Source organism: Desulfobacula phenolica (assembly GCF_900105645.1).
GTDB classification, from domain to species: domain Bacteria; phylum Desulfobacterota; class Desulfobacteria; order Desulfobacterales; family Desulfobacteraceae; genus Desulfobacula; species Desulfobacula toluolica.
Map to the genome: position 1 here is coordinate 1 of NZ_FNLL01000003.1, position 461373 is coordinate 461373.

388 protein-coding genes, 8 tRNA genes, 1 other RNA gene and 5 pseudogenes (1 of these 402 only partly in view) are annotated in these 461373 nt (G+C 39.9%); 253 read left to right on the top strand and 149 right to left on the bottom strand.

Features of this window, described 5'->3' with window-relative positions; all coding sequences use genetic code 11:
• Positions 1–582: 582 nt before the first annotated feature.
• From BLT94_RS05025 to BLT94_RS05105, 18 genes are all read right to left on the bottom strand, one after another.
• Positions 583–1821, bottom strand: a complete 1239-nt coding sequence (locus BLT94_RS05025; protein ID WP_092231150.1) for an IS91 family transposase — start codon at positions 1819–1821, stop codon at positions 583–585.
• A 349-nt stretch (positions 1822–2170) separates the two neighbouring features.
• Complete coding sequence (locus BLT94_RS05030) at positions 2171–4864, bottom strand: ATP-dependent DNA helicase (protein WP_092231153.1); 2694 nt, start codon at positions 4862–4864, stop codon at positions 2171–2173.
• Positions 4865–4982: 118 nt separating this feature from the next.
• Positions 4983–6116: a TIR domain-containing protein gene (locus BLT94_RS05035; RefSeq protein ID WP_092231156.1), complete on the bottom strand. Its 1134-nt coding sequence runs from the start codon at positions 6114–6116 to the stop codon at positions 4983–4985.
• Between the two features lie 85 nt (positions 6117–6201).
• Complete coding sequence (locus tag BLT94_RS05040; protein WP_092231159.1) at positions 6202–8058, bottom strand: zinc-ribbon domain-containing protein; 1857 nt, start codon at positions 8056–8058, stop codon at positions 6202–6204.
• A gap of 139 nt (positions 8059–8197) precedes the next feature.
• Positions 8198–8458, bottom strand: a complete 261-nt coding sequence (locus tag BLT94_RS05045) for a M14 family metallopeptidase (RefSeq protein WP_092231162.1) — start codon at positions 8456–8458, stop codon at positions 8198–8200.
• A gap of 25 nt (positions 8459–8483) precedes the next feature.
• Positions 8484–8612 (bottom strand): hypothetical protein, encoded by a 129-nt coding sequence (locus tag BLT94_RS22500; protein WP_281243347.1) that lies wholly within the window; start codon positions 8610–8612, stop codon positions 8484–8486.
• 69 nt (positions 8613–8681) lie between these two features.
• Positions 8682–9374 (bottom strand): hypothetical protein, encoded by a 693-nt coding sequence (locus BLT94_RS05050; protein ID WP_092231165.1) that lies wholly within the window; start codon positions 9372–9374, stop codon positions 8682–8684.
• Positions 9374–12388: an N-6 DNA methylase gene (locus BLT94_RS05055; RefSeq protein WP_092231168.1), complete on the bottom strand. Its 3015-nt coding sequence runs from the start codon at positions 12386–12388 to the stop codon at positions 9374–9376. The genes BLT94_RS05050 and BLT94_RS05055 overlap by 1 nt, the downstream gene beginning before the upstream one ends.
• Positions 12385–13020, bottom strand: coding sequence for a transcriptional repressor LexA (gene lexA / locus BLT94_RS05060; protein WP_139168984.1), 636 nt, complete (start codon positions 13018–13020; stop codon positions 12385–12387). Before lexA ends, BLT94_RS05055 begins: the two co-directional genes overlap by 4 nt.
• Before the next feature lie 411 nt (positions 13021–13431).
• The gene (locus BLT94_RS05065; protein ID WP_092231173.1) at positions 13432–14571 is read right to left on the bottom strand and encodes a glycerate kinase; all 1140 of its coding nucleotides are present in this window, start codon (positions 14569–14571) and stop codon (positions 13432–13434) included.
• Entirely contained in the window at positions 14571–15098 is a 528-nt protein-coding gene (locus BLT94_RS05070) for an NUDIX domain-containing protein (RefSeq protein ID WP_092231176.1), read from the bottom strand. Before BLT94_RS05070 ends, BLT94_RS05065 begins: the two co-directional genes overlap by 1 nt.
• Positions 15099–15155: 57 nt before the next feature.
• Positions 15156–16109 carry a toll/interleukin-1 receptor domain-containing protein gene (locus BLT94_RS05075; protein ID WP_092231179.1) on the bottom strand — a complete coding sequence of 318 codons (954 nt, stop codon included), beginning with the start codon at positions 16107–16109 and terminating at the stop codon, positions 15156–15158.
• A 219-nt stretch (positions 16110–16328) separates the two neighbouring features.
• The gene (phnE, locus tag BLT94_RS05080) at positions 16329–17177 is read right to left on the bottom strand and encodes a phosphonate ABC transporter, permease protein PhnE (RefSeq protein WP_092231181.1); all 849 of its coding nucleotides are present in this window, start codon (positions 17175–17177) and stop codon (positions 16329–16331) included.
• Between the two features lie 30 nt (positions 17178–17207).
• Entirely contained in the window at positions 17208–18026 is an 819-nt protein-coding gene (phnE, locus tag BLT94_RS05085) for a phosphonate ABC transporter, permease protein PhnE (RefSeq protein ID WP_092231182.1), read from the bottom strand.
• A gap of 26 nt (positions 18027–18052) precedes the next feature.
• Positions 18053–18796: a phosphonate ABC transporter ATP-binding protein gene (phnC, locus tag BLT94_RS05090; protein WP_092231185.1), complete on the bottom strand. Its 744-nt coding sequence runs from the start codon at positions 18794–18796 to the stop codon at positions 18053–18055.
• Between the two features lie 84 nt (positions 18797–18880).
• Positions 18881–19789, bottom strand: a complete 909-nt coding sequence (locus tag BLT94_RS05095) for a phosphate/phosphite/phosphonate ABC transporter substrate-binding protein (RefSeq protein WP_092231188.1) — start codon at positions 19787–19789, stop codon at positions 18881–18883.
• A gap of 45 nt (positions 19790–19834) precedes the next feature.
• The gene (locus BLT94_RS05100) at positions 19835–21466 is read right to left on the bottom strand and encodes a CBASS cGAMP-activated phospholipase (protein WP_092231191.1); all 1632 of its coding nucleotides are present in this window, start codon (positions 21464–21466) and stop codon (positions 19835–19837) included.
• Between the two features lie 237 nt (positions 21467–21703).
• The gene (locus tag BLT94_RS05105; RefSeq protein ID WP_092231193.1) at positions 21704–22186 is read right to left on the bottom strand and encodes a TIR domain-containing protein; all 483 of its coding nucleotides are present in this window, start codon (positions 22184–22186) and stop codon (positions 21704–21706) included.
• Between the two features lie 465 nt (positions 22187–22651).
• Between BLT94_RS05105 and BLT94_RS05110 the strand changes: the two genes are divergently transcribed.
• The gene (locus BLT94_RS05110; RefSeq protein ID WP_245742964.1) at positions 22652–23803 is read left to right on the top strand and encodes an integron integrase; all 1152 of its coding nucleotides are present in this window, start codon (positions 22652–22654) and stop codon (positions 23801–23803) included.
• 199 nt (positions 23804–24002) lie between these two features.
• Here BLT94_RS05110 and BLT94_RS05115 read toward each other — a convergent pair whose 3' ends face one another.
• From BLT94_RS05115 to BLT94_RS05140, 5 genes are all read right to left on the bottom strand, one after another.
• The gene (locus BLT94_RS05115) at positions 24003–25598 is read right to left on the bottom strand and encodes an ABC transporter ATP-binding protein (RefSeq protein WP_092231199.1); all 1596 of its coding nucleotides are present in this window, start codon (positions 25596–25598) and stop codon (positions 24003–24005) included.
• Between the two features lie 3 nt (positions 25599–25601).
• Positions 25602–26672, bottom strand: a complete 1071-nt coding sequence (locus tag BLT94_RS05120) for an ABC transporter permease (RefSeq protein WP_245742966.1) — start codon at positions 26670–26672, stop codon at positions 25602–25604.
• Positions 26656–27741 carry a microcin C ABC transporter permease YejB gene (locus BLT94_RS05125; RefSeq protein ID WP_092231202.1) on the bottom strand — a complete coding sequence of 362 codons (1086 nt, stop codon included), beginning with the start codon at positions 27739–27741 and terminating at the stop codon, positions 26656–26658. The genes BLT94_RS05120 and BLT94_RS05125 overlap by 17 nt, the downstream gene beginning before the upstream one ends.
• 130 nt (positions 27742–27871) lie before the next feature.
• Positions 27872–29692 (bottom strand): extracellular solute-binding protein, encoded by a 1821-nt coding sequence (locus BLT94_RS05130; RefSeq protein ID WP_092231205.1) that lies wholly within the window; start codon positions 29690–29692, stop codon positions 27872–27874.
• Positions 29693–30239: 547 nt separating this feature from the next.
• On the bottom strand, positions 30240–31286 hold the full coding sequence (locus tag BLT94_RS05140) for a DMT family transporter (RefSeq protein WP_092231211.1): 1047 nt from the start codon (positions 31284–31286) through the stop codon (positions 30240–30242).
• 391 nt (positions 31287–31677) lie between these two features.
• On the opposite strand from BLT94_RS05140, the gene BLT94_RS05145 reads away from it, so the two are divergent.
• The 10 genes from BLT94_RS05145 to BLT94_RS05190 all read left to right on the top strand — a co-directional run bounded on the left by BLT94_RS05145 (position 31678) and on the right by BLT94_RS05190 (position 45191).
• Positions 31678–32550 (top strand): methylenetetrahydrofolate reductase, encoded by an 873-nt coding sequence (locus BLT94_RS05145; protein WP_092231214.1) that lies wholly within the window; start codon positions 31678–31680, stop codon positions 32548–32550.
• A 77-nt stretch (positions 32551–32627) separates the two neighbouring features.
• The gene (locus BLT94_RS05150; protein ID WP_245742968.1) at positions 32628–35666 is read left to right on the top strand and encodes an FAD-dependent oxidoreductase; all 3039 of its coding nucleotides are present in this window, start codon (positions 32628–32630) and stop codon (positions 35664–35666) included.
• Positions 35666–36109, top strand: coding sequence for a hydrogenase iron-sulfur subunit (locus tag BLT94_RS05155; RefSeq protein WP_014958037.1), 444 nt, complete (start codon positions 35666–35668; stop codon positions 36107–36109). Before BLT94_RS05150 ends, BLT94_RS05155 begins: the two co-directional genes overlap by 1 nt.
• A gap of 25 nt (positions 36110–36134) precedes the next feature.
• Positions 36135–36803, top strand: a complete 669-nt coding sequence (locus tag BLT94_RS05160; RefSeq protein WP_014958036.1) for a methylenetetrahydrofolate reductase C-terminal domain-containing protein — start codon at positions 36135–36137, stop codon at positions 36801–36803.
• Positions 36800–37723, top strand: a complete 924-nt coding sequence (locus BLT94_RS05165) for a methylenetetrahydrofolate reductase (protein WP_092231220.1) — start codon at positions 36800–36802, stop codon at positions 37721–37723. Before BLT94_RS05160 ends, BLT94_RS05165 begins: the two co-directional genes overlap by 4 nt.
• 40 nt (positions 37724–37763) lie before the next feature.
• Positions 37764–38153: a response regulator gene (locus BLT94_RS05170; RefSeq protein ID WP_014958034.1), complete on the top strand. Its 390-nt coding sequence runs from the start codon at positions 37764–37766 to the stop codon at positions 38151–38153.
• 201 nt (positions 38154–38354) lie between these two features.
• Positions 38355–39317 carry a hypothetical protein gene (locus tag BLT94_RS05175; protein ID WP_092231223.1) on the top strand — a complete coding sequence of 321 codons (963 nt, stop codon included), beginning with the start codon at positions 38355–38357 and terminating at the stop codon, positions 39315–39317.
• A gap of 94 nt (positions 39318–39411) precedes the next feature.
• Complete coding sequence (locus tag BLT94_RS05180) at positions 39412–40938, top strand: PAS domain-containing sensor histidine kinase (RefSeq protein ID WP_014958032.1); 1527 nt, start codon at positions 39412–39414, stop codon at positions 40936–40938.
• Positions 40939–40977: 39 nt separating this feature from the next.
• Positions 40978–42480, top strand: a complete 1503-nt coding sequence (locus tag BLT94_RS05185; protein WP_014958031.1) for an ATP-binding response regulator — start codon at positions 40978–40980, stop codon at positions 42478–42480.
• A 152-nt stretch (positions 42481–42632) separates the two neighbouring features.
• Positions 42633–45191 carry an amino acid permease gene (locus BLT94_RS05190; RefSeq protein WP_092231226.1) on the top strand — a complete coding sequence of 853 codons (2559 nt, stop codon included), beginning with the start codon at positions 42633–42635 and terminating at the stop codon, positions 45189–45191.
• Positions 45192–45238: 47 nt separating this feature from the next.
• Here BLT94_RS05190 and BLT94_RS05195 read toward each other — a convergent pair whose 3' ends face one another.
• The gene (locus BLT94_RS05195; protein ID WP_014958029.1) at positions 45239–46609 is read right to left on the bottom strand and encodes an ATP-binding protein; all 1371 of its coding nucleotides are present in this window, start codon (positions 46607–46609) and stop codon (positions 45239–45241) included.
• A gap of 334 nt (positions 46610–46943) precedes the next feature.
• On the bottom strand, positions 46944–47516 hold the full coding sequence (locus BLT94_RS05200) for a hypothetical protein (protein WP_092231229.1): 573 nt from the start codon (positions 47514–47516) through the stop codon (positions 46944–46946).
• A gap of 335 nt (positions 47517–47851) precedes the next feature.
• Here BLT94_RS05200 and BLT94_RS05205 point away from each other — a divergent pair, with 335 nt between their 5' ends.
• Complete coding sequence (locus tag BLT94_RS05205; RefSeq protein ID WP_092231232.1) at positions 47852–49525, top strand: Na/Pi cotransporter family protein; 1674 nt, start codon at positions 47852–47854, stop codon at positions 49523–49525.
• A 140-nt stretch (positions 49526–49665) separates the two neighbouring features.
• On the opposite strand, the pseudogene BLT94_RS05210 reads toward BLT94_RS05205, so the two are convergent.
• The 3 genes and pseudogenes from BLT94_RS05210 to BLT94_RS05215 all read right to left on the bottom strand — a co-directional run bounded on the left by BLT94_RS05210 (position 49666) and on the right by BLT94_RS05215 (position 51308).
• Positions 49666–50681: pseudogene (locus tag BLT94_RS05210) on the bottom strand (anion permease).
• Positions 50674–50823 (bottom strand): hypothetical protein, encoded by a 150-nt coding sequence (locus tag BLT94_RS21935; RefSeq protein ID WP_175530277.1) that lies wholly within the window; start codon positions 50821–50823, stop codon positions 50674–50676. The pseudogene BLT94_RS05210 and the gene BLT94_RS21935 overlap by 8 nt, the downstream one beginning before the upstream one ends.
• Complete coding sequence (locus BLT94_RS05215) at positions 50814–51308, bottom strand: MBL fold metallo-hydrolase (RefSeq protein ID WP_245742974.1); 495 nt, start codon at positions 51306–51308, stop codon at positions 50814–50816. Before BLT94_RS05215 ends, BLT94_RS21935 begins: the two co-directional genes overlap by 10 nt.
• A gap of 185 nt (positions 51309–51493) precedes the next feature.
• On the opposite strand from BLT94_RS05215, the gene BLT94_RS22505 reads away from it, so the two are divergent.
• The 12 genes from BLT94_RS22505 to BLT94_RS05260 all read left to right on the top strand — a co-directional run bounded on the left by BLT94_RS22505 (position 51494) and on the right by BLT94_RS05260 (position 65289).
• Positions 51494–51622 carry a hypothetical protein gene (locus BLT94_RS22505; RefSeq protein WP_281243348.1) on the top strand — a complete coding sequence of 43 codons (129 nt, stop codon included), beginning with the start codon at positions 51494–51496 and terminating at the stop codon, positions 51620–51622.
• A 145-nt stretch (positions 51623–51767) separates the two neighbouring features.
• Positions 51768–52280 carry an ATP-dependent zinc protease family protein gene (locus BLT94_RS05220; RefSeq protein WP_175530278.1) on the top strand — a complete coding sequence of 171 codons (513 nt, stop codon included), beginning with the start codon at positions 51768–51770 and terminating at the stop codon, positions 52278–52280.
• Positions 52281–52378: 98 nt separating this feature from the next.
• Positions 52379–53854 carry an inactive transglutaminase family protein gene (locus BLT94_RS05225; RefSeq protein ID WP_158406119.1) on the top strand — a complete coding sequence of 492 codons (1476 nt, stop codon included), beginning with the start codon at positions 52379–52381 and terminating at the stop codon, positions 53852–53854.
• Complete coding sequence (locus BLT94_RS05230) at positions 53854–54795, top strand: alpha-L-glutamate ligase-like protein (protein ID WP_014958016.1); 942 nt, start codon at positions 53854–53856, stop codon at positions 54793–54795. Before BLT94_RS05225 ends, BLT94_RS05230 begins: the two co-directional genes overlap by 1 nt.
• Before the next feature lie 138 nt (positions 54796–54933).
• The gene (locus BLT94_RS22280; RefSeq protein WP_245742975.1) at positions 54934–57438 is read left to right on the top strand and encodes a mechanosensitive ion channel domain-containing protein; all 2505 of its coding nucleotides are present in this window, start codon (positions 54934–54936) and stop codon (positions 57436–57438) included.
• Between the two features lie 110 nt (positions 57439–57548).
• Positions 57549–60863, top strand: a complete 3315-nt coding sequence (locus tag BLT94_RS05240; RefSeq protein WP_139168986.1) for a translocation/assembly module TamB domain-containing protein — start codon at positions 57549–57551, stop codon at positions 60861–60863.
• A gap of 43 nt (positions 60864–60906) precedes the next feature.
• Positions 60907–63468, top strand: a complete 2562-nt coding sequence (gene bamA / locus BLT94_RS05245) for an outer membrane protein assembly factor BamA (protein WP_175530279.1) — start codon at positions 60907–60909, stop codon at positions 63466–63468.
• A 26-nt stretch (positions 63469–63494) separates the two neighbouring features.
• Positions 63495–63734: an NrtR DNA-binding winged helix domain-containing protein gene (locus BLT94_RS05250; protein WP_281243357.1), complete on the top strand. Its 240-nt coding sequence runs from the start codon at positions 63495–63497 to the stop codon at positions 63732–63734.
• A 12-nt stretch (positions 63735–63746) separates the two neighbouring features.
• Positions 63747–64145 carry a hypothetical protein gene (locus BLT94_RS22160; protein WP_217641235.1) on the top strand — a complete coding sequence of 133 codons (399 nt, stop codon included), beginning with the start codon at positions 63747–63749 and terminating at the stop codon, positions 64143–64145.
• Positions 64039–64344 (top strand): SPFH domain-containing protein, encoded by a 306-nt coding sequence (locus tag BLT94_RS22165; RefSeq protein WP_217641229.1) that lies wholly within the window; start codon positions 64039–64041, stop codon positions 64342–64344. Before BLT94_RS22160 ends, BLT94_RS22165 begins: the two co-directional genes overlap by 107 nt.
• 130 nt (positions 64345–64474) lie before the next feature.
• Positions 64475–64615 (top strand): hypothetical protein, encoded by a 141-nt coding sequence (locus BLT94_RS22170; RefSeq protein WP_217641230.1) that lies wholly within the window; start codon positions 64475–64477, stop codon positions 64613–64615.
• Positions 64616–64725: 110 nt separating this feature from the next.
• Positions 64726–65289, top strand: coding sequence for a diacylglycerol kinase catalytic domain-containing protein (locus BLT94_RS05260; protein ID WP_175530280.1), 564 nt, complete (start codon positions 64726–64728; stop codon positions 65287–65289).
• A 308-nt stretch (positions 65290–65597) separates the two neighbouring features.
• Here BLT94_RS05260 and BLT94_RS05265 read toward each other — a convergent pair whose 3' ends face one another.
• Entirely contained in the window at positions 65598–65936 is a 339-nt protein-coding gene (locus tag BLT94_RS05265; RefSeq protein WP_092231242.1) for a type II toxin-antitoxin system PemK/MazF family toxin, read from the bottom strand.
• Complete coding sequence (locus BLT94_RS05270) at positions 65936–66193, bottom strand: AbrB/MazE/SpoVT family DNA-binding domain-containing protein (RefSeq protein ID WP_092231245.1); 258 nt, start codon at positions 66191–66193, stop codon at positions 65936–65938. The genes BLT94_RS05265 and BLT94_RS05270 overlap by 1 nt, the downstream gene beginning before the upstream one ends.
• Positions 66194–66483: 290 nt before the next feature.
• On the opposite strand from BLT94_RS05270, the gene BLT94_RS05280 reads away from it, so the two are divergent.
• The 4 genes from BLT94_RS05280 to BLT94_RS05295 all read left to right on the top strand — a co-directional run bounded on the left by BLT94_RS05280 (position 66484) and on the right by BLT94_RS05295 (position 75245).
• Positions 66484–67074, top strand: a complete 591-nt coding sequence (locus BLT94_RS05280) for a YkgJ family cysteine cluster protein (RefSeq protein WP_092231251.1) — start codon at positions 66484–66486, stop codon at positions 67072–67074.
• A 90-nt stretch (positions 67075–67164) separates the two neighbouring features.
• Positions 67165–72006, top strand: a complete 4842-nt coding sequence (locus tag BLT94_RS05285; protein WP_092231254.1) for an alpha-2-macroglobulin family protein — start codon at positions 67165–67167, stop codon at positions 72004–72006.
• 52 nt (positions 72007–72058) lie between these two features.
• Complete coding sequence (gene pbpC / locus BLT94_RS05290; protein WP_092231257.1) at positions 72059–74389, top strand: penicillin-binding protein 1C; 2331 nt, start codon at positions 72059–72061, stop codon at positions 74387–74389.
• A gap of 106 nt (positions 74390–74495) precedes the next feature.
• The gene (locus tag BLT94_RS05295) at positions 74496–75245 is read left to right on the top strand and encodes a flagellin (RefSeq protein ID WP_092231260.1); all 750 of its coding nucleotides are present in this window, start codon (positions 74496–74498) and stop codon (positions 75243–75245) included.
• A 95-nt stretch (positions 75246–75340) separates the two neighbouring features.
• Here BLT94_RS05295 and BLT94_RS05300 read toward each other — a convergent pair whose 3' ends face one another.
• The 3 genes from BLT94_RS05300 to BLT94_RS05310 form a co-directional block, all read right to left on the bottom strand.
• Positions 75341–77074: an NAD-dependent malic enzyme gene (locus tag BLT94_RS05300; protein ID WP_092231263.1), complete on the bottom strand. Its 1734-nt coding sequence runs from the start codon at positions 77072–77074 to the stop codon at positions 75341–75343.
• Between the two features lie 225 nt (positions 77075–77299).
• Positions 77300–79951: an aconitate hydratase AcnA gene (gene acnA, locus BLT94_RS05305; RefSeq protein WP_092231266.1), complete on the bottom strand. Its 2652-nt coding sequence runs from the start codon at positions 79949–79951 to the stop codon at positions 77300–77302.
• A 230-nt stretch (positions 79952–80181) separates the two neighbouring features.
• The gene (locus tag BLT94_RS05310) at positions 80182–80874 is read right to left on the bottom strand and encodes a TIGR04211 family SH3 domain-containing protein (RefSeq protein ID WP_175530281.1); all 693 of its coding nucleotides are present in this window, start codon (positions 80872–80874) and stop codon (positions 80182–80184) included.
• A 145-nt stretch (positions 80875–81019) separates the two neighbouring features.
• Here BLT94_RS05310 and BLT94_RS05315 point away from each other — a divergent pair, with 145 nt between their 5' ends.
• Genes BLT94_RS05315 through nagZ form a run of 3 tightly spaced genes read left to right on the top strand, consistent with a single transcriptional unit; the run spans position 81020 to position 83901 of the window.
• Positions 81020–82462 carry a DNA integrity scanning protein DisA nucleotide-binding domain protein gene (locus BLT94_RS05315; RefSeq protein ID WP_092231273.1) on the top strand — a complete coding sequence of 481 codons (1443 nt, stop codon included), beginning with the start codon at positions 81020–81022 and terminating at the stop codon, positions 82460–82462.
• Positions 82459–82896 (top strand): hypothetical protein, encoded by a 438-nt coding sequence (locus BLT94_RS05320; RefSeq protein WP_092231274.1) that lies wholly within the window; start codon positions 82459–82461, stop codon positions 82894–82896. The genes BLT94_RS05315 and BLT94_RS05320 overlap by 4 nt, the downstream gene beginning before the upstream one ends.
• A 30-nt stretch (positions 82897–82926) precedes the next feature.
• Positions 82927–83901 carry a beta-N-acetylhexosaminidase gene (gene nagZ, locus BLT94_RS05325; RefSeq protein ID WP_092231277.1) on the top strand — a complete coding sequence of 325 codons (975 nt, stop codon included), beginning with the start codon at positions 82927–82929 and terminating at the stop codon, positions 83899–83901.
• Positions 83902–83909: 8 nt separating this feature from the next.
• On the opposite strand, the gene tsaD is transcribed toward nagZ, so the two are convergent.
• Both tsaD and purM read right to left on the bottom strand, forming a co-directional pair.
• A complete protein-coding gene (gene tsaD / locus BLT94_RS05330; RefSeq protein WP_092231280.1) occupies positions 83910–84911 on the bottom strand; it encodes a tRNA (adenosine(37)-N6)-threonylcarbamoyltransferase complex transferase subunit TsaD in 1002 nt (333 codons plus the stop codon).
• 15 nt (positions 84912–84926) lie between these two features.
• Positions 84927–85970, bottom strand: a complete 1044-nt coding sequence (purM, locus tag BLT94_RS05335; RefSeq protein WP_092231283.1) for a phosphoribosylformylglycinamidine cyclo-ligase — start codon at positions 85968–85970, stop codon at positions 84927–84929.
• 158 nt (positions 85971–86128) lie between these two features.
• Between purM and BLT94_RS05340 the strand changes: the two genes are divergently transcribed.
• From BLT94_RS05340 to BLT94_RS05355, 4 genes are all read left to right on the top strand, one after another.
• Complete coding sequence (locus BLT94_RS05340) at positions 86129–87442, top strand: homoserine dehydrogenase (protein WP_092231286.1); 1314 nt, start codon at positions 86129–86131, stop codon at positions 87440–87442.
• Positions 87443–87450: 8 nt separating this feature from the next.
• Positions 87451–88056, top strand: a complete 606-nt coding sequence (gene thrH / locus BLT94_RS05345) for a bifunctional phosphoserine phosphatase/homoserine phosphotransferase ThrH (protein ID WP_092231290.1) — start codon at positions 87451–87453, stop codon at positions 88054–88056.
• Positions 88057–88066: 10 nt separating this feature from the next.
• Positions 88067–89029 (top strand): D-glycero-beta-D-manno-heptose-7-phosphate kinase, encoded by a 963-nt coding sequence (rfaE1, locus tag BLT94_RS05350; RefSeq protein ID WP_092232110.1) that lies wholly within the window; start codon positions 88067–88069, stop codon positions 89027–89029.
• Between the two features lie 72 nt (positions 89030–89101).
• A tRNA-Met gene (locus tag BLT94_RS05355) sits at positions 89102–89178 on the top strand.
• A gap of 48 nt (positions 89179–89226) precedes the next feature.
• Here BLT94_RS05355 and BLT94_RS05360 read toward each other — a convergent pair.
• The 3 genes from BLT94_RS05360 to BLT94_RS05370 form a co-directional block, all read right to left on the bottom strand.
• On the bottom strand, positions 89227–89940 hold the full coding sequence (locus BLT94_RS05360) for a sulfite exporter TauE/SafE family protein (RefSeq protein ID WP_014957966.1): 714 nt from the start codon (positions 89938–89940) through the stop codon (positions 89227–89229).
• A 264-nt stretch (positions 89941–90204) separates the two neighbouring features.
• On the bottom strand, positions 90205–90696 hold the full coding sequence (locus tag BLT94_RS05365) for a hypothetical protein (protein WP_139168990.1): 492 nt from the start codon (positions 90694–90696) through the stop codon (positions 90205–90207).
• Between the two features lie 53 nt (positions 90697–90749).
• Positions 90750–93173, bottom strand: a complete 2424-nt coding sequence (locus BLT94_RS05370) for a DNA translocase FtsK (protein WP_014957965.1) — start codon at positions 93171–93173, stop codon at positions 90750–90752.
• A 284-nt stretch (positions 93174–93457) separates the two neighbouring features.
• On the opposite strand from BLT94_RS05370, the gene BLT94_RS05375 reads away from it, so the two are divergent.
• Genes BLT94_RS05375 through BLT94_RS05385 form a run of 3 tightly spaced genes read left to right on the top strand, consistent with a single transcriptional unit; the run spans position 93458 to position 95814 of the window.
• A complete protein-coding gene (locus BLT94_RS05375; protein ID WP_014957964.1) occupies positions 93458–93673 on the top strand; it encodes a SlyX family protein in 216 nt (71 codons plus the stop codon).
• Positions 93674–93711: 38 nt separating this feature from the next.
• On the top strand, positions 93712–94458 hold the full coding sequence (locus BLT94_RS05380) for a Mut7-C RNAse domain-containing protein (protein WP_014957963.1): 747 nt from the start codon (positions 93712–93714) through the stop codon (positions 94456–94458).
• Between the two features lie 57 nt (positions 94459–94515).
• A complete protein-coding gene (locus tag BLT94_RS05385) occupies positions 94516–95814 on the top strand; it encodes a CBS domain-containing protein (protein WP_092231293.1) in 1299 nt (432 codons plus the stop codon).
• 53 nt (positions 95815–95867) lie between these two features.
• Here the strand turns inward: BLT94_RS05385 and BLT94_RS05390 are convergent, their stop codons facing one another.
• From BLT94_RS05390 to BLT94_RS05435, 10 genes and pseudogenes are all read right to left on the bottom strand, one after another.
• On the bottom strand, positions 95868–97517 hold the full coding sequence (locus BLT94_RS05390; protein ID WP_092231296.1) for a fatty acid CoA ligase family protein: 1650 nt from the start codon (positions 97515–97517) through the stop codon (positions 95868–95870).
• The gene (locus BLT94_RS05395) at positions 97514–98176 is read right to left on the bottom strand and encodes a hypothetical protein (protein WP_092231299.1); all 663 of its coding nucleotides are present in this window, start codon (positions 98174–98176) and stop codon (positions 97514–97516) included. The genes BLT94_RS05390 and BLT94_RS05395 overlap by 4 nt, the downstream gene beginning before the upstream one ends.
• A gap of 63 nt (positions 98177–98239) precedes the next feature.
• Complete coding sequence (locus BLT94_RS05400) at positions 98240–99154, bottom strand: alpha/beta fold hydrolase (RefSeq protein ID WP_092231302.1); 915 nt, start codon at positions 99152–99154, stop codon at positions 98240–98242.
• The gene (locus BLT94_RS05405) at positions 99148–100200 is read right to left on the bottom strand and encodes a 3-oxoacyl-ACP synthase III (RefSeq protein ID WP_092231305.1); all 1053 of its coding nucleotides are present in this window, start codon (positions 100198–100200) and stop codon (positions 99148–99150) included. Before BLT94_RS05405 ends, BLT94_RS05400 begins: the two co-directional genes overlap by 7 nt.
• 214 nt (positions 100201–100414) lie before the next feature.
• Positions 100415–101695, bottom strand: a complete 1281-nt coding sequence (locus BLT94_RS05410; protein ID WP_092231308.1) for a 4Fe-4S dicluster domain-containing protein — start codon at positions 101693–101695, stop codon at positions 100415–100417.
• Between the two features lie 43 nt (positions 101696–101738).
• Positions 101739–106175: a beta-ketoacyl synthase N-terminal-like domain-containing protein gene (locus BLT94_RS05415; protein ID WP_092231311.1), complete on the bottom strand. Its 4437-nt coding sequence runs from the start codon at positions 106173–106175 to the stop codon at positions 101739–101741.
• A 292-nt stretch (positions 106176–106467) separates the two neighbouring features.
• Positions 106468–107835, bottom strand: a pseudogene (locus BLT94_RS05420) (methyl-accepting chemotaxis protein); the annotation flags it as partial.
• 395 nt (positions 107836–108230) lie between these two features.
• Positions 108231–108887 (bottom strand): rhomboid family intramembrane serine protease, encoded by a 657-nt coding sequence (locus BLT94_RS05425; RefSeq protein ID WP_245742976.1) that lies wholly within the window; start codon positions 108885–108887, stop codon positions 108231–108233.
• Between the two features lie 58 nt (positions 108888–108945).
• Complete coding sequence (locus tag BLT94_RS05430; RefSeq protein ID WP_092231313.1) at positions 108946–110826, bottom strand: methyl-accepting chemotaxis protein; 1881 nt, start codon at positions 110824–110826, stop codon at positions 108946–108948.
• 87 nt (positions 110827–110913) lie between these two features.
• Positions 110914–111456: a hypothetical protein gene (locus tag BLT94_RS05435; protein ID WP_092231315.1), complete on the bottom strand. Its 543-nt coding sequence runs from the start codon at positions 111454–111456 to the stop codon at positions 110914–110916.
• 103 nt (positions 111457–111559) lie between these two features.
• Here BLT94_RS05435 and BLT94_RS05440 point away from each other — a divergent pair, with 103 nt between their 5' ends.
• From BLT94_RS05440 to glgP (BLT94_RS05520), 15 genes and pseudogenes are all read left to right on the top strand, one after another.
• Entirely contained in the window at positions 111560–111790 is a 231-nt protein-coding gene (locus BLT94_RS05440) for a MoaD/ThiS family protein (RefSeq protein WP_014957951.1), read from the top strand.
• Between the two features lie 3 nt (positions 111791–111793).
• The gene (locus tag BLT94_RS05445; RefSeq protein WP_092231318.1) at positions 111794–112516 is read left to right on the top strand and encodes a HesA/MoeB/ThiF family protein; all 723 of its coding nucleotides are present in this window, start codon (positions 111794–111796) and stop codon (positions 112514–112516) included.
• A gap of 214 nt (positions 112517–112730) precedes the next feature.
• Positions 112731–113063 (top strand): histidine triad nucleotide-binding protein, encoded by a 333-nt coding sequence (locus BLT94_RS05450; protein ID WP_014957949.1) that lies wholly within the window; start codon positions 112731–112733, stop codon positions 113061–113063.
• Positions 113064–113065: 2 nt separating this feature from the next.
• Positions 113066–117406, top strand: a complete 4341-nt coding sequence (locus BLT94_RS05455) for an amylo-alpha-1,6-glucosidase (RefSeq protein WP_092232118.1) — start codon at positions 113066–113068, stop codon at positions 117404–117406.
• A 28-nt stretch (positions 117407–117434) separates the two neighbouring features.
• On the top strand, positions 117435–119996 hold the full coding sequence (glgP, locus tag BLT94_RS05460; RefSeq protein WP_092231321.1) for an alpha-glucan family phosphorylase: 2562 nt from the start codon (positions 117435–117437) through the stop codon (positions 119994–119996).
• Between the two features lie 84 nt (positions 119997–120080).
• Positions 120081–121580, top strand: coding sequence for a glycogen synthase (locus tag BLT94_RS05465; RefSeq protein ID WP_041279500.1), 1500 nt, complete (start codon positions 120081–120083; stop codon positions 121578–121580).
• Positions 121546–123588 (top strand): alpha amylase C-terminal domain-containing protein, encoded by a 2043-nt coding sequence (locus BLT94_RS05470; RefSeq protein WP_092231324.1) that lies wholly within the window; start codon positions 121546–121548, stop codon positions 123586–123588. Before BLT94_RS05465 ends, BLT94_RS05470 begins: the two co-directional genes overlap by 35 nt.
• A gap of 142 nt (positions 123589–123730) precedes the next feature.
• Positions 123731–124783: a class I fructose-bisphosphate aldolase gene (locus BLT94_RS05475; RefSeq protein WP_092231327.1), complete on the top strand. Its 1053-nt coding sequence runs from the start codon at positions 123731–123733 to the stop codon at positions 124781–124783.
• 1187 nt (positions 124784–125970) lie between these two features.
• On the top strand, positions 125971–127386 hold the full coding sequence (locus BLT94_RS05490; protein WP_092231333.1) for a dihydrolipoyl dehydrogenase: 1416 nt from the start codon (positions 125971–125973) through the stop codon (positions 127384–127386).
• 86 nt (positions 127387–127472) lie between these two features.
• Positions 127473–128117 carry a hypothetical protein gene (locus tag BLT94_RS05495; protein ID WP_092231336.1) on the top strand — a complete coding sequence of 215 codons (645 nt, stop codon included), beginning with the start codon at positions 127473–127475 and terminating at the stop codon, positions 128115–128117.
• Positions 128118–128168: 51 nt separating this feature from the next.
• Positions 128169–129269 (top strand): sulfurtransferase, encoded by a 1101-nt coding sequence (locus BLT94_RS05500; RefSeq protein ID WP_092231339.1) that lies wholly within the window; start codon positions 128169–128171, stop codon positions 129267–129269.
• A gap of 4 nt (positions 129270–129273) precedes the next feature.
• Positions 129274–129816 (top strand): YeeE/YedE thiosulfate transporter family protein, encoded by a 543-nt coding sequence (locus BLT94_RS05505; RefSeq protein WP_092231342.1) that lies wholly within the window; start codon positions 129274–129276, stop codon positions 129814–129816.
• The gene (locus BLT94_RS05510) at positions 129813–130415 is read left to right on the top strand and encodes a YeeE/YedE thiosulfate transporter family protein (RefSeq protein ID WP_092231345.1); all 603 of its coding nucleotides are present in this window, start codon (positions 129813–129815) and stop codon (positions 130413–130415) included. Before BLT94_RS05505 ends, BLT94_RS05510 begins: the two co-directional genes overlap by 4 nt.
• A gap of 107 nt (positions 130416–130522) precedes the next feature.
• Positions 130523–130893, top strand: a pseudogene (gene tnpA, locus BLT94_RS05515) (IS200/IS605 family transposase).
• Between the two features lie 265 nt (positions 130894–131158).
• Positions 131159–133297 (top strand): alpha-glucan family phosphorylase, encoded by a 2139-nt coding sequence (glgP, locus tag BLT94_RS05520; RefSeq protein WP_092231348.1) that lies wholly within the window; start codon positions 131159–131161, stop codon positions 133295–133297.
• 17 nt (positions 133298–133314) lie between these two features.
• On the opposite strand, the gene corA is transcribed toward glgP (BLT94_RS05520), so the two are convergent.
• The gene (gene corA, locus BLT94_RS05525; RefSeq protein ID WP_092231350.1) at positions 133315–134379 is read right to left on the bottom strand and encodes a magnesium/cobalt transporter CorA; all 1065 of its coding nucleotides are present in this window, start codon (positions 134377–134379) and stop codon (positions 133315–133317) included.
• A 423-nt stretch (positions 134380–134802) separates the two neighbouring features.
• Between corA and BLT94_RS05530 the strand changes: the two genes are divergently transcribed.
• The 4 genes from BLT94_RS05530 to BLT94_RS05545 all read left to right on the top strand — a co-directional run bounded on the left by BLT94_RS05530 (position 134803) and on the right by BLT94_RS05545 (position 140078).
• Positions 134803–135849 carry a lipid A deacylase LpxR family protein gene (locus BLT94_RS05530; RefSeq protein ID WP_245742977.1) on the top strand — a complete coding sequence of 349 codons (1047 nt, stop codon included), beginning with the start codon at positions 134803–134805 and terminating at the stop codon, positions 135847–135849.
• Positions 135850–136204: 355 nt separating this feature from the next.
• Positions 136205–138073, top strand: a complete 1869-nt coding sequence (gene aroF / locus BLT94_RS05535; RefSeq protein WP_092231355.1) for a 3-deoxy-7-phosphoheptulonate synthase — start codon at positions 136205–136207, stop codon at positions 138071–138073.
• Positions 138074–138393: 320 nt separating this feature from the next.
• Positions 138394–139095 carry a hypothetical protein gene (locus BLT94_RS05540; RefSeq protein ID WP_092231358.1) on the top strand — a complete coding sequence of 234 codons (702 nt, stop codon included), beginning with the start codon at positions 138394–138396 and terminating at the stop codon, positions 139093–139095.
• 2 nt (positions 139096–139097) lie between these two features.
• Positions 139098–140078: an alpha/beta hydrolase gene (locus BLT94_RS05545; protein WP_092231361.1), complete on the top strand. Its 981-nt coding sequence runs from the start codon at positions 139098–139100 to the stop codon at positions 140076–140078.
• Here BLT94_RS05545 and BLT94_RS05550 read toward each other — a convergent pair.
• From BLT94_RS05550 to BLT94_RS05565, 4 genes are all read right to left on the bottom strand, one after another.
• Entirely contained in the window at positions 140069–141328 is a 1260-nt protein-coding gene (locus BLT94_RS05550; RefSeq protein ID WP_014957935.1) for a C45 family autoproteolytic acyltransferase/hydolase, read from the bottom strand. The genes BLT94_RS05545 and BLT94_RS05550 overlap by 10 nt on opposite strands.
• A gap of 327 nt (positions 141329–141655) precedes the next feature.
• The gene (locus BLT94_RS05555; protein ID WP_014957934.1) at positions 141656–142660 is read right to left on the bottom strand and encodes a biotin synthase BioB; all 1005 of its coding nucleotides are present in this window, start codon (positions 142658–142660) and stop codon (positions 141656–141658) included.
• Between the two features lie 287 nt (positions 142661–142947).
• Positions 142948–144582: a choice-of-anchor I domain-containing protein gene (locus BLT94_RS05560; protein ID WP_092231364.1), complete on the bottom strand. Its 1635-nt coding sequence runs from the start codon at positions 144580–144582 to the stop codon at positions 142948–142950.
• 148 nt (positions 144583–144730) lie between these two features.
• Positions 144731–145429: a YccT family protein gene (locus tag BLT94_RS05565; protein ID WP_175530282.1), complete on the bottom strand. Its 699-nt coding sequence runs from the start codon at positions 145427–145429 to the stop codon at positions 144731–144733.
• 482 nt (positions 145430–145911) lie between these two features.
• Between BLT94_RS05565 and BLT94_RS05570 the strand changes: the two genes are divergently transcribed.
• Positions 145912–146877, top strand: a complete 966-nt coding sequence (locus BLT94_RS05570) for a porin (RefSeq protein ID WP_175530283.1) — start codon at positions 145912–145914, stop codon at positions 146875–146877.
• A 260-nt stretch (positions 146878–147137) separates the two neighbouring features.
• Here BLT94_RS05570 and BLT94_RS05575 read toward each other — a convergent pair whose 3' ends face one another.
• The 4 genes from BLT94_RS05575 to BLT94_RS05590 form a co-directional block, all read right to left on the bottom strand.
• Complete coding sequence (locus tag BLT94_RS05575) at positions 147138–149651, bottom strand: efflux RND transporter permease subunit (RefSeq protein ID WP_092231372.1); 2514 nt, start codon at positions 149649–149651, stop codon at positions 147138–147140.
• 35 nt (positions 149652–149686) lie between these two features.
• Complete coding sequence (locus BLT94_RS05580) at positions 149687–150265, bottom strand: Tgt2/MlaC family protein (RefSeq protein ID WP_014957932.1); 579 nt, start codon at positions 150263–150265, stop codon at positions 149687–149689.
• Positions 150266–150402: 137 nt separating this feature from the next.
• Entirely contained in the window at positions 150403–152085 is a 1683-nt protein-coding gene (gene ettA, locus BLT94_RS05585) for an energy-dependent translational throttle protein EttA (protein ID WP_092231374.1), read from the bottom strand.
• A gap of 49 nt (positions 152086–152134) precedes the next feature.
• Positions 152135–154258: a DEAD/DEAH box helicase gene (locus tag BLT94_RS05590; RefSeq protein ID WP_092231377.1), complete on the bottom strand. Its 2124-nt coding sequence runs from the start codon at positions 154256–154258 to the stop codon at positions 152135–152137.
• A gap of 242 nt (positions 154259–154500) precedes the next feature.
• On the opposite strand from BLT94_RS05590, the gene BLT94_RS05595 reads away from it, so the two are divergent.
• The 13 genes from BLT94_RS05595 (at position 154501) to BLT94_RS05655 (ending at position 164533) form a co-directional block, all read left to right on the top strand.
• On the top strand, positions 154501–155100 hold the full coding sequence (locus BLT94_RS05595; protein ID WP_175530284.1) for a uracil-DNA glycosylase: 600 nt from the start codon (positions 154501–154503) through the stop codon (positions 155098–155100).
• Positions 155090–156034 (top strand): tyrosine recombinase XerC, encoded by a 945-nt coding sequence (locus BLT94_RS05600; protein ID WP_092231382.1) that lies wholly within the window; start codon positions 155090–155092, stop codon positions 156032–156034. The genes BLT94_RS05595 and BLT94_RS05600 overlap by 11 nt, the downstream gene beginning before the upstream one ends.
• Positions 156035–156080: 46 nt before the next feature.
• Entirely contained in the window at positions 156081–156620 is a 540-nt protein-coding gene (hslV, locus tag BLT94_RS05605; RefSeq protein WP_014957927.1) for an ATP-dependent protease subunit HslV, read from the top strand.
• 19 nt (positions 156621–156639) lie between these two features.
• A complete protein-coding gene (hslU, locus tag BLT94_RS05610; RefSeq protein WP_092231385.1) occupies positions 156640–158013 on the top strand; it encodes an ATP-dependent protease ATPase subunit HslU in 1374 nt (457 codons plus the stop codon).
• Positions 158010–158888 carry an acetylglutamate kinase gene (gene argB / locus BLT94_RS05615; RefSeq protein WP_014957925.1) on the top strand — a complete coding sequence of 293 codons (879 nt, stop codon included), beginning with the start codon at positions 158010–158012 and terminating at the stop codon, positions 158886–158888. The genes hslU and argB overlap by 4 nt, the downstream gene beginning before the upstream one ends.
• 161 nt (positions 158889–159049) lie before the next feature.
• Complete coding sequence (locus BLT94_RS05620) at positions 159050–160222, top strand: acetylornithine transaminase (protein ID WP_092231388.1); 1173 nt, start codon at positions 159050–159052, stop codon at positions 160220–160222.
• A gap of 18 nt (positions 160223–160240) precedes the next feature.
• Entirely contained in the window at positions 160241–161158 is a 918-nt protein-coding gene (gene argF / locus BLT94_RS05625) for an ornithine carbamoyltransferase (RefSeq protein ID WP_092231391.1), read from the top strand.
• A gap of 22 nt (positions 161159–161180) precedes the next feature.
• A complete protein-coding gene (gene argH, locus BLT94_RS05630) occupies positions 161181–162575 on the top strand; it encodes an argininosuccinate lyase (protein WP_092231394.1) in 1395 nt (464 codons plus the stop codon).
• Positions 162575–163006 carry a fibronectin type III domain-containing protein gene (locus BLT94_RS05635; protein ID WP_092231396.1) on the top strand — a complete coding sequence of 144 codons (432 nt, stop codon included), beginning with the start codon at positions 162575–162577 and terminating at the stop codon, positions 163004–163006. The genes argH and BLT94_RS05635 overlap by 1 nt, the downstream gene beginning before the upstream one ends.
• Positions 163003–163509 carry a 2-amino-4-hydroxy-6-hydroxymethyldihydropteridine diphosphokinase gene (gene folK, locus BLT94_RS05640; protein ID WP_014957920.1) on the top strand — a complete coding sequence of 169 codons (507 nt, stop codon included), beginning with the start codon at positions 163003–163005 and terminating at the stop codon, positions 163507–163509. The genes BLT94_RS05635 and folK overlap by 4 nt, the downstream gene beginning before the upstream one ends.
• A gap of 10 nt (positions 163510–163519) precedes the next feature.
• Complete coding sequence (fsa, locus tag BLT94_RS05645) at positions 163520–164164, top strand: fructose-6-phosphate aldolase (protein ID WP_014957919.1); 645 nt, start codon at positions 163520–163522, stop codon at positions 164162–164164.
• A 200-nt stretch (positions 164165–164364) separates the two neighbouring features.
• Positions 164365–164439, top strand: a tRNA-Gly gene (locus BLT94_RS05650).
• A 19-nt stretch (positions 164440–164458) separates the two neighbouring features.
• Positions 164459–164533: transfer RNA gene (locus tag BLT94_RS05655), tRNA-Cys, on the top strand.
• 206 nt (positions 164534–164739) lie between these two features.
• Here BLT94_RS05655 and BLT94_RS05660 read toward each other — a convergent pair.
• Entirely contained in the window at positions 164740–165537 is a 798-nt protein-coding gene (locus tag BLT94_RS05660) for a CheR family methyltransferase (RefSeq protein ID WP_092232121.1), read from the bottom strand.
• 472 nt (positions 165538–166009) lie between these two features.
• Between BLT94_RS05660 and BLT94_RS05670 the strand changes: the two genes are divergently transcribed.
• The 5 genes from BLT94_RS05670 to pilB all read left to right on the top strand — a co-directional run bounded on the left by BLT94_RS05670 (position 166010) and on the right by pilB (position 171702).
• Positions 166010–166795 (top strand): DNA-binding transcriptional response regulator, encoded by a 786-nt coding sequence (locus BLT94_RS05670; protein ID WP_092231402.1) that lies wholly within the window; start codon positions 166010–166012, stop codon positions 166793–166795.
• Positions 166796–166835: 40 nt separating this feature from the next.
• A complete protein-coding gene (locus tag BLT94_RS05675) occupies positions 166836–167228 on the top strand; it encodes a hypothetical protein (protein WP_092231405.1) in 393 nt (130 codons plus the stop codon).
• Between the two features lie 191 nt (positions 167229–167419).
• Positions 167420–169258, top strand: coding sequence for an ABC-F family ATP-binding cassette domain-containing protein (locus BLT94_RS05680; protein ID WP_092231408.1), 1839 nt, complete (start codon positions 167420–167422; stop codon positions 169256–169258).
• A gap of 6 nt (positions 169259–169264) precedes the next feature.
• Complete coding sequence (locus BLT94_RS05685) at positions 169265–169477, top strand: hypothetical protein (RefSeq protein WP_092231411.1); 213 nt, start codon at positions 169265–169267, stop codon at positions 169475–169477.
• 20 nt (positions 169478–169497) lie between these two features.
• Positions 169498–171702 carry a type IV-A pilus assembly ATPase PilB gene (gene pilB / locus BLT94_RS05690; RefSeq protein WP_092231413.1) on the top strand — a complete coding sequence of 735 codons (2205 nt, stop codon included), beginning with the start codon at positions 169498–169500 and terminating at the stop codon, positions 171700–171702.
• Positions 171703–171715: 13 nt separating this feature from the next.
• On the opposite strand, the gene BLT94_RS05695 is transcribed toward pilB, so the two are convergent.
• Genes BLT94_RS05695 through BLT94_RS05705 form a run of 3 tightly spaced genes read right to left on the bottom strand, consistent with a single transcriptional unit; the run spans position 171716 to position 173540 of the window.
• Complete coding sequence (locus BLT94_RS05695; RefSeq protein ID WP_092231416.1) at positions 171716–172246, bottom strand: epoxyqueuosine reductase QueH; 531 nt, start codon at positions 172244–172246, stop codon at positions 171716–171718.
• Positions 172243–172935: a YggS family pyridoxal phosphate-dependent enzyme gene (locus tag BLT94_RS05700; RefSeq protein WP_092231421.1), complete on the bottom strand. Its 693-nt coding sequence runs from the start codon at positions 172933–172935 to the stop codon at positions 172243–172245. Before BLT94_RS05700 ends, BLT94_RS05695 begins: the two co-directional genes overlap by 4 nt.
• Before the next feature lie 14 nt (positions 172936–172949).
• On the bottom strand, positions 172950–173540 hold the full coding sequence (locus tag BLT94_RS05705; protein WP_092231423.1) for a Maf family protein: 591 nt from the start codon (positions 173538–173540) through the stop codon (positions 172950–172952).
• Between the two features lie 94 nt (positions 173541–173634).
• Between BLT94_RS05705 and BLT94_RS05710 the strand changes: the two genes are divergently transcribed.
• The 4 genes from BLT94_RS05710 to BLT94_RS22510 all read left to right on the top strand — a co-directional run bounded on the left by BLT94_RS05710 (position 173635) and on the right by BLT94_RS22510 (position 175315).
• Positions 173635–173722 (top strand) — tRNA-Leu (locus BLT94_RS05710).
• A gap of 266 nt (positions 173723–173988) precedes the next feature.
• Positions 173989–174144: a hypothetical protein gene (locus BLT94_RS21940; protein WP_158406115.1), complete on the top strand. Its 156-nt coding sequence runs from the start codon at positions 173989–173991 to the stop codon at positions 174142–174144.
• A gap of 2 nt (positions 174145–174146) precedes the next feature.
• On the top strand, positions 174147–174476 hold the full coding sequence (locus BLT94_RS05715; protein ID WP_014957907.1) for a hypothetical protein: 330 nt from the start codon (positions 174147–174149) through the stop codon (positions 174474–174476).
• A 47-nt stretch (positions 174477–174523) separates the two neighbouring features.
• Positions 174524–175315, top strand: coding sequence for a nuclease-related domain-containing protein (locus tag BLT94_RS22510; RefSeq protein WP_092231426.1), 792 nt, complete (start codon positions 174524–174526; stop codon positions 175313–175315).
• Between the two features lie 491 nt (positions 175316–175806).
• Here BLT94_RS22510 and BLT94_RS22630 read toward each other — a convergent pair whose 3' ends face one another.
• On the bottom strand, positions 175807–175899 hold the full coding sequence (locus BLT94_RS22630; RefSeq protein ID WP_092231430.1) for a PEP-CTERM sorting domain-containing protein: 93 nt from the start codon (positions 175897–175899) through the stop codon (positions 175807–175809).
• A gap of 28 nt (positions 175900–175927) precedes the next feature.
• On the bottom strand, positions 175928–176473 hold the full coding sequence (locus BLT94_RS05730) for a hypothetical protein (RefSeq protein WP_092231433.1): 546 nt from the start codon (positions 176471–176473) through the stop codon (positions 175928–175930).
• A 753-nt stretch (positions 176474–177226) separates the two neighbouring features.
• On the opposite strand from BLT94_RS05730, the gene BLT94_RS05740 reads away from it, so the two are divergent.
• Complete coding sequence (locus tag BLT94_RS05740) at positions 177227–177838, top strand: tyrosine-type recombinase/integrase (RefSeq protein ID WP_092231439.1); 612 nt, start codon at positions 177227–177229, stop codon at positions 177836–177838.
• Between the two features lie 12 nt (positions 177839–177850).
• On the opposite strand, the pseudogene BLT94_RS22295 reads toward BLT94_RS05740, so the two are convergent.
• Positions 177851–177979, bottom strand: a pseudogene (locus BLT94_RS22295) (ArsR family transcriptional regulator); the annotation flags it as partial.
• A gap of 67 nt (positions 177980–178046) precedes the next feature.
• Positions 178047–178712: an MBL fold metallo-hydrolase gene (locus BLT94_RS05750; protein WP_092232124.1), complete on the bottom strand. Its 666-nt coding sequence runs from the start codon at positions 178710–178712 to the stop codon at positions 178047–178049.
• A 482-nt stretch (positions 178713–179194) separates the two neighbouring features.
• On the opposite strand from BLT94_RS05750, the gene BLT94_RS05755 reads away from it, so the two are divergent.
• The 3 genes from BLT94_RS05755 (at position 179195) to BLT94_RS05765 (ending at position 181691) form a co-directional block, all read left to right on the top strand.
• The gene (locus BLT94_RS05755; protein WP_092231441.1) at positions 179195–179836 is read left to right on the top strand and encodes a pentapeptide repeat-containing protein; all 642 of its coding nucleotides are present in this window, start codon (positions 179195–179197) and stop codon (positions 179834–179836) included.
• A 52-nt stretch (positions 179837–179888) separates the two neighbouring features.
• Positions 179889–180620, top strand: coding sequence for a hypothetical protein (locus BLT94_RS05760; RefSeq protein ID WP_092231444.1), 732 nt, complete (start codon positions 179889–179891; stop codon positions 180618–180620).
• Positions 180621–181064: 444 nt separating this feature from the next.
• Entirely contained in the window at positions 181065–181691 is a 627-nt protein-coding gene (locus BLT94_RS05765; RefSeq protein WP_092231446.1) for a hypothetical protein, read from the top strand.
• 19 nt (positions 181692–181710) lie between these two features.
• On the opposite strand, the gene BLT94_RS05770 is transcribed toward BLT94_RS05765, so the two are convergent.
• Positions 181711–181941, bottom strand: a complete 231-nt coding sequence (locus BLT94_RS05770) for a hypothetical protein (protein WP_092231448.1) — start codon at positions 181939–181941, stop codon at positions 181711–181713.
• A gap of 84 nt (positions 181942–182025) precedes the next feature.
• Between BLT94_RS05770 and BLT94_RS22635 the strand changes: the two genes are divergently transcribed.
• From BLT94_RS22635 to BLT94_RS05810, 8 genes are all read left to right on the top strand, one after another.
• Positions 182026–182229 (top strand): site-specific integrase, encoded by a 204-nt coding sequence (locus tag BLT94_RS22635; protein ID WP_407641554.1) that lies wholly within the window; start codon positions 182026–182028, stop codon positions 182227–182229.
• Complete coding sequence (locus BLT94_RS05780) at positions 182193–182438, top strand: site-specific integrase (protein WP_281243350.1); 246 nt, start codon at positions 182193–182195, stop codon at positions 182436–182438. Before BLT94_RS22635 ends, BLT94_RS05780 begins: the two co-directional genes overlap by 37 nt.
• 157 nt (positions 182439–182595) lie before the next feature.
• On the top strand, positions 182596–182898 hold the full coding sequence (locus tag BLT94_RS05785) for a nucleotidyltransferase family protein (protein WP_014957900.1): 303 nt from the start codon (positions 182596–182598) through the stop codon (positions 182896–182898).
• Complete coding sequence (locus tag BLT94_RS05790) at positions 182891–183247, top strand: HepT-like ribonuclease domain-containing protein (RefSeq protein ID WP_092231454.1); 357 nt, start codon at positions 182891–182893, stop codon at positions 183245–183247. The genes BLT94_RS05785 and BLT94_RS05790 overlap by 8 nt, the downstream gene beginning before the upstream one ends.
• 324 nt (positions 183248–183571) lie before the next feature.
• On the top strand, positions 183572–185494 hold the full coding sequence (locus BLT94_RS05795; RefSeq protein WP_092231457.1) for a GAF domain-containing sensor histidine kinase: 1923 nt from the start codon (positions 183572–183574) through the stop codon (positions 185492–185494).
• Between the two features lie 625 nt (positions 185495–186119).
• Positions 186120–187373, top strand: a complete 1254-nt coding sequence (murA, locus tag BLT94_RS05800; RefSeq protein ID WP_092231460.1) for a UDP-N-acetylglucosamine 1-carboxyvinyltransferase — start codon at positions 186120–186122, stop codon at positions 187371–187373.
• A gap of 92 nt (positions 187374–187465) precedes the next feature.
• Positions 187466–189898: a DNA internalization-related competence protein ComEC/Rec2 gene (locus BLT94_RS05805; protein ID WP_092231463.1), complete on the top strand. Its 2433-nt coding sequence runs from the start codon at positions 187466–187468 to the stop codon at positions 189896–189898.
• Positions 189899–189901: 3 nt separating this feature from the next.
• Positions 189902–190726 carry a hypothetical protein gene (locus tag BLT94_RS05810; protein ID WP_092231466.1) on the top strand — a complete coding sequence of 275 codons (825 nt, stop codon included), beginning with the start codon at positions 189902–189904 and terminating at the stop codon, positions 190724–190726.
• A 66-nt stretch (positions 190727–190792) separates the two neighbouring features.
• On the opposite strand, the gene BLT94_RS05815 is transcribed toward BLT94_RS05810, so the two are convergent.
• Positions 190793–195037, bottom strand: a complete 4245-nt coding sequence (locus tag BLT94_RS05815; protein ID WP_092231469.1) for an acyl-CoA dehydratase activase — start codon at positions 195035–195037, stop codon at positions 190793–190795.
• A gap of 434 nt (positions 195038–195471) precedes the next feature.
• On the opposite strand from BLT94_RS05815, the gene BLT94_RS05820 reads away from it, so the two are divergent.
• Complete coding sequence (locus BLT94_RS05820; protein WP_245742980.1) at positions 195472–196332, top strand: MlaA family lipoprotein; 861 nt, start codon at positions 195472–195474, stop codon at positions 196330–196332.
• Position 196333: 1 nt separating this feature from the next.
• Here BLT94_RS05820 and BLT94_RS05825 read toward each other — a convergent pair whose 3' ends face one another.
• The 8 genes from BLT94_RS05825 to BLT94_RS05860 all read right to left on the bottom strand — a co-directional run bounded on the left by BLT94_RS05825 (position 196334) and on the right by BLT94_RS05860 (position 204569).
• A complete protein-coding gene (locus tag BLT94_RS05825; RefSeq protein ID WP_092231472.1) occupies positions 196334–197146 on the bottom strand; it encodes a nitrilase-related carbon-nitrogen hydrolase in 813 nt (270 codons plus the stop codon).
• Entirely contained in the window at positions 197143–197598 is a 456-nt protein-coding gene (gene ahbA, locus BLT94_RS05830; RefSeq protein ID WP_092231475.1) for a siroheme decarboxylase subunit alpha, read from the bottom strand. Before ahbA ends, BLT94_RS05825 begins: the two co-directional genes overlap by 4 nt.
• 92 nt (positions 197599–197690) lie before the next feature.
• Positions 197691–198008: a TusE/DsrC/DsvC family sulfur relay protein gene (locus BLT94_RS05835; protein WP_014957890.1), complete on the bottom strand. Its 318-nt coding sequence runs from the start codon at positions 198006–198008 to the stop codon at positions 197691–197693.
• Between the two features lie 123 nt (positions 198009–198131).
• A complete protein-coding gene (locus BLT94_RS05840; RefSeq protein WP_092231478.1) occupies positions 198132–198977 on the bottom strand; it encodes an FAD/NAD(P)-binding protein in 846 nt (281 codons plus the stop codon).
• Between the two features lie 19 nt (positions 198978–198996).
• Positions 198997–200049 carry a 4Fe-4S dicluster domain-containing protein gene (locus tag BLT94_RS05845; protein ID WP_092231481.1) on the bottom strand — a complete coding sequence of 351 codons (1053 nt, stop codon included), beginning with the start codon at positions 200047–200049 and terminating at the stop codon, positions 198997–198999.
• A 16-nt stretch (positions 200050–200065) separates the two neighbouring features.
• The gene (locus BLT94_RS05850; RefSeq protein ID WP_092231485.1) at positions 200066–201025 is read right to left on the bottom strand and encodes a 4Fe-4S dicluster domain-containing protein; all 960 of its coding nucleotides are present in this window, start codon (positions 201023–201025) and stop codon (positions 200066–200068) included.
• A gap of 13 nt (positions 201026–201038) precedes the next feature.
• Positions 201039–201461: a hydrogenase iron-sulfur subunit gene (locus BLT94_RS05855; RefSeq protein WP_014957886.1), complete on the bottom strand. Its 423-nt coding sequence runs from the start codon at positions 201459–201461 to the stop codon at positions 201039–201041.
• Between the two features lie 15 nt (positions 201462–201476).
• Entirely contained in the window at positions 201477–204569 is a 3093-nt protein-coding gene (locus tag BLT94_RS05860) for a CoB--CoM heterodisulfide reductase iron-sulfur subunit A family protein (RefSeq protein ID WP_175530286.1), read from the bottom strand.
• Between the two features lie 156 nt (positions 204570–204725).
• Here BLT94_RS05860 and miaA point away from each other — a divergent pair, with 156 nt between their 5' ends.
• On the top strand, positions 204726–205637 hold the full coding sequence (gene miaA, locus BLT94_RS05870) for a tRNA (adenosine(37)-N6)-dimethylallyltransferase MiaA (protein WP_092231491.1): 912 nt from the start codon (positions 204726–204728) through the stop codon (positions 205635–205637).
• Between the two features lie 139 nt (positions 205638–205776).
• The gene (locus tag BLT94_RS05875; protein ID WP_092231494.1) at positions 205777–207438 is read left to right on the top strand and encodes a penicillin-binding protein activator; all 1662 of its coding nucleotides are present in this window, start codon (positions 205777–205779) and stop codon (positions 207436–207438) included.
• On the opposite strand, the gene BLT94_RS05880 is transcribed toward BLT94_RS05875, so the two are convergent.
• Positions 207428–208747: an ATP-dependent 6-phosphofructokinase gene (locus BLT94_RS05880; protein WP_092231497.1), complete on the bottom strand. Its 1320-nt coding sequence runs from the start codon at positions 208745–208747 to the stop codon at positions 207428–207430. The genes BLT94_RS05875 and BLT94_RS05880 overlap by 11 nt on opposite strands.
• Positions 208744–209727, bottom strand: coding sequence for a KpsF/GutQ family sugar-phosphate isomerase (locus BLT94_RS05885; RefSeq protein ID WP_092231500.1), 984 nt, complete (start codon positions 209725–209727; stop codon positions 208744–208746). Before BLT94_RS05885 ends, BLT94_RS05880 begins: the two co-directional genes overlap by 4 nt.
• Before the next feature lie 215 nt (positions 209728–209942).
• Here BLT94_RS05885 and BLT94_RS05890 point away from each other — a divergent pair, with 215 nt between their 5' ends.
• The 3 genes from BLT94_RS05890 (at position 209943) to BLT94_RS05905 (ending at position 213612) form a co-directional block, all read left to right on the top strand.
• Positions 209943–210215, top strand: coding sequence for a PxxKW family cysteine-rich protein (locus tag BLT94_RS05890; protein WP_014957880.1), 273 nt, complete (start codon positions 209943–209945; stop codon positions 210213–210215).
• Between the two features lie 272 nt (positions 210216–210487).
• Positions 210488–211822, top strand: coding sequence for an aminotransferase class I/II-fold pyridoxal phosphate-dependent enzyme (locus BLT94_RS05900; protein WP_092231506.1), 1335 nt, complete (start codon positions 210488–210490; stop codon positions 211820–211822).
• Between the two features lie 5 nt (positions 211823–211827).
• Positions 211828–213612 (top strand): chloride channel protein, encoded by a 1785-nt coding sequence (locus BLT94_RS05905; RefSeq protein ID WP_092231509.1) that lies wholly within the window; start codon positions 211828–211830, stop codon positions 213610–213612.
• On the opposite strand, the gene truA is transcribed toward BLT94_RS05905, so the two are convergent.
• Entirely contained in the window at positions 213603–214346 is a 744-nt protein-coding gene (gene truA / locus BLT94_RS05910; RefSeq protein ID WP_092231511.1) for a tRNA pseudouridine(38-40) synthase TruA, read from the bottom strand. The two genes, BLT94_RS05905 and truA, sit on opposite strands and share 10 nt — an antisense overlap.
• A 275-nt stretch (positions 214347–214621) precedes the next feature.
• Between truA and BLT94_RS05915 the strand changes: the two genes are divergently transcribed.
• The 3 genes from BLT94_RS05915 (at position 214622) to BLT94_RS05925 (ending at position 218514) form a co-directional block, all read left to right on the top strand.
• Entirely contained in the window at positions 214622–216397 is a 1776-nt protein-coding gene (locus BLT94_RS05915; RefSeq protein ID WP_092231514.1) for an ExeA family protein, read from the top strand.
• 1 nt (position 216398) lies between these two features.
• Positions 216399–217124: a general secretion pathway protein GspB gene (locus BLT94_RS05920; protein ID WP_092231517.1), complete on the top strand. Its 726-nt coding sequence runs from the start codon at positions 216399–216401 to the stop codon at positions 217122–217124.
• Positions 217125–217287: 163 nt separating this feature from the next.
• Positions 217288–218514: a DUF4388 domain-containing protein gene (locus tag BLT94_RS05925; RefSeq protein ID WP_092231520.1), complete on the top strand. Its 1227-nt coding sequence runs from the start codon at positions 217288–217290 to the stop codon at positions 218512–218514.
• Positions 218515–218541: 27 nt separating this feature from the next.
• Here the strand turns inward: BLT94_RS05925 and BLT94_RS05930 are convergent, their stop codons facing one another.
• The 6 genes from BLT94_RS05930 to BLT94_RS05955 all read right to left on the bottom strand — a co-directional run bounded on the left by BLT94_RS05930 (position 218542) and on the right by BLT94_RS05955 (position 222509).
• Positions 218542–218817, bottom strand: coding sequence for a hypothetical protein (locus BLT94_RS05930; RefSeq protein ID WP_092231523.1), 276 nt, complete (start codon positions 218815–218817; stop codon positions 218542–218544).
• 119 nt (positions 218818–218936) lie between these two features.
• Positions 218937–219278: a hypothetical protein gene (locus tag BLT94_RS05935; RefSeq protein ID WP_092231526.1), complete on the bottom strand. Its 342-nt coding sequence runs from the start codon at positions 219276–219278 to the stop codon at positions 218937–218939.
• A 5-nt stretch (positions 219279–219283) separates the two neighbouring features.
• Entirely contained in the window at positions 219284–219796 is a 513-nt protein-coding gene (locus BLT94_RS05940) for a hypothetical protein (RefSeq protein WP_092231528.1), read from the bottom strand.
• 17 nt (positions 219797–219813) lie between these two features.
• Positions 219814–221445 carry a hypothetical protein gene (locus BLT94_RS05945; RefSeq protein WP_092231531.1) on the bottom strand — a complete coding sequence of 544 codons (1632 nt, stop codon included), beginning with the start codon at positions 221443–221445 and terminating at the stop codon, positions 219814–219816.
• 10 nt (positions 221446–221455) lie between these two features.
• The gene (locus tag BLT94_RS05950; protein WP_092231534.1) at positions 221456–222061 is read right to left on the bottom strand and encodes a GTP-binding protein; all 606 of its coding nucleotides are present in this window, start codon (positions 222059–222061) and stop codon (positions 221456–221458) included.
• Positions 222062–222122: 61 nt separating this feature from the next.
• Positions 222123–222509 carry a roadblock/LC7 domain-containing protein gene (locus tag BLT94_RS05955; protein ID WP_092231537.1) on the bottom strand — a complete coding sequence of 129 codons (387 nt, stop codon included), beginning with the start codon at positions 222507–222509 and terminating at the stop codon, positions 222123–222125.
• A 260-nt stretch (positions 222510–222769) separates the two neighbouring features.
• Between BLT94_RS05955 and BLT94_RS05960 the strand changes: the two genes are divergently transcribed.
• The 23 genes from BLT94_RS05960 to BLT94_RS06065 all read left to right on the top strand — a co-directional run bounded on the left by BLT94_RS05960 (position 222770) and on the right by BLT94_RS06065 (position 244453).
• Positions 222770–224974 (top strand): ATP-binding protein, encoded by a 2205-nt coding sequence (locus tag BLT94_RS05960; protein WP_092231540.1) that lies wholly within the window; start codon positions 222770–222772, stop codon positions 224972–224974.
• Positions 224961–225617: a response regulator gene (locus BLT94_RS05965; protein WP_245742982.1), complete on the top strand. Its 657-nt coding sequence runs from the start codon at positions 224961–224963 to the stop codon at positions 225615–225617. The genes BLT94_RS05960 and BLT94_RS05965 overlap by 14 nt, the downstream gene beginning before the upstream one ends.
• Positions 225618–225718: 101 nt before the next feature.
• Positions 225719–225795, top strand: a tRNA-Pro gene (locus BLT94_RS05970).
• 279 nt (positions 225796–226074) lie between these two features.
• On the top strand, positions 226075–227586 hold the full coding sequence (locus BLT94_RS05975; RefSeq protein ID WP_092231546.1) for a sodium:proton antiporter: 1512 nt from the start codon (positions 226075–226077) through the stop codon (positions 227584–227586).
• 49 nt (positions 227587–227635) lie between these two features.
• Positions 227636–229717 (top strand): PAS domain-containing sensor histidine kinase, encoded by a 2082-nt coding sequence (locus tag BLT94_RS05980; protein WP_092231549.1) that lies wholly within the window; start codon positions 227636–227638, stop codon positions 229715–229717.
• Between the two features lie 11 nt (positions 229718–229728).
• Positions 229729–231264 carry an ATP-binding response regulator gene (locus BLT94_RS05985; protein ID WP_092231552.1) on the top strand — a complete coding sequence of 512 codons (1536 nt, stop codon included), beginning with the start codon at positions 229729–229731 and terminating at the stop codon, positions 231262–231264.
• A gap of 16 nt (positions 231265–231280) precedes the next feature.
• Positions 231281–231673, top strand: coding sequence for a response regulator (locus BLT94_RS05990; RefSeq protein ID WP_014957862.1), 393 nt, complete (start codon positions 231281–231283; stop codon positions 231671–231673).
• A 34-nt stretch (positions 231674–231707) separates the two neighbouring features.
• Positions 231708–232589 (top strand): universal stress protein, encoded by an 882-nt coding sequence (locus tag BLT94_RS05995; RefSeq protein WP_092231555.1) that lies wholly within the window; start codon positions 231708–231710, stop codon positions 232587–232589.
• A 162-nt stretch (positions 232590–232751) separates the two neighbouring features.
• Positions 232752–233222, top strand: coding sequence for a response regulator (locus BLT94_RS06000; protein ID WP_092231558.1), 471 nt, complete (start codon positions 232752–232754; stop codon positions 233220–233222).
• Positions 233223–233273: 51 nt separating this feature from the next.
• The gene (locus BLT94_RS06005; RefSeq protein ID WP_092231561.1) at positions 233274–233825 is read left to right on the top strand and encodes a Na+/H+ antiporter subunit E; all 552 of its coding nucleotides are present in this window, start codon (positions 233274–233276) and stop codon (positions 233823–233825) included.
• Positions 233822–234109, top strand: coding sequence for a monovalent cation/H+ antiporter complex subunit F (locus tag BLT94_RS06010; RefSeq protein WP_014957858.1), 288 nt, complete (start codon positions 233822–233824; stop codon positions 234107–234109). Before BLT94_RS06005 ends, BLT94_RS06010 begins: the two co-directional genes overlap by 4 nt.
• 64 nt (positions 234110–234173) lie before the next feature.
• The gene (gene mnhG / locus BLT94_RS06015; RefSeq protein WP_014957857.1) at positions 234174–234497 is read left to right on the top strand and encodes a monovalent cation/H(+) antiporter subunit G; all 324 of its coding nucleotides are present in this window, start codon (positions 234174–234176) and stop codon (positions 234495–234497) included.
• Positions 234498–234499: 2 nt separating this feature from the next.
• A complete protein-coding gene (locus BLT94_RS06020; RefSeq protein WP_014957856.1) occupies positions 234500–234745 on the top strand; it encodes a Na(+)/H(+) antiporter subunit B in 246 nt (81 codons plus the stop codon).
• Entirely contained in the window at positions 234742–235566 is an 825-nt protein-coding gene (locus BLT94_RS06025; protein WP_092231564.1) for a Na(+)/H(+) antiporter subunit B, read from the top strand. The genes BLT94_RS06020 and BLT94_RS06025 overlap by 4 nt, the downstream gene beginning before the upstream one ends.
• Positions 235567–235574: 8 nt before the next feature.
• Positions 235575–235970 carry a cation:proton antiporter subunit C gene (locus BLT94_RS06030; protein ID WP_092231567.1) on the top strand — a complete coding sequence of 132 codons (396 nt, stop codon included), beginning with the start codon at positions 235575–235577 and terminating at the stop codon, positions 235968–235970.
• A gap of 3 nt (positions 235971–235973) precedes the next feature.
• Entirely contained in the window at positions 235974–237458 is a 1485-nt protein-coding gene (locus BLT94_RS06035) for a complex I subunit 5 family protein (protein ID WP_092231570.1), read from the top strand.
• A gap of 38 nt (positions 237459–237496) precedes the next feature.
• A complete protein-coding gene (locus BLT94_RS06040; RefSeq protein WP_092231572.1) occupies positions 237497–238978 on the top strand; it encodes a monovalent cation/H+ antiporter subunit D family protein in 1482 nt (493 codons plus the stop codon).
• 8 nt (positions 238979–238986) lie between these two features.
• Positions 238987–239124 carry a hypothetical protein gene (locus BLT94_RS21945; RefSeq protein WP_158406112.1) on the top strand — a complete coding sequence of 46 codons (138 nt, stop codon included), beginning with the start codon at positions 238987–238989 and terminating at the stop codon, positions 239122–239124.
• Between the two features lie 19 nt (positions 239125–239143).
• Positions 239144–239416 (top strand): hypothetical protein, encoded by a 273-nt coding sequence (locus BLT94_RS06045; RefSeq protein WP_014957851.1) that lies wholly within the window; start codon positions 239144–239146, stop codon positions 239414–239416.
• Positions 239406–241196, top strand: a complete 1791-nt coding sequence (locus tag BLT94_RS06050; protein WP_092231574.1) for a Na(+)/H(+) antiporter subunit D — start codon at positions 239406–239408, stop codon at positions 241194–241196. Before BLT94_RS06045 ends, BLT94_RS06050 begins: the two co-directional genes overlap by 11 nt.
• Positions 241197–241236: 40 nt before the next feature.
• A complete protein-coding gene (locus BLT94_RS06055; RefSeq protein WP_092231576.1) occupies positions 241237–241722 on the top strand; it encodes a Crp/Fnr family transcriptional regulator in 486 nt (161 codons plus the stop codon).
• A gap of 34 nt (positions 241723–241756) precedes the next feature.
• Complete coding sequence (locus BLT94_RS06060) at positions 241757–242230, top strand: Crp/Fnr family transcriptional regulator (protein ID WP_092231578.1); 474 nt, start codon at positions 241757–241759, stop codon at positions 242228–242230.
• A gap of 153 nt (positions 242231–242383) precedes the next feature.
• A complete protein-coding gene (locus BLT94_RS06065; RefSeq protein WP_092231580.1) occupies positions 242384–244453 on the top strand; it encodes a PAS domain-containing hybrid sensor histidine kinase/response regulator in 2070 nt (689 codons plus the stop codon).
• Between the two features lie 13 nt (positions 244454–244466).
• Here BLT94_RS06065 and BLT94_RS06070 read toward each other — a convergent pair whose 3' ends face one another.
• The 5 genes from BLT94_RS06070 to trkA all read right to left on the bottom strand — a co-directional run bounded on the left by BLT94_RS06070 (position 244467) and on the right by trkA (position 251452).
• Complete coding sequence (locus BLT94_RS06070) at positions 244467–245273, bottom strand: response regulator transcription factor (protein WP_092232130.1); 807 nt, start codon at positions 245271–245273, stop codon at positions 244467–244469.
• Entirely contained in the window at positions 245270–247117 is a 1848-nt protein-coding gene (locus BLT94_RS06075; protein WP_092231582.1) for a sensor histidine kinase, read from the bottom strand. The genes BLT94_RS06070 and BLT94_RS06075 overlap by 4 nt, the downstream gene beginning before the upstream one ends.
• Before the next feature lie 18 nt (positions 247118–247135).
• Positions 247136–248491, bottom strand: a complete 1356-nt coding sequence (locus tag BLT94_RS06080) for a vWA domain-containing protein (RefSeq protein ID WP_092231584.1) — start codon at positions 248489–248491, stop codon at positions 247136–247138.
• Between the two features lie 145 nt (positions 248492–248636).
• On the bottom strand, positions 248637–250088 hold the full coding sequence (locus BLT94_RS06085) for a TrkH family potassium uptake protein (protein WP_092231586.1): 1452 nt from the start codon (positions 250086–250088) through the stop codon (positions 248637–248639).
• A complete protein-coding gene (gene trkA / locus BLT94_RS06090; protein WP_014957842.1) occupies positions 250088–251452 on the bottom strand; it encodes a Trk system potassium transporter TrkA in 1365 nt (454 codons plus the stop codon). Before trkA ends, BLT94_RS06085 begins: the two co-directional genes overlap by 1 nt.
• Positions 251453–251721: 269 nt before the next feature.
• On the opposite strand from trkA, the gene BLT94_RS06095 reads away from it, so the two are divergent.
• From BLT94_RS06095 to BLT94_RS22735, 5 genes and pseudogenes are all read left to right on the top strand, one after another.
• A complete protein-coding gene (locus tag BLT94_RS06095; protein WP_014957841.1) occupies positions 251722–252009 on the top strand; it encodes a hypothetical protein in 288 nt (95 codons plus the stop codon).
• A gap of 9 nt (positions 252010–252018) precedes the next feature.
• Complete coding sequence (gene gdhA, locus BLT94_RS06100) at positions 252019–253359, top strand: NADP-specific glutamate dehydrogenase (protein WP_092231588.1); 1341 nt, start codon at positions 252019–252021, stop codon at positions 253357–253359.
• Positions 253360–253556: 197 nt separating this feature from the next.
• Positions 253557–254744 (top strand): sensor histidine kinase, encoded by a 1188-nt coding sequence (locus BLT94_RS06105; RefSeq protein WP_092231590.1) that lies wholly within the window; start codon positions 253557–253559, stop codon positions 254742–254744.
• Positions 254744–255637, top strand: a pseudogene (locus tag BLT94_RS06110) (sigma-54-dependent transcriptional regulator); the annotation flags it as partial. The gene BLT94_RS06105 and the pseudogene BLT94_RS06110, both read left to right, overlap by 1 nt.
• A gap of 87 nt (positions 255638–255724) precedes the next feature.
• Positions 255725–256075, top strand: coding sequence for an AAA-type ATPase lid domain-containing protein (locus BLT94_RS22735; protein WP_456072997.1), 351 nt, complete (start codon positions 255725–255727; stop codon positions 256073–256075).
• Between the two features lie 163 nt (positions 256076–256238).
• On the opposite strand, the gene BLT94_RS06115 is transcribed toward BLT94_RS22735, so the two are convergent.
• Both BLT94_RS06115 and BLT94_RS06120 read right to left on the bottom strand, forming a co-directional pair.
• On the bottom strand, positions 256239–257558 hold the full coding sequence (locus BLT94_RS06115; RefSeq protein ID WP_092231594.1) for a DEAD/DEAH box helicase: 1320 nt from the start codon (positions 257556–257558) through the stop codon (positions 256239–256241).
• 323 nt (positions 257559–257881) lie between these two features.
• Positions 257882–258235, bottom strand: a complete 354-nt coding sequence (locus tag BLT94_RS06120) for a flagellar basal body rod C-terminal domain-containing protein (protein ID WP_092231596.1) — start codon at positions 258233–258235, stop codon at positions 257882–257884.
• Positions 258236–258487: 252 nt separating this feature from the next.
• Here BLT94_RS06120 and BLT94_RS06125 point away from each other — a divergent pair, with 252 nt between their 5' ends.
• Positions 258488–259027: an isochorismatase family protein gene (locus tag BLT94_RS06125; RefSeq protein WP_092231598.1), complete on the top strand. Its 540-nt coding sequence runs from the start codon at positions 258488–258490 to the stop codon at positions 259025–259027.
• Positions 259028–259123: 96 nt separating this feature from the next.
• On the opposite strand, the gene BLT94_RS06130 is transcribed toward BLT94_RS06125, so the two are convergent.
• Positions 259124–259864, bottom strand: coding sequence for a putative metalloprotease CJM1_0395 family protein (locus BLT94_RS06130; RefSeq protein ID WP_092231600.1), 741 nt, complete (start codon positions 259862–259864; stop codon positions 259124–259126).
• Between the two features lie 231 nt (positions 259865–260095).
• Here BLT94_RS06130 and hisB point away from each other — a divergent pair, with 231 nt between their 5' ends.
• From hisB to BLT94_RS06180, 10 genes are all read left to right on the top strand, one after another.
• Complete coding sequence (hisB, locus tag BLT94_RS06135; RefSeq protein ID WP_092231602.1) at positions 260096–260683, top strand: imidazoleglycerol-phosphate dehydratase HisB; 588 nt, start codon at positions 260096–260098, stop codon at positions 260681–260683.
• 166 nt (positions 260684–260849) lie between these two features.
• Positions 260850–262622 carry a DNA primase gene (gene dnaG / locus BLT94_RS06140; RefSeq protein WP_092231604.1) on the top strand — a complete coding sequence of 591 codons (1773 nt, stop codon included), beginning with the start codon at positions 260850–260852 and terminating at the stop codon, positions 262620–262622.
• A gap of 24 nt (positions 262623–262646) precedes the next feature.
• Positions 262647–264554 (top strand): RNA polymerase sigma factor RpoD, encoded by a 1908-nt coding sequence (gene rpoD / locus BLT94_RS06145; protein ID WP_092231606.1) that lies wholly within the window; start codon positions 262647–262649, stop codon positions 264552–264554.
• A gap of 54 nt (positions 264555–264608) precedes the next feature.
• Positions 264609–264685 (top strand) — tRNA-Ile (locus BLT94_RS06150).
• Positions 264686–264851: 166 nt separating this feature from the next.
• Positions 264852–265667, top strand: a complete 816-nt coding sequence (locus BLT94_RS06155; RefSeq protein WP_092231608.1) for a Nif3-like dinuclear metal center hexameric protein — start codon at positions 264852–264854, stop codon at positions 265665–265667.
• Between the two features lie 10 nt (positions 265668–265677).
• The gene (locus BLT94_RS06160; RefSeq protein ID WP_092231610.1) at positions 265678–266397 is read left to right on the top strand and encodes a zinc ribbon domain-containing protein; all 720 of its coding nucleotides are present in this window, start codon (positions 265678–265680) and stop codon (positions 266395–266397) included.
• Between the two features lie 23 nt (positions 266398–266420).
• Positions 266421–266797, top strand: an RNA gene (gene rnpB, locus BLT94_RS06165) — RNase P RNA component class A.
• A 30-nt stretch (positions 266798–266827) separates the two neighbouring features.
• Positions 266828–268138 carry an HPr family phosphocarrier protein gene (locus tag BLT94_RS06170; RefSeq protein ID WP_092231612.1) on the top strand — a complete coding sequence of 437 codons (1311 nt, stop codon included), beginning with the start codon at positions 266828–266830 and terminating at the stop codon, positions 268136–268138.
• A 1-nt stretch (position 268139) separates the two neighbouring features.
• Positions 268140–268850 carry a 2-C-methyl-D-erythritol 4-phosphate cytidylyltransferase gene (ispD, locus tag BLT94_RS06175; RefSeq protein ID WP_092231614.1) on the top strand — a complete coding sequence of 237 codons (711 nt, stop codon included), beginning with the start codon at positions 268140–268142 and terminating at the stop codon, positions 268848–268850.
• Between the two features lie 224 nt (positions 268851–269074).
• Complete coding sequence (locus BLT94_RS06180) at positions 269075–270013, top strand: ABC transporter substrate-binding protein (protein ID WP_092231616.1); 939 nt, start codon at positions 269075–269077, stop codon at positions 270011–270013.
• Between the two features lie 7 nt (positions 270014–270020).
• Here the strand turns inward: BLT94_RS06180 and BLT94_RS06185 are convergent, their stop codons facing one another.
• Complete coding sequence (locus tag BLT94_RS06185; RefSeq protein WP_092231618.1) at positions 270021–271358, bottom strand: hypothetical protein; 1338 nt, start codon at positions 271356–271358, stop codon at positions 270021–270023.
• A 465-nt stretch (positions 271359–271823) separates the two neighbouring features.
• Here BLT94_RS06185 and BLT94_RS06190 point away from each other — a divergent pair, with 465 nt between their 5' ends.
• From BLT94_RS06190 to BLT94_RS06245, 11 genes are all read left to right on the top strand, one after another.
• Positions 271824–273887 carry a serine protein kinase gene (locus BLT94_RS06190; protein ID WP_092231621.1) on the top strand — a complete coding sequence of 688 codons (2064 nt, stop codon included), beginning with the start codon at positions 271824–271826 and terminating at the stop codon, positions 273885–273887.
• Between the two features lie 22 nt (positions 273888–273909).
• Entirely contained in the window at positions 273910–275082 is a 1173-nt protein-coding gene (locus tag BLT94_RS06195; protein WP_092231624.1) for a DUF444 family protein, read from the top strand.
• 150 nt (positions 275083–275232) lie between these two features.
• Complete coding sequence (locus BLT94_RS06200) at positions 275233–276873, top strand: SpoVR family protein (RefSeq protein ID WP_092231626.1); 1641 nt, start codon at positions 275233–275235, stop codon at positions 276871–276873.
• Between the two features lie 6 nt (positions 276874–276879).
• Positions 276880–279189 (top strand): serine protein kinase PrkA, encoded by a 2310-nt coding sequence (locus BLT94_RS06205; protein ID WP_092231629.1) that lies wholly within the window; start codon positions 276880–276882, stop codon positions 279187–279189.
• 174 nt (positions 279190–279363) lie between these two features.
• Positions 279364–282849 carry a transcription-repair coupling factor gene (gene mfd, locus BLT94_RS06210; RefSeq protein ID WP_245742984.1) on the top strand — a complete coding sequence of 1162 codons (3486 nt, stop codon included), beginning with the start codon at positions 279364–279366 and terminating at the stop codon, positions 282847–282849.
• Positions 282850–283045: 196 nt separating this feature from the next.
• Complete coding sequence (locus BLT94_RS06215) at positions 283046–284278, top strand: class I SAM-dependent methyltransferase (protein ID WP_175530287.1); 1233 nt, start codon at positions 283046–283048, stop codon at positions 284276–284278.
• Entirely contained in the window at positions 284259–285896 is a 1638-nt protein-coding gene (locus tag BLT94_RS06220; protein ID WP_139168991.1) for an adenylate/guanylate cyclase domain-containing protein, read from the top strand. Before BLT94_RS06215 ends, BLT94_RS06220 begins: the two co-directional genes overlap by 20 nt.
• A gap of 105 nt (positions 285897–286001) precedes the next feature.
• A complete protein-coding gene (locus tag BLT94_RS06225; RefSeq protein WP_092231638.1) occupies positions 286002–286718 on the top strand; it encodes an EI24 domain-containing protein in 717 nt (238 codons plus the stop codon).
• Positions 286719–287390: 672 nt separating this feature from the next.
• Positions 287391–287600, top strand: a complete 210-nt coding sequence (locus tag BLT94_RS06235) for a hypothetical protein (RefSeq protein ID WP_041279481.1) — start codon at positions 287391–287393, stop codon at positions 287598–287600.
• A 243-nt stretch (positions 287601–287843) separates the two neighbouring features.
• On the top strand, positions 287844–288848 hold the full coding sequence (locus tag BLT94_RS06240; protein ID WP_092231643.1) for an NAD-dependent epimerase: 1005 nt from the start codon (positions 287844–287846) through the stop codon (positions 288846–288848).
• Positions 288849–288977: 129 nt separating this feature from the next.
• A complete protein-coding gene (locus tag BLT94_RS06245; RefSeq protein ID WP_092231646.1) occupies positions 288978–290267 on the top strand; it encodes a nucleotide sugar dehydrogenase in 1290 nt (429 codons plus the stop codon).
• A 108-nt stretch (positions 290268–290375) separates the two neighbouring features.
• Here the strand turns inward: BLT94_RS06245 and pepN are convergent, their stop codons facing one another.
• Positions 290376–292988 carry an aminopeptidase N gene (gene pepN, locus BLT94_RS06250; RefSeq protein ID WP_092232135.1) on the bottom strand — a complete coding sequence of 871 codons (2613 nt, stop codon included), beginning with the start codon at positions 292986–292988 and terminating at the stop codon, positions 290376–290378.
• A 368-nt stretch (positions 292989–293356) separates the two neighbouring features.
• On the opposite strand from pepN, the gene BLT94_RS06255 reads away from it, so the two are divergent.
• The 35 genes from BLT94_RS06255 (at position 293357) to BLT94_RS06430 (ending at position 333239) form a co-directional block, all read left to right on the top strand.
• Positions 293357–295009, top strand: coding sequence for a GumC family protein (locus tag BLT94_RS06255; RefSeq protein WP_092231650.1), 1653 nt, complete (start codon positions 293357–293359; stop codon positions 295007–295009).
• Between the two features lie 16 nt (positions 295010–295025).
• On the top strand, positions 295026–295889 hold the full coding sequence (locus BLT94_RS06260; protein WP_092231653.1) for a polysaccharide biosynthesis tyrosine autokinase: 864 nt from the start codon (positions 295026–295028) through the stop codon (positions 295887–295889).
• Between the two features lie 22 nt (positions 295890–295911).
• Positions 295912–297306, top strand: a complete 1395-nt coding sequence (locus tag BLT94_RS06265) for a TIGR03013 family XrtA/PEP-CTERM system glycosyltransferase (RefSeq protein ID WP_092231656.1) — start codon at positions 295912–295914, stop codon at positions 297304–297306.
• 59 nt (positions 297307–297365) lie between these two features.
• Positions 297366–297926, top strand: a complete 561-nt coding sequence (locus BLT94_RS06270; RefSeq protein ID WP_092231660.1) for a polysaccharide biosynthesis/export family protein — start codon at positions 297366–297368, stop codon at positions 297924–297926.
• Positions 297927–297958: 32 nt separating this feature from the next.
• Entirely contained in the window at positions 297959–299389 is a 1431-nt protein-coding gene (locus BLT94_RS06275; RefSeq protein WP_092231663.1) for an outer membrane beta-barrel protein, read from the top strand.
• Positions 299390–299573: 184 nt separating this feature from the next.
• Positions 299574–300209, top strand: coding sequence for an exosortase C-terminal domain/associated protein EpsI (locus tag BLT94_RS06280; RefSeq protein ID WP_092231666.1), 636 nt, complete (start codon positions 299574–299576; stop codon positions 300207–300209).
• A 32-nt stretch (positions 300210–300241) separates the two neighbouring features.
• A complete protein-coding gene (locus tag BLT94_RS06285) occupies positions 300242–301084 on the top strand; it encodes an exosortase/archaeosortase family protein (protein WP_092231669.1) in 843 nt (280 codons plus the stop codon).
• A 2-nt stretch (positions 301085–301086) separates the two neighbouring features.
• Positions 301087–301314, top strand: coding sequence for a UDP binding domain-containing protein (locus BLT94_RS06290; RefSeq protein WP_245742986.1), 228 nt, complete (start codon positions 301087–301089; stop codon positions 301312–301314).
• Positions 301274–302146, top strand: coding sequence for an XrtA system polysaccharide deacetylase (locus tag BLT94_RS06295; protein ID WP_092231674.1), 873 nt, complete (start codon positions 301274–301276; stop codon positions 302144–302146). The genes BLT94_RS06290 and BLT94_RS06295 overlap by 41 nt, the downstream gene beginning before the upstream one ends.
• Entirely contained in the window at positions 302143–303174 is a 1032-nt protein-coding gene (locus tag BLT94_RS06300) for a FemAB family XrtA/PEP-CTERM system-associated protein (protein ID WP_092231676.1), read from the top strand. Before BLT94_RS06295 ends, BLT94_RS06300 begins: the two co-directional genes overlap by 4 nt.
• On the top strand, positions 303171–304373 hold the full coding sequence (locus BLT94_RS06305) for a TIGR03087 family PEP-CTERM/XrtA system glycosyltransferase (RefSeq protein WP_092231679.1): 1203 nt from the start codon (positions 303171–303173) through the stop codon (positions 304371–304373). The genes BLT94_RS06300 and BLT94_RS06305 overlap by 4 nt, the downstream gene beginning before the upstream one ends.
• 590 nt (positions 304374–304963) lie before the next feature.
• Positions 304964–305938, top strand: a complete 975-nt coding sequence (locus BLT94_RS06315; RefSeq protein WP_217641231.1) for a Gfo/Idh/MocA family oxidoreductase — start codon at positions 304964–304966, stop codon at positions 305936–305938.
• Positions 305938–306603, top strand: a complete 666-nt coding sequence (locus tag BLT94_RS06320; protein WP_092231687.1) for an acyltransferase — start codon at positions 305938–305940, stop codon at positions 306601–306603. Before BLT94_RS06315 ends, BLT94_RS06320 begins: the two co-directional genes overlap by 1 nt.
• Positions 306604–306614: 11 nt before the next feature.
• Positions 306615–307793 carry a DegT/DnrJ/EryC1/StrS family aminotransferase gene (locus BLT94_RS06325; RefSeq protein WP_281243353.1) on the top strand — a complete coding sequence of 393 codons (1179 nt, stop codon included), beginning with the start codon at positions 306615–306617 and terminating at the stop codon, positions 307791–307793.
• Complete coding sequence (gene wecB / locus BLT94_RS06330) at positions 307790–309007, top strand: non-hydrolyzing UDP-N-acetylglucosamine 2-epimerase (protein WP_245742988.1); 1218 nt, start codon at positions 307790–307792, stop codon at positions 309005–309007. The genes BLT94_RS06325 and wecB overlap by 4 nt, the downstream gene beginning before the upstream one ends.
• A 29-nt stretch (positions 309008–309036) precedes the next feature.
• Positions 309037–310203, top strand: coding sequence for a glycosyltransferase family 4 protein (locus BLT94_RS06335; protein WP_092231691.1), 1167 nt, complete (start codon positions 309037–309039; stop codon positions 310201–310203).
• Positions 310204–310225: 22 nt separating this feature from the next.
• Positions 310226–310939, top strand: coding sequence for a class I SAM-dependent methyltransferase (locus tag BLT94_RS06340; RefSeq protein WP_092231694.1), 714 nt, complete (start codon positions 310226–310228; stop codon positions 310937–310939).
• A gap of 56 nt (positions 310940–310995) precedes the next feature.
• Positions 310996–312045: a hypothetical protein gene (locus BLT94_RS06345; protein ID WP_139168992.1), complete on the top strand. Its 1050-nt coding sequence runs from the start codon at positions 310996–310998 to the stop codon at positions 312043–312045.
• 79 nt (positions 312046–312124) lie between these two features.
• Complete coding sequence (locus BLT94_RS06350) at positions 312125–313426, top strand: MBOAT family O-acyltransferase (RefSeq protein ID WP_175530288.1); 1302 nt, start codon at positions 312125–312127, stop codon at positions 313424–313426.
• Between the two features lie 54 nt (positions 313427–313480).
• Entirely contained in the window at positions 313481–314761 is a 1281-nt protein-coding gene (locus BLT94_RS06355) for an O-antigen ligase family protein (RefSeq protein WP_092231702.1), read from the top strand.
• Between the two features lie 22 nt (positions 314762–314783).
• A complete protein-coding gene (locus BLT94_RS06360; protein ID WP_092231705.1) occupies positions 314784–316025 on the top strand; it encodes an aminotransferase class V-fold PLP-dependent enzyme in 1242 nt (413 codons plus the stop codon).
• A 16-nt stretch (positions 316026–316041) separates the two neighbouring features.
• Positions 316042–316353 (top strand): hypothetical protein, encoded by a 312-nt coding sequence (locus BLT94_RS06365; RefSeq protein WP_092231708.1) that lies wholly within the window; start codon positions 316042–316044, stop codon positions 316351–316353.
• 192 nt (positions 316354–316545) lie between these two features.
• The gene (locus BLT94_RS06370) at positions 316546–317994 is read left to right on the top strand and encodes a lipopolysaccharide biosynthesis protein (RefSeq protein ID WP_092231711.1); all 1449 of its coding nucleotides are present in this window, start codon (positions 316546–316548) and stop codon (positions 317992–317994) included.
• Between the two features lie 113 nt (positions 317995–318107).
• Positions 318108–319172 (top strand): glycosyltransferase family 4 protein, encoded by a 1065-nt coding sequence (locus BLT94_RS06375; RefSeq protein ID WP_175530290.1) that lies wholly within the window; start codon positions 318108–318110, stop codon positions 319170–319172.
• Between the two features lie 27 nt (positions 319173–319199).
• Positions 319200–320204, top strand: a complete 1005-nt coding sequence (locus tag BLT94_RS06380; protein WP_092231717.1) for a polysaccharide deacetylase family protein — start codon at positions 319200–319202, stop codon at positions 320202–320204.
• 98 nt (positions 320205–320302) lie between these two features.
• The gene (locus BLT94_RS06385) at positions 320303–321532 is read left to right on the top strand and encodes an ATP-grasp domain-containing protein (RefSeq protein ID WP_092231720.1); all 1230 of its coding nucleotides are present in this window, start codon (positions 320303–320305) and stop codon (positions 321530–321532) included.
• A 41-nt stretch (positions 321533–321573) separates the two neighbouring features.
• Positions 321574–322731 carry a glycosyltransferase gene (locus tag BLT94_RS06390; RefSeq protein ID WP_092231723.1) on the top strand — a complete coding sequence of 386 codons (1158 nt, stop codon included), beginning with the start codon at positions 321574–321576 and terminating at the stop codon, positions 322729–322731.
• A 73-nt stretch (positions 322732–322804) separates the two neighbouring features.
• Positions 322805–324694 carry an asparagine synthase (glutamine-hydrolyzing) gene (gene asnB / locus BLT94_RS06395; RefSeq protein ID WP_092231726.1) on the top strand — a complete coding sequence of 630 codons (1890 nt, stop codon included), beginning with the start codon at positions 322805–322807 and terminating at the stop codon, positions 324692–324694.
• A gap of 11 nt (positions 324695–324705) precedes the next feature.
• Positions 324706–326070, top strand: coding sequence for a phenylacetate--CoA ligase family protein (locus BLT94_RS06400; RefSeq protein ID WP_092231729.1), 1365 nt, complete (start codon positions 324706–324708; stop codon positions 326068–326070).
• A gap of 2 nt (positions 326071–326072) precedes the next feature.
• Entirely contained in the window at positions 326073–326963 is an 891-nt protein-coding gene (locus BLT94_RS06405; protein ID WP_092231733.1) for a tRNA threonylcarbamoyladenosine dehydratase, read from the top strand.
• Positions 326941–327348, top strand: coding sequence for a VanZ family protein (locus tag BLT94_RS06410; protein WP_092231735.1), 408 nt, complete (start codon positions 326941–326943; stop codon positions 327346–327348). The genes BLT94_RS06405 and BLT94_RS06410 overlap by 23 nt, the downstream gene beginning before the upstream one ends.
• Positions 327349–327378: 30 nt before the next feature.
• Complete coding sequence (locus BLT94_RS06415) at positions 327379–328182, top strand: MBL fold metallo-hydrolase (RefSeq protein ID WP_175530291.1); 804 nt, start codon at positions 327379–327381, stop codon at positions 328180–328182.
• A complete protein-coding gene (locus BLT94_RS06420) occupies positions 328179–330845 on the top strand; it encodes a hypothetical protein (protein WP_092231742.1) in 2667 nt (888 codons plus the stop codon). Before BLT94_RS06415 ends, BLT94_RS06420 begins: the two co-directional genes overlap by 4 nt.
• Complete coding sequence (locus BLT94_RS06425) at positions 330823–331932, top strand: hypothetical protein (RefSeq protein ID WP_092231745.1); 1110 nt, start codon at positions 330823–330825, stop codon at positions 331930–331932. The genes BLT94_RS06420 and BLT94_RS06425 overlap by 23 nt, the downstream gene beginning before the upstream one ends.
• A gap of 62 nt (positions 331933–331994) precedes the next feature.
• Positions 331995–333239: a TIGR03790 family protein gene (locus BLT94_RS06430; protein ID WP_092231748.1), complete on the top strand. Its 1245-nt coding sequence runs from the start codon at positions 331995–331997 to the stop codon at positions 333237–333239.
• A gap of 85 nt (positions 333240–333324) precedes the next feature.
• Here BLT94_RS06430 and BLT94_RS06435 read toward each other — a convergent pair whose 3' ends face one another.
• Positions 333325–334089: a PEP-CTERM/exosortase system-associated acyltransferase gene (locus BLT94_RS06435; RefSeq protein WP_092231751.1), complete on the bottom strand. Its 765-nt coding sequence runs from the start codon at positions 334087–334089 to the stop codon at positions 333325–333327.
• A 197-nt stretch (positions 334090–334286) separates the two neighbouring features.
• Here BLT94_RS06435 and BLT94_RS06440 point away from each other — a divergent pair, with 197 nt between their 5' ends.
• The 5 genes from BLT94_RS06440 to BLT94_RS06460 all read left to right on the top strand — a co-directional run bounded on the left by BLT94_RS06440 (position 334287) and on the right by BLT94_RS06460 (position 340547).
• Positions 334287–336326, top strand: a complete 2040-nt coding sequence (locus BLT94_RS06440; RefSeq protein ID WP_245742990.1) for a ThiF family adenylyltransferase — start codon at positions 334287–334289, stop codon at positions 336324–336326.
• The gene (locus tag BLT94_RS06445) at positions 336323–337042 is read left to right on the top strand and encodes an ABC transporter ATP-binding protein (protein WP_092231754.1); all 720 of its coding nucleotides are present in this window, start codon (positions 336323–336325) and stop codon (positions 337040–337042) included. Before BLT94_RS06440 ends, BLT94_RS06445 begins: the two co-directional genes overlap by 4 nt.
• Complete coding sequence (locus BLT94_RS06450; RefSeq protein WP_092231757.1) at positions 337020–338276, top strand: ABC transporter permease; 1257 nt, start codon at positions 337020–337022, stop codon at positions 338274–338276. Before BLT94_RS06445 ends, BLT94_RS06450 begins: the two co-directional genes overlap by 23 nt.
• Before the next feature lie 12 nt (positions 338277–338288).
• Complete coding sequence (locus BLT94_RS06455; protein WP_092231760.1) at positions 338289–339044, top strand: outer membrane lipoprotein-sorting protein; 756 nt, start codon at positions 338289–338291, stop codon at positions 339042–339044.
• Between the two features lie 126 nt (positions 339045–339170).
• A complete protein-coding gene (locus BLT94_RS06460; protein WP_175530292.1) occupies positions 339171–340547 on the top strand; it encodes a DUF1302 family protein in 1377 nt (458 codons plus the stop codon).
• A gap of 91 nt (positions 340548–340638) precedes the next feature.
• Here BLT94_RS06460 and BLT94_RS06465 read toward each other — a convergent pair whose 3' ends face one another.
• A complete protein-coding gene (locus tag BLT94_RS06465; protein WP_092231763.1) occupies positions 340639–341865 on the bottom strand; it encodes a glycosyltransferase in 1227 nt (408 codons plus the stop codon).
• Positions 341866–341900: 35 nt separating this feature from the next.
• Here BLT94_RS06465 and BLT94_RS22300 point away from each other — a divergent pair, with 35 nt between their 5' ends.
• A complete protein-coding gene (locus BLT94_RS22300) occupies positions 341901–342593 on the top strand; it encodes a DapH/DapD/GlmU-related protein (protein WP_092231766.1) in 693 nt (230 codons plus the stop codon).
• Between the two features lie 125 nt (positions 342594–342718).
• Here BLT94_RS22300 and BLT94_RS06475 read toward each other — a convergent pair whose 3' ends face one another.
• From BLT94_RS06475 to wtpA, 5 genes are all read right to left on the bottom strand, one after another.
• A complete protein-coding gene (locus BLT94_RS06475) occupies positions 342719–344275 on the bottom strand; it encodes a hypothetical protein (RefSeq protein WP_092231769.1) in 1557 nt (518 codons plus the stop codon).
• Between the two features lie 149 nt (positions 344276–344424).
• The gene (locus tag BLT94_RS06480; protein ID WP_092231772.1) at positions 344425–345378 is read right to left on the bottom strand and encodes a PEP-CTERM sorting domain-containing protein; all 954 of its coding nucleotides are present in this window, start codon (positions 345376–345378) and stop codon (positions 344425–344427) included.
• 496 nt (positions 345379–345874) lie between these two features.
• On the bottom strand, positions 345875–346915 hold the full coding sequence (locus BLT94_RS06485) for an ABC transporter ATP-binding protein (protein WP_092231775.1): 1041 nt from the start codon (positions 346913–346915) through the stop codon (positions 345875–345877).
• A gap of 37 nt (positions 346916–346952) precedes the next feature.
• Positions 346953–347735, bottom strand: coding sequence for an ABC transporter permease (locus tag BLT94_RS06490; protein ID WP_014957768.1), 783 nt, complete (start codon positions 347733–347735; stop codon positions 346953–346955).
• Positions 347736–347739: 4 nt separating this feature from the next.
• Entirely contained in the window at positions 347740–348729 is a 990-nt protein-coding gene (gene wtpA, locus BLT94_RS06495; RefSeq protein WP_245742992.1) for a tungstate ABC transporter substrate-binding protein WtpA, read from the bottom strand.
• A gap of 302 nt (positions 348730–349031) precedes the next feature.
• Between wtpA and BLT94_RS06500 the strand changes: the two genes are divergently transcribed.
• Positions 349032–349598 carry a type I restriction enzyme HsdR N-terminal domain-containing protein gene (locus BLT94_RS06500; RefSeq protein ID WP_092231777.1) on the top strand — a complete coding sequence of 189 codons (567 nt, stop codon included), beginning with the start codon at positions 349032–349034 and terminating at the stop codon, positions 349596–349598.
• Between the two features lie 40 nt (positions 349599–349638).
• Here BLT94_RS06500 and uvrA read toward each other — a convergent pair whose 3' ends face one another.
• Entirely contained in the window at positions 349639–352476 is a 2838-nt protein-coding gene (gene uvrA / locus BLT94_RS06505) for an excinuclease ABC subunit UvrA (protein ID WP_092231780.1), read from the bottom strand.
• A gap of 93 nt (positions 352477–352569) precedes the next feature.
• A complete protein-coding gene (pdxA, locus tag BLT94_RS06510; RefSeq protein WP_092231782.1) occupies positions 352570–353604 on the bottom strand; it encodes a 4-hydroxythreonine-4-phosphate dehydrogenase PdxA in 1035 nt (344 codons plus the stop codon).
• Between the two features lie 743 nt (positions 353605–354347).
• Between pdxA and dnaA the strand changes: the two genes are divergently transcribed.
• Both dnaA and BLT94_RS06520 read left to right on the top strand, forming a co-directional pair.
• Positions 354348–355739, top strand: a complete 1392-nt coding sequence (gene dnaA / locus BLT94_RS06515) for a chromosomal replication initiator protein DnaA (protein ID WP_092231784.1) — start codon at positions 354348–354350, stop codon at positions 355737–355739.
• Complete coding sequence (locus BLT94_RS06520) at positions 355740–357119, top strand: FAD-binding oxidoreductase (RefSeq protein WP_092231787.1); 1380 nt, start codon at positions 355740–355742, stop codon at positions 357117–357119.
• Between the two features lie 335 nt (positions 357120–357454).
• Here the strand turns inward: BLT94_RS06520 and hflX are convergent, their stop codons facing one another.
• The 7 genes from hflX to BLT94_RS06560 all read right to left on the bottom strand — a co-directional run bounded on the left by hflX (position 357455) and on the right by BLT94_RS06560 (position 363173).
• Positions 357455–359092: a GTPase HflX gene (gene hflX / locus BLT94_RS06530; protein WP_092231792.1), complete on the bottom strand. Its 1638-nt coding sequence runs from the start codon at positions 359090–359092 to the stop codon at positions 357455–357457.
• Complete coding sequence (gene dnaB / locus BLT94_RS06535; protein ID WP_014957759.1) at positions 359089–360468, bottom strand: replicative DNA helicase; 1380 nt, start codon at positions 360466–360468, stop codon at positions 359089–359091. Before dnaB ends, hflX begins: the two co-directional genes overlap by 4 nt.
• A gap of 73 nt (positions 360469–360541) precedes the next feature.
• Positions 360542–361000, bottom strand: coding sequence for a 50S ribosomal protein L9 (rplI, locus tag BLT94_RS06540; protein ID WP_092231794.1), 459 nt, complete (start codon positions 360998–361000; stop codon positions 360542–360544).
• Between the two features lie 65 nt (positions 361001–361065).
• On the bottom strand, positions 361066–362016 hold the full coding sequence (locus BLT94_RS06545; protein WP_092231797.1) for a DUF2232 domain-containing protein: 951 nt from the start codon (positions 362014–362016) through the stop codon (positions 361066–361068).
• A gap of 24 nt (positions 362017–362040) precedes the next feature.
• Positions 362041–362304: a 30S ribosomal protein S18 gene (rpsR, locus tag BLT94_RS06550; RefSeq protein WP_014957756.1), complete on the bottom strand. Its 264-nt coding sequence runs from the start codon at positions 362302–362304 to the stop codon at positions 362041–362043.
• Positions 362305–362340: 36 nt separating this feature from the next.
• Complete coding sequence (rpsF, locus tag BLT94_RS06555; protein ID WP_092231800.1) at positions 362341–362817, bottom strand: 30S ribosomal protein S6; 477 nt, start codon at positions 362815–362817, stop codon at positions 362341–362343.
• Positions 362818–362978: 161 nt separating this feature from the next.
• On the bottom strand, positions 362979–363173 hold the full coding sequence (locus tag BLT94_RS06560; RefSeq protein WP_092231803.1) for a hypothetical protein: 195 nt from the start codon (positions 363171–363173) through the stop codon (positions 362979–362981).
• Positions 363174–363625: 452 nt separating this feature from the next.
• Between BLT94_RS06560 and BLT94_RS06565 the strand changes: the two genes are divergently transcribed.
• Complete coding sequence (locus tag BLT94_RS06565) at positions 363626–365380, top strand: penicillin-binding protein activator (RefSeq protein ID WP_092231806.1); 1755 nt, start codon at positions 363626–363628, stop codon at positions 365378–365380.
• Between the two features lie 5 nt (positions 365381–365385).
• Here the strand turns inward: BLT94_RS06565 and BLT94_RS06570 are convergent, their stop codons facing one another.
• Positions 365386–366795: an ATP-binding protein gene (locus tag BLT94_RS06570; protein WP_014957751.1), complete on the bottom strand. Its 1410-nt coding sequence runs from the start codon at positions 366793–366795 to the stop codon at positions 365386–365388.
• Between the two features lie 52 nt (positions 366796–366847).
• On the bottom strand, positions 366848–367006 hold the full coding sequence (locus tag BLT94_RS06575; RefSeq protein WP_085929935.1) for a Flp family type IVb pilin: 159 nt from the start codon (positions 367004–367006) through the stop codon (positions 366848–366850).
• Between the two features lie 722 nt (positions 367007–367728).
• On the opposite strand from BLT94_RS06575, the gene BLT94_RS06580 reads away from it, so the two are divergent.
• The 16 genes from BLT94_RS06580 to lptE all read left to right on the top strand — a co-directional run bounded on the left by BLT94_RS06580 (position 367729) and on the right by lptE (position 383810).
• Positions 367729–367911 carry a Flp family type IVb pilin gene (locus tag BLT94_RS06580; RefSeq protein WP_092231810.1) on the top strand — a complete coding sequence of 61 codons (183 nt, stop codon included), beginning with the start codon at positions 367729–367731 and terminating at the stop codon, positions 367909–367911.
• Positions 367912–368053: 142 nt separating this feature from the next.
• On the top strand, positions 368054–368623 hold the full coding sequence (locus BLT94_RS06585) for an A24 family peptidase (RefSeq protein WP_175530293.1): 570 nt from the start codon (positions 368054–368056) through the stop codon (positions 368621–368623).
• Between the two features lie 16 nt (positions 368624–368639).
• Positions 368640–369530, top strand: a complete 891-nt coding sequence (cpaB, locus tag BLT94_RS06590; RefSeq protein ID WP_092231816.1) for a Flp pilus assembly protein CpaB — start codon at positions 368640–368642, stop codon at positions 369528–369530.
• A 32-nt stretch (positions 369531–369562) separates the two neighbouring features.
• The gene (locus BLT94_RS06595) at positions 369563–370942 is read left to right on the top strand and encodes a type II and III secretion system protein family protein (protein ID WP_092231818.1); all 1380 of its coding nucleotides are present in this window, start codon (positions 369563–369565) and stop codon (positions 370940–370942) included.
• Positions 370943–371061: 119 nt separating this feature from the next.
• On the top strand, positions 371062–371274 hold the full coding sequence (locus tag BLT94_RS06600; protein ID WP_139168993.1) for a hypothetical protein: 213 nt from the start codon (positions 371062–371064) through the stop codon (positions 371272–371274).
• Between the two features lie 31 nt (positions 371275–371305).
• Positions 371306–371710, top strand: a complete 405-nt coding sequence (locus tag BLT94_RS06605; RefSeq protein WP_092231824.1) for a TadE/TadG family type IV pilus assembly protein — start codon at positions 371306–371308, stop codon at positions 371708–371710.
• An 8-nt stretch (positions 371711–371718) separates the two neighbouring features.
• Positions 371719–372195, top strand: a complete 477-nt coding sequence (locus tag BLT94_RS06610) for a TadE/TadG family type IV pilus assembly protein (protein ID WP_092232153.1) — start codon at positions 371719–371721, stop codon at positions 372193–372195.
• 4 nt (positions 372196–372199) lie between these two features.
• A complete protein-coding gene (locus BLT94_RS21950; RefSeq protein ID WP_175530294.1) occupies positions 372200–373525 on the top strand; it encodes a pilus assembly protein TadG-related protein in 1326 nt (441 codons plus the stop codon).
• Positions 373526–373552: 27 nt separating this feature from the next.
• A complete protein-coding gene (locus BLT94_RS06620) occupies positions 373553–374692 on the top strand; it encodes an AAA family ATPase (protein WP_092231827.1) in 1140 nt (379 codons plus the stop codon).
• Positions 374693–374734: 42 nt separating this feature from the next.
• Positions 374735–376057 carry a CpaF family protein gene (locus BLT94_RS06625; RefSeq protein ID WP_092231830.1) on the top strand — a complete coding sequence of 441 codons (1323 nt, stop codon included), beginning with the start codon at positions 374735–374737 and terminating at the stop codon, positions 376055–376057.
• 17 nt (positions 376058–376074) lie between these two features.
• Positions 376075–377037 carry a type II secretion system F family protein gene (locus BLT94_RS06630; protein ID WP_092231833.1) on the top strand — a complete coding sequence of 321 codons (963 nt, stop codon included), beginning with the start codon at positions 376075–376077 and terminating at the stop codon, positions 377035–377037.
• Positions 377038–377066: 29 nt separating this feature from the next.
• Entirely contained in the window at positions 377067–378035 is a 969-nt protein-coding gene (locus tag BLT94_RS06635) for a type II secretion system F family protein (protein ID WP_217641232.1), read from the top strand.
• Between the two features lie 111 nt (positions 378036–378146).
• Positions 378147–379106, top strand: a complete 960-nt coding sequence (locus BLT94_RS06640; protein WP_092231836.1) for a tetratricopeptide repeat protein — start codon at positions 378147–378149, stop codon at positions 379104–379106.
• 46 nt (positions 379107–379152) lie between these two features.
• The gene (locus BLT94_RS06645) at positions 379153–380487 is read left to right on the top strand and encodes a LytR C-terminal domain-containing protein (protein ID WP_175530295.1); all 1335 of its coding nucleotides are present in this window, start codon (positions 379153–379155) and stop codon (positions 380485–380487) included.
• 208 nt (positions 380488–380695) lie between these two features.
• The gene (gene leuS, locus BLT94_RS06650) at positions 380696–383299 is read left to right on the top strand and encodes a leucine--tRNA ligase (RefSeq protein ID WP_092231842.1); all 2604 of its coding nucleotides are present in this window, start codon (positions 380696–380698) and stop codon (positions 383297–383299) included.
• A gap of 1 nt (position 383300) precedes the next feature.
• A complete protein-coding gene (lptE, locus tag BLT94_RS06655) occupies positions 383301–383810 on the top strand; it encodes an LPS assembly lipoprotein LptE (protein ID WP_092231844.1) in 510 nt (169 codons plus the stop codon).
• A 113-nt stretch (positions 383811–383923) separates the two neighbouring features.
• Here the strand turns inward: lptE and rpsT are convergent, their stop codons facing one another.
• The gene (rpsT, locus tag BLT94_RS06660) at positions 383924–384178 is read right to left on the bottom strand and encodes a 30S ribosomal protein S20 (RefSeq protein ID WP_014957735.1); all 255 of its coding nucleotides are present in this window, start codon (positions 384176–384178) and stop codon (positions 383924–383926) included.
• Between the two features lie 100 nt (positions 384179–384278).
• Here rpsT and murJ point away from each other — a divergent pair, with 100 nt between their 5' ends.
• From murJ to BLT94_RS06685, 5 genes are read left to right on the top strand one after another with little or no spacing between them, the layout of a single operon-like run.
• Positions 384279–385841 (top strand): murein biosynthesis integral membrane protein MurJ, encoded by a 1563-nt coding sequence (gene murJ, locus BLT94_RS06665; protein WP_139168994.1) that lies wholly within the window; start codon positions 384279–384281, stop codon positions 385839–385841.
• 6 nt (positions 385842–385847) lie between these two features.
• Positions 385848–386153: an FtsB family cell division protein gene (locus BLT94_RS06670; protein ID WP_092231850.1), complete on the top strand. Its 306-nt coding sequence runs from the start codon at positions 385848–385850 to the stop codon at positions 386151–386153.
• Positions 386150–386455 (top strand): hypothetical protein, encoded by a 306-nt coding sequence (locus tag BLT94_RS06675; RefSeq protein ID WP_139168995.1) that lies wholly within the window; start codon positions 386150–386152, stop codon positions 386453–386455. Before BLT94_RS06670 ends, BLT94_RS06675 begins: the two co-directional genes overlap by 4 nt.
• Positions 386452–386955 carry a rhodanese-like domain-containing protein gene (locus BLT94_RS06680; RefSeq protein ID WP_092231855.1) on the top strand — a complete coding sequence of 168 codons (504 nt, stop codon included), beginning with the start codon at positions 386452–386454 and terminating at the stop codon, positions 386953–386955. The genes BLT94_RS06675 and BLT94_RS06680 overlap by 4 nt, the downstream gene beginning before the upstream one ends.
• Complete coding sequence (locus tag BLT94_RS06685; protein ID WP_092231858.1) at positions 386945–387373, top strand: MauE/DoxX family redox-associated membrane protein; 429 nt, start codon at positions 386945–386947, stop codon at positions 387371–387373. Before BLT94_RS06680 ends, BLT94_RS06685 begins: the two co-directional genes overlap by 11 nt.
• Here the strand turns inward: BLT94_RS06685 and BLT94_RS06690 are convergent.
• On the bottom strand, positions 387360–388238 hold the full coding sequence (locus BLT94_RS06690) for a formylglycine-generating enzyme family protein (protein WP_092231861.1): 879 nt from the start codon (positions 388236–388238) through the stop codon (positions 387360–387362). The genes BLT94_RS06685 and BLT94_RS06690 overlap by 14 nt on opposite strands.
• 263 nt (positions 388239–388501) lie before the next feature.
• Between BLT94_RS06690 and BLT94_RS06695 the strand changes: the two genes are divergently transcribed.
• Both BLT94_RS06695 and BLT94_RS06700 read left to right on the top strand, forming a co-directional pair.
• On the top strand, positions 388502–389254 hold the full coding sequence (locus BLT94_RS06695) for a LysM peptidoglycan-binding domain-containing protein (RefSeq protein ID WP_092231864.1): 753 nt from the start codon (positions 388502–388504) through the stop codon (positions 389252–389254).
• Between the two features lie 174 nt (positions 389255–389428).
• Complete coding sequence (locus tag BLT94_RS06700) at positions 389429–389665, top strand: dodecin family protein (protein ID WP_092231867.1); 237 nt, start codon at positions 389429–389431, stop codon at positions 389663–389665.
• A gap of 78 nt (positions 389666–389743) precedes the next feature.
• Here BLT94_RS06700 and BLT94_RS06705 read toward each other — a convergent pair whose 3' ends face one another.
• The 5 genes from BLT94_RS06705 to trpE are packed head-to-tail and all read right to left on the bottom strand — an operon-like array spanning position 389744 to position 394345.
• A complete protein-coding gene (locus BLT94_RS06705; protein WP_092231870.1) occupies positions 389744–390451 on the bottom strand; it encodes a phosphoribosylanthranilate isomerase in 708 nt (235 codons plus the stop codon).
• Positions 390452–390458: 7 nt separating this feature from the next.
• Positions 390459–391256, bottom strand: a complete 798-nt coding sequence (trpC, locus tag BLT94_RS06710) for an indole-3-glycerol phosphate synthase TrpC (RefSeq protein WP_092231873.1) — start codon at positions 391254–391256, stop codon at positions 390459–390461.
• Between the two features lies 1 nt (position 391257).
• Entirely contained in the window at positions 391258–392277 is a 1020-nt protein-coding gene (gene trpD / locus BLT94_RS06715) for an anthranilate phosphoribosyltransferase (RefSeq protein ID WP_092231876.1), read from the bottom strand.
• 4 nt (positions 392278–392281) lie between these two features.
• Positions 392282–392854, bottom strand: a complete 573-nt coding sequence (locus BLT94_RS06720) for an anthranilate synthase component II (RefSeq protein WP_092231879.1) — start codon at positions 392852–392854, stop codon at positions 392282–392284.
• Positions 392855–394345, bottom strand: a complete 1491-nt coding sequence (gene trpE, locus BLT94_RS06725; protein WP_092231881.1) for an anthranilate synthase component I — start codon at positions 394343–394345, stop codon at positions 392855–392857.
• 543 nt (positions 394346–394888) lie between these two features.
• On the opposite strand from trpE, the gene BLT94_RS06730 reads away from it, so the two are divergent.
• Positions 394889–396400 (top strand): B12-binding domain-containing radical SAM protein, encoded by a 1512-nt coding sequence (locus tag BLT94_RS06730; protein ID WP_092231884.1) that lies wholly within the window; start codon positions 394889–394891, stop codon positions 396398–396400.
• 12 nt (positions 396401–396412) lie between these two features.
• Positions 396413–397675, top strand: coding sequence for a CinA family nicotinamide mononucleotide deamidase-related protein (locus tag BLT94_RS06735; RefSeq protein WP_092231887.1), 1263 nt, complete (start codon positions 396413–396415; stop codon positions 397673–397675).
• Here BLT94_RS06735 and BLT94_RS06740 read toward each other — a convergent pair.
• A complete protein-coding gene (locus BLT94_RS06740; RefSeq protein ID WP_092231890.1) occupies positions 397655–398395 on the bottom strand; it encodes an alpha/beta hydrolase in 741 nt (246 codons plus the stop codon). The two genes, BLT94_RS06735 and BLT94_RS06740, sit on opposite strands and share 21 nt — an antisense overlap.
• A 100-nt stretch (positions 398396–398495) precedes the next feature.
• Here BLT94_RS06740 and rlmD point away from each other — a divergent pair, with 100 nt between their 5' ends.
• Positions 398496–399884: a 23S rRNA (uracil(1939)-C(5))-methyltransferase RlmD gene (gene rlmD, locus BLT94_RS06745; protein WP_092231893.1), complete on the top strand. Its 1389-nt coding sequence runs from the start codon at positions 398496–398498 to the stop codon at positions 399882–399884.
• A 45-nt stretch (positions 399885–399929) separates the two neighbouring features.
• Here the strand turns inward: rlmD and BLT94_RS06750 are convergent, their stop codons facing one another.
• Complete coding sequence (locus BLT94_RS06750) at positions 399930–401837, bottom strand: GNAT family N-acetyltransferase (protein ID WP_092231896.1); 1908 nt, start codon at positions 401835–401837, stop codon at positions 399930–399932.
• Positions 401838–402120: 283 nt separating this feature from the next.
• Between BLT94_RS06750 and BLT94_RS06755 the strand changes: the two genes are divergently transcribed.
• Positions 402121–402750 carry a TetR/AcrR family transcriptional regulator gene (locus BLT94_RS06755; RefSeq protein ID WP_092231898.1) on the top strand — a complete coding sequence of 210 codons (630 nt, stop codon included), beginning with the start codon at positions 402121–402123 and terminating at the stop codon, positions 402748–402750.
• Between the two features lie 2 nt (positions 402751–402752).
• On the opposite strand, the gene BLT94_RS06760 is transcribed toward BLT94_RS06755, so the two are convergent.
• Both BLT94_RS06760 and BLT94_RS06765 read right to left on the bottom strand, forming a co-directional pair.
• On the bottom strand, positions 402753–403298 hold the full coding sequence (locus BLT94_RS06760) for a hypothetical protein (protein WP_139168996.1): 546 nt from the start codon (positions 403296–403298) through the stop codon (positions 402753–402755).
• A 168-nt stretch (positions 403299–403466) separates the two neighbouring features.
• Positions 403467–405749: a tetratricopeptide repeat protein gene (locus BLT94_RS06765; protein WP_092231903.1), complete on the bottom strand. Its 2283-nt coding sequence runs from the start codon at positions 405747–405749 to the stop codon at positions 403467–403469.
• A 519-nt stretch (positions 405750–406268) separates the two neighbouring features.
• On the opposite strand from BLT94_RS06765, the gene BLT94_RS06770 reads away from it, so the two are divergent.
• The 4 genes from BLT94_RS06770 (at position 406269) to BLT94_RS06785 (ending at position 410041) form a co-directional block, all read left to right on the top strand.
• Positions 406269–406460 carry a hypothetical protein gene (locus tag BLT94_RS06770; protein WP_014957713.1) on the top strand — a complete coding sequence of 64 codons (192 nt, stop codon included), beginning with the start codon at positions 406269–406271 and terminating at the stop codon, positions 406458–406460.
• A gap of 333 nt (positions 406461–406793) precedes the next feature.
• Positions 406794–407783 (top strand): hypothetical protein, encoded by a 990-nt coding sequence (locus BLT94_RS06775; RefSeq protein ID WP_245742996.1) that lies wholly within the window; start codon positions 406794–406796, stop codon positions 407781–407783.
• A gap of 10 nt (positions 407784–407793) precedes the next feature.
• Positions 407794–409458, top strand: coding sequence for an AAA family ATPase (locus BLT94_RS06780; RefSeq protein WP_092231907.1), 1665 nt, complete (start codon positions 407794–407796; stop codon positions 409456–409458).
• 193 nt (positions 409459–409651) lie between these two features.
• Positions 409652–410041 (top strand): hypothetical protein, encoded by a 390-nt coding sequence (locus BLT94_RS06785; protein WP_092231910.1) that lies wholly within the window; start codon positions 409652–409654, stop codon positions 410039–410041.
• Between the two features lie 330 nt (positions 410042–410371).
• Here BLT94_RS06785 and BLT94_RS06790 read toward each other — a convergent pair whose 3' ends face one another.
• The 4 genes from BLT94_RS06790 to BLT94_RS06805 all read right to left on the bottom strand — a co-directional run bounded on the left by BLT94_RS06790 (position 410372) and on the right by BLT94_RS06805 (position 414770).
• Positions 410372–411337, bottom strand: a complete 966-nt coding sequence (locus BLT94_RS06790; protein WP_092231913.1) for an ABC transporter ATP-binding protein — start codon at positions 411335–411337, stop codon at positions 410372–410374.
• 135 nt (positions 411338–411472) lie between these two features.
• A complete protein-coding gene (locus BLT94_RS06795) occupies positions 411473–411673 on the bottom strand; it encodes a cold-shock protein (protein ID WP_014957708.1) in 201 nt (66 codons plus the stop codon).
• A 187-nt stretch (positions 411674–411860) separates the two neighbouring features.
• Positions 411861–412841: an ABC transporter ATP-binding protein gene (locus BLT94_RS06800; protein ID WP_092232159.1), complete on the bottom strand. Its 981-nt coding sequence runs from the start codon at positions 412839–412841 to the stop codon at positions 411861–411863.
• A gap of 54 nt (positions 412842–412895) precedes the next feature.
• Entirely contained in the window at positions 412896–414770 is a 1875-nt protein-coding gene (locus BLT94_RS06805; protein WP_092231916.1) for an extracellular solute-binding protein, read from the bottom strand.
• Between the two features lie 260 nt (positions 414771–415030).
• Between BLT94_RS06805 and BLT94_RS06810 the strand changes: the two genes are divergently transcribed.
• From BLT94_RS06810 to ligA, 16 genes are all read left to right on the top strand, one after another.
• Entirely contained in the window at positions 415031–415816 is a 786-nt protein-coding gene (locus tag BLT94_RS06810; RefSeq protein ID WP_092231919.1) for a motility protein A, read from the top strand.
• Positions 415806–416540 carry an OmpA/MotB family protein gene (locus tag BLT94_RS06815; protein ID WP_092231922.1) on the top strand — a complete coding sequence of 245 codons (735 nt, stop codon included), beginning with the start codon at positions 415806–415808 and terminating at the stop codon, positions 416538–416540. Before BLT94_RS06810 ends, BLT94_RS06815 begins: the two co-directional genes overlap by 11 nt.
• Complete coding sequence (locus BLT94_RS06820; RefSeq protein ID WP_092231925.1) at positions 416509–416892, top strand: PilZ domain-containing protein; 384 nt, start codon at positions 416509–416511, stop codon at positions 416890–416892. The genes BLT94_RS06815 and BLT94_RS06820 overlap by 32 nt, the downstream gene beginning before the upstream one ends.
• Entirely contained in the window at positions 416876–418342 is a 1467-nt protein-coding gene (gene dinB, locus BLT94_RS06825) for a DNA polymerase IV (RefSeq protein ID WP_092231928.1), read from the top strand. The genes BLT94_RS06820 and dinB overlap by 17 nt, the downstream gene beginning before the upstream one ends.
• A 93-nt stretch (positions 418343–418435) precedes the next feature.
• Positions 418436–418726 (top strand): hypothetical protein, encoded by a 291-nt coding sequence (locus BLT94_RS06830; protein ID WP_092231930.1) that lies wholly within the window; start codon positions 418436–418438, stop codon positions 418724–418726.
• Between the two features lie 178 nt (positions 418727–418904).
• A complete protein-coding gene (locus BLT94_RS06835; RefSeq protein ID WP_092231933.1) occupies positions 418905–419333 on the top strand; it encodes an Hsp20/alpha crystallin family protein in 429 nt (142 codons plus the stop codon).
• 272 nt (positions 419334–419605) lie between these two features.
• A complete protein-coding gene (locus BLT94_RS06840; protein ID WP_092231936.1) occupies positions 419606–420349 on the top strand; it encodes a hypothetical protein in 744 nt (247 codons plus the stop codon).
• Positions 420330–421271, top strand: coding sequence for a SurA N-terminal domain-containing protein (locus BLT94_RS06845; protein ID WP_092231939.1), 942 nt, complete (start codon positions 420330–420332; stop codon positions 421269–421271). Before BLT94_RS06840 ends, BLT94_RS06845 begins: the two co-directional genes overlap by 20 nt.
• A 32-nt stretch (positions 421272–421303) precedes the next feature.
• The gene (gene mgtE, locus BLT94_RS06850) at positions 421304–422668 is read left to right on the top strand and encodes a magnesium transporter (protein WP_014957698.1); all 1365 of its coding nucleotides are present in this window, start codon (positions 421304–421306) and stop codon (positions 422666–422668) included.
• Positions 422669–422679: 11 nt separating this feature from the next.
• Entirely contained in the window at positions 422680–423465 is a 786-nt protein-coding gene (gene recO / locus BLT94_RS06855) for a DNA repair protein RecO (RefSeq protein WP_092231942.1), read from the top strand.
• Positions 423455–424501 carry a GHMP family kinase ATP-binding protein gene (locus tag BLT94_RS06860; protein ID WP_092231944.1) on the top strand — a complete coding sequence of 349 codons (1047 nt, stop codon included), beginning with the start codon at positions 423455–423457 and terminating at the stop codon, positions 424499–424501. The genes recO and BLT94_RS06860 overlap by 11 nt, the downstream gene beginning before the upstream one ends.
• 25 nt (positions 424502–424526) lie before the next feature.
• A complete protein-coding gene (glyQ, locus tag BLT94_RS06865) occupies positions 424527–425408 on the top strand; it encodes a glycine--tRNA ligase subunit alpha (protein ID WP_092231947.1) in 882 nt (293 codons plus the stop codon).
• 1 nt (position 425409) lies between these two features.
• Complete coding sequence (gene glyS / locus BLT94_RS06870; protein WP_092231950.1) at positions 425410–427485, top strand: glycine--tRNA ligase subunit beta; 2076 nt, start codon at positions 425410–425412, stop codon at positions 427483–427485.
• An 88-nt stretch (positions 427486–427573) separates the two neighbouring features.
• Positions 427574–427831: a hypothetical protein gene (locus BLT94_RS06875; RefSeq protein WP_014957693.1), complete on the top strand. Its 258-nt coding sequence runs from the start codon at positions 427574–427576 to the stop codon at positions 427829–427831.
• Positions 427800–428567 carry a nucleoside phosphorylase gene (locus BLT94_RS06880; protein ID WP_092231953.1) on the top strand — a complete coding sequence of 256 codons (768 nt, stop codon included), beginning with the start codon at positions 427800–427802 and terminating at the stop codon, positions 428565–428567. The genes BLT94_RS06875 and BLT94_RS06880 overlap by 32 nt, the downstream gene beginning before the upstream one ends.
• Positions 428560–430587, top strand: a complete 2028-nt coding sequence (ligA, locus tag BLT94_RS06885) for an NAD-dependent DNA ligase LigA (protein WP_092231956.1) — start codon at positions 428560–428562, stop codon at positions 430585–430587. The genes BLT94_RS06880 and ligA overlap by 8 nt, the downstream gene beginning before the upstream one ends.
• Here the strand turns inward: ligA and BLT94_RS06890 are convergent.
• Together BLT94_RS06890 and ftsY are read right to left on the bottom strand one after the other, a co-directional pair.
• Positions 430582–430998 carry a YybH family protein gene (locus BLT94_RS06890; RefSeq protein WP_175530296.1) on the bottom strand — a complete coding sequence of 139 codons (417 nt, stop codon included), beginning with the start codon at positions 430996–430998 and terminating at the stop codon, positions 430582–430584. The two genes, ligA and BLT94_RS06890, sit on opposite strands and share 6 nt — an antisense overlap.
• 292 nt (positions 430999–431290) lie before the next feature.
• A complete protein-coding gene (gene ftsY / locus BLT94_RS06895; protein ID WP_245743012.1) occupies positions 431291–432244 on the bottom strand; it encodes a signal recognition particle-docking protein FtsY in 954 nt (317 codons plus the stop codon).
• Between the two features lie 219 nt (positions 432245–432463).
• Here ftsY and BLT94_RS06900 point away from each other — a divergent pair, with 219 nt between their 5' ends.
• The 3 genes from BLT94_RS06900 to BLT94_RS06910 all read left to right on the top strand — a co-directional run bounded on the left by BLT94_RS06900 (position 432464) and on the right by BLT94_RS06910 (position 437139).
• Positions 432464–433441: a bile acid:sodium symporter gene (locus BLT94_RS06900; RefSeq protein WP_245743000.1), complete on the top strand. Its 978-nt coding sequence runs from the start codon at positions 432464–432466 to the stop codon at positions 433439–433441.
• A 173-nt stretch (positions 433442–433614) separates the two neighbouring features.
• On the top strand, positions 433615–435030 hold the full coding sequence (locus BLT94_RS06905) for a GGDEF domain-containing protein (RefSeq protein ID WP_092231965.1): 1416 nt from the start codon (positions 433615–433617) through the stop codon (positions 435028–435030).
• A 24-nt stretch (positions 435031–435054) separates the two neighbouring features.
• Positions 435055–437139, top strand: a complete 2085-nt coding sequence (locus tag BLT94_RS06910) for a 6-phosphofructokinase (RefSeq protein ID WP_092231968.1) — start codon at positions 435055–435057, stop codon at positions 437137–437139.
• Positions 437140–437295: 156 nt separating this feature from the next.
• On the opposite strand, the gene ahbD is transcribed toward BLT94_RS06910, so the two are convergent.
• The 18 genes from ahbD to kdsA form a co-directional block, all read right to left on the bottom strand.
• Positions 437296–438384, bottom strand: coding sequence for a heme b synthase (gene ahbD / locus BLT94_RS06915; protein ID WP_092231972.1), 1089 nt, complete (start codon positions 438382–438384; stop codon positions 437296–437298).
• Positions 438384–439358, bottom strand: a complete 975-nt coding sequence (hemB, locus tag BLT94_RS06920; RefSeq protein WP_014957684.1) for a porphobilinogen synthase — start codon at positions 439356–439358, stop codon at positions 438384–438386. Before hemB ends, ahbD begins: the two co-directional genes overlap by 1 nt.
• Entirely contained in the window at positions 439358–440548 is a 1191-nt protein-coding gene (gene ahbC, locus BLT94_RS06925) for a 12,18-didecarboxysiroheme deacetylase (RefSeq protein ID WP_014957683.1), read from the bottom strand. Before ahbC ends, hemB begins: the two co-directional genes overlap by 1 nt.
• Positions 440545–442290 carry an AAA family ATPase gene (locus BLT94_RS06930; protein ID WP_092231975.1) on the bottom strand — a complete coding sequence of 582 codons (1746 nt, stop codon included), beginning with the start codon at positions 442288–442290 and terminating at the stop codon, positions 440545–440547. Before BLT94_RS06930 ends, ahbC begins: the two co-directional genes overlap by 4 nt.
• Positions 442291–442605: 315 nt before the next feature.
• Positions 442606–442690 (bottom strand) — tRNA-Leu (locus BLT94_RS06940).
• An 18-nt stretch (positions 442691–442708) separates the two neighbouring features.
• Complete coding sequence (gene secG / locus BLT94_RS06945; protein WP_092231977.1) at positions 442709–442996, bottom strand: preprotein translocase subunit SecG; 288 nt, start codon at positions 442994–442996, stop codon at positions 442709–442711.
• A gap of 6 nt (positions 442997–443002) precedes the next feature.
• A complete protein-coding gene (tpiA, locus tag BLT94_RS06950; protein WP_092231980.1) occupies positions 443003–443761 on the bottom strand; it encodes a triose-phosphate isomerase in 759 nt (252 codons plus the stop codon).
• A gap of 21 nt (positions 443762–443782) precedes the next feature.
• Entirely contained in the window at positions 443783–444790 is a 1008-nt protein-coding gene (gene gap / locus BLT94_RS06955; RefSeq protein ID WP_092231983.1) for a type I glyceraldehyde-3-phosphate dehydrogenase, read from the bottom strand.
• Positions 444791–445019: 229 nt separating this feature from the next.
• Positions 445020–445433, bottom strand: coding sequence for a PTS sugar transporter subunit IIA (locus tag BLT94_RS06960; RefSeq protein WP_092231987.1), 414 nt, complete (start codon positions 445431–445433; stop codon positions 445020–445022).
• A complete protein-coding gene (gene rapZ, locus BLT94_RS06965; protein ID WP_092231990.1) occupies positions 445430–446308 on the bottom strand; it encodes an RNase adapter RapZ in 879 nt (292 codons plus the stop codon). The genes BLT94_RS06960 and rapZ overlap by 4 nt, the downstream gene beginning before the upstream one ends.
• 77 nt (positions 446309–446385) lie before the next feature.
• On the bottom strand, positions 446386–446844 hold the full coding sequence (locus BLT94_RS06970) for a PTS sugar transporter subunit IIA (protein WP_092231993.1): 459 nt from the start codon (positions 446842–446844) through the stop codon (positions 446386–446388).
• 8 nt (positions 446845–446852) lie between these two features.
• Positions 446853–447407 (bottom strand): ribosome hibernation-promoting factor, HPF/YfiA family, encoded by a 555-nt coding sequence (hpf, locus tag BLT94_RS06975; protein ID WP_092231996.1) that lies wholly within the window; start codon positions 447405–447407, stop codon positions 446853–446855.
• 12 nt (positions 447408–447419) lie between these two features.
• Positions 447420–448862 (bottom strand): RNA polymerase factor sigma-54, encoded by a 1443-nt coding sequence (gene rpoN, locus BLT94_RS06980; RefSeq protein ID WP_092231999.1) that lies wholly within the window; start codon positions 448860–448862, stop codon positions 447420–447422.
• A 2-nt stretch (positions 448863–448864) separates the two neighbouring features.
• Positions 448865–449587, bottom strand: a complete 723-nt coding sequence (gene lptB, locus BLT94_RS06985) for an LPS export ABC transporter ATP-binding protein (RefSeq protein ID WP_092232002.1) — start codon at positions 449585–449587, stop codon at positions 448865–448867.
• Positions 449587–450138, bottom strand: coding sequence for an LptA/OstA family protein (locus BLT94_RS06990; protein ID WP_245743003.1), 552 nt, complete (start codon positions 450136–450138; stop codon positions 449587–449589). Before BLT94_RS06990 ends, lptB begins: the two co-directional genes overlap by 1 nt.
• On the bottom strand, positions 450119–450694 hold the full coding sequence (gene lptC / locus BLT94_RS06995) for an LPS export ABC transporter periplasmic protein LptC (RefSeq protein ID WP_092232005.1): 576 nt from the start codon (positions 450692–450694) through the stop codon (positions 450119–450121). Before lptC ends, BLT94_RS06990 begins: the two co-directional genes overlap by 20 nt.
• Positions 450691–451206, bottom strand: coding sequence for a KdsC family phosphatase (locus BLT94_RS07000; RefSeq protein ID WP_092232008.1), 516 nt, complete (start codon positions 451204–451206; stop codon positions 450691–450693). The genes lptC and BLT94_RS07000 overlap by 4 nt, the downstream gene beginning before the upstream one ends.
• A gap of 5 nt (positions 451207–451211) precedes the next feature.
• Entirely contained in the window at positions 451212–452024 is an 813-nt protein-coding gene (gene kdsA / locus BLT94_RS07005; protein WP_092232011.1) for a 3-deoxy-8-phosphooctulonate synthase, read from the bottom strand.
• A gap of 156 nt (positions 452025–452180) precedes the next feature.
• Here kdsA and BLT94_RS07010 point away from each other — a divergent pair, with 156 nt between their 5' ends.
• From BLT94_RS07010 to BLT94_RS07035, 6 genes are all read left to right on the top strand, one after another.
• Positions 452181–453557 (top strand): M23 family metallopeptidase, encoded by a 1377-nt coding sequence (locus BLT94_RS07010; protein WP_092232014.1) that lies wholly within the window; start codon positions 452181–452183, stop codon positions 453555–453557.
• Positions 453558–453633: 76 nt separating this feature from the next.
• Positions 453634–454797 (top strand): homocysteine biosynthesis protein, encoded by a 1164-nt coding sequence (locus tag BLT94_RS07015; RefSeq protein ID WP_092232018.1) that lies wholly within the window; start codon positions 453634–453636, stop codon positions 454795–454797.
• Between the two features lie 23 nt (positions 454798–454820).
• Positions 454821–455444, top strand: a complete 624-nt coding sequence (gene lepB / locus BLT94_RS07020; RefSeq protein WP_092232021.1) for a signal peptidase I — start codon at positions 454821–454823, stop codon at positions 455442–455444.
• Positions 455445–455452: 8 nt separating this feature from the next.
• Positions 455453–456391, top strand: a complete 939-nt coding sequence (locus tag BLT94_RS07025; protein WP_092232024.1) for an aspartate carbamoyltransferase catalytic subunit — start codon at positions 455453–455455, stop codon at positions 456389–456391.
• A complete protein-coding gene (locus BLT94_RS07030; RefSeq protein WP_092232027.1) occupies positions 456375–457688 on the top strand; it encodes a dihydroorotase in 1314 nt (437 codons plus the stop codon). Before BLT94_RS07025 ends, BLT94_RS07030 begins: the two co-directional genes overlap by 17 nt.
• 18 nt (positions 457689–457706) lie before the next feature.
• Positions 457707–459101 carry a sigma-54-dependent transcriptional regulator gene (locus tag BLT94_RS07035; protein WP_092232030.1) on the top strand — a complete coding sequence of 465 codons (1395 nt, stop codon included), beginning with the start codon at positions 457707–457709 and terminating at the stop codon, positions 459099–459101.
• A gap of 270 nt (positions 459102–459371) precedes the next feature.
• Here BLT94_RS07035 and BLT94_RS07040 read toward each other — a convergent pair.
• A tRNA-Ala gene (locus BLT94_RS07040) sits at positions 459372–459447 on the bottom strand.
• A gap of 447 nt (positions 459448–459894) precedes the next feature.
• Here BLT94_RS07040 and BLT94_RS07045 point away from each other — a divergent pair.
• The gene (locus BLT94_RS07045; RefSeq protein ID WP_092232033.1) at positions 459895–461181 is read left to right on the top strand and encodes an MFS transporter; all 1287 of its coding nucleotides are present in this window, start codon (positions 459895–459897) and stop codon (positions 461179–461181) included.
• Positions 461182–461281: 100 nt separating this feature from the next.
• Here the strand turns inward: BLT94_RS07045 and BLT94_RS07050 are convergent, their stop codons facing one another.
• A protein-coding gene (locus BLT94_RS07050) for a tetratricopeptide repeat protein (RefSeq protein WP_092232036.1) crosses the window boundary here: on the bottom strand, positions 461282–461373 show its final stretch. It continues 1828 nt past the right edge of the window; the window shows 92 of its 1920 coding nt (coding positions 1829–1920); its start codon lies beyond the right edge, outside the window; it ends in the stop codon at positions 461282–461284.

Consider the following 461373-nt stretch of genomic DNA (forward strand, 5'->3'; position numbering starts at 1 on the left):
TGCCGCTGGTTGCCTGACCAGCATGATTAAGCCAATAGGAGGTGATATTTAATTCAATATCCACACATCACTGATCGCAAAACAAAACTGGTTCTCCCGGCAATGCATACCTGCGTGCAAAAAACAGCATTTTTTGCTTCAGACAGCCTTGAGAATCTGGCAAATAAATTTCAAAGATCGATTTTTCGAAAAAAGGACCGGTCCCGCCTAACATCCGTCTGATCAAACGCCTTACCCTAAAAAGCTATTTTCTATATATGGTGACCGGGCTTGTCCAACAAACGGTTCAGATTGTGGTTCGCTGCGCTCACACAATCTAACCTTATTCGTTACATTAACCGGGTTGCTGTCATCCCGTTATTGCCTTGGGTAAAAGTACAAATTTCCCTTGCCTTGTTTTTTAATTCCAAGCATAAATTTGGGGATGGTTCGTGAGAACTAATGATTGGGTATCCGTATTTGAATGTCATTTTGTACACCTTGGTCTGGAATTGTTTAAAAAACACGGCCTTTTTCATTAAATGATCGCATCAATCCCTGGCCTGATATTCTGTCTGTTATCATTAATCCAAGGAGTCCAGTTCATGATGAATTCATCGTCTCAAGTTCTTGTTCAAACACAGGGTCAGGTAATTCGTCCCGAACAATATTTCCATACCCATCGATGACAAGGATTGTTACCATGGTGCCATCCTGGCAAACAGGACATTCCATGCCTTCGGGATCTGCTTCATCCGTGACTCCAACAGGTTTCCTGTCGGATAGGGAATGGCGAATTAAATTTATGCTGGATCTTGCACGCCCGTTTGACAAGAACCCATAATAACGGATGCGGTGAAAATGTTTGGGCAATACATGATCCAGAAACCGTTTCATGAATTCCATAACCGGTAAGGTGGTTGTTTCCCAGCGAGAATCCTTCCGGGTGTTTTTAAACCAGAACTCCACGATGTCATTTTCCACGGAGATGATCCGGTTATTACTGATGGCAGCACGGTGTGTGTATCGACCGATATATTTGACGACCTCTTCGGGTCCGGCAAAGGGTGGTTTGGAAAAGACTACCCATTCTTTTGGAACTGCATGGAACAGCCATTGTTCAAAAGAAAAATAATCAGCAAGGGAACTGAAATCCCGAGGAAAATTCAACTTTCCATTTCGATGGGCTTTCTTTAGCTTTTCAAGGAACTTGGCCCGGAACACGGATGAAAGCGCCAGAACCGGAAATAGAAATTTGCTGTGATACTTCGGTGATATCCACTGCCCTGTCGTGTTGATTCCACCGGCAGTTACAATGAAATGCAGGTGGGGGTGCATCCAGAGTTTACCGCCCCAGGTATGAAGAATACCGTAAAATCCAATCTGTGCGCCCAGACGTTTTGGGTCGTGTCCAAAATCCAGAAGGGTCTGAGAGGCGCTTTCAAACAGCAGGTCATACATGACTCGGCGGTTATACATGCAAAGGGGATTAAATACATCCGGCAGGGTAAAGACACAATGGTGGTAGGATACCGGCAACAGTTCATCCAGTCTTGCTTTAACCCATCGGTGCCTCGCAATGTTATTGCATCCGGGGCAATGGCGATTCCTGCAGGAATTGTATCCTTTCATCATATGTCCGCAGGTATCGCAGATTTCCCAGTGGGTTCCGAACTCACCGCATCGGCAGTGTTCAATGTCATACATGACTTTGTGCTGCCGGGGATGTAACCGGTATTTCAATCTGAAGCGATCGCCATATTCTCTGAAGATGTCACCAATACCGGGACTGGATTCCAGTTTGTCAGGCAATAAACAATGACTGTTTTGAGTTCTTTTCATTTAATACTATTTGGTCCTGCCTCATAGTTTATGACTGCAATCGCGTAGGAGATAAGGGGGGAGCGCGATGCAAGAATTATGACAGGCGTGGCATTTGCGGCTTTTTGCAAATGACATGACTGGCGTAATTCTTGCATCGCTTTGCTCCCCCCGTTCTCCGGTATATCTTGCCAAACGCCATTGGAAGACTTCTTTTAGATCTTGGCATGGCCTTTAGAGCTGCTGTGTCTGCCGACTAGGCTTAATGTAACGACCTAAATCTGCGGCTCGTCCGCAGCATTTGATTTGTTTGAAAATTATTATAGCCTGAAAATCAGTTTTTGATTTCAGGAATACAAGATCCGCTTATTTATAAACTATACTTTGATTTCAATAGTGCGGCATCTTTACCATTAAATTTCTTTTCTAATCCTTTCAATATCTTATTCTCAGTTTCAGGGGTCCAATATATTCTTAATTTTTCTCTTGCCCGAGTAATCGCGGTATAGAAAATATTATGGGAAATCCTTTCCTCAACTTCATCTGTTATGACAACTTTAACTGAAATGTATTCTAAGCCTTGGGCCTTATGTATAGAAACAGCATATGCGACTTGGAAAGGAACAACCGCATCCGATGAAGTGTCATCTTCATCAGTACTTTTATACTTATTAACAAAGAAACGAATAACTGAATTACCGTTATCTGCATTCTCCAATAATTCAAAGTCGTATCCTATTGCATCGAATTCATTTATTACTTTATCAATTTCAATATCAAACTGAATTTTGTCTTTGAGTGGTTCGATTTTTGCAATTTTTCCCTTTAAATTATTGTAAATCAAAGGTGAAAATCTGTTAGTCTCATTGAAAATAATAGGATCATTGATTTTATATGTGTGAGTGCCCCATACAATAGAAATATTGCTATTGCTATTTTGTAAAAATCTATTGATGTTATTTATACCGTAAAGCCCATCGTAGTTTAGGCATAGAATTATTTCATCATTTTCTGTGTGTTCAAAAATTGATTCATCCAAAGTTATTGAGTAATGATTCCTTGTTATGTGTTCAAGGATATCATTATCCAAGTTTCTAACTTTATCCCACAAATTTAGTAGGTTGTCATTGTTGCTACGGTACGGTTTTGTTAATTCGAACACAGAAGAACTTGGGACGAAAGATTTCGCAAGATTAAACCAATTCCCAAAGAGTATTGACTCAATTTGAAACACATCTCCGACTAAAATTAGCAGTTCGAAAGATGCTTTGTTTAATATTTTATGCATATCGGAGTTGCTAACTGTACTGCACTCATCGATGAATAATATGTCGAAATCAGAATTATTGCGCCACAAAAATTTAGCAATGGTTTGGAATGTACAATTGGCTGTTTTAACTTTTCTTTTTAAGTTATCAACTGCCGGATTAGTATTTGCTAAATAGAGTTTGTTTTCATCAGAAAAAAAATTTGAGATATGGTTTATCATAGTTGATTTCCCAGTTCCAGCGGCTCCATATATCAATGCTACTTTAGAATTTTCAAATATTTTTTTCAATGCCTCTGCTTTTTCGTCGCAATCAATTGTGTAGGAAGAGGACTGCATCCATGAATTAACAGAATTTGTATAGTTCTTAATCCCGTTTAAGGATAGGGATTTTAATTCCTCAACGATATGATAAGTATCCTCTTCATACTCTTTTATAAAAATGTGTTTCTTGTATTTCTCAAGTCTGCGATTTTTATGTTTCCAATATAGAGAACTATTCCAAGTATCAATAAGATTATCAATGTTTTCAAATTTTGTTATCTCTTTTTTAGGCGTATATAATTGTCCTTTTTGTTCAGTATTATTCTTAATGAGCCTTGCAAATAGCTCATGCTCCCTACCAGATGAGTCTATACAGTTAAACAAATCAGATAATTTGGGGTTGTGATTTTTAAGTGACGAATTAAACGGCATATCATCGAATGGGATACAACCATATTGGAGGTTAAGTCCTGATAGCCTTTCACAAGGTTCGTTGTTATATTGTTTTTTAATTATTTTGTTGGCTAACCTAAAGAGCAGGTAGCTAACAATATTGCACCCTGATTTTTGACTCTTCGTGATGTTTCGGCACTTTCTTAAAATTGTGAAAAAATGAGAAACTTTTGCGGTTTTGGTGACTAAATTTTTTACTGAATTAAATTGACTATCATTAAAGTTAATTAGCTCAACTAAATTTACGCCAGTTACTGTCAAATATTTCATTAATTCATAATATTCTTTATTACCGCCAATGTTGGGGTGTTTGCCAAATATATCAGCAAAATTATTTAATTCGCATGGTCGAATCGATACTTCCCAACTATCAATTATTTGAATTGGCATATTTTTGTCTAAAACATGAATGCTATCGTTACTGATGGAAAGCTTGACAGCGTAATTATGAGAAATATCTAATTTTGTAAAAGCAATTATTCTATCAAACTTACTTGTATAATCATTGGCTCTTGTAAATGTCACTTCGTAGAAAATACTAAAGCCAACGAAAAATGGTTTTATCTTCTGAATATAATAGCGGTCATTGTAAGTACTTTTTGGCCTTATTGATTTTGGTTGATCTATTTTCTGAGCGATTTTTTCATAGTATTCTTTTAAGTTGGGATCGGTTTGAATTGGAAATGAATGAAGATTCCCAAGGACATCTAAGCCAAACATAGATTTTACACATATTTTTATTCTGATTAAATATTCATAGTACTTTAACATCAATCTTTCTGAGTTTTCTTCATCAAGCGTATAATGGGAGGCTGTTATTTGAATTAGTTTGTGAAACCGACTCAAGAACTTAAATTTTCCTTTTGATTTTACATAAGAATTCGCTTTTCTAATATTTTCATATGTAATACCAATACATTGCTTTTTGCTATAAATTTTTAATGATATATGCTCAATAAAATTTCTTAGCTGAGATAATATATTTTGCGATAATAAACCTCTTTCAGTAGCATCAAATCTGTCAATATTTTTACAAATTACTTTGTTGATGTTTAGAATATGAGATTCTATTTCGTTCATAATTCTATGGCTCCATCTGTTGGTGTTTAGGGCGACTACAAATATGCGTGTTTCTCTCGATCTGTTTTCAGGAAACAATTCCAGTAATATGTAAATATGATATTAACTCAGGGTCTATCTATTTTTGAAAACAATATTCTGTTTTTGAATCATCAGGTATTTTACATTGGCAAGCGTTTTTCCAGTGAGTGTTAAATAATTTCAAAAGATCTTTCCCGTAGTCAGACTTAGCACTTTCAACTTTAAATGGAGATTTAGTAAGTTTTGCCGGTCTACCATCTTCAGTTATATCTACTGGACAATACACTACTGCATCATCAATAACCATAACGCTCATGACTCTGTTTGATTGATACGCCTTGCATATGTTTTTCGTAACAATGCCATACTTGCCCAACACTTTATGGGCATTTCGAATACAGGAAGTTAATTGGTCTTTAAAATCATCATCTCTATGCGCATTTGTTAGTATATAATCAGGGGAGGAAGGGCATAGGAATAAAATTTTAAAGTCGAATCCCGAAGACAATCTGTGATCAAGCGTTTTGAAATAGTCTTCGTGCTCTTTGTCAAACAATTTTCTATTCTTCCTTCCTAAAATATACAGACGCTTTTGGGCGATTCTTGTTGCTATTTCGTAGAGAGCATGGCTTTCATAACCACTGTTAAAATAGGCATGGTTTCCTATTTTTGGATCTGGAATGCCGAATTTTGAAAAAGCATTAATTACATTGCTTACAGAGGTGCTAGTGGCTTCAATTTCAATACTTGATATTTTTTTTACATCTTTTTCTAAATCAGGCCAATATCTTTCGAAAGTATCTTTTAAAATTGCCTCTGAGATTTTTACATTTCCAATTTCATTATTCAGAGAACAGATCAATTTAAAAATGTCATCTTTTTCAAAAACAGCAGCTTGGAATTGACTCAATGGCCCTGATATGTCTCTTGGCGTCATGCCCATAACTAAAGGAATTACTTTCGAGCTGCCAATAGCCTTTGAAAGGGCACCTGCTTCAAAAATTAACCATGGAGCAGTAATATTTTCAGGCGTAATACACAGAATACCAATGTTAAACTCTGATAAAGTTTTGCCTATTTCAGAAGCCCAACGGCTACCTTTTTCAATACTTTGATGTGACATCCACGGAGAGGACAACTGTATTACTCTTGGTAACCAATTGTTGAGAGATAGTGCAATTTTTTTACTCCTCTCTCCTGACCAACTTAAAAATATATTTAAATTTGCCATAATTTCTCCTTGTGTGTTTTAAAAGTGAACGTTTCCAAATAATCAGCTTGCCGTGTTCATTTGGATTGTTGAAAATGAATTTATTTTACAGATCCGTTAACTGCTCATGAATTTCCGTTACAACCCCCTTCACATTCTCAGAAAGCTTTTCTAATCTATCTTCACTGAATTTGTGATAACCACCGCTTTTTTTCCGTCCATTTCGGTGGACAATATCATACCTGATTGAAACGGCTTTTTTTATTTCTACGATATTTTTAGGAAAATCGATACCTAAAACATCTTTATATAGAGGTTCGATCCTTTCCATATTGTGCCATAAAACTTCATTATACAAATATTCTGATACTCGTTTATTAATGTGTTTGGACCAATCAAGTATTATCGACAATTTATATTTTTTTTCATTGAATGCTGGATTCTTAGTGATAAATTTTTCAAAAAGTTCCAGATCATTCATAATTGCATTATGAAATGCATCTGATAGGAATGCCTCTAATAGTGTTATAATCGAAGCATAAAGCATACGGTAAAAAGGTTGCATCAATCTTGAATCACCTTTTATTTCAGAACTTAAAAGCTTTTTGACAGATCTCATATTACTTAAAAATATATGGTAACAATCAATATCATCATGACGTAAATCCATCAAACCTTCCGACAGACGTATCGAAGTCTTTTCTTTAAAACAATGGAAACACCCACTTTTTCCTGAGGTTCTATTTAAAACTACTGCTTCCCATTCATGATCAGGGTTAACTGAACATTTCCACCAAACTTTTTTTCCGCTTGCACGTGAGACTTGATCTGGTTTCAATGTTCCATTTTTTGTAGGGTGCCATTCTGCGGCGATCTCTGGATGAATTTTTTGCAAGTTATTTTTGACCTCTTTGCATAAAGGACATCTATAGACATTGCGTTGTGTCCTTGAAGTAATAGTTTGCTGCCATTCATGAGATTTATTTTTGGTACATTGCCACCATACTTTTTTGTGACTTGCATAGCTGACATCTTCAGGGCTCAAATTCTTATTTTTTTTCGGATGCCATTGTTCGGCAATTTCAGGATAATTAATTATTAAAGAGTTTTTCGTTGTTACGCGATTTTTTGAGCAAAAAGGACAACCTTGATTTCTAAGTGTTCTATTTCGAATTGACGTTTCCCACTCATGTGATTTATTGATAGGGCATATCCACCAAATTTTTACAGCTGAGTTTGCTTTGAAGTCAGATAGATTCAGGGGTTTATTTTTTTCTGGATGCCACTGCGGAATTAACTCTGGGGCGTATTCCTGTAACAAAGGATATTCTTTTTTCTTTTTTTCTTTATTACAATGTGGGCATCCATAGTTTGACCTGGCTCTGCTTTCAACTGAGACTTCCCACTCATGATCAGGATTTTTTTTACACTGCCACCATATGCTTCTTCGGTCACCAGTAAGGATATCCTCCGGTAGCAAATTTCCATTCTTCGTTGGGTGCCATTCCACCGCAATTTCAGGGTATTTTGCACCAAATGAAATTTTCTTTCGTTTGCAAATTTGACACAATCTACCTCTTGTAACCCTTTGGCTTACTATTTGCCTCCACTCGTGACCATATTTACACTTCCACCATATTTTCTTATTGGAGCCTGGGCGATATTTAAAAGGATCAAAATCTTTACTTTTTTCAGGATGAATTTCTGCTGCAATTTCAGGATATAATGCCCCAAACGACTCTTCAGGTAGGGTTTTTCTCCTTCCACAGTAGGGACACCCATAGCCTTTACGAACCCGATTAGTAATGGATTGTTGCCAAATATGTCGTTTATCTTTTAGACATTGCCACCATATCTTTTTACCAGAATTTTCGAAAAGAGTTGAAAAATCCAAATCCTCGTTTTTATCTGGATGTACTTCTTTATAAAGATCAGGTTGATTGTCTTTAAATAATTTTTTCATGCTTCCTTAACGCAAAAATAACCGGTCACACCCGGTTCATTTTTTTGTTGAATTCTTTTGGTTCATGGATGTTGTATTAAAACAATGTCGTGATCTGTCATTCTGAATTCCAAATGTCACAGTATCTGTTATAGCAGTGTCACAGCTTAATGTCATAATTTGTCATAGTTATAATAAAACCATCTGTGTTCGAACCTCCACGATTCCACAACTCATGAACATCAATTAAATCCAATTCAAAAAAAACGTCTTCACAAACCTGGTCTATATTGACATCTCTAAATAAACTTTCAGCTAATTCTACAATTTTCTTTTTCAAATTTTTATCTGTTTTTGTAATTTGCCTGAGAATTTCTAACGCTTCGTCAGGAGAAATTTTGTCAAAAATATCATTTTTCATAATTCTTCCCAGGTATTCCTTTGTGCTATTCTTTCTCGGCAACCCAATGTTCACGCAGATCTTTTTTTAAGACTTGCATTATTGGATCATTTTCTGACTCAGTCTTTCTCTTTTCTAATCTGAACTCTTCAAAAGAGATAATATTATCTGTCATATTTACATGCCCTTTTGTTTGGTTGAAAATTGTAATACAGAACTAAGAACGACAAGAACTGAAGAGCTATTAAATTTGAAGCCAAAGGTGATTCACCTTTATCCTACAAGCTCTCCCTCTGTTTTCGAGCCAATTAAATTTTCTGTCGTGAGTTGAGTCGTAAAGATCCAGCTCAACAATTTCAGAATGTTCAACTATGTTAAAATCCTTATTTTTAGGCCCATCAAGAACAGATGAGAGGTGATCTAACGAGTAGGGGGGTGTCACATATCCTATCATGAGTGCGTCCTGCATGGCCCATGCATAATCTCCGATAATAAATCGTGATAAACCTTTTTTGCAATAACAGGATAAAACAGTGTGCTTTTTATCAACTGGTTTACATTCAACGAAAAGGCCATCTTGATCGCTTAATATCGGCAGGTGGTCCCTTTTCAGGTCAAAAAAGATATCGGGCATTTTGTCGGGATGGTTTTTATCATAATTGGTTATTTTCTGATCCCGGGTCACCCTCCCAAACATGGCACTGTTAAATCCATCAATCTCACCATTTTTCCGTAGGCGGTTCTCAATAATTTCTACCAGCATCTGGGTAATCGTGTCTTCATCTGCAGTTGCCAGATCGAAATCAGAGGGAGGCATTTCTTTGAGCAGATACCACGCCTTTTCAATGACTTTGTAAAGAAGCAACAGTGTTCTCTGGGGGATTTTGGGATGCGGTAATGTAAACTCTATTCCACGTGTAAAGAAACCGACGGCCATTAGGCTCTCCCTATGGGGAATGTATCCAGATGGTGACGCTGGATCTCAAGGGCACATAATCGGGCACGACTCAATGTCCAATAGCGGTACTGGCTTATGATTCCTATAGTAAGGTAGCCATCTCCATGGACTATAACTCTGCTGCAACCGGTTTTGTTCGCTTCCTCTGAAATTTTATTAAGTAGACTTTCATGTATTTTTTTTACTGGATTAGTTAACATAGAAGATGAAGAAATAGCGAAAAAATGCCAAGAAGATATTATATCCTGATTTTTGAACTGAATTTCATTGATTGATATCTTTTCATTTGTAATAGAAAAGGATGGAGATAAAAATCTTTGAAGCTGACAATAAAAGGCATTACGCTCCTTGTCATTAGGGCGTGCATTTGCACGATCACGTGATTTCTTAAACGGTTGACCGACTTCAAGAGTGTCTTTTATAATTTGCTTATCATTTTTATCTAACCCATATAGAGCGAAGATAAAATCATTAACCGTCTCCCAGGGCTTATTTGAAGATGTTTCAAGTTCATATGATAGTTCCAAGATTTTATTCGTAGTGGATTTAGCCAGTCCTTTTATCTCTGGATAAGGAAAATTATCAATAGATTCTTTAAGAAAAGTTCTCCTCTCAGCAGCTACTCTGGAACTTGTGATCAGCACATAATACCTAAAAAGCTCAGAATGGGTTATGAGATGCAACACAGCTATTTCTAAATCCGATTGTCCGCTTCCGAATGCTGAAAAGCCGTAATAACTTTTACTAAATGCAACTGGTGTTTTTACAATCCATGATTTTGGAGTGAATAGTGATTTGCCTGCTGACTCGGGTATGATTAATACCGGCGGTGTATACAATTCCATTTTTCTTGGCATATGGGCCGTTGGGTTCGTAAATTTTTCAGCAAATGGTACATCAACAGAAAATGAATTGTCTTCAGGTCTGGAAAAAATAGGTAACCCTCGCATGAAAGATGCATCATATTGTTTCAGCTTCGGAGATAGATTGAATCCCAATCCAGTATATAAATCCTGACTTTCCCAGTAAGATTTAACAGTTGGCCAATCAAGACTGTTAATTTTTTCTATCAGTCCCTGATCAAGAATCGTTCCTATGGCAAGCGTTTTTAATAGTCTTGGGCTTTCAATTAATTTCGTGATGGATACCGGGTGGGCTGATTGATAATCAATTCGTAGCCTCCCTTTATCATTCAAATATCGTTCAAAATGAGGGGTGGCAAAATAAAAACTGTGATCTACTGATGGTATTTGGTTTCGAGCAAAAAGAAGTATGAAAGGTTGGTTCATACCAGGCCATACAGGGCTATCGGATAGATTTGAACCATTTAAAATGCCAGTTATTTCGATCCCTTTTAGTATCGCGTTAAACGCCTTTATTCCAGGTTTTGTCTGTTTGAGAAAAATTCTTCCTGGCAACGCCATTGCGATTATGCCACCTGGCTTTGCCCATTGAACGGATTTCCATAAAAATGGAAGATCAGGATTTTTATCTGGATTTTTATACGTTTTTGCTAAATCCTCAAACCCTCGGCTCGTTAATATTTGCCGGGTTAATATAGTGAATTCAGGGTTGTCTTTTTTTAGACGACTCCATGGGGGATTACCGATAATAATATCAAAAGAACCATCAAATTCATTTGGTATATCAGAACGTAAACTGCCTAATACAAAATCTTTTGTATCTCTTTCTTCTGGCCTCCGATGGTTATGCAGCACAATATCCTGAAGCGGTTTCGGGAACTTTAGACTCTTTGGAGGGCGGGGAGTGCCGTTTAACTCAATGGCCGTAATATAAAGAGATAACGCCGAAAGGCGCAGTGCAGACTCGCTGACATCAAAACCGCAAATCTGACGGTAAAGAATTGACTGAATTGTTTTTGTATTTGGTCTTTTGCCATCATGTTCCCATCTGGCAGCTACCAGCTTCCTAAACGATAGAACAAGAAAAATTCCTGCTCCGCAACTGGGGTCTAAAATTCGGGCGTCTTTTTTGTTTGAAAGCCCTTCAAATGCATCGTCAACAAGATATCGAGCTATGTTTTTCGGAGTGTAATACGCACTTGTCTGTTCCCTTTGTTGGGAATCCCATATCTTGCTGAAATTTTCATATACTTGACTGAGTACCCCAATAGGAATATGGGCAAAATCAAGATCACCCCAATCAATTATAGTTTGAAACGCACTGATTCCGGCATACTCCCAGCTTTTGAGAATGGCCTGCAAATGAAGAAATATCTTACCATTGGTTTGATGGTCAGCCTTTTCAAAAACAGAGATATAATCTTCAGAGAAGGGCAGCAAATCACCGTTAAAGGTTTGATCAAGCCATTGGCATGTGGCAACAGAATTTTTTACATTTTCAAAACAGCCTGCGTGAGAATCAGTGTCTGGGCATATAGAATCAAGCTCGTTCGGCAGGATTATTTTCCTGTCCCACAGAAAACGAAAAAACAAAGTCCGGCCAAGGAATGAAAGAACATCAAGTGGATTGATATTGTAATATTCTATCAGTTCTTTTGATGAATTGGTTATCAGATCAAGAATTGCTTTAAAAACGAAGTCCGGGGCTTCAGGTTGGCCCTCCAGAGTGAAAACACCATTTACAATGCTTTGAAAAAATAATGGTGCATTCGCAGAGTCCTTTTTGATAGAAATATTTTTTTTATCTATCAAGGCAGAACGATCTAAGTTGATGGGATAAACAACCAGTTCTCCTGGGTTAATGATTCCAAGAAAGGCCCTTTCTCCACGGTTTGCCAAAAGACATTGCAGATCTAACAACTTTTCATCATCTATATGATGCATCCTTTCCCCTGAAATAATATATAATAGGGGGCTGGATTGAAATTCTGCAACGGCATCAATCTTTGGATGTTTTTGTCCTGGTTGTTTGAGTAAATCAAGATAATCTATGTGTCTCGGGTCAGGGGAGCCTTCAAACAATACAACATCATGGCATCCAAATGCTTTGACGGTTTTTGTTATATTCATGAGAACCCCAGTTTGTTTTCTGTACGAATGATTCCTTTGTACAACCCAAGGATTCGGATTATATTATTTTTACTTTTAGGGAATTCAAGATTTTCAAATGCAGGATTTTCCGGCTTTAAAATAAGTCGATCAGAAGATAACAAAACTCGTTTAAGAGTGGCTTCATTCTCAATGAGAACTGCTGCAATTTCACCGTTATTGACACTGTCTTGCTTTTTTATAATTGCAATATCCCTACTTTTAATACCTGCGCCTGTCATACTATCACCGATTACCCTGAGGGCAAAAAGTTCACCTCCACCAAATAATACCGGATTGATGGGTAATTGATCGTCAAAATTCTGTTCTGCCCATAACGGAACACCTGCTGCAATATCCCCGAGCAATGGAATTGTATTATTTTTTTGCCTGTCGATCAGAGGGTTCACCAATTGTATCCCCCTTGCTCTTCCAAAATTTAATCGGATATAGCCTTTTTTTTCGATCAAAACAAGGTGATTGCGTACAGTGTTCTGGCTTTTATAACCAAAGTAAGTTTTTATTTCAGCCTGTGTTGGAGGGTAACCGTTCTCCTGGTGCCACTTGGAAATAAATTGATAGATGTTGAATTGTTTTTTCGTTAGATCTTTCATATCGGGCTTTTTAAGCACTATTATTATAAACACTGTTATTAAACACAGTATTTGATAGATAATCAAGCCTTTTCTTACTCAAACCGGATCACCATTTGCCCCAATCTCAACCTACCCAGTCGATGCTTAATCTATTGTAATGACAAACTCCATATTGGAGATTGGGTCGTTCCCTTCAATATGTTTCGAATTATATTGTAAAATCATCCTTTTTCTTCATTAACACCCCAAATAAGCGGTTTATCCGCCTTCATTTGGATTGTTGAGTAATTGTTTGTAGGTTTAGAAAATTTCTTATATTGGCCTTTACGCTCTTAAAAGCACGATATCGTTTTAAAATTTGGATATTTCTGATGATTCATGATATTTGATTCAATAGCTAAGAAAGGTCACTCATCCTCGGTGTGATACTTACAATTTTTCATCAATAAATAACTTCCCAACTCGTTCCGCTGTTAGTGAAACAAGCAGTGGTGCATTGTTTATAGCGTATTCTATCGACATCGATTTCTTGTATAAAGGAAATATGGCATTAAATATAGAAAGGTCATCAAGTTTAACTTTATTATCTACCTGCCCTACTATAGCTACAATAGGAATATTAGATCTTCTCGCAGCTTGAGCTATTCCATAGGGAGCCTTCCCACTCAATGTCTGTTCATCTATCTTACCTTCAGCTGTTATAATTAGTTTACATCCCGATAATAAATTTTCAAATCCAATATATCTCAGAATCAAATCAATACCTCGCTCAAGTTTCGCGTTTAAGAAGGCATAAAGTGCGGCACCCATACCTCCATTGGCACCCCCGTAAGGAATTGAAAAAACATTTTTTTGTAGGTCCCTATTAATAATATCCGCAAATTTAAATAAGTTGGAATCAAGAATTTTAATCATTGCACTATCTGCACCTTTTTGAGGCCCAAACACCAAGGCAGAGCCATATGGCCCAACCAAAACATTTTCTACATCACAAGCTACAATTATTTCTGTTTCTTTAATTCTTGGATCCATTCCCGTTATATCTAATCTGTCTAATTGTGATAATCCCACTCCACCATTACTAATATTCTGTCCGTGGCAATCAAGTAACTTTACCCCCAGTGCGTGCAGCATTCCCGACCCACCATCAACGGTTGCACTTCCTCCAAGGCCAATAATCAATTTACGACATCCTTGATTTAAAGCATGATGAATTAATTGTCCGGCACCATAAGAAGTTGTATTCATAGGATCTAGAAGATCTTTGGAAATAAGTCTGATCCCTGTTGCTGCGGCCATTTCTATTATCGCAGTATTCCCATCAGGTAGTATCCCATATTTGGCTATAATAGAACGCCCAAGAGGGTCTTTTACCGGAACATATAATATATCGCCGCCCAATACATTTATTAGAACATCAAGTGTAAGGTCTCCTCCATCCGCAATGGGTAGTTTTAATATTTCTATATCAGGAAGAACTTTTCTTAGCCCTATTTCAATTGCTTGGGCAACCGTGAAGGTATCTATACAATCACGAAATGAATTGGGCGCAATTATGATTTTAGACATTATAATTTTAATATATTTTTGGCCAGTATGATTCCAGTAATTGTCCTAGCTTCAGTAATTTCACCTTTCATAACTTTCTCAAAAGCTTCAGTTATTGGAAGTTTAACTGTTCTTATGTACTCCCTCTCATCACCTTCAAGTTTGCTATGCACCAATTCAGTAACTAAATAAAGAATTGTTTTTTGAGTAAGATAGCTTGGACTAATGTCCATGATGGTTAATTGCTTAAGCTTGCCTTTCAATCCAATTTCTTCCTGTAATTCTCTTAAAGCTGCTTCTTCATTAGTTTCACCAGCATCTACCATTCCTTTCGGGAGACATAACATTCGCTTGTTAACCGCACCAAAATATTCTTCCACCAAATATATATTATTTTTTTCATCAATAGGTATCATAGCGACACTATTTCCACCTTTATCTACAGCCTCCCATAAAACAATATTTCCAGGAGAAAGTTCGATTTTCAAACCTGTCACATTGAATCTTTTCCCGCGATATAACACTTTTGATTCTAATATTTTTTCCATTGTTACCTTCCTAAATAGCAATTTTTTGAATAATGACTTTTTCCAAAACAAATCATTTTAGTTTTCCAAAGGTTTTGCCTTTTTAATAATATTGCGAATGACCCCGGCATACAGCTTAAAAAGAGGGCTATCATGCCCCTTAATTAGTATCCTTGGCCGATTTTCCGAAGATATTTTATACAAATAATGGTCTACAGAGATGTATCCATGGTCATCTTCAAGATCTACCGCCATAGCACTGAACATCGGCTTAGTTTTTAATTCAAAACATTGAAAAATGTCTGGGTTATTGATTTCCCTATATAAAGAAATCGCTTTCTTCTTAGCTTTTTTAATATCTTTATATATCCTTTTACCACTTCTGTGTGTCTCTGCTAAGAGTTTAAGTCCTGCATCATTCTTAGCAGGGAAATACACTTTTACTTGAGCTTGACCATATCGTATAATATTTTCATAGTCACCAAACCAAGCTTTTAAGGTGTGACCAATAACAATAACTTTTTTGGAACTATCTGCTATTTCCTCTGTTGTGCCATATGCAATGATAGCATCTTCCTTATTTTTATAAAATCCTGCTAATCCTAATGAACAAAATGGATTGGATTTATTCAGAAGGAATCTTGCTACTTCCCATGCAGCCGACACCTTATCGCCATTTTCACCGAAATCTATGACTTGATGGTTATCATCGTTTAGAATTGAATGCTGTAGGCGGATTACTCCTTTAATCACAGGTATATTAAATCTGAGTGCAAGCCGTTCTTCTTCTAAAATACCTGCAGCTCCGTTTTGAGAAACTAAGCGGGAAATAAGAATAATTACAGCCTCTGACTTTTTTATGTTTTTTTCAATAGTCGTTGCCCATTGATCACCTGGATTTAAAAAATATTTATCAAGGAGAATCTCAATGTTTAGGCAATTTTTTAATAGATTTGCAACGTTCTGTGCTATAAATAGATCTTCTGAAGCATATGATATATAAAGTCTTCTAATGAATAATTTGTTACTCATGGCCCAAACTCCTTTAAAAATGTCTATATTTTGACATTACAAAAGTAACATCAACATTATGATAATAGCTGTCAAGCCGACATTAATGAGGAACAGAAACTTACTTTAGACACAGATTTCTTGGAATAAACAATAAAAATACACGCGACATTGTTATATAAACACGAGTTTTATGCCCAAGAGAACATTAATGTAACCAATTCCTAAGTTCCTTCACCCTCATAGTTGCCCCTTTATTCTATGTCTTACCCAGGCAGATACTATTTCTGAAATGAGAACAAGCATAATAATCGTTAGAAGAATTGCTGATACCTTGAAATATTCAAGTTCCTCAACGGTTTGCTTTAAATATAACCCCATTCCGCCAGCTCCAAAATATCCCAACACAGTGGCCGCTCGAAAGGCTGAATCCCATGAATAAATGGAAATACCAATCCAGGCCACTCGTACTTGCGGAAAAACAGCATAGATAAACACCTGTATTGAATTGCCTCCGGTTGCTCGAATTGCTTCCACTTGCCCCATATTGATCGACTCGATTTCATCAGAAAAAAGTTTTCCCACAAAGCCGATACTCCACATAGTTAGTGCCAAGACACCTGAAAACATACCATATCCTATCGTGATTACAAAAAACAAACCCCATATCATTTCATGAATGGATCGGCAGAACGTGATAATAAATTTTCCAGCAGGATAGGCAAAACGCTTATTAGGTGTAACATTAAATGAGGCACACCAGGAAATCGGAATTGAGCAAAGAATCCCGGAAAGCGCTCCTAAATAGGCCATCTGAATAGTCTCAAATACAGATTTTAGGTAGCGTTCGTTTAAAATATAATGAATATCTGGTGGATAAAATCGAGTTTTAATCATGTTTCCGATATTGCCGAACATTGAAGTACATCGGTTTAGCTTTACATCCATAAAAAATAAAGAATAACCGATAAAAACCAATAAAAACAAAAAGGTTCCAAATCGGACAAAAAACTGAATGTAGTATAAACGACTCAGTGTTAATGTTACATTGGTGCCATTTGGCAAATCATCATCTTTTATGGCATTCACAATTTATGACCTTATTTTAAAGAAAGGAAACTATAGAACAATCTTACGGGCGTAATAAGAAACGACTTCACCAAAAGTAATAAGTAGAAGTATCGTAATAATAACAGTTGTTGCTCCTTCATAGTTATACATCAATAATTGCCTCTGAAGGGTTAATCCTAATCCACCAGCACCGACAAGACCCATAATTGTGGCGCGCCGGATATTAATATCCCATTGGAAAATAGCATTTCCAATATAGACTGGGAGTATTTGTGGGATAATTCCATAGAAAATGATTTGAAAACTATTACCCCCAACAGCTTTAATTGCTTCTATCTGATCAGGATCAACATTTTCTATAGCTTCAGCGGTTAATTTTGAAATAAAGCCGGTGGAACGTATGGCGATTGCAAGGATTCCAGGTAAAGCACCTAACCCCACGGCAGATACAAATATAAGGCCCCAAACGATTTCATGTATAGATCTTGATATCGTCATTAGGGAGCGCCCAATTGGGTAAGTGATAAAAATATTGGGCGTAATGTTTTGGGCGGCAAACCAAGATACTGGAATCGCAAGGATAATTGCGAGTACCGTCCCTATACTGGCAATCATAAATGTTTCGATTATGGGTATAAAAAGATATTGAACCACCGAAGGATCTGGTGGGAAAAATTGACCAATAGCTTTGAATACTGAATTTATGGATCCGATTCTTTGCCAATCCGTATCATTAATAATTGTTACTTTCACACACCATAAAATGGATAATACAAAAAAAAAGTAACAACAATATTTTACAAAATTTGACTTTTCCCTTCTGAGAATTATTCGGTCGACCCGCTGTTGAAGAGGCTGCTTTTCCAATCCTTACCTGCTATTTGCTAAAAAGTTTATAAAGCATATATTTCATCGAGCATACCATTTTCAATAGAGTTGGTCTGGCTATCAAGCCTTTTATATCCGTCCTGTAGACCGATGACCTTATTTGAAAACTCAAGAGCAAGTATAACATCATGTATACTACACAAAACTGGTACCCCTTCCTCTTCTGACATTGTTTTGATTATGCCCATAACTTCGCGTGAAATTTTGGGGTCCAAGCTGGAAGTTGGTTCATCGACGAGGAGAAGTTTTGGGTCTTGCATCAGTGCCCGTGCAATTCCCACTCTTTGCCGCTGGCCGCCACTGAGGGCGGTAGGTCTTTTTTCAACAAAATTGCTTAGGCCTACTCGGTCCAAAATCTTCAAGGCCTTCTGAATGTCAGATTTGGGAAACATTTTAAATATACTTCTAATTGAACTTGTATACCCTAATCTTCCGGCAAGTACATTGTCAATTACACTCATTCTTTCTATTAAATTGAACTCTTGAAAAATCATCCCCATCCGACAACGGACATCTCGCATTCCGCGCTGGTGTAAATTTGTTATATTTATACCGTCAAATAGAATGTCTCCAGAGGTGGGTTCAAGCAGTCTATTAATACATCGCAGCAATGTGGATTTTCCAGCACCACTAGGACCAATGATAGCTAAAAAATCATTGGGTGCCAAATTGAATGAAATATTCTTTAAAATCTCAGGCCCAGTTTTATGATATCGAAATGATAGATTTTTGACTTCAAGCAAAATCATTTAATCCTTATATTTAGGTGCAAAGTCAATTGTAAATTGGAACAGCCATAAGCAGGGGGCTATACCGAATAGTGACTTTTAATTTTAAAGTTTATCCTTGGCCTTTTTAAGTTCCCTTATGATATTATAATCTTTACTTGTCATCCTTTTCATTTTTAAAGCTCTAACATTTTTTAAATAGTTCGCAGCAGCAGGTATGTTATGCAGATTTAAAAAAGACTCTTCAATTTTCTTTCTTAAATCAGGGCAAAGAGCCAACCGGTAACAAATGGGATCTCCAGGAATAAAGTCGGAAAACCACACGTAATTAAAATCTTCTTTTTTAACTTTCCCACGGTTTATTACTTCATCAAATCGATGCGTCGCTACAAATGCAACATCCACCTTTCCATCGTTTACTGCTATAGTTGACAAGTCATGTCCACCAGAATAAACAATTTTATTGAAATAGTCCTCAATAGGCACGCCAATCACTTTTGAAAAACTGATGCGGGGTACAAGGTTGCCCGATGTGCTTGCTGGATCGACTAATGCAGCAGTGCTTCCCTTAAGAGATTCTATCGTTGTGAATTTGGATCCTTTTTTACTTATAATTACGGCTTGGTATCCTGGACCTTCCTTAGTTATGTGTCCTTTTTTTTTTATATAGGTGGCAAAAACCTCTATATTTTGATCTTTTTCATTACCAAGAATATAGGAATAAGGCCCATGTACGGCTATATCCACAAATCCACTCATCATTGCCTCTATGACACTTGCTCTTGAAGTCGGCATAAAGAAATTGATCTTTTTTCCTGTAACTTCTTGAAGGTGTTTCAAAACTGGTTTATAGATGGCTAAGTCTTGCATTGTTTCCGTAGCGGGAACGATCGAAAAGGTTAGTTCGTCAGGCATTTCACAGTCTTCTGCAAAAATATATCCCTCAAAGAAGATCGTATAAAAAACGCTCATACAGATGGCTATAATTAATCGCTTTCCTATAAGTTTATACATAATACTACCTTGTTTTATAAAAATATTACGGGATTTATTTTGAGGTTATTTATCTTCTCGCCAATCGGGAACATATATGCCGTCTAAGAATCGTGACCGAACTGCTACAAAAGAATCCTTTCCGACATTAGCTCCTCTATAGGCCATATCTTCAATCGCTTCCTTATCATCAAGTTTAATCGCACTCGGCGTTTGTTGATTGACACGTAGATGACGAGCTGGCCCGAGGAAGCTTTCTGCCATAACGGATGCGGCGTGCTCCTGAGCAGCAAAGAAGATATCAGCATTGGTTGGCGCCCATCCTGCTTTACCTTTTCCGAGGGACTCTGTAAAATCGGTCTCACTACCCATCGTACCGACGCTCAATACGTCGATTCGATCCAATGGAATTTTCAAGTGTCGAACCGCCTCAGCTAATGCGGGAAGGATTGGATTGTTAGCCCAGATCCCACCGTCCAAAAATGTTTCTTTCGCAATAGGTGCTTCCCACACAGCTTCATCGAAAAAAGTGGGCGCTGCAGAGGACGCGAGCGCTGCATCAACCGCCGTAATATCTTGGAACGCTGTTCGATCCTGACAATGGGCTGTCACAATAGCTTCTGCTTCTCCATGAATGGCTCTTACAGTCGGAATAACAAGTCTGCAGCACGAATCATAGGAGAGTTTTCGATCACCAAAGACCTCTTGAAGCACCTTTCGAAGTGTTGTGGATTCGTGCTTGGATTTTAACCAATGTCGCAACTTCCTGTTTTTTGGAAAAATATTTGGTCCTTGATTTCGATAGAACTCCAGTATTTCGAGTGGTGTTAAACCAAGACCAAGACCAATTGCTAGGATTGCTCCTGTGGATGTCCCCGTAACGAGGTCAAAGTGCGCAACCAAACTATTGCCACCGCCACTCTTGATCATATCGTCCCACTTTGATAGTACTGCGGCTGTGAATGTACCACGCAAGCCCCCTCCATCGAGGGCTAAAATTCTGAAATTGCGTCCCATCGAAGTGTTTTGCCTTACGAGAGGTAAGAGCTTCAGTTGTGAAACAATCGTTTTTACGAGATTTTCGGGAGATATACTCTTCGCTATTTCACTATTTTGATTATCAGGAAGGCCATTTTTCAATCGAGATAACAATTCTGGGTATTCCTTAACGTAGCATTCAATCGCTCCCCCGAAACCTGCAATAACAAAACCTGGTTTTCCAAGGGACAACATTGCGTCAAGTTCGTTGGGAACGCCTGCTCGAGCTTTATTGGTATCCCACCATTTCCCGCCAATGCAGATGATTGCATCAGATCTTTCTGCCATCCATTCTCGCATTGGAATCAAACTCTCGTTTGGATTGCCTTCAATAGCAGGTACGATTTGGACAGCGGCGTATTGCCTTTGTATTTCGATTTCCTCCAGTTGTTTGCTGCTTTCAGCAAACTTCTGGGCGCGAACCAACGTGAGAGCATCCTTCTCTCCCCCCGCCCGAATAAAATTACTCGCTGAGTCCTCTAATGGTTTTATTAGTGTAGGGTGGCTTCCGTGAATTACCGTTCCGCCTTCACTAAATATCGTACTGGCAAGTGTTTGGACAAATGAACGAATGCCATCTGCCTGCTGAAGGGTTGATTTTTCTGGCACAGAGCCTGAAATCTGGACTCTCACTCCGCGTAAAGGTAAATGTGGTACCATAGAATTATCTTTTCACCTCTCAATAGAATTTGTAGTCAACTATATACTTTGGCCTATAGGGTACCTTAAGAGTACAGCGGTTAAATAGCTTAAATCGATATTAATGTTATGCAATATGTTTTGCACACTTAATCATTATTTGTTATTGGCTGATTTACATTCCTAAGAACGACTGAATGTGTTTGGATGGAAGCAAATTCTCCATTTATTTTAAGTTTTGATTCTTAATTTTCCATTTTATTTTCTTTGAGCTACCGCCGTATTTACCCATGTCTCCAAGTTGCCGGCAATATCGTTATAAGCGTCATAGGATAAAGGATCATAACAATTTACGACAGTTGATAACTTTTTCCCATCTTTAAAATTAAATGTGTCAAATGGATTTTGACCCTTTCGGCTTGTACCATTACGAGGGCATTTTAGGTTGTGAATAAAGATTCCCAAAATGGGTTTTCCATCCTTCCATGCTTTTTCGATTTCGTACCTTACCCAAGGCCGATTGGCTGTTTCCACACCTACTAATACGATTATACATTGTTTATACTTCATATTATCATCTATCCAACGCTTTATGGATGTATCTCCACCTCGCTTAACAGATTCCCAATCATTGGGTGATATTGGAGTGTTACCTTCAATTGCACCGATATTGCGAACTTGTTGAACACGCATTACATCATTATCAAAATGAAAGCTGAAAAATACAGGTTTTCTCGCCATGATGAAATCTCCTTAATTAAGGTCCTTTTTATATAAAGATGATAAATGGTAAAATACGGGTACGGCAAAATTCTTTGTTACTATTTTGTCGTCCTCTTCTTCTTTGTGAGGTTTACGGCTAAGATTGTATCATAAGGCCCCACCGTGCCGCTCTATAACAAGTAGTTGAGCGGTTGTCCGCATATCCATCATCCCCAAAAGATTTAATTGACAATTGTTGGATTCTATTTTATGGTTTCTAACCGCATATCATTCATCGCGGGGTGATATTAACATACGGATACCATGATGAAAAAAATATCTCAACAACTATTAAAGCAATTTGATGCACAATTAATAACCAATAGGATTCCATCTGAAAATCATAATTTCTTCAGAAAATGGTTGCGGTATTATATTGATTTTTGTAGCAAATATGACCATAGGCCAAAAAATACCGAAAGTTTAATCCATTTCATAAACAAATTGCGGGAAAAAAGACAATCCAAACAACAGCAAAAACAGGCCTACGACGCTATACTTATATTTTATAAAATGTTTGGTATCCATCCAAAATGGCATGAAAAACCATCTCCCAAAAACAGATTTGAAAAAGAAGATCTGAGTATTCGCGAACAGACTGTTTCATACAATAAGAATGAAGTGGTTTTTGATAATAATTGGAAATATGTTTATACCGGGTTGAGTGATGAAATCAAAGTGAGACATTATTCACCAAAAACTTTTAAAGCTTACAGCATTTGGGTTAGCAAGTTTCAAAATTTTGTTCAATCAAAATCGCTTGAAGAATTGTCAACAGACGATGTTAAAGCCTTTTTAACATTTTTGGCTGTCGAACAGCACATTTCTGCATCATCACAGAACCAGGCTTTTAATGCGCTTTTGTTTTTTTTCAGAAATATCCTTAAAAAAGAATTCGGGAGAATTGATGGCGTAGTCAGGGCCAAAAGAAAGCCATATATTCCTGTTGTTTTGTCCCGGCAGGAGATTGATTTTATCATAGGAAAACTCAGATACCCTTATGATCTTATTGTAAAACTGCTATACGGTTGCGGGCTAAGGTTGTCCGAATGTATGAACATAAGAATGAATAATTTTAATTTTGATACCGGTATTTTAACCATTCACGATGGGAAAGGGAAAAAAGATCGTACTCTGCCTTTACCGGAAACCATTTTGTCTGATCTGACATGTCAGGTTGATGTGGTAAAAAAACTGCATCGGCAGGACCTGAAAGAGGATTATTCCGGAGTATTTATGTTTGATGCCATAGAAAGAAAATATAAAAATGCCGGTAAGGAATTTAACTGGCAATGGTTTTTTCCGGCTAAAGAACTGACTTATGTACCGGAAACAAATGAATACCGGCGCTCACATCTGCATAATCGTCATGTCCAAAAGGCAATCAAATCGGCTGTGAATAGAGTGCAGCTTACCAAACGTGCAACTGCTCACACTTTTCGCCACAGTTTTGCAAGTCATCTGCTTCAGGCAAACTATGATATCCGGACCATCCAGGAACTTCTGGGACACAGCGATGTCCGGACAACAATGATCTATACCCATACCGTCAAATCAAGGACACTCAAGGAATCAAAAAGTCCGCTGGATCTTTAAATTGGGGATTTTGCATAGCTTCGCCCTGTCGATTACTATGACGGATCTTTGAAATGTCTGTAATCAGGCAATTTTTTATGCCGTTTGTTTGTATAAAAGGATGATGAAAAAAGCAATAGGTAAAAACCCCTAATTTTTTTAAAAAATGAGTAATATTAGCATAATATTTATTTCATACCGTAAAAATTAAATCAGTTTTTTAATGAAATGCCGTGGCAATCAGCAGTCTGGTGTACTCTTGTTCCGGATGAGAAAATATTTTTTTTGAACTGCCGGTTTCTACAATTTTGCCGTCTTTCATTACCACAATGTCATGGCACAGAGATTTGACAACCTTGAGGTCATGGCTGATGAAAACATAGGTCAGGTGAAACTCTTTTTGCAGTTGCTTGAGCAGTTTCAGCACCTGGAACTGGACGGAACGATCAAGGGAGGATGTGGGCTCATCCAGCACCATGAACTCGGGCTTCAGGATCAAGGCCCGTGCAATGGCGATTCTCTGGTGCTGGCCCCCGGAAAATTCATTGGGATACCGGTCCCGGCTTGCGGGATCAAGGCCTACCTTTTCCATGACCCGGATAATCTCGTTTTCTTCTTGTTTTCTGGTCATGCCAGGGCGATGGATCGAAAGGCCTTCCCCGATGATCCGGGCCACTGACATTCTCGGGTTAAGGCTGCCGAACGGGTCCTGGAAAATGATCTGCATTCTTTTTCTCAATTGTCTGATCTGGTTTTTACTCATATCATTGAGAGAGTTTTCCCCGAGCAGGATTTTTCCTTTGCAGGTATTGAGTTTTAAAAGGGCAAACCCTGTGGTGGATTTGCCGGACCCGCTCTCGCCTACAATGCCTAATGTGTGTCCTTTTTTAATGGTAAAGCAGATATCATCCACAGCCTTGACATGATCCACGGTTCTTCGAAGGATGCCTTTTTGAATGGGGAACCAGACCTTTAAGTGTTCCACTTCAACCAGGGTGGCATCGTCTTCGTCTGCCGGGTCAGGCCCGCCTGTCGGCTCTGAATTGATCAAATGCCGTGTGTAGGGGTGGGCAGGGCAGGTGAAGATCTTATCAGGATGATCGGTTTCCACAATTATGCCCTTCTTCATGACAGCCACCCGGTCGGCGATTTTTTTGACAATGGTCAGATCATGGGTGATAAAGAGTATGGCCATTCCCATTTCCTGTTGCAGATCCCTGATAAGGTCGAGGATCTGGGCCTGGATTGTTACATCCAGGGCTGTGGTGGGTTCGTCGGCGATAAGGATATCGGGTTCGTTGATCAAGGCCATGGCAATCATGACCCGCTGCCGTTCACCGCCGGACAGCTGGTGGGGAAATGATACAAGCTTGTTGGCGGGATTTTTCAGCCCCACTTTTTTCAGCCAGAAAAGGGCTCGTTCATTCGCTTTTTGGGCTGAGATAGCAGGCTGGTGAAGAAAAATGGATTCTTTGACCTGTTTTCCGATCCGGTGAAGGGGGTTAAGGGAGGTCATGGGCTGCTGGAAGATGACCCCGACCCTGTTGCCCCGGATGTGCCTGATCTCTTCATCGGGTATGGCAAGGCAATCTTGACCGTCAAGTTCAATAGTGCCGGTCGGGTATATGGCTGATTCCGGCAGCAGTCTTAAGATGGACATGGCTGTAACGGTCTTGCCGGACCCGCTTTCACCCACCAGGGCCAGGGTTTCCCCTTTTTTTAGCTCAAGGTCGGCATTTTCAACCACCCGGGTGATTCTGTCGCCCAGTTTAAAGGATATGCTCAGGTTTTTTATGGTCAGCAGGGATTTGTTCATATGCTAATACACCTTTCTTGGGTCAAAGGCATCCCTGACGCCTTCGCCGATAAAGACCAGCAGGCTGAACATGAGGGACAGTATAATAAAGGCGGACAACCCAAGCCAGGGTGCCTGCATATTGGCTTTTCCCTGGGCCAGCAGTTCTCCTAATGAAGGGGAACCCACGGGCAGGCCGAATCCCAGGAAATCCAGGGATGTCAGGGTGGTTATGGAACCGCCCAGGATAAAGGGCATAAAGGTGATGGAAGCCACCATGGCATTGGGAAGTACATGCCGGATAATGATTTTCATATCGCTTAAGCCAAGAGCTTTTGCCGCAGTCACATATTCGAAATTCCTTCCTCGTAAAAATTCCGCCCTCACCACCCCCACAAGAGACATCCACCCGAACATCAGGGTGATGCCCAACAGCCACCAGAAATTGGGCTGAACCACACTGGACAGGATGATGAGCAAAAACAGGGTGGGCAGGCTGGACCAGATTTCGATAAACCGCTGGCCTAAAATATCGATTCTTCCCCCGTAGTAACCCTGCACGGCACCTGCCATGATCCCGATCACGGATGAACAGATTGTCAGGGTAAGGCCGAACAATACGGAAATCCTGAACCCGTAAACCAGGCGGGCCACCACATCCCGTCCACGGTCATCCGTGCCCAGCCAGTTGGTCCGGGATGGCGGCGAAGGGGCTGGGCCGTCCAGGTTGTAGTTGATGGTGTTATAGGAAAACGGGATGACAGGGTTGATCATCCATCCTTTTTTATTGATCAGGTCTATGACAAAAGGGTCTTTATAGTCTGCCGGAGCTTCAAACTCCCCGCCGAACTCGGTTTCTGCATACTCTTTGACAAGGGGACAGTAAAGTCCGGAATCATAATAGATTAAAAGGGGTTTGTCATTGGCGATCAGTTCTGAAAAAAGCGTCACAACAAATAAAATAGAAAAAAGATATAAAGAGATGTATCCGCGTCGGTTGGCCCGGAACCGGTTCCATCTTTCCTGGTTGATTTTTGTCATCTTCATGTCTTGTTTGTCCGTATCATTTTTTTTATCCTCATCCTCTTTTCTCAAAATCAATTCTGGGGTCAACAATGGTATAGGTTATATCAGAGATAATGGACAATATCAGACCCATGAGCGTAAAAATGTACAGCGTGGAAAACATCAGTGGAAAATCTCTCTGGAGCGTTGCCTGGAAGCCTAAAAGGCCCATGCCGTCCAGAGAAAAGATCACCTCAATGAGCATGGAGCCGGTAAAAAAAAGGCCTATAAAGGCGGACGGAAAACTGGCGATCACCAGAATCATGGCATTTCTGAACACATGGCCGTATAAAATCCGGTTTTCTGTCAGTCCCTTGGCCCGTGCAGTTACCACATACTGCTTGCTTATTTCATCTAAAAAAGAGTTTTTGGTCAAAAAGGTGAGTGTGGCAAATCCTCCGATAACCAGGGCAAGGGTAGGAAGAGCCATGTGCCAGAAATAATCCAGGATTTTGCCCACCAGGGACAGCTGGTCAAAATTCACGGAAACCAGTCCCCGCAGCGGAAACCAGTTGAAATAGGTGCCGCCGGCAAACAGTATGATCAAAAGAATGGCAAATAAAAATACAGGGATGGCATTGCCTATGATGATCACCGTGCTGGTCCAGACATCAAAGCGCGAAGAGTGTCTTAAGGCTTTTTTAATTCCTAAGGGGATGCAGACCAGGTGGATAATGAGAGTACTCCAGAGCCCGAGAGACACGGACACGGGAATCCTTTCCACAATCAGCTCTACCACGGATCTGCCCCTGAAAAGGCTGTCACCGAAATCAAAGCAGATAAAATCCTTGAGCATTTTAAAGTACCGGACATGTATGGGCTTATCAAACCCGAACCTGCGTTCAATCTCGGCAATCACTTCCGGGTCCAGGCCCTGGGCTCCCCGGTAGGTGCTTTTTTCTTTCATGTTGGTTTGTGTAAGTTCGGTTTTGCTGCCCGTGACCTGTTCCATAACGCCGGAATCCATGCCCTGAAGCTTGGCAATCAATTGATCCACAGGGCCGCCTGGTGCCACCTGGATGATGAAAAAATTGATGGTAACAATGGCAATCAGAGTGGGAACGACCAACAGCAGTCTGCGAATAATGTATGAAATCATGATGGTTTATTACCGGGATAGTCTTTTGCCGGGTATCCTTCTTATATGAAAGTCTTCAAAAATTTAAACAGTGACTTTCAATCTTTGTTGCGGGCAAATCTGAGCGAAAGACCAGGTCTGCCCGTGGCAGTTATTGGGTGATGTTTCGGTTGGGCAGTGCCGCCTGCTTGGCCTTGTCAATCCACCAGGTGTCAATGAACCCGATGGCATATCTGGGCCGCACAGCCGGTCTTGAAAATTTATTCCAATAGGCCACCCGGAATTTGCTCAAATGCCATTCCGGGATGACAAAAAAATTATATTGCAGAACCCTGTCAAGTGCCCGGCCGTAATGGAGCAGGGCGGTTTTGTCGGTCTGGTTCTGGTCTATTTTTTCAGTGAGAAAATCAATGGCAGGATCTTGAACCCCTGCGGTATTGTATGTGGAATCAAAAAAGTTTGAATGCCAGACGATTTTCAAATTGGAAGATGGAAACGGGTTGGCCGCATACTGGCCTGTAATCATGTCAAAATCCCGTGCCCGCATCCGGTTGATAAACTGGGTGGTATCCACCCGCCGGATATTCAGGGTGATGCCCAGTTTTTTCAGGTTGTCCTGGAACGGTATGGCAATGCGTTCCATGGTGGGGCTGTAAAGCAGCAACTCGAACTCCATGAGTTGTCCGGTTTTTTGATGGGTCATTTTCCGGTTGGAGATTTGCCAGCCCGCTTTTTTCAGGATGCCAAGAGCCGTCCTCAACTGAGACCTGATATTGCCGCTGCCGTCGGTTACAGGCGGTTGATATTCACTGGTATAAACCCGTGGCGGAATTTTGTCTTTCACAGGTTCAAGGCAGGCAATCTCATCCTTGGACGGCAGTCCCTTTGCTTGATACTCGGTATTCTGGAAAAAGCTGCGGGTCCTGGTATACTGGTTGTAAAAAAGATGCTGGTTCATCCATTCAAAATCCATGGCATAGGTCAGTGCTTCTCGAACCCTCACATCTTTGAACACCTCTTTTTGGGTATTAAAGATCAGCGCCTGCATGGCCTGGGGAATATCATGGGCAATTTCTTCTTTTATGATGTGGTGCTGATCAAAATAATCCCCTTTATACATGGTGGCCCATTGCTTGGCCACATTTTCCATCCTGAAATCAAACTCTCCTGCTTTAAAGGCTTCCAGGGTGACAATTTCGTCCTTGTAATAGTCGTACCGGATCAAATCAAAATTATGTCGTCCCTTGTTGACCGGCAAATCCTTTGCCCAGTAGTCTTTTAACCGCTTGATCACCACATACTGCCCCATTTTATAGGCATCAATGGTAAACCCGGAACTGCCCAGTGGCACATCGGTGGTGGGAGCTGAAAAATCTCTTGTCTCCCAGTAATGTTTTGGCAGTATGGCAAGCCCTGCAAGAGAGTGCAGCAATTCCAGCCGGCTTTTTTTAAGGGTGAATTTTACCCTGTGTGTATCTAAGGCCTCAACATGGGAGACATTTTTATAATAGCTTTTAAACTGCGGCACTCCCTGGGTCATGAAAGTGTTAAAGGTAAACACTACATCTGCTGAGGTAATGGGTTTTTTATCCTGAAACCGGGCGTTTTTATTGATGGTAAAAATAATCCATGTATAGTCTTTTGAATATTCTATTTTTTCTGCAATCAAGGGGTAGAGTACATCAATTTCATCATCAGAAGGCGTCATCAGGGTGTCATACAGCTGTTCACTGCCTGCAGCGGCATCTCCCCTTTGAGCGTAACGGTTGAAACTGTCAAAGGTGCCTGTGGTGGAAAGGGTTACTGATCCGCCTTTGGGGGCATTGGGATTAACATAGTCAAAATGGGTAAATCCCTGACCATATTTTGGAGTGTCCCTTAAAGAAAAATCGGTTGAGATGATTGATGCCTCATCTGCCGGACATATCCCGGTCATCCACAGGATGATCAGCATAATGATTGTTTTTTTCACAAGTTACCCCTTTTTTTTTTATATGAAAGTCTTCAAAAATCCAAACAAAGACTTTCAATCTTTGTTGTGGGCAAACCAAGCTTAAAGACCAGGTCTGCCCGTTGCAGTTATCTTTAAAATACTGCCTGAAATACCGAGTGACTGTTTAAAAAAATGTATTTTAAACTGTTTTGAACTGTTGAACAAGAAAGAAGTCGTTTTAATTTTAAAGCAGACACAATCATTGACTTTTTCAAGTCTTTTCACTATATTATCTAAAGAGTGCCTGGCAAGAAAAGTTGTAAGTCCGGCTCTGTGTTTTGTGTTTGACAGCCGTAAGATTTGTTTTGTTTACCATTCTTTTGATTACCTTTTCTTAAATCCTGTTCCATATACCAAACTAATTTTTTTGCAGTACCTTTGTAAGTCCATATATTGAATGTTGCCATTCTCGTTGTGTTGGCAGGCACTCTGACAATATGGGATTGTGATTTCCATTCCTGATGCAACCTGGACCCGTTCAAGAAATGAGGCGCCTGGTTTCTGGGGCGGACATTGCTGATTTTACTTATGTTTTATCAGTATGACCGGATTTATGCCTGTGATGGATATCCGGCCAGTGAGGGTGTGAGTGTAAAACCGGTTCGTGGTAATGCCAGTGGAGGTGGGCAATTTTTTCTTTTTTGCTTGAATGAGTGTGGGTGTGATGGTCATCATCATGATGGTGCAAATGTTTGTGTTTCAAGGGGCCATGGACATGAATGTGGGTATGCTTGTCCAGGAAAAGTGTGAACAGGGAAATTATTAGAACCAGGGCTGCTGCCATCTGGACAGGTGCGATGCGTTCATGTAAAATCAGGGCAGACAATGCCACTCCGAAAAACGGTGCCGTTGCAAAAATCATCTGGCTTCGGGTCGCCCCCAGATTTTGTGCTGCCGTGATATAAAGGCTGATACTGAATCCATAGGCAAAAATCCCGACCATGAGGGCAAAGAGGATGGCCGGGATATTTTTTGAATAAGGCTCTGCTATAAAGGCAATGGCCAGGTTCAGGCTTCCTGCTGTTACCCCTTTCCAGAACGTGCTTTGGGAAGGGGTGATTGTATCTATCAATGCTGTTAGATGGTTGTCAAGAGCCCAGCAAATGCAGGCACCTGTAACTAAAAGCAGGGCCATAAAACCAATGGGGCCTTCGTGCCAGGACAATAAAACAGATGCAAGCAAGGTCCCGCCAACCCCTATCCACCCGAATCGTCCCAGGTGATCCCGGAACACCAGGTATCCCAGGACAGCCGTGGCAATCAGTTCCAGGTTCAGCCACATTGACACGGAAGCACCAGACCCTTTTTGAAGTCCCATCAACAGCAGCACAGGGCCTATAATCCCGCCAAACCCGATAGCACCTGCAAGCCTGCAGGTGTTTTTTTTATCAAGAGTTTTGATACTGACACGATTGCCTGCAAACACAGAAAAGGGCAAGACTCCTATGGCAGCGCCAACATACAAAAGACCCGCCAGTTGAAAAGGGGTGAGGGTGTCGAGCAATAGTTTGCCAATGGGTGTGGAGGAACCAAAAAGTATGGCTGAAACGACTGCGGCCAGGATAAAATGCATTAAAGAGAAACCTTTGTTGTTTGATTGAGTTTTAATGAATAACTTAAATAGTGTCGCAAATATAATAGTAGCGCAAATTTGTGTTAAAAGTAAACTTAAGAATTTATCAGTCCTGAAGGTCCATTTCCTTATATTAAAATAAAAAAAGTTTAGAATAATTTCAAAATATTGAGGATTTTCTAATAGTTTTTTTGAAAATGTTCTAAATATTTGTTCATTATAGCGAACTTCTTGGATTTAAAATTGTATTAGTCATTGTATTTAAAGATAAATTGTGTTCATTTTGAGCTTGGCATGGTTTCTGCTATTTAACAATTTTGTTTGTTTAAGTTATGTGAATTGTTGATGAGAGTTAAACCCAAAGCTTTTTGAAAATAAAAAGGATGAATAAATGACTCTTCAAAATAAACTTTCCCAAGGGGATTTTGTTGTACTTGCCGAAATAAATACCCCCAAAGGAGTTGATATATCAGATCTTGTAACCAATGTGAGACACCTTAAATCCAGAATAGATGCCGTGGTAATTCCAGGCATGGATAACGGCGTCATGCACATGAGCGCCCTTGCCGGCGGTGCGATTATCCGGCAGCAGGGGATGGAGCCCATGATTCACATCTATGGCAGGGATCGCAACAGGATGGCCCTTCAGGGAGATATGCTTGCAGCTCATATTCTTGGGGTAAACAACCTTCTGGTTGTGCAAGGTGAGGCAATAAGCCATGGTGATCATCAGAATGCCAAGCCGGTTGATGATCTTAATGAACTGGATTTGCTGATCATGCTCAATACTCTTCAAAGAGGAACGGACCTTGCCGGTTTTGAATTAAAAGGAAAACCTGAATTCTTCACAGGATGCCAGGTTCAACCCATCCGAAACGATGACCATCTTGAAATAGAATTTCAAAGTGCCGGGGAAAAGGTAGAGGCAGGGGCACAATATATAATGGTCCCCCCTGTTTTTGATATTGACGGCTATGTTCAAATTTTAAATAAATTCAAATCATTGAATGTACCGGTGATTGCCACGGTTTACATGTTGAAAAATGTTGGTATGGCCCGCTACATTTCAATTAATGATCCTGCTTCAAAATTGTCTGAGGCAACGATTACCCGGATACGCAAATCAAAGGATCGGGAAACAGAATGTATCAATATTGCAGGAGAAATGATCAAGGAACTTCAAAGCCAGGTTCAGGGGGTAAAGATTTCCGCCTCTGGCTGGGAAGACCGTTTGCCGGCAATACTGGACTGTGCAGGGCTTTAACATAAACTCATCCATCTTTAATTATCTGTGTGAACCCATTACAGATGATGGATACCATAAATAAAAACAGGTTACCCATGCAAAAGCTTAAAAATATTCAACATGATAAGAGTGTGCTTGTTATCGGTGGTGGTGTCGGAGGCATCCGTGCGGCATTGGATTTGGCTGAATCCCGCCGAAATGTCGTACTCATTGATAAATCATATTCCATTGGCGGGTTGATGACCCAGTTGGACCGAACGTTTCCAACCAATAATTGTGATTTATGTACGGTATCTCCCCATTTGTCCGAAAATACAAGACAGATCCATCTGGATTTACAACCAATGACCCGGCTTGAAGAGTTGACTGGTGAGGCTGGTGATTTTAAGGCCAAGCTTGTTACCGAGCCAAGATATATTGATATGGATAAATGTACGGCATGCGGAGAGTGCCACAAACATTATCCCGATGCGGTTCGATTTACCCCCGGACTTGATCCGCGTGCGCCTACCTGCATGCGATATCCTCAGGCAACCCCTTATGCTTTTTCCATTGATATGGAAAAAATAACAGATGTGGCGGCTTTGCAGAAGGTGTGCAAGGCAGATGCCATTCTTCCGGATGATACCCAAAAGACAACTACCATTGACGCGGCATCGGTCGTGTTAAGCGTCGGGGCTGAATTGTTTGATCCTTCTGTGCTGGATAATTTCGGCGGGGGCCGGTTTGATAATGTTGTAACCGGTCTGGAGTATGAACGGATCATGTCGGCTTCCGGGCCTTTTCAGGGCGATCTTGTAAGGGTTTCAGATAAAAAAAGGCCTAAAAAAGTGGCATGGATACAATGTGTCGGATCAAGAGGAATTAATAAGGCTGATGTGCCTTATTGTTCCGGGGTTTGCTGCATGTATGCCTTAAAAGAAGCCATTGTAACAAAAGAAAGATTTGCCGAAAGTATTGAAACTACCATTTTCTATATGGATATGCGGACCTATGGCAAAGATTATGAACTTTATTTTAACCGGGCCAAAAATGATTATGGCATCCGGATGATCCGCTGCCGGCCTCATTCCATTTATGAAGACAGCGAAACTCAAGATCTTTCCATCACCTATACCCTGGAAGAAGAAGCTCGCCGCATAACAGAAGATTTTGACATGGTTGTGCTTTCAACCGGGTTCAGGGTCTGTGAAACAAACATTGATCTTGCATCCCGCCTGGGGATTGACTTAAACGTCCATAATTTTGCAAAGACAAATAATTTTAACCCGGTTATGACATCAAGACCAGGTGTATATGTTTGCGGTGTGGCCGAGAGTCCCAAAGATATTCCCGAAACAATAGTTCAGGCAAGTGCTGCTGCAAGCATGGCGTCATCCGACCTGCCTGCTGTCATGGATCTGCCTGAAACTGATATTGATTTTATGCCGGAAAGAGATGTTTCAGAAGAGGAACCCAAAATAGGGGTTTTTGTGTGTGACTGCGGACTGGAAATAGGTGGCGTGGTGGATGTTGACAAAATGGTTCAATTTGCCGGAACCCTTCCCAATGTGGCAGTTTCACAGGCCGTAGGGTATGGGTGCAGCAAAGAGTCCATGGCCCTGATTGAAGAATCAATTAAAAACAATAATTTAAACCGGGTGGTGATCGGGGGTTGTTCTCCCAGGACTCATGAAACCAAGTTTCAGGATCTGATGCGCCGTGCGGGATTAAACAAATATCTGGTGGAAATCGTCAATTTAAGAGATCAGAACACCTGGACCCATATGGGACAGCCGGAGCAGGCTCTGGACAAGGCGTTCAAGCTGCTGCAGATCGGTGTCAGCGGTGTTTGCAAAAGCAGGCCTTTGATGGATCAGACCTTGCCCATGAATCAGAATGCATTGGTTGTGGGTGGTGGTGTTACCGGAATGACGGCAGCACTTCAACTGGCAGGTCAGGGCATTAGGGTCTATCTTCTGGAACGCAACCCTAATCTGGGAGGCGTGGCAAAATCCATCAGACGGACAATCGAAGGGGACGAAGTAGCTCCGTTTATTGATCAATTGATAAAAGATGTGTCAGCCAATAAAAATATCCAGGTTATGACACGGACCATTGTCGTAGATCATTCAGGTGTGCCGGGGCGGTTTACAACCGGTATCCAGACTGGTGCAAGAATGAACTATATGCAGCTCAATCACGGGGTGACCATTTTTGCCACGGGTGCCCTGCCAAACAGGCCGGATGAGTATGGCCTTGGAACCCATGACAATATTGCCACTCAGCTTGAACTGGATGCCTTGATTGAAGATGATCCTGAAAGAATTAAAGCCATGAACCAGGTGGTGATGATTCAATGTGTTGGATCAAGAGAACCCGGCAACCCCAATTGTTCAAGAGTTTGCTGCCAGACTGCCATTAAAAATGCTTTGCGAATTAAAGCCATTAATCCTTACGCGGAAATTTATGTTTTATACAGAGATATTCGTACCTATGGTTTTCAGGAAGATTATTACAGGCAAGCCAGAAATCTGGATATAAAATTTATCCGGTTCTCTTTAGATAATAAACCGGAAGTGTTGTTGGAAAACGATCAGGTGTCCGTTCTTGTGGATGATACGATCCTTGGCAGAAAGATTCAAATTGATGCGGATTATCTTGCCCTTAGCACCGGGATGATTGCCGATGATGAAACCACGGAAGATCTGGGTATGATGTTCCATCTGTCAAGAACAGAAGACAACTATTTTCTTGAGGATCATGTGAAGCTTCGTCCGGTTGATATGTCTGTGAGGGGAAATTTTATAGCCGGAACAACTCACTCTCCAAAAACAATCAGGGAGAGTATTACCCAGGCTTATGCCGCAGCAGGACGGGCACAAACCCTGCTGGCTAAAAAAGAAATTAATCTGGGGGCGGCAATAGCCAAAGTAGACGGAGCCAAATGTGCTGCCTGTCTGGTTTGTGTTCGTGCCTGTCCGTTCGGTATTCCGTTTATCAACGAGGACGGTTATTCGCAGATTGATCCGGCCAAATGCCAGGGATGTGGAATTTGCGCTGCAGACTGCCCGGCAAAGGCCATTCAGTTGCTTGCTTATGAAGACGATCAGATTTTGGCCAAATTAGACGGTTTGTTTGGGGAGGTGAACTAATGGAAAACTTTGAACCGGAAATTGTCGCATTTTGTTGTCATTATTGCGCCTATACTGCTGCTGATATGGCAGGCAGCAAAAGGATATCCTATCCGCCAAACGTAAAAATCATCCGTGTGCCATGCACGGGAAAAGTGGATGCCATCCATATCATGAAAGCCCTTGAAAAAGGAGCGGACGGTGTTTATGTTGCCGGATGCCTTGAAGGGGACTGCCATTTTAAAAATGGAAATACCCGTGCAGGATACAGGGTCGCACATGTACAAAAAATCCTGGAAGAACTTGGCTGGGAAAAAGAACGGGTGGAAATGATCAGGATGTCGGCTGGAATGGGTGAACTTTTTGCCCGTACCGCCAGCGAATTTACTGAAAAAATAAAACAACTGGGACCCAGTCCCGTTAAATATATCAACACAGATAACCATCAGAAGGCAGCTATTTGATGATTAAATCTTCGGAGATAAGAATATGATAACAGCAGAGCAAAAACCATTAAAAGAAATTATAGAATATATTTCACCCTATGACCGGATTCTTCTGGTTGGTTGTAATGAATGTGTGACTGTCTGTGCAGCCGGTGGAAGAAAAGAAGTCGGTCTTTTAGCATCAGCCCTTCACCTGAATTGTTTAAAACAGGGCAAGACGATTGATATCAAGGAAATAACACTGGAAAGACAATGTGATCCTGAATATGTGGAAGAACTTGTATCTGAAATTGACAGAGCCGATGCTGTTTTGTCCATGGCCTGCGGGTGTGGCGTGCAGACCATTGCCGAACGGTATAAGGATAAACCCGTGTTTCCTGCGGTAAATACAAAATTTATGGGCGCATCCGAATCCCAGGGAATCTGGGCGGAAAGATGCCAGGGATGCGGTGATTGTCTGCTGGGCATCACAGGTGGCATCTGTCCTGTTTCAAGATGTTCCAAACATCTGCTCAACGGTCCATGCGGCGGAACCTCCAACAGCATGTGTGAAATTTCTCCCGATGTTGACTGTGCCTGGTGTTTGATCTGGGAAAGATTAAAGGCACTTGGAATGGAAAAACGGTATGAAGAAATTATGGAAGCTAAAGATTGGAGACCTGCAGGCGGCGGCGGACCCAGAAAAATAATCAGAGAGGATTTGTCATTATGAAGACTGAAAGCAAACTGGAAAAAGTATTGGCATCTGGAAACCTTGCAGTGACATCTGAGGTCGGTCCTCCCAGGGGCGCAATTCCTGAAATAGTAAGAGAAAAGGCAAATCTTATAAAAGATCATGTTGATGCCGTCAATGTAACAGACAACCAGACCGCCATGGTGCGAATGTCCAGTTGGGCGGCAGGCGTTATTATCAAGCAGATGGGACTGGACCCCATTTTGCAGATGGTCACAAGAGATAGAAATCGTCTGGCCATGCAAAGCGATATTATAGGGGCTTATTCTCTTGGAATTAACACCATGATGTGCCTGTCCGGCGATCATGCGAAATTCGGTGATCATCCCATGGCAAATGGCGTATTTGATCTGGATTCGGTTCAATTGGTTCAAACGGTTAAAAAAATGAGGGATGAAGGCAAATTCCAGGGTGGAGCAGATATTAAAACTCCTCCGAAAATGTTTATTGGAGCTGCTGCCAATCCATTTGCCGATCCCTTTGAACTCAGGGTTATGAGGCTGGCCAAAAAAGTAAGGGCAGGTGCTGATTTTATCCAGACCCAGTGTATTTTTAATCTGGATAAGTTTGAAAAATATATGGAAATGATGTGTGACAGGGGACTGGATGAACAGGTGCATCTTTTGGCCGGGATCACACCCATGAAATCAGCCGGTATGGCCAAATATATGAAAAACAAAGTGCCGGGCATGGATGTGCCTGATGAGGTTATCAAGCGAATGGAAGGTGTCTCCAAGGAAGAGCAGCCCGAAGAAGGCATAAGAATAGCCGTAGAATCCATTCAAAGATTAAAAGAAGTCAAAGGCGTACACGGATTTCATATTATGGCTATTGAATGGGAAGAAAAGGTTCCCCAAATTGTAGAAAAAGCAGGATTATTCCCTCGACCTGTGCTATAGGAATATAAAATCCTTATGACAACAAAAAGGAGCAATAACAATGAGTGAAAAACAATTTGTTTTAGTCGTAGACGATGATCCCGATTTGGTGGAAGCGGTTTCTATGAAATTAGAAGCTCTGGAATACAGAGTGGCCAAGGCTTATGACGGTGAAGAAGCTATGGAAAAAATAAATGAAGAGAAACCTGATCTTGTCATCCTTGATGTAATGATGCCCAGAAAGAACGGATGGGAAGTCTGTGAAGAGATTAAAAACAATCCTGATCTGAAAAAAATTTCTGTTGTTCTCTTAACTGCTGTCGCTGATTCCGTTAAAACAACCAGTTATACACATCATGATGGCAAAACAACTTTAGCCGATGATTATGTTCCAAAACCAATTGATTTGGATAAGTTAATGGAAATCGTAAAGGAACATTGCGAGTCGTGAGTTGAATTTTGCAATAATTTTTGTTGAATTGAAAGATTATTATGGCGGGGAGAGTTTCTTTTCCCCGCCATTTTGATTCTGACTTGTCGGGATACTTCATATGAAAGTCTTAAAAAAATCACATAAAAACTTTCATATTTTGTTGTTTGCAAACCAAAGGAAAATCGTTGGTCTGCCCGTGTTATTTGCTAGGATTTTGGGATGATGAACCAAATAAAAATTAACGGCATTCGCCTGAATAAAAATTATCTTCAGGTAACCCAGGAAGAGTTTGACAGGCATTATACATCCGGTATGCTGCTCTATCAGGCTCTGCAATCAAAGAGCATTAACCTTGTGTTTATGGCTTTGAACACTTTGGGTGACAGATCTTTTATTTCAGGGGCGATTGCGTCAAGACATTTAAAGAATGTGCTGAATCAGGATGGCAACTGGGCCTGTAAAAGAGATATCTGTACCCTGTCCATATACCCTCACCACTATCGGTTCCGTCTGCTGGGAGGGCTTTTGTCGCTTCTGGGACAGCAAAAAATATCCTTTTGGCACATGGTTTCGTCCAAAGCAATGTTGACATTTGTGGTTGATCAACAAAATTGCGATGCATTTATAGAGCTGCTGTCATCCAATTTCGATCTGCCCAAATCCCATGTGCCGTTTGAACAGGAAGAAAACGATGAACTCACAAAATTTTTGAAGAAAAAATATCCTGAAACCCGTGCAACCTATGTAGAGGAAAAAATAAAGACTTATGGGATAACATTGGAGACTGACCTGACGCTGAACGCTTACCGGTTCTCTTTTGATCAGCTGGCCGGGTTTGGGCGAGAGCTTCAATCCATTGATGACAGCGAAAATAGTGAAGATAAGTTTTTTCATACATGCGCCCATCTGATATCCCCGGAAAATATACGCCTGTTTTTATTAACGGGAAAATCGCCGGGGTTCACTGAGGGTCAAACCTGTCCGGCTGAACTGCTCAGTTTCCATGGCCCTCATTTCGGTGACAGGCACAGTATTATCAGCAGGGCATTGAATTGCCTTTCAAAAAAATCAATACCTGTTCTTCAGGCAGCCTGCACAGGGTCAAGTATTGGTATTATTCTGGCCCAAGGTAAGGGTGAGGCTGCAAAACAGGCATTAACGGATGTGTTTGAAAATCCATGACAATATGAATCGAATTCGGATAGAATTTGGTGTAGTGATAAATAAGCGAGAATTGAAGGTTTAAAGCTTGAATGGTTTGTGAAAGGCAGAGGCTATGAAAAAAGATCCGGAAATGTCAGCAGATGAAATGTATTGGCGGATCAGGGTATTTGATTCCCTGTCATATCCCAGCGTTATTATTTCACCTGATAAAACTCTGCTGGGTGCCAATAAAAAGTTTTATGAAACTTTTAATCTGTCTTTTGAGGAAATTTTTGGTAAAAAGTGTTTTAATACTTTTTTATACAAGGATACGCCCTGCAACTCCGACCAATGCACCATCTCCAAGGTTATAAAAGACAAAAAGAGTCACAGTTTTGTTTTAAGGCATCAGTACAGATGGGAAGAAAGAGTGTTTTCACCTATTTTTGATGAAAATGGAGATGTGGCATATGTGACGGCCAACATGCGGGACATTACCCAGACGAAATCCCTTGAAAATCAGCTGCATGGGGCAAAAGAGTTTATCAGCAGGGTGATTTATTCGTCTGCAAGCGCAATTGTTGCCGCAGACCGTAAGGGTAATATCAATTTGATGAATTCTGTGGCAAAAGAGTTGTTTGGTGACTATAACGGTGAGGAAGGCAAGATCAAGCATACCGAACAATTATATCCTCCGGGCAAAGCCAAAGAGATCATGAGAATGCTCAGGGATGAAAAAATCGGAGGAAAAGGAAAACTTCTGATTCCGCGGACAACCATTGTTAATTCCCATGGCGAAGAAATTAAAGTCGAGATGTCAGCCGCGATTATTTATGACGAAAAAGGCAATGAATCAGCCACAATGGCGATTTATAATGATTTAAAAGATAAGATCAAGGTTGAAAAAGAATTAAAAATGGCCCAGAAGCAGTTGTCTCAATCTGAAAAAATGGCATCTTTGGGTCAATTGGCTGCAGGTGTTGCCCATGAAATCAATAATCCTTTGACCGGTGTGTTGTTTTATGCAAGCCTTTTATTGGAGCGGGGAGATCTTGATGATAGTATGCGTGAAGATCTGGGGTATATTCTTGAAGATGCCAACAGGTGCAAGTCCATCGTTAAAAGCCTTCTGGTTTATAGTCGACGTGCTGGATCTCAAAAAAATATTGTTCACCTCAATGATATTGTCAACCAGAGTCTGACATTGATCCGGGATCAGAAAAAGTTCAGAAATATCATCATTAAAAAAGATCTGTCAGATGAAATGCTGCTCATTCACGCAGATACAAATAAGCTGAACCAGGTGTTGATTAATCTTGTTATCAATGCGGCTGATTCCATGGACGGACTTGGTATCATCACGTTGACATCTTATAAGGAGAAAGCAGTTAAAAAGGTTTTCCTGGAAATTAAAGATACAGGAGAAGGGATACCCCATGAAAATTTATCAAAAATTTTTGACCCCTTTTTTACGACAAAAGAAGTGGGAAAAAGTACGGGGCTTGGTTTGAGTATTGTTTACGGCATCATTGAGGAGCATGGGGGGAAAATTTCTGTTAAAAAAACAGGCTCAAAAGGCACAATATTTATCATTGAATTTCCCATGTGCGTACCTTCGGAAACCAAAGGTCCGTCTTTGTGTAATCCCCAAACCGATTAATATTTATAACTTAAGAAATGAAGACAAATATAAAGACAAATGAATAATTCAGCTATAAATTCCATAAAAAAGAGTGTAAAAGATATTTTTTTTCAGCCACGGGTGTTGGTCGTGGACGATGAAGTGCGTATTCAAAAAGCCTGTCAAAGATTACTGACAGAAGAAGGATGTGATGTTGAAGTTGCGGATGATGGTGTTCAAGGTCTTGAAATGATTGAAAAAAAGCATTTTGATATCATTTTGCTGGACCTGATGATGCCCGGGATCTCCGGTCTGGAAGTTTTAACAGACGTCAAATCCCGTCATCCTGATACGGTTGTGATTGTAGTGACCGGTTATGCAACACTTGAACATTCAATTGAGACAATGAAAAAAGGAGCTTTTGATTTTTTATCAAAACCATTTTCACCCGATGAATTGCGGGCTGTTATCAGTAAGGCCATTGAATTTTTGAGGACACTTCAGGATATCGCAACTGAAAAATCCAGGATGCGGGTGATGATCAACACCTTGAGCGATGGGGTGTTGACAACGGATAACCAGAAACGGATTGCTTTGGCAAATCCGGCATTTTTAAAAGCAATCGGCTGCAGAAGGACCAAAGTTATAGGTCACAATGTATCGGAATTTATAACTGACCCCAGGTTGCTGGAAATGATAGACCAGGCCATTAACCAGCCGGAAGGTACATTTGCAGAAATTACCGATGAGATCTCCATGCCGTTTTCAACAGGAAAAGATGATATCATTATTGGTGCCAGATGTATTCCGTTCCGGGACCGCCTTAATCGGAATCTGGGCTCTGTTACACTTCTCCACGATATCACGGCGTTAAAAAAGGTGAATCAGCTAAAATCCAATTTTGTTTCCATGGTGGCCCATGAAATCAAAAGTCCTCTCAATTCAATTTTAATGCAGTTAAAGGTGATTCTGGACGGACTGGCAGGAGATTTGACTGACAAGCAAAAAGAGATACTGCAACGAAGTTCGGAACGAATCAAATCATTAACAAAACTTTCGTCAGAACTTCTGGATCTTTCCAAGATTGAATCAGGGCTGATCAACCAGGAAAGAGAGGAACTGGACCTGGTTGAATTGATAAAGGATCAGGTTGCGGGCTATCAGGATACTGTAGATGCCGAATCCACACAATTGACAGTGAAAGAAACCAAAAACCAAATTCATATGCTGGGAAACCGGACCAATATCGAAGAGGTGGTTTCTAATCTCATATCCAATGCGATCCGGTATAGTCCCAATGGCGGAAAAATTACGGTATGGGCAGATGAGAACAGTGACGGTGTGGTAATCAAGGTATCAGATACCGGCCTTGGGATACCGGAACAGGATCTGGGGAATATTTTTGACCGTTTTTTTCGTGTAAAGAATAAAGAAACAAGGTATATAAACGGAACAGGCCTGGGGCTTGCCATTGTAAAAAGCATTGTTGAAGCTCACCACGGCACCATTGAAGTACAAAGCCGGAAGGGTGAAGGCACTTGCTTTTCTGTTTATTTTCCAAAACCTGAATATAAAATTTGAGTGTCTGAGTGTTGATCTTAAGGTCAACATCGCTGTGTTTTAATTTTTTTGCATCCGGTTTTCTGTTTGAAAACTGATATAAGGTAGCGTATAGATAAAATTTTATTACACAGAGTTGTTTTTGTTTTATGCCTTTTGTTCAGGAGGTTGCAATGTCCGTCAGTATTTCTCCTAAAAAAAACGGGTCTTTGGGTACATTTGCAGGTGTTTTCACCCCCAGTATTCTGACCATTCTCGGCATCATCCTCTTTAGGAGGATGGGATATGTCCTTGGCGAAGCCGGTCTTGCAAAGACTTTGATCATCATGTGTCTTGCAAATTCCATTTCCGTACTCACAAGTTTTTCCCTGGCTGCCATTGCCACCAACCTGAAGGTCAAGGGAGGCGGTGATTATTACCTGATTTCCCGAACTCTGGGCCTTGAATTCGGCGGGGCCATAGGCATAGTACTGTTTTTGGCGCAGTCCGTATCCATTGCTTTTTATTGTATTGGATTTGGTGAAGCCATTTCCGGTATGGGGATTTTTGCCGACATTGCGTTTTTACCCCAGATGATTGCCGCAACCGCACTGTTGCTGCTGTTTGTCCTGGCCTGGACAGGGGCGGACTGGGCCACGAAATTTCAATACGCAGTAATGGCTATCCTGGTATTGGCACTGATTTCATTTTTTATCGGTGGATTTCAAAAATGGGACACAAACCTTTTATGGGCAAGCCGGATAAATGAAACTGATAATACAGGGTTCTGGATTTTGTTTGCCATTTTTTTTCCGGCAGTAACCGGCTTTACCCAGGGGGTCAGCATGTCAGGAGATCTTAAAGATCCCGGAAAAAGCCTGCCCCTTGGAACATTTCTGGCGGTTGCCTTGTCTGTTCTGATTTATCTGGCGGTTGCAGTTGTTTATTCAGCATCCAGCCCCCTTGCGACATTGGCATCAAATTACAACATCATGAAAGATACTGCCCAATGGGGAATTTTTATTGATGCGGGTGTCATATCAGCCACGCTTTCGTCTGCAATGGCATCCTTTTTGGGTGCCCCCAGAATTCTTCAGTCACTTGCCAGGGATAAAATTTTTGCTTTTTTAAATCCCTTTGCCCTGGGTGCAGGGGCTTTTGACAACCCCAGACGAGGCGTTTTGCTGTCCTTGTGCATTGCCCTTGGAACCATTGCAATGGGACAGCTTGATCTGATTGCAAAAGTTGTTTCCATGTTTTTTTTGATTTCATACGGTCTGCTCAACTATGCCACCTATTTTGAGGCTGCCACCCAAAGTCCGTCTTTTCGTCCCCGTTTCCGATGGTATCATAGAAATCTGAGTCTGGCAGGATTTTTGATATGCCTGGGAGTCATGCTGGCCATTGACTGGAAAACAGGGGTTGCGGCAGTGGCCATTCTTTTTGCCATCTATCAATATTTGAAAAGAACTTCCGGTCCGTCCCGGTGGGCAGACAGTCAACGGTCCTATCACCTTCAGCAGATACGAAAAAACCTGCTGGCCACCCAGGAAGACATAGAGCATCCAAGAGAGTGGCGGCCCTTTATTCTGGTTTTGTCCGGCAGCAGCGACCATCGCTTGCCCCTGCTTTGGTTTGCCTCTCTTGTCGAAGGAGGCAGCGGCCTGACCACTGCTGTAAATATGGTTGTCAGACAAGGCATCATATCCGTCAAGGCAAAAGACGAATTGACTCTTCAATTGCAACAGGATTTGCTGAATTTTGACTCCAGGGCCTTTGGACTTTTTGTCTCAGCACCGGATGTTGAAACCGGCCTTGATATCCTGATCCAGTCCTATGGTATCGGGCCTGTCAAAGCCAACACCATTTTGATCAACTGGAATGAAAAAAGCGAAAAAAGCGAAAAAAATTTCCGGAATATGTATTTTCCCGATTATAAACAACAGGTTCAAAAGGCTCTCAGAGACGGCTGTAATGTGGTTTTCTTCGATGGCCGGCAAATAAAAGAACTTTTAGAGTATCCTGACCAGGAAGATGAGATACGTATAGATGTCTGGTGGAGAGGGGATGATACCAGCAACCTGCTACTCCTTCTGGCCTATCTTGTAACTCGAAACGAAAAATGGGAATCAGCCAGCATCAGGCTGCTGGCCGTGAATTATTCTTCAGACTCTCCGGAAAACCAGGATGCTTTATCCAAAAGGCTGGATGAAATCAGGATTAATGCTCTTCCGGTTATTGTCACAGGTGTTACCTCAACGATAATCAAGGAAAAATCAAAGGATGCTCACCTGGTTTTTATTCCTTTCATCATGAAGCAAAAACAGCCTGTATGCTTCACCGGAGATCTGTTTGAAACGATTTTGCCGGATATAAAGGTTGCGGCCATGGCCATGGCTGCAAAAACCATGCAGCTTGATGCTGAGCCGGAAGAAGGCAAGGTAAAAGAGCTTGCTGATCTTTATGATCAGCTGGTGCATGCTGAAAAAAGAGCGCAAGTAGCTGAAAAAAGAGCCTTGGACCTGGCCCGGGCAGCCGCCGGCATAATGGAATCAATTGATTTGACATCCCATGATAATACCGAAGAGATCGTCAAAAAAATAAATGAATCCATCAAAATAAGAAAAAAAGCAGCAAGTGCCGGAGAAAAGGCGTTCAGGGAAAAAGCAAAACTGGAGCAAGCCTTGAAAAACGCAACGGAACAAGGGGTTAAAACCGACAGACTTCCCTCGGGAGAGAATAATGATAGTTGAATTTATGGTTCAAGCATATCGTCTCCAAATAAGCGGTATTATCCGCTTCATTTGGATTGTTGAATCGCCTTGTCATTGGATATCATCCAGTCGATGTAATCGTTAATGGATCCGGTTAAATAAAACGGAATGTTTAGCAGCGTGCAATCGTTTCCGTTCAACGTCGAAATTCGATTTGTTTCCAATTTCCCGGAATAAATCCTTACAGCATATTTGTGAGGTGCCCGGTCTATGAACTGATGAAGGGACCTGAGTCGTCCGGTTACAGCAGATTTTACCTCAATGGGTATCAGCAGATTTTTATATTGAATCAGGAAATCGACTTCGGCATTGGATTGCTTTTTTTCCCGGTTCCAGAATTGCAGTTTGAATAAAGGTGATGTTTCAGCAGCGAGAAGTTCCTGCCCGACAATATGTTCTGCTATCTTGCCCTGATAGACAGTATCAATGCCATTGGCTCCAAACAAATCTTTTTGAAATCCACCAAAAAAGTTTAGCATTCCGGTGTCAAGAACTTGGATTCTTGGCGATTTTTTTGTATTTGGCTGCAAAGGGGGTGAAACAGAGGAAGAGGGGTACACAAGGTAAATTAACATCGCTTTTTCCAAAACTTTTAATGCTTCACTCATTTCTCTTGATTTGTAGTTGGAATTGCCAAAACCCTGGAATTTAATCCTGTTGCCTGCTTCATAGAATGCATTTGAAATAGCATGGCGAATAACGTTTGCCATTGTGCTGTTTCGGGCGTATTTTTCGACGTCATCAAGGTAAGAGACGATTAAACTGTCAAATATGCTGTTGAGTGCAATGATGTCTTTGTGGTCGGAATATTTTTGAACGATTTCCGGCATGCCCCCGATTATTGCGTATGTATTGAATAATTTCATCAATTTGTCATGTGCGAAATCAGGTACAGGGATTGTTTTATTAAGAATGTCCAGGCTGGCCGTTTCTGATAATGCATTTAGAAACTCTTTAAAGCTTAATGGCCTCATCACAAGATATTCTACTCTGCCAACCGGGAAACTGATATGAGTATCAATAAGTGTTTCTAAAAGAGATCCGGCTGCGATAACGTACAGATCTGGAAAAGATTCATAAAAATATCTGAGATAGGAAACAGCAGATGGGCAGTTCTGAATTTCATCTATGAATATTAAAACACTGCCTTTACGGTTTTGCTGATTTTTATAAAAGAATATTGCCTGAACCAACTCTTCAATGGAACGGTTCTGCTCAAAGATATCCCGCTCGGTTTTAATTTCAAGATTTAGATACAGATATTGATTAAATTGTTCTGAAAAAAGGTTGATAGCTGTCGTTTTTCCCACTTGCCGTGCACCTCTCAAGACCAGTGGTTTTCGATCCTTTTTGTCTTTCCAGCTTGATAAATTATTTAAAATATCCCGATTGAACATCGCATTCTCATTTATATTTTTGTCATAAAGTCAGAGATATTTAATCAGTTTGTTGTAATAAAATCAATCATAATATTGAATATTTTTGTAAAACAGTCAGGTGTTTTAAGCCCAGCTACCGTGAACAAGGCTAAAACTTAAGTTAAGCGGCTGCGACACAGCTAAAAAAAAATCTACAGTTGATGTCCACTTCAACTTAATTGTTAAGTGAACCCGCTTTATCGGGTATATTGGCATACAGTTTGCGTTGTATGTAAAGCGACTTTGCCCTTTTGGGTCCGCCCGAAGGGCTTCATTTAACAAGTGGCTTTTACTTTCATAGCATTTTCAAGTTTTATTCCATCCGCCGGATCCTGTAGGCAAAGGTGTTTTTTCCGGTTTTGCAAATTTCATGGCAATGTTTGTCGATTGTTCCGATAAGATAACTCTGGTGCTTGATTTTTTTAACATATGCGGTCAGGTCAGCAGTTTTAATCTCTTCGATGGCTTCATTTAAGGTTATTTCACGATCATGCTCTCTGGCTGAAACCAGGGGAAGAGACATCAGTCTGTTTTTGATAATATTTGTATCAAAAAATCCAATGTTGTGAAGTGCGGTTCTAGCGGAGTTGAATCCCTGCTCGGAAAAATCACAGAGCAGATTAACGGCATCAGTATTATTAAGAAGCCTGGGCTTGCGGAACAGTCTTTTCTTTGCAAATTTTGACAAAGAAAAAATGATCGCCCGGATCAACCTTTTTCTGGTTGTAACCTCTGTTTCGTTCAAGTTTATTGCTGTGCCGATAGCAACAAGTACATTTAAGGCTTCGGGTCCCATTTGATAAATTTCATCCGCTTTAAAATGGGCGGTTTCCCGGTCTTTTTTTGTATCCATTGAGTGGATTATTTTTTTAACTGTTTGATGCATGTCAATTCCTATTAAGCAGAAGGTTGAACTAAATTTCAAATTCCAATATGCATATAAGCAATGAAATAAGGTTTAACGAGTTCGTCCGGATTGTCAAGGAAAAATCAAGCCAGACAAGCAAATCAATAAGAAAGTAAGGTACACAACTCCCTATGTTTTTTGTCATTTATCCTTAAAAAGAAGACGGATATTCTATGTTTCTTGGCTTTCCTTGGGTTTGCTGTTGTTTTCCAGGATTTCCTGGTTTAATATGGCGAAGTTTGATTTTAATGTGATTTGGATTAAAGGTATGGTAATGAAATTAATAAATCAACAGTCCCTGTATTTGAGCAGCCATGTTTGACTTTGATTATTGGAAACTTCTGGCCGGCCTGGGAATTTTTCTTTTTGGGATGCAGGTTCTGGAAAGTTCGGTTAAAGACCTGTCCGGCAAAGCCTTCAGGCGAATCATTCGCGATTATACAAACACCCGGTTAAAAGCAATTGCAAACGGAACTTTGGTTACAGCTTTATTACAGAGCAGCTCTGCAGTATCTTTAATGGTACTTGCTTTTGTCGGTGCCGGTATTATGAGCATGGAAAACGCCTTTGGTATCATACTGGGATCTAATATCGGCACCACTCTGACTGCCTGGATTGTTGCAACTCTCGGCTTTAAAATAAAAATAGAAACCTTTGCCCTGCCTTTCATCGGTATAGGATCCGCCGGGCTGATTTTATTTAAACCCGACACTCGATTTTATCATATCAACAGATTGATTATCGGGTTTGGATTCCTGTTTTTAGGTTTGGATTACATGAAAACAAGTGTGGAAAATTTTTCACAGAACTTTAATCCGGAACAGTTCCAGAATCTTGCCCTGTGGATGTGCCTGGTTATCGGAACCGTTATCACGGCACTCATGCAGGCCAGTGCAGCAACCATTGCAATTACGCTTACAGCCTTGAACAGTCAGTTGATGTCATTTGAAATGGCTGCAGCCATGGTTATCGGAGCCAATATAGGCACAACAGTCACGGTCCTGCTGGGTGCCATCGGTGCCACTCCTCCTAAAAAAAGGGTTGCCGCAAGTCATCTGTTTTTTAATATCGTGACCGGAATCATTGCATTCCTGGGACTGCCGGCCATGACCATGATCGTTCAATTCTTTGTTGATGTCTCAACAAACGGGCCGGTGGGCCTGGCTCTTTTTCATACTATCTTCAATGTCACGGGGGTCCTGATTTTTCTACCCTTTGTTCATATGATGACCACCTTTCTTGTCAGATTTTTCCCTGAACGAAAAGCGGAATTGAGTATTCATATTGCAAATACACCGGTAGAAGAGGTTGAAGCGGCTGTTATCGCACTCAAAAATGAAATTATCCACCTGCTTCAGGAATGCCGGCTGTATACGTTAAGATCACTTTCTATTGATAAACACCTTGTGTTTGAAGAACCTTTACCGTTTGAAAAGAACAATAAAAAGAAAATGTCGGTTGAAGATTTTTACAGCAGTATTAAATTGCTGCATTCATCCATTATTGCCTATTACTCACAAATCCAGTCCCATAAACTTGATGAAGCAGTTGCACAGGATATAGAAAAGGCGATCCTTGCATCCAGAAACATCATGAATGCAGCGAAGAATTTTAAGGGTATCCGATCGGATTTTGACGAGTTTGAATCATCGGATTCCGCTTTTCTCAATCACCAGTATGATCGTTTCAGGGAAAGGCTGATAAGCTTGTATCATGAAATAAATGCCGTCCTTTATTTAAATGATTCCGAATTACAATTTAATACAATAATAGACGCCTTTAACAAGGTGGAGCTGGCTGATAACGAATTTATTCAAAATACGGTTCAAGCATCATCAATGGATAAAAAGGAACAGTTGGATCTGTCCACTCTTTTCCTAGTGAACCGCCTGTTCACCCAGGCATGCCGGATGCTCATATTCGGAATAAAAGACCTGGTGCTGACACAGGAAAAAAAAGTGGCTTTTGATAAAGCAGTTGAACCTTGATGTTGCTTTGTTCGTCACCGTCCTGTAAGGCTTATGGATTAACGCTGCTAAGGAACACGGGCTGTTTATCGTGATAAAATAAAATCTTGTGTAGAAAAGGAAATTGATAACGGCGTGCTTATACGGCAGGTGAGTATTCTTCAACTTTTCCCGAAAAAGCACAACAATAAATACACACCGCCTGAAACCGCAGCTGACCCGGGAATGGTCAATATCCAGGCCATGATGATATTTTTTGCCACCCCCCATCGGACGGCAGAAAGACGGTGAACGGTTCCGACACCGATGATTCCGCCGGTAATGGTATGGGTTGTTGAAACAGGAATCCCGGCAAAGGAATTGCCGATAATGGATGCGGCTGCAGCCGTTTCAGCACAGAAACCGTCCATTGGCTTTAATTTGGTCACCCGCATTCCCATGGTTTTGACAACTTTCCATCCACCGATCAGGGTGCCCATTGCAATAGCTATGTGACATGACAGGATAACCCAGACAGGCACTGAAAAATCAGACTGCCATCCTGCGGAAACCAGAACCATGACAATAATGCCCATGGTTTTCTGGGCATCGTTTGCGCCGTGCCCCAGGCTGAACATAGCAGATGATACAAGTTGACCTACACGAAAAAAACGGTCAACATCTCCGGGACGCCAGTTTTTAAAAATCCAGGCTGTTGTGATGGAAAAAAAAATTCCCAGACCCATTCCTATCAAGGGAGAAAGAAAAATAAAGATACAGATTTTGGTGATTCCCGGAATAATAAGGACATTCACTCCGCCTTTTACGAGACCGGCACCGATTATACCACCGATAAGGGCATGAGAAACACTGATTGGAAGCCCATTATCGTGCAGATATGAGTCCATGAAACAGCTCCAATAAGCACAGTCAGGACAAACCACAGAGAGATGACTTCCGGATTGACCACTCCTTTTCCGATTGTTTTGGCAACCCCGACGCCAAATCCAAAAGCAGCAATTAAATTGAAGAACGCAGCCCAGGCAACGGCTGTACGGGGGGATAAAACCCGGGTTGAAACGATGGTGGCAATGGAATTGGCCGCATCATTCATTCCATTTAAAAAATCAAATATCAAGGCTACCAAAATAATGATTACTGAAAAAAATAAGATTTCCATTATGGATTCCTCATGCATATTTGATTAATATGGTTTCAAGAACATTGGCAAGGTCTTCGCATCTGTCAATAGCAGCTTCCAGCAGTTCAAAAATTTCTTTTTTCTTTATCAGCTCAAGCGGATCAATACCCGGAGTATTGAACAATGCCTTCAGTCCCATCCGAAGTTCTGCATCCCCTTCGTTTTCAATGCTGTTGACAAGGTTGAGCCGTCTTTCAACGGGGTGTGGGGATAGCTGGCATCGTCACGGGTACTGATAAAAACCGGGCAGCCTGCTCTTTTTGCAAGTTCCATATGACCGGCCACAAAATCGGCATGGCTGTGGGTCAGAAGGATGCCCTTGATTTTTGAATTTTCTTTTTGTGCGATTTCCAGGCACTTGAAGATATCCCTTCCGGGATCCACCACCAGGGCATGTTTTTCGCTGATCAGCATATAAGAATAGTGTGACAGGACGGCAAGATTGAACTGGATGATTTTGAAACCGGGATAAGCGTAAGTGTCGACGATATCATAGTCGGCTGCGGCATCGGAATGGGACGCGGATTCGCTGTCTTTTATATCGCCGGCAAAGCTCTGCGTCCCCAAGACGAAAAAAATCGTAAAAAACATAGCTGGCAGTATTGTTTTGATCGCTGCTTTCATAAATTTCTCCTTTTTTTATATGCCCCGTACAGGACTCAGAGTTTATTTGGCGGATTCGGAAGAGGCTGTTGTATGAGTTTTTGATTTAGACAAAAAGTGTATAAGTTTATGATAATACAAAAATTCTATTTAAAATTAATATTATTTTGACGGATCAATGTCAATTAAAAACGCAGGCAGGGTCAATGCATGCAAATATTAGAATTTTCCGATCTTTATCCGGAGCGGCAAATAAAAAAGCACTGAAAGAAAGATCCAAGCTGATCGAAATTTCAAAAAAGGCTAAAGAACAAGGCCTGATGATGCCATGGTGATTTCAAGTTGAGAGGCTGACAGCGAAACGTCCATCCGCTAAAATCTATTTTTTTGCAAAATCGGGTGGAAAAATGTATAAGGATATAATTTTACCTGTAGCTGTAGGAGCAAGTTTTAACTGATTATATGTTGAGGAAAATGCTAATGAAAAAATGCTTTCTGATACTTGTTTGTTTTTCATTTTTTTTATCGATGAACCCTGTATGCGTTGAAAGCAAACAGATTATCGGCTGGCTTGAGATGATCTTAATATATCCTGGAGCTTTAAAAATTCGTGCAAAAATGGACACCGGTGCGAAAAGCTCTTCAATAAATGCTTTCAATCTGAGAAAGTTTGAACGCGGTCATGAACCATGGGTTAATTTTGAACTGAAGACGAATACAAAAAAGGGGAAAACCAAAAAAATAATTCTTGAGAAAAAAGTACTCCGTTCAGTTAAAATCAAACGCAGGGGAGGAGGTCTGGAAGAACGACTGGTCGTGAGTATTGAAATCTGCTTAGGGAACGTTCATAAGGAGATTGAAGTGAGCCTGAACGATAGGAGTAATTTCAATTATCAGGTTCTGATCGGCAGGACCGACCTGGAAAATGATTTTGTAATTGATCCTTCCGTCACGTTTTCCAGTAAACCGCTTTGTAAAAACCGGCACAACTGAATTAATAATCTTAAAAAGATGGAAAAACAATCCAGATGAAAAAAATTCAATTAATCGTAATTTCGACTTTAATGGTATTTATTGGAACGGGAATATTTATGTATAAATATCATTTCTTGAATTTTCCCCTTAAACCTGACAAGACATCAAATTTATGGAATATTGAAATCAGGCTGTCTTTTGATGCTGATGACAGACCGTTAAAAGCCTCTTTATTTCTACCTGTTGAGTCCGATAATTTTATTATCAATTCAGAGTATTTCGTTTCCGGTAAATACGGTTTAGTGACGGAAAAAAAGAACGGAAACCGAAAAGCAATCTGGTCGATTCGGAATGCAAAGGGAAGGCAGCACCTCTATTACCGCGTTTTTATCCAGAAAACAGGAGGGAAAGGACAAAGCAGTCACAGACAATTAATACCGGCAAAGATCTCGGTCCCTTCTCTTCAAGATCCGTATTTAAGTGCCGCAAAGCGGCTCTGGAATGAAATTTATAAACATTCTGCGGATTTGGATACCATCATCGGGAATTTGTTTAAACGGTTGAACCAACCAGATGCCGATGAAGATGTCGCTTTGCTGCTAGGGGAGAATGCGGCTTCAACAACCGGCAAAATCGAACTCATTGTGCAATTGCTGTCACTTGCAGGGTTTCCGGCCCAATTGGTTCATGGTTTTGATTTAAAGGAAGAAACCATGCAAATCGACATGGTGACCTGGTTGGAGGTTTATTACCAGAAAAAATGGCGAAGCTATGTCCCCGACAGTTCCGAAAGCAATCTTCCGGTCGGTTATATCTCCTGGTGGAGAGGATCTGAGCCATTGTATAAAATCAGAGGCGGGACAGATTCTCAGATTCAAATAGATGCTCAGAAAAATGAGATCGAAGCCGTCCAAAGTGCCACAATGCAAAGCAAGCATATTTCTCCCCGGTTTTTTAAATTTTCCTTATTGAATCTGCCGGTTCAAAACCAGGGGATTTATCGCGTGATACTCCTTATTCCTTTAGGAGCGTTATTAGTGGTGATTTTCAGAAATGTTGTCGGCATCAAAACATTCGGTACTTTCATGCCGGTTCTTATTGCACTGTCATTTAGAGAAACGCAGTTGCTGTGGGGCGCATTCTTGTTTTCTGTTGTTGTCGCTATCGGCCTGAGCATTCGTTTTTACCTTGAAAATTTAAAACTGCTGGTTGTTCCACGATTGTCTGCCGTCCTTATTTCCGTCATCGTTATCATTGCAGGATTAAATATCCTGACGTATAACATGGGACTGTCACTGGGGCTGTCTATTTCCCTTTTTCCCATCGTTATTTTGTCAATGACAATAGAAAGGATGTCCATCATTTGGGATGAAAGAGGTCACGGTGAAGCCTTAAAACAAGGTTTTGGAACCCTTTTTGTTTCTACCATGATTTATTTTGTTGTTAAAAATAACACCATAGAACATATCATGTTTTTTTTTCCGGAACTGCTCTTCATTTTATTTGCTGCGACCCTGTTGCTGGGCCGGTATTCAGGTTTCAGATTGACTGAACTATACCGTTTCAAGGCGTTTATCAAAAAGGAGCAATAATGCTTAAATATTTTAAACGACTTTTACAGCAGGGAATTTTGGGTATCAACAACCGGAATGCAAACTATACGTTAAAATACAATATCAGGAGTAAATACCCGATTGTAGATAATAAACTGAAAACCAAACAGCTTGCCATTGAAGCAGGCATTCCGGTTCCTGATCTTTATTCCGTAATAGAAATCGAGCGGCAGATTCAAGATATCCATGATATTGTAAGTTGTTACCCGGACTTTGTAATCAAACCTGCTTGTGGAAGCGGCGGAGATGGCGTTTTGGTCATAGCCGGACATACCAGGAATATGTACAAAAAGGCAAGCGGCGTTTTAATGCGGGAGGATGAACTCAAATATCATATTTCCTATATATTAAGCGGGTTATACAGTCTTGGAGGGCAATCCGATAATGCCATTATCGAGTATCGTGTAGAATCGGATCCGGTGTTTGAACCCATCAGTTTTTTCGGGGTTCCCGACATCCGTATCATCGTGCTTTTCGGTGTTCCTGTGATGTCGATGATACGCTTGCCAACCCGGATGTCGGATGGAAAAGCCAATCTTCACCAGGGGGCAATTGGTGCCGGAATCGACATCGCAACCGGCATTACGCTTTCGGCCGTATGTAAAAATGAAATAATCATCGAACATCCTGACACGGGGAACTCCGTAACCGGAATTGAAATTCCTTATTGGAAAAAATTATTAACCATTGCGTCTCAGTGTTATGACCTTACCGGACTGGCTTATCAGGGTGTGGATATTGTATTGGACAAAGAAAAAGGTCCCATGATTCTGGAACTCAACGCACGCCCCGGTCTTAATATCCAAATCGCTAATCAATCCGGATTGCTGCCTCGGTTAAAGGCGGTCGAACAACACTATCGCGAATTAAACTCGGTTGAAGATAAAATTCATTTTGCTGTTGATCATTTTGGACAATAGCATGACCTTTGTGCATACATTTATTTGTAAGAAGTTGTGTCTTGACTAGTGTTAATAATATCCTTATAAAAAGGAACAATTACGCTGGATCTTTTTATGCTGCTTATATACAAGTCATTTCACAAGGAGACAAATTCTGTGTCAATCAAAAAAACAAATCGTGTTCTGTTATTTATGATCCTGGCTGTATGCCTTTCGGCATTATCGTGGGCCGAACCAGTCATTCAGGCACCTTCCGAAGATAAAGATTCTCTGATCCAGTTTGAACAGGCAGTTGAAGCCGCAAAAAAAAATCTGGGTGACCTGGAAAAGGAGCTGGCTGAAGAACAACGTCTTATAAAGGAAGAATCAAGCCAGCATCAAATTTACAGGACTCAGATCAATTCTATGAGAAATTTTTTGCTGGTTCCCGAGATCGGTATTGCCGTCATTGAAAAAGGAGTTGAACAGCTGGATATATCCATCTCCTTGATTAAACTCAAAATTCAACGGCTGGTGGAAAAAGAGGCAAAAGCCAAACAGGATCTTTCCGCAGTAAAAGAAAAAATCAATTTAATGGACCAGAGAATTGCTGAATTCGGTTCTTTTACGGACAAAGACATTATCCGGGAACCTGGAATAAAAGCGCTCAAATCCTACCGGACTATTCTGCAAAAACAAGAAAAACTGATTGTAGATATTGATGACCTGCGGATTCTTGAAATGACTAACAGCAGCGAATTGCTCAAGTCTTTTGAAGAGATCCGGATAATATTGAAAAAGGAGATCAAAGATAAAAAAGGAATGCTTTTGTTTCAAAGAAATGAAATCGAAGTGAAAACTTTTTTGTCCAAAAATTTTATAAAAGAAATTGTCAATTCAGTTGCAAAAGCCGGTCAATTGTTTTCCAGAGAACGGGTGTCACTGAAATTATCCCAATTAAAAGAACATATCACCATAGGCGGCGTGATGATGATTTGCGGTTTTCTGGTGTTTTGTTTCTTTGTCTTTAAGGGACTTATCTTCTTGAGGCAAAAAGACGGATATAAGAATATTATCAGCAAACGGACGGGGTATCCCCTGCTTGTTCTTGAAAATTCCCTGTTTCTTGTTTTATGGATACTGTTGGCGGTTATATTGTCAAAAACCCAGGTGTATTTGGTTTTCCCCGATTGTATTAAATTTATCAAAACATTTTTAACCGTTATTCTGATAACCCGTCTTGCATCTGATTCCATCCGCCTGATTGTTAAAGAAAAGGCACACTTGCTTTTTAACGCCCTGTATGGATGGCGAAATGCTTTTGTCTGGGGCATCAGATTATATTGTTTTGTTTATCTGTTTGTTTATAGATTTTTATCTCCTGATCCCGTGATTTTGTCATCCATCCGGATCTTTTCCGAAGCAATGATGGTTGCCGGAGTATTTTTATTCTGGAATGCTTATAAAAAAATGGAGGGCCGGACCAATGGCATGGGGCTCAAGCTGTTGGTAGGATGGTCCAGGATAATTGCACTTGCAGGTCTTTTTGCCGATATTTCAGGATACGGGTATTTTGCATCCTGGTGGTACAAATCCTGGGGTATTTCTATTATGATTATCTGTATCTGTACCCTGCTTGTATATTCCATGAAAGATATTGATCGCAAATTCAAGGATAAATTTGAGCCGGTATCCAGAAGTTCTTATGGTATCTCATATCCGTTTTATTGGATTTTTTCCAACGGACTCTATTTTCTTATCATTGTGTTTGCCTTGGCCGGGCTGATGTTCTCCTGGAGTGTCAGCAATGTTTTTTTTGTGCGGCTTTGGGCTTTGTTTTACCAAAAGTATACCATTGGGAAGATAGAATTGAGCATGGCCGGTTTTGCCTTTGCCTTTGTGGTCATTCTTTTGACCTACCTTTTGACTCTTTCCTGGAAAAAAATAATGACCGCTTATGTGTTAAAAGACAGCGGTTTGTCAACAGGGGCAACAGAGTCTGTGATTACCATTTCAGTGTATGTGATCTGGTCCATAGGCATTCTTGTCAGTTTAAGTGTTTTCGGGCTGAACACCACATCCCTGGCTGTTGTATTCGGTGCTTTGAGTATAGGACTTGGATTCGGCCTGCAGAATATTTTCAATAACTTTATCAGCGGCCTGATCCTGCTGTTTGAACGCCCCATACAGGTTGGCGATGTGGTTGAGGTGGGCGGTATATGGGGTGAAGTAAAGAAAATTAATGTCAGATCAACCCTGGTTCAGACATATACAAATTCTTCACTTATTATTCCTAATTCCGAATTCATAAGTGCCCTTGTTACCAATTGGAGCCATAAAGACCCTTATATAAGACGGGATCTGATGGTAGGAGTGGCATACGGATCGGATACCAACCTGGTGAAAAACTTATTGCTGCAGGCTGCCGGATCGGTTTCAGAGGTCTATAATTATCCGCATCCACCCAAGGTTCAATTCATCAATTTCGGAGACAGTTCCCTTGATTTTCGATTACGATTCTGGTCGGATATAGATAAATTTATTGATGCTGAAAGCAACCTGAGATTTGAAATCGACGGGCTTTTCAAAGAGCATCATGTGGTGATACCTTTTCCCCAGAGAGATCTTCATATTTTAAGCGGCCTGCCGTCCGGCAACAAAGAGATCATTGAAGATAACTGATGCCAAAATAAAAGAGTGAGTCTTTAAAAAAAAATCTTCCTAAGTTTCTGTGAGGTCATTATTTGTTACAATTAAAGAAAAATTTTGTTGTTTTGTCCGGCATAATTTTTATGTTCGGTTTTATTTTGATTTTTGGCGGGCTCTTTTACCTGGAAACAGATTCAGGACAGGCAAAGATTATGCATATGATCAATGCAGAGATCAGGGGAGAAATGTCCTGGAAACGAGTACATTTGTCTCCTTTTTCCGGGATTGTCGAGATTGTGGGCTTTGAGCTGAAAGGGCCGGATAAAAAACAATTGATCATTTGTGAACGGCTGGCCATTAATATTGAATGGTTAAGACTTTTTAAAGAAGAGATTTGCTTGTCTTCGATTCTGCTTGAATCTCCAGGTGTGAATATTCAGACAGATCATAACGGTTCACTCACAATTGTTACTGCTGTTCAACCTTTGCATGCAAAACCGGAAAAACCTGAAAAATCACCTGGTTTGTTTCCTTTTAATATTAAAGTTGATACCTTTGTTTTAACTGATGGCCAAGGTCTGTTCTGCATTAATGATGAAAAAATGTCCGGTTCAGTTTCAGGTTTCAAACTTTTGATAAAAAACTTTGATTTAAAAGCGAAAAAAGCTGTTTTAAACGCCGGAGCAGACGGCGGATCATTTCCGGGTGCGGCAGGCCCTGTTGATTTGAAAACGTTTAACACCCATGCGGTTTTTAATGACGGCTCTCTGGATATTTTATCCTTTGACCTGGTTGCCGGTGGCATCAAGATGGGGGGGCAAGGATCAATCAAGGATTTGTTTCACACCCCTGTGTCGGACTTTTTTTTTGATGTGCAAGCTGAGCTTGAAGACGTATCAAAACTTTTCCAGTATGAACCCGGATGCTCCGGCGAGATAGTTTCCCATATAAACTTGACGGGCAGGGGAGTTGATCCTGAAAAACTAACTGCAAATATTGTTCTTGACTTGAACCTGAAACAATTCAGCATCAACGGGCTTGATTCACCAATTGACGCTGAATTTAAGGCCGGGGTGGGAATTGAAAATCAAAAGCTGCTTGTCCGTTCTTTTAATGCGGTTACAAAAGGAATACATCTTTCCGGGGAAGGTGAGTTTGAACCAGGGTCGGGAAATATCGCTGGAAAATTGGATCTTATGCTGTCTGATCTTGGTTTAACACCGGGATTGATTCAGATGAAAGGGACCGGGAGTGTCAATCTTTCAGGTCAAGTGACAGGAGCTTACACTTCCCCTGAAGTTAAACTGGAACTGACATCAGACAATCTGGGGTTTGGCGATATTTTTTTGGGAAATTTAGACGTGACTGCTTCCATGGATAGTCATGGACGGGTTTTTATTGATCAATTGTCTTTGGAAAATCAGGGCTCCAAAATAGGTGCAAACGGCTGGATTGACCTGTTGAAGAGTGATTTAAAAGATTTTTCCCTGGTGGACAAGCCTCTATTTATGGTTTCTCTTGCAGGAGAATCCATGTTTCTGGGTGATTTTATGGACGGAACAGAAGGGCGGCTGTCGGTGAACGGGAGTGTCAACGGCACTCTTGACGCGCTGTCTGGAAACATAACCATGGAGGGCGAAAAACTTGACTTGAACGGTCGGAAAATTGACGGTTTTGTTCTGAAAACAGTTCTGGAAGGACAAGAAATCAATATCAAAGATCTGGATATCCGGGTGACGCCAACAGCCGTATTCAAGAGTCAGGGCAGGGCGGTTTTCGCAGACAACCGGCTTGAGCTTGGCTTGTTTGCACAAGACTTTCCTTTGACACGGCTTAAAGGTGAGTATGATTTTGATGATCATACGTTTTCAGCATCTATTGATATGGCGGAACTTTTTGATCTGTCTCCTTATTTGCATGCAGCAGGGCAACCGGAATTTTCAGGCTCGGTAAGGGAGTGTTTCATTCGGTCAAGTGGCAGTCTTGATGATCTTCAGGGAGTTCAGGTCACAGCAGATCTTACAAATTTAACCGTGGGTTTCAAAGAAAATCAAATTGCCCATATCCCCGGTGTGAACCTGGTACTTGAAAACGGCAGGTTCACTCTTCCTGAAACAAGGATCACCTTTTTGGAACAAGGGGAAGTCAAAATAGAGGGAGCAGGTTCCCTTAAATCGGATATTGATCTTGAACTCAAGGGGATGTTACCTTTTCAAGTGATCCGTCCTTTTTTTGAAGAAATAAGCAATGCGTCGGGAAATATTATATTGTCTGCTTCACTAAAGGGAACAGTTGCCGAACCCGTCTTTAATGCCGATGTGAAACTGGAGAGGCTGGGCTTGTCATTATCCGGTATGGAACAAAAATTACAGAACATTGACGGTGTTATCAGCATCACGCCGGATTTGATTGAAACAAACAGGATCAGCGGAAAACTGGATGAAGGGACATTTGATATTGCAGGAAATGTTGGTTTGAGCAATTTAAAGCCTGACACATACAATCTGAAATTTAACGGCCACAATTTGTCCCTGGATTTCCCGGATCTGATGGACATTACCATGAACACCAGCCTTTCTTTGGCCGGAAATACGGACAAGTCAGATCTTAAAGGAGAAATTGTGCTGCTTGAGGGCCGGTATTATAAAAATATTGAGCTTGATCTTGTGGACGCTGTTAAAAAGACAAGAACGGTGAAACCTGTCCCGGAAAAACAAGCTGTCGCTTTTTTGGACAACATTGGCCTGGACATTGATATATCCCAGCGCGAACCGTTTTTGGTTGATAATAATCTGGCACTGTTGAGCATGTATTCCGATTTGACAGTTTCAGGCACAGCAGCCCATCCTCTTGTCGGCGGTCAGGTACGGGTTGAGTCTGGTATTCTTAAATTTAAAGAAAAAGAATTTGAAGTTAAAAAAGGGGTTGTTGATTTTATCAATCCTTACAAAACAGAGCCTGTCATTGATATCCAGGGGGAGATGGAGATACGTCACTGGACTGTCTTTTTGACGGTTTCAGGCACGCCGGACAATCTTGATTTTAAGTTCAGCTCAATTCCTGAAGAACAGCATGCAGACATCATTTCCCTGCTGGCTTTCGGCAAAACAACCCGTGAATTGCGGCAGGCAGAAAGCGACTCCAGCTTTTCACCCGAAGATATTCTGGCAGGATTTGTTGCACAGACACTTCAGCAAAATATCAAGGAAGCTTCGGGAATGGATTATCTGGAAATCAAGCCGGATGATGTTGAAGGAAGCCGTGGCATCAATATTGTTGTGGGCAAGGAACTTTCCCGCCGCATGATGCTTAAATACGGAATGGATGTCCGAGACGGTGAAACCGTTCAGCGGGTAATCATGGACTATAAATTTCTGGAAAATCTTTTGATGAGCGGATTTCAGGATAACGGAGGTGATTTTGGGGCTGAACTCAAATATCGCATTGAATTTAGATAGCCTTGCTTTAAAAATAAGTTTTGTATTGATGCTTATGGTGTGTATGACGCAAAACAGCTTGGCTCAGACAAAAGAAAGCTTGGATTTGCCCGGGACTGTCTCCAAAATAGATGTTCGGGTCAAAGATATTCTTGTTAAAGGTGCTTTTCCGGTTTTTAAAAAAGAAGTGCTTCAGGTCATGACAATTTCTCCTGGTGATGAATTTTCACAAGAGGTTCTGGATCAACAAAGCTCCAGAGTTGTCGTATTGTTTAAAAACCATGGGTTTATTGATCCAAAGGTGAAGGTGATCGCGAAAAAAGATCTTCAAGATGGTCATTATATTGTATCCGTATATATTGAAAAGGGGGATTTTTACAGGGTTGAAAGGGTCATGGTTCATGGCAATCACAGTTTTTCCGGTATCAGGTTGAAGTTGAGGACAAAAACATGGCAATCATCTGTTTTGCTGGGCAGTGCGACCCGTTTTATTGAAAAAGAGTTTAATGCTGATGTGAAAAATTTGATCCGGTTCTATCGTGAAAAGGGGTTTGCCGATGTGACGGTGTCAGGCAGGATTCAAAAAAATGATCAGTCAAAGACCGTGGATCTTAAGTTTGATATAAACGAAGGCCCGGTTTATAAAATCAGGTTTGATGGAAACCGTCAATTTTGGGATCATACCCTTAAACAAGAGATGACCCTTTTCAAAGACGGGAATAAGAATAATTTTGCCGTAAAAAAAAGTATTCGCAATATTAAAAAAAAATATTCGCAAAGCGGTTTTCCTGATGCTGGAATAAAAACAAAAATCACTGAAAGAAAAAAAGACAAAAAAATATTCCGGGATGTGACCTTTCAAACGGATGAGGGCGATCAATACATTGTTTCAAGCATCAGCATAAAAGGAAACCATGGGGTTGATGAAAAAAGTATTAAACAACAGATTCTTACCAAGCCTTCCGGGTTTTTGACGGATGGCGGTTATGCCCCTGAAGTCTTAGAGGCGGATATTAATGCCATCCGTGTGTTGTATCTAAGACAAGGATATACCCGTGCCCGGATCCAGAAAACATTGAAAATCAATGATCATTTGTCTCAGAAAGATAAAAAAATAAAATCTTTGGCAATAGAGCTTGTTATTGACGAAGGGCCGAGGACAAGAGTCGGAACGGTTCGTTTTCAGGGGCTTTCAATTCTCAAACCTGAAGCGGCAATGCAGTTGCTCTCGCTCAAGCCGGGCAAGGTTTATCGCAACTATATGATTGAAAGCGATGAAAATGTTTTGAAAAAAAGAATTTCCGAGATGGGGTATCCCCATATCCGGGTCAAGGCAACTGTGGTTTTTAATGAGGATCTTTCTTTGGCTGATTTTTTTTATGATGTGGATGAAGGACCTTTTGTAACCATTGGGCAGATTTTTTATACAGGCAATTTCAGAACAAAAAAAGAAATTCTCAACCAAGAGATGACCTTATCACAAGGAGACCCGCTTTCTTTGAAAAAACTTTTTGAGAGCAGGCAGAACATGCTGGACATGAACGCCTTGAACTCAGTGAAGTTCAATACACTTGGCCTGAAAGAAAAACTGGATCAAGTGGATCTTGCTATAGCGGTGGAAGAGAAAGTCCCCAAGTTTGTTGAATTTGCAACAGGCTATGACACGCAACGGCATTTTTATGTCAATACCACTATAGGGGATCATAATTTTCTGGGCAGAAATCTTGCGGTTGAAACAGATGCTGAATTAAGCCAGATCGGCCATGAGGTTAATGTTTCATTGACAGAGCCACGGGTTTTTTCTTCCAGGATCTCTTCCACCACAAAGATTGCTGCTCAGAAGCACGAAGAATTTAATACTGATTTTGGTATAAAAAGCTATAGCCTTTCCCAGATTTTTTACAGGCAGTTTCTTGAGAAAAAATTGACGGCCAATGTTGGGTTCCAGTATGATTTTCGTGAACAATACCCGACCCGGTCACCTTCTGTGTCTGAAACTGAAACAGACAACCGGGAATATGATTCCAGGCATATCTTTGAAATAAACCCCTCAATGACCTATCGTACCACTGACTCTTATGTCCGCCCCCGGAAAGGAGTTTTTTCAGCCGTGTACATGGACATATCAAAGGGGATTGAAAACAACCTGGATGATTATATTAAATATCGCATGGATGCCCGTTATTATTATACAGTGTTTGAGCCACTGACCCTTGCCGTCAGGGGCTGGTACGGATATATCCAGACTTATGGGGAAAATAAGACCGTGCCTGAAGATCAACTTTTTTTCCTGGGCGGCACCACTACGGTCAGGGGATTTGATGAAAATTTGCTGCTCTTTGACAACACCGGCACTGCCGTGGGTGGGCGCGAAGCATTCCTGGGAAGTGTTGAGGCAAGGTATGACCTGGGATTGAAATTTGAAGTGACGCTGTTTTATGATGTGGGGCGGGTGCAAAAAACTTTTGACAGCGTTGATTCAGACGATTTTCGTTCATCTGCCGGAGTGGGGCTTCGGTACATGACACCCATCGGGCCTGTAGGGCTTGTATACGGATGGAAAATCAATCCCCTGCCTGGTGAGAGCAGCGGCTGTCTGCACTTTTCCATGGGGTATACATTTTAAAAGGCCTGTTTTTCAGCTATCAACCAATCGGCTTTGAATTATTGTCTAAAAAATTTACTTTAAGACAATTGCAGCACTTGTACGAAAAAATACTGGATCGAAAACTTGACAAGCGAAATTTTAGAAAAAAAATCCTGAAAATGGGAATCCTCAAAGAGCTTGATGAGATTGAAAAGGATGTTTCACACAGGGCAGCCAGATTATACCGGTTCAATAAAAAAAAATATGACACATTAAAAGACCAGGGATTTAATTTTGAAATTTGACAGGAGGTTCTTATGTTTGGCATCAAATATATCAAAGCTCAGCCCAACACATATTTTCTACAATACAAAAAAGGGAAAGTCATCAGAGAAGGGACAGGCATTTCGTTTTTTTATTTTGCACCAGTATCTTCTCTGGTGGCTATTCCTATGGCAAGTATGGATCTGTCTTTTGTTTTCAACGAAGTTACCTCAGACTTTCAGGATCTTTGTATTCAGGGTGATGTCTCTTACAGGATCATTGAACCCAGGAAACTGGCTCAATTGCTCAACTTCAGCCTGACCCCTGACACCCAAAGTTATATTAGTGAAGACCCGGAAAAATTATCAAAAAAAAATTATCAATCAAATTCAGGTATTAACAAGGTCTCTGATACAGCTTTTGCCCCTGAAAAAGGCACTTCAGGCATCTGAAGAGCTTGTGGATTCTGTTAATAAGGGACTTGTTCAATCTGATATTATCAGGCAGCTTGGGGTTGAAATTCTTTCAGTATCTGTTTTATCTATCCGGCCCAATCCGGAAACGTCAAAAGCATTGGAAGCAGATGCCAGAGAAAAACTGCTTCTTGCAGCAGATGAGGCCATATATCATCGCAGAAATGCTTCAGTATAGCAGGAAAGAGCAATCAGGGAGAATGAGTTGAATACCGAAATTGCCGTTGAAAATAAAAAACGCCGGATCAGAGAAGCAAAGATCGAGGCTGACCGGGCAGTTCAAGAGAAAAGGCTGTTGATGAAACAAGATGATATCAAGAGTAAAATTACCCTTGATCGCATCTGCGTTTCAAAATCTGGCAAAGAATGCAGACAAGATCGGCAATTTGAACATTTCTTCGGAACTTCTGGCAGAGCTGATCACCCCCGGAACGGCACAAAACGGTTAAGTAATCGGATCATCCGGTCAGGGCCCCAGGTTGCAAACAGGCCTTGTACAGGATCAAACTTGTATCGGATCAACCTTGTATCGGATAAACCTTGAACTGGAGCAGAAACCATGGACAGAGAATATGAAAACAAAATTGTTTTGATCGTCAGGGAAACCAGGCTGGACGATTTGATTCTTAGGTATAACACCCTTGGCCAGGCACAGTTTTATATTGAGCATCTTGGCGCAGATTTTTCCGATTATCTTGTTGAGGATAAAATTTATAAATCGTCTGTGTCCAGAGCCAGGCAAATATTAACCAGATTTGGGAGAGTCCAGGTGCTGCATCGCAGATTTGTTCCAAATTTTATTTTCGGAAACAAAGATTTGATCGTTGTTCTCGGACAGGATGGATTGGTGGCCAATACAATGAAGTATCTTGATAATCAGTATGTAATTGGTGTGAATCCAGATCCTGAAAGATGGGACGGTGTACTCCTGCCGTTTCAGGTATCTGATCTGGAACAGATTGTTTTAGAAGCTTTTGCAGGAAAAAGACAGATATCCACAATCACCATGGCCAAAGCCTCACTCAGTGACGGGCAAACACTATGTGCCGTCAATGATTTTTTTATCGGCGCACAAACCCATGTATCCGCTAAGTACACAATTTCGATCAACAACAGAACATAAGATCACTCATCATTTGATCAATATGTTATCAACGTGTGATTCAAACGTGGCTAAGGGATTTCAATTATTATGCAGGTGGAGTAAAGGAAATTATTAGTGCCGGAGGAGATACCGATACAACAGCCTCAATTTTTGAGGTTATAATTATTTTTTGCAGGAAACTGACTTTTTGTAAGTGTTTTTGCAGCCTTTATTTTTCCTTTTAAGGCTTTCAGCCGGTGAACAGAGAGTTTATAGTGCAAAAACAAAGGTTTGGTATCGGTTTTCGTTTCAGATAATATCCTGAATTTTAAAAGAAAATCAAGATGTTATTCGCTTACAATGGCTTTCACTTTAGCTAAAACCTCACTTATCACATTTGCTGGTGCTTTTTCCGCGAATTGAAGTCCTCTTTCAACAAAATCAATGGTTTTAACTTGATGGCAAAGTACAACACCACTTATTTTCTTACCCGCTAAAGAAACCTCAAATCCATGCCCTCTAACTCGGCTTGTTATAGGGGCGACTAAGGCTAATAAAATTTTTTTGTTAAATCCTGAAGGTGAAAGAACAATAGCCGGTCTTTTCCCCATCTGTTCATGACCAGCAGCAGGATTAAAATCTGTCCATACAATATCACCACGTTTCGGGATGAATCTTTTTGTCATTACCATTCTCTTCCAACTGGTTCGTCATTCAGCCAGGCCTTGTCTTCATCATTAAGCTCGAGATTTTTCGCGGTGCATTGGCTTAGGAGTTCGTCCATTGTATATTCTTTTTTTTCTGTAATCGGAGTGATAATGATTTTGCCGTTTTCAGCTTTTATATTGATTTTTTGATTTAGATGTAAACCAATCATATCAGCAATAGCCTTGGGTATTCTGGCAGCGAGACTGTTACCCCATTTTTTTATTATCATTTCCATAAGATTATCCTTTGTTGAAACATTGTTTGTTCTTAATTTAGCAACCAAACCTTTATGTGTCAACAATGTTTATACTATACCTGATCTGGTATAGAACAAGTGGACACTTTCTTGATGGTCCGGATGTGTGCCGGGCGCTTAAAAAAAACATTTGGAAATCAAGTGAGGAAAATAAATACGGGCTTTGTAAATCAATGAAGAAACAGTGGATTATAGGGCGTTTTTTTGCTAAATTCAAAGATTGAACATCCATTGAATAATAAAATCATAAAGGTGAACATACACATAAGATGAAAGAAAAAACACAAGCGTTAAACGATATATACCAGACATTTGAGGCAAAAACCCGTAAATATAAAGATGATACGGCCTGCGAAAAGGGGTGCGGATTTTGTTGCAAAGAAGCCGGAAAAATAGAGATTACCACCCTTGAAGGCCTGGTCATCAGAAAGGCCATGCAGGGGTTTGCAAGGTCCCGGCAGAAAACTTTGACAAAGCTTTTTCAGCAGGAGATCAAAAAAAGGGAAAACAATGTCGTGGCTCCATGTCCGTTTTTAATGAAGAACAATGCCTGCATGATTTATGAGGTCAGGCCGTTTTCCTGCCGCAGGATCTATTCCACTCATGTCTGCACCTTGCAAAATCCACCCGTGGTGAATCGCCGGGTCATGGAAGCGGCGGATCAATCCATAAAGCAATTACAACAACTGGACTTTAACGGATATTCGGGCCATTTGTCCTATATTCTTTACATGCTCTCCACCCCGGCTTTTCTGGACACCTATGAAAAAGGGGAGTTTAAGCCTGAAGAGATAATGGAATTTGGAAAAGCCCATAAAATTGCCATTAATAGAATGATGGACCAAGGGGTAACCGTTTAATTTGATAATATGGGAAATCTTATTTTTGACTTATAATATCAAATTCTTATGATAAATTTATAATAAAAATTTAACGGAACAGGTGGCTTAATGAAAAATTTAAAATGGCTCTTGGTTTGTTTGATTGCTCTTTTTTTTACCGTTATTGTCCATGCGGATAATAAATTTGTTGCCAGATTTGCAGGGCAGCAGACGGTTGACGGGGTCAATGCCCTGGCCGTCACCTTTTCCGATCTCCTTGATTCCAGACAGAATTTGGAGTCCTATTTTTCTTTGTTTGCAAAAGACGATAATGCAGTGGAAGGATCATGGGTTTTATCCAAAGATCTCCATGTGGTTTATTTCAGTAATATCGAAACAGATACAGATTACGTCATAAAAATCCACAAAGGGTTGAAATCAGCTGCCGGGCAAAAACTGGAAACAGCACAAAAATACTCGATAAAAACCCGAGAGGTTCAACCTATGATCAGTTTCGGGAGCAAAGGATTTATCCTGGCATCAAAACTGAACCGCGGCCTGCCGGTGAATGCATTAAATATTGATAAGGCGGACATTGATTTTTTCAGGGTAAAGCCGGGTTTTCTGGATGAATTCAGCCAGCGGTTTGCAAATAACGATACAATGGCCTATTACAACAATAAAAATTTGCATACCTATGCAGATCTTGTCTATTCGGGCAGATGGGATTTAAAGGTCAACAAGGATTTGCGAACCCAGGTCAACCTGCCCATTACCCATATCAAAGAACTTGGTGTTCCAGGTATTTACTTTGCCGTTTTAAAAGGCGCAGGTCATTATAACTACAGCTTCAGCAGCACCTGGTTTACCATCAGTGATCTTGGCCTTAATGTTAAAAAATACAAAAATCGTTTACAGTTTCATGTCCAGAGTCTTGAGACTGCAAAACCATTAAAGAATATAACCGTAGAGGGTTATGATAAAAAAGGCAAAAAGCGGTTTAATGTTGTTACCGATAAAAATGGGATTGCCAGCATCAATGGGGCAACCGAACATCTGAATTATGTTCTTGCCCGGTCAGGGAAAAGTGTCAGTTTTCTTCCAATGGATATGCCCGCCCTTGATCTGAGCGAATTCAGAACCGCCATCGAGCCTTTCAGGCCCATTGACTTGTTTGTTTATGGTCCCAGAGATCTTTACAGGCCTGGTGAAACCCTTGTCATTGACGCCCTGTTAAGAAATCAGGATGGGAAAATGACACCAGCGAAGGCCGTCACGGCAAACGTGATTCAACCGGACGGGCGGGTGGTTTACGAATTCCAATGGAACGCAAGTCATCTCAATCATTACCATTATGAATATCATCTGCCTGCTGATGCTGTTACGGGCAAATGGAGAATCAGTTTTAAAATGGCGGCTGTCAGCCTCAAAGAATACAGCTTTATTGTGGCTGATTTTCTTCCTGAACGAATGAAACTGCAGGTTAAAAATCCAGAAAACCAGACAGATATCCTTGGCAGATCTGACACCCCCGTCATTGAGTTGAAAGGCGATTTTTTATATGGTGCGCCCGCAGCCGGCGTCAGAGCCGATGCCATGATTCATATCAGGCCTGCCCGAAAATTGTTTAAAGAAAAATGGCCCGGGTATGAGTTTGGCGATGCAACGCATAATTTCAAACACTCCTATCAAACAGACAGCATTGTTCTGGATAAAAATGGAATGGGCAAACTTACAATTGAAAATGAATGGGAAGATACAGCCTCTCCATTATGGCTGACAGCTAATGCAAGCGTGTATGACTCCGGCGGAAGGCCTGTGGTAAGGAACAAATCCTGGCAGATATGGCCTTCTGATGAGCTTGTGGGTATCAGGGTCTTGTCCAGAGACGGTCAAATAAAAAGCGACAGTACGGCACAGTTTGAAATCATTGTGGTCAATAAGCAGGGAGAAAGAATCAAGTCTAAGGGTTTGAAGGCTGTTGTGATCAAAGAAAACAGGGAATATTATTGGGAATACAGTCATGACAACTGGCAATGGCATTATACCCGTCAGTTTTATACTGTGGACAAGTTTAATGTGGATGTTCCTGAAAACGGTGCTGCCAAAGTAAGCGTACCTGTTAAATGGGGAGGATACCGGCTTGAAATTAAAGACCCGTCTACAGGTCTTGTTTCCAGTTTGAGTTTTTGGGCAGGGTGGCAACCTGACGGCATGCCGTCATCCGGTGGGGGCAATCGGCCCGACAGGGTGGATTTGACACTTGATAAACCCCATTATGGTCCGGGTGACACGGCAAAGGTAATGGTCAAAGCACCTGAGGCAGGTTCCGGGTATCTGTTTGTTGAATCGGATACCAATCTGCTGACCCTGCCCATAAAAGTACCGGCTGAAGGCAAAGCGTTTGACATCAAGATTGATCCGTCCTGGAACCGTCATGATCTGTACATCTCCGCCCTGATCGTGCGAAAAGGGCAAAGCAGGACCGGCACGCTTCCCAAACGGTCTGTCGGCCTGATTCATCTGCCATTGGATCGAACCGGCCGAAAGCTGTCCCTTAAAATGGATGTCCCCCAAAAAATAGAACCCGATCAAACCCTGGATGTCATTGTTGATGTAAGTCGTGCCGACGGGTCTATACCTGAAAATGCATATGTTACACTTGCCGCAGTGGACATTGGTATTTTAAACCTTACCGGGTTTAAAACTCCTTCTCCTCATGATTATTTTTTTCAGAAGCGCAAATATGGCGCGCAGATTCATGATGTTTACCAGAAACTGATCGAAGCCAACAAGGGTGCATGGGCAACACAACGGTTTGGCGGTGATGCGGCAGCGCTCACCCGGGGCGGTGACAAACCCGCCACAGATGTGCAGATCGTATCCATTTCCAGGAATGCCGTTAAGGTGGATGAAAAGGGCAGGGCGCACTTTAGTCTTTTCATACCCGAGTTCAACGGCAGTATCCGGGTGATGGCCACAGCGTATACAGGTCAGGATTACGGATCACTGGAACAGGAGGTGACGGTTGCGTCGGCCCTGGTCACCCAGATCACCATGCCCAGATTTTTATCCATGGGGGATAAAAGCCAGGTGGTGATCGATGTTCACAACCTTACCCTGACACGCCAGCAACTTGATATGAATCTTGATGTGCAAGGCCCTGTCAAAGCCCTTGGACAAACATCACACAAAGTGAGTCTTGATCCAGATCAAAAAAACGCCTTTGTTTTCCCGGTTTTTTCAGAACAGCAGCTGGGCCGGTCAAAGATAAACCTTTTTATCAACGGTTTGGTTGTGGATGGAAAAAAACAAACTCTTAATCGAACCTGGTTCCTTGATACAAGACCGGCATATCCCGCGACCACCAAAGTGTTCAGATCCCATTTAAAGCCGGGTGAAACATTTGACATCAAGCCTTCCCAAATGAACAGCCTGATCAAAGAAACAATTGGCGTTCAGGCTGTAATCAGCGCTTTTCCACCCATCAATCTGTCCGATCACATTCAGCAGCTCAATGCCTATCCATACGGTTGCCTTGAACAGATCACCAGCGGGATTTATCCCCATGTTATTTTAAATGCGGTTGATATTGCCGAATTGGGATTGACCGGACAGACTTCGGAGCAAACAAACAAAAAGGTTGTCCTGGGGATTCAACGGTTAATGGAGAAACAAAAAACCACTGGCGGATTTGGCCTCTGGTCTGCAAAAAGTCCTGAAAGCTATTGGCTGACCGCATATGTGACTGATTTTTTACTTCATGCACAACAGGCCGGATATAAAGTGCCGCCCACAGCCCTTGCCAAAGCATTGGACCGGCTCAAGAAGTATGTGAAACGACCCTCAACCATAAGGCCGATGAATTATACGGACAAACGGCATTACAGGGCGGCAACCCGTGTGTATGCAGCCTTTGTCCTGGCCCGTGTTCAGGGCATCTCTCTTGGGGATGCAAGGGCTTTATACCATGCGGTAAAAAATGATTTAACAGGAACGCTTGGGTTTGTTCATGCCGGACTTGCCCTTTATCTGAGCGGGGATGATGCCCTTGGGACAAGTGCATTAAAAAAAGCATTAAACAACAGCCGCGAACATCCGCGCGAAAATCATATATATTATGGTGATTACGGCAGTGATATAAGAGATCTTGCCGCAGCCTGTTATCTTGTGTCCAGTTTTTATCCGTCTTTTGAAAAAGGTTCTCATTTTCTTTTCGGACTCCAGGATGCACTCAATGACCGTCAATGGCTCAGTACACAGGAACGAAACGCCCTTGTACTGGCCGGCAGTATTGCCGTGAAAAACAGCACAAAACCCTGGCAGGCAAGAATAAGTGCCGGTGATAAAATTGTTGATCTTGAGAATGATCGTCAAAAACAATTTGTCAGTGTTGACGGGCAATACGCTGATGGATTCAAGGTACTTAACACTGCAGGGACGGATCTTTATCTGTCTGTTACCCTGGCCGGATATCCCGCCCAGAAACCCAAACCCGAGGCATATGGTGTAAAAATTTCTCGAAGATATCTGACACCCGACGGCATACCCATTGAAATGCCCGTAAAATCCGGGCAATTTAAATCCGGAGACAGGTTGCTTGTTGAGCTTGCCTTTACGGCGGATAAAAGAATGCCAAACGGTTTGATTGTCGATCTGCTTCCGGCCTGTCTTGAACTTGAAGATCCCAACCTTGCCGGCAGCATGGTTATTGATGAGATACAGGTCGATAAAAAAACCGTGGTTCAATGGCACAATGCATTTGATACCCGCCATACGGAGTACCGGGATGACCGGTTTGTGGCGGCATTGAATATTCCTGCCCAGGATGATCTGAGAATTTTCTATCCGGTACGCATTGTCAGTCCTGGTGATTATCTTGTGCCACCGCCCCTGGCAGAGGATATGTATAAACCGTATATCCGGGGGATTGGCAGTGGCCCGGCCCTGATGCAGGTGAGCAGACCATGATATATTCATGTTTTTTATGATATATTAATACTGCCCATGATATATCTCATAAGTGAAAAGCCGACACTTTAAATACTGCGTTGTATCCGTTTTTTTAGCAAGCGCAGTTGTTATTGTTTGTCTGTCTGGACTGGACAGGATCTATCCGCTGAATTTAACCGCAAATACCTGTTCAACCTTGATTACGGCAAAAGACGGCACACCCCTTCGCGCATTTGCAGATAAAAACGGGGTATGGCGTTATCCAACTGACCTGACAGACGTATCCCCTTTGTACCTTCAGGCGTTGCTGACCTATGAAGACCGGTGGTTTTACAGGCATCCAGGTGTAAACCCGCTTGCTTTTATCCGGGCCTGCTTTCAAAATATAGCTGCCGGTAAAATTGTGTCCGGTGGTTCTACTTTGACCATGCAGGTGGCAAGACTGCTGCATCCCAATCAAAGAACCCTGGCCGGGAAAATTTTACAAATACTTCGAGCATTTCAGCTGGAAATTCACCTGACCAAAGACCAGATAATGACGCTTTATTTGAATTTGGCACCGTTTGGCTCCAACATTGAAGGGGTGCAGACAGCATGTTTTTCCTGGCTTGGAAAACAGGCTGTGGAATTGTCTTGTGCAGAAGCCGCTCTTCTGGCTGTATTGCCCCAGGCACCCAGTTTTTACAGGCCGGACCGGCATCCGGAACGGGCGCGAAAAGCCAGGGATAAAGTGCTGGATCGAATGGCGTTTTTTAAGGTATGGACCAACGAACAGGTAAGGGCGGCCAAAAAAGAACCTGTGGCTGCGCTGCGCTTTGTCCCTCCCATGACCGCCCCCCTGGCATCACGACGATTGTATCTTGGCACCGACAACCCGTCATCAAAAAAAACCACCACACTGGACTATGATCTTCAAATCCAAACCGAGGATATTGTCAGGGACTATGTTGCAGGACTTTCAGACGAACAATCGGCAGCCGCCCTGGTCGTAAATTATAAAACTCTTGAAGTGCAGGCTTATGTGGGGTCGGCTGATTTTTCAAGCGTCAAGCGAAAGGGCCATGTGGATATGGTCCGTGCCATACGGTCGCCGGGCTCAACCTTGAAACCGTTTTTGTACGGCCTTGCCATGGATGAAGGCCTGATCCATTCCCACTCCCTGCTGCTGGATACCCCTCGGTTTCAAAAAGAATACGAACCCGGCAATTTTTCCAAAGGGTTTTCAGGGCCTGTCACCGTGGCCAGGGCATTGAGATTGTCATTAAATGTTCCGGCTGTCCAGGTGCTGGAGGCGTATGGCCCCCAAAAATTTTACGACCGCCTGATCAATGCCGGTGCCCGGATAAAACTGTCCGGCAAACCCAACCTGAGTATCATACTGGGAGGGGCGGGCACCAACTTGGAATCATTGGTGACGCTGTATACCGGCCTTGCCAGGGACGGCATTGCGGGAAAACCAAAACTGTTAAAACAAGATGCGGATCAAAATGCGGATCAGGAACGATACCTGATGTCACCGGGTGCGGCCTGGATTGTCGGAAAAATCCTGGCGCAACCCATGCCCGGATTTGAAGGCATCAACCGGTTGTCAGGACATATTCCCATGGCCTGGAAAACCGGCACAAGTTATGGGTTCAGGGATGCATGGGCCCTTGGCATCATGGGAGATTATGTGGCCGGTGTCTGGGTGGGAAGACCGGACGGCTCTCCTTGTCCGGGACAATATGGTGCCGTGACAGCCATTCCTTTGCTTCGCAGGATTTTTGAAAGCCTGCCGCTCACTGATTTTATCAAAAAACCGCCGTCAAGTGTTCAACAGATAAAAATCTGCTGGCCGTTGGGGTCGGCGAAAACCCGGACAGTAACAAATTGCTTTATTCAGCATGATGCATGGATATTGGACAACCAGATACCCTTAACCTTAAATTCTGCAACCAGGGGGTTTGACCCTCTTTTAAAAACATTCTGGATTGATGAAAACGGCAACAGGGCACAGCCGTCATGCGGGGGAATCAAAAAAATTCGCATCGGGGTGTGGCCGCAAGGTGCTGAACCCTGGTTGCCTCCTTCATGGAGAAGGAACAAACTGATTGCGCCGCCATCACAAAAATGCCCTGATCTTGCAAGCTTCCCCGGCAACCCCGTACAGATCACCTCAGTGTTCAATAACAGCATTTTAACCCGCCCGCCGGGTCAGGCTACCCCTCCGTCCATCCCCATAACAGCGTCGGGTGGCCAGGGAAAATATTACTGGTTTTTAAACAAAAAGCCGGTGGCTGTTATCAATCCCGGCAGCTCCGGTGTTTTGCCCATGCCGCTGCCCGGCACCTATCAATTGTCAGTAGCAGATGAAGCAGGCAGCTTTGATGTGATTGATTTTGAGGTGATATCTATGGATTAGCCAATAGTAATTATCAATATTGACATGGGTGGTGGAGCCGGGTTATGTTATGACAAGTTTTCAGCATTAACAGCGTGGGATAAAACATAATATAAACGGAGGTGAAATGTCTCTGACCATTAATAATAATACCTTAAGTCAGTCTGCCGGAAATACCTTTCGATCGGCTTCCAATGCTTTTGACCAATCCCTGGAAAAGATTTCATCCGGCAAAAGTATTAACCGGGCTTCAGATGACGCTTCCGGTCTGGTAATGGCTAATAACCTCAACAGTGCCGCAAATAGTATAGGGCAACTGAGCCGCAATGCTTCGGATAATATATCCATGATTCAGATCAAAGAGGCTGCTCTTGGTCAGGCTACACAAATTATTCAGGGAATCGGTGAAAAAGTTTTACAGGCAGCGTCCGATGCCCAGACTCCTGAAACCAGAATGGCCATCCAGGAGGATGTGACAAAATCGCTTGAGTCATTAAATGATCTTTATCAGGGTACCACTTTTAACGGTAAATCGCTTCTTTCAGATGCTCCGGGATTGGCCGAACTTTCAGCTCTTGATCTCTCTTCTCTTGAGGGAGCGGAATCGGCTCAGGAGGCTGTTGACTCGGCCCTTGATTCTGTCAGCTCTTATCGGTCGGCTTTGGGTTCAAGTCAGAATCAGGTTGAGAGTGAAATTTCCAATCTGAAAACCCAGGAAATTTCTGCAAGAAGTTCGGAGTCCCAGATCAGGGATGTGGATATTGCAGAAGAGGTGATGAACATGAAGCAGTTGGATCTGCTCAAAAAGACCTCATCCTTTGCACAAAATCAGGCAGCAAATGTAAATGCCCAACGGGTTGCAACCCTTCTGGGTTAGCACTCTCTTCTTTATTCATGAATTTGCCCTGACCGGCTGGTTATTATTTGATCCGATCCGATCCGATCAGGGCAGGGGCAGGGTGTCAATTCAAATTAAATCTGGTCAAAATACTGGGGATTCCAGCGCATTTTATCCACAAGGGTGTTCAGCCGTTCCGGATCATTTTTGTGTTTGAATTTTGAGAAAAAACAATCTTTTTTGGTAACGCCTGCCTTGATGGCTTCTGCGCCGACTCGTTTTGCAACTTCCAAAGAGACCTCTTTTAACTGATCCAGTGGAGGACACAAAATACCGTCGTTAATGTCTTGTTCGCTGACAAACTCGGCAATCGCATGGGCTGCTGCTGAAAAAAAGACCGGCAATACTTCGGTGGCACCGGATGCCACAACCCCCAGCCCCACACCCGGGAAAACAAATGAATTGTTCATTTGTCCGATTCTATACTCTTTGCCGTCGTGATCAACAGGATCAAAAGGAGAACCCGTTGCCATAAGCGCTTTACCGTTGGTCCATTCGTAGACATCTTTGGGCAGGGCCTCGGCCTTGCTCGTGGGATTGCTCAATGGCAGAATAACGGGTCTGTCCGTATTCTTACCGACTGCTTGAACAATTTGTTGTGTAAACAGGCCGGGTTGTCCTGATGTTCCGATCAATACGGTTACTTTTTCATGCTTGACTGCATTCAAAAGTGTATTGTCTTCAGATGATGTCAGCCAGGCAAGTGTTTTTGAATCTTTTGCAAATTTTTTCTTGTAAGGCTCAAGATCCCTGTCCGAGGTTACCACCCCTCTTGAATCCATTGTGAAAATCCGGGCAATGGCATCTGCTTCATCCATGCCCTGGGCCATAAGCTCCACCTGGATCTGTTCGGCAATACCAATACCGCCTGCACCGGCACCATTTACCAGATACACCTGATCTGTCATGTTCTCTTTTTTTGCTTTCATGGCTGCAAGGATTCCGGCAAGAGCAATGGAACCGGTTCCCTGAATGTCATCATTAAAGGAGATCAGGTGGTTCAGATATGTATCCCGGACCGTAAACGCCGTCTGTTTTGAAAAGTCCTCCCACTGGCACAGTGCATGGGGAAAGTTCTTTTTAAACGCAGTTACAAATTTTTTGATAAACGCATCATATTCTTCTCCCTTGAGGCGTTTGTGACGCCAGCCCAGGTAGTTGGGATCATTTAACAGGTCTTCATTGTCGGTTCCAACGTCAAGGGATACGGGAAGGCCGTGCCAGGGAGCAATGCCTGCACCCTGAGTGTAGAGCATCAGTTTTCCAAGGCAGATGGGGATACCCCCGGCCCCCTGGTCTCCAATACCTAAAATTCCCTGGTTGTCCGTTACCACTGCAATCCTGATATCCTGGTCCGTATAGTTGCGCAAAACATATTCCGCATAATCAATATTTCCCGGATAAAAATGCACACCATTTGCTCCCCGGTATATTGAAGAGTACTGCTGACAGGCAAGCCCCACGGTGGGGGTGTAGATAATGGGTAAAAATTTGGTGACATTGTCTGCAATTACGGCATGGGCCAGTACAACATTTCTGTCATAAAGACTTCTGATATAAATGAATTTTTCAATGTCACTTTTTTTTTCATCAACAATTCTAAGGCTTGATCTGATCTGATCTTCAAGTGTTTTTACCCTTGGAGGCAGAAAACCGCTGAGTTTAAGCCTTGACCTTTCCTCTATGGTAAAGGCCGTGCCTTTGCTGATATTATTGAAGCGAAGAACATCAAAACCGCGTAAGTTGATTTGAACTCCCGTGGTGTCTCCAAATTCGCCATATTTAAACTCGTAATGATTAATTTCCATGGCTTTTTAAAAATCCTTAAATTACAATTTAATAAAATGTCTGCAAAAAAAAATATAACTTCATATTATATCATAAATTAAGGCATAAAGGTGAAAGGTAAATGAATGAATTTTATTTATTGAAAAATATTTATTCGTGCGTGGCTATGGCGATAAAAAAGATGATAATGCAGCGCCCGGGCCTGTTACAAAAAAATGTAACAGGCCTTTAGGCATAATAAAAGGCTATGCTTTGATCATTTGGCGCAATACATAGTGAAGGATGCCTCCGTTTTTAATATAGTCGATCTCAATATCCGTGTTGAGTTTGACAACAACCTGGAATGTTTTTTCCTTGCCGTTTTTTGTGGCATTCACAGTTAAAAGGTCATTGGGTTTGATCTGGTTTACATTGCTGATTTCAAAGATTTCATCCCCGCTAAGTCCCAGTGTTTCAAAGGACTGCCCCTCTTTGAAAATCAGGGGCAGAACGCCCATGCCCACAAGGTTGGACCTGTGGATTCGTTCAAAGGATTCGGCAATGACCGCTTTTACGCCTAAAAGAGTGGTGCCTTTGGCTGCCCAGTCCCGTGAAGATCCTGTTCCGTACTCTTTTCCGCCGAAAACAACCAGATCTGTTTGTTCATCCCGGTATTTTCGGGAGGCGTCAAATACATAGCATTGTTCATTTTCAGGGAATTTAAGGGTAAGACCGCCCGCATCCGAGACCAGTTTGTTTTTTATCCTGATATTGGCAAAAGTTCCCCGCATCATGACTTCATGATTGCCCCGGCGGGAACCGTAGGAATTAAAATCCCAGGGTTTTATATTGTTTTCAATCAGATATTTCCCTGCCGGGTAATCTACGGGAATGGCACCTGCAGGCGAAATATGATCCGTGGTCACAGAATCGCCTAACACAAGAAGGGCTCTGGCGTTTTTGATATCCTCAAGAGCTGGCAGGTCCAGGGAAAAATTTTCAAAAAAGGGCGGGTTGCGGATATAACTGGACTCTTTATCAAATTTGAAAGTGGTGCTTTCATCCACCTTGAGTTCCTGCCAGAGTTTGTCTCCTTTAAAGATTTGAGAATACTGGTCTTTGAAGAATTTTTCATGAACATAGGTTTCGACAAAATGGTTTATTTCATCGGCTTTGGGCCAGATATCTTTCATGAATACAGGATTCCCGTCCTGTGAAACCCCAAGGGGTTCTGATTCAAAATCAATATCTATTTTTCCGGCAATGGCATATATGACCACAAGTATGGGGGACATTAAAAAATTGCCCTTTACCTCCTGGTGAATCCTGGCTTCAAAATTCCGGTTGCCGGAAAGAACGGACATGACATCCAGGTTGTTTGTTTTAATGGATTCTTCGATAAAAGGATCAAGAGGGCCGCTGTTTCCAATACAGGTCATACACCCGAAACCGGTGTTGTTAAAGCCAAGATCCTGGAAATACTCCATCAGCCCGGAGCTTTTCAGATAATCCAGCACCACCCTGGAACCGGGGGACAGGGATGTTTTAACATGCCAGGGAATTGACAGGCCTTTTTCCACGGCTTTTTTGGCGGCAAGCCCTGCGCCTATCATGGTATAGGGGTTGGATGTGTTGGTGCAGGAGGTGATGGCCGCGATCACGATGCTGCCGTTGGTCAGGGCATGAGGCTTGTTTTCCGGGTTGATCTGAATGTTTTGCCTGTTTCCAAGGTCAAATATTTTGGTGGTTTTTTCTTTGACTCCGGCAAGAGAGATCCTATCCTGGGGCCTTGACGGGCCTGCAATGGATGTTTCAATCAAGGAAAGATCAACGTCAATTTTTTTGGAAAATGTAATCTCATTGTCATGATTGTTGAAAAATCCGCAGGCCTTGCAATAGCCTTCTACAAGGGAGGCGGTTTTCCTGCGGTTTGTTTTTTTCAGATAATTCAATGTGTGTTCGTCAACCGGGAAAAAACCTGCTGTGGCGCCATATTCCGGTGCCATGTTGGAAATGGTTGCACGGTCGGTCAGGGTCAGGTATTTTAATCCTTCTCCGGTATATTCAACAATTTTTTCCACTACATTTTCTTCCCGAAGCCGTTTAGTGACATACAGGGCAATATCGGTTGATGTGATCCGGGTTTGGGGTTTGCCGATAAAATTGACGCCGATAATATGGGGAAGGTTCATATAATAGGGCTGGCCCAGCATCACGGCTTCGGCTTCAATGCCGCCCACACCCCAGCCAAGAACTCCTAATGCATTGATCATGGTGGTGTGAGAATCTGTTCCCACAAGAGTGTCAGGAAAAGCCAGGACACCGTCTTTGGTCTGCTTGGTTGAAACGACCGGGGCAAGGTATTCAAGGTTTACCTGGTGGCAGATCCCGGATTCAGGAGGCACAACCCGGAAATTGTCAAAGCTTTTCTGTGCCCATTTTAAAAGCTGGTATCGTTCTTTATTTCGTTCATATTCTTTTTGAGCGTTCAAGAAGAATGAATTTTTTTCTTTAAAATGATCCACCTGAATGGAGTGGTCAATGACCAGGTCCACAGGAACCAGGGGATTGATTTTTTTTGGATCTGCTCCGGCTGCATCCACAGCGTCCCTCATGGCGGCAAAATCCACCACTGCCGGAACTCCGGTAAAATCTTGCATCAATACCCTTGCCGGATAAAATGCAATCAGTTCAGACGTTTGCGCAGGAGATTCATAGAATTTTGCAGCATTGACCACGTCTGACCATTGAATAATGTTTGCGTCCATATTTCGGGCCAGGTTTTCTATAAGGACTCTTGCAGCAAACGGAAGGGTATTGATCTTTGCCAACCCCATTTGTTCAAGTAAATTGAGATTATGGACGATAAACGTCTCCTGGTCCAGAATAAGGGTTTGTTTTAAACTCGGATCGGTCATTTGTTTGCTCCTAAGGATTTTTTATTTGTGAAAAATTTTCATATTCCAGAATATTCTTAAACGTCAGAATAGTCTTAAACGCCAGAATATTCTTAAACCAGGAATAGATCAAGCCACAATCACCATGGATTCAAAAATAACATCAGCCATGCAAAGAATATGTCTGTGATGGCTGAAAAGCTCAGGAGCTTATGGCTGAAAGCGCATTAATTGATCGGTATATGTGTTGTTTAGTCCAGCAGGGAAGAACCGGATCGTCGTTTCTTTGATGAAACGCTTTGCCCGATAATCCATCCCAGCAGCAGAACACCGACACCTGCAAGAAACCATTTGATCATGCTGGTTTTGAAAAGGTCTTTATGGCTTTTTTCAAGTTTTTCAAGATTGCCGGCAAGGGTGATGTTTTGCTCATGAAGGCTCTTGTTTTCTTTAATAAGTTTATGAATGTTTCCGGATTGTTTGATCAGGGTGTCGTATTTTTCACGGTTTTCGGAAAGCAAACGGCTTGTCTTTATCTTTTCATCCAATGCAGTTTTTAATGATGCCTCAAGGTTTTTGATGGCATCTTCAAGGGCCTGGGAAGAGGACTCCAATTGTAAAATTTTATCTTTAAGGCTGCTGTTTTCCTGTTTTAACTGTTCAAGAACAATGCTTTTGGGTTGTTTGAAAACAATGAATCTTTTATCCACCCACCCTGTTTCGTTGGATTGAAGGGTTACTTTGTAGAATCCATTCTTTTCTTCCATAATGGATACAGGGGTATCGCTTTGTAATGTTTTGATCACTTCGTATGAATTGCCGGGGCCTTGCCTGAAAGTTAACAGCAGCATATCAGAGACATAGCCTGTTTGAGCAAGAGAGGTTTGAGCGAATGCCGATACCGCAAGGACCAATGTTGTCAAAGAAAAAAGCAAATTTTTCATATTTTTTTGTGCCTCCATTAGGTTTCTTTGTTTCAATAGCAAGCCCGGCAGTATTTTACAATAAAAAACTCTTGCAAATAGATGCATAACCGGAGTATCAATCATGTCCATGGTATTTTAATTAACAACCCTGGGTAAATTATAAATGAATCAGGCATTTTATCATAAATTGTGCATTACAAATATTCTCAAAGGGGTTGAAGAAGGCCTTTCCAAATATTCAAATCCCAGCAAAGTGGCTTTGATTTTTGCGGTTCATGAAAATGATCCGGTTTGGGTTTTTGACCCCCAGAATGTTTTAAGGGGCCATGAACCAAAGCTCAAAGAGATCTATTACGACAATGGTGATGAATGGCGGCGGCAAATCAAGGAAAAAATTTCAAACCAGCCCCAGGGATATATAATACCTGAAAATGATCTGGAATTGTCCGGTTTGATTTCTTATGGCGGAAGCTCCAATGATTTTTTTTATCAGATGTGGCTGACTGATCATCATCCTGACATGTGTTCCATTCATCCCACTGAACGATGGCTGGAACAGGCTGTTTGCCTTCTGGCCCATGATTATAATTCAAGAACGACTGCAATAAATTCATCTGATTATGTGCTGAAAAATTATTCGTTGCAGGCTGTTGCAGATTATATTGTTGATGAAAGGGATCAGCATCTTGGATTTGACAGTAAAATTTTGATTCCCCCTATTTTAAATGATATTTTAAATATTTCCAAAACCAGGGAAGAAGGCTCATGGGCAAGGGGAGTGCTTTTTTTTACTGATCCGCAAAGTATTAATGAGGTATCTTATATTACCAAGATACAAAAGCATGAACGCCCTGTGATCAGCAATGTGAAACATATCAGGAAACTTCTGGTTGCTGTTGAAAATTCAGACAGAAAGCTGGTATCAGACGGCTGCACTATTATTGGAATTACGGACAGTGATATTCCAGATTATGCCATAACCGCTGATTTCATGGGGGATTACGGATTTTTAAAACTGGGCAATAAAAAAATAGCATCGTTTTTTGACGGCAGTTTTCATTCAACCACCAGGGAGGCAAAGATGGTTGAGTTGGAGGAACTTTTGCTGGATTCAAATTTTGTTACGGAAAATAGCACGCTTTTGTTTCAATTGCTCTCACACCTTGTGCATAGCGCCGGGAAAGGTCGGCATGGCTGCACACTGGTGATTGATCTGAATGAAACGCCCGTGCATTTGTCCGGCCATGTGCTTGAACCGTCCATAAGTCTTCTGGAACCTAAAAATATGAAACTTGCCTGTTCTTTTTTAAAGATTGATGGTGCCGTTCATATTACATCAGATCTGTGTATCCATGGGTTCGGGTGTTTGCTGGACGGAAAAACCATCAACTGGGAAAACATGGCAAGAGGTGCGAGATATAACTCGGCCTTGAGATTTTCTGCTGCTCACAGCCGCATCATTGTTGTGGTTGTTTCGGCGGACAGGCCGGTATCCATTATTTATAATGGGATTGAAATAAATGCTTTCAGCCATTGGCGGCCGGTGTATCAATATACGCCTGAACCAGTGAGTCTGGAAAAATATTTAATTGGAGTAATATTATGACACACGATAAAGATCATTCACACAGCCATTCACATGACCATTCACACGATCATAATCACAGTCACGATCATTCACATGAACACAATCATGAACACAATCATGAGCATAATCATGAACATAATCATGAACATACGCACAGCCATGATCACGGACATCCCCACAGTCATGATCACGGCCATGATCATGGCCACTCCCACGGCCATGACACAGGCCATTCACATGAACTGACGTTTGAACAAAAGCTTGAAAAATTGTTTGGTCACTGGATTGATCACAATAACAGTCATAAAGACACATTCTTTACCTGGGCAGGGAGAGCAAAAGAGGCGGGACTTGCCGAGGTTGCAGAGAAAATTGAAAAGGCAGGCAAATTGTCCGAAGAGGTGACTGTTTTGATTCAGGATGCATTAAAAAAAATTCAGGATATCGGTTAAAAGGATACAAAGATTAAAGATCAAAATAAAATGGCCGGACAGCGTTTGATGCTGGGGTTTGACGGTATTGAACTCAACGAGGATTTAAAGCATATTATCCGGGATATCAAAGCCGGTGGTATCATTTTGTTTAAAAGAAATATAGAGTCCCCTGATCAGGTCGCAGCTCTTTGCGGTGAATGCCGGGAATATGCAAAAGCCTGCGGGGTTCCGCCGCTGTTTATGGCGGTTGACCAGGAAGGCGGGGTGGTTGCAAGGCTGAAAGCGCCTTTCACGGAATTTAAAGGGAATCCCTTTATTGAATCCATCCGTGATGCCGAGGATTTTGCCGTTGTCACGGCTGCTGAGTTAAAGCAGGTCGGGATCAATATGAATCTTGCCCCGGTTCTGGATATTGCACCCGAAGGCATTGACAGTATTATGAAAAACCGTGTGTTTAAAGGGGATGCAAAAAACGTATCACAACTTGGCATGGCCGTGATCCATATCCTTCAGGAAAACGGTATCATGGCTGTGGCCAAGCATTTCCCCGGTATTGGCAGAACGGTTAAGGATTCCCATTTTCATCTTCCAGTATTGGATATTGATCTGGAAACCCTCAAACAATCCGACCTGGTTCCGTTTGCAGATGCAACGAATGAAGGCGTCTGCGGGATCATGCTGTCCCATATTCAATACCCGCAGCTTGATCCAAGGTGGCAGGCAAGCCTGTCCCCTTGGATTGCCCATGACCTTTTACGCGGTCAAATGGGATATGAGGGGCTGGTGATGACCGATGATCTGGACATGAAAGCGATTGCCTATGATATGAAAACCTGTGTCCGGCAAATTTTGAAAGCAGGAATTGATATGGCCCTGATCTGTCATAAAGGCCCTGATATTGATGTTGCTTATCATGAAATAGTAAGGCTTCTCAATGAAAATGAGAAGCTTTGTTTGATGGGTAAAATATCAATAGAAAGAATATTAAGGACAAAGAAAAAATATTTGTACGAAAGAGAATAATCCAAACGCTAATCTGTTTTTGTTCTTGAGAATACGTCGTGGTCAAGGGCACATAAAGATCCTTGCTGAATCATGGTATACCCTCTTGCTGCAATCATGGCTGCATTGTCTCCGCACAGTTCAACCGGCGGGGAAAAAACTTTGATGTTTTTACTTTTTGCTCTTTTGGATAACTTTTTAACAAAGGTCTGGTTGGCTGACACGCCTCCTGCAATACCAATGCGCAGGCATTTTTTATGCTGGGCTGCATTGATCAGTTTTTGAGACAGAACATCAATGACGGCTTCCTGAAACGATGCTGCAACCTGTGCTTTTTCATCTTTTGTTGTGATGTTTTTGTCATGGATATATCTGGCCACAGACGATTTGATGCCGCTGAAACTGAAATCAAAACTGCCTTTTTCAAGCAATGTTCTGGGAAACATGATGGCGTCAGGATTTTTTGTCTTTGCAAGAGTTTCAATTATCGGGCCGCCGGGATAGCCTATTCCCAGCATTTTTGCCACTTTGTCAAAGGCTTCACCTGCCGCGTCATCCCTTGTTTGCCCCAAAAGCTCAAAATTGTCATATGAAGTGACATGATAGATATTGGTGTGTCCCCCGGATACCACCAGGGCTATAAAGGGGAATTTTGGCTTGTTGTCCATCAGAAACAAAGAATAGATGTGAGCTTCCAGGTGGTTGACACCGGCAAAGGGAAGTTGTCTTGCCCAGGCAAATGATTTGGCAAAACAAAATCCCACCAGAAGAGCCCCGATGAGTCCCGGCCCTCTTGTTGCGGCAACCCCGTCAATATCTTCGATGTTAATGGCTGCTTTTTGTACAGCCTCGTCCACAACCGGGGTAATGGCTTCGATGTGCATGCGGGACGCAAGTTCCGGTACAACGCCGCCATACTTGTGGTGAACTTCAATCTGGGAGGCAACAACAGAAGATAAAATTTTTGTGCCATCCTGAACAATTGCCGCTGCGGTTTCATCACAGGAGGATTCAATCCCGAGAACTATCATGATAAGCTGAAACGATCAGACCCATTGGGTTTGAGGTTCATTATTTTCCCTGGTTTCTATTTCACCGATAAGATAGGCTTTTTTGTCCATTGCCGAGAGTCTGTCCATGACTTCCTGGGCAGATGCTTCAGGTACTACCATAACCATGCCGATACCGTTGTTAAATGTCCGTTGCATTTCAGCATCAGGAACCCCGCCTTCTTTTTGAAGGAGCTTGAAGACCGGCGGAACTTCCCAGGCATCTTTGTGAATAATGGCTTTACAGGATTCCGGGATCACCCGGATGATATTTTCATCAATGCCTCCGCCGGTAATGTGAACCAGTCCGTGAATGGGCAGATCTCTTATCAGGCTGATAATTGTCGGGACATAAATGAATGTGGGCTTTAACAGCTCTTCTCCAAGGGTGGTGCCCAGTTCCTCTGATTTTGTGTCGACACTGTATTTGCATTTGTCAAAAAAAACTTTTCTGACAAGGGAGAAACCATTGCTGTGAACACCGTTTGATGCAAGCCCGATGAGTTTGTGGTTGTTTCTGATATATGAACCGTCTATTATCTTATCATTGTCTACAATTCCCACGGAAAACCCGGAAAGGTCATATTCCCCATTCTGATACATGCCCGGCATTTCTGCGGTTTCACCGCCGATGAGTGCGCATCCGGCTTGAGTGCATCCTTTTGCAATCCCTGAAATAATTTTTTCAGCCACATCATTGTTAAGAACTCCCATGGCCAGATAGTCAAGGAAAAACAAGGGCTTGGCCCCCTGGACAATGATGTCGTTAACACACATGGCCACAAGATCAATACCAATGGTATCATGTTTGTCCATCATGAAAGCTATTTTAAGCTTGGTTCCGACACCGTCGGTTGAACTGACCAGAACCGGGTTGGAAATATTGGAAAGATTCAGGGAAAAAAGGCCCCCAAACCCGCCTATTTCACCCATAACTCCTGCTCTTGGGGTGGTTTTTGCAATATCTTTAATCCGGTCAACCAGTTTGTTTGCCTTATCTATATCAACACCTGAATCTGCGTAAGTTAAGGAGTCGCTCATATACTGTTACCCTTTTTGATTACATTGATTAAACCTTCTAAAACCCTGCAATGATAAACATAATAGGCTGAAAAGTCAAAAGCTTTTTGACAACGCCGGTTGAATATTGTATCTAATCTGTTTTTAAACTTAAGTTAATATCGGAGAATCTGAAGCGAATGAAAACAATCAATATTGGAATTTTAGGATATGGTGTTGTTGGCGCTGGTGTTGCAAAGCTGTTAAAGCAGAAAAAACAATTGCTGGAATCCAGAATCGGTGCTGTTTTAAATCTTAAAACTATTGCTGATATTGATATCACAACAGACAGGGGGGTTGAACTTGGAACAACTGCTCTGGTTTCCGATGCAACCGTGATAATTGATGATCCTGAAATAGATATTATTGTGGAAACCATCGGAGGGGAGACCATTGCCAAAGAATTTATTTTAAAGGCTCTTGAAAATAAAAAACATGTGGTCACTGCCAATAAAGCCCTGCTGGCAAGTTGTGGTAATGATCTTGTCAGGACAGCCCGGAAAAATTTGGTTGATCTGGCCTTTGAAGCCAGTTGTGGCGGGTGTATGCCCATTATCAAGTCTTTGAGGGAGTCTCTTGTAGCCAATGATATCAAAGCAATGTCGGCGATTTTAAACGGAACCTGCAATTATATTCTTACAAAAATTTCCAAGGATGGATCGGAGTTTGAAAACGCGCTAAAAGATGCCCAGCAATTGGGATATGCTGAGGCTGAACCCTCATTGGATATTGATGGATTTGATACTGCCCATAAACTTGCCATTTTAAATTCCCTTGCCCACGGCATGGAGATTAATTTGAAAGACATACATGTGGAAGGTATCCGCAATATTACACCAAAGGATATTGAGTTTGCAAAGGAGTTCGGGTACACCATAAAACTTCTGGCCATTGGCAAAATTCATGAAAATCATGTGGAAGCCCGTGTGCATCCCACCATGATCCCTGACTCAAACCCTCTTTCCCATGTTGATTCTTCTATGAATGCCATTGTCATTGACGCAGATGCCACAGGCCAAGCCATGCTGTACGGTCATGGTGCAGGCATGATGCCCACGGCCAGTGCCGTGTTAAGTGATGTTGCAGATATTGCAAGAAATATTATTTCAGGAACCAAAAGGCGGGTTCCCATTCTGGGATATCCTGAAGATAATATCAAGCCGATTCCCATTCTTCCCATGGACGAGCTTTATACAAGATACTATCTTAGGTTTGAAGCCCAGGATCATCCCGGGGTGCTGGCTAAAATTTCCGGAATTTTAGGAGAAAATAATATCAGCATTAAATCGGTTCATCAAAAAGGCCGGAAAACTAACGGGAACGTGCCGATTGTAATGATCACCCATATTGCCAAAGAGGCAAGTGTGCAAGATGCTTTGATAAAAATTTCAAAAATAGATTCAGTTGTTGGCAGTCCTGTTGTTATCAGGATAGAAGAAACTGTTCAGGAGTAAAAATAAAAATGAAAATATTGGTTGCAGATTTGGAAGGTGTGTTTTTGCCTGAAATATGGATTAATGTTGCACAAAAAACCGGGATTGAAGAACTTAAACTGACCACCAGGGATATCAGTGATTATGATGTGTTGATGACCAAGCGGCTTGCTATATTAAAAGAGCATAATTTAAAGATTCAGGATATAAGTGAGGTGATTGCCACCTTAGAGCCACTTGAGGGCGCCTTGGAAATGTTAACCTGGATCAGGGAACAAGCACAGATTATTATTTTATCAGATACTTTTGAGGAGTTTGCAAAGCCTTTGATGGCAAAGTTGAATTTCCCCACTCTTTTATGTCACAACCTGAGCATTGATAAAATGGGTAATGTAACTGATTATAATATCCGCATTGATGATCAGAAAAAGCGTGCGGTTAAAGCCTTAAAAGAACTTAACTATGAAGTGATTGCCTTTGGTGATTCTTATAATGATATCGGGATGATTACCCAGGCAGATCATGGTTTTTTCTTTAGCCCGCCTGATTCAGTGATCACGGATTATCCTGAAATTCCAGTGACAAGAAACTATCTGGAGCTGAAAACCATGATCAGTTCGTTATTGAATGTGTGATTGTGGATATATGATTATAGATATTGATACTTTTAAAACCGTAAAAGCCCTTGTGATAGGGGATCTGATGATTGACGAATACCTGTGGGGCAGTGTGGACCGGATTTCACCGGAAGCTCCGGTTCCGGTGGTGTGCGTGGAAAAAGAAAGCCATGCCCTCGGGGGGGCGGGAAATGTCATCAATAATCTGGTTTCCATGGGGGCGCAGGTGTTGCCCATTGGCACGGCAGGAACGGGCAAGGCCGGTCAAATGATATTTGAGAAGCTTGAAGAACTGGGGATTGAAACTGACGGTATCATCAGTGAGCCGGAAAGGCCGACTACCCGAAAAACAAGGGTGATTGCATCCAATCAGCAGGTTCTGCGCATTGACAAGGAGATAAAAAAAGATATCAATGGCAACACCCTTGAAAAGCTTGTAAGCATTATTGAGCGTAAAATTTCCGGGGTTAATCTGATTATCATTTCAGATTACAACAAAGGCCTGGTTACAAAAGAACTGGTCCGGCACACTGTTGAGCTGGCAAAAAAATATAATGTCCTTACTTTGGCAGATCCCAAGGCTCTTGATTTTTCAAAGTATGAGCATGTTTCCATACTCACGCCCAACAAAAAAGAGGCAAGCCTTGCCGCCAACATGGATATCAAATCAGACAGGGATCTTTTTGCCGCCGGTTGGAAAATAATGGACCAGGTCAAGCTGGAAAGGCTCCTCATTACTTGCGGCAAGGACGGCATGGTATTGTTTGAAAAAGGCAAGGAACCTTATGTCATTGAATCCAAAGCCCGGCAGGTGTTTGATGTTTCCGGTGCAGGTGATACGGTTATTTCTATTCTGGGACTTGGGCTTGCAGTGGGTGCAACCTTTAGGTCAAGCGCCATGCTTGCCAATGCTGCTGCCGGGATTGTTGTTGCAAAGGTTGGAACCGCAACGGCTTCTGTTGATGAATTAAAGCAGGTGATGCCAAATTGAAAATTATAATTTTTAGAAAAAAATTAAAGCCTTGACATGAACAATGCAATTATGTATATTGCTTTTCGTTGATGCGGGGTGGAGCAGTCTGGTAGCTCGTCGGGCTCATAACCCGAAGGTCATTGGTTCAAATCCTTTCCCCGCTACCAAGCAAATTACAAGGGTCTCGAAAGTTTTTCGAGACCCTTTTTGTTTTTTTATAGAATCAAAATTATTCCCATGACAACAAGACACAGGAAAACAACTCTCAAATAGATATCTTTTTTGAAAAATCGGTAACAGTATGAGCCGAAAAAAGTTCCCAACAAAACAAAGGGTACTGAAAACAGAAAGTATTTACCCACGGTGGCCGTGGTTAATCCGGTTATTATATGGGCTGAAACAACCATATAGGAGTTAAAACAAAAAAATCCTGTAAGGGTTGCCTTGATTTCGTTTTTGCTCCAGTTATTCAGGGTGGTGTAGATGATTGCCGGCGGTCCCCCCGCACTGAATGCCGCTCCGATTGAACCGGATAAAAATCCTGAAACATAGCCCCAGCTATAATGAATCTTTCCGGGTTTGACGGTAAAGAACAGGTTGTACAATGCATATGCGATTAAAAGACTGCCCATAAGGTTCTGGATCATTTCGGAAGGGACGGTCTTTAAAATGGTTGCACCTGATATGATACCGGGTATTGCTCCGGCGCAGAGAGGTAGAATTTTTTTTCGATCAAAATATTTCCATAACTGCACACTCATATAGGTTGTGATGATAAGGCTTAACAGTGAACATAGCGGTATCGCCGTTTTGATGTCGATAAGCAGTGATAACAGAGGAATTGCGACAAGGGCGGAGCCGAACCCTGAAACACCTTGAACCCATCCGGCAAGGAAAAATATTAAACTGATACTGATAAAGGTTGTCATGTTGACACTCGTACAAGCTAAAGGTTTGTAATCTGTCCTTATACACTATGTCATTTCTGACGGGTAGGAAAAAAAACTTTGCTGTTTATGTGATCTGTCCATATCTAAAAAGAGATTGAAGTTTAAATAGGACTGTTAACTCCTGTCATCGGGGCAATCTCTCATAATATCGGGTTGATCGCTTTTGTGCTGTTGTCGGCATCCGTCTTTTTTTTGAAAATGGAATAAAAATTTTGTATGAAAGTCTTGAAAAATTCACTCAGCTTATTTCGGCTCAGTCTTAATCAACGCCGGAAAGTATCTGGGTTCGTGTACCACTGTCGGCATTGGGGTTGCCAATCCTCCATGCCAACCCAGGGTTTCCACAGAGAAAATGTGCGGGGAGTCTTTTTCAGCCTGGGTGGCTTTGTGTTTGACCGTGTATAAAAAGCCCAGCCCTATGCTTATGCCGGCTAAGCTGCTCATCTGCCTTGTGGCTTTCGAATTTCCAGGCATGCCCAATACCGAATATAACAATGCCATTTCATTTGATTTTGCCCATCTGTAATGGCCTGGATCAATATAATGACGTACGACTTCATTGCAGCTCATACGATTTGCCTGGTCTAAACTGAGCCATTCGTCATCATATGTGCCGTTTCCGTCATAATCAACTATGAATGTTTCCGATCCCTTCATATATATCAGAGTGGGCAGTTGGGGAGTGCAAGATGAGACTATCAACACTATAATAGAATACCAGATTTTTTTGTTCATAATCACGTTTATTCAGGTTGGGATATTGTGAGAAGTTTAATTCATGCAATTCTTTAATCCATGCGATTTATCAAAACCTGGCGGGGTTTTACGCCATCAGAAGGTCCCACAATCCCTCTTTTTTCCATAAGATCAATAATTCTTGCCGCCCTGTTATACCCAACCCTGAGGGCACGTTGAACACCTGAAATTGAAGCTTGTCTGCTGACAAGAACAAATTCCAGAGCAGCTTGGTATTTTTCATCATACTCATCCTCACCAACAATATCCATGGCGGGTTCGGTATCATTTTCCGTTATCACGTCAAAAATATAATTAGGCTTTTTCTGGGCTTTTAGAAACTCGGTTATTGTGACAAGTTCATCTTCTGAAAGATAGGTGCCGTGTACCCTGGCAAGCCGTGCGGTTCCGGGTGGGACAAAAAGCATATCCCCGCTGCCCAAGAGTGTTTCAGCTCCGTTGGAATCAATGATTGTCCTGGAGTCGGTTTTAGACGAGACTTGAAACGATATCCTGGTGGGAAAATTAGCTTTAATTATGCCGGTCAACACATCAACGGAAGGCCGCTGAGTGGCAAGAACCAGATGAATGCCCGCAGCTCTTGCCATCTGGGCAATACGGGTCAAAGACAATTCAATATCCTTGGCCGCAGTCATCATCAGATCGGCCAGCTCATCTATGATGATAACAATATATGAAAATTCTTCAAATGCTTCATCTTTATCCCGTTCAGGACAAGCCATTTGTTTTACTTTGTGATTATACTGCTCAATGTTTCTCACCTGTAATTTAGCCAGGATCTCATACCTGCGTTCCATTTCTCTTACCACCCACTGAAGCGCAATATTTGCTTTTTTCATGTCGGTAATAACCGGTGTGAGAAGATGGGGAATATCATTGAACAATGACAATTCAATGCGTTTTGGATCAATCATGATAAAATTTACTTTGTCAGGAGGTGATTTGTACAGGATACTGGCTATCATGGCATTCAACCCAACGCTTTTGCCGGTTCCAGTGGCACCTGCTATCAACAGATGCGGCATTTTATCAAGCTCCACAACAACAGGGTTGCCGATAATATCTTTGCCAAGGCAGATGGGGAGTTTGGATGTGCTGTTTATGAAATCATCGGATCTGACAATATCAATAAAAGGAACAAGGCTCTTCTTAAGATTGGGAATTTCAATTCCAATAACATCCTTACCAGGGATCGGAGCAACAATACGGATACTGAAGGCACTTAATGCAAGAGCCAGATCATCTGCCAGGTTAACGATCTTGCTGATTTTGATTCCCGGAGCAGGCCTGTATTCAAAGGTCGTAATAACCGGCCCTGGAGAAACCTCCATGACTTCTCCTGTGATACCGAAATAACCAAGTTTTTGCTCAAGCAGTTCAGCATCTCTTCTGATGGCCTCATGGTCAATTTCTATTTTTCCATTTCCGCGTTTTAAAAAATCCAGGGCAGGCAACTGGAATTCATCGCTATCTGTGTTGCAGGATTCAATGCAACTGTTTTGTTTTTCTTCAGGTTTGTTAATCCTGAATTGGGCGGATGGGGATGCTGAAATTGTTGGGGGCACTGGTAAAACCAAATCCTTTGCCAATGACGGGGCTTGAGTCTGTGCAGGCTCAGCTATATTATTTGAGTCGGAATTTAAATTTTGTGTGTCTGTTTGTGTTTCTGGATTTTGCATGGCTATCTGTTGCACGGCAGGTGATTGTTTTTGCATGTCTTCCAAGAGTTCTGTTTCTGTGTCTTCCGAGAGTTCTATTTCTATCTCTTCCAATGGCTCTGTCTGCAAGTCTTCCAATGGCTCTGTCGTTGTCTGAATATCCATTGATGGTGATGAAATAAAAGAATTCTTTCGGCTTTCTTCAGACAAATCATGATCTGTCAAATCCCGATCTGTTTTTTCCAGGGCCGTAATAACCGGGGGTTGTTTTTCGGAAAAGTCTTCTTCCTTAAAAGAAGAAGAGTTGTCATTGTCATCCGGTTGTGTTTCGGTCAAAGAAGTTGTGTCTTCCTGATTTGTTTGAATCTGTTCCGATAAAATATCGTCATTGTTTTTTAAATCATCAAATGAGCTTGAGCAATGAATTGTCTTATCAGTTTTAAATTTTTGACTGCCAGCATCACCTGATTGATACCGATCGTGGTAAAAAGCTTTCATCTTTTCATTTCTATTGAAAAGGCGATTATATTTATGCTCAAGCTGAATATGTTCGTTCTCAAGCTGAATATATTTGTCCGAAATATTTAAGTTTGCCAGTAATAATTTCGCATATGGGTTTGAGTTTTCTCGAATGCCCTGGAATTTTTTTTCAATTTTTTCAAGTTCACTGACCATAAGATCTGCAATACGTTCTGCATTGGCCAATTCCAAACCATCTTCTATTTTAAACCCATAATCACCATACTCTGTTCTGATTGTTAATATATTGTTATCAAGACTGTAACTATTCTTTTCCACGCTACCAACTTTTTTTATTAATTTAAGATAATTCATAAATTCAAGGAACAATGATTTTTCATATAACATAATTGAAAATGTTAAGCCATTTTAAAAAAACAGATCAAACTTCATTTTGAAATAAGGTCTCTTTTACTTTTTTTGTGGCACCTTTATCTGCCACAGCCTTTTAAAAAATTCATTTTGGGATTTTTATTGTACTCTACCATTTGTTTTGGGTATAGTATCGAACAAGACCTTGATTTAGGGGTAATCATCTTGAGCCATTAGGCTGGAGGAAAAACATGGAAATAAATGAAGACCGTCTGGTGGAAATTGAAACTAAAATTGCTTTTCAGGAAAATACCATTAAAAATTTAAATGATGAACTTTATGAACAGCAACGAGAAATCACCAGGCTCGGTGCTATCTGTGATACCCTGGCAAAGCAGATCGGTGCGCTTTCAGCGTTCTCGCCGGGAAGTGATGCGCCTGCCGATGAAAAGCCACCTCACTATTAGCTGTTCATCCTTTTGTTTAACAAAATCTGGAACGGCAAATGAACATTTGTATACACTTTCAAAAACAATTGGATTTTTTCCGGGTAAACGACAAACCCGGCAGGCAATTTAACTATGCCTTAAACCGGAAAGCCAGTGTAAAGGATATTATCGAATCGCTTGGCGTTCCTCATACTGAAGTCGGGCATATCTGTTTTAACAAACAAGAGATTGATTTCTCATTTATCCCTGTTTCCCAGGGCATACTGGATGTGCAGGCTGTATCCCCCCCGTTTAATGTCGGGCTGCCGTCGTTCCTGAGACCTCAACCGCTTAAGCGTATCCGGTTTGTTGCAGATGTGAATGTGATCAAACTGGGACGACTTTTGATCCTGCTGGGATTTGATGTAATTTATTCTTCATTCTATTCTGATGAAGAAATTGCCGATATTGCCGAAAAGGAAAATCGAATTGTTCTGACCCGTGATACCGATCTTTTAAAAAGAAGTAAAATCATTTTTGCAAGGCGGATCAGGGCAAATTTACCCTATGACCAGATGGCTGAAACCATTCGTTTTTTTGGACTGGAAAATAGGATTTCTTTTTTTTCACGATGTACCGCGTGTAATATTAAGCTTGTAACCATAGAAAAAAAGGATGTGATGCATCTTCTTGAACCCAAAACAAAACAATATTTTAATACGTTCTTTCAATGCCCTCATTGTAAAACCGTCTTTTGGAGAGGGTCCCATTATGATTTTTTTAAAAAACAGATTTCAGCTCTTGGGATTTCAATAAATCATTGAATAAATAGTCACTATGATTATACTCAAAAAGATATTAATAAAAAAGAGGAATATAGGATGGTTATCATTACTACCCATAAAGGATCTGATTTTGACGCATTGGCATCTCTGGTGGCAGCATCCCTGCTGTATCCCGATGCAAAACCGGTTTTGCCCACTTCCATTAATGCAAATTTAAAAGGTTTTCTATCAATTCATAAGGATTTGTTTACCTTCTACTCGCCTAAGGATATCAAGTTAGAGCATGTAAAAACCATGATTGTTGTAGACACTCACTCATGGAGTCGCCTGGAAGGTATGAATTCATTGAAAGACAGGAAGGATCTTGAAATTATCATATGGGACCATCATTCTGAAGGTGATATTAAAGCAAATGAGATGAATATCCGGGAAACAGGAGCCACTGTTACAATGCTGGTGGAAGAAATTAAAAAAAAAAGAAAGCTTATTACACCTATTCAGTCCACGCTTTTTTTGATGGGTCTGTATGAAGATACAGGTAATTTGACATTTCCGTCAACCTTGCCTGAAGATGCATATGCTGCCGGGTTTCTTCTGGACCGAAAAGCAGATTTGAATATCTTGGCCACGTTTTTACGGCAGGCGTACGGGAAAAGGCAAAAAGACATCCTCTTCCATATGATACAGAAAGCTCAGAGAAAAGAGGTGTCCAGGTTTTCCATAAGTATTTCCAAAGTGGAGGTAGATGGCCGAATCCAGAATCTTGCCATGGTGCTTCAGATGTACAGGGAAATTGTCAATGTGGATGCCGCATTTGGAATTTTTAAAGACGTTGAACGAAACCGTTGCATGGTTATCGGAAGAAGCAATATAGATGAAATTAATATTGGCCTGTTAATGCGAAGCATCGGCGGCGGCGGACACCCGGGTGCGGGATCAGCCCTTTTAAAAGCTGCAAACCCGGATGCAATTGAAGAGATACTTGTTGAACTTATTTCCGGGAACCAGCATTCCACTGTCATGCTGGTGGATATAATGTCCTATCCGGTTGTGACCGTACACCAGGATAAAACCGTAGAAGAAGTGGCCATGATTTTACGCGACAAGGGATGCACTGGCATGCCTGTTGTGGACAATGATAATCATATGGTAGGCATTATCTCCCGGCGGGATTTTAAGAGAGTCAGAAAATCAAATCACATGCAATCGCCCATAAAAGCTTTTATGAGCAGGAAAATTGTGAGCATACCTTATGACAAAAGCGCCATGGAAGCTGCTAAATTGATGATCAAACATGATATCGGACGTCTGCCTGTCATGAAAAAGGGTGAGCTGATCGGAATTATTACTCGGTCTGATGCCATGACGTATTTTTATGATCTGCTGCCGGATTAATCGACCATTATTCATCAACTCTTGAGTAACCTCCGGCAAAGGTTAGTGTGCCGTCATAAATTCAGTTTTTTAGTTGCTTTAACGGCAAGTTTTTCCCTGAATATCTTTGAGTTGTGCCGGATGTCCACAGGAAAGGCTTTTTCAATAAAAATATGCTCAATCATTTGTGTTAAAGGGTTTGATTTGGCAAGGTCCAGCAGTTCATTGATAAAGGCGTTTTTATCTTCTGGTTTTGAACAAGGTTCTATAAACACAACCGGTGTCTGCATGTGTTTAGGGCCCGCACCTGTAAGGGCGCTTCTGAAAACGTTTCCGTGGTTGTTGAAAATGGCTTCCACAGGGATAGTGAACAGAGTTTCATCTCTGGTGACAACCCTGTGGTTTTTTCTTCCGCAAAACCATATTCTTCCTTTTGAATCCTTCCATCCAAGATCACCCATTCGGTGCCATATTTTGCCGTTCGGATCAGGGATCTTGGCCAGCAGGTCTGCTTCATGATTGTTAAAATAGTTTTCCGTTACAAGGTCTGCTGTTACCGTTATTTCTCCAACCTGGTTTTCAGGCATCTTAAGGTTATCATGGAATTGGGTGATGGGATTGTCACTGATTTTAATTATTTCAACCCGGGTGTCGCAAATGGGTCTGCCAATGCACATGCCAAATCCCTGTTCGGAAAGTTTTTTGGTTTCAGAAAGGATTTCATTGGACCCGATGGATATGATTGGTACGGATTCGGTTGCGCCATAGGGAGTATGGATTTGCGCATGGTCAAACAGCAGGGTGGAAAATTGTTCTATGTTGGCGGGCGTCACCGGAGCGCCTGCAGATACCACACGCCGTAAAGACGGCAGTTTGATATGGTTTTCCTTGCCGAATTTACCCACCCTGTTCAAGAGAGCAGGGGAGGCAAACATATTTGTGACCCCTTGGTTTTCAACGGCTTCTATGATTTTTGCAGGGTCAACAAGAGCCGGTTTGGTAGGATCCATATCAGGAATAACAGCTGTCATGCCAAGTACCGGATCAAAAAGAGCAAACAACGGAAACGTCGGCAGATCGATTTCATCGGGTTCAATCTGAAAGTGTTCCCGTATCTGTTTTATCTGGGCCTCAAAGTTTCCATGGGTATAGACAACACCTTTGGCAGGGCCGGTTGATCCTGTTGTAAAAACAATGGCAGCGGCTTCATCACGGGTTGTTTGTGCTATGGGGTAAGGATCATCGGTCTGCGCCATGAGCTGGTCAAGGGTATATCCACCCCAGAACCATCGTTTGCCCACCGTAACCCAGTGTTTTACAGATGTAAAGAAACCGGGTTTCAGTTTTCGTAACAAATGGGCTTTTTCTATGCCGATAAAGGCTTTGGGTCTCCCCTGCTGAAGGCATTGAAGCATTCGGCCGATCCCCATTCCTGGATCAACGACAACGGGTATCGCCCCCACTTTGAACATGGCAAATACGATTATAAAAAATTCCATACCCGGCGGCACCATTAAAATGGTTCTGGTTCCCCTGGTAATGCCGATTTCTTCAAGGCCGAAGGCAAGTTTGTCCGATTGCCTGTCAAGCTGGGAAAACGTCATCTGGCTGTATAAAACCCTGCCGTTCCTGTCTCTGCCTGAAGGATAAACAATTGCTCGTTTGTAGGGATATTTTTCACAGGTTTGTTTTAGACCAAGTGAAATGTTTGCATAGGATGTCATAAGAATTTCTTTTTTAGTTTGTAAATGTTTGCTTTAATAAATCCCTGAGGAACTGTTTCTTCCGGTTTTATGCTCTTGGTCAGTTCCTTTGCAGGTGTTAACGCATTCCGGGCAAGTTCTGTTAACTCTTTGTCTTTTTCTTTAATTTGGGCCAGACCCTGTTCTTTATTTACACAAAACAGTACATAGGTTTCTTTAACGGGTTTTTCAATTTTTATAAAGGCTTTTTGAAGTGTGTTTTTTGCTTTTTCCCAGTTTTTTTTTTCTTTGTCTGCAATCTTTTTTTGTTCAGGATATTTTTGGGCAATGTTATTGATTTTTGTAATCTTTTGATCAAATAAATCCATCTCTTTATTAAAGGATACCATGGCGACATAGAGATCAGGAAGATAATCAAAACTGAACCTGACCATTTCTTCGGGAAGATCAAGATGCTTTAATTCGATCTTTTGATAGACTTTGGGGTCTTTGGGTGCAAGATAAAGATCATATGCGGTATATGAAGCAGCACCAAGCGCAACAAGAAAAAACAGGATAATAACCATCTTTTTTTTTGATCCGGTTTTGTTCTTTTTTTTTGGCAGTGTTTGAATTGAAGTTTCTTGGCTGTCAGCTTCAGGCTTGTCTTGGTCTTGTCTCTTTTTTTTAAATCCTAGCATATTTGCTTTTTACCCTGGGCCTCAGTTAAATGTCAAAACAAATAACTATCTTATTTGTTTGCCTTATTTGTTTAAAAAAGCCTTGATCAGGTGACTTGTTTCTTCAGGCTTGTCTTCAAACAGGTAATGACCTGCATCATGAAAAACATGGGAAGCCGCTTTTGGAAACCTTGTTTTGAATTCATTGAAAAAAGTCAGGTCAAAAACAAAATCCTTTGCTCCCCATAAAAACATCAGGCTGGATTCATCCAGATGTTTAAGGTTCTGGTCCACATGATTCACAATGGCGTAGCTTTTGTCTTTTTGGGTTATAGGGATGTCCTGGACAAATTTCAAGGTGGCTATCCGGTTTTTCCAGGAATTATACGGTTCAACAAGTCCTTTTTTAACCTTTTCTGATAATCTTGTTTCACTGCCAAGATACAGGGCCCCTTTTGCAAACGCATTAAGCCCGAGTACGGCTGGAACGGCAAAAGCTCTGATATATTTGATCAGCCATAACAGGAAAGGAAATTGTTTTTCTTTTGGCAGGAAAAATCCCGACGTATTGGTAATAACAATCTTATCAATTTTATCCGGATGATCAATGGCCCAGGCAAGGCCGATCATGCCGCCCCAGTCATGAACAACCAGGCTGATTTTCTCATTGATGTTCAATTGGTTGAGCAGAGCATCAAGATCTTTTACCCTTGATTCAAGGGTGTAGTCATATGTTTTGCTACCAGGTTTATCTGAAAATCCGCATCCGATATGATCAGGTGCAATGGTTCTAAAGTTTTTTGAAAGGGTTTTGATCAGGTGCCGGTAATAAAACGACCATGTGGGATTGCCGTGAACCATCAGTAAGGGCTTTCCTTTTCCCTTGTCAATATAATGAAGATCATGCCCGTTGATGTTAATAAAATTGGAATCAAAGGGGTAAAGATCTTCAAAGCCTTTGGTGGAGGTCAGTGTATTGTTAATTTGTTTTTTTACCATTCAACACCTAATATGAAACAGTTAATACCGCTGCCGATTCCAATAAAAGCTACAAAATCGCCTTCTTTTAAAAAACCTCTCTCATCTGCAATGGCAGCGGTGATGGGAAGCGATACAGTGCCAATATTTCCAAGATACGGATAGGTTGCAAAGTCTTTTGTTCTATCAATATTAAGTGCCTTATAAAATGCCTGATGATGATAAGACGTGATCTGATGACCAATAACCTTATCAATATCATGTGGAGAAATTTTTAATTTATCATTAAACGCTTTAAAAGTTTCAACAGCCAATTTCAGACCATGATCAAGGACGGCATCTCCAATAGTTCTCATGATAATCTTAGCGTCAGTCGGCATATCTTTTTGAGAAAATCCCCAATAACAAAGATTATGATGCTCAATGGCATTTTTGACAATTCCGCCTTTAATCGCATGTTGCCGCAAGCCTGCGTTATCAAAAGATCCATCTGTAAGCAGAACAGCAACAGCACCTGATCCGCCGGTCATGGTTGCAACGGTTTCTTTGTAAAACTGCAGATCTTTTTTTTTGTTTATTTCTTTTATTGTGGATTCTATTATTTGCCTTGAAGTTTCAGCCGATACTATTAAACCGGCTTTAATCTGTCCCAGTTCTATTTGATTTGCAACCTGAACAATACCTGTAATAACTCCTAAGCATGCATTTGATACATCATAAATCTGTGCATTTTTGCTGATTTTCAATTTGTCTGCTATTGCACAGGATGTTGCAGGTTCAAACCCGTCTTTGCAGACCCCGCAGAAAACGAGCGCTTCAATATCTTCAGGGCTGATACCGGATTCATCTATTGTTTTTTGTCCTGCTTTGGAACTTGCTTGTGCAAGGGTTTGGTCTTTATCCCATAATCTTCTCTCTTTTATTCCTGTGAGAGCCTCAAGCTGCCCAACTTTAAATCCCATAGCGTCATAAAAAGGTTTCAGCTGTTCCTCAATATCAATGGATGTGATGATATTCGGGGCGAGTTCATATTCTATTGAACTGATATATACTTTTGAGTACTTCATTGTTAGCCTAAATAAATGTTATTTTAATTGATCAGGGTAACATACAATATTTTCTATAAAGAATCAAAAAAAACCAAATACTAAACCAGATGCTTGCAACTATTGTGTTTGATATATGTGATAAAACCACAAATCGTCTCAGATTATGGTTTGAGAATTCGTTTTGAATTTGGCAAAGGTAGTTTTAAGTAAGGGTTTGTTAAATCCAAACTGATTAATATTTTATACGTTTTGTTAACTTTTCAAGGTATCGGGATTTTAGTTGCCGGTTGGCCAGGATTCTTTTGATTAAAGGAAGTTTAAAAAAAACACCTAAAACAGCAGCCATTGCCCTGTGGCTTAATAAAACACGGTTGTCAAAAATAAAATCTTGTAATGTGCCTCGTTCAATTGCCATCACTACAACTCTATGCATTGAATCCAAAGGGGTTAGAATCTTTGTCTCTCTGTGTCTCAATTTCAAGGCGTTGTTTGGGCATGACCTGATACAAATGCCGCATCCGAGACACAGATTCGCATTTAATTTTGCAATATTTTTTTGTTTGTTTCCACTAATATCTTTTGGAATCAAATGCAATGCTTCAACCGGACAGATATTTACGCATTTTTTGCATCCATTACAGCTTTGATCATCAATTTCAGGGATAAAATTTGTTGTGTGAACAGGGTTGAATATGGCAAATCGTTTGGCAGCAAGCAATGCCTCACAGCAGCATCCGCAGCAATTGCAAATAAAATTCACCTGCTCTCTTACATTATCGCCGAATTGAACAAGCTTGTGATCATAAGCTTGTTGTAACAGATCCATACATTCTTCAACATCAACACTGCGTGCATTTTTGTGCTTTATTAAAGATGCAGCGGAAATATTAAAAGTCATGCAAATATCTATCGGGTTATTGCATGCTTTTCCAATATGATGCATTTTATGTCGGCAATAGCACATACTGACAGCTCTGTGAGTTGCATTTTTTATGACTTTTGACGCACGTTCATAATCCAGCACTTGTAATGATACCTCAGCAGACAAAGCCGGTTCATGAACAAAAACACGCCCCAGTTGTGTTTCTCCCTGAGTAAAAAGATTTTTTACAAAATCTTTTTCAACATTCAAATATTGATAAAACAGCTCGCTTAATAGTTTTTGATCAATGTCTTTTCGAATCCGCATCATTGAAAATTCAAAAAAACCAGCCATTGGCGGGGGTAAAACATAAACGGATTTGCCGTTTTGTTCGATATCAATAAGAAGGGCTTTGTCACACAATTTATCTAATTTTATTTGTGTCTTACAAAGATTCATTTTCCAGATTTGGGAGGCTTTTTGAACTGAGAAGGGTTTTATTGGCAATAAGGATATTAATTGAGCCTCTTCTTTTGTGAAAAGAATTTCTAATATTTGATATAACAATTGAGAAGGATTGGCTCCCTGCGGAAGTCGATTGATCCTGTCAATTAAATTGCCATAGATTTTTTTATTTACATGATGAGCCATTTTAGCTGTTATCCAAATGTTTAACGGATGACCCTATTGGTTATTACCTCCAAAAAGATTTTAACTCACTTTTTGTCAGACCGGCAAGCTTAAGTCCCATGTTTTTGTACAGCACGATTCTCAAATCATCGGAAAACATATGAGCATCAGCTATTACATAAGGTTCCGGGGCATATCCCATCTGTTTTATTTCTATTTCATACCTGGCTTTTTTTGTGTCCGGTGTCACAGGTCCCCGGCATTTTAAATCACTTTCATTGTCTGGGATAACATCATAAAACACATCATCCCGGTCGCTTATCCAGCCCATTCTCTGGGTAAAGATCCTCAAGGCATGGGCGCAGCATTCATACATAAGGGTGCCCGGCATGACCCTGTCATCAATAAAATGACAGGTTAAAAACCAGTCGTCCGGGTGGATATCGGCCTGGGCAATTATGGAGCCAAGCCCGAACCGCCCGCCACAAGGATCAAATTCAAGAACCCTGTCAATAAGATGCATCCGTTTGCCGGGAAGTTTTAAGTTTTTACCAAGAGATTTGAGGGCAAAATTTTTTCCAAATGCAGCCCCAAGGTTGCCGGATCTTAAAGCCTCTATTCTTTCATCGGAAAAACTTTGTTTTTCAACCGGAACCAGGGAAGAAAATTTTGAATGGGATTTTATCTGTTTCAACTCTTCGGACTTAAGAATAATACCGCCTGAATTTTCAACCTCTTGTTCTGTAAAAAATCCGGCACACCCGTCTTTCATGGAAATGAGCAATTGGTCGTTAACATAGCCCTTATAATGGAAAAAGAACAGGTATACATCCCCTTGCTTTAAAAAACGGTCGATTTCAATGTGATACTCAATGGTTTCTCCGGGTTCCGGCAATGTCCGGTGAAAAGTGACTTTGGCATCTAAAAGCCTGTATTTCCGGGTGCCTTTTACCACATGGTCAATGCCCATCCATGCGCATAAAAACAGGTCTGCCTGGCCTGCTTCAATGGAAATGGATACAGGGGCTTTACCGCCATCCAGATACCAGGCGTTTTCTTTTACATCATGCTGGGTAATTATTTTACCCGATGTTAAAGAAAGCATTTCTCCCTGGATATCCATGATCCTGTCCACCAGCATTAATGGTTCGGCAGGCAGTCTTACCCTGACAGGATAAGTGTCTATGATTTCAAATTTTTTTCCAAGCACATTGCCGGCTTTTCCCACGGCATACTCAAGGCATTGATCTCTGTCCAGAAAGGGGGAAGGCGCACCTGCCGGTGATGGTGATTCAAAAACCTTATCAGATTCGGAACTTTCAGGTGCTGGGTCCGGCCTTTCCAGCGATGAAAGAGTTTTTGTCTCGTGTATCACGCTGCCGGCAAGTCGGGTCATAGTTTCAAATTGTTTTTCAAGAACCACCATGTTTTCTTTTGAAAATTCAAGGAATTTTTCATGGGCACGGGACGTGGCAAGAGTGCTGTCGGCAATCAGGGCCGGATCAAGTTGCATCGGGTCAAAATGCGTTTGATCAAGGTGAGTTTGATCAAAAATGGCCTCATCTGTTCTGAGATGTTGCTGTTTCATATCACTAACCTTGTTTTCATTATCAGTGATCTTTTTTTCATTTGTCCCAAGGTGTTGGTTGATTTTTAAAATGGTTTCTTCTGAAATGTGCTTTGGATTGGTTTTCAGGATCAGTTCTTTTTTGGGTTTCATATTGTGATCAGTCACCTTGTCAGATTCATCTAAAAAAGAAATATCTTGCAAGCTTTTATTCTTTGGCATGTGTTCTTCAAGGATCACATGGGCGCAGGCCCCGTCCAGTGTCATGGATGCTGCACAGGCCTTTAAAGGTGTCTTTTTGTCCTGCTTGTTCCATTTGATTGGCGTGTCTGTGAAGCAAAACCGGTTTTTTTCAATTTGTTCAAAACAGTCCTGCATTGCTTTATTCGAAGGCATTATCCTGTGATTGAGGCACAATGCTGTTTTGATAACGGAGAATAAGGCGGATGCCCCCCGGGTATTACCGATGACAGACGATGTTGCAGTGACATGACAATGGGGTTGGTCTGTGTCGTTTAAACAAAGACGGTTTAGCACACGGGTTTCGGTTGTGTCATTGTCTTTTATACCGGAGGCACATGCTTCATACAGGTCGATGTCTTGAAAATTTGTTTTTGCATCTTTGAGTGCAGTTTCAAGGGATCGGGCATACAGGGTTTCTGAAATATTCGGATCAGGGCATGTTTCGCCCGGGATGACATCACTGCCGGCTCCTGCCACACCTGTTATAATTCCATAAATTCTGTCACCGTCTTCAATTGCCTGATCAAGCCGCTTTAAAACAATTGCTGCCGCCCCTTCAGACGGCAGGATAGCCTCAGAATGCTCTTTTGCCCCGGCATTGAGGGCAAATTGCCGGATATCTCCTGCAAGGTCCACACAACCACAGATAAACAGTTCTGTCTCCCATGCGCTCAGGGAATGAACCGCAGTTTCAATAGCCTTGATGCCGGAAGCTGCTCCGGCAGAAAGGGTGAAACACGGACCTCCCAGCTTGAACTCTCTTGCCACGCGGGATGCCACAATTCCGCCAAGGGCTCCCAGTGTGCGGTTAAATGTCAATGGAGGAGAAATTTTGTCTTTCAATGCTTCCTGAAGATGATTGATTTTCCATCGAAGATGAAAATCCGTGGCGCCATAATCAAATTCAATTCCAATGGCACAACCCATATGATGTCTTGGAGCATCGTCAGGCAATGGCCTTGGAGTTATTTTTGCATCTTCCAGGGCTCCTTTGACGGCTTTAAGAAGAAAAATGTGCTGAGGAAGGATATCTGTCATTTGATTGGGGGGGATATGGAATTCTCCCACCCTGGTTGACAGATGATCAATATAAAATCCCGGTTTTTCCTTAATTTCCTTAAGTGCCCCGTACCCTGTTCTTCTCCACCTTGACCCTGGAAGTCCGGGCTTTATACATGTTCTGTCCAGGATAAGATCCTTGAATTCGGACAGGGAAGAGCATTCGCGCGCAATGGTTTCCATGCCGACGATGGCACAGGGAATCGTTTTTAAGGTTTTTGTTTGTTTGATATTGGATGCGCTGTAATGGGTTGATCCGTAATGGGCTGAGCCGTAATGGGCTGAGGAATGGGTTGAGGGAGCAATAAATTCTTCAACCAGCAGATGGGCATTGATTCCGCCGAAACCAAAAGCGCTGATCCCGGCTTTTCTTGTTGAATGGCCGGGGTTGGGAATCCATTGTTCAACATTGGTTTGAACCTTGATATGGCTGTTGTTTAAAATGCTGTTGGATGAAGGCCCGGAATAATTTAATGAAGGCGGTAAGATCCCTTCGTTCATAGACAGAACGGTTTTGATAAATCCGGTTGCGCCTGCTGCGGTCAACAGATGGCCGGTCATTGATTTGACTGATCCTATTGAAAGATGTTTGTCCGGGCAGTCAAATGCCTTGAGCAATGAGTGAATGCTGGTAAGCTCCACCTGATCCCCCACAGGGGTGCCGGAACCATGGCATTCCATGTACTGGATGTCGTCAGGCGACCATGATGCCTGTTCATAGGCCTGGATCATTGCGCGAACCTGGCCTTCCGAGGCCGGGCCTACAAGGGTTCCTTCAATATCATTGGATACCCCGGCACCTGTGATGACCGCATAAATCTTATCCTTGCAGTCAATGGCATCTTCCAGACGTTTTAAAACCACAATGCCTGTTCCTTCTCCTACAACAAGACCGTCAGCAGCTTTGTCAAAGGGCGAACACCTGCCCGAGGGGGACAATGCCTGAAGCTGTGAAAATCCGATCTGGGTGTACAGGGAATCAGGCCTGGAAACTCCCCCGGCCACCATTATGTCCGCTTTTTTTAAATGAAGGTGTTCACAGGCAAGTTTAATAGAGTATAAAGATGATGCGCATGCAGCATCAAGGGTGAAGCTTCCGCCTTCAAATCCCATGGCCCTTGCAAGAACTGCGGCAGGAAAAGAGACTACAGCTGCATTTGAAAAATCATTTGGCCCTGGCTTTTTTACCTCTTTGTTGCACAGGATCTGCCGTGAAACCAGGGAAGATGCGTCTGTGGGAAGTGCAATGGCCGCCAGGATAACACCGGTTCTTTTTTTGTCTTCTGTTGTATGAAAACAGTGTGAAAAAGCCTCTCGTCCTGCATGCAATACAAGTTGGTGCAAGGGGTCAAGTTGGGATAACAGATCTTTTTCTATCAAAAAGCCATGTGGATCAAATTGAAAATTTTCAATCAGGCCTGCTTTGTCAGATACTGCTTTGTCCGGAATTGTCCGGTTGGAGATAAATTCGTTGACAGACCCTGTCCATCTATGATCAGGCACACGAATAATGGCATTCTTTTTATGGATGATATTGTCAAGGAACTGCCGGGTATCAAGTGCCTGGGGAAATACCCCAGACATTCCCACAACTGCTGTTTTATTGATTTTCTTTTTTATCTGATTTTTCATATTGGCTCATATAATGCAGAACACAACTGATTTCAAGGAATCAGTGTAAAACTTGTGTAAAATATTATATTCCGGTATTCAGGCCAAAAAGATATTGCTGATCAATTCTACAGATTAATGCCGCTTATAAATTCTGCTGATCAATTTATCAGGTATTGGCACCCTGTATGGGCCTTCGTATGTAAAGGTTATTAATATAAGGGCATCACAAAAGCGATCTTAAAGACTGCCTAATCCGGTTCAAATCGGCCCAGCCCAGAGCGTCCGAGATTCTTATCCTCATCAAACGGGATCATTTGATTTGAATGATTTTATTTTTTGAGGGAAGAATAAAATTATTTTCAGTTATGAGTTCCGTTTTTTTTTTTTTATCCATTGCTTGAATATGATGACTATGCGTATTAACTCGGTTGTTTCCATTACTATTCCTTCCTGAAACCAGAAAGACCAGTTCATTTACTATAGACCTCATTTTGGATATCTGAGCTTCTGTTTCTTCAGATGCAGCAGCAGAATTTTCAGAATTTTGCTGTACCACTTTGTCCATTTCAGCAATGGCGATATTTGCCTGTTCTATTCCTTCGGATTGCTCCTTAGAGGCTTCGGATATTTCTGCAACAAGCTCTCCTACCTTTACCGTATTTTGGGCGACTTTGCTGAACGCTTCATTGGTTGTTGAGACAAGATCCGATCCGTCATTGATTTTATTTACAGTGCTTTCAATCAACAGGGCAGTGTTTTTTGCAGCATCTGCAGCTCGCATGGCCAGGTTTCTTACTTCATCGGCAACAAATGCAAATCCTGCGCCTGCTTCACCTGCCCTGGCTGCTTCAACAGCAGTATTGAGCGCCAGAAGATTGGTCTGGAAAGCGATTCCATCAATGGTTTTTATGATTTTAGAAGTCTCTTCGCTGGCCTTTGAAATATCATCCATTGACACGGTCAGCTTTCCCATTGATTCATTGGTTTCGGTTACCACTTCATTGGCATCTTTCATAAGACCGTTTGCATGACTTGAATTCTCAGCATTTTGTTTTGTCATGGAAGACATTATCTCCATGGATGATGAGGTCTCTTCAATTGATGCCGCCTGCTCGGAAGACGCTTCTGCCAATAGCTGGTTGAGTATAGACACTTGGTTTGAAGATGAGGCAACCTGCTCTGAAACATGACCAAATCCAACGGCTATTTTGTTAAGCCATTCGGAAAGAGAACGGGCTGTAAAGACACTGATAAATATTCCTAAAAATGTTGTAACAAGTAAGATAATAAGGATGTAGTTAAAATAGATTTTTACCTGGCTGAAAAATTTTTCATTGGAGGACATAGAAAGTTTGTTTATTTCATCAATATTCTTGTCAATATCATTAAAAATAGCTGTTTGAATCTGGTATGTCTTTTCAACATTATTAATGTATTCCAGAACAAGCTTTTTTGTTTTGAGATTGGCGTTTTTAGCCGTAATAGCCATATTCTCAAAAGGAGTTTCTGTAAGGTTTTTAGCATCTTGGGAAACATTTTTTATCAAAGTTTCCAGAAATGACAGAATTTTTTCCTTGACGCTTAAATTTTCTTTTAACCGGTTAAAAAGCACCTTGATTTGATAATTTGAAGACGTATTAATGTTTGCGCCTCTTATAACAAGCCTCTCAAGTGCTGAAGTCTAACAGTTTTTTTATTAAAAATTATAGATCATACAAATTATTCATCTAAAAAAATACCCATTGGTATGAAAAAAAGCTATTTTGTGCTAATATTCTATTGTTATTTCAGTATATTACGCTAATTATATGAATGTGATTCATCCATTTTGAAAGAATTTTTATCATATACTCTTATACTAATTTTATCTGCCGCACAATGCATTAATTAAAAATTAGACGACATGAATATTTCTTGCAGAATATGTCTAATTTTAAGGAATTAGTTTGAAATTTAATGTCTTGATGGGGTTGAAGATTTTGAATTTAATTAAAGTTTAACCTGAAAAATTAAATGCTTGATTACAGGTATTAGGCAGATTAGTTTCGGGGGGGGGTATTGAATTTTGAGTTATCAGGTAAAAATGAGAATAAAGCCTCTTATGACGGATCTTGCCAAAAGCCATGCCGTGATACCCATAAAAAAAACAGCCAGAGAATTATCCAACAGATTTTCTTTTCTTTTATCGTTGTATCCCAGTACCCAGCCCAAAAAGACACCACTGATCAATCCTCCGGCATGGCCCCAGTTGTTAATATTGGGCATTAGAAAACCGATGAGAACAAGACTGAACACCCAGCCCGAGGTCTGTTTGTACACCAGTTGTCCCCATTGTCCGCCCCGTGATTTCCCAAAATAAAGTGCAGCTCCAATAAGTCCGCAAAGACCGGATGAGGCTCCTATGGTCAGGTAAACATTGCCGATATAAGACAATAAAAAACCTGCAATTCCTGTTAGTGTATAAATGGTAAACATTCGACACACCCCATATTCATACATTACCAGGGGCGCTACTGTTTTGAGTGCCAGCATGTTGAACAGAAGATGGAGAAGACCGCCGTGAAGCCAGTTGGCCGTAATCAAAGACCACCATGCCTCAAATTTAACAATGGGAAGCCTGCCGGAAGCCCCTAAAAAATTTAATACGTCCATTGACGGGGTTAAAATATAAAACGGATTAAGGGTCAGAGCTATGTTTTTCCCGCTATAAATCAGACTGATTATAAACATGATCACATTGACATATATCATTGTCTTCAGGATAAGTGCCGGTGTGAAAAGCCTGTTATTAAAAGTCTTGAAAATTATCCTCCTCATTTTCATCAAATGGGATCACCTGATTCGGTCTGATTTCATTTTTTTGGGGGATGGCCATCTTTTTTTCAGGTGCGAGAAATGTGTTTTTGCTTTTATCTGTTGTTTTGATTAGACGACCTGCTGGGGAGGGAACCCGATTGGTTTCATTGCCATTCGTCCCTGAAACAAGAAAAGTCAGTTCATTTATTATAGACCGCATCTTGGCAATCTGAATTTCTGTTTCTTCAGATGCAGTAGCAGAATTTTCAGAATTTTCAGAATTTTGCTGTACCACTTTGTCCATTTCAGCAATGGCGATATTTATCTGTCCTATTCCTTCGGATTGTTCTTGAGATGCTTCGGATATCTCTGCAACAAGCTCTCCTACCTTTACCGTACTTTGGGCGACTTTGCTAAAAGCTTCATTGGTGGTTGAGACAAGATCAGATCCGTCATTGATTTTATTTACAGTGCTTTCAATCAACAGAGCAGTGTTTTTTGCAGCATCCGCAGCTCGCATGGCCAGGTTTCTTACTTCATCGGCAACAACGGCAAATCCTGCGCCTGCTTCACCTGCCCTGGCTGCTTCAACAGCAGCATTGAGCGCCAGAAGATTGGTCTGGAAAGCGATTTCATCAATGGTTTTTATGATTTTAGAAGTTTCTTCACTGGCCTTTGAAATATCATCCATTGACACGGTCAGCTTTCCCATTGATTCATTGGCTTCGGTTACCACTTTTTTGGCATCTTTCATAAGACCATTTGCATGGCTTGAATTTTCAGCATTTTGCTTTGTCATGGAAGACATTATTTCCATTGACGAGGATGTCTCTTCAATTGATGCCGCCTGCTCGGAAGAAGCTTCAGCTAACAACTGGCTAAGCGTAGAAACTTCTTTTGATGATGAGGCAACCTGTTCTGAAACATTACTGAGTCCGATGGCAATTCTGTTAAGCCATTCGGAAAGGGACCGGGCTGTAACAAAACTGATAAAAATTCCTAAAAATGATGTGACCAGCATGATAATAAGTATGTAACGAAAATAGGTTTTGATCTGGCTGAAAAATTTTTCATTGGAGGACATTGCCATTTGGTTTATTTCAGCAATATTTTTATCAATTTCATCAAAAATAACAGTTTGAATCTGATTTGTTTTTTCTACATTATTAATATACGCCAAGATAAGTTCTTTGATTTTGAAGTCGGCTTTTTGAGCCATTCGGACGGACTGTTCAAAAGGTGTTCCTTCAAGATTTTTTACATCATTACCAATATTTTTTATCAATGTTTCCAAAAACTGCAGGATGCTTCCCTTGACATTCAAATCTTCTTTTAATCGGCCAAACAAAACTTCGAGTTGATAATTTGACGAAGTGTTGGTGTTTGCGCCTTTGAGAACAAGCCTTTCAAGTGTTGTTATCTGAGAACGCTGTTTTTTATCTGCAAGCTTCCGGCTTGTAACATCGATAAATTCATTGGAACGTTTAATGGAGTTGTCAGCCAGATTAAACACCTCTTTTTCGATTTCAAGGTTGGTTTTTCTAAGGCTTTGGAAAGTTACTACATTTTTCCATATTTTCTGGAAATTTTCAGCAACGTTTGAATTTGTGATTTCACCCAAAAGAGTTTTGTATTCTTTTTCAAGATCATCAAAACTAATTTCCTTATTTATATACCCTTTTATATCCAAGGCTGTATTGAGAATATCATCTGATAGCTGGTTTGATGTTTTTTGTTCTTTAGAAAGGTTTTGAATCAAGACGTTGGAATTGAAAAAAAAGAATAAAATTGTGCCTGCCAACAATATATAAAGGATATTTGGAAAAAACAGTTTGGTTTTTAATGTTTTGTTTTTTAAGATATTGAAACTCATTTTATATATCCTTTCTTTAGTTAAATGTTATATGGTATTTTCAAATTCCGCACTTTTAAAGGTACTAAATAATTTTTAAAAAGATCATCAGTTCAATTTTATATCATCAATTTTTACAGCGTTTAAATACTCTTTTACTGCACCCAGGGTCAGGGTAAACATTTTGGTGCCGGTTAAGATGGCAATGGGATCATTGTCACATTTACAGGCGTTGGCAAAGGCAGGTCCCATTATATTGACAGGATTCTGGGCTTCCTCCGGGTTGTCCTGCATCATTTTCAGATAGTTGTTCAGCCGATTTTTTAAGATGTCAAAATAATCAATGCTTTGGCTGGTCGTTGTTTGTGTAAGGGTTGAGATATTACCGGATATTTCCCTGATATATTCCCAGAACATTTCTGTTAAAGGGCCTTTGTTTTTATCGTTGGCCGGCATAAAAAAGGAAATAGCCCAGCCGACACTCAGGATTTTTAAAAGCTGAAGTTCGTATTCTATTGCAGTCAGGTTTGAACGGCTATTTTCAGGTATGGCCGCTAAAAGTTCTTTGAGATCTGTTCTGTCAATGGCAAATGTTGCAAGGTTCCGGGCCAGTTTTTGTATGGTAAGTATTTCTCTTTTTTCCAATTCCATGATTCTTTTATTTATTATTATAATTTATGTACAAAATAATTAACTTATGTCATAAAATGTTACATCTTAATAACAGTAGAAGGTAGAAGTGTAAATACTTATAATGATAAAAATACACCTCAATTTATTTGTAACCTTGTCCAAATATCTTCCTGAAAACAGTGAATGCTTTGAAATTTTTGAAAATACAAGCGTGGAAAAGTTAATTTTCGACCTTGGTATTCCTTTGGATTTTGTGAAATTAATTTTTATTAACGGAAAACGGCAGGATCTTAACTACCAATTGAAACATAATGACCGGGTTGGGCTTTTCCCTCCGGTTGGAGGTGGATAGACCATGGTAAGCTCAAAAATGGTAAGCTCAAAAATTGAAGGACGGTACGATAGAAATTTCAATACACTCACCCGTGAGGAACAAACAAAGCTGGGTAACTCAAAAGTCGTTGTGATCGGTTTAGGCGGTCTTGGCGGCGGTGTCTGCGAGATGCTGGCAAGAGTGGGAGTGGGGCATCTGACACTGATTGACGGGGATTCGTTTGAAGCCAGCAATTTGAACCGTCAATTATTAAGTGAAGAGCATTTGATAGGGATTCCCAAAGCCGAGGCAGCCAAAGCCCGTGTAAACTCTGTTAATTCCGAGGTGATTGTAACTCATAGGGTGGAATATGTGGATGAATCCAACCTGTATGAAACAATAAAAGAGTCGGATGTGGTAATGGACTGCCTGGATTCCATTGATACCAGATTCAAGTTGCAGGATGCGGCCAAAAAAGCCTCTGTTCCAATTGTGTCCGGTGCCATTGCCGGGGTTACAGGCCAGATGACTACCATTTTCCCGGAAGATATGGGATATGAGTTGATATATGGCAAAAAAAGTCGGGAACAATCAAAAGGGGTTGAATTAAGAACCGGCAATATGGCCTATTGCGCACTTTTTGTGGCAGCCCTTCAGTCATCTGAGTGCGTAAAAATACTCCTGGACCGTGGGGACTTGTTGCGCAATAAACTGCTGATCGCAGAATTATGGACCAATACTTTTGAGGTCATGGAATTGGTCTGATTTTTTTTATTCATGCATGATAATCATAAAGGAGAAATCTTTTATGTATTCCAAGGCGGCACAATTCATTTTATTCTCCAAAAGGTGCATAGCCTTATATCGTTTTTTTTGAGGAAAAGGCCACGTTGCCATAAAAAATTGATTAAAGAAGAAAAATGGATAGAAGAAATTGATGAAAGAAATTTATAAATTATAATTGTCAGAGGAGTGTTTAATGTCAAGAGACTGCCTTTTTTGTAAAATTATCAACCGGGAAGTTCCCAGTGAATTTTTATATGAAGATGATGATTTTGTTGTTTTCAAAGATATCAATCCCGCAGCCCCGGTTCATCTGCTCATAGTTCCTAAAAAGCATATCAGAAGCATTAATGACCTGCAAAAGGCTGACGAACTCATTATTTCCGGTCTTTTCATGATTGCCAAAGACATGGCAAAAGATCAGGGCATCAATGAATCAGGGTATAAATTGCTATTTAATGTTGAAAAAGGGGGCGGCCAGGAAATATTTCATCTTCATCTTCACCTGATTGGCGGATGGAAAAGATAACAATGGAAAAGACAGGGATGGAAACACAATTGTACCTCACTCAGTCTCCTTTTCCCGGAGAGTCCAGGGTTATGTATTGCGGGGATTGTGTTACGTTTACTTTGACTCTGTCAGCCGAGGTTAAAGGCAAAGCATGGGTGAGAACCAATCTGGGTTCGGCTGTTGTTGCAAGAAAAGAGATTATCAGCCGGGTGGAAAGAGATGAAATAAAGCTTGATGAAGCCTGGGTTGATATTCAAATGAAACAGGAAAACGGTTTGATGTATAAAATTGTTCTTCCGTTGCACCAGACCGGATTTTTTCAGGCAAAATGTTTTTTTACCCCGGAGAACAGCACCAGGCCTGTGTGGCCGCCGGGTGATAATTGTATTTTTAATGTCGAACCGGCCGGTACATGCTGTGCCAATATTATTTACAATGCCTTTGTCAGACAGTTTGGCAGATCCAAATCAGGTGTGGCAGAAGAAAAAGATATGTCGCCCATCATTAATACACTGGATGCAAACGGGTATACTGTAATCCCTGAATCAGGTAAATTCAGGGATCTGAAAAAACAAGTTGAATTTATCTTTTCGCGTCTCGGGTGCCGGGTTCTCCACTTGCTGCCCATCCATCCCACTCCCACCACCTATGCCCGGATGGGACGGTTCGGCAGTCCTTACGCAGCCTTGAATTTTACAGATGTTGATCCAGCACTGGCCGAATTTGATCCTTCTGCAACCCCCCTGGAGCAATTCATGGAGCTGGTTGATACGGTTCATTTGCATAACGGATATTTGTTCATGGATATTGCCATTAATCATACCGGATGGGCTGCTTCCATCCATGAAACCAATCCGGAATGGCTGGTCAGGGGAAAAGACGGAAAGATTGAGGCACCTGGTGCCTGGGGGGTTGTCTGGTCGGATTTGACAAAACTGGATTATTCAAACCGTGACCTTTGGAAATATATGGCAGATGTTTTTCTGCTGTGGTGCCACCGGGGAGTTGACGGGTTCCGGTGCGATGCCGGTTACATGATTCCTGTGGAGGCCTGGGAATATATTGTTGCAAAAGTAAGGGGTGAATATCCTGAAATTCTTTTTTTTCTGGAAGGACTTGGTGGCCCCATCAAGACAACTTGTGAAATATTGGGCAAGGCAAATTTTAATTTTGCCTATTCCGAACTGTTTCAAAATCATACCAGACAGGAAATTTCGGATTATCTGCCAAGGGCCTATGAAATATCAAACACTTGCGGCCACATGATTCATTTTGCAGAAACCCATGACAACAATCGCCTGGCATCTGTTTCCATCAGATATGCAAAAATGAGAACCTCTCTTTGTGCGCTTTTCTCAGTTTGTGGGGGATTCGGATTTGCCAATGGTGTGGAATGGTTTGCCACCCAGAAAATTGATGTTCATGAATCCGGCAGTCTCAACTGGGGTAATCAAACAAATCAGGTCGATCATATTTCAAGGCTGAACCTGATATTAAAACATCATCCCACCTGTTTTGCCCAGACCCGGCTTGAGTTGATTCAGCAAAATCAATCCGAGTGCCTGGTGTTGCTGAGGTATAATGAAAAAAAGAATAAAAAACTTCTTGTTTTGGTGAATCTTGATTGTGAAAATTCAAATGAGGCATCCTGGTTAAGAAAAGATGCCGATATGAACACAACACTCTTGTATGACCTGATTTCAGGCACTCAAATTAAAATAGAAAAAATCGACGAAAATTCTTGTGTGATGAAACTTGCACCCGGAGAGGTGCTGGCCCTGACACCGGATTCGGATGATATGAAGATTCTTGAGCAGTACAGCGGAATAAAAAGCCGTGCCCCTGAACGGGTTTATCTGCAAAAACTCAAGACAAAAGTGCTGGCGATTCATACCATATTCCATGGTTACAAAAATGTAAACAAAAGTCATATTGAACATGAGGCTGTGTCATTTGCCAATGATCCGGTTGAATTTATACGTTCTTTTAACCAGGATTCACAAGAGAGCCGGGTGATTGTATTTGATTGGGAAAAGGATTTGAACCGGCAGTTGATGATCCCGCCGGGATTTTTTTTGTTGGTCAAATGCAGGGTCGGATTCCGGGCGGAAATTCTTGATGAAAAAAGATCAGTCAAAACCTCCCTGGGATATGAGGAAGGCATTCCAACGTATGATGGGAAAAGTTTTTTCGCACTTTTTTTTCCAAAAAAAACAAAGCGCAAACACAAAAAATATATCCTGCGCCTGCGTGTATTTGAACCTGCCGGAACCCGGATTGAAAACACTTCATTGTTATATCTTGCCCGATGTGACGCTTTGTATATGCGCTCCTCTTTTACAAGAAAGGAGATTGTAAAAACGCCCTTTTTAAAATTATTGGCCGCCACCAAAAAAGGGGGCATGATGCGGGCGGCTGCCTGGTGGGGAAGACTTGACAGCCGATATGATGCCCTTCTTGGAGCAAATATTGACGCAACCAGGCCGGAAAACCGGTGGATGGTGTTATCAAGGTGCCGGATCTGGGGGGTGTTTCAGGGATATTCAAGGGAACTTGCACCCGATTGTCTTGAAGAGTTCACCTTTTCTTATGACCATGGCGGAAAATGGCGGTTCCATGTACCCACATCCGAAGGGAAATATTATGCTTTACAGCTCTATCTTGCCATTGATCCGGAAGAAAATCATGTTTGCTTGTCCATCGTGAGGGTTGCATCCCCTGAAAACAATCCTTTTTTTCTTGATGATGATAAAAAAGTGACTTTGATTATCCGCCCGGATATTGAAGACAGAAGTTTTCATGAAACCGTCAAAGCTTTTAAGGGGCCGGAAATAGAATGGCCAAAAGCTGTTTCTCCACTTGAAAATGGGTTTAATTTTTTTCTTGCCAACGGGAAAATATTGAGGCTTGCCGTTTCCAAAGGTGAGTTTGTCCATGAGCCGGAATGGCATTATATGATCCACCACTCACTGGAAGCCCAAAGAGGACTTGATGCTGAATCGGATCTTTTCAGTCCTGGATATTTTACCTTGTCCTGCCTTGGGGGAGAACAGGTTCAACTCAATGCCGCCGTAAGTGAGAAGCCAAATGGTGAAAAGCCAAATCTGGAAATAGGCTTTAATAAAATTATAACAGATTCTGAATCCAAAAAATTTGTAAAGGGTATGCTGTTTTCCGAGGCTGTATACAAAAGTCTTGATGCGTTTGTCGTGGATCGCGGCACGGACAAGAGCGTGATCGCAGGATACCCATGGTTTCTCGACTGGGGAAGAGACAGCCTGATTTTTTGTCGAAGCCTGATTGAACTTGGACGGTTTTCTGATGCAAAAGCCATATTGCGTTCGTTTGGCAGGTTTGAAAACAAGGGAACTCTTCCCAATATGATTTGCGGTGATAATGCCGCAAATATAGAGACCTCGGATGCTCCTTTATGGTTTTTTGCCTGTTGCAGAGATTTGATTGAAAAAGAAAACAGCCATGATTTTTTAACCCAAAAGCTGGACAACCGGACGGTTAAGGATGTGCTTTTGTCCATTGCCCATTCCTTGTTAAAAGGAACTCAAACCGGTGTGGTCGCTGATCCTGATACCCGGCTTTTGTACAGTCCCTCTCATTTTACATGGATGGATACCAATTTTCCTGCCGGGTCTCCCAGGCAAGGTTATCCAATTGAAATTCAGGCGTTATGGTATAATGCACTTGTCCTGCTTGCCTCCATTGATGGTTCCAATAAAACAGACTGGCTCAAAAAGGCCGGAACAGTTAAAAAGGCTGTTCAGGATCTTTTTTATAACAAGGCTTCAGGCTATTTTTCAGATTGTCTTCATTGCAATGGCCCTGTGGGGGCGAAAAATGCATTGGCTGATGATGCCTTAAGGCCCAATCAGCTTTTTTTGGTGACCTTTGATGTGATCCAGGACAAACATATTGCACAAAGATGTGTTGAAGCCTGCCAGGAGCTGCTTGTTCCGGGAGCCATCAGGAGTCTTGCCAACAGAAGGGTTGAGATCCCAATCCCTGTTTTTTATGGCGGCAAGCTGATCAATGATCCCCATTTTCCTTATGCAGGGCAATACAAAGGGGACGAAGATACGCAAAGAAAGCCTGCCTATCATAACGGAACAGCCTGGACCTGGCAGTTTCCGGTGTTTTGCGAAGCCTGGTCAATTGTATTTGGTAAAAACAGTTTTTCCACCTGTCTGGCATGGCTGGGCAGCGTGATTGATTTGATGAGAAAAGGTTCTGCAGGATATATTCCTGAAATCCTTGACGGAGATTTTCCTCACACACCAAGGGGGTGTGATGCCCAGGCCTGGGGAACAAGCGAGGTTGCCAGGGTCATGCACAAATTATTACACTGATTTGTTACAGGAGGTTGTTTATAATAATATGGAAAAGATGCAGATTTACAAAGTATATCCCGCAATTCCGGAACCATTGTCATTTCTGGATTATCTGGCCAGGAATCTGTGGTGGTGCTGGAACCATGAAGCCATAGAGCTGTTCAGGAGAATAAACCCCGTTCAATGGGAAAAAATAGGGAAAAACCCTGTGGCGTTTCTTTCCTGTATAACCCAGCGCAGATTCGATGATTTATCAAAAGATGAGAGTTTCTTAGGGCATCTTGGACGGGTAAAGACTAAATTTGAAAAAATGTTTTCCCGTGTATCGCAAATCAAAGAATTTGATTTGACTCCAAAAGACACTATTGCTTATTTCTCCATGGAATTTGGCCTTCATGAATCTCTCCCTTTTTTTGCCGGCGGATTAGGGATTCTGGCAGGCGATCATTTAAAAGCCTCGTCCACCCTGGGAATTCCGCTGATCGGTATCGGCCTTTTGTTTCGGGAAGGTTATTTCAGGCAGTTTATAGACCATAACGGTTGGCAGCAGGAGACTTATCCCATCAATGACGTGTTTGATCTGCCGGTCCAAAAATTAAAGGATCATTCAGGATTTGAAATAAAAATAGATATTCCAGGACCTGACGGAATTATCAACGCCTGTGTCTGGCAATTAAAAGTCGGTAAAATCAGATTGTTTTTGCTGGATACAAATTTGCCGGAAAATTCAAAAAATATCAGGGACATCACATCCCGGCTTTATGCCAGCCATAGTGAAATAAGAATTGCCCAGGAGATATTATTGGGTATTGGCGGTATTAAAGTGTTGCGGGCCATGGATATTTTCCCCAACGTCTGTCACATGAATGAAGGGCATTGTTCTTTTGCCGGGCTGGAACGAATTTCCATTGTGATGGACAAGTATAACGTGGATTTTCAGGTTGCATTTCAAATTTGCAAGCGAAGCTGTGTGTTTACGACCCATACCCCTGTGGCTGCCGGGCATGATGTGTTTGTCAAAGAGATGGTTTTTCCCTATATCCAGCCCTATGCACGAAAGTTTTCCGTTTCAGATGATGAATTGCTTTCTTGGGGACAACCCCATACAAGAAAAAATACGGATAAATTTTCCATGTTTATTTTCGGGGCTCATTTTGCAGGCTATATTAATGGTGTCAGCCGTCTTCACGGCCGGGTTGCCAGGGGTATGTGGCAGAGTTTATGGCCAAGAAGGCATGTGGAAGAAATTCCCATTTCTCATATCACCAACGGGGTGCATATCAGTTCTTATCTTTCCCAGCATAAAAATTCCTTGTTTGAACGGTATTTATCCTCGGATTGGTCAAGCAGACAGTCCAATCCAAACCTGATTTCCAGAATAGATATGATTGAAGATGCTGATTTATGGCATGTTCATGAACTGGACAGGTCCAGTTTGATCAGAAGATGCCGCCAGTCTTTGTTGACACAGTATGAAAGGCAAAATGCTCCCAGGCATGAACTGGATGAAGTGGCCGGAGTACTGGACCACCGGGTGCTGACCATTTGTTTTGCCCGGCGGTTTGCAACGTATAAACGGGCCAGCCTGTTATTAAAAGATGCCCAGCGGCTGACAAGGCTCATTACGGACGAGGATAAACCCGTTCAGTTTGTGTTTGCCGGTAAAGCACATCCCAATGATGACCAGGGCAAAGCTATTATCAAACGGATTGTTGAATTTGCCAGATCCCATAATGTCAGACACAGGGTTGTGTTTCTTGAAAATTATGACATTAATATTGCACGATATATGGTCCAGGGATGTGATGTGTGGCTCAATACGCCCAGAAGACCCAATGAGGCTTGCGGGACATCAGGCATGAAGGCTTCGGCCAATGGCGGATTAAATATTTCCATCCTTGACGGATGGTGGTGTGAAGGGTTCAGGGATGACCGGGGATGGGCTATTGGAAACGGTGATATCTATGATGACCATGAATACCAGGATGAGGTTGAAAGCCAGGCTTTGTTCAATATCCTTGAAAATGATGTAATTCCTAGGTTTTATGACAGGAAAAGAGGCAATCCGCCTTTAAAATGGATCAAGATGATGAAAGAAGCCATGAAAATGGCCATTAAAGATTTTTCAAGTGACCGGATGGTCAGAGATTATTGCTCAAGATTTTATATTCCGGCATCAATTAATTTTAAACAATTAACGCAGGATTCGGCCGGGAAAGCCAAAGAACTTGCACTGGCTCAGTTCCGGCTGGTTTCCTTATGGGGTGATATCAGATTGTCCAGCCCCGAACTGACCAAAGAGGTGGATTTTACGGTGGGTGACACCTTCAGGATTACTCTGGAGGTTTTTCTTGGCGAACTGACTCCTGAAGAAGTTGTAGTTCAGGTGTATCACGGCAAGGTAAGGGCCTTGGATGAGTTTGAGGGAGCTCGTGCGGAAACCATGTGGCTGCAGGAAACCATTGCCGAAGGCAGGCATATTTATGCCTGCACGATTACCTGTTCGGATTCAGGACGATTCGGATATACATCCAGAGTGATTCCCAAAGGTGATGAGGTGTTGAGCAATACACCCGGTCTTATCACCTGGGTTAATGGAGATGATTAAAAATTGATTTTGTTCAATTAAGGAAAAAGGGATTGATGTGAATGAAATTTGTTCTACTACATTACACAATCCAGGAAAATGAAAATGGCACAAAAACCACGAATTTTGATTGTGACACCGGAAGTGACATATCTTCCCGAGGATATGGGTGCGAATTCACACTATTCTGCCAAGGCAGGCGGCCTTGCTGATGTGTCTGCTGCATTGATCAGTGCATTGTTTGATTTCCACTGTGATGTTCATGTGGCTTTGCCGGATTATCGTTCTATTTTTAATGGATATACCATAAGCAACCAGGGCAGCAAGCTTGAAAAAATCAGGAAACGCCTGGATGAGGAACGAATTCATCTGGCTGCAGACCGGGCGTTTTATTATCTGGATAATGTTTATTCCGGTTATTCTGATAAAGACCTTAAGGTTTCCCTGGCATTTCAAAGGGAAGTTATCAACAATATCATTCCAAGGGTTAAACCGGATATCATTCATTGCAATGACTGGATGACAGGCTTGATTCCCGCCATGGCCAGACAGATAGGAATTCCCTGTCTGTTTACGATTCATAATATTCATACCCTGACATCCACCATGGCGGAAATTGAGGACAGAGGAATAGATGCGGCATCTTTCTGGAATTGGCTGTTTTTGAAAAATCCACCCCATAATTATGAAGAAAGCCGGGAATGGAACCGGGTGGATTTTTTAACGTCGGGCGTTTTCGCAGCTCATTATGTGAATACGGTAAGTCCGACATTTTTAGCTGAAATTGTTGAAAATCGCCATTCTTTTGTGGAAGATTGTTTGAAAAAAGAATTGACCAACAAATATCATGCAGGGTGTGCCACGGGAATTTTGAATGCTCCTGAGCCGGAATTTAATCCTGCTGTGGATGAGATGATAAGGTATAACTATGGGCCCAAAAATCATAGGAAACTGAAAATCAAAAACAAACAATATCTTCAGAATATAGTTGATCTTGAGCCGGATGAAAATGCAGTACTGTTTTTCTGGCCGTCAAGGCTTGATCCTGTTCAGAAAGGGTGCCGGCTTCTGGCCGATACTATCTATGATATTGTGTCTCAATACTGGGAGGCGAATCTTCAGATTGTTTTTGTGGCAAGTGGAGAATTTCAGAAACATTTTTATGATATTGTCCGGTTTCACGGCCTTAACCACAGGATTGCCGTTTGCGGATTTAATGAGGGGCTTTCTCACCAGGCATTTGCGGCCAGTGATTTTTTGTTTATGCCGTCTTCATTTGAACCCTGCGGCCTTCCCCAGATGGTTGGCGGAATTTACGGGACATTGCCTATTGTTCACGATACAGGTGGATTGCATGATACGATCCGCCAACTGGATCATGAAAACAATACCGGGAACGGTTTTTTATTCAATGTTCATGATGCAGCCGGTTTAAAATGGGCAGTTGACAAGGCCATGGAATTTCATTTTCTCGACCCGGATATAAAGGAAGTTCAAATTAACCGGATTATGATTGAGAGCGTCCTTGAATTTAATCACAGCAGATGTGCGGAAGAGTATATAAAATTATATGAAAAAATGCTTAAACGGCCATTTATCGTCTGATACGGAAAATTTCAATGATCCGGGTCTTGTTCCCTATGCAGCAACCATATCGTCCCGGCGACTACGCATCAAAGCGCTGGAAGAGAAGTTAAAAAAAGAAAACAACGGATCTTTAAGTTATTTTGCAAATTATCATGAGATGTTTGGGTTGCATTTTGAAAATGAAAATGATTCTTGGGTATTCAGGGAATGGGCACCCAATGCAACTGAAATATATATAGTTTGTGAAAAAACATCCTGGCAAACAAGTAAAGACTTTGCGCTTGAAAGAAAAGAAAATCATCTTTTTGAAAGACGATTCCCAAAACAGACTTTTTCCCACAAAGATCTTTTCAAGCTCAAAGTGGTCTGGCCGGGAGGGGAGGGGGAAAGAATCCCCACGGCTGCCACCCGGGTGGTTCAGGATGCCCGCACCTTGATTTTTACCGCCCAGGTCTGGCACCCGGAAACCCACTATCAATGGAAAATCAACCGGTTTCTACCGCCTGATGAACCTTTGCTGATCTATGAAACTCATGTGGGGATGGCATTGGAAGACGGCAGGATCGGCACATATGCCGAGTTTGAACATCATATTTTGCCTAAAATCATTGATGCCGGGTATAATGCGATTCAAGTAATGGCTATCCAGGAGCATCCTTATTATGCCTCGTTTGGGTATCATGTTTCCAGCTTTTTTGCGGCCTCATCCCGATTCGGCACTCCTGAAGAACTCAAGAGCCTGATTGATGCCGCCCACAAAAGCGGCGTAAGGGTATTGATGGACATCATTCATTCCCATGCCGTTAATAATGAAGTGGAAGGTATTGCAAAATTTGACGGGACCTGTTACCAGTTTTTTCATAACGGCCCAAAAGGGTATCACCGGCAATGGGATTCCATGTGTTTTGATTATGGTAAGCCTGAGGTGTTAAAGTTTCTTTTATCCAACTTAAAATTCTGGATCGAAGAATATAAAATTGACGGGTTCCGTTTTGACGGGATTACCAGCATGATTTTTGAAGATCATGGCTTGGGACGGGCATTTACAAGTTATGCGGATTACTATGGGGATGATGTGGATGTGGATGCCCTTTCTTATTTGACGCTTGCCAACAGTCTTGTTCATGATATCCAACCGGAGTTTATTACCATTGCCGAAGATGTCAGCGGGTATCCAGGGCTTGCCGCGCCCCTGTCAAAAGGTGGAACAGGGTTTGATTACCGTTATGCCATGGGTATTGCGGATTTCTGGATTAAATTGTTAAAAGAGTTCAAAGATGAACAATGGCATCTTGCTACTCTCTGGCATGAGTTGACAACCAAGAGAAAAGAAGAAAAGACAATCAGTTATGCCGAATCTCATGACCAGGCACTGGTTGGGGATAAAACCCTTATGATGCGCCTGATGGGCGGCCATATCTATACGTCCATGCAAAAGAATAATGACAGTATTGAAACCTTCAGGGGAGTGGCCCTGCACAAGATGATCCGTCTGATTACCATTGCCACTGCAGGTTCAGGCTACCTGAATTTCATGGGCAATGAATTCGGACATCCTGAGTGGGTGGATTTTCCGTGTGAGAGAAATAATTTTTCCCATCATTATGCCCGGCGGCAATGGTCTTTGAAATATGATCCTGATCTGTATTTTTACTCATTGTCTGAATTTGACCAGCAGATGATTAAACTTGTGAAAACAAATGATCTGTTTTCTTGTTCAGACGTTAGGCTTTTATGCGTTCATGAGGATGACAAGGTGATTGCCTTTGAAAGAAATAATATGGTCTTTGTGTTTAATTTTCATCCGTCCCTCTCTTTTTCAGATTATATGTTTGATGCGCCACCGGGCGAGTATAAACTGATTTTCAATTCAGATGATATACGGTTCGGTGGAAAAGGCAGGTTGAAAAAAGACCAGCATCATTTTACACTTTTTGATTCCGACAGATTTGGCAAAAGAAATCTGTTGAGCCTGTATCTTCCCACAAGAACAGCCATTGTACTGAAATTGAAAAAAAGACAATAACCGGCATTGCCCTGGCATATGAATTGGATTATGAACTAAAACCGATAAAAAATTATTATCCTGGATACCCTGAAAAAGTGTGTAAAGCAATTATATTGATTGTCGATCAGGGAAAACACAATTAAAAAATAAAGGAAATAAAATGCTGGAAAAAATTATAACTCTGCTTGGTGAAGATGCCGGTTTTTTGATGGATCACACTTGTACCGGCATAAAAAAAGACAGTCTGCATCTGCCGGGGCCTGATTTTGTGGACAGGGTCATGACCTCAACAGACAGGAATAGTAATGTTCTAAGGAACCTTCAATCCGTATTCAATCATGGTCGGCTGGGTGGCACTGGATATCTGTCCATTCTGCCGGTTGATCAGGGAATCGAACACTCGGCAGGCGCATCTTTTGCACCGAATCCGATATATTTTGATCCTCAAAATATTGTTCAGCTGGCTGTTGAAGGGCAGTGCAATGCCGTTGCCTCCACGCTGGGGGTGCTGGGTGCCGTATCCAGGAAATATGCCCATAAGATTCCTTTTATCGTAAAAATCAACCATAACGAATTGCTTTCATATCCAAACGCGCATGACCAGAAGATGTTTGCTTCGGTTGAACAGGCTTTCAATATGGGTGCCTGCGCTGTGGGAGCAACGATTTATTATGGATCACAGAAATCCGGGAGGCAGATACTTGATGTGTCACAGGCATTTGAGAGAGCCCATGAATTGGGAATGTTTACGATTCTCTGGTGCTACCTGAGAAACGATGCATTTAAAAAGGATGGTACGGATTATCACCTGTCAGCCGATCTCAGTGGCCAGGCAAATCATCTTGGCGTAACCATAGCTGCGGATATCATCAAACAGAAATTGCCGGAATGCAACGGTGGTTTTACGGCATTGGATTTTGGCAAGACAGATGAGCGGGTTTATACGGAATTGACGACCGATCACCCTATTGATTTGACCCGGTATCAGGTTGCCAACTGCTACATGGGAAGGATCGGTTTGATCAATTCAGGCGGAGCCAGCGGCGTTGATGATGTAAAAGAGGCTGTCAAGACTGCTGTGATAAACAAACGTGCAGGCGGAATGGGTCTTATTTCAGGCAGGAAAGCTTTTCAAAAGCCTATGGGAGAAGGTGTGGAACTTCTTAATGCAATTCAGGATGTGTACCTTGAACAGAAAATCACTATCGCTTGAAGAACACATCCAACTATTAAAATTCTTGCTTTGTCTTTTCTTATCATGATTGGTGCGACCCTGTTTGTTGAAAGATTTTGAACTCATTTTCCCAAAGGATATATTTATTTTGCCATGGCTTTTTTCTGTTATCGTTGAGATGCTTAATTTGAGAATGAGAGCAAGAGCAAAACAATCTTTTCCCGTAAAATTAAGAAAAAAATGGAGACAGCGGTTTGAAATATAGCCAAAATCACCGTTTAAAAGTCAGCCACCAAGATATATGGAAAAACCTTGAAATTATTACCCTCAGTCGGTCCTGAATTATCCTGGCTTGCACTGAATCACGGATCTGCCTGTCAAGGGTCATATTTACCCATAGGGTCACATGTGACCTTGGTATTTCATGAAAGCTAAAGTCATTTTTTTTGGGGCTTTTCTAACTGATTTTTCATCGGATTCAGATGGATTAGGAGATGTTTGCGTGATTGTCAAATGCCTGGCACTGAATTTGAATGTACATGAGATATAAAGCAAAGAACAGCTGAGTAACCTTTCCAGTCGGAAGCCCCGAAGTCCCTCTATCCATGCCGGGTCTTATCTGAAAAAATGGACGTGAATAATGCGACTAATGTTCTCAGTGCTTCAACCAAAACTTAAAGGAGATTCCAAATGTTGTGGACAATTTTTGATTTTCTGCGTGGATTTCATATTGGTAAGTAACCAGTCTATCCCTGCAACCAGTGGTTACGCTTTCAGGCGCAAAGGAAATAAGGATTCTTTTATGACTAAACAGGCAACAGAATTGAAACCGACAAGGCCAAAATTGATGATTTGGCTGAAGAGATGGACTGTAGCTTCCTGCAAGGCGATGTCAGCTGAAGCCAGATGAAGAGCCTGGGGATGAGGACTCTCAGGAGTGATTGCAACTGTATCGGCGGAATTCAAAATGCCAAAGGTCAGAAGACCGTGGAAAAAGAGTTGGCAGATGCCAAACTTTAAATTAAAGTGTTAAAAGCGCTTTTAAAAAAAACGGGGAAGATCAATTGATTATTCATTCAAGGCAAATGCTCAAATGAGTCATGGCATTCATGGCATGATGAGAAACAGTTGAACCGCATGGACGGGAAATATTTTCCTTTCACGAAACGAAAGGATTCTGCAAAAAAAAATGAACTTTCTGATTCATATTTCAATGGAGGAAGATCATGACAAAAACATATGACGCGGCAATCATCGGGGCCGGTACAGCCGGTCTGACCGCCCGGGCAGAGGTCGCCAGGCACACGGATAATTATGTGGTGATTGACGGCGGGACACTGGGAACAACCTGTGCCCGGGTCGGGTGCATGCCCTCCAAATCTTTGATTTCCATTGCAAAGGCTTATCATTCCCGGCAGGGACTGGAATTCTTAAATCTTGAAAATACCAAAGCACCCCTGCCGGATTATGCAAAGATCATGCGCCATGTCCGCCATCTCAGGGATCGGTTCGTTGCAGGCGTGGAAAGAGGTATGCAGCCGTGGCGCGACCACCTGATACAAAAACATGCCCGGTTTATTGACCCAAACACCCTTGATCTCGGAGATGAGACCGTTCATGCGGATAAGATCATCATTGCCACAGGTTCCAAACCCGTCATTCCTGAATCATGGCGGAAATATGCCAAATATCTGATGGATACAGACCAGCTGTTTGAACTTGAAACCCTTCCGCACAGTGTGGCAGTATTCGGGCTCGGCCCTGTCGGTGTGGAACTGGCCCAGGCGCTCAGCCGGATAGGGATTGACGTGACATGCGTTACACGGAGCAAAGCCATCGGCGGATTGACGGACCCGGATATTCAGAATTATGCATTTCAAAGTTTGTCACAAAACATGAATGTCCGGGTCGGATCGGCTGAAATTGTCGGTGAGAACGGCGGCAGACTGATCGTGGGCTGTGGGGATGAAACCTGGAATGCGGACCGGGTGCTGGCGGCCTTGGGCAGACATCCGGCACTGGACGGTCTCGGACTGGAAAACCTTGGTGTGAAACTGGACAGCCGCGGTATTCCACTGTTTGATGAGAACACGTTCCAAATTGAAAATCTGCCGGTCTTTATTACCGGAGATGCAAACGGACTCCGGCCCCTGCTGCATGAGGCCGCTGATGAAGGCCGGATTGCCGGGTATAATGCAATGGCCAAAGAGGTAAACTGCTTTCAGAAACGCATTTATCTGGGCATTACCTTTTCCGAACCGAATATTGCTGTTATTGGGAAATCTTATAAATCACTGATTCAGGATAAAACAGATTTTGTCATTGGTGAGTCAGACTACGAACACCAGGGAAGAGCTATTATAATGGGGCAGAACGAGGGCCGGGTCCGACTTTATGCCCGTAAAACAGACAATCTGCTTTTGGGTGCCGAACTGATCGCACCCCATGGAGAGCACTTGGCCCATCTGCTTGCCTGGGCGATTGGATTTGGAGTGCGGGCTGTGGATATTCTGTCAATGCCATTTTATCATCCTGTGCTGGAAGAAGGACTCAGAAGCGCATTCCGCCAGGTTGCGGATAAATCAACTATGCCGAAACCGCAATTCGAGATGCTCCGCTGTCAGGATTCAGTTACAGGATAAAATATCGGGGTCGGATTTAAATCGGAACCCGAATTTCATGTATGTTGAGTTCAAGAAAGGTATTCAGTTATCAGGAAAAGGCCTTTATGAAAATTGGAATCTTCAATACGATAACCTTGACGTTGCTTATGCTTTGTGCGTGTGTGGCGGGGATGTCCGGCTGCCGGTCAGATCAGGGAATTGATGGGTCATCGGATGGCGTTGTTTCCGTCCCTCATGGGTATGTGGCCCGGCTGGAGCAGGTGCATGACGGCAGGATGATCGGGTTCGGACCCTTCGTAGGTTATTATTTTCGGCCGGATGACCCCGGGGATCTGAGTCGGTTGCGATTCGTCTGTTTCAATGAAAACCGGTTCTACAGTTCGGACATGCCCGACGGCGCAAAACTGTATGAAGGAACCGCAGTTCGGACAACACTGCCCATGACCGATGCCGTCATACCAGTCCGGGACAGGATAAATCCGGTATTTTTTCATGAATTACCCAAAGACTGGCTCAACACGCGGCCGGAGCCAGGGGACGAGTTTGTGCATTTTCACTCCTGTTACAACGGTACGGGATCGGTGCTGACCGGATACTGGATTCGCCATGTGGCAGTTTCCGAATTCACTTATGACATGGGGGGACGGGTGGGAAAAGAAAGTCCACTGTATCATCGGGTCCGCAAAGGGCCGGACCGGGACTTTGCAAGTATCGTCGAATTCGACAGGGGGCCGGAAAAAAAAGATTGAACGGCATCTTTATTGTAAACGATATACCAATAAGGAAAGGACAAAAAAGACATGAAAAACAGCAAACTGATTCGTTATGTGGCGATTGCTGCGGTTTTGCTGCTCGGCGTTTACTGGTCGGCGGCTTCGGCGATCAGCGGCAAAGATTACCCCAATGCCGGTTTTCTGGCCAGTGCCGAGTGGCTGAAATTCCACAAGAACGACGCGTCCCTTGTGATTGTAGATGTCCGAATGGACAAATACTCTGAGGGTAAACTGATTCCCAAAGCCGTCCGCATGCCCTGGCAGCAATTTCAATACGACGACACTGCCGGCAACATGGGCGGGCTGTTCGTGGGTATCGGGCGTGCACAGCAACTGCTGGGCGAACACGGCATCAGCCGGAACGATACTGTGGTGCTTTATGATTCGGTGAAACGGGACGGGGGTGCCACCAGTTCCTACATTTTCTGGGTTCTTGACCTGCTGGGTCACAAGAACATGAAGGTGCTGGAGCGGGGCATTGACAGTTGGATCGAGGCCGGCGGAGAAACGGTGTCTGAACCCCGCAAGCCTGAAGCAGTTTTCTACCAGGCCCCGTCAGGGGAAATTAAATTGCGCAAATGGGTGAAAGCCGGCTACATTATGCCGCGGCTTGGTGATCCCTATTACCAGATTCTGGATGTCCGGTCCCGGGAAGAATACCTGGGCGCAAAACCCAATACCGGGCTGGACGGCACAGCGCTCAGTCTGGGACATATCCCGACCGCATACAACAACGACTACACCCTCAACTGGACCACCCCTGAAATCAAGGCGATAAAACCCTACGCTGCGTTGACGGAACTCTACAGCGGTCTTGACCCCGGCAGAGCCGTCATCCTCTACTGCCATTCGGCCAGACGGGGATCATTCGGATATTTCATCCTCAGGCTCATGGGATTCGAGGACGCGATACTCTACGAGCCGTCCTGGATGGAATGGGGCAATAAACGCTATTACCACCCTGTTGAAACTGCGGAAAATGTCCTCACCCGCGATACCTTCCCGGAGGCGAAGTCCACATCAGCGGTCTTCAATCCCCAGGCAAAGACAAACCGGAAAAGCGGCGCTGCCGCAACATCCGGAGGCGGCCGCAGTTCCAAAAGCGGGTACGTCTCCTGCGGAGGATAAGCATATGGAAAACACAAACAGACATTGCAGTCCCTATTGGAAATGGATCCCGGCCGCGTTTGCCCTGTCGGGCATCATCATCTTCATCTTTGCGACCTACGGGCCCCCGGCTTCGTCCAGCGGATTCGTCAGCGTCCTCAAAGGGTTTTTTGAGTGGGCCGCGCCGAAATATGCTGAGACCAATGCCCACTACAAGTCCATTCCCGGCCCCGGTTCGTGGCTTGTCACCTTTGTGCTGGGCATGGCCATCGGCGGTTTTATCGCGGGCCGTACATCCAAAAAAATCCCGGTGCATGATGTTCCGCCCATCTGGAAGAGACGGTTCGGCGGCAGCCGGGCAAAACGTTACGCAGCCACTTTTTTCGGAGGGTTCCTGATCCTCTTCGGTTCGCGGCTGGCCGGCGGCTGTACCCTGGGGCTTTTTATCTCTGGCTCAGCGCAACTGGCCGTCAGCGGCCTTTATTTCGGTGTGGTAATTTTTGCCGTGGCCATGCTCACAGCCCGGCTGATCTTCGGTAAGACCGCAGAAAAGGAGGATATCCAATGACGAATATCTGGCTGGGACTCTTTTCAGGTATTGCGTTCGGATTTGTAATCCAGCGAATCGGTGCCACTGACGCCAATCGAATGGCCCGATCTCACCTGATGCTGGACGCGGATATCCCCCGGTTTATGATCCTGACGGTGGCTTTGTCCGCCGTGGGCCTCTTCGGGCTCCAGGCGGTCGGCGTGGGGCGAACCCTGCCCCTGCCCACCAGCATCGTGGCCACCGGACTGGCAGCAGTGATTTTCGGCATCGGGTGGGGGCTGACCGGGTACTGCCCCGGCACCACCTGGGCTGCCGCAGGCGAGGGACGCATGGATGCGGTCTTTGCCCTGCTGGGCGGATTGGCAGGTACGGCTCTTTTCGCCCAGTTGCATGAGACCCTGATTCCTATTTTATACGATCCCACCAACGTGGGGCAGATAACCCTGACGGACCTGTTAGGCAATTATGCCGTAGCTGTCTCGGTGCTGGCCGTTGGTTTCGGTCTGTGCGCCTGGGGCCTTGGAAAGCTATGGGGATCAGGCGAACAGGCTGTTGCCTTCGAACGAGGATCCGATTCGAAGACGTCGTTGGGTAACGCCGAAAAAAGCGGCGGATAGATTTATCACTCCCTTTATGATAGTTGTAGAACACTTTGATGGAGGTGTTTATGAATTATCGATATGGGAGTCTCACTATTTTTAACATTTAGTATCATTTTGTATGGGTGACCAAATATCGTTACCAAGTACTGAAAGGTGATGCAGCCCTTAGAGTCAGGGAATTGGTTCGGCAAACATGTGAATATTTTGAAATAAGAATCATCAAAGGTGTGGTCAGCAAAGACCATGTTCACATATTTGTATCTGATCCACCAACAATGGCACCAAGTGAAATAATGCGAAGGATAAAAGGAAGAACAGCCAGCAAATCGTTTGAAGAGTTTCCAGTGTTGAAAAAACGATATTGGGGGAGGCTTTCCGGGCTCGTGGTTATTTTTGCGTGAGTTCTGATAAAATAACTCAGGATATGATCATAAATTACCTTGAACATCATTTTGAACCTCGTAAAAATGATAATTTTAAAACAGAGTATTAACCAACGGGTCTTGGGCCCGTATCTGCACTTTCAGTGCTTGATTGAAACCCTCCGACTTTCAGTCGGTGTGTTGTTTAGTTTATAAGGCGTTTTAATTGGCAGAATTGTTCAGTCTGCAAATTGCGGAAGGAGTTAAAAAGGAGTTAAAAAAGATTTATACTGTTTTCGGATATGTATAACATAAGAGCAACCGCTCCTCCCGTAAAAGTTTACAGTTTTTCACATACTTGGATATCAATTTTATTTTATAGGAGATGAAAAAAATATGGAAAAAACAAGTGCTGTGCCACCGTTGTTCCCTCATTTGCCAAAACGTCTGGAAGGCTTGGAGGATCTGGCGGAAAATCTCTGGTGGAGTTGGAATCCGGGCGCACGAATGCTTTTTAAAACACTTGACCGCAAGGCCTGGAAAGAAAGCGGGCACAACCCTGACAAGATGCTCAGGGAATTTCCCAGCGAGGGTCTGGAAAAAGCCTGCGCAAACCCCGATTATCTTCGTATGTATGATGAGGTGATGGCTGAATTTTATGATTATATGCAGGCCAAAGAGTGTCATCTGCTGGATTCTGCTTTGCTGGATAAAAAGTATGCTGTGGCTTATTTTTCCGCAGAATACGGCCTTCACCGTTCGCTGCCCCTGTATGCCGGGGGACTGGGTTTTCTGGCGGGAGATTTCATAAAAGAATGCAGCGACTTGTGCGTCCCGCTTGTGGCAGTTGGGTTTATGTACCCGGAGGGTTATTTTCGGCAGCAGATCCGGGATGACGGGTGGCAGGAAAATCTTGTCGAGCCAATCAACAGGGAAGCCGCTCCTATTTCCAAAGTAATAAACAAAGATGGACAACAGCTTGTTGTCAAGGTGCCTCTGACCGATCCCCCTATCCATGTTGCGGTGTGGAAGGTTGCCGTTGGAAGGGTTCCCCTGTATCTCATGGACACGGATATCGAGATCAACGATCCATGGAACAGGGGCATTACCGCCCGGCTCTATACCGGGGACCTTGAGCAGCGCCTGCGCCAGGAAATAGTCCTGGGGATAGGTGGGGCGGAAGTACTCAAGGCTTTAGGCATTGATCATTATCTTTTGCACCTGAACGAGGGCCATGCCGCCTTTGCTCTTTTAGAACGGATCAGGACAAAGGTAGCCTCTGGCAAGGATTTTAAAACTGCTGCCAAGGAAAATATTACGACCACTATTTTCACAACACATACCCCTGTTCCGGCCGGACATGATATTTTTCCCTTTCAAATGATTGAAAAGTATTTTCATTCCTATTGGCCGGATATGGGGCTGGATCGTGACACATTTTTCCAGTTGGGCGTTCATCCGGAAAAACCAGAGGCAGGATTTAATATGACTGCATTTGCGTTGAGGTTGTCCGGTTCTCGAAATGCAGTGAGCAAACGTCATGCCGAGGTTTCCCAAAAGATGTGGCACAGCCTGTGGCCTGATGTGGCGGAAAATAAGGTTCCCATAGAATATGTCACCAACGGTGTTCACACACCCACATGGATCGAACCGAAAATGAAACTTCTGCTGGATAAGCATATCGGGACTGATTGGCTTGACAGGCATGATGATCCGACCATCTGGCAGGGTATTGACAAAATTCCGGATATTGAATTGTTGCAAACTCACCATTGGCTCAAGGTAAAACTGATTGATGCCATCCGGGAGCGCACACGTCAGCGCTGGGGCAACGGGGATGCCAGTGCCTCCATTATGCTGACCGGCGGTGCTTTTCTGGACCCGTGGGCTCTTACCATCGGCTTTGCCCGCAGATTTGCAACATATAAAAGGGCGTTATTGATATTTCAGGATCTGGATCGTCTTAAAAAACTTTTAAAAGACCGCTGGCGTCCCATACAGATTATCTTTGCCGGCAAAGCCCATCCTGCGGATGATCCCGGTAAAAGGCTTTTGCAGAACCTGATAAATCTGGCCCGTGATCCTCAGCTTGGAGGCAGAATTGCCTTTGTGGAGGATTATGGGGAGCAATTGGCCCAGTACCTGGTGCATGGCGTTGATATATGGCTTAACAATCCATTGCCGCCCTTTGAGGCTTGCGGGACAAGCGGCATGAAGGCCGCTTTAAATGGTGTGCCGCATTTAAGCATACTGGATGGTTGGTGGGGCGAAGGGTTTAACGGTAAAAACGGTTGGGGCATAGAACATGACGATAATTTGAGCAATCCTGACGGTAGCGATGCTGATAAAATTTACAACATCCTTGAACAAGACATTATACCACGTTATTACAACCTGTCTGAAAACGGCATTCCTAACGAATGGATACGTTTGATGAAGGAAACCATTAAAAGCAGTGCGGCCGGGTTTTCGGCTCGCCGAATGGTCAAACAATACATTGAAAAGTTCTATTCTAAAAGCATGAAAGGGGCTTAGATGCTTGCCCTGATTGTCTACAGCCAGCGTTTTCGTTTGAAAAAAACGAGCAGTGCCCCGGCAATGACAATCAGGGCCGTCCAGAAAACGGCATAGCTGTATTTATAGTGCAGCTCAGGCAAATATTCAAAATTTGTACCATAGATGCCGGCTATGAACGTAAGGGGAATAAAAATGGCGGCAAAGATGGTTAAAACCTTCATGATGTCGTTCATTTTGTTTGCCATAACGGAATTGTATATGTTTAGCTGGTCGGTCAACAGATCCCGATAGGTGTCAATTGCTTCCGTGGCTTGGTTGATAAGATCCTGGAGGTCTTTTAAAAAAGGAATTGTGGATTCTTGGAACAGATCGCTGTCAAGCCGGGACAGATGAAGAATGGCCTCTCTTGCCGGTCGGATGGATTTTCTCAAATAATTTATTTCCCGCTTAAAAGCATTGATTTTTTCCATAACCGTGGTGTCATTGCCTTCAAGGATCATTTCCTCAAGGTCTTCAATTTTTTCTCCAATCACCTCAATAATGTGAATGTAATTGTCCACAACCGTATCAAGGAGAGAATAGGCAAGGTAATCAGTGCCGGAGCCTCGAATGCGTGATTTTTGCCGTCTGATTCTTTTCCGGACCGGTTCAAAAACATCCCCGGGTTGTTCCTGAAACGTCACCAGAAAGTTATCGCCCAGAACAATACTCAATTGCTCGTTGAAGATCATTTCGGTTTCCGTATCAAATCGGATCATTTTTAACACAATGAAAATATAGGCATTAAAATCTTCTACTTTGGGTCGCTGGCCCGTGTTTAGAATATCCTCCATTACAAGTGGGTGAAGGTCAAAAATTTGCCCCACCTCCTTGATTTTTTCAATGTCATGCAGCCCGTTAATATTGAGCCAGGTCACGGTGTTTGTTTGTTTGAAATGTGACCCGTCTTTAATATGAGACAATTCCTGTTCAGTCAGGATAGTGGAATCGTAATCTATCACTCGTGCCTGTACAGATGTTGTTTTTTTTTCCCCGATGAAAATCAGGGCTCCTGGGCTTTGGCCTTTGCTTTCTTCGCGGTTTTTTAAAAATCGTGCCATAAAAAGGTCTCCTTGCCTGAAGTGCAGAGGATTGTGTGGATTTCATGACGGGCAGCTTTTTTTGTTAATCTCATGGATGTGTCCTTAAAACGCCTTTCCAGCTGTCGGCAATCAGAGCGGTGGAGTTCAATAAAACAAAGGGTGCCTTTAATTCTGGGAGGCTATATAATGCGGTTGCCGGACCGGATCAAGTTTTTGTTTTCTTTATTTACGAGTTCATGCCATTGTGTTCGGTTTCGTGTCTGTTGTTTTATCTTTAGTGATTCACTTTGTTAAAAATATTGAAGCTCATATAGTAAACCTTTAAAATTCGTTACGCAATAATTTATGACGGTAAATTTTTTGAATGTTTTTTAACAGCCCTCTTTTTTAATGCATTAAAATATATTAAGACTGTTTATTTTAATACAATAGAGGTGTGTTTTGAGTTTGTTAAATATAGTCAGACAATATGGGTGTATAGGCATTATTTTTTATTGGTTCTTTTTTTCAGCCTCTGCCTGGGCCAAAGATGCCTCTGAGATTCAAACAGTTAAGCTATTCTATGAAAATGATCTTTTCGGGGATACAGACAAGTATTACACCAATGCCATGCAGATTACCTGGCTTTCCAAGGATTTGAACCGATATATGGATGATGTTCGTCTGCCAAAATGGTCCATACCGATCATTAAAGCCATTCCTTTCTCCGGTGATGGGGGAAGTGCCCACAATGTAGGTATTTTGCTTGGACATCAGATCTATACACCTTCTGATATCCAGACAACTTCACCATCTAAAATGGACCGGCCGTATGCAGGCTTTGTTTACGGTGGGCTGGCATTGCACAGTAAAACCGCAACCATCCTTGATACGCTTGAAATTGCCCTGGGTGTTGTAGGTCCTGCTGCCAAAGGGGAATTTGTTCAGAATACGGTCCATGATTGGAGGGGTATTTCCACAGCAAAGGGATGGGATAACCAGCTTCATAATGAACCGGCAATCAGGTTGTCGTGGCAGCGAAAATGGCATCTGCACAGCATGGAGTTGTCAAAAATCCTGGATTATGACCTTATTTCTCATGCCGGTATGACCCTGGGCAATGTGAGAACATCCGTCAATACAGGTGGTGAAATCCGCTTCGGGTATAATATTCCAAAAGATTTCGGATCAGATATCATCAGGGCCGGAGCAGGAGTGAGCGCTCCATTTAATAGACATTCGGGTCCCGGAAAGACAACTTTTGGTGCGCATATGTTTGCCGCTTCCCAAGTTGAGGCCGTCTTTCGTAATATTTTTCTGGACGGCAACACCTGGAAAGACAGTCCGAGCGTTGATAAAAAATGGCTGGTGGCAGACCTTTCCGTGGGATTTTCATTCAGCGTTGATATGGTCAAACTGACCTACCGGCATCTTTTCAGAACCAAACAGTTTGACAACCAGGAACAGGGGCAGGTCATAGGATCTTTGACCTTGACCCTCTCGTTTTAACCTGGACGCTTTATGTTAAAGAAACTGATTTTAATGCCGAGTTTTTCAAAATGGCATAATTGGTAAGGGAAAATTTTTTATTGTTGACAAGAGTTGAAATGACCTGTAGATATTATTCTAATCAATTGGAGAAAAAATGAATAAAATGACACACATAAATATATTTAATTTTGGACGTTTCTTTTTTAGGAGCGTTCATCCGGTGTGACGTTTTATTTTTCAGTTAAATAAAGCCCCGGGTGGACATCAAGCCACCCGGGGCTTTTTTGATTTTTAAGGCTCTGGGAATATTTTTCCCGGGGCCTTTTTTATTTTAAGCCTGATTTAAATGATTTTTTGACAAAGGAGAAACAAAATGATTCTTGTACTGGAAAGCAATATTACTGAACATCAGAAGGATAGAATTAAAAACATGCTGTCCGATGAGAAGTGTATTACCCGTGAAATTATGGATGCCGGCAAAAATATTATCGGCATCATCGGAAAACCCGCAACAAGCCTGGATGAATTTAAACAAATGGAAGGAATTGCCGATGCCGTTCGCGTCACAACCGCACACAAGCTTGCCAGCCGGGAGTTTAAATCAGAAGACACCAAGGTAAAAATCGGAAATGTTGTGGTGGGGGGGGACAGGATTGTCATTGTTGCAGGACCGTGTGCCGTGGAAAGCCATGAACAGGCCATGACCATTGCAAAAGAGGTGAAAAAATATGGTGCGGTGCTGTTCAGGGGCGGGGCATATAAACCCAGATCTTCGCCATATTCCTTCCAGGGGCTGGAAGAAGAAGGACTCAAAATTCTCGCAGATGTCAGGGAACAGACAGGACTTGGCGTGGTCACTGAAATTACATCTGTGTCCCAGGCGGATTTGATGATGAAATATGTTGATGTGGTTCAGATCGGTGCCCGCAACATGCAGAATTTTGAACTGTTAAAATGTGTGGGCCGCATGGACAAACCGGTTGTGTTGAAACGGGGGCTGGCCGCTACAATCCAGGAATGGCTTATGTCTGCAGAATATATTATGGCGGGAGGAAACAACAATGTGATCCTTTGTGAACGGGGTATCAGAACCTTTGAGCCTTATACAAGAAACACACTGGATCTGTCGGCCATTCCGGTTTTGAAAAAATTGACTCATCTGCCCATTATTATTGATCCAAGCCATGCAACGGGCATGAGGGAAAAAGTAAGTCCCATGGCAAGGGCTGCTGTTGCGGCGGGGGCGGATGCCCTAATGATTGAGGTTCACAACAATCCTGACCAGGCGCTGTCAGACGGTCCACAGAGTCTTTACCCGGAACAGTTCGGTCAGTTGACACGGGATCTTTATGTGATTGCACCGGTTGTGGGCAAGCAGCTTGATTTTGATTATTTGAAAAAATCGGAAATCATCAACAATATGGAAGCTAAAGATTCAAAAACAGCCGCCTTTATAGGAGAATACGGGGCTTACAGCCATAAAGCCAGTCTTGGCTATTTCGGCGAAGAAATTCGGCCTGTTCCAATGAAAACATTTAAGGATATTTTCCAGGCGGTTCAAACCGGGCATTGCCAGTACGGTGTTGTTCCTTTAGAAAATTCGCTTTCCGGCTCCATCCATGAGAATTTCGATCTGCTTCAGGAATATGATCTGAAAATAATCGGCGAGATCACCATAAGAGTGAAACATGCATTGATAGCTCATAAAAATGTGTCAAAAAATGAAATCAAAAAGATTCTTGCGCCGCCACCTGCATTTTCGCAATGCAAAAACTACCTGGATCAATATCCTGAAATCGAGCAGGTTCCGGTCAAAGCCACTTCCAGTGCAGTGAGGTATGTCAAGGATTCCGACGATAAGTATGCCGCAGCAATCGGATCAACCATGGCCGCAAAAATTTTTGATATGAATATTCTTGAAGAATCCATTGAAGATAATCCAAGAAATTACACACGGTTTGCCATAATTGCCAAAGAGATCAAAGGGCATAAAAAAGTGAACAAGACATCCATTATTTTTTCCACCGGCAATCAACCAGGTGCTTTATATGAAGTTATGAAAGTATTTTCAGAATACCAGATCAATCTTGTGAAGCTCGAATCTCGGCCAATGCTGGGAAAGCCTTGGGAATATATGTTTTACGCGGATCTTGAAGCTGATATTGAAACACCGGAACTTGCACCCGCAATGGAAATGCTCCGGGAGAAATCTGAAAACCTAAGAATTTTAGGACGATATTAAAGGCTTTTTTAAAAACAGGCATCCCTTATTTGTACACGAATGATTTGAATATAATTGATTTAAATGCAGTTCATGTTTGAATCTGGGATGCTTAAAAACCTTCCTTGTACTATTCTTTTTCAAGATAATCAAGTTTTAGTTGAATTATTTTTATATTATTATTATAGTTTAATTAATGAATTATATTCTGATTTGTTGTGTAAGTATCCGTATAAAATTTTCTGCCTATACGCAAGAATGTCTCTTGCTGATGTTCTTGCCATATTAAAAAGAACTTGATTAAAAACTTTGGCCCATGCGCTTAGGTAGGGAGGTTTATCATGGGAAGAAAGTTTCGTAAAAAAAGCAAGCTTACAACCACCATACTTCTGATTTTTTTATTCTGTTTTTTTATTTGTCCCCCCCTGTTGGCTGAACCTGTAACAGCCGGTTTTTGTTTTGATTATCTGACGGCAAAACTGCTTGGCAACAAAGAACTTATGTCAAAGGATACAGAATTTTCATCAATCCATGATTCATATTTTCAAACCGAAGAAATGGGGTTCGAACCAGGCGATGATGAATTGGAACATGAGGGTTATCTGCGTCGGAAAAAGGTTGAAAAAATTATGTTGCAAACCATTGAAGATCTTTTTCGTCAAACCAGGACAGGCAAAAAAATCAATAGGCTTGAAACAAAAATAAGCAATTTTTCCAAAATTGAATATATTAAATACGCCGATGAAAAAAGCTATTTAAGGCATCGTTCAAATATGAAAAATGATCAAAAAAAAATATTTGGCCTGCGTTTTGATGCTCATCTTTTCAACAATGCAAATTTAGACCCGTCTGACTGTGAATTGGAAGTAAGCTCTTTTTATTATGACACAAGAGCCAGTGCCGCTTTCAAACCAATTAACAATGAATTCACAGTTCAATTTACAAAAAGTATGTCGCAATATACAAATTCAAAAACAATCCTTGAGTTTGCAGTTTCAGGTTCTGAAACACAATGCATGATAAAATTCGGGTTTGATTTTTAATTATGAAGCTTGTCATATGTTTTTTTGCGCTGTTCTTTTTTGCCTTATCCTGTGCCCATTATCCCATGGATAAAAATTATAATGGACCGCTAATCCTTCCCGAAGCGATTAAAGAAAAATATCAATACACCTCCCATTCAAAAAATCCTGTAATAAATATTAAAAAAAATAAAAAAGGTTTTTTTGTACAAGAGATAAAACTTTTTTCTTCTTTGAATAGTGTTAAAGGTGCAGGAGAGATAAAGATAGAGTATTACGGCATACCTGGCAATATAAAAAGACCGGTTATTATGGTTTTGCCCATTCTTGGCGGGCCCAATACCATTGTTAAAAGCTTTGCCAGGTTTTTTGTAAAAAACGGATATGCTGCCGTGATAGTACACAGAAATAATTCTTATAAAAAATTAAAAGTTCTTAATAAAATAGATCCCGTTCTGCGCCAGATTATTATTGATCACATGCAGGTTCTGGACTGGATCAAAACAAGAAATGATCTTGATGAAAATAATACCGGTGTTTTCGGCATAAGCATGGGCGGTATAAAGGCCGCTCTTGTAACCGCAATTGATCAGCGTATCAAAGCAAGTGTTTTTGCCCTGGCAGGCGGGGATCTTCCCTATATATTGAGTTACTCAAAAGAAAAGGGAATTAGAAAAAAAAGAACCCGGTATATGGATGAAAATCATGTTACCCTGGATGAATTACACAATGAACTCAAGCAAACTATAACCTGTGATCCGTTAAATTATGCCCGATATATAGATGCAAAAAAAAGCCTGATGATTCTTGCTGTTTTTGACACTGCTGTTCCATATAAAAAGGGAAAAGAGCTGAGAAAAAAAATTGGAAACCCTGAAAGTATTTATTTGCTTGCAGGCCACTATTCAGCAATCTTGTACATTGATTATGTAAAACACAAATCCCTTGATTTTTTCAGAAAAAAATTAAATCTGCCGTATGAAGCAATGATACATCATCGGTAAGATTCCAAATGCGATTTAAAATCAAAATAAAACCATTTTTGATTGCATGCTTTTCCCTGTTTGTCCATTTTGTCATTTGCAGCATAGCTGGACCATGTTTCAAGTGTTTGAGGTTTAAAAATAACGTTTTGAATATTTCCCTTTAGCGATACTTTTTTTGAGATTTCCATTAATATGGTGGTTGAAATACTGCCATAATTTTCTTTAAGGGTCTGGTACAATTCTTTGGACTTTGCACCTGCATACAATACATCATCCAGTGCAGGATAGATATCACCATCCCTTTCATCTTTAAGAATTGTATTTTCCTTAAATGTGATAACCCGTTGCCGGTCCGTTATTAATATCAGGCCGCTCACCTGGTTTTTTGTTTTTTTTGCGTCACTTATAAGATAAACATATGAACAGGTTCTTTTGGCATTTTTTATGATTTTTACAGCATCTTCAAGGGAGTTTGCCTCCCGCATCAGTTTTCTGAAAAGAAAAACAAAGGGTATGCCCTCAAGGGTTTCACCTTCCGGATTTCCATATCCCATTTCGCCGAAAGCCATTTGCTTTTCGTTCATCCCTGATACACACCCTATAAATCCTGCAAACGAGAATGTTACCGAGGCATTGCCGACATCAGGTTTATGAACGAGTATGACCGGCCAGTTTTGGGCACCCAGTCTCCTGTTCCAGTCAAGGACCCTCATCTGAAACATTTCACCATTTTTACTGGCGTTGCCGAATGCCATGATATTGCTGCAACTGGTGCTTTTAAATTTTTTTAAGAATCTTTTTTTATACTTGTATTCAGACACGGCAGGTATGGCATGCATCCAGTGTACAAGCCGCAATGGGAGATTGGCCCCATGGGCAAGTCCCCGCATTTCCTCTTTTTCGGCAACAGGGATATATGGTTCCATAAGATCATATATTTCATCCATGATGTCGGTTGATGCATACAAAGCAGCGATTTTCATAATATGGTTTATACAGGCCCGGACATCCTGCCTTAACAGCCGTCCATGCTGAAATCCCATTTCATAAGGCGTTCCCCTGAGATGAAGAACTTTAATGTGGTTCACATCAGGATCATTGGATTGTTTAAGAACTGCCTTGGCAAGAATGGATTCTTCCGCATTTTTATTTTGAATAACCATTGATCTTTGATAAAGGTCAATTTTATTTTCAGGCAGTTTTGTACATCCCTGGGCAAGAAAAATAAGCATGGTCAAAGAAGTGATTCTTATAATCCGTTTAATCATAACGGTCTCCTCCTTATGTTCAGCTTTCAAAATTAAAATGGTATAACTTTTGTTGTCTTTATGCTGGAACATCTCCGGATTGAAGGTTGAAAAAAGATTAAATTAAAATCAGTCTTAGAAATTTTTCGGGAGATAATTATAAATACAATAATACCATATTTAAACAATCAAAAAAATAGTGTTGTTTAAGCCAAATTTATTATTTTCAAAATTATACTAATTATTGTATCATCTCTGGTCTAATTAAGTAATTCATCTGGATGTTGTGATACCTTAAATGTATGGATAGCAGCCTTAGCCGATATCTCAAACCTGATTTGTTAAATGCTATGATAAAGATCCATTATAGTATTTTGACGGTCCTTTCAAAACATCCCAGTTGCTTTCCATAAAAAGAGATGCACATTGCTCAATGGTATCACCTCTGCCTTCTTCTGTTCGTGCTTTTATATCACGGGGGTTGGCACCAAGTTCAGCCCAGAACAGATTTGCTCCGGCAGCGGAACCCAGAGTGCAGGGTTCGTGTGTGCAGTTTCCCATAACGGTTCGCGGCATTCCAAGGCGTGTTACCGCAACAATTTGTGCCATACGAAGCTCGGTGATCATTCCCAGTTGAGCCATTTGTGTGCCTGGAATTGTAATTCTTCTGGCTGCACCGCTGTAAGCTGGATTGAATGATGCCGTAAATTCAATCATTTGTGCCAGCTCTTCATTGGTATGTTCCGGGCCGACCGGTTCGACACAGGTGCCGACAACAAGGCCGGCTTCATTAAAGTTGCAGATACTGTCTTTTCTTTTTTGAGGAGAAAGACCCGTGTCTGAACCTTCGCGAAGGCGAAGAGCATGGTATACGCCGGTATACCCTGCGTCTTTTATTTTTTTTGCATTTTTCAGTGTCTGATCTCCGACATTTGCGATGAGTGTTGTGCCGGAATTCAAATTTCGCCGGATCTCCTGAGACATCTCAATAAACTGATCAAACGCATATTTTGCTGTTGTCATTACAAAAATAGCATTGGCACCATTTTGCTCAAATTGTTTGGCATATGCTATTGCTTCTTCCGGGAGGAGGGTGGTTTCTTCAGTAAATATGTTGTTTGCATTTGCAAAAGAACAAAACATACAATTGCATGGACATGGAGCAAGGTTGAGGGCAAATTGTGCATGAATTTCCGCATGACCATTGGATAATTCTTTTGAGATACGGTTTGCTGCTGCCATGATTGAATAAGATTCGGCAGAATCAGACGGAACACTCAACAGATGTACTAATTCCTTTTGAGATAATGATTCACCATTATAAGATTTTTTAATAAGATCATGAGTGTTCATTTTGATTCTCTCCTTTTTGTTACGTATCCGGTCTGTTTGTGACGTATCCGGTCTGAAATAAGTGAAAAATTGAAATAATTAATGTTTTTTAAATCACTCAATATCAATATTTAGAATCAGTGTAAAGAAATATTGTGTTCTTGAGTAAGGTGCTTCACACGAATTATAAATCCGGAATGTTAATGGGAATATAGCTTCAATTGAATAAGTATGATGTTGACCTGAGGGCTACTGACATAAAGAGGAACAGTTTAAACCGATTGATGATAATCACCAAGCCCATATTTTTATTTGCGTTTTACGGCGATTGCAACTAATCCGTTATTAACTGCAACACTTTGAAGGCTGTGGGCATGCTCTGAAAAATCTATTTTTCCAACTTTCAGTGGATTATCCGGGGAAGTTATGTCAATAATATCAACAGTTTTTGTCTCACCATTTGTAACAAAAAGCTGCTTACCATTTGAGTCATAGGCAAGGATTTCAGCCGCATTCGCATCAAACGAACCAATATTCAGTGAAGCCAGCTTCTTTGCAATACCAGTGTTTAAGAGCCGATATATTGATATGGAACCACTCAACTCATTTGCTATTGCCAGATAGTGCTTTTTGTCCTGTACAAATACGCTCATGCCTTCCGGTGCAAGGTCACCGCTTTGTGTCGGTAGTGAACTGTACTTAATGTTATTTATGTAATCCACAAACATTGGATTTTTAGGGTTTGTGATATTGTAAATGAAAAAACCACCTTGTTTCTCCAGTCCAATGTAAGCAAACGTTTCTGATCCGATTTTTGCCAGCGCCAGGGCCTCCGGTTCACAACCTTTTTTCTGGCTTCTGGCATCGACACCCTCCCAAAAATAAGCTTTTTCCCCTATTTTTTCATATGGAATATTATCATTTTTTAATTTATTAATGTCTTTTTGCTTTTTAGTATTGTCCACACGTGTGTTAAAAGAATCGGGATAGTTGGCTGCCAAATAGGTCTCAAATGCCTCACCACTGTCGTAAACTTGGTTACAATCGGCATCCCATATTGAAAAAGAGCGGGTTCCAGCTAAAAATAGTTTCGTATAAACACCATTTGCATCCAATCCCATGTCCTTGAGTATTCTCAGTTTATTCTTACTTTTTTTGTTAAGGATATCCTGTTCAAGCTGGGTTGAAAATTTACACTTTTTTTTCTCTTTCAAAGAAATAGCTTTTGCATAGTCTTCCCAGTCATTATATTCTCGATCATCCCCTTCATTGGCAGTAACGATATAATCGACGCCATCAACGCGGTATGTTGCTATAGTGTCTGGCTGGTACAGCCCCATAATATTATCAGGTGCCGATGCAACATTGGCCCCGTCTTTTGAGTCAATATCGATCCTCTCAAATTTTTTATAGCCCAATGATTTTATATTAGATATTTTTTTGGCTTTCAGATCAACAATTGCTATGGCATTATTTTCTTGTAGTGTGACCCAAGCTCTTGAACCATCCTCATTTATGGCAATATACTCGGGTTCAAGATCAACATCCGGCGTTGATCCAGGTTTAATACGGACGTCAGGGACTTGAAGATGGTCAAATGTAAGAGTTTTCACCTCCTGTACCAGGCCCTTGAGATTTCTGTCCAGCTTAACGATACTGATCGATCCTTTTGGGTCAACTGAATAATTATCATTTGGTTCTCCTTCATTGGCAGAAATCAAACAATTCCCATCTGGTAAGAATGTCACCATATCAGGTAAACTGCCGACATTTGCAAAACCTTTAAAATCGCCACTTGTTGAATATAAGAGTATTTTACCACCACCAATGTCGGGATTTTTGAGGTTGGAACAGCTACCAACCCGGACAACGAATAAGGTACAGATTAAGAGTGTACAAAAGATGATACCAGATAATAGATTTTGACAGGGATAGTTCTTCATTTATTATTCCTTATTCTATAGTTTGATTTTAAGAGAAATAATCCTACCAGTTTTCTATTAGATATTAATTAAACAGCAGTTATAAATTGATTAGCAAAACATATTTTGTGATTCTTTCACAGCCTGTTTGATTTTTTAGGCTGAGGGATCAAAAATTAGAGCATTTAAGCCACTCTCTGAAGTTTCTGCGAGATTGTTCATCGGCTTGCCCATACCAGTATTTCAACATTGTTTCAGCCACATCCGATGACATGCTATATGTCTCTTGATCTATTTGTTGGCAGTTTGTTTTAACCTTTGAATGAGTTGCCTTTTTAACATTTGGGCTGTTATTCGGGGGCACGGTTTCAGTATATCTTGTTTTTTTCTGGGAGAATGTAGCCGCAGCAGAAGAATGGCTTTTGTTAAAGAGACAGAGTTCTTGTTCATAGTCTCTCATTAGTTGCAGGCCTTCCTTTTTTAATGTGTCAACATGAATTTGGATGACATGGTTGGAGTTATTCAAAATATAAAATTCCGGTGTGTCATTAAGTTTTTTTACATCATGCTTATCCGCGATATGTGGAGTTTTAAGATGTAATGTTTGATTCTGGGCTCTGAACTTAATTACAAAAATTTCTGAATATTCTATTTCCGATTCATTATTCCTGCCAAATTCGTCCAGGAACTGGACAGCGATCTGGTTAACACCATCCATCAATATTACCTCTGAAAGATTTTTTGTTTTTTTACCGTTTACAGCAATCAAATTAATATTCTCAGGTAGCATTAAAGCAACATCAGCCCAGGCAGATGAAGCAATGCATATCAGGATTAACAACAAGCCTGTTCTAAACTTTTTCATCATATGTTTCCTCCTTGCATAATTGTTGTGTCGGTCTGAATGGATATTTTTTAATGGTTTTTTTATATGAAGGTCTTCAAAAATCCAAACAGTGACTTTCATGTTTTGTTATGGACAAGCCAAGATGAAATATCAGGTCTGTCCTTGGCAGTTATTGTAAATTTGTCCTTTTGGATTCCCTGCCATGCTTAAATCCCGAAATAAAGGATAAAAATGAAATTCAGTGAAGCAATATCAAAGGAAGGTTTCCAAGGCAAATGAAATTTTGAATTTATTCATATTCTAACATAATGATAAATATTTTCTATTAAAGTAATAAAGCTCCCCTAACAAATTTGTTGTTTAATCAACTGTCCGACAAAAGTGGACACCACTATTAGGAAAAAGTGTTGTGTTTTGGCAACGCTTAAACCATGCATGACACATTAAACATATTGTCTGTTTTGTATTATGCATATTATTTTTTTATAAAAGGAGAAAAAAAGTTGAAAAAGATTTTGTGTTCAATGATTATGGCGGTATTGATCATCTCTGCCGGAGAAGCCCATGCAATTACAGTTTATAAAAAAGACGGAGTGACATATGATATTAAAGCAGACTTGCAAATCCAGCTGAGAAAGGATGTCGGAAAAGATCAGGATCTTGACGTTGAGTATGACGATTTGGAGATTAAAAATAGCATTAAGTACGATATTGGTAATGGCTTTTCAGCCTTTGGTCAACTGGACTTCGGATTCAAAAATGCTGCAGATAAACCCGACAGTGACGCAGATCCCCATTTGGAAGAAGCCTACCTGGGGTTTGGGTACAAAGGGGGTAAGATTTTTATGGGAAAAACCGATAGTGCGGCGGATTATTTTGGTATAGAGGGAGCCTATGAAGAGCCCCTTTCCTGTCATGCGTTTGATAGAATCGGTCATACTGATGGTGACGATATTATTGGTGCCGCTTTTAAGTTTAGTTTAGACGATTTTCAATTTAATATTATTGCTACTCATGAGATAGAGGCTGAAAGTGAAAAAAGTGATGGAAATGGTACTTTTTCAGATATTTATGCTGAAATGAAATTTGCAGGCTTTACAGTTGGAACGGCTTATCAGACGTATGAAGCTTCCGGAAGTGATCAAAGTGAAGATATTTATGGAATCAGCCTTTCTTATGATGCCAAGTTTGTCAAAGTCGGTGCAGATTACAGTGTTGCTGAAGATGAACTGGACTTTTGGAATTTATTTGCTAAAATTCCTGTAAAATCCATAAACACAACCTTTGGTGTTGGATATCAAATGATTGAACCGGATAAAAGTTCGGATGAAGATATTTCTGCATGGTATGCCAATATAACCTACAAATTTCCAGCGCATAAGAATGTCAGTATATTTGCCGAGGTTGCTGATACAGATGAAAATAACGTTGATATGGGGTATCTGTTTGGTGTTCGCGTAAAATTTTGATACTGCTTCAGAATTGAACCCCACTTGTACAAACCAACCCTATAATAGCAGTTTTTGAAATTAAAGGTCTTGGTTATTCGCCAGCAGTAACGATTTTTAGTTTAATCAAGGCCTTTAATTCAAGATGATTACAGAATTAATCCCTCAGCTTTGCTGGGGAGGATGGCAAAAGCTATGCTAAGTATTTAAGAAATGTTCCTTTGAGAGTAAGTGCTGCGAACAGATAGTCCGTAGGACAGAAGTTTGAAGGTATTGAGCCTTTACCCGAAAGGTTTAAAACGGATCAACAAATAGGGCAGTAAGGTAAGGCAGGCGATCAGGGCAATCAGCATGGCAAGGCTGGTGAACAGGCCAAAATAGATTGTTGGCAGGAAATTGGACAGGGTAAGGACGGAAAATCCAATAATAACGGTCAAGGAAGTATAGTAGAGTGCATGTCCAATGCCTGCATGGCTTCTGTACATGGCTTGTGTATAGTTATGGTCTATTTCTAATTCGTGCTTGAACCGATGGATATAATGGATGGTGTCATCCACGGCAATACCTATGCTGATGGCGGCAATTGTGATGGTCATAATGTCCAGGGGAATGGCAAACCATCCCATTATACCCAGTACTGCCCCGGATGCAAAAAGATTGGGAAACAAAGCTATCAGGGAAACTTTCCATGAACGAAACAAGATCATGAACATGGTGAAAAGGGCTGCCACAACCATGCCCAGGGTCAGGATCTGGGAATGGAAAAGGCTTTGCAGCATGTTGTTGTACAGCACCATCATCCCGGTGATACGGAATTGATCTGCCGGGATTTTCAGCTGATGTATCAGGTCGGATCTGATTTGCTTGATCAGGGCATCCCGTTTCAGCGTTTTTGAAGAATCCATGACGCGCAGTGAAAAACGGACCTCATTATTGGGAATATAAACATAGGGGGTGAGTATCCTGGCTTTCATTTCATCAGAAATTTCACTGTACACAAGGGCCAGTTGAAAATTGTCCAGGGGATTGCCGTTGTTAAACTGCTGGGCAATCTGTAAAAGCGTTCCAAGGGAAAGTACTTTGCCGATCTCCGGCAGGTTTTCCAGGTAGTCATGGATGGACAAAACTTTAGTCATCCTGTCTGAGGTAAACCAGTATTTTTCCTCATCCCCGGCCTCGTCAGTCTCGTCAAATATTTCAAAATCCGAATTGTCGTTATGGGCGTCTGTTAAGGTGTTTTCTTGTTGTGCAACCTGCACCGGGGTATGGGGTGGTTCCAATTGAACTACAATATCCATGGGGGTTGTTCCCCCCAGGTTCCGATCTATTATTTTCATGCCCTGATAAATTTCAGTATTTTTCTTAAAATAGTCGATAAAGCTGTTCTCCACCTCCAGCCGTGCAATCCCCGCAAATGACAGGATAAAGGTGATTGCCGTGACAGCCAGGATGGCATTACCGTGCCTGTGGGTAAATTTTGCCAGCCATTGGGTTGCGAAATGGTCAAAGCCTTCATTTTTTTTGGAAAGAGACTTTTTTTTCATTAACATCATACCGACCGGAAAGAACAGAAAGGTGATCAAAAGGGAGACCAGAATACCGGCGCTCATCATCCATCCAAAGGTGATCACAGGAAGGATGTCACACAACAGCAGGGAACCGAATCCCGCAATGGTTGTCAGGGCTGCATAAAGGCAGGGTTTTGCTTTTGTCCGGAGTGTGGCCAGCACAAGTTCCTGTTGTCCGGCTTCCGGGTTTTGTTGCAGCTGTTCCCGGTAGCTCACAATCAGATGGATGACCATGGCAAGAGTTATGATCAACTGCAGGGAGATAAAGTTGGAGGAGACCACGGTCACTTCCCATTGGAACATCCCCAGAATTCCCATCATGGAAATTACGGCACCTGCGCAGCACGTCAGCGGCAGGATGATCCAGCGAATCTGCCGGAAAATAAGGGCCAGGGTAAGTACCAGAAGCAGGAAAACGCCGGTGCCGAATATCTTCAGATCATTGCGGATAAAGGTGAGAAGATCGTCCGCAATCATGTCTACTCCTCCCAGGAATAATTTGCCTGCAGACTGGTATTTTTTCATAATCTTCCGTACCGCCGCGATATTTTCGTGTTCTGCTTTTCTTATACGTTCCTGCTGATCATGAATTTTCCTGGTGATTTCTTTTTGTTCTGCTTGCAGGGCAGGGGTTGCCTTTTCATTTATCAGTTCTTTATTTATCTTGTTGCGTTGATCCAGCAGGTCAAGGTATTCTATATCCTTTTGAAAATTGATTTGAATTGCAGTGTGCCGTGCATCCGGACTGACCAGGAGATTTTGATACAGGGGGCTTTTGGAAAGTTCCTGCTTTGCCAGTCTGCGGTCAACTTCAGCAGATTGAAGGGTCATGATGTTTTGGGCCATCTCCTTGAGGGTTGCACCAGAGCTTTCCAGCAAAGGGGCATCCAGGATGGAAACCACCGACGTAACCCTTGGCAATGCCATGAGATCATCCTTCAGCCGGGACAATGTGGTCAGGGAGGCATCTGAAAACAGGTTTTCTTTTGGGGTAAATGAGATTAAAAGAAAATCTTGTAAATCGTAACGGGCAAAAATTTTTCTTGCATACTGCAGGTCTTTGTCATTTTCCAGCAACAGGGATTCTGCCGATGCGTCAAGCCGGAAATGTCTTGCCTGATAACCCAGCGTCCCGATCACCATCAACAACAAAAGGATGACTATGCCTGGCCGTTTCAGTACAAACCGGTCATAAAATCCAATAAAAAGAAAATGCAAAAGTTTCATAAGCAATACATTGCCGGTAAAATTACGGCATCCTGTCAGAGTGACGGTTTTTCAAATCGTTGCACCAGTTCTTCAAAGTCGGCTTTGCCCAATATCTCATTGATCTGGGCTCGGTATGACCTGATGATACTGACACCTTCTATTTCCACATCATAAATTTTCCAGGTATTTTGTGACTCATACAGTTTGTAAAGCATCTCATAGCGGGTATCCCCGGAAATCAGTTTCAGGGGAAGGTAGATCTTTTTTCGTTCGTTCAAGGGCGTCTGGTACAAAATTTCTTCAGTGGTGAATTTCATGATGCTGCCCAGGTAGGAGGCCTGGAGCCGTTTGCGGAATGCATCGGTAAAGCGTTGTTTCTGGGTGTTGGAAAAACCGCTCCAGTATTTTTTGCCCACGGAGAGCTTGGCCATAAGCTCCAGGTCAAAAACAGGTATGATGATCTGCATCACCCGCTCTTTTTTTGCCTGGTCATCCAGATTACTCTCTTTGAGTACTAAAAGCACGTTATCCAGTTTGGTCTTGAAAAATGCCTGGGCATCTTCTGCCGTTGCCCAGGCAGGTGAACATTCCAGTAACAGCAAAGAGAGTATAAAAAACATAATGGTTTTCATAGCAATATCCCTTTTTTGCATTTCTTCTTTTAACAGGTTTGTAAGATCTTACGTTTGAAAGTCGCGTACCTCAACAACATACCAATCTAAATGAATAAGATCAAAGAGATTGTTGCCTGCCGTTCAAACGAAATCAATTATCGGGTCAGTTGCCGGTATTTTATCCTGGTTGGCTGATCCGCTTTTATGCCCAGCCGTTTTTTTCTGTCTTTTTCATAATCAGAATAAGACCCTTCAAAAAACAGTGTCTGGCTGTCGCCTTCAAAAGCCAGAATATGTGTGGCAACCCTGTCTAAAAACCATCTGTCATGGCTTATAACAACGGCACATCCGGCAAAGCTTTCCAAAGCTTCTTCCAATGCCCGAAGCGTGTTGACATCCAGGTCGTTGGTAGGCTCATCCAATAATAAAAGGTTGGCTTCCAGTTTCAGCATGGTGGCCAGGTGGACACGGTTTCTTTCTCCTCCTGAGATATTTTTTACTTTTTTTTGCTGGTCTGATCCGGAAAAATTAAATTTTGACACATAAGCCCTTGCGTTGATTTCCCTGCCGCCAATAAACATTTTTTCATTTCCATCCGAAATCACCTCAAAGATTGTTCGTTCAGGATCAAGGGTGTCTCTTTCCTGATCTACATATGCTAATTTTACACTCTGACCCAGCTCAATTGTTCCTGTGTCAGGTGTCTCTTTTTTTGTGATCATGTTAAAGAGCGTTGTTTTACCGGCCCCATTGGGCCCTACAACACCAACAATACCGCCAGGAGGGATGATAAAGTTCATGTTTTCCACCAGCAGTTTGTTTTTAAAAGCTTTGGAAACATCTTTTGCAACAATGACTTTTTCTCCAAGCCGTGGTCCGGGTGGAATAAATATTTCCAAATCGTGTTCCTGCTCTTTGATGTCTTTTTTCAGAAGGTCTTCATAGGCATTTATCCTGGCCTTTGATTTGGAGCGTTTGCCCTTGGGTGACATATTGATCCACTCAAGCTCCCGTTGAAGGGTCTGTTGGCGTTTGGATTCTGATTTTTGTTCAGTGGCCAGTCGTTTTTGTTTTTGATCCAGCCATGAAGAGTAGTTGCCTTTCCAGGGGATTCCTTCTCCACGGTCCAGTTCAAGAATCCATCCGGCCACATTATCTAAAAAATACCGGTCATGGGTGACGGCAATAACGGTTCCTTCATAACGGTTTAAATGTTCTTCAAGCCATGCAACCGACTCGGCATCCAGATGGTTGGTTGGCTCATCCAGCAAGAGTATGTCGGGTTTCTGCAATAACAGCCTGCAAAGGGCTACCCGCCTTTTTTCACCACCTGAAATTACATTGACCGGCGTATCTTCGGGAGGACACCGCAAAGCATCCATGGCCATTTTCAGTTTGGAATCCAGGTCCCATGCATCCATATGATCCAGCTTTTCCTGGATTTTGCCCTGTTTTTCAAGAAGCTTGTCCATTTCATCATCAGACATGGGATTGGCAAATTCTTCTGAAATTTTTTCATATTCATTTAACAGGTCAACAGTCTCTTTAACGCCTTGTTCAACAATCTCTCTGACGGTTTTTTCGCTGTCAACCAGGGGTTCTTGTTCCAGATAGCCGACCTTGAATCCTTTGGACAAAATGGTCTCGCCGGAAAATTGCGTATCAACCCCTGCCAGAATTTTTAATAATGAACTTTTACCCGAACCGTTTAATCCAAGGACACCGATTTTAGCCCCGTAAAAATAGGACAGGGAAATATCCTTGAGTACCTGTTTTTGACCATGAAATTTGCTTACATTGATCATTGAATAAATTACTTTTTTTGTGTCTTCCGCCATCTATTTTAACTCCGTATAATTTTTTATTTTCAGCTTAACTATTTTAAATTTAACTGTAAAATGTCACCACTGGTTCTTTTAATATAAGGTCTGTCGCTTCTCTTGCTGTTTTGGCAATCTGAGGAAAAGTTTCTTGTAATTTGGATATTTGTCTTAAGTTTTCACTGGTTCTTAAAACCAATCGTGCAAAATCGCCTTCTGCAAAATCAGACTGGGTTATCAATTCTTCCCATGGTTTGTCATGTGCCCAAAGATAGAGCATCAGGCTGGGCTGAATAAACAGGTTGGGTGCGTCAAACCCTTTTTTCAGCAATTTAAGGGCAAAGGGTTTTAATTCTTGTCTTATATCCAGAAAGGCTTCTTTCAGGCGTTTGGGCAGGGCCTGGTTGTATAACGGATCATCGCTGAATTCTTTTTCATTGACAAAGGAGCCGATGATGGATGCCAATAAAGCAGGATCATTCTGGGGTAAAAGATTTTCCCTGATACTCTGGGCCACCATAAGCGGTGCATCAATCCTTAGTTTTGATGCCCAAAGACCATCCTCGGTGAGGGTTCCGTTGTCTGTGACAAATTTTTCGTCGGCCAGAAAGTCCATGTGATCCAAAAAATCAAGCCAGAGAAGTTCAAGACCCGTGCCAAATTTTTTTCTTGCTTTTTTTCCTCTTTTTTTCCCAGACAGGATTGAATGAGAGGCAAAGGATTTTTCAAGCAGCATTTTTATCTGATCCGGTGTATGGGATAGCAACAGGTTTAACACCATGGAAAAATTGATGGTGATCTGGCTTTCTATGTCTGTAGAGGGAGAACTGAGTAATTTTGCGACATAATTTAAGTCCATGAATTTGCCGGGCAATACAATACAAAATCCGATGTTATCCATTCCTCGCCTTCCGGCCCTGCCGGACATTTGCTGGAATTCGCTGGGGTTTAACGGCATGAATTCAACCCCGTTAAACCGGTCGGAATTAAGAACCACAACAGACCTTGCCGGGAAATTGACACCGGCCGCCACAGTGGAGGTTGCAAACATGGCGTCCAGCAGTCCTTCTGCCATAAGGGTTTCAACCACCACCTTCCATGCTGGAAGATGACCGCTGTGGTGGGCTGCCGTGGCAGTTTGTTCAAGGTAGTGCCGGTGATTGTGGTTTGTCAGGTGAGCATTGCCGGATACAAGTTCATTGATCTTGTCAAGCAATGCAGCTTTGCGTTTCGGATCTTTGTCTAATAATGTTGAATCACAAAGTTTTATGGCCTGATCACATTCAGCCCTTGATTTTAAAAAAAATATGGCCGGCAACAAATGATATCTATCCAGAATGTTCAGGATATCTCCAAACGGGGGCAGATTTCTGCCATATGCCATAACGGGCTTGTTTTTAGCGCTGTTAAATTTAAATACTTTTTTATGAAGTTTTTGTTTTTGCCCAGGAACCGGGGATGTCATCAATGGAAAAAGGGTCCCGGAAGGGTGCAAAAAAAGAGGAAAAAGAGGAACAGGCCTGTCATTGTTTTTGATGACATGACATTTTTTACCCCTGATGGATTCCAGCCATTGTGCAATTTGAAACGGATTGCCAATGGTTGCCGAAAGCAGCAGTAAAGGAATTCGAACCGGCAGATAGATCATGATTTCTTCCCAGACAACACCTCGTTGTTCATCTCCAAGAAAATGGGCTTCATCCAGGATAATCAGATCGCAGGTTAAATCTTCACCAGTATGCATGGCATCATAAAGCTGATTTCTTAATATTTCCGTTGTGCCGATAACAATGGGGGCATCAGGGTTTTCTTTTATATCACCCGTGAGAATCCCGACATTTTCTTTGCCAAAAAGCATTGAAAATCGTGCATGGATGGAATTGGTCAATGCCTTTAAAGGAGTGGCATACCAGACCTTGCCTTTTTTTTGCAAAACAGTTTGCGCCACCTGCTCGGCAATCCAGGTTTTTCCTGCGCCCGTGGGGGCTGTGACCAGGCAATCGGATTTTTTTATGGCGGCAATGGCTTGAACCTGAAACGGGTCTGGTATGAATCTGCTTTCTTCCGGTATCCCGATTTTTTTAAACACATGTCTTAAGGACTTTTCAGATCCTGGTTTCATATGTTTTGTCTCAGGTCGTTCGGTCGAATTTTTATAGGGCCTTTTCGAAGAATAAAATCTTTTTTTCATGACAGTGATAAACCATAAAACTCTATATTATGCAACTTTTTAATCAAAGGTTTTATCAATGATATGTTTTTTTTATGATTGTTTTTGATTCAAGGTCAATATGGTCAAATTTTTGTGTTATAAATATTTTTTCAACAGTCTATTAAGACAGCTTGAATCACGCAATTGACATTTCATATAAATCGTTTTAGAAGATACGATGCTTGATCAATCATATTATAAAAAATGGTATGGATTTTAATATGGATACAGATATTCAAAATGATCCTGGTTCAATCAAGATGGATTTTGTCCGGGTGATAAATGATTTTTCTCAATACCTTTCTTGTCAAAAACAGATGGGCAATACAGTTCTGGGAATTTCAAAAGAATCTGAAAACCTGATCTGCAATTGGGGAAATAAACCCGGGGTACGGGAACAGGTCAAACAACTTTTGTTGTTTGAAGGTCCTGAAAATGCGTCTGTTTTTATCATAGACAGTGAAAGACATTTTTTTAAAGGCCAAAGTGGTGAGTTGTTTGTTAAAATCCTTAATGCCATGAACCTGTCTCCTGATTCAGTGTTCATATGCAATGCAGAGAATATAAAATTTGTGTATCAAAAGATAAAAACCATTTCTCCCAAAGTTATCATTACCCTTGGCACAAAGGCCGGGCAGTTCCTGTTGAACACGAAACATCCCATAGAACAATTTCGGGGGAAATTTCATGAGATTGATGGCATTAAGGTTATGCCGACCTTTCATCCTTCACTGCTTTTAAAGCATTCTGAATTCAAACGCCAGGTATGGGAGGATATGAAACTTGTAATGGAATATGCAGGATTGAAACATGATTCTTGACAGGTTCGTTGATACGCTCCTGGCTGAAAAAGGGTATTCAGTACATACTTGCCGTGCATATCGCTCTGATATTTCAGGATTTATTCAATTTGTTACAGACAATAAGTCTTTTGATCAAAATTTTGATCAAAATCCTAACCATAATTTTAACCAGGGGACTGATGAAGTCAACCGGCAGGAATCTTTTTTGCGGCAGGTTACCACCCTTGATAAAACCGCCATCAGAAATTATCTTGCCCATCTTGTAAAATCCGGAAAAACCAAGCGGACCATTGCAAGAAAGTTATCGTCGCTGAAAGCTTTTTTTGATTATCTGGTCACATCAGGTCAGATCCTGGTTAATCCTGCAGAGATGATACCCTTTCCAAAGCTTGAAAAACCCATCCCCAGGTTTTTAAGCATTGATGATGTGTTCTATCTTCTGGATTCCATGAAAAAAGAGACCTGGTTGGATAAACGAAATTTTGCCATGTTTGAAACATTTTATTCTACAGGCATGCGGGTTTCGGAAATGGAAGGCCTGAATATTGAGAATATTGACTTTAAACGTCAAATGATTAGAGTCTTTGGGAAAGGTTCCAAAGAAAGGGTCGTGCCGGTGGGTAAAAGGGCTTTGGCTGCTATAAAAGAGTACAGAGTGTTATTAAAGGAGAAGTTCATTCCGGTTTTTGTGAATAAAAATTTTACACGGTTAAGTTCTCGGTCCATCCATCGTATTCTGGATAAAGTTGTAAAACAGTGCCAGCTGAATGTCCCTGTTTCTCCACATACATTGCGGCATTCCTTTGCAACTCACATGCTGGATTGTGGTGCTGATTTAAGGGGAATTCAGGAGATTTTGGGGCATGCAAGCCTTTCAACAACCCAGATTTATACTCATGTGAGCATGGACAGATTAATGCAGGTCTATGATAAGGCCCATCCCAGAAGTTAAAAATATGGCGCTGAAAATACATTGTTGAAAATATAGGGTGATTAAAATGAATAAAGAGGTATTTCACGGTACAACAATTCTTGCTTTACGGCATAAAAATTGTGTTGTTGTAGCAGGAGACGGCCAGGTAACATTGGGTAACATCGTTACAAAGCACAAGGCCCGAAAGGTCAGAAGAATTTATAATGACAAAATTATTACCGGTTTTGCCGGGGCCACAGCAGACGCTTTGACCTTGTCTGAAAAGCTTGAAAAAAAGCTGGAACGGTATAATGGCAGCTTGACACGGGCCTGTGTTGAGCTTGCACGGGACTGGAGAACTGATAAGTATTTAAGACGTCTTGAAGCCATGATGATTGCAGCAGATACGGAGAACACCTATCTTTTGTCCGGCAACGGGGACGTGATTGAACCCGATGACGGGGTTATCAGTATTGGTTCCGGAAGTACGGCTGCACAGTCTGCCGCAGTTGCCCTGCTTGAAAATACCGATCTTGCACCAAGGAAAATTGTAGAAAAAGCCATGAAAATAGCGGCAGATTTGTGTATTTATACAAATCATCATATCACTGTGGAAGAACTTTAATTAGAGAAAATAAAAACAAATGAAAGATTTAAAACCAAGACAGATTGTTACTGAGCTGGATAAATATATTATTGGTCAGAAAGATGCCAAAAAATCCGTTGCAATTGCCCTTAGAAACAGATGGAGAAGGCGACAGCTGGACAACGATCTTCAAGAAGAGATTGCTCCCAAAAATATTATATTGATCGGTCCCACAGGCGTGGGAAAAACAGAGATTGCCCGCAGACTGGCCAATTTAGCCAATTCGCCTTTTTATAAGGTGGAAGCCTCAAAATTTACCGAGGTGGGATATGTGGGCAGGGATGTTGAATCCATGATCCGGGATATTGTTGAGCTGACGGTAAATAATTTAAGAGCCAGGCAGCAGGAAGCAGTACAGGAAAAAGCAGCCGGGATAGCCGAAGAAAGAATTTTGGATATTTTGCTGCCTCCGTCCTCACAAACTGGTGCAAGCATATCAAATGATCTGGATATTATTGCAACCGAGCAGGGGGAAGAAGATCCTAAACCCACGGCATCTACCCGGGAAAAGCTAAGAAAAATGTTGAGATCCGGGAAGCTGGATTCAAGACAGGTTGATCTTGAGGTGGCTGACAAATCTTCTCCAATGGTTGAAATTTTTTCCAATACCGGAATTGAGGAGATGGGCATTAATGTCAAAGATATGCTGGGAAACCTGATGCCCAAGAATACCAAGCGCCGCAAGGTCAAAATTAAAGATGCCATCAAGCTTTTGACCCAGGAAGAGGCAGCTCATCTTGTTGATATGGATCAGGTTAAAACAGAAGCCGTCAACATGGTTGAGCAGTCCGGGATTATTTTTATTGATGAAATCGATAAGATTGCCGGTAAAGAAAAAAGTCAGGGGCCTGAAGTTTCTAAAGAAGGGGTTCAAAGAGATTTGCTGCCCATTGTTGAGGGAAGTTCAGTGCCCACAAAGTACGGAACTGTTAAAACAGATCATATTCTGTTTATTGCTTCCGGCGCATTCCATGTGTCAAAACCGTCAGACCTGATCCCTGAACTTCAGGGAAGGTTTCCCATAAGAGTTGAACTTACCTCTTTGGGTGCCCATGAATTTACAAGGATTTTAACTGAGCCGAAAAATGCATTGATACTTCAATATATTGCCTTGTTGAGAACAGAAGGCATAGAGATTGAGTTTACCAATGATGCTATTGAAAAAATTGCTTCGATTGCAGAGGAGGTGAATTCATCAACCGAAAATATAGGTGCCCGAAGGCTTCATACCATCATGGAAAAACTTTTGGAAGATATCCTTTTTGCAGCACCGGATATTGAAGAAAAAAATATTGTCATTGATGCCTCTTTTGTGAAAAAGCAATTGACGGATATTGTTGAAAATGAAGATTTGACAAGGTATATCCTATGAATAACAATGTTGCAGACATACTCATTGAAGCGTTGCCATATATAAAACGATTTTCCGGAAAAACCATTGTGGTGAAATATGGCGGACATGCCATGAAGGATGAAAATCTGAAAAAAGATTTTGCCAACGACATCACCTTATTAAAATACATTGGGGTAAATCCGGTTGTGGTTCACGGGGGCGGACCCCAGATCAACAAAGTCTTGGATTCCATGGGGATTACCTCAAGATTTATTCGGGGCATGAGATATACGGATGATGAAACCATGGATGTGGTCGAGATGGTTTTAGGCGGAAAAGTTAACAAGGATATTGTTGCAAGGATTAACCGCCAGGGTGGTAAAGCCGTAGGATTGACCGGAAAGGACGGCATGCTTATTACTGCAAAAAAGATGACCATCTATCACCAGGAAGATGAAAATAAACCGCCTGAAATCATAGATCCAGGTATGGTTGGCGATGTGTCCGGCATTAATCCTGATATTATTCATACACTGACCGACAAAGGTTTTATTCCCGTCATTGCCCCTGTGGGGGTTGGCAAAAATGGTGAAACCTACAATATAAATGCCGATGTTGTTGCTTCAAAGATCGCATCAGCCCTGAAGGCAGAGCGCTTGATATTGTTGACGGATGTTGATGGCGTACTGGATAAGGATAAAAAACTGGTATCTTCCGTGGATGCGGCAAACATTAAAGAGATGATTGAAACAGACGGGATTAAAGGCGGCATGATTCCCAAGGTTGAATGTGCTTTGGATGCATTAAGAAACAGTGTGAAAAAAGCCCATATTATCAATGGGAAACTGCCCCATGCTGTATTGCTTGAGCTGTTTACCGATTCCGGTATCGGCACCCAGGTGTTTTTGAATTAACTGCCACAGGCAGCCCTGACTGTTTTATACTGCAATCTGGTCATTCGGGTTTGCCCACAGTACCTAAAGGGCAGAAACCAAAACATGAAAGTCGCGGTTTTAATTTTTGATGACTTTCAAGATGACTTTCAAATATATATGTAAGGCTGAGAGGTTTAAACGTGGATTCAATAAAAAAAACAGATGATTTTGTATTTCAAACCTATCTGAGACAAGGCAAAGCTTTTGTTAAAGGTGAGGGCGCCACTCTCTGGGATGAGGATGGAAAAGAATATACGGATTTTTTAGCCGGGATTGCGGTTTGCAGCCTGGGGCATTGTCATCCGAAAGTCACGGAGGCTATTGCCAAGCAGGCTTCCACCCTGGTTCATGTGTCCAATCTTTTTTATACCATGCCCCAGGCAGATCTTGCGGCAAAATTGTGTGAAAAAAGCTTTGCAGACAGAGTGTTTTTTGCAAATTCAGGTGCAGAGGCCAACGAAGCTGCCATCAAACTTGCCAGAAGATATTTTCAAAAAAAAGGGGAAAAGAACCGGTTTAAGATTATCACGATGGAACAATCTTTTCATGGACGGACCATGGCCACCTTGTCTGCCACGGGCCAGGATAAAATTAAAGATGGATTTTATCCTCTGCTTGAAGGATTCTCTTATGTTCCCTTTAATGATATTGATGCCTTGAAAAATAAAATTGATGATACTGTTTGCGCGGTTATGCTGGAACCGGTTCAGGGAGAAGGCGGAGTTGTCCCTGCAGATGCCCTGTATTTAAAGGCTGTCAGGGATCTGTGTGACAAAAAAGGAATATTGTTGATTTTTGATGAGATCCAATGCGGCATGGGAAGGTGCGGCAAGCTTTTTGCCCACCAACTGTATGGCATCACGCCGGACATTATGACCCTTGCAAAAGCTCTTGGAAACGGTCTTCCCATCGGTGCCATGCTTGCGACCGGAGATGCGGCAACAGGGTTTGATTTTGGCAGTCATGCCACAACCTTTGGGGGTACGCCTCTTGCCACAGCAGCAGCCCTGGAAGTGTTGAATATCATCAGCCAGGAATCTTTTTTAGATATGGTTTGTCAAAAAGGTCAATATTTTAAGGACAAACTTGAGAAACTCAAAGAAAAACATGCAAGGGTTTTGCATGTCAGGGGTGAAGGCCTTTTGCTGGGATTGGAAATTGATAAGGATGCAGCATATTTTGTGGATCAATTAATGAAAAAAGGCTTTATAATTAATGGAATTCAGGATAGGATTCTCAGATTTGCACCACCCTTGATTATTGAAAATAAAGAGATTGACAGGCTGATATCGGCATTGGACAGCCTTTTCTAATGTAGGAGATATATTGTTTTGAAAAAAGATTTATTATCACTTTTGGACCTTGAAAAAGATGACTTTGATCGTCTTTTCAAGCGAGCGATCCAATTAAAGCAAAGATATGCAAAAGGTATCTTTGACAACGTGTTGACAGGAAAGACCCTGGGATTAATCTTTGACAAAAAATCCACCCGCACAAGACTGGCTTTTGAAACTGCAATGGTTCAGCTTGGCGGTCATCCCATTTACATGAGCGCCCAGGATACCCAAATTGCCAGAAGCGAGCCGCCCAAAGATACGGCAAGGGTTTTGTCGAGATATATTGACTGTCTTGCCATTAGAACTTTTGACCAGTCCCTGGTGGAAGAATTTGCACAAAACGCAACCATACCGGTGATAAATGCACTTACCGATGCTTTTCATCCCTGTCAGATTCTGAGCGATATTATGACAGTTGTTGAACATAAGGGCGGATACAAGGATGTAAAAATCGCATGGGTGGGGGATGGGAATAATGTTGCCAATTCCTGGATCAATGCAGCAAGTATTCTTGGCTTTGATTTGAGGGTAGCCTGTCCTGATGAGTATGGCATCAATCCTCAAATAATTGAAGCAGTCTCGGCAAAAGGGGACAATAATGTTGTGTATACAAATGATCCCAAGGAAGCCGTAAAAGATGCTGACGTCGTGTATACGGATGTCTGGGCCAGCATGGGAGATGAAGCGCAATTAGCCAAACGGATTATTGATTTTGAAGGATTTCAGGTCAACAAGGAATTGCTGTTTGGTGCAAAGGATGATGTGATGGTAATGCATTGCCTGCCGGCTCACCGTGGTGAAGAAATTTCAGAAGATGTTCTTGAAGATCAAAACAGTGTGTTCTGGGATCAGGCTGAAAATAAAAGACATATGCACAAAGCCATTCTGGAAAATTTGATACTGGGCAATTAAATACAAGGGAATTTAAAGTATAATGAGTGAGAGCGGCGGGAGTGAAAAACTCTGGGGAGGAAGATTTTCCCAGAGTACGGATGAACTGGTTGAAAAAATCAATGCCTCCATTGATGTGGATAAACGGCTGTATGAAAGTGACATTGAAGGAAGTATTGCCCATTTGAAAATGATGGCCAAAGAGTCCATTATTACCCGGGATGAGGCTGATATTCTTGTTAAGGGGCTTGGACGAGTAAAAGAGAAAATTGAGAACAATGAAATTCAATTTTCAGCCGGGCTTGAAGATATTCATATGCATATTGAAGATGCTCTGGGCAAAATCAGCGGAGATGTGGCAAGAAAGCTTCATACCGGACGAAGTCGTAATGATCAGGTTGCGCTGGATGTCAGGATTTATTTGAAAAAAGAGACCAGAATCATTATTGATCTTCTGGTTGGGTTTCAAAAAGCTCTGGTCAGAATGGCTCAAAATCACCTGGATGTGATCATGCCAGGATATACCCATCTTCAAAGGGCTCAGCCTGTATTGTTTTCTCATCATTTGATGGCATATTATGAAATGATCAAGCGGGACATTGAAAGGTTTGAAGATTGCTTTAAAAGAATTGATGTCATGCCCCTGGGTTCAGCCGCTCTTGCCGGTACAACCTATCCGTTGAACCGGGAATTCACCAAAGATCTGCTTTCCTTTTCAAAAGTTTCCGACAACAGTATTGATTCCGTGTCTGACCGGGATTTTGTCATTGAGTTTATCTCTCATGCATCCATTTGTATGATACATTTTTCAAGGCTTTCCGAAGAGTTGATTCTCTGGTCTTCTTCCGAGTTTTCATTTATTACCATTTCAGATGCTTTTACAACCGGCTCCAGCATCATGCCCCAGAAAAAGAATCCTGATGTTGCAGAACTTGTGCGGGGTAAAACCGGAAGGGTTGTGGGCAACCTTGTTGCCATTCTTACTCTCATGAAATCATTGCCCATGGCTTATAATAAAGATATGCAGGAAGACAAAGAACCGCTGTTTGACACCGTGGATACGCTCAAGATCTGTACGGATGTGTATACCCGGATGTTTGAAAATATTGAGATCCATAAAGATAGAATGTATGATGCCTGCTGCACGGGATTTTTAAATGCAACCGACCTTGCCGATTACCTGGTTTCAAAAGGAATGCCTTTTCGGGATGCCCATGCCGTAGCCGGTAAAGCCGTGGCTTATGCACTGGATCAGGCAAAAGAACTCAATGATCTGACCATTGAAGAGCTTAAAGTGTTAAGTGAGTTGATAGATGAAGATGTTTATGAATTTATCGCCATAGACAAGATGATTTCAAGACGAATCTCTTACGGGGGAACCGGTTTTGATAATGTTAAAAAGGCTGTCGGTAAAGCAGCAGTAGAGCTTGGGATATAATGGAAAACAAGAGAATCGTTTTTTTTGCTTTAATGGTATTGTCCGGTATTGCTCTCCTGGCTTTTTCAGGATGTGGGAAAAAAGACCCTCCATTGCCTCCTGAAATAAAAGGGCAAAAAATTGCAGCCCCTTTTGATTTGAAATACAAGGTTGTTGACAATGAGATCACTCTTTCCTGGAACCATAAGGTTGATGCTGAAACAGCTTTTGTAAAACCGGACAGCTTTGAAGTTTTTATGGCCAAAAAAACATTTGAAGCCTGTGAGGGGTGTCCTTTTGAGTTTAAGTCGGCCGGGACTGTCTTCATGCCTTTTATGGAATTTGCCACTGGAATACAAAAAGGATTTAAATATTATTTCAGGGTTCAGGCGATTGGTGATGATGGCATGAGAAGTGAGCATTCAACAACGGTTCAATTTGAGTATAAATGAAAATGAAGCAGCATACCGCTTATTTAAGTATTGGTTCCAATAAGGGCCATAAGAAAAAAAATCTTGAAACAGCCATAAGACATTTACACAGCCATCCTCATATTGATGTGCTTGGTGTGTCGTCTTTTTACAGAACAGAACCCCAAAATTTTACAGACCAGGACTGGTTTGTAAATGCCGCCTTAAAAATACAAACAGTATTAAATCCTGAAGATCTGCTGGCTGCTTTAAAAGTTTTGGAAAAAGATCTGGATAAAGATGGGAAACCCTTCAGGTTTGGTCCCAGAATCATTGATCTGGATATTATTTATTATGATGATTTGATTCTCAAAACCGAACTTCTTGAAATTCCCCATCCAAGAATGCACGAAAGGTGTTTTGTATTGATACCCATTTGTGATATAGGAGCTAACGCAATACATCCGGTTTTGAATTGTCGATCAGATGAATTGTTAAAAAAAATAGAACAACAAGAAACCCAGAAGGTTATTCTTCTGGATTAGGAGGCTTAAAGTGAAGTTTTTTATTGATACTGCCAATATTGAGCAGATCAAAGATGCCAATGATATGGGCATGGTAGACGGTGTAACCACCAACCCTTCTTTAATTGCTAAAGAAGACGGAGAGTTTAAACAGATTATTGCCGATATCTGCGGGATCGTAAAAGGTCCGGTCAGTGCGGAAGTTATCAGTCTTGAGTATGACGGCATGGTAGAAGAAGCCAGAGATCTGGCAAAAATAGCTGATAATATTGCTGTTAAAGTTCCAATGACAATTGAAGGGTTAAAAGCTGTAAAGACCCTTTCGGATGAAGGCATAAAAACAAACGTCACTTTGGTTTTTTCAGCACTGCAGGCATTGATGGCTGCCAAAGCCGGTGCAACATTTGTCAGCCCGTTTGTGGGCAGGCTGGATGATCTTGCCCAGGAAGGAATGGGGCTGGTTGAGGAAATAGCTCAAATCTTTACCAATTATGACTTTGATACCCAGATTATTGTGGCAAGTGTAAGAAATCCGCTTCATGTGCTGGATTCAGCTCTTCTGGGGGCCGATATTGCGACCATTCCGTATGGAGTATTAAAGAAGCTTGCAGCCCATCATATGACGGACAAAGGAATTGACGCGTTCATGGCAGATTGGAATAAAAAGAATGGATAATTGAGACCATATAATCACATTGGAATTAATTTTCATGGAATCAGTATGTTTTTTATTTGCTGTGCATTGATTTTTGGGGTGTGATCAGGACTTGATTGCTTTATTAAAGATAGAAGATTTTTTTTGTTTTAATTTGATAATTGTAAAATTAATATTGACAAATTCATCATTCAGGTATATAAATCTTTTCTGTTTGCTGAGCGGGAATAACTCAGTGGTAGAGTGCGACCTTGCCAAGGTCGAAGTCGCGGGTTCAAATCCCGTTTCCCGCTCCATACACAATTCATAAAATAAGGCGGCTTGGCCAAGGGGTAAGGCAACGGCCTGCAAAGCCGTTATTCTCCGGTTCAAATCCGGAAGCCGCCTCCATAATAAAAAAAAGGACTTAGGATTAAATCTTAAGTCCTTTTTTTATTCCTTACAAAATAATTAATCTTGATCAAAATGTGAATTAATTCAATTCGTAATAATTTAAAAAATATTGTAAAGGGAAATTAGGGGATCAGGTTGATGCATATCAACCTGATGGATTTTTTAACCAAAGTGCGTAATAGATAGCAGATATATGATTGAGTTTATTTTATATAAAGGCTGGGAATTTTTTTTATGGATTTATAATTATGAGTTAGGTTCATAAGGCTTTCCGCATTTCCTATGGCAAAAAAACCTTTTGGAACAATGGTCTGATAAAGTTTATTGATTACTTTTTCACTGGTTTGTGCATCAAAATAAATCATCACATTTCTGCATAGCACAGCATCAAAACTCATTTGTGGCGCAGGATCCTTGATTAAATTAAATTTTTTAAACATGATATGCCGGGTAATGTCTTTTTTTACTTTTATATACCCTGTATATTTTCCGGTTCCTTTTTGAAAAAAACGGTGAAGAATAGGTAAGGGAACTTTTTTCAGCTTCTCTGTTTTATATATACCCCTTGCTGCAGTATCAAGAACTGTATGGGAAATATCAGTCGCCATAATTGAAAAAGAAAGTCCCAGATTCTTGAGTTGAACTGCAACTGAATAGGGTTCATCTCCTGTTGAACAGGCAGCGCACCAGATTTTAAATTCTTTTTTATCTTTTTGTGGATGACTGTTGAATTGATTGATAATATATTCAATGCTTTTATTTTCCCTGAAGAAAAAAGAATGGTTTGTCGTCACTGTATCAATGAATTCAATTACTTCTTTTTCATTGTCATTTAAGTATCTGAGATAATCCTTTAAAGATTTTTTTGTCAGGCGCATTCTTTTGGCAATTTTAGATTTTAAGAGTTCAAGTTTGCCTTCGTGAAGATTGATACCTGAAGTTACATAAACAAGGTTTCTTAAATTATTAAACTCTTTTTTTGATAGAACTATAGAATCCATGGCGAGATCATAATATAATAGTAAAAAAAATGAAATAAAAATTAAGGTATATTTTGGACAGACGAAAAAAAACTGATGCATGGGCAATGGTTTTAATTTGTCTTAATATCCTTGCAGGGATATTATTGATTTTGATATTATTGGTTTTTCATCTTGCTCAACCTGAATTTGAAACCATGTTTGACAGATTTTATAAGCTGGACATAAGAACGGATTGGAATATTCAATGTTTGCATTATCTTATATATTTGATTGTATTGATTGCTTTTATAAGTTTTTCCAGCTTATTATTAGGTTCTTTTCGGGGTAGAAGGAAAAATGATCATAGCAGTTCATTAATTTTAATCATAATAGGAATTATTTTTTTTATAATGCTTGGAGTTATAATGATTTTGCTTTAAAGGATAAAGATCTTTTTTGAATTTGTCGATAGCCTTTAAAGGAAAAAATTGTGTAAGCATGGGAATTGTTGATGAAAAAAACTTTTATTGTTTGTTTATTATTTATTTTTTTAGGCACGTCTGTTTTTGTCAAAGATTGTTTTGCCAAAGATTTTATAGTTGAATTTATTGAAGAAAATTATAAAGAAACCCAAGCTCCGTTTTCATATGATCCCTTGATCTATCACTCCATTCAGGTCAACTCCATTGCAGGACCGAAAATTTTAATCCTGACAGGCAGTGATTACAATTACCGTAAATGGCTGCGACACTATATTGGAAAAAATAAAAAATTTATTACAAAAATTTCCGATGACCGTATGGATGAATTTATTCTGGCAAAGGCCTATGAAATAGATGTGACATCACTCCACCCAATGAATGGAACAAAATGGAAAAAAGATGAGTCAAAGGACTTTGATCAAAATACTCTTGAAGGGAATAATTATATTTTAATTGTTGATTCCAATGAAAAAAGAACTCATCTTATTCAGAATGTTGTTATAAAAATGGGATATCAAACCATAATTTTTAAAACAGGAAAGCAAGCCCTGGATTTTTTTAAATTACAACCCGATAAATTCAAAATGATTATAGCCCAATATACTGTTAAAGAGATGCCATCTGATAAATTTGTTAAACAGATATTAAAAATTAATCATAAGGTTCCTATACTTATTGATACAGGTTATAAAAATTTAACTGTAAACAATGAATTTTTATCAAAATTTTCAGGCTTCCGATCAGTTCATCTTAAACCGGTTATATTAAGAGATCTGCAAAAAACCATTGAAACAATTATAAAAAAAAATGTTTAGACCAATGAAGACGATCATAACGTTGTTGTGTGTATTTAGTATGTTTGTTTTTTTATCCAGTCCGTTGATAGCAGATGAATATGAATTTAAACGGCTGGAAATGAGTTTTAAGAACTTTATGACCTGTGAGTTGACCAGAACGAACGCAATTGATCATTTCAATGGGAAACCTTTCAAAATAACGATGATAGATCTTTTTGATATTCAAAATGAATCTGACCTGAAAATTATTACAGGTGCAATTGAATGTTTTGTCGGAGATAAACACTTGACCCTTTATGCTGCAGTCGGTCTCAAAATTATTATGGACAGGGAACAAGTGGTATATTATACCATTCGAGATAAAGATTTTTCCATTCTGGCAACCGAACTTATTAAATTCCCTTACAAAGAAAGATGTAAATGGTCTCCATATTGGCTGGACATTGACTAGTCGTCCGGTTATAGCTCTGAATGGGGTCATCGAAGTGAGGTCAGGCTTGACCCCTGAGGTACGGAGTCTGTAACGTCTGTGTGTGGAAAAACCAACTCAATGGCATTCTTATGGTTTATAATTTATTGGCACAATGGTATGGTACTCTGTTTATAAAAATAAAAGGAAAAAATTAAAATATAGACTAAATTATGCTGAATATAGATTCAATATCAAAAGGTTTTGGAGATCACATCCTGTTGGATAAGACAGGTTTTCAGATTAATCCTGGTGAAAGGGTCGGGCTTGTCGGCAGAAACGGCCATGGTAAAACCACACTCTTAAACATGATATCAGGCAGTGAACATCCTGATGAGGGAAGCATATCCTGTCCTTCGGGGTATAGAATAGGTTTTTTATCTCAAAAAATTTTATTTTCCAGATCCCGTGTGATTGATGAAGCCATGTTAGGACTTTTAGAACATGAAAAAGATCATTCTTGGAAGGCTGAAAAAATTCTGGCCGGACTTGGGTTTTCTCAAAATGATTTTACAAAAGATCCCGCAGCCTTTTCAGGCGGTTTCCAGGTCAGGCTCAATCTTGCCAAAGTATTGGTTTCTGAGCCGGATCTTTTGATCCTTGATGAACCGACAAACTACCTTGATATCACATCCATTCGATGGATTTCACAATTTCTGATTTCCTGGCCCAGAGAAGTGTTGCTGGTTACGCATGACCGGGGGTTTATGGATAATGTTGTAACGCATATTGCAGGGATTCACAGGCAAAAAATCAAAAAAATCAAGGGAGATACATCCAAATATTATTTGCAGGTTGCCCAGGATGAGGAAGTTTATGAGAAAACAAGACAAAATGAAGAAAAACGAAACAAGGAAATGGAACAGTTTATCTCACGGTTTAGAGCAAAAGCCCGCCTGGCAAACATGGTACAATCCCGTATAAAAACGCTGGAAAAATCTAAAGCAAAAGAAAAACTCCAAAAACTCAAAGATCTTGAATTCTCTTTTAATTATCTGCCTTTTTCAGGTAAGCAGTTGTTAATGATAGAAAATTTATCTTTTGGGTGGCAAAAAGATCATCTGTTGATCAACAATTTTTCCTTGACCGTTTATCCTGATGACCGTATTGCAGTTATCGGTAAAAATGGTAAAGGAAAAACAACCCTCTTAAAACTGATAAGTAAAAATCTCAACGCTATCTCAGGCAGCATCAAAATAAATCCGGGTGTACAACTGGACTATTTTGAACAAACAAATGTTCAATCGTTGAATGACAATTTTACCATTGAAGAAGAACTGGCTTATTCTTCACCTGATGCTGACAGGCAGGCGGTCAGAACTGTCTGTGGGGGCATGATGTTTGAAAAAGATGCGGCTTTAAAAAAAATATCCGTGTTGTCAGGTGGAGAAAAATCAAGGGTTATGTTAGGTAAATTGCTGATGAAACCTTTGAATTTGTTGTTGCTGGATGAACCCAGCAATCATCTGGATATAGAGTCTTGTGATTCTTTTATTGCCGCACTCGACAATTTTGAAGGGGCTGTGGTTATTGTGACGCATAATGAAATGTTTCTCCATTCTCTTGCAAACAGGCTTGTTGTGTTCAAAAATAATGCTGTTGAACTTTTTGAAGGGACTTATCAGGAGTTTTTAGATAAAGAGGGGTGGGAGGATGAAGATTGTGTTGTTGAAAAAAAAATAAAGCCTTTGGTTTTGTCGAAAAAAGAACTCCGCCAGAAAAAATCAGAAATCATTACTCAAAAATCGAAAAAAATCAAACCTGTAAAGCGAAAAATTGAGAAATTGGAAAATGATATTGAAAAAAACGAACATTTGATCAACAAGATCAATGAATGCCTTCTGGAAGCGTCACAAAATCAGGATGGCCTGAAAATTCAGAGCTTGGCCAAAGAACTTTCAGAACTTGAAAATTTGAATGAAAAGCTGTTTGAGGATCTTGAAATCCAGATGGACTTGTTTGAAGAAATAGAAAGATCGTTTAATAACCGGTTGGAAGAAGTTGAAAGGTAGTCATTTATGATGGACAAAAAAAATTTTAAATTTTATTATGGTATCCTTCTGGTTGCAGTGGGATTGGGAGTTTTTTATCGTATTCCTCAAGTTATGCTACAGGTAGAAACCATTGAATTTTTTAAGCAAAAACTTTTTCTGGTCAGATCAAGTTTTTATATTTTAGGCGGGCTTTTAATTTTAGCCGGTGCTGTTAGGATTTATAAAAATTACAAATAACATTTTTTAAGGATTTAATTATGGCCAAATCATCCAGCCTTCAATCAACCATAAAAGATCAATCCGGTGCGGGAAAAACAAAAATTGGAGAGATTCTTTCAAAAGAAGGTCAAATTACAAGTATGCAATTGGATGAGGCATTAGCTGTACACAAGAAAACCAATGAACGACTTAGCAGCATTCTTTTAAACAAAGGCTATATTGATCCAGATACCATCATCAATGTTCTGGGTAGAATTTACAATTACAATATCATTAGATTTTCCGACATCAAACCTGATCCCAAGGTTCTGGAAATCCTGCCATATGAAATGGCTAAACCCACAATGGTCTTTCCCCTTTCATTAAAAGGTGAAGAATTGTCCATTACCATGGTTGAGCCGACAGATACCTCTGTTGTTGTGGACCTTCAGAAAAAACTTGGAAAAACGATTCAGGTTTTTGTGTCAACTGAAAATGATGTGATTCAAGCCTATCGTGATTTTTATAAAATAAGTGATGAAGAATATAAAAGTTTTCTTCAGTTTGAAGATGATTCTGAAGATGACGAACCTGTTACCTCTGTTGATGATTTTGGCTCCCTGGTCTCTGAGGCGGCAGAAGAGATGGAAGTCGGATATGCGGATATAGAGGATGACCAGGAACAGTTCATGGCATCTGATGCACCGATTATTAAACTGGTAAATGGGATTCTTACCAAGGCAATTAATGATGGTGTCAGCGATATTCATATTGAACCCTTTGAAAAATCATTTCAGGTGAGATACCGGCTTGACGGCTCCATGTATAAAGCCATGAATTTGCCCCTGAGTATAAAAAATGCAGTCATTTCGAGAATTAAAATTCTGGCTGAACTTGACATTGCAGAACGACGAGTTCCCCAGGATGGCAGGATAAAACTGAGACTCGGGAAAAAAAAATCCATTGATTTCAGGGTGTCTACTTTGCCGACACTTTTTGGTGAAAGCATTGTCATGCGTATCCTTGATCAAAGTGCCCTGAATATTGATCTGACCAAAATGGGTTTTGAAGCCTCTACTTTTGACACGTTGAAAAAATGTATTTCACGACCGTATGGATTATTACTTGTAACAGGCCCCACAGGAAGTGGAAAAACAACCACCCTTTATTCCATACTGAACCGGTTGAATAAAGATGATATCAAAATATTAACGGCTGAAGATCCTGTTGAGTTTAATTTTAAAGGAATCAATCAGGTGGCGGTGAAAGAGGAGGTCGGTATGACCTTTGCCGCAGCCCTTAAAGCATTTTTGCGACAAGATCCGGATATCATAATGGTAGGTGAAATCAGGGATATGGATACGGCTGAAATCGCGATTAAAGCTGCCATGACAGGGCATCTGGTGTTTGCAACCCTTCATACCAATGATTGTCCCTCAACCATAGGACGTCTCATTGATATCGGTATCCCTTCTTATATGGTGGCATCTGCCGTTACCCTGGTTTTATCCCAGCGCCTAGCCAGGCGGCTTTGTCCTCACTGCAAACAGATTGTTACCGGTCATAATCCCCAAGATCTTGAATTGTATGGATTTTCAGAAAATGAAATTCAAGATTTGAACATATACGGCCCCAAAGGGTGTGGCCATTGCAATGGAACCGGATATAAAGGCAGGCTTGGACTCTATGAATTGATGGAGGTCACAGATGAAGTCGGCAAAGCCATTAGTGCTGAAGTACCCGAAGATCAGCTCAGAAAGGTTGCCGTTCAGGAAGGGATGGTAACACTTAGAGATGCAGGTCTTCAGAAAATAAGAAGTTCTGAAACATCTCTTGAAGAAGTGCTGAAAAAGACGACCATTACCAAGGAAGCGCTGCCGGCTTATCTTATTAATCCTGATGTTGAACTGTATGAGGATAAGGATGTTATTATCAGGGAAGAGAATACGGACATTGATTTTTTTAAACTTGTTCAAGGAGGCTTGTATGTTGTTAAAGGCGGAAAGAAAATTGCTGAAATTGTTCAACCGGGCGAATATTTCGGGGAAATGTCGGCAATTACAGGAGAACCCAGATCAGCATCCATTATATCCAAAGGGCGGGCAACTGTTAAACGGTTTCCGGGAGATAAATTGTTTGAGGTGATTGAAAAATATCCTGATGTGGCAAAACATCTGTTCAGCGTGCTTGCAGCAAGGCTGGACAGCAGCGACAAACGGTTCGTGAAGATGCTCAAGCAGATTAAACGCCCTCAACCCAAGTAGGCTGGTTGACCGATTATTGTTTAAAATACCGGTCCTTTTCACTGTATATGCAGCCACAATACTGCTGACGGTACATGCCAAGCCGTTTGGATTCTTCAATCCCGAATTTCCAGCCCTCCCTGAAATCCTGGTAGAAAAATTTTACATCATATTGCCTGGCAATAGCCTCTCCGGTTTTTCTAATGCGCTCATGGTTCTGGAATTTGCTGTACAATAGGGTGGTGGAAAAGGCGTCAAACTTTCCTTTTCTGGCGACACGTGCCGTTGCTTTGAGTCTGTCGTGGTAGCAGTACCTGCACCGGTCTTTTTCCCTGAAAACAACGGATTGAAGAAATTCCTCCATGTTGTAACCCTGTTGATAAATCACCCTCAATCCAATGCTATCGGAATAGTTTTTCAGGGTTTCTTCTCTTTTTTGGCACTCTTGAAATGGATGGATATTATGCCTATAAAAAAAACCCATTACATCCATGTCCATCTGCCGTAAAATTTTCACAGGATAGATAGAGCAGGGAGCGCAGCAGGTATGAAGCAATAGTTTCAATCTCTTTTCCCGAATATGGAGGTTCCGACTCTTACCATTGTAGATCCTTCTTCAATGGCCACTTTAAAATCATTGCTCATTCCCATGGACAAATGGTTCATGGCCACGTTTTTAAATTGATGTGCCATGATCTCTTTTTTTATGGCTGCCATTTTTTTAAAATAGATCCTGGCCTGTTCCGGGTCTGAAAAGTATGGCGGCATGCCCATCAATCCCTGTAATGATACATTTTCAAGCGCACTGATCTGATTTGCCAGTTCGACTGCCTCTTCTATGCCGGTTCCGGATTTCGTTTCTTCTTCACCAATATTGACCTGCAAAAGAATTTTTTGTATTTTGTTGATTTTTTTTGCCTGTTTATTGATTTGATTTGCCAGTTTCAATGTGTCAACCGTATGAATATACTCAAAATAATTTACTGCAAATTTAGCCTTATTGGATTGGAGATGCCCGATAAAATGCCAGCATGCACTGTCTTTTCCAATAACATCAATTTTTTCAATTGCTTCTTGAATATAATTTTCCCCCAGATGTGTTACCCCGGCTTTGATTGCTTCCATTATGCTTTCAACAGGTTTTCTTTTGCTGACGGCAATCAATTGAATGGTATCCGGCTGTCGGCCACAGGACATTGCGGTGTCAGCAATTTGTTGGTTGGTTTTTTTTATATTATCTTTTATGGATAACATGATGATTTAAGTCCTTAAAATTGAATGATATTAAGATGCATCAATGTTTCAACGACCTCGCAAACAGGCAACCCTACAACATTGGAATAGGAGCCTTTAATCTGCTTGACAAGAACTGCGCCAATTGCCTGTATACCATAAGCACCAGCCTTGTCAAACGGTTCACCTGTATTGACGTACCATTGAATTTCCTGATCGCTTAAATGTTTAAAATATACTTTTGTTTCAACACATTTTTTAATGATGGATCTTTTTTTCTGATGGATCAGACAAAACCCTGTATACACACTATGTTCGCGATTATTTAATTTGGTGAGCATATCAATGGCATCTGGTTTGGATTGAGGTTTGCCAAGAATCTGATTGTCAACGACAACAATGGTATCCGCTCCCAGGACCCAGGATTCAGGATATAAAAGGGAAGTGTCTTCTGCTTTTAAAAAGGAGAGTTCTTTTACATAATCTTCAGGTTTTTTGATTGAAACCGTTTCTTCATCAATGGTTGACACAGAGATTTCAATATTTATTCCAACCTGCTCAAGAAGCTCTTTTCTTCTCGGAGATCCGGATGCCAATATTATTTTTTCAGTATTGATTGATTTCATAGACCTCTTTTTATCAGAAATAGCTTAAAGTGACAATCTTATGGTTTTAAGCTTGCAAAATTTAAAAAAATGGTATAAAAAAATCAAGAATTACGCCTGGGTGGCGGAACTGGTAGACGCAAGGGACTTAAAATCCCTCGGAGATTATCTCTGTACGAGTTCAATTCTCGTCCCAGGTACCAGAAATATCAAGGGTTTAGCCAATTTTGGTTGAGCCCTTTTTGTTTTTGATATTAATCACTGTGCCTGGATTTGTGCCCGTCTGAGATTCGAGATTACCTGATTTGTCAAAATTGACAAATGCTCTTGAACAAGCAGATAATATTTATTTGCCGTAATACAAGGCAACCAGGTTCTTTCAGCAAAGAAGATTGACAGAAAAGTATTCTTTGATCGGAATCTAAAAGCGACAAGCAAAACAGATAAAACCAAAGCATATGAATCCTTTATGAGATACGGAAAAAACAAATATTTTTGGAACGAATATATTTTTGAAGGTTATGTCAATTATAAGGCTGATATGATAACGCTTGCAGGCTTTCTGAATATTCCATTAAGCATGTCTCATCCAGAAGAAAGCCAGAAAGAACGGGGAGATATATAAAAATGCAAACCATCAACAGAACCGCTATCACAATCATTCCCAAACAACCATATATAGATTGGGCGAATAGTTTTAAGGATGGTGTCGATTATGACAAACCTCATGCAACTACAATTCTAATCCCAGATAAATACGGTGAATTTGACTATGAAACATATCTAAAAAAAATATTCAAGCATGTTTTTGAAGAGCAACTTGAGTCCTGGATGGTTGATCCGGATGATTGGCCACTAAAAAGGACATATAAGGTATTTAAAGAATGGTTCAATGTCATTTGTTCAGATATGACATGGGACTATGGGGATGGAGATGTAGAGCATGACGATGTTTGAATTGAATAAGAAGCCTGAAATAAAATGTTAACCTAAGCGAGGACCGAATGGATCTGACACCTATATTCTTAATAACTATTTTATTTAAATTCTGGTACTTGATTCTCATTGCAATTGCAATTTTTTTTTTCAAAACACCTTTTTTTAAAGGATTCATTGGCGAAGTTATAATTAATGTAGCTTCAACTCTTTTTTTAGATAAGAAAAAATATCACTTGATCAAGAACGTGACGTTGCCCACAGAGGATGGAACAACTCAGATTGATCATATCATCGTCTCAAAATACGGTATTTTTGTTGTAGAAACAAAAAATATGAAGGGGTGGATTTTTGGAAGTGAGCGCCAGAAGATGTGGACCCAAAAAATATTTAAATATAATACCAAATTTCAAAATCCGCTGCACCAGAATTATAAACACGTCAAGACACTTCAAAATATGCTGAATATTGAACCGGAGAAAATTTTTTCCGTCATTGTTTTTGTAGGAGACTGTAAATTTAAAACTGCCATGCCTGCAAATGTAAATTATCCCAGGGGCTATATCAATTTTATAAAGTCAAAGAACAAAATCTTATTATCCAAAGCTGAAATTAAAGAAGCAATCAGGATAATTGAATTTGGAAGATTTGAACGATCATATAAAACACATCGTGAGCATGTAAGGCATGTTAAGCAGATTGTTGAAGAAAAACAGGGTGCAGTGACTTGTCCAAAGTGTGGGAATGTGATGATTTTAAGAACAGCAAAAAAAGGGCCAAATGCCGGAACACAGTTTTGGGGATGCTCAACATTCCCTAAATGCAGAGGAACTTTGAAATATTCAGCAACAGAGTCATAGTGTCATTTAAATTGTTGAATATTTGGTAAGAACGGTATTATGTAAGTTGTCATAACTGACAGATTCGTTGGAAAATCAGATCTATGCAGGAAATATTTTCCCGAAACAGTTTCTATTTAACTACTATATCTTGTGGCAGACTTTATCCAGAAAAATACAACCCTATGAATACAAGTCGTTCCCATTGAATTCTCCATACGATTACTGAAAAAAATTAAAAGATTCCACATTCTGAAAAGTCACAAAGAGGTCTGGTATTCTTAACAAGGAAAGGCCCGGTAAAAGTTAAGGATAGGATAATATAATCATAACTCTGAAAAACAGACTATTCAGATTTTTATATTATTTTTTATATGAAAAAACTTTTAACCTTCTGAAATTAAATATCTTTCATCTTTTGTTGTGGCAGATTGATCTGCCATGGCCGTTAGTAGAACAAAAAAGCAGAGTCATTTCTGACCCTGCTTTTATAATTCCGTTGTTATATTAGTCTATTTTTTTCTTCTGCTGACTCCTGCAAGACCTAAAAAACCAAAACTAAAAAGGAGCATTATTCCTGGTTCGGGGGCAAGTTGGTTGTCCAAAACTTCATATTCTATAAAATTTCATCAATCAATTGTGGGCTTGTTTTGTCATTACACCAACAGCCCATCTTTTTGAATCAATTTCAATCCATTTCACATCAAGTTTTCCATCAGACCGGCTACGGAAAAAGATCATTTCCTTTTCTCCTGGCAATGTAACCTGTAACTCATTTTTGACGAAATCCCCATTTAATCGAAAAACTTTTGGTTCCCAATTTCTCATTCCCGATGCAACCGCACAGACGACACGTGCAACATAGGCATCACCTTCTTGGCTGATTTCCTCAACTGCCAGTTTCATATCAGTTGTTTTATGTCTGTCAGTATTCCCGTACCAAACACCAGAGCATTCTTTAATAGCGTTTGGTATATCATCGGATGGCTCCATGATTTTTATATCTTGCGGCAAACTTGCCAGCATAGAACTTTGTGAAGGTCCTGAGATTATTTTATTCTGAAAATCAGGCCACTTTTTTGAATAAGGATTAGTAGCACTAACACATGCCGGGATTACAGAAAATAAAAACAAACACATCAGACTGACTTGAATCATTCCTGAATATTTTTTTTTCATTTGCTTCCTCCTTTAATTCTTAAAAAATTATTTTTTACAAAGTTTAGCAATCAAGTTGTCATTCGACTCTTGGCTTTCCGCTATTTTTTTTGTTCACACTTCTTTATAAAGCAAAGAATATGCCTACGTCTGATGTATCACACTTCAAAAGTTTTAATCGACTGTATTTACAAACAAATAGGCTATTTATCTCCATGAAAAATGTAATATTTAGGGAATATTTTTTCCTAAGGGTTTTCCCCTACTATTTTGTATAATATTTTGTTTTTTTTATAAAAATGCATATTGCGTACTATAACAAAAAGTTCATAGGTGAAAAAAAATTTTGAGAGAACGCTGTACGGCGTGTATGAGGGGGATAAAATGTTCTGAATGAAACTTGACTTGAGATTGGTCACAATTTCCTGGATTTTCTTTTTCTCTACAGTTGAATCAGCAGGGTATTTAATATTTCTTAAAATCAAGAATTCTTGCATTGTCCAGAAGATCTCTCCCAAAATTTGTTGCTTTTGTATATTTTTGATATCCTTTACAGTAAATCGTGGCATAGAGTTGCCATGATCGATAAAATCATCAATAAAGGGGAGGACATCATGAAAATTTCAAAAGCATTAAACCAATTCTTCAACTACCAAAAATTAAACGTTAAAAAAAAATACGCTCCGGAATTATGAGTTTATCCTGGGCAGATTTCAGGCCCATTTCGGTAATATCAATCTTTCATCTATAAGCTCTGATGACATTCAGGGATTTATGACCAAGGTCTCAGGAAACTCAAAACAGAACACCAAAAAATTAAGATTCACACTTCTCGCAGCATTTTTCAATTACATTAAAAATTCAATTGATCCAGCCTTTAAGAATCCTTGTGATAATCAAGCGCTTCGAAGACTTTTCAGGGCCGGAAAAAATATCCAGTTCAAAATTATTGAAAAAGATTTGGTTGATGAAATTATTTTCCGAACACAGAATCAAAGGAATCGTATTGTGCTTGAACTTATGGCCCGTGGTTGTATGAGGATCGGTGAAGTTTTGAATTTGACCCCAATTGATATTGAAGATCGAAAAGTGATTATCCAATCACCGAAAAGTGGAAGGGTTGCTGAAGTCGCCTTTTTGCCCCAGAAGGTAATAGACCGTATGAAAAAATATATTCGAGATGCTGAAATCAAATCGGAGGACCGGATTTTTCCAATAACCTATGCCGGGGCAAGATTGGTTGTAAAAAAAGCAGGAGAAATGGTGGACATTCAAATCCGGACACTTACTTGGTTTTTTGAATGTCTTCCTGTTTTTAAATTGAAATCCGCAATCCAAGCAATAATAGGGTTCCACATGTATTCTTTTTTTCTGTTGCCTGACTGATTTTTCTATGAAAGTCAGATGATGGGAAACATCTTTTTCCATAATTCCAACCGACTGAGAAATATCTCTCACCGTCAGGGGGCCTTTTTCAAGAAGACTTATAATTTCCTGCCTGATGGTTTGTTTTCTTTCATTACTCATACTGAATGATCTTTTAATTTTGTCCGTAGCGGATTGTAATTAAAAATTTGTAGAATTATAGAGCGGGCTATAATAAGGGTTGATTAAGTCTCTTGTGTTTTTCAATGTACTGTTTTACTCGGTGGTTTGGTTGAAAAATACCAAAATGGCCTTCACATAAAATATTTGCTTCCAAGCCCAGAAGTTTTTGCATTGACAATTGATAGTCCTGTAGGTCAGATAAAAAAATTTCATTGAAGGGGCCGTGTAGGTCTTGGCCGAACAATACCTTTTTCCCTTTTGATTCAACAAGAACAGATATCGAACCGGGTGTATGGCCAGGAGTATGGATGATCTGGAAATCGTAATTGCCGATTCTGAGGATAGTATCCGAGGTAAATTTTTGATACAATTTGACCGGTTCATATCTTACTCCGTACCAAGATGCTGCTGTCCGCCCATCATGATTCGGCTTTTCAATTGGAACGGCATCCAATTCATGGGCATAAAATTTAATATCGGACAATTCCCTACTTAACTGAGCACAGATACCAATATGGTCAATATGACAATGGGTCAGGATACAATGCTGGATATTTTCAAACAGTATTCCATGAGAATTAATCTGTCTGATCATATCAAGATTCATGCCTGCATCGATTAGGACCAATCCTTCATCGCTTTGTGTATCTACCATATAAACAGAACACTCATTGTCACCCACATGATAAATATTTTTAATGATTTGTTTCATTGATAAGCGAATAATAAATTTGTGATTTAGAGTCAAGCAAGAAAAAATCCTGCCAAGATTCTGTTGATGTTTACTTGCACTGAGCAACCCCGTTTTTCAGGAATATCCCAGTAAAGTATATTTTTGGTATTTGAAAGAATTCCAGCCCATGAATACTCTTATCTTAACACGGATAATTAATCATAACTGCGATCAAGCATGCAATTTTTTATGTTATCGGGTTGATTATCTGTTTGATGGATGAAATTTTCACCAACCACAAGATGTAGCACTTGTCTACAGTTTAAAAAAGGCCGGACTTTTAATAATAGTCCGGACTTTTAAATCCAGCCTTGGGACGGGGAACAAATAGACATAGTCCTTGCTTGAGTTATATCTTATAAGAATTTACAGCTTGGAATTATATTAATTTTTAGGTATAGATTAATCATAGGAAGCGTGCTTATCTTCTTGTTTCTAAATTAAAAAATAAAAGATGAAAAATGGAAAAAAATAAGAAAATCACAAATCTCATGATTAATAAAACTGATTTTTTAAAAGCTATTATGAGTGTCTTAGATATTGTTAACCCTAAAGAGTACGATATAGAAAAATTGAAACCGGGAGTATCTTGTGCAGGAGTTAGTTTGATAGGGAAAAATCTAAAGGGACGAGATTTGAGAAATATCAATTTTTCACAAGCTAATCTTAAATATGTAAATTTTGAAGGTGCGAATCTTGAAGGTGCAAATTTCCGAAATGCAGACTTGGGAGGTGCTAATTTAAAGTTTGCCAATCTTAAGTTTGCTGATATTGTAAATGCTTCATTTGTTTTATCGAACCTTCAAGGTGCAGATATTTCTTATACCGTTATAAAAAATAATGAATTTATTAGAGCTAATCTAACAGGGGTTGATTTTCGAAATGTTCAAATAATTTCTGCAAATTTTACTAAAGCAGATTTTGAAAGTTCTATTCTTATTGGGGTCAATTTGGCCACTTCCGAAATAAAAGATGCAAATTTTAAAAACACAACTTTGAAAAATATGATTATTTCCCAAGATCAAATCATATTTTTTCCTAAAAAATTAATTCAAAAATTCAATTTCAATTCCAACCCCGTTAGTTGGAACAAATTATCATAAGGAAATAATAATTCGTTCAATTGAATTTCTCCCAGAATATAAGCAAGCCGGTATGTCAATTTTGCATTATTTCTCCCAGATTCTCAGTCAAAAATATCCAGAAGAAAAAGTCAATATTAAAATCGAACAAGAAGACCTTAAAATCACAATGATAATTGAAACTGAGGATGGACAAAAAGAAAAGGTAGAGAAGGAGCTTGAAAAATATGGTCTCGTTGTTTTAGGAAAGGTTCAAGCAGAACAATACTGTGAAAAACCATTGGAAGCAATCGCTTTAAAACAAAAGCTTGAAATGGCTGCTATTGAGGTTAAGCACACTAAAGAGTTGATGCTCATTGAACGTAATCATTATGAAACACGTATAACATCATTGGAGGAAGTGGTTCATTCTATGCTAAAAAACAATGGACAAGTAAAAGCACAAGATATTAATATCAATATATCCAATGTAGGTTCACCTACAATAACTGACAACTCATCAAGGAATGTAACCATAACTAACAAAACTGAATTATGCAAAAGTGATAAAGATCAAATTTCGGACTTGATAGAAATACTTGAAAAAAATCTTTCCGAATTCAAAATTGGCCAAGACAATGAAAAGAAGGTTAGATCCTTTATTAAGTCTACAAAGAAAAATCTTGAAAAAGAAAAACCAGATTTTTTTGGGCTAAAAGACAATATGAACTCAATTAACAATCTATTACAGGGGGCCACCGGAAGTTTGATTGCTTCGGGATTATTACCACAGATACAAAATATCATTTCAAGTATATTTAATTGATGCGAAACGATAAGTAATCCTTCTAATTTAAAAACGAGTTGATTTGATTCATATTGGTACCATAATTTGTAGAGGTTCATTTTCCTCAAAAATATTATCCCATTACAATATTTGGTGGTTGAATTTTTAATAACCTGCGGCAATATAATATTTTAAAAATTGGGGCCTAAGAAATTTATCTTTCCAGACCGAATTTTAATGGGCAAAACACTTCTGGCTATTGTCTGCGCTTTTCAGAGTTTGAAAAAAGCCCCAGACTTTCCCTGTTATGCCGGGCTTTATTCAGAAACAATCCAACCACAGCATATGGTCCAATGTTTTTTTCCATCCCAAACCCCAAAAATAAATTAAGTTATGTATTTAGTTGATTTTTATTATTGCTTTAAATACGGTCAGAAAAATAAATCTATTTGAATTGTAAATAATCAGATCAAAGGAATGAACATGAATTCTCACAAAATGAAATTATGCGGTACGTTCGTTGTCTGGCTATCATGTTTTAGCACACCCTTTATTTTTCTTCTTGGGCTTGTATTAGGTGTTTTTATTGACCTTTATTTTGTTGCAGGGAGCCAATCGCCATGGGTGCTTACAATAGATATTGTAACATCTTTTGTACTTTTTCTTACTTTAATAGTGGTAGGAATTTATACTCACTTTTCCAAAGTTCAAAAGGATCAATTAATCAGACAAATACAATTATCAATCATGCCATCTCTGCTATTTATTACTGAGCCGAACAAAGATGATCAAAGTAGAAAAATTAAAAGTGTTCACAATGTTGGCAATGGGATTGCAATAAGCGTTAATATAACAATCAGACCGAAAGACGGTCCAGTGGTGATATTAAAAGTTGATAAGATAGCTCCGAACGAAGTTATCAAATTAATTAAGTTTGAGGAACGTACAAAAGAAAGGGGTTGGCATGAGCTAAAAACAGAAAATATAGAACTACTTGAAACAACAAGCGTTGAGTTTGAATTTTTTAATATTGAAGGGACCCGGTATGGCCAAGAATATATGCACCAAGACAGAAAACACAATCACGGTTTTGTATTTTTAAAAAATTGATTTAATGTCATTTTTTAAATCAAGTTAATAATATAATTATCGCCTTGAAGAGGATTCCAAAAATCCTGTGGACTATCCCTGTCACTCCGGGCTTTTTGGCAGCACATCCAACACAATATTTTAATCCAAATTGAATATCCCTGCCCTTGCTATGGTCTGTCAATTGAAAAAATAGCTCATGCTCTGTAAAATATTCGATAGAGGCATCTTCCCAGGCGAAATCCAATTTTTTATCAAAGGAGAGCATCATGAAAACATCAAATGCAATCGACACTTTTCTTGACTATCAAAGAGTGAATTCAAAAAAAACACTATTCGAAATTATCTCTATTTCCTGACACGTTTCAAAGATGAATATGGAAAATATGAAATATCAGAAATCACATCCGAAGATGTTATGAGTTTTTTGACCAAGGTTACTGACGGTAAAAAACAATCAACGAAAAAACTCAAATTTTCCTTACTCAGGTCATTCTTCAACTTTATAGAGATAATCACAACGTGTTTCCATTTGGATACACCCGGGCCCGTGAAATAGTTCAAAATGCAGGAAAAATGATAAATGTGAATTTGAACCCCCACGACCTTAGACGACATGCCGCTACTTATGCAAGCAGATCTGGGGTACCCATTGAAATCGTGTCGAAAATAATTCTACGCCATGCAAATCTATCAACCACTCAGCGGTATCTTGGAAAAGTCAGTGATACAGAAGCTATTCATTGGATTGATAATCTTTACAGATAAAATTATAGGGGATTGGTATAAAACCGATCCCTTTTCTATCAGTAATTATGCTGGTTGGATACCATTTAAAAATATTGATTGAAAATGAGAGTTTGAATTTGACAGTACAGGCTCACTCAAATATAGTGAGAATATATTTGTTATCAGAAGGATTCAAATGAGCAAGTCTATTTCCAAAAATGAAATTATCAATATAATTAGAGCTGAAAAATCTTTTTTACAAGAAAATTTTGGGGTTCTTACTATTGGTCTATTCGGTTCTTATGCCAAGAACAAACAAACCCCTGACAGTGATATTGATTTTTTGGTTGAATTTGCAGAACCTCGTTTTGAATGGGTCGCCGGTCTAAATTCATATATGGAAAAAAAATTTGGCCGGAAAATTGAGATAGTCAGAAAGCGCAATATGGGAGAAAGCCGCTTTTTGAAACGCATTGAACAGGAAATTATTTATGCCTGATAAAATTATTTCTGAAAATATGTTTCTGATTTTCAAATCAATAGAGTTGATCCTTAACCGATTCGAAGATATCCGCAAACCGGATGATTTTGTTCTTGATGATAACGGGGTTACTATTCTTGATTCCATTGCCATGCGGTTGCAGGTCGTTGGTGAGCTGCTAAAAAAAATTAAAAAAGCAGACAACTCTTTTTTAAAAAATTACGATGAGATCAATTGGGAAAATATCATGAGATTGCGTGATATCGTTTCCCATCATTATGAAAAAGTTGATCATGAAATCATATATGATATTTGCCAAAATCATCTTCCGCTATTAAAAAAAACGATTCAAAAAATGCTTAAATAAATTTCGTTTATTTCACTCAAAAATAATTATCCAACGGGTAACCGCTAAAAGTTGCTCATAATACTATTTGTATTGTGGGTTTTCTCCAAAATTTGACTAACCACAAGATGTTGTATCAGAGATCAAATTCTGTTAATCTGGAAATTATGAATACAAGTTTTAACTGGGCGGTTTCTGAGTGTCCACCACCAATAACAAAAGAGGTCAACGCCTTGGATTAAGGGATTACAGCGATCATGTGCAGATATTGGCCGTATTTAATTTTCAAAAAATCCTGTGATCCTGATACGGACATTTTTGTTTTTAAACAATTGGAGAAATACAATGGCTGAAAAAATCAGCTATGAAGAACTTGCTCAAAAGGTTGAGGCTTTAGAATTTGAAATTGCTCAACTCAGACAGAATGAAATCTCCCTGAAGGAATCCTCCAGAAGATACCGAAAACTGCTGGATTTTGTCCCTTACCCCATGGCGGTATTCTCTTTAAAAGGGCGTGTTTCATATCTAAACCCTGCATTCACAGATGTCTTTGGCTGGACCCTTGAAGAAATGGAAGGTGAAAAAATGCCTTTTGTACCCACACACCTTCAAGAGGAAACATCAGAAAAAATCAAAGAACTTTTTGATCAGCGGATTGTACCACGGTATGAAACCAAACGCCTTACAAAAGATGGACGTCTCATTGACGTGGTCACACGGGGGGAAGTGTTTTCAAAATCTGAAATGGGATTATCCGGCGAACTGCTCATCCTCCGGGATATTGCAAATGAGAAGCGGTTTGCCAAGAACAATGAGGCCATGCTGAAAATCAGCATGGCCCTTCCGGAATACACGGATCTTGAGGATCTTTTGGATTATATCAGCAGTGAAATCAAGCGGCTTTTAGATACAAAGGGAGCGCTTGTCATTTTATTGGACGAAGAAAAACAGGAATTCTTCTTCCAGGGTGCGGCGTATGATGATACCGCGACCCTGAAGCGAATAAAGGAAATCCGTTTCTCCATCCATGACCTGGCATCCGGCAATGTCATCAAGACGGGTGAGCCGCTGATAGTCAATGATACCTCCAGGGACCTGCATATTTATCCCAGTCGGGATATGAAGTTTGGGCATGATTTTAAAAATTATGTGATCGTGCCCATCAAAAGCAATGATAGGAGAATCGGTGTATTGGCTGCTTATAATAAGACTGTGGGCATATTTGAACATACGGATGTGGAATTACTGGAAACAATTGCCGGTACGGTGGCCCTTTCCATTGAAAACGCCCGTTTTTCAGAAGAACTCAAAAAAGCATACCGGGAATTGTCCAGCCTGGACCGGGCAAAAGACAAGGCCATCAATCATCTTTCCCATGAGTTGAAAACACCCATTTCCATCTTCAGCGGTACACTGAGTATTCTGAAAAAAAAATTGGCCGCCCTTCCTGAAAACACGTGGGAACCGACCATGGCCAGGGCACAGAGAAACATGGACCGTATCCGGAAGCTTCAAAGCGAGGTGGATGACATCATACAGGAGAAAAAATTTGAAACCTACAATTTTCTTTCATTTATTGTTGACCAATGTACAGACCTGCTTGAAACGGTTATTGAAGATGAAATAGGGAATACTACCCTGATTGAAAGGGTCAGACACCGTATTAAAGATATCTTTGATACCAGGGAAACAGAACCGGAATACATCTATCTGGATGCATATACCCAAGAAAGGGTCAATCACCTGAAACCCCTCTTTCCTCACCGCCGGCTGGAACTCAACTGCATTGTGGATTCGGTCCCGGCCGTTCACATGCCAAAAGACCTGTTACAAAAAGTCATTGACGGATTGGTTAGAAATGCTGTTGAAAATACCCCTGATCATGGAAAGGTTGATGTCATAGTACAAAAACAGGGGGAAGATGTCGTATTGGTGGTCAAGGATTTTGGAGTGGGCATTACTCAAGAACACCGGAAAAAAATTTTTGAAGGTTTTTTTTCAACTCAGGAAACTGCAAGCTATTCTTCAAAAGCACCTTTTGATTTTAATGCCGGAGGCAGGGGAGCAGACCTTTTACGGATGAAAATATTTTCAAAACGGTATGATTTCAGCATTCATGTGTCCTCTTTAAGGTGCCGATTTATCCCAAAAGTTTCAGATGTCTGCCCGGGAAATATACTTGAATGCGACTTCTGCACAGAAAAAAAGGATTGTTTTCATTCCGGGGGATCTGAATTTTCACTGGTTTTCAAGACGGTTTCAAATTGATTTTTTTATCCTTGATCCTACCCAAAGCTTAAAACCATTGAATTGCCTTGTCAGCTTATATAACGAGCTGAAAGGCATGGCAACGACAATAAAATGACTGTGACTGGAATGTTGCTTGAAGCTTTGGATAATTTTTTGCAAAAGCAAAGATAATTATCTGACTATCAATCAAGTGGTATAGATAGTGTCCGAAATTAATATACCTTGAGTTTTCAAACTAAAAAGTTTAAATATTCACGCTAAAAATGAATTGGAAGATTGGTTAAGTTTGTACCCATGTTGTGCCTAAATTGTGCCCGTCAAGGTCAAATATTTACAGACGGTTCCAAACAAAACCAAAAATAGAATATGAAAATGACTGTTATCTAAGGATTTGAAAAAAAGAACAATGTTAAATAATACTCATAAGGACTTAAAATTTCTCGAAGATAATCTCTGTACAAGTTCAATCCTCGTCCCAGATACCAGGAAAATAGTAAATAATTTTGGTCAAATCAGGTACAAACCCTTTTTACTTTTAATAGTAATACTTTGAGAACAAATATTTCTTGAGTTTTTCGATCAAACAGCGTAGATAGATTTCATCTGAAACCCTTATTTAAATCATTATAAAGTTAAGTATTTTATGGATAAAATTCAAATTACCGGCGGCAGACAGCTTCATGGCGAAGTTAATATCAGCGGGGCTAAAAATGCAGCTCTTCCTTTGATTGCTTCAAGCATTCTGGTGAATGGCAAAACCTGTTTTTCCAATGTTCCCAATCTGATGGATATTACCAGTATCCGACAACTTTTGGAGGATTTGGGTGCATCATGCAAGGCATCAAACAATTGCCTTGAAGTGGATGGGTCTTTAATTAATAAAATTGAAGCCGAGTATGATCTGGTTCGAAAAATGAGGGCTTCCATTCTTGTATTAGGGCCCTTGGTGGCAAGATTCGGTCATGCAAAGGTATCGCTGCCCGGAGGCTGTGCCATTGGTGCCCGGCCTGTGGATATGCATCTGTCAGGGCTTGAAGCTCTGGGTGCCGTCATCAGTATTGATCACGGCTATATTGAAGCAAAAGCAAACCGACTGATCGGTAATGAGATATATTTTGATATGCCTACTGTAACGGGTACTGAAAATTTAATGATGGCGGCAACCCTGGCAAAAGGGACCACAGAACTGAGAAATGCGGCCCGTGAACCGGAGATTGTAGCCCTTGCCGATGCCTTGAATCTGATGGGGGCAAAAATAAACGGAGCTGGTACGCCTATAATTACCATAGAAGGGGTGAAAAATCTTTCTTCTGCAGATATCAGCATCATTCCAGACAGAATTGAAACCGGTACTTTTATGGTTGCAGCAGCAGCAACAGGCGGTGATGTTCTTATTAAAGGGTGTAATCCAGATCACATTGGCGGGATCATCAACAAATTAAAAGCAACAGGTACAAGCATTGAAACCTTTTCAGGCAGCATCCGGGTCATTGGGAATAAACCCATAAAAAGTGTTGATATTAAAACTTTGCCATATCCAGGATTTCCAACCGATATGCAGGCGCAGTTCATGGCTTTGATGACTGTTGCAGACGGAAGAAGTATGATTCATGAATCCATTTTTGAGAACAGGTTTGTTCATGCCAATGAATTGCTTCGAATGGGGGCAAAGATTTCCATATCAAACGGTAACATTGCCATGGTCAAGGGAGTTGAAAATCTCCAAGCCGCTCCCGTTATGGCGTCGGATTTAAGGGCCAGCGCCTCCCTTGTTATTGCAGGACTTGTTGCGGAAGGTACAACGGTTATTTCAAGGGTCTATCATATGGACAGGGGATATGAAAATATTGAAAAAAAATTTTCATTGCTGGGTGCGGATATAAAACGAATCAAGTAAGCATTTAAAAAATAAGGAAAAATGATGGGAAAGCATTTTTCAAACCTTTAAAATTTTTAAAACCAGCTGTTTTTTTTGTCTTTCTTTCACTGATGGCAGGGATTCTCTCCGGAAACACTTTTCCTGATCATAAAGTCATTGCTTTCTGGGCTGTTTGCTCTTTCTCTGTCATTATTTTTCCAGCATTTTATTTTAATAAAAAATTGGTTTTCCTTTTCATTCTTGGGTTGATTTTTTGGTCCGGGTATCTTTTGATTCAGATCAAATTAATCCCTGATCTGCCCTCTAATCATATTTGCAATTATCTGGATTCAAAAAAAATTCTTATTACCGGCAAAGTTGTTTCTTTTGCAAAACATTATGAAAAAAAATATACGGTCACCCTTCTTTGCCGGACAATAGAGACGAAAAATAATATAAAGCAAAAAGTCACAGGCAAGATTAATCTGAACATATACGGATATGCTGAAAAAGGTCCGGATAAAAAAGGTCAGAATGAAAAAATTCCGGGGTATGGCGATATTCTTCTGTTTAAATCCTCCATTAAATCTATTCGAAATTTTATGAATCCAGGCGCGTTTGATTATGAGAAATTTTTAAAACTAAAGGCAATATATGGTACTGCCTATACTTACCAGGAAAAAATCAAGATCCTGACACGCCCGGATCAGGTCGGTTTTTTTTTACGATTGATCCGGAAAATAGAAAGACTCAGGACCAATTATTATTATTTTATATTGAATCATACGAACCGGTCCAACCCTGGAAAAATATTGGCTTCGCTGGTTACAGGAAAAAAAGAAATTCTTTGTACTGACGTGCGGGATCTGTTTTCAAAAGCCGGTATCAGTCATCTTTTAGCCATTTCAGGACTTCATTTGTCCATTGTCGGAACCCTGTTTTTTTATTGTTTTTATCAATGTTTATCTGTCATGCCCGCGCTTTTAATTTCAGGGAGATCTAAAAAACTTGCAGGCATATTAACCCTTGTTCCGTTAATGGGGTATGCTATTTTTTCAGGATTTTCTCCATCCACTCAAAGAGCCTTCTTAATGATAAGTGTTTTGTTGATTTCATTTGTTTGTGAAAAAGAAAAAGATATTATTTCAAGCCTTTCGGTCGCAGGAATTCTCATCTTATTAATGGATTCTTCAGCCCTTTTTTCCATATCATTTCAATTATCGTTTATTGCCGTTACCTTTATTATTTGTGGTGTTTCTCTTTTAAAAAAAAATATATTGTTTAAAAAAAAGTCATTTGTTTTAAAACAAAATTTGTTTGCCAAGATGGGGTTAATGGTATGCGTGAGTTTTTTTGCCGGTTTGGGAACATTACCATTGACAGCCCATTATTTTAATATGGCTTCCAGTATTTCACTTCTATCCAATTTAATATTTATACCGGTTATAGGATTTATTGTATTGCCCCTGGGGCTAACTTCTCTGGTCTGCTTTCCTTATCTTCCGTCATTTGCTGTTTTTATTATCCATGTGTGCAGCACGCTTGTTTCTTTCTCCATCACAGCGTGTGAATGGCTTGTGCGCATTCCTTTTTCATGGTCAAGGACAATCACCTTTCAATGGAGTGAAATTGCGGCAATCTACCTGGGTATTATTTCAGTGTTTTTCCTGTTAAAAGGGCATAGAAAATCACCTGTCGTGCTGCTTGTCTTAAGTGTTGTATTGGTGATGGCTAATGCTTCAAATGTCAGTTTGAAAAAACCAGTCCCTGAAAATTTAACAATTACAATCATTGATGTGGGGCAGGGCAACAGTGCCCTTATTCAAACATTGAATGGTAAAAATATTTTAGTGGATGGTGGCGGATTTTCCGACATATCCTCATTTGATACTGGAAGATTTATTGTTGCGCCTTTTTTATGGCAAAAAAGAATCCGTTCTCTATATTCTGTTATTTTAACTCATCCTGATTCCGACCATTTAAATGGGCTTGTCTTTATCTTGCAGAACTTTCAGGTAGATACCTTGATTAAAAACTCAGACAAAAGAAATTCGAAAAAATATACAGACTTGATCAACACTTGCAAAGAACGCAATATAAGAATATTTAATCCTTTAACACAGGGTAAATATTTGGATTTCGGTACTGCCCGGTTTATTTTTTATGGGTCATTTCAAGAGAGGTTTTCAGATGATTTTAATAATAATTCTCTTGTTTTCAAAATAGCATACAACAATTTTTCAATGCTGTTTCCAGGCGATATTTTATTGCAAAGGGAAAAAAGGTTAAGCATGCACAATGAGCTTGATCTCCATTCAGATATCCTGTTGTCACCCCATCATGGAAGTTCCACATCAAGCAGTAAAATTTTCCTTGATAAAGTACACCCCAAGAGTGTAATAATATCCTGCGGCCGGAACAATAAATATGGTTTTCCTCATTCCATGGTTTTAAAACGATATGAGAAACAAGGAATAGGCATTTTTAGAACCGATGAAGACGGCGCGATCTTCATATCAAGTAATGGTAAAGATCATAACATAAAAACCTATAAAGGCAGATAAAAAATGTATTATATATATTTTTCATATGTGGCAATTATTGCCTCGTTAATGCTCTATGAGTGTTATCATAAAAATCAACCCAAATGGTGGGCCCTCATTGTTTTGTTTGCCCCTGTTACGACCCCTTATTTTATTTTTAAATCCCGTAAAAAATCCGGAGTTATTCTTTTTATGGTTTTTTTATTGACGTTTTCAGCAGTAGCAGGCGCTGAATTTTTTCTTTATTCAAATTATATGGAAAAAAACAAATATTCACACCTGCCTCCTGTGACACAGCAAATGCTCCATCTTTGCGAAGAATTAAAAATAAGTACCATAACACTTGATAATGCCTTGGGAGAACTGGAAAATCTCAGTAAGGTTGAATCCAGAATAAATGAGATTCGAACTACAATTGAATTTATTGATCAACTTAGACTCATAATGATTGAAAATCAAGATGACATAAACCGACTTTCGGCATATGTATCTGATTATGAAAGTTTTTTTAACAGAAAAGAATTTGAATGGGTGTTTAATATTCAAAAATTTTATACTAACAGAACCGTTATCCAGCACTATAAAAGTCTACAAAAATATCTGGATAATTTTGTAGACTTATTGAAATACACCCATGTCAATTTTTATAATATTACAGAGTATAAAAGCTCACAGCATCTTAAAAATTACGATCAGTATTATTTAAGATATCGCAGGGCAGTTGATGCACACAACCGATTTAATGTTAAACGAATGAATTTTCAAAATTCAATTTTAAAAAAATATCCTGAAATCAAACCCTATCTTCCTGGTGAACGTCAGACAGATACTTTCAGATTATGGGAATAACTGCCACGGGCAGACCTGGTATTTTTAGTTGGTTTGCCCACAATACCCTAAAGGGCAGAAACCAAATCATGAAAGCTGCTGTTTGGATTTTTGAAAATTTTCATACGAATGCTTTTTTTCTGAATTTTTGAGAAACGGTAGTATCACCTTGTTTTTTTTGCCTCCTGAAACATCATAGGTGATACTTACAATGGGTATGTTAATTTTTGCTTCAAGTTTTTGAGCCATTGCCTCTGTAATGAGTCCTGCACAACAGAATGCAGGATTAGTTTGAACCAGCAGTTTTAAGTCAGGGTGTTCGTTGATGATGTGGTGAATTTTTAAAATATTATCCATGGATTCACCGGTATGTTCCTGGAGAATGCCGTATTCGGAAAGGATATTCTCATAAGATCCTTTTACCTCAAACGCAGATTTACTCAAAATCGGTTCAAAATATTTATAATATTTTTTTTCCATTGCCTGCATGGCTACAAAAAGGGATTTGTTTGAAAAAAGGCTTAAATATTTTCCTTCTTTAAACCATTTTTTAAAATAAGAATTGGCAATAATTTTGATATATTTGTAATAAGGTGTGGTAATGACTTCGCCCCCATTGTCTTCAATAAAATGAACCAAATCTTGATTAATTGTATCATTATCCCTCACATAAAGATCACCGAAAATACCTACTTTGGGCCTATATTTTGTTTTTGTTTCAATATCTGAAAACGGCTTGATTGCATTTTTTAATGCATTTTCCTTGGGTTCGCCCATTTCAAAGGCATTGCACAAGATTTTCAAGGCATTGTCAAGCGCCTGGTCTGTTTGGCCCCGATGGATTTCATAGGGCCTGATTTTACAACCAATACTTCTTAGCAACCCGCCAAACATATAGGCAAAATATGCATTTGTAGCTGCTTTTAAAGAGATATCAAATAACGATAGCTGGCCTTTATAAATTTCAGAATTTTCAAATCCATTACCGTTTTTTTTAAGAATTGTTTGAATGTGATAGGGGTACATTTTGATGTTGCAGGCAATTTCCGAAGGATTTAACCATAATACACAATTTGACGGATCAAGATTGTTTTTTTCAACCGTATGAATAAATCCCGCTGCCAAAGCATTTAAAGGAAGACATTGACCGGTATTGGTCAGCATGCTTTTTTTCAAAGTTTCAGGAGTCTCTTCCATTAAAAGCGCCTGAAGTCCTTCGTTTTTTAATATGGATACAATCAGGCTGCCTGAATAAGAATCCCAATTGGGATAAATAATTGTTTTGTTGTTTATCTTTGATAAAAATTTCGGATGCAGATGGGACAGGTCTTGTTTTTGGTTTTCTTTTGCTTTTGATGTTAAATTGTTGTGGTTTTTAAATGCATTGACGGCTGCTTCAACTCTTGTCTCATAACCAACACTTGAGTCATGTTCGTCAAGCTCCAATACAAGATAGGGCTTGTTGTGGGTTTCCATGATTTTTTTGAAATACTGGATACCGAAAGAATCAGGGGCACACTTGAATGAACTGATATAGACAGGATAAAGATGCTCAGTATTTGCCGTCATATATGCAGCCTTGAGAATTTGTGCAACATAATTCCAGTGAATTTCTGTTAACAAAGGGTCTATGTTTGAAAAATCATGAGTTTCAAAATCAAGCATATCCTGAAAAAAGGTTTTAACTCCCAGATTTTCAAAAAGCTTTGGGATATTGTTGTTCATATTATTGTCCAAAATAGTGTAGGGCCTTCCTAAGAGGACAATATTGATATCAGGGCCTTTGGATTTATATTGCCGATAAATGTTTTTTTTGTTTGACTGACACTTTTTTTTAAATTCCACTGCATTGTCATATGCGTTTGAGATATCAAAGAATGAAAACCCGGCAGATATGTTTTTTAAAGACTTGTATAATTCCAGCTTGGTATGAAAATTGGTATACAGATATCTGACAACAGGTGATATTATCTTTTTTTGATCAAAATCTGAAAGACATGATATCACAGATGGACTGAACTGAGTGTAGTAACAATGCTGCCTGCGTCTTTGCTGTTTGCGTATGTTTTTTTCATCAGGTTTTTCTTCAAAATAAAATGGCAGAAAAATGTAATCAGCCATATCCATCAGATACTTGATATGACCATGCAGAGCAACGACCGGCGCACAAAACTCTGCTGTTGTAAAATTTTTCCCGAATTTTACGGGGTGTGTAAGCTTTGAGCTTGTTACGGTTTTAATTCCCAGCCTGGAAAAAAAGTGGCTCCAAAAATCAATGTCTTCAAAAAGGTGAAGTGCTTTGGGAATACCCATGATAAAATCGTGCTTAACAGCTGTTTTTTTGTAATTTGGAATGGCTTGTTTCTTTAGTTTCAACAGATCATGGGTGTTTTGCTTTGGAATCATTTTATTTGTCTGGTAATCTCTGCCACACAAAAAACCATATGCAAGTGTTTCATCACCAATGTCAGCGATGGTCAGTTTGCAATGATTGGTGCAGATTTCACAAGTTTCCCGGCGGATCGGAATCTCTTGTTTCCAAAGTTGAAATCCCCTGAAACAGGATTTTTTGATCTGTTTTTCTTTTAATAATAATGCAACTCCAAGCGCACCTGTCAAATGACAATATGTTGATACATGGATAGGCTTGTTTAATTTTTGTTCAAATGCCGCAACCAGCGCCTTGTTTTTGGCAGTTGCCCCTTGAAAAAGAATACAATTTCCGATTTGGGCGATATTGGCTACTTTTGTCAGATAATTATCTCTTACAGCATGTAAAACCGAGGCCAGGATTTCATTTTTCTGATATCCAAGGGCAAAATAATAATTGATATCTCTTTCCATAAAAACCGTACATCTGTCACTGGTCACAGGCGACACAACCCCTTCTGCACGCTTGGAATACTCTGATAAGGGGCACTCAAGTTTTAAAGCCTGTTCTTCTATAAAGCTGCCTGTTCCTGCAGCACATACTGTATTCATGACAGAGGAGGTGACCATGCCGTTTTTAAGCAGGGTAAATTTTGCATCCTGTCCCCCGATTTCAATAATGGTGTCTACGTTTTTATTTAAATTAACGGCTGCTCTTGCATGGGCGGTAATTTCATCGGGTTCAATATCAGCACCTATGATTTTGCCACTGATTCGTCGACCGGAGCCTGTAGTTCCACACCCAATAATGGTCATTTCGATTCCATATGTCTTAAAAAACAAGTCATGGGCTTTGAAGATTTTTTGAACTGCCATCACAGGTCTTGATGCGGTTTTTGTATAAAACCCGACAATAGGTATTCCATCTTGATTGATCAGTATGCTCTTTGTGCTTGTTGATCCTACATCCAGGCCCAGATATCCATTTGCTGTGTCTATTTTGGCTGGATTTTGATAAATATCGGCTTCCACATCGTCATGAACATAGGAGGAAAAACAGTTAAAATCCGGATATTGTGAAAGCGAAAGCAAAAGAGCAGGATATAAAAGAATTTTTTCTTTTTTTGATGAAATAAAAAAATCTTTAATTGACGCAAAGTTTTTTTGCTTGATTTGTTTTTGATTGCGCATGTCATCCAGAAGACACAGCGCAGCACCCATTGCGCCATAAAAAACTGCTTTTGAATCAATGATAAATTTGTGACCGGTAATTTTTTCAAGATGATTTTTAACAGATATGTTTTGCGAAACACCACCGCAAAAAATAATTTTTTCACCTACATGTAGATCGTTAAAAAGGGTGTTGGAGATATTTTTTGCAAGACCATGGCACAGACCGTCACAGATTTGTTCAATATCATAACCTTCCTGTTGGGCATGGATAAGATCTGTTTTGGCAAATACTGCACAGCGGGTAGCAATAGAAGGAATTTTATTTGAATTTAAAAGGGCTTTTTGGCTCAGTTCCCGGGAGCCGCCCAACAGGTTTAATCTTCGGGCCTGCTGATCAAGAAAACTTCCCGTGCCGGCAGCACAGGAGGTGTTGTGTTTTGTGCCAATATAAGTATGCCCTCCGTCAAATCTGCTCAATGAAAATTTTTCACCGCCAATGTGTAAAACAGCGTCAAGTTTTTTATGATAATATCGAGCAGTCTGTATAAGGGTCAATTGTTCATCATAAGACCGGGTTGCATCAATAAAGGAAGGAGTTTCGTCGGTAACTGCAATATTATGTATATGGCTTATATCAATTTTTTCAATCAAGTTTGAAAGGCATTGTTTTACTTCTCCATGATGATGACATGTGCCGGTATGGATGCAATTTCCTTCCCGGTTTATCACGACAATATGAACAGACACAGAACCCACATCAATGCCGAGAATATGTGATGAAAATTTCATTATTCCAATTTTTCCTTTACCTGATTCTATAATTTAAAAACCCTTTAAAGCATCCATCAATCCATGAAATAAATCGGGAATGATTTATGTGATTTTCTGGGCCATATGCTTAAATGTCCTGTATCGGTTTTACGGTATGAATTTTTATATATTATAAGCATTGTATGCGTATTGGTTTTTTATATATGTGTCAATCTTTATTGATAAAACTTGCTTTATAAAATTGCATATGCTTAGAGAATAATTTCACTATCACAGCTATCTTCTTGAATTTTTAAACCTTAGAAGATATATAAATGTCGTGTCCGTAACTTCTAATGGCAGACTTGGTCTTTCACCTTGGTTTGCCCACAACAAAACATGAAAGTTGCTGTTTGGATTTTTTAAGACTTTCATATAAAATCAATAAGATAAAAAAGGAACTTATGCTCATAATGAAAAAAAAATATTCTTTTTCCATATTAACCTCTATTTTATTTGTTTTTATCTTGATTTCCAGTGGATTTGCTCAGAGCAACCAAGAGATATCAGTTGTTTTGCCGTATGATTCTATTTTTGTTGCTTCCAGACAAATCAATGAAACAAATAAAGATAACAGTATTTTTTTTGCTCAAATCAACCAATCCATACAAGAAGAGGATGACCTGGATGAATTGTTTCTTGAGGATTATGATAATAGAGAAGAACCTCAATCAATTGCCGATCCATTGTATTATTTTAATTACACGATGTATGCATTAAATGATATTCTATATTTTGCAGCAATAAAACCACTTGCTTCAGCCTATAAAGCCATTACACCCAATTTGGTGCGCAAAGGGGTGAAAAATTTTTTCCATAACCTTGTTTTTCCGGTCCGGTTTGTCAATAATGTTTTGCAAGGCAAAATAAAGAAAGCAGGAACTGAATTTGATATTTTTTTAGTCAATTCAACCTTTGGTGTTTTAGGCTTTGGCCAGGTCGCCCAGAACAAATTCAATCTGCGCACATCAGATGAAGACCTGGGCCAGTCACTTGGTTACTATTCTATTGGCAATGGATGTTATCTGATGCTTCCCGTATTAGGTCCATCAACCATCAGGGATGCGCTCGGTCGTGTTGGAGATTCTTTTTTAACCCCAATTGATTATTTAGATCCATGGGAACTTTCCTGGGGCCTTAAAGCCTATGATAGAATTAACGAAACCTCTTTTCATATTGGAGATTATGAGGCGTTAAAGAAAGCAGCTCTTGATCCCTATGCCGCCATAAGGGATGCCTATATTCAGCATCGGCAAGAAAAAATAAAAAATTGAATTAAATATTTTTAAACAGGTCACAGCGTCTGTTTGGTAGAAAATATTTCATTTTATGGGACCTGGTCTTGTTTAAAAGCTCTTTTTCTATCCGGATCATATGGATACCTTCAGCGCCATCAATTGATTTATATATGACGTTTCCATCCGGCCCGATCAACAAGCTTATCCCCGGGAACAACAAACCCTTGGTGTTGTCACCGGTTTGATTGCATGCGGCAATATACAGGCCGTTATCAAATGCCCTGGCCCTTAGATGACGAAGCCAGGAATCGTATTTTTCCTGTGAGCTGCCTCTGGGTGAAGCATGGGGAATAAAAATTATGTCTGCCTTTTTTAAAGCCATGGCCAGTGATAATTCCGGAAAATGGGCATCATAACAAAGTTGAACACCGAAATTAAGCCCTTGTGATTTAAACACTGAAATTTTATTTCCAGGTGTGAAGTATTTTTTTTCAAACGGTGAAGTATGAATTTTTCTATAACATTCAAATGATCCTGAAGGTTTGAACACCAGATGAGAAGCATATATTTTTTTGTCAGGTGTCTTTTCTGCCAAACCAACCAGGATAGTAATTTTTAAATCTTGGGCCATGTTTAAAAACAAGGTCACAATATCTTTACTTATGGGTTGGCAAATGGAAACAATGTCAGGGCCTGAAACATATCCGGTAAGATTCATCTCTGGAAAAACAATGATATCAGCACCTTGCAGGGCGGCTGATGATATAAAGGAAAGGCTTGATTCAAGATTTTTTTTAAAATTTCCGGCAATACAGTTTTGAACTATAAGAGCCGCTTTAACAGACCTCATAATTTAAAATTGGCACTGATTTTGAAAACTCGTGTCGCAGGCAGATTCAATATGGTCTCAACACCGGTTGCCTTGCTGATTTCTTTTAAATTATTCTCGATTATTTCAACTGAAGGCGCAATAAATGTAAACCAGATATTAAAGGTATGATCCCGTTTATAATTGTGCGTTACACCGGAATAGGAATTGACGGTTTTTGTAAATAGTTCAACTTTTTCTTCAGGCACTCTGGCAGCACACAGTGTTGAATGGTATCCGAGCCGGTCAGGACTGAAATTTCCGCCGATTCTTCTGATCAGCATATCTTTTTTCATTTGACTGATCCGCTGGATCAATTCATTTTCCGAAAGGCCGAGTTTATCCGCAATGATTTTATAGGGTCTTGAGTGAATGGGAAAATCAACCTGGATCATGTTAAGGATTTTTTTGTTTTGATCATCAATTGCCGGCATAGCTTATACTCCTTGAACCAGAACCAATAAAGGCCCTGCAACTATTATGCAGAGCCTTTAAAAGCTAATCAACTATATAGAATACTGACTTACTATACACATCCGGTTGGTTTTGGAAGACCGGCCATTTTACATGCACCTTTTCCAGGTCCTGACGGGAATAGTTCATAGATGTGTTTCAGTTTAAACTTGGTCAGTTTTGAAAGAACACGAACCATTGGAGCAATACCATTTTTTTCGTAATAGTCCTGAAGAACTTTTACCAGCAGCCAATGTTCGTCAGTAAGTTCCTCAATACCTTCTTGAGTTTTTACATAATCAACCCATTCAGTGTTGTAAAGATTGTAATCAAGAAGAAATCCATCTTCATCTATTTCGAAAGATTTCCCGTTAAATTCAATTGTTGCCATTTAATTTCCTCCTGTAAAAGGTTTTTTTTCTTATCATTTTAAGACATACTGTCTTAGCTTCAATAATTGAATGCTAAACATATCTTAAGCAATGGTTACTTGTCAATATAAAATCAAGTTGATTTAATATTCTTTCGGGGTTTGGTTGATTTCTTCAAGAGTAAAGACTGGACCGTCTTTACAAACCAGTTCTTTCCCGATATTACATCTGCCGCACATGCCGATTCCGCATTTCATTCTGTTTTCCAGGGACATTATAATCTGGTGTTCCTGATAACCAAGCTTTGTCAATGCAGGCTGGGTAAATTTAATCATGATCGGTGGTCCGCAGATAATGGCATAAGTATCTTCATCCGCTTTAGGAGCATTTTGTTCAACAATTGTTGGAACAAATCCGGTGTGGTATTTCCAGTCAGGGTCATCGGTTCCATCAACCGTAATATGCATGTTGATATCATCGCGTTTTTCCCATTCAAAAAGTTCTTCCCGGTACAAAAGCATGCCTGGAGATCTTGCACCGTAAACCACATCAATATTTTTAAATTTGCTTCTGTTGGCAGGGTCCAGCATATAAATAATGGAAGATCTTAAGGTAGTAAATGCAAATCCACCACCAATGATGACCACATTTTTATTTTCCAGCTTGTCCCAGGGATACCAATTGCCCAAAGGCCCCCTGATTCCCATTATATCTCCCACCTTCATGTTGTGAAGGTGGGCGGTGACAACGCCTGTTCTAAATACTGTGAATTTTACAAATCCTTTTTCAACGGGAGATGATGCGATTCCAATGGGAATTTCTCCTACGCCAGGGATAGACAATTCAGCAAATTGTCCGGCCTGATAGGAAAATTTTTCTTCATCTTCCTTGTTTAAAAAAACAAATTTAAACGTTTTCAAGGACTTGTCTTCAGTTGCAATTTCAATTTCATCAATGCGAACTGGATACGGTATATAGGGGTTTTCCATGTGTTTCCTCCTTTGTCCGCTAATCTTGTTTTTCGTACGAGTTCATACGGTTGCACACTTCACGGATGTCGATATTAACCGGACAGCTTTTAACACATCTGCCGCATCCGACACACATGATCCCCTGGTCGTATTTATCAAGAAAATATTTCAGTTTATGCATAAATCTTTGTCTGACCCTCTGGGTTTTTGAGTCCCTTGGATTATGTCCTGTTGCGTGACGTGTAAACAGAGGAGACATGCAGGTATCCCAGTTACGGAACCTGGTGGCTGATTTTTGCTTGGTTTCGTCTTGTATGTCAAAACACCAGCAGGTGGGACACACATATGTGCAGGTGCCGCAATTGATGCAGGAAAATGCAAGATCATCCCAGAAAGGTGCTTCATGAAGCTCAAGAATGGTTTTGTCTTTTAATTTATCCGTATCAATTTGAGAAGTAATGTTTTTTTCAGCTTCTTTTCTCAAAACATCAAACATCACTCCACTTTCTTTTTCATCGACAACCTTATCAAACCCGCAGGCTCCCAGAAAGGCGTCCCCTTTATCCGTAAGAACCTTTGCCAGATACATGTCATCAAGATCCGCCAGCAGGACATCAAGCCCGTCTTCACAAAATGGCCCTGAACCTGTGGATGTTGAAAAATCAAAAGGCCCGGGTTTGTTGATGCCCAAACCTACAAAGGTTGTTGCTTCATAGGCATCACACCAATAAGGATCACGGTAATCTTCGGTATCAAAATTAAGTTTTACCAGTTCCACGGCTTTTGCGTCATAGGGCCTGATTCCCACAACTGCTCTTGGCGAATAATCATCTTGAATGTTTTTCATTATGTGATGATCTTCACAAGATTCATCCAGGGTCGCGCTAAGCATTTTTTCCGTTTGCGGGAACAGCACCGATTTTGCCGACATCACGGAATCATGATATTCCATGTCTGGCAATACATCCTTTTCAAGACTTTTGATGAAAAAGCCGTTTTTATCTTTGACAGGACCAAAAAGCTGATAGGTTTCCCTGGATTTTTCAATGCCCTTGGCCCAGTCTTTTTTATCAATTTTTATAAATTTCATTGTATACCCTTTTTATTTACTTGATAAAATCGTTGGGATCATCCGGACTGTATGCGTCCAGGGGAGGACGTTTATTAATATCCAGCCCTGCTTCCCAGCCAAACATTTCAAAAACATCTTTATTCAGCTTTCTTGTAAAGTCCCTGACATTAATATTCATGGGGCAGGCTTCCACACATGCACCACAGTCCGTACAGCGACCGGCACAATGGAACGCTCTTAAAAAATGAAAAGTGTCTACATCTGTTTTGTCCTGGCCTTTGCCAACCCATTGGGGGCCTGATTCATCCACAAAGCATGTGGGACAATAGCATAAGGGACATGCATTTCTACATGCATAACATCGAATACAGTTTTGTGTCAGATCTTGAAAATGCTGCCATTTTGTATCCGAATCCATTGCCTCGATTTTGTCAACATCAGGATAAGGATTATCAAGAATTTGTTCTTCAACAAGGTCTGCTGCCAGAGCATCATAAATCACTGGATTTTTGTGCATGCAAAGCTTGCAGTTTTCTCTCAGATAATCCTTTTTCTCCAGTTTTTCTTCTTTTATGGAAGATTTAACATTCAATGTATCACCGTCTTCTGTGAACTCGATGATTTCATCCTCGAACAAGGATGCAATCTTTGTTTTATCGACCATTCCGTTACAGGGTACACCGATGATATACACCTGGTCTCTGCTGACTTGATTTTCGACAATATGGGTAACAATGTTTCTTGTATCACACCCTTTGGCGATAATCGCAATTTTATCTTTTTTATTTTTAATACTTTGTTTTATATAACTAGCAAGATTAAGTCCGCATGTTGAATTAAAAACCAATTTTTCAACATCTTGTTTTGATGAAATGGTAATAGGACTCGTTGCCATGGGAATGGTTCCGTTTGCAAAACCAATAACTTTAACAACCTCTCCTTTATCCAGAAGTTCCAAAGAAAGTTCCCTGATTTTATTTATACAGGCATTCATAAACTTACCTTTATTAATTATAGTCCTTTACAAGTTTCTTATTTGGCCCAAGTGCCCTTACTTTATCTGAAATCTCTTTAACCACATCTACAAACTTGGTTGCCTCGGCAGACGAGATCCAAGAAAAATGGACTCTGTCTCGTTCAATTCCCATATGTTCCAAAAGATTTCCCATGAGTGCAAATTTTCTGCGTGCATAATAATTACCATCCAGGTAATGACATTCACCCGGATGTCAGCCGGAAACCCATACGGCATCCGCGCCTTCTCTCAATGCTGAAAGTATGAATTTGGGACTCATCCTGCCGGAGCAGGGTATCCGTATAACCCGAATATCAGCCGGATATTCCATTCTGCTGACACCTGCAAGATCTGCTGCACCATAACTGCACCAGTTGCATAGAAAGCTTACAATTTTAATATCTTTTTCAGCCATTCGTTATGATCTCCTTTAACCTACTTCACCCAGTGCAAATATTTGTGAAAAAATCTGATTCGTGTCAAAGCCTCTGAGGTGCAAAGCGCCGGATCTGCAAGAAGCGACACACAGTCCGCATCCTTTGCACAATACCGGGTTGACTTCTGCTTTTCCCTCAAACCTTCCTTCCGTTACAAAGCCCGGAGCCGAGTAGGGACAAATGGATACACAAACTCCGCATTGGCTGCATTTCATCTGATCAACACTTGCAATGGTTCCACTGGTAAACAGACTTTCTTTTTTTGCAAGAAGGGTAAGCGCCCTGGATGCGGATGCTCTTCCCTGTGTGATTGCTTCGTTGACGGGTTTTGGATAATGGCCTGAACCACAGACAAACACACCATCAGTTGCAAATTCCGCAGGACCTAATTTAGCATGTTTCTCAACAAAGAAACCCTCGTCATTGAGCGGTACTTTATAGAAGTTGGCCAATTTTTCATCTCTTCTTGGAACGATTGCAGTTGCAAGGGTGAGCAGATCGGCTTCAATTTCAATGGGCTGGTTCAACACATGATCCGTTGCTTTGATCAAAACCTTTCCGTCGGCAATTCTGACGGCTGGTTTATTCTCCACATCATACCTGATAAAAATAACCCCTAGTTCTCTTGCTTTTTTGTATAAAAGCTCTCTTTCCCCATATGTTCTGATATCACGATAGAGAATAAACACGTCCATATCAGGTTTGCGTTCTTTGAGTTCAATAGCACTGTCAACGGAGTGTGTACAGCAGACCCTTGAACAATAGGGGCGATCAGGTTGTCGTGATCCCACACACTGGATAAAAACCGCAGAATTCAAGGCATCAAGCCTGGCATCATCTTCCTTGAACATCTTATCCAGATCAAGGGATGTGATTATCCTGTCATCTTTTCCGTATTCATATTCATCTGTTACAAAGGCTTTGGCACCCGTAGCCAGAACAGCCACACCATACTCAAGTTCAAATTCCTTATCAGCATTTTTCAAAGTAGATTTAAAATTGCCGACAAATCCGTCAACACTTTCAAGAGTGGTATTGCAATGAACCGTTATATTGTCATTGCTTTCAATCTCTTTGATCAGCTCATCAAGTTTGGCTTGAACATTTTCACCCTGGGCGGTTTTATAAAGTTTATGAGCTTCACCTCCCAGCCGTTCTTTTTTCTCAATAATATGCGTCTGATATCCCTGGGTTGCAAGACTCTTTGCAGAGGTCATGCCTGCCAGTCCGCCACCGATAACCACAACAGAATCATTTACATTGATTTTTTCTTCTTTTAATGGTTCTGCTAAAGCCGCCTTGGCAATTGCCATGCGTACCAGGTCTTTGGCTTTTTCAGTGGCAAGTTCAGGATTGTTTTTATGTACCCAGGAATTATGGTTACGAATATTGGTCATTTCAAACAAATATTTATTTAACCCTGCATTGGCAAGAGTTTCCTGGAACAGCGGCTCATGTGTTTTTGGCGTACATGCCGCAACCACAATCCGGTTCAGATTTTTTTCTTTGATATATTCAACCATTTTATCCTGAGCATCCTGGCTGCAGGCATACATGGCTTCATCGGCAAATTCAACATAGGGCAGGGTCTTTGCATATTCCGTGACGGCTGCACAGTCAACAACACCCTTGATATTTGAGCCGCAATCACAAATAAACGCACCGATTCTGGGTCGTTCACCCACAACATTTATTTCAGGTGTTTTTTCAATCGCCTTGGTCAGGGTGTCTCTGGCAGAACTTAAGGCATCCCCGGCAGCCGATGCTGCTGCACTGGCATCCAGAACCGATTCTGGAATATCTTTTGGATTGTTGAATACACCGGACACATAAACACCATCTCTGGAACTTGAAACCGGTTCAAATGAGTCGGTTTTGCAAAATCCGCTGGGTGTCAGATCAATACCCAATTTTTGGGCAAGCTCTTTTGTTTCAGGCGGAATTTCAAGCCCTACGGAAAGAACAATCATGTCATAGGTTGCATCAATAATTTGACCCAGTTCATCAACATAGCGTATATCCAGGTCGTGGGTTTCAGGATTTTCAGTGACTGAATGAACCCTGGAGCGGATAAAATTAATTCCGTGTTTTTCTTTGGCAGTCTGATAGTATTTTTCAAATTCCTTGCCAGGTGTCCGCATGTCCATGAAGAAAATAGAGCAGTCAAGATCACTGCCTGCATGCTCCTTGGCTATAATAGCCTCTTTTACTGCATACATACAGCAGACAGAACTGCAATAAGGATTATCACATTTGTTGACATCCCTTGATCCCACACATTGAAACCATGCTATTTTTTTAGGATCTTTTCTTTTTTCAGCCAGCAGTTTGTCTTTTTTCTTCTTAGGTTTGACCGGCAATTTCGGAAATGTTGTCACATGTCCCATAGTGGGGCCGGTTGCCGACAAAATTCGCTCAAATTCCATGGATGTTACAACATTGGGAAATTTTGCATATTGATAATTATCAAATTTTGACGGATCAAAGGGGGAAAACCCAGGAGAAAAAATAATTGACCCTGCGTCAATGGTTAATTTCTTCTCGGTTTGTGTGTAATCAATTGCATTGGCAGGGCAGACTTCTTCGCAGGTGCCGCATTTATCTTTTGTCAGTTTTAAACAGACATCCGGATTAATGGCATATTTTAATGGTACGGCCTGGGGATATTCAACGTAAATAGCCGTTCTTTTTTTCAGATCTGCATTGTAGGTATCATCAAATTTTCCAGGGCATTTTTCCGCACATGCACCACAGCCGACACATAGATTTTCATCTACATATCTCGGCTTTTTTAAAATTTCTACCTGAAAATTACCTTTCTCACCTTTTACATCAATAACTTCTGAAAGCGTTAAAAGCTCAATGTTTAAATGCCGGCCGACCTCGACCAGTGTGGGTGAGATAATTCACATTGCACAGTCATTTGTCGGAAAGGTCTTGTCCAGCTGGGCCATAACGCCGCCTATTGAGGGACCTTTTTCCACCAAATAAACGTAATACCCGGAATTTGCAAGGTCTAAAGCTGAAAGCATGCCGGAAATACCGCCACCAATCACAACTACAGATCCGGTTAGTTTATTACTCATATTAACATTCTCCTGTTTCTATAAAGATCATATCTATTTAATTATTTAAATTGTTTATGATTTTATAAAGCTTATATTTTCTTAGCCAAAGTATTATGTTATAAAGCGATCAAACAAAGGTTGTCAACACTTATTGAATGAATATATATATTGTTTATGAAGAAAATTATTGTCATTTGCGGTCCCACAGGAATTGGCAAAACAACAGTTGCCATCCGGGTTGCAAAGCGTTTTAACGCGGAAATTATCGGTGCGGATTCAATGCAGATTTACAAGCATATGAATATCGGTACTGCCAAACCAACCTCTGAAGAATTAAAACTGGCACGGCATCATCTTGTGGATTTTATCGATCCAAAAGATGATTTTGATGCAGGTCTATATGTAAAAAATGCAGATCAAGCCATTGAAAAAATTACTGCCTGCGGAAAGATTCCAGTTGTTGTTGGAGGCACAGGTCTTTATATCAGGGCTTTGTTGCATGGTTTGTTCCGGTCAAAACCCATATGTGAACAAACAGTGTCACAATTGACTGCCGAACTTGAAGAAAAAGGCAACCAAAGTCTTTATGAAAAACTTGAAAAGTGTGATCCCAAAGCTGCTCAAAAAATACATCCCAATGATTCATTCAGAGTTATCAGGGCATTGGAGGTGTATCAAACAACAGGTCGTCTGATTTCAGACCGGCAAGACACTCATAATTTTGATGAATTAAGATACAACAGTCTGAAAATAGGCCTTTTCATGGACAGGGAAAAATTATATGACCGCATTAATAAACGGGTTGATCTGATGCTTGAGCAAGGTTTGCTCCACGAAGTCACCACCCTGGCTGAAATGGGATATTCCTTTGACTTGAAACCCATGCAATCCATCGGTTATAAACATATGGCCATGTTTATCAAAAATGAGGTGGATTGGACAGAAGCTGTAAGGCTATTAAAACGTGACACCAGGCGATATGCAAAACGTCAGTTTACATGGTTTCGTCAGGATAAAGATATCCATTGGTTTGAGCCGTCCCAGGTTGATTTGGCTGAAAAACTGATCAAACAATTTTTGACATAGCCTTTTGTTTTTCATATAGTCCATACGCCACAGGTTCACAATGACAAGTTCAGGGATGGGAGCTATGCTTGCCTGACCTCCCGTCTGCTCGAACTTAACTTTTAAAGTTGAGATAATAAATAAAATAAGTGTTAACAATATGAAGCCTAATCATACAAAATTTTTTAATTTTTTTATAATTTTCAATATTATGTTGTGGGTGTCTGCTTGTTCGTACCTGCCTGGAAAGCCTCCCTTTGAAAAAGACAAACTCCCGGTAGAGGCGGATGAACCGGCAAAAGACAAAACAGAACAGGATCAGCCAAAAATATCACTTGTTGAAATTTTATCTGCCGAAGCAGATAAATTTTTTTTGCGGGGAAGTTACAAGGACGCCTTGTTTGTTTATGACCAGGCGCTTGCCCAGGCAACTGAAGATGAAACACCGCAACTGATATCCCGCATTGAATCGGTTCTGGTAAAAACACCGGCAATAACCATAGCAGAGCTTCTGGATACAAAAAATATCCATATTCCCAAACCCCTGTTAATGTATTGGACAGGGCTTAATTTTGCTTTGGAAAACAATGCTGTTAAATCAAAAGAGATGCTTGAAACTTTTTTGTTTCAATATCCTGATCATCCTTATTATAATGATGCAGCTGATCTTGTGGCGGTCATAAAAAAAACTTTTTTCAATAAAGATACGATTGGATGCCTTTTGCCTTTGACAGGAAAATATGCTGTTTTTGGTCAAAGGGCATTGACCGGAATTCAATTGGCCATACAGGAGTTGTCAAAAAAATATTCCAGGGAATTTAAACTCATTATAAAAGATACCAGGGCCAACCCGGATATTGCCATTGAAGGGGTAAGAGACTTACATCAAAAAAACGTTGCAGGGATAATAGGGCCATTGTTAACAGTTAAGCAGGCTGGTCTGGAAGCTGAAAAACTTGGAATACCAATGATTGCGTTAACACAAAAAAGTGCGTTCCCTCTGCAGGGAGAATATTTATTTTCAAACTTCATTACTCCTGAGATGCAGGTACGAACCCTTGGGGCTTATCTGTTTCAGGAACTTGGAATAAAAAAAGTGGCAATTCTCTATCCCAACGAAAAATACGGTAAAAAATATATGGAACTTTTCTGGGATGTTGTTGATGAATATGGTGGAGAAGTTGTGGGTATAGAGCCATATGACGGTAAAAAAACAGATTTTACCAAACCGATAAAAAAACTTACCGGACAGTTTTTCCCGGTTCCGGATTTTCTAAAACCTGAAGCTGTTGAACTTGAAAACAATCCGCTATCAGAAGAGGATGATAATCCAAAAGAAAAAATTCAGATTGATTTTCAAGCCCTTTTTATTCCTGACTCTCCTTCAAATATCAATTTAATACTTCCACAACTTTCATTTAATGATGCTACAGGCATGTATCTTGTCGGAACAAATCTGTGGCATCATGAAAGTCTTTTGAAAGATGCAAAGGGTTATAACAAGCAAGTTATCATAACTGACGGATTTTTTGACAGCAGTCAAAATTTAAAGACAACTCAATTTGCAAAAAAATTCAAAGCGGTCTTTAATACAAAGCCAAAGTTTTTAGAGGCCATATCCTATGATACGGCTTCCATTCTTTTTTTGACAGCCATGGATGAAACGGTTGATTCCCGGGAGACGCTGAAGGATACCCTGCAAGGCAAGCGTATGTTCGAAGGCGTGACCGGAAACACCATTTTTGATGCAAATGGAGTTGCCCATAGGGAGCTTTTTCTTATGACGATTAAAAAAGGAAAATTTGTCGAAATCAGTCGGTAAAAAAAGTATCCTGGCCGGTTGCTTCCAGAATCGACTGCCAGAGTTTTCCCTGGGGGTCAAGATTCTTTCGCTTTCCTGATGCAGCATCCATTGGTACATGAACATAATGGTTGTTCCAGAAACTGATCAATAATTTGGTTTTTCCTGCCATTCCGGCGTGAACTGCGTCCCGGCCGAGAAAACCGCAAAAAACACTGTCATTGGCATTTGCCGGCAGGCTTCTGATAATATAGCTCGGGTCAATATATTTTAATGAAATGGGAATGTTTTTTGCCTTAAACCATTGTGATATTTTTTCTTTGAGAAAAAGGCCAATATCCTGAAGAACAATATTTCCGGAAGGATCAAACTTTTTTTGCTGTTTATCAAATAATTTTTGACCCGCACCTTCGGCCACAATAACAACCGCATGTTTTCGATGAAGTATTCGATTCTCAAGGGCCTGTAAAAAGCCGTTTTTTCCATCCAGGGAAATATCAACCTCGGGAATGAGAACAAAATTAGCATCCTGCTGGGCCAGTGCAGCCGTTGCAGCCAGGAATCCGGAATGCCTGCCCATGAGTTTTACCAAACCGATTCCATTGGGGTATGCAATTGCTTCGTTGTGTGCACCCTTGATGGCAAGGGTTGCGACATCAACTGCAGTATCAAATCCAAATGACCTGGATACCAGGTAAATGTCATTATCAATTGTTTTGGGAATTCCTATAACCGATATCTTTAAATTCCTTTTTTCAATTTCTTCTACAATTCTTTTCGATGCCATTAATGTCCCGTCACCGCCCACCATGAACAGAATGCCGATAGTCATTCTTTCAAGACAATCTACAATCATACCTATATCCTGGGTTCCCCGGGAGGAACCCAATATTGATCCGCCAGTATTCTGAATTCCTGATACGGAATCAGGATTCAAGTTCATTACATCGTGTTGAAAATCAGGAATAAATCCTTGAAGTCCGTGCTTGATTCCATAAATCGTTTTAACATTATAGATGTGGTAAAGTTCCAGGACAATAGACCGGATAATATCGTTCAATCCGGGACATAATCCGCCGCAGGTTACAATGGCGCATTTGAGCTTGCTTGGATCAAAATATATTTTTTCTCTTGGCCCGGCCTGATCAAAGCTGCTGTTTTTTTTTAAATCAGATTGCAGGCGATTTATCTGTACATCAACAATTACCCTTGCATCATCTGAAATAAACCTTTTTTCAGGTTCACCCGGTTTGGTATGCTTTTTAAGCGGAGATATAATTTTTGCTTCTCCAAGAGTGGGAATATCCGTGCAAAAATCAAAGTTTTTCATTTATGCCCTCCATTAAATTGAAAAGATCCTTTTCCAAGAATATCGTGTAAATGTAAAAGTCCGTCAAGCCTGTTTTTCTTATCAACAATGGGAAGTACTGTTATTTGATATTTTTCCATAATATTTAATGCATCATATAAAAAAGATTCCGATGTTAATGTGTGCGGGTTTTTGCTCATGATCGTGTCAACGGGTTGGCTTGCTAAATCATATTGTGTTTTAGCCAGATAATGACGGATATCTCCGTCAGTGATAATTCCCTTAAGTGTTTTGTTCTTGTCCAGAATAATCACTGCACCCAATCTGAATTTATCCATTTCTTCGATGGCCAGCCCCATGGAAGATCCTGTTAATACAGCCGGTGCGGTCGATGCCTCAAACATGATTTCACCAACCCTGCAGGAAAGACGTTTCCCTAAAACACCTCCGGGATGGGATTTCATGAAATCGCTTTTTTTAAATTTTTTCTTGGTGATCAATACAACAGCCAGGGCATCACCCATGGCAAGCTGGGCTGTTGTGCTTGAAGTCGGAGCCATATTAAAGGGGCAGGCTTCTTTTTCAACCCCTGTATCAATGACGATATCACAAAAGTTTGCCATGCTGGAATTGGTTTTTCCTGTGAATCCTGCCGTTTTGCACCCGATTTGCTTGATTACCGGGAGTAATTGATTGAGTTCATTGGTCTCACCGCTGTTTGAAATAGCGATAAACACATCATTCTTGTTCACCATCCCCAAGTCACCGTGAAGTGCTTCAACCGGATGCAGGAACATTGAATTTGTCCCGGTGCTGATAAGGGTGGCAACAATTTTTTTGCCGATCAGTCCTGATTTGCCAATTCCAGAGATGACAACCCTTCCGGTAGAACTGCAAATAATATTAACCAGATCTTCAAAAGAGGTATTAATATTCCGGGTTAATTTTAAAATACTTTCTGCTTCTATTCTTAATACTTCTTTTGCTTTTTCTATTATCATGATTGAACGTTATCTAATCCTTTGTTTTGTTGAAAAGATTGCTGCATTGTTTTTTTATATACAATACTCGAATCTTTTTTCATATAAAAAAATATCCGGACAAACAATCTCAAATATTGACAGTTTTTTAATGCTATGATAGTTAATTAAGGTTATAGTCCTTGAAGGGACTATTTGAAATTCAAACTACAGAATTAAGACACAGGATTATTATTATGATTTGTACAACTATTAGAAAGGGTGATGATTGCGTATTCATGACATCAAAAGGCTGTAGCTATAATGAAGGCGCTTGTCTACCCATTATTGACGAATGCAACGGATGTCAGAGAACAGGGGAGTTTGAAACCGGTGTGTATTGCACTGCTGCTCCGGACCCATCATTGAAATGGAAAAACGGCAATTGTAATATTGCAACACATGTTAAAACCGTTGAAGTAACGAAAAAACAAAAAATCAACCCGATCAAAGCATCTAAAAGAAGATAGTTTTTATATATCAGTTTTATTTAAACTCTGTGGTTTTAGTCTTGATAAAGCTGCAGAGTTTTTTTTTAGGTTAAAGTACGTTTCTAAAGCTTTATCAATGAATTGTTTTTCCGGTTTGTTTGTCTGATAACTGTCACGGGAAGACCCGGCCATTTTTGCGACAATCTGGTCACCTTGGGTTTGCCCACAACAAAATGTGAAAGTCATTGTTTGGATCTTTCAAGGCTTTCATATAAACCATTTTAAGAGAGTGAATTTTTAAAGAGTGAATTATGAATCCGATTGCACAAGAACTAAACAACATTATTAATGGGTCCAACCCACACATTTTTGAAATGCTTTCCAATATGGGAAAAGCCCTTTTTTTTCCAAAAGGCATCCTGAGCCAGAGTGCTGAAGCCAAACAATACGCATTTAAAATTAATGCGACCATTGGTATTGCCAAAGAAGGCAACAGTGTATTGAGTTTGCCGTCAGTCACAAAATATATTAAAGATATTGATCCGGACGATTATTTATCCTATGCCCCATCCTTTGGTGTAATGGATCTTCGAAAAAAATGGAAGTCCGCTATTTATAAAAAAAATCCATCTCTTAAAAATAAAAAAATAAGCCTTCCGGTTGTCACTTCCGGTATCACTCATGGGATCAGTATTTTGTCTGATATGTGGGTTGATTCCAATGATGTGATTGTTTTGCCTGACATGATGTGGGGCAATTACAATATGAGCTTTTGTATCAGAAACAGCGCACGCATTGTTAATTACAAAGCATATGACGACCAGTTGACTCGATTTAATGTTGAATCGTTTGAACAGGTGATCCGTGAGCAGGCAAAGGAAAATGATAAAATTGTAACGGTTTTAAATTTCCCCCATAACCCGAGCGGATATTCTTTGAGTGTGGCTGAAGCCGACAAAGTTGCAAGTATTTTAATTGACGTTGCCCGGCAGGGAACCAATGTGGTCGCAGCGTGTGATGACGCTTACTTTGGGTTGTTTTTTGAAGAAGAAACCAGCAAGGAATCCATATTTTCCAAACTGACAGGGGCAGACAAACGTCTTGTGGCGGTAAAATTGGATGGTGCCACAAAAGAAGACTATGTCTGGGGTTTCAGGACGGGTTTTATCACCTATGGGATTTGTGGTGATGACCCCTATTCGGTTCATAATAATGATGACAATGTTTTGGAAGCGCTGGAGAAAAAGACAGCCGGGTGTATCCGTGGAAATATTTCCAATGCATCCCATTTAAGCCAGACCATTCTTTTAAAATCCATGGACGACATGAATTATGATGCCTATAAACAGGAGAAATTTGAGCTTATCAAGAGCCGTGCATTAAAAATGAAAGAGGTTTTAAAAGACCCTAAATTCAAGGATGCCTTTGATATTTATCCGTTTAATTCAGGATATTTCATGTGTATCCGCCTCAAAGATGTGAATGCGGAACAATTAAGACTCCATCTGCTTGAAAATTACGGCACAGGTTTGATTGCCCTTGGAGAAAAAAATATCCGGGTGGCGTTCTCCTGCCTTGAGGAGAGTGATGTTGAAATATTATTTGATATCATTTTAAAAGGTATTAATGATCTCAGACAAGGTTAATGTCCATGGGTGTGGGAGAAAAGATAGGCTCGGCAGATATTGCAGTTGCCGGTAAGTGGCTGTTCTATTTTGTTTTAATCGGTGTTATTGCCGGGTGCGGTGCCATTGTTTTTCATTATTTATGCGGATTTGGCATGCATTATTTCCTGGATATGATAGCCGGATACAGACCGTCATCTCCGGCAGGAGAACACCTTTTTTTACCCCATACCCAGACTGTGTTCAACAAATGGATACTTCTCATACTGCCTGCTTTAGGCGGTGTTGTCAGCGGCTGGCTTGTTTACACATTCGCCCCGGAGGCAGAAGGCCACGGAACTGATGCCGCCATTGATGCATACCATCATAAAGGCGGACTGATCCGGGGCAGAATTCCCATCATCAAAACAATTGCATCCACCATCACATTGACAACCGGGGGTTCCGGGGGCAAAGAAGGACCTATCGCGCAAATCGGCGCAGGGTTTGGATCTTTTCTGGCCACCAAATTCAAGCTTTCCGAAAGAGAAAGACGGATCATGATGGCTGCCGGTATCGGTGCCGGGGTGGGCAGTATTTTTCGAGCCCCTTTGGCGGGAGCGCTTTTTGCTGCTGAAGTACTCTACCGTGACCCTGATTTTGAATCGGAAGTTATCATTCCTGCGGGTATTTCTTCTGTTGTCGCCTATTGTATTTTCTGTATTGTTTTCGGATGGGGTTCTTTATTTGATTCGCCTGGATTTAAATTTCAAAATCCATTGGAATTGGGGCCGTATCTTGTCCTGGCCGTTATTCTTGTACTCACTGCTGTTTTGTACATTAAAGTATTTTACGGGGTGATTGATCTGTTCAAGAAGTTTTCAATCCCCAACCATTTTAAACCAGCCATTGGCGGATTGATCACGGGTGTTATCGGCTTTTTTCTTCCCTATACCCTTGCCTTTGGGTATGGGATTGCACAAGAGGCTATTTTCAACCAGGTAGCCATCCCCACCTTGATCGCACTGGCCTTGGGAAAAATATTTACCACATCATTTTCCATTGGGTCCGGCGGAAGCGGCGGGGTATTTGGTCCGTCCATTGTCATTGGTGCCGCCATGGGGGGAGCGGTCGGGAAAATCTTTAACCTGCTGATCCCTTCGGTTGTCACTACCCCTGGTTCCTTTGTTATTGTCGGCATGGCCGGCTTTTTTGCAGCGGTATCCAATACGCCGATTTCAACAATAATTTTTATCAGTGAAATGACCAACTCCTATCACTTGCTGTTGCCAAGTCTCCTGGTCTGTTCCATTTGTTATTTGTTGTGCCGGCGATGGACGATCTTTGAAAATCAGGTTAAATCCAGAATTGATTCACCTGTCCATGCAGGAGAGGTGATGATGGATATCCTTCAAACCATGAAAGTTGGAAGTTTAAGACACCTTATCAAAGAAGTCAGATGTGTGAATGAAGATATGCCGTTCAGTGAATTTAAAAAATTCTTTTCAAGTACAAAACAGCACTATTTTCCCGTTATCAACAGCAAGGGTCATTTTTCCGGTATTTTTTCCTCTACTGATATCAGGGAAATTATTTTTACCCCTCATATAGAACAACTGGTTGTCATGAAAGATATAATGGTGTCTGATCTGATTTATACCTTGCCGTCTGAAGATCTGAACACAGTACTCTTAAAGCTGACTCAAAAAAATATTGATGCCTTGCCTGTTGTGGAAGAAAATGATTCAGGCAAACTGATCGGTTTGATTTACAGGCGGGATATCATCTCTCATTACAATGACCATATTCAAAAAATAAAAGATCACGAATAATTCACTTTTTTTAAAAACAATCCATGAGCAGGTGCTGTCGGACCGGCCTTTGTCCTGTCCTTTGTTTCAAGTATTTTTCTAAACTGAGGAACCGTGATTTTATTTAATCCCGCAAGAACAATGGTTCCGATTAGATTTCGTACCATATACCTTAAAAAACCACTGCCACAAATTTTAAAGACCAATCTGTTATTATCTAACACGCAGATATGTGAAAAAAAGATTTCCCGGATGGTTGAAGATCTTGGACTTCCTGTGTTTTCAAAAGATTTAAAATCAAACACCCCTGTAATCTCATTGCAGCATTGATTCATAGCCTCAATATCGAGAGGATGCCGGATATGCCATTGATATGACCTGCCTATGGCGCAAGGATACTCTCTGTTTAAAATAAAATAATGATATTCCTTGGAAACAGCTTTGTAACGGGCGTGGAAATCATTATCCATGATCAGGCATTCCCTGATAACAATTGGTTGCTTGATTACACTGTTAACCCCTTTTTTAAGATTCTGTGGATGGATGTCTGTATTCGCATAAAAATTTGCAACTTGTCCAAAGGCATGAACACCGGCATCGGTTCTCCCTGATCCTGAAATCCTGATATCCTGGTTCAGGATCAGGCTTAAGGCTTTTTCAATTTCATCCTGAATGGTTTTCTTGTCATTTTGTTTTTGCCAGCCAAAGAAATCCGTACCATCGTATTCAACAATGATTTTAAAATTTTTATTCATTATTTCCAATTATATCAATATTATATTGCTTCATTACTTCTTTTAATCCGTTTTTAACCTTATATGAAAGTTTTAAAAAATTCAAACAGCTACTTTCATTTTTTGTTGTGGGCAAACCAAAGTGACCAGATTGTAGTATAAAATGGCCAAGTATGCCTGTGGCAGTTATTACAAAGAAGGTTTAACGATTGCAACAATTTTCTTGACGGTCCTGTTATTATATGGGATGTCGTATCCTGAAGGGTCGTTATGTCTGAACTTATGGAGTAACAAGGATGTATAATGCATTTTTTGATTTCGTTGAAAGACCGTTCAAGCTGGTTCCCAACCCTGAATTTCTGTTTTTAGGAAAAAGCCACGAAGAGGCCTTGGCTCATTTGACCTATTCAACTTCTCAGGGGGATGGATTTGTCGAAATCACAGGTGAAATAGGAACCGGTAAGACAACCTTATGCCGGGTGTTCCTTGAAGATCTGGATAAGGATATTGAAGCGGCCTTTATCTTTAATTCAAAATTGGATTCGGTCCAGCTTCTCAAAGCCATCCTTCGCGAGCTTGGCATTGCCTGTTTTTCTTCCGATCCTGCAGAGTTGACCCTTACCCTGAGCGAATTCTTATTGGAAAAAAAAGTTCGGGGCAAATCCGTGATACTGCTCATTGATGAAGCCCAGAACCTGGGCCGGGAAACTTTGGAACAGCTGAGGCTGTTATCCAACCTGGAAACAACCCGAAGCAAGTTGCTCCAGATTATTCTGGTCGGACAGCCTGAACTGGGGGAAATTCTTGATTCCTATGAAATGCGCCAGCTCAGGCAGAGAATAAACCTGAACTGTCATATTCTGCCCATGACCCGGAAGGAAACCCGGGATTATATTCAGCACAGGATCAATGTGGCATCCCGGAAACCCCGCACACTTTTCACCCGTGCGGCCCTGAATCATATATATGACTATTCCCGGGGAATACCCAGACTGATCAATATTGCTTGTGATCGCTCCCTTCTGGCGTGTTATAGCCTTAATCAAAAGAAAGTGACAGCTGCCATGGTCAAAATAGCGGTCAGGGAACTTGTACCCCGAAAATCCGTCCAAACCAGGTATGAGTCCTTCATAGAAAAGAGATCAACGGCTGTTTTCTCCATCATTATTGCTGCTGTTTTTTTTCTGGTGGTCTTTAAGGGAATCCCTTCAAGATGGATACCCGAGATAAAATTTAAAAACAGCACTGCAAAGACAATCAACGCTCCGGAAGCCATACCAAAGCTTTTAAAACCGGTGGATGGTGTGAAAACTCATTTGGTTTTGAAAAAAACAGCGCCACCATCGAACCCAGTTTTTTTTTCAGTTCCGCTTATTGGAAAAGCGGACTTAAAAAAAAATTTGTCAAGTATTAACCAGACTGCCACTCGGGAAAATGTATTTTCTCATGTTGTTTCCCTCTGGGATAATCAATCTTTGATCAGGTTTAATCCCTTGATAAAGCAGATTGAATCTGATCTGAACTTTTTTAACATTGCCGCCACACAGAACAACCTCCAGGTGCTGCACCTTGAAGGAACGATAGATCTGGTTGAAAAATATAATCTTCCCGCCATCCTCGGCTTTGCTTCACCGGATGATTCTGTTAAAGGCTATATCGCCGTTGTCGAGATCACAACGGACAATGAATATGTCATTTTCCCGGGAAATGATGAGAGGCGTGTCAGGATTCGTGCTGATGATCTGCTGCCTTTTTTAACCGGTGATATTTACATTCCCTGGAAAGATAATTTCGGATATGCCGGAATCATATCCATTACCTCGTCTAAGACTTCTATAGTGGCACTCAAATTGTTTCTCGGTCAAATCGGCTTTTCCTCTGTTGATTTGACCCCGGTATATAATGATCCGGTCAAGGAAGCGGTAAAGCAGATCCAGGCAAAATATGGCCTGGTTGAAGACGGTATCGTCGGTCCTTTGACAAAAATCATGATGTATAGTGAAAAAATGGAAAGTTCCATACCCTATTTAGACAAGACCCGTTTTAAGCGCGTTCTATTAAAGGGCACATGAAATGAGTACCATTTTAAAGGCATTGAAAAAGGCAGAACAAGACTGTCCTGATCAGGACTTCAAAAAAATAGCAGCATTGAAATTTAATGTCCGCACCACTCTAAATTCAAGAATGCAACGGCAACGAGGCGGGTTTCCCGTAAACTCAAAATATCTGTTGTTTGTCCTGGGATTTGCGATTGTTGCAATGGCTGCCGCTTATTTAATAGTTTTTGGGAACAAAAAAGCGTTTCAGTCTGAAGATCCCTTTCGAAAAATGGTGCCTCAATTATCCGTTGTGGCCCCGGCTGAACTGAATGACTCAAAACCGCCCGTCAAAAGAGCTATGACTAAATCTTTAGTCCTGCCGACTGCCGGGCTGGAAAACGATACAACCCCTGAATCTGAAAAGATGCCTCCATCACAAATAATAGAAAAAAAGACTTTGGCAACCGTATCCCAACCGCACACCAATCCTGATATAAATCCAGATACAAAAAAAAAGGGCCGTGATGCTATACCTGTTATCACTGCTATCAAGGAAATTTTGCCATTGGAGCAGGGGATTCTCAAAATCCAGGCGATTGCCTGGGCACAAGATCCTACAGAACGAATTGCCGTGATTAACAATGAAATACTGGGAGAAAAAGAATTTGTTCAAGGCTACCGCCTTCTTCATATCAAAAAAGACGAAGTGATTTTGCAATATGAGGGCCGGGAGTATAAACTGGTTTTTAAAATCCGCTAACTGTAATGCCATTATAGAGACTGAAGTCTGAACCAATGCCATCAAGGATGATGATATTGTATTCGCCAAAATATTATGGCATAGTATTTCACTGGCGGTTTTTAAAGCGTATAAAAAGATTTTGGACCGGAACAAGGATAATGAAAGATACAAAAAGGAAATTATGAATCTTCAGGGTGATTTTGAAGGATTAACTCTGGCAAGTATCCTTCAGCTGTTGTGTAATGATCAGAAAACAGGAGTGCTGACAGTAACCTGTGATGATGAGGAAAGCCGGGTTTTTTTTGAACAGGGAACCATTATTTATGCATCCGCCTCTTTGAAGGAGGCAAGATTGGGGTTTCTGATGCGAAATGACGGCATCATCTCAGCGCAGCAACTTCAAAAATGTTTTGCCCTTGCCAGGCAGGAAAAGATGCACCTGGGCAAAATCCTTGTAGAAAAAGGATACATTTCGGTTGATACCTTGAAAAAGTATAATACCAGGCAGGTTGAAGCTATTTTATATAATCTTCTTTTCTGGAAAAAAGGCAGGTTTGAATATAAAGATGCCCGGTTGAACTTAAAGGGCATGATTGTCACACAGCTCAATCCCATGAAGCTGATTCTTGAAGCATCCCGGCGGATTGATGAATTGTCCGTTCTAAAGGAATTTATCCCCAGTGATAAAATGGTCTTTAAAATGTCGGGAAAGGTGCAAAGCAAGGATGAAATAAAGCTCAATGCAAATGAATGGCGGGTTCTTTCTTTGATTGACGGAACCCGGTCGGTCCGTCAAATCATAACTGAAAGCGGATATGATGAATTTGCCGTATATAAAATCTTTTTTTCCGTGATTTCATCAGGCTTGATTGAACAAAAAGAAGAGATTCAACTGGATGATCAGAGCGGGGAAAATGATTTTTCTGCCATTCTGACGGTTTTTAATGATATATTGCAAGCCATTAAGAAAAATATTGCTGATGAACTCGGGGACAGATGCTATTCATTGTTTGAAGAAATCAAGCCCTGTCTTGCCATTGAATTTAAAGATGTCCTCAGGGAATATCACCCGGATAACCATAAAAATTCAAATCTTCAGGCCATTACTACTGCGTTGGATAAAATGGAATTTGTTGAAGATCCAAATGAATTTTTAATCATGGGATTTACCGAATATTGCACACAGCTATTAAAAAAGGCAGGGCAAATTCTGGGATCACAACCCCTGATAAAAATTCTGAATGATATTGAAAAAGTGCTGGGATATGTAAAAAAATATCAGGCCGGCTCAAAAGAAAAAAGTAAAATCGTCAATGACATGAAAAATGTTATTGCACAACTTTATTCTGAATTTAAAACAGATAAAAAAAGTGGATTCAAAAGAGGTATGTTTTCCTTTTTTTCCTGATGCCTGCTTCCTGATGCCTGCCGATTGCTAAGAGGCTGCCACTTTTGTCCCACCATAGGCTAAAAAGGACAGCGCGGCTGTTCTGAACAATGCCTTGATAATTTCAAGTACATCCGTATCCACTAATTGATCAAAAATGATAACATAATCGGCAATAAACAATAGGCACACCGTTATCAGGATCAGGTTGATGACGGTTCCGACTTTTCCACCGGCATATTTGATTCTGGCCGTGTTGAAAACAAATATAATAATGAGATATATTATAAGGGTGAAAATCAGAATAATGGTTTGTGCTGTCATAAACAATTCCTCTTTGTATGAAAGTTTTGAAAAATACAAACAAAGACTTTCATGTTTTGTTGTGGGCAAGCCAAAGTGACCATATTGTAGTATAAAATGGCCAGGTCTGCCCGTTGCAGTTATTGAGTCTTCTTTTCAAGTTCAAGAAGATCTTTTGTAAATTTTATTATATTTTCCGTCAGAACAAAATTGTCAATAGATTTTTTTTTTATCACTCCAAGATAGTAATCACCAACAGGAAAAATAAAAAAATTTTTCTGATTTTTCCTGGAAAACATGACATGGTTTAATCTGGTTTTACCAATTGCATATGAATTTTTGCCACAGAAAAAAACTATGTCAGCCGTTTTTTCAGGATCTTGAATATCATGGGCTGCAATGTTTCCTTTTTGGTCTACAAAAATATATTGATCTACGCCTGCTACGTTGGTAATTTGTATCAATTCTTTAAGGGGTGGCATTTTGATTATCCCTTTTGTGTCATGATGGTTAAGCTCGACTGGTCCACCATTCTGCCTACAAATTGATCTAATTGATCCATACTGTTTTTGGATAACGGAAAGGATTTGCAGGCAATGATAAGAGCCAGATTGCGGTCAATCATTTTAACCATCAGGTTTCTGTTTGATATTATTAATACCATCTCATGAACATCCTGGTATTGAGCGTGACATACCCAATAGCTTTTTGTCAGAATTTTTCCCAGAATATCCAGGTCTGTTTTTTTTAGAATACCGGGCATATTGTTTTTTAAAACCCCGGTTTTCCTGTGAAAGAGAAAAAATCCAATAATTTCAGGGAAACGCCGATGTAAGTTTAAATCGTCATCTATTTGTTTCAGATACGGTTTTTTGGCAGGTTTTGTGCGGTATGAATTCAGGTAGCGGCAATACTTGCACCTGAACACGGCATTCCCGTCTTTTAACTGTGTGGGGGATAAAATATTTTTTTCCCCACAATCTTCACAAAAGAAAATCATTTGATGTTATTGCGGTTTTAAGAGGTGAACATACCTTTGAATTTTTTCCAAATTCCCTTTGGTTTTTTCCTGTGGGAATCTGAAAAATCTTTATTTGATGCATTGGCTTTGCCCTCATTTTTCAATTGATCCGTTTTTTCTTGATTTTTCAACAGCGTGACAAGTGATGCAATGATTTGAACCAGACACGTTTTTTCGGGATTGGTTTGCCAGCGGTTTTCAAGATAAGAAATGTCTTGCTTGATTGCCATACTGGCGGATTTATCCTTCAGCCATTCCGGGTTTTCAATGACTGACTTCAGCCGGATCAGAAGTTCGATGTCAGGCTCATGATTCAATGGGGCATTTGTATCGGTGTTATGCTGGTGTTCTTCAAAGGAGTCATCTTCGTATTGGAACGGCACGATACCGTCTGCCGGACCATCCTCCTCAATTGTGCATAATTCAATGGTCTGATCTTCCTGATAATCCGGTACAACCCCATTGTCTTCAGAGAAGTCCAGGCTGAAAAACTCATCCAGGCGGCTCCCGATTTCCGGTATGGGTTCGATATTAATTTTCCGGGGTGTGAAGTTTTTTATCCCATCAGATTGTGGATCGCTTGTCTGATCAATCATGTCCATGGCCTGATCCGGGTTTGATTCATTAACGTCAAGCAGATGAATGGCATCTAATAATTCATCTGCCGGAGACTCTTTTATGCTGAAAAGATCATCCATGACATCCCTTGAACCTGCCACTGATATTTTTTTGTTTGTCGATGTCGGAGGTGCCAGGGGATCAGGATCAGGTCTGTTTGCTTTCTGTTGAAGGCTCTCATCTTGTTCGGGAAGCGTGATTAATGGTATGGTGTCATCATCTAAAGCCGATATGCCTGTCTGCTTAATGTGTGATAGAGCCGGTTGTATAAAGTCATCATCGGAATTATCTGCTCTTACATGTATCTGATTTTTTTTGTTGGAAAATTTTTGTTTGATTTCATAAAACCGTTGGATATCGGTTTCCAGGAGGTGCTTTTTATCCGTTAATGCCATGTCGGGCGTATGAACAATTTTTTCAAGATTTTCAAAAACAGAGTGTAAAAAAGATATGGAGTCTGTTGGGGTATCTGCTTTCAGAATGCCGATATATCGTCCGGTAGTGTGAATGATCTTTAAAAAGGTCTGCTGGATTTTATAATTTTTTGATTTTGACAATAAGTGTGTGACAATTTTTTCAAAATTTTTCAAGTTGATCTCGGAAATTTCCCAGTCAATTGCTAAAATAGCTTCTTTCAGATCGTTCAATTCATTATCCGTAAATACTGAGCCTGATGCAATTTTATTTTGTAGAGATTTGTACTTCTGAAGCTCTTTGGATAGTATTTGGTTGATTTCGTCTTTTTCAAGATTCGGGTCATTTGTTATTTTATCAAGCTTTTCTACAATTGAATTCAATACAGGTATGGAATCCGCATGGGCATTGTTTTTTTTTGACCCCAGATATTTTCCCAATGATCGCATCATCTTTAAAAAAGATGTGACAATCGGTGGCTTTCCTTGTTGCAGTTCAAGTTGTGAAACCTGTTTTTGAAACGCGCTGATATCCTCATATGTAATGTTTTTATTCAGGGACTGTATGATTTTTTTAAGTTCAGTTAGAGAATTCAAAAAAACCTCCTTAAAAAAGCTGGTCTTGAATTGATGCCAAAGTTATTGATATGATCTTTTTCAAGGTCAAGATAACGTTACCCCCTTTTAAAGCGCTGGCCTCATAGGCAGGGGCTCGTAAAACGCTGTTCAGATCTTTTTGCATGGTTTGAGAAGATATTATCGGGATATTTGACTCTTTCAGATCTGTTTTATTGTATTGCATGACAAGGGGGATTTTAAACAAATCAATATTATGAGTGTTAAGGTTTTCATATAATTGATTGAGAGATTCAATATTTTTTTTTCGCTGCTCTTTTTGAACATCTGCAACAAAGGTTACGCCGTCAACACCCCGTAATACAAGCTTTCTGGTGGCATTATATTTCACCTGTCCGGGAACTGTGTATAGTTGAATGGTAACGTCAAATCCTTTTATTTGACCCACGTCAAAAGGTAAAAAATCAAAAAAAAGGGTTCGGTCATCCTGTGTTTTCAGGCTGACCATTTCAGTTTTTATCTGATTGCGGTAAGTTTTGTTGATATATTCAAGATTGGTTGTTTTTCCACCTCTGCCGGGACCATAATAAACAATTTTAATCTGAACTTCCCTGGTTTTTAAGTTGATAAGAGCCAAACCTTACCCCTCTTGAATAAAACCAAATGGTAAGATAATTTTATCGTATTGTGATGAGTGATCAGTCATTGGCCAATATAGTATTGATTTTTTTGATGGTTTCAGTCACTTTTAATCTCACCAGTCCCAATGATATGTCTTTGTTGAACATTGTAATCAAAATGGTTTCATCATTGACTTTGCTGAAATGAATACTTGATTTTTCTCCCCTGTGAAACAATAATGAAAATTCGGATTCACCCACCAGCTTTGCCATTGCATCAACCGCTGCAAAATTACCGGCAGCAAGAGCGGCAAAGGCAGTGGAATCCAAATGGCTTTTTCCATTATCATGCTTGGCAATGGTATTTCCGGCCATATCCATAAAGATAACATGATCCAGTCCAGATTCTATAAGGTTGGTATGGATTACATTATCAATAGCGTATAATTGAGTTTGATTAAACATGGCCGGATGTTAGCGCAAAATAATGAATAGTGCAATAATATTAGTGATTTTTTTTTTGGATTTAAGGCCTGTATTTGTGAAAAATATGTATTGCAATCATAAAACAATATATTATCAATCCTTTAAAAATAAATTGGAGAACTTCAGGCTTAATTGAAGAGGAGTTAATGAATTGACTGTTTAAATTTTCCTTGTTGAAACCTGAAACTTGCGATAAGTGTATTAACTCGATTGAATGGTAAATCATGTAAAGGTGTAATGTGTTCGGATTTGGCTTTTCATTGTCCAGGAAACTATTTGTTTTTATCTGCCTGATTTTATTTTTAATCATAGTTCCTTTTTTTTATATCGCCAAATTATCTCTCACCGAGTTTGGAACCTATGCCTATGCTGTAAATAAAAAACAAATAAAAGATATGTCCAATTCTTATTTGTCAAGAATAGTAGCTGAGCAGGCTGATACCTATGATCAGATTTTTAAAAGGATAAAAACAGCATCTGCCTTGCTAGGCAGTAATGCCACAAGTGTTTACCATAACATTGATGTGTTATGCAAAGTGCCGATAAAAGGGACGCTAAATTTTCAAAAGACTCAAGAGAGCCGGATTTTTTTAAATCCTCAACAGGAGCCTGTTGTTATTTGTTACTGGGGAAAAGGCGCTATTGGTGATGAAATAAAAAATGAGCTGAATGCATTGTCCCATTTTGAGCCCATCTTGATGAAAACAAAGGAACTGGTTAGTGAAAGTTTTGCAACTCATATTGTTACAACTTCAGGCATAGGGTGTTATTATTCCTTGGACGCAAAATCGAAAAATGCATGTTATAATTTTCTGGTTTCAACTGAATTTGATCTAAGAAATAGTGAGCCGGCCACTGTTTTTACAAAACAGGAGATCAAATATCGTGATACCCAATGGATAAATATTTATAAAAGTAACGTAATTGATGGATTGTTGCTGACTGCCTCAACACCTATTTATGATCAAACTGGTGAATTAAAAGGCGCCACCGGTATTGATATCCCTGTAGAAAATATTGTCCGTGACTTAACGGAAGGTGCAGTTATTGCCGGTATGAATATTCTTTTTGCATTTCTCCAGAACAGGGAAGGTAAAATTATTGCATTTCCCAGTGAGTTTTTTGACCTTTTTGGGTTGGATATTGATTTGCGTCATGATAAGAATTCAAGTGATATTTTCAACTACAATTTAAAAGATTCTTCAATTGAGGCAATTCAAAGGATTTCTCCAGGTGAGCCTGATTTTCACCGGGGAGTTGTTGAATTGGTGATAAATAATGAAAAATATCTTTTGGCCATTGGCTGTCTGGAATCAGTTGAATGGTATCTTGTCCTGGTGACAAGGGAAGCCGATCTTATTACATCGGTGAATAAAACAGGATTTGCTCTGAAAAAGACTCTTGCTGCAATATGGACGGATTTTATTCGTTACTGTTTATTGATTGTTGTTATTGCTTTGATGCTGGTATGTTTTGCCATACGGATATTCATATCTCCTATAAAACAATTTATAGCCGCCACCCACAGAGTTGCGAGCGGTGATTTCACTTTAATCCCTCAAACCGGTAGAGAAGATGAAGTAGGAAAGCTTTTCCTGTCATTTAATTCTATGGTGGAACAATTAAGAATTTCAGGAAAAATAGAAAATGAACATGCCCTCGAACTTAAACATCGGATCAGATTAAGAACGAATGAACTTGAAAAGAGTAATGCACAACTCATTAAAATTAAAAATGATCTTGAGAAAACAGTTGCAAAACGAACCGGTCAACTTAAAAGATTGAATGAGTATCTTGTTTATACCGAAGAGAGGGAAAGAAAGGCTATTGCGTCCGATCTTCATGACAGTGTGACTCAAACCCTTGCAATGAGTATTTTTAAATTAAAGAATATTCGGGAATCCGGCACAGGCATGGATGAAATGGATTTTTCAGAACTTCAGACGTATCTTGAGCAGGCTATCAAAGAAATCCGTTCTCTGATTTATCAGCTCAGCCCTCCGATCCTGGATGATTTTGATATTGAACTTGCCTTGGGGTTTTTAATAGAGGAAATAAATGCAAAGCACCACAGTCATATCTATTATATAAATAATATTGAAGATCAGGTGAGTCTGGATCAGGCTGTTAAGATTACTTTGTACAGGGCGGTAAATGAGCTGATTTCAAATATTTTGAAGCACTCGGGTTCTAAAAATGCTGAAATTGAAATATTAAATACAAAAGATGCAATCCAAGTAAGGGTTGAAGACAAGGGGGTCGGGTTTGATGTGGATATGGTAATGTCAAAGGACTCTCATGGTTTTGGTTTGCATAGCCTCGCAGAGCGAATGGAAAATTTCGGGGGTAAAATTCAACTGGATTCAAAACCTGGAAAAGGAACAAAAATTTATTTGATCGTACCCGTTTCTTATAACAAAGACAGTGAATATGAAAAAAATTAAGATTATTTTAGCGGATGACCATAGTATCTTACAGGAGGGGCTATGCATTTCCCTGGAAAGGGAAAAAAGTTTTGAAGTCGTTGCAATGGCTGATTCAGGTTACAAGGCCATTGAACTTGCAACTTTTTACCAGCCTGATGTTATTATTATGGATGTCAGTATGCCGGAGCTTAACGGAATGGAAGCAACAAAACAAATTCTTGCCAAGCATCCTGAAATAAAAATTATTGCACTTTCCATGCACATGGAAAAAATTTATGTTACCGGAATGATGAATGCCGGGGCTTCAGGGTATATTTTAAAAATCTGTTCTTTTAAAGAACTGCTTAAATGTATTCAAATTGTTTTGTCTGGAAAGATTTTTTTGTACCACGAGATAAGACACTTGGTTAAAGGTAATGATGGAAATCTTTTTAAGAATAAAAGAGTTTCAGCCTTTTCATTGTTGTCCAGAAGAGAAAGGGAGGTGTTACAATTGATTGCAGAAGGGCACAAGAGAAAAGAAATTGCAAAAAAATTAAAAATCAGTATCAAAACAGCAGATATCCATCGAACACATTTGAAAGCCAAACTCAATATCCACAGCGTGCCTGAGTTGACAAAGTTTGCCATTATAGAGGGTGTGACCTCTTCTTTGATATGATTGTGTTGATATTTGTTGGTTTTAATTTGGCAAACTGACACATTAGTTCTTGACACATTTTTTAAAGGGTGGTAAAAGTCGCCTTGTTCGATCAAAATGCTCGGGGCGTAGCGCAGTCTGGTAGCGCACTTGTCTGGGGGACAAGTGGTCGCTGGTTCAAATCCAGCCGTCCCGACCAAGTAATAAAGAGGGTTTTCAGAGTTTTCTGAAAGCTCTTTTTTGGTTTTTTGGGTGTGGTATGGCTTCATTTATATGTCTGTAACATTTCAAATTTTTTCTTTCGTCTTGACTTTATCCCTTAAATCAAATAGTCAAATGAATATATCTTATTTTATAAACCCGCGATATTTTATGAGGAAAATTGGTTCAAAATTATAATCATAAATTAGCATAGTATTGACTAAACAAAAATTCAAATGTTTCGTTACACCCAAAATAACCAGGAGGAAACGTATTGATGAAATTGGATAGGTTGGCAGTATTAATATTCATTTTTATTTTCTTCGTTTTTTTTACACCTGCGGCTGCAAAAGACCATCCTTACGAAAAAAATAATGATAAACCAGAAGTTTCACATCCTTTTGAAGATGTTTCAGATCATGTACAGGATAAGGGCGGACAAGGTCATGTGAATCTGGGGGAGACACTGCCGCTTTACAGCTGCATTCCCTTTGCCGGTATGCTGTTGTCCATTGCCTTGTTGCCACTGATTGCCGGCAATATCTGGCACCATCATTTCGGTAAAATTTCCGCATTCTGGGCGGCCAGTCTTGCACTGCCGTTTATCAATGCCTATAAAGGTCTTGCCGTTTATGAAATCCTTCACATTTTTCTGGCAGACTATGTCCCTTTTATTATCCTTTTATGGGCTTTGTTTACTGTTTCCGGCGGTATTTTGCTTCGGGGAACATTGAGGGGGACGCCCATTGTGAATACAGGCATTATACTGATCGGTACGATTTTAGCCTCATGGATGGGTACAACCGGGGCTGCCATGCTCATGATCAGGCCATTTTTGCGGGCAAATGACTATCGAAAAAATAAAACTTTTATGGTCGTATTTTTTATTTTCCTGGTTGCCAATATCGGGGGCGCATTGACACCGCTTGGTGATCCGCCATTGTTTTTGGGATTTCTTCATGGAGTCAGTTTTTTCTGGACCTTTAAAATTTTACCCCATATGATTTTAGCCAGCATTATCCTCCTTATCATCTATTTTGTGATTGACACATATTATTACAAAAAGGAGGGTGCCTCTACGCCTGATGATGGTGAGAAAAAACCATTAAGACTGGTTGGAACCTATAACTTTATCTTTCTCGGGGGAATTGTTGGCTCTGTTTTGATGAGTGGTATCCTGGATTTGGGAGAAGTGTCCACTCTTGGGGTTCACAGGGCAATACAAGATTGGATAAGAGATGGGCTTCTCATTGCTCTGGGGATTGGTTCGCTTTTGGCGACACCCACGGTTCTCAGGGAAGAAAACGAATTTTCATGGTTTCCTATAATAGAAGTTGCATACCTGTTTATAGGTATTTTTATTACTATGATTCCATGTCTTTTATTGCTGAAAGCAGGACCAAATGGTGAGTTTGCATTTTTGATCAATGCTGTAAAAAAACCGGTTCACTATTTTTGGGTTACAGGTATGTTGTCGGCATTTCTGGATAATGCACCAACTTATCTGACTTTTTTTAATACAGCCCTTGGCAGTTTTTATTCAGGACTGACAGAAAGCGCTGCTGTTCCTCTGCTGATGACTGAAAATGCAATTTATCTTAAGGCAATTTCATCCGGTGCTGTTTTTTTTGGTGCATGCAGTTATATAGGCAATGCCCCCAATTTTATGGTTCGATCCATAGCAACCGAGGCTGGGACACAAATGCCCAGTTTTTTCGGATATATCCTGAAGTATTCTTTAATTTTTTTAATCCCAACCTTTGTTATTGTAACCTTTATTTTCTTTTAATATACTGGTGATATAGTACCTGATAGCTTGAAAAGGAGTAAGACAGTCAATGAATATTGATCTTAAAGGATTAAAATTAGCAATAATCGGTGGAAACAGTCCATGTAAACAAATTCTTGAAATATTGCTGGGGCCTGGATTAAAAGAATTGTCCCCTGAAGTTATTGTGGTTGCCGATACTTTGAAACAGGCTGAAGGAATAAAATATGCCAGGGAAAAAGGGGTATTGACAACCACGGATTATAATGAAGTGTGCAGTCTTTCAGGTATTGATGTTATTTTAAAATTAAAGAACGATGAAATTTTGGGCTGCATGCTGGAAAAAGTTAATACTGAACGTGTCAGTATTTTTGATCTTACTTCCTATAGAGCCATGTCCTTTTTGAATTTTTTAAAAGCAGAAGAAGGCAAGATTAAGATTAAAAGAAGAATCCAGGCAAATAAAATAGATAAGAATGAAATTTTAGCACTGCTTGATCATTTTTTAACTCAAGTTCAAAAAAATGCCGAACAAGAAAATCAATACCTGAAGGTTGAAAGAGAAGGGCTGCTGGAGATGGAAAAAGAGATGTCCCAGATCATTCAGGGCAGCATGATCCCGACCTTTATCATCAATAATGAACATATCCTTACTCACTGGAACAGGGCCTGTGAAGAACTGACCGGACACAATGCCTATGAACTGGTGGGAACAGACCGGCAGTGGGTTCCTTTCAGGTCGGCCAAGAGGCCCACCATGGCTGATGTGATAGTAGGCGGAATGTCGGAACAAGAGGTGACAAAATATTATGGGTCTGCCTGGAGAAAATCGGCACTGATAAAAGAAGCGTATGAAGCCGAAGAGTTTTTTCCTCATCTCGGAGAAAATGGAAAATGGATTTTTTTTACCGCAGCCCCTATAAAATCACCGGACGGAAAGGTGATGGGGGCTATTGAGACCTTAAAAGATTTGACAGAAGACAAAAAAACCCAGGAAGAACTGGAGTTGCAGGACAAGGAATTGTCAAGGCTCTATGAAAAATATAAAAAATCAGAAGTAAAATACAGGTCCCTGTTTAACAACAACCCCAACCCAATATTTATCATAGACCGGCAAACTCTTGAGATTCTGGATGTGAATCACCGTGTGGAAGAAGAGTATGGGTACTCAAAAACAGAACTTTTAGGAATGGATTTTCTTGATATAGGGGATAAATCCGATGAAACAATTAAAGAAGGCCTTGATGGTCTTGCTCGGAAAAACTCCATTTTGTTCACAAAGAAAAAACATTTTAAGAAAAACAAACAATCATTTTTTGTTAATGTCAAGGTTGTGACTGCAACCTATAGTCACCGGGATGTGCTGATTGCATCAGCAACTGATATCACAGAGAGTGTTGAAAAAGAAACCCAGTTGATCCAGGCAGGGAAACTGGCCACCCTGGGAACCATGGCAGCCGGTATGGCCCATGAAATCAATCAGCCGTTGAATGTCATACAGATTTGTGCCGACCTGATTTTGAAAATGATTAAAAAGGGACTTAAAATTCCCGACGATGAAATGGTGATGATGGCCAATGATATTATTGAGAATGTTGCCAGGGCAGCCGGTGTAATCAAACATGTCAGGGATTTTGCAAGGCAATCTGAAAGAGATTTAAAAAAACTTGTGATCAATGACCCCATAAATGACGTGTTCAAGGTTTTGGGGCATCAGCTGATGGTTCATTCTATTAAAGTCGATCTTGACCTTGATCCTGATATTCCTCAAATTCGTGCAGAGCATAATCGTCTGGAGCAGGTGTTTATAAACCTTGTGACCAATGCCATTGATTCCATGGATGAAAAAGCCGAGAAAGCTAAAACAACTGAGAATGATGATGTGTCTGTGGAAAAAACACTGCAAATCAAAACATATGCTCAAGAAGATTGTGTTGTAACTAAGGTGTCTGATACCGGACTTGGCATGACAGATGAGGTTAAAAGAAAAATATTTGAACCTTTTTTTACCACAAAAGAGACAGGTAAAGGGACTGGTCTTGGCACCAGTATCAGTTTTGGAATCATAAAAGATTATGGGGGAACCATTGATATCAAGAGTGTATATGGCAATGGTGCGACTTTTATAATCAAATTTCCAGCAATTGAATAAGGAAATAAACTATGTCGGCCAATAAGATATTAATTGTTGATGATGAAGAAATTATTGTCAGGCTGCTTTCCATTTCTCTTCGAAGTGACGGGTATGAAACATTTACTGCCTATAATGGTGAGCAGGGACTTGAGGTGTTTGAATCCCAACGGCCAGATATTGTGGTCACGGATATAAAAATGCCGGGAATGGACGGGCTTGAGCTGTTGAAAAAGATCAAGGATATTGATCCTGAAAAAGAAGTGATCATTGTAACAGGGCATGGTGATATTGATTCAACCATCAAGGCACTTCAGCTTGGAGCCAGTGATTTTATAAATAAGCCGGTTAGGGACGAGGCTTTGGCCATTGCCCTTGAAAGAGCAAAAACAAAGATTGCTATCAGGGAAAAATTGGCGGAATATACTGAAAATCTTGAGATTAAAATTGCAGAAGCAACCGAAGAAATTCGACGTAAATCAAATTTTCAGAGACTGTTGATCAAAAGCTCCAATGATGCCATTGTGGCATTTGATCATGACTGGCTTGTCGTAGTTTACAATCCTCAGGCGGCAAAGATGTTTGGTCGCCCTGCAAAGGATGTCAGAAATAAAATGACTATTGACGATCTTTATATGCCTAAAATAGCAAAAATTTTTAAACTCCAGGCCCAAACGGATAAAAGCCGTAAAACACAGCCATGGAAGGATTATACGATCAACACAAAAAACGGCAGGCAGATTCCGATTCGATATACCAGCAATGTACTCCATGAAAAAGGAGAGTATGTCGGAACAGTGACTTTTTTTCAGGATTTAACGGAAATCAAACGGCTTGAAAAAGAGCTGGTCCAGTCGGAACGGCTGGCTGCGGTAGGACAGACAGTAAGCGGCCTTGCCCATTATGTGAAAAATATCCTAATCGGGCTTAAAGGAGGCAGCTATGTTGTTGATGTGGGGATTAAAAAAAATAATACAGAGAAACTCAAAACCGGTTGGGAAACCATAAAAAAAAATATCAAAAGAGTCGGGGATCTGACTCAGGATCTTTTAACTTATTCCAAGCAGCGGGAGCCGGAATTTGAAGTGTGCGACCCCAATGCTATTGCCAATGATGTTATTGAGCTGGTAGTTGCTGTTGCAGAATTAAAGGGTGTTCTCATTTCAAAAGAACTTGACACAGGAATAGGCGAGGTGATAGCAGACCCGAAAACCATTCATAGATCATTGCTTAACCTTGTTAACAATGCTATTGATGCCTGTCTTGAAGATGAAGATACGTCCAAAATTCATGAAATAAAGATTAAAACGTATAAAGATAGAGGCAATTACTTGTGTTTTGAAGTTAAAGACAATGGTTGTGGAATGGATGAAAATACTCAAAAACAGTTGTTTAACCCCATGTTCAGTACAAAAGGGGGGAAGGGCACAGGGCTGGGATTACTGGTTACAGGAAAGCTTATAGAAGAACACAATGGAGTTATTAAAACTGAAACCAGCCTGGGAGATGGAAGCACATTTACGATTAAACTTCCTTATGAAAAAGAAAATGGGGTTGATATCAATTGACCAAGGAGGATGGATTATGAGTAAAAAGGTTCTTGTGGTAGATGATGATCCGGATGTCAGGTCATTTGTTGTCACAGTTCTGGAAGAAAACCAGTATATGCCTTTGGTTGCTCAAGATGGTGTGGAAGGTTTGGAAGTGATAAAAAAAGAACATCCTGATCTGGTAATTCTTGATGTGCTTATGCCGAGGGGAAGCGGGATTCGATTGTATCGTAAATTAAAAACAGATGAAGATCTCAGCCAAATACCCATTATCATGTTTACTGGGATTACACTTCGATCTTTTTTGAAGTCTCAAAAAGTACTTGATGAATTCAAGGGCGGTGAAGTTCCCAAACCTGCCATTTATCTGGAAAAGCCGGTTGAACCGGAAGAGCTGGCTGCGGCAATCAAAAAAAAACTTGGTTGATTAATTGATTATAGCTGATGAGATTGGAGGCATTATGGAAATAAGAAAATTACTTTTTGTAACAAAGTTTGAGGACCTTTGTTATGATGCGCTGAAGTCTTTATTGGCGTTACGGCGCGCAGCACTGGAGCATGTCGTTTTTCTGACAGTAATTGAAAGAGACAAGGTGGCAATGAAAAGAGGGGTTGGCTATCTTAAGGAAGAAGAAGTCAAGTTAAAAGAAACAGCAAATATCAGGTTTATTGACTGGGCGGAAAATTTATTTGAAATGGGTATGGAAGTCGGTGCTTACATGGAAGTTTCCAGTCTGATTCCTGAGATTCTCAGAGTGGTTAAAAAAGAGTCGCCGGATCTGATTGTGATCGGTCGTTCCCATAAAGGGCCTTTAGAACAGCTTTATGCCGGATCTGATGTTACTGAGTTGATCAGGCGCACAAAAGTTCCTATCCTGGTATTCAAACACATGATGGAAGATAATATTGTCCCTGAAAAATTGTTTGAACGGCCTTTGTTTGCTACAAACTGGTCAGAAACCGGTAAAAAGACGGTTGAATATATCAAGGGCATGAAAAATGTCATTGGTGAACTTCATATCATGCATGCGGTAAAAGACAGTGCTTTGAAAAGTCAGGATACTCATGAAGTTCAGCAAGTCAGAAAGGTGGAACGAAAAAAATTAGATGAGCTTTGTGATGAACTTGAACAAGAGGGAATCAATGCCAGGGGCCATGTATATGTGGGAGATCCTCAAAAAGAGATTGAAAAAGCGGCAAAAGAATACCAGGCCAGTATGATTATTTTAGGTTCAAGTGAAAAAGCGGCTATTTTGGAGCGATGGGTAGGATCTATTTCAAAAAATATCGCCGACAAATCCATTTTCCCCTGTTTTCTTATTCCAGGTGAAAAAGATTTTTGATAATTGCCTTCTATCAGTGATAGGGTTTAGTCGAAAATAACTTTATTATAACGGCAATACTGAATTTGAATTATTTGTTGACTCCAAATCATGGTTTTGGTATTGCTCAACTTGATTTGGAAACAGAAGCATAGCTTATTTAAGGATAAATAAGGATAAATTATGAAACTCCTATTCATAGACGATGAACAGACCTTTTTGAATTATCTTGCCAAACGGCTTATTCTTGACGGATTTACGGTTAAAACCACTTTTTCAGGAGAAGAAGGCGTTGAAGTAGCCTCAAAAGAGGATTTTGATGTCGCTGTCGTGGATTTGCAGATGCCGGGAATTGATGGTATTGAAGTCCAGAAACAACTCAAGGATCTTCAGCCGAATTTGCCCTGCATCGTTCTCACCGGGCATGGGAGTGTTGAAAATGCCCTGGAAAGTGGCAAATATAATGCGTTTAAATTTTTATCAAAGCCTGTGGATATGGATACGCTTATCAAAACCATAAACGCGGCTTATGATTTCAGAATGCAGCAGGAAAAAATGTCCTCTGGATCTGACGGTTCTCAAGGGATAAAACAACAAGGCGTATTAGGCAAGTTGTATGGCAAATTTCGCAAGCTGTACGGCGTTGAAAAATAGTTTGTTTTAAACCTTTTTATTTTCATTTTTTTTGGAAAGGAGGTTGTTTCTTTGACTGTTTCCAGCAATGGGGTTGCCAAAAGTTATGCTAAATCGACAAATATTTTTTTTAAGGTATTCTTTTCTTTTCTGATTACATTCGTTTTAATGTTTTTATCCTGGATTGTGCTATCCGGCAAATTTGATCCACTGCTGTTATGGCTGGGGGGAATTTCAAGTTTTTTTGTGTCATACTATTTTTATGATCTTTTGTTTCCCTTATTGGAACCACGATATATTATTATTTTTTTTAAATTTACGAAATATATTCCCTGGGTAATTTGGGAAATCATTAAAGCTAATTTCCATTTGCTGTACTTGGCCTTTCACCCGAGGCTCAAAGATCTGATAGATCCCAAAATTATCACGTTTAAAACGAATTTAAAATCAGATATCGCCATAGCCACCCTGGCCAATTCCATCACACTGACCCCCGGAACCATCACGGTATCGGCAAACAGTGACGGTGTTTTCAAAGTTCATGCCATCGACAAAAAATCTGCCGAAGGCTTACCCGGCATTATGCTCAAAAAAGTTGCAGAAGTTTTTGGAGAAGAAATATGAATACTTTCTTTCTAAGCGTTGCATTGGGATTATGCTTTCTGATGCTTTTTTCTTTGTACAGGGTCTTGTTCGGTCCCACGGTTCTGGACAGGCTCGTTGGTGTTAATGCCATTGGAAGTAAAACTGTTGTTCTTTTACTGCTTATTGGTTTTCTCTATGAACGCGTTGATATGTTTGTGGATATTGCTCTTGCCTATGCTTTTTTGAATTTTGTGGCTGTGCTTGCAGCATCACGCTATTTCCATAAAAGAAAAGGATTATACGAAGAATCCTTTCTGGACTGATGATTATATACTGAATGTTATATATTGACTGAATGTTATATTGATTGTTAAATTTGGAGAGACCATGAATCTACTTGTTGTTTTGTTTTTGCTTATCGGTTTGTTCTTTTTTCTGGGAGGCGCTGTTGGAATTGTCAGAATGCCCGGGTTTTATACCAGACTTCATCCGGCCGGCATACTGGATACCATGGGAATCCTTGTAATGGTCATGGGGCTTGCCCTGTATAACCTGCACCATTTTTCCTTTGAATCCCTCCTGCTTTCCATTAAAATCTTTTTAATTGTATTTTTTGTGTTTCTTTCCAGTCCCACTGCAACCCATTCCATTGTTGATGCCGGAATGCGGGCAGGGTTAAGACACTGGACCAGGAAGAAAGGAAAGGGTTAATCATGTACTGGCTGATTGATTTGATCGTGTTAACCTTTGTGATTTTTTGTGCCATTGCTGCCATCTCCGTCAAAGATTTGTTGGGAACAGCCATCTTATTTGGTGCCTATTCATTTATGATGTGTCTGCTCTGGGCTGTGATGGGGGCCGTGGATGTTGCCTTTACAGAAGCATCTGTTGGTGCCGGTGTCAGTACGGTTTTTTTTGTTGCAGCTGTTTTCAGGACTAGCAGGAGGACAAAAGATTGAAATTTACAGGATTTATTATTGTTTGTCTGACAGGCGGTTTTTTGTTGTATGGGACAGCAGATTTTCCCGATTGGGGAGATCCACAATCTCCTGCCTCACTTCACCTTTCAAATTATTATATTGAAAACGCTGTTGAGCAAACACAGGTTCCCAACCTGGTAACGGCTGTACTGGCCGATTACCGTGGGTTTGACACCATGTTTGAGACAGCTGTTATTTTTTGTGCCGGATTAGCCTGCTTTCTTTTGCTAAGGGATTTTCGGGAGAAAAAACAGCGGTTTTATCGCCACGTCCCCACAGGGGTTATCCTCCATGTGAAAGACAGTAAAAAGGTTTTACCGGTGGGAAAGGAATTTGAACATATGGATAGAGACTGGGTGCCTTCGGATCTGATTATTAAAACGGTCTGCCGGATACTCATTCCCTTTATCCAGATTTATGCCATGTATGTGGTGGCTCATGGCGATTTTTCTCCCGGCGGTGGATTTCAGGGCGGGGTTATTTTCGGTTCCAGCCTTATTCTTTTAGCTATTTCCTATGATCTTAAAATTCTTGTGAAAAGAATCAAAGAAAAGGTCCTTGGGATTTTTGCTGCTGCCGGGGTTTTAATCTATGTGGGGATTGCTTCTATCTGCATGCTTATGGGTGGCAATTTTCTGGATTATTCAAGTCTTGCACCTTTATTGCCCGGAGATCCTCATCATGTAAGGGCCCTTGGTATGCTTGGGGTTGAAATCGGTGTGGGGATTGCCGTGACAGCAGTCATGGTCATCATTTATATTAATATTGTCTCCGAAGGCAGGCTTGAGGAAGGATTATAGGTGAGGCTATGACGGATTTACTTGCCCTTATCGTGGCAAAATACAACTATTGGCTGTATGTTATATTAATGATGATCGGCCTTTATGCCATGATTGCAAAAAACAATCTGATCAAGAAACTGGTGGGTATGAACATCTTTCAAACTGCCATTATCCTTTTTTATGTTTCCATAGGCTTCAAGACAGATGCCACAATACCGATTATTCAAAATGCTCATGGCGGACACGGGGCGGCCATCCATGCGGCGGATTATATAAATCCCTTGCCCCATGTTCTCATGCTGACAGCCATTGTTGTTTCTGTGGCGACATTTGGCGTTGCCATGGCATTGGCTGTCAGAATATACCAGCGGTATCAGACTCTGGAAGAAGATGAACTCAGGATGCGCATATCGGAAGAATAAACTATGGATAATTACCCAGCACTCATTGTTATTACGCCGCTTTTAGCCGCCCTTTTAGCCGGGCTTGCGGTCTGGATCGAAGAACGGTTATCATACCTCATTGCGCTTGCGGGACTTGCCCTTTCAATGTTTTTTGCATTCAAGGTGTTGATGCAAATCATTGCTTTTGGACCCATCCATTACAAGATGGCCGGCTGGGCACCTCCCATGGGGATTGAATACTCAATTGACCTGTTGAATGCCATGGTGCTGCTGCTGGTATCCGGCATAGCTTTTTTAAATCTGGTGGCAAGCTATCAGAGCGTGAAACAGGAAACATCGGACAGGACCGGATCATTTTACACCATTTATCTCTTGTTTGTTACAGGACTTTTAGGCGTAAGCGCCACAGGGGATCTGTTCAACCTTTATGTTCTCATAGAAATCACTTCATTAACCAGTTACGCCATGGTTGCCCTTGGAGACAAGGACAGGGGACCTCTGGCAAGTTTGAACTATGTTTTTATCGGGGTTATTGGTGCCAGTTTCTATCTTTTGGGAGTAGGATATCTGTATTTGAAAACCGGGTCTTTGAACATGGCAGACGTTTCCAATATACTGACAGGTATTAATGGATCATCCACAGTACTGGTTGCCTTTATTTTGTGCATGATCGGTGTCTGGATCAAAATGGCACTTTTTCCCATGCATGTTTGGCTGCCCAATGCCTATGCCTATTCACCCGTTGCCTTTTCAAGGGTGGTGGCACCTTTGATGACAAAGGTCATGGTCTATGTGATGATACGTCTGATGATAACGGTATTCGGTCTTGATTATATTTTTAAAACCCTGAACCTTGCCGATGCCGTTGTGTGGCTTGCTACTCTGTCAGTCCTGGCAGGTGGTGTAATGGCACTTGCCCAGACAAATTTAAAAAAAATGCTCACCTATATCATTGTATGTGAAATCGGTTACATGGTTGGAGGGGCATGGATGGGTAACCAGCTTGGTATGACTGGTGCTGTTTTGCACATATTAAATGATGCCCTGATGACCTTTGCCCTTTTTCTTGCTGTAGGCAATATGGTTTATCGGTTAAAAACCGTTGATCTGGTTGATTTAAAGGGTCTGTTCGGAAAAATGCCGTGGACCATGGCAGGATTTGTTCTGGCAGCATTCAGTATTATCGGAGTACCGCCAACTTGTGGATTTTTCAGCAAATGGTATTTGATTTTGGGCGCATTTGAGTCGGGCGCGTATCATTTTGCCGCCGCCTTGATCATATCCAGCCTGATCTGTGCTGTCCTGTTTTTTAAGGTTTTTGAAATCTGCTTTTTTGAGTCCATGTCTGAAGAACATGGACATGGTGACTCTCATGGCGAAGTTACACTTGAAGAAGCACCTGTATCCATGCTGATTGTATCCGGTCTTGTCAGTCTTTCCCTGATTGTGGTCGGACTCTTTTCAGGAACAATTGTAAATACGGTTATCCTCCCTTTTCTAAAATAAAGTTAAATGAAATGATTATAAAAAAGGCAAATCAATAAATGGAAACCATTATCTCAATTAAACCCCTGTTGGCAGTTTTAGTTTCTCTTTGCGTTATTCCCCTTTTGCTCTCTTCTTCGGAAAAACCCAATGTAAGGGAATCATGGATATTTATTGCAGGAACCATAAAATTTTTGATTGTCATTTCCATGCTTCCCCAGATTTTACAAGGAAAGCAGATTGTATTGACTTTGTTTGAAATTGCACCTGGTGCGGATATTGCTTTTCGGGTCGATGCCATAGGAATGCTGTTTGCCCTGGTGGCCTCATCTTTATATATTATCACCTCCATATACTCCATAGGATATATGAGAGGTCTTAATGAACATGGGCAAACCCGGTTTGTGTCCTTTTTTGCCCTGGCAATATCGGCTACAATTGGTGCGGCTTTTTCCGCAAATCTGCTGACATTGTATCTTTTTTATGAAATGCTGTCCCTTGCCACCTATCCTTTGGTGACCCATCACCAGGATGCCAAGTCAAGAATATCGGGCCGCAAGTATTTGATTTTTATTTTAGGAACCTCCATCGGCCTTGTTCTGCCGGCCATGATTTATTGTTATCATGTGACAGGAACCCTTGAATTTGCTGCCGGCGGAATTTTTACGGACCAGATCAGCAAACCTTCGGCAACAGTTTTGCTGCTGATGTTTGTTTTCGGCTTTGCCAAGGCCGGTATCATGCCGTTTCATTCATGGCTCCCGGCTGCCATGGTTGCACCCACACCCGTGAGTGCGCTTTTGCATGCAGTGGCAGTTGTCAAGGTTGGTGCCTTTTCAATTGTCAGGGTAATCACGGGCATTTTTGGTATTGATTTTCTTTTATCCTTTAATTTGGGCGCTGTGGTGGCGGCCGTTGCTTCCATTACAATTCTGGTAAGTTCCTGCATTGCACTGACCCAGGATGAATTTAAACGTAGGCTGGCCTATTCCACCATTGGGCAATTATCCTACATTATCCTGGGGGTGACATTGTTATCACCCAAGGGAATGACCGGCGGCATGCTGCATATTGCCATGCATGCCTTTGGGAAAATCACCCTGTTTTTTTGTGCTGGTGCGATTTTTGTGGCCACGGGAAAAAAGTATATCAGTCAGCTGGTGGGGGTGGGCAAAAGAATGCCGATTACAATGACCGCATTTTTTATCGGATCATTAAGCATTATCGGGCTGCCGCCCACAGGTGGGTTTATCAGTAAATGGTATCTGGTTTTAGGAACCCTGGAGGGAGATCAGATGATAATGCTGTTTGTTCTTCTGTCCAGTTCATTGTTGAATGCGGCATATTTTATGCCTGTTTTTTATAAAGCGTTTTTCTGCACAAAAGAGGAATCCATGTTTGAGGATAAGATGGATGAAGCACCCATGATGTGTGTGGTGCCACTTGTGATTACGGCACTTATTTCATTTGTTCTCTTTTTTGCTCCTCAACCGTTTTTAAACCTGGCACAACTTGCCGTCAAAGGATTTTTAGGAGGCTGATTTCGTTTATGACAAACCTCAAAGACAAAAAAGAACTCATGGAACTTAAACATGACCCTGTACCCGGCTATAAAAGCGTGTTCAGAGTTGTGTTTGGCGTAAGCCTTTTATATATGGCCTATATTTTATTTCAACCTTGCTTCTAAAGAATCGGGGGTATTGCTCATGGAAAAAAAGCATCTGTTTGATAATCCTCGGAACGTGAAAAGACTGTTAACATTTTTTTTCAGTTTTGTGGTCATTCTTCTGATTCTGGATGTTTTTTATATTTTTCTTGCCAAGGCTCATGTGATTCACCGGCATGTGAATTATAAATGGGAGGAATTCTGGGGTTTTTATGCATTTTACGGATTTGTGGCCTGTGTGATACTGGTACTGGTGTCAAAATATGTGTTAAGACCCCTGGTAAAAAGAAAGGAGGATTATTATGACAAATAGCATTCTCCCGGCCTTTATTTTTATGATCGGCGGTTTTTTTATTCCTTTGTTCAGGGGCAAGGCAAAATCCGTATATATGTTGCTGCTACCTGTTGCCGGGTTTATCAACCTTCTTTATCTTCCCATGGGTGATATGCACCTGATCGCTTTTGGTGAGTTTAAGCTTGTTTTACTGCATATTGACCGGCTGAACCTGTTGTTTGGCTATATTTTCCATATTATTTCATTTATCACGGTTATTTATATTCTCAATTTTAAAAATAACGTGGAGTATGTGGCTGGTTTTTTTTATGCAGGAGCAGCCCTTGGCGCTGTTTTCAGCGGTGATCTGTTTTCGTTTTTTGTTTTCTGGGAAATGCTGACCATAGGATCGGTTATGCTGATCTGGGCCAGAAAGACACCATCTGCCCAGGCCGCAGGCTTCAGATATCTTCTGGTTCATGCCTTTGGCGGTCTTGTTCTGCTTGCCGGCATTGTATTTCATGTGACACAAACAGGCTCTCTTGAAATGTTAAAATTGACCTTGTCCAGCCCGGCATCCTATATGATTTTTTTTGGCATTGGCATTAACTGTGCCTGGCCTGTTCTTCATCCCTGGTTAACGGATGCCTATCCCGAAGCCACCATTGGCGGGACAGTTTTTTTAAGTGCATTTACAACAAAAACCGCTGTTTATGCCTTGGCAAGACTCTTTCCAGGTACAGAGGCGTTGATCTGGATCGGTGTTGGCATGGCGGCATTCCCGATTTTTTATGCGGTGATTGAAAATGATTTAAGGCGGGTTCTGGCCTACAGCCTGATCAACCAGGTCGGTTTTATGGTAGTGGGGATCGGTATAGGCACGGAGTTGGCCATTAACGGGGCCTGTGCCCATGTTTTCAATGATGTTTTGTTTAAAGGGCTTTTGTTCATGTCCATGGGCGCTGTGATGTACCGCACAGGCAAGATCAATGCCACGGATCTTGGAGGGCTTTACAAGAGCATGCCGTGGACATGCCTTTTTTGTTGTGTAGGGGCCGCATCCATTTCCGCGTTTCCACTTTTTTCAGGATTTGTCAGTAAATCAATGGTCATGGAAGCTGCTGCAAGCGGGTCTCATATTGCAGGGCAGGGTGCTTATGTTTTTGTCTGGCTTGTTCTTTTGTTTGCGTCGGCAGGTGTGTTTCACCATGCAGGAATAAAAATACCGTTTTTTGCTTTTTTCGGCCATGATGCCGGGCACCGGGTAAAAGAAGCGCCCAAAAACATGTTGATTGCAATGGGGATTGCAGCTGTTTTGTGCGTGGGCATAGGAACATATCCCAAACCTTTGTATGATATTCTGCCCTTTCCTGTGGATTACCATCCTTATACCATTTCTCACGTTTTATCCCAGACACAATTGCTTTTTTTCTCGGCACTTGCTTTTACGCTGCTGCTTCTTTCCGGAATTTATCCCGCAGAAATGCGGGCAATAAATGTGGATTCAGACTGGATTTACCGAAAATTGGGAAGATCAATTTATGCTACCCTTGACAAGTTGCTAAATCCATTAAATGCTTGGTGTGAAGCCATTGTCAGAAGCAGTGCATCAGGGGTTGCCCGTTTTTTCGGGGGAGCCGGTGCAAATGTGTCTTTATTTGTTGCCGTGAATTTCTGGCTGCTCATCGGTTATCGTGATAAGCGGCTGGAGATAAAAAAGTACAGGCTGTATAATGATGTGCTTCAGGGGACATTGCCCATTGGTATTGGTGCTGCCGTGACCGTTACGTTTATTCTTTTTCTTTATGTGTTAATTTAGGTGTTTTCAGTATTAATTAATATAAGAACCGAGGCTTTAAATGGTAAAAATAGAAGATTTGAAACGCATTAACATATTCAAGAATGTGTCTGAAAAATTACTTGAGATTATTGCAAAAGAGGCGCAATTGAGTATTTTTGGGACCGATACCCAGCTGATAACCATACACGAGAAAGTTGATACATTTTATATGCTGCTTATGGGACAGGTGGCGGTCAAAAAAGAACTCACGCCCGAGATAGATGTTATTATTGATTATATCCAGGCCGGAGCCTGCTTTGGTGTGTATTCAATCATTGAAGGATCAAATGCCTTTTATACTGCGGTTTGCCAGGAACCCTGCGAACTGATTACCATTTCCGGGCCGAGGATGATTCAATTGTTTGAAGAAAATCATGAACTGGCATATTATATGATGCTGGAAGTTTCAGAACAATACAAACGATACATGGACGTGCGGGCCGGGATGATCCTGAAGACGCTTGGTAAACACCGGGATATAGAAGATGATATCTTTGATAGTTAATAGAACAACATATTTTTAGCTTGGGGCCTTTAAAATGGTTGAAAAAGACGTATTGAAAAAAATACTTTTCTTTAAGGATCTGCCTGATATTGTATTTGAAAAAGTAGGAATGATTGCAAATCTTGAAACATTTGATGAACACACAGTCCTGTTTGACGAGAATCATAAACTGACGCATTTATATATGCTGGTTTCCGGCAAGGTTTATTTAAGCATTAAAACCGCTTCAGGAAAAACCTTGACTCTGGACAAAGTAATGCCTGGAAGAACCTTTGGGGTGGCTGCTTTAACTGAGGAGCCTTCCAGTTCTTTTGCTGCAGTTTGTGCTGAAAAATGTTCGATTATTACCATTCCGTCTGACCAACTGCATAAATTGTTTGTGGAAGATTTTAAAATCGGGCACACCTTGATGTTTAAGGTAGCTCAGCTTTTTAAGTTAAGAATTGAACGGCATACCCGCCAGTTTTTAAAAACCCTGGCATCGTATCCTGAAATTAAACAATTATAACTGATAGTTAATTTAATTAACAGTCTTTGACTATTCGATTTTTGCTGCAACGCAGTGGACGGACCAAAAGACAAGTAATTTCGTTTAAATTTTTTATAAACGGATAATACTCTTGACGCATTTTTGACGGGAAAATACGAAAGGGTGAATTCCATGATAAAAAAACCAACCTATGAAGAATTGGAACAACACTTGTTTCTTTTGAAACGTGAAGTCTCTGATCAGAAAAATCAAATAAAGAGTCTGGTTAAGGATAAAGAAAAGTTTCAGGAGCTTCACGCACTTTTGCGACTTATGACGGATAATGTTCCTGATATGATCTGGGCAAAAGATATGGAAGACAGATATCTTTTTGCGAACCAGTCAATTTGCGATAACCTGCTGCATGGAAAATCAACCAGTGAACCCCTGGGAAAAACCGATCTGTTTTTTGCTCACCGTGAAAAAGAAAATGGCTTTGACCATACCTTTGGTAAAATTTGTGTGGATTCGGATGCAGTGGTGAAAAAAAACAATAAGCCCGGACGGTTTCTGGAAGACGGCCGGGTCAGGGGAAAATATATAGTTCTTGATGTCCATAAAGCTCCGTTTTACAGTAAATCCGGAGAAATGATCGGTACGGTTGGATGTGGTCGTGATGTCACAAAAGACATTGAAGTCAACAATGCATTAAAAGACAGTGAAAGACGATTTCGTAAGATTATTGAAGAAGTATCGGAAATATCCATCCAGGGATATGATGAAAAACGACGGGTTACATTCTGGAACAGGTTCAGCGAAAAATTATATGGCTATACCAAAGAAGAAGCGTTGGGAAAAAAGCTTGAAGACCTTGTCATACCGCCTGCAATGAAAAATGAGGTCAAGCGGCTGCATGGACTCTGGATTGAAAAAGACGAAAAAATACCGGCAGGGGAACTGGTGCTTGTGGATAAGTTTGGAAATGATGTTCCTGTTTTTTCTTCTCATGTGATGAACAGCACTCAAGCTGGAAAAGAAATGTTCTGCATAGATATTGATCTGACTGCGGTAAAGCAATCTGAGGCGGAAAGAGAACGCCTTCAAGCCCAGCTGAGACAGTCACAGAAGATGGAGGCAATTGGCACGCTTGCCGGAGGAATTGCCCATGATTTTAACAATATTCTTTTCCCAATCCTGGGTCATTCGGAAATCTTATTGACGGATATGCCGGAAAACAGTCAGTTTAGAGAAAGTATTAATGAAATTCATGATAGTGCAAAACGGGCTGCAGATCTTGTGAAACAGATTCTTACTTTTTCCCGCCAGGAATCAGCTGAATTAAAAAGCATTAAAATACAACATATAGTAAAGGAAGTTTTAAAGCTTTTAAGATCCATAATACCGTCTACCATTGAAATAAGACAAAATATTGACAATATGTGTGGGGCTGTAAAAGCCGACCCTACACAACTGCATCAGATTATCATGAACCTTACAACCAATGCATATCATGCTATGGAAAAGACAGGCGGAGTTTTAACAATAAATCTCAAAATGATTGAATCTGAAGATGCTGGCCTGATAAATTCAGGAAAAAAGGAAAATTCGGGAATAAAATCCGGTAGCTATGTCTGTTTGACAATAAAGGATACCGGTGTGGGTATTCAACCAAATATCATTGAAAAAATTTTTGATCCTTTTTTTACAACCAAGAAAAAGGGAAAAGGCACTGGATTAGGGTTGGCAATTGTACATGGCATTGTTACGGAAATGGGTGGTACAGTTAAAGTATATAGTGAACCCGGTAAAGGCACGGAGTTTAAGGCCTTTTTTCCGGAAGAAAAAAAAATATTTGAAAATAGAAGAATTCAGATTCCATTGTCAAACATTCAAGGCGGAACTGAACGAATTTTGCTTGTTGATGATGAGGCTGCCATTATTGCATTTGAAAAAAAAGTATTGACCCGGCTGGGGTATCAAGTAACATCTTTGACCAGCAGTGTTGAGGCTCTTGAAGTGTTTCGGGCCGCGCCCAAAGAGTTTGATCTTGTGATTTCAGATGTGGCGATGCCTATACTCAGCGGAGATAGGCTTGCTTCTGAATTGATAAAGATAAGGCCTGATATACCCATTTTGATTTGTACTGGATTCAGTGAAACCATAACACAAAAAAATGTGGAAGAGTTGGGTGGCAAAGGATTCTTGATGAAACCTGTAGGCATGAAGGATCTTGCACAGGCAATTCGAAATATTTTGGATTGAAAATGTGTCAAGATTATTCTGAATATCGGTATCCGACCCCGTGGACGGTGGTAATAAATTTCGGGGAGGAAGGTGTGTTTTCTATTTTTTTTCTCAGCTTGGCAATGTGCTGATCAAGAGTCCGGGTGGTTCCCAGATAGTTGATCCCCCATATTTCATTCAACAGGGTGTCACGGCTTAAAACCTGTCCTGTGTGTTGATAAAAAAATTGAATCAATTTCAATTCCCGCTTGGAAATTTCAATTTCAACAATTTCAACGGGGGCTTTCATGTCCAATTGACCGTCATGTGATGAAGATAGAGGTTCTCCTGAATATCTTGTAGTCAGCTTGAATGTTTTGGGATTTACCCGGTATCCGCCAAACATAAAGATTTCTTCACTGCAGGCATCAAAATTTTTTGTGGTCGCATCTTTTGCGATCGCAGCATGGGCTACAGCGTTTTTTTGAAGCCCGGCGCGTCTTAAGACCGCAGTGATCCTCGCCAGAAGCTCATGGATACCGAATGGTTTTGTGATGTAGTCATCAGCCCCGGAGTGAAGTCCGATTACCTTGTCCATCTCTTCGCCTTTTGCCGTGAGCATTATGATGGGGACCTGCTTATCCATGGCCCTGATATCACGGCAAACATCATAACCGTTTTTTTCAGGCATCATGATGTCCAGAAGTACCAGATCCACGGTATTGTTCCGGAATAGTGCCAGAGCTTTTTCACCGTTTTGTGCCTGGGTCACCTGATAGGATTCACTTTCCAGAATATCCACAAGTCCCATGCGGATATTGTCGTCATCTTCTGCCACAAGTATGTGTATGGTTGTCATGCGGGTTTTATCCTTGCTGTAAAACAGCATCCTGTACCGGTTTGGTTTTGTTCAAGCACCAGATCTCCTCCAAGGCTGCGCATGATTTGTCTGGAAATGCTCAAACCCAGACCAGAACCCGGATGAGTTGCGGTTAATGAGTTGTCCACCCTGTGAAATTTTTCAAATATGGTGTTGTGGTGTTTTTTTGGAATTCCCGGACCATTGTCACAAACTTTTAATAAGATCATCTTCTCTTTTATACCAGTTGTTCCAGCTATACCAGTTGTTTCAGTACGCGCTTTTTCCAGAACAAACCGGATGAATCCACCCTGTCTTGCATATTTTATTGCATTGTCAATGAGGTTGAGAATAACCTGTTTGAGTGCATCTGCATCGGAAAAGATCATGAAATCGTCGGCAGTGCAGGCCGGGAACTGGCGGATTATTTCAAGGCCGTGCTTTTGTATCCTGATACTGTGGTCATCAATTATATGCTTTAGAAGCATCCCAAGATCAAAGGTTGTTTTGTGATATTGTTTTTTTCCCTGTTCCAGCCTTCCAAAATCCAGCACATTGTTGATCAGCCGTGTTAGGCGAAGGGTCTCTGTCACCATCACCGACAGGTAGCGGTCTGTTTTTTCAGGAGCAGTAATCCGTCCGGACCGGAGCAGTTCAGCATACATGCGGATACTGGTCAGAGGGGTTTTCAGCTCGTGGGACACTGATGAAACAAATGAAGTTTTTTGACGGGCATCTTTCATGTTTTTCAGGGTCATACGGGTGAGCAGGGCACCGCCGGAAATGATGGCAACAAGAAAAATACCCAGAAGAACGCAGGAGAGATAAAAAAATCCCAGGGTGTTCCCCATTTTTTTTTCATTTATAAATACCGTGATTTTCCAGTGGGGCAACAGAGGTGATACTGCAAGGGAAATATCTGGTTTTTTCATTACCGGTATCTGAAAGTTTCCGGATTGATGAAGGGCATTGCCGTTGCCGTCCATGAGTACCAGTGCTGCATTCTCCTGGGGCAGAGGGGGAAAATCCACCACCAGCCGTGATAAAAGGGTCATTAATTCAAGTTCCACGCCGTATACGTCATCATTTTTCTGTTGCTGTGCCCACACCAGAATAAACAGGCGGTTTTCACTGAACCAGGGAATCCAACCGGTTTTTTCTATCCTGTTTTTTTCAATCCGGTCTTTTTCGAACAAGTTTTTTTTGTCTGTATTGTTTTTATTCAGGGATTTTTCATCTTCCTGCCGAGGCACTTCCCGCAGAGGGGATCTTGACAGGGTCACAAGGTTTTGTCTTGCAGAGGGGCTTTGCTGTTCAGCAGTATTCTTTGATGCAGCAGATACAAGAGGTGTTTTTCCAGAGTAAAGATCGTTATGGACAGGTGCCAGTGGTTTTTCAAAAAAAACCCCGGCCTCATCTTTGGACGGCATATCATTATAATCAAAGGCAAGTCTGCCGGAAAACAGCGCCTCATATCTGTCCATGAACCGCCTCTCCTCCGGAGTGGACCCCATACCAGGAACAGGGTATGCCAGCCCCTTGTCATTTTGCAGCACAAAAAAGTTGCGAACCAGGGGGTTGGAGGCTTCCCAGAATTTGAGCTGCATTGACCGCCGGTCAGGGGCAAGTTGCAGCAGGGACAGTCCCATGGTGTCCTGAACGGCCTGGGCTGTTATATGAATGGTGTCGGCAATGGTTTGCGCCTGACTGGATAATGTGTTCAGAGCCAACCGGTTAAGGCGTTCTTGTTCATGGAACAGCAGTTTGAAGGCCAGGCCTGCCACAATCAAAGTGGGCACTAAAAACAGTGCCCAGAAGAAGAGAATGGTCCGTTTGCTTGTCATATTAATCCAGTACCATTTTTACTCTTTTTTTAAAAGCTGTTGATTTTTCATTTGAAAGGATTGGGTTCTCAGCACCTTGCGGCTTTTTTTGCTCATTCCTTCGGCTTCTATTTGACTGGCCTGGTTTTCAATTGCTTCTGCCTCTTCAAGCAATTCTTCATCCTTGTATCTTGCACCAGCAGCTTTGAGCTTGACTGCGGATTTTTTCAGTTCTGCAACAGCCTCTTTTTTTTGTCCTTTGTCGGAAAATTCAATGGCTTTCTCCTGGGCTATGGCATTGAGATTACGCTCATACTCCCTCACCACATCAATATTCGCGGATGCAGCCACTTTTTTGGGGTTGTTGCTGAATTTGACATGGCTGGTGCCTGTGGATTGAGCCTGTTTTTGGGTGAACGGATTTTCATAATATACATCAGCCCTGGCAATAGTTTGTTTTGATCCAGGTGTGGATGCCGGAAGTATTACTTCCACCAGGGCATATTTTTCCTGGCCTCCATAGAGCTGGTTCATGGACAGCTCTATCCGGTTGCCTCTTATCCTGCCTTCCCGGCCTATGATGCCCACAGGCGTAATATTATCGGACAGGGTGATAATGACTTTTACATTTTTCGCCACCACATTGAGTACATCTCCCAGCTCCGCTGCAAAGATGGCAGGCAGATCATATTCTGACTCAACAAAATAGGTGTTGCCGTCACTTTTCTGGGAGAGCCGTGCCATGAGATCTTCATTGTAGTCCACTCCCACACCAACAGTGGTGACGGAGATGTTTTCCTTGATCAGGGCAGCTCCCATCCGGCCCAGATCCTCGGGTGTGCTTGGGCCCACATTGGCAAGCCCGTCGGATAAAAGGACAATGCGGTGGACATATTCATTTTCAAGGTTTTTTCGGATTTCCGCAGCTCCCTGGCTGACGCCGCCAAAAAGGGCTGTGCTGCCACCTGTCCTGATTTGTCGGATGGTATGGATGATTTCCTGCACACTGCTTGGATGACGGGCCGGTACAATGGTCTGGATGGTGGTGTCGTATGTCACCAGGGAAAAAATATCCTGCATGCCGAGCCGGTTAAGGGTCTCCAGTGCAGCCGCTTTTGCCTGTTCGATTTTTGTGCCGTTCATGGAGCCGGACCTGTCCAGCACCAGGGCAAGATTCACTGCAGGACGCGAAATGTCTGCCGGTGCAGCCGGGGCATCCAGGCTGACCTTTAAAACAATATTCTGGGGTTCTCCTGCAATAAAAATATCCCGGTCTGTTTTCAAGCGGCAAACCAATTCTGTTTTTTTCAGTGAGCCTGCCCATGCCATGGAACCTATGAGCGTAATGGCTACAATAATAATGCATTTGGAATAATTATTGATAATCTGTTTCATGGGTTTCTCCTTGTTTAACTGGTGAATTTTGACACTCAAACTTTGAGTTAAGTTCACCATACCCCCATTGAGTTATTCATTTGTCACGGTGGTGTAAACAAGTTGTAAAAAAAATGTAAAAAAAGATAATTTTAAATTTGTTCGGTTATTTTCTCCAGAACTCAGGAACAAACAGGATGATAACGGTATAAATTTCCAGCCTGCCCAGCAGCATGCACCAGGCAAGCAGCCATTTTCCCATTACCGGCAGGTGGGCAAAGTTTTCAGTTGGTCCCACGGTTCCAAAGCCTGGGCCGATATTGCCTATGCAGGCGGCAACCGCACCAAATGCTGTCATCATGTCAATCCCCATGCAGGCAAGAAGTATGCTGGACAAAATAAAAAGACCGATATAAAGAGCTAAAAATCCCATGATGCTTCGAATCACTTCATCCGGGATAACCGTATTATTGATTTTTACATGGCTGATGCTTCGCGGGTGTATAATCTTGAACAATTCCCTGTAACAATATTTAAAACAGGCAATAATCCTGGCGCACTTCATACCGCCGCCGGTTGAGCCTGCAGACGCACCAATAAACATGCAGACAAATAAAAGCACCTGGCTCAATCCCGGGAATTTTTCATAATCCGCTGTTGCAAATCCTGTTGTTGTAATGATGGAGACCACCTGAAAGCTTGAAAACCGAAATGCATCTTTAACGGATGTATAGACGGAGCCGTAGATATCCCAGGTTATTAAAAGGGTTAACAGTAATGTGAGTCCAAGAAAAAACCTGCATTCCGTATCTTCCCAGAAAGCAAGTGTTTTACCCCTGAGCATCTGATAATGAAGAGAAAAATTAATACCTGCCAGCACCATAAATATGACAATGACATAATCAAAAAAAGCACTGTCATAATGGGCAATGGATGCATTTTTAGGAAAAAACCCGCCGGTCGGAAGGGTTGTGAACGCATGGCAGGAAGCCTCGAATAACGACATGCCGCCACCCAGCAGAAAAATAATTTCAATCAAGGTGAAGACTGCATATACGATCCATAAGATTTTTGCAGAGTCACTCAGTCTCGGGGTGAGTTTGTCAGGTACGGGACTTGGGACTTCCGCTTTGTACAATTGAATTCCCCCAACCCCCAGGAACGGGAGTATGGCCAGAGACAGGACAATAATTCCCATGCCGCCAAGCCATTGAATAAAACTTCTCCAGAAAAGAAGGCTTTGAGTTGCCCCTTCAATATTTATCATGACCGATGATCCGGTTGTTGTAAACCCGGAAACCGATTCGAAAAAGGCATCGGTAAAATTTGTAAAGTCAGGGCTAAAATAAAAGGGCAGGGCACCGAAAAGGCCGATGGCAGTCCAGGCCAGGGCAACGGTGGTCATTCCTTCTTTCTGGTTTATATAATCCTCGGTTGCATGGCTTTTTGACAGAAGGATCAGTAAAAGTCCAGCCAACACGGTAATAGCAATAGATCTAAGAAAACCGTTCAAGGCAAGGTCATGATAATACAAACTCACCAGTAACGGGACGATCATGGAAAATCCCAAAAATAAAAGGAGAATACCTATAATTCTTGCGATAAACTGCCAGCGCATCAGAAGAAATCCAGTTTAACAGTCAAAAGTTTTTCAAGTTTTTTTACGGCATGTTTTACGGCAAACATGATGATCCGGTCGCCAGGCTTGACAGAACTGTCTCCCGCCGGAATCATGATTTGTCCTTCCCTGATGATACATACCAGAAGCGCACCTTTGGGAAAGGATATTTTTTTTAAAGGTTTGTTCGTGATGTCCGAGGTTTCAAGGGCAATGGCTTCGATAAATTCACCTCGTTCCCCAAAAATGGAAATATCAGACAAAACTTTTCCTTTTCTCACATTCTGCAGGATGGAACTGACAGCTGAAAGTCTCGGGTTAACAACTTTTTCCAGGCCAATGGTGGCAAGCAGGGGAGAATAACTTGATTTTCCGATCCTGGTGATCGTATTTTGAACACCTAAGTTTTTTGCCAGCAGGGAAACAAGTATATTGGTTTCATCATCATCCGTAACAGATACCACTACATCGCTTTGGCCTGCATTTTCTTCAAGAAAGAGTTTCTGGTCAGACCCATCCCCATGCAGAACAACGGTTTTATCCATTTGTTCGGACAGATAATGACACCGGTTAATATCGGATTCAATGATTTTTGTTTTAATATTGTCTTGTTCAAGACGTTTGGCAAGTCTTTCACCGATTCGTCCGCCACCGATAATCAAAGCGTTTTGAATGGGCTGTATTTTTTTTCCAAAAAGCTTGAGTGTTTTTTCAAGCTTTATTGTCTCACAGACAAAATAGACAAGATCGCCGGGTTCTAATTTGTTTCCGCCTCTGGGTACGATAACTTTGTTGCCTCTTATGATGGCTGCAATCAACGGTCTTTCTTCACCAAATTCAGCAGGAAAATCAATCAGTCGGATTCCTGCCATAGGAGAATTTTTGTCCAGCCTGATCCCGATATATTTTACCTGACCATCAACAAAATCACCAACATCAACAGCTCCGGGTACTTCCATCAGTTTCCTGATGGTATTGACCACCTCTATTTCAGGATTGATCACAGTATCAATATGGGGGGCCTCTTTTTTGAAGCGCTCATGATAGGAATCAAAATCAGCATCCCTGAGCCTTACCAGTTTTTTAGTTGTGGGTGATATCAGGTCGGTTATCAGACAGGCCACAAGGTTTGTTTCATCCTGGTCTGTTACCGCAAGAAGGATATCAGTTTCATTGATACCGGCATCAATGAGAACTTTGGGATTGCTGCCTGATGCTGTTATGACCTGTATATCAAGGTTTTCGGAAAGTCGCCGAACAGCGTCCGGGTTCTTGTCAATGACAATAACCTGCTTGTTTTCAGACGCAAGCCGGCCGGCAATGTTATATCCGACTTCCCCTGCACCAACGATAATAATCTTCAAATTTTATCTCCTGTATCATTCCCAGAAACTTGGCAGCTAACTTACTAAATCAGGAAAAGGGTGTCAATGATATGCAAATATGAAGCGTTGACTCAAGCCAGAAAAGTATGGAAAATTTCCCGATTATGGAAAATTTCCATACATTAAAAGGGATTGATTGTGATTTATTTGTAGCTTAATTGTTTGTAATATTAGAGGTTTTGATGATTTTTTCAGAGTCTGGCATATTAATTGCTATTTTTACGTTAAAGATAAATTAGGGAGGTGTTATGACAGAGAAAAATCAACTGTCAGGTCTTTGCATTAATTGTTCAAATGCAGAAAAATGCAATTATTGCATGAATCACAAAAGACCTGTTATTTTTTGTGAGGAGTTTTCCTGTCTTGATCCGTTGGAGTCAAAAACCGATATTGACAAGGATACTCAAAAGTTTGATTATCCAATAAAACCGGTTTGGAATGGAATTTGCAATTGCAATAAATATTGTAAAAATGGTGAAACCCGTTGTCTGAAAAAAACAGATGACCATGTAATTAATTTTAAAAAAGACAAATAGGAAAAATTCATGAATGCATATACAAAGTCTGTTTTAGCAATGCTTACGGAAAAATATCCCTGGGAAAAAGAATATATTCAATCTGTGGCTGAAGTTTTTAAATCCATTGCACCGGTGCTGGACTCTAATCCGGAGTATCAAAACAACCGGATTCTTGAACAACTGGTCGAACCGGACCGGACAATCAGTTTTAGAGTACCATGGAAAGATGACCAGGGTCGGATTCAGGTCAATACCGGGTATCGTGTCGAGTTTAGCAATGTACTGGGGCCCTATAAGGGGGGCCTTAGATTCCATGCATCCGTTACCCAAAGCATTATCAAATGTCTCGGATTTGAGCAGATTTTTAAAAACGCATTAACAGGTCTTTTATTGGGCGGTGGAAAAGGCGGATCTGATTTTAATCCAAGGGGCAAATCAGATAATGAAATCATGAATTTTTGCCAAAGTTTCATGTTGGAACTTTCACGGCATATTGGTGCATCAACTGATGTCCCGGCCGGTGATATCGGTGTGGGAACACGGGAAATCGGTTATCTTTTCGGCATGTACCGCAGGATAACCAAATCTTTTAAAGGTGTTTTGACAGGCAAAGGCATTACATGGGGCGGCAGTTATTTAAGGCCCGAGGCTACAGGGTATGGCATAGTTTATTTTGCCGAGGAACTGCTGAAAAATGTAGAAGATGATATTGAGGGTAAGACTGTTACGGTTTCCGGTTTTGGAAATGTTGCGTGGGGGGTTGTTAAAAAGGTTAATGAGCTTGGCGGCAAAGTGGTTACTCTTTCCGGACCGGACGGATTTATCCATGATCCAGAGGGTATTACCGGCGAAAAAGTCGATTATATGCTGAAACTGAGGTTGAGCGGAAATGATGTTGTAAAAGATTATGCAGATAAGTTTAACGTGGATTTTTATAAAGATCAGCGGCCCTGGGTAATTCCTTGTGATATTGCATTTCCCTGTGCAACACAAAATGAACTTGATCTTGATGATGCAAAGGCCCTGGTTAAAAACAATGTAAAATGCCTTGTAGAAGGTGCCAACCTGCCCGTGACCCTGGAGGGTATGGAATTTTTGGAAAAATCAGATATCATGTATGCACCTGCAAAGGCATGCAATGCAGGAGGGGTGGCCTGTTCCTGCTTTGAAATGGCACAGAATGCCACCTTTATGAATTGGACGGAAGATGAAGTTGATAATCGACTTCATCAGGTAATGAAGCATATCCATGACCAGTGTTATGAAACATCCTGCGAATTCAACAAAAAAGGCAATTATATATTTGGTGCAAATGTTGCCGGGTTCCGGCGTGTGGCAGATGCTATTCTTGATCAGGGATTATCCTGATTTTTTATATGAAAGTCTTCAAAAATCCAGACAGTGACTTTCATTTTTTGTTGCGGGTAAATCTGAGCGAAAGACCAGGTCTGCCCGTTGCAGTTATTGACTTTTATCGAATATAGATTATTTTTCACTTAACGTTCCATGCCGGAATTCCCGGTATGGAACCTGTGGAAGCGACATCATAAGTGGGAAAAAATTAAATGGAACCCATTGATATTCGGTTCGAAAAACAGCAGCAGCAGATTAAAGAACTCAAACAACGCAATGAAAAATTAGAACAGTTTTATTGTGCTTATAAAAAACGCCACCGTTGTGAGGGAGAAAGAATAAGAGAACTCAATTGTCTGTGCCGGGTTGCCCAGTGTGTGGTGTCGGAAACCGACATGGATGTTGCACTGGATAAAATCGTTTGTATAATCCCCCATGGATGGCAATATTCAAAAGAATCCTGTGCCCGTATCACTTTTAAGGACACTACATACCTTTCCCCGGATTTTTTTGAATCCAGTGTGTTTCAGACTGAAAAAATTTTAATTGAAAACAAGGCTGTAGGATCAATAGAAGTTTTTTACCCTCCTGGACTGGGTCTGGAATCAAAGATTCCTTTTTTGATTGAAGAAAGAAACCTGCTCAAGGCGATTGCCAATATCATCAGCTTTTATGTGATAAAGCAGCGTGATGATGAAAACAGAAAGCTCATTCAGCATCAACTTCTTCATGCCGATAGGCTGGCAACAATAGGTCAGCTTTCCGCAGGGGTTGCCCATGAACTCAACGAACCGTTGGGTAATATACTGGGGCTGGCACAATTGGCACTGAAACTGCCCGAAATGCCGGATCAGGCGAAAAAAGACCTTGGAAAAATTGAAGAATGTGTCATATATTCCCGGGAAATCATAAAAAAATTAATGGAATTTTCCCGCCAGACATCCTTGTGCAAAAAAACAATCAATCTCAATGAAGCCATTGACAGCAGCATCATATTTTTAGAAGCAAGATGTGTTAAAGAAGGCATAAAAATTGTAAAACACTATGCAAATGCCATAACCATTACCGCTGATCCCAACCAGATCAAACAGGTGATAACGAATTTAACAATCAATGCCATCCAGGCAATGAAAAATGGCGGGAAATTAACATTCACCACAAGAAAAAACAATGAAAATGTAATTCTTTCTGTTGAAGATACCGGGATCGGGATATCCGGTGAAAATATCAGCAAAACATTCATGCCTTTTTTTACGACAAAAGATGTTGGTGAAGGCACGGGTTTAGGCCTTTCCGTTGTGTACGGCATTGTCAGAAACCATAATGGGGACATTAAAGTCAGCAGCGAACCTGGCAAAGGAACTATTTTCGAAGTTTGTTTACCTCTGGAGGAAAAATAATGCCTGATCCAGTCGAAAAGGAAGCGATTCTCATTGTTGATGATAATATCATTACATGTGAAGTGATACAACGAAACCTTAAAATGTCCGGTTATCAGGTGTTTGCAACCCATAGTGTACCAGATGCCATCCAGGTCCTTAAACATCGGAAAGTTGATCTTCTCATCACTGATTATAAAATGCCCAAACATACTGGCCTTGAATTGATACGGTATGTATGTGACCATTTGAAGGATATTGGTGTCATCATGTTGACCGGATACGGTTCTATTAACAGTGCCGTGGCTGCCATGAAAGAAGGAGCAGATGAGTACATTACCAAACCGTTCACAGATCAGGAACTTCTGGATACCGTTCAAAGAACCCTCCAAAAACAGAAAGAAAAAAAAATAGATCCGGCAGCAATCTATACGGATACCTGGTCCAGGTTTGGTATTATTGGTCAATCCAAAAGTATGCTCAAGGTGTATTCAAAGATTGAAAAAGCCTGTAAAAGCGATGCAATTGTTTTGATAACCGGAGAAAACGGTACGGGAAAAGAACTTGTGGCCCGGGCGATTCATTATCATCACAAGGCCAGATCCGTGTATCCGTTTATTCCCATCAATTGTCCGGGCATACCGGCGACTTTGTTTGAAAGTGAATTGTTCGGACATGTAAAGGGGGCATTTACGGGCGCTGTGCAACACAGGAAAGGTTTTTTTCAGGCTGCTGAAAAAGGATGTCTTTTTTTAGATGAAATCAGTGAACTGCCTTTTGAACTCCAGGCAAAACTTCTCAGGGTGTTACAGGAAAAAGAAGTTGCCAGGGTTGGGGAAACCCAACTCAAGAAAATTGACGTCAGAGTTATTGCAGCCACCAATAAAAATTTGGAAGATCTGGTTAAAAAGGGTCTGTTTCGCCAGGATCTGTTTTTTCGGTTAAATGTTATCAATATTGAAATTCCCCCTCTCCGGGGACGTGGGGATGACATTCTTCTGTTGGCCCGGCATTTTGCCTTAAAATATGCCAAAGAGCTGGGAAAAGCAGAACCCGCATTTACGGATAAGGCTGTCACGGCTCTGAAAACATATTCCTGGCCTGGCAATGTCAGGGAACTTGAAAATTTGATTCATCGAAATTTGATCATGAATGATACGAATTTCATAGACAGTGTAAATTTTCCCGACATCATGAAATTTAATGTGCCTTTTGATCAGTACCTCAATCTCAGCCTGGAAGAGATGTCAAAAAAATATGTCAGGGATGTGCTGGAACAGACCGGCGGCAATAAAGCCAAAGCCCTTAAGATTTTAAAAATCGACCGGAAAACGTTGCTTAAAAAATTATAGTATATAATAAAAAATAAGATGAGAAAATAGCCTGAACAAAAGAATTATATGGTTTTTTATATTAAAACATAACCAAACACTAAAGTTGTCAACAATATGTTTTTCAGCTTTGCAGAACATTAATCCACAACTTTATGGTTCGTTGTGGGGTTAATCCAAAGTCTTAGAAACCATTTTTTTTGTGATGTGTTTTTTTTCTGCCGGATCGGGATTTTGATCTTGCTTTTCCGGCAGGGGGTTGCGAACGCTGCTTTGAGGCTTTTCTTTTGTTGACAATCTCTTTTATGATCTTGTTTGCCTTTTTTTCGCTGGATGGATTGTTGGGGCGCAATAGTACAAAATCCGGAACTGTGCCATCCATTGTATAGCCGTCAACCGTTTCTTTCGGGATCTTTTTCCCCAACAGTTTTTCAATGGCCTTAAGGTGAGGCTTTTCATCGGGACTGACCAGGGATAAGGCAATGCCGCTTACGCCTGCACGACCGGTGCGACCGATACGGTGAATATAATCCTCGGGTACACTCGGCATATCGTAATTGATCACATAGGGCAGATTGCTGATATCAAGACCTCTTGCAGCCACATCCGTTGCCACGAGGGTGCGGATTTCACCGTTTTTGAATTCTTTGAGGGTGCGTGTCCTGAAAGACTGGCTCTTGTTGCCGTGCAGGGCAGCAGCACTGATCCCTTTTGCGGTCAGTTTCTCCGTGAGCTTGTTTGCCCCGTGTTTTGTGCGGACAAAGACCAGTATTTGGGTCCAGCGTCCAGTGGTTATCAGATGGATGAGAAATGCGCGTTTGTTGGGTCTGTCCACCAAGTGAACCTTCTGAATAATTGATTCTGCTGCGGTATTGCTGGGAGTCACCTCAATATAGTCTGGTTTCTGAAGCATTATTTTGGCAAGATCCCGAATCTGTTGGGTATAGGTGGCTGAAAACAGCATAGTCCTGCGTTCAGTCGGAACAAACTCAAGGATTTCGGAAATCTCTTCACTGAATCCAAGATCCAGCATTCTGTCTGCCTCGTCAAACACCAGAAATTCTATTCGGGAAAGATCCAGATCCCTGTGACTGGCAAGATCCAGAAGACGTCCTGGTGTGGCAACAAGAATATCAATGCCTCGCCTCAGTCGATCAATCTGTGGAGTTATGTTAACCCCGCCGTAAACCACAGTGCATCGAATGGATACTCGTCTGGCATAGGCCTTGATGCTCTCTCCCACCTGAAGTGCAAGTTCTCTGGTTGGTGTCAGGACAAGAGCCCGGGGGTATCGCCGGTTGGCTTTTCGACGGCTCAGGATTTCAATCAGGGGGAGGGCAAATGCATCTGTTTTTCCCGTTCCTGTCTGGGCGCGGGCAAGAATATCACGTCCGTTGAGGATCACCGGAATGACCCGGGTCTGAATGGGGGTGGGGGCGGTATAGCCCTTGGATTTAGCGGCTTTAAGCAATTCTACCCGAAGGCCAAGTTCATCAAATGACATATAATATCCTGAATATTCTTTCAATTTTTACGTTTTAACAGTCTATAACCTAAATTTTCCATAGTATGGCATAAATTATGCTTTAAGTACATCTAAATGAAGAAAGGCGTCAGGTTAACTGTCGATAAAGATGATTTCCGGTTTTTTTGTTGCATCCTTGTCTATGATGGTTCGATCTTAACATGGCTGATGCCGGAAAATTACTCGGCAGCTGTTAGATAAATCTGTCCTCTTTGGGTTACTCTGATTAATGGGTGTAAACTTTCTGTATTAAGTTTAAGGTTGATATTGTAAGATATTTGATTTTTTTTATTATCATAAGATTATCCTATCAGGTCGAGAAGAGTTCCAGTGGTTTTTTCGTTTGTTTGAATAACTTTTGTATTTGCTGCAAATTCTTGTTTGATAATTATCTGGTTGGACAGCTCTTCTGCTATGTCGGTGTTGGACAGTTCTTTTAATTTTCCGGTATCGCTTAAAGGATCTGCCACAAGCGGACCCGGGGTATCTATTTTTGTGATGGTAGTTTTAACCTGGTAGTTTTCTCCTTCAGTGTTTATTGCCCGGCTTTTTTTGAAATCATCGGAAAGGGCATTTGCAACATTGTTGGCACTGACCGCCATTTGCTTGGAAAATGCCTGTAAGGCTGATATGTTACTTTGAATTGATGTCACCATTGAATTGACTCCTGAAAAAATGTTTTTTAAAATATTCTTTTAAAGAGTTGATTGCAATAATTGTGCTAAAAAAGTATTTAGAATAAAATGCTCAATAAATTCCCTTATTTTTGAAGGGGTATTAATTTTTATTAAAAATAATGCCTCAATTAAATTCGATTGAATTGTTTGTTTATTGTAATCAGGTTAACAAATAACGGCATGGATTACAAATTGTGTTTTATAATGATGGATAGCTAAAGGAGGGTGATAATGTTTGCCATTGATAACACCATTATGTTGTTGATTGATGTTCAGGGTCAGCTGTCTCAGCTAATGCATGAAAAAGAAAAATTGTTTAAATCACTTGAGGTTATGATTCAGGGCATGAAAATTCTTGGAGTACCGGTTATCTGGATGGAACAGATCCCAAAGAATTTAGGTCCGACAGCTGAAGCGGTTTCAAAATGTATGGTGGGAGAGACACCCATTGAGAAATTTTCATTCTCTTGTTGTGGGGAGCCGCAATTTATGGAAAAGTTCAAAAAAGCCGGAAGAAATCAAGTGCTTTTGACCGGAATTGAAACTCATATCTGCGTTTTTCAGACAGGATATGACTTGATTAATCAAGGTTGCGAGGTTCAGGTCGTTTCGGATTGCGTGTCTTCCAGAATCAAAGAAAATAAGGAAATTGGTATTCAAAGGCTTGTTCAGTCAGGCTGCCGGGTGACTTGTGTTGAAATGGTATTTTTTGAATTGATGCGGGCGGCACAGGGTGATCAGTTTAAGCAGATTGTCAAACTTATCAAATAAGGGTGAATATAAAATTTGATCACCGAGTAAAAGGAATTTATTCATAATATTAATTATTTTACAGTGCATAGAATTGATATTACACTTAGAAGAGGATTAAACAGCAGTTTGGAAGGTTGATCTTTGTTCTTCAGGCAGGCGGCTTATTTTTTCATATGACTGTGCAGCTTTTTTAAGGGATCCAAAGGCCTTGTTTTCATTGGCAATTGCCTGTTCTTTTGCCTGTAATGTCACTAACTCTGAAAGGGCTTTGGATGCTGTTGATGTTGCGTTTGATGCCACTTTCAGGTCTTGAGAAGATGGATTTGCAGGTGCAAGTGCAGCGTTTTTGATTTGGCGCATTTTTCGGATTGTGGCCCGGGGGTCTCCAGGTACAGGAGACGTGTCAATGCTGACTTCACCTGCAACAGCATATTCTTTTCCGTCCGGCCCACGTTTGTAGGTGAGATTCGCTCCTGAGGTGATATATCTCCCGCCGGCTGCAATGTGTGCCATTTCATGTTGTCTTACCTCGATATCAGTTTGTTTGAGTTCTTCAACAAGTTGGATTTCTGCCCGGGTTAATGTCTGTTCCTCTCCACTTATTGTTTTGGGTTTGGCAATTGTTTGAGTTTCTTCAGTTTCTTGTGATCTCAGGCCGGTGTGTTCTTGTTTGGGGCTATTTGTTTCCGAAGTTTGGTTAATCGTTTTTTGTGTGCTGTTATTTGAATTTGAAACTGTATTAAATGTCTGGTTGTTTTCGGCAAGGGGTTTAATGTTTAAGGTTTTTGAGTGTGGAACAGAGGGGTAGCTGAAACCGGATTGATAATTATCATATGTGTTGGTTGAGATATTCATTTTTTATTGTTTCAGTTTTATTCTTCAGGGTGGAATGATATTCAGTTCCTTAAATTGACATTATTCAAAGTATATTTATAAAAAGAATATCATTGCAATAGAAAGTTTGCCGAAATAAAAATTATTTGACAAAAAACTTTGATTTAGGTAAATTAAAAGATTCATTTTTGTTGAGTTTTGCTCGTGTATGAGTTTGTTTTTGCTGGTGTTACTGCAATTTAAAGGTTATTTATGGGTCGAAAGGCAAGTGTTGTCCGAAAAACAAATGAGACTGAGATTAGTATTTGTTTTGATTTAGACGGTTCCGGCAAGGTTGATGTTTTAACCGGAATTCCTTTTTTTGATCATATGCTTACCGCTTTTACCGTTCATGGTTTTTTTGATCTTGAAATCAATGCCAAAGGAGATCTTGAAGTCGATTTTCATCATACAATTGAGGATGTCGGTCTGGTTCTTGGTCAAGCGCTTTCGAAAGCACTCGCAACAAAACAGCGAATTGTCAGGTTTGGAGATGCCAGTATCCCAATGGATGAAGCCCTGTCCAAGGTTACAATAGACCTGTCAAACAGGCCGTATCTTGTCTATAATTTCCCGGATACGCTAAGGTCAAAAGGTGAATTTGATGCGTATCTTGCCAAAGAATTTTTTCAGGCTGTTTGCGTTCAAGGGGCTTTTAATCTTCACATTAATTCTTATTATGGTGTAAACGAACACCATGTCCTTGAATCAATTTTTAAGGCGTTTGGACGATCGTTGCATATGGCTACCAGAATTGATGAAAAAATTTTGGGTGCCCTTTCCAGCAAGGGAACGCTATAGAAATTGTTAAACAAACCAGATGATCAAAAGTTTTTTTACATATATAGTGAAAGTAAATGATTTCAAAATAACAATTATCCGTAAAGATAATTATTGACATGTGATTTTAAATACTTAGCTTATTTTACTTGCATAACCGTTAAATTTTGGAGTCAGTGTCGTAAAGATGTATATTCCTGAAGAAAAAATTTCAGACATTTTAAATACTTCAGATATTGTTGATGTTATTTCAGAGTCCGTTATTTTAAAAAAGAGCGGAAGAAATTTTTTTGGTTTATGTCCTTTTCATTCTGAAAAAACTCCCTCTTTTTCTGTAAATCCAAGTAAACAGATCTTTCATTGTTTTGGTTGCAGTGCGGGCGGAAATGTATTGTCTTTTATTATGAAATATCATGGCATAACTTTTCCAGAAGCTGCAAAAATGTTGGCTCGCAAGTATAATATTATCATTGAAACCAAAGAAATTGATCCTGTAACAAGAAATGAACTAAAGCTTAAAGAGAGTCTGTTTAGATTAAACAAAGCTGTCATGGGCTTTTATTTTGATGAACTTAAACAATCAAAACAAGGCGAAAACGCAAGGATATACCTTGAAAAAAGAGGAATCTCCAAAGATATCATTCAGCAGTTTAAACTGGGGTTTTCGCCTGATAACTGGGAATCGATAGTTAATCTTTTAAAAAAACGGAAAATTTCCAAAAAGGTTGCCGTCCAATGCGGTTTGGTATTGGAAAGAAAACAAAATAATGGGTATTATGACCGGTTTAGAAACCGGATCATGTTCCCTATTTTTGATGTGAATATGCAGGTAGCTGGTTTCGGGGGCAGGGTGATGGATGATGCCATGCCCAAATATATGAATTCCCCTGAAACACCTGTTTACATCAAGAGCCGTATTCTATATGGCTTGCATGCAGCAAAACAATTTTGCAGACAGGAAGGGTTTGTTTATATTGTGGAGGGGTATTTTGATTTTTTATCCCTTTATCAACACGGTATTAAAAATACGGTAGCCAGTCTTGGTACTGCATTAACTTCTGATCATGTGAGAATTCTGAAAGGATATGCACCCAAAATGGTGCTTGTTTTTGACTCTGATGCAGCCGGCATCAATGCTGCAAAAAGAAGCATTGAAATTTTTATGAAAGAAGGAGTTGATACAAGGGTGCTTGTACTTCCGGAAGGAAATGACCCTGATTCTTATATTGTAAAGCATGGACAAGACGCATTTAATGACCTTGCGTCAAACGCCAAAACAGTCATGCAATTTCTTTTGAAAGTTTCCATTGATACGCATGGACTTTCCGTTGAAGGCCGGATCAGAATTTTAGATGATATGAAACAGCATTTGAGTTTGATTCAGGATAGTGCATTGAGATCTTTATATGTTAAAGAGCTTGCTGAAACATTAAATATCGATGAAAAAGCTGTTTTGGAAAAAGTCAGGGAGCAGTATTTGAAACATAATACGAAAAATTCATTTTTGATGAATGAAAAAAACAATGAAGATAAGCTGGAATCTGATCGAAGAGAAGAACAAATGATTTCAATGATGCTGAATTATCCTGAAATCATAGATGAAATTAAAAATACTGATGTGTTAGAGTATTTTTATTCTGAAAAATTAAAGTACATTGGAAAGAAGATTATAAGTGTGGATTCGGATAAAACAGCCTTCATTATAAATGTTATGGCAAAAATGGAAAACGACGAAGATCAATCGCTTATTGCTTCTTATGCTATGAATGATATGTTTTCAGAACAAGATATTAATCAAACCGCTCTGTTTATAATAAACCGAATTATTCGTGTAAGAAAAAAGCAGGAAAACACTTTAACAAGTAAGATTATAAGTGCGGAAAAGGGCTGTAATTCTGAATTGATGGACTTGTTAAAGCAAAAACAGGCAGAAATTCAGCAATTACAAAATCGGTTATAACTTTAAGCCTTTGGGAGGCATTTTATGGCATGTAAGACAAATAAGTCTGGAGAGAATTTAATAATGACTAAGAAAGAATTACAAAAGCTTATTAAAAAAGGAGAAAAAACCGGTTCTCTCTCTTTTGCCGAAATTAATGATGCAATATCCCATGATTTGAAATCATTGGATCATATTGAAGATATTGTAATGCAATTTAAAGAGCTTGGAATCAAGCTTGTTGATACGGAAAAAGAAACAATAAAAAAAGCTGCAAAAAAAAGCACTGCAAAAATAAAAGTCAAATCATCATCCAGAAAGATTGTTAATGATAAAGTTAAAAAAACGTCTGAAAAAGATGATGATGACTATGATGAAAAAGATGATGATGAAAAAGATGAGAAAAGGGGAAAAAAAGCCAATAAAGACCTGTTTTCTGCTAAAAAAGATCGTTCGGATATGGAGTTTGGTGCTGTTACCGACCCTGTCAAAATGTATCTCAAAGAGATGGGGATGGTTACTTTGCTCAGTCGCGAGGGAGAGATTGAAATTGCAAAAAAGATTGAGCGTGGTGAACGTGATGTCTTGAGAGCCATGCTGGATTGCCCCATCGCATTGTCCACTATTTTCATGTATGGTGAAAAGATGGAAAAAAAATCAATGCGTCCCAAGCATGTTTTAAGAGACGTGGATGAAGGGGATGGGGTCGTAGATGAAGTTTCCAAACAGGAAAAGTTTTTAAGTTCCTTAAATGTAATTAAAGAGCTTCACAGGGAAAATCAAGAAAAAAGAGATATCTTGCTCCAGGAGAACAAAAGATCAAAGAAATATGATACTGTTTCAAAGGAAATTTACTCCAATACGGAAATCATATTTGAAGAATTGAAAAGATGGCGGTTTGAGTCCAATGTTATTGATAATATAGAAAAAAGTATAAGAAATACCATTACATGGTTTGATAAAGTTGATGATCTTTTGGAAAAATGTGCCAAAACATTTAATGTCAAAACCCGAAAAATGCTGGATCAGGTGTCTGATGAAACTACCTTTGTGCAGTGGGCCACATCCATATCCAATTCTGATATAACCAAGGATAGAGCTGTTATTTTATATCAGGATATATGCTCAATTTTAACCCAGGTTGCTTTGAGGAAAAATGAAGTTAAGGGTGATTCTAAAAGTCTAAAGCAGATTGTCGATTGTGTGGACAAGGGTCGCAGAGATGCCGATTTTTCAAAAAGAGAATTGGTGAGAGCAAATTTAAGACTGGTTGTCAGTATTGCAAAAAAATATACAAACAGAGGATTGCAATTCCTTGATTTGATTCAGGAAGGTAATATCGGTTTGATGAAGGCGGTCGATAAATTTGAATACAGAAGGGGGTATAAATTTTCAACTTATGCCACCTGGTGGATCAGGCAAGCCATTACCCGGGCCATTGCAGATCAGGCCAGGACCATCAGGATTCCGGTTCACATGATTGAGACCATAAATAAACTTATTAGGACATCACGATATCTTGTGCAGGAAATGGGCAAAGAGCCGTCGCCGGAAGAAATTGCGGAAAAAATGGAAATCCCCATTGAAAAGGTTCGACGGGTATTAAAAATTGCCAAAGAACCGATTTCTCTTGAGACTCCCATTGGAGAGGAAGAAGACAGTCATCTGGGTGATTTTATAGAAGATAAGAAATTTTCCATTCCTTCGGATGCAGCCATTGATTTCAGCCTTGCAGAGCAGACCCGGAAAATTCTTGCGACTTTGACACCACGAGAGGAAAAGGTACTTCGAATGCGGTTTGGTATTGGTGAAAAATCCGACCATACCCTGGAAGAAGTTGGAAAGGATTTTACCGTGACAAGAGAACGTATACGCCAAATTGAGGCAAAGGCTTTGAGAAAATTGAGACATCCAACCAGAAGTAAAAAACTTAAGACCTTTATTGAGAATTAAATCTTGACATAAAATGCTTAGTTGTATATATAGTCCAAGTTTGTGCTAATGAAAGGGCCTATAGCTCAGTTTGGCAGAGCCACCGGCTCATAACCGGTCGGTCCCTGGTTCGATTCCAGGTGGGCCCACCAATAAAATATTACTGGTGTATTGTATGGATGTAATAAAAGCATGATTGTAATAAAACATTGCAAAGGACATATTGCTCTCATATGAATGTGTCTGAAGAATATCAACCGGATATAAAAAAAAGCGTGGTAATATACCACGCTTTTTTTATTTGTCAGTAGGCCTGTTATGGTTAAAACAAAGGATATATTGGGATTGCTCAATACTATTGCCCCTTTTGATATTGCTGAAGATTGGGATAATTCAGGGCTTCAGGCGGGAAATTTGAGTTGGGAGGTAAAAAAAGTAATGATCGGGCTTGATGTGTCCCTGCCATTAATGAATGCTGCGGAAAAATGGAATTCAGACCTTGTACTCACCCATCACCCTTTGATGATCTCCCCCGAAAAATCAATTGATTTCAATAAAATGCCGGGCAAAGCGATTGAAATCGCTGCAAGGCAAAAAATCAGTATAATATCAGCCCATACGAATCTTGATAAGGCACCTGATGGATTAAATGATTATTTTGCATCAAAGATTGGCATCAATACAACCGGTGCATTTCTTATTGATCCGTCATCATCTATGCCAAAGGATGCAATGACCGGTATCGGCAGAATTGGATATCTGGAATCCCCGATTCTGCTTAAATATTTTGTTCATCAAATAAAAGAAAAACTTGATTTAAAACATCTGCGTGTAACAGGCGATATGGATTTGCCCGTAACAACTGTTGCTATTTGTACCGGCAGCGGTGGCTCTCTGATTGATGAGTTCTTGAGGTCTGGTGCGGATCTTTATATCACCGGAGATATAAAATATCATGAAGCAAGACGTATTGAAGAATATTCAAAAGGATTGGTTGATGTGGGGCATTTTGGTTCTGAACATATGGCAGTAGAGTTGCTTGCTGATAAATTAGGCCATGCCATTCAAATGGCCGGGTTGAATATACAAATAAAAAAGTTCAAAAAAGAAAAAGATCCATTTATTATAGTTTAAGGATATTGTTATGAATGATATTTCCAAACCGGATATAGAAACCCTTGTCAAACTCCAGGAAGCTGAAACTCAAATTTTCAGGCTGAAAACTGTTCTGGAAAAAGTTGAAAAGGAAAAAGAAAATTTAAGTATCAGGTTAAAACAGTTTGGAAATGCCTTGGAAGATCATAAAGAAAATTTTTCAAGTGCTGTTAAAGCTTGCCGGGATATTGAAATGGAAATTCAAATCATTGATGAGCGTATTGTTAAAAGTAATGAAAAATTAAGGATGGTGAAGACCAATAAGGAGTATCAGCTTTTTTTAAGAGAAGTGGATGATAACAAAAAACGCAAAGATGCTCTGGAAACTGAATTACTCGAACATCTGGATGAAAAAGAAAAAATGGAAAAAATTGTTCAGGAAAATGAGAATGAATATAAACTTCTCAAGGACCAAATAGATGCTGAACAAAATGATATTGATAAAAAATCAATAGATGATCGAGAGTTGCTTGATGAATATCTTGACAGACAGGAAGAAATAGGTAAAAGTCTTGATCCATCTTTGATGAACCGGTTTGCAAAGATATCAAAAATGAATGGGGGGCTTGCCGTAGTCAATGTGGAAAACGAAGTGTGCATGGGGTGTTTTATGAATGTACCGCCTCAATTATATATTGAAGTGCAGCGTGGGAACTCATTGATTTCATGTCCGCAATGCAGTAGGATTTTATATCATATAAATACATAAATTATAAATATATAAAGCTCGGTCTGACCAGGCAAAACGATCGCTGGGTTTTAAACCTGGAGGAAAGTCCGAACACCACAGGACAGGACGCTCCATAACGTGGAGTCGCGGTGACGTGAAGGAAAGTGCAGCAGAGAGTAGACCGCCCGGATGGAATTTGATCCGGGTAAGGGTGAAACGGTGCGGTAAGAGCGCACCAGTTTTCCAGGTGACTGGAAAAGCTTGGTAAACCCCGTCCGGTGCAAGACCAAATAGGGAAACGCTTGAGGGTTGTCCGCCCAAGTTTTCGGGTAGGTCGCGTGAGGTGTGCGGCAACGTACATCCCAGATGAATGATCGTTGACCTGTTCTACGGTAACGAGAACAGGTAACAGAATTCGGCTTATCAACTGGTCAGGCCGAGCTTTTAATTTAGTATTGGATTATTGAACATGAATTATTTTTGCGATATTTCTTTTAAGGAAAAAGCCAATATTTTTTCTTTTGAATATCTGAAATGTATTTTGTTTGTTGTGGAAATTGAAGATAATGATTATGTTTTTACAAAAAAATTATACTCAAAGCTGATTACAACCTCTCATATACTTGAAGATTTTTTAGACTTTCATGGAGCGAAAAAAAATAAAGAATGGGTTTTTTATCGTGAATTATCGGCAACCATTCGTCATCTTTCATTGGCTTGCTATTCTCAACGACATATTCTAAATCGGTTTAAGTTTTATTTTTTTCAAGAAAATCGTTATGAGACATTCAAGCTTGAAGCATTTGACACGCTGAAAATCTTACAAGATTCTATAAAACTTGCTGCGCCCGTGATTTTAGAAGAAGCCCGTCGCTTGAAAATTAATATCCCGGCTACTGGGTATAACTTGAATTATTTTCCTGGAATTTCATCTGTCCAACAGCTTGATCATAATATTGATGATTCTAATGCCAAAGACAAACAAAGAGAGAACCTGACACGGATTGCCAGTGAATTTTTAGAAGTTGTAAAAGATTTTGATCAATTTGCATTTTATGAGCGGTATGATTTAAAAAAAATAAATGATCTTGTACCGGAACAATTCAATGAAGTCATCATCAGAAGATATGAAATGTTGATTCATAATATCCAGTCTTCATTTGATTCATATGTGGTCAATACAAAGTCTTCATCAGGAAATTTGTTGCTTGAACAACTTAGAAGTCATTTTTCCATTGTATTTCATATCCTTCAGGTTGCAGGCAGTTTGTTGCATTTTTACGAACGTCATCTGTATGATATCGGGTTTAAGGATGTTTATAAGAATGTCAGTGAATCTTTATCCAACCTTATTGATCCTGATGTTGTTTTGGATAGGGCAGTTAATTTTTGTTTATTTTATGCCTGGAGGTTTTTATCCACAGGAAAAGACCTGGCATCCAGAATATTGAATGAAAATATGGAGACTTCGATTATAGAAGTCGGGATTCCCAAGGATCGTGGGTTTCATAGCCGCCCAAGCCTTTTGGTTGCTAAGATTGTTCAGCATTATGGCGGTGAAGTTAAACTGCTTGTAAATAATGATAGTTTTGATGCTGCAAGTGTTCTGGATATTCAATGGGCCGGAGGGAAGATAAAAAAAGAAGAGATAGAAGTCGTTCAGTTTAAAGGGGATTTGCGGGCATTAAATGATTTGAAAATTCTTGCCGGTGTGAATTATGGAGAAGATCTCATTGGAAAAGGCATCCCCTTGCCAAAAGAACTGGCCTATTTGAGCTGATATGCAGAGTTTAGAAACTTTTGTCATTGTTGTTGCCGCTGGCAAGGGCTTGAGGATGGGATTAAAAACAAAAAAACAGTATCTTTGCCTGGAGGGAATTCCGATTCTAACCCGCACCATCATGGTGTTTGACAGGTGTGATCAACTCAATGAAATTGTACTTGTTGTTCCACAAGATGAGATGGCATATTGTAAAAAAAATATTATTGATCCTTTTGGATTTGCAAAAAAGATTCACTTGGTTGAGGGCGGGAAAGAAAGACAAGATTCCGTCTTAAATGGCTTGAAAAAGGTTAGAGATAGAAGAAATCATGAAAAAAAAACCATGGTTATGATTCATGATGGCGTTCGTCCTTTTGTCGATCAACGTATTATTGAGGAGTGTATACATAGTGCTGTTGAATATGGTGCCTGTATTCCCGCTGTTAAAATTACTGACACCGTAAAACAGGTTTCTGAAAACTTGTCTATTGAAAAAACATTAAACAGAGAGAATCTGTATAAAGCACAAACCCCCCAGGTCTTTAAAATGGAGTTGATATGGGATGCGTTTGAGCATGCAGGGGCAACTTGTTTTTCAGGGACCGATGATGCTTCGATGATAGAACATTCCGGCCAAAAGGTTTTTGTTGTTAAAGGATCTAAGCTGAATATTAAAATTACAACCCCGGAAGATCTTGCTTTGGGAAAATATCTGTTAAGCATTATGTAATGGATATTAATGTCTTTTTTGTTTTTCAAGTAATCTCTGAAAATGTTTGCTAACAAGCGTTTAAGGTAAATAAATCTTTACTTTAAATAGAAATTATGTAACATTTTGCACAATCAAACAATTGGCATCTGGTTTGTCAAGTACTTTGTTGCTGACTTTGAAATTAAGTGAAGCATTATAAAGCGGATTGTTTTCGTCCAAGCACATAACCCGGAGGTATCACAATGGCGGAAAAACCTGAAATAAAGATTGGTTATCTTAAAATTACAGATCATCTTATTCTTGGTGTAACAGACCTTAAATTAAAAAAGGGTATGGAAAAGTTTGAACATTGTACTCTTAAACCTGTGCTGAAGAATGGATGGAATGAGGTGGCTGATGCGCTTTCTGTGAAGTCTCTTGATGGTGCCTTTTTGCTTGCTCCGACGGCTATGGACATGTTTAAGTCCGGGGTTGATTTGAAATTGTTGCTATTTGCCCATAAATCAGGAAGTGTACTTGTTAAAAGTAAAAATGCATATATTGAAACGATAGAAGATTTTGCCGGAAAAATAGTACTTATCCCATATCAACTTTCGGTTCATAATATGCTGTTTCATAGGCTTTTGTCTGAAAAAGGCTTAAAGCCAGGAAGATCAACTGAAAAAGGCATTGATGTTATTCTTGAAGTGGTTGCACCCTTTCAGATGCCTGAAGCCATAGAATTGGACGAAGAAGGTGAAATCGGAGGCTTTATTGTTGCAGAACCCTTTGGATCGCAAGTTGTTGCCAATGGGCATGGGGAAGAATTTTGTCTTTCCAAGGACTTATGGCCCAATCATCCCTGCTGTGTTTTTGTCATGAGAAATGAAATCATTGAAAAACATCCTGAAGCCATTCAGGAAATATGTAACAGTTTTGTAAGATCCGGTCTTGCTGTTGATGCACAACCTGACCCTGCGTCTATCATCGGCGGAAATTTTCTTTCCCAGGATAAGGACGTTATCAAAAAAGTACTCACTGATCCGCCTGATCGGATACTGACAGGTGAGTTGTTTCCAATAATTGATGACCTTGATACAATCCAAAAATATATGATGGACGATATGAAGATCATGACCAGTCTGATTGATCTTGAAAAATTCGTTGATACACGTTTTGCAAAACAAGCAGGTGCAAAATAATAAAAATTTATTTTGCAGACCTGATGAATTTATAGATTTGTAAAATAGCTTTTTGGTTCCATTTGGGATTTCCGGACAATGTTTTGACTTTATTTTGGTTCAGCCGGTTTGTTGCTGCTTCAACATCTAAGCCGTCTGCTTCCAGTCCGATTATAATTTTCATGACGGCAGCCTTATATTTTTCCAGATTGTCTTCTGGTGCGACATCAATTTTTATGACAGGGGTGTTTTTTGACTCTTCATTGTCAAAAGAATTGGCTCCATTATTGGTCTGATCATCAATTAGTTTTGATAAATCATCCATTTTCAAGTCTTCATCTTGCACGGTATTATTTGTTTCTTCTTTTAAAACAGGGTCTTGTTCTATCAATAATGAAAGATCATCCAGGTTTTGGTAAGGCAGAACGGATTCATATAGGGGGTCATCAATGAGTTTTAAAAGATCATCCAGTTCATCAGATGGTTCAACAGGTGGTTCTGTTTTAATTGAACTGCCATTTTGATCAATTAAGGCCGACAGGTCATCAAGCATCAAAGTCTGATCTGTCTGGATGTCCTCTTCTGAGGAAACATTATCAAGGGATAATGATAAATCATCTAATTGATCAGATTCAGTTTCCGGGCAGGAGACTTCATCAATTAGTATGGACAGATCATCCATCAGTTCATTCTGCTCTTTTGTGTCATCCAATAATAATGACAAATCATCGTTATTTTCTGCCTCATCTAATAGTAATGACAGGTTATCCATTTTAATAGGGGGGGCTTTTTTGTCAGTGTTGTCAGGATCATAGTTTGTAATGACAGCGCTTGCCTGATGAACAATTTGTTGAACAGCAGGGTCACCCCCCCGAAGCGTGTTCATTTCCTGCAATGCATCGGCAATATTATTCATGGCATCGGCTTTTTTTTCTTCAGCTTCAGCTCTTTTTTCAATGGCTGCAGCTTTTCTTTCTTCGGCTGCAGCTCTTTTTTCATGGGCTATGGCAATTCTTTTCTGTTGTTCACCAATGTCCCTGAAAACGGATTTCAAAAGATTCAATCCGTCCATGCTGAGGCGGACATCTTCTTGCATAGGCTGGTTTTCAAAAAGGGGGTAAGGCTCATCCGAACTACATGAAGCATCCAGTTTTTTTTCAATATCACTGGGAAGCATACCCATTTCCAGACTTTCTTGTATCATAAAGAGTTTTTTAATCGTTTCAATGGGATAAAAAGGCTGTCCGTCAATGAGGTCATAAGGCATCCATTTGCCGAACCGTTTCAGTAAAAATTTTGTTGTAACTTTACCTATGTTCAGTTCTTTAATGATGTCAATAACTGATAATAATTTTTTTTTTGTCATTTTATCCTCATTGTTACTAATGTTAGTTGACTCTGGTTGAATCGACAACCTGCTTAAGTTTATTGAATTTTTTTAAATAAATAAAGTCTTGTGAAAAAGAAAAATTTTAAGAAACTGCTTTCAGGTTTTAAAAAAGCATGTATACTTGTCTAATAGATGATTTAATTTTTTTTGAGGAGAAAATAAAAATTAAAAACAGTGTGAATATTTTTTACTTGTTACAGGTGCGAATAACTGTAAAATGAAAAGGAATATGAGATTGAGTAAATCATTTGACTCTGTTTTTTTATCTTGATAAGATTAAAACAATCATAAAAAAAAAGTATGTATTGCTTGATTTATATTGGTAAGCGTTAATAAATATCTACCCAAGTATTATTTGTCTGCCATTGGCAGAAAGTAAAAAGGAATTCCAATCAATTTGAATGGCAGCATAAGCCTCCTTGCTGCCCAGGGGAGGGTAAAATGGTCGGCAAAACAGATCCGAAAACTTTAATCAGTCACGTTGATGCAGTTAAAAAAGGAAAACGAGTATTTGAAGATGCTTTTCAGGGTGTTTCCAGAATGATCCTTGATGCGGGTATTCAAAAAATTACAGTTAAAGGAAAATCAACATATCAGTTTGATATATTCAGTCAGGGGAAAAAGCATCTGGTAGGAATGTACGATGAAATAAACAGTTTTGTTTCATTTGTGAAAGATGCCTCGGAAGGCGGATCATCAAGGGAGATGGCCTTCGTTCTGGTGGGCGAACCCGGCAATGGTAAGACTTTTTTTGTGGAATATCTTTGTGCGAGATATAGGGAGTTTTTAAGCATTCCCCAAAATAGGAAGTATACATTCAGGTATGTTAATTTGGATCAGATTGGTGGGTATGGTAAGATTAATTTTATTGAATCCCAGACCTATGAAGATCCTATGATCCTGGCCATGAGTCTGTGCGAAATAAAGGATGAGTCAAAAGAGCTGTTTGCAAAGAAATTTAAATTTACTGCCAGTCAAATAGATAACCTGTATGATAAATATCGTCCTTTGGGAGCCTGTTCTGCTTATATCCTAAATCAGATCCGGGAACATTGTGACAATGACATTAACAAGATGTTGTCATTTGTTGAAATTACGCCGGTCCCCTTGATTGAAAGCCTTGGAACGATTACAGGCAAATATCCGGCCAAGGATAAGATTACCTCATCTGCCGTGGACCTTATGGGAGAAGAATCCATTCAAAGACTGCTTCATATTTCCGATTCCAATAATCCGTATCGGTTTGATCTGCGAAGAGGTGCACTGGCAAGGGTCGCAGGCGGCGGCATTCATTTCAGCGATGAAATTTATAAAAACAAGAAAGATCTGGTACAGGTGTATCTCGGGGTAATCCAAAACCGGATGATTGAAATGGACGGATTTAAATGGCCCATTGATACATTGATTATTGCCACCAGTAATAATTCCGAATTTGATTCGTTTCTTTCCGAAAGAGAAGAAGCGCCTATTGTAGATCGTTGCAGGATCTGTTATGTGGCTCATAATACGGATTACAAAATTCAGAAAACCTTGACAGAGTATGCCATTGGTACGGATACAAAACGGTCCCTTGATTCAAAAATACTGCATCATGACCCGAATTTAAATTATGCAGCATCCATTGGTGTTGTCCTGACTAGATTGCCCAGATCAGACAAGTTAACTCCAGTGGAAATTATGAAGCTGGCAGCAGGAGAGATCGCCGGAGAAAAAAGCCTTAAAACCCTTGCTGAGCTGATTGATTCTTTAAACCAGGATACGGATATCACCAAAAGATTTGGGCAAAAAGGCCTTGGACAGAGAAATCTTGGTCGGGCTGTACAGCTTTTGTTGGAAAGTTCTGAAACCAATGAAGGCCAATGTATGTTTGCTCTGGATATTTTTAATGCTCTTGAAAGAACGGTACTGGATTATGTTCAGGAACCTGCCGACCGTGCAAAGTTCAAGGAGGATTTGAAAATTGCAAGAGGGCTGTACCGTGAAAGAATTATGACAGAGATGTTCAATGCCTACATGGATGAACCGCTGGCAATAAAAAAAGATGTGATGAATTATGTAAATATGATCATTGGTGTTGATGCGGAATATCTTGGTCCTGATATGATGTGGAAGTATAAAGATCCCCAGACCGGCGAACTAAAAGCTCTTAAAATAGATGAAAGATATATTAAAAATGTTGAAGAGCGGCTTGGTTTGAAAACCGAAGAGCAAAGAGCATCTTTTAGAAATTCTATTAGAAAGATTTATGGACAGAAACTGTCTGTGGATGCAAACTATGATTTTATGGACAACCTGGAACTGGTCAAGGCAATTACAGATGTAAGGCTTAAATCAGATATTGCCGGTGCCGGTTCATTAATTGGCGCTCTTGCCAACAGAACCAACGAAGAAAATCAAAAACTTTATGATAGAATGATTTATACCATGAATGAAAAACTTGGGTATTGCAGAACCTGTGCTCAGAAAACCATTGAATATTTTTGCAGTCAAGAGGATGATAAATAGACAGGGGAGGAGGTAAATACTGATGATAACCCTTGATGAACTTCTTGAAAAAGATAAAAGAAGAGAAGAAGACGGGTTTAAACGAAAAATCCGTATTGGAAGAATTGTCAAGCCCGGAACAGGTGGAAAAGATAAGATCATAATCGTCCCGACAACGGTTGAAGAAAAATTTGTTCATGATGAAACAAACCTGAATCAGGAACCCGGAGAAGGTGAACCCACCGGCGGAACAGGTGAGGGCGAAGAAGGAGATATCATTGGAGAACAACCGGTCCGTCCTGAAGAAGGAGAGGATGGAGAAGAAGGTTCAGGAGAAGGGCCAGGAGAAGGAAAGGGTAGTGAGCATGAACTTGAATCCAACGCATATGAGCTTGGCAAGGTTTTATCCCAGGATTTCCAGCTGCCCAATTTAAAAGACAAAGGGAAGAAAAGAACTCTGGCACGATATGTCTATGATCTGACCGACAAGAACAGGGGAGTAGGTCAGATCCTGGATAAAAAAGCAACATTAAAGAGGATAGTTGAAACCAATATTACCCTGGGAAATATCCCGGATGTGGCAAATATCGATCCTACAAAATTTATAATCTCACCACAGGACATGATTTACAGAATTTTATCCAGGGAGAAAGATTATGAGTCCCAGGCCCTTGTGTTTTTTTTGAGGGACTATTCTGGATCAATGGGGGGTAAAGTTACCCAGACCGTTGTTTCCCAGCATGTGATGCTGTATTCCTGGCTGTTGTACCAATACGAAAAACAGGTGGAAACCCGTTTTATCCTTCACGATACGGAAGCCAAAGAGGTGTCGGATTTTTATAAGTATTATTCCTATAAAGTTGCTGGCGGTACAAAGGTGTTTACAGCATTTAAAATGGTGAATGATATTGTAGAAAGGGAGAACTTGGCCCGGGATTATAATATTTATGTTTTTCACGGTACAGACGGAGATGACTGGGATAAGGAAGGAAAACAGACCATTGTCGAAATTGAAAAAATGATGAATTATGTTTCAAGGATCGGGATTTCCATTGTAGAACATTCTTATGTCGGGTCAAAGCAGACTGAGGTGGAAAAATATTTAAAAGCATCCAATTTGCTCACCAAACACAGTACCTTGATCAAGCTGGATGTAATGGATGAAAATTCGGATGATTCCAGAATAATTCAAGGTATAAAACGGCTTATTTCATAAAAGAAAGGGGTTGCCTGGTGTCTGAACTAAAACCTGAAATTTTTTTGAAAATACCCCTTTTGTTCATTGGGGATTAACATTTCAGATCAACACAATAATCGGTAAAACGGATGGTTTTTGATTGGCACTTAACCTGAAAGTGAGATAACAATGGAACTTGTCAGCCAACATGTCAAAGGCATAATGGAAGAATGTAAATTAAGGGCCCGGGATCAAGGGTTGAAGTTTGATGATGAAACCCTTGAATATATTGTGACCAATCGCGATATGATTGAACTCAGTCCCAAGGTCATGATACCCACGCTTTATGACTACTGGGTGCATGATGTGAGGGTGTTGTCCGGAAAGGGGAGGTATGAAGCTTACCCTTCAAATCCATATGAAACGGTCATCAATACCAGACCTGCCATTTCATTTTATAATGATAATAACCCGGACTGGCTCAATGTGATGATTTTTTATCATGTTCTCGGGCATATTGATTTTTTTCAAAATAATCTTTTCTATAAAAACACATGGGATGTTGATTTAACAGGTCAGGCATTGGCGGATAAACGTCTGATTGCCCAGCTCAGATCTGAAAAGGGCAGATGGGTTGATTATGCCATTGAATTTTCACGCGGTATTGATAATCTGGTAGGGTATCAAAAGGAACTCAACCATACGATCATGAATGGAACCCAACATAAATTGAGTAAAATAGATTTTTATTTTGATATTTTTTTACAAAAAAATAAAAAGGTTTCTACCCATGAATATTTAAAAGAGATCACACGATTTAATGCCACAGACAACATCAATGAAGAATTTTTTGATCAGGTTGTCAGCCAATATCCTGAATTTGATGAATTATATAAAAAAGAATTGACCGTTAAATTAAAACCTGAACTTGATATAGTTGAATATATTCTTCGACATTCATCGTTTTTAAAAGAAGATGAAAATCAATGGATTAAATCCGTGGTTCAAATTGTTAAAAACACCTCTTTATATTTTCAACCGCAGATTAGAACAAAAATCATGAACGAGGGGTGGGCAAGCTACTGGCATGAATATCTTTTTATGAGAGATGACAGGATCTGCGGCCATGAAATCGACTATGCCAAAGTAAATGCAAATGTAACCGCCATGCCAAAGGTCGGATTAAATCCCTATGCTCTGGGGATGAGATTGTTTCAACATATTGAAGAGATGGAAGACAGGGGATGCTATTCGTTTGATTATATGTTTTTAAAAGATGAATTTGAAAAGAAAAAATATAACAAGAGAAATGATTCAGGAGTTGAATTTATATTAAAAGTTCGTGAAAATTTTAATGATTTTACGTTCATCAATACCTATATTGATCAGGAATTTGTTACCAAGCATAACCTTTTCGTTGCTGGTAAGCGGTTTGATCAGTCCAGAATGTCCTGGAAATACTATATTAAATCCAAAAAGGCTGAAGATTACAAGGATATGATCATTGATACGCTGTATCACCCTCCTGAGATATTTGTTGATAGAGCAGGCACAAAAGATGGAATATTGTATTTGAATCATAAATTTGAAAATAAACCGTTAAAACAGGATTTTATTGAAAATACAATGGTCGGCATAGAATATTTATGGGGTGGACCTGTACACCTTGAGACCAGCGAACCTATTAAATCAGGACAGCCTGCTGCAGGCTATGCCAATTATTATGATCCTACTTCTCATCAACCAGACGGGAAAAAAACGGAACCTATCAAATGGAAAAGAATGGTGTATGTGATGGAAAACCGTAAACTTCATAAACGGGAGTTATAATTTGATATGGAAATAAACGCTTCAAAAAAAACATCTGTGGACCAAACCCTTGATCTGCTTGATAAAAATATAACAGATTACCAACGGCTGAAGCCTGTTCCGTTTGAAGAATTTTTAAACATTTTAAATGCCAAGCCTTCTCATATTTTAAGAAATATTTTTCAGGCCTTCCATGACATGATCAAGTGCTATGTTGATGAATCAGAAGACACCATCTCAAGGGATGTTGATAAGCTGACCTTTACAAATTATGATTGTTCACGGCTGTTTGTTGAAGATTCTGAAAATCCCTATTTCACGGACATGTTGTTTGCCAACCGATTTATGAAACAAATGGAGTATTTACGGCACGGGGCCCAGCAGAACAGGATATATATCTTTTATGGACCCCATGGTTGCGGAAAAAGTACATTTTTAAATAATTTATTAAAAAAGTTTGAAATGTATGCCAATACGGAAGAAGGCCTCAGGTATGAAATTGTATGGCGCCTGGATATAAAAAAACTTCAGGACAAAGACAAATCTTTGTCCATATCAGCCTTTGAAAAACTGATTCAATATGTTGAAAAAGGAGAAGATACAGGATCGAAACGGGATTCCAATGAAAAAATATTTATCCCTAAAAATGCCGACTATATTGAAGTACCCTGTATTTCACATGATAATCCTTTTCTGGCCATACCCAAAGAACAAAGGCGGATAGTTCTGGATGAACTCATTAAAAATGATGAATTCAAATGGCGCCTTTTCACGGAAAAAGAGTATGAATGGGTTTTTAAAGAAGAAGTCTGCACCATTTGCTCTTCGATTTATCATTCTTTGCTGGAACGATTGGGAAATCCTTCGGAAGTGTTTAAAATGCTGTATGCCAGACCTTACTATTTTAACCGTCGTCTTGGAAACGGCATAAGTGTTTTTAATCCAGGTGACAGGCCTTTGAAAATGAATACGCTTTCAAACGAGATGCTTCAAAACAGGATTAACAGCCTGTTTCAGGACAGCAATGTTATCAATTACCTGTATTCAAGGTTTGCAAAAATCAATAACGGGATTTATGCGCTAATGGATATTAAATCCCATAATATTGATCGAATGGTTGAACTTCATAATATCATCTCTGAAGGGCTTCATAAAGTTGAAGATATTGAAGAAAGAGTGGATTCATTGTTTTTTGCCTTGATGAATCCTGAGGATAAACGAAGTATTCGTGATTTCCCGTCATTTGAAGACAGGATCCAATATATTGATATTCCTTATGTTCTTGATGTGAAAACTGAAGTTAAAATTTATAATAATATTTTTGGCAGGCATATTGAAGGCAGCTTTCTGCCCATGGTACTTGACAATTTTGCCAGGATTATTATCTGCACAAGAATTGGTAAAAAATCACTGGCACTGGCTGAATGGATAAAAGATCCGTTAAAATATAAAAATTTTTGTGATGAACAGCTGATGCTGTTAAAAATGGAATTGTTTTCCGGTAACATCCCAAAGTGGCTCAAAGAGGATGATATTAAATCCCTTGATAACAAGATGCTTAAAAAAATTATTGCTGAATCGGAAATATATGGAAAAGAAGGGCTGTCCGGTCGTGATTCCATTAAAATTTTTGATCGGTTTTATTCAAAATATGCCAAAGAAGACCGTTTGATTAATATGCCGGATTTGTGTACGTTTTTCAATAAGCTCAATGATCAGGTAAAAAGAATGATTCCCCATCAATTTCTTGAATCTTTATTAAGAATGTATGATTACAGCGTTCTTCAGCAGGTCAAAGAATCCTTGTACTATTACAATGAAGAACAGATTGCCAAAGATATTAAAAATTATATTTCTGCTGTAACCAATGAGTTTGACTCTTTTGTAAAATGTATTTTTACAAAAGAGGAGATCCATGTAACTGAAGCCTTTCTTGAAAGCATTGAAAACAGGCTTCTTTCTGAAGATATGGATAAGAAAAGAAGGCAGGAGATCCGAAATGATGTGTTAAAAGAATACACAACCCGAACCCTGACCCAGGAGATCATGATAGAGGGAAAAAATATTACGGAAACCAGGCTGTTTGAGTCTTTATATGACCGATATGTTCACAACCTTAAAAAAAGGGTGCTTGAGCCTTTTATTGAAAATGAAAATTTCAGGAATGCTATCAAAGATTTTGATACGGATAAATATAAAGCTCATGACAAAAGAATTAAAAAAGATGTGAAGTTCCTTTTGGACAATATGTCCAGAAAATTCGGATATTCAACCAAAGGGGCCAATGAGGCATGTATTTATGTGATAGATAACGATCTGGCAAACAAGTTTAAATAATTTTTCTTGATTTGTTCTTGATTCTTTTTAAAACTTCTTTTAAATCAAGACACATAATTTTTATGTGTGACCTTCAGTTTACGAGTGACCTTCAGGTTGTGCGTTACTTTTAGGTTAACGTGTGACCTTAAGGCTAAAGGAAAACGGTATACCGTCCAATCGGTTATGGCAAAGATGTCAAATCATATAATCAAAGAAATTCAAGCCACGGACAATAATGTGGTTATCATTCCGACAGACGGATCTCATAAAGCTTGTTTGATATCTCAATTGTTTAATGACTCAAATGATTCAATTGTTGTTATTTTAAGTGATACAAAAAAGGCGCTGGGCTTTTTAGATGAACTGAGTTTTTTTTTGCCGGATAAAAAAGACCATATTGTTTTTTTTCCAGGATATCATATCCTGCCGTTTAAATCCCTGGCCTACCATAAAGAGACATCTACAAACCGGCTTGCAGCGTTGTCAAAAATCATGGATTCGGTTTTTCATCCGTTAATTATAGTAACGGTTGTGGAAACAATTTTGCAAAAGCTGATTCCTAAAAAAAGTCTGAATGAATTTGCAGAATTGGTGATTGCCAATGAAGAAATTGACAGGGATGAATTGATTTTAAAACTTGAGTCCGGTGGCTATACCAAAACCTCTCTTGTGGAAGATCCTGGAGAATATTCCGTCCGGGGCGGTATTCTGGATGTGTTTTCTCCGGGAGAAAAATATCCGGTTCGAATTGAATTTTTCGGGGATTTGGTAGAATCCATCCGCTATTTTTCTCCATTTACCCAAAGAGGGGTTAAAGAAATTTATGAGACCGTCATTATCCCGGCAACCGAAGCTGTTGTCAGCAAAGAAAATTTGCCCCATATCCTTGCACGTCTCAGGCAGGCCGGAAATATTGCAGGGCTTGATGCACCAAAAGTCAGAGGGTATGTGAATGAAACCCGTGAATTTGGAAGATTTCCAGGTATTGAAAGCATGCTGTCCATTATTTATGATGATTTAGATACGTTTTTTGATTATATTCCTGAAAACAGTCGTTTGTTGCTTGATGTTCCTGACGAACTTGAATCTTGCGCAATGGATTTTGAAAGTAAAGCATTTTTCAATTACAAAACAACTGCATCCGAGAGCAGGCTTTGTGTTGAACCTGATTCCATTTACTTGAAATGGGATAAAATAAAGTCTCTTATTAAATCAAAAAAGCATACATCATTTAAGCTGTTTGATCCTGCCGTTATGCCTTTAAATGAAGCCCGTCAAACAACATTCTCATTTGATTACCAGGATAATACAGAGATTTGTTCAATGCTGAAAAGGGCAGGTACCAAAGATAATCCTTTAAGGCCCCTGGTAGACTGGTTTAACGATCATATTGAAAATTACAGAAAAGTTTTTTGTGTTCTCAGTCAAGAGTCACAATCCAAACGGTTGCTCTCGCTATTGCAACCCTATGGAATAAAACCCGAACCGTGTCAAGCATTTCCCCTGGCAATGAAACAAAAACCAGGGATTTATTATTTGTTCGGAAATGTATCCTCCGGATTTGTACTGAAACACGAAGATCTGGCACTTGTAACTGAAAATGAAATTTTCGGTAAAAAAAGAATTCGCAGGCAAAAGCCGGTCAGACAAGATTTAAAAACCCAGTTTATCACACCGGAAGAGTTGAAAAATGGAGATATTGTTGTCCATATTGAGCATGGAGTCGGACAATATGAGGGATTATGCAGTTTAAGCGTAAATGGTATCTCTCAGGATTTTATTCTCATTCTTTATCAGGATAAAGATAAGCTATATTTGCCGGTGGATCGCATTGAAATGATTGGCAAATATATTGGAGTGGACGGGTATACGCCGGTTCTGGATAAAATCGGTTCCAAAGCCTGGATTAAATCAAAAGCCAAGGCCAAAGAAGAAGTTGAAAAACTGGCTGCTGATCTTTTAAATCTGTATGCAAAAAGAAAAGTGAATAATGGATTTTCATTTTCCAGGCCTGATAATTATTACAATGATTTTGAAGCTGCATTTCCTTATGAAGAGACCCGTGACCAGTTAAAGGCCATTGATGATGTGCATTTGGATATGGAGTCCGAGATTCCAATGGACCGGCTGGTTTGCGGAGATGTGGGGTATGGCAAAACAGAAGTTGCCATCCGGGCAGCGTTTAAAGCGGTAAATGATGCTAAGCAAGTGGCGATTGTGGTGCCCACCACCATATTGGCAGAACAGCATCTGTCAACATTCAGGGAGCGGTTTGCCCAATATCCTGTTCATATTGAATGCCTGTCACGGTTTAGAACCCGAAAAGAGCAGACAAGAATACTCAAGGCAATCAGTTCTGGTCTTGTGGATATTGTTATTGGAACCCACAGGCTGCTGCAAAAAGACATTGATTTTAAATCACTGGGACTTTTGGTGATTGATGAGGAACAGCGATTTGGCGTAAAGCATAAAGAAGCATTGAAAAAGAAGCGAAGTTCCGTGGATGTTCTTGCCTTGACTGCAACGCCAATTCCTAGGACCCTTCACATGTCTTTAACCGGCATGAGGGATATCAGCGTGATCACAACTCCACCTGCAGACAGGCAGCCGATCATATCCTATATTTCAAAATATGAAGATCCCATTGTAAAGGATGCCGTTAAAAGAGAATTGTCAAGAAACGGCCAGATATTTTTTGTGCATAATAACATCAAGACCATTTTTAAGGTCGCACAAAATCTGGAAAAACTTGTTCCTGAAGCCAGGATCGCCGTAGCTCACGGAAGGCTTTCTGAAACCGAGCTTGAAAAAGTGATGTTCAAGTTTGTAAATCTTGAAATTGATGTTCTCGTATGCACAACCATTATTGAATCCGGTCTTGATATTCCTTCGGCCAATACCATGATTATCAACAAAGCCGAACGCTTCGGACTTTCTCAGATATATCAGTTAAGAGGAAGAATCGGAAGAGGGGATCATCAGGCCTATGCCTATCTGTTTGTTTCAGATGAGAGCAGATTGACAAAGGATGCAAAGAAAAGGTTGGCAGCCTTGATGGAATACAAAGATTTGGGTTCAGGATTTCAAATCGCAATGAAAGATCTGCAGATACGTGGTGCCGGAACGGCCCTTGGTGCATCTCAATCAGGACATATAGCGGCCGTTGGGTATGACATGTTTTTAAAATTGCTGGATCAGGCTGTTCATGATCTGAAAGGGGAGGACAACATTGAACCTTTAGAGCCTGAAATCAATGCGTCCATGTCATCGGGGTTCCCGGATGATTACATAGAGTCTGTTGAACAGCGGTTAACTGTATACAGGCGGTTATCAAGGATTACCATGGTTTCAGATATCTCAGATATGAAAAAAGAACTGACAGACCGGTATGGGAAACTGCCCAAAGAAGCTGAAAATATGCTCTTAAAAATCATGCTGAGGGTTTATTGTATAAAGGCAGGTGTTCAGAGGCTTGATATTTCACCCAACATCTTAACCCTTGCCTTTTCTGAAAAACATATGAAAAGACCTCTGGATGAATTAAATACAGCTTTAAAGGGTATGGTTCGTTATGAATTTGTCAAAAAAGACAGCATTCGAATTCAGTTGGGAAGAAAAAGGAATAATATTTCCAAAGCACTTTTGGAAACCAGGAATATCCTCAAAGCGATATCCTGAGCGATCATAAGTCATAACAGCGTATTAACTTGATGCGTTGTGAGAATATTAATACTCATTATTCTAATATAAAATTCGTTATTTTTTTAAGATAAACCTTTATCTTTTTATGATATTTAATATAATCGAGTTAAATTTTTGAATCTTTTATAAAAAGTTTTTTTTTAAATCTCAAACTTCTATGAAAGGCGAAATTATGAAATTTTTCATCAAAAAAGAGTCTTTTTTCTTAAAAAAGTTTATCCAAACGCTCAATCAGGAAAAGATTCCCCTTGAAATTATTGATACAAAAGGGAATAAATATTCAACAGCACCTCATGGGATAAAACACAAAATTTTTATTAAAGACCAAAAATTTTTTAACGCCCTTATTTGCCCGGATGCATTTTCTCTCGGAGAGGCCTATGTAAAAGGATATTTTGATATATCCGGCAGCATAAAAGAACTTTATGAACTTGTCTGTGATAAATTACTCAACACTGATCAACGAAAAAGCATTGTTACATTTTTTTCCAGTTTTTTTGTAAAAGCAAAGAAAAAGGAAAAGGAAAAGGAAAATATTGAATACCATTACAATGTTTCCAGTGATTTTTATCGATTGTTTTTAGGCAAAACAATGGGATACACTTGTGGATATTATACAAGTGAAAGTGCAACAATGGATGATGCTCAAAATGAAAAAATGGATATTATATGCAGGAAATTGAGACTTAAAAAGGGAGATAAACTTCTTGATATCGGTTGTGGATGGGGGAACTTTGCTGTTTATGCAGCAAAACATTATGGTGTGAATGTAAGCGGAATTACCTTGAGTTACAAGCAGAAAAAATATGCTGAAAACTGGATAGAAAAAGAAGGCCTGTCCCATAAAATAAATATCAAAATTTTAAACTACCGGGATCTTGGCAGTCAGATATTTGATAAAATTTCATGTGTGGGGATGTCAGAACATGTGGGAAAATCCAATATGTCCGTTTTTTTTAAAACAGTTTATAATAGTCTTAAAAAAGGCGGCCTTTTTATGCAGCATACCATTACCACCAATACCAGGAGGAAAAAAGGATTTGAAAATTCATTTATGGACAAATATATGTTTCCGGGAGGTGAATTAATGCTTGAACAGGATCTATTGGATCTGGCATCGTCTTCCGGGTTTGAGCTGCTGAATGCAGAAAATTTCAGAACTCATTATGTGAGGACATTAAATGATTGGATACTGAGGATGGAACGACACAAAGATAAATTGCAGCAGATTGTATCAGATAATATTTATCGCATTTATCATGTTTTTTTTATCGGATCACTGATTTCTTTTAAAACAAAAGAAATTTCCTTGTTTCAAAATCTTTTTTATAAAACAGATTGTGATAACAACAGCACTGAGATTTTTTTAAGCCCGTACGCTAAGAATGAAACCCGAATCGTCTGATATGGAAAAATTTGAACGAATTGTTTTTAAGAAGAAAAATCCCCTGGGTCTTCTTTTGTCCTTTTCTTTGAAATTAATGCAGGCCAGCCAGGCCGGCCTTTTGTTTGGCACCAACAAGACCTACTCGAAATTTTTGCCTCCTGATCAATGGGACAGGGGGGTGATGCATAAGTTTGACGGAAAGGGATTTAAGGGGGTGGTTTTAAAATATTTTGGCACCTGGATCGTAAAATATAAAGGATTATCACCTGTCAGACTGTATAAGGAGACTCAATTCGGTGAAACAAAAGAAACTGACGGTATTATTTCTTTTGTTCTTAGAAAACATCAAGATTTTTATGAAAAGGGCATTAAAATCCTCATTATTGATACCAGCCCGGAAGCATTAAGGGTTGAAGCATTAAATGATGCTAAAGAAAATTTTTCAAAGGTGTCTATTCTTTCTTATGATGGGGATGTGTTTAAATCCTTGTCTGATTTGAAAATGAATACTTCCATTGTCAATCAGTTTAAGTCACAAAATTTTATTTGTGCTTATATACCGGATTATGGTGCCATTGTTTTTAATATGATTGATGAGAATCTGCTGCAAAAAAATAAAGACGGATTCATAAATAAATTACAATTAAAAAAACGATTAAATATGTTGATTTCCGCAATTGAGATGGCATCAATTGCATATATCGGGTTAGCCAGAGGCAGGCAGGCGGCCCATATCATATGGCGTAAAGAAAAAACGCTTAGAAAGACCGCATTGCGATTAAAAAATAAAGAAATTGAATTGAATGAGCAGAAAAATTATCTGAAGGCCGTGGGTGCGGTCAACGAAAATCAGCTCAATATGGAAGCTGTCAGTATAACAGATGGTGTTTATGCGTTTATTGATATGATAGGATCAGCCACCTTGAGGAATAAAATAATAAATCCCCTGGATTATTTTTTTATATTAAACCTTTGTCACCAGATTGCCGCCGATAATGCAAATCGTTATTCCTGCAGGGTGGATAATTTTATTGGTGATTCTGTTTTTCTGCAAAACGCATCACCTTTTGATGATGAAAAAGCTGGTTTTCCCATGGGAACACATGAAAGAATAATGCTGATCATCTTTGCCATTACCTCGATTTTTAATGAAATACATTTGCTGAAAACAGGCCGGCATGAAATGGATAAGTCAGGCAGGGTAAAAAAAATATTGGATGAAGCGCAAACGAATATCAGCTTTAGAGCCGGAATGGAAATGGGGACTGCTTTGATCGGTCCTTTGGGTAGCCAAAAAAGAAGAATTGTAACCGCTATAGGTAAAGCTGTAAATACGGCATCACGACTTGAAAGTACCGGTGTGCAGGATGGAATTCATATCAGCGAGAATGTAATGAACCTGTTAAAAGATGCTCATATTACAAGAGATACAAAGATTGTCTGGCAAACTGTTTTTATAGGAAATGATCTGAAAAAAAGCGAAACATTAAACGATTTGGATTTTTTTAACTGTTATAAAACAACGTTTGGAATTAAAGGTAATGTGATCAAAGAACAAAAAAACATTTCATATAAAGAGTTTTCAAAAAATATTTCATATGTAATCAAATGTATCCCTGATTCGGATAATTTTTAGATAGTATGTTCATGAATTTTGACGGTCTTAACGTTGAAAAAATACTATTTATATAGTACACATGTAAGTATTCCATAACAATGAGCAAAGGAAAGAAATCTTAACATGAATTTATATTATGGTATAAAATATAATATCAAAGGGGTGGCGCTGGCTTTAAAAACACCAAAGCTATTGATGCTTGGGGTGTTGCGATTTTTTGTCGTTTTGTTGTTAACGGTTCTTTTGTCCGGTCTTGTTTTATATTGGCATAATGAGATTTTAATGATGATCTGGAAAATGCCGGAATCCGGCTGGCTGATATATCTATGGAAAGCAGTTTCATGGATATTATCCGTTTTTTTGGCTGCCATTTCCATGGTGATGGCATACTTGATATCACAATTGTTGTTCTGTGTGTTTATCATGGATTATATGTCCAGAATAACAGAAAAAATTGTTATGGGAAAAGAGGCACATTTTGAACCTGAGTCGTGGTTTGGTTTTTTTTTACACCTTATAAAACAGGAAATACCCAGGGCGATTATCCCGGTTTTGATTACCCTGATAATCATGGTGACCGGTTTGTTAACACCTTTGGGTCCTGTTATAATCTTTATGTCATCCATTGCCGCCACTGTTTTTCTGGCATGGGACAATACAGACTTGATTCCTGCCAGACGTATGGTTCCATTTAAAACCCGGTTTGGATTTTTAAAAAAGAATCTATTGTTTCATGTGGGGTTTGGTCTTCTTTTTCTGATCCCCTGGTTGAATATTGTATTTTTATCGTTTGCACCGGTTGGTGCAACCCTTTATTATCTTGATAAAGAAGGGCAATGATTTAAATAACTGCCAAGGGCAGATTTGTTCTTTCATCCGGATTTGCCTGCAACCAAAAATAAAAGTCAAGATTAGGTTTAACAGAATTTTTTATATGAAAATAAAGATATTTATATGGAAGTGATTTGCAAACAGTCGCCTCACAGGGTATCTGGTGAAGAGAGCAAAATATTATCACAAAAAGAGGAAATTATTGTCTGTGCATACTGTAATCATTATATCACAGATCCTTTAAAACAAATAATAGTCAATGGTTCGTTTAGTCATGTGTTTGCCAATCCTCACGGTTATGTGTTTGAGATTGGCTGTTTTTCTCATGCCGGTGGGTGCAGGCCAAGCTCAATGTCTTCTGATGAATTCTCATGGTTCACGGGGTTTTCCTGGCAAATCTGCAGCTGTAATTATTGTTCAAATCATTTGGGATGGATGTTTTCGTCAAAATTAAAATTTTTTTATGGGCTTATTCTTGAAAGGTTAATTTTTCCGTAAAAATCTTTTGACAATTTTTGACAATTTTATATAATATAAAGACTATGCAGTTGTATTGTTAACCTGATGTGAATCCTTTGATATTCTTACCCATTGTACTTGTCATTTAGAACTCGTTTTGCAATCATTTTGCCGCCCTCCGCATAGTTTGAATTTTTAATTTAAGGCTTTAAGGAGAATATAATGGATCATGCAAAAAGTGTTTACACGAAACGTTCTCCCGTGGATCGCAGATCCCCGGTTGACAGGCGCATATTAGATATGGGGCCGGGGTATCCCGGCCGGGAAAAGAGAGCAAAGCCAAAAGGCCGTAGAAGAGGCTGGGAAGACAGATACGGCTGGGAAAGAATCAGCAAGTGGTGCAGCTCGCCTATTTATTCTGATTTGCCATAATTACTGCAGCTTAAATGATATTTTTCATGAAGGTGCCTGAAAAATAATTTAAAATTAAATCATTAGATATTCCGCTTTGCCAAGGCTTCATGCCAGTGAGCATGTCAACGGATTTTTGCGTCTAACCGTCCTATTGCTTAGAAAAATGATGATTCTCATTGTTTTTTATCTGTTGTCTATGTTAAAAAATCAAAATATTTTATCCATTTTATCAATCAAAATAATGATCAGGTAAGGAATATTATGAAAATTCTTGTAACAGGTGTGGCAGGCTTTATCGGATTTAATTTGAGTTCTCGGTTGCTCAAAGAGGGCCACCACGTTTATGGTATTGATAATTTAAATGATTACTATGATGTGAATCTTAAAAAAAACCGGTTGTCCATAATTGAAAAATATCTAAATTTTAAATTTATTCTTGGTGATATAGCTGACAGAGAAAAGATAAAAATCTTGTTTGAAACTTATCAATTTGACTATGTTGTAAATCTTGCAGCCCAGGCCGGGGTTCGATACAGTATTGAAAATCCTGGATCTTATATCGACAGCAACCTTGTGGGTTTTGGCAATATCCTTGAAGGGTGCCGGCATTCCGGGGTAAAACATCTGATTTATGCTTCAAGCAGTTCTGTTTATGGCCTTAATACCCACATGCCGTTTTCCGTCCGGCATAATGTGGATCATCCCATCAGCCTGTATGCTGCATCGAAAAAAGCCAATGAATTAATGGCCCATACTTATAGCTATTTATACAACCTTCCCACAACCGGACTTAGATTTTTCACGGTATACGGTCCATGGGGACGGCCGGATATGGCCCTTTTCCTTTTTACAAAGGCTATCTTAAAAAATGAACCCATCAAGGTTTTCAATAACGGGGATATGCAAAGGGATTTTACCTATATTGATGATATTGTAGAGGGTGTTGTCAGGGTAATGCATAATGTTCCCAAGGCTGATCCTGACTGGAGTTCCGACACACCCAATCCATCCAGCAGTTGCGTACCCTATAAATTGTATAATATAGGGAATAATCAACCGGTTGCCCTGATGGAATTTGTTGAAGCCATTGAAACTGCCATTGGGAAAAAAGCCGTTAAAGATTATTTGCCGTTACAAGCAGGTGATGTACCTGCAACCTATGCAGATGTAAATGATTTGATAAAAGATACCGGCTTTAAACCCTCAACTTCCATAGAAGAGGGAATACAAAATTTTGTTGAATGGTATAAAGACTATTATAAATAACTGCCACAGACAGATCTTGCCATTTTCTACAACAATTTGGGCTCCTTGGTTTGTTGTGGGCAAACATGGATGAAAGAGCAAGTTTTGCCCGTGGCATTTATATGAAACGATATTGGGAGAACGCTTTTAATGGATAAAAACACAAAAATTGCGATTATTGGTCTGGGATATGTTGGATTACCATTGGCAGTTCATTTTGCTGCAAAATTTCATACAATCGGTCTTGATCTAAAAGAAAGTATTATTGAAAACTGCAAAAAATTTAAAGATCCCACAGGTGAAGTGTCAAGGGATGAGTTTGAAAAAGCAGTATATTTTTTTCCGACATCTGATCCATCCAAAATTTCAGATGCGGATTATATCATTGTTGCAGTTCCAACACCCATCGATACTGCCCGGCGTCCCGATTTGAAGTATATGGAAAGTTCATCTCAGACTGCTGGAAAATATATGAAAAAAGGCGCTGTTGTTATTTTTGAATCTACTGTTTATCCTGGTGTTACAGAAGAGATCTGTGTTCCGATCCTGGAAAAAGTATCCGGATACGAGTGGAAAAAAGATTTTCATGTGGGGTATTCTCCTGAACGGATTAATCCGGGAGACAAGGAACACACATTGCCAAAAATTGTAAAAGTGGTTTCAGGAGATGATGAAGACACCTGTGATAAAGTGGCAATGCTTTATGAAACCATTATTGAGGCAGGGGTACACAGAACTCAAACCATAAAAGAAGCTGAGGCCGCCAAGGTAATCGAAAATACGCAAAGAGATTTGAATATCGCATTAATGAATGAACTGGCGCTTATTTTTGACAAATTCGGTATTGATACAAAAAACGTATTGGAAGCGGCTGGTTCCAAATGGAATTTTCTTCCTTTCAAGCCTGGGCTTGTTGGTGGTCACTGCATTGGGGTTGATCCCTACTATCTGACCTTTAAGGCGGAATCCGAAGGTTATCATCCTCAGATCATTTTATCGGGTCGAAGAATCAATGACAATATGGGGAGGTTTGTGGTTGAAAAAACCATTAAAATGATGATCAATCAGGGATTGAATGTCAAGGATTCAAAAATAGGGGTTCTGGGGCTTACATTTAAGGAAGACTGTCCGGATCTGAGAAATACCAGGGTGGTTGATATCATTGAAGAACTTTGTTCCTATGGAACCAATGTCCTGGTTCATGATGCAATTTCAGATCCCAAAGAGGCCCTGGCATATTATAATATAAATTTATGCGACTGGGATGATCTCAACGAACTCTCCGCTCTTATCCTTGCAGTGCCCCATAAAGAATATTTGAAAAAAAATCTTTCAGAGTTGAAAAAGATGCTTCTTCCGGGCGGCTGCTTGATTGATGTAAAATCAGTGTTTGATCCACAAGAAGCAAAAAAAATGGGAATCAATTTCTGGCGCTTGTAAACAAAGAGGTAGTGAGATATGAGTTTTGAGTAGTTTGTCAATTACCGGCCCTGCTTTTCTCACAACTCACTACTTTTATTCTTTGTTGTACCTAATAGGAATTGTGGGTTACTCAAGTGCCCTGGATACAATTTCATAAACATTTTTTGAAAGAGTTGGAACACAAAGAATTCGTTCCAGCTCTTTTTTTATGATAATTTTTCTGGCGTTGTCATATTTTTTCATTTGATTAAAGCACGAAGACAATCTGGCAGCTATCTGGTGATTGATTTTATCCAGGGCAATAATTTGATCCGCAATAAACCGGTATCCGTCTCCATTTTTTTGATGAAAATTGATATGGTTCTGCATGGCAAACATATATATTAATGATCTGACCTTATTGGGATTTTTTATTGAAAAATCAGGATGTTTGATAAGGGATTTTACGATGTTCAAGGTATTGGGCAGAGATGATCCTGCCTGAACCGCAAACCATTTATCCAACACAAGCTTGTTATGCTGCCATTTGGAATAAAAATTTTTAACAGCGATTTGTTTTATATCCGGATGGATCTCGGAAAGAATTTTAAATGCTGCGATTTCATCCGTCATGTTTTTAGCTGTTTCATAATGGCGTAAAACCAGCTGTGTTGTATCTGTTTCTTTTAAGCAGCCTAAGTATGACAAGGATAAATTTTTCAAGCTTCGATCCGCCATTGCCCCATGAGACAGGCTCAAAGGATCTGATTTGGTGCAACAATCAATCACATCAATAAAATGCTGTTTCAGTTGTTTTGCTATTTGTTGTTTTAAAAACAATCTGCCCTTATGGATGGCGTGGACATCAACCGGATCAAAATGATTTTTGATTTCGGTTTCCATAGGCAAAGAAAGCTCTTTTGCTAAAAATGCATGATCCGTATGTTGATTCAGCAAGGCTTTTTTAAAAGCCTGGATCAGATTTGGGGAAACGGACAGTTCCTTGTCAGCCTGAATCGCGGTAATAATCCGTTTGAGTTCATTGACAAAAAGCGTTTGAGCAGCATCCCATCTGTTAAATTCATCAGGATCATTGGCCATGAGAAAAGCAAGCTCTTCATTCGTAAAATCCGTTTTGATTTTCACCGGTGCAGAAAATTGCCTGAACAGGGACGGAAGGCTGTTTTCAGGGATATTATCAAATACAAAAGTTTGTCTGCCTGATGTCAGCTCTAACAGGGATTTGCTTTCAGGAGTTATATCATTCCCCTTATTATCAATAATTGCGAACTTAACAGGAATATGCAAAGGCTTTTTTTTTGATTGATTTCTGTCCGGTGCAATGTGCTGCTCAAAGGTTATTGCAAGCTGCTTTAAATCAGGATTATAGGATCGCTCCACGTTTACCGTGGGTGTGCCGGATTGAAAATACCATAATTTAAACTGGTTAAGATCCAACCCTCCGGCTTCTTCCATCACGCCAATAAAATCTTCTATGGTGACGGCCATCCCGTCAAATTTTTCAAAGTACAGATCAATTGCTTTTCTGAACTTCTTTTCTCCCAGTAATTGATGAATCATCCTGATAAGTTCCGAGCCTTTTTCATACACTGTCATGGTATAAAAATTATCCATTTTTATATAGGACTCAGGTCTTACAGGATGGGTCATGGGGCCGGCATCTTCCGGGAATTGTGACCCTCTTAAATTCCTGACGCATGAAATTCGTTTAACTCCCCTTGAATTTAAGTCGGATGAAAATTCCTGGTCTCTGAACACGGTCAGCCCTTCTTTTAAGCTTAATTGAAACCAGTTTTTCAAGGTGACCCGGTTCCCGGTCCAGTTATGAAAGTATTCATGGCCTATAACGCCTTGAATATTAAGAAAATCCTCATCTGTTGCGGTTTCCGGGTTGGCAAGAACATATTTGGAATTAAAAATATTTAATCCTTTGTTTTCCATAGCACCTGCGTTAAAATCATTGATCGCCACAATCTGATACAGATCCAGATCATATTCAAGGCCAAATCGCTTTTCATCCCATTCCATGGCCTGCTTGAGAGACTTCATGGCATGATAGCACTTGTCTATGTTTTCTCGTTCTGAATAAATTTTAAGATCAACATTTCGCCCGGATTTGGTGGTAAACTGATCGTGGATATGTTCAAGATCGCCTGCAACAAGTGCAAACAGGTAACTTGGTTTTTTAAAAGGGTCTTCCCACCGGACAAAGTGCCGGTTGTTGTCAAGATCTCCGGAATCAACCAAGTTGCCGTTGGAGAGCAGTACAGGGTATTTGGTTTTGTCCGCAATAATTGTGCAGGAATAAACAGCCATAATATCAGGACGGTCAGGAAAAGGGGTTATCTTTCTGAATCCCTGGGCTTCACACTGTGTGCAGAAGATATCCCCAGATTTATACAATCCTTCAAGGCTTGTATTCTCTTCAGGTTTTAAAATAGAAATAATTTCCAGATCAAAAATATCCGGTGTTCGGGCAAGCTTGAAATAGCCGTCACCGGATTCGTATTCTTCCGGCAGTAACAACATTCCGTTTGCAATAACCGAAGAAATTTCAAAATCGCCTTTATCAAAAACAAGTGACGTGTTTTTATCGGCAATATCAAAATTTTTATGGATATTTAAAATAGAGGTGACTTTTGTCTGATTATCTTTGATGTTAAAAGTCAGGTCAACACGATCTACGATAAATTCAGCGGGTTTATAATCTTTTAGATATATTGTCTTTGGTTCTTCCATAATGAAACCATAAAATCCTAAATTAAAGTTTTCAATTGTTGATTTTTCGATACGAATCATATAAGTTAACACAAAATCCCAAATTAAATAAGGAAAATATTCTCTATGAACCGGTTCTGCTACAGGGTATATTTATCTCTATTAGTGTTACATTTTTTTCGTAAAATTATGTAATTTTTTTCACATATTTTCTTTAAACAAATTTTTATCACGGAATCAATAGTTAATGTTTTTTTCTTTTTCGGCTTTAATAACGATTTGTTTTCAATATTAAATAGATTTTACTGTTAAATTTTTTGTCTGGCACTTTGTTTGCTTTAAAGCTTTGTGTAAATACAATTAAATTACAAGAAAAACAGGAAAATATTATGGCAGATTCTTTTCAATCCAAATTGCCCATTAAGCCGGATCAGATACTGGAAATTATCATCAGGAGAAGATGGTTTATCATCATACCGCTTTGCATCACACTTACATTAGGGCTTTTTATAACCTTTACCATGGATAAAACTTATGAAGCCTCTACCCTTATCCTTGTTCAGCCCCAAAGAGTTCCGTCGGATTATATTAAATCCGTTGTGACTTCCAGTATCAGTCAGCGAATAAGTACGATTTCACAACAGATATTAAGCCGGAGCAATCTTGAGAAAATTATTCATCAGTTCGGGTTGTTTGAAGATGCAAAGAATATGTATCTTGAAGATAAAATTGCCAGTATGAGAGAACGGGTTCTGGTAAAAATTGAAAGAGCCCGGCATGGAACAGAAGCATTCTCAATTGTTTTCAGAGGTAGTGATCCTCAAAGGGTAATGGGGATCGCAAATACGCTGGCCGGTTATTTTATGGATGAAAATTTAAAGTTCAGGGAAGCCCAGGCCGTGGGAACAAGTGACTTTCTTGATGCAGAGCTTCAAAAAACCAGAAAAAGACTGGAAATACGTGAAAAGATACTGGCAGACTACAGGACAAAATATCTTGGCGGGCTTCCAGATGAACTTGAAACCAATTTGAGGACTCTTGACCGGCTCCAGGATCAGTTGACAAGCAAACAAGAGTTACTGCGAAATACAAGTGATTCATTAAATATTCTTGAAACTCAAATTGCACAATCCAAAGAAATGGCATCTCAAAATTTTGACAATCAATTCTCTTCTTTTGATTTTGATGAAGAGGCTTTTAAAGGAACGGAAAATGAACAAAAATATTCATTGGCAAAGGAACAGTATAATACGCTGTTGTTAAAGTATACGGAAAAACATCCTGATGTGGCAAAACTTAAGAAAATAATTGAAAAATTGGAAAAAACCATTGAAGAGGAAACTCTTGAAGGCAACCCTGAAGGCGAAACCGAATTTTCAGAACAAGGCGTGGATGATAAAAATCAGGGAATCGGAATCCCTGATTTTGCTGCAATACAGCAGGAAGCTCAAGTTAAACAGATTAAAAATGAAATCAGAAAGATTCAATCAGATATTTTTAAAATAGAGCAGCAGATGGAAATATATCAAAAAAGGGTTGAAGATACGCCTAAAAGAGAATTGGAACTTCAATCGTTGCAAAGAGATTATGCCAATATACAGAATGTTTTTAATTCTCTGCTGGATAGAAGACTTGAAGCCGAGCTTTCAGTCAATATGGAAAAGAAACAAAAAGGTGAGCAGTTCAGGATAATTGATCATGCAAGACTTCCTGAAAAACCCATCTCGCCGAATGTGAAATTATTATTTTTGCTGTCTCTTGCTTCTGGGTTTGGTCTTGGGGGTGGGGGGATTTATCTTCTTGAAATGTTTAATACGTCCATCAGAAGAGAGGAGCAGATTGAAAAAAATCTTGGTTTGACAATCCTTGCAATTATCCCACACCTGAAAAAAAAGGGTCATCAAGTCAAAGCAAAAGTTGAAATGGTTGCATTTGTCTGCTTTACAATTTATGCAACCGCGTTCTTGTCTTTTTTTGTAATACTCAATTCCAAAGGCCTTGATCGGACAATTTATTTTATTAAATCCAACTTAAATTTTTAATTCGGGAGTGATAGATTTGGGCAAAATTTATAATGCATTTAAAAAAAAAGAATCGGAAGTGTTTGATTCGGTAATGGATGACGGCACTGAGCCTGTACCTGAGGAAACAGAATATGAGTTTTGCATTTCAGATGCTGACACCTCTATATCAGAGCCTTATGAAGAAATACCTGAAAAAGAGGTAATGCCTGGAAATATAGATCCGTCACTTGTTACGGTTCATTCCCCCCATTCAATTGAATCCGAACAGTTCAGGCTGTTAAAAAACAATATTCTTTTCCCTGAAATTGGAACACCACCCAAAAGCATAATGATTACAAGCCCTTCTCCCGATGAAGGTAAGTCATTTGTTGCTGCAAACCTTGCGATCAGTATCGCCGGCAGCATTGACGAGCATGTCCTTTTAATGGATTGTGACCTTCGTTTACCAACCATCCATAAATTATTCGGCCTGCCCGATACCAAGGGCTTAAGTGATCATCTCTCAACTGCAATATCATTGAATGACTTGCTTTTAAAAACTTTTATCCCCAAACTGACAATTCTGCCTGGGGGAACCATTCCCCGGAATCCATCGGAATTGTTATCCTCCGGGCAGATGAGAAGCCTCATACATGAGGTAAAGTTACGATACCGTGACAGGTATATTATTATTGATACACCGCCGCCATATATTACATCAGAAGGAAATGCCCTTGCCAGACAGGTGGATGGCATCATTGTTATCATTCGTCATGGAAAAACACGAATAAAAGATGTTCAGGATATTATTAACATTTATGGGAAAGAAAAAATTATAGGCGTTGTTCATAATTTTGCTGAAAAGAGGCCCGGGTACGGATATGGGTATTATAAATATGGCTATGGTACTGTAAAATGATTGGGGATTTTTTAAAAAAACAATGCTAAGACTATTAAAACAGTATTTTCCAATACGAAATATCATCTTTTATATATTTGAAGGGTTTGTTATTTTTGGTTCAATACTGCTTTCAATGGCAATATTTGCTTCTTCATATTTTCATATGTTTGATTTTTTGATCGTATTAAGAATATTATTGATTACGTTTATATGCCAGGTGTGTCTTTACTATAATGATTTGTATGATTTTGATGTGTCTTCAACCCTGAGTGAAACAAGTATCCGGCTTCTCCAGTCCCTGGGGATAACGTCTATTGCCCTGGCTTTTATTTACTATATATTTCCTTTGGCAATCGTTGATCAAAAAGTTTTTATTTTAAGCATTGTTTTTCTTTTGCTTTTTATCATTGGCTGGCGGCTTTTGTATATTCAAATTTTGAATAAAGGCGTTTTTAATGAGCATATCATGATTTTAGGTTCCGGCAGCCTTGCACTTGATATTTTTAAAAAGATTTTTAATACGCTTGATTGCGGGTACACTGTTTCGATAATGATTCCGGATTCAAAAAATGAAAAGTATCCGATTGATTTTCCCGATACTGTTATTGTACGAAAAGGGATAAAAAATCTTTCCCAAATTGCTTCCGAAATGGGAATTAACAAGGTGATTGTTGCTTTAAAGGAAAAAAGAGAGTCATTTCCCATGGATGAGCTTATCCGGTGCAGAACAGGCGGCATAGAAGTAATTGAAGGCAGTACTTTTTATGAAATGCTCACAGGCAAGGTTCTGGTGACCCAGATTAATCCGTCATGGCTTGTTTTTTCAGATGGTTTTAGAAAATCAAGGCTTAAAACAATTTTTAAAAGGATTGAAGATATAATCTTGTCATTGATAATGCTCGTTTTGTTATCTCCATTACTTTGCCTTGTCGGCATTTTCATCAAGTTTGATTCAAAAGGGCCTGTTTTTTTTTCTCAGGACAGGGTGGGGTTGAACAAAAAAGAATACAGAGTGCATAAGTTTCGTTCCATGGTGGAAAATGCTGAAAAATCAACAGGACCTGTTTGGGCAAGGCATAATGATATCCGGATTACAACCGCTGGAAAGATTATCAGAAAATACAGGATTGATGAACTTCCCCAGCTTTGGGATGTCCTGATAGGAAACATGAGCCTTGTCGGACCCCGGCCTGAACGCAAATGTTTTACGGATAAACTTGAAAAACAGATACCTTTTTATTCACAGCGGTTCAATGTAAAGCCGGGCGTAACCGGATGGGCACAAGTGTCTTACACTTATGGTGCAACGGTTGACGATGCTATTGAAAAGTTAAATTATGACCTTTTTTATATAAAAAACATGTCCCTGACATTAGATGTGATCATTATTCTGCGTACCATAAAAACAGTTTTGTTTGGCCGTGGTGCAAGATAGTTTATGTAATATGATTTTATAAAATCAATTCGTTAATATGTAAGAGAAAGGGCGGAGCTATGTCTGGAATCAAGATAAGATCAATGGTTTTCGTAAGTATTGCTATTTTATTTTGTTTTGTTTCTTCAGGAGGTGCTGAAGATTATAAAATAGGTATTGGGGATATTTTAAAAATCAACACATGGAAGGAACCGGAGCTTTCATTGGATGCCGTTCAGGTCAGGCGAGATGGAAAAATTACCTTTCCGCTTCTTGATGATCTTCAGGCTGAAGGCATTACTACTGTTGAACTTAAAAAAACAATTGAAGCAAAATTAGCGGACTTTGTTGAAGCCCCAACGGTTACGATAACACTTGTCGGTGCTGTCAGCCAAAAATACTATATCCTGGGCGAAGTACAGAAAGTCGGAGAATATCCATTAATCAAGAAGCTTACAATCGTTCAGGCATTCGCTCTTGCCAACGGGTTTACCGAATGGGCATCCAAAGACGAAATCATTCTTTATCGCAAACAGGGAAATGCTGAAAAAATTATAAAAATAGATTACGATGACATCGTAAAAGGAAAACTGGCTAAGGATATTGTTTTAAAAACCGATGATATTATCATTGTTCCTTAAACCATATGATACAAAACATTCAGGAGGGTTAAATGGGGAAAAAAAAATATGGTCAAAAATGGATTGTAATATGGACATCAACCCTGTTGATTTTATTTTTTTCATATTCTTTTGCATTTTCGCGTACTGTTACCCAGCTCATTCCGACATTGACCATAACCGAGGAATACAACGATAATTATTTTCAAACGGAAAACAACACTCAGGAAGAGTACATTACCTCCTATGGTTTAGGGTTTTCCGCAGGGTTTCTTTATAAGAAAATCAATCTTTACCTGGGGTATAACCCTGAATACAGGGATTATAAAAATCTGGATGACAGGGATGGATTTGAGCATTATGTATCACTTGACGGAGAATTTAATCCGTCTAAATATACGAATATTAATGCCCGACTGGCTTATACCACCAAAGATGACAAAGAATCCGGTGAAACTTGGGAAAACACGGCTGCCATATACGGGGACACCCAGTTTACACAAAATACAAATCTTGATTATTCCCATTTTTATTCCAAAAGTTTTGACCAGCAGTTAAGAACAGGAACATATAATGAGCATGAATTGAATAGAGCAACTGTCGGTATCACCAATCAATTCGGTAAAAAAGACCGCATGGGTTTGAATTTTTCATATGAGCTTGACGACTATAAAAATTCTAATGCCGACGGATACACCAGATACAATCCTTCCGGATTCATAACCTATTGGATTACACCCTTAAACGGGCTTGATTCACAGATTGCTTATAGAAATACGGATTTTGATGAGTCTTTTGATGATATTGAAACCTATACTGGCCATATCCGTTATCTTAGAAAATTTTCAGAACTGTTTGACGGCTATTTGAAATATCGGCACTCTTATTCCCAGAGAGATTCAGGGGACCATCACATTTACCATCCGTCCGTGGGGTTTGACTGGGAAACAGGCACAGATTCACATATTTCTCTTGGGATCGGGATTTTGTTTTCTGAATGGGATAACGATAATGATGATTCCAATGATCTCTTTTTTGAAATGGATGCCTATAAGATATTTCATTTCAGCAAAAGAGGATCACTGTCCATAACCGGTTCCAGCGGTTACAGTGAAGCCGGCGATGACGCTGCAAGCCTTGGGTATAACCTTTACTACAAGGCGGGTTTAAAATTAAATTACCAGATGCAAAAAAGATTGTCTTCAAACCTTTTCGGTTCCTATCAGCGGGATGAATTTCCTGAATCAGACATCGACAGAACAGACAATATAATAACTCTTGGCGGCGGACTTTCCTGGTCACCGCTTCAATGGCTGCGACTTAATCTTTCCTATGCCCATACCGATTTTGATACAAATACAAGCCAGAGAGGTGATTATACGGAAAATAAGGTCATATTTTCAGTCAGATTTATTCCGTCACAGCCTGTTTGGCCAACGCCTGAATCATCAAGACAGTCCCTGGAAAATGAAATTTATAATTAAGGATAATAATGACATATCAAAATTGTATGCTTTTTAATTTAAATTTTAAAACCGGAATAATAAAAAATAACTGTGAAAATGGGATAATGAAAATTCATTGTTCTTTTGACCGGAAAACAATAGGCTTTCTGATTTTCTTGCCCAAATAAAACGAAAATTAGAGATAAGAAATTAATACTCAATTATGACATACCAGAGAACCATCACAATCATCATCATAATGCTTGTCACAGCAGCATTAACCGGTTTTGCAGGGCATTCTGAACGAATTTTGCCCAACAGACCTTTTAGTGAATTTCCTTTGGAAATCGGTCATTGGAAAGGTAATACCAGTGAACTTGACCGGAAGGTTTACAACATCCTAGGTTTGGAAGACTATATCCTGGCAGATTATAGGAAAAATTCCGGGGAAACAGTGAGTCTTTACGTCGGGTTTTATCAAAGCCAGAAACAAGGGGATATTATTCATTCCCCCAAAAACTGCATGCCAGGTGCGGGCTGGAAAATTATGGACACTACCATTGAAACAGTTGCAATGGCTGATACAGGAAAGAAGATCAAGACCATAAAGCTGTTGCTCCAAAAGGGAAAAGAACAACAGGTCGTTTTATACTGGTTCCAGTCAAGGGGGCGGATTATTTATTCCGAGTATATGCAGAAAATCTGGCTGGTTATTGATTCGGTCACAAAACAGAGAACAGACGGCTCTTTTGTTCGCCTTATTTCTCCCGTGACTGTAGATGAGGGAGAAACTATTAAGGTATTAAAAGAATTTACAAAGAAGGTTTATCCTTTTCTTGATGAATACATACCTTCCTGACTTTAAAATCATAATGTGTAAAAAGATTTCTTATGACATTGAATATTAAAAAACAGTTATTATTCCAGGTGTTGCCACTTATCCTGGTTTTCTTTTTTCTTTATCACAAGGCCATTGAAAAACTTATTTCAGACTGGTCTGTTGATCCAAATTTTTCCCATGGGTTTTTAATTCCCTTTGTTGCCTTGTATATGGTCTGGTATAAACAGCATGAAATTTTAAAGGTATCCCATGAGTCATCAACAACAGGAGTTTTTATCATTATCCTTGGTATGCTGATTCATATTGCAGGTAATGTGGGCGCCGAACTTTTTTTAATGCGGTTTTCCATGATCATAACCCTGACCGGCATCATTATATACTACTTTGGGTTTAAAATGTTTCGCAAAGTTATGATTCCTTTGGCCTATTTGATTTTGATGATCCCCATACCCGCCCTAATATGGAATAAGATCGCCTTTCCCCTTCAATTGTTTTCTGCAAATATAGCTTCTCAAACCATCACTCTGCTTGGTATTCCGGTCTTCCGTGAAGGCAATATCCTTCATCTTGCAAACACATCCCTTGAAGTTGTGGACGCCTGCTCAGGAATACGGTCCTTGACCTCGCTTCTTGCACTCACGGGAGCGTTTGCATTTCTTGCACCATTTGGTAGCATTAAAAAATGGATACTTTTTTTTTCAGCCGTCCCCATTGCTGTTGCAGTGAATGTTATCAGGCTTTCCATCACCGGAGCGATGGCAGCATGGATCGGGCCTGAAACCGCCCATGGGTTTCTCCATGACATGTCAGGGCTTATTATGTTTTTTGCTGCTTTAATATTGGTATATATTGTTTTTACCGTTGAAATGAAACTTGAAAAAATAAAAGGGTAATATTGAAATTTGAAGTCAATCAATACAAAGCTGTTGAACATTCAGATGCGTTACTTCTGATCACGGAATGGAAAACTTTCCGGCAGCCTGATTTTAAGCTGATGGCAAATACCATGAAAGAATTGATCATATTTGACGGACGAAATCAATATGATCCCGAGGAAGTAAGAGAGGCTGGATTTGAATACCATGGCATCGGCAGAGAAAAAATTAATTCTTTTAACATTTGATGTTGAAGACTGGTTCCAGGTTGAAAATTTTAAAGAATATATTGAATTTTCAACCTGGGATTCTCTTGATCTGCGGGTAGAAAAAAACATTTTAAAAATACTTGATCTTCTCGATTCCTTTCCTTTTAAGCCAAAAGCCACCTTTTTTATCCTGGGTTGGATCGCACAAAAACTGCCCGGCCTGGTTCGGCAGATTCATAAAAGGGGTCATGAAATCGCATCACACGGCTTTGACCATTCGTTGTGTAAAAACTTAACCGGGAAGAACCTGTTCAGGGATTTGAAAGAGAGTAAAAATATTCTTGAAAAGATAATCGGCAATACGATTTTTGGATTCAGGGCACCGAGTTTTGCCGTTACCAATGAAATTTTAAATGCAATTGAAAAAGCAGGTTATACATATGATTCAAGCTTTAACTCTTTTTCAGGCCATGGAAGGTATGGAACCATTGATCTGAGTCGTGCCGAAAAAAAAGATGCCTGTTACAAGATCAATAATAATTTTTTCGAACTGCCCGTCAGTAATATGAAACTTAAACATAAAATTTTACCTTTGGGCGGTGGCGGGTATTTCCGGCTGTTCCCCTTTTGTTTTTTCAAGATCGGTATGAAAGAGGTTTTGAAAAAGGATAATGCTTTTGTTTTCTACGCACATCCCTGGGAATTTGACATTTCTCAACCCAGAGTTGAAAAGGCTGCCTGGGGATTTAAGTTCCGGCACTATATAAACCTTCATAAAACCGAAAGAAAGTTTAGAAAACTCGTAGAGTATTTTTCCAGACATAAATTTGTAACTTGTATGGATTATATAAATTACAACCACTTAAAATGATATTAAATATCAGAATAACTGACAGAAGTGATTTTAAAAATTGGGATAACTATGTTTTAAATCATCCTTCCGGTAGTGTCTTTCATCTCACCGCCTGGAAGTCAGTCATTGAAAAATCCTTTGGGCATAGAAATTTTTATTTAATTGGTGAGCAGCAAGGCAAAATCTGTGGCATATTTCCAATATTTGAAATTAAAAGTTTTTTATTTGGTCATTATTTTATCTCAATTCCTTTTGCTGAAATTGGAGGGGTCCTTGCTGACAGCATTGAGATTGAACAGTCACTTATAAAAGAAGCTTTAAAAATCAAAGAATTGTATAACGGTCAATATCTTGAAATCAGAAACAGAAAAGAAATCCAAGGTCTTAGAACAAAATTCCTCTATTATAATTTTAGAAAAGAAATATCTTCAGATCATGATGAAAATTTAAAAGCCATACCCAGAAAATCAAGGGCTATGGTGAAAAATGCCATTAAAAAAGGTCTTTTTTCTGAAACCGGCCATCATCTTTTACCTGAATTTTATAACATACTGTCATTGAATTATCACAGGCTTGGAACACCTATATTTTCAAAACAGTTGTTCAAAAATTTTTTAGCGGAATTTAAAGAAAGCACAAATATTCTTGTTATAAAAACAGATAAAGGTGAACTTGCTGCAGCGGTTTTATTTTTTTTGTTTAAAGACCAAATGCTTCCGTACTACGCTGGGTCTGATTTTTCATTCCGACAGCTTGGGTCCAACGATTTTATGTACTGGGAGCTTATGAAGTTGGCTGTTGATAAAGGCTGCAGGGTTTTTGACTATGGCAGGAGCAAAGAAGATACCGGCTCATTCCATTTTAAAAAACACTGGGGATTCAAACCTGAACCCCTTGCCTATCAGTACCATATTGCAAAAGCGGAGAATCTGCCAAATCTGAGTCCAGCTAATCCCAAGTATCAGAAAAAGATCAAAGTTTGGCAGAAAATGCCTCATAGTTTTACAAAAATCATAGGTCCCTTCATTTCCAGGGATCTTGCATGAAAAAAAATATCCTATACCTTTGTCACAGGATACCGTATCCACCCAACAAAGGGGATAAAATACGGTCTTTTAATGAAATAAAATATTTTTCAAAAAATCATACCATTGATCTTTTAACTCTTGCCGATGATCCTGAAGATCTAAGATATGCTGAAAATCTAAAAGAATATTGCAGGCAGGTAATGGTTTTTCCATTAAATAAAATATCTGGAAAAATAAAAGGTTTTTTCAGCCTGTTATTCGGCCAAAGCATATCCCAGGGGTATTTTTATAAACGAGAATTTCAGAGTACATTTGACAAATGGACCCGTTCGAAACCATATGATGACCTTATCTGTTTTTCATCACCCATGGCAGAATATGTGTTCAGGGCTCAAAAAAAAATCAAGGATATTGCTAAAAATTTGATCATGGATTTTTGCGATCTTGATTCTGAAAAATGGAATCTATATGCTCAAAAAACAGCATTTCCTTTAAATAAAATTTATAAAAAAGAGGCTTCAAGGCTGTTACAGTTTGAAATAAAGATCAACAAAGCATTTGATAAATCTGTTTTTGTATCCCATAAAGAAGCAGTGCTTTTTATAAAACATTACCCCGGTGCAAAAAACATTCAGGTCGTTTCCAATGGTGTTGATTATCAGTATTTTGATTCTGAAAAAACAGAAATATCACAATTTTTTTCTTCACCGATGTTGGTTTTTTCAGGGGCCATGGACTACTATGCAAATATTGACGGAGTCACCTGGTTTGCAAAAGAAATTTTGCCTGAAATAAAAAAAAAGATACCAGATGTTAATTTCTATATTGTAGGCAGCAATCCTGATCCACGGGTAAAAGCACTTGAAAAAGACACTTCTATCATTGTTACCGGCTTTGTTAAAGACATCAGAGAATATTATAAAGCCGCTGACCTTTGTATTATTCCGCTTCGCATTGCAAGGGGCGTTCAAAACAAAGTTCTTGAGGCAATGGCAATGGGGAAGGCTGTAATATCAACAACCCCGGCTGTTCAAGGTATCAATCCCAAAGTAAAACAGGTGGTTGAAATCGAAGATGATCCTTTGAAATTTGCTCGAAAAATTATCAGCGTTATGAATAACACCGACAGGATAAAAGAACTTGGTAATTCAGCATCAATTTTTGTTGTTCAAAATTACAACTGGGGAAAAAATCTTAATGGATTTTTTGATAATTAGTGGTGAATTTTAAATTTTTTTTAACTTTTCTGAATAGTTAAAACATGGTTGAAGGTGAAAGTGATCAACCGTGGTTTGATTCTGGAATGTGGCACCTTGAAATTCAGTCTGTTTGAAAAGAACGGATGAACGAGTTTATAGTTCTCCTGAAACCCGGCAGAAATGAACATGAATCTGAGTTGAAATTTTAAACCATAACATCTGCTTTTCTTTCCGGGATTCATATAAAACTGCCACGGGCAGGCTTGGTCTTTAGCTCATATTTGCCCACAACAAAAAATGAAAGTCACTGTTTGGATTTTTGAAGATTTTCATATAAAAAAAATAGAGTCGTATTATTTTTAAAAGACTATAAAATCAAACATGTTTAATACGATATCAAATCTGATTCAGCGACAGATCATCTCCTTTTTGACATGCCGCCTTTATCCAGTGTCGGCGTTAAAATTCGTGGCAAAAAAACAAAAATGATAACAACTTCTGATCAAGGAATTCTAAAATTCATTGTTGATAGTGCTTATGAGGGGAAAGTTGATATGCGGATTAAAGCTTGAAAATGATTTTTTTAAATGCATGTAGGGAGATATCCTATGTCAGAAAAGAGACCTTTGAATAATTTTGCTTTAATCGGAGCAGCCGGATATGTTGCACCAAAGCATTTTAAAGCAATAAAAGAGACAGGCAACAATTTGATTGCGGCTTTGGATAAAAGTGATTCTGTCGGCATACTGGATAATTATTCATATGACGTTGCTTTTTTTACCGAATTCGAGAGATTTGATCGACATGCAGAAAAGCTTAAAAGGCTTGGAGAAGATAACCGGATTCATTATGTGAGCATTTGTTCACCTAATTATCTTCATGATGCACATATCAGATTTGCTTTAAGAATCGGTGCGGATGCTATCTGTGAAAAGCCGTTGGTGTTAAATCCCTGGAATATAGATGCGCTTTCCGAGATTGAAAATGAAACCGGAAAAAAAATATTCAATGTTTTGCAATTAAGACTTCACCCGTCCATTGTCGCATTACGAAACAAGATACAAGAAGAAAACAAAAAAGGGAAATACTTGATTGATCTTTCATATATTACTTCCAGGGGGAATTGGTATTTTAACTCCTGGAAGGGTGTTCTCAATCAGTCCGGCGGTATTGCCACAAATATCGGCATCCATTTTTTTGATATGCTGATCTGGCTTTTCGGAGATGTTCAATCGTCTGAAATACATTTGTGCAATGAAAAAAAGATGAGTGGATATATTGAACTGGAAAATGCCCGGGTCAGATGGTTTTTGTCTATAGATAAAAATGATTTGCCAGTTGAAGTTGTAAAAGAAGGGAAACCCACTTTCCGCTTCATAACCATTGACGGTGAAGAAATAGAATTTTCAGGCGGATTTGCAGACCTTCACACCATGGTCTATAAAGACATTCTTGAAGGAAAAGGATTCGGAATTGAAGATGCAAGGCCATCGTTGAAATTTGTATCGGAATTAAGAGGTATGAGCCCTGTCAAATCAATCAGTCAAAATATTCATCCATTTATCGCAGGCAATCTGAACTAATGAAAAATATTAAATCGGTAAATTATTTTGTTCATGAATCATCCTATGTTGATGAACATGTCAGAATTGGAAAAGATACTAAAATCTGGCATTTTTCACATGTTCTTTCCGGGGCGGTTATCGGCAGTCGATGCAATATTGGTCAAAATGTGTGTATTTCCGGCGGTGTTATTATCGGTGATAATGTAAAAATTCAGAATAATGTGTCGGTTTACGAAGGGACAATTATAGAAGACGATGTTTTTTTAGGCCCTTCGTGTGTGCTTACCAATGTTTTGAATCCAAGGTCCCAGATTCGGAGGAATCAATTATATGAAAAGACATTGATAAAACAGGGGGCGACAATTGGGGCAAATGCAACCATTGTATGTTCGGTCACCATAGGGAAATATGCATTTGTTGCAGCCGGAGCCGTTGTGTCGAAAAACATCCCGGATTATGCCTTTGTGAAGGGTGTTCCTGCAAAACATAAGGGGTGGATGAGCCGTCACGGCCAAAAACTTTTGAATCCTGATAAAGACGGAATTTATGTCTGTCCTGAAAGCAGTCTTAAATATAAAAAAAAGGCCACCGGTCAAATGTTTTGCATGGATATTGACGAGTACGAGGCCTTACCCGATGAGTTGTCCATTGGCAAAATATCATACACGGAATTTAAAAAATAAGGGATAAAAGATTGGATACCACCAAGCCGGAAATGCAATTTATCGACCTTGCCGCTCAGCAGAAAAGGATTCTGCCGCAGCTTCAAAAAAGAATAACGGATGTGCTTTTACATGGGAATTATATCATGGGGCCGGAAGTCATTGAATTGGAGCAAAAACTCTCTGATTTTACCGGAGCAAAACATGTAATTTCATGTTCCAGCGGCACCGATGCTTTATTAATGGTTCTGATGGCCAGGGGCATTGGAAAGGGGGATGCCGTATTTACAACCCCGTTTTCTTTTATGGCAACAGCGGAAGTCATCGCTTTTCTTGGAGCAACCCCTGTGTTTGTCGATATTGATCCAATAACCTTTAATATGAATCCTTCATCCCTTACAAAAGCGATAGAAGCCGTTCTTTCAGGTGATTCCAACGTGTACCCGCTCCCATCAAATGACAAAAAGAGATCTCGTCTCAATCCCGGGGCAATAATACCCGTGGATATTTTTGGTCTTCCCGCAGATTATGTAAAAATCAATTCCATTGCAGAAAAAGCAGGACTTCCGGTGCTTGAAGACGCTGCCCAGAGTTTTGGATCGGAGTATAATGGGAAAAAAGCATGCAACCTCAGCGATGTGGCGGCAACCAGTTTTTTTCCGGCAAAACCCCTGGGATGTTATGGTGACGGCGGTGCGGTTTTTACCAGTGATGACGGGTTTGCTGAAGTGATAAAGTCGATTCGTGTTCATGGCAGGGGAACTGAGAAATATGATAATATCCGAATTGGAATCAATGGGCGTCTTGACACAATACAGGCAGCCATCCTTCTGGAAAAATTGAAAATTTTTACAGAAGAGATACGGAATCGAAAAAAAGTTGCTGATCTTTATTCTGCCTTATTGTTGAATAAGGTAGACATTCAAACCGTTCCGAAAGGCAGCACCAGTGTGTGGGCGCAGTATTCCATCCGATCCGATGCCAGGGATGTTTTACGGAATGCTTTGAAAAAAAATAATATTCCAACAGCCGTGTATTATCCAAAACCGCTTCATCTTCAAACGGCGTTTGCATCTCTTGGCTATAAACCGGGGGATTTTCCCGTTTCAGAAGAATTGTCAAATAAAATATTCAGTTTGCCCATGCATCCATATTTGACGTATGAACAAATACATCACATTGCCGGTGTAATAACAAAGGCGTTAATATGATAAAGATAGCGACAATTATTGGAGCGCGACCTCAATTCATTAAAGCGGCGGCAGTGTCAAGAGCGATTATAAAAAAAAACGATTCTCTGCCTTTGTCTGAAAAAATAATAGAAATTATTATTCACACGGGACAGCACTATGATGAAAATATGTCAGGCATATTTTTTAGTGAACTTAAAATTCCTGAACCGGATTATAATTTGAATATTGGATCAGGTTCCCATGGTGAGCAAACAGGGCGGATGATGGCTGAAGTTGAAAACGTCCTCATACAAGAAAAACCTGATTTTATAATCGTTTACGGTGATACAAATTCCACACTTGCAGCGTCTCTTGCAGCAGTTAAACTTCATATACCATCCGTACATGTGGAATCCGGGCTTAGAAGCCATAACCGTTTGATGCCTGAGGAAATAAACAGAATCGTAACCGATGAAATTTCAAATTTTCTTTTTTGTCCAACAATAACGGCAGTGGAAAATTTGGCAAAGGATGGTATCGGGTCTGAAGAGAAAATAAACCTGATATATAATTTTAACCGTCAGCATGTTTTTCTGGTGGGGGATGTTATGTATGATTCCATTCTCTTTAATGTAAAACTGGCTGAACAAAAATCAAAAATATTGATGGATAAGGCTATTGATTCCGGGGATTACCTGCTTGCAACGCTCCACCGGGCTGAAAACACGGATGACCCTGAAAAGTTAAAACAGGTATTGGTTGCGTTTGATAAAATGGTTTCGCAAGGTGAAAAAATTATATTTCCCATGCATCCTCGAACAAAAAAATACATTAACGATCTTGAATTGTCTTATAAAATAAAAACCCCTGGCCCGGATTCAAATATTCGAATCATAGATCCGGTTGGTTATCTGGACATGCTCATGCTTGAAAAAAATGCGAAAGCAGTATTTACGGATTCCGGCGGCGTTCAAAAAGAAGCTTTTTTACTGGGTGTTCCCTGTATTACCTTGCGGGATGAGACGGAATGGGTTGAAACCGTCCAGGCCGGATGGAACATCCTCACGGGTGCGGATTCGGAAAAAATATTAAGGGCATATTCTGTTATGGCAGAATCCGATAAGCAGTCTGCGCCCTTTTCAGAATTTTTAAATGAAGATGTCTCGGGCAATAATAGTAAGTCCGATTGTTATGGAGATGGGCATGCTGCTGAAAAAATTATTGATATCATGCTAAAGATTTTTAATAAATAATTTGTCTTGCTTCCTGAAAGAACAGATATATGAAAGTCGCAAATAATAATAAAATCCTAATGCTCCTGTCAAATGCTTTTGACCCGGATCCCAGGGTACACAGGGAAGCGACTGCACTGGTTACTGCGGGGTATGACGTTACTGTTTTATGCTGGGATCGTGATTTTAAATCACCTGCCGGTGAAACAATTGATGGTGTTCGCATTGAAAGAATTTATGTGAAATCAACCCATGGGCGAGGTGTTACCCAGATAGGCTTTCTTCTTGTCTTCTGGATTAAAGCATTCCTTTGTGGAATCAGGAAAAAAATCAATTATGTCCATGCCCATGACTTTGATACACTGCCGTTGGGATATATATTGGCTAAATTTAAAAGTGTAAACCTTATTTATGATTCGCATGAAAGTTATGTTGATATGTTGTACCATCATCCGGTGTGGCTTAAAAATATAATTTTTAAGGTTGAAAACCACCTGTTAAATAAGGTTGATCTGGTCATTACCGTTGGTGAAAAACTTCGGCAGTATTTGGAAACCAGAGGGGCCAAAAAAACTTGTGTTGTCGGAAACTGGCAGGATCCTGAAAAATTCAAATTCAGCACGGCACAAAAAGAACAAGCTTACAAAACACTTGGTATCAAAGAAAATCAGAAGGTCATAGCATTTATTGCCAATTTGGGGTTGGAAAGACAAGTTCCTCAATTGATTGAGGCTGTCAGGCAAATGCCGGATATGTTTTTAGTTCTGGGCGGTGACGGTCCATGCAGAGCCCTTGCAGAGAAAGCGGCTTCTGAATGTAAAAACATTGTTTACCTTGGGTATGTGAAGCCGGATAAAGTGCCTTTTTATACGGCACTCTCCGACATAATATTTTACGGATTTGATCCCAAAAATCCCAATGCCGAATTCAGCGCTCCCAATAAACTGTTTGAGGGACTTGCGGCCGGAAAGATTATTGTTACAGGTGATTTCGGTGAGATAGGGAAAATTGTCAGAAAAAAAAAATGCGGTATCATGGTTGATGGTTATTCGACGTCTGTATTGATTGACGCGTTTAAAAAAATATCACAGCATAATGCTCATGATTATTGTCGGAATTCATTAAATGCTTGTAAAAATGAATTTAATTTAAGAAATGCAAGTGAGATATTAAAAGAAAATTATAAAAATTTTCAGATACACCAGGGTGCTTCTTAAACAATCGGCAGGACATTGATTTATGGGATCATTGACGTCAAAATTAAACAAGCGGTTCTATGGAAAAAAATCACACCCTTATAAAATTTATTTAGAAGAAATTGTGAACAGACTGCCTAACGGTGCAAAAGTCCTTGATGCCGGATGCGGACATGATGCACCCGTGATCAGCGATATCGCAGCCGCCTGCGATATCGCCGTCGGGGCTGACATCACATATCTTAATCCGTGTAATGCCAATCCATCGGTGAAATTTATAATCAATGACCTTTCGGCCATAGGGCTTTGCGATGCCTGTCTTGATATGGTGATATCAAGAAGTGTGATGGAGCATATTAAGACTCCTGAAGACATATTTAATGAGATTAACCGGATATTAAAACCGGGCGGTTATTTTATTTTTCTTACGCCTAATCTTTATGATTATGCCAGTATTTTTTCAAAGCTTATTCCCAATAGATTTCATCCCCTTATAGTAAAAATGACCGAGGGTCGCAATGAGGATGATACCTTTCCAGCCTATTACAAAGCCAACACCCGTAGGGATATCCAGGATCTTGCCTCAGGCACGGGATTTGAGATTAAAGAAATTGAATTTTTAGGACAATATCCAGCCTATCTGATGTTTAATCCTTTTGTGTTTCTCATCGGAACCGCCTATGACCGAATGGTTTGTCGTTTTAATTGCCTTGCTTTTTTGCGCGGATGGATTTTGGGAGTATTGCAGAAACTGTGAATGATTCAATTGAAAAAATATGCCGGACGGATAAATATATTAATTCGAGCCGGGATTTGGAAGATATTTTGGATTTACGTGGAGCCGATTGGTATATTTTCCTATTTGTTTTATTCGGTATATTGATCTGTGTGGGACTTACTAATTATTTGATTGATCCTTATGGTTGGCATGGAACTGATATCTTAAAAGCCCAGCGAATTGATTCAAGAACGCGGGTTGAAAAAATGTTGCGAAACCAGTGGAACAAACCTGACGTAATGTTGTTCGGTAGCTCAAGAAGCATGTCTTTAAAACCAAATTTCGGCAAAGAGTCTATAGGAGTTAATGCTGCTCTGTTTGCCGGCGCTATTGAAGATCATTATTGTATTCTCAGGTATTCAGTGGAATCTCTTAGCTTTCCTTTACGGTTTGCAGTTATAGGACTCGAACCAGATCTTTTTTTAAGCACACATCCAATTGATCCTATGTTAATAAAAAACAAACGTCTTGGACGTTATCTGGAGAAAAAAAACATATCCATAATTCAAGCTTTTTTCAAGCAACCAGGATATGTAGATGAGGTTGCCTCTTTACTTTCCTTTACCACTTCAAAAAACAGTTGCAAAATTATTTTTGGCTTTTTGATGGATCATTTTGATCCAAAGGGAGCAATTACTGACATAAAACAAATAAGTTCATCCGGTTTAACTGGTTATTTGCTTGAAATAATAAAGAAAAAAAAAGACTCTATGACCGCTAGGTTAAGGCAGTATAAAAAATTATATTCCGGTGCAGTCGCCATTGATGCAGATCGGTTAAGGTATCTTTATCGATTTGCAGATTATGCAAAAAAAAATAGTATTGCTGTTGTGGCTTTTTATCCTGGGTACTCAAGGGGTTTTTGGAACGAAATGATTAATATTGATGCTTTTATAAAGAGTAACCAAAAGCTTGATCAAGAGATGATGAAATTGAAAAAGCTTTATGGGTGGCGTTTGATTGATTTTCGGCCAGGGAAGTTTAAAGGATCTGAACTTCAATTTTTTGATGGTGTCCATCCCACAAAGCAAACCACCCTTATTATAGAAAAAATAATTTCAAACAAGGTCATAAATGATCTTTAATTCATATTCCTTTATATTTTGGTTTTTCCCAGTTTTTCTGCTGTTTTGGAAGCTGCTCAAAGGGAAGAGACGGCTGCGAATGTGGTTGCTTTTAATTGCAAGTTATACGTTTTATGCTTGGTGGGACTATCGATTCACGACCTTGATGGCCTTTATATCGGTTGTAAACTGGACTGCAGGCAGAAAAATAAATCATTCCAAATCGCCGGATTTACAAAAAATGGTGGTCATAATGGCAGTTGTTTTAAGCATTACTCCACTGTTTTTTTTTAAATATCTGCCCTGGCTGGGCTCATACGCAGAGGTTCTTTTTAATGGTGTTGCAAAGACACGATACAATGATTTTTTGTCTTCCATTATTTTGCCGGTTGGGATCAGTTTTTTTACTTTTCAGGCCATGAGTTACACGATTGATCTTTATCATAAAAAGTGTAATTACTGCCCAAACCTGATTAAATTTGCCGGATTTGTCAGCATGTTTCCCCAGCTTGTTGCAGGTCCTATAATACGGTTTAAAGACATTGATTCCCAGCTTGGACGAATTGAGCATTTGGATGATGAAATAGATTTCAATTCCGGGCTTGAGTTGTTTTTCAGAGGGTTAATTAAAAAGGTTTTTTTTGCAGATCAATTGGGGATTCTTATTGATCCCTCCTTTGCAGCAGGAGTTGATGTGAGTATGGGGCTGGCCTGGGCGTCTATTTTGGGATATACGCTTCAAATTTATTTTGATTTTTCAGGTTATTCAGACATGGCTATTGGTATGGGCCATTGTCTCGGATTTAAGTTTCCTGAGAATTTCAGAGCCCCTTACACATCTGCCAACCCTGCTGAGTTTTGGCGAAGATGGCATATAACCCTTTCCACTTGGCTTCGTGATTATGTGTATATTCTAATGGGTGGAAATAGAAAAGGAAAAATTTGCACCTTGCAAAATCTTATGGTGACAATGCTTATAGGCGGGCTATGGCATGGTGCATCATGGACGTTTGTATTCTGGGGATTTTGGCATGGATTCATGCTGTGCATTCATCGGATCACTCCCAATGCAGTCCTGCGGAAAATTCCCAAATGGATCGCTATCTTGATGCTAAACCTTGGTGTGATTATCGGGTGGGTTTTTTTTCGGCTCCCAACAATGGATCAGGGGTGGGGGTTTTTATCTGCCATGGCAGGTTTTGGGTCTCAATTATCTATTTTGATTTCTTGGCAGCTTTATTTCTTTATTCCGGCTGGTTATTTTGTGCATTATCTGGAACGGCGAGATATAGATGTCCCTTTTCCGCGAAAAAAAGTGTTTGCTATAGGATTAGCTATTTTTGCAGCGTTTTCAATTTTAGAACTCGGTCGTGATGCCCCTTTTATATATTTCCAATTTTAACAGCGGGCTTTTCTTTTTAATTCAGATATTATCAACAGTTTAATTTGAAAAATTATGGCTATAAAAACAATTTTTTATTTGATTACTCTTTTGGGCGGAAGCGTTGCATCCTTTTTTTATCCTGTTGTGGGGTTGCTCACTTATATGTTCGTTTTTTTTACAGCATCCAAACACAGTTGGTGGTATCAAGAAGTGATCGACATGGGGGTTCGAACCTCAATGATACCAGGCATTGTTTTTATTCTCTCCACTTTTATTCACAGTCAAAAACTCAATTTTACGCGATGGAGAATCTCCTCCATTGAATGGGGATTGATACTGTTTCTTTGCCTGGTATGGATTTCTCCTTTGCTGGGATATGGTATGACTGACTACAGTGTCTATATTCTGGATAAAGTAACGAAAAGTTTTGTTGTGCTTTTTTGCATGATGCGAGTGGTGACCTGGATCGAGCATTACTGTGTCATTCGATGGATGTGGGTCCTATCCGGTCTTTATTTTGGATACATGGCTTTTTCAGGAGGCGAAGACATGTTTTTGGGTGCCAGGTTAGATAATATCGGGGGGGGGGATTTTTCAGGCTCAAGCTCCTTTGCTCATCATTTGGTGATGACGTTGCCCTTTATTGCAGGTACATTGCTCCTTTCAAAACATTGGGCAAGTAAAGGCTTGTCATTTGTTTCCGGTGTTTTTTTAATAAATGCTATAATAATGTCGAGAACTCGCGGCGCTTTTTTAGCTATTTTATTCGGAATTGTGTATGGATTTATGCGGGCCCCCCGAAAATATCGTAAGAAGATTTTAGTATTGGGGATGGTCGGATTAATAGGTGCCTTTTCCCTTACAGATCCTGGTTTTTGGATGCGAATGGGAACAATTGAACTCAATATAACCGATATGGAGGCGTCAGCTTCAGGTAGACTGGAACTTTGGGGGGGATCATTAAAAATGTTAAGCGATTATCCTCTGGGAGTAGGTGTCGGTCGATTTCAAGATTTTATCGGACAATATGTGCCTGATCAGGCTGGATTAAGTCCTCATAACACATTTGTCCGTTGCTACTCTGACCTTGGCGTCCAGGGTTTTCTTGTTTTTTTGTTTATCTTGCTGATGGTGTTTAAAAAGCTAAAACAACTGCGAACTTTTGGTAAAAATAATGAATTTATGAACCATTATGAATTAGAGGCATTTATAATTGAAATAGCACTGATTATGGGGCTGGTCGCAGGAATGTTTACCGAGCGACTCTATTCTGAAGCCATCTGGTGGCTGGTAGGTATGACCGTCTGTCTGGAACGGTCAGCGATTCGAGAACAGGAACTTAACACCTCATAACAAGCTTGATTTAAATGATAAAATGAAAAAAAAAAATATCATCCCAATGGGTATTCCCTTATGGAATAATAAAGAATTTTTAAATATTATAAAATATGGCATTTTTACAAATAATAGCGCAAAAAAAAAATATGAGCTTTTAATAAAACAGTCTTTTGGAATGAAATATTGTTTTTTTACTGATCTGGGAAGACAAGCAATTACTCTTGCTTTGATGGGGTTAGGCGTTAATAAGGGAGATGAAGTGATTGTCCCGTCTTTTGTTTGCCAAAACGTTGTTGCCCCAATAGTTTTTATGGGAGCAACGCCTCGTTATGTCGATATTGATGATGATTATAATATATCTCCTGAAAGTGTTAAACAAAATATTTGCGATAAAACCTCTGTAATAATTGTACCACACCTGTTTGGGAAAGTAGCACGGATTAAAGAGATTCAAACCATAGCATGTTCGAGGGGCATTCCTGTTATTGATGATGCCGCTCAATCTGTTGGTGCAAAAATTAATGATAGATATATAGGAACTTTTGGAGATATCGGGATATTAAGTTTTGGTCCATTTAAAAGCATAACAGCAACCCGGGGTGGTGCTTTATTATTAAATGATGATATGATTTATGAAAAAATTAAAAAAATAGAAATTTTAAATCACAGGCGAATACCTTTAATAAGAGGATTGAAAAGTATCATTAAATTCAAAATGAGAAAATTTTCTTTGCCACTAATTTCCAAAATAAATCAGCACTCCATATATGGCAAAAAAAAACCACAGTCTTTAGCTGAGTTTTTTAAGACTTTTACCAGTGAGAGTACCCCCTGCAATATCGATTTGATGGACCTGTCCATTATAAAATGCCAGTTAGATAAATTGCCATCAATAATAAGCAAAAGAAAACAATTGGGTATAAGGCTGACAAAATTGTTGTCTGAGCAATCCTGGTTTAAAACAAATAATCATTTTACAGGTGAGAATATATTTGTCAAATATATCATTAATCTTGAAAAGCTAATTCCAAAACACGCTATAATTGATGTTGTTATTTCTAAAGTACTCATATTTCTCAATAGTAGAGGCATTGAAGCCCATAGCGCTTACATTCCCATGCATCAAAACAAACGGTTGTTAGTTTCATCTCAACCATATTTGAAAAATACGGAAGATAAAGCACCCGGTTTGATTTGTCTTCCAATAAATCATGACATGAAATTGTCGGATATCGATTTTATTGCATCATGCATCAACTGTTTGCCGGAAATAATATGAATCGTAAGGAGTTTTTATGAAAGTAAAGTATTTATTTATAGTACTGTTTCTTTTTTTTATATTTCCTTATTTTTCAACCGCAGAAGAAAAATGGTGGCAGAAGTGGCCAAAACATCCGAAAGGACTAAGAATTTCAATTGAAGACGTCAAATATTTAATAAATAAGAAAGAAAAAATATCATTTGTTTACGCCGGCTATGCTGGAGGAGAAGGCAGTGAAGTCGTCTGTGGATCACTTATTATTCCCTATGACAAAGTTCCCCCAAACGCCGATGGCCATCAGGTAAAAGTAAAATTTTCACCTGATCGGTGGTTGTTATGTTTTTGACCTTGACCTTCTGAGGAGGATAGTGCCCGTGTGGCACATTGGTTATATCGAAGTGGTTATAAGAAGGCAAGAGCGATACAGGGGGGAACCAACAGATTGAAAAAAGCCGGTGGTTTCCCTTTTTGTCCTGTAACCGAAAGAATGAAAAAAGCTTTTAATAAAAAAGTTACTATCAGGTATCATTTGCGTTAAATGTCATATTCGCTTACTGAAATAATTAAACACACTTCCATATACAGTTTCGGAAGACTGGCAAGCAAAGCAATAGGGTTCTTGCTGATTCCTTTGTACACGAGGTTCTTGACTCCTGAAGATTACGGCGTTGTAGAAATGCTGACAATGTTCATCGCTCTTTCCGGTATTGTAATACAGGGCGGTATATCGGCGGCAATTTTTAAATTTTATAATGAATGTAAAAGTAAAATCGAACAAGATGAACTAATTTGTACAATATTAGTATTTATTTTTTCATTAAGCTTACTGTTTTGTGTTTGTACTTCACTTTTGTCTCCAACCATTTCTTTAATTTTTCTAAAAACAGAAGATTTTAGTTTTTATGTGGTGCTAATGGTGGTTAGTTTTTTTTTCTCGACAATAGCAAATGTTCCTGAAACATATCTAATGGCTGAAAAAAAATCAAAAATATTTACTTTAATTTCTCTTGCTACACTTGTGATTAATCTTGGCTTTAATATTTATGCGGTTGCGATATTGAACTTGGGTATAGAGGGCATTTTATATGCAAGTGTTGCGGCAAGGGTTTTTAATAACATACTTCTTTTCAGTGTTTTTTTAAATAAAGTATCTTTTAAATTAAAATTTAACAAATTAAAACAAGTTCTATCATTTTCCATACCAATGATTCCTGCTGAATTGGGTTTGTTTGTATATGCATATGTTGATCGTTTTTTTCTTACCCATATGAGCGATCTTCAAAGTGTTGGAATTTATTCACTTGGTTATAAATTTGCATTTATGATCAGTATGCTTCTTGTTCAGCCTTTTATGCAAATATGGCAGCAAAAGATGTATGAAATCAAAAAAGATGAAGATGCCGCTATTAAATTCGGAAAAATGTTTACTTATCTATTTGCTTTTGTTCTGTTTGCCGCATTGTTTATGTCAATATTTATTAAGGACACCATTGCAATTATGGCTGCCCCTGAATTTATTTCAGCTTGGAGGGTGGTTCCAATAATTGCTTTTTCGTATGTTTTTAAGTCAATGTATCTTTTCTTTCAAATGGGGATGTTTTTCAATTCAAAAACGTCATATTTGAGCTATATTGCCTTGCTTGGTGCGCTAATTAGCATTTGTATGAATTATCTTCTTGTGCCGCACTTGAAAGAGCTTGGAGCAGCATTCGCTATATTGATTTCAACAATTAGCATTGCTGCCATTACATTGTTTGTTTCACAACGGTTATATAAAATTAAACTTGAGTTCTTGGAACTGTTTAAAATTATCATGCTCGGAAGTTTTCTTTTCTTTTTTTATATCAATATTTCAATTGAGTTTCCTTTTATTTCAATAATGGTAAAGTTATCTTCAATACCAGTAATATTTTTTTTGATAAGAGTATTTAATGTCTGTAATTGTAAAGCCTTTTCCTTTTCTAAATTGATAGATAGTCGATATTAAAAAAATTAATATTGGTTTTCATCAAATTTTTTAACTATTTTACAATATTTATAATGTGTTAACTATGTTTCTAATGATCCATGCCGCCAGATTATGTAGAAAGAAAAGATTTGATGAATAAAAGAAAAACCATCTGCATTGTGTCCCCATATCCCCCGCCGTTGGGAGGAATGGCGATTCAGGCGCAGAAGATGGGTCGGCTTCTCAAAGAGAGCGGATACGATGTCGTTGCGGTTAAAACCAACGCGGATATCCCCCCACCCTTGGCATTTCTTTCCAGGTTTAAAGGTATTCGGACCATAGCAACGGTTCTTTTTTTTCTTAAAAATTTAAATAGTGCTTTAAACCGTACAAGTGTAGTTTATTTTTTTACGGGGTTCTTTGATTTTTTCTTTTGGGTGACGTACCCGGCCCTTATTTTGATAAAATTGCGGAAAAAACGAGTTATTCTCAGTGTGAGAGGGGGCGGTGCAAGGGAGTTTTTTAAAAAATATAAAAAATTATTGGCACCGGTTTTTTATCAGGTCGATACGTTTACGGCACCTTCCGGTTTTTTAAAGGACGTGTTTAAAGAGTTTTTTGACATTGACCCTGTTCTGGTGCCCAACATAGCAGATCTGGATCAGTTTCAATACATGGACAGAAAGGTTATCCAGCCTAAGTTTATTGTTACGAGAAGCCTTGAAGACATATATAATGTGGAGTGTGTGATTCAAGCCTTTAATCTGATTCACGATGAATATCCGGATGCCGGACTTGGAATCGTGGGGGATGGAACCCGGAGGCGCGATCTGGAAAGGCTTGTAACGAAATTGGATTTAAAGGATTGTGTAACGTTTTATGGCCGTGTTGAGCATTCCAAGATTCAAAATTACTATAAAAAGTACGATGTTTTTATCAATGCCTCAAAAGTCGATAACCTGCCCGGCACCATACTGGAATCGTTTGCCTGCGGATTGCCTGTCGTTACAACAAGCCCCGGCGGTATTCCTTATATGGTAAAGGATGGTAAGACAGGTATCCTGGTCAAGGATGATGACTGCCAGGCACTTGCTGATAAAACCATTGAATTGTTACAATTCCCTGAAAAGGCAAATGCGTTGGCGAAAAACGCCAGAAAAGAAATATATTCCTATTCATGGGAAAAAATAAAGCCGGTTCTGTTTGAGTTGTTATAATTGGTGTTGATTTTTTTAAAGGAGATTATGTCGAATCCACCGATAAGTGTGTTTATAACAGTGGACACTGAAACCAGCATTGGCGGCGCATTTTCTGATCCCCGTAAACATCCGGTCGGTGCTGACAGACGAATTTTTTGCCGCAAAAGTGAAAATGCTTATGGTATATCCCTTATGATGGATATGGCGGATCAATGCAGCATCAAACTCACTTTCTTTCTTGAAGTGTTTAACAAGTATTTTTTTGGAGAAGATGAAAGCCGCCGTGTCTGTGAATATATAATTGAACGGGGACATGATGTTCAATTGCATCTTCATCCCAATTATCTTAATTTTACCACTGGCGACATCGCCGGAAAGAAATTTTCAGATCTGATTGGTCAGTATCCGTTAAAAAATCAAATTGAGATGATCAAGGAGGCAAGAAAAATCCTTATATCCTATGGCGTTTCCAATCCCGTTGCATTTAGAGCCGGGTGTTTTGGAGCAGATTTTAATACATTAACGGCGCTGAACAGGAACGGTTTTCTGGTGGACAGTTCTTATAATGCCGCATATATAGGGAAGTCCTGCCTGATGCCGGAACTGGATATTAACGATATTGCCCCTGTAAACGGGGTATGGGAAATCCCGATTACCTGTTTCAAAGAGCAACTACCGGGTCTTGCTTCCCGTAAAAAACCAATGGATATCAATGGGGCAGGCTTTGAAGAGATTCGGGATGTCCTTATGACCGCAACAAAAAGCGGGCCATATTGTATCACCATTATGTTACATTCCTTTAGCTTTGTTAAACCCTTTGATGTACAATATAGTCGAATCAGGCCCAGAAACCATGTGGTGGGACGTTTTAAAAAACTTTTGGATTTTTTTAAAAAAAATGAAGACATATTTGAAGTAAAAACTTTTGATATGTTGTCGGCCGACAAGCTGGAAAAAATGAGTTCCAATACGTTAAATACCCTGCATCCCGTAAAAAGTTCCTTGTCGGTCTACCGCAGCCTGTGGCAGCTTGTTGATAGGATCGTGTGAAATTTGGCACATCATGTCAGCAATCCTCGGACAATGAGACTCATCGATAAATAGAATAGAAATACCCAGCAGATACAACAGTCTTTGGAGACTGAAAAGTGAAAAAAACAAAATGTTTTCAAACGGGAAAAAACAATCCGGTAAAATTTTGTTCACAGACACGCCCCGTTATTATAGGCCGTTTTGGTCCGCCGATTCTGGCATGCATTCGAAGCTGGGGAAAACAAGGATACCCGGTCGGTCTTATCTGTGTGGTGTCTGGTCAGGAAAAAAAACCAACGTCAAAATATTTGTCAGATGCTATTTTGATAAAGCAAGATAGCATGTTTTCAAATAAAGGGTTGCAAATCATAACGAATTTTTTAAAAAAATTTAAAGCAACAGGTATCATTGCCATTGATGAAAAAATATCCATCCGCCTTAATGAGATTGCGGGTGAATTGCCAGCGGACGTTACAATATGGTCTGCTTCAAATGAAATAATCAGAAAGGTCCTATCCAAAAAAAAACAGATTGAAATTGCAAAAAATGCAGGTTTTCAAATGCTGCCGACTTGTTTAATAGACAAAGATTTTGAAAATACGAAAGAACTTCATTCCATTCCATTCCCCCTTTGTCTCAGGCCCTCTCAGCCGGGATCTGTTCAACCCTCATTTAAGGTTGAAATCGCAACATCGCTCAGCCGGTTAAGAAAAATAATAAATGATTTTGAAACGATAAATGAGCCTGTTATTGCTCAACCGTTCATGAATTTACCCAATCTTGTGATTCATGGGACAAGAACGATGAAAGGGAAAACAGAAGGGGTTGAGGCATTTATCGTGGAGCGTAAATTTGAAGGTGTTACCCTTGTCCTTAAGCCGGTCACAGTTGATTCGGATCTTTTGAAAAAATGTCAATCGTTTACTGAACTTTTTAATATAACGGGCAATTACCATTTTGAATTTTTATATGATTCAAAAACACAACAGGCATTTTTCCTGGAGATTAATTTGCGGTTGGGTGGTACCACAGCCAAGGTGTTTTCCTGCGGATATGATGAACCCATGTTTGCTTTAAATGCATATGGACCTTTGGTGAATCTTAAAGATTATAAAATCCAAAATCACAAAGTTTCCAGCAAACAGGCTTTGCTCAAATATCTGTTTTATGCCGTTTCCGGAAGACTAACGCCTTTGGATTATCCCAACGGTGAATTTTTTGTTTTGCGTCTGGCAAAAATATTTTGGGCCTTTTTCTTCTATAAGGATGAAGTATTGAACTTTGATGACATAAAAGGTTCAATCTCTCTTTATCGGCAAAATTTTTTATCAGCATTTTTACATTAACGGTTTTGTGTTAATAAACAGTTACAGGCATATTTTTCCCCATGAAAAAAAGCGATCCCGGATTGATCATACAAAAGCATCGACCCATAAAGATCCTTCATATCCTAGATTCTTTTAATATTGGCGGCCTTGAAAACGGAGTCGTTAATTTGGTTAACACCATGGACCAAGATCGCTTTCATCATACGATCTGTTGCATCAGAGACATGGGGCCGATGCATAAGAGAATTTTAAGAAAAGACGTTGAAATAATTTCTTTGAATGTGAAAAAAAGAGATTGGTTTGTTTTCTTGAAGCTTGCCAAGATTATTGCAAAAATTCGTCCGGATGTAGTCCATACAAGAAATTATGGAACCATAGACGGTATTATAGGCGCGCTTCTTGCGCATGCGGGTGCTGTCATACATGGGGAACATGGAAGAGAATTTAATGATCCGGAAGGGTTAAACAAAAGACGGAATTTTTTTAGAAAATTATTGTTTTTAAAACCAATCTCAATTGTGGCCGTATCCAATGATATCTGCAAATGGCTGAATGAGACGGTGAAAGTGCCGGCTGTAAAAATATGCACCATTATCAATGGGGTGGATACAAATAAATTTTTACCGCCGCCGGACAAGGCTGCTGCAAAAATCAAAATTGGGGTTGATCCCTCTCCGATGGTTATCGGTTCGGTGGGGCGAATGGACAAGGTAAAAAATTATGAGATGCTTTTGACTGCATCGTCAATGATTGATTCAGCTTCTTCACCATTTTGTATGGTATTCGTGGGGGACGGACCGGAACGTAAATGCCTTGAACAATGTGCGAGGGATAAACATCTTAAAAATGTTGTTTTTGCCGGTCAACAGGAGAACGTTGTCGACTACCTTCAAGCCTTTGACCTGTTTGTCCTGCCTTCGGTTGCGGAAGGCATCTCAAACACTATTCTGGAAGCCATGGCTTGCGGCTTGCATGTCATTGCAACCGATGTCGGGGGCAACACAGAGCTTATTGAAGATAAAAAAAATGGAACTCTGGTGCATTTGAATGATGTAGAAGCTTTGGCCGATAGAATCGGCTGGAGTTTGGCAAATCCTGAAGCAAGCAGGAGAATCGGAGAATTCGCACTTAAGCTATGTATCCAACGATTCAGTCTTGAGCGGATGGTGCTTGAATATGAAAATCTTTACACTGAAGCATTTAAAAGCATCAATTAAAATTGATATCAGGCGGAAGGCCTTTGGATAATCTTGCAACCACTAAAGAGGATCAATTGGATTTATATTAAGAATGTGCGGAATTTGCGGAATATTTAATATTGACGGCAACCCGGTTGCATCCGAACTGATTCATGCCATGAACACCACCATGATTCACAGAGGACCGGACGGGGATGGGATCTTTGTGGATAAGGGTGTCGGTCTGGGGCACCGGCGTCTGAGCATCATTGATCTGAATACCGGCGATCAGCCCATGTCAAGCAGCGACGGCCGGGTCACCGTTGTTTTTAACGGAGAGATTTATAACTTTCAGGAACTCAAAAAGATTCTTGAGAAAAAAGGACACCGGTTTAAGACCAGAAGTGATACTGAAGTGATTATCTATGCCTATGTGGAGTGGGGGCAGGCATTTGTTAATAAACTTCGGGGCATGTTTGCCATTGCGTTGTGGGACAAGAGATTGAAAGCCCTTTTTCTGGCACGGGACAGGGTCGGCAAAAAGCCTCTGTACTATTGTTATGATGGAAAGAAATTTGTCTTTGCGTCTGAACTCAAAGCCGTTCTTGAGGTGCCGGGTATCTCAAGACAAATGGATTTTAAGGCGCTTGATGCATATTTCAGCTTTGGATATGTGCCCTCTCCAATGAGTATTTTAAAAGGCATCCGAAAACTCAAACCCGGGCATATTGCCTGGTGTTCTTCCAAAGGATTCGCTGAAGAAGAATACTGGGATATTAATATGAACGGTTTTGATCACGGGATGACGGAAGAAACCGCTATTGAACGATTGACGGAATTGTTTGATGAGGCTGTCGGAATCAGACTTGTCAGTGATGTGCCGCTGGGGGCTTTTTTGAGCGGTGGTGTGGATTCCAGTGCCGTGGTGGCTTCCATGGCCGGATTGCTTGACGGCAAGCCTGTAAAGACTTCTTCCATTGGGTTTTGTGAAAAAAAATTTAACGAACTTGAGTTTGCAGAAATTGTATCAAAAATGTACAGCACAGATCACCGGGAAGCAGTTGTAACAACGGATGCTCTTGATGTGATAGATAAAATCGTATGGCATTTTGATGAGCCTTTTGCTGATTCGTCTGCCATTCCGACCTGGTATGTGTCAAAAATTACCAGGCAGAACGTCACGGTTGCCTTATCAGGGGATGGGGGGGATGAAACTTTTGCCGGATATGTTCAGCGGTACGGCATGAATCGGTTTGAAGATAACATCAGGAAAACAATTCCGTCTTTTATCAGAAATACTCTTATCCGGGGCATGGCATCCGTATATCCAAGGATTGATGCTCTCCCCAGACCTCTCAGGCTTAAGGCATTTTTAACCAATCTTTCCCTTTCAATGGAGCAGGCATACTACAGGGATATGTCTTTTTATTTTTCTCCGGAAAATAAGAAATTCTTATATAATTCAGATATGAAGAATGCGGTTGACGGGTATTCGTCTTTTTTCGTATTTGAGCCTTTTTTCAGGCGAAATACCAATCCTGATCCGGTTACAACCGCACAGTATGTTGATATAAAAACGTATATGACCGAGGATATTCTTGTGAAGGTGGACAGAATGAGTATGGCACATTCCCTGGAGGTCAGGTCACCGATCCTTGATCACAAGCTTATGGAATTTGCTGCCACGCTTCCGTCCGGCTTAAAATTGAACCATCGGGAATCAAAATATATCCTGAAAAAAGTGAATGAGAAACGACTGCCCCACAATATTCTTTACAGGAAAAAACAGGGATTCAGCGTGCCGCTGGCACAATGGATCAGACAAAATTTGAGGGGGTATGTTCAGGCTGCGCTTTTTGACAGTAAAAATAATGTTGGTGAATATTTGAGCATTAAATATGTTAAAAAATTATGGGAGGATCATTTGAAAGGTATGAATGATCATTCCTCACAAATTTGGAATATCTTTATGTTTGAACTGTGGAGAAGGCGGTTTTTGTAAAGGAGATAACCATGTATAATAAAATTGTTAAACATCTCATTTTTCCGCTTCATGAAAAAATTTTGGGCAGAGACACCTTTAAATTCCTTGATCAGCTTTCAAAAGAGCAATATTTGCCTGAAAAAGAAATAAAGGCACTTCAATTTAGAAAACTAAAAGAACTTTTGATGCATTCTCAAAAGAACATCCCTTTTTATGCTGAACGGTTTGCAGCTGCCGGTTTTGATCCTGAAAAAATGAAATGTATTGAAGAAATAAAGGTGTTGCCGCTGCTTTCCAAGGAGGAGATTCGTCAGAATCTTGAGGACATGAAATGGAATGATTCTCCCGGCGGTCTTCACCGATACAATACGGGCGGATCATCCGGCAAACCCCTTGTGTTTTATTTTGACAGGAGGCGGCAGGCCTATGATGCCGCTGCCAGGGCTTTGACCCATCAATGGTGGGATGTGGATGTCGGGGACAAGGAGCTTTATCTGTGGGGATCGCCCCTGGAAATAACAAAACAGGATAAATTAAAAGATTTCAGGGATAAAATCACAAATGATTTGCTGATCAGTGCATTTGAAATATCAGAACAACAGATACCCGACATGGTAAGAAAAATAAAAAAATTTAAACCCAAGTGTGTGTTTGGCTATCCATCCACGATTGCACTATTCTGTAAGATGGCCGGCAAAAAGGGATATGATCTTGCGAATGAAGGAATAAAAGTGGTTTTTTCCACTGCCGAGGTTCTTTATGATGGCCAGAGAAAATCAATCGGCCTGTATTTCGGAGGTGTTCCCGTTGTGGATTGCTATGGCAGCAGGGAAGGTGGATTTGTCTGCCAGGAGTGCAAAGAAGGAAAATATCATGTGGTTGATTCCAATTATATTATTGAATACCTGAAAGACGGAAAAGATGTCGGGCCGGGTGAAGACGGCGAGGTGGTTTTGACCCATCTTGATGCGTGGGGGATGCCGTTTGTCCGATACAGAACCGGAGATGTGGCTCAGCCTGGAGAATCCGGATGCGCATGCGGCCGCACATGGAGCATTGTTCAGAATATTCAGGGACGAACCACCGATTTTGTCGTAACACCGGACGGTCGGTGGCAGCATGCGTTGTCTGTGATATATGTGGTGAGAGATATTGAAGGTGTTGATGAATTCAAGATCCTTCAGCACAGTGTTGATGACATAGAGGTTCTTTTGAAAATTCATGATAATCTTTATCCTGGAGATGGTGAACAACGTATCGTAACGGGGTTTAAAAAACGGATGGGAGATTCAGTGGATGTGCGGGTTACCCTGACCGATTCCATACCCCGGGATGCATCCGGAAAATACAGATATGTTGTTTCCAAAGTCGGGGCATTTAACAAGGAAATGTGAGGATGAAAAAAGAAGAATACATCTCGGGAATGCTTGAAAGAACAGCTCTTTTTTATGACGAAGATGCCATTGAAAAAATACGGAATACGGTTTTTGCGATTTCAGGTTTTGGCGGTGTCGGTGCAATAACTGCGGAACTTCTTGCCAGATGGGGAATCAGAAGATTCCGCCTCCTTGATATGGACGTATATGAGCCTTCCAACCTGAATCGTCAGCTGTTTGCCTCATCATCCACTTTGGGCAGATACAAGGCGGATGTTACCGCAGAAAGAATTAAAGAAATTAATCCATATGCCAAAATCGACATGGTTGTTAAAGATCCTGTGGATAATGAGAATGTGAATCGATTTTTAGACGGTGCGGACATCATTATTCAAACGGCCGACAGTCCTTCCTGCCAACTGTTTTATCGGGCTGCGAAAAAATATAAGATTCCTGCGGTAAACGGTTTCAGCACCATCATCGGTTGCAGGGTTCAAATTTATGATTACAGGAAACCCAATAAATGGTTTGCTCTTGAGACCATTCGGGATAAAAAAAAATTTAAGGGGCGTAAAGATTTGGCCCAAATGAATAAAAAAGAACTGTCTGAATTCAATGCCGGATTCATGCACGGATCTGAAACGGGTGCCACATTGAATTTTGTGACAAATATCGCCGGTGCCATGATCGTGAGTGAGAGCATTAAACTTTTGACTGAAACGGGTAAGCCCTGCTGTTTTCCTGATGTCATTGATCTGGATCTGTATAACCTTAAATTGAGCGTCAAAAACACCTATTCTCCTTTTAGTTTGGAAAATTTCAAAAAAGTTTTTGGAAAATGGAATAAAACCCGGCATTTTAAGTCGTATCTTGCCAAAAGAAAAAAAGATGCAGGGATTAAACAAGGATAAAGGAAATATTCATTGGGTCTGGCCTGTTTTGTTAATGGTGGTGATTTTTATTGAATCTTCCATACCCATGGACGGCGGACCGGATAACATTGCATTTTTAACAAATCTTGATCCTGAAATTCAAAATTTTCTCCATATTCCCTTATACGGGGCGCTTGCCTTTCTGTGGTTGAGATTTTTTTATGCCTCAAAACAGATCTCGAAATCAGCAATATTTTGTGGCCTTATTATTACAATTTTATATGGAGGCCTTGATGAGATCCACCAGTCTTTTGTCCGGGGACGTTATGGCGGACTTTTTGACATATATTTGAATAGTGTCGGTGCAGTATTGGGAACCGTGGTGTTTCTGAAACCCTGGAAAGGTTTTAAAAAAGGTACTTAAAAAGGGTTTTGATTCTCGCATATGTCTGCAATGGAATTAGGGGGTCGTATTAAAATTATACAAAGAATTACAGTTGTTGTTTTTTTCCTGTGGGATGCTGTGTCGGCTTATGGCGGGCTTGGCCTCACGATTGCATATGACAATTCACCATATATGGAAGGCGTTACAGCGGATTGGGGTTTTTCTTGCCTTGTAACAGCCGGTCGGAAAAAGATTTTGTTTGATACGGGGAAGGACGGGACGATTTTGTTTTCAAACGCAAGTAAGCTTAAAATTGATTTGAAAGCAATTAATGCCATCGTAATTTCTCATCTTCACGAAGATCATACCGGTGGGCTGTTCCCCGTCCTGGGAATACAATCCAATGCAACGGTTTTTTTGCCGGAAGCAATGCCGGAAATGCAGCAGCAGTTTCAAGCGCTTGGAATAAAAAATTTAATTGTGGAAAAACCCATGCAAATCGGTAAGGGGTTATTTTTAACCGGTTCGATGGGTAAGGGGATTAGAGAGCAGGCTTTGATAATCAATACGCCGCCTGGGTTAATTATAATTGCGGGCTGTTCCCATCCCGGGATAATAAATATCATAAGCAGGTCTAAAGAATTGCTGCACCGCCCGGTTTACCTCGTGATTGGTGGTTTCCATTCCATGCCTGGAACGACCGAAGGAATGTTTAAAATTATTCAACAATTTAAATCGCTGGGTGTTGGAAAGGTGGGTCCGGCCCATTGCACGGATGAAAAAGTGAAGGCGTTTTTTAAGGCAGCTTACGGGAAAAATTATATCACCATGGGAGCCGGAAAAATATTAAATTTTTCGGTCGGGAAAAAATGAAAAAGAAGTTTTTTATATGGGTCTTTCTGTTGATAGTGTCCGGCATCTATCTTGTCTCTGCAGAAATACGATCAAAAGAATTCCATACATCCTATGCCAGGGAGGCATTGCCGTTACATGATCTGCCCGATGTTCTGCCGGAGCATCCCAGGCTTTTCATGAGGCCCAAGCCCTGGTCCCATGGCCCAAGTCTTCAGGAACTCAGGCAGCAGTCTGAATACGGAGACTTGAAAGCATTTGTCAATAGAAAGCCCTGGAACCCTAAACCGGGAATGGAATGGGCGTTCAGGTATCTTTTAACCGAAGATGAACACCTTGCCAAATCCGTTATAGACAGTATGAAAACATCCGATTTTTACTGGCCCGGTAAACTTACGGAACTGGCTGTGCTTTACGACTGGATGTACAATTGTAAGCTTTTCACCGGCAGTGATAAGCTAGTAGTTGAAAATAAAATCCTCCAATGGGCTGAAAAGGCTATTCAAATGGGCCAGGAACGTTCAACTCTCTGGAATCATATGGGGTATTCTCCTTTCTTGGATATTGCCGCTGCCGGACTTGCTCTGGCCGGTCACAGAAGGGAGGCCGACCGCCTGATGGCCATGGCCCGAGGATATGCAAAAAACAACCTGTTCCCGGCATGGCAGGCCAATGACGGAGCATGGCAGGGAGGCTGGGTCTACTATGCCCAGGGCTGTGCAAAACTGTTTGAGTTTGTTGCACTGTGGTCCGGTGCCACTCAAGAAAATTTGTATAAACTGATCCGGGAAGAGCAGGGGGACTGGCTGAAAAATCATCTTTACTATCTTATCTACACCATGTACCCGGACCGGACGCCGGTGGACACATCCGGATTTAGTGCCACGATCGGCCAGAAAGGCGGTGTCTTTACCCTTCTTCTGCTTGCCCGTGCCTTAAAAGATCCGTACGCTATTGAGCATGTCCGTTGGAGAAACGAGAAGGGATGGCGACTGGGAATTTGGCAATATCTTTATGCCCTGCCTGAAAATTTTCCACGGGGAAAAAAAAAGAATACCCTTCCCCTGTCAAAGCTATGGGGAAGAAAAGGGATGGGATACGTCCAAATGAGAAGCGGGTGGGGGGAAAACGATACAATTGTTGAGTTCAAATGCGGGGATTATTTCTGGTCTCACCAGTTTCAGAACCAGAATTCGTTTACAATCTATCGAAACGGGCGGCTTGCCATCCAGAGCGGCTTTTATGATTCCTACTTCAGCAGGCATATGCAATTTTACTATCGGCCGTCCATCAGTTCAAATACCATACTCCTGGTCCAGCCCGGTGAAACAAGGTGGATCCCGGAATCGGTGGCTTACCGGTTCGGAATTCCCAATGAAAAGGGGTATATTAAGGAATGGGGAGGGCAACGCAATTGTTATATCATGCCGAAATACGGCAGTGCGGAATCCTGTTTTACCTGGAATAAATATGTGTGGCGAAAAAATAATCAGCATCATTTTGAAACAGGCGACATAAAGGAATTCGAGACAACTGACCAATATACCTATGTTTTCGGAGATGCCACAGATGCCTATAATAACAACAAGTTCTCTGCTTTGGGCAACCGTCCTAAAATGGAATTGTCCCAGAGGGCGATGGTTTTTCTTGACCGCAAATACCTGGTTGTTTTTGACAGGATCCGGTCACTGGACCGTGGATATAAAAAGAAATGGCTGCTTCACAGTATTGGGGAACCTGTTTTGGAAAATCGTCCTTTGAAGGTTGAAACAGCAGGCCACAGGGAAATTTACAATGCCGGGTCTGTAAGAATCAATCATCTGGAAGGGTCTTTGGTCTGCAAGACCCTGTTTGGAAATGATTTTTTAATAGAAAAGATCGGCGGATCAGCCCGGGTATCAAAAATATTTCCAAATTCGGATAATAAAGGAACGGCCCTTTTAAAAACGTCTATTAATGATGGATATAGCCGTGTCAGCAGCACCATTGCAACGGATAAGGCGGTAAAAGAAACCTGGCATATAGAGTTCCTGGATTCTGATAGGTTCAAGGTTCGTGGATCTGTTACAGGGCCGGACGGTTCAGGCTCCGTTAAAAAAAAATATTTTTTATCAAATACCGAATCTCTTTTCATTCCAGGTCAAAACTGGGTCGGGAGACCTGTTAAAGGCGATTTTTTCAGACTGAAAATCTTATCGTCTTCACACCGGTTCTGGGTGGATGGACAAAATCAGAGTCCGGGCATAAAAAAAATGATTCAGCTTTTTCATGACGGCACGCATGTCGAACCTGGCAACTGGCGGATTGAAGTGTATCCGAAAAACCAAAACGAATTTGACAGCTTTCTGCATTTTTTGTATCCCTGCGACAGGAAAAATAATAAATTTCCAGACCCTGTTGAACTTGTGACGGATGACAACACCATGAAAGGCTTATTTGTGGATCACTGGGTACTCCTGTTTTCAAACATTACGGAATTTGTTTACCGGAAAATCACATACCCGATTCAGTCAAACAAACAGATGTCCCATCTGTTGACCGGTATGAAACCGGATAAAGAATTCATTGTGACCATTTTCATGCCTGACAGCCGGGAAAATAAAACAATACGGTCGTCAGGCTCCGGGACCCTTTTATTTTATACCTCAAAGGCACGGAAAATTGAAATTTTACCGAAATATTGAACACTGGTTGTTCTGGGTAGTCTGTTCCCTTGTTTTTTCTATCCTGACAGCCGACAATGTTTTTTCATGGCATGCGGTTCAATTGCACAAAGGCACGGATGCACATAAGCTGTCACTCATCTTCATTCCTTCAGGATTCAAGCCTGACAGTGCAGACCGGTTTGAGTATGAGGTGGCGGCCAATCTGAAAAAATTATGGCAGAACAATTTTTTTGCCGACCACCAGCAGCGGTTTGATGTGTTCCGGGTGGATGATCAATACGATCATGACGGATACATAAAAACGGATGCTCGGATTTTAAGCCTGATCAATACCCAGGATGATTGTAATTTTGGTAACAGCCGGACATGCAGGAAGATTCATATCATCATACAAAATGAATCCGGCTGGAACGAAACGAGTTGGCATTTTGTCAGATTGAGGCTGGAAGCCAGGAATTATTATACCCTGGCTCATGAATTATCCGTCCATGTCCTTGGAAATCTTCGTCCTTATAACGGACCGATCATGAAAGATGAATACATGTCTCCTCCCCGGTGTGCCCTACAAAATTATACCTATACCATGGCAAATGCTCATGACAGAGACAGCAATGAAAAATGGAAGGATCTTGTCAAAAACCCGCCATTTGAGGGAGCTGCCTATTGCTCACATTTTTTTAGACCGTTTGAACACTCTATTGCCAGAAGTTCGAGAAACAGGGATTGCTGCCCGGTCGGTTACAAATCAGCTATCATAGGTCTTGCCAAAAGAACCCACGACGGGACATTTTTTGATGAACTTACCAAACCAGCTGTAAAAATAACAGGAACTTTACCTGGAAACTGTTCCCGGTTCGTTGAATTCAATGTAACAACCAGTGATATTTCAGGAATTGACAGGGTGGAAGTCTATACATCTGTTGATAATCGAGAATATAGATCTTTAGCCTTTGACAGAACAAATTCCAGCCGGTTCCGGATTGATCTGGAATCTCTTAGCGGAAAGGAGTTCTGGTTTAGGGTTTATGTTTATGACGGAGCCTGGAATTATTGGGGGCATCCTGATCCCGGCAGTCAGTTGGGACCTTTTATCCCTAAAAGATAGGTTAAATCATGGGATGATTTTTACACTTTTTGATTCAGTAACAGTTTATCGAATAAGAAAAAATGAATAAATTCTACTTTTTTTTAACACTGTTTGTTGTGGCTTCTTGTATAATACCTGTTTATGCCATTGAACCTGACGAGATCCTTGTTTTGGCAAACAAGAATGCAGCAAAAAGCAATGGGCTGGCAGCATATTATATGGATAAACGAAAGATACCTGAAAAGAATCTGTTACAGTTGTGGGTGACAGACAAGGAGTATATCTCAAGGAAAAATTATGACAAAAAAGTGGTTGTGCCGGTCAGGCAGCATCTTGAAAAAGAAGAGAACAGGCAGATTCGATGTATTGTAAGCATGTTCGGACTGCCCTTGAAGATAGGGCCAAAAGGTTTATCCCACGCAGAAAAATTGCAACTGGCCGAACTTGACGATCAAAAAGAAACGATTTTAAAACAGATTGATAAAAAACAATTTCCAGACGAGGAACTGGAAAAAACATTAAAAAAACAACTATCAAACATCCGAAATCAGATAAAGCAGTTCAAGCAAAGGACGGACAGTTCCGCCTCTTTTGATTCCGAACTGGCACTGGTAAAAACAGATGATTATAATTTGAATATGTGGATTCCCAATCCGTATTTTCTGGGATTCAAACATCAGAAATTCCATACCAGGCGATGGGATGTTTTGATAACTTCCCGGCTGGACGGGCCTTCTGCACGAATAGTGAAACGCATTATTGATGACGGTATTAGTGCTGAGAAAGAAGGATTAAAGGGCAGGGCATATTTTGATGCCAGGTGGAAAAATTCCGAAAAAAAAAAGGCTTCCGGGTATGGATTTTACGATAAATCCATACATAGGGCAGCGGATTTTCTTGAAAAAGAAAAGATCATTCATGTGACAAAGGATGATAAAAAAGATTTGTTCCAGCCGGGTGATTGCCCTGAAGCCGCTCTTTACTGCGGGTGGTACAGACTTGCAAACTACCTTGATGCGTTTGACTGGCAACCGGGATCTGTCGGATATCATATTGCCAGCCAGGAATGCCAGTCGCTCAGAAGCGGCAAATACTGGTGTGTCAAGATGTTGGAGGACGGCATTTGCGCAACCATTGGACCGGTCGATGAACCTTATGTCCAGGCATTTGCGGTCCCTGAAATATTTTTTAAATATTTGACGGAAGGATATTTAACACTTGCGGAGGCATATTTTATAAGTTTACCTTATCTGTCCTGGAAAATGGTGCTGGTTGGAGACCCGTTATACCGGGTGAATATGAAAAACCGAGCATCCCCTCAATAAAAATATTTTTATTAACTCATGTCTTGAATTCTCAGGACCTTGAAAATTCAATGAATAAAACATCCGCTTGAATGTAAAACAATAGTTATTTATTTTTATTTTGATGGATTTCAAGGGAAGGATGATATTGCTTTTCAAGTCCTGCCAGCATTATGTTCAGCATATCAGGATCATTTTTCAGCAAGTTTTTTTCAATTTCATCAACAATTCCAAGATAGGGGATTCTTTCACCATGATATTCCACGGACTCTCCGATCCTGTGGAATATAAATCCATATTTTTTCAGGGCATAAAATATTTTTTTCTGTGTGATCATATACCAGTGACTTATACCGCGTCTCCGGCTTTCGTGGTACATGACCTGGTAGAGTCCCAGTACAATGATCGGGTTTTTCCTTCCCTGCATTCCGTCGGGGATGGACCCGTCATCCGGCAATACCCCGCCGTGTTTTCTTTTAAGATAAGATTCCACGCCATACATCCCGTCTTCTTTTCTTCTCCTAAGATCCTTGCTCACCGTCAGTCTTGAAATTTCAGCAATTTTTGACCTGTCCGGTTTTGTGCCTATAAAATTTGTTTTAACGGCATGTTCGATGGGAAATCCTTTGTCCGAATCAAATACCAGCCTGATTGTACCCACCACGGAATCGTTTTCATTCAGGCAGACAAAATGGATCGAATCATTTTCATATTCATCTTTTTCAAGTCCGCCTGGATGATCTGCTGCTTTTTCAAATCTAAATTCCTGAACATAGACTTCATACCGCATGCGAAAACTATCTTTCAACACATTATTATCTTCCACCAGTCCGAATCGGAATTTTCCGTATTGAACACTTTTATCAATCATTAATAAAGATCCTGTTTTGAAAGTAAATTGTCTTGAAATATAAAGCAATTAGGGGTAATATGATAAGAGTAATTATTTTCCCCATGTTTTGTCAAGCTGTTTGTTAAAATAGTTGTTCAAGATCAGCCTAAAAAAAAATATAAAATGACCATGTTCGGCAAAAAGTTGTTTGGTCAATTGTTTGGCAGGATTCAATCATGTCTGAAAATTCAAATTTTAAGTCCGGTTTAATGAAAAATGATATTCATACAAAAGATGAATATTATAAAATCGCCTTTTCCAGAAATATAGGTTTGCTGACTGTTTTAGAACAAAAAAAATTAAAAGATTCAAGGGTTGCCATACCCGGTATGGGAGGGGTTGGCGGAATTCATCTGATTACCATGGTCAGATCCGGGATTGGAAATTTTAATATTTCTGATTTTGATATATTTGAACCTGTTAACACCAATCGTCAATATGGTGCTAACACATCGTCATATGGCCGATCCAAGTTGGATGTCATGAAAGAACAGGCGCTTTTAATAAATCCGTATATCAATATCAATACATTTTCCGAAGGGATCAATTCTGACAATATGGATGGGTTTTTAAAGGACGTTGATGTTGTTATTGACGGACTTGATTTCTTTAATTTTGATCTTCGCAGGCTGCTTTTTAAGAAAGCACGGCAAAAAGGTGTTTATGTTATTACGGCAGGCCCCATGGGATTCAGTTCCGCACTTTTGATATTTGCGCCTGATCGTGGGATGGGATTTGATGAATACTTTAATATTGTTGATAATATGCAACCGGAAGACAAATTTTTGTCTTTTGCGCTGGGCTTGGCCCCAAGACCTACACATGTTCAATACATGGATTTTTCAAAGGTTGACTTTGAAAAAATGGCTGGCCCTTCGCTTAATGTCGCCTGTCAACTATGTGCCGGCATGGCTGGAACAGAAGCGCTTCGGATTATTTTGAACAGAAAGGGCCTTAAACCTGTTCCTTATTATTTTCAGTTTGATCCGTATCTTATGAAGCTGAGCAAAGGTAAATTATATTTTGGGAACCGAAACCCGGTTCAAAGAATAAAAATGAGCATTGTAAAACGATTGCTCGAAGCAGGCAAAGGGGTTCAAAAACAAAGCCCGCCACCTTTGCCGAAGGTTTTTTATCCAGGCCGCGATACTCTGCCTGATGATGTGAAATATTTTTTGTTAAAGGCCGGTATTCAGGCTCCTTCCGGTGACAATTCTCAACCTTGGAAATTTTCCATATCTGAAAATAAAATATTTGTTTTTCTTGATCCTGATGTAGACAGATCTTTTTTTAATGTCAATCAAATTGCTTCCATGATCTCCTGTGGAGCGGTTATTGAAAACATACGGATTGCATCCGGTCAGATCGGCTTTCAACCTGATATTGAATATTTCTCTGATGAAACAGGTGTTGGCGGATCTATTGCACTTCATCCGGGGCAGGCCCAAAATGATCCTTTGTATGAGTGTATATGGAAACGTCACACCAATCGAACCATGTACAGACAGGAAAATATTTCAGGTGATGTTTTACGAAATTGCAGGGAGGCGATTTCATGTTTTCCAGAGACAAGACTTCATGTTGTAGCGCGAAAGGACGGGTTAAAGAAGCTTGCCGGTATTATTTATCAAATTGATCGTATCAGAACTGAACATCGCCCTTTGCATGAGCATTTAAACAAAATGATCCGATTTAGTTCGCGTGAAATTAATGAGAGCAATGACGGGCTTCCGTTAAAAAATCTTCAAGCAGGGTTTGCCGGAGAACAGTTTTTAAAATTCACCAAACCCTGGCAGGTAATGAATTTTTTAAATAAAACAGGGATTGGCCGACTGGTTGCAATGCATTCATACCTAGGTATCATCAATTCATCTGCCGTTATGCTGCTGACCGTTGGCGGAATGACGGATAAAGATTTTTTAGCCGGTGGAAGAGCCCTTCAAAGGGTATGGCTCGAATTGACGCGCCATGGGTATCATGTGCAGCCCATGACCGCAGCAACTCTTTTCTTTATGCGATTTGCCTTTAAAAAAGAACATGAATTCTTACCAAAACATATCCGCCTGCTTGATTCAGTGAAAAAATATTATTTAAATCTTTTTCCCGGATTTAACTTGAGCAATGGCCAGGTTATGCTTTTCAGGGTCGGCTTTGGTCGGGAAATCAAACATTTTACAAAACGGAAAAATGTGAAAGATTTTTTAAGGCAGGTATGAAAACAATCGTTAAAACAGAACATGTTTCAAAAACTTTTTTATTGGGAAAGACACAAGTTCAGGCGTTAACAGATATCAGCATTAAAGCCTTTGAAGGTGAATTTCTTGCCATTGCAGGACCGTCCGGAAGTGGGAAAACAACTTTGCTCAACCTGATCGGCTGTATTGATAAACCGACCAAAGGAATCATCAAGATTGACGACGAGATTGTCACGGGTTTTTCATCCAACAAACTTGCCGATATCAGGCTGGCGAAATTAGCCTTTATTTTTCAAACCTTTAATTTGATACCTGTTTTATCAGCCTGTGAAAATGTGGAATACCCTTTATTGAAAACCGTTAAAAACAAAACTGAACGTTTTGATCGTGTCTTTTATGCCTTACAAAGCGTAGGGCTTGAAAAATTCGTAAAACACAGACCGGATGAGCTCAGCGGAGGGCAGCGCCAAAGGGTTGCAATAGCTCGTGCCCTGGTCACTGAACCCCGGATTATCCTTGCGGACGAACCCACGGCAAACCTGGATCAGAAGACAGGTGAAGATGTTTTGAATATTATGAAAAGCATAAATAAAGATAGCAATACCCTGTTTATATTTTCAACCCATGATCCAAAAGTCATGCAGATGGCTTCCAGGATAATTAGAATTACCGACGGCCGCGTCGTGGAACCCACTCACCCGGGCAGGTTAAAAAATGAATTTTCCCATAAGCATTAAACTGGCAGTAAGAAATATTTTTAGAAATAAAATCAGGACATTGATAACCCTTGCAGCGATTGCATTCGGTTCTGTGTCCATTATCATTGCCGGCGGATTTTTTGAAGACACGTTCATGCAGATGAGAGAGGCTGTCATTCACAGCCATTTGGGACATATTCAAATTTACAGCAAAGGATATAATGATCACGGATCATCCGCACCGTTCGACTATTTGATTGAGGAACCCAATACCGTGACAGAGAAGATTGTCCCTTTGGATCATGTAAAACTTATAACCCCGAGAATTTCTTTTTCCGGAATGATCAGTACTGGCGACAATACGGTATCCGTCTTTTGCCAGGGGGTTGATCCGGAAGGAGAGTTGATTTTAAATAAGATTGAAAATATTAAGGACGCAAGCACGGGTCTCGCCATCCAGGAGGGATCAAATCTTACAAAAAATGACCGGTTTGATATGATTTTAGGCAGAGGCCTGGCCAAAAACATCGGGGCAAAACCAGGTGATTCTCTTGTATTATTAACCAATACGGTGGGCGGATCATTGAACGCTTTTGACATGAATGTGAAAGGCGTTTTTTTTACGGCTTCCAAGGAATTTGACGACCGGGCCTTGAGACTTCCAATTGATATGGCTCAAAAACTCATTCGAACCGAAGGTGTCCAGACACTGGTTGTGTTGCTGGATCAAACAGAAAATACTTTAGCGGTTAAAGAACAGATCCTGAAAACGATTTGGTCAATGGACACGGAACTTGAAATAAGAGTATGGAGTCAGTTGGCGGATTTTTACAATAAAACCGTTGAATTATACGGCAGACAGTTTTTTATACTTAAACTTATCATTACAATTATTGTTATTTTAAGTATTTTTAATACTATCAATATGGCAATATGGGAACGGACCCGGGAAATTGGAACCATTATGGCCATGGGATATAAAAAAATTGATATTATGAAACTTTTTTTGGCCGAAGGGTTTATACTCGGCCTTTTAGGGGGGATTACAGGGATTATAGCCGGGACAATACTTGCATGGATCATCTCTTTTTTCGGGATTCCAATGCCGCCGCCGCCCGGTGCAACGGTCGGATGGACTGCCTTTATTAAAGTCGTGCCCGGCCTTTTGGGCTCGTCAATGATTATATCCGTATCCGCATCTGTGGTTTCATCTTTTTATCCTGCATTTAAGGCCTCCAATCTTGTTATTACAGATGCATTAAGGCATTATTAGGGAGTTTTCTTTATGGGAAAATCAGTTTTAAACGGTTGTGTTTTTGTAATGTGTTTTCTTTTGTTTTATTACACTCCGGTTGTGTCTGAAACAATAACAGCTCAAACCATACTGCAACATACCGATGAGATTAGAAATCCCCGGACGGATTACCGGGTGACTGCAAAAATAACAAGCAAAAAACCCCGAAAAAAAGATAAAACCGCAATTTACGAAATACTGATAAAGGGGCAGGATAAAACCATCATTAAAACGCTTAAGCCTGAAATAGATAGAGGAACATCTCTTCTGATGCTGAAATATGATTTGTGGGTCTTTTTGCAGACCGTTTCAAAACCCCTCAGGATTTCTCTGCAACAGCGACTTTTTGGCGAGGCTGCCAATGGTGACATTGCCAGGGTTAATTTTTCCGGGGATTATGATCCTGAATTATTGGATATTGTGACAATCAAAGAAAAACCATTTTATTTTTTAGAACTTACAGCCAAAAATGAAAAAGTAACTTATCATAAAATAAAGCTGTGGGTGATGAAAGATACATATTATCCTGTAAAAGGCGAGTTTTATGCATTTTCCGGTAAACTTCTGAAAACATGTTATTATACCAATTATAAAAAGGTCCTGGATAAAATGCGTCCCACACGATTAGTCCTTGATAATCCTCTGGTTAAGGGCCAAAGAACCATTATCGATTATTACGATATGAGGCGGGACACATTTTCCGATAAAATTTTTACTAAAAATCATATGAAAAAATTGAAATATTAAAAAAGGTTCTTAATCGACATGCAAATCAAGACAATCAAAAGATTCTCGGGGTGTATCATTGTTTCAATGGTATTCATATCTGCGCTGCTTGTTAATTTGTGTTTCGGTCTTCAAGTTTGTGGGGTTATGGAGGCAAACACACAGGAAAATAAGGTCTTTGAGATCACTGATGAAACCCCGGACTTTTTATTCAATATTTTAGAAGATGATTCCAAGGCCACACACAAAGAAATTATAAAGGATGATCCGCTGGATTCCATTGAAGCCCCCTCAAAATTATCCATGGGAGGTGATCTGAGAAATGAAACAGGATACCGGATCAACAAGCCGCATCATTTCTCAAAAATCAAAAATTCACTAAATTTGGAAGTCTCCGGAGATTTGTCGAACACTTTATCTTATGTGATAGGCTCACGGTTTTCATATGATGCTGTTTTTGATTTAACAGACAATTATAACAATACAGTTGAAGACGATCAAAGAGTAAGAGCAGACGTAAGAGATGCATATCTTGACCTTGGTTTTGGAAATTTTGATTTCAGGCTGGGAAACCAGCAGATAGTATGGGGGCAGGCTGTCGGCCTGTTTTTTGCCGATATTGTAAACCCCAAGGATTTGAGAGAATACATTTTGTCTGATTTGGACCAGATCAGGATACCTGTGCCTGCGGCAAACCTGGAGTATTATTATAATAGGTTTTATTTCCAAATGATCTTTATTCCTTTTCCCGAATTTAATGAATTTGGGAAACAAGGATCGGAATTTGATTTTTTACGATCACTTTATAACCGTAATGCGGATTATGTTTTCAACCATCCTTCAGAACCTTCTAACAGCCTTGATAACAGCGAAGTCGGCTTTCGGTTTTCCCAACTGGCAGATGGCTGGGATATATCCGTGTTTTATTTGTATGATGTTTACAATTTTCCCGTGAATTACCGAAGGATTGCTTTAAATCCATCTGGTTCAAAACATCCCGTTACCATAACCTATTTGCCTGAATATGAAAGAATGCACAGGCTTGGAACCACTTTTTCCAAAGAGGTGATGGATGCTATTTTTAAAGGAGAATTCATCTACAGCAATAACATGTTTCTTCAATCTTCTGATCCTGCTGACCTGGATGGGATTGAAAAAAGTGATTCTTTTGACTGGTTGCTGGGGGTTGATTATACCTTTTTTAACTCTTTGGATACAAATTTTCAATTCATGCAAAGGATCATATTTGATCATAAAGACATTATGGTACAAAACAAAGTTGCCACCTCTTTTTCAATCTGGCTGAAAACCGGATTTTATGACAACCTAATTGAACCGGAACTTTTTTTTGTCTCAAGCATTAACCAAAGGGATGCTCTGTTTCGTCCCAAGATTATCTATAATTATAGAGACAATCTCAAATTGATTTTGGGGGCTGATGTCTTTTTTGGGGAATTAGACGGAGATTTTGGTGTTTTTGATGAAAATGACAGGGTCTACTTTGAAATCCTGTATAAGTTTTAAACTCGGATACAAGAGTGATGTTCTGTTCGGCAATTGCATGAAAAATGTCGCAACTGTTAATTTTTTCAGTGCGGCACAATTACTGATCAAGTTAACTTTTTGTTTTCATATACCGCTCCATGATATCTGCGGCTGTCTTGGCAGGCCTACAGGTTTTCAGAATCTTTTGCATCTGCCTGGCATTTTTAGCAAAATATGTATTGGCTAATACGGCATGAATCGTATCCAAAAGCATTTTTGGATTTGTGTAAAATTCTTTCCATGAGAGTGACATTCCAACTCTCAGGCTCTCAACTCTCCTCATATTATAGGCCTGGTCCGGTATCGTTGAAATTCCTATGATCGGTTTGCCGTGGAGCAATGCCTGGTAAATTGTGCCGTTCCCTCCGTGGCAAACGACTGCATCACATGCCTTCACAACCATATCTCCATCAATATATTCTTCAATGTAGATATGGCCCGGAATAGTTGGCATCCTTTCAGATTGTCTGCCTGTTGTCATTACGCATGTGTATTGACCCTCTTGAAAAAGATTGTAAGCTAATTGGAAAAAATCACCCAGGCCGGTGGTTCCCATGGTTATGTAGATCAGTTGATTCCGGGCATTGGGTGGCCACCATGCCGGAGGCGAAAGGTTGCTTTGCCATGTAATCGGCCCTATATGGTAATAGTCTTTAGGCAGATTTTTTGTGGGAAAATATTCAGGAATATCCGCAAGGAAAGTAATATCCTTGCCTGTCAGACAATTGGTTGAGGTAATTGTTTTCTTGAGTCCGTGCTTTTTGCTCAGTCGTTTGAAAATGTTCATAATATTGTCAAAGACAAGCATTTCAAGTCTGAGATTAAGCTGGTCAAGTATTTTCCAAAGCCTTGTATCTCTTTTTATAAGCCGTTCGTGGAGCCAATCAAAAAAGGGAATATAAGGAAGTGCCCTGTACTCAGTGGATGAGGCATTTACGATTGCCGCATGTACAATTTTTGCCATATGGGTTGATATGGGTGCTGTGAACCTTCCGTCAGTAAGGACAATGTCGGGTTTTACCACGCTATACAAAGCAAGGTCTGCCTCTATCATATGTTCAATTTCAGCATTGCTGATAAACCTTAGTTTTCCTTTGCGGATGTTGCCGAAAAGAATTTCGGGATCGGGTTCATAAACGGGAAGAACGCTAAACCCTTCCTGCCGGATAAAAGCCGTATTTGAGCTTTCACCGGCAAAAATAACTTCATGCCCTCTGCTTTTGAGTTCTTTTGCCAGGACAAGGGGACGGCTTAAATGTGAGAGAGTATGGGTATAAGGGATACAAAGAATTATCATTTTATTTTTATACCTTTTGTAAAAGAGGGACACACATGCGAAAAATTAAGGCAGCCCCTGTCATTATTTTTACTTTCATTTTTTCCACGTCACTGGTACTGGCTATTATTACTACCACCAGCTTGTTCCATTTCATTCCTCTCGGAGATTTTCGCGGCATAACCTTTGTGGCTGCTGCGGTTTTTTTTCTTTATATCTATGCTATTTTTTTTTACAGGCTTTTTCTTTGTGTTATACCCCTCAGGGAAGGATACTTTGAAGAAGGTTCCCATGAGGAATTCGGTTATCATGTTTACCTGTTATTTTACCTCATCATGTTTTATCCGTTAACCCGGAGTAAATTCATACCTGTACCTTTGATGCGTGTTGTCTATCTTGCTTTGGGGGCACACCTGGGGCCAAATACTTACAGCTCCGGGACCATTCTCGATCCGCCACTTACCTTTATTGGTGCCAATACCATCATAGGACAGGATGCAGTGCTGTTTTCCCATGCCATCGAGGGGAGGCATCTATCCCACGCTTCGATTCGCATTGGTGATGATGTGACAATCGGTGCCAACTGCGTTATCATGTCCGGTGTAAGCATCGGTGATGGTGCCGTTGTTGGTTCCTGTGCATTGGTGCTGAAGGATACGCAGATCAAATCGGGTGAAGTATGGGGAGGCGTGCCTGCTCATCGCCTCAGGAGCGGAATACAGAATGAAAAAACAATCCATTTTCAGTAACAGCCATATCCGTTTGGAATCTTTTTTTTTCTTGAAATTTTTATGTTCCGTGTTGATGTGCGGAACATATATACCAAAAAAGAGGCGATTTATCGCCTCTTTTTTGGGGAAAATGGTTTCTCAGCCTATTTTATTGCCGGGTGTATCTGCAAATTGCCATTGTCAATAAATCCACCAACATCGTAAATAACAGGGCTGTTTGGATCATTTGTCTCATGGATTGAAATCTGATAGACATCGGCGCAGTTTTCGCAGTCCCCCGCTGCAGGGTCTACTGGGGTTCCAATATCATGGGTACAGTCCGGGCTTCCCGGCTGTTTTCCGCCAGGACCCGGTTCACCGATATCCTCCACATGAACCCTGAACCAATGTAAAGTACACTTTATCTTATTTTTATCCGTAACTACCATGCCTTCGAGAAATTCACTTTTAATGTTCTTGAATGTCCCAATCCCTTCAAAATAGATCTGCTTGGCGGGTGCCGGTCTTGCCGGATCGCAGAAGCCCGGGTCACTGCACTCGACAAAAGAAATCTCAGTGCCTTCAGGCGCACTTGCTGTTCCTGCATGAAAGGTGAACATGCCATCAGGCCCTTTTTGCTGGTGGTGGGTCCATTCGCCATATGGTTGAGGCTGGGATGCTGTGGGAGCTCCGACCTGGCCGCCAAACTGATATCTGTCCAAATCCTCCTCCGTGGAATTTAATGCCTCTATCATTTCATCATCAGCTTCAGCTACGGTTCCTTCAATCGGTATTCCTTTGTTGTCCAGTTCGGGAAGAAGAATTTCTCCATCTTCAGTGACTCCACCCCCGGTCATGCGGCATTCAATTTCTTTTTCTATGGGTAATATATAGGCAGGATCGTTGCTTCGGATATCCCAGGGTGAATATCCGCCCGGCAGCAGCACCGAGGCAGGATTGCCCTCAAGTTCATTGCTGAGATGCACGTTTGTGAGAAGCCCCGGTATTACACCAGTGGGTCCTCCCATTTCAAATTCATTCGGGTCGTTTATTCCGGCAAAGGCATATCCTGTATTATTTCTAATGGCATTCAGCCCGCCCCAGGATTCTCCAGTGAAATTGGCAATTGTCCCGGTAAAACTCGTGTGGCTGTAAAAGTAGCCATTGTCTGAACTGTATCCCAACGTCAACCAGAGTTCACCGTCGGTAGCCTTTTCCACATCATCCTTCATAGCACCGTTAAACTCAAACGGTGTTCCTGATGCGTCATGGAAAAAAGCAATTATTTCACCCGTTCCCAGTATGCCATCGGTGGAAAAACAATCTGCGCCTTTGCAAAAAGAATTTTGCGTTGGAACACCCAGAACAAGGTGAGGCAGGCTCTGAACTCCATATGGGTCAGAATTGAATATCGCCTTAACCTCTAATGCAAAAATACCCGTGATTTGGTCGTCAATCCCTTGAAACCAGGTAGAAGCCCCTTCGACTACTATTTCCTGAAGATTGATGATTCCGACGAAATGATCCCCCTCTAAAATTTGAGAACCAGGTTCCTTGTAATTGCCGTCCTTATCAAATACATTTTCAAAATTTTTATAGTAAAGTACGTTGCTCTTGTCGGGAGTCAACTCTGATGCCCAGGCTTGAAGGATTAGGAGAGAAAAAGTAAGCGTGAAAATAATCACAAGTGTCCAAAATCCTCCTTTTATTTTTTGATTCATTGTTCTACTCCTCTTTTTTTAAAAAGGTTAACGATTTTGTTAATGTTAATAGTTGTGGTCAGATGGGTAAGGTAATCCAGAATAGGGTTGAATAGGGTGGGCATTTTAAATGTTTTGCCCACCCTTTTGGTTATGTTCCGTTTTGAAAATCAGGACAGATTTCTGGTTTTCCTTCTGGCAAAGCCGGCCAGGCAAAGTAGCCCGGAGCCAAACAGAAAAATTGTTGTCGGTTCAGGAATTATACCAATATGAGCAGGGTCGTTGCTGGCAAAAACCCAGGGAGATGTGCGTGTCTCGGCCAGCCAGTCAGGATTTCCTTCAAATTCACCACTGAGGTATACGTCTGTTAAAAGCCCTGCTATGATATTGTCAATTTCGTTTTCGTTCGGGTCGTTCATATCGCCTGTTAAAAGTTCGCCAAAAAGATTTCGATAAACATTTAGAGCAGCCCAGTTTTCACCTGTGAAGTTATTGACGGTAGTGCCCAATTGTGCGGTGTGTGAGTAATTATACCCGTCATCATCAGAGATATCATCTGTACCGGAATTATTGTATCCCAAAGTCATCCACAAGCTGCCATCGGTTGCTTTGGCTACGTCATTAACGATTGAGCCGTTTGATTCAAAGAGTGTTGCGCCTGTATCGTAATAAAGCGCCATGGACTCATCACCGGTAAGTCCCGTGGTGAATGAACCACCCCCCAAGGGGTTGAATGTGGAAACCGTGGGCGCACCCAAAACGATATGGGTCAGGCTGTTATTTGCATCATATGGATCTTTGTTAGGTGCATATATCGCTTCAATCCTCTGTGCAAAAAGACCGGTGAGTTGTTCTGTCCCACTTTTAAACCAGGTGCTTGTACCACCTACAGTGATTTCCTGCACGTCGATAATACCGACAAAGTGATCACCGATTTGTAAGGTCGGTGGGGTTGCGGTATCAAAGTTAAGTTCATTACCAGCCGAATCAAATACCGTTTCAAAATTTTTAAAAAAAAGGGTGTTATCGCCTTCTTGTAACAAATATGCACTGCCAGAGTTCGCCATTATGCCGATACCAGCCATGATGCATAAAAATGTTAATAGAATTTTTATTTTTTTCATTTGATCGTCTCCATTAAAAATTGTTAATCAAGTTAATTGCCGGTATCCTTGGGATACCTTTCGTCATTCATTTACAACCTTTTTCCTTAATGCCTTTGTGTTTTCTGTGTGGTAATCACCTCCTTTCTTTAAAAAATTTAATTTCGTAAATTTGTCGTTTGTAAATTTATGGTTCCGATAATCAAAAAGATAAAATGTGCAATGATAATGCCATGATAGATATTTGTCAGAAAGTTATTAGTTTGAAACTAATTATAGAAGATATTCTTTAAATAAAGACCTTAATTCCGATATTTATTTCAAAATTCAATTATGACGCGTGAAGATCAAATGGTATTTTTCAGGAAGGTTATACATTGTGAAAAATAGTTCACAATCATTGTGAACTATTTTTCACAATGTATAACCTTTTTTGTCTTTTGCCTTTTCTTACAGGGATAAGGTATGTAACGATTACATTTTTTTCGGCCGCTTTTTTGAAGTGTGGAAAGCTTGTTCAAAAGGTATGGACGGATTCCGGGTGAAATCCAAACCTGACGCGTTTGCCAATATCCAGTCCATGATCTCGAAGATAGCTTCGCGGCCAAATGGCTTCAAACTCAAAATTTTTTGTTTGCAGATAAATATTTAAAAAAATCCCATGGCTGGTTATTCTCTTTATTTTCCCTTCAAAGCAATTTTTAAAATTATTTGAATCAAATGTGTTTAAAGAAATATCTTCAGGTCGAATGCCCATATATTGATCCGTGTTACCGGGTTTGTGGGCAGGTGTTATTTTAATGTCGTTGGCTTTTAGAACCATTTCGCCGTTTAGTTTGCAGATGGGATTGATATTTTTCATTCCGACAAAAGAAGCTGTAAATTTTGAATTGGGTCTTTCAAATATGGTTACGATTTCGCCTTGCTGCATGATTCTGCCGTTTTTTATGATTGCGCCCCTGTTGGCAAGATACAATACATCTGAAAAATTATGAGATACCATTATGATGGTAATTTCCAGATCAGCGTGGATTTTTTTTAACAGTTGTTTGGCTTCTTCGTGAAATACCGGGTCCAATGCAGATAAGGGTTCATCTAAAAGCAGTACCCTGGGATTTAAAATAAGGGATCGAGCAAGGGCAACTCGCTGTTTTTCACCGCCGCTCAAATTCTGCGGACGACGCTTGGTTATTTTTTCCAGTCCCAGTGTGGAAACAAGGGCATCAAACCTTTTTTGGGCGGTCTGCCTGGGGATTTTGTGATAGGACACACCATAAAATATATTTTGTGTCACATCCAGGTGGGGAAACAATGCAAAATCCTGGTAGACAATGGCAAGGTTTCGTTTTTCAACAGCCATGGTTGTGCTGTCATGGTTTTCAAGCAATAGATTCCCGCTTGAAAACGGGATAAGCCCAATCAGTCCCTCAAGCAGCAACGACTTTCCAGAGCCTGTGGGACCGATCAATGCAAAAAAGTCATTCTTTTTTATATGAAGGTTTATTTCCTCCAATGTGAAGTCAGGCAAGGTCAGGCTGATGTTTTTTAGACGGATCATTTTTTTATGTATACTATTATTATTTTTTTAGTAATGTTTATGATTGATTAATTGATCGTGACAGCATTCGCAAAACAACAAATAAAATAAATGAAATGATAATCAGCCAGACAGCAATGGGTTGTGAGTATTTCAGTCCGTAAGCCGTAAATCTTTCATAGATCATAACAGGTGCGGTCATCGGATGATAGGCCACGATGACAACCGCTCCGAATTCACTGATTGCCCTGGCCGTACACATGATGATGCCCAGTATCATGTGCCGCCAGGTCAGCGGAAATGTGATGCGCATAAAGGTTGAGAATGCTCCCGCACCAAGTGTGCGGGAGGCGTTTTCAAGTCGGACCGGGACGCTGTCAAAACCTGCTTTTACAGTGTTTACATAAAATGGAAGACCCACAAAGAGCAACACACAGACAATACCGGTCCGGGTGCCCATGATTTGGATTCCAAATTCAGACAGGAACCTGCCAATGGGATGGTTTCTTCCGGCAAGGCTGAGAATGGCAATACCCACAACAGGATGGGGGATCATGATCGGTAAATCAATGATCCCCTCTATTATTTTTTTCCCCATGATGCTCTTTCTGGCCAGAAGATACGCAAGAGGGGTTCCCATTGCAAAAGAAAGAATGCCTGCACAAAGAGACAGGCTTATGGATCTTGCGATGGCAGCCACTACATCCTTGTCTGATATTGTCTCTATGAGCATTTCAAAAGTGGGTTCAAATGTCATTTTAATCAGAGGCAATGTCAGAAGAAGAATCAACGGCAGGCTTAAAAACATGAACAGCCAGTTTAAGGGTTCGATCCGTTTCATTGATCTAATTTTTTACTTCAACCAGGGATTTGATTTCAGACGGAAGTTTGGCCGCCATCTCCTGGGTCGGCACACGGCAGGGAATAAAAGGAGGCTGTCCCATCTCTTTTAAAGTCTTTAAACCATGCTCGGAAGAAAGAAGAAAGCTTAAGAAGGCTTTTGCCGCCTCAGGATTGGGAGCGTCTTTAATAAGGGTAATCCCGTATGTGCAGGATTTTCCTTTTTTTGTAATCCATGTGTTGGGTTTTTTACCCGTGACTTTTACCTGGGCCTGTTTGTAAAAGTCGTCATATTTGTAATTGCCAAGGTTGATGTGATCATTAAGCGTTACAAATTTTAATTCATGCTGAATAGCCACTGACATGTATTCCCAGGCATAATCCATGTTCCCGGTTTTAAGCAGATTGACCAGTTCAACGGATTTGGGCCGGATGTTTTTCTGGGGACGGTTGTCAATGAGTTTTTGATAAAGTCCGTCGATATTGTAAAATTTTTCAGCCAGCTGCAACACCATAATACTGCGGTATCCGCAGGGATCAATGTTTTGGTCGGAATGGCCCCAGACCACATCTTTTTTTTGTAAAATTTCATACCAGTTTTTATCATTGATCTGATCTGAATACCTGCTTTGGTCTGTGTAACACAGAACCAGCTGGTTTGTGGCAAACCGCACATTCCAGTCGGCAAATTTCGGGATCAGGTTATTATCAATAACCTTGTAATCTGCAGATGCCATGATGTCGGCGGTTTTGCCGACTTCTGAAATAAGGCGTGCCATTTTTGTGCTGCCGCCGGCTTCACGCTGTACGTCAACTCCGGGATATTTGGCTTCAAATGCTTTTTCAATCTTTGCAAACGGTACGGTTAAACTTCCCGCATGGAAAATGGTCAGCTTGCCGGTTGGTGCAGCTTGTGCGGAAAACGGATACAGGATTAAGGCGCATAAAACAGGCCAGATAAAGACAGATGTCAGGTTGAACATTTGATTTTTCATTATATTTTCTCCTATTAATTATTATAAACCACCGTTATCTATAGTTTTCAGTTTAAGCTAAGTCAAGAAATAAATAGAATTTAAACTAAAATTAACCATAAATAACCGTTACATCAAAAAGAAGAGTGTGGGTGAGGTAATCCGTGTTTATTCAAAACAAGGCTTGTAATCTTTATTGATTATTCTTAATATTAAAGTAACTTAATTTTCAGAGTCGGTAAAATTTGGATGGATCTTTTTTTTTGTGGCAGGGTGATCTGCCATGACCTTTTGTTATAACCCTAAACATAGGTGAAGCATAAATGGAAACTCAATCTAACCCTCATCATTTAATTCTTGGAAAGCTCAATGATTTTTTGACCGGCGCTGTTTTGGCAGACACGCTTGATGAACGATATCGGCAGAAAATTGCAAAACATCTTGTATCAGTCTGCGGGTTTGAAAAAAAAGATATTCAAAGCAATATAACCCTTGAAGTTGCTGCCGGGGAGAAAAAGGCTGCCGTAAAAATTGATTTTCTTGTCCGGCACAAGAAAAAAATCATTGCATTGATCAAGTTCGCGCCAGGCTCTCTGGTTACCAGAAGGCTTTCTACACTGGCCCTGTCCAGAATAATCAAACCGTACCAGGTTCCGATTGTAGTGATCACAAACGGTGAGGATGCCGAGATCCTTGATGGAAATTCAGGAAAGGTCGTTGCAACCGGGCTTGAAAATTTGCCCGATAAAAACACAGTAACAAAAAACATGGCATCTTTTTTGTTTGAACCGGTTGAAACGGTCAGGTTTGATCAGGCTTCAAGGATTGCATACGCCTGTGAAGTGGACGGAGCCTGTCCATGTGATTCAGATGTCTGTATCATTAAGTAATCAATCCGATGTGTAAGGATAACGGTCTTTTTAATCTTTTTTAGTGTTTTTTTGGGGGTTTGTTTAGCATCTTATCCAGGTAAAAGCCTGTGTAGGATTTTTTGTTTTTAGCAATATCCTCGGGTGTTCCCAATGCAACAATTTGCCCGCCTTTCTCGCCGCCTTCGGGCCCAAGATCAATGACGTGATCCGCACATTTTATGACATCAAGGTTGTGTTCTATCACCACCACTGTATTGTTTGCATCCACAAGTTTGTTCAGGACAAACAATAATTTGTTAATATCATCTGAATGCAGTCCTGTGGTGGGCTCATCCAATATATAGATGGTTTTTCCGGTTCCTTTTTTGGTCAGCTCTTTTGCCAGCTTTATTCTCTGAGCCTCACCCCCTGACAAGGTTGTGGCAGCTTGCCCAAGTTTTATATACCCTAAGCCCACTTCCTGGAGTGTGGCAAGTTTGGTACGGATGGATGAAATATTTTCAAAAAACCTTACTGCCTGGTTAATTGTCATATTAAGAACCTGGTCAATATTTTTATCTTTATATTTGATATCAAGGGTTTCCCTGTTGTAGCGTTTCCCTTTGCAGACGTCACACGCCACATAAACATCGGGCAGAAAATGCATTTCAATTTTAATGATACCATCCCCTGAGCAGGCCTCACACCTGCCGCCCTTAACATTAAAGCTGAACCGGCCGGGTTTGTAACCTCTTGCCTTTGCTTCCCTGGTTTTGGAAAACAGATCCCGTATGGGGTTAAAGACCTGGGTATAAGTGCCGGGATTGCTTCTGGGGGTTTTTCCGATGGGAGACTGGTCAATGTGGACAACCTTGTCGATATGTTCAAGACCTTTGATATCTTGAAAACTTCCGGTCATCTTTTTGGACCGGTTGATCCGGTTTGCAAGAATTTGGTAAAGAGTGGACAACACAAGAGTTGATTTTCCCGAACCTGAAACACCTGTAACGCATGTAAAACAGCTCAAAGGAAAAGAAACATCAATATTTTTAAGGTTGTTTGAATTTGCCTGGTAAATGGTTAAGAATTTTCCAGTCCCTTTTCTTCTTTTTTCAGGAATTTGGATGCTTTTTTTTCCGGACAGATACAGGCCGGTGAGTGAGGTTTCACTTTTGATCAACTCTTCCGGCGGACCTGAAAAAACCACTTCACCACCTTTTACCCCGGCTGCGGGTCCGATATCAATTATATGATCGGACGCAAGAATGGTTTCTTCATCGTGTTCCACAACCAAAACGGTATTGCCAAGGTTTCTAAGATTTATTAAGGTGGCCAGCAATCTGGCGTTGTCCCGTTGATGAAGCCCGATACTGGGTTCATCCAGTACATAAAGCACCCCTGTCAGTTTTGATCCGATCTGGGTGGCCAACCGGATTCTCTGACTCTCTCCGCCGGACAGGGTTGCAGCCGAACGGTCAAGGGTAAGGTACTCAAGGCCGACATTCTGTAAAAAGCCCAGCCGTTCCGCCAATTCCCTGGTGATTCGATCTGCAATTATTTGATCCTTGTCTTTAAGCTTCAATGACGAGATAAACTCACCCGAGTGCCGTATTGAAAGAGACGTGATCTCCCAAATGGTTTTATCCCCGACCCTGACGGAACCCGATGCTTTATTGAGTCGAGTCCCATTGCAAAAAGAGCAGGGTTTATAGTTCATAAATTTTTTTATCGATTCTTTTGTGTAAGCTGAGTCTGCCTCATGATATCGTTTTTTTAAATTTGGAATCACGCCTTCAAAGGTTTTTTTATAAACAATTTTTTTTTCCATCCTCTCGACATAAAAAGGTATTTCTTCTTTTTTTGATCCATACAGCAACACCTGTTGAAATTCAGGAGACAGCTCTTTAAACGGCGTATAAATATCGGTTTTATAATGGGTAACCAGGGCATCAAGAAATTCCATGAACTGAACCGAATCCCTGTTTTCCCAGGGGATGATCGCACCTTGTCTTAATGAAAGATTTTTGTCAGGAACAATCAGGTCAGGATCAAACTGTGTGATTGATCCCAGCCCGTCACATTTTGTGCATGCCCCCTGAGGCGAGTTAAATGAGAAAGACGCGGGTGTTAATTCAGGATAACTGATCCCGCATTTAACACAGGAGGCTGTTTCACTAAAAAGGGTTTCTTTGTCATGGGTGAGATCAAGTAAAGTGACCTGTCCCTCGGACATGGAAAGAGCAAGTTCCAAAGAGTCTGCCAGGCGCTTTTCAATGCCGTCCTTAATGACCAGGCGGTCAACAACCACATCAATGACATGCTTTTTGTTTTTTTCAAGTTTGGGAAGATCATCCATTAAATAGATGTCAAAATCAACCCTGACCCTGGCAAAGCCCTCTTTTTTTATCTTTGCAAACAGTTTTTCATGGGAGCCTTTTTGTCCTGTAATCAAGGGGGCCAAGATGATTATTTTTGATTTTTCTTCCATGGCCATGACCCTGTCGGTGATCTGGTCAACGGACATGGAAGAAATGGGTGAACCGCATTTATAACAATAGGGCTTGCCAATTCTTGCAAATAATAATCGAAGATAGTCGTAAATTTCCGTGACCGTGCCAACCGTTGATCTGGGGTTGTGGCTTGCGGTTTTTTGTTCAATGGATATGGCGGGACTAAGCCCTATGATAGAGTCAACATCGGGTTTGTCCATCTGGCCTAAAAATTGTCTGGCATAGGTGGAAAGTGACTCAACATACCGTCTCCGGCCTTCGGCATACAATGTGTCAAAAGCCAGTGTGGATTTGCCTGACCCGGAAAGCCCTGTAATCACCGTAAAACTGTTTCGGGGTATTTCTACATTAATATTTTTAAGGTTGTGTTCCCTTGCACCCTCAATGATGATTTTATCAGTATCCATTTATTACCATTTGTTTTCATTTATCCCCGGTTGTTTTCGGTTATCTCCATTTGTTTCTATTAGTTCTCGTTTTCTATTAGTTCTCGTTTTCTATTAGTTCTCGTTTTCTATTAGTTCTCGTTTTCTATTTTGAGCCTGGAATGCTGCTGTTTTAACGGCTTGAATCAGGCTTGAAGGGTCTGCAATTCCCTTCCAGGCAATATCATAGGCGGTTCCGTGATCTACGGATGTTCGGATAATAGAAAGGCCCAGGGTGGTGTTGACGCCGTCTTTAAAATGAATGAGTTTAAATGGAATCAGACCCTGGTCATGGTACATGCATATAACAGCATCATACCGGCCACTGACGGCCTGGTAAAAAACAGTATCCGGGGGCAGGGGGCCTGTTACTTTTAATCCTTCTTCTTTGGCAAGCCTGACCGCAGGTGAGATGATGTCTTCTTCTTCTCTTCCAAACATGGATTCTTCTCCGGCATGGGGATTGAGTCCTGCAACGGCAATGTTTGGCATTGGAATATTGAACCGGTCTTTTAAAGAGGTATGGGCCAGTCTTATTTTTTTGAGAATCCCTTGTGTGGTAAGACTTGCGGACACCAGGGATAACGGAATATGAATTGTGACCAGTATAACTTTAAGCTTATTGCCGGTCAGCATCATGGCATACTCTTCGGCATTTGTCCGATGCGCCAGCAGTTCCGTGTGGCCATGAAATTGAGAACCGGCAAGTTTCATGGCCGTTTTTGTAATGGGGCAGGTGACAAGACCTGAAATGCGGTCGGCAAGGGCAAGATCAATTGCGCAGGTGATATATTTCTGCATGGCGGTTCCGGTTTCAACTGTTGGGTATGAAAGATCGGATTTATTTGTGTCAATAGTTGAAATATCCATGATATCCAGAGTGCCGGATTGATATTGACCTTGTTCAGGGTCGTCTATGATATTAATATTTTTGCTGATATTTAAAAGGCTTAAGGCCTTTTTTATAATATGGGAGTCACCAAGAATAAGCGGTTTGCACACAGCATAAAGAGTTGAATCGTTTAAGGCTTTTACAAGTATCTCGGGACCTATTCCCACAGGGTCTCCCATGGTTATGCCGATAACGGGCCGGGCGTTTGAATGTTTCATAATAAATAGCCATACCTTTAAAATATTTATTTTTTTATATGAAAGTCCTTAAAAATCCAAACAGCGACTTTCAATCTTTGCTGTGGGCAAACCAAGGTGAAAGACCAAGTCTGCCCGTGGCAGTTATATGAAAGAACTTCCAACCTGTTGTAATCAAATATCTTTCATACTTTGCTGTGGCGGCTCAATCTGCCATGGCCGGTATTTAAGGATAAATTTTGCAAAACAAAGTGCAATATACTATTGGAAAATAAAAGTGTAAATATAAATTGTGTTCAAAACTATGTTCAAAACTATGTTCAAAACTATGTTCAAAACTATGTTCAAAATTGTGAAACCCTTATTAAATTAAGAATTGAAAAAAAAAAGAAATTTTAATTTAATTTGGAGTAAATAATAGAAAAAAAGAGGAAATAAGAGGAAAAATTTTTTTCAAATAATTAAAACTTTGCCTTGACACATGAGGATCTCTTGGAAATATAGCAGGTTGTCGAACCAATTGTAATGTTAGGGGAAAATCTTGTTTCACAAAAAAAATCAAATAAAATAAGATAGTTGAAAAATGATGCCAAACTAAAATCTAATATTTATTTAATGCTGCTGATTCGATTTGACCGATACGCGATATTTCAATAAAAAAACCCTCATACTTTTTCGAACATCAATGTTATTCGTCGTTAATTATTAAATTTACCGTATTAATTCGGTATTTCAACTTGTAATTTGGAAGAAAGGGCTTTTTTTTGAAAAATATAGAATCATGCTGGGCAGAAGTAAAAGGCCGTATTAAAAAAACATTACCTGATCATAGCTATAGAATGTGGATAGACCCGGTTGAACTTCTGGATTTTGATCAGGATCATCTTGAATTGTCCAGCCCTAATGACTATTTTATCAAACGGTTGAAAGATAATTATCTTTTGACATTTAAAGAAGAATTTTCAAAATTAGGGGTGGATGATATACGTATTGATTTTAAGGTGTCTTCCAAAAAAGAAACCGGTTCAGGGAAAAACAATAAAACTTCAGACACTGGTTCAGCCATTCCTCTGGTGGCTAACAGGTCAAAACAATTGGAGCTTCCCGGACTACAGTTAAAATTTAACAATGGGCGGATGTTTAAAAAAGGATTTACATTTGATGATTTTGTCGTAGGGGATAATTCCAATTTTGCCTATTCCGCATCTTTGTCCCTTGCCCAGGGAAACATCAACGGATCAAGCATTCTTTATCTTTTATCAAAAACAGGTCTTGGAAAAAGTCATTTGTCCCAGGCTGTCGGATATCATATTATTAAGAACAGCCAGTCAAAAAGAGTCTATTATGTAACAGCGGAAGATTTTACCAATGAGATGATTTTTTCTTTGAAAAATAAGACTATAGAACAGTTTAAAGAGAAATTCAGAAGAAAATGTGATGTGTTGATTTTAGAAGATGTTCATTTTTTATCAGGCAAGGATGCAACACAAAGTGAACTTGCCGTTACCTTGGATTATCTTCTTGAAGCGGATAAAAAAATTATCTTTTCAGGGTGTGAACTTCCAGATGAGATTCCCAAGCTCAATGATCAGCTAAGATCAAGGTTAACTCTTGGGCTTGTTACGGAAATTGGAAAACCTGATTATTCAACACGAGTCAGAATATTAAAAAAGAAATCAAAAAGTTTCGGGTGTAAAATTCCCAATCATGTGACCGAGTATATTGCCCAGGAATTAAGTGACGATGTCCGGCAGTTGGAAAGCGGTCTGTTTGGTGTGGCGGCAAAAGGTCAGCTGATGGGATATAATATTGATATTGAGCTTGCAAAAAGCGTGTTGGCCAATATTACCAATGTAAAGAAAAGAATTTCGATTGAATCCATTAAAAAGCTGGTTTGCAAAGAATTTTCGCTTTCAGAAGAAGATATCGTATCGCCTTCCAGAAAGAAAAGAATTGTAAAACCACGGCAAATGGCAATTTTTCTTTCCAAAAAATATACAGACCAACCCATAAAAAAAATCGGCACAAGTTTTAACCGGTATCATGCGACTGCCATATATTCCATCAATGCAGTTGAAAAAGAGTTAAAGCAAAAAGGGGTTCTGTTTGAGCAAATGAACTATCTTTCCAAGAAAATCGAAGCAGGAAAACTCTAAATGGGACTTTCCGGTACTCTTTACAGACAGCTTCAAAAGATATCAGGAAAACAAAATTGCACCAGAGAAAAAGAAGACCTGTTGTGTTACGCATATGATTCCACAGGGACATGTTTTCTGCCTGATGCTGTTATCTTTCCAGGGTCTGAGAAAGAAGTTTCCCGGATTTTAAAATTTGCATCAAAAGAAAGATTGATTGTGGTTCCCCGTGGCACGGGTTCCGGGATGACCGGAGGGGCAGTGCCGGTTAAAGGCGGACTGGTGCTGGTAACAACCCGCATGAATAAGATTTTTGATGTTGATGAAAACAATTTTATCGTGAGGGTACAACCAGGTGTGATTGTCGCGGATATCCACAAAATAGCAGAGCAAAAAGGTCTTTTTTATCCTCCTGATCCGTCAAGTTCATCCGTGTGTACAATTGGAGGGAATATCGGCGAATGTGCAGGTGGGCCAAAGGCTGTAAAATACGGAGTGACACGGGATTATGTCCTGGGGTTGAGGGCGGTATTGCCTTCCGGTGAGGTGATTCAAACCGGCGTATCCACTGCAAAAGGGGTGGCCGGATACGATCTGACCCGATTGATTGTAGGATCTGAAGGAACATTGGCCGTGGTCACTGAAATTACCTTAAAGCTGTTGCCCAAGCCGGATGCCGTTAAAACAATGGCTGTGTTTTTTGACAGCATGCAAATGGCTGCGAAAACCGTATCCAATATTATGAGAGAAGCCGTAGTCCCAAGATGTGTTGAATATCTGGATGAAGCCTGTCTGCATCTTGTACAAGAGTCCCTCAGTTTTGAGTTGCCCAGAGGGATTAAAGCTCTGTTGATCATAGAACTGGATGGAGATACGGCAGGTGTTGAAAAAGATGCCAAAAAGATTAAAAAATTATGTTTGTCCTGTGGTGCTATGGAGGTGATGGTCGCAAAAGATCAAACAGAGGCGCAAAAACTCTGGGACGCCAGAAAAGCATTGTCACCGGTGCTGTATAAAATTGCAACCAACAAGATCAATGAAGATATTGTTGTTCCCATTGATAAAATTCCTGAAATGGTTCAGGTGACCCAGGATTTACAAAAAAAGTTCGGTTTAAAAGTGGTCAGTTTCGGTCATGCAGGGGACGGAAATATCCATTGTAATATCATGTATCATAAAGCAGATAAAGATGAGTCAAAAAGAGCCAAAAAAGCAGTAGATGAACTTTTTGAAGCTACCTTGAATCTGGGGGGCACCATTACCGGAGAACATGGGGTCGGTATAACCAAAATGAAATACCTGCCCATGGAAATAGGTACAACACAAATTGAACTGATGAAAGGGATTAAAAAGGTATTTGATCCTCAGAATATATTAAACCCCGGCAAGATTTTTTGCTAAAATTCTTGCACTCAGCAACAAAAATCCATTTCTAACATCCAATACCCAACACTCAAAATCAATGTGGCTTTATGGCATAATGGTTTTGGATTAATATTTTTTCCAAAACATCAATTTTTGGGCTTTTACTATGCAGAACACAGCATTTTATCGATATTGAGCAGTATTTTGAACAAAGTTTATTCTTTTTATTAAATTCTCCAAAACAATCCGGTGTATCGACAGAGTCCTTCATGGGCGTATCATTAATGACGATTTGGTTCATCGATTTTATTTCCATAGTCATTCCATATATAAGTTGTGATATTTTTATTTAGTGTAAAATAATTTATAGGTCAACCCTTATTTATTTTAGATTTAACCATTGATTCTAATTTTTCCACCAACAGTTTTAAGGATTGTTTTTGAGTTGCACAAACAGGAAAACCCTGGTTCAGCAACCATTGATCATCAAAGTCATCAAGATTTATTTTGTCTGTTTTGTTAAAAATATAAAGGGTTGGAATTTGTTCCAAATTTAAATTTTTAAGAATTTTTTCAACTGATTCTTTTTGCTGCCGGTAACGCGGATTGCTTATATCTATTACATGAAGGATAATATCGGCATCCGACAGTTCATCCAAAGTGGCGTGGAATGCTTCCATAAGCTCTTTGGGAAGATCCTGGATAAACCCGACCGTATCGGTGATAATGACTTCCGTGTCCCTGGGAAACCGCAGGCGTCTGCTGGATGGATCAAGTGTGGCAAAAAGGCGGTTGGCTGCCATAATCCTGCTTTGTGTCAACGTGTTCAATAAAGTGGACTTGCCGGCATTTGTATACCCTACAATTGAAATAATGGGCAGTTCTTTTCTTTTACGCCGGGATTTTTGCTGCTGCCGCTGTTTGCGGATTTTAGCGATCTCTTTTTTCAGCTGGTTGACTTTTTCTCTGACCCGCCGCCGGTTGAGTTCAAGTTTTGTTTCACCCGGCCCTCTGCCGCCAATTCCACCTGTCAACCTTGACATGGCAGTATTCTTGCTAATCAGCCTCGGCAGAAGATATTCCATCTGGGCCAGTTCCACCTGAAACTTGCCTTCTCTTGATTTTGCCTGTTTGGCAAAAATATCAAGGATCAGCTGGGTGCGGTCAATGACTTTCATTTCAACAAAATCAGTAATGGACCGAATCTGGGATGCCGACAATTCCCGGTCAAACACCAGCAGGGTGGCATAGTTTTGAATCGCCTTGATAATAAGGCTGGAGAGCTTTCCCTTGCCCACCACGAATTTTGGATCAATTGTTTTTCTTCTTTGAACGGCTGTGCCGATTACATTTATATGGCTTGTTTTGCAAAGCTCTTTGAGTTCTTCAATAGAGGCATAGGCTTCTTTTGTATCCAAAGTGGTTGCGTTGATTAAAAATGCGTTTTCCCGTCCTGTTTCAGGTCTGTATAAAGAATTTTTCCTGGTTAATTCCGATTCAAGCGCTATGATTTGAGCCAGGCAATCATTATTCAGGTCTTTGATGGTGGCGGGTTCAAGAACCTGGTAAGGATCTGAGTCCTCATCCGGGAGAATGTGTCCTGAATACACAGATCCGGGTTTCCCGTCCTGTGTGATGCAAATGGCCGTGATATAGTCCAGGCGCAAGAGTGCAAGGTCTGTTAAATCATCCCGGGTCAGGGGTTCGTCTTTTAAATGGGTGTGGATCAGGCGAAGCCCCTTGAGCTTGCCGGGAATGGCCATATATCCGGATGTTATCGGGATGACGACTCTGTGGGGTTCCCCGACAATGACATAAATAATTTTTCCGTTCCGGTCAATGAGCAGACCTATCTGACGCCTTATATCATGGGACAGATCAACCAGGAATCTTGCCAGTTCAGGATCTGCAAGATACTCGGGCGGTGTACTGTGGTTATAAAGAGTTTCTATTTTTTTGATCTGAGTATTTCTCAGACCTGAAGTGTTACCGTGCAGTTTTTTCTTCATTGAAATTCCTGGTATGAATCCGGCGCAAGTTCTTCAAAACGGGTATATTGACCCATAAAATGCATGAAAGCCGTTCCTGTAGCACCGTTTCTATTTTTGGCAACAATGATTTCCGCAGTGCCTTTTTTAGGATTGTCTGCTTCCTTATTATAGACCTCATCTCTGTAAATGAAAGCCACAATGTCCGCATCCTGTTCAAGGGCGCCTGACTCGCGAAGATCAGACAGCATGGGACGTTTGTCCGCGCGTTGTTCAAGCATACGGTTCAGCTGGGACAAGGCAATGATCGGCACCTCAAGTTCTTTGGCAAGAGCTTTTAAAGATCTTGAGATTTCGGCAATTTCCAGGTCTCTTCGATCTGTTTTAAACGGAGGTCGCATCAACTGGAGGTAATCTATAATAATCAGCCCGATTTCATTGTGTTTTTGATACAGCTTTCTTGCCTTTGCCCGTATTTCCATTGCGGTAATATTGGGCGTGTCATCAATGAAGATGGGCAAATCATTTAAAACGCCTGCCGCATCTGTTGCATTTTGCCAGTCTTCCTGGTTGATAAAACCGGTTCGAAGCCTGTTTGAATCTATGCGGGCCTCGGATGTCAAAAGCCTCATGGAAAGTTGCTCATTGGACATTTCAAGAGAAAAAACGGCAACGGGTTTGCGTTCTTCAACGGCAACATTCCTGGCCATGTTCAAGGCAAAAGCGGTTTTTCCCATGCTGGGCCTTGCCGCCAGAATAATCAGATCGGATTTTTGCAGTCCTGATGTGATATTGTTTAATTTTGTATATCCGGTAGAAAGTCCTGATAATCCGCCGTCTTTTCCCTGCTGCTCTTCAAGTTTGTCAATATTTAAACTTATCAACTCTCCCAGGCTTTGAAATGAACTCTTTGATTTTTTTTCTGCTATATTAAAGATCGAGCTTTCAGCAAAATCAATAATTTCTTCCACATCACCTTTGTCTTTCAGACATCTTTCAATAATATCTGAAGCGGCCGTGATCATTTGTCTTAAAGACGCCTTGCCATGAATGATTTTGGCATAATGGACGGCATTTACAGCAATTGGGGCTGCATCGGAAATGGCTGCAAGATAGGCGGCGCCACCAATACTTTCAAGTTCGTCTTTTTCCTTGAGCCGATTGGCAACTGTAACAAGGTCTGCAGGTTCTTCTCTGAGGGCAAGCTCGATAATTACCTTGAATATTTTTTTATGGGCGCCTTTGTAGAAATCCTCCGGAGATAGAATATCAATAATATCATGAAGACTGTTGTTATTGATAAATATGGCGCTTAATATGGATTCTTCCGCATCAAGGTCATGGGGAGGCGTTCTGCTGAGAAGCGGGTCTGTGGCAATTTTGTTTTTTATGGGCACAATTTATGATTTCAAAATATGCATCCGGGAAAATTTATAAATCTTCCCGGATGCGTTTTGAACCTTATTCTTCTTATTTTTCTTCTTTTTCTTCTTCAATGACATTTACCGTAATTTCAGGCTCAACATCCTTGTAAAGACGGATGGGAACCTTATATTCACCGATCTCTTTTATGGGCTCGGCAAGAAGGATGGCACGGCGTTCCAGCGTGATGTCCTGTTTGTTCAGTGATTCTTTGATATCATGGGTTGTAACAGACCCATAAAGGCGGACATCTTCATGTACTTTGGCTTTAATTGTACATACCACGGTTTTGATTTTATCAGCCATTTCCTCGGCAAGTTTGCGTTCTTTGGCAATTTGAAGCTCAAGCTTTGCTTTTGCCTGTTCCATGACTTTTCTGTTCTGGGGGGTCGCAAGGATGGCCTTGCTCTGGGGCAGCAGATAGTTGCGGCCATAACCGGCCGCTACATCACATTCTGTCCCGGCGATGCCCAGCGTGTCAATGGTTTCTTTTAATATAACTCTCATTTAAACCTCCAAAAAAGTTCAGCTTCTGTTTTCTTTAATTCGGCTGACTTTTAGTTTATTTTTTATCACACAACCGTATCAAGTTTTCTAAAATTGAACCAGGTATCAAATAATCCGAATCCGATTACAAGGAACATAAAAAGAGGTTGAATTGTAATCAAGACGTAAAAAAAAAATCTTAATGCAAAAGGGGCTCTTTTTGTTTGAAAAAAAAATGATACCACTGCAATTCCCTGGAAAAAATATACAAACATTAAAATGATCAAGCAGTTTACCGCAAGCAGTTTTAACACTCCCAAGGGTAAAAATATTGCAACAGATAAACCAATTACACCAAAGACCAGGTAATCGGGTGCTTTCCATTGATTTAAATTTTCAATACTTTGAACTGTGATCCCTTTTTTCAACAATAGTTTTTTTATCAATAAAATGTTCAGCCATACCATTGTCAGGTATGAATTGATAAAGATTCCCGGAAAAGCACTGACAAACAATGAACTTGCTCGTTCAAGCATTTGCCGGTCAACTTTCATGTCCGGGTAGAGCTGAGCAGATTCTGAAAAAAGTTGGGATGACAAGGCATGATACCTGGAAACATAATCTGTAATTAATTGTTCAATTCCCCGGCTTTGAGTTGAAGAATAAACAAGCACGGCAGACACACATGCCCCGAAAACCGCAAGGCATGTGTATAGTATTATTTTTTCAATACTCAAGTGCTTTTCTATGAATTCGCCAAGGAAAAAACCTGTCATCAATAATGAACCAAAGTAGAGTGTATTGAATGCAACATTACTGGTAAATACAATCAGCACAGCCAAACTGGCCATCATGATAATCCCGCCACCGTTTCTTCCTGTCTTGAGTCTGTAAAACAGAACCGGCAAAGGAAGGAACATCCAGGCAAAGATACCGATCAACGGTATGACGTACATGATGGCAATGATCAGCATACATAAGAGGATACCGGTTAGAATATCCCTGATTGCTGAAATTTGTATGAGAGTGCCTGTCACCTGTAGTACTCCTGAAAATCGATTTTAATACATTGGTCTGCCGACAAACGGCAGCAATGCTATCTGGCGAGCCTGCTTGACAGCTACGGTAAGCTGACGCTGGTGTTTGGCACAGGTTCCAGTGATTCTTCTGGGGATTATTTTTCCGCGTTCCGTAATGAATTGCCTGAGTGCTTTCGGAGTTTTGTAGTCTATTTCAAGGTCATTGTCCACACAGAATCTGCATATTTTACGACGTTGATAAAATTTGTTTTTACCACCGCCTCTTTTGTTTTTACGGTCGTACATTATTATTATCCTCCACTCTTAATTATTCCGGCTTAATTATTCCGTTTTTTCTTCGGTTTCTGCAACTTTTTCATCTTCCTTGGAAGCTTCTTCTTGTACAGGTGCTTCTACGGTTTCTTCTGCAGGTGCTTCAGCAGTTTCAGCTTTTGCCGTTTCTGCCTGTTTGGATTGCTCTTCTGCTTCCTGTGCTTCGCGCACCTCTTTTTCAAGTTGTTCTCTTGTCACATCATCAGAAAGAAGGATTGTCATAAATTTTAATACAGCATCGCTTAACCGCATATTTCTCTCAAGCTCTTTTACAAGATCGCCTGTTCCGCCGTAAGTGATGCAAACATAATGGCCACGTAATTTTTTCTTGATTTCATAGGCAAGCTTTTTGTTGCCCCATTCATCAAAATTTAAAAGGATACCATTTTCTTTGGTAATAATATTTCTGATTTTATCAAACAATTCCTTACGAGTTTGATCCTGAAGGTCAGGGTCAGAAATAAAAATAGTTTCATACTTCCTCATTTTTTCTCCTTACGGATATAAAGCCCTGATAATTTATCAGAGCAAGGATTAATACAAAAAAAGGATCTGGTTATCAGATCCGGTATAAAAAACTATTATAAATATCATTAAAGCCTTTTTTGGTCAATATTAATTTTGATTCGGCTTTTGCGACGAAGACTTTAGTGCCTTTTTGGGAAAAACAGCATTCCAACCAAGACGCCTAACAAGGCAAGGATAACAAGGAGGGTTTCTTTACTTGATAAAGATATGCCCATTCTGGAAAAAAATTGTGTTACGGGCATGGTTCCCACCTGGAGGTGAGCAAGAAAAGTTTTTATAAAATTGTTTCCAATCACAAGGGCATATTCTATCATTAAATCAGCTCCTCATTAAAAACAAATTATCAATAAGATAAAATAACAGGAAGAATAGAATAAACAAAGAGACTAACATTGATATCGAGAAAGACTTTTTTTCGTAGGGAGTTTTACCTTTGCATTTGGGGCATTCTAAATCATTAATGGAAACATTATATCCACAATGTCTGCATGGTTTTCTTTTCATAATTGATCTCAATTATATTTTTGGAAGAACTTATGCCTGCCTGCTATGATGATGTATACAAGCAGTATGTTTAAAATTCCGGGAAATGTCAACCTTTGTTTGAAAATCGCATATTCGTACTTGTATAAGCGAACATCATATGTCATATATCAATAATTCAAAGGAATTTTGCAACTGTCAATACTGTAGCGGACTCCACAATTTTATACTGCTTTTTTGGGTTTATATTGCTTTTTGGGTCTATACTGATTTTTGAGGTATTGTGAAACTAAACTTGGTTCATAAAATTTTTATTGTGCTGGTTATCCTCTGTTTTATTGTTTTTTATTCTTGTGTTCAAAAAAAACATCAGGAGGCCATTTATTTTCCTCCGCTTCCTGAGATGACGCCTGGTCTGGCAAATCCTGAAGTCTGTAACCAACAAAATCATGAGCTAAAAGAGATAAGAAGGCTGTTGTCGAAAAGAAAATTCAAAGCAGCATTAAAAATAGCGGGTACAATTGTTGAAAGCCCTTGTTCTGTTGGAAATTATTTAACGTCTGTGGAGTTGATCGGTGACGTTTTTAAAGCGAGAAAAGAGCATATAAATGCATTTTATTTTTATGAAGAAGTCCTGAAGTATGACATAAGTGACTCCAAGACCCAAACCCTGATAAAAAAAATGGTTGAGGCTACTTCTCATATGAGGACTCAAAAGATTGTATCTTTAACACCCCGGACAAACAAACCAAATATTTCCGGACTATTCCTTTTTCAGTCAGGATTAGCAAAAATAGAGGCCGGCAAAGAAGCAGATGCGATTTTCCTTTTGAATGAGTTTGTTGAAAAATTTTCGCAGCACAAAGACAGGGAGCATGCTCAATCGCTGATAAAGCAAATAAAAGAAAAAAATGATTTTAAAAAAACGAAAATAGGCGTTTTGCTGCCTTTAAGCGGATATTATAAAATAATAGGCCATGGTGTATTGGAAGCCCTTAAACTTGCACTTAAAGAGTTTAATGACACTCATAAATCAAAGGAATTTTATTTTTGCGTTGAAGATACTGCCGCTGATTCGTCCAAGGCTGTAAAGGCAGTCAAAAAACTGGAAAAAGAAAAGGTTTCCTGCATTATCGGCCCGATGGTAAATGTTGGTTCTGCTGCGGCTGAATCCAACAAACGTGGCATTCCAATGATTATTATGTCCCAGAAATCCGGTGTGACACAGGCAGGCAAGTATGTTTTAAGAAATTTTATGACGCCGGCCATGCAGATAAGAGCAGGAATCTCTTATTTTGTCGAAGAGTACGGATTTACGAGGTTCTCCATTTTATATCCCAATGAAAAATACGGCATTTCGTTTAAAGACAGTTTCAGTGATATTGTTTCGCATTATAATGCAAAATTGGTTTCAATGGTTTCTTTTGAGCCGTCTCAAACCGATTTTTTTCATCAGATTAATCAATTTATCAAAGGATATCAAAAGATTGATGAAAACGGTGAATATGTTGATATGAACGATGATGAAACAAAAGAAAAAAACAGGATATACAGGGCCAAGATTGATTTTGACGTATTGTTTATTCCTGATACGGCAGCCAAGATCAGCATGATTGCACCCCAACTCAAATATCACGGGATTGACGTAGCGCTAATGGGAACCAATCTCTGGAATTCAAAAAAACTGCTCAAGACAAAAGATTATGTCCAGGCAGCTGTTTTTCCGGATGGGTTTTATTTGGGTTCCGAATCAAAAAGGGTGACAAGCTTTGTTTCATCCTATTTTGAAGTCACGGGCAATTTTCCAGGTTATACCGAATCAATTGCCTATGATACTGCCATGATGTTTATGGACGCCTTGTCTTCTCCAAGGGTCAGGTCAAGACAAGATGTGATAACATATCTTCAGTCAAACATGTTTAAAAAGGGCGTAACCTGCCCGACATCGTTTGATATGACAGGAGAACCTGTCAAATTTCTTGAACTGTTCCAGGTGGTGGGTGACGATATAAAATTAATCAGATCCTGCAATAATTAAACAGGCTACATCTCCACAAAATAGCTTTTCCAGGCAGCAGAAATTGTCTCTTCCGTCAGTTCAGGTTTTTCGTCCCTGTAATGGGCATTGTCTATAATCCAGTCAAGAAGATCCCTGCAATGGCAGGCAGACAGATTGGTCCTGGTTCTTTTATACAGGTTATTAATCAGAAAATTGAAGACAGCTCCATCAAAAGTAATACCATTGGAGTCACAAATTCTTTTAAAAATTTGTTTGTATTCTGAAAGGTTGGGATATCCAATCTTTATTTTATAGCGAATTCGCCTTAAAAAAGCGGCATCAACAAGTTTTTCAGGCTCAAGGTTTGTGGAGAAAATCACCAGCTGATCAAATGGAATTTCTATTTTCATCCCGGTATGCAAGGTTAAAAAATCCGTTCTGCGCTCCAGGGGAACTATCCACCGGTTTAAAAGCGCCTGGGAATCCACCCGCTGGCGTCCAAAATCATCGACAATGAAAATGCCGTTGTTCGCCTTCATCTGCAAGGGTGCCTCATAGAATTTTGAAATGGCGTTAAAATCAAGATCCAGTCCTTTTAATGTCATTTCCCCGCCCGTCATCATTACCGGCCTTTTTACCTTTACCCATCTTTGATCCCGGGATTCTTTTGCGTCATCAGAATCAACCTTGACATGGCTCGCATTGTCATAAACCGTAATAATTTCACCTTCGATCTGGACGGCATAGGGGACATAAACCTCATCAGGCATGACTCTTCCGACGATTTCAGCAACGGTTGTCTTCCCATTGCCCGGAGGTCCGTAAAGAAATATTGATTTGCCCGAACTGATTGCAGGCCCAAACTGCTGAATAAGGGATTCGGAAATGACTATTTCGGAAAACGCATTTCTGATCTTGTCTTCATCAACAAAAATGCTTTTAATGGTTTGGGCCTCCACCTGGTTGCGATAATCACGAAAGGAAACAGGAGCCGGTCCTGTATATCTTGTGATGCCAAGCAATTCCTTTGCCTTTTTGACACCGGCTTCTGTAAGATCAAACGTGTATGAAAGTCTGGACAGCTGTCCTCCTGAACCTTTTACCTGGAGGAAATGATTTTGACGCAATATATCAATGGTTTCACTGATGATAAACATGGGTAGCTTTGTGCTGTTACACATGTCGTGTATGTTGAATACCCTTAAATTCAATGCATGTTTAATAACCAGATCTTCTATGGAAGAGTAGGGCAGATCAATTTTTTCCAGGGTATCCGGTACTTTTGGGACAGATTTGAAAAACTCAAGAACTTCCTCTTCAGTGAGAAATCCAAGGGTGACAATACTGTTTCCCAGCCTTCCACCATTAAGCCTTTGATATTCCAAAGCCTGTTGCAATTGTTCATGAGTCAGTTCTTTTTTTTGGATTAGTCGTTTTCCCATTAAGCTGTGCATACTATTTCTCCTGACGTATTGGTTGTTGAGAATAATTACAAAAAGTAGGGTGTTACCAGTTATTTTTTACCTTGTTAAACAAGTTATCTGTATTAACACCAATTGCAGTAACAGCCAAAACAATTACAGCAGCTATGGCTGATGCCAAAATTGCATATTCTACTGCAGTCGATCCTTCTTCGTTAAATAGAAAACTAATAATTTTTTGCATAATACTCTCCTTTCTTTATTATCATTTGAAACGTATCAAACTATGATTACTTGAATTGTATGCAACTTGTGTACAATTCATGATAAGTTTTAGAATTAAATTTGAATAAAAAAACAATTTGTTCTAAAAAAGCATAAACAAGTATGTATTTGATCTGTTTGTCAGTCACCAGGTTATAAGTTAATTATAAAGCATACCCCCCTGAAATAATCTACTCATCAATCATAATTTAGCTGCGAAAAATTTATCCTGATGACGACTCTTATGAAAATTAGCTGTTATTTTTTATTAAATGTAACTTTTTTTTCCATAATTTATAACCTTTTTGCCATAATTTATAACCTTTTTGCCATCATTTCTCTGATTGTGATGATTTGAAAGTATCTGAGAATTGAATCATGTTTCGTGTTTAACGATATTTTTATATTATAAGATAACAAGGTTTTTGTGGTTTAACTGTCTTGATTCATTGTGATTAATCGTTATTTAATGCATTTGACTTTATCGGAAGTTAAATGAAAAATGAATTTAATTATTGACTGCACCAGTAGATCAATCTATGTATATAGTTATTATCAAGGATCAAGGCTAAATCAATTTCATATTTAAAGCTCATTGGAAAATTATTATTAAAATGGTCTGCAATTTGCATCAGCTCCTTATTAAAAGTCAAGTCTGACTTAGTGTGATTCACATATTAATCATTAAATAAGGAGAAAATCATGCAGAAAATTTTTAGTTTTTTCAAGGATGAAGAGGGTGCAACTGCTGTAGAGTATGGGATTATGGTGGCGCTTATAGCTGCTGTAATTGTTGTGGCGGTTACGGGAATTGGTGATCAATTAGTTAATACGTTTGAGGAAGTGGAGACCGCAGTTACTATTGCTGAACCAGCAGCAGGATGATCCTTAACCTTGTTATTAATTAACGCAACTCAGATCGTCTGATCTATTCGTAAATAGGTCAGACGATCTGAAAATTCTCTTCAAAGTTTTTACAGGTATTTGATTTTGTTAACAGAACCTGAATCGGGGCGATATGGAAACTATGACATTACAATTAAACCACAATGTTATTATTCAGTATTTTCCACTTGTCTGTTTAACCATAATTTTGCTTATCGCTTCATTTACCGATTTTCGCACGCAAAAGATACCCAATATTCTTACACTTACAAGTGTTTTCGTCGCGATAAGTTATCATTTGTACTCCGGCGGCTTTCAAGGATTCCTTTTTAGTCTTTTCGGTGTTTTTATCGGCATTGTTGTTCTTATCATTCCTTATGCCATGGGAGGCATGGGTGCAGGAGATGTAAAGCTGATGGGGGCTGTCGGTTCATTCCTTGGGGCTAAAGGCGTCTTTATTTCATTTTTGTTCACTGCCTTGTTTGGCGGTGTTTATGCTTTAATAATTATTTTAGTATTCAGGAAAATATTTCAGGGTTATTTCAGGCAGTTGTTTCATTCGATATTAAATTTTCTTTTAACAAGAAAATATTCACCTGCTCCTTTAACAGAAAACAAAAAAAAACCAAGGCTTTGTTATGGTATTGCCATTGCCCTGGGAACATTTACATATATGGGGTTACATATTTTTGGATATAAATTTTTACCTTGAATAAAGGAGGAAACTAATGGGAAACATACGGACTTTTGTTCCAATTTTGCTCTCAATATTGATTGCATTGGCCGGCAGTTACTATTTATATCAATGGGTAAAACAAAAAACTTCGCCTGACAAAGTAGTGACGGTAACGGAAAGCAAGGCTATTCCGGTTGTTGTTGCAAAAGCCGGCATCCCATGGGGGGTAAAACTCATCCCGGAAATGTTGACAACAACTCCTTACTTAGAGGAAAGTCTTCCCATAGGTTCCTTTTCCAAACCCGGAGATATCGTTGATAGGATTGTCGTTTCTACGCTCAGGGAAGGCGAGCCTGTCCTGGAACACAGGCTTGCACCAACCAGTATGAAAACAGGCGGTGTGGCTGCCATATTAGAGTCGGGAAAACGTGCTGTTTCCGTTAAAGGTAACAATGTTCTTGGTATTGCCGGATTTATAAATCCGGGAAACCGGGTGGATGTCCTGGTTACCATTGAAGACCCTGACAAGGATATGGATGTCACAAAAATCGTACTTGAAAACATTCTGGTACTGGCATCCGGGAGGCAAATCCAGGAAAACGGTAAAGGGGAAGCGGCACCTGTTGATGTATATACACTCGAGGTCACGCCTGATCAGGGGGAACGATTAACTTTAGCTGCCACTAAAGGCCGTCTTCAATTTGCCCTCAGAGGTGCGACTGATTCAGATATTGTTCTTACCAAAGGCGTAACTGTCCCTGAAATGCTTAAATCTTTACTTATTGTTGACGCTAATCCCGGCAAACCGGCTGTTTCTTCTGTTGGATCTTCAACAAAAAGAAATTATAGGAAAATAAAATATATAGCACCAAAGAAAAGCAACAAAGCAACCATTGAAATTATTAAGGGATTAAGTCTTACCAGGAAGGAAATTACACTTTGATATATTAACTATTGTTTAGGAGACTGTTATAAATGTTACAATCACTTAGATTTGCAAAGATAATAGGTCTTGTTTTTCTCTTTTCTTTTGTTGTTTTTATTAATTCTAATGCTCAAAATGTTCTAATTCCAAAATCAATTGAGCCGAATAAAATTGAAATCATATTGGGGAAATCCCTTGTGATGAAACTGCCGGCTCCGGTAAAGAAAAAAATGAGAATTTCAATTGGATCGGAAGAAATAGCGGATTGTCTTGTTCTTTCTTCCAATGAAATTTATATTAAAGGTAAAACAGCCGGAATTACAAATATGATATTGTGGCAGGAAGGCGATCTGATTGCCATATATGATATTGAAGTAAAATTTGATGTGTCACGATTGAAAGAAAAATTATATCAGGTGTTTCCGGACGAAAAAGATCTTATGGTAACGGCCACGAATAACTCCATAACGCTTTTAGGAAAAATATCCAATGCGGCAAATCTATCCCGGGCCATGGCAATTGCCGGTGCTTATGCGCCGGAGGGAAAAATAAACAACCTGGTTAAAGTAGGCGGTACCCACCAGGTGATGCTGGAGGTGAAAGTCGCGGAGATATCCCGTTCCGTAGGCAGAGATTTGGGGATTAATCTTGGGAATATTTCTGTAAGTGATAATTTGCTTGTACAACCGCTCTTGACTCTCGGGAGAGCTACAGAAGCGACATCCGGACTTGAAGGCTTCTTTCAGTACTCTCAGGGAGATTTAACATGGAATGCGATGATTAAAGCATTAAAAGAAAATTCCTTGATTAAAATTTTAGCGGAACCTAATTTGATTGCTTTAAGCGGCCAGACTGCAAGTTTCCTGGCCGGGGGCGAATATCCCATCCCTGTCCCGGATGAGAATGGAATTACAATTGATTATAAGGATTTTGGTGTGGGCCTTTCATTTACTCCCAATGTGCTTAGTCAGGAAAAAATCAACATTAAAGTTCAGTCCAGTGTTTCAGAACTTGATTTCACAACTGCCGTTCAATTCTCAGGGTATATTGTTCCGGGAGTCAGTATTAGAAGAGCAGCAACAACAGTTGAACTTGCTGATGGACAAAGCTTTGTCATTGCCGGGCTTTTGTCTGAATCCATTCGTGAGGATGTGAAAAAATTTCCTTTTTTGGGTGATATACCATTGCTGGGAACGCTTTTTAGAAGTTCGTCATTCTTGAAAAATGAAACAGAATTGGTGATTCTCGTTACGCCACGGTTTGTTAACCCCATTAATAAAGAAGCACAACCTGTTCCCACTGATTATTATGGGGAACCCGATGATCCCGAGTTTTACTTTAATGTTGATAAATCTGCTCAAAAAATATCAGAAAACACCAATGTTAAAGTAAATATGGATGGACAGTTTGGTCATTCATTTGAGGAATAACAAGGTGCTAAACAGATGCCATGGAGGAAAATATCGTGCAAAAAATAATCATCATTATTGCAATAACAATTATATTTTCGGTTTTGTCCGGCTGCGGCCATATGAGTCAAAGAGAATTAATGGTTGAAAAAAATTGGGGAAGATCTCATGAAACCGCCCGGTTCAGCCAGATTATAAATCCTGATGCAGGTGAGGGCATGGTGGAAGATCAAAGCATGGATGGAGTGGCCGGTAAGTATAACTACGATCAATATCAAGGCGATTTTAAAAAACAAAAAGCACCTTCTCAGATTTTTAATATAAATTTAGGTAATGATTTGAGTGGTGATTAGAACGCAGTACAAAATTGGAAAGGGGATAAGCATGCTTAAAAATCAGCGAGGCGGTGCAGCAGTGGAGTTTGCAATTGTTTTGCCTTTACTGGCTTTAATTTTGTTTGGCACTATTGATTTTGCATTGCTTTTTTATGACAAACAGATTCTTACCAATGCAAGCAGGGAAGTTGCAAGATCCAGGATTGTTAAAATTGATCCGGATAATCTCATTGATTACGAAAAAATTGCTGTTGAATATTGTAAAAATCTTATCAATCTTGGAAACACGGCAAAGAATGCATTGGACCCGTCTAAAATAGAAATTGATGATTCGGTCGCCGACTACATATCCGTGAGCATCAGCTATGATTATGAACATTTTTTCACTTCATTTCTGGGAATAGAAAGTACAACCATAACCGGCAAAACTATTATGAGACAGGAAACGTTTTGAGTTATTTTATGAAAAATTTAAATAAATTAAATAAAAAAGATGAAGGGGCAGCCCTGATAGAATTTGCCATTGTTCTTCCGTTGCTTCTGATTTTGATTTTCGGCACCATTGAATTTGGCTTATATTTGTTTAATACTCAGGTTCTTACCAATGCTGCCAGGGAAGGAGCCAGAAGAGGTGTGATCATGAGGTCTCAGCCAAGGTCTGTGAGCGAGGAAGATGCGGCTGTTGTTGCCAGGGTAATGCAATTTGTCGATAATAATCTTGTTACTTTTGGAAACTTTTCCTTTGGAGAAGACGATATCATTGTTTATTCTGTTGTGGATGAATCAACAGGAGACCCTATGCCTCGAGTTGAAGGGGATCTTGGATTTGGTAAGGATTTAATCGTCACGGCAAATTTTACCTACGATTTTTTATTTATTTCAACGCTTGGTATAGGACCCATTGATATAAAACCTGTTTCAAGAATGAAAATGGAGTGATAAAATGAAAAAAAAATCGGTCATAATATTAAAAAACCAAAAAGGCGCGTCTGCTGTTATCGTGGCCATTGTTTTGGCGGTACTGCTTGGGTTTACCGCTTTGGCTATTGATGTCGGATATATGTATGCCACGAGAAACGAACTTCAAAATATTGCAGATGCAGCCGCACTGGCAGCCACTGGGAAATTAGGAAACATTTATTCGGGAATGGATTTTATACTTCAGCAAACCTATAATGCTTCTGCTGACCAGGATGATATCAATTTGGCGGCAACCAGTGTCGCATTGTTGAACAAAGGGGCCGGAAAATCCATTACAATTGATCCCAATGATATTATTATCAGTAAATGGAACTGGGAGAGCGGTCCGGATCAGGTTTTGTCTGAAAATTTAAATCAACCTGATGCCGTCAGGGTTACCGCAAGAAGGGAGGGCGGTGTCAACAATGCTGTCAGCACCTTTTTTGCAAGGATTTTCTCTTTGTTCGGCGGTAGCCACGAAACATTTGAAGTTTCTGCCGTAGCGACTGCCGCCCTTTCAGGGCCGTCTTTTGTGGAAGAAGGCGAATTAATACTTCCTTTCGGACTTGCAAGTTCATGGTTTGAAGATTCAAATGGTGATGGCATACCGGACTGTTCAGATACCGTAACCTTTAAATCAAACGATGATTGTGCAGGATGGCACGATTTTATATATGAACCCCCGTATAAAAAACCAAAATTCGATGGAGATCCGGAGGCAACCTCCGATCTTGGTCAAAAATGTTTAAATTTCATCATAAATTCCGATGGCGGAGAAGAATGGCTTCTTACTCATTTTGGAGGCTATTACGGTGAATCAATCACATATGATGAAATCTGGTCTGAAGTTTCACCAAGTTCTCAATCCGGTGAAACCGAATTTTATTTTACGGAGGGTGTTAACAGCTTGATTACAAATCCCGGCTCTACGAATTGGATAGCTTGGGTTGAAGATAAGGAAATAGTTGATGTTGATAATGAGGATTGGCCGGGAGGATATAGCGCTCCTACCAAGAAACCAGCCCCCCTTGCAGCTCTTTTTGATTTTTTTCGCTTCAGGGACGGAGATGGAAACGATTCAATCTGGACTGCGAGCGTTCCGGTTTATTACAGCCCGGATCCTTGTGATCCGGTAAATGGTTATAACACTATCATTGGTTATGCAATTTTGGAAGTTTGGGGAATTAATCCGCCTCCTGACAGTACCATGGACGTAAAAATTACTTGTGAGTTGTTTTATATTGACGGACGCGGTGGTGGTGGAAACTTTGGTAATGTTAAGGGTACTATTCCCAATTTGGTTCAATAAATCATATCATATAAGTTGAGTCTGCCTATGAAATTGATACATGTAAAATTAGATGTCAAAAATCAAGAACTCAATACTGAATTTAAAACGGCGATTAATGAAACCGGAGTATTTAAAGTCATCTCTCAGGAAGAAAAGCAAGAACCGGATTTGCTGATATGCGAATTGGGCGAAAATCATGAAGAAGACCTGAATAATCTTCAGTTGTTTTTGGACAAGGCTGATACAACGGAAATATTCCTGGTATCCAAACGGTCAGATCCTGAAATTTTAATCCAGGCATTGAGAATCGGTATTAAGGAGTTTTTCCCGGTTCCTTTGAAACCTGAACTTATTAAGGAAGCGTTAGTCCGGTTTAAAAAAAGACATGAAAAGCTGCAGCATACAACATCCGGCTCTTTAGGGAAAATTTACAGTATTCTCGGCAGTAAAGGAGGGGTTGGAACCACAACTGTTGCAGTCAACCTTGCGGTAAGTATAGCAGTCAATCAAGAAAATTCCTCTGTGGCACTGCTTGATATGAATATAATATTTGGAGACGTGCCCATATTACTGGACATTTCCCCCAAACATAACTGGGGTGACATCACCAAAAATATAGAACGTCTGGATGAGTTTTTTTTAGCAAATATTTTAACCGAACACGCCACAGGCGTACATGTTTTACCGTCACCCAGGTATTTAAACAACCATCCGTCACCCACACCTACCATTATGGAAACACTTCTGGATCTGATGAAAAACAAATATGATTATATCATTATTGATCTTGGTCAGTCTATGAATGAAACTGCTTTGAGAATTGTTCAAATGTCTGATCTTGTCCATGTTATTGCCATTCAAAGCCTTCCTTGTCTGTCTAATACAAACAGGCTTGTTAATTCAATTGTTGAGTATGGTTATATTGATAAAGAAAATGTAAAAATCGTATTAAACAGATATCTTAAAAAAGGCATGGTTTCCCTGAGCAGTGCCGAGGAAGGAGTAGGAAAAAAGTTGTCCTGGGTTATTCCAAACGATTATTCTACAACCATGTCGGCAATCAATTCGGGCAAACCTCTTTACCAGGTTGCACAAAAGTCGAGGATTGTTAAAAGTTTTAATGATTATGTTGAAAAACTTCTGGGGGTTGAAAATATAAAGAGAAAAAAAAGGTGGTTTTTTTAAGACAGTTTCCGGTAAAAACAATAAAAATACAAGGAGTATTCAATGACTATAGCTCCGAAGTCCGGCTTAAACAAATATATCCCTGATGAATATTTTGAATTCAAGGCCATGATTCATGAACGTCTTCTTGATATTATTGATCTGTCCATCATTGATACCATGGACAAGGAAACACTGGTCAAACAAATCAAGCATGTTACGGAAAAAATTTTACGAGAAGAATCCGATGAGATGCCGTTAAATTTTTCCGAACGAGAGAAAATTTTAACGGAATTGATTGATGAAGTCCTGGGGCTTGGACCTTTGGAACCGTTTTTAAAAGATCCGACCATCTCAGATATTATGGTTAATTCTTACAAAAAGATTTATGTGGAAAGGTTTGGAAAAATTGAGTCAACCAATGCAAGATTCAGAAACGATGAACATTTGATGAAAATCATTGATAAAATAGTTTCTTCAATCGGAAGACGGATTGATGAATCCAATCCCATGGTGGATGCAAGGCTTGCCGACGGTTCCAGGGTTAATGTTATCATACCTCCCCTTGCCCTTGACGGCCCCATGGTATCCATTAGAAGATTTTCAGTTGTGCCGCTGGAACTTGATGATCTCATTAAAAATCAAACTCTTGTACCTGAATTCAGGAGTATTTTAGAGGGATTGGTACAATCAAGATTAAATATTCTTATTTCAGGGGGAACCGGCAGCGGAAAAACAACGCTGCTTAACGTTCTTTCCCGGTTTATTCCTGAAACTGAGAGGATTGTAACCATTGAAGATGCGGCTGAACTTCAGCTCAAACAGGAGCATCTTGTAAGAATGGAAACAAGGCCGGCAAATATAGAGGGCAAAGGAGAGATAATTCAGCGGGATCTGCTTAAAAACAGCCTTAGAATGAGACCGGACAGGATTATTGTAGGAGAGGTAAGAGGGTCTGAATCATTTGATATGCTGCAGGCCATGAATACGGGGCATGACGGGTCTTTGACCACGATTCATGCCAACAGTGCAAGGGATGCGTTAATGAGACTTGAGACAATGGTGGCTATGGCAAATTTTGATATACCCAGTGAATTCATAAGGCGGTTTATAAGTTCTGCAATACACATCGTAATTCAGGTATCCAGGCTGTCTGACGGTAAAAGAAAGGTTGTAAGTCTGCAGGAAATTACCGGAATGGAAGGCAACATGATTACCATGCAGGAAATATTTTCATTTAAACAGACAAAGGTTGATGAAAAAGGAGATGTTAAGGGGTTTTTCCGGTTTAACGGGATCAGGCCGAAATTTCTTGATAAATTCAGGATAGCGGGAATAAATGTCAAAAGTAATATATTTGATCCTTCTTTTCAAATTGAAGTTTAATTAGAAAGGAGCATGCCATGGATTTCATGATCTTAAGTGTTATTATCTTTATCGTGTCTTTACTTATTATTGAATTGTGCCTTTATGCTTATCGCCACTCATTGAGCAATCGTAATGCAAAAATAAAAAAACGGCTGAGAAAGTATACCTTTGTGGAAGATGATTTTGGGGGGATATTAAAGAAAAGGGATCTTAGCGATATCCCTTTTTTAAACAATATTTTATTGTCACTTCCTTTTGTGAAATCCTGGGACAATCTTGTCATGCAGGCTAATGCAAAATATCCCGTAGGGTTTTATATTTTGATGTCTTTTTTGCTGGGTGCTTTAGGTGCTTTAGGCCTTCTTTATTTTCTTAATAATATATTGCTTGCCGTGGGGGGGGGGCTGTTGTTAATGTACTCACCCTGCCTGTATCTTAAATATTTAAAAGATAAAAGAATTCAAAAATTTAAACAACAATTGCACGAAGCTCTTGATTTGATAGCAAGGGCTTTGCGTGCAGGTCATTCTTTTACCAGCAGTATGAAGCTTGCTGCGGATGAATTTGGAGACCCGTTGGGAATTGAATTTGAAGAAACCCTGGATGAAATTAATTTTGGTGTCAGTGTGCCTGTAGCACTCAGGAATCTTTCCCGGCGCGTTGACTGCAAGGAGATAAATTATTTTGTGGTGGCGGTTATTATTCAAAGAGATACAGGGGGTAATCTGGCTGAATTGATAGAGAGCCTTGCCCATATTGTCCGTGAAACTTTCAAGTTTGAAGGAAAAGTAAGAATTTTGAGTGCTGAAGGCAGGTTGTCCGGAGTGGTACTGTGCCTGATTCCATTTCTCATCGGTTTGTGGCTGCAGATATCTTCACCAGGTTTTATGAAACCTCTTTTTATCGAACCTATTGGCAGGATATTGTTGGGAGTTGCCGGAGTCATGATGATTATCGGGATGTTTGTAATTAAAAAAATCGTTAAAATTGAAGTTTAGCAGATTAAAGTTTAACAGGGGGTTAAATAATGCTTTCATTAGATCAGAATTTTTCCATGATGATTTTTCCTCTTTTTTTTGTCGCCTTTTTCCTTTTATGCATGGGGATAATACAATATTCAAATGTTCGAAAAAAAAACAAGGAAATGATCAATAAGATTAAAAGAGGCGGGTTTGATGATGGTGCTGCGAATCATGAAAAAAATTCCTCTGCTTCGTCTAAAAAGTCAATCAATCCTTTTGCTGCATTTTTCAGTCTTTTTTCCAAAAAAAGCAGCAAAAAAGATCTTTCAGATCCGGGTGAAATGAAAATCAAGTTTTTAAGGGCGGGTCTTCAATGGGAAAATGCTGAATCAGCATTCTGGGGTGCAAAATTATGTTTTCCTTTGTTATTTGTAGGATGCTTTATTCTTTCAAGAGTTTTTATTTTTAAGGTGATGGCCGACCCCATGACAGTCAGCATTACCGTACTACTAGGTTTGTTTGGATTTTATCTGCCTGAAATATGGCTGAAACAAAAAACAGATAAAAGAAAGGAGATTCTCTTTAAAGGGTTGCCGGATGCTTTAGATCTCCTGCTGGTATGTGTAGAAGCCGGTATGGGGCTTGACAGTGCAATGAACCGGGTGGGGCAGGAATTAAGATTAACGTATCCTGATCTCAGCCGGGAATTTTCTCTTATGAACCTTGAAATGAGAGCAGGGAAAATGAGGCAGGACGCACTCAGGAATCTTGCCCGTCGAACCGGCATTGACGAGATGGCAAGTCTTGTTACCTTATTGATTCAAACAGATAAATTCGGTACAAGTGTGGGTTCAGCCCTTAAAGTGTTTTCCGATTCATTCAGAACAAAAAGATTTCAAAAAGCAGAAGAAATTGCCGCAAAGTTGCCTGTAAACATATTATTTCCTTTGATTCTATTTATTTTTCCGTCTTTGTTTGTCGTAATATTGGGACCTGCTGCAATTACAATTTATAATAATATTATCTTAAAATAATGATTAGCTTTTTTATATGAAAGAACTTCTGACTTGTTGGAATCAGATTTTTTTCATTTTTTGTTGTGGCAGGTCAATTTGCCATGGCCGTTATTAAAAACCAGGAGGCTTATGATTTTAAAAATGATAAAACGATCTGCAATTATTATCGTTCCCTTAATTTGTTTTTTTTTGACCGGCTGTGGCTCAAAAACGGTTATGGTTGAACCCCGTGTAACCTATGGCAATCCTTCTCAGGATCACATAAGGGATATCCCACAGGTTCGCTACAAAGCTCTTTCAGAGTCCATTGAAAACAAACAACTGCCTGAAATTAATGCGGATGAATATGAAAAATTAGGGGATGCCCTGCTTTCAAAGGGCAAGTATTTTATGGCGTATATGCAGTATGAAAATTCTTTGAAAAAAAACAAGGATAATATAAGGGTTGAATATAAAAAAGGAGTATCTCTTCTTGGCGGAGGCAGAAATGAGGAATCTCAAAAAATATTTAAATTGATTTTGCAGAAACAACCTGACTTTGCGCTTGCCCACGAAGGCATGGGACGGGTTAATTTTAAAAACAAATTATATCATATTGCGAAATTGAATTTTGAGAAAGCCGTTGATTTGAATCCTCTTTTATGGCGTTCATATGCATATTTGGGCAATTTATATGATTTAAAAAAAGAATATGACCTGGCTGTACAAGAATATAAGACCGCTTTGACCATTAAGCCTGATGCCGGGTATATCCATAATAATATGGGTGTTTCTCTTTATATGTACGGCAGGTATAAAAATGCTGTGGATTCATTTTATCAGGCCTTGAGATCAAATTATAACAGTAAAAAGGTTTACAATAATCTGGGACGGGCATTTGTGGCATTGGAACTTTATGATAACGCCCTTGAAGCATTTGAAAAAGGGGGAACCAAAGCTTCGGCCTACAATAATATAGGGGTGGGGTATTTAAAAAACGGTAATACAACCAAAGCAGCAGAATGTTTTGAAAAAGCAATTGAACTGAGTCCCAGATTTTATGTGTTAGCCAATGAGAATCTTAAAAAATGCAGGTTAAAACAGCAATAATCAATTTAAAATGATGATGATAAATTTAAATATGGGAGAACAAAAAATGGTAATTCGAAATCAAATGTCAAAATTATTCATGGGATGTTTGTTGTTTTTTTGCTGTTTTTTTATTCTTTCAGGCTGTGCTGCCATGAAGAACTGGTTCTCATTTGTCACTGATTCAAACATGTTTAAAACCGTTGATAAGTTAGATGAAAAAGATTTTAAACAATTTATATCCACTGTGAAACCTGTTACAGATTATGCGGAAAATCAGTACAAACTGGCAAGGCATTTCCAAAAACAAAATCAGCATGAAATTGCTGTTGAAGAGTTTATAAAAGTATTAAAAACAGATCCTGAATTTTATAATGCTTATAATGCCCTCGGGGTTTCCTATGATTTTTTAAAACAACATGATTCGGCAATTGAGGCGTATCATAACGCCCTGAAAATAAATCCAGAACTGGATTATGTGTATAACAACATCGGTTATTCAAATTTACTGAAACAAAATTTTAAGGCAGCATTAAAAGCCTTTGAAAAGGCCATTGCAATCAATTCGGAAAATAAGATTTATCAAAATAATCTGGCTCTGGCCCAGGCAAAATTAGGACAAGATTATTCTTTTACAGCGGATTCTTACACACCTGAAAAGCAGGATATATTAACTTCTACTCTCGATACAAAGCAAGTTACCCGGAAAAAAACAACCGAAATAACGGATAGGTTGGGTGACAGACAATTGGAAACCTCACCTGTTGAAACGCCTGTTGAAATAAAAATTGAAACCAATTATTACGCAGTACAGCTTGGTGTCTATTATGATGTTAATGCCGCCATCAAGGTTTTGAAAAAAGCCATAAAAAAAGGATATGATAGGCCGTATATAACAAAAATAGAAAAAAACAAACCCTATTATCGGGTGCGGTTTGGAAAATATCAAACCAGGGCGGAAGCTGAGGTGGTGGCATCTCAAAATTTAGATAAAGTTGGCAAACCTTCATTAACCGTTATTGAAACTTATCCCATAGATGTCTTTTATGCAGAAAATGAACATTTGAATCGTGACAGTTTAAATCATGGTCGTTTGAATATTGAAGTGTTAAACGGCAACGGAATTTATCGTATGGCTAAAAGAGTAAGTATTTATTTTGAACAAAAAGGATTTAATGTTGGTGTTCCTTTAAATGCAAACCATTTTAATCATCCGTCTACAAGAATTTATTATGCCCCTGGCTATTACAAGGATGCTCAAAAATTGGCTCAAGATATTCCCGGTTTTAAAATTGCTGGAGAATTTGTTGAATCGGCAAACTTGAAAGCAAATATCCGGTTATTGCTTGGAAAAGACATCTCTTTGTTTAATGCCGAATTAAAGAAGCGTTTAAACATATAGATAGCATAGCATTTTTCATTGCCTGTCAACTTCCGAACTTTAGGTCCGACCTCATCCAACGCTTGGATGTCCCTCAAGAAAAGAAAAATCCAAACACAGAATTCTCTTGATTTTCTTGCTATTTGCCGTTGATTATGGCATCTATTAAAACTCAAAATTAAAGAAATTGTATTTCACTGTAGAAGAAGCTTTCACAAGGAGTAAGGTAATGGAGGAGCGGTATAATCCGGAATTGGTAGAACCAAAATGGCAGGCATACTGGAAGGAAAATCAACTTTTTAAAGTTACTGAAGACCCTTCAAAAGAAAAATATTATCTATTGGAAATGTTTCCTTATCCTTCCGGTAAAATCCATATCGGTCATGTGCGTAACTATACCATTGGTGATGTGGTTGTCAGGTACAAACGGATGAAAGGCTTTAATGTTCTCCATCCCATGGGGTGGGATGCATTTGGCATGCCCGCTGAAAATGCAGCCATTGATAATAACACACACCCTGCAGCCTGGACATATAGCAATATCAGTGCCATGCGTGCGCAACTCAAGAAGATGGGGTTCTCATATGACTGGGACCGTGAAATAGCAACCTGTCGTCCGGAATATTATAAATGGGAGCAATGGCTTTTTCTTAAAATGCTGGAAAAAGGTATGGCCTATCGGAAAGAATCTTATGTAAACTGGTGTGAAAAATGCCAGACAGTTCTTGCCAATGAGCAGGTTGAACAGGATAAATGCTGGAGATGCTCCCGGCCGGTTCAGCAAAAAAAGTTGTGGCAATGGTTTTTCAAAATTACGGATTATGCTCAGGATTTGCTTGTCCATTGTGATCAGTTGCCGGGATGGCCCGATAAAGTAACTGTGATGCAGAAAAACTGGATCGGCAGGAGCGTCGGGTCTGAATTGAAATTTAAAATCCATGGCAGGGATGAAGATCTTGTGGTGTTTACCACAAGGCCGGATACGGTTTTTGGTGCGACTTTCATGTGTCTTGCTCCGGAACATCCGCTGGTTGAAAGCCTTTCTAAAGGGACAAAAACGCAAGATGAAGTGGCGGCTTTTGTTAAAAAAGTATCAAGCCAGGAACGATCTGCCGAAGGCATAGAAAAATATGAAAAAGAGGGTGTTTTCACGGGTGCGTATTGCATTAATCCCGCAACTCTTGAGAAAATTCCCATTTATACAGCCAATTTTGTTTTAATGGAATATGGAACCGGTGCCATCATGTCTGTTCCTGCAGGGGACCAGAGGGATTTTGATTTTGCCAGGAAGTATGGGCTTGAAATCAGGGTTGTGGTTCAGCCGGAAGGTGAAGAACTTGACGGCAATACAATGCCGGAAGCCTTTACAGGTTCAGGTGTTATGGTGAATTCCGGAGAATTTAACGGGCTGGACAGTACAAAAGCCATGGATGTGATGACCGACTGGCTGGAAGAAAAGGGCAGGGGAAAGAAAACTGTTTCCTATAGATTAAGAGACTGGGGGATTTCACGACAGCGATTCTGGGGGGCACCGATTCCGGTGATTCATTGCCCGGATTGCGGTGTTGTTCCGGTTCCTGAGGCGGATCTTCCAATACGGCTGCCTGAAGACGCCAACCTTCTCGAAAAAGGTGGGTCTCCCTTGCCGACCCTTGATTTTTTTGCCAAGGCCACCTGTCCTGCGTGCGGCAGGCAGGACGCGAAAAGAGATACCGATACCATGGATACTTTTGTTGAGTCTTCCTGGTATTATTTAAGGTATTGTTCCCCTCGATATGAGAAGGGCATGTTTGATCCTGAAGCTGTGAAATACTGGGCTCCCGTGGACCAGTACATTGGTGGTGTAGAACACGCAGTGCTTCATTTGCTGTATTCCCGGTATTTTATGAGGGTGTTGCATACCCTTGGCATGATTGATTTTAAAGAACCGTTTACCCGGCTTCTCACCCAGGGTATGGTGTGCAAGGAGACCATGACCTGTCCGGATCATGGATTTCTTTTTCCGGAAGAAGCTGTGAAAAACGATGACGGGAAACTTGTGTGTACACGATGCAACAGTGATGTTGAAGTGGGGCGTGTTATTAAAATGTCCAAATCCAAGAAAAATGTTGTGGACCCCAACGAGCTGCTTGAAAAATACGGGGCTGATGTGACTCGGTTGTTCTCTTTGTTTGCCGCTCCTCCTGAAAGAGACCTTGAGTGGAATGAGGATGGTGTTGAGGGCAGCAACAGGTTTGTAAACAGGGTGTGGCGGTTTGTTCTGGAATGGGTGGAAAAGATTGATGGCATTGAACCCTTTAAAGGTTCAGCTTGTGATCTTGCATCAAAACAGGCAAAAGATCTCTATATCAAGGCAAATCAGACCATTAAAAAAGTGACGGAAGATATTGATAAGAGCTTTCATTTTAATACAGCCATTTCTGCTGTCATGGAGCTTGTAAATGACCTGTATGCTGTTGATTCTGATTGTGTAGACGATGAAGTGAAAAAAGTGATTCTGTTCAGTATTGAAAACATCCTTTTGCTGTTGTCTCCCATTATTCCGCATTTTTGTGAAGAACTTTATGAAAAGCTGGGCAAGACCGGGTCGATTCTTGAGCAGCCCTGGCCTGAATACAGAAAAGACTCTCTTGAAACAGATGAAGTTCTTGTTATTGTGCAGGTAAACGGGAAGCTTCGATCCAAGTTTAAAATTGGTTCGGACACTGAAGATGCTGTAGTCAAAGAAACAGCATTGGCTGATGAAAAGATCAAAAAATATATGGGTGATAAACAACCCAAAAAGATTATTGTGATCAAGAAAAAACAAACACTTGTTAATATTGTTATTTGATATGAAAAAATTTAATTGGATCTTATGTGGTTTTTTGTTTGCAGTTTTTGCATCCTGTGGTTACCAGTTTGAAGGCGGCGGATATATTAACAAAGATGTGGCTCGAGTTGCTGTAAATATTCTGGATAATAATAGTTTGCAAACAGAAGCAGGTGTTGTATTTACCAATGCCTTGATCAGGGAGATCATTGAAAAAACCGATACGGCTGTTGTTGATGAATCCCATGCAACAGCTGTTATCAAAGGAACCATTAATGCGATCACCTTTTCTACCTTATCCCGTTCAACTACGGAATCCGTTATAGAAAGGAGGGTTTGTGCTGTCCTTGATTTGAGGCTGGTGAACAAGGATGGCGAAACGATATGGTCTGTCAAGGATTTTGCGACTGATGAGGAATATACCGTATCTGAAGATAATATCGAAGATGAAAACAATATAAGGGATGCTGTGGAGAAAATAGCCACAAGAAGTGCTGAAAAAGTAATCAGCAGAATGCTGAATAATTTTTAGCTTGAACGTCAGCTTGAAAATAATAAAGACAGGATCTGCAGTATTAAATTAATAGGCAAATCCTGTCTTGTTATAACTTAAGTCGTTATCAACAAAAGTAAAAAATATAAATACTATGTGTTCATAAACTTGAATAGTCTTGAGATTTTTCTGGAAGCAGTCTTTTTATGGAGAACACCCTTTTTAGCGGCTTTGTGGATCGCAGATTGAGTTTTTCTCAGGATTTCATCCCTGTTGTCATCCCCGGCTTCTTTTGCAGCGCGAACCTTTTTTTCCATATTCTTGAGTGTGGTTTTTACAGATCTGTTTCTAAGCCGTCTTACCTGACTCTGTTTAGCCCTTTTTTTTGCAGATTTATGGTTAGCCAACTTGGTATAGCTCCTTATTTAAGTGTATTTAATTTAAAAATTTTCCATATTTCAAATTAAGAATATTATAGAGTTTGTTGGTTTTTGTCAAGGAAAACTTGTGAGAAAAATACTAAAAAAGACAGCAATGATAAGCAGTTTAACATTTAGCAGTCGTATGCTCGGGGTTATTAGGGATGCCCTCATTGCCATGTGTTTTGGGACATCTTTTCAAAGTGATGCTTTTTTTATTGCCTTCCGGCCCTTTGATCTTTTACGCAAACTGCTTTCCGAAGGGATTTTGAGTGTTTCCTTTGTACCGGTCTTCTCTAAAGCTCTTGAAAATGAAGGCCTTTCAAAGGCAGTTATAATGGTTTTTTCTTTTTTTTGTTTTATTTCCCTGGCCGGTATTTTTATTGTACTGACCGGGATATTTTGTGCCCCTTTGATCATTAAGGTGATTGCACCCGGATTTATTGGTGATTCATACACGTCCGGACTGACAATGATATTGTTTAAAATTATGCTGCCCTATTTCTGGCTGGTTCTCGTTGCTGCCCTTTGCATGGGCGTGTTAAATTCTTTGGGGCATTTTGGTGCGCCGGCCGTTGCTCCTGTTGTTTTTAATCTTGTTTTAATCGTGTTTGCCATTTTTTTTTCCAATTATTTAAAAATTCCCGTAATAGGCCTGGCTGCCGGTGTTACCATTGGTGGCGCTGTTCAGCTTGCCATACAGATTCCGTTTATGATCCGTCTTGGGATGTTTAAAATTCCTTTATTTCAATTTCCCCGTCTGTTATCGGTTTGTTTTTTTCACATAGGACTATTAAAAGTCATGAAAATAATGGTTCCCTGTATGGTTGGTGCAGCCTCGTATCAGATCAATATCATGGTGGCTTCATTTTTTGCTTCAAAACTTGAAGAAGGCAGTGTGTCTTTTATCTATTATGCAGACCGGCTGGTACAGTTTCCATTGGCACTTTTTGCCGTCTCGTTTTCTATGGTTTTTCTGCCGGAATTATCAAAAAAAGCTGTTTTGGGGCATTTGGATGAAATAGCAGACCTGTTTTCAAACGGGGTCAAACTTGTGCTGTTTATCACCATCCCTGCAATGGCAGGATTGATGGCCCTGGATGAAAAAATTGTTGCATTATTGTTTGGGCACGGGGCGTTCAAAGGCATTGCCATTCAACAGACAGCGGACTGCCTGTTTTTTCTGGTTTCAGGCTTGTGGGCATTTACAGGTATAAGGTTGTTTGTCACATTGCATTATGCACTGTCCAGTATCCGTATCCCTTTTTATTCGGGAATCCTTGGCATAGTGTTGAATCTGATCTTTTGTTGCCTGTTTGTCGATAGCCTTGGGCTTAAAGGGCTTGCATTATCCGTTTCAATATCCGGCATGGCAGGGTTTGTATTTTTGTTGATCAATATGCCGGGAGCCTTGAATATTGATAAATCCGGGATCATTGTTTCTGCTTGCAGATCTGTTTTCCTGTCTGTTATAATGTTTTTTCTTGTCAGACAGGCATCAGCTTTTATACTGAAAGAAGAGTGGAATAGGTTTTGGTTTGGAACAGGAGTGATGGGATGTATATGTTTTGGAATGATATTTTACTTTAGTGTAAATGTTTTTATTTCAACCCCTGAACTTAAAATGCTGAAAAAAGGAATGACTAAATAGTAATTCATGACTATTATAGAAAAAACAGGCCTTTTTGCCGCCATATTTATTTTTCTGGCGCTGTTATGCATCATTGTCTTTTCAAAAAACGGTGTTTTGGATTATAAGGTACTCAAAGAAAAAGAAGCCGTTATTCAGGATCAGATACGGGCTGTCGAGGTTGTAAATCATAAATTTGAAAATGAAATTCAAAGTTTAAAAACCGATATGGATTATATCAAACATGTGGCAAAGCATGAGCATGATATGGCTGAAGAAGACGAACTTATTTTTAAAGATAAATCATGTGATAAAAGGGATAATAGACCATGAGTAAGAGTATGCAAACGCTTGAGTTGGCAAGGATTTATGAACGCCAGGGATATTATGAAGATGCCTTTGAAATTTATTCGTTCTTATGTATGCAAAAAACGGATAACCAGGAATCTTTTAATGAGATTTCAGCAGGTTTAAAGCGTATGGAAAAAAAGATCAAAAAAAAAGGTCATGAAGTCCAAGGCGCTTATCCTGAAGAAAACATATCCCGGCTTTGTGAAAAATGGTTGACTTTGATGGTTTTAAAACATCGGTTTGATAAATTAAAAAAAGTAAAATCAGGGCTCTTGCAGCGATGATCCGAAAAGATTTGACAGGAGCTTTAATCATTGTTTTAGGGGCTTTGGTGACCGCTTTTTCTTATAATTATGTTTCCCCTTCCGGCATTGCTTTGTTTGGCCAATGGGAGACATCAAAAGGGGTTGTCTCTGCTGTTTCAAAAACCGGTTCCGTTAATAATTCAATTGATATAACCAACTCTGACATCATTTGGCAGATGGTGCAAAAAAAGGAAAGGACCGTTCTGGATGTAAGACCAAGTGAAATTTATAATCAAGGTCATCTTCCTCATGCCTTGTCTTTCCCGTTAATGACGTTTGATGATGATTTCCCTGAATTATTAAATTTGATCAACAGGTCGTCGCCTGTCATGGTCTATTGTTCAAGCGTTGCCTGTACTGACAGCCATGAGTTTGCAGAACGTTTGAAAAATATGGGATATACTGATGTAAAGGTGTTTTCAGGCGGATTTCGGCTATGGCAGGAAAAGGGGTATGAAATAGAAAAAAATGAAAAATAGTTACACAGAAGTATTTGCTTTTGTCATCAAGCTGGTTCTGGGCATTACGTTTATTGTTGCAAGTTACCACAAGATAGAGGACCCTGCCGGATTTGCCGGGATAATATATGGATATGCTGTTTTTCCGGGGGCCATTATCAATCTTCTGGCCATAGCCATACCATTTTTAGAGTTAGTTGCCGGGTTCAGTCTGATCCTGGGGGTATATCCAAGATCCGCACTTTTGATTATGAATCTATTGCTTTCAGGGTTTATTCTTATCATTGGATTTAATCTGTTGCGTGGGCATCAATTTGATTGCGGCTGTTTTTCATTCTCAGGTCAAAGCAATACCGCATCCAATGTTTCATTGCTGGTAAGGGATGTTTTTTTGTTGGGAGCCGGAATTTATTTGTGGAAAAAAATCAGCGCATCCTGACAATGCGAAATCCCAAACTGTTTCTTCTTGTCTTTGGTTTATAATAGCTTCTGTAAGCAGACCGTTGATATTTGCTTGTCTGATACCAGCCCCCTCCCCGAATTATTTTATGTTTTCCCGTTTTGTTCAGAGGGTCGACAATGTTGTTCTTATAGGTTGTTGTTACTGCTCCTACTCTGGCTCTTAATATGTCGCGCCATTTGCATGAATCAAGGACCCATTCCTGGACATTACCATGCATGTCGTAAAGCCCCCATTTATTAGGGGCTTTGGTTTTAACGGGGTGGGGCTTGAAATCCCTTGCAGGGCTTGCCAGTCCTGAGTTGTAGCAATACCAGGCCATATTGACAATGGCAGGCTCGGGTTCATTACAGGAAAAGGTTGTGATGGGACCGTTTGAAAAAGCTGATGTGGAACCGGCCCGGCAGGCGTATTCCCATTCAGCTTCAGTGGGGAGTCTATACTTGTCCGTTGCTTCCCACTTATTTAACACTCGTATAAATTCCATGCAGTCGTTCCATGAAACAGTATCTATTGGAAAGGATTTTCCAAGTTTTGAAAACGAGGACGGGTTAAATCCAACCAGTTTTTCCCACTGTCCCTGGGTTACTTCTGTTTCGCCCATATAAAAATCTTTTGAAATCAAAACCTTGTGGCGCTTCTCATTCCACTGGCGACCCGGTTCGAATACAGGACTTCCCATTAAAAAACTTCCCTTGGAAATGAGAACAAACCGCATCCCAAGTTTATTGGTATAAGTTTTACTCTGAGCAAAAACAGGTTGATGAAAAAGGGCAAGAAGTATAAAAAGGGTAAAAAAGAAGATGAAAAAAGAGGTTGTAATAAATTTAAAGTCATGTTTCATGAAAGTATCCTGCTATATAATCAAAACAATAGTCATGGGCAAATTAGCTGTTTTATTCGGATTTGCCCACAACAAAGATTGAAAGTCTTTGTGTGAATTTTTTAAGACTTTCATATAACTGTTACTTAAGAACCCTATCATACAATTGATTGATTGTTCAATAATGAAAATTAATCTGCATTTGAGGTTTATTAGCTTGAAAAATCAGCTTAAAATGGTATTAAATGGTTATTCAAAACAAAAATTAATGCAGGAGCTTTGAGATGGACCACAAAGATAAACCTGAAGCAAAGATATCAACAGCAAAAATCACACCCAATAAGAAAAATGCAACCCATGTTACGGGTACTGGTGAAAAGTTTAATACCGCGCTGTTAAAAAAAAATGAATTTGCGATGATCATTTTCGGGGCATTACTGTTGACTCTTATCGTGTTTTTTCTTTTTTTTAGATCCCCGGATATTAAATCGGATATTAAATCGGATATTAAACAGGATACGAAAACTGAAACGGTTGAAAAAAACACATCAAGCTCATCCTTTACTGATCTTGAAAAGAGAATTGAAAATTTGGAACAAGCACTTCAAGCCGGGGAAAATTCTTTTGGATCTGCAAATGATCAATCGACAGACGGCGTAAAGGATATTGATCCCATAAAAGAGAGGGTGACAAGACTTGAAACTGCATTTTTAGTTAAATTTGACTCTTTAACAGAAAGAATGGGGAAAATTGAAACAAGCATTTCTCAGATTAAAGCCGGGCCGGGTGCAGTAATACCGTCCAAAGCGTTGCCGATAAAAGCAGTACCGCCAAAAGTTGAATCCAAACCTTTAATACCGGTAAAAAAGGCCGTGAAAAAAGAGAAAAAGGCTTCAGTTTCTCATGCAGTTCAAAAAGGCGAAACTCTTTACAGTATAAGCAAAAAGTATAATACCAGTGTTGACACCTTACGAAAATTGAATAATATGTCCGACAATGCTAAAATCTATCCTGGAAATAATATTATTATCCGATAGTTTTGAATTTGGAGGCCTTAACTCAGAGTATGGGTTAAAATAGGTTTGACAATTTTTTATAGTTTTATATAATCAACAATATTCCATGTCTTAAATTTGGCCAGCGTTTAAAAGATCTGATTTTCATGCTCCTCTTTTTTTATTAATTTTTTTTGTTTATTACAGGAGGTAATTATGGGTGACAACAGTGTTTACAAGCTTATTGATCTTGTCGGTTCAAGCCCCACATCTTGGGAAGATGCAGCCACTAAAGCCATTGAAAAGGCAAGTGCCTCATTAAAGGATTTAAGGATTGCAGAAGTTCAGAAACTTGATGTTAAAATAGAAGGGGGCAAGCCTACGCAATTCAGGGCCAATATGCGTTTGTCATTTAAGTATAGCAGTGAAAATAAAGAACCTTGGATTGCTTGACGCAGAAAAAGCAAATCTGAGATTGGCGTTTAAATATCAGGACGAAATTTAAGATTAAAAATCGGAAAAGGGTATCGGTCAATCCTTCATGGCCGTTACCCTTGTTATAAAAGCGTTGACCTTATTTAAATCTTTTATCCCATAAGTTTTTTCAACACCTGAAGAGACATCTACCGCTGCTGGTTTAGCAGTTTTTATGGCCAGGCAGATGTTATCCGGATGAAGTCCTCCGGCAAGAACTAAAGGTGTGCTTGTCTCCACCGATCTGTTTGTCTCCAATTGAAGGGACAGTTCATAATCCCAGGATTCCGCATTTCCGCCGGGCAGGGTTCCTTTTCCATATTCAACCAGTAGAAAAGAGGCCTTTTGGTATAAAGGGGCCTGGGTTATAAAGGGTTCTCTTGTTGCAAAAAGAGCTTTAATGACCACAAGATTCTCTTTTAACAGGTCATCAATAAGCTCCGGGGGTTCATTGCCATGCAGTTGAACTCCCTTTAAACCGCATGCATTGACTTTCTCCATGATACCTTCATAGGATTCATTCACAAACACCCCAATGGTAAGGATATGATCCGGCAGAGCATTTGAAATTTGGGCCGCTCTTTTTACAGATACATTTCTGGGGCTTTTTTCAAAAAACACAAGACCTATGGCATCTGCTCCCAGGTTTGCACATCCAAGGGCATTTTCAATATCAGTCAGTCCGCATATTTTGATCCAGGGTATTTTTTTTGATAATTTTTCAGTTAGCGTTTTGCCTGTTTTTTTTGTCTCTTTTTTTATCATGACATGCTCACTTGATATTTCTCAGTTCTTTTATAAGCAGTTCAGGATCTTTGGCCTTTACAATGCTTTCTCCAACAAGAAAGTTGAATATATTGGATGAAAGGCCGTTGTCAATGTCTGCAAAGCAAGAAATACCACTGGCCTCCACCGGGATGATATCTTCTGGAATAATTGCGGCAATTCGTTTTGAGACATTCAAGTCGGTTTCAAGGGTTTGAAGGTTCCGATTATTCATATCCACAACTTTTGCATCACAGTCATAGGCAATTTCAAATTCTTTTTCCGAGGTGATTTCAACCAGCGGCTCCATGCCAAGTTCCCTTGCAAGAAGAATGTAATCTGTGAGCTGATCTTTGGACAAAATTGTGGTGATCAGAAGAATCGAAGATGCACCTGCTTTTTTTGCTTCATAAATCTGGTAGGAACCAATGGTAAAATCTTTTCTTAATACCGGAAGTTCAGTATTGGCACAGACCGCTTCCAGGTCTTTTAAACTGCCTTTAAAATATTGGGATTCCGTCAGAACGGAAATCGCACGGGCACCTGCCATAGTATAGGTTTGGGCATACAATACCGGATCAAGGTCAGGGCGGATATCCCCTTTGGATGGAGAGGCTTTTTTAACTTCTGCAATAATGCCGATATCATCGGGACTGCTCTTTTGAAGGGCTGTTAAAAAGCTTGCCGCAGGTTTTGTGTTTTCGGCTTCCCTTCGAATTGTGTTCAAAGGGATATTGGATTTGGCTTTTGATACTTCCAGGGATTTTATCTCCAGCACCTGTTTTAAAAATCCGTCAATACCCATATTATGCAGCCTCCCCGGTATAATCCACAAGCAGTTTCAGCTTTTCAAGGGCTTTGCCCGAATCAATGGATTTTTCAGCCAAAGCAATTCCATTTTTGATTGTGTCTGTTATTTGCGCCGCAACCAGGGCCGCACCGGAATTTAAAAGTACAATATCTCTTTTGGGTCCTTTTTCACCGTTGAGGATGGCCAGTGTAATGGCTGCATTCAATTTAACATCACCGCCTTTAAGATCTTCAGGAGCTGCATAGTCTTCAAAGAAATCCAGCGGGTCCAGGTCATAGGATCGGATAGTGCCGTTATTCAGCTCTGATATTCTTGTGGGTGCCGTGGTCGTTATTTCATCCATGCCGTCGTGGCCGTGTACGACAAATGCTTTGCTGACACCCAGAAGTTTCAGAGCCTGGGCAAACATCTCTGTCAACTGCGGGGCATACACGCCCAAAAGCTGGCAACTGGCCGCAGCCGGGTTGGTTAAGGGACCCAGCATGTTAAAAATACTTCTGATGCCGCATTCTTGTCTGGCTTTGCCTGCATATTTCATGGAACCGTGGTACATGGGTGCAAACATGAATCCGATACCGATTTCATTAATGGCTTCCTCAACAATTTCAGGGTCTGTATTCAGATTTACCCCTAATTCTTCCAAAACATCGGCACTGCCGCATTGGCTTGAGATACTTCTGTTGCCGTGTTTGGCAACGGTCACACCGGCACCTGCCACCACAAAAGCTGTAGTGGTGGAAATATTGAATGATCCTGATTCATCTCCGCCTGTGCCGACAATATCAATGACATTTTTGGACAGGGTCTGGATTTTTATGGCCTTGCGTCTCATGGCTCTTGCAGCACCGGCAAGCTCTTCAAAGGTTTCTCCTTTGGTGGCAAGAGCCGCCATAAATGCTCCGATCTGGGCTTCTGTGATATTTCCTGAAAAAATATCCATGAGCATGGAAGCGCTGCTGTCCTGGTCAAGATCCTGTCCTGCAATGATTTTCTTTAAATTTTCTATAAAGGTCATGTTCTTATGCTGCTCCTTTGATAAAATTTCTGATCAGTCTTTTTCCCATTGTGGTCATGAAGGATTCCGGATGAAACTGAAGCCCCTGAGTGAGATGTTCTTTATGGCGAATGCCCATTATTTCTCCATCTTCAGTTGTTGCGGTCACCATCAGGCAGTCGGGAAGATTTTTTTCACAAACCGCCAGGGAATGGTATCTCATGACGGTAAATGGTTTTTTGATGCCTGAATAAATATGCTCTCCGTCAGCACTTATCACGGATGTCTTTCCATGCATAATCTTTTTGGCATGGATGATTTTTCCGCCAAAGCTCTGGGCAATCACCTGGTGGCCAAGGCAGACACCCAGAATGGGAACTGTGCCGGAAAACTGCCGGACCACCTCCAGGGAAATCCCGGCATCTTCGGGGCGTCCTGGTCCGGGGGAAATAACAATGGCGCCCAAGTTCAACGCTTTAAGTTCATCAATGGATATTTTATCATTTCTGAATACTTTTACATCCACCCCGGTATGAAGTATGTAATGAACCAGGTTGAAGGTGAATGAATCGTAATTATCTATCACTGCAACTAACATTTATCTGCCTCCGCTGTTATTTGAAAGGGCAAGTTTTAATGCCATTTCCACACTTTTTGCCTTGTTTTGGCATTCCAGCAATTCTTTTTGGGGGTCAGAGTCATATACAATACCGGCCCCGGCTTGAACCGTCAGTTTGTCATTTTCCATGACAGCCGTCCTGATAGTGATGGCAAAATCCATGTTTCCGGTAAAGGAAATATACCCTGCAGCCCCACCATAAACCCTTCTGGGAGTATTCTCAAGTTTGGCAATAATTTCCATGGCACGGATTTTCGGGGCTCCTGACAAGGTGCCGGCCGGAAAAGTAGCCTTGAACAGATCATAGGCATCCACATCTTTTTTCATGTCACAGGTGATATTGGATACCAGGTGCATGACATGGGAATAGCGTTCAATCACCATGGTGTCCGTAACCTGGACGGTTCCGGCTTCTGCCACACGGCCCAGATCATTTCTGCCCAGATCAATGAGCATCACATGCTCGGCCCGTTCTTTTTCATCATTCAACAGTTCGTCTGCAAGTTTTCGGTCTTCCTGCTCTGTCTTGCCTCTGGGCCTTGTACCTGCAATGGGCCGTAATGTGGCAATATTATTTTCAAGCCTGACCATGGTTTCCGGTGATGAGCCTGCAACAATGATGTCTTTAAAATTCATGAAAAACATGTAGGGTGAAGGATTGATATACCGCTGGGCGCGGTAGATCAGGATGGGATCAACATGGGCATTGCATGAAAACGGCTGGGAATAAACCGCCTGAAAAACATCTCCTTCAACAATATGTTCTTTAATTTTTTCAACGCCTGTCATATATTCCTGGGCCGGGGTTTCCGGTTCCAAACTAACATCCTGGGACTGCACACTTTTTTGGGGTATAAAAGGTGTGTTTATGGTTTCAAGCATCTGGTTAAGATCTTGTTGCGCATTTTCAAACAAGGCTTCATGATCATTGCAACCATCTGTGTAACATATTTTCAGGCAGGTTAAGGTTTGTTTGATATTATCGAAAATAATCATTTCATCGGGAATGATAAAATGGGCATAGGGCATATCATGGGGCAGATAAACCGGGATTTTTTCAAAAAATGAAACCATCTCATAGGTAAAGTATCCGGTAAATCCACTCCAGAACCTTGGCAATTCAGAAATTTGAGCCGGTATAAAGCCTTTGGAAAAGCTTCGGATAATATCTAACGGGTCATTGTAATGGGGTATTTTTTTTGTTTCATTTTTTGTTTGTATCTCAACATCATGAGAAAATATTTTGATATTACCAAATGCAGATACCCCCATGAAACTGTATCTTCCCCATCTTTCACCACCTTCAACACTTTCCAGCAAAAAGCTCTCTTTTTCTTTGCTGAAAAATTTTTGTAAAATTGAAACCGGTGTTTCCGTGTCTGCAAGAATCCGGGTGCAGACAGGTATGACATTGCAGGTTTTGGCAAGTGTTAAAAAATCTTGCTTTTCAGGAAATTGCTTTAAAATCATTTGTTTTCCTTAAAATTAAAAAAGGCGTGCAATTGTTTATCAAGATGCAGCCTTTTAAAATACAAAGGCTGCGACATTATTTTAATTGTTTTGCTGCCGCAGCCTTTGGTTCTTTGTATTTTATTGAACGATTAGCCTGACGGCAGCAAGAGCCATATCCAGCTTTGCCACCACCAGGTAAGTGTGTTGCGAATATGTAAGATGTTTTTTTTCATAGTTTTTATTTTCTTTTTATTTTGGGTAAAATACCTAAAATTTGATTTAGTGTCAAGAAAAATGTTTCTATAAACAGAAACAAAATTGAAATTTCTTCTTTGCCAAAGCGCGCATCATAATCAGCACATATTGCAGCCCTGGTCAAGGCATTTGGCGCAATTTAAATGCATGTTTTTACATAATCCCAACGAGTACATACTTGTGCCGCACGATTTACAGACCATAAAAACAGTACAAATAACAGATTAAAAAATTATCAGGTGAGCATTTGATACAAATGTGATAAAAATGATGATTTTAATTTTCTTTGCTTTAGGATGCTTAACCATGTTGTTGATTTTTCCGCCCGTAGCCAAGCCGTGTGAACCGCCCGCCGGGGTGGCGTTGTTGTCTTCCGCCTTAAAAGAACATGGATTTGACTGCCATGTGTTTGATGCAAATATTGAAGGGCTTTTATACCTGATCAATTCGGATCTTGTTCCTGTTGACTCATGGTCAAAACGAGCATTAAAGAACAGGGATCAGATTTTGTCTGATCTGAAAAAGTCCTCTTTGTATGAGAATATGGACCGGTATCACCAAAGGGTTTATGACTTGAACAAGCTTTTGTCCATCAGTGTGGACAATAAAAGGTTCAAGATTACCTTGAGCGATTATTCCGATTCCAAACTTTCAAGTGTTAACAGCAAGGATTTGCTCAAAAGCGCAAACGAATATCAAGAGAATCCATTTTACCGTTTTTTTGAAGACAAAGTCCGGCCACAGGTTTTAAACTCAGATTCAAAATTTATTGGAATTTCCCTTTGTTACCTGAACCAGGCCCTGACCAGTTTTGCCCTGGCAGGATGGATAAAAGATAATTTTAAAGACAAACAAATTATCATGGGCGGCGGCCTGATATCCTCCTGGATGAGCCGGCCCGATTACAATAATCCGTTTAAGGACTTGATTGACGTGACCATAAGGGGGGAGGGGGAACAGCCTCTGCTGGAATTTCTCGGCAAAAAAAATGTTGAAAAACGGCATTATGTTCCTGATTATGATTTTGTCAAAGAAGATCTGTATCTTGCACCTGGAAAAGTTCTGCCTTTCAGGGCATCCATTGGATGCTACTGGAGCAAATGCAATTTTTGCCCGGAAAAGGCTGAAACCCGTCCTTATAGCTCTCAGCGGGCATCAATGGTTTTGCAGGATTTAAAAACCATTGATAAGACATATAAGCCTGATTATGTGCATTTTCTTGATAATGCAGTTACTCCGGCTTTTTTAAAAGCTTTGTCCGTCAATGAATTTGGATTTAAATGGTATGGGTTTGTAAGATTTGAAAAAGAGTTTCTGGACCTGGATTTTTGTCTTGGCCTGAAAGCGTCGGGGTGTGACATGCTCAAGCTCGGGCTTGAATCAGGAGACCAGGATGTGCTGGATCAGATGAATAAAGGCACGGATCTGAATCTTGTGTCAACCATGTTAAAAAATCTGCATCATGCAGGAATTTTAACTTTTGTTTACCTTCTTTTTGGAACCAGCTTTGAAGACAAGGCTGCGGCATTTAAAACCCTTGAATATGTCAAGGCACATAAAGCCTATATTAATTATTTGAACCTGGCAGTATTCAACCTTCCCAAATTCAGTGAAGATACCAAAAATCTGGATACTCAGGAGTTCTACCATGGTGATCTTTCCTTATATTTAAATTTTACACATCCATATGGGTGGGACAGGCGCAAAGTCAAACAATTTTTGGATAAAACATTTAAAAAACAGGTTGTTGTAGGATCAGGGATTCGCAAAAATCCAGCGTTTTTTTCATCAAACCATGCAGCATTTTTTAAAATTTAAGGGGTAGGCATTATGATGGCTCACATTCTTTCAACAGGAGATGAAGTTCTTTTAGGGGATATTATTGATACAAATTCAGCCTTTCTTTGTACTGCACTCAAAGAGTTGGGCATTAAAGTTCAAAAGATCACAGCTGTAGGTGATGAACTTGACACCCTTGCCTCAAATATTGTTGATATTTCCTTGCAGACAGATCTCTGTTTTGTTACCGGGGGGTTGGGGCCAACCCGGGATGATTTGACTGCTGTTGCCTGCAGCAAAGCTTCAGGTCAAGCTCTTGAATTGAATGTGACTGCTTTGGCATCCATGCAATCCTATTTTGAGAAGAGAGGTTTTAAATTCACCAAAGATAACGAAAAACAGGCCATGTTGCCGTTGACTTCAAACATGCTGGTAAATCATAATGGCACGGCCCCCGGGTTTTATATGAAAATCAACCAGTGCATGTTTTTCTTTATGCCGGGTGTTCCATCTGAAATGAAACTGATGTTTGAACAAGAGATCAAACAAGTGCTGGTCACTGAATTTGATCTGAATGAGGATATTTTGATTGAAAGGCTCACCGTGTTTGGTCTTCCCGAATCAAAGGTTGGCTCATTGTTAAACGGGTTTGACATGAATTTTTTTGGCATGCGCCTGGGCTTTAAGGCTGATTTTCCAGTGATTGAGGTTAAAATAATTTTATCTGTTAACTTTCAAAACAGATACAAAGCCGACTCAGATATGGCAGCGGCAAAGCAATGGGTGGTGGCGCAGCTTGAAAACAAAGTAGTGTCCGACCAGGGCTTGACCCTTGCCCAGGAGGTTGGCCGCCTGTTGACTCAACAAAAGAAAACACTTGCCATTGCAGAGTCTTGTACGGGTGGCCTTATTTCAAACATGGTGACCGATGTTGCCGGAAGCTCGGACTATTTTTTGTTTTCCGCTGTTACTTATTCCAATGAAGCCAAAATGAATGTTTTGAATGTCCAAAAGAAAACTATTCTTGAACATGGAGCCGTGCATGAAAAGACTGCTCTTGAAATGGCTCAAGGTGCGAGATTGAAAGTCGGTGCTGATTTTGCCATATCAACCACCGGAATTGCCGGGCCCGGTGGAGGAACTGACGACAAACCTGTGGGAATGGTGTGTATCGGACTTGCCGGACCGTCTTTTTCAACGGCTAAAACTTATCGATTTTCCTTTGAGGACAGGTTTAAGAACAAACAGATGTTTGCCATGAGCGCATTGGAAAGCTTAAGACGGCATCTGGTTTCATTGGCTAAAGCAGTGTAAAAACCAGGCTGCGGCTTCTTTTTCAAATTCAGCCTGATCTTTTTTTGATGTCATCTGGTGGTCTCCGTTTTCATGGATGATTAATCGTTTGGGCTCCTTGGCCAGAGTGTAGATGTCATGGGCATTTGAAACCGGTACAACTTCATCTGCATCTCCATGAAAAATCAGTACATTGGACAGGCTCACGGCTTTTTTTGTTATGTTAAAGAGAAGATTTTTTTTAAAAAAGCTTAAAGGCAGGGCAGGCCGGCCATTATTTGCACCTGTTGGAATTTTTTCAACGGTGCGGCTTTTTGCCGGTGCAGAACACAGCACAGCTCCGCAAAGACGGACATCCATTTGTAACAGTGTGTTCCAGGCATTGATGCAGGTTGAACCGCCCAGGCTGGACCCGAAAATAGCCAGATCTCGGCTGGTTTTTCCAAGATCCAGAACATGCTGTACCGCATTGATGAAATCAGCCGTTCTTTTTTCAAGGGAGGTGTCCGTGATAAAGTCACCCTGGCTTTTTCCGCATCCCCTGTGATCAAACCGGAAAAAGGCAATATTGTTTTTTACAAGCAGAGTGGATAAAACTTTTTGCTTTGCAGATTCTTTTGAGCCTTCAAGGCCATGGGAGCCGACAACTAATGGTGGTTGGCCAGCTTGCGGCAGGTGCAGAACCCCTTTGAGCAAAAATCCCTGGGAAATAAATTCAATTTTATGCGTGGTCGTTTCCATAACTTGTCTTTATGCCATTAAACCTTTATAATATCAAGTTCTGAAAATTTGGGATGAAACTTAAATACTTAAAAAGAATATTTAAAAAGAAATAAAAATTATGAGCATTAAGAAAAGAAAGGCCTATGAACTGGAAATCACGGATCTGGCCTTTGGGGGCAGGGGACTTGCAAAGCCTGACGGGTTTCCGGTTTTTATTGACCGGTGTATTCCAGGAGATGTGGTATTTGCAAAAATAACAAAAAAGAAAAAATCCTGGGCAGAAGGAAAGCTGATAAAAATTTTACAGGAATCTTCCCTTAGAAAAGAGGGGAAATGTCAATATTGCAATTTTTGCGGGGGATGCAAATGGCAGCAGATTGGTTATGATATTCAGCTTGAGTATAAAAAAAGACATGTCACGGAATCCATGCAGCATATTGGCGGGTTAAAAGATGTCCGGGTAAAAGACGTTATCCCGTCAGATAATATTTATGAATATCGTAATAAAATGGAATTTTCCTGTTCTTCAAAAAGATGGCTGCTGCCGTGGGAACTTGAAAATGAGGAGATTAAAAAAGATTTTGGCATTGGACTCCATGTGCCCGGCACCTTTGATAAGGTAATTGATATTAAACGCTGTGAAATTATGCCGGATCTGGGCAACCAAATATTGGACGATGTTAGAACTTTCATAAAAGAATCAGATCTGCCGGCTTATCATTTGAGGACTCACGAGGGGTTCTGGCGGTTTTTAATGCTCAGACATTCGGTGGCCTTTGATACATGGATGGTCAATATTGTTACCACCTTTAAACAAATGGATGTGGTCCGGGATCTTGCATCTGTTCTGACTCAAAATCATCCGCAGATTAAATCTGTTATGAACAATATTACTGATGCCAAATCCGGTGTTTCCATTGGCAAAGAAGAGATCTGTCTTTATGGTAAAGATCATATAAAAGAAAAGCTGGGGAAATTTGTGTTTAAAATTTCACCAAATTCATTTTTTCAGACCAATACAAGGTCTTGTGAAAATCTATACGCCAAAGTATCTGATTATGCGGCTTTGACAGGCAAAGAAACTGTGATTGATCTTTATTCCGGAACCGGCACAATTCCCATCTGGCTGTCTGATCAGGCAAAAATGGTGTATGGCATAGAGATCGTAAAAAGTGCTGTTATTGATGCAAAGCTCAATGCCCAATTGAATGGAATTGAAAACTGTGAATTTTTTGAAGGGGATATCAAAGATGTCCTGCCAGGGTTAAAACAAAAACCCGATGTGATGATTATTGATCCTCCAAGGGTTGGCATGCACAAGGATGTTGTTCAACAGGTGCTTTCCATCAGCCCTGAAAAAATTGTTTATGTCTCATGCAATCCTGCAACCCTTGCCAGGGATCTTGAAATGCTGGCCCCGGAATATGATATTAAAGAGATACAACCCGTTGATATGTTTCCCCATACCTATCATATTGAATCTGTTGCATTGCTTTTGAAAAAATAAATTTTGCAAGTGTCCCGGCCCGTGAAAAGGGCCGGGTTGGTGGGTCTATTCTTCTTGATCGTCTTGTTTTTCTTGATCTTTTTTAGGTTCAGAGAACAGGCAGCTTAGAATAATCATATCCTCATCTTTTTCTGATCTGACTTTATATGGAAGCTTATAAAATAATTTTTTCATTCCTTTGTTTTCAGGAGAGGTATATGCCACAAGCCCTTTGATTCCATTATCCATTGCCGCCCTTGCCAGCATTTTTTGAAGAATCTGCGCAATTCCCATGTTCTGGTATTCTTTTGATACGGAAAATGCAATTTCAGCCATATTGATGATGGAATTTCTAAAATATTCGCCAACAGCTATTATTTTTTCAAACCCCAGTTCTCCAATTGTGGCAACAATGGTAAGGTCATTGATATAATCAATTTCAAATGTCGTATCAATCTGATCATGGACAAAACTCTTTTTTTCATGAAAAAACCGGGAGACGATATCTCCTCGGTTCATTGTATAATAGTGTTCTTGTATGCTTCTTTCGTCAATGGGTTTTGCAGGCCTGAACATGACGTGTATTCCATTAATGATAACGGTTTCTTCATATTTTAAGGGATAAACGCCTTTAATTGCCTGTTTGAATTTTCTGCCGATATCAATTAATTCAAGCTCTTTGGCTTTTGAAAACAACTCATCCCTGAAATCGGGATGGGCAATGCTGATCAGTGCCATGGCTCTTTCCTGGAGGGTTTTTCCGAAAAGGTTAACAACGCCGTATTCTGTTGCCACATATTGAACGTCACCTCTTGGCACCACCACGGCAATCTCTGATAAACTGGGAATGATACGGCTTTCCCTGCCGTGATTTGATGTAGAGGTCATAATCAGAATGGATTTGCCGCCCTTTGACATGGCAGCCCCCCGTGTAAAGTCAAGCAGGCCGTTAATGCCGGTATAATTATTAAAAGGCAGTGCGTCTGCTGCAACCTGTCCTGTCAAATCTATTGCCATTGCCGTGTTCAGCGTAACCATGGCATTGTGCCGGGCAATTATGGAGGGGTTATTAATATAATCTGAAGGGTGAAATTCAATGGATGGATTATCATCAATAAATTCATAAAGAAGATTAGATCCCACCGCACTTCCCGCCACAAGCTTACCGTCATTAAACCCTTTTTTTTTGTTGGTGATAACTCCCATGGAAAAAAGCCGCATGAGGCTGTCTGATAAATATTGAGAATGGACACCAATGTCGTTTTTTTCAGACAGGCAGAGCATAACGGCTTCATTTGTGACGCCCAAATTGGTCTGAAGGGTAGAACCGTCATCAATCAGTCGCGAAATATGTTTGGCAATAGTATTGGCGGTTTCAAGCTCCGGAAGCGGTTGAATGGTTAAAAGCTCTTCCTCATGTTCCACAATATAATCCACATCATTGACATGGATAAAACTTCTGCCCAGGACCCTTGGCATATTCGGATTTGTCTGGCAAATCACAATATCTGCGGATTCACAGGCCGCAAGAGTTATATCCACGGAAACCCCCAAACTCATCCATCCGAAATCATCAGGCGGTGACGCCTGTATCAATGCTGCATTGAGCGGCATCATTCTTGATTTGAATAAATGGGGAATCTGTGAAAGGTTGATGGGGGTAATAAATCTTTTGTTGCGGTGTATTTTTGTAGGGGAGGCTGAACCCAGGTAAAAGGACCGGATATTAAACTGTTGAGAATGGGATCGGTTGGCAACCAGTGTCAAGGGGCCGCTTTCAATGCTTAATAACCTGACAATCTCAAGATCCGTAAATCTGGCGCAAGTCTCTGATAATTCATTGACCAGATGTTGTGGTTCTCCACATGAAGAGCCGATAAAGACCCTTTGGCCGGGTTGTATATGTTGCAATGCCTGCTTCGCACTGGTTAGTTTTTGGACATAACCGTCAGCCCAATAACTTGTTTTCTGCATATGTTGTATCTCCGTTATTTATTAAAAAACATGATAGCATACTAACACGAAAACGATTTTAAGATTATTAAAAGTTTTTATTTTTATAATAAATATGAAATTTTTTTAAAGAAAATATCCATTATTATTACCTTTGTTCTTCTTTGAAATCTGAAATATCAAAGAAGAAGTTTGCTTGAATTTTTAGTTGTTGAATCTTTATCCTTGCGATTTTTTATTGTTTCATGTATCTATCTTTCCGTTATTAGTTTATGAATCATATTCAAAAAATAATGAGGAAAATATGGGTATATATGAACGTAAACAAAGAGAAAAAGAGCAAAGAAAAATAGAAATCATCAATGCTGCACGAACCGTTTTTTCCAATAAGGGATTCAATTCTGCTACAATGGAAGAGATCGCTTCACAAGCAGAATTGAGTCCGGGAACCCTGTACCTGTATTTTAAAAACAAGGAAGAATTGCATACATCCCTGTCCATTGAGATCCTCAAGCACTTGGCTGATGAGATTCAAACAGTAGTAAGTCAGGATATTTCAGTGGAAGAAAAGATAGAAAGCTTTTATGATGTATTTATTGAGGTATATAATTATGATCCCAATATTTTAATTAATTTATTTCATCTCCAGTCAGGGGAAACTCTTCAAAATCTTTCAGATGAAGTTTTGCAGCAGATTAAAACTTACTCTGCCATGGCTCATGGGGCCATTATTGATGTTGTAAAACAGGGTATTGAACAGGGAGCTTTTATAGATGAGCATCCTGTGGCACTTGCCGATATTATATGGGCATCCTATTCCGGTATAGTTTTATGGGTTGATTCCAAAAGGCTTTTAAATAATCAGAAAGATTTCGTTAAACCGACATTAAAAATTGCATTTAAGATAATCGGCAAAGGATTGAAGACAAAATAAACCTATTTGCACAGCCTGTGAATCGTTTGAGCATGCCATTTGCCTTTTCCCGAAAAGGTTGGGATCTCTTTTTCCTTTAAGTAATCAGCAATTATTGCAAATGTTGCCCCTTCTTTTCTCATGGTTCTGATGATTGTGAGAATATCATCCTTGGTATAATGTGTTCCTGAGGTATAGCTTGCAGTTGTTTTAAAATTTTGATCTGGGGAGTAGACAAAAAGATCTTCAGTAAAAATTTTGTTCAGATTATTAAAAAAAAATGAGATGGCATTATATTGATGAATTTTGGCTTCAACCAGCAGACCGTTTTGTGAACTTATTTTTTCAAAATGGTCTGTTACACTATATGCATTATCAACAATTTGCGGCAATATGTTCCGTAAACTTACCAAGAGAGATTCAAGGTTTTCAGAATAGTTTGATCGCCTGTCCCGATTTTTTCTACGGTCATTTTCCGGATAAAAATGACCGTCAATATGCCTTTTAGAATTAGGATTAGAACGGTCTTTTTTACGAGAGCTTCTAAGGTTTTTTAAAAAATCACTCATATCGCCACCTCCCAAGCTGACAGATAAAAATATAAAGGTTAAAAAAACAAGTAATATAAGCAGTTCTTGAAAACCAAAAGCAATCTTCAAAGATTGAATGTGACTCAAAATATTATTATACATAATATGCTTCATTTATACAAGTCAGGCACATGGCAAAAAATAAGGTTATTTTTCAAGTTCGGAAAGCAGTTGTTTCGCATGGTCTGCATCTTCAAAGTTATCGCTCAGTTGAAGTGCTTTTTTTAACGCGATTATTGCAAGTTCATTATTTTCTTTTTTATGGTAGGCTAACCCCAGATGATAGTTTACAACAGGATGATCAGGGATTTTCTTTAAACTGTCCAGAAATTCATTTATAGCATTTCCATATAAGCCTTTCTTATAATAGATCATTCCAAGTGTATCCATCACACCGGGGTCTTCGGGAAGTTTTTCCCTTGCAATCCTGGCGAGCCTTAAAGCCTCATCAATTTGTTCGGTTTTTCGCACAAGATAGTACGCCAGATTATTCGCTGCCGGAGCAAATTGAGGATTGATTTCAAGTGCTTTTTTATAGTGATTTGATGCTTTTTCGAATTCTTTATTGCTGTCGTAAATCGTTCCTAAGATCATATGAGGAAATGGAAGATTTGGATTTTTATCAATAATCGTCTGATATTGTTGGATGGCTTTATCTTTATTTTTTTCTGCCAGTGAAAGTTTTGCCAGGGTTTCATATGGTTTTAGATAATCAGGATATACGGATATCGATTTATTTAACGAATTTTTTGCTTCTTTAATTTTGTTTTGAGCTAAATAAATTCCTGCCTCAATATTATGAACAACTGCAATTAGAGGTTTTTGATCCATATAAAGCTTGATTTGATTTTTACATAATTTGTGTGCAGTTATAAATTCTTGTTTGACAACATGAATTTTAATGATTTGGACAAATACATCAAGTAATGTATTGTTTTTTTCATGAGCAAAATTTAAATATTTGATTGCGGCTTCATAATCTTTTAAGGCAGACTTCAGCATACCCATTTGATAATATGCTGTCGGGTTATCTGGTGATATTTCAATCAGTTTTAAGTAGTCTTTTTCAGCCTCATCTAATCTTTTTAGACCGATTAATGAACTTGCCCGAATGATCCTGGCTCGATAATCATCTGGATTCAATTTCAGTGCGAAAGTCGCTTCTTTTTGTGCCAACTCATAGTATCTTTCGTTCAGATAAATATCTGCAAGCAGCCTGCGGGCTTTAAAATAGTTGGGATTTAATTCAATTGCTTTGGCGACAGATGATTTCGCCTGATCATATTTTCCAGTGGCGATAAAGCACACGCCTTTGAAGTAGAGGGGGCGAGGTGCCTTGGGTTCTTCATTCTCAAGTTCATTCAGAAGCCGCAAGGCATCTGTAAATTTTTTTTTGTAAACTAATATTTCACTTTTCAGCATTTTTGCCGGGTAATATTCAGGCCTTTTTGATAGAATTTCCGATATTATTTGGTCTGATGATTTTATATCCTTGTGTTTATAATGAAATCGGGCAATGGTATTTTTAACAGCCATGTTCTCAGGTTCCAAAGACAATGCTTTGTTATACATTTCCAGGGACTTATCTTTATTATTAATTTTTTCATAAAATGCAGCGGTAATCATATACGGCTTTGATGATGAAGGCGCTTTTTGTGTTGCATTAAGATAAGCCGTTTCAGCCATGTCTAGTTTTTTTTGGCTAAAATATAAATTGCCCAATAAAATATGGGCATCATTATTTTCAGGGTTTATTTTAATGGCCTGTCGCAACTGATATTCTGCTTTTTCCATATCTCTTAGTCGAGCATAAAATGCTATCAAAACCATTCTGACCCGCAGGTTTTTATTATCGATTTCTATTGTTTTTAAAAGCAGCTCTTCAGCCATACCAATTCTTTTTTCCATGGCATGTATCTTGGCCATATTTTGAAGCGCGGGGATATTTTTTGAATCAATGTTAAGAACTGTTTCGTAAACGGTAAAAGCTTTTTTTAAAAGCTTTTTTTGCATGAATATCTGGGCTTTAACAAGCAGGGCTTCAATATTTTTCGGGTCTTTTTCAAGAACAAAAATAATTTTTTCCATGGCCGGTTCTATTTTTTTGCCCAAAAATAAAAACTCAGCGAGTTTTAAATTAGCCTCCACATTATTTTTATCTATTTGAATAATTCTATTATAGGCAGTGTAAGCATCCTTTACATTTCCAAGCTTTAACATGCTTCTGGCCAGGAGAAGATAAGCGTCCACATAATTTGGATCTATTTTTAAAGCGTTTTTAAGTTCAATTTGAGCTTTTTTGTATTCTTTATTTTGAAAATAATCCAAGCTTTTATCAAAGAAAGATTCTTTTTTTTCAATATCTGACTTGCATCCTGTTAATATAAGAGCAATAAAGATAATGCAAATAATTCTCAAAGAAAAATTCATTCATCCTCCCCCGAATTCATATTCAAATACTTGTATGTCCATGTATCATGTGCTAATCATTTGTCAAATAGAAAGACAAAGATTTTTAAGGTATAATTTTTAAATATATCTTTATTGTTTATCGTTAGTTTGTTCAATATTGATAGCATTATTTTTAATGATGATCATTTAGGCGAAATATTAATTAATCATACATTAATTGTTTTATCAACTCAAGTTAATATTTTTTTTGTAACAATACCAATAGGTTTCCTATGAAAACGGATGGATTGTTTTGTCTTTGCCGGTCTCATTAACAGTCAACTGCGATATTTACAAAAGGGGCTTGATATGTCCTGGAAGTTCAATATGAACAAATAATCGGAAGCAGGTAAGATCGCCTTGAAAATTTAAAATTAATATGTTGAAATGTATCTTGCCGAATAAATTACCTTGTGATTTTTTATATTAGCAGGTAATTTTAAAAGATAGAAAAAATCTAAAGCTTATTTGTGGTTTTCAAAAATTTCTGGAGAAATTATGAAAAAGGTCAAAAAGGATTCGCTTTTAAAATGCGGTGTCTGGATCAAAGAACAGCAAGGAAGTATAACAATTGGTTCTTTGGATAAAAATGACGAAAATATTATGACCATCCCGGAAAAATTAAACTCAAAAATCATAAAGTTTGAAAATGATATGATTGAGGCATTGTATGGAGATAAGCAAAAGTAAAATTACTTATCAAATGATTTCCGGGAATAATCCTTACTGTGATATGATAATTTCGTCAAAAGAATAAAGTTTTTTGCAAATTTATCGAATAATTTGATTACTTATATTTTATCCGATTTTATTTTTTCTCATAACTATTATTAATTGATGCAAAACGGTATAAATATGAAGTTCTTTCCCATAAAGATCGCCATAATTTGTCTGCTGATAACCCCGGTTTTTTATATTGTTACACTTGAATTATGCGAAAAATATTTAAATAAGAATTATTCTTGTCAAATTGAAAATATACTCATCGGTGATTCAATACATCTGTTGGATGGTTCAGTTCGTTTGGAAGAACAGATTGCAAATAATATACACGATTTTTGTAAAGCGGATTGGCTGATTCAAAAAGCTAAGCTTGATATCAATATTCTTGTCACAACAATTCATAAAAAAATAATTTATCCGATTTTTCTTGATGTCGATTCCTTGGCAAAAGATATTAACAGTGAATTTGATTCGGAAAATATAGCAAAAAATAATTTTGAGATTTTAAATGGCGGCTTGGTTGTTAAAATTGAAACCAATTTAAGTCATGGGTCAAGAATCGGTAATATTGTTTTGGTGTTATATTTTGGGGTCTCATTTTTTATTTTTTTTGTTTTTTATAAAATCGCCAGTGCTAAATCTATTGTGGAAGGAGAAACAAAAGCACAATTGATAAATGATTTAAAGAGAGAAGAACAAATTCATAAACAAATGCTTAAAAATTTCCAAAAAGAACGACACGAGTTGTTCGAAAATATCAAGGTACTCAATAAAAAATATCAAAAGGATAAAACAAAAGCGAAAATAAACGAGGAAGAAATGTTTGAGGAAATAATTTCCTTAGAAGAAAAATTAAATTCATTTATTGAGCTTAAGCAAAAAAAGGAAATGGAAATTTCTGAACTTAAATCTAAGATTCAAAAGCATGGTAAAAAGAAAAATTTTAAACTCAGACATAATGAACTTGAGTTTATTGAAAAACGATTTTCTGCCCTTTATAAAAATATAAAAATGAATAAAAAAGCATTGTCAGGATTTTTGAATCTTAGTGATGAACTGCAGATAAAAGCAGAGGAGATTATACACTTGCTGGACCGTAATCCAGATAAAATTATTATAAAGAGAAAGGTTTTTTCCGGTAAAAAACATAGAACCGCCTGCTTTGAAGTTTTATTTTCCTATAATGGGAGATTGTATTTTAAAAAAAATGAAAATAATATCACTGAAGTTTTAGTTGTTGGAACCAAGAAGACTCAAACAAAAGATATTGAGTTTATTCATAAATTATAAAGAATACAATATGTATAAGTCATTCTATAATTTAAACACAAAACCATTTCAGATAAGCTCTGACCCTGCTTTTATGTGGTTTGGAGAAAAGCACAGAGAAGCCTTGGCTACTCTCAAATATGGTATTCTGGACAATAAGGGATTCCTTTTGTTGACAGGTGATGTTGGAACAGGAAAGACGACGTTGATCAATGCGCTCATTCAAAGCCTGGGTGATGATGTTATTTGTGCGGCTGTTCCGGACCCGGGTCTTGAAAAGTTGGAATTTTTCAATTATATTGCTGCCGCATTTGGAATCAATCGGGAATTTTCCACAAAAGGTGCTTTTCTTGCACACTTTAAAAATTTTTTAATCAAGGCCAGTGAAGACAACAAAAAAGTACTGCTTATCATTGATGAAGCTCAGCTTTTAACACAAGAAATGCTTGAAGAGATTCGTCTATTATCAAATATCGAAAAAACAGATGCCAAGCTTATTAATATTTTTTTTATAGGTCAGAATGAATTTAACGAAATCCTCAACAGAGAACAAAACAGAGCGGTAAGGCAAAGATTAACCTTAAATTACAATATTGATCCACTAACTTCGGGCGAGACAGGTGAATATATAAAACATCGATTAAGTGTTGCAGGAGGTACTGCTCCTATTTTCGATGTACTCGCAATACAGGAGATTTTTATGTATTCCGGTGGGTTTCCGAGAAGAATTAATGTGATTTGTGATCACTGCCTTTTATCCGGATACGTCAAAGAACAAAAAATAATAAATGAAGCCGTTGTAAAAGAATGTGCAAGAGAACTCAAAATCCCGGCACATATCAAGAATAGGGATCTAAATGGTTTTGCAAGCCACAATAAAAGGAAGCTGCCTGTTGCAACGCACCAGGCATATACATCTCAACTGAGGAAGATTGGAATCAAGAGAAGAAAAAGAGGCTTTCGGTTTTTTTTGAGTGGAATCGTTGTTTTTTTATTGATTTTTCTTGTCGGGTTTTACCTGCTTCCAAAGTATTGCAGTGATTCCATGGAAAATATAAACAAAAGTGTGCTGACTTTAAAAGATAAGATTTTTAGAGTTGATTCGGAATCATATCCTGCCTTTACAGATCAGCTGGCTGAAAACAAAGGAGAAATAAAAAAAAATCAGGTCATAAGACATATGATTAAACCACAGAATGCGCTTGAATTAAAAACAATTACCAGAGAAAATAGCCTTGAAAACCGCCAGCATACGAAAGAAATTGATAATAGTTTATATGTTCGGGGAAATAAATATCCTGAATCTTCAGACAATTCCATAGATAGTGATGTTAATAAAAAAACTTTTCCATTGCCCAATGAAAAAATAGTTATCAGGTTTAAGCATAATACCAATGATTTTACAGAAGAAGGTTTTAAGCAACTGGTCAAATTTTCAGATGCCTTGTTCTTATATCCTGAGACTAAAATTTTAATTTCAGGATATACGGATTCAGAAGGATATCAAAGTTATAATCAGAAACTTTCCGAGTTCAGAGCCAATATTATCAGGAGTTTTTTTCTTGGCAGAGGAATTAAATTAGAGCAGATACAGATCAGGGGTTTAGGAAGTCAAAATCCTATTGAAAGTAACGATACCGCACAAGGGAGAATAATGAACCGGCGCGTTGAAATTGAAATTATTAAAGAAAAATAATTTTTATTTCTCTATACATGTGAATAATGTCTGCTTTAGATGATATGGGTTGTGAGACAATAAAATTATAGTTGATTATATTTGACTTGATTCAATGTGCAGAGAAAATATAATTATCCTTTTCAAAGGCTTTTCAATAGAAAAATATCATGATATAAATTAAAAAAAATAATGAACATGTAAGGAATATTCTATGCGTAATTTTTTTTTGGTTTTATTCAGTATGTGTACGCTTTTATACCATTGCACAGCAGCAGCTAACAGCAATAGAATTGATAACCAAAAATCTATTCAAACGGTTCAATATGAAGTGATTGATTTAGCTGCGGATACATTTTCTGACAATAGCCTTCTTTATGTTTCAGGAAAAATAAGAAATACTTCATTTTATCCTATTCAAGGATATATTATTGTAAGGTTTCAAGATGTCGACAATATTGATATGGGATTTGTAGAAACTTCGGTAAATAAAAATTTACCTATAAATCATTACCGAACGGGAGCCTTTGAGATTGCTGTAAATATTGAAAAGGAAACTAAGATAAAAAATGTATCTGTCGAATTTATAAATACAAACAAGTGATAATGAGAAAACAGCTAAACTTAAAAATATAAATTAACCCTAAGATTGCAAGTCCTGATGTTCCATTTTGAAGAAATTGTATAAAAAACTTTGACTTATTGATTTAATAAAACACCCGCACTTTTATATGAAAGTCTTAAGAAATTCATACAGAGACTTTAAATCTTTGTTGTGGGCAAGTATAGATGAAAGACCAAGTCTGCCCGTGGCAGTTATATGAAAGAACTTCTAACCTGTTGTAATCAAATCTCTTTCAGTTCTTGTTGTGGCAGATCAGTTTGTCATGGTCGTTATTGCGAACTCAAATGAGAACAGAATAAAAGACTCAAATCAAAAGAAAAAATGACATGCAGTCAAATGACTTGGATCTTTTTCGTTTTTCAGCAGTTCAGGCTCTTTGTCACGACAGATATTTTGAGCATATTCACATCGCGTATTAAACCGGCATCCGGCAGGAGGGTTCTCCACGGAAGGCACCTCTCCCTTTAAGATTATACGATTCCGGTTCGATTCTGGATCAGGCATGGGAATGGAAGACAACAATGCATTGGTGTAAGGATGCCGGCCATTCTCATAGATTTCGTTCGCATCAGCCATCTCAATAATTTTCCCCAGATACATGACGGCGATCTTGTCTGAGACATGTTTTACAATAGATAGATCGTGGGAGATAAAAAGATAAGTCAGCCCAATTGCCTGCTGTAATTTCAGTAAAAGGTTCAGGATTTTGGATTGAACGGAAACATCCAAAGCAGACACTGGTTCATCACAAACAATGATTTCCGGTTCAAGGCTGATTGCTCTGGCGATACCAATTCTCTGGCGCTGCCCGCCTGAAAACTCATGGGGAAATTTAGACAAGGTATCAGGCAACAGACCTACCGTTTCAATCAATCGGTTAATTTCCGTCTCTAAATTTCTTCTTTTTTTTCCATGGATAATATACTTTTCTTCCAAAATTTCTTTGATGGTCTGTCTGGGATCTAATGATTCAAACGGATCCTGAAAAATCGTCTGTAAACTTAAAGCAAGTTTTTTTCTCTGCTGCGAATTGAGTTTGGAAACACGCCGGCCTTTTATAACGACTTCCCCATCAGATGGCTCATAAAGCCCCATGATACATCTTCCCAAAGTCGTTTTACCGCATCCTGATTCACCCACAATACCCAGAGTTTCTCCTTTATTCATAGCAAAAGAGACGCCATCCAGTGCATACACCCAACCGGTACGCCTTAAAAACACGCCGCTGCTCACAGGAAAATACTTTTTAAGATTTTTTACTTCGAGAATCGTCATGTCAGTTTTCTTAAAACAAAAAAGGGAGGACCCTCTTGAAAAAGTTCTATACAGGGTTCAGAAAGGTTAAACCGGTTGTCAAAAAAAAGACGCAAAAAAAGGGTTTTTCTTCTAAAGAAAAACCCTTTAAAAATCTTATTGAACGACCACATGAACTGCAGCCGGCCCTTTTTGTCCTTCTTCTACGTCAAAAGTTACTTTATCGCCTTCATTCAGCGATTTAAAACCTGTTCCTTCGATACCTGAATGATGAACAAATACATCCGGTCCATTTTCTTGCTCAATAAAGCCGTATCCCTTAGAATCATTGAACCATTTTACTATCCCATTTGCCATTATGACTTTCTCCTTACTTAAAATGAATAAAATTGTAGTTTCAAACTTCAGGACTTGCCATTCTAGCAGATGGGTTTTCCCTTTAGAACGAAACTGCGAGGCCTTTCTCCAAGAGGCTTTTTTTGTCATATTCACTTTTATTTAAAAAATCAAGTATTATTTAAATAAAAGTACTTTTTTTATAAATTCATGCACCCGGCAAATGACAGGCTGCTGTATGATTTTGATCTATCCTTCGTTCCTGTGGGACTATTTTTCTACAGATATCCCCAACCAATGGACAGCGGGGTGCAAATCTGCAACCTTTCGGTAAATTCAATACTGACTGCACATTTCCCTTTATTGTCGGAAGGATGGTTTTGGGTTTTCGAGAAAGAGAAGGAATAGAGGTTAACAATCCTTTGGTATAAGGGTGCACGGGATGTTTAAAAAGTTTTGTAACCGTTGCTTTTTCTGCAATTCTTCCAGCATACATTACAACAACATCATCACAATTTTCCGCAATTACCCCTAAATCATGGGTAATTAATATCACAGACATTCCTGATTTTCTTTGAAGCCCTTTAATCAAATTCAGAATTTGGGCCTGGACAGTAACATCAAGGGCTGTTGTAGGTTCATCCGCAATAAGAATTTGAGGCTCACAGGCCAATGCCATGGCAATCATTACCCGCTGGCGCATTCCCCCGGAAAGCTGGTGGGGATATTTTTTCATCACCTTGTCAGGATCAGGAATGCCGACTTTTTCCAGCATGGTAACGGCAGCCGTTGTCATTTCGTAAGAGGAGAATTCAGAAAAATGAAGTTTATAAATCTCAATAATCTGTTTGCCGATTCCATGAACCGGATTAAGGGCTGTCATGGGTTCTTGAAAAATCATGGCAATTTTTTTACCCCTTATCTTATGCATATGACTTACCGGAAGATTAAAAATGTCTACACCGTTAAACATTGCTTTGCCTTGAACAATTCTTGAAACAGGTTTTGGCAATAGCCTCATGATACTTAGCGCAGTAACGCTTTTACCACAGCCTGATTCCCCGGCAATACCAAGAATTCTCCCTTTTTTGAGTTGCAAATCAACTTGATCAACTGCATGTGCGATTCCCTGTTCGGTATGAAACTCTACTCTAAGATCCCTGACATCCAATATTATTTGGTCAGTCACTTCCTTCTCAGTCTTTTTTGGGTCAGTCTCTTTTTGGTCAGGCACTTTGTGTCTTTACTCCTTCTTGAATTGTTCGTCCAGGATAACAACCGGTTCAAATTGTATGTCGTTTTTCAGGGCTTTCAGGGTTTTGTCTTTTTTATCGGCATTCATCCAGAAAAGTCCCCCTGTTGTAACTGAAAAAGGATCAAAAAGACTGTCGGATCGTTTGGTTCCATGAAATTCAGGCAGTTCAAGCCATCTCCAAAATCCCATCCTAACATAGGGAACCATAAACGTGGGTACAAAGGCACCGGTTTCATGAATGGCCTGTTGTATGGTTAATGAAAGCGCTATTCTTTCTTCTCGGTTCAAGCTTGACCGGTATGTATCAATCAACTCATCCAGTCCGTGATCATCCGTGTTGGTGATATTATTGGTCTGGGGTTTATGGGCATTATCAGAATGCCACCCCTGCCAATAGGAGGGCCTGATATTTGTACTCCATCCCATCCATGCAACATCATGCTTTTTTTCCAAAAATTTTTTAAACATGGCCGTGGAATCCAGTCTTTCCAGTAAAAGTTCAATTCCTGCTTTTAATGCCTCCTCCTTAAGTACCACAAGTCTTGGCGTATGCTCCTCATACCCATAGGTAACCTTGACGGAAAACCGTGTTTCATCATTTTGCCAGACACCATCACTTCCTCTTGTCCACCCGGCAGATCGCATTAAGGTTTCTACTTTTGCAATATCATATTGTCTTGGCTTTATGCTGTCGTCGGTATATTCTCCATAACCGGTAAAAGCCTGGGAAAGCCTGAAATAATCACCCCTCAACACGTTGTTGATTACTTTTTCAATATTCATTGCATGGGCAAATGCATAACACAGCCGCCGGTCTTTGAATATTTCCTTATCCTGGTTCAGCCACATTCCCATGGCAGATTGCTCATGGTCATTAAAAAACCAGATCTTATGGATATACCCATTTTGAAACAAGGAAATGTTTGATTTTTCATGCCAGTATTTGGGAATCGTCAAATCAAATGTATCCAGTTTGCCTTTTTTAAAATACTGCCATTGAAGGTTTGTATCCCGGATCACGTCAAACACAACATAATCAACATTAAACCGGTTCTTAAAGTGTGTCTTATCCTTGGCCCACCAGTCTTTTTTTCTTTTAAATTTAATAAATTTTCCTTTTTTAAACTCACTGATCTGATATGCTCCGGTATTGGGAATAATCGCCCAATTGTAGAGTTGAACAAATGTGTCATCAAGGATTCCAAAATAGTGTTCCGGTGTGGGGGCAATTCCTAATTTCAAGTAAAGCTCCGGCACGGCTTTGGTACTTTTTACGCCGATGGTATACTCATCATAGACAATCACCTTTTCTATCTCTTTTGTGTAGTAATCATTATACCAGGGTGCGATTATATGTTCAGAACGCATAAATTCAAGGGTATAAGCATAGTCCCAGGCGGTAACCGGCTTGCCGTCGGACCATCTTGCATCTTTGTCCAGTTTGAAGTACATGGTTTTTTTATCCTCCCCAAAGGCCCAGTGAGTTGCCAGTTCAGGAAGAATACGACCGGTATTGGGATGAATATTTATCAATGACAATTGATTGTCCAAAATTGCACTTCGAAACGAACCGTTTGAATCCGGCCCTACAACCCGGAAGGTCATGGGGAAACTGGTGATGGCTGCATGAAAGATCCCTCCTTTTTGTGCCTTTTCAGATGAAAAAACCGGATCTGAATTATTGGTCAGCCATTGAATCGTATCCGGCAAAACAGCATAGGCACTTTTTTCCCTGAAAGTGATCTTTTGTTCTAATCCGGGCGGGTCTCGGTGTTCATTGTTTTTTATATCATTATTGTTCCGGCAACCCGTCGGGAAGCAAAACACCATCAGCATGATACCCATCATCAGTTTGAATTTCATTATTTCTCCGGTATTCCAAGTTGAACGTTCAGACCTTTTTTTTAGTCATTTGATACGGGATCATACCAAATTAAAGCTTTGACAATCAATGTTTCTTTTTTGTTCAATCCTCCTTTTAAACAAGAGAACTAACCGGTCGGCAATCAGAGTACAAGTAAATCTTGACCATGGAAATATTATCATATAGCATGGGCATAAATCGCCATAATAATTATAGTTAAAGGACATGGATATTTTTTGTGAGGATAAAATAATTTAATATGGATATGGCATCTTTTACAGGTATTGTTTCCGGCCTTTCGTTAATCATAAGTGCCATTTATATAGGCGGGGACCTTCACAATTTTGTAAATATCCAGGGATTGATGATTGTCTTTGGAGGAACCATTGCCACCACATTGATCACTTTTCAATTCAAGGATGTGATGGCTGCCTTTAAGGCTGCTTATTTTGTTTTTTCAAAAGACAAGGAAGATCCCAATGAAGCTGTTGAAACAATGATAAAGCTCAGTCATATCAGCAGGCGCCAAGGGCTTCTTGAGCTTGGTAAAATTCAAACCGACTCTCTTTTTTTGAAAAAGGCCTGTGGGCTTCTGGCAGACGGCTCTTCCGAGGAAGTGATCCGGGCGGCACTGACCACGGAAATTAAATCCCTTCAATTGCGACATTTCATTGTTCAGGACGTGTTCAAAAAAATGGGGCTATATGCCCCGGCCTTTGGCATGTTGGGAACATTAATTGGTCTTGTCCAAATGCTCAGCCGTCTCCAGGATCCATCAAAAATCGGTCCGGCAATGGCTGTGGCTTTGCTGACGACATTTTATGGTTCTTTATTGTCCACTTTATTTTTCCTTCCCATTGCGGGGAAGCTGCGATCAAGAACCGTGATTGAAATCATAAATCTTGAAATTAAATTGGAAGGCTCTATTTCAATTATTAAAAACAACAATCCGATTATCATTTATGAAAAACTTTCCAGTTTTATCTCTTCAAGATTACGAAAACCCATAAAGAAAGCAAATTTAAAACAAAAGAATGAGACCTGACATCTATGACAGCATATTTCCTGCCGATTATGATGATGCAACATGGCTTGTGACCTATGCCGATCTTGTAACCATCCTTCTGGTCTTTTTTGTCCTGCTTTATACCCTTTCATTTTTTGAAAAGGAACAATACCGTAAGGCTGTTGAAACCATAAAGGTCCAGGTGGAAGAAAATGAAAACCTGATCGGTTTAATGGAATTGATGGAAATACCGGAAACCGCTGATACACAAATCACTATTGAGGATATTACAGGTCTCCATTCAAGGGAAAAATCATTATTCAAAAACATTACTAAATTTGTACAATCCAGCGGACAAAAACAAAACATTTCATCCAGAATTCTGGATGGCAAAATTATTGTGACCATTAAAGGAAAAGCATTGTTCAATTCTGGCTCAGCCTTTTTGAATAATGCTGCTATTCTTATTTTTGATGAGATCATTCAAATTCTTTACGATTATCCTGAATATAACATTAATATTAAGGGCCATACAGACAACATCCCTATTTCCACACCCATTTTCCCTTCTAACTGGGAACTGTCTGCTATTCGGGCCACCACTGTCTTACAATATCTTGTATTACAAGGAATCCGCCCCCAGCGGCTGACTGCCACCGGATATGGAGACATTATGCCCCTGGTGCCAAACACTTCTGAAGAGAACAGAGCGCAAAACAGGAGGGTCGAATTTGTTCTGGAAAAAAAAGAACCCAGAAACTGACATCATCATTCATGAGTCAGAAGACCAGAGACAATCCTATAGATACAATTTCAAACAGGGTCAAGGGTTTCAAATTACGTTCAAAGAAAAAAAAGTGTGGGTGCTTAATATAAGTGCAGGTGGAATAGCATTTAATAATAATGGTTTTCAGCTGTTTGATTTTGATTTTATTACCTTCACGCTTGATATCCCAAACTTTAAGGGTAATTCGACTTTCTATTCAGGATTGCGGGTATTAAGAATTGACAATAAAAAAATCTGTCACTGTATTTTTGAACACTGCTCACTGGAACAGCATGAACTGATCCACAAATACGTTCTTGAGATGCAAAAAAATGATCTTGCACATTGATATGGATGCATTTTTTGCAGCGGTTGAGCAAAGAGATAACCCGGCTCTTAAAAACAAACCTGTCATTGTGTCCGGCAATTCTAAAAGAAGCGTGGTGTCAACGGCCAGTTATGAAGCGCGAAAATTTGGTATCCGATCTGCCATGCCGGTATTCCAGGCTATGCAAAAATGTGATCACCTGATTATAGTTCCGGCAAATATAAAAAAATATAAGGCTGATTCCAAAAAAATCATGGAAATTCTTTCTGGCTTTTCCCCTTTGGTGGAACCGGTTTCCATTGATGAAGCATATGTTGATATTACCGGTTGTGAAAGGCTGTTCGGCTCGCCACAGGAGATTGCTTGTGCCATAAAAAAAAGAATTTATACACAGCTTTTCTTGACCAGCTCCGTGGGGATTGCTCCTATTAAATTTCTGGCTAAAATAGCGTCTGATATGAACAAACCCGATGGATTGACCATTATTACAAAATATCAGGTAAAAGATTTTATTTGTAATCTGCCCATTCAAAAAGTACAGGGTATTGGAAAAAGCACGATGAAACAGATGGACTATTTACAGATCAAAACCCTTGGGGACATAACAAAATATGATATTGACATATTAAACAGGAAATTCGGAAAAATGGGCCCTCGTCTTTTAGCTCTTGCAAATGGTATTGATCCGTCAAAGGTCAAACCCGATCATACCAGAAAATCTATCTCCAGCGAAACAACTCTTTCAAAAGATGTTTTTGATTTTGAAGAGGTAAAATATGTGATATTGGACAGAGCCCAGACTGTTGGCAAGGATTTAAGACAAAAAAAGCTGGTATGTGAAAATGTATTTATTAAACTGAAATTTTCCGACTTTTCCCAGATCACCAGGAGCAGGAAGCTTGATACATTGATTTGTTCTTCATCAGCCATCTTTAATGAAGCACTTGACCTGTATAAAAAAATCCGGTTAAAAAAGAAAATAAGACTTATAGGTATTGGTGTTACAGGACTCAAAGATAAAGATACCCCGGTCCAGATGCAGCTGATTCAAAATCATGACAGGCAAAAAATACAATGGGAATCGGTGGATAAAGCTGTAGATTCAATATTAAAAAAATTTGGCAATCATATCGTTAAAAAAGCATCATTAAACCAATTATGCCAATCAAACCACAGGAGAAGAAACCACATGAAAAATAAAACTCAGGTAAAGGTGAATATTAAAGGCAGAGTGCAAGGTGTATATTACCGGGCTGAAACAAAAAAAACAGCCGACCGGTTTGGCGTCAAAGGATATGTTAAAAACCTTTCCAATGGATCCGTAGAAGCCGTGTTTCAAGGAGATCAAAAGATAGTCACCCAGATGATCGAGTGGTGCCATCAAGGGCCTTCGGCAGCAAATGTTGAACATGTCCAGGTTGAAAAGACAAAGACTTTATCGAATTTTGAAACCTTTGATATTAGATATTAGCAAATAAAAACAACACACACATTTGACAAATCCGGCAATGTTTGAAATAAAACTACAATTTAAATCATAGCTGGAATGTTAAGGGAGTTACTTTTGACCGGGATAAGTGAAGTTCTTGTTTTAGTACTGCTGATTACCTGTATCTTAATTTTGCCAAGGCTGCTGAAGGGTGAACCTACAAAAAAAAGATCTTCTTCAAAAAAATTAACAAAGCTAAGTACTAAAACAAGGTTCTCAATTATCCTCACCATTATCTATCCCGTGTTTATGGCCCTTTACCTAAAACCATGGAATGACAATTTTATTGCCTATATTTCCTATGGAATTCTTCCTGTTTTTCTTTGCTGGGCAATTGTCTGGGTTCTATCCGGAAAAAACAAATAAGTTTCATCCTCTTTTTAAAATTGATTTTAAATTCATTACTTTTAAGCTATTATTTGTTTTAATAATGAATTCAAAAAACTATCATTATTTATCTTGACGTATTCTATTTCATGATTAAATTTATTTCAAATGAAAGTGAATTTTAAAATATAACACAACCCTAACAGGAGGATTAATAATGAAACTTGTAAGATACAATCCATTTAACGAACCGGCTTTCTGGGGGAATTCATTTAATGACTTTTTTAATGATTCCTTTTTTAAATCAAAAACCAATGGATCATGGTATCCTGCCGTGGACATCCTGAACGAGAAAGACACTGTGGTTCTCAATGTGGAATTGCCCGGTTTGAAAAAAGAAGATATTTGTGTAAATATCGAAGACAGGGTTCTGACCATAAAAGGTGAAAAAAAACTTGAGGGTGAAGAAAAAAAGGACGGCTATTATCGGAAAGAAAGATCATACGGAAGCTTTAAACGATCATTTTCCCTTTCCGATGATATTCTGATTGATGAGGTTGTAGCAGACTATAAAGATGGCGTCCTGAAATTAACCCTGAAAAAAAACACCGCTAAAGAAGAGGTTAAACAGATAACCATTAATTAATTTAAAATTTTCTGGAATCGCCATAGAACAGGGGGGGAGACATTCAGTCTCCCCCTTCTTTTTTAAAGATTGAAAATCTGTGCTATTTTAGTCCGGTTTAGAAACCCTGGCCCTCTGACCTGATCATAATCAGGGCCATGATATTTGTTTTTCATGCGATTCCCTTAATTCTGGGCTTGAATTTTCTTGCACAAATCGGATTGTAATGCTATTTTTGTCAACTTTGTTAAACGGGTCGTTTTTGAATTAAAATTAAGACCGGGATAAAAATATTGACTGATTTTTTAAAAAAGATTTTTATTTGTTGGTTTTTTGTGTGCGCGGCTTTATGCTTTACCGGCTGCAGCGAACAGGAAAAGAAAGCAGCTCCGGAATTTTTAATCAAAACACCATCAATAACACTTACGATTGGAGAGTTTTCAGAAGAGCTTGATCTTAAAAGAGCGGCTTATCCATACAATATTAATAATAACCCGGCAGAATATAATGAGATGGTGATTCATCTTGTAAAAATGCTTTCCCAGGAGATTGTCCTTCTCAGTGCTGCTGCTGATAAAGGGGTAACTGTTACGGACCAGGAGGTTCAGTCTGCCGAAGATGAATTTAAAAAAGATTATCCCGATGACAGTTTTGATCAGCTTTTGTTAAAAAATGCTGTATCTTATTTGTTTTGGAAAAAAAGATTTAAAAAAAATATGATTATGGATAAACTCATTGATCAGGATCTTAAACAAAAAATTGAAATTACATCCCAAGATATTGTGGGGTTTTATCAAAAGCATAGTATTGTCGACATCCAGAACAGTGATGAAAATGCATTGGTTTCAAATCAGATTGAGGATGAAAAAGAACTGGTATCCCTTCTTCGCATGCAAAAGACCCAAGACCATTACGATGAATGGATACAAGCGCTTGAAAAAGACTATCCGGTTAAAATAGATGAGGACAAACTGAAAACTTTGTTAATTGATATTGAAAAAAGCGAGGAAAACAAAAATGAAAAAGATAATGAATAGGCTTGTTTTTTCTTTGGCGATAATAAGTTTTAGCTTTTGTGGATCGGTATCAGCAGATGTTGTCGACAGGATTGTTGCCATTGTGAATAATGATATTGTCACCTTGGTCCAGCTGAATAAAGAGTCTTTGCCATATATAAAAAATATTGAAGCTTCCGGGTATTCGGATGAAAAGAAACAAGAGATGATGCAAGACATCACTAAAAAGATTCTTAACAGGCTGGTTGACAGTTCGTTAACCCAGCAGGAAGCCAAAAAATACAATATTATGGTATCTGATGCCGAGATCGATAATGCTGTGGAAAATTTAAAAAAAGAAAAAGCACTGACCCTGGAAGAATTAGAAAAAGCTTTGGGGCAGGAGGGATTAACTTTAACTGAATATCGTGAAACCATTAAAAAACAGATATTGCAAGCCAGGTTAATAAACTATGCGGTAAAATCAAAAGTGGTGATAACCGAATCTGATATAAAAAAACGATATGAAATTGATGCGGATCAATACTCAGGCAAAAAAAAATATCACTTGAGAAATATCCTTATGGATAATGAGGATGAAATTAAAAAAATTAAAAAACAATTGGATGAAAATAAAGAATTTATCCTCCTTGCAAAACAATACTCAATTGCACCTAATGCATCCGATGGCGGGGATCTTGGAATATTTGATATCCATAACTTTTCTGAAGCGATTAAAGAGCGCATATCCAGGTTGACTAAAGGGGAGCATACAGATTTTATTTCAACTGCCCAGGGATTCCAAATTTTTTATATCCAAGACATTGTTTTGGAGGGTCGCAAAACATATGAGCAAGCCCATGATGAGATTCGCGGAATCCTATACCGTGAACAGGTCGAGAAACAATTCAAGACCTGGCTCGAATCCTTAAAGAAAAATGCTCACATAAAAATTATGCTTTGATTAAGCGTTTGTCGTGTTAAACGGGGAAGACCATGTACAATGAACAGATAAAAATTCTGACAGCCAGTTTAAAAAGACTGTTACGGCGTGGGGCAACCAAACAGTTGCTGAATATTTTAAAAAAAACCCACATGGCTGATCTTTCCACTGCCTTTAAAGAATTGTCTGCAGATAACCGGGAAAGGCTGTTCAGGCTGATGAATGATCCGGAACAGATAGGTCTTCTTTTCTCCATGCTGGATGAGAATATTTTTTTGGAATTTGTAAAAAATGTAGAACTCAGCAAGCTTGTGGATATATTTGATCACATGCCGTCTGATGATGCGGCATCCCTTCTGAACCTTCTGGATGAAGAGCTTTCCGACCAGATTCTTTCAAAAATGCAGAAAGAAGAATCAGACAATGTCGAGCAGTTGATGAGCTATGGTGAAGATACTGCCGGCAGCCTTATGGTTACCGATTTTATCGCATTGGAAGAGGATATGGGGGCAAAACAGGTGATTGAAGCATTACAGAACAAGTATCTGGATGTTGAAATGCCCTTTTATATCTATGTGGTGGATGAATATGGAAAACTTGTCGGGGTCAGTTCTTTACGACAATTGGTTGTTGTACACCCTCAACTGCCTTTAAAAGAATTCATGGCAAAAGATCTGGTTTCAGTAAAACCCTATACGGACAGGGAGGAAGTTGCCCGCCTGGTGTCACGGTATGATTATCTGGCGGTTCCTGTTGTGGATAATGATAACAGGATCGTAGGAATTGTAACGGTTGATGATGTTATTGATATCCTCCATGAAGCCGCAGACGAAGACATCTTGAAAATGGCCGGTGTGGGTGAGGAATATATTGAAACCCAGACTGTTTTCAGGGGAACACGAATTCGTCTGCCCTGGTTGTTTGCAAGTTTTTTGGGTGGAGTTGCCGCATTTTTCATTATCGGAGGATTTGAGGAAAATCTTGTAAAATTCACAAGTCTGGCCGCATTTATTCCTGTTATTATGGGAATGGGTGGAAATATCGGTACTCAGAGTTCCACAATCGTGGTAAGGGGTATTGCCACCGGAAGAATCAACCTCCAGGATTTTTTCAAAGTTGTTTCAAAAGAACTGGCTGTTGGTGTGATTCTCGGAGTCATATACGGGGTTTTCATAGGGGTTATCGCCAAATTAACCTTTGCATCAGAGCCGTTTTCTTTGCCCCTGGCATTTTCCGTGGGGCTTGCCATAATATCTTCCATGTCAATTGCAGCGCTTGTGGGCTCAATGGTTCCGCTTATTTTTGAGAGACTCAATATTGACCCTGCTGTTGCAACCGGACCCTTTGTCACAACTTCCATTGATATTGTCAGTGTGTATTGCTATTTCACGATAGCCGGTCATCTTCTGAATCTTTAGGGCTGTCATCTATGCCGGGTTTCAGTACAGATGCCATATTGCTCAGGAAAATTGAATATGGCGATCATGATTTTATCATCAGTTTTCTGACCCAATCCAAAGGGAAAATATCTGTTATTGCCAAAAATGCGAAAAAGAGTATTAGACGTTTTTCAGGCGCATTGGACCTTTTTTCAGTTAATCATATTCACTGCACTTTTCCTAAAAAAAAAAAAGATGCCCTGATCATATTGTCTCAGACTGATCTTGAACATCCATTTGCAAATATCCGGTATGATGTATTTAAAACAGCCTATGCAAGTTTCTGGGTTGAATTGATTCAGTCATGGCTGGAGGAGGGTAGAGTTCAAAGCGATTTATATGACTTGCTGCTGTTTTCTCTTGATGTGTTAAATACCGGAAGTTTGTCAGGAGAAGTTGCAAGCCTTCTTTTCCAGATCAGATTTATGAGCATATCCGGGTTCTCTCCCAATATTGAAATTTGTGCTGTGTGTAAAACACCGGTTGATTTGATGGAACAAAAAAATGTTCGATTTGATTTCAAAGAAGGTCGAATTATTTGTCAAAATTGTGTTAAAAAAAGATCAAAATATGGTATGACGGTTTCAAAAGGCACATTAAAACAGCTTTTTTGGATAAACAACAATGATATTAACAGGGCTGACAGAATAAAATTTTCAAGCTTTGCTATAAAAGAGGGTGAAATGCTTTTAGAAGCCTTTATTTCCTTTCATATTGGAAGGGAGTTTAAAAGTTTACAATTTCTCAGGCGGTTAAGACAGGAAAATGAATTTTAAAAAAATACTTGAACATCAAAAAATACATGCATCCGTACCATGCAGGGTGGATTTGGGTGGTACACTGGATATCAGTACATTTTATCTGCCAATGAATCACATGTCGCCATCAACTTTTAATATAGCCCTTGACCTTAGAACAGTTGTTTGGCTTTCCCCATGGCAAAAAGGATATGTCAAGGTCTCATCCAGGGGGTTTGAAGCTGCGGTTTTTAAAAAAGACGAAGCACCTTTCAATCATCCCATGGGGCTTATGTTTGCCGTGGCAAAGTATTTTGACGCACATGGGGTTCATATCCATATCGAATCTGCTTCACCTCCCAAAAGTGCCCTGGGAGGATCGTCTGCTGCTGCGGTGGCAATTATAGCTGCATTTTTTAAAGCGCTTGGCAACCCCATTGATCCAAAACAGATTGCCTGGCTTGCCCATTATACGGAAGCCAGTGTGGCCGGGGTTCCATGCGGAATGCAGGACCAGCTTGCAGCAGCCTTTGGCGGGGTAAATCAATGGACCTGGAAAATGGGAAAGGGTTCACCTGAATTTGAACAAAATCCTGTATTTGAAACCAACCAAGATATTGAACAATTTAATTTGAATATACTCATTGCTTATTGCGGAATTCCCCATGTATCAAAAGAGATTAATCAACAATGGGTTAAATCTTTTGTTTGCGGTGAAACAAGATTGATTTTTGAAAAAATTGCAGATTTGACAAAAAATTTTTCAAAGGCTGTAAAGAACAAAAATTTCAAGGCAGCAGCCGAGTTTATGAATCAAGAGACAAAACTAAGACTTGAAATGACACCTGATGTGCTTGACAATACCGGGAAAAAATTGTTTGAAAAAGCTGCAAATTGTGACTGCGGTGCAAGGTTTACCGGTGCTGGCGGCGGCGGGTGCCTTTGGGCTGTCGGCGAAGCTTGGGATATTCAACATTTAAGATCCGTATGGCAGGAAATTCTTGAACCTGTTGAAGCTGCAAAAATTCTTGACACAAAAATTGAAACCAAAGGTATTATCATACATAAACCATAAATTTTTATAAAAAAAGTGGAGTAAAATGAATTTTCAAGATGTAATTTTAAACCTGAATAATTTCTGGGCTCAGCGGGGTTGTGTTCTCATACAATCCTATGACATGGAAGTGGGAGCGGGAACCTTTCATCCCACAACTTTGTTAAAGGCTCTGGGACCGGAACCCTGGAAAGTGGCCTATGTACAGCCGTCAAGACGTCCTACAGACGGGCGCTATGGAGAGAACCCGAACCGGCTTCAGCATTATTACCAATACCAGGTTATATTAAAACCTTCTCCGGCTGATGTTCAGCAATTATACCTGGAATCCATGAAAGTTCTGGGTGTTGATCCTCTTGAACATGATATCAGGTTCGTTGAAGATGACTGGGAATCTCCTACTCTTGGAGCTTCAGGCCTTGGATGGGAAGTCTGGCTGGATGGCATGGAAGTCACCCAGTTTACCTATTTTCAGATGACAGGAAGCGTGGAAGTCAAACCCGTGTCTGTTGAACTGACCTATGGCCTTGAGCGAATCTGCATGTACCTGCAGGGTGTGGACAATGTATTTGATCTCAAATGGAACAATGACATCACCTACAGGGATGTATATCACCGGCAGGAAGTCGAACAATCCACCTATAACTTTGAAATTGCGGATGTGGATCTTTTGTTTGATCTGTTTAAAAAATATGAGACCGAAGCTCATAAGATCATCAAACATGGACTGGTTGTGCCTGCCTATGAATATTGCCTGAAATGTTCCCATACTTTTAATCTCCTGGATGCACGGGGGGCCATAAGCGTGACGGAAAGAACCGGGTACATTAAACGGATCAGGGATATTGCACGGGCTTGCTCCAAAGCATATATCATACAAAGAGAAGAAATGGGACATCCGCTATTGAACAGGGGAGGGGAAAATTAAAATGAATACACTTTTAATTGAAATTGGCAGTGAAGAGATCCCGGCCGGTTATATTATCCCTGCATTGGATGCCTTTAAGGAAAACATCCTTTCAGCTTTGGATAAATCAAGAATTGATCATGGTATTGCCCATACCCTGGGAACCCCAAGGCGTCTTGCATTAATAATTGAAGATCTGGCAGATATGCAGACTGCACGCACATCAACCATTACAGGTCCCCCCGAAAGAGTCGGATTTGATGAAAACGGCAATCCAACTCTTGCTGCTGAAAAATTTGCATCCAAAGCCAGGGTGGCAGTGGATCAAATCAAAGTGGAAGAAACCCCAAAAGGAAGATACCTGACCGCAGTTATAGAAGAAAAATGCGAATCTTCGGTCTCTATCCTGGAATCTATACTTGAATATGAAATTTTATCCATTCCTTTTCCAAAACGCATGAAATGGGGAGACCTTTCCGTCAGTTTTGCCCGGCCCATAATTTCACTGGTCGGACTTTTGGGGGATAAGATTCTTGATTTTAAAGTGGGAAATATAAAATCCTCTCCTCGAATCTTCGGGCATCCATTCATGTGTCCGGGTAAACATAAAATTGAATCAGCAGATGATTATATAGCAGTTGCTGAAAAAGCAGGTGTGGTTCCTGATATTGAGAAGAGAAAAGAGCTGCTGACAAATGCCATTGAAGCCTGTGCAAAAGAGCATCACTCCCACATCCTTGAGGATGATGAATTGATTGATATTGTTACAAACCTTGTGGAATATCCATTCCCTGTTGTTGGTGGCTTTGATGAACAATTTCTTGAAGTACCTGATGAGGTATTGATTACTGCCATGAGAGAACACCAGAAATATTTTGCTCTTGTGGATGGAAAAGGCAATTTGAAACCTTTGTTTATTGCGGTTAACAATACTAAAGCAAACGATATGCAGCTTGTGGCAAGAGGTCATGAAAAAGTATTGCGGGCAAGGCTGTCCGATGCAAAATTTTTCTATGAAGTGGATTGCAAGTCTTCATTGGATGAATTTGCCCAAAAGCTTAAAAACGTAACCTTTCAGGAAAAACTGGGAACAGTGTATGAAAAAACGCTGCGGATCGGAACTCTGGTTGAATATCTTGCCATGGTTTCATCTTATGAGGATAAAGAGACGCTCAAGCAGAATGTCGCAAGGGCGGCACAGATCTGCAAGGCAGACCTTGTCAGTCAGGTGGTGATTGAATTTACAAAACTCCAGGGAATTATCGGCAGGGCTTATGCACAAAAAGCCGGTGAACAACAAGATGTTGCCCTTGCCATTGAACAGCACTACAGACCGGTCTATTCCGGCGGAAAACTGCCTGAAAACCCGACAGCCTGTCTTTTGGCAATTGCAGATAAACTCGATACCATTTGCGGGTGTTTTTCAGTGGACCTTATCCCCACCGGCGGAGCTGACCCTTATGCATTGAGGCGCCAGGGAATTGGTATCATCCAGATTATGCTGGAAGAAAATCTGGACGTCTCTTTGACAGCCATGATTGATAAAGGGCTGGAAGCGTATATGGATGATGCCGCTAAAAGAGAAGAGACTGCTTTGAAAATCAAAGATTTTTTCAAAAACAGAATGATCAATATTTTAACTGATATGGGCTTTTCAAAAGAAGCTGTGAATTCTGCACTCTGGGCATCTTTTGACAATATACCTGATGTTGTTTTAAGGGTCAGGGCACTGGATTCTTTGAGAAAAGAGCCGGACTTTGAACCTCTTTCCATTACCTTTAAAAGGGTTGGAAATATTCTTAAAAAAACTGCAGGAACAGAGGATGTGTCCGTGGATCAGAATCTTTTTGAAGATCCTTCGGAAAGTGCGTTGTTCAGTGCCACAAATGAAGTGAGTCAGCTTGTCAATGATTTGATTCAAGAGGGAAATTATGATACAGCACTCTCGCATATTGCCACTTTGAGACCCAAGGTGGATTCTTTTTTTGATGATGTAATGGTCATGGCAGAAGATACAAAATTAAGACAGAACAGGATCGCATTATTGTCATCAGTGTCCGGCTTGTTTGAAAATATTGCGGATTTTTCCATGATTTAATATTAACAGCAGTGATTTAATATTAACAGCAACGATTTAATATCTTAAAGCAGTGATTTGAAACTTGAAAGCAGTGGAGGAAAGAGTTATGGCAGGATATGATCCTGAAAAGGATAAAAAATTAAAAGAGTGGAAAAATGAAGAAACAGGACTTCTCATTTCGATCCATCAGTATGGAGAAGGAGAACCAAAAGTCCAGCTGGGCCCCAGAATTCTGAAAAAAAAAGACGGATCTGACAGGGCACCTTCAAAGGCGGGTCGGCTTTCCATTGAAGACATTATGTGGGTGTATGATATTATTGATGAGGTAAAGGATGAATTATCCGACCTGGTCGGACCTGAATAATGAATCCATAGTTCCGCCTCTGGGGTCATACAGATCTCATGATATAGGTTCTGTAGCGGTGATGATCAGTTGTGAGCCGGATCTTCGTTTCATTAAATCAAATGTTGCAATTGCAAAGGCGGTTCCTTTTTTTACAAGTACCCTTATGACCCTTAACGGATCTCATAAGGGTGCTTGCATTACCGGGCCTTTTATTGGTGCGCCTTATGCTGCAATGCTGCTGGAATCCTTAATTGCCAAAGGTGCGGATAAGATTGTTGTCGTTGGATGGTGCGGGGCTGTGACAGATCAGTTTGACGTGGGAGATATCATCCTGCCTTCTATGGCCATTGTGGATGAGGGAACCTCTGCCAATTACAAGGTTCTGGATAAAAATATGCCTCATTCAATTCCTGATGTGGCTTTGACTGATCAATTGGCAGATCAACTGACTGCTGAAGGGATTGATTTTAAAAGGGCAACCATATGGACCACGGATGCCATTTACAGGGAAACGCACAACAAAGTGGCGTATTTCAGACAACTGGGGGCAAGGGCTGTTGAAATGGAATGTTCCGCCCTGTTTTCTGTTGCAGAGTATCGAAAGGTCGGCATTGCCGGACTCCTTATTGTGTCAGACAGTGTTGCGTCAAAAGACTGGGACCCAGGATTCAGGAAAAAACAATTTAAACGGGCAAGGCAGAACGCCTGTAAATCCGTTATGACCTTTGCAAAGGCCTTGTGTGAAAATGAATGAAGCCATAAAAAAAGAAGCCCGACAACTGCAAAAACAATTAACCGATCACAGCCATCGGTATCATGTCCTGAATAATCCGATTATTTCAGATTTTGAATATGATATGATGCTCAAACGGCTCATTGAAATTGAAGATGAATTTCCTGAGTTGTCTGTTCCGGATTCACCGACCAAAAGGATAGGGGCGCCGCCTCTGGCTTCATTTGAACAGGCCCCCCATTCCATTCCCATGTTGAGTCTGGACAATGCATTCAATAATCAGGATGTTGCGGAGTTTCACAACAGAATTGTCAAAAATCTAAACAGGGAAGACATTTTCTACATTGCCGAGCCCAAGTTGGATGGCGTTGCCGTGGAATTGACATATGAAAACGGGATACTGGTTCAGGCCACCACCCGGGGCGATGGTATCATTGGTGAAGTGATCACACAAAACGTCAGGACCATCAGGTCTGTTCCGTTAAAATTGCATGGGGAAAACAGCGAACTGCCCTCCCTGCTTGAAGTCAGGGGTGAGGTGATCATCAGAAAGTCTGATTTTGAGCGATTAAATAAACTTCGTCTGGAAAATCAAGAACAGATTTTTGCCAACCCGAGAAATGCAGCAGCAGGGGCTTTGCGGCAATTGGATTCAAAAATAACCGCCCAAAGGCCTCTGGATATTTTCGTGTACGGAACAGGCCTTGTGCAGGGGCTGTCGTTTCAACGCCAGTCTCAAATGCTGGAGGTACTCAAAGGCTTTGGGTTTCCGGTCAACCCTCATATTAAAACCGGGATCACCCTGGACGGGGTGTTAAAATTTTATAAAAAACTGGAAGCCTTGAGAGACGGTCTTGCCTATGAAATTGACGGTATGGTGATCAAGGTGGATGATATCTTATCACAACGGCAATTGGGCGAAAAAATTAAAAGCCCGAGATGGGCCATTGCCTATAAATTTCCTGCCATGCAAAAAACCACTACCATAAAGGACATTATTGTTCAGGTCGGCAGAACCGGGACCCTGACTCCTGTCGCAATATTGGAAAGTGTCAATATAGGCGGAGCAATGGTCTCAAGGGCAACCTTGCACAATGAAGATGAAATAAAAAGAAAAGATATCAGGATTGGAGATAAAGCTCTTGTGATGAGGGCAGGGGACGTCATTCCCAAGGTGGTAAAAGTCATTGAATCTGAAAGAACAGGAGATGAAGTTCCCTTTGAAATGCCGGATCACTGCCCGGTCTGCCACAGTAAAATTGAAAAATTTAAACTGGATAAATCCTGTATTAACAAGTGTGTCAATGCATCCTGCCAGGCCCAGTTAAAAGAGAGGATCAAACATTTTGTTTCCAAAAAGGCCTTTGATATCGAAGGGTTTGGAAAAAAGAGTGTTGACCAATTGGTGGATCAAGATATGATCAGATCTTTTGCAGATGTTTTTTTGCTTAAAGCGGAAAAACTTGCAGATCTTGATAGGATGGCTGAAAAATCGGCAACCAATCTGGTTGTATCAATAGAAAAATCAAAAAAGATCTCTTTAAGACGGTTTGTTTATGCCCTGGGAATTGATCATACAGGAGAAAATGCAGCAAAACTGATTTCAGAACAATTTTCCACCCTTGATGATATCATGGCAGCGTCTGAAAGAGACTTGGAACGCATACACGGAATCGGTCCTGAAACAGCTCTTGCCGTGCATAAATTTTTTTCAAACCTGGAAAACAGGGCTATTCTCGAACAGATTTTACGTTTAGGTGTCATGATCACCAATGATCAATCCTCACAGTCGGGATTAAAGGATAACCCGTTTAACAATAAACGAATTGTACTGACCGGCACATTACAGACCATGACACGCAGTGAGGCCAAAAAACAGCTTGAAAAACTGGGCGCAGGCGTTACATCAAGTATCAGTTCAAAAACCGATTTTTTAATTGCAGGTGAAAAAGCAGGCAGCAAGCTTGAAAAAGCTCAAAAATTGGGCGTTGCAATACTGGATGAGAACGGTTTTGTTGCCTTGCTCAAAGACTGCTTATAAATGCAGGGGCAGTCTTTTATCATCAATTTCAATGGTTGTTTTTGTATATGTCAGCTTATTGATGATTTTTCCGTCCTGAAAATGAATCACATCAACCCCTTTCCTTATTTCCGGCTTGTCTTCAAACCCAGGTTCGGTTGAGGGCCATTCAAGAACCCATCGATAGAGAACTTTCTGGTGCTGCTCGTCAATGAATGTTTCCTGTTCAAGAAACCTGAAGTTACCATGGTTGATAAACCATGGTTCCCAGGCTTTCCTGAGTGCTTTGACGCCTTTTATACAGGCACCTGTCCAGTTTTCAAAAAAAATGTCATCATGAAAAAATGTCATGACCAGATCAAGGTCATGTCTTGCCCAGGCATGGTTCCATCCTCGTAACAGCTGTTTGATTTCATTGCGTGTCAGTTTCATTTTTTCACCTATAACCCCGTTGGTTAAGTCTGTGGCATACTTTCTTAATCGGTGGAGTCTTTGATCCATTACCAGTCAATATGCCGTATGCTTCATTTGTTATGCTGTGAAGCCACCTTGCCCACTCTTACTGTCTGAAATACTGGGTTTTTTGTCAAGATATTATATGAAAACCTTTGTAAATCCAGTATTTGCTTTCAATTTTTATTGTGGTCAAACCAAGGAGAAATACCAGGTATGCCTGTGTCAGTTTTTAAAAAGATTTGGGGTTGCCAAAGCGGTATAAAAGATTTTAATCAAATAACGCAGTAACAAAGCGACTTGCATCAAATTCCTGAAGATCTTCTATCTGCTCTCCCACACCAATATAGGTTATCGGCAGTTTCATGGTGCTTGAAATAGCCGCGACAATACCGCCTTTGGCAGTGCCGTCAAGTTTTGTCAGGGCAATCTGGGTGAGTTCAACAGCCTGGTTGAACAAGGTTGCCTGGGAAATGGCATTTTGACCGGTGGTCGCATCAAGAACCATCAATACCTCATGGGGAGCCCCCGGCATTTTTTTATTAACGGAGCGCTTTATCTTTTTAAGTTCTTCCATCAGGTTCTTTTGTGTATGAAGTCTGCCGGCCGTATCAATTAAAACAATATCAATATCCCTGGCAATGGATGCTTCAACCGCATCATAGGCAACGGCTGCCGGATCAGCTCCTGCCTTATGTCTGACAATGGAGGAATTGGACCGGTCTGCCCAGATTTCCACTTGTTCTATTGCAGCGGCCCTGAAGGTGTCTGCTGCTGCAATGAGGACTTTTTTTCCCTGGGATGTGAACTTCATTGCAAGCTTTCCCAAGGTCGTTGTTTTGCCGGTTCCATTAACGCCTACAACCATTATGACATGGGGTTTTGTGACTGGTTTTTCTTTTGCTGCATCTGACGTGTCTGTTGAAGTATCTGTTGAAGTATTTGGGAACAGGTCAATCAATTCTTCTTTTAAAACCTGTTTGAGTTCTTCAGCAGAGGAAAGTTTTTTGGACTTTTTCTTTATTCTTTCCATCATCTCCATGGTAATATCAATCCCAAGATCAGATGTGATCAACAGCTCTTCTAATTCTTCAAACAGCACTTCATCAATGGCCTTGCCAGGACCAAATAATTCATTTATGTCAGTGGTCAGAACCTTCCTTGTCTTTGCCAGTCCGGTTTTCAGTTTTGAAAAAAAACCTTTTCCCTCTTTTTTATTCTCCACCAATTTTGTTGCTCCTTAAATTTGATTTTGTTTGTATGCTCTTTACCATTTTTATTGAATCAGAATCAAGGATTGTCCCTGAGAAAACTTAAAGCAAATATTGACTCAAATCCAAATTTATCATAGGTATCCCTATCTATTTTAACCGTTCAACTTTTGGAGTTGATACATTTAGGTTGGCTTAGGCCAAAAGTTGAGTTACAGAAAAGAAAATTTTTTATGATGCAGACAATTAAAAAACAATGGTTTTTATTCAGTCTGGTTCTTGTTTTTGTTACCGTTATTTTTGATCAATCAGACAGCCTGGTAAAAATAGGGATATTTTTAAAGGACAATAACTGCCCTGAAGGCATGATATTTTTAATTTTTATCATTTCAGGTCTTTTGATAGAAAGTGATCAGATAAAAGCTGGAATTAAAGATATCAAATCTACAGTTTTGGCTTTGACGGTCATCATCCTTATTGCCCCCATGGCTGCCGGGTTGCTTTGCCTTTTCCCCATTGATACCGGTGTGGCCGTCGGGCTTTTCATTGTAGCGGTAATGCCCACAACCTTGTCTTCCGGGATTGTAATGACAGGTGCTGCAGGAGGCAACATGGCCCACGCCCTTTTTGTTACGATTCTATCTAATTTTATCGGTATTTTTTCCATTCCCATTATCCTTTCTGTTCTTTTATCATTTCTTCACCAGGAAAAGGAACTGGTGATTGATCAGGGAGCAATTATAAGCAAATTGATCCTGCTGGTTCTTTTCCCTCTGATGATAGGAATAGTGGCAAGGGCCAAGGTGTTTAACTCTGAAACATTGGATAAATTCAAGCTGCAGGTTATAAACCAGTGGATGATTATCGGTATTGTTTTTATTTCCCTTGCAGGGGCAAAGCAGGTACTTTTAGGCAAAGGGCCGGCTTTTTTTTCTATATTGATTGTGGTAAGTGTTTTTCACTTGATGCTTTTGGGAGTATCTTTTTTGCTTGTAAAGATTTTCCGGGTTGAAAAAGGCCGTTGTGAAAGTATTATTTTTATGGGATCACAAAAGACCTTAGCCTTATCGGTAATGATCCAGGTGACCTATTTTAATGAATTTGGAATTGCCTTGCTGGTGTGTGTCAGTCATCACATTGTTCATTTGATGATTGACGGGTATTTGAGTGTGAAGATGAACCGTCGTATTCAGGCAAAAAAACATTCATGAGACTTTACTTTCCATCAGTCTGTGGTTAAAACTACAGTATTTATATTGTTTTTTTTATAAGAAAGTCTTAAAAAATTTATACAGAGATTTTTATTATTTGTTGTGGGCAAAACCGGACGAGATACTATACTTGCTCATAAGCAGTTTTTAATTTTGAAAAGGATATAATACCGATGGATTCTGCTCAAGAAGAAAAAATAATCATATTACAGAATCAAGTGGAAAAACTTAAATCCCAGAAAGACACATTATTAAAGGAACTTGATACGGTTGAAGAGCAATCTGAAAGAACAAATCAATTGTATCGTAAATATTTTCCATTGATTATTGACTCTGTTGCCACAGGCGATAATTTGTTTTCAAAGGTCTGCAAAGATTTAAGCACGGCACTTAAAAAAGGTGATTCCCAAGGCAAGATCGAATATCTTTTTCAACAATTAAAAAGTGCTATACTCAAAGAGGATATTACTCCTGCTGTCTTTGTCCGTAAAAAAAAAGGCCTGTTTGCCTCGTTAATAAAAGGTGGTTCAGACTCATTTGTTGATGAATATAAACAAAGCTATCATGAAGTGGTCAATACTCTTCGGTCCACTCTGGATCAAAAATATGCAGGTAAGCTTGATAATATTACAAAGAGAATAAATGCGGCAAGTGATACAAATGATATCAGTGAAATTCGTGAAAGAGTATTCAGCCTGGTTTTTGTTTATATTTCCGATACAAATCAGGATCGTGGAAAAGTTAATGCCTTTATCCGGGAGATTGTGGGTAAAATCCTTGATATTGAATCCAAACTTGCGACAACCTATCAGCAGACAGATTCCATGTTTCAATCCAACCAGGGATTTGAGTCTGTATTGAGTTCTGAATTAATTGAGCTTAAACAAGCAACTGATGTCGCTTCGAGCATTGATGTCTTGAAAATCAAAGTGGCTGAAAGACTGGCTTATATTGAGACCACATTGGATAAAAAACAGGCAGATGACAGGTTCATCAGGGAGGCTGTTGAAGAAAACAAAAATGCCTTTAAATCCGGGTTTGTAAAATTACAAGAAGAGCTTGAGGAAGTGACAAGATATTCGGAAGAACTTGAAAAGAAACTGAACCTGGATCAGTTAACAGGAGCGTTTAACAGGCGGGCATATGATAAAAGAGTGGAAGAGGAAATGGCAAGGTTTTTACGGTATGGAACTTGTTTTTCACTGTTGTTGATTGATGCGGATAAGTTTAAATTGATCAATGATAATTATGGTCATGCCATTGGTGACAGATGCCTTAAAGAAATTATAAACAGAACCATTCCGTTATTGCGTAAAACCGATATGCTGGCAAGATATGGTGGAGAAGAGTTTCTGGTAATTATGCCGGAGACTGACGCCAAGGGTGCAAAAACAGCAGCTGAAAAAATCAGGCATACTATTGAAAATATAGAATTTATTTATAAAAAAGATAAAGTAACCGTCACTGTCAGCATTGGTGTATCGCAATCAAGAGAAGGGGACAAAAGTCATCATCAGATTTTTGAACGTGCGGATATGGCTGTTTACCAGGCAAAAGAACAAGGAAGGAACCGGGTTGTAGTCAATTGATCTGAATGGATAACAGGAGCCAATATGGAAAATCAGAATTTTAAATCACTTGAATTTTTATTAAATCATCCGAAAACAGGTCGTGTTACGTCTGATATAAATACGGAAACCATTGAAAGGCGATCATTTTCTCCAAAGAAAATTAAGATTTTTTCATCAAAGTATACAATTATTGAAGATTGTCAGGAATATCAATTTAAGCCTGATAAGGAAGCGGAAAAACTGCTGCCTGATATTATAAATAATAATGTTCAACGGCTTATTCCAGGAGATGAAAAGAGTGAAAGTGCCAAACGGGCTTTTGAGATGCGCCGGAATATAGGTGTGGTTTTTTCCGGGGGGCCTGCACCGGGCGGGCATAATGTAATAGCAGGGCTTTATGATGAGGCTAAAAAATATAATCCTGAATCCAGAATTTTTGGATTCCTTTCAGGGCCTGACGGTATACTGGAATCAAAATATATTGAGATTACTCAAAGTCTTGTGGACACATACCGTAATATGGGCGGGTTTTCCATGATCAAGACCGGAAGAACCAAGATTGATTCCAAAAACAAAATGGAATTGGCTTTAAAAACCTGCATGGAGCTTGAACTGGATGCATTGGTGGTTATAGGAGGGGATGATTCCAATACAAATGCCGCCTTTCTTGCCCAGCAGTTTGTTGGTTCCGGGATAAAAGTGATTGGTGTTCCCAAAACCATTGACGGAGATATACAGGTAAAAACAGATGACGGTCGGATACTGTGTGCCATATCCTTTGGGTTTCATTCTGCGGCAATGTCTTTTTCACAAAATATCAGTAATCTGACAACTGATGCCGGCTCAGCCATAAAATACTGGCATATTTGCAAGGTAATGGGAAGGGTTGCCAGTCACTTGGCCCTGGAATGTGCTTTTCAGACCCATGCAAACTTGATCCTGATTGGTGAGGAGCTGGCGGATTATACGGATCAGCAGCGAATTGAAAAGGCCCTGGAAAATGGTACGGTGGATTATACGGCATATGGCATGACCTTGCGCCATTTGTCACGGGTGATATGTGATACCATTGTGAGAAGAGCTGCCAGCGGTAAAAATTTCGGTGTGATGATCATACCGGAAGGCGTTCTTGAGTTTATCAATGAAATTCAGGTGTTTATTATTAAATTGAATAAAATTATTGCCGAGTATAATCATACACATGACATTAATTTTCATACATCTTTTCCAACATTAAACAACAAACTTGAATACTTAAGACGCCTGACACGGGGCATGGGAGATAAAGATAAATTTCCAATCTGGAACTTAAGAGATGATGATCTGTTTGATCAATTGCCCTCATTTTTTCAGGAAGGACTGTTGGTTGAACGCGATACACATGGTAATTTTCAATTTTCACAGGTGAAAACCGAAAATATTATCATGGATATGGTCAAGGAATATTTAACAATATTAAAAGAACAGGGCAAATATAAGGTTGGAATTGAACACTCTTATTTTAAGTCAACAATGGAATGGGCCAATATCATACCGGATAAATTTGCAACAGCCATTTTTAAAGATCCAAAGGCTGAATATCTTATTATCAAAGAATCTATTATTTCATTAAAAACCTTGAAACAGGCCTTGGTTAGCAGCGAGTTGATCGGTCCGGATGATTCCGTGCCCCAACCTATTGTTCAAATATTTAAAAAATCAGATCCCAAATTCAAGACACAAACCCATTTTTACGGATATGATGGCAGGGGGGCTGATCCTACCCATTTTGACTGTAATTATACCTATAACCTTGGCATGACTGCGTTTCATCTGATTGCAAACGGGGCTACAGGACAAATGGCAGCCATCAGAAATCTTGAAAAAAAGTTTGATAAATGGGAGCCTATAGGTATTCCAATTGCAAAACTGATGCATCTTGAAGAAAGAAATGGAAAGCTTGAACTTGTTATTGAAAAAAGCCTGGTAGATTTGAATTCCAATGCTTTCAGGGTTTTTAAAACTTTAAGAGATAAATGGCAGGCTGCAGAGTCCAACCAGGACCGGTACAGGCGTCCCGGACCGGTTAGGTTTACGGGAAATACGGAAGATGACAGCCCCATTATGTTAAGGCTCAATTCCATTTAACCATGATACCATGATATGAAAATTGAATATGGTGCAAATTGAATATGTCAAAAAGAGGCTGAAAGTATTTTTTCAGCCTCTTTTTTTTAAAATTAACTTGGTTGGATTAAACCAGCTGGATTGAACCGGTTGAATTGAGTTTGGTTTGAATCGGTTCTATTTGATTTTTCCAGGTTGATATGAACACAAAGGTTCTTCGGCAAGATAACTTCCTGTTGCTTCATAGGCCCTAGCCCGGCATCCGCCACACACTCGCTTGAATTCACACAGCCCGCACTTGCCCTCAAGATTATTAAAATTTCTCAGCTCGTTAAACACCCGAGAATTTTCCCAGACGTCTTTGAAAGTTTGTTTGGTAATGTCACCACATTCCACATCAAGAAAACCACAGGTTTGGACTCGTCCCACATGGGAAATAAAACAAAATCCAGTCCCGGCAAGACATCCTCTTGTGACCGCATCAAGGCCGTGGGTTTCAAAGGTTACGCTTTTACCGTCTTTTTTGGACCGCTGCCGTAATATCCTGTAATAGTGGGGCGCACAGGTTGCCTTGAGTTGAAGATTGACTTTTTCTCTTTGATCATAAAACCAGTTTAAAGTTTGCTCATATTCTTTGGCATTGATTTCAGTGTCAACAATATATTTGCCTCGCCCGGTTGGAACCAGGAGAAATATGTGATGGGCTACAGCCCCCAAATTTTGAGCAAGATCCAGTATCTTTGGGATTTGATCAAGATTTGTTTTTGTGATGGTGGTGTTGATTTGAAATTCAATACCAGCCTCTTTGGCGATTTTGATCCCACGAATAGAGCTTTCAAAGGCATTTTCAAGTCCTCTGAACGTATCATGGGTTTCAGGAGTTGAACCGTCAAGGCTGACACTGATTCGTTTGATACCAGAATCTTTCATCTTTTTGGCTGTTTCTTTGGTGATCAAGGTGCCGTTGGGTGCCATGACCATTCGCAGCCCTAATTTTGTTCCATATGCTGCAATATCAAAAATATCATCCCTTAAAAGAGGTTCTCCCCCGGTAAGGATAATAATGGGATCACCGACCTGCTTTATTTGATCCAGTAATTTAAAGGATGCCCGGGTATCGAGTTCATTCTCATAGGGATGATCTTCTGCTCCAGCCCTGCAGTGTTTGCAGGAAAGATTGCAGCGTCGGGTGGTTTCCCATGCAACCAGGCGAAGGGTGTTTTGCTGTTGTCCGGTTGCATGCGGATGTCCGTGTGGATGATTCATTACTTGTTCAGCTCCCTTGCCGCTTCAATTGCGGAATAGGTCAAAATCAAATCCGCACCGGCTCGTTTTATGGATAAAAGAGTTTCCATAATAAGGTCTTTGGCATTGACCCAGCCCATCATCTCTCCGGCTTTAATGATTGAATACTCACCACTCACATTATATGCCGCAATAGGCAGATCAATTTCTTCTTTTAAACGATAGATAATATCAAGATAGGACAGGGCGGGTTTTACCATGATAATGTCCGCACCTTCCTCAACATCCATAGTGGCTTCCCTTATGGCTTCAAGAGAATTGGCCGGGTCCATCTGATAGGTTTTGCGGTCACCAAATTGTGGCGCTGATTCGGCAGCTTCCCTGAAAGGCCCGTAAAATGCCGAACTGTATTTGACTGCATAGGACATTACGGGAATGTGAGAAAATCCCTCTTCATCAAGGGTCTGTCTGATTTCACCGACCCTGCCGTCCATCATGTCGGATGGCGCAACCATGTCCGCCCCGGCCTGGACATGGGACAGGGCGGTTTTTGCCAGCAGATCAAGGGATGCATCATTATCAATAATTCCGTTTTCCACAACCCCGCAATGCCCGTGATCCGTATAGGCGCAAAGACAGACATCAGTTATCACCGTGATATCAGGAACCTGTTCTTTTACCGCTTGAACAGCTTTTTGAACAATGGCGTCGGACGCATATGCCCGGGTGGCTAAAGGATCTTTCTTATCCGGAACACCGAATAATATAATAGCAGGAACACCTGCGTCACATGCTTCTTTGGCTGCCGTGACAATATGGTCACACGACAGTTGAAAATGTCCCGGCATTGAATCAATGGGTTTTTTTACGGACTTGCCTTCAATGGCAAATAAAGGAAGAATAAAATCATCGCAGGACAGCTTTGTTTCTCTTATCATGCGTCGAAAATTTTTATTTGCTCTTAATCTTCGTCCTCGAAAATCGGGAAAAAGCATTATGACTCCTTTTTTTTGATTTCTTCATCTGTCAGGTAGCAGGCAGGATCACTGTCCCAGGGATCATCAGCAACGGATTCAGCCCTGGCCCTGAAATTTCCGCCACAGATGTCAAGCCACCTGCAGCCCGCACACCTGCCTTTAACATGATTTTTCTTTTCTTTGAGCTTCATTAAAAAATCATTGTCAACATTGGTCCATATTTTGGAAAAAGGGGTGTCTTTAATATTGCCCAGACTTTTTTCACGCCAGAATTGATCCGGGTGGACCTCTCCATCCCAGGAGATGCATCCAATGCCTCTTCCCGAGTTGTTGCCCTCGTTCATTTCAAGCAATTCAAGCACCTCTGCCGCTCTTGTCGGATCTTCGTCCAGCAGTCGTTGATAGACATAGGGTCCGTCGGCATGATTGTCTACTGTGAGAACTTCTTTGGGCATATTTCTGTCATGAAGGTCTTTTGTCCGGTCCATTATCAGATCAAGAACTTTGCGGGTTTCCTCATGGGAGAGGTCTTCTTTGGCAATTTCAGATCCTCTGCCTGAATATACCAGGTGATAAAAACAGGCTCTGGGGATGTTTTTTTGTTCAAGAAGGTCAAAAATACCTGGAATATCTTTTACATTTCTCTTATTTATGGTAAACCTTAAACCTACTTTTATACCCGCTTCCTGGCAGTGTTTGATCGCTGCCATGGCTTTTTTGTAAGATCCTTTCACCCCTCTGAATTTGTCATGGGTTTCTTCCAGACCATCAAGGCTTATCCCTACATAGGACAATCCGATTTCCTTTAAGGCTTTTGCTTTTTCTTTGGTGATCAAAGTTCCATTGGTGGAAATAACAGCTCGCATTCCTTTGCTGACAGCATATTGTGCATATTCAACCAGTCGTGGATGCACAAGAGGTTCCCCGCCTGAAAACAAAAGAACCGGCACACCAAAATCAGCCAAGTCATCAATCATGGCAAGACTTTGTTCATGGGTCAACTCATTATCATAGGAAATGTCTTCCGATCTGGCATAGCAATGAACACATTTAAGATTGCAGCGCCGGGTCATATTCCAGACAACCACTGGTTTTTTATCTTTTGAAAACTGCAAAAGATGGGAGGGCAGTTGTCCGGATTGTCTTGAGTATCTTAATGCATCTGATGGTTCTACGGTTGCGCAATAAAGCTTTGAAATTCCAATCATATTATTTCTTTCCTGATAATATCGTTAAGGTATGTTTCATGGTCAACTAAGGCTTTTTTTGACAAAAAAAATCTGTTTTTCCCGGTTTTTTCCCGAATAAGATTGAATCCGTCATAGTAGTTGTCATAGATTTTGGTTAATATTTCTTCACTGGTTGCATTGTGCTTGATAAACTGCTCAATCAGGAAATCAATGGCATCTTCTTCAAAAACAATGTTCAGGTTATAGCTTTTTGATACTTCAAGCTCAATTTCTTTTACTGAATCATGGAGTTTTTTGATTTTTTTTACGGCATCTTCAATTTCCATGACAGTATTGCAAAAGCAAAACGCCATCATGTTGCACAGGCTTTCCGACAGGGTCAGGCCATGGCCTACTGAAAATGTTTTCCAATTGTCTTTTATATAGTTTGATATATAAGTTTTATGATCAAGAAAAGCTTTCTCATAAAGCTTGTCCCAGGTTGCCTGGTTTTGTTTTGATATAAGGTCGTTAAGATGGTTTTTTGGATCTTCCAGAACTTTTTTTGTGACTGCAAATTTACAAATGTTATGCGACGGCAGCTTTTCTTCAAAATCAAGCAAGGCCTCTTCAACCGCACTGACAAGACCCCGGGCACCGGTATTTTCCTTGGAAGCTTTTTGTGCAAGAAATTTTAATGCATCATCAGTAAAAACAATTTTTATGCCATATGCATTAAAATCAAGGCGCTTACTCAGTGTAACCGGATTGTTGGGCATTTTTAAAATTGAAAACAGGTCTTCTTCACTCAGGGGTTCAAGAATGCATCGAACAGGAATTCTTCCTATGAATTCAGATTCAAAGCCAAAATTCACCAGATCCTCAGCTTTGGTTTTATTTAACAGGTCATGGTCATTTTGAGATTTTACAAGCTTTGAACCAAATCCGATATTCTGTTTTGATAATCGTGTTCTGATGACATCGGAAAGCCCGCCAAATGCACCGCTGACAATAAAAAGAATATTTGAGGTGTTGACACGTCGCCGGCTTCTTTTCCCGGTTCTTTGATAGGCTTCCAATTCCTGCATCATGGAAACCGGATCATGGGGCACTTTCAGGTCAACATCGGTTTCTTCCATGGGTTTTAACAAAGCTCTTTGAACGCCTGTCCGTGATACTTGTGCCCCAATTACATTGGGACTGGCAGCAATTTTATCAATCTCGTCAATGTAAACAATGCCGCATTCGGCAAGCGCAATGTCATCATTGGCATCCTTGACCAAGTCCCGGATCAAATCTTCTACATCCCCGCCAACATAACCGGTTTCGGAAAATTTTGTGGCATCTGCCTTTACAAAAGGCACCCCGATCTTTTTGGCAATCAGCTTGATCAGATATGTTTTTCCAATTCCAGTGGGACCTAACATTAAAATATTGGATTTTATATTACCGGTGATCTTTGACATCTCTTCTCCCGAGGTTTGGGAGTGTCTGATCCGGTTAAAGTGGGTGCATATCTTGGTTGCCAGAACGGATTTGGCTTTTGCCTGTCTTACGACATACTGGTCAAGATAGGTAATAAGTTCCTGAGGTTTGATGTTAAAGTTGATAAGATTTTTTTTTCTGTTATCAGCCGGTTTTCCCGAAATCGGTTCCTGCTGCGTAAGAACAGACGGGGAAATAATTTTAACATTTCCACCAAATTTTTTATTTAGAAACTCACCCAGTTCCTTTTCTATTTTTTTAGGATCTTGCGATCTAATGTCTTTTTTATTAGTCATAATAGTCTAATATAAACAAGGTTGAAAATAATTCAAGATGACTTGGGTTTCTTTAGTGTTTTTTCTTTAAAAAGCGCACATGGTTTTCCAGAAGATTGAAATACGACAACGCTAGGCAATTGTTTGGTTTTAAAGCCCATTGCCTTGCATCCATTCGGATGTTGCGGATTCCATGTGACATAGAAGAATTCACACTTAAGACAATTTCTTCTATAATTTTTTGACATGTAACACCTGAAGTTTGATAACTGATTTTAGATAAAATTTTAAAAAAAAAGCCGCGAACAATAATTGTTCGCGGCTTTTTATATTTTGTGGTGCCGAAGGGGAGATTTGAACTCCCACGGGTCGCCCCACACGCCCCTCAAGCGTGCGTGTCTACCAATTCCACCACTTCGGCATTTTTTATCCTAATATTTTATTCGGTCGTCTGCTCAACAGGTACTGTATTTTTCTTCATCACCGATGTTTCTGACTGATGGCCTGATAAATAAGCCAGTGTCAGGGATGTTACCATAAAGATAATGGCAACGGCTGTTGTTATCTTAGTCAGGATGGTTGCAGGCCCTCCCGCGCCAAAAAGCGTCTGGCCGGCTCCGCCACCAAGAGAAACTCCCATTTCCGCACCTTTTCCGCTTTGAAGCAATACAATCAGAATCAATAAGATGCAAACGCTAACATGTAATGTAACTACTAAAGTTGTCATAATTTATTAAATGTCATAATTTATAATATTAGTAAATATGTTTGCATCAAGGCTTGCTCCACCAACAAGAGCTCCGTCTACATCCTCAATACCCATTAACTCTTTTACATTCTCCGGTTTGACTGAGCCACCATACACTATACGTGTTTGATCAGCAAAGTCCTTTGAAAATAATTTTCCAAGCAAAGAACGTAAATATTGATGAACTTTTTTAACCTGATCAGCTGTGGCTGTCTTTCCCGTGCCGATAGCCCATACAGGTTCATAAGCAACAACTAAATCCTTTAGCTCATCAAGACCAAAGCCTTTTAACCCATCTGACACCTGTTTGTCAAGTGTCAAAAATGTTTTTTCTTCATTTCTTTGACTTTCTGATTCTCCAATACACAAAATCGGCTTCAGGCCGACTTCAATGGCGGCTTTAATTTTCTTGCATACCAAGGCATTGGTTTCACCGAAATACTGCCGTCTTTCGGAATGCCCGATGATGACATATTCCGCACCAGCAGCTTTTATCATATCAGCACTGACTTCACCGGTAAAAGCGCCTTGTTTTTCAAAATAAACATTTTGTGCCCCGATTTTTATATTACTTCCTTCAAGGGATGCTGCAACCAGGGGCAGCGAAAGAAAGGTTGGTGCAATAATGATATCAATGTCTTGAACATTCGAACAAAGTTGTGTAAGTATCCTGGCTGTTTCTACTGCTTCCGGACCGGTTTTATACATTTTCCAGTTGCCAGCTATGAAAGGGATTCTACTCATTATTTTGTGCCTCCGGATCAGTTATAAGGATTTTCCCACCATTACGGCCAGGTCAATCATTCTGTTGGAGTAACCAGCCTCATTATCATACCATGAATAAGTTTTTACCATGTTGCCGTTAATGACATCCGTACAACCTGCATCAACAATTGATGAAAGCGGATTTGAATTAAAATCAATTGAAACCAGGGGGATATTGCAATACCCCAATATGCCTTTAAGATGTTCTTTGGATGCTTTTTCCAAAGCCAGGTTTATCTCTTCTTTTCCAAGACCTGTTTTTTCAGTAATGACAACAAAATCCACCATGGAAACATTGGGGGTTGGTACGCGTACAGACAAACCATTGAGTTTGCCGTCAAGTTCCGGAAGAACTAATGATACGGCTTTTGCAGCCCCTGTAGTTGTTGGAATCATTGAAAGGCCGGCAGCCCTTGCCCGTCTTAAATCTTTATGTGGAAAATCAAGAATACGCTGATCACCTGTGTACGAATGAATGGTTGTCATCATGCCTGAGATAATACCAAAGTTTTCAAGCAAAACCTTTGCAACCGGAGCAAGGCAATTGGTTGTACATGACGCATTTGAAATGATGTTATGGGATGCAGGATCATACATGTCATGGTTAACGCCCATCACGATTGTAATGTCAGGATTGCTTGCAGGCGCAGAAATGATAACTTTTTTAGCCCCCCCTTCAAAATGTTTGGAGGCACCGTCACGATCTCGGAAAAACCCTGTGCATTCGCAGACAATATCCACATTTGTATCTTTCCATGGAATTTGTCCAGGATCTTTAAAGGACGTAACTTTGGTTGTTTTATTGTCAACAATAATTGAATCTTTGTTTGCAGACACCTTATTTTTCAAGGCACCATGAACAGAGTCATATTCAAGCAGATGGGCTGTGGTTTTTGTGTCCGTAAGATCATTGACTGCCGTCACTTCCACATCCGGATTATTTAACGCTGCACGAAAGACCATCCTGCCGATTCTGCCAAATCCGTTAATTCCTAATTTGATAGTCATTTTTCGTTCTCCTTTAAAATAACTGCCACGGGCAGACCTGTCCATTTTTTTACAACAATTTGGTTGTACTGGCTTGCCCGCAACAAAAAATAAAAGTTGCTGTTTTGATTTTTGAATACTTTTATATAAACATACATGGCAGATTTATCTGCTATAACAAAAACTAAAACTCTTATTATTACAGTGTTTTGAGCTGAGTTTTATATAAAAATAGGGATAAGAAAAAAAATTATGCCCTTTTTGTTCCCTTTAAAATTTCGCTGGCAAGGGATATGCTTTTCTTCCCATGTTCTATAAGGGATGAGGTTAATTTTTCCATATTCATCTTAGATCTTGATTTGACCGCTTTTAAGAGAATAGGAAGATTCACGCCGGAAATGACTTCCACCCGTCCTTCTTCCAGGAAAGCATAACTTAAGTTTGAAGGCGTTCCTCCAAACATATCCGTAAAAATAATAACGCCATTGTCTGTTATTACTTTTGAAATTCCTTTTTTTATTTTTTTTCTTAAGCTATCCGGATCTTCAAGAATATTAATGGAAACGGAAAACAGATTGTCCTGTTTGCTTCCTAAAATAAATTCAACCGTTTCAACAAGTGAACTTCCTAAATTTGCATGGGTTACTAAAAGTATACCTGTCATGTTTCCTTTATGTCCCTGTCAATGTCCCTGTGGATCAGACCGGGCTTTAATCTTTTTTTAATTAGATGTTCATAAATGCTTCTTGCAATGGCCACGCTTCTATGTCTGCCGCCTGTACATCCAATGGCAAACGTGAGATATGCCTTGTTTTCTATCTTGTATAAAGGAATTAAATAATCAAGCAGGTTTAAATACTTTTCAAGAAAAATCCGGGTTTCATTTTGTGATAATACAAAGCGTTTAACTGCTTCGGATTCTCCATCCTGATTTTTCAGTTCCTTTATAAAATAGGGATTGGCCAAAAACCTCATGTCCATAACAAGGTCGGCATCATTGGGAATCCCATATTTAAATCCAAATGAAATAATATTTATTTTTGTCAGACTGATGGATTTGTCCCCATCATGAATAAGGTCAAGGATTTGAGATTTCAGCTGATGAACATTCAAATGGGTCGTATCAATAATATGATGTGCCGTTTTTTTGATGGGTGCCATCATTCTTTTTTCCAGTTGAATATTGTCCAAAAGACTTTTTTCATTTGTCAGGGGATGTTGCCGCCTGGTTTGGCTGAATCTTTGTAACAGCTTGTTCACAGAGGCTTCAAGAAATATGATTCGGGGTGTCATACTCAAATGATCCTCAATTGAGGCAATGCCTTGTGCATAATTTGATATGAAATTCTTACTTCTCATATCCATCACAAACGCCAGTCCCTTGATTTCCGGACTCTCCTTTAACGGCAGGTCCAGAAATTTAGACAAAAGTTCTATGGGCATATTGTCGACACAATAGAACGAAGCATCTTCAAATGCTTGAATAGCCGTTGTTTTTCCTGAGCCGGAAAGGCCGGTTATGATATAAAACTTTTGCATTTTACTTGCTTGTGACCTTTAGGTTACTTGTGATCTTTAGGTTACTTGTGACCTTTAAATCATATGTGACCCGAAGGTTAAAAGTCTTCATCCTGCTCCATAATGATATTGTAAATTTCATCAATGGATTTTGAGCTTAACAGTCTTTTTTTTAAATGATCCATTTTTAAAAGTTTTGAAATCTGGGCCAATACTTTAAGGTGCCCTCCGGTAGAGTTTTGTGTTGTCAGTAACAGGAAAAAAATATGGACGGGTTTATTGTCAAGGGATTCATATTCAATCCCTTTTTGACTGAGTCCGAAACCGACAATAATTGATCCGACCGAATCAAGTTTTCCATGCGGAATTGCAATACCTCCACCAATACCTGTGCTGCCTAACTGCTCTCTTTCCATGAGAACAGTGGCAATGTCTTTGGCTGATGCATCTGTTGCCTGTGAAACTGCAGAGGCAAGTTCATCAATAGCCCCTTTTTTGTCACTGGAGTTAAGGTTTGCAATAATAGAATTTTTATTAAGAAGCTGGCTGATTCTCATTTAATGAATTATCCTATGGGCTGGATTAACCCCAGCTTACCGTTATTGTGTTTGTATAGAACATTGAGCTGCTCTGTCCTGGCATTGTTGAAAACAAAAAAAGATTGCTTGCCGGAATCTAATTCAATCACCGCATCTTCAATATCCATGGGTTTAGTATCAACTGTTTCAATAATTATCGTATCTACCATCTGGTCTGTCATAGGGTTGTCCAATGATTCTGTTGATAAATTTAATTGGGCAGATTCATTTTTAATGCTCTGCTTATTTCTTGACAGATGCTGTTTGACTTTTTCTTTGTGTTTTTTAATTTGGGGTTTTATTTTATCCATCAGCGCGTCAATAGAGGAATACATGCTTTCGGAATCTTCTTTGGCATGAATTTTTAATTTGTCGCAAGTAAGTGTGATTTCAGCTATATGTCTGATTTTTTCAACAGACAACACAACATATGCTTCAGCCGGGCTGTCCAGCATTTTATCAAATTTATCAAGTTTTTTTTGAACATAAGATTTTAAAGCAACAGATGTGTCAATTTTTTTAAAGGTAACGGTTGTTTGCATAAAAAAACCTCCTTAAAGCTGTTTGCGTTTATTAGAAGGAAGTATGTTCAGTACTTTCCTGTATTTAGCGACCGTTCTTCTGGCAATCTGGATATTTGAGCTTTGAAGAATGTTGGCTATTTTTTCATCACTTAAAGTACTTTCCGGGTTTTCGTTTTCTATCAGCAGTCTTATCCTTTCTTTTACACTTGCAGATGCCATGGATTCTCCGCCGGTTCTTTCGATTGAAGAGTTAAAAAAGTATTTTAACTCAAAAAGTCCCTGGGGGGTATAGGCATATTTGTTGGTTGTCACCCGACTGATTGTTGATTCATGCATCTCAATATCTTCTGCTATGTCCTTTAGAATCAGTGGTTTTAAATATGCAATCCCTTTTTCAAAAAATTCATTTTGAAATTTTAGAATGCTTTCCATGACAAGGTATATTGTTTTTTGACGCTGGTGTATGCTTTTTATCAGCCAGGATGCAGACTGCATTTTTTCATTGAGGTAATTTTTTGCATCTTTTGATATTTTATGACCGTTGGCAATGGCATTTTTATAAAACCGGTTAATTTTAAGTTTGGGAAGACCGTCATCATTCATCACAATTTTAAAATTATCACCATGCTTATAAACATAGATATCAGGCGTGATATAGGCAGGTTCATCAGTGGAAAATTTTCGACCGGGTTTAGGTTCAAGGTATTGAATGATTTTTACGGCTGCTCTGACATCATCCAGGGATATTTTTAATGCTTTGGCAATTTTTTTGCTGTTTCTGTTTTCAAGATTTTTCAAGTGATTGTTTATGATTTCAGTGATAATGGGATTATCAATGCCCAGTTGATGAACTTGAATCAGCAAGGTCTCACGAAGATTTCTGGCACAAATACCGGGCGGATCAAATGTCTGAAGCACTGACAGCAGATCTTCAACAACTTCTATTTCAACACCGGAAATTTCGGCAATTTCTTCAATATCACTGCAAAGATAGCCATCCCTGTTCAGATTCCCAATAATCATATGACCGATTTTTTCTTTTTCTTCACTGAGTCCATGGAGCATTAACTGCCACTGAAGATGGGCTTGCAGGGTCTTTTTTTCAGAAGTAAACGCTTCATAATTCGGCGCTTCGGTATTTTCCGATTCCGTATAGACTCTTCCTGTGGAATTATATTCATTAATATAATTTTCCCAGTCTGTGTCAGACCTTACCTTTTCTTCAATGGTGACTTCTTTTAAGGGGGTTTCTTTTTCAGGGGAAGCGGTTTCATTTTCCAGGGCTGTAATATTATTGTCGGATGGCTCTTCTGTCCCGGCCTCTTCAAGAGCAGGATTTTGTTCCATTTCCTGTTGAATCATCTCGGCAAGCTCAAGGCGCGACAGCTGGAGCAACTTGATAGCCTGCTGAAGTTGAGGCGTCATGACCAGTTGCTGAGTCAAGATTAAACTTTGTTGTAATCCAAGTTCCATAATTATAGTTTAAAATTTTCTCCCAAATAGATTTTTTTAGCTAATTTGCTTGAAATGATTTTATCAGGATTTCCCGATTCAATAACTTTACCCTGGTTCATAATATAGGCATTATCACAAACCCCTAAGGTCTCTCTTACATTATGATCTGATATTAAAACGCCTATTCCTTTTTTAGTCAAATGATAAATTATTTGCTGGATATCAATAACCGCCAAAGGATCAATCCCTGCAAAGGGTTCGTCCAGAAGAATAAACAAAGGGTCTGTGGCAAGGACTCTTGAAATTTCAAGCCGCCGTCTCTCTCCTCCGGAAAGTGAGCCGGCTTTTTGCCCGGCAAGATTGATAATGCCAAGCTCTTTCATCAGGCCCATGGTTTTTTGTTCAATATCAATGCCGTTTTGAGGCAACACTTCAAGTATGGCTGTAATATTTTGTTTTACCGTCAATTTTTTAAAAATGCTTGATTCCTGAGGAAGATATCCTATTCCTTTTCTTGCTCTTATATACATTGGATATTGCGTAATATCATCATCATCAATCAGAACTTCACCCTGGTCGGGTTTGATCAATCCAACCGATATATAAAATGTAGTTGTTTTGCCAGCCCCGTTTGGTCCTAAAAGTCCGGTTACTTCTCCTTGCTTCACTGTAAGGCTGACATGATCCACAACTTTTTTGCCGTCATAGATTTTTACAAGATTTTTTAATGCAAGTTGTGTCATTATTGTTTTTCAGTGATATTATCTTCAGGATTAAAAAGCGCTTCAACTCTTTTTGTACCGTCACTTTCCACGAGTACTTTATCTTGATTTCTGAAAAGGGTAATCTTTGTTCCGGTTACAAAACTTGAGCCTGTTATTAATTTGGGAGCTTTGCCCGTGAGAACCAATATTCCGTCTTGGGTTGTATAGACAGCTTTGTCGGCAAATGCCTTTCGTTCGCCGGCAATGTATTTGACATTGCCGGTGGAAACAATTTTTTTGATATTGTTTTGAGCATCCTTGTTTTTATTGTCATCCATAAAGTAAATTTGAATGGAATCAGCAAAAACAATGGAATCCGCTTTTGTGACTTTGACATTACCGATAAATTCAATCATTGAGGTATTTTTTTGTGCAATCATTTTATCGGATTCAACGTGAAGAGGAGCTTCTTTGAAAGTCTTTTGCGTTTGGGAGTGGGCAATTTTTATCTGCCACAGCCCTATAAAACAAAAAATAAAAAAAAGCACAAAAAAAAGGCGGGTTGATTTATTAAAGAACAAATTTTTCACTGAAATTTCCTTTAACATGCCCATTTAAAATTATCATACTATCATTGAGTTCCGTTTTCATTGAATCTGCTTCAATAAAGGACTTTTCCTTTTCAAGCCTCACATGAGTATTGGAATAGATTATATGTTCTTTTTTGTTATAATGCAACTTATCAGTTCTCAGGACAGAAGTTTCATGGGTTACAACCACATTATCGGAAAATGTCATATCATGCGTCTTTGTCTGGAGTACGCCTTCTTGAGATGTCAGGTGAACCTTTTTATTGTCTTTTGTAAAAAAAAAGACTGATACATCGATTAGAACAGCCTTATTTTCATCTTTCAAGAGTGTTGCAGAGCCGGCTTTCAACTCCCACTCCTTTATCCCGTTTTTTTTTGAAATTTGCTTTAAAACGTTTAATTTTAAGGCGGCTTTGGAGTCTATTTTAATATCGTGAAGTTGCGGTGGGGTAGAAAGCAGCTTGTCAAAATAAAAAAATCCACTGATGATGAGAATCATCAAAATCAAAATGCCAATCAAAGGGTAGGTCAGTTTGTGTTTTGAAGCGTATGTCATAACAGGTATTGATTAAGAATGATGTCCCATAATCCCTTTGCTTTCAAAATGTTGTCACAAATTTCCCTGACAGCTCCCTGACCTCCTTTTTGGATTGTTATAATGTCTGAATGGATTTTAACCTCTTCTGGTGCTTCTGGAACACAAAAAGAAAGCCCCACTCTTTTCATGACAGGAAGATCAATCAGATCGTCTCCGACAAACGCTATTTTTTCAGGTGCTGTTCCTGTCCGGGCAGTGATGGTGTCAAGGGCTTTTGATTTGTCCTTTATACCGTCAAACAACAATGTTATCCCAAGATTTTCACACCGGTATTCCAAGGCCTTTGATTTACGGCCGGTGATAATTCCGACCCCAATTCCTGCATCCATCAGCAGTCGCAGTCCTAAGCCGTCTCGTGAATGAAAACTCTTTATCTGCTCTCCCGAATCTGAATAGGTGATGCTTCCGTCTGTTAATACTCCATCCACATCCAGCAGCAAAAGATCAATATTTGCAAGCTTGGTTTTCATATGTGTTATCCTACTGCTTTTTTGATTGCCACAAGGGTGGTTAAAAGATCTTTCATATCGTTTAACGGCATGGAATTGGGTCCGTCGCACAGGGCTTTGTCAGGTTCCGGATGGGTTTCAATAAACAATCCGTTTGCACCTGCTGCTATGGCGGCCTTTGATAAAGTGGGTACAAATTGCCTTTCTCCGGCAGAAGAATCCGTGGCACCTCCAGGGAGTTGAACACTATGTGTCGCATCAAAGACAACCGGTACACCTAAATTTTTGATAATAGGTATGGATCTAAAGTCCACAACAAGATTATTATAACCGAATGAAGACCCTCTTTCGGTTATACAGATATTGGTATTTTTGGATTCTTTTGCCTTGTTAAGAATATTGTTACAGTCAATAGGAGATAAAAACTGTCCTTTTTTTATGTTGACCGGTTTGCCTGTATTGCAGGCTGCCATGATTAAATCCGTCTGTCTGCACAAGAATGCCGGTATTTGGAGAATATCCAGAACCTTTGCCGCTTTTTGAGCCTGGTCAGGCAAATGAATGTCTGAAATAACAAGGATATCCAGATCTTTTTTGATTTTGTCAAGAATGGTTAATCCTTCGTTAAAGCCAGGTCCCCTGAAAGAGTGAACGGAAGTGCGGTTTGCTTTGTCAAAGGATGCCTTGAAAATAAAAGGAATATCAAGTTGTTCTGTAATTTTTTTTAAATGTTTTGCAATACGGTAAGTGATTTCATGGCTTTCTATCACACAAGGGCCGGCAATGAGAAAAAATCTTGGGTCGGGTCTATCGACTAAATTGAAAAAAAAATTGTCCATAATTGCATCCTGAATAAAAGGTTTTGAAGCCAAATTATATTTTGAGGTCAAAAAAGTCAAGAATGGAAAATTGCTTGATAAGTTCGATCATAGCTGCTATTTTACTGTAAATTTATTTATTCACACACTAACCTCCTGAAAAGATAGGTATTATTGATGAAAAGAGTTGTCTTTTTTGTTCTGTTTTTTGTTGTTTTTATTCCAATTGTTTGGGTGCTTGTTCATAAATTTGAAAGCAAAAAACCAATTGTCGATATTACAATACCGTCTATATACTTGAAAAAATCCTATGAAATGTCACTGAATATTACAGATCATCAAACAGGTCTGCGCAAGATTATGGTATCCATAATGCAGCAGGGCAAAGAAAAGGTTTTGCTGGAAAAGCAATATGCTTCTTCAAATTTTTTAGGTTTGTTTCCTGAAGTGAAGAAGACGCAAGATACTTTTACCATACCTGTTTTGTTCTGGAAATATGGGATGACCGATGGTGAAGCGGTTATCCGGATAATGGTTTCTGATTTTTCATGGCGAGGCTGGAACAAGGGCAATGTTTTTTATATCGAAAAAAAGGTCGTTATTGATTCAAAACCTCCCAAGGTGAGGGTCTTAACGAAACGTCACAATATTGAACGTGGAGGTTCCGGTCTTGTTATTTACAGGATATTTGAAGAAAATTTAAAAAGCGGTGTTAAAGTTGGGGATAATTTCTTCCCGGGTCATGCCGGTTTGTTTGAAGATAAACAGATCTATGCTGCTTTTTTTGCTTTAAGCCACGTGCAGGGTTCGGGTACTCAAATTTCTGTCGTTGCCGAAGATATGGCCGGCAATATTACAAAAAGAGGATTTTATCATTATATAAGGGATAAAAATTTTCAAACAGATGTTTTGAATATTTCCGATCGTTTTCTCGAACAAAAAGTTTATGATTTTGATGTGGATGACAAAAATGGATTTTTTCAAGAACAAGAATCTTCCTTGCTTAAAAAATTTTTATATATCAACGGTGAAGTCAGAAAGAATAATGTTGAAACCATATTAAAGGTTCCCCAAATAACACAAAACGAAAAATACTGGGACGGCATGTTTTCAAGGCTTAATGGATCTGCAAGGAGAGCTGGATTCGCTGACCGACGGATTTATAAATATAAGGGCAATGAAATCGACAGGGCGGTTCATTTGGGTGTTGATTTGGCTTCAACTTCCAATGCAACGGTTAAAGCTGCCAATTCGGGCAAAGTGATCCTGACAAAATTTATCGGCATATTCGGGAATACCGTGATGATTGATCATGGATTCGGGCTTTGCAGTCTTTATGCTCATTTAAACCATATTTCAGTAAATGAAGGTGATATGGTTAAAAAAGGTGATGATATTGGTTCAACTGGTTTGACGGGTCTTGCCGGCGGCGATCATCTTCATTTTTCAATGATTGTACATAATGTTTTTGTAAACCCTGTTGAATGGTGGGATGATTCATGGATTAAAAATAATATTACATCAAAAATTGATTTTGTGAAGCAGATTGATTAGCAAAATTGGAACAGTAATGTGGGACATATTTCAAAGCTGTCCCTGATACATAATACAAGATACGATAAGGTTTATTATGAGTGATTATAAAGTTAATAAAACAATTGAACAGATAAATAAAAAAATTGCAGCCGGCGAAGCTGTGGTTGTTACTGCAGAAGAAATTATCGATATTGCGAAAAAAGAAGGCATTATTGAAGCAGCAAAAAAAATTGATGTGGTAACCACCGGAACATTTGCACCCATGTGTTCATCCGGGGCGTTTATCAATATCGGCCAGTCCAAACCCCTGGTCAGAACAACAGAAACCTGGATTAACAATGTGCAGGCATATTCAGGTTTAGCAGCCGTGGACTGTTATCTGGGTGCTACCCAGACCTGTGAGGATGATCCGTTAAACAAACGCCATCCAGGTGAATTTAATTATGGCGGCGGTCATGTGATCCAGGATCTGGTTGCCGGAAAACAAGTTCATATACGGGCGGAAAGCTATGGTACGGACTGTTACCCCAATAGAAAAATAGAGAAACTTGTCACATTAGAAGAGTTGCCCAATGCCATGTTGTGTAATCCTCGAAATGCCTATCAAAATTATAATTGTGCAATCAATAAATCCGATAAAATTAAATATACTTATATGGGAACTTTAAAATCAGACATGGGCAATGCCAATTATTCAACATCCGGGGAACTCAGTCCGCTGTTGAATGATCCGTATTTGAAAACCATTGGTGTTGGAACCAGAATTTTTCTGGGAGGCGCACAAGGGTATGTGACATGGACTGGCACCCAGCATAAAAAAGAAGTTGAAAGAGGATTGAACGGCGTGCCGGTGACACCGGCAGGTACCCTTTCCGTAATGGGGGATTTAAAGCAGATGTCTCCCGAGTGGCTTGTCGGCCAGAGTATTCGAGGCTACGGTGTTTCTTTGTCCGTCGGCTTTGGAATTCCGATCCCTATTCTAAATGAAGAAATCCTTAAATATACTTCGGTTTGCGATGAAGATATTTTTACTCAGGTTATTGATTATGGATATGATTATCCAGAAGGCATTTCAAAATCCTATGGCCAGGTAAGCTACGCAGAACTGAAAAGCGGTTCGATTATGATCAAAGGAAGGAAAATCCCAACAGTTCCATTATCTTCAATGATAAAGGCACGAAAAATAGCTGATATTTTAAAAAAATCCATCCAGAAAGCAAAATTCTTTTTAGGTCAACCACAACATATGTTCTATTAGAGGTTAAACAATAAGGATAAAAAATGGCGGAAAAGAAACCTAAGAGTTCTTTGCGGGAAAATATAGAGGCAATCATTATAGCAATAGTTATTGCCATGTTTATCAGAACGTTTATTGTTCAAGCATTTAAGATCCCATCGGGTTCCATGCTTGAAACGCTTCAAATCGGAGACCATATCCTGGTCAATAAATTTATTTATGGAGTAAAAATTCCGTTTACGGACGGTAAAACACTGATCTCGGTTAAAGATCCTCAAAAAGGTGATATCGTTGTATTCAAGTATCCTGAAGACCCATCCAAGGATTTTATTAAAAGGGTGGTTGCCACAGGGGGGGATACCGTGGAAATCATCAATAAAAAACTTTATGTAAATGACAGGCTAATTGAAAATGAGCCTTATGCTGTTTATAAAACCGGCATCATATATCCTGGAATTGTCAGCAAAAGAGATAATTTGAACAAAACTATTGTCCCTGAAAATAATTTGTTTGTCATGGGAGATAACCGTGACAACAGTCATGACAGCAGATTTTGGGGTTTTGTTGATCTGAAGGCAGTCCGGGGAGAAGCATTTATCATTTACTGGTCATGGAATAAGAATAAATTCGGAGTCAGATGGAATAGAATTGGTGATTTATTAATATAGGGAGCAATATGCAGTTTACAAAAAAGGATGTTCTGGATATAGAATCTCTTGAACCTTCCGAAATTTCATTGATCCTTGATACAGCCCGAGGCATGAAAGAAATTTCAGAACGGCCTGTTAAAAAAGTACCCACATTAAGAGGAAAAACCATTGTTCTTTTTTTTCAGGAGCCTTCGACAAGAACAAAACTTTCCTTTGACACGGCAGCCAAACGGCTTTCCGCAGACAGTATTTCAATTTCAAAGAGTTCATCGAGTATCGTGAAAGGGGAGACCCTGATTGATACGGCCAAAAACCTGGAAGCCATGAAACCGGACGTTATTGTCCTGCGTCATCCGTCATCCGGAGCGCCTCATTTGATTTCAAAATATGTCAATGCTTCGGTGATTAATGCAGGAGATGGAATCCATGCACACCCCTCCCAAGCGCTGTTGGATATGATGAGTGTCCGGGAAAAAAAAGGGAAAATAGACGGGTTAAAGATTTCTATTATAGGGGATATTGCCCACTCAAGGGTGGCAAGATCAGATATTATCGGTTTTTCAAAAATGGGCGCAACGGTTTCCATCTGTGCGCCTGAAACCATGATTCCCATGGGAATAGAAAAATTAGGATGCACAGTATCACCTAATATCGAAACCTGTATTGAGGGGGCTGATGTGGTTATGATGCTCCGGATTCAAAAAGAAAGACAGGGAAACATACTTTTCCCTACGGAAAGGGAATATGCAGCGCTTTTCGGGCTGAATAAAATCCGACTGGCTCTGGCAAAAAAAGATGTCATTGTAATGCATCCAGGACCCATGAACAGGGGTGTTGAAATATCAAGTGATGTTGCAGATGGTCAGTGTTCTGTTATTTTAGAGCAGGTCACCAATGGGGTTGCTTTGAGGATGGCATTATTTTATCTGGTAGCAGGAGGTAACAGGCATGCAGACTCTGATTAAAGGGGCACGGGTTCTTGATCCGGGGAAGATAGATGAGAAAAAAGATATTCTCATTAAAAATAATCTTATTGAAGCTATTATTGATCCTATTGTTGACCCGACTATTGATCCGATTGCAGATTTGGATGAAAATAAAACCGAATCTGGTATTAACGTAATAGATGCTAAAGGAATGATCGTGGTTCCCGGATTAATTGATATTCATGTTCATTTGAGAGAGCCGGGGCAAGAATATAAGGAAAACATTGAGACAGGTCTTGCTGCTGCTGCCAGGGGAGGTTTTGCAGCAGTTTGTTCCATGCCCAATACAATCCCGGTTAATGATAACAGACAAGTGACGCAATTTATTATCCATCGTGCAAATGAATTGGGGCTTTCAAAAGTATATCCCACCGGGGCAATAACTCAGGGTTCAATGGGAAACACCCTTGCTGAAATATATGATATGAAAAAGGCTGGTATTGTTGCGGTCACTGATGATGGAAAACCAGTGGAAAATTCCAATCTGATGAGGCGGGCTCTGGAATATTGCAAGGGTTTGGACATGCCGGTTTTTGTCCATGCGGAAGATTTAAGCATTGTAGACGGCGGCTCGATGAATGAAGGCCCGTTTGCCACAGCCCGGGGCATAAAAGGAATTCCCAACGCAGCAGAGACGATTATGGTTGTAAGAGATATAGCGCTTTGTGAACTTACAGGCGCATGGGTTCATTTCTGCCATATCAGTACCAGAGAGTCGGTGGAAGCCATCAGGCAGGCAAAAAAACGAGGGGCAAGAGTTACTTGTGAGACAGCACCCCATTATTTTACGCTGACAGATGAGGATGTGAAAGATTATAATACTAATTTTAAAATGAATCCACCCTTGCGCTCAGAAGAAGACAGGCAGGCCGTTATCCAGGGGCTGTCAGATGGGACAATTGATGTGATCGCATCAGATCATGCCCCTCACAGCGTGATGGAAAAAGATGTGGAATTTGACATGGCAGCTTTTGGTATTGTCGGATTGGAAACCTCATTGTCTTTGTCATTAAAACTGGTTCATAACGGAGTTTTAACCCTTGAGGCGCTTGTCAATAAAATGGCAAAGAACCCGGCAAAAATTATTGGTCTTAATAATGACATCAAGTCTGGAAATTTTGCAGATTTGACCATTATAGATCCTGATCATGCCTATGAAATTGATCCTGAAACATTTAAATCCAAAAGCCGAAATACCCCTTTTTCCGGACTTAAGGTCAGGGGCAGTGCATTTTTAACCATGGTAAATGGCAGGGTTGTGTATCAAAGGGATTAAACAGCAGGATCATTAATCATGAATAAAAAGACACATCATATCCTTGTGGTCGATGATGAAATAAGCATGCGAGAGTTTCTTGATGTTTTATTATCCAAAGAAGGATATAAAGTGTCGGATGCCGGAAGCGGTAAACAGGCCATCAAGATGATTCAAAAAAATGGTTATGATCTTGTCCTGTCTGATATTCGTCTCGGGGACATCGTCGGCCTGGACGTTTTAAAAGAGGCAAAAAAGAAAAATCCGGATACGGTTGTTATCATGATATCAGCTTACTCAACCACAGAAATTGCTGTTGAGGCCATGAATGAAGGGGCCTACGATTTTGTCCCCAAACCATTTGATAACACGGAATTGAAGCATACTATCCAAAAAGCCCTTGAATTAAAAACCATTGACCAGGAAAAAGATCGGACGTCATCAGAGCTTCGGGATAATATGCATTTTGAACGGATTATCGGAAAAAGTCCCGGAATGATGGCGATTTATAAACTAATCGAACAAATTAGCTCGACAAAAACCAATGTGTTGATCACCGGGGAAAGCGGAACCGGAAAAGAATTGATTGCAAGGGCGATTCATGAAAATTCCGATCGGAAAAATAATCCTTTTGTAGTTGTCAATTGCGGTGGTATCCCGGATACGTTGATAGAGAGTGAATTTTTTGGTCATGTTAAAGGCTCTTTTACAGGAGCGGTCAGTGATAAACAAGGCCTTTTTGAGGCAGCAAATCTTGGAACTATTTTTTTAGATGAGATTGGTGAATTGTCTCCCATTTTACAGGTCAAGCTTTTGCGTGCGGTTCAGGAAACCTCTTTTAAGCCTGTTGGGGGAACAAAAGACATTGATGTGGATGTCAGGATTATCTCTGCTACCAACAAAAAACTCGAGCAGGAGGTGATTGACGGAAATTTCAGGGAAGATCTTTTTTTTCGACTGAATGTTATTCCCATTAAAGTTCCGCCGTTAAGGGACAGAAAAGGTGATGTGGCACTTTTAGCCAAACATTTTGTTGGAAAATATTCCCAAAAAATGAAAAAGGATATTGTCAAGCTGTCTTCCTATGCCATTGATTTTTTGAATAGCTATAGTTTTCCCGGTAATGTCAGGGAGCTTGAAAATCTTATCGAACGAAGCGTTGCCCTTTCTTCCACCAATATCATCCTGCCCGAAAGCCTGACCATTTCCATGCACAAAAAACGCAGATGGGTTGAAGGAATTAAAGATCAAAGGTTTGATCTGGATGATGTTGAACAGGGTGTGGATCTGGATAAGATCCTGTCAACTATTGAGCACTCCTATCTTAAAAAAGCCATGGAACTTGCCGGTGGTAACAAAAACAAAGCTGCCGAATATTTAAACCTAAGTTTAAGATCCATGCGTTACCGTCTTGACAAAATAGAAGACGAATAGCAATTTTTTTAGATTCGTATGAGATAATTTTTTTAAAGCGATGGAGAAAACTTTGCTTTACAGAAAAAGCATGCTCTATTATTTTGATCTGAAAGCAATGATAAAAAAGATAACCTAAACAATTAATGTAACAAGAAAAACAAAAGACCGATCATATTTTGGTCGGGTTGTTTATTTGGTAGAAAAATATTTTAGGCATTTTTCATATGTTATCATAGATGATCGCATAAAGATTTATTCTTTTGTAACTATCTAAGTTTATTGATAGTATGGTGGAGCTGAGGGGGATCGAACCCCTGACCTTACGGCTGCCAGCCGTACGCTCTCCCAGCTGAGCTACAGCCCCACATCAAAAGCACTACTTTAATAATAGATTGAACCTTTTGTGTCAACAAAAAAATAAAATAAAAAACCTCGTTGCGCTTGATAGCTCAAGCAGATAGAGTCTTTGTGCAAACAAAAATCACCATCAGCAAAGGGGTATTCTTGGGTATAACTAATTGATATAGAAGGATGTTATTTGTCTGTATTGTAAATATTCAGCTTAGTCATTGAGGAATTTTTAATAATTCCGATATTATGCGGCTGGATTACAGTGCTGAGTACAATTGTGAAAAAATATAAATAAAAGACAATCGGCACACCCTGTATTTAAAGGCCAAACTAAGGTAATGTAGTCTATGAAACCGTTATCATGTTTGTTGATTTAAAAACCCTGCTCATGAAACACTTGACATAAAAAATATCGATAAGTATTCTTCCTCTTTTTATATAAAAGAGGAAGTTTAGAAAATTGAACAACAACAATAATACATTATTTGATATTATAAAATCATCCCGCCGCTGGCTGATATTGATCATAGCCGGAATCCTGTTCGTTCTGTCGCAGTTTTACCGTTCATCCGTAGCCGTGATTACTCCGAACCTGATACAGGACTTGAGCCTTGATGCCTGGGAATTAAGTACTGTATCGGCATCATTTTTTTATGCCTTTGCTCTTATGCAGATTCCTGTCGGGCTTTTTCTTGACAGCATTGGCCCCAGAATCACCATGACCCTGCTCACATTGGTTGCCGTGGCAGGCGCACTGATTTTTTCCATGGGAGAATCCTACTACTCGCTGACCATAGGCAGGGTGTTTTTGGGAATCGGTATGGCATGCAACTTCATGGGAACTTTAAAACTCATCACGATCTGGTTTCATCCGAAACAGTTTGCAACACTTTCAGCTATTATATTATCAGCTGGCACTGCCGGCAATATAGCGGCGGCTACCCCCCTTGCATTAATGGTACAAACGCTTGGATGGAGAAACAGCTTTGTGACAATGAGCGGAGTCACTTTTTTTATAGTGATTCTTTTCTTTTTCCTGGTAAACGACCGGCCCGGCAACCAAATTATTTCGGAAAACCAGGGAGCTTCCCGTCCTAAGGTAAGAGATACTCTGCAAAGGGCTAAAATCCTTTTTTCCCAACGGGATTTCTGGATCATTTCGTTTTCCACATTTTGTCGTTATGGTATTTTTGCTTCTGTTCAGGCGCTTTGGGCAGGCCCCTATCTTATACAGGTGGCTGGACTCTCACCGGTTACGGCAGGTAATATTATCCTGCTAATGAGTATCGGCATGATCATCGGCAGTCCCGTGACAGGGCATTTATCTGATATTGTTTTTACATCTCGAAAAAAGGTTATTACCTTCGGTCTCTTCGGGATGTCTGTTATTTTAGGAATTCTTGTGTTTCTTCCCGGGGAATCAGGAAAAGTGACTTTGTCAGTCCTCTTTTTTTGTTTTGGTTTGTTCAGCAGTTCAGGACAGCTAATGTATGCACATATAAAAGAACAAGTTCCCCATGAAAATGCAGGCATGGCAATGACAGCAATTAATTTTTTTACCATGGGCGGAGTTGCTGTTTTCTTACAGGGAATAGGCTTTTTAATGAAATTTCTTTATCCAGGAACCTCTCTGGGCTTTTCAGCTTTCAAAAGTGCCTTTATCTTCTGCGGAATCTGCCTTGCGGTTATTTGTGTTTGCTACACCTTTACGACCGAAACCCTTGCCATGAAAAAAGACTATCGTTAAATAATGATTTTGGAAGACATGCTCCTCTAAAAAACAGGGGCTTGTAATGTTTTATCTTCATTAAAAACCCCTGTTATAAAAAATATAAATTATTTTTTTGTTATTTTATTTTTCGCAAGACTCTGGAGGACCATTTGGAATCATCCATTCGTCTGCTCAGGCTCGTACCCAGTTTGGAAAGCATATGATTGG

Excerpts from the sequence above, each read along its gene's own strand:
- BLT94_RS05025 (WP_092231150.1), bottom strand. The coding sequence starts at position 1,821 with ATGAAAAGAACTCAAAACAGTCATTGTTTATTGCCTGACAAACTGGAA.
- BLT94_RS05030 (WP_092231153.1), bottom strand. The coding sequence starts at position 4,864 with ATGAACGAAATAGAATCTCATATTCTAAACATCAACAAAGTAATTTGT.
- BLT94_RS05035 (WP_092231156.1), bottom strand. The coding sequence starts at position 6,116 with ATGGCAAATTTAAATATATTTTTAAGTTGGTCAGGAGAGAGGAGTAAA.
- BLT94_RS05040 (WP_092231159.1), bottom strand. The coding sequence starts at position 8,058 with ATGAAAAAATTATTTAAAGACAATCAACCTGATCTTTATAAAGAAGTA.
- BLT94_RS05045 (WP_092231162.1), bottom strand. The coding sequence starts at position 8,458 with ATGAAAAATGATATTTTTGACAAAATTTCTCCTGACGAAGCGTTAGAA.
- BLT94_RS22500 (WP_281243347.1), bottom strand. The coding sequence starts at position 8,612 with ATGACAGATAATATTATCTCTTTTGAAGAGTTCAGATTAGAAAAGAGA.
- BLT94_RS05050 (WP_092231165.1), bottom strand. The coding sequence starts at position 9,374 with ATGGCCGTCGGTTTCTTTACACGTGGAATAGAGTTTACATTACCGCAT.
- BLT94_RS05055 (WP_092231168.1), bottom strand. The coding sequence starts at position 12,388 with ATGAATATAACAAAAACCGTCAAAGCATTTGGATGCCATGATGTTGTA.
- lexA (WP_139168984.1), bottom strand. The coding sequence starts at position 13,020 with ATGAAAGATCTAACGAAAAAACAATTCAACATCTATCAATTTATTTCC.
- BLT94_RS05065 (WP_092231173.1), bottom strand. The coding sequence starts at position 14,571 with ATGTCTAAAATCATAATTGCGCCCAATTCATTTCGTGATTGTATAGAT.
- BLT94_RS05070 (WP_092231176.1), bottom strand. The coding sequence starts at position 15,098 with ATGGAAAAAATATTAGAATCAAAAGTGTTATATCGCGGGAAAAGATTC.
- BLT94_RS05075 (WP_092231179.1), bottom strand. The coding sequence starts at position 16,109 with ATGAGTAACAAATTATTCATTAGAAGACTTTATATATCATATGCTTCA.
- phnC (WP_092231185.1), bottom strand. The coding sequence starts at position 18,796 with ATGATTTTGCTTGAAGTCAAAAATCTATCATTTCGATATCATAAAACT.
- BLT94_RS05095 (WP_092231188.1), bottom strand. The coding sequence starts at position 19,789 with ATGTATAAACTTATAGGAAAGCGATTAATTATAGCCATCTGTATGAGC.
- BLT94_RS05100 (WP_092231191.1), bottom strand. The coding sequence starts at position 21,466 with ATGGTACCACATTTACCTTTACGCGGAGTGAGAGTCCAGATTTCAGGC.
- BLT94_RS05105 (WP_092231193.1), bottom strand. The coding sequence starts at position 22,186 with ATGGCGAGAAAACCTGTATTTTTCAGCTTTCATTTTGATAATGATGTA.
- BLT94_RS05115 (WP_092231199.1), bottom strand. The coding sequence starts at position 25,598 with ATGAACAAATCCCTGCTGACCATAAAAAACCTGAGCATATCCTTTAAA.
- BLT94_RS05125 (WP_092231202.1), bottom strand. The coding sequence starts at position 27,741 with ATGATTTCATACATTATTCGCAGACTGCTGTTGGTCGTTCCCACTCTG.
- BLT94_RS05140 (WP_092231211.1), bottom strand. The coding sequence starts at position 31,286 with ATGCATTTTATCCTGGCCGCAGTCGTTTCAGCCATACTTTTTGGTTCC.
- BLT94_RS05145 (WP_092231214.1), top strand. The coding sequence starts at position 31,678 with ATGACTCTTCAAAATAAACTTTCCCAAGGGGATTTTGTTGTACTTGCC.
- BLT94_RS05150 (WP_245742968.1), top strand. The coding sequence starts at position 32,628 with ATGCAAAAGCTTAAAAATATTCAACATGATAAGAGTGTGCTTGTTATC.
- BLT94_RS05155 (WP_014958037.1), top strand. The coding sequence starts at position 35,666 with ATGGAAAACTTTGAACCGGAAATTGTCGCATTTTGTTGTCATTATTGC.
- BLT94_RS05160 (WP_014958036.1), top strand. The coding sequence starts at position 36,135 with ATGATAACAGCAGAGCAAAAACCATTAAAAGAAATTATAGAATATATT.
- BLT94_RS05165 (WP_092231220.1), top strand. The coding sequence starts at position 36,800 with ATGAAGACTGAAAGCAAACTGGAAAAAGTATTGGCATCTGGAAACCTT.
- BLT94_RS05170 (WP_014958034.1), top strand. The coding sequence starts at position 37,764 with ATGAGTGAAAAACAATTTGTTTTAGTCGTAGACGATGATCCCGATTTG.
- BLT94_RS05175 (WP_092231223.1), top strand. The coding sequence starts at position 38,355 with ATGATGAACCAAATAAAAATTAACGGCATTCGCCTGAATAAAAATTAT.
- BLT94_RS05180 (WP_014958032.1), top strand. The coding sequence starts at position 39,412 with ATGAAAAAAGATCCGGAAATGTCAGCAGATGAAATGTATTGGCGGATC.
- BLT94_RS05185 (WP_014958031.1), top strand. The coding sequence starts at position 40,978 with ATGAATAATTCAGCTATAAATTCCATAAAAAAGAGTGTAAAAGATATT.
- BLT94_RS05190 (WP_092231226.1), top strand. The coding sequence starts at position 42,633 with ATGTCCGTCAGTATTTCTCCTAAAAAAAACGGGTCTTTGGGTACATTT.
- BLT94_RS05195 (WP_014958029.1), bottom strand. The coding sequence starts at position 46,609 with ATGTTCAATCGGGATATTTTAAATAATTTATCAAGCTGGAAAGACAAA.
- BLT94_RS05200 (WP_092231229.1), bottom strand. The coding sequence starts at position 47,516 with ATGCATCAAACAGTTAAAAAAATAATCCACTCAATGGATACAAAAAAA.
- BLT94_RS05205 (WP_092231232.1), top strand. The coding sequence starts at position 47,852 with ATGTTTGACTTTGATTATTGGAAACTTCTGGCCGGCCTGGGAATTTTT.
- BLT94_RS21935 (WP_175530277.1), bottom strand. The coding sequence starts at position 50,823 with ATGGGACTGAAGGCATTGTTCAATACTCCGGGTATTGATCCGCTTGAG.
- BLT94_RS05215 (WP_245742974.1), bottom strand. The coding sequence starts at position 51,308 with ATGAAAGCAGCGATCAAAACAATACTGCCAGCTATGTTTTTTACGATT.
- BLT94_RS22505 (WP_281243348.1), top strand. The coding sequence starts at position 51,494 with ATGCATGCAAATATTAGAATTTTCCGATCTTTATCCGGAGCGGCAAAT.
- BLT94_RS05220 (WP_175530278.1), top strand. The coding sequence starts at position 51,768 with ATGAAAAAATGCTTTCTGATACTTGTTTGTTTTTCATTTTTTTTATCG.
- BLT94_RS05225 (WP_158406119.1), top strand. The coding sequence starts at position 52,379 with ATGTATAAATATCATTTCTTGAATTTTCCCCTTAAACCTGACAAGACA.
- BLT94_RS05230 (WP_014958016.1), top strand. The coding sequence starts at position 53,854 with ATGCTTAAATATTTTAAACGACTTTTACAGCAGGGAATTTTGGGTATC.
- BLT94_RS05240 (WP_139168986.1), top strand. The coding sequence starts at position 57,549 with ATGTTCGGTTTTATTTTGATTTTTGGCGGGCTCTTTTACCTGGAAACA.
- bamA (WP_175530279.1), top strand. The coding sequence starts at position 60,907 with ATGACGCAAAACAGCTTGGCTCAGACAAAAGAAAGCTTGGATTTGCCC.
- BLT94_RS22160 (WP_217641235.1), top strand. The coding sequence starts at position 63,747 with ATGTTTGGCATCAAATATATCAAAGCTCAGCCCAACACATATTTTCTA.
- BLT94_RS22170 (WP_217641230.1), top strand. The coding sequence starts at position 64,475 with ATGATATCAAGAGTAAAATTACCCTTGATCGCATCTGCGTTTCAAAAT.
- BLT94_RS05260 (WP_175530280.1), top strand. The coding sequence starts at position 64,726 with ATGGACAGAGAATATGAAAACAAAATTGTTTTGATCGTCAGGGAAACC.
- BLT94_RS05265 (WP_092231242.1), bottom strand. The coding sequence starts at position 65,936 with ATGACAAAAAGATTCATCCCGAAACGTGGTGATATTGTATGGACAGAT.
- BLT94_RS05270 (WP_092231245.1), bottom strand. The coding sequence starts at position 66,193 with ATGGAAATGATAATAAAAAAATGGGGTAACAGTCTCGCTGCCAGAATA.
- BLT94_RS05280 (WP_092231251.1), top strand. The coding sequence starts at position 66,484 with ATGAAAGAAAAAACACAAGCGTTAAACGATATATACCAGACATTTGAG.
- BLT94_RS05285 (WP_092231254.1), top strand. The coding sequence starts at position 67,165 with ATGAAAAATTTAAAATGGCTCTTGGTTTGTTTGATTGCTCTTTTTTTT.
- BLT94_RS05295 (WP_092231260.1), top strand. The coding sequence starts at position 74,496 with ATGTCTCTGACCATTAATAATAATACCTTAAGTCAGTCTGCCGGAAAT.
- BLT94_RS05300 (WP_092231263.1), bottom strand. The coding sequence starts at position 77,074 with ATGGAAATTAATCATTACGAGTTTAAATATGGCGAATTTGGAGACACC.
- acnA (WP_092231266.1), bottom strand. The coding sequence starts at position 79,951 with ATGACCGATCCGAGTTTAAAACAAACCCTTATTCTGGACCAGGAGACG.
- BLT94_RS05310 (WP_175530281.1), bottom strand. The coding sequence starts at position 80,874 with ATGAAAAATTTGCTTTTTTCTTTGACAACATTGGTCCTTGCGGTATCG.
- BLT94_RS05315 (WP_092231273.1), top strand. The coding sequence starts at position 81,020 with ATGAATCAGGCATTTTATCATAAATTGTGCATTACAAATATTCTCAAA.
- BLT94_RS05320 (WP_092231274.1), top strand. The coding sequence starts at position 82,459 with ATGACACACGATAAAGATCATTCACACAGCCATTCACATGACCATTCA.
- nagZ (WP_092231277.1), top strand. The coding sequence starts at position 82,927 with ATGGCCGGACAGCGTTTGATGCTGGGGTTTGACGGTATTGAACTCAAC.
- tsaD (WP_092231280.1), bottom strand. The coding sequence starts at position 84,911 with ATGATAGTTCTCGGGATTGAATCCTCCTGTGATGAAACCGCAGCGGCA.
- purM (WP_092231283.1), bottom strand. The coding sequence starts at position 85,970 with ATGAGCGACTCCTTAACTTACGCAGATTCAGGTGTTGATATAGATAAG.
- BLT94_RS05340 (WP_092231286.1), top strand. The coding sequence starts at position 86,129 with ATGAAAACAATCAATATTGGAATTTTAGGATATGGTGTTGTTGGCGCT.
- thrH (WP_092231290.1), top strand. The coding sequence starts at position 87,451 with ATGAAAATATTGGTTGCAGATTTGGAAGGTGTGTTTTTGCCTGAAATA.
- rfaE1 (WP_092232110.1), top strand. The coding sequence starts at position 88,067 with ATGATTATAGATATTGATACTTTTAAAACCGTAAAAGCCCTTGTGATA.
- BLT94_RS05360 (WP_014957966.1), bottom strand. The coding sequence starts at position 89,940 with ATGACAACCTTTATCAGTATCAGTTTAATATTTTTCCTTGCCGGATGG.
- BLT94_RS05365 (WP_139168990.1), bottom strand. The coding sequence starts at position 90,696 with ATGAACAAAAAAATCTGGTATTCTATTATAGTGTTGATAGTCTCATCT.
- BLT94_RS05375 (WP_014957964.1), top strand. The coding sequence starts at position 93,458 with ATGGAAATAAATGAAGACCGTCTGGTGGAAATTGAAACTAAAATTGCT.
- BLT94_RS05380 (WP_014957963.1), top strand. The coding sequence starts at position 93,712 with ATGAACATTTGTATACACTTTCAAAAACAATTGGATTTTTTCCGGGTA.
- BLT94_RS05385 (WP_092231293.1), top strand. The coding sequence starts at position 94,516 with ATGGTTATCATTACTACCCATAAAGGATCTGATTTTGACGCATTGGCA.
- BLT94_RS05390 (WP_092231296.1), bottom strand. The coding sequence starts at position 97,517 with ATGACATCCTATGCAAACATTTCACTTGGTCTAAAACAAACCTGTGAA.
- BLT94_RS05395 (WP_092231299.1), bottom strand. The coding sequence starts at position 98,176 with ATGCTAGGATTTAAAAAAAAGAGACAAGACCAAGACAAGCCTGAAGCT.
- BLT94_RS05400 (WP_092231302.1), bottom strand. The coding sequence starts at position 99,154 with ATGGTAAAAAAACAAATTAACAATACACTGACCTCCACCAAAGGCTTT.
- BLT94_RS05405 (WP_092231305.1), bottom strand. The coding sequence starts at position 100,200 with ATGAAGTACTCAAAAGTATATATCAGTTCAATAGAATATGAACTCGCC.
- BLT94_RS05410 (WP_092231308.1), bottom strand. The coding sequence starts at position 101,695 with ATGGCTCATCATGTAAATAAAAAAATCTATGGCAATTTAATTGACAGG.
- BLT94_RS05415 (WP_092231311.1), bottom strand. The coding sequence starts at position 106,175 with ATGAAAAATCAGATAAAAAAGAAAATCAATAAAACAGCAGTTGTGGGA.
- BLT94_RS05425 (WP_245742976.1), bottom strand. The coding sequence starts at position 108,887 with ATGTTTATAATCAGTCTGATTTATAGCGGGAAAAACATAGCTCTGACC.
- BLT94_RS05430 (WP_092231313.1), bottom strand. The coding sequence starts at position 110,826 with ATGAGTTTCAATATCTTAAAAAACAAAACATTAAAAACCAAACTGTTT.
- BLT94_RS05435 (WP_092231315.1), bottom strand. The coding sequence starts at position 111,456 with ATGGAATTGGAAAAAAGAGAAATACTTACCATACAAAAACTGGCCCGG.
- BLT94_RS05440 (WP_014957951.1), top strand. The coding sequence starts at position 111,560 with ATGATAAAAATACACCTCAATTTATTTGTAACCTTGTCCAAATATCTT.
- BLT94_RS05445 (WP_092231318.1), top strand. The coding sequence starts at position 111,794 with ATGGTAAGCTCAAAAATGGTAAGCTCAAAAATTGAAGGACGGTACGAT.
- BLT94_RS05450 (WP_014957949.1), top strand. The coding sequence starts at position 112,731 with ATGTCAAGAGACTGCCTTTTTTGTAAAATTATCAACCGGGAAGTTCCC.
- BLT94_RS05455 (WP_092232118.1), top strand. The coding sequence starts at position 113,066 with ATGGAAAAGACAGGGATGGAAACACAATTGTACCTCACTCAGTCTCCT.
- glgP (WP_092231321.1), top strand. The coding sequence starts at position 117,435 with ATGGAAAAGATGCAGATTTACAAAGTATATCCCGCAATTCCGGAACCA.
- BLT94_RS05465 (WP_041279500.1), top strand. The coding sequence starts at position 120,081 with ATGGCACAAAAACCACGAATTTTGATTGTGACACCGGAAGTGACATAT.
- BLT94_RS05470 (WP_092231324.1), top strand. The coding sequence starts at position 121,546 with ATGAAAAAATGCTTAAACGGCCATTTATCGTCTGATACGGAAAATTTC.
- BLT94_RS05475 (WP_092231327.1), top strand. The coding sequence starts at position 123,731 with ATGCTGGAAAAAATTATAACTCTGCTTGGTGAAGATGCCGGTTTTTTG.
- BLT94_RS05490 (WP_092231333.1), top strand. The coding sequence starts at position 125,971 with ATGACAAAAACATATGACGCGGCAATCATCGGGGCCGGTACAGCCGGT.
- BLT94_RS05495 (WP_092231336.1), top strand. The coding sequence starts at position 127,473 with ATGAAAATTGGAATCTTCAATACGATAACCTTGACGTTGCTTATGCTT.
- BLT94_RS05500 (WP_092231339.1), top strand. The coding sequence starts at position 128,169 with ATGAAAAACAGCAAACTGATTCGTTATGTGGCGATTGCTGCGGTTTTG.
- BLT94_RS05505 (WP_092231342.1), top strand. The coding sequence starts at position 129,274 with ATGGAAAACACAAACAGACATTGCAGTCCCTATTGGAAATGGATCCCG.
- BLT94_RS05510 (WP_092231345.1), top strand. The coding sequence starts at position 129,813 with ATGACGAATATCTGGCTGGGACTCTTTTCAGGTATTGCGTTCGGATTT.
- glgP (WP_092231348.1), top strand. The coding sequence starts at position 131,159 with ATGGAAAAAACAAGTGCTGTGCCACCGTTGTTCCCTCATTTGCCAAAA.
- corA (WP_092231350.1), bottom strand. The coding sequence starts at position 134,379 with ATGGCACGATTTTTAAAAAACCGCGAAGAAAGCAAAGGCCAAAGCCCA.
- aroF (WP_092231355.1), top strand. The coding sequence starts at position 136,205 with ATGATTCTTGTACTGGAAAGCAATATTACTGAACATCAGAAGGATAGA.
- BLT94_RS05540 (WP_092231358.1), top strand. The coding sequence starts at position 138,394 with ATGGGAAGAAAGTTTCGTAAAAAAAGCAAGCTTACAACCACCATACTT.
- BLT94_RS05545 (WP_092231361.1), top strand. The coding sequence starts at position 139,098 with ATGAAGCTTGTCATATGTTTTTTTGCGCTGTTCTTTTTTGCCTTATCC.
- BLT94_RS05550 (WP_014957935.1), bottom strand. The coding sequence starts at position 141,328 with ATGATTAAACGGATTATAAGAATCACTTCTTTGACCATGCTTATTTTT.
- BLT94_RS05555 (WP_014957934.1), bottom strand. The coding sequence starts at position 142,660 with ATGAACACTCATGATCTTATTAAAAAATCTTATAATGGTGAATCATTA.
- BLT94_RS05560 (WP_092231364.1), bottom strand. The coding sequence starts at position 144,582 with ATGAAGAACTATCCCTGTCAAAATCTATTATCTGGTATCATCTTTTGT.
- BLT94_RS05565 (WP_175530282.1), bottom strand. The coding sequence starts at position 145,429 with ATGATGAAAAAGTTTAGAACAGGCTTGTTGTTAATCCTGATATGCATT.
- BLT94_RS05575 (WP_092231372.1), bottom strand. The coding sequence starts at position 149,651 with ATGAAACTTTTGCATTTTCTTTTTATTGGATTTTATGACCGGTTTGTA.
- BLT94_RS05580 (WP_014957932.1), bottom strand. The coding sequence starts at position 150,265 with ATGAAAACCATTATGTTTTTTATACTCTCTTTGCTGTTACTGGAATGT.
- ettA (WP_092231374.1), bottom strand. The coding sequence starts at position 152,085 with ATGGCGGAAGACACAAAAAAAGTAATTTATTCAATGATCAATGTAAGC.
- BLT94_RS05590 (WP_092231377.1), bottom strand. The coding sequence starts at position 154,258 with ATGAAAAAAAGATTTTATTCTTCGAAAAGGCCCTATAAAAATTCGACC.
- BLT94_RS05595 (WP_175530284.1), top strand. The coding sequence starts at position 154,501 with ATGGATACAGATATTCAAAATGATCCTGGTTCAATCAAGATGGATTTT.
- BLT94_RS05600 (WP_092231382.1), top strand. The coding sequence starts at position 155,090 with ATGATTCTTGACAGGTTCGTTGATACGCTCCTGGCTGAAAAAGGGTAT.
- hslV (WP_014957927.1), top strand. The coding sequence starts at position 156,081 with ATGAATAAAGAGGTATTTCACGGTACAACAATTCTTGCTTTACGGCAT.
- hslU (WP_092231385.1), top strand. The coding sequence starts at position 156,640 with ATGAAAGATTTAAAACCAAGACAGATTGTTACTGAGCTGGATAAATAT.
- argB (WP_014957925.1), top strand. The coding sequence starts at position 158,010 with ATGAATAACAATGTTGCAGACATACTCATTGAAGCGTTGCCATATATA.
- argH (WP_092231394.1), top strand. The coding sequence starts at position 161,181 with ATGAGTGAGAGCGGCGGGAGTGAAAAACTCTGGGGAGGAAGATTTTCC.
- BLT94_RS05635 (WP_092231396.1), top strand. The coding sequence starts at position 162,575 with ATGGAAAACAAGAGAATCGTTTTTTTTGCTTTAATGGTATTGTCCGGT.
- folK (WP_014957920.1), top strand. The coding sequence starts at position 163,003 with ATGAAAATGAAGCAGCATACCGCTTATTTAAGTATTGGTTCCAATAAG.
- BLT94_RS05660 (WP_092232121.1), bottom strand. The coding sequence starts at position 165,537 with ATGGATTCTATAGTTCTATCAAAAAAAGAGTTTAATAATTTAAGAAAC.
- BLT94_RS05670 (WP_092231402.1), top strand. The coding sequence starts at position 166,010 with ATGAAAAAAACTTTTATTGTTTGTTTATTATTTATTTTTTTAGGCACG.
- BLT94_RS05675 (WP_092231405.1), top strand. The coding sequence starts at position 166,836 with ATGTTTGTTTTTTTATCCAGTCCGTTGATAGCAGATGAATATGAATTT.
- BLT94_RS05680 (WP_092231408.1), top strand. The coding sequence starts at position 167,420 with ATGCTGAATATAGATTCAATATCAAAAGGTTTTGGAGATCACATCCTG.
- BLT94_RS05685 (WP_092231411.1), top strand. The coding sequence starts at position 169,265 with ATGATGGACAAAAAAAATTTTAAATTTTATTATGGTATCCTTCTGGTT.
- pilB (WP_092231413.1), top strand. The coding sequence starts at position 169,498 with ATGGCCAAATCATCCAGCCTTCAATCAACCATAAAAGATCAATCCGGT.
- BLT94_RS05700 (WP_092231421.1), bottom strand. The coding sequence starts at position 172,935 with ATGTTATCCATAAAAGATAATATAAAAAAAACCAACCAACAAATTGCT.
- BLT94_RS05705 (WP_092231423.1), bottom strand. The coding sequence starts at position 173,540 with ATGAAATCAATCAATACTGAAAAAATAATATTGGCATCCGGATCTCCG.
- BLT94_RS21940 (WP_158406115.1), top strand. The coding sequence starts at position 173,989 with ATGAGATACGGAAAAAACAAATATTTTTGGAACGAATATATTTTTGAA.
- BLT94_RS05715 (WP_014957907.1), top strand. The coding sequence starts at position 174,147 with ATGCAAACCATCAACAGAACCGCTATCACAATCATTCCCAAACAACCA.
- BLT94_RS22510 (WP_092231426.1), top strand. The coding sequence starts at position 174,524 with ATGGATCTGACACCTATATTCTTAATAACTATTTTATTTAAATTCTGG.
- BLT94_RS05730 (WP_092231433.1), bottom strand. The coding sequence starts at position 176,473 with ATGAAAAAAAAATATTCAGGAATGATTCAAGTCAGTCTGATGTGTTTG.
- BLT94_RS05740 (WP_092231439.1), top strand. The coding sequence starts at position 177,227 with ATGACCAAGGTCTCAGGAAACTCAAAACAGAACACCAAAAAATTAAGA.
- BLT94_RS05750 (WP_092232124.1), bottom strand. The coding sequence starts at position 178,712 with ATGAAACAAATCATTAAAAATATTTATCATGTGGGTGACAATGAGTGT.
- BLT94_RS05755 (WP_092231441.1), top strand. The coding sequence starts at position 179,195 with ATGGAAAAAAATAAGAAAATCACAAATCTCATGATTAATAAAACTGAT.
- BLT94_RS05760 (WP_092231444.1), top strand. The coding sequence starts at position 179,889 with ATGTCAATTTTGCATTATTTCTCCCAGATTCTCAGTCAAAAATATCCA.
- BLT94_RS05765 (WP_092231446.1), top strand. The coding sequence starts at position 181,065 with ATGAATTCTCACAAAATGAAATTATGCGGTACGTTCGTTGTCTGGCTA.
- BLT94_RS05770 (WP_092231448.1), bottom strand. The coding sequence starts at position 181,941 with ATGATGCTCTCCTTTGATAAAAAATTGGATTTCGCCTGGGAAGATGCC.
- BLT94_RS05785 (WP_014957900.1), top strand. The coding sequence starts at position 182,596 with ATGAGCAAGTCTATTTCCAAAAATGAAATTATCAATATAATTAGAGCT.
- BLT94_RS05790 (WP_092231454.1), top strand. The coding sequence starts at position 182,891 with ATGCCTGATAAAATTATTTCTGAAAATATGTTTCTGATTTTCAAATCA.
- BLT94_RS05795 (WP_092231457.1), top strand. The coding sequence starts at position 183,572 with ATGGCTGAAAAAATCAGCTATGAAGAACTTGCTCAAAAGGTTGAGGCT.
- murA (WP_092231460.1), top strand. The coding sequence starts at position 186,120 with ATGGATAAAATTCAAATTACCGGCGGCAGACAGCTTCATGGCGAAGTT.
- BLT94_RS05805 (WP_092231463.1), top strand. The coding sequence starts at position 187,466 with ATGGCAGGGATTCTCTCCGGAAACACTTTTCCTGATCATAAAGTCATT.
- BLT94_RS05810 (WP_092231466.1), top strand. The coding sequence starts at position 189,902 with ATGTATTATATATATTTTTCATATGTGGCAATTATTGCCTCGTTAATG.
- BLT94_RS05815 (WP_092231469.1), bottom strand. The coding sequence starts at position 195,037 with ATGAAATTTTCATCACATATTCTCGGCATTGATGTGGGTTCTGTGTCT.
- BLT94_RS05820 (WP_245742980.1), top strand. The coding sequence starts at position 195,472 with ATGAAAAAAAAATATTCTTTTTCCATATTAACCTCTATTTTATTTGTT.
- BLT94_RS05825 (WP_092231472.1), bottom strand. The coding sequence starts at position 197,146 with ATGAGGTCTGTTAAAGCGGCTCTTATAGTTCAAAACTGTATTGCCGGA.
- ahbA (WP_092231475.1), bottom strand. The coding sequence starts at position 197,598 with ATGCCGGCAATTGATGATCAAAACAAAAAAATCCTTAACATGATCCAG.
- BLT94_RS05835 (WP_014957890.1), bottom strand. The coding sequence starts at position 198,008 with ATGGCAACAATTGAATTTAACGGGAAATCTTTCGAAATAGATGAAGAT.
- BLT94_RS05840 (WP_092231478.1), bottom strand. The coding sequence starts at position 198,977 with ATGGAAAACCCCTATATACCGTATCCAGTTCGCATTGATGAAATTGAA.
- BLT94_RS05845 (WP_092231481.1), bottom strand. The coding sequence starts at position 200,049 with ATGAAATTTATAAAAATTGATAAAAAAGACTGGGCCAAGGGCATTGAA.
- BLT94_RS05850 (WP_092231485.1), bottom strand. The coding sequence starts at position 201,025 with ATGAATGCCTGTATAAATAAAATCAGGGAACTTTCTTTGGAACTTCTG.
- miaA (WP_092231491.1), top strand. The coding sequence starts at position 204,726 with ATGAAGAAAATTATTGTCATTTGCGGTCCCACAGGAATTGGCAAAACA.
- BLT94_RS05875 (WP_092231494.1), top strand. The coding sequence starts at position 205,777 with ATGAAGCCTAATCATACAAAATTTTTTAATTTTTTTATAATTTTCAAT.
- BLT94_RS05880 (WP_092231497.1), bottom strand. The coding sequence starts at position 208,747 with ATGAAAAACTTTGATTTTTGCACGGATATTCCCACTCTTGGAGAAGCA.
- BLT94_RS05885 (WP_092231500.1), bottom strand. The coding sequence starts at position 209,727 with ATGATAATAGAAAAAGCAAAAGAAGTATTAAGAATAGAAGCAGAAAGT.
- BLT94_RS05890 (WP_014957880.1), top strand. The coding sequence starts at position 209,943 with ATGATTTGTACAACTATTAGAAAGGGTGATGATTGCGTATTCATGACA.
- BLT94_RS05900 (WP_092231506.1), top strand. The coding sequence starts at position 210,488 with ATGAATCCGATTGCACAAGAACTAAACAACATTATTAATGGGTCCAAC.
- BLT94_RS05905 (WP_092231509.1), top strand. The coding sequence starts at position 211,828 with ATGGGTGTGGGAGAAAAGATAGGCTCGGCAGATATTGCAGTTGCCGGT.
- truA (WP_092231511.1), bottom strand. The coding sequence starts at position 214,346 with ATGAATAAAAATTTTAAAATCATTGTTGAATACGATGGTACGGATTTC.
- BLT94_RS05915 (WP_092231514.1), top strand. The coding sequence starts at position 214,622 with ATGTATAATGCATTTTTTGATTTCGTTGAAAGACCGTTCAAGCTGGTT.
- BLT94_RS05920 (WP_092231517.1), top strand. The coding sequence starts at position 216,399 with ATGAGTACCATTTTAAAGGCATTGAAAAAGGCAGAACAAGACTGTCCT.
- BLT94_RS05925 (WP_092231520.1), top strand. The coding sequence starts at position 217,288 with ATGAATCTTCAGGGTGATTTTGAAGGATTAACTCTGGCAAGTATCCTT.
- BLT94_RS05930 (WP_092231523.1), bottom strand. The coding sequence starts at position 218,817 with ATGACAGCACAAACCATTATTCTGATTTTCACCCTTATAATATATCTC.
- BLT94_RS05935 (WP_092231526.1), bottom strand. The coding sequence starts at position 219,278 with ATGCCACCCCTTAAAGAATTGATACAAATTACCAACGTAGCAGGCGTA.
- BLT94_RS05940 (WP_092231528.1), bottom strand. The coding sequence starts at position 219,796 with ATGATTTTCTTTTGTGAAGATTGTGGGGAAAAAAATATTTTATCCCCC.
- BLT94_RS05955 (WP_092231537.1), bottom strand. The coding sequence starts at position 222,509 with ATGTTTAATCAAACTCAATTATACGCTATTGATAATGTAATCCATACC.
- BLT94_RS05965 (WP_245742982.1), top strand. The coding sequence starts at position 224,961 with ATGAAAAAAATTAAGATTATTTTAGCGGATGACCATAGTATCTTACAG.
- BLT94_RS05975 (WP_092231546.1), top strand. The coding sequence starts at position 226,075 with ATGAAATTGGATAGGTTGGCAGTATTAATATTCATTTTTATTTTCTTC.
- BLT94_RS05980 (WP_092231549.1), top strand. The coding sequence starts at position 227,636 with ATGAATATTGATCTTAAAGGATTAAAATTAGCAATAATCGGTGGAAAC.
- BLT94_RS05985 (WP_092231552.1), top strand. The coding sequence starts at position 229,729 with ATGTCGGCCAATAAGATATTAATTGTTGATGATGAAGAAATTATTGTC.
- BLT94_RS05990 (WP_014957862.1), top strand. The coding sequence starts at position 231,281 with ATGAGTAAAAAGGTTCTTGTGGTAGATGATGATCCGGATGTCAGGTCA.
- BLT94_RS05995 (WP_092231555.1), top strand. The coding sequence starts at position 231,708 with ATGGAAATAAGAAAATTACTTTTTGTAACAAAGTTTGAGGACCTTTGT.
- BLT94_RS06000 (WP_092231558.1), top strand. The coding sequence starts at position 232,752 with ATGAAACTCCTATTCATAGACGATGAACAGACCTTTTTGAATTATCTT.
- BLT94_RS06010 (WP_014957858.1), top strand. The coding sequence starts at position 233,822 with ATGAATACTTTCTTTCTAAGCGTTGCATTGGGATTATGCTTTCTGATG.
- mnhG (WP_014957857.1), top strand. The coding sequence starts at position 234,174 with ATGAATCTACTTGTTGTTTTGTTTTTGCTTATCGGTTTGTTCTTTTTT.
- BLT94_RS06020 (WP_014957856.1), top strand. The coding sequence starts at position 234,500 with ATGTACTGGCTGATTGATTTGATCGTGTTAACCTTTGTGATTTTTTGT.
- BLT94_RS06030 (WP_092231567.1), top strand. The coding sequence starts at position 235,575 with ATGACGGATTTACTTGCCCTTATCGTGGCAAAATACAACTATTGGCTG.
- BLT94_RS06035 (WP_092231570.1), top strand. The coding sequence starts at position 235,974 with ATGGATAATTACCCAGCACTCATTGTTATTACGCCGCTTTTAGCCGCC.
- BLT94_RS06040 (WP_092231572.1), top strand. The coding sequence starts at position 237,497 with ATGGAAACCATTATCTCAATTAAACCCCTGTTGGCAGTTTTAGTTTCT.
- BLT94_RS21945 (WP_158406112.1), top strand. The coding sequence starts at position 238,987 with ATGACAAACCTCAAAGACAAAAAAGAACTCATGGAACTTAAACATGAC.
- BLT94_RS06045 (WP_014957851.1), top strand. The coding sequence starts at position 239,144 with ATGGAAAAAAAGCATCTGTTTGATAATCCTCGGAACGTGAAAAGACTG.
- BLT94_RS06050 (WP_092231574.1), top strand. The coding sequence starts at position 239,406 with ATGACAAATAGCATTCTCCCGGCCTTTATTTTTATGATCGGCGGTTTT.
- BLT94_RS06055 (WP_092231576.1), top strand. The coding sequence starts at position 241,237 with ATGGTAAAAATAGAAGATTTGAAACGCATTAACATATTCAAGAATGTG.
- BLT94_RS06060 (WP_092231578.1), top strand. The coding sequence starts at position 241,757 with ATGGTTGAAAAAGACGTATTGAAAAAAATACTTTTCTTTAAGGATCTG.
- BLT94_RS06065 (WP_092231580.1), top strand. The coding sequence starts at position 242,384 with ATGATAAAAAAACCAACCTATGAAGAATTGGAACAACACTTGTTTCTT.
- BLT94_RS06070 (WP_092232130.1), bottom strand. The coding sequence starts at position 245,273 with ATGACAACCATACACATACTTGTGGCAGAAGATGACGACAATATCCGC.
- BLT94_RS06075 (WP_092231582.1), bottom strand. The coding sequence starts at position 247,117 with ATGACAAGCAAACGGACCATTCTCTTCTTCTGGGCACTGTTTTTAGTG.
- BLT94_RS06080 (WP_092231584.1), bottom strand. The coding sequence starts at position 248,491 with ATGAAACAGATTATCAATAATTATTCCAAATGCATTATTATTGTAGCC.
- BLT94_RS06085 (WP_092231586.1), bottom strand. The coding sequence starts at position 250,088 with ATGCGCTGGCAGTTTATCGCAAGAATTATAGGTATTCTCCTTTTATTT.
- BLT94_RS06095 (WP_014957841.1), top strand. The coding sequence starts at position 251,722 with ATGACAGAGAAAAATCAACTGTCAGGTCTTTGCATTAATTGTTCAAAT.
- gdhA (WP_092231588.1), top strand. The coding sequence starts at position 252,019 with ATGAATGCATATACAAAGTCTGTTTTAGCAATGCTTACGGAAAAATAT.
- BLT94_RS06105 (WP_092231590.1), top strand. The coding sequence starts at position 253,557 with ATGGAACCCATTGATATTCGGTTCGAAAAACAGCAGCAGCAGATTAAA.
- BLT94_RS06115 (WP_092231594.1), bottom strand. The coding sequence starts at position 257,558 with ATGTCATTTGATGAACTTGGCCTTCGGGTAGAATTGCTTAAAGCCGCT.
- BLT94_RS06120 (WP_092231596.1), bottom strand. The coding sequence starts at position 258,235 with ATGGTGACATCAATTCAAAGTAACATATCAGCCTTACAGGCATTTTCC.
- BLT94_RS06125 (WP_092231598.1), top strand. The coding sequence starts at position 258,488 with ATGTTTGCCATTGATAACACCATTATGTTGTTGATTGATGTTCAGGGT.
- BLT94_RS06130 (WP_092231600.1), bottom strand. The coding sequence starts at position 259,864 with ATGAATATCTCAACCAACACATATGATAATTATCAATCCGGTTTCAGC.
- hisB (WP_092231602.1), top strand. The coding sequence starts at position 260,096 with ATGGGTCGAAAGGCAAGTGTTGTCCGAAAAACAAATGAGACTGAGATT.
- dnaG (WP_092231604.1), top strand. The coding sequence starts at position 260,850 with ATGTATATTCCTGAAGAAAAAATTTCAGACATTTTAAATACTTCAGAT.
- rpoD (WP_092231606.1), top strand. The coding sequence starts at position 262,647 with ATGGCATGTAAGACAAATAAGTCTGGAGAGAATTTAATAATGACTAAG.
- BLT94_RS06155 (WP_092231608.1), top strand. The coding sequence starts at position 264,852 with ATGGTTAAAACAAAGGATATATTGGGATTGCTCAATACTATTGCCCCT.
- BLT94_RS06160 (WP_092231610.1), top strand. The coding sequence starts at position 265,678 with ATGAATGATATTTCCAAACCGGATATAGAAACCCTTGTCAAACTCCAG.
- BLT94_RS06170 (WP_092231612.1), top strand. The coding sequence starts at position 266,828 with ATGAATTATTTTTGCGATATTTCTTTTAAGGAAAAAGCCAATATTTTT.
- ispD (WP_092231614.1), top strand. The coding sequence starts at position 268,140 with ATGCAGAGTTTAGAAACTTTTGTCATTGTTGTTGCCGCTGGCAAGGGC.
- BLT94_RS06180 (WP_092231616.1), top strand. The coding sequence starts at position 269,075 with ATGGCGGAAAAACCTGAAATAAAGATTGGTTATCTTAAAATTACAGAT.
- BLT94_RS06185 (WP_092231618.1), bottom strand. The coding sequence starts at position 271,358 with ATGACAAAAAAAAAATTATTATCAGTTATTGACATCATTAAAGAACTG.
- BLT94_RS06190 (WP_092231621.1), top strand. The coding sequence starts at position 271,824 with ATGGTCGGCAAAACAGATCCGAAAACTTTAATCAGTCACGTTGATGCA.
- BLT94_RS06195 (WP_092231624.1), top strand. The coding sequence starts at position 273,910 with ATGATAACCCTTGATGAACTTCTTGAAAAAGATAAAAGAAGAGAAGAA.
- BLT94_RS06200 (WP_092231626.1), top strand. The coding sequence starts at position 275,233 with ATGGAACTTGTCAGCCAACATGTCAAAGGCATAATGGAAGAATGTAAA.
- BLT94_RS06205 (WP_092231629.1), top strand. The coding sequence starts at position 276,880 with ATGGAAATAAACGCTTCAAAAAAAACATCTGTGGACCAAACCCTTGAT.
- mfd (WP_245742984.1), top strand. The coding sequence starts at position 279,364 with ATGTCAAATCATATAATCAAAGAAATTCAAGCCACGGACAATAATGTG.
- BLT94_RS06215 (WP_175530287.1), top strand. The coding sequence starts at position 283,046 with ATGAAATTTTTCATCAAAAAAGAGTCTTTTTTCTTAAAAAAGTTTATC.
- BLT94_RS06220 (WP_139168991.1), top strand. The coding sequence starts at position 284,259 with ATGAAACCCGAATCGTCTGATATGGAAAAATTTGAACGAATTGTTTTT.
- BLT94_RS06225 (WP_092231638.1), top strand. The coding sequence starts at position 286,002 with ATGAATTTATATTATGGTATAAAATATAATATCAAAGGGGTGGCGCTG.
- BLT94_RS06235 (WP_041279481.1), top strand. The coding sequence starts at position 287,391 with ATGGATCATGCAAAAAGTGTTTACACGAAACGTTCTCCCGTGGATCGC.
- BLT94_RS06240 (WP_092231643.1), top strand. The coding sequence starts at position 287,844 with ATGAAAATTCTTGTAACAGGTGTGGCAGGCTTTATCGGATTTAATTTG.
- BLT94_RS06245 (WP_092231646.1), top strand. The coding sequence starts at position 288,978 with ATGGATAAAAACACAAAAATTGCGATTATTGGTCTGGGATATGTTGGA.
- pepN (WP_092232135.1), bottom strand. The coding sequence starts at position 292,988 with ATGGAAGAACCAAAGACAATATATCTAAAAGATTATAAACCCGCTGAA.
- BLT94_RS06255 (WP_092231650.1), top strand. The coding sequence starts at position 293,357 with ATGGCAGATTCTTTTCAATCCAAATTGCCCATTAAGCCGGATCAGATA.
- BLT94_RS06265 (WP_092231656.1), top strand. The coding sequence starts at position 295,912 with ATGCTAAGACTATTAAAACAGTATTTTCCAATACGAAATATCATCTTT.
- BLT94_RS06270 (WP_092231660.1), top strand. The coding sequence starts at position 297,366 with ATGTCTGGAATCAAGATAAGATCAATGGTTTTCGTAAGTATTGCTATT.
- BLT94_RS06275 (WP_092231663.1), top strand. The coding sequence starts at position 297,959 with ATGGGGAAAAAAAAATATGGTCAAAAATGGATTGTAATATGGACATCA.
- BLT94_RS06280 (WP_092231666.1), top strand. The coding sequence starts at position 299,574 with ATGACATACCAGAGAACCATCACAATCATCATCATAATGCTTGTCACA.
- BLT94_RS06285 (WP_092231669.1), top strand. The coding sequence starts at position 300,242 with ATGACATTGAATATTAAAAAACAGTTATTATTCCAGGTGTTGCCACTT.
- BLT94_RS06295 (WP_092231674.1), top strand. The coding sequence starts at position 301,274 with ATGGCATCGGCAGAGAAAAAATTAATTCTTTTAACATTTGATGTTGAA.
- BLT94_RS06300 (WP_092231676.1), top strand. The coding sequence starts at position 302,143 with ATGATATTAAATATCAGAATAACTGACAGAAGTGATTTTAAAAATTGG.
- BLT94_RS06305 (WP_092231679.1), top strand. The coding sequence starts at position 303,171 with ATGAAAAAAAATATCCTATACCTTTGTCACAGGATACCGTATCCACCC.
- BLT94_RS06315 (WP_217641231.1), top strand. The coding sequence starts at position 304,964 with ATGTCAGAAAAGAGACCTTTGAATAATTTTGCTTTAATCGGAGCAGCC.
- BLT94_RS06320 (WP_092231687.1), top strand. The coding sequence starts at position 305,938 with ATGAAAAATATTAAATCGGTAAATTATTTTGTTCATGAATCATCCTAT.
- wecB (WP_245742988.1), top strand. The coding sequence starts at position 307,790 with ATGATAAAGATAGCGACAATTATTGGAGCGCGACCTCAATTCATTAAA.
- BLT94_RS06335 (WP_092231691.1), top strand. The coding sequence starts at position 309,037 with ATGAAAGTCGCAAATAATAATAAAATCCTAATGCTCCTGTCAAATGCT.
- BLT94_RS06340 (WP_092231694.1), top strand. The coding sequence starts at position 310,226 with ATGGGATCATTGACGTCAAAATTAAACAAGCGGTTCTATGGAAAAAAA.
- BLT94_RS06350 (WP_175530288.1), top strand. The coding sequence starts at position 312,125 with ATGTGGTTGCTTTTAATTGCAAGTTATACGTTTTATGCTTGGTGGGAC.
- BLT94_RS06355 (WP_092231702.1), top strand. The coding sequence starts at position 313,481 with ATGGCTATAAAAACAATTTTTTATTTGATTACTCTTTTGGGCGGAAGC.
- BLT94_RS06360 (WP_092231705.1), top strand. The coding sequence starts at position 314,784 with ATGAAAAAAAAAAATATCATCCCAATGGGTATTCCCTTATGGAATAAT.
- BLT94_RS06365 (WP_092231708.1), top strand. The coding sequence starts at position 316,042 with ATGAAAGTAAAGTATTTATTTATAGTACTGTTTCTTTTTTTTATATTT.
- BLT94_RS06370 (WP_092231711.1), top strand. The coding sequence starts at position 316,546 with ATGTCATATTCGCTTACTGAAATAATTAAACACACTTCCATATACAGT.
- BLT94_RS06375 (WP_175530290.1), top strand. The coding sequence starts at position 318,108 with ATGAATAAAAGAAAAACCATCTGCATTGTGTCCCCATATCCCCCGCCG.
- BLT94_RS06380 (WP_092231717.1), top strand. The coding sequence starts at position 319,200 with ATGTCGAATCCACCGATAAGTGTGTTTATAACAGTGGACACTGAAACC.
- BLT94_RS06390 (WP_092231723.1), top strand. The coding sequence starts at position 321,574 with ATGAAAAAAAGCGATCCCGGATTGATCATACAAAAGCATCGACCCATA.
- asnB (WP_092231726.1), top strand. The coding sequence starts at position 322,805 with ATGTGCGGAATTTGCGGAATATTTAATATTGACGGCAACCCGGTTGCA.
- BLT94_RS06400 (WP_092231729.1), top strand. The coding sequence starts at position 324,706 with ATGTATAATAAAATTGTTAAACATCTCATTTTTCCGCTTCATGAAAAA.
- BLT94_RS06405 (WP_092231733.1), top strand. The coding sequence starts at position 326,073 with ATGAAAAAAGAAGAATACATCTCGGGAATGCTTGAAAGAACAGCTCTT.
- BLT94_RS06410 (WP_092231735.1), top strand. The coding sequence starts at position 326,941 with ATGCAGGGATTAAACAAGGATAAAGGAAATATTCATTGGGTCTGGCCT.
- BLT94_RS06415 (WP_175530291.1), top strand. The coding sequence starts at position 327,379 with ATGGAATTAGGGGGTCGTATTAAAATTATACAAAGAATTACAGTTGTT.
- BLT94_RS06420 (WP_092231742.1), top strand. The coding sequence starts at position 328,179 with ATGAAAAAGAAGTTTTTTATATGGGTCTTTCTGTTGATAGTGTCCGGC.
- BLT94_RS06430 (WP_092231748.1), top strand. The coding sequence starts at position 331,995 with ATGAATAAATTCTACTTTTTTTTAACACTGTTTGTTGTGGCTTCTTGT.
- BLT94_RS06435 (WP_092231751.1), bottom strand. The coding sequence starts at position 334,089 with ATGATTGATAAAAGTGTTCAATACGGAAAATTCCGATTCGGACTGGTG.
- BLT94_RS06440 (WP_245742990.1), top strand. The coding sequence starts at position 334,287 with ATGTCTGAAAATTCAAATTTTAAGTCCGGTTTAATGAAAAATGATATT.
- BLT94_RS06445 (WP_092231754.1), top strand. The coding sequence starts at position 336,323 with ATGAAAACAATCGTTAAAACAGAACATGTTTCAAAAACTTTTTTATTG.
- BLT94_RS06450 (WP_092231757.1), top strand. The coding sequence starts at position 337,020 with ATGAATTTTCCCATAAGCATTAAACTGGCAGTAAGAAATATTTTTAGA.
- BLT94_RS06455 (WP_092231760.1), top strand. The coding sequence starts at position 338,289 with ATGGGAAAATCAGTTTTAAACGGTTGTGTTTTTGTAATGTGTTTTCTT.
- BLT94_RS06460 (WP_175530292.1), top strand. The coding sequence starts at position 339,171 with ATGGAGGCAAACACACAGGAAAATAAGGTCTTTGAGATCACTGATGAA.
- BLT94_RS06465 (WP_092231763.1), bottom strand. The coding sequence starts at position 341,865 with ATGATAATTCTTTGTATCCCTTATACCCATACTCTCTCACATTTAAGC.
- BLT94_RS22300 (WP_092231766.1), top strand. The coding sequence starts at position 341,901 with ATGCGAAAAATTAAGGCAGCCCCTGTCATTATTTTTACTTTCATTTTT.
- BLT94_RS06475 (WP_092231769.1), bottom strand. The coding sequence starts at position 344,275 with ATGAATCAAAAAATAAAAGGAGGATTTTGGACACTTGTGATTATTTTC.
- BLT94_RS06480 (WP_092231772.1), bottom strand. The coding sequence starts at position 345,378 with ATGAAAAAAATAAAAATTCTATTAACATTTTTATGCATCATGGCTGGT.
- BLT94_RS06485 (WP_092231775.1), bottom strand. The coding sequence starts at position 346,915 with ATGATCCGTCTAAAAAACATCAGCCTGACCTTGCCTGACTTCACATTG.
- BLT94_RS06490 (WP_014957768.1), bottom strand. The coding sequence starts at position 347,735 with ATGAAACGGATCGAACCCTTAAACTGGCTGTTCATGTTTTTAAGCCTG.
- wtpA (WP_245742992.1), bottom strand. The coding sequence starts at position 348,729 with ATGAAAAATCAAATGTTCAACCTGACATCTGTCTTTATCTGGCCTGTT.
- BLT94_RS06500 (WP_092231777.1), top strand. The coding sequence starts at position 349,032 with ATGGAAACTCAATCTAACCCTCATCATTTAATTCTTGGAAAGCTCAAT.
- uvrA (WP_092231780.1), bottom strand. The coding sequence starts at position 352,476 with ATGGATACTGATAAAATCATCATTGAGGGTGCAAGGGAACACAACCTT.
- pdxA (WP_092231782.1), bottom strand. The coding sequence starts at position 353,604 with ATGAAACATTCAAACGCCCGGCCCGTTATCGGCATAACCATGGGAGAC.
- BLT94_RS06520 (WP_092231787.1), top strand. The coding sequence starts at position 355,740 with ATGGGACTTTCCGGTACTCTTTACAGACAGCTTCAAAAGATATCAGGA.
- hflX (WP_092231792.1), bottom strand. The coding sequence starts at position 359,092 with ATGAAGAAAAAACTGCACGGTAACACTTCAGGTCTGAGAAATACTCAG.
- rplI (WP_092231794.1), bottom strand. The coding sequence starts at position 361,000 with ATGAGAGTTATATTAAAAGAAACCATTGACACGCTGGGCATCGCCGGG.
- rpsR (WP_014957756.1), bottom strand. The coding sequence starts at position 362,304 with ATGTACGACCGTAAAAACAAAAGAGGCGGTGGTAAAAACAAATTTTAT.
- rpsF (WP_092231800.1), bottom strand. The coding sequence starts at position 362,817 with ATGAGGAAGTATGAAACTATTTTTATTTCTGACCCTGACCTTCAGGAT.
- BLT94_RS06560 (WP_092231803.1), bottom strand. The coding sequence starts at position 363,173 with ATGATAGAATATGCCCTTGTGATTGGAAACAATTTTATAAAAACTTTT.
- BLT94_RS06570 (WP_014957751.1), bottom strand. The coding sequence starts at position 366,795 with ATGCACAGCTTAATGGGAAAACGACTAATCCAAAAAAAAGAACTGACT.
- BLT94_RS06575 (WP_085929935.1), bottom strand. The coding sequence starts at position 367,006 with ATGCAAAAAATTATTAGTTTTCTATTTAACGAAGAAGGATCGACTGCA.
- BLT94_RS06580 (WP_092231810.1), top strand. The coding sequence starts at position 367,729 with ATGCAGAAAATTTTTAGTTTTTTCAAGGATGAAGAGGGTGCAACTGCT.
- BLT94_RS06585 (WP_175530293.1), top strand. The coding sequence starts at position 368,054 with ATGACATTACAATTAAACCACAATGTTATTATTCAGTATTTTCCACTT.
- cpaB (WP_092231816.1), top strand. The coding sequence starts at position 368,640 with ATGGGAAACATACGGACTTTTGTTCCAATTTTGCTCTCAATATTGATT.
- BLT94_RS06595 (WP_092231818.1), top strand. The coding sequence starts at position 369,563 with ATGTTACAATCACTTAGATTTGCAAAGATAATAGGTCTTGTTTTTCTC.
- BLT94_RS06600 (WP_139168993.1), top strand. The coding sequence starts at position 371,062 with ATGGTTGAAAAAAATTGGGGAAGATCTCATGAAACCGCCCGGTTCAGC.
- BLT94_RS06605 (WP_092231824.1), top strand. The coding sequence starts at position 371,306 with ATGCTTAAAAATCAGCGAGGCGGTGCAGCAGTGGAGTTTGCAATTGTT.
- BLT94_RS06610 (WP_092232153.1), top strand. The coding sequence starts at position 371,719 with ATGAAAAATTTAAATAAATTAAATAAAAAAGATGAAGGGGCAGCCCTG.
- BLT94_RS21950 (WP_175530294.1), top strand. The coding sequence starts at position 372,200 with ATGAAAAAAAAATCGGTCATAATATTAAAAAACCAAAAAGGCGCGTCT.
- BLT94_RS06620 (WP_092231827.1), top strand. The coding sequence starts at position 373,553 with ATGAAATTGATACATGTAAAATTAGATGTCAAAAATCAAGAACTCAAT.
- BLT94_RS06625 (WP_092231830.1), top strand. The coding sequence starts at position 374,735 with ATGACTATAGCTCCGAAGTCCGGCTTAAACAAATATATCCCTGATGAA.
- BLT94_RS06630 (WP_092231833.1), top strand. The coding sequence starts at position 376,075 with ATGGATTTCATGATCTTAAGTGTTATTATCTTTATCGTGTCTTTACTT.
- BLT94_RS06635 (WP_217641232.1), top strand. The coding sequence starts at position 377,067 with ATGCTTTCATTAGATCAGAATTTTTCCATGATGATTTTTCCTCTTTTT.
- BLT94_RS06640 (WP_092231836.1), top strand. The coding sequence starts at position 378,147 with ATGATTTTAAAAATGATAAAACGATCTGCAATTATTATCGTTCCCTTA.
- BLT94_RS06645 (WP_175530295.1), top strand. The coding sequence starts at position 379,153 with ATGGTAATTCGAAATCAAATGTCAAAATTATTCATGGGATGTTTGTTG.
- leuS (WP_092231842.1), top strand. The coding sequence starts at position 380,696 with ATGGAGGAGCGGTATAATCCGGAATTGGTAGAACCAAAATGGCAGGCA.
- lptE (WP_092231844.1), top strand. The coding sequence starts at position 383,301 with ATGAAAAAATTTAATTGGATCTTATGTGGTTTTTTGTTTGCAGTTTTT.
- BLT94_RS06670 (WP_092231850.1), top strand. The coding sequence starts at position 385,848 with ATGACTATTATAGAAAAAACAGGCCTTTTTGCCGCCATATTTATTTTT.
- BLT94_RS06675 (WP_139168995.1), top strand. The coding sequence starts at position 386,150 with ATGAGTAAGAGTATGCAAACGCTTGAGTTGGCAAGGATTTATGAACGC.
- BLT94_RS06680 (WP_092231855.1), top strand. The coding sequence starts at position 386,452 with ATGATCCGAAAAGATTTGACAGGAGCTTTAATCATTGTTTTAGGGGCT.
- BLT94_RS06685 (WP_092231858.1), top strand. The coding sequence starts at position 386,945 with ATGAAAAATAGTTACACAGAAGTATTTGCTTTTGTCATCAAGCTGGTT.
- BLT94_RS06690 (WP_092231861.1), bottom strand. The coding sequence starts at position 388,238 with ATGAAACATGACTTTAAATTTATTACAACCTCTTTTTTCATCTTCTTT.
- BLT94_RS06695 (WP_092231864.1), top strand. The coding sequence starts at position 388,502 with ATGGACCACAAAGATAAACCTGAAGCAAAGATATCAACAGCAAAAATC.
- BLT94_RS06700 (WP_092231867.1), top strand. The coding sequence starts at position 389,429 with ATGGGTGACAACAGTGTTTACAAGCTTATTGATCTTGTCGGTTCAAGC.
- BLT94_RS06705 (WP_092231870.1), bottom strand. The coding sequence starts at position 390,451 with ATGATAAAAAAAGAGACAAAAAAAACAGGCAAAACGCTAACTGAAAAA.
- trpC (WP_092231873.1), bottom strand. The coding sequence starts at position 391,256 with ATGGGTATTGACGGATTTTTAAAACAGGTGCTGGAGATAAAATCCCTG.
- trpD (WP_092231876.1), bottom strand. The coding sequence starts at position 392,277 with ATGACCTTTATAGAAAATTTAAAGAAAATCATTGCAGGACAGGATCTT.
- BLT94_RS06720 (WP_092231879.1), bottom strand. The coding sequence starts at position 392,854 with ATGTTAGTTGCAGTGATAGATAATTACGATTCATTCACCTTCAACCTG.
- trpE (WP_092231881.1), bottom strand. The coding sequence starts at position 394,345 with ATGATTTTAAAGCAATTTCCTGAAAAGCAAGATTTTTTAACACTTGCC.
- BLT94_RS06730 (WP_092231884.1), top strand. The coding sequence starts at position 394,889 with ATGTTGTTGATTTTTCCGCCCGTAGCCAAGCCGTGTGAACCGCCCGCC.
- BLT94_RS06735 (WP_092231887.1), top strand. The coding sequence starts at position 396,413 with ATGATGGCTCACATTCTTTCAACAGGAGATGAAGTTCTTTTAGGGGAT.
- BLT94_RS06740 (WP_092231890.1), bottom strand. The coding sequence starts at position 398,395 with ATGGAAACGACCACGCATAAAATTGAATTTATTTCCCAGGGATTTTTG.
- rlmD (WP_092231893.1), top strand. The coding sequence starts at position 398,496 with ATGAGCATTAAGAAAAGAAAGGCCTATGAACTGGAAATCACGGATCTG.
- BLT94_RS06750 (WP_092231896.1), bottom strand. The coding sequence starts at position 401,837 with ATGCAGAAAACAAGTTATTGGGCTGACGGTTATGTCCAAAAACTAACC.
- BLT94_RS06755 (WP_092231898.1), top strand. The coding sequence starts at position 402,121 with ATGGGTATATATGAACGTAAACAAAGAGAAAAAGAGCAAAGAAAAATA.
- BLT94_RS06760 (WP_139168996.1), bottom strand. The coding sequence starts at position 403,298 with ATGAGTGATTTTTTAAAAAACCTTAGAAGCTCTCGTAAAAAAGACCGT.
- BLT94_RS06765 (WP_092231903.1), bottom strand. The coding sequence starts at position 405,749 with ATGAATTTTTCTTTGAGAATTATTTGCATTATCTTTATTGCTCTTATA.
- BLT94_RS06770 (WP_014957713.1), top strand. The coding sequence starts at position 406,269 with ATGAAAAAGGTCAAAAAGGATTCGCTTTTAAAATGCGGTGTCTGGATC.
- BLT94_RS06780 (WP_092231907.1), top strand. The coding sequence starts at position 407,794 with ATGTATAAGTCATTCTATAATTTAAACACAAAACCATTTCAGATAAGC.
- BLT94_RS06785 (WP_092231910.1), top strand. The coding sequence starts at position 409,652 with ATGCGTAATTTTTTTTTGGTTTTATTCAGTATGTGTACGCTTTTATAC.
- BLT94_RS06790 (WP_092231913.1), bottom strand. The coding sequence starts at position 411,337 with ATGACGATTCTCGAAGTAAAAAATCTTAAAAAGTATTTTCCTGTGAGC.
- BLT94_RS06795 (WP_014957708.1), bottom strand. The coding sequence starts at position 411,673 with ATGGCAAATGGGATAGTAAAATGGTTCAATGATTCTAAGGGATACGGC.
- BLT94_RS06805 (WP_092231916.1), bottom strand. The coding sequence starts at position 414,770 with ATGAAATTCAAACTGATGATGGGTATCATGCTGATGGTGTTTTGCTTC.
- BLT94_RS06810 (WP_092231919.1), top strand. The coding sequence starts at position 415,031 with ATGGATATGGCATCTTTTACAGGTATTGTTTCCGGCCTTTCGTTAATC.
- BLT94_RS06815 (WP_092231922.1), top strand. The coding sequence starts at position 415,806 with ATGAGACCTGACATCTATGACAGCATATTTCCTGCCGATTATGATGAT.
- dinB (WP_092231928.1), top strand. The coding sequence starts at position 416,876 with ATGATCTTGCACATTGATATGGATGCATTTTTTGCAGCGGTTGAGCAA.
- BLT94_RS06835 (WP_092231933.1), top strand. The coding sequence starts at position 418,905 with ATGAAACTTGTAAGATACAATCCATTTAACGAACCGGCTTTCTGGGGG.
- BLT94_RS06845 (WP_092231939.1), top strand. The coding sequence starts at position 420,330 with ATGAAAAAGATAATGAATAGGCTTGTTTTTTCTTTGGCGATAATAAGT.
- mgtE (WP_014957698.1), top strand. The coding sequence starts at position 421,304 with ATGTACAATGAACAGATAAAAATTCTGACAGCCAGTTTAAAAAGACTG.
- recO (WP_092231942.1), top strand. The coding sequence starts at position 422,680 with ATGCCGGGTTTCAGTACAGATGCCATATTGCTCAGGAAAATTGAATAT.
- BLT94_RS06860 (WP_092231944.1), top strand. The coding sequence starts at position 423,455 with ATGAATTTTAAAAAAATACTTGAACATCAAAAAATACATGCATCCGTA.
- glyQ (WP_092231947.1), top strand. The coding sequence starts at position 424,527 with ATGAATTTTCAAGATGTAATTTTAAACCTGAATAATTTCTGGGCTCAG.
- glyS (WP_092231950.1), top strand. The coding sequence starts at position 425,410 with ATGAATACACTTTTAATTGAAATTGGCAGTGAAGAGATCCCGGCCGGT.
- BLT94_RS06875 (WP_014957693.1), top strand. The coding sequence starts at position 427,574 with ATGGCAGGATATGATCCTGAAAAGGATAAAAAATTAAAAGAGTGGAAA.
- BLT94_RS06880 (WP_092231953.1), top strand. The coding sequence starts at position 427,800 with ATGAATTATCCGACCTGGTCGGACCTGAATAATGAATCCATAGTTCCG.
- ligA (WP_092231956.1), top strand. The coding sequence starts at position 428,560 with ATGAATGAAGCCATAAAAAAAGAAGCCCGACAACTGCAAAAACAATTA.
- BLT94_RS06890 (WP_175530296.1), bottom strand. The coding sequence starts at position 430,998 with ATGAAACTGACACGCAATGAAATCAAACAGCTGTTACGAGGATGGAAC.
- BLT94_RS06900 (WP_245743000.1), top strand. The coding sequence starts at position 432,464 with ATGATGCAGACAATTAAAAAACAATGGTTTTTATTCAGTCTGGTTCTT.
- BLT94_RS06905 (WP_092231965.1), top strand. The coding sequence starts at position 433,615 with ATGGATTCTGCTCAAGAAGAAAAAATAATCATATTACAGAATCAAGTG.
- BLT94_RS06910 (WP_092231968.1), top strand. The coding sequence starts at position 435,055 with ATGGAAAATCAGAATTTTAAATCACTTGAATTTTTATTAAATCATCCG.
- ahbD (WP_092231972.1), bottom strand. The coding sequence starts at position 438,384 with ATGAATCATCCACACGGACATCCGCATGCAACCGGACAACAGCAAAAC.
- hemB (WP_014957684.1), bottom strand. The coding sequence starts at position 439,358 with ATGCTTTTTCCCGATTTTCGAGGACGAAGATTAAGAGCAAATAAAAAT.
- ahbC (WP_014957683.1), bottom strand. The coding sequence starts at position 440,548 with ATGATTGGAATTTCAAAGCTTTATTGCGCAACCGTAGAACCATCAGAT.
- BLT94_RS06930 (WP_092231975.1), bottom strand. The coding sequence starts at position 442,290 with ATGACTAATAAAAAAGACATTAGATCGCAAGATCCTAAAAAAATAGAA.
- secG (WP_092231977.1), bottom strand. The coding sequence starts at position 442,996 with ATGACAACTTTAGTAGTTACATTACATGTTAGCGTTTGCATCTTATTG.
- tpiA (WP_092231980.1), bottom strand. The coding sequence starts at position 443,761 with ATGAGTAGAATCCCTTTCATAGCTGGCAACTGGAAAATGTATAAAACC.
- gap (WP_092231983.1), bottom strand. The coding sequence starts at position 444,790 with ATGACTATCAAATTAGGAATTAACGGATTTGGCAGAATCGGCAGGATG.
- BLT94_RS06960 (WP_092231987.1), bottom strand. The coding sequence starts at position 445,433 with ATGACAGGTATACTTTTAGTAACCCATGCAAATTTAGGAAGTTCACTT.
- rapZ (WP_092231990.1), bottom strand. The coding sequence starts at position 446,308 with ATGCAAAAGTTTTATATCATAACCGGCCTTTCCGGCTCAGGAAAAACA.
- BLT94_RS06970 (WP_092231993.1), bottom strand. The coding sequence starts at position 446,844 with ATGAGAATCAGCCAGCTTCTTAATAAAAATTCTATTATTGCAAACCTT.
- hpf (WP_092231996.1), bottom strand. The coding sequence starts at position 447,407 with ATGCAAACAACCGTTACCTTTAAAAAAATTGACACATCTGTTGCTTTA.
- rpoN (WP_092231999.1), bottom strand. The coding sequence starts at position 448,862 with ATGGAACTTGGATTACAACAAAGTTTAATCTTGACTCAGCAACTGGTC.
- lptB (WP_092232002.1), bottom strand. The coding sequence starts at position 449,587 with ATGACACAACTTGCATTAAAAAATCTTGTAAAAATCTATGACGGCAAA.
- lptC (WP_092232005.1), bottom strand. The coding sequence starts at position 450,694 with ATGACATACGCTTCAAAACACAAACTGACCTACCCTTTGATTGGCATT.
- BLT94_RS07000 (WP_092232008.1), bottom strand. The coding sequence starts at position 451,206 with ATGAAAACCAAGCTTGCAAATATTGATCTTTTGCTGCTGGATGTGGAT.
- kdsA (WP_092232011.1), bottom strand. The coding sequence starts at position 452,024 with ATGGACAATTTTTTTTTCAATTTAGTCGATAGACCCGACCCAAGATTT.
- BLT94_RS07010 (WP_092232014.1), top strand. The coding sequence starts at position 452,181 with ATGAAAAGAGTTGTCTTTTTTGTTCTGTTTTTTGTTGTTTTTATTCCA.
- BLT94_RS07015 (WP_092232018.1), top strand. The coding sequence starts at position 453,634 with ATGAGTGATTATAAAGTTAATAAAACAATTGAACAGATAAATAAAAAA.
- lepB (WP_092232021.1), top strand. The coding sequence starts at position 454,821 with ATGGCGGAAAAGAAACCTAAGAGTTCTTTGCGGGAAAATATAGAGGCA.
- BLT94_RS07025 (WP_092232024.1), top strand. The coding sequence starts at position 455,453 with ATGCAGTTTACAAAAAAGGATGTTCTGGATATAGAATCTCTTGAACCT.
- BLT94_RS07030 (WP_092232027.1), top strand. The coding sequence starts at position 456,375 with ATGCAGACTCTGATTAAAGGGGCACGGGTTCTTGATCCGGGGAAGATA.
- BLT94_RS07035 (WP_092232030.1), top strand. The coding sequence starts at position 457,707 with ATGAATAAAAAGACACATCATATCCTTGTGGTCGATGATGAAATAAGC.